Here is a 461373-nt window from a genome sequence, read left to right on the forward strand (position 1 = left end):
ACATCGGCGGCGACGTCCTGGCCGTCGACGACCAGGTCCTCCTCCGCCGGCAGGCGCAGCGCGGTGTGCAGTACCGCACGGTCCTCCGTGTTGTTGATGTGGGTGCCGGCGAACATGGCGTCGCGCACCTGCTCCACGCCAGCGGCCTCCGCCAGGGCGATAAGGGCGCCGAGGATCTCCTGATCCACCAGGTTTTTCGACAGATCAACGTGCAGGTCCGCGGCCTCGAAAGAGAGGTTGTCCGCGCGGGATTCTTCCGCCCGGAAGAGCTCGCGGAGGTTAAGGGCGGTTTCCCCGTCGGCCAGCTGCGAAAGTGCCTTCCACTCGGCAGTGCTGGTGATGGTCGAACCAGTGGCGTAGGCGGTGTTGGAGTAATCCATGACGATTGGCTTCTGCGGCCTTTCTTCCGGTGTCTAAACGCGTGCTAAGTGCTAACCACAACCGTAGTCGAAGACTTCTGCGGGCGTGGTTAGAGGACGATGGCGGCCGTCCAGCCCGCCACGAGCAGCGGGATGTTGAAGTGGAGGAAGGTCGGGATGACCGAATCCCGAATGTGGTCGTGCTGGCCGTCGGCGTTGAGTCCCGCGGTCGGGCCGAGGGTCGAGTCGGAGGCCGGGGAGCCGGCATCGCCCAGCGCACCGGCCGTGCCGATGATGGCGACCGTCGCGGCGGGGCTGAAGCCCAGCGACATGCACAGCGGGACGTAGATAACGGAGATGATGGGCAGGGTGGAAAAGGACGAACCGATACCCAGGGTTACCACCAGGCCCACCAGGAGCATGCCGCCGGCGGCCAAGAACTGGTGCTCGCCGAAGATTTCGGCGGTGGCGTTCACCAGAGTTTCGACCTCGCCGGTGGCGGTCATGACCGAGGCGAAGCCCTGGGCGGTAATCATGATGAAGCCGATGAGCGCCATCATCTTCATGCCCTGGGAGAAGATGTCGTCGGCTTGGCGCCAGTTGACCGTGCCGGAAATGAGCAGGATGCCCAGGCCGATCAGGGAGCCGACCAGGAGGCCGTCGGCCTCAAAGTCGAGCGCCTGCATGATGACCTGGACCGCGAAGGTCGCGATGATCGCGATGACGGAAACGGTCACCCGGTAGGGCGAGATTTCCTGGGCGTCCGGCGCGTCGTCCGAAATCGGGGTATCGGCGTAGTCGCGCGGTTTGCGGTAGGTAAAGAAGATGGCGATGAGCAGGCCGACCAGCATGCCCACGGCCGGGATGGCCATGATGGGCATGATGGACAGGTCGCTGGTGTCCAAGCCGGCCTCGGAGATGTTGAACAGCAGGATGTCGTTGAGGTAGATGGAGCCGAAGCCTACCGGCACGAAGAAATAGGTGGTCACCAGGCCGAAGGTCAGGCAGCAGGTGATCAGGCGGCGGTCGAGGCGCAGCTTGTTCATGACGGTCAGCAGCGGCGGGACCAAAAGTGGGATGAAGGCGATGTGGACCGGGATGAGGTTCTGGCTCATCACGGCCATGGCGATAAGCCCCAGCACCAGGATCCACTTGGTGGTGGCCACGGCAGCCTTATTGAGCTCGCCGTCTTGGTTGCCCAGGCGCTTGACCAGGAAGTGGGCCAGCAGGTGGGGGAGCCCGGCCGAGGCCACGCCCATGGCGAAGGCGCCCAGCAGGGCATAGCTTAGGGCGATCTTGGCGCCGCCACCGAGGCCGTCTTGGAAGGCGAGCATGGTGCCGTCCAGCCCCATGCCGGCCATGAGCCCGCCGGTGAGGGCGCCGAGGAATAGCGCAACGACCACATGGACTCGCAGGAGCGCGAGGACGAGCATGACGAGGACGGCTATTAAGACGGCGTTCATGCGTATAGATTACTGTACGGATAGCCCAAATCGGGCGCGGGGGTAGGCAGTATTATCCCAGGCGGCCGCGGCCCATGCGCAGTAGCGCGGAAGCGATGGCGGGGCCTTCTTCGCCCAGCTCGTCGCGGAACTGGTTGAGGATGGCAATCTCCCGAGTGTGCACCAACCGGGTGCCGCCAGACCCCATGCGGGTCCGGCCGATGGCCTGGGAGACCGCGGTGCGGTGCTTGATGGCCTCCAGAATGATCTGGTCCATGCGGTTGATCTCTTCCCGGTATTTCTGGATCTCCTGATCCGAGAGGGGATCGTCCGTGCCGGAGGGCGTCCGGACCTCAATGTTGGCTAGCTCGTTGGGTACCGCGTCTGACATAACCCAATTGTGCCACCTGGGGAGCCAAAAAGTAACTCCGCTCGGCTGTGTGTCGGGGCCGGCTAGTAGGTTGGTAGTCATCATGAATGAGACCTCGCCTTTTTCCCAGCCCGCAGACCGCAACCCCTTCGGCCAGCCCACCGCCGCGCCCACGGCCGCGTCCCAGCCCGGCCAGGCCCCGCAGCCGGGCAAAGACCCGCTCGTCGAGGGCCTGAACCCGCAGCAGGCCGCCGCGGTGGCCCACACCGGCTCGCCGCTGCTTATCGTCGCGGGCGCCGGTTCCGGCAAGACCGCGGTCCTGACCCGCCGGATCGCCTTCCTGATGCGCTCGCGGAACGTGGCGCCCTGGGAGATTTTGGCCATTACCTTTACCAACAAGGCCGCCGCGGAGATGAAGGAGCGCGTTGGCCAGCTGGTCGGGCCCGTCGCGGAGCGGATGTGGGTGGCCACCTTCCACTCCATCTGCGTGCGGATTTTGCGCGCCCAGGCGCAGCTGGTGCCGGGGCTGAATACCAACTTCACCATCTACGACGGGGATGATTCTCGCCGCCTGCTGTCCATGATCGCCAAAGACCAGCAGCTGGATATTAAGAAGTTCACCCCGCGGGTGCTGGCCAACCAGATTTCGAATTACAAGAACGAGCTCATCGGCCCGCAGCGCGCCGCGGAACAGGCCGCGGCCACCAAGAACCCCTTCGACACGACCGTGGTCGGGGTCTACGCGGAATACCAGCGCCGCCTGCGCGCGGCGAACGCGGTCGACTTCGACGATCTCATTGGGGAAGTCGTGCGGATCTTCCAGCAGCACCCGCAGGTGGTGCAGTTCTACCGCCGCCGCTTCCGGCACGTGCTCATCGACGAGTACCAAGACACCAACCACGCCCAGTACGCGCTCGTCGCCGCGTTGGTAGGGCAGGGCAACGGCGCCGCCACGGGCGACGAGCAAGATACCCCGGAGCAGGCGGTTACGGCGCCGGAGCTGTGCGTGGTCGGTGACTCGGACCAGTCCATCTACGCCTTCCGTGGGGCCACCATCCGCAACATCCAGGAATTCGAGCGGGACTACCCGCAGGCTAGGACCATTCTGCTGGAGCAGAACTACCGCTCGACGCAGACCATCCTGAACGCGGCAAACGCGGTCATCGCCAAGAACGAAAACCGCCGGGAGAAGAACCTGTGGACCGCCCACGGTCAGGGCGAGAAGATCATCGGCTACGTCGCGGACAACGAGCACGACGAGGCCCGTTTTATTGCCACGGAGATCGACAAGCTGGTCGACGGCGGCCGCAACCTCAACGACATCGCCATCATGTACCGCACCAACAACGCCTCCCGCGCGCTGGAGGATATCTTTATTCGATCCGGGATCGCCTACCGCGTGGTGGGCGGCACGCGCTTCTACGAGCGCAAAGAGATTCGCGATATCGTGGCCTACCTGCGGATCCTGGACAACCCGGATGACACGGTGAGCCTGCGGCGCATCATCAACGTGCCCAAGCGCGCCATCGGGGACAAGGCCCAGGCCCAGATCGCGCTGCACGCGGAGAACCTCGGGGTTAGCTTCGGCAAGGCCCTGCTCGACGGGGCGGCCGGCCAGGTAAACGGCCTGGGAACCCGCGCGGTCAACGCCGTGGGCAAATTCACCGAGATGATGGACGGCATCCACTCCCAGCTGCCGGGCATGACCAACCAGGTCACCGGGCAGCCGGACTTGGGCGAGCTGATTTCCTTGCTGCTCGATGCCACGGGCTACCGGGCCGAGCTGGAAAACTCCAACGACCCGCAGGACGGCGCGCGCCTGGATAACCTCAACGAGCTGGTCTCCGTGGCGCGGGAGTTTTCCTCGGAGGCGGCCAATCAGATGGCCTTCGACGGCTCCGATGCCGCGCCGGAGGCCGACCCGGCCGACGACGGGCAGGCCGCGCCGGGCTCCCTGCAGGCGTTTTTGGAAAAGGTCTCCCTGGTCGCCGACGCCGACCAAATCCCGGACGAAGACTCCGGAGTGGTCACGTTGATGACCCTGCACACGGCCAAGGGCCTGGAGTTTCCAGTCGTATTCCTCACCGGCTGGGAGGACGGGCAGTTCCCGCACATGCGCTCGCTGGGCGATCCAAAGGAGCTGAGCGAAGAGCGGCGCTTGGCCTATGTGGGCATCACCCGTGCGCGCGAGCAGCTCTACGTTACCCGCGCTATCATTCGTTCCTCGTGGGGCAACCCGATGACCAACCCCGCCAGTCGCTTCCTCGCCGAGATCCCGGAGGATCTCATCGACTGGCGGCGGGAGGAAAACGATAGTTCCCTCAACTCCGCGTGGGGTGATGATAGCTATCAGTACGGGCGCAATTTCGGTTCGTCCTGGTCTGGCTGGTCGCGCAAGTCCGGCTCCGCTGCGTCTTCCCCATCGCAATGGAAAAAGCCGGCGGCTGCTACGTCCATGCCGAAGAACAAGAATCTGAACTTGGCCGTGGGCGACCGCGTCAACCACGCCAAGTATGGCCTGGGAACGGTCATTAGTTCCGACGGTTCGGGCGCGCGGGCGACCGTCACCGTGGATTTCGGTTCTGCCGGGAAAGTCCGCTTGATGCTGATTGGCGGACTTCCCATGGAAAAGCTCTAGACGGTAATACCGCGCTCCGCGAACCAGGGAATCGGGTCCACGGGGGCGCCGCCGCCCGGGTGCACCTCGAAGTGCAGGTGCGGGCCGGTGGACACGCCTTCGTTACCGATGGAGGCGATCTGCTGGCCGGCGGTGACGCGCTCGCCGACGCCCACCAGCAGGGAGCTGGCGGCCATGTGGCCGTAGACGCTCACGGTGCCGTCGTCGTGCTGGATGCGGATCCAGTTGCCGAAGCCCTGCGCCGGGCCGGAGGAAATCACCGTGCCGTCCATGACAGCGTAAATCGGGGTGCCGACCGGGTTGGCGATGTCGATGCCGTTGTGCATCGCGCCCCAGCGGGCGCCGAAGCCAGACGTCAGGGTGCCGGTGGTCGGGAACACGACGGTGTTGCCGTTGGCATCCTGCGACTGGGTGGCGCTCAGGCCGGAGTGGTCGCCTTCAGGGGTGAAGGCGTCCGCGAGGCCCGGAACAGCCGCGGGGTCGAGGACGATGTTGAGCCCTGCCTCGGTCTGGTTGACGGTCGGGGTGATCGTGCCGTTAAACAACTGGGTAGTGGATTTAGCGAGGCCGAAGAGAGCATCGGTGAGGGCGTCGTGATTGACGTCGCTAACGGTCGGTTCGGAGGAACCGTCCGACACGTTCACCGTCGCCGCGGGAGCGGCGTTGGCGGCCGTGGCGCCAAGCGTGGCAGCCAGGCCGGTGGTCAGTGCCAGGGCACCGGCCACAGCCGCCCGGCGGGCGCGATGAGTGCGCTTCATAGACTACGTCCTTTATCAGCATGAGGGTAAGTGGTGGCAAGCCAGTCAGCGGGCAGTACCGCTAGGGCCCGCCCCGGCGCTTGAGGCCGGCACGGCCGCCGAATGGCAACGAAGTAAAAGTTAGCCCGGTTGCCGGGGGAGCGCAACGCGAAAAAGAGCAGGTAGAAGGCCAACTCTGTTCGAAAATAGTCGAACATGCCAGCGTGTTACGCGTGTTGTAACTGGGATTAATGTTACAAATGTTTTTAATGTGGCGAACGCGGGGGTGACGCCTGGGGGTAGCGCAAAGGCCCCTCGCCGCGCGGTGCGGCGAGGGGCTTTGAGGTTGGAAAGAAGTTAGCGGCTTTTAGGAGATGTTGATGCCGCGCTCAGCGAACCACGGGATCGGGTCAACCGGGGTGTTGCCGTCCGGGTGGATCTCGAAGTGTAGGTGGGAGCCGGTAGAGAAGCCGCGGGAGCCCATGCCGGCGATCTTCTGGCCGGCGTGGACCTGGTCGCCGACGGCGACGTCGAGGGTCTCCATGTGGCCGTAGACGGCGATGGAGCCGTCCTCGTGCTTGATGCGGATCCAGTTGCCGAAGCCGGAGGCCGGGCCGGAGTCGATGACGATGCCGTCCATGGCGGCGACGATCGGGGTGCCGATGGCGTTAGCCAGGTCGATGCCGTTGTGCATCGCACCCCAGCGGGCACCGAAGCCGGAGGTGTAGGCGCCCTCGGCCGGCTTGACGATGGAAGGGGCACGGGAAGCAGCGTCCGCGGCAATGCGGGCGTCGGCGGCTTCGATGGCCTTGTTGAGTTGCTCCGACAGGTTGTCGACCGGCTTGGACTCGGCGATAGCCAGGATCTGCGGGGCGGCGTTTTCCACGGCGGCTGCGCCGTTTTCGGCCAGCTCGTTGGAGTCCGTGGTCAGGTCGTAGTCGACGCTTTGCGCCTTGGTCTCGTGATCGGCGTTAGCCTGCATCTGAGCAGCTGCGGCGCCGCCAACGCCCGCAGTGGAGGCCGCACCGGCAGCCACGGTTACTAGGGCGATACGGCCCTTGGCAGTTTGCGAGGTAGTGGTCTTGCGGTGGCGTCCCACGCCGGCCCGCTGGGTCTTGCTTCGCATTAAACTTCTTCCCGTACTTGTCTTAAATCGTGTAACGCTGCTTCCGCGTTACTTAATCTCGCTCAAGGTTACACGATTGTGACCTTCTTGTTACCAACGTCTGGTAACAATAGCGGTTCGCACAGGGTCAAGCAAGCTAAATCGATGTTATAAAACCGCTGCAAGGGGGTTTGCACACGTCAATGCAGGAAACTTTTAAGTCACACTGCCGAGGGGGTGCGTCGAGCATTGATGACTCCCGTCCCTCCCGTAACACTACCGGAACCGCCCGGCGGGCCGATAACGGGGGCGGAAGTTTGTTTCGGTGGGCCATTGCGGGCAAGAACTAAGAGATACTGAAAAACCTGAATCTCTAAAGTTCTACGTGAGGGTTAATACAGTATATATAGGAGCCCCCGCTGCGCCCTGCCGCCGGCGCCCCGTCGGGGCAGGGGATTCGCCGCCGGTGGGCCGTGCCAACCCGAAACCGCGCCGGTGGCGTGGCAAGGTAGAGGCGATGAATAAGAACACCAGCCCCCACTCGCGGTCGTCGTCGGGTCCGCGTAGCCAGGCCCGCGGACGCACCAGCCCCTCCAGTGCCGCCCAGCCGGCTGCCCGCGTGGCCTCCCGCGCTGGTGCGCAAGCTCGGTCCCGCACCGCGCCGAAGGCGACGGGCACCAAGGCCCGCCTCATCCGTATGCTGCTGACCGTCGGCGTGCCGAACCTGGCCGTCATCGGCACCATCGTGGTCATCGCGCTGGCCTCGGTCCTGCTTTCCAGCGCGCCGTTGGCCTGGCTGCCCTCGATCATCGGTGAGGCCTGGATGGTGCTCAACCTCGTGCCGGTGCACGCCGGGGGAAACACTATCTCCGTGCTGCCCTTCCTGCCCACCATCGGTCTGGTGTGGTTGCTGGCCGGGCGCATCCACCGCGCGGTCAAGCACAAGGTCAGCGTCAACGACTTGTTGCTGCTGCTGGCCTGTGCTTTGTGTGTGCCGGTCCTGATAACGCTCGTGGCCTGGTTCATGCTCTGGGACGCCGGCAAGGTCTACGATCTTGCTGCCCCGAACCTGGCCGTCGCCGTGCTGCGCGTCGCGGTCATCCACCTAGTCGCGCTGGCGCTGGGCATGGGCCCGCGCCTGTGGACCGCACTGCTGAAGCGCTACGGCCTGCCGGTCACGGTGGTGGCTAGCGCCCAGGTCGCCTTCCGCTTCATCGGCGCGCTGCTCGTGGCCGGCCTGGCCCTGCTGCTGGTCGTCGGTCTGTTCGGCTGGCAGCGCCAGGACGAAATCTTAAGCTCCTACCCGGACCTGCCCGCGGCGGGCGCGGCTGTCCTCTACGGCCTGAGCCTGCTCTACCTGCCCAACGCCGCGTTGGTGGCCGGGGCGAACCTGCTAGGTGCGGAGTTTCACATGGGGCAGGCGAGCGTCTCACTGTTTAGCATCCACCTGGTGCCGCTGCCGCCGCTGCCGCTAGTGGGCGTTATCCCGGGCAGCGCGCCCGCCTGGGCGTTGGTCCTGCTGGTCCTGGCCGGCGTGGCCGCCGCCTGGGCTTGGCGGGGCAAGAACCCCAGTCCGCGCACCGCGGTGGAGGTCTCCGTGCTGGCCGGCCTCAGCGTGGCGCTGCTCGCTGCGTTTACCACCGGTGAAGTTGGCGTCTACGGCGCGACCGGCATCATGGTCGCCATGGCCGGCGCTCTGGCCGTCGTCTGGGTCCTGGTCATCGGCCTGGCCGCCTGGGGCATTAGCCTGTGGCAGAACCGCCGAGCCAAAGTACCGGCCGCCGCGCCCGCTGCCGCACCGGCTGCCGCTGCCGCCTCCCCGGGCGCGGATGAGACACGCGCCCGTGAAGCGGACGCCGCCGAGATGGAGTCCAGCGAAGAGGCCCCTGCCGGGGCGGACAGCGCGGACAGCGCGGAAGAAGCTGGCTTAGGCGCGGACACCGCTGCCGACGCAGACGTTGCTGCCGATGTAGAGGTTGTGGATCCTGACGACGCCGACGACGCTGAAGCCGTGAACGCCGACGCGGAAGACGCGGCGCAGTCCGAACCGGATGACGCTCCGGAGATCATCGACGCCGAGGAGGTTGCGGCCGAAGAGGCCGCTACCGGCGAGGAGGCCGACGCCACCGCGGGGGCGGGCGGGGACGCCGGGCAGGCGGAGCAGCCGGCTGCCTCGACCGGGGTAGAAGCCGCCGAAGGTAGTGTCGATAAGGATCTGGACGAGGCTGCTGATCCGGCCGATGGGGTGGCGCGTGGGGGAAGTCAAAAGGACTGAAAGTTCCGCGGGCCTACCCTTTGGGGCTAGTCTGTTAGGCGTGACTTCACCCGCAGATGCTTCTGTTGATTTCATTGACTCCGACAATCAGGCCCAGCCGGCGGGCGTGACTGACGCCGCGGTATCGGGGCCCCTGCGCGTCGTCGTGTTGGTCTCCGGCACCGGCTCACTGCTCCAGGCGATTCTGGACTCTCAGGACGAGTCCTACCGCGTGGACAAGGTCGTCGCCGACAAGTCCTGCCAGGGCGTGGAACGCGCGGAGGCGGCTGGCATCGCTAGCGAGGTTGTCTCGCTGGGCGAGGACCGCGCGGCCTGGAACCAGGCGCTCGCAGCGGCGGTGGGCCAGCCCGACGTGGTGGTCTCCGCCGGTTTCATGAAGATTCTGGGGAAGGAATTCCTCGACCACTTCGCCGACCGCATTATTAATACGCATCCCGCACTCTTGCCCGCCTTCCCAGGCGCGCACGGTGTTAGGGATGCGTTGGCGTATGGGGTGAAAGTCACCGGCTCCACCGTTCACTACGTTGATGCTGGCGTAGATACCGGCCCGATCATCGCCCAGGAGCCCGTGCGGGTACTGGCCGACGATGACGAGGCCAGCCTCCACGAGAGGATCAAGGTCGTGGAACGGCAGCTGATCGTCCGCGTGCTGCGCGCTGCGGTGCGTGACGCGGACGCCGCCGGCGGCATAACCTTTGATTGCTAGATTTTGGTGTCTATTTTTCTGTCAGGAAGGCAAGACGAATCCATGAGCGATGAACGCAAGCCCATCAAACGCGCGCTGATTAGCGTCTACGACAAGACCGGGCTGGAAGACCTGGCTCGCGCCCTAGTCGACGCCGGCGTGGAGATTGTCTCCACCGGCTCCACCGCCAGCCGGATCGCGGACCTGGGCATTGACGTGACCCCGGTCGAGAAACTGACCGGCTTCCCGGAGTGCCTGGAAGGTCGCGTGAAGACGCTGCACCCGCGCGTGCACGCCGGCATCCTTGCCGACACCCGCAAGGAAGACAACCTCGCCCAGATCAAGGACCTGGACATCGAGCCCTTCCAGCTGGTCGTGGTGAACCTGTACCCGTTCGCGGAGACGGTGGCCTCCGGCGCGGATTACGACGCCTGCGTGGAAAAGATCGACATCGGCGGCCCGTCCATGGTCCGCGCCGCGGCGAAGAACCACGCCTCGGTCGCCGTCGTGGTCAACCCGGACCGCTACGACTCCGTCATCGACGCGCTGTCCAACGGCGGCTTCGACCAGCAGGAGCGCTTCCAGCTCGCCGCCGAGGCCTTCTCCCACACGGCCCAGTACGACGCGGATGTTTCCGGCTGGTTCCGCGCCCAGGGTGCGGAAGCGGATTCCGGCACGACCGCCCTGCGCTACGGCGAGAACCCGCACCAGGCCGCCCGCGTGGTGCGCAATCGCGACGGTAAGGGGCTGGCCAACGCCGAGCAGCTGGGCGGCAAGGAGATGAGCTACAACAACTACCAGGACGCCAACGCCGCTTGGCGCGCCGCCTGGGATCACGAGCGCCCGTGCGTGGCCATCATCAAGCACGCCAACCCCTGCGGCATTGGCGCCGACGACGAGAACATCGCCGCCGCCCACAAGGCCGCCCACGCCTGCGACCCGATGTCCGCCTACGGCGGGGTCATCGCCGCCAACCGCGAGGTCACCCTGGAAATGGCCGAGCAGATCAAGCCGGTCTTCACCGAGGTCGTCATCGCCCCCAGCTACGCTGACGATGCCCTGGAGCTGCTGCAGACCAAGAAGAACCTGCGCATCCTGCGCGCCGAGCGCGACGAGGCCGCCGAGGAGGAGCGCCCGATCTCCGGCGGCGTGCTGGTCCAGGACGTCGACGCCTACCAGGCCGAGGGCGACCAGGCGGAGAACTGGACCCTGGCCGCCGGCGAGGAGCTCGACTCCGAGGCCCTGTCCCAGTTGGAATTCGCTTGGCGCAGCGTCCGCGCGGTCAAGTCCAACGCCATTCTTTTGGCCCGCGACAACGCCACCGTCGGCGTGGGCATGGGCCAGGTCAACCGCGTGGACTCGGCCAAGCTGGCCGTCGAGCGCGCCAACACCCTGGGCGAGGACGGCGAGGAGCGCGCCCGCGGTTCCTTCGCTGCGTCCGATGCCTTCTTCCCGTTCGCTGACGGCCTGCAGGTGCTCATCGATGCCGGCGTGACCGCCGTGGTCCAGCCGGGCGGCTCCATCCGCGACGAGGAAGTCATCGCCGCCGCCCAGGAGGCCGGCGTGACGATGTACTTCACCGGCACCCGCCACTTCGCCCACTAGAGCGGCCCGTGTAGTTCCCTGAGCGAGCCCGCCTGCGGCCGTTTGTGTGTACAGGCCGGACCCGCGGGCTAGGTACGTGTTAGATTTACTAATCACAGACCTAGACAAGGGAGAAACATGGCGCACACGAACGGCGCGGGACGCGGCTCGGGGAATGACCCCCAGGAGCCGGTCACCGCGGAGCTACCGGTGGTCAGCGCGGGCGAGGAGCCGCGCCGTACCCCGGGACGAGGCGCGCTCATCAGTGCCTTTGGAATACTCGCGGCCATCATCGTGATCGCTGTCATCGCCGCGCTCAGCCTCCAGCGCGGGTGGCTGGGTATGTCGTCCACCGACGAGGACGAGCCCGCCCCAGCACCCGCGTCCAGCTCGTCGAGCCAGGCTGATACCTCTGAGGCGCCTTCGGAAACGAGCAGCTCTAGCGCCGCCTCTACCGCCGCGGAGTCGAGTTCGTCTTCGGCTTCGTCCTCCGCGTCGTCCACGGCGTCAACTACGTCATCTTCTGAGCGGTCCTCTGGGCGCTCATCGGGGTCCCGCTTCAGCGAGCGGGCGGCCGCGGCCGCGCCGACGCCGCGCGCTAGCGAGCCCACCCCGGAGGCTCGGCCGCCGCGTTATACCTCCGCCGCACCCGGCAGTAACCAGACCTCCGCCGCCTTCGCGGACTCGGTCTATTCCGCTTTCACCTCTGCCTATGCCCAGTCCGGCAACCCGAACACGCCGGTAGAGGCCTACAGCCCGGTCACGGGGCAGTGGTACAAGATGCAGTGTACCGGCACCGCCAACGCGGTAACCTGCCGCGGCGGTGACGGCGCGGTGGTGAATATCTCGTGAGCAAGTACTGGGCCGCCACCGTTTCCGGGCTTGCCGCCAGCGCCCTGCTGGTCGCCTGCAGCAGCGGCAGCGGGGTAGAGGAGTCGAAGCCGCCGGCGCACAGCACCACCGCGGCTCGCACCGAGGCTTTCCCCGCCAGCATCGACCAGAAGGCGTTGAAGCGTGCGGTAGCCGCTGCGATCGAGAAATTCGGCGGCGACGTCGGCGTCGCGGTGGCCACCCCCGACGAGCTTATGAGCGCCGGCACTACCACGGGGTTTGCGGCCTGGTCGACCGCGAAGGTACCGATTGCCATCGCCGCCTGCCAGGCCGGCACCGCGGATCCTGACCTCGTCGAGGCCGCCATCACTTATTCCGACAACGACTCCGCGCAGGCGCTCTGGGTGAGCCTGGGGGCCGTCGAGACCGCCGTGGAGCAGACCCAGGCGGTGCTGCGTGAGGGCGGCGACACCGTCACCGAGGTCCAAGGCAAGATTACCCGGGACGGGTTTACCCCCTTCGGTCAAACCGAGTGGGGGCTCAAGGAGCAGGCTACCTTCGCCGCGCAGCTGCCGGAGATCGATGACGCGGACTCGGTCATCGAGGCCATGCGGACCCCGGACCCCCTGCAGGATTACGGGCTGCGGGCCATCCCGGGCGCGGCCATCAAGGGCGGCTGGGGGCCGGATGATGACGGCTTCTACAGCGTCGTGCAGCTCGGCCACGTGAAGCTGGACGGCAAGGAGATGGGCATGGCGGTATTCTCCCGCCCCGAAGACGGCACCTATGAGGCCGCCCAGGAGCAGCTCGACTACCTGGTCTACCTGCTGGCCGGGGAAAAGACCGACTCGGCGGCCTAGCCTCCTCCCGGGTGCAGGACGTATAAGGGTTAAGGCCTAGTCTGTAGGGAGGAAAGACGAGCTTTAAGGAGGCCCACACGGCATGACGCAGCACTATAACCTCTACGAGAGCTTGGGTCTTAACCCGGGCGAGTCCTCGGACCAGCTTAACGTCGAGCTCAGCGCCTCGCTGCAGGCTCTCGAGGACCAAGGCACCGGGATGTCCGATCCGCGCTTCCACGAGACCGCCACCGCCCGGGCCATCCTGGGCGAGGAGCGCCGGCGCGCCCAGTACGACGCCCGGCTCGCCGATAGCTTGGCCCGCCCGATGCGCATCGGGGACCTCATCCACCTAGCCGAGCGCGGTCAATTCCCGGACGCCCCGGAGGAGAAGCCGCGGTATCAGACCTTGTCCACCGTCACCCGCCGGGTCGCCGAGGTTGAGCCGACCGGGGCGCCGTTGGCGCGCTTTGGTGCTGCGCCGGGAGTGGTCAAGACCGCGCTGGCCATTGCGGCCGTCGTGCCGGCAGTGCTGCTGGTTGGCTTCGTGTTCATGGCCGTCATCTTCGCCGTCGACAGCGCCGGCAGCACCGCCTATAGCCGCGGCGGGGTCTTCGACGAGTTCGCGGCGCTGCTGGACACGTCCTTCAACAGCCTCTACCTGCTGGTGCTGGCCGTATTCGTCCTGGTGAACATCCTCTGGGCCGGGCGCGTGCTCCGCGACGTGCTTTATCCCGCCCGTGGCGGCCAGAACGTGCTGCTGGCGGTGGAAACCCTCGGCTTTGGGGTGACGGAGCTGTTTGTGATGGTCGGCTTCGGCGCCGCGGACTGGGTCATGTTCACGCTGCCGTTTGTCGCCCATACCGCCGTCGGTGCCCTGCTGTTTAGCGGCGCCGTGGGACGCTGGTGCAAGGGCGAGATCCAGACCCGCGAAGTGGTCGAGGGGCCGCGGGACTAGCGCTTCTTTTTCTTCTTCTGCCGGTCGGCCGCAGCGGCGGCGGCCGCGGAGATGGAGTCCGAGCGGGACTCGAGCAGCTTCAGGGTGGCCGCGACGCGGTCATCGGGAAGTTCGGCGCCGAGGACGGCCAAGGAGGCATCGGCAAGCATGACGGCGGTCTCCGGAACGGTCTGATCGGAGGCCGCGAACGGGGGAGTGCCGTCGTTGCCGCGCATCTCAATAACCGACAGCGCGATGTGGAACGGCAGGGTGATGCGCGGGTCCTGCTCGCCGACCAACGCCGCGGCGAAGGTCTGGAAATGGTGCTCCAGGCGCGCGCGGGACTGGTGATACTCGGCGAATTCCTCCGAGTTCGCCACCGGCAGCTGGTAGAGCCGGCCGACGTTCCAGCCGCTGGTCAAAAGCAAGCGGGACTCGGCCGCCACCAGCGCCCACAGGCGCAGCTCCGGGGTGGTCTCCAGCTGGGCCAGGTCGTCGGCCAAGTCGAGGGAGGGCTCGATGGTCGAGTTCAGCAGCGTCAAAAAGATCTCGGTCTTCGACGGGAAATGGTAGTAGAGCGAGGCCTGCCGGATACCGACGGCTTCGGCGATCTGGTGGGTCGAGGTCGTGGCGAAGCCCTGGGTGGTAAACAGCTCGGAGGAGGCGTCTAGGATCTCTTCGCGCGCGGTGCTACCCCGACGTCGCGGAGAATTCTTCCTCGGCCTGCCAACTGCACCAGCCATAGACCTACCACACCTTCCTGTTCGCCTGAGAGTCGGAAATCAAAGAACCAAAGACATATCAACCTTATATCTTAAAGGCCATCGTGCTAAGTCGCGCGGGCAGCAATACCCTGTAATGTTGCCGACACCGTCCGGCACGCCGAGCCATAGGCCGTGCGGTCCAACGGCGGCAGGTCCGCCAGTCGCTGCTGTGCGGAGCCCGCGTGGTTGAGCCAGGCCCGTAGGTACAGCTCCAGGCCGGTGCGCCACGCCAGCGACAGCGCCTCGCCCTCGGCGGGAGTAATCAGCTGCTTTTCCGCGCCGATGGCCAGCCGGTCCGCCGTCGGCCGCGGCGCCGGGGCCGCCCAGCGGGCCACGGAAGCGATGGGCACCAGCAGGAAGTTATGGATGTTCACGGCCGCATCCGGGTCCGGCAGGCCGTTGACCAACTGCAGCGCCGGCGGCTGCGTGCCCAGCGCCTGGCGCAGCAGCGCTGCCGATGCCTCCTCCGGCAACGGCAGGCCCGCGTCCGCGCGGTAGATAGCCGCGTCCTCCATGGCACGCGGCTCGATGTCGACCGAAAAGAGCAGCTCGTCCAGCTCCGCGTTGGCGGGGCCCAGATAGTCCACCGGCAGGCCGGGCAGGCCATCGCCGCGGGCGATGGGGCCGGTCAGCCGCACCGGGGAATCGACCGCGGGGGAGTAGACCACCCCGTGGACGACGCGGGAATACCACGCCGCCAGCTCTTGCGCGTCCGCCCGGTGGTGCAGGGCGTTGCGGGCCAGCTCATGGGACTCCGCCAGGATGCCGCGCGCGGCGGGCAGGGACTCGCAGCGCCCCGCCTCTTCGGCGAGCTCGGTAAGTGAGGGGTGCAAGGCCATAAGCAACGCGCCTTTCTTATGCGGGGTGGATGAAATCTGTCTACAGTCTAACGGGTGGTGGGGCGGGGTTGTGCTCCGGATATGCCAAACGCCGCCGCGGCGACCCGTGCCCATGGTGGGCGGGGTGCCGGCGACGGCGTTGGTTAGATTCTTTTACCGTGTCACACTTGCCAGCGGCAAAAGTGCGCTGTTGAAACCCTGCTACTTAAGTGTTTAGCGGGTGGTGAACGGCAGGAGAGCCATTTCGCGAGCGTTCTTGACCGCGGTAGCAACCTGACGCTGCTGCTGCGGGGTCAGACCGGTGACGCGACGCGAACGAATCTTGTGGCGGTCAGAGATGAACAGGCGGAGGGTCTTGGTGTCCTTGTAGTCCACCTTCTCGATGCCCTCTGCCTTCAACGGGTTCTTCTTCGGACGGCGGGTCTGCTCCATCCGGAACTTCTTGTGGTTATTGCGCTTCATTGTTGCAATTCCCCTTTACCAGCTGGACTTACGAACGCCCGGCAGCTCACCGCGGTGAGCCATGCCGCGCATGCGGACACGGGACAGGCCGAACTTGCGGAGGTAACCGCGCGGACGACCATCGTGGGCGTCGCGGTTACGGATGCGGGACTTGGAAGCGTCGCGCGGCTGACGGTTCAGCTCGAACTGGGCCTCCAAACGGTCCTCGTCCGAGGTGTTCGGGTTCTTGATGATTGCCTTGAGCTCAGCGCGACGCTCCGCGTAGCGGGCGACGATTTCCTTGCGCTGCTCGTTCTTAGCGATCTTGGACTTCTTAGCCATTGATTATCGCTCCTCGCGGAATTCGACGTGCTTGCGGGCGATCGGATCGAACTTCTTCAGAGTGATGCGATCCGGGTTGTTGCGCTTGTTCTTACGGGTCACGTAGGTGTAACCAGTGCCCGCGGTGGACTTAAGCTTGATGATCGGGCGAATATCGTTACGTGCCATCTTTAGATCTTCTCCCCACGTGCTCGGATCTTGGCGACGACGGACTCGATGCCGTCGCGGTCGATGATCTTCATACCCTTGGTAGAGACATTCAGGGTGATGGTACGGCCCTCAGAGGGCAGGTAGTACCGACGACGCTGCACGTTGGGGTTCCAACGGCGCGAGGTGCGGCGGTGCGAGTGCGAGACCTGCTTGCCGAATTGCGGCTTGCGGCCCGTTACCTGGCAAATAGCCGACATGGGTCTTCTTTCTCCTAGCCGCCCACATCTTGGCTAATTAAAACCACGTGATCGAGTGCCTAGAAGGCTTACTCCGCTCGGAATGTGAGGATGAGCGATTAAAAAATCACGCCGTTTTATTGCAGTAGACGGGGCGTAAACGTACATTGTGACAACAGCAAGGGAAAACCTTACCTTCCCGCGCCCGAATTTCCTAATCGCCTCGTGCGAGCCATACTGGGCGCCCCGCGTGGGGCCTTGAGCGGTTCCGGGCGGTAGGGGAGTGCAGGGACAGTCGGGGCGCTATACCTCTATATCTTCGCCCTGTCTGGGGTCGCCCAGCGTGCTGGGAATAATTTTAAGCCCTCGGCACGGAATTCGCGCGGCGAAACCCGCTTTTCGGGCGTGGTTGCCGGGGTGGCTGGGGCTGCTGTGGTCACCGGTTGCGTCAGCGCGGGCGAGATTTGGGAAAAGGGCAGGTCGGCTGTAATATAGTCCGAGTTGCTATCGCTCGGGTGCTGCTCGACGGTAGCTGTTTGTCCGTTAGAAAACCCAACTCGGGCACGATCTCCGCCGCCTAGGCCTTGTTTTATAGGCCCGGTGAAAGCGGAGAACCGACCCGAAGTTTCAACCCTGAGGGAATTCGCATGAAGAAAGATATCCACCCGGATTACCACCCGGTGGTCTTCCAGGACGCCGGTACCGGTACCCGCTTCCTGACCAAGTCCACCGCCTCCTCCGATCGCACCGTTGAGTGGGAGGACGGCAACGAGTACCCGCTCATCGTGGTCGACGTTACCGCCGAGTCGCACCCGTTCTGGACCGGTGCGCAGCGCGTGATGGACACCGCCGGCCGTGTCGAGCGCTTCAACCAGCGCTTCGGTGGCATGGCTCGCCGCAAGAAGAAGAACGCGTAAGGAGGATAGAAGAAAATGGCAACTCCTAAGTTCAAGATGTCCCGCGCGAACACCCGCTCGCGCCGCTCCCAGTGGAAGGCCGACAACGTCGACCTCCAGGAGGTCACCATCGACGGCCAGACCGTGCGCATCCCGCGCCGCCTGGTCAAGGCCGCCAAGCTCGGCCTGGTTGACGTGGAGCAGTTCTAAGCGTTTTTAGGACGATAAGGCTGGGCCGGTAGCTACCTGGCCCCTTGCGTCCCGAGCTACCCCGAATAAGGGTAGTCGGGGCGCTTTTCTTATTATCTTGCACTCAGTTTTGTGGGGGTTGCGTTGTTTTTGCAGCTGAGTGTATTCCTGTTCGATCCTTAATTGGGCTCTGAACCTTAATAAAACTACTTTTAGTTTCTGGGTTTCTTGAAAGACTCATTTTAGGACATAATTGAGATATGAAAATTCTCGTAGTGGACGACGAACAGCCGGTGCGTGAATCGCTTCGCCGTTCGCTGAGCTTTAACGGCTACCAGGTCATCTTGGCCGGGGACGGCGTTGAGGCGGTCGAGACGGTGCACCGGGAATCGCCGGATCTGATGATCCTCGATTTGGTGATGCCCAACATGGACGGCCTGGAGGTGTGCCGGTCCCTGCGCAGCGAGGGCTGGGAGCGCCCCATCCTCGTGTTGACCGCCCGGGACGGCGTGGCCGACCGGGTGGCCGGGCTGGACGCCGGCGCCGACGACTACCTGCCCAAGCCCTTCGCGCTGGAGGAGCTTTTGGCTCGCGTGCGCTCGCTGGCGCGGCGCGCGGCAGCCGATCCCATCCAGGTCACACCGGAAAAGGAAGCCAAGCTGGCTTTTGAGGATCTCTACCTCGACGCGGATACCCGCGAGGTCTGGCGCGGCAAGCGCATGATCTCGCTGACCCGCACCGAGTTCGCGCTTCTGCAGCTGCTACTGGAAAACCCCCGCAAGGTTCTCGCCCGCGACGTGATCCTAGAAAGCGTCTGGGGCTATGATTTCCCGACCTCGGGCAACGCGCTGGAAGTCTACATCGGCTACCTGCGTAAGAAGACCGAGGCCGAGGGCGAGCCCCGCCTCATCCATACCGTCCGTGGCGTCGGCTACGTGTTGCGAGAGAACACCCCGTGATTTTTCGGAAGCCGGTGTCTCGGGCGCAGGCTTCCGCTCCGTCCGACGAGTTCTCAGACGAACCGACGGTTTACACGGGAAGCTCCCGTCCGTGGGTCTCGCGCACGTCGCTGCGCTGGCGTCTGGCTATTCTCACCGGCCTGATCGTGGCCGTTACCTCGGCTATTATCTGCGCCGGTTCCTACGGGGCCGTGGCGGCCTGCCTACGCGCCGCCGACAATGAGGCCTTGGAATCGCACGCGCAGGCGATGCTCGTGCGCACCCAGGCCAACCAGGACCCGGATTACCTGCTTAACGAGATCGAGCACTTCAAGACCGTGCACCCCGAGGCCCAGCTCACGGTCTCCCCGGCCGGCGACGCCGCCACCTACGGCGACGGCCAGGTCCCACCCGAGGACGGCCTCTCCATGGAGCAGGAGGGAGATCTCCACACGATCTCGCTGCGCGCTAACGACGGCTCCTGGGTCGTCTTAACCGACAGCCGGGCCGAGACCGAGAACGCTATCGACATCGTGGGCATTGTGCTGCTGGCCGTCTTCGCCCTGGGGATCCTACTGGCCATCGCCGGCGGCGTGTGGGTCTCCCAGACCGGCCTGCACCCCATCCAGCGGCTCAAGCGCGCCATCGACCACGTCGCCAGCACCGGCGATCTGCGCCCCATTTCCGTCGTGGGCACCGACGACATGGCCCAGCTGGCCGTGGCGTTCAACCGCATGCTAGACGCTCTGCAGGAATCCCGCATCAAGCAATCGCAATTCATCGCGGACGCCGGACACGAGCTCAAAACCCCGTTGACGTCCATGCGCACCAATATCGAGCTGCTGATGATGCTCAACAAGTCCAACACCGCGGACAGTCTGAGCGAGCAGGACCGCGCCGAGCTGGAGGCGGACGTGCTGGCCCAGATGCAGGAGCTGTCCGTGCTCATCGGTGATCTGGTGGACCTGGCCCGCGAGGGCGCCGTCGACAAGGAGATGGAGCCGGTCGCGCTGGACAGGGTCGTGACTTCCTCGCTCAAGCGCGCCCGCCGGCGCCGCCCCGACGTCGAATTCCAGGTCCACCTCGAGCCCTGGGTGATGGTAGGTGATCCCTTCGCCCTCGGCCGGGCGGTCCTCAACCTGCTGGACAACGCCGCCAAGTGGTCGCCGGCCGCCGGCATGGTGCGCGTGCGCCTGCAGCGCCTGGACGAGCACACCGCGCGCCTGCGCGTCGACGACTCCGGCGTGGGCATCTCGGAGGCGGAGCGCGAGAAGATCTTCGAGCGTTTCTACCGCTCCGCCGAGGCCCGGAAAATGCCGGGCTCCGGCCTGGGGCTGGCCATCGTCCGCCAGGTTGTCGAGCGCCACAAGGGCACCATCACCGTCGGCGACTCCGACGACCACGGCACGCGCATGGAAATCATCTTCCCGGGCAGCGCCCCCAACACGGACTGGGATACCGAGGACGCTTCGCTCAGCCCCGGGGAGACGACCGCCGGGCTGGACGGGTCCTCGGCCTCCGAGCGGCGCGGGCGCGAGTTCGCCAAGCGCTGGTTCAACCAGCGCTAGCCGCGCGCCTGGTAAGCGGTTTAGGAGCAACAGTCTCGTGCTCGGGCGGTTGGCCGAATTGTGGACTTGTCACTAAGATCGAAACCCATACAGCAACCTGTCAGAAACTCCTAAGCTGTTTGCAGTCGGGTATCAGAGGCACCAAAGGTCAGGGAGGGATACTAAGGCTATGAACAACAACAATCCCCATAACGCCGAGCCCACCGGCTCGTCGAGCCCCTACGGTCAGCAGGGGCAGCACCGGTCGCAGTCGCAGGGCTGGAACCAGCCGCGGACCACGGACGCACAGCCCACGGAGATCACCCAGTCGTGGCAGGCGGCCGAGGCGCAGTGGGGTCAGCCTCAGCCGCAGGTCTCGCAGCAGCCGCAAGCGCAGACCCAGGCCCAGCCGCAAGCCCAGCCCGAGGCGCCGAAGAAGAAGCGCTCCGTCGGCTTGGGCACTGCGCTGGCCATGATGCTGGTCGCCGCCGTGGGCGCCGGGGGTATCACCGGCGCGGTCGTGGGCGGTTCCGGCAGCAATGATTCGACCTCCACCGTCAACGAGGTCCTCAACCGGCCTGCGAACAACGACTCCGCCCCGGCCCCAGCCGAGGGCTCCATCGAGGAGGTCTCCCAGAAGGTCCTGCCCGCCGTCGTGGCCATCCAGGTGGTCACCCGCGGCGGCGCGGCCGAGGGGTCGGGCTCGATCATCTCCCCGGACGGCTACGTGCTGACCAACCACCACGTCGTCGAGGGCGCGGAGCGCTCCTCGGTCGGCGGCATCCAGGTCACCCTGAACGACGGCACCCGCAAGGAGGCCGAGCTGGTAGCCTCCGATGCCAACACCGACGTCGCCGTCATCAAGATCAAGGACGCCGAGAACCTGCCGTACCTGGAGTTCGCGGACTCCGCCCAGCTCAACGTCGGCCAGCAGGTCGTGGCCGTCGGCTCGCCGCTGGGGCTCAACGCGACGGTGACCTCCGGCATCGTCTCGGCCGTCAACCGCCCCGTGCGCGCTTCCCAGGCCGGCGGGGAGCCCTCGCTTATCGATGCCGTCCAGACCGACGCTGCCGTCAACCCCGGCAACTCCGGCGGCCCGCTGGTGGATATGAACGGCAACATCGTGGGCATGAACTCCGTTATCGCCTCCCTGTCCTCTTCGTCGGGGCAGGAGGCCGGCTCCATCGGCCTGGGCTTTGCCATCCCGTCCAACTTCGCCAAGCGCATGGCGGATCAACTCATCAACAACGGCGAGGTCAAGCACCCGATGCTGGGCGTGCAGGTCGACGGGCGCAACCTCACCCAAGGCGCGCCGGTGGTCAACGTCGAAGAGGGCAGCCCGGCCGCGGAAGCCGGCATCAAGGCCGGCGACGTCATCACCCGCCTGGGCGACCGCCTCATCGAGGACTCCGACACGCTCATCGCGGCGACCCGTTCCCAGGAATTCGGCGAGGCCGTGACCTTGGAAGTCACTGATCCCGACAGCGAGGAGACGCGACAGGTAGAGGTAACACTGTCGAACGAGTAGATTAAAGCGCAAAGCCGCACCACCGTTAAGGAGAACCATGCCTGTAGACGCCAGCGAATCCGACCGCGCAGCCACGCTTGCCGACGCCCCGCGCGGCGGCGACCGCGACAGCCTCCGCGACATCGCGGGGCCGGACGATGCCTACCTGTTGGCCCAGGAGCGCGAGCAGTCCATGAACGCGCAGCGCCGCGCCCTGATCGTCATCGTGACGGACCACCCCGAACAGCACGCGGAGGACAACCGGCGCCTGTGCTCGGAGCTGTTGGCCGAGGCTAACTTCCGCGTCGATGGGGCAGTGGTGGTGCGCTCCAAGAAGTCGAAGATTCGCCAGGCTATTGAGACGGCCGTGGTCGGCGGCGTGGACCTGGTGCTGACCGTCGGCGGCACGGGAGTGGGCCCGCGCGACAAGACCCCGGAGGCCACCCGCACGGTGCTGGACCAGCTGGTCCCGGGCATCGCCCAGGCCCTGCGGTCTTCCGGCCAGGCCTGCGGCGCTGTCGATGCCTGCACCTCCCGCGGCATCGCCGGCGTGTCCGGGTCCACGGTGGTGGTCAACGTCGCCGCCTCTCGCGCGGCCATCCGCGACGGCATGGCGACCCTGACCCCCTTGGTGCACCACCTGGTCGACCAGCTGCAGAAGTACTCGGTGGACTAAGCGGCGTAGCGCGATGACTGATGCACATTCCCGGCGCAGGAAGCGGCGGCGCGCGGTGCGCCCCAGCGACTGCCCTGACTACGACCGGACGGCGGACCGGGCACCGTTCGTCTCCGCCTTTGACTCGGCGGACTCGGCCGGCTCCGCAGACGCAGAAAGGGCCGTCGAAGTCAACGACGGCCCTGCGGACGACGGGCTGCGCGGTGAGGCTTTCTACCGCGAGCAAATCCCGCCGCACTATTAGAACTTGTAGCGCCGTTCCTTAGGCGCGGTGCTTGCCGGCGGCATCATCGCCGGCGATTGACTTGCCCGGACCCTCAGTCGAGTCTTCGGCCAGGTCGCTGGTCTGGCCGGTGACCTTGTCTCCGACGTTGTTCTGCGCGGCGAGCAGGTCGCGGATTTCGATGAGCAGGTCGTCAGTGGTGGGGGTGGCTTCCTCCGGGTCGATGCCCTTGCGGCGCTTGGCGGCCTCGGCGAGCTTGTTCATCGGCATGACGATGAGGAAATAGACCACGGCGGCGATGATCAGGAAGTTGATAGCCGCGGTGATGACGGCACCCAGGTCAATGCGGGTGGTCGGGTCATCGGCCTTGATCTGGAACGCCAGCCCGCCGACCTCGGCGGAACCTAAGGAGTTGATGAGCGGCTGGATCAGGGAATCGGTCACGGCCGTGACGACGGCGGTGAAAGCGGAGCCGATGATGACGGCGATTGCCAGTTCAATCACGTTGCCGCGGAGGATGAAGTCTTTGAAGCCCTTTAACATGGCGAAGTCCTTTCGGTGGTTAGCCTGCGCGATCTCCGGTGACCACCACGGTGAGCGGGAAGCTCAGCGAGGCGGCCGCCACTTTCTTCGCGGCGGGGGCCGGCAGTGCAATTAGAATAGTAGCCGCTTGGGAGCCCGTGGTCTCTCCCGCGGCGGCCGTGGAGACGATTTTTCCCTTCTGCGCCACGACGGTTTCCGCCGCGTCGGGCCCGGCGAGCTCGCCGCCGTCACCTGTCCCTCCGTTGCTGACTACGCTGACCGTATCCCCGTGGGCCAGCAGCGCGGCGATGTCCGGCTCCGCGAGCTTAATCGGCACCAAGTGATAGTCCTGGCCCGCCGATTCCCCCAACGCGTGGGTAAGCTCTTCGCCCAACAGGCGGGACTCCGTGACCACCTCGCCGGCCGATCCGGCCGCCACGACCACCCGCCCCGCTAAATCCTCCGGTCCCGCTTGGTCGGCCACGCCGGCCGGGATGACGTCGCGCGGCAGGGAACGCCACTCGATGTCCTCGGCCGCCAGCTCCTGGCCGGCCGCGACCTCGCGGGCGAAGACCGGCACCCGAGGGTTGTCCTTCCACCCGCTCAGCCCCACCAGGCCGGCCGCGATCACCAGCGCGCCGGCCGCCAGTTTCTTCAGCAGGCTCGCGCGCGGGTGCCCCGGGGTGGCCAAGGTGTGCCGCAGGGAAGAAAAACCAGTAAAACTCCGCATGTCTATATAGACTGCGCCCGGACCACCGCCGGTTCCCAGGCAGAGGAATATAGCGCCTAGAACTGCTCCACGCCGGCGTCGGTGAGCGCGCCGTCGCAGGGCACGTCGTGGGCATCGGCCGGCAGCCGGTGCACGACCTCGCTGGAGCGCACCACGGCCAGCTTCAGCGGCCCGCCCGCCGGCAGGCCTGCCAGTGCACGGTCGTAATAGCCCGCGCCCTTGCCTAGCCGAAACCCGCGCCTGTCCACGGCCATCGCCGGCACCAGCAGGACGTCGAGGCCCGCCAGCACCGTGGAATTAAACCGCGGGCCCTCCGGCTCCGCGATGCCCAGCGCCCCCGCCCGCGTCGCCTTATCGCCGTGGTAGCTGGCCCACAGCAGCGTGCCGCCGGGCATCGACAGCGGCAGCCACACCTGCTGGCTGGCCGCCGCGACCGCCGCCAGCCACGCCTTCCCGCCCGGCTCGCTGGTCAGCGGGGCATAGGCCGCCACCCGCGGGCGGCCAAGAGCGCGCAGGAAGCTGTCGGTGTGGGCGATGAGGGAGGCATCGTTGGCTGGGGCGCGGCGGGCCGCGCGGAAATGCTCGCGCAGGGTCTGCTTGTCGGCGTCGGGGGAGGGCAAATTCATAACTTAAATACTAATAGGGCGTATCGGTGCCCGAAACGGATTAGGCGAGCAGGTAAGGTCAGATCCATGTCTAACGAGCGCGAGAATACCCCGCACGGGGTGAAAACCGTAGTGGTTCCGGCCGCCGGCATGGGGACGCGTTTCCTCCCGGCCACCAAGACCGTGCCCAAGGAGCTGCTGCCAGTAGTGGATACACCTGGCATCGAGCTCATTGCCGAGGAAGCCGCCTCCGTCGGCGCCCAGCGCCTGGCCGTTATCACCGCCCCGAACAAGCAAGAGGTCATGCGCCACTTCGAGCGCTTCCCCGACCTGACCGAGACCCTAGCCGAGCGTGGCAAGGACGAGCAGGTCGCCAAGGTGCAGCGAGCCGCGGACCTCATCCACCCCATCGCCGTCGAGCAGGCCGAGCCGCTGGGCCTGGGCCACGCCGTCGGCCTGGCGGAGTCCGTCCTGGACGAGGACGAGGACTTCTTCGCCGTCATGCTGCCGGACGACATCGTCCTGCCCGCCACCGTCATGGAGGACATGGCGCGCGTGCGCGCAGCCCTGGGCGGGTCCGTCCTGTGCGCATTCGAGGTCGACCGCGAGGAGACCTTCAACTACGGCGTCTTCGACGTGGAAGACACCAACGCGCCGGGCGTGAAGAAGGTCGTCGGCATGGTCGAAAAGCCCGATCCCGCCGACGCCCCCTCCAACCTCGTGGCCACCGGCCGCTACCTGCTGGACCGCAAAATCTTCGACGCCCTGCGGCGCATCGGCCCGGGCAAGGGCGGCGAGCTGCAGCTGACCGACGCCATCGAGCTGCTCATCCAGGAAGGTGAGCCCGTGCACGTGGTGGTCCACCGCGGCAAGCGTCACGACCTGGGCAACCCCGGCGGCTATATCCCCGCCAACGTCGACTTCGGACTGCGCGACGAGAAATACGGCCCGGCGCTGTATAAGGCGCTCAAGCATATTATTGCGGAGTACGAGCAAGAGAACGGGTTGGCGGAGAACTAACCGGGGAAAGGCGGCGCGTTGCTATGCGTTCTGTGGAAGAGCAACTGGAGTTTGTCACGGATGCGGCGGTCACGCCCGAGCCGGTGCGGATCGCCATCGCCAACGCTTTGGGGCTGAAGTGTGCCGAGGAGGTCCAAGCGCATCAGCCGCTGCCGGGCTTCCCGCAGGCGGCCATCGATGGCTACGCCGTCCGCGCGGTTGACATCGGCGGCGAGCGCGGCCTCGGCCGGCGCGACCCGGACGCGGAGGAGGCCCCGGAGCCGGAGACCGAGCGTTCCCTACCGGTGGTGGGGGAGGTCCCGGCCGGTTCCCGGCAGCCGCTGCGCCTCCAGCCGAAGCAGGCCGTGCGCGTCTACACGGGCGCGCCCCTGCCCACGCTTGCCGATGCTGTCCTTCCCCTCGAGTGGACCGACCGCGGGCGCAAGCGCATGGTCGCCCACCGCCCGGTGCGCTCCGGCGATTTCGTGCGCCGCGTCGGCGACGACATCCAGCCCGGCGACGTCGCCGTGTCCACCGGCACCATCCTGGGCCCCGCCCAGATCGGGCTGCTGGCCGCGGTGGGGCGCTCGAAGGTGCTGGCCTACCCGCGCCCCCGCGTGACCGTGATTTCCTTCGGCCGAGAGCTGGTCGACATCGACCGCGAGCCGGGCCTGGGGCAGGTATTCGACGTCAACTCCTACGCGCTGGCGGCCGCCGCCCGCGAGGCCGGCGCGGAGGTCACCCGCGTGGGTATCGCCGAGGGCGAGCCGCGGCGCATCCGGGAAAACCTGGAGACCCAGATCGCGCGCAGCGAGGTCATCGTGATTTCCGGGGCCGTCGGCGGCGCCGGCTCTGCCGCCATCCGCGAGGTCCTAGACCAGCTCGGCGACATCGACACCACGCGTGTGGCCATGCACCCGGGCTCTGTGCAGGGCTTCGGGCTGCTGGGCGACGAGCGTATCCCGACGTTTTTGCTCTCGTCCAACCCGGTCTCCGCCCTGGTAGTCTTCGAGGTCTTTGTCCGCCCGCTCATCCGGCTGGCGCTGGGCAAGCGCAACGCCGCGCGCCGGGTGGTGCGCGCCCGCGCCGTCAACCACATCGACTCCCGCCTGGGCCGCCGCGGCTATATCCGCGCCCGCCTGATGCGCGACGCCGACACCGCCGACTACCTGGTCGAGGGGCTGTCCGGTGCGGGCGGGGCGCCGGCCCACCTGCTGGCCGGCCTGGCCGAGGCCAACGCTCTTATCCGCGTGCCGGAGTCCGTGACGGATATCCGCCCCGGCGACGTCGTCGACGTCATGTTCATCACCCAGCGCTCATGATCGACCCCTTCGGCTGGGTGCGGCACAGCTGGCAGCGCCACACCGGGGCGCGGGAATCGCGCGCCATCGAGCACCCCGGGTGGCCGGAGGTCACCGAGACGGTGCGCATCCGTCCGAACGCTCGCTTCCCGCGCGGGGCCGAGGTGCGCCTGCGGCCGTTGCACCGCACGGACGGGGCGGACTGGCGCACGCAGCGCCTCCACGACGAGGCCCACCTGCGGCACGTCGAGCCGACGATGCCCACCAGCTGGGTCGCCGCCCACAGCTTCCAGGCCTGGTGGAATCACCTGTGGTACCTGGGCGCGGCGGCGCGCCAGGGGGTGGTGGTGCCCTTTGCCATCGAGTGCAACGGGCGTTTCGCCGGGCAGCTCACGCTGGGCAATATCCAGCACGGCAGCGTGAGCGAATGCTGGATCGGTTACTGGGTCTTTTCGGAGATGACCGGCGGGCACCTGGCCACCGTGGCCTGCGCTTTGGGCACCGACCACGCCTTCCGGCGCGTGGGCATGCACCGCGTGACGGCCACGTTCCTGCCCAACAACGCCGCCTCCGGGCGGGTCTTATTCAACAACGGCTTCCGCGAGGAGGGCATCGCGCGCCGCAGCCTGCACATTGATGGCGAGTGGCGTGATCACCATTTAGTCGCCCTAGTCCGTGACGACTTCCCGGATAGCTGCGTCGCGCGGCTGCGGGCGGCCGGCGTGCTGGATTAGCTCGCCAGATTGGGCGTGGCGCAGGCCGGTTGAGGGGAAGCGCGAAGTACTGTGGTTGTGACAATCGTCAAACTATGAAAGAGGTAGCGCGTAGTGTCTCCTGGCCTCATTCTCATCCTTATCCTGGTGGTCTGGCTCTTCGTCCTGGCGCCGTGGCTGCTGCGGGGCCAGCGCCCGGTCAGCCACACCGGCGACGGCTTCGAGGACACCCGGGTTCTCTTCGAAGGCGACCAGGGCAAGGTCGCCGGCCGCCGCAAGCCGCGGGTGACCGCGCAGGACGTGCACCGCACTGATGCCGACGACGACTACGAGATCGTCGACGCCGAGCCGGCCAGCTTGGTCGAGCCGGTCTCCGCGCAGGAAGAGACCATCGACGGCGAGGTCGTCGACTCGCCCCTGCTCGACGATGCCCCCGCCGCGGACGCCGAGACCGGCGAGGACGCTCCGGCTGAGGACAGCGAGGGCGCCGAGGATGTGACCGAGGAGGAGGCCCCCGAATACTTCGACCCGCCGCAGGTCGACGAGGTCGCTGCCGACGCCTACCCGCTGGACGGGTCCTACACCTCCCCGGTGGATCTCATGTACCCCGGCGCCGTTGACGCCGACGCTGCCGCCACCGCCAGCGCCGCCGAGGAGACCGTGCAGGCTGCGGAGCACGCGGAGGAGGCCGAGATCAGCGGCGATGACGAGCTATCTGCCGAGGAGCTGGAATTCGCCAAGCGCCGGCTGGGCCGCGGCGGCTGGGATCCGGAGGCCGATGAGGCCGCGTCCACCGACCGCTACCAGCGTCGCCAGCGCACGCTGTTGGGCCTGGCGGTCGCCGTGGTGGCCACGGTCGCCCTGGGTATCATCCTCGGCGGCTGGGGCTGGCTGCCCGCCGCCGTGGTTGCCGTGCTCTCCGTGGTCTACCTGGTGGCCCTGCGCACCCAGGTGCGCCAGGAGCAGGCCCTGCGCCACCGCCGCGTCCGCCAGCTGCGGCGCGCCCGCCTGGGCGTGCGCAACGCCGCCGACGAGGAGCTGGCCATCCCGCATAGCCTGCGCCGCCCCGGCGCGGTCGTTCTCGAGGTCGACGACGATAGCCCCGACTTCGACCACCTGCCGGTCTACTACCACGACGACGACTCCACCGGCGACCGCGCCTCGGTCCGCCGGGACGACCTGGCCGCCCGCCGCGTCGGCTAGCCCCAAGGCCTTGCTCCAGATCCTGGCCTCGAAGCCGTGCCCTTGAGCATGGTCCCGAGGCCTAGTCCCAGAGCCCCGAGCACCCGCGCCGGTGCGAGCCCACCAGGTGGGTATCGACCATTCCGATGGCCTCCATCAGCGCGAAACAGGTGGTCGGCCCTACGAACTTAAATCCCTGCTTCTTCAGCGCCTTCGACATCTGCGTCGATTCCTCTGAGGTGGTGGGGATTTCTTCTGCCACCTCCGGCCGCGGCGTATCGGCCGGCCGGAAGGACCACAGGAATTCGCTTAATCCGCCCTCGGTGCGAAGGTCGACGGTGGCGCGGGCGTTGTCGATGGCCGCCTGGATTTTGCGGCGGTTGCGGATGATGGCGGCATCGTTAGCCAGGCGCTCGACGTCGTCCGCCCCGAAGGCGGCCACGGCGTCGGGGTCGAAGCCGGCGAAGGCTAGGCGGAAGGCGGGCCGCCGGCTCAAGATGAGTCGCCAGGACAGGCCCGCCTGGAAGCCTTCTAACACGAGCCTTTCGTAGAGGCCCGCCTCTGAGTACACGGGCAGGCCCCATTCGGTGTCGTAATACTCGCGCAAAAGCTCGTCCGCAGCGGCCCACGGGGTGCGCGCGAGCCCGTCGGGGCCGGTTACTGGTCCGGTGCCAGTGCTATCCATCGGTAGATTCTCCTAGGTGTAGGTCTGAGTGATTGCTACCGTTTAGACTGCCGCCGGGCCCGTTTGGGTTCCCCGGCCGGCTTCCAGCTCCAGCAGCCAGCGCTTGGCGGTCAGGCCGCCGCGGTAGTTGCCCGGGGAGCCGTCGGAGCGCACTACGCGGTGGCAGGGCACGAACAGCGGCAGGCGGTTGCGCGCGCAGGCGTTGCCCACCGCGCGCACGGCCGCTGGGTGGCCGGCCCGGGCGGCCAGCTGCCCGTAGCTGAGCTTCTCGCCGTAGCCCACGCGGGCCAACTCGCACAGCACCGCCGCAGTAAACGGCGGCTGGCCGGAGTAGTCCAACGGCACGTCGAAGGGCTGCGGCGAGCCCGCGAAATAGGCCCGTAGCTGCCGGGCGGCTTCTTCCATAAGCGGCGTGGTGCCGGGGGTGGCATCGGCCGGCAGTTCGTCGCCGGGCAGGGCGAGCTGCGTTAAGGCCTGGTCGGTGCCTGCTAACCCGAGGCGGCCCAGCGGGCTATCGAGCAGATACACGTGAGTCATCGTGACGCCTTTCTTTAGCAAAGTAGGGCTACCAAGGTAGTCTAATGCTTATGAACAAACCCGCCGTTAGAGATGCCGCGCTGCTTGTGCTGCGGCTGATCCTCGGCCTCGTCTTTTTGTGCCACGGGGTGACCAAGCTGTTTATCGACGGCATGGACGAGACGGTCGGGCAGTTCTCCGCCCTGGGCGTGCCCCAGCCGCAGAATCTCGCCTGGCTGACCGCGGTCGGGGAGCTGGCCGGCGGCGCGCTTCTGGTCATCGGCCTGCTGACGACGGCCGCCGCCGCGGTGCTGATGGTCCTAGTCGGCGGGGCCTTCTACTTCGCGCACTGGGGCAACGGCTTCTTCGCCACCGAGGGCGGGGTCGAATACGTCAGCGTCTTGTTCGTTTCCCTGCTGATGGTCGTCGTCTTCGGCGCGGGGCGGGCCAGCCTGGATGAGGTGCTCAATCGTGTTGACGCATGAGCAAGTCCAGGCCGCCATTTCCGCGCGCCTGGACGGGGAAAGCCACGGGCTGGACGAAAACGTCGTCGACGCCCACATCGCTGAGTGCGCCGAATGCCGCGCCTTCCAGGACGAGGCGGCCCGGCTGAGCCGCTCGCTGAGCTTCGCGGAGCCGGCCGGGGAGGGCATGGCCCCGCCGCAGGACCTGTCGGAGCTCATCCTGGGCGGGGTGGAATCCGAATGGCAGCGCACCGCCGGGCGCCGCCACGCGGGGCTAGCGATGGCGCGCATCCTCCTGGTCGTCATCGGCATCATCTGCGCCGCGTGGGCCGTCGCGATGGTCGCACAGTCCTCCGGCATGGTGCCGGGCACCGGCGAGGTCCTCGACCCGACGGCGGATCCGGACGGCGCCTCTGCGCTCATCGAGGGTGCGGCCTTGCGCCTGGGGCTGGCCTCCGGGCTCATCTTCGCCGCCTGGCGCCCCCGCCTGGCCCCCGGGCTGATGCCGCTGACCTGCACGCTGTTCGCCTTCCTATGCGGCTTCGCGATGCGCGACATCGCCCTAGGCAACCTCGTTCTGAACCAGGTCTACGCGTTGCTGGCCACGGGGCTGGCCACCGCGGCGCTGGGCTGGGCCTGGGCTGCCGATCGCGGCTTTAGCCTGCGTGGGGCCTGGCGCGTTCTGGGCGCTGACCCGAACTAGCCCCGCTGGCCCCAGCCAGCCCCGGCTACGCCCGGCTAGGTCCAGCTAGGCAGCCACATCATCGACTGGTACCAACTCTCCGGGACGGTGAACCCGTAGAGGATGGGCGCGAAGTAGAAAAACATCGCCACGACGGCGGCCACGTAGCCGACCACGGCCACCGAGCCCCACCGCAGCGGGCGGGCCCAGCCGGCGACCGGCCCGCGCCCCGCCAGCTGCCCGGCTATCAGCGCCAGGCCGACGATGACGAAGGGGATGAGCGCGGCGGCATAGAAGAAATACATCTGCCGGTCGTAGGCGGCCAGCCACGGCAGGAAGCCGGCAGCGAAACCGATGAGTACTGGGGCGAAGCGGCGATCGCGGCGGACAAACCAGCTCCACGCCGACCACAGCAGCACCGGCACGATGAGCCACCAGATGATGGGCGTGCCAAACAGGAAGAGCATCCGCCGGCACTCGATGCCGCCCGCGCACGTCATCTCCGTCTGCGAGTGGTAGAGAATCGGGCGGGCGGCGACCAGCCACGCCCACGGCTTGGAATCCCATGGGTGGGAATGCCCGCCGGAGGTGGTCAGGGAGGCGTGGAATTCCAGCACCGAGAAGTGGTAGTAGAGCCAGCTGGCGAGGGCATCGGGAAGCAGATGCAGCCAGGAGGCGGCCTCGATGGTGCCGTCGGTGGCCGCGTGGCGGTAGACGGCGGTTTCGCTGGTAAACCAGGCCCGCCACGACCACACGTACAGCGCGGCCGGCACCGCCACGAGCGAGGCCAGCGCGGCCGGGGTATCGCGCACCAGGGGGCCCAGCACGTAGCGGCGCACCCCGTAGCGGCGCCGCAGCCACAGGTCTGCGAAGACGCTGGCCAGGCCGAAGAACATGAGGCAATACAGCCCGGACCATTTCACCGCCAGCGCCAGGCCCAGGAAGACGCCGGCGCTGAAGCGCCACCAGCGGAAGCCGAAGCGGGGGCCGAAGGTGGCATCGTTAAGCAGGCCGTTGCGCCAGGCGTCATCGAGACGCTGGTGGACCTGCTTGTGGTCGTGGACCAAGGCCCAGGCCGCGGCGACGATGAAAAAGACCTGGAAGATGTCCAGCATGCCGAAGCGGGAGGAGACCAGCAGCACGCCGTCGCAGACCGCGATGAGGCCGGCGATGGTAGCCACCACCGTCGAGTTCGACAGCTGGCGGGCCAGCGCCATGATCAGTAGGACGGTGCCGACGCCGAAGAGCGCGGCCATCGTGCGCCACCCCAGCGGCGTGTAGCCAAAAATCTGCTCCGAGACTGCGATCAGCTGCTTGGCCAGCGGCGGGTGCACCACCAGCCCGTAGCCGGGGTTCGACTCGATGCCGCCGACGAAGAGGTTGTCCCAGCTGCGCACCATATCCCAGGCCTGCGGGACGTAGTGCTTCTCGTCGAAAATCGGGGTGCCGCTGGCGGTGGGGTACTGGAGGGCGACAAAGCGCGTGATGAGGGCCAGCGCGGCGATGAGAAGCGTGGTGACCGTGTCCGCCCGAGTCCACGTGACGGGCCGCGGCACGGCGGCCGGCCGGTTGTGGGCGCCGCGCGGGACGGCGGCAGGTTGGGCGGAGGAACTACGGATACTCACCCCAGATAGTTTAGGGTACGGCCCTGTGCCATGCTATTAGGTATGAGCTTTGAGTTTTCGCTGGAGCCGTTGCCGCGCGGCGTCGTGCTGGCCGCCACCCCGTTGGGCAACCCGGGGGACGCCAGCGCGCGCCTACTGCAGGCGCTGGGGCAGGCCGCCGTCGTCGCGGCGGAGGACACCCGCCGCGTGCGGGCACTGGCCCAGGCTCTGGGCGTGGAGATCCGGGGCAAGGTGGTCTCCAACTTCGACCACAATGAAGAAGCCCGCGCCGCGGGGCTTATCGATGCCGCCCGCTCCGGCACCGTCCTGGTCGTCACCGACGCCGGCATGCCGATAGTCTCCGACCCGGGGCACTCCCTGGTGGTCGCCGCCGCCGAGGCCGGCGTGCCGGTGACGTGCCTGCCTGGGCCGTCGGCGGTAACCACCGCGCTGGCGCTGTCCGGGCTGGGAGTGGGGCACTTCATCTTCGACGGCTTCGCCCCGCGCAAGGGCGGGCCGCGGCGCAAGTGGCTCGAGTCGTTGCGCGGCCAGGAGCGCGCCGTGGTCTTTTTCGAGTCGCCGCACCGGCTGGCCGAGACGCTGTCGCTGGCCGCCGAGGTGCTGGGGGAGGACCGGCCCGCGGCGGTCTGCCGCGAGCTGACCAAGACCTACGAGGAGGTTAAGCGCGGCCCGCTGGGGCAGCTGGCCGAGTGGGCGGGCGAGAACGCGCGCGGCGAGATCACCGTCGTCATCGAGGGCGGCGCGGCCGCCGCCGTGAGCGTGGACGAGCTGGTGCCCAAGGCCCAAGAACTGGCCGCGGCCGGGCTACGGCTCAAGGCGGCCTGCAAGCAGGTCGCCGGCGAGGCGGGGGTCTCCAGCCGCGAGCTTTACGATGCCGTCTTAGCCGCCCGCGACTAGCCGCACGGGACTCGTCGTCCGGGATTCGCTGTCCGCGGTCCGGCTCTGCGAGCCCGCCGACCGCGGTCTGTCTCCCCGTGAGCAGCTTCCTGCGGCCAGCTTCCTGCGCGGCCAGCTTTCGGGGCTGCGGACCGTGAGCAGCCTCCCGTGACGGTCCTCTCGGGGCCGGCCGACGTGGCTGGCAGTTCCCTGAGACCGGTGGCTAAAAATACTGTACTTTTGGTCTACTTGCAGGGAAAATAACCGTCCACAGCAATTCTTAATCCAATTGTTACAGAAACGTGTTGTGTCACCGTCGGAAAACTTAAAGACTAGCGGTTATGCCGGCCAGCGTGGAGGTCACGGCGCGGCGAAATTCGGGGATAAAGCCCGGAGATTAAGGGAAAACGCGGTCGGCAATTTGAAAGACTTTCCGGTTTCGCACAACCTAGATTGCATGACAAATTCGGAAAACAACGTGCCTGAAGGGGCGGATCCGCACGATCCGGACGTGCTGGATTCCAAACCGGTAGATCAAAAATACGAAACCGTTGATGAGGCGCTGGACGGCCAGTCGGCGACGAGCCAGCTGGCTTCCATGCTGGACAACGAGAGCCTTTCCTCCGAAAAGCACGAGGAAGAGCCCGTCGAGATGGCCGCCGACGGCGACGCCAAGATCGACTGGACCGTGACCGGCATAGCCGGGGTTTTGGTTCTGGCTATCGTCATCTGGGGTCTGGCCGGCGCCGACAGCTTCGCTGAGTTCTCCGGCAAGGCCCTGACCCTGGTCGTCGATAACTTTGGCTGGGCCTACGTGCTGTTTACCACCATCTTCGTGGTCTTCGTTGTCGCTATCGCGGTCTCCAAGTTCGGTACCATCCGGCTGGGGCATATCAACGAGGAGCCGGAGTTCTCCACGCCGTCGTGGATCGCGATGATGTTCGCGGCCGGCATGGGCATCGGCCTGATGTTCTACGGCGCTTCCGAGCCGCTGGCCTTCTACCGTGACGGGGTTCCGGATCACAACCCGCACGAGGTCGATACCGCCATGGCAACAGCCATGTTCCACTGGACGCTCCACCCGTGGGGCATCTACGCCATCGTGGGCCTGGCTATTGCGTACTCCACCTTCCGTATTGGTCGTAAGCAGTTGCTGTCCTCCGCCTTCGTGCCGCTCATTGGCGAAAAGGGCGCTGCCGGCCCGGTCGGCAAGCTGATTGATATCCTGTCGATTTTCGCCACCGTCTTCGGTACCGCCTGCTCCCTGGGCCTGGGTGCTCTGCAGATTCAGGCCGGCCTGTCCGCCTCCGGCATCATCGAGGATCCGGGCAACGGCGTGGTCACCGGCATCGTTCTGGTTTTGACCCTGGCCTTTATCCTGTCCGCTCTGTCGGGCGTGGGCCGCGGCATCCAGTACCTGTCCAACGCCAACATGGTCATGGCTGCGCTGCTGGCCATCTTCGTGTTCATCGTTGGCCCGACCGTCAATATCCTGAACCTGGTACCGGGCTCCATCGGCGCCTACCTGGATAACTTTACCGAGATGATCGGCCGTACCGCCGAGTCCGCCAACGGCGAGGCCGGCGAGTGGCTCAGCGGCTACACCATCTTCTACTGGGCATGGTGGGTGTCCTGGTCGCCGTTCGTCGGTATGTTCCTGGCGCGCATTTCCCGCGGCCGTTCCGTCCGCGAGTTCTGCGTCGGCGTCCTGCTGGTCCCGGCCGGCGTGTCCACCCTGTGGTTCGCCATCTTCGGTGGCTCGGCCATCCACGCCGAGCAGACTGGCAACTCGATTGCCGGCGAGAGTGCCGAGGAAGAGCTGTTCAACCTGCTCAACGGCATGCCGCTCGGGGCGATTGCCTCCATCATCGCCATGATCTTGCTGTCCACGTTCTTCATCACCTCCGCGGACTCCGCGTCGACGGTGATGGGCTCGATGTCGCAGAACGGCAAGTCCGACGCCCAGCCGTGGCTGTCCGCCATCTGGGGTGTGCTGACCGCCGCGGTTGGCCTGACCCTACTGCTGGTCAACGAGGACTCGCTGAACAACCTGCAGAACGTCACTATCGTCGCCGCCGCGCCGTTCCTGGTGATTGTGGTTCTGCTGATGTTCGCGATCGTCAAAGACCTGCGCAACGACGTCATTTACCTTGAGTACCGCGAATCCCAGGCCTTCCAGCGCAAGCTCGCCCGCGAGCGCCGCCTGCACCGCGAGTACCAGCGCGAACAGGAGAACAAGCGCCGCCGCGCCGAGCGTCTCAAGCTCAAGCGCAAGCACTAAGCCTCTCGCGCACATGCCAAAGCGCACCGACCCTTTTGTGGGCGGTGCGCTTTTGCTGGTTGAGGCACGCCGAGTGGGCGCTACGGACGTGGTCCGTGGCGCCTTTCGCGTGTTTTGGCTGGGTGAGTTCCTTGTGGCCCGGCAGTCGTAGGGGTTGGCTGGCCTTTTCTTCCGGCTCGGCTGACCCTGTTCCTTGGGTTTGCGGCTGACCCCGTGTCAGCCGTCAGCCGTCAGCCGTCAGCCGCTGCTCCAGGGCGGGTCCCACGTCACCCTGCCGTGTCTTCGGTTGACCCTCCCGTGTCTGGGGTAGGCGGGGTCGTCGTCGTTCCAGGAATTGTGGAACTCGCACAACAAGGTGAGATTCTCTTGGTTGGTCTCACCGCCGTCGGCCCAGGGGTGGATGTGGTGGACTTGGCACTCGTCGGCTGGTTTCCTACAGTTCGGCCACGCGCAGGTCGTGGTCTCCGCCTTGGCCATGTCCTTCTGCTTCGGTGAGGCGTGGCGCTGGTAGCGGTACTGGTTGACTGGGCCGCGCCGCGGGTCGACCAAGGTGGCCAGGCCCGCGTCCAACAAACATTGGCGGACGTAGTCGGCTCCGGTCATGGTGGTGCCGTTGGTCAGCTGCAGGGTGATCTCATCCCCATCACCGGCAAGGATTCTCACCCAGTCAGGAAGGGAGATCACCACGTGCGTGGCCTTCGGCTGCTTCTCCAGGCCTCCACTGAACAAGGCCTCGACATCCGGGATGGTTTTAATTGAGGCCCAGAGGTCTTCCACCAGTTCCGGGTCCCCGGTGACAGAAAAAGTACTCGGTCCATCCTTGCGACGGGTGACTCGTACGCCCTCGGCTGGTGGTGCCGGGCGGTTAAGCTCTAGGACCTTTTGGTTGGCTAGGCGTCTTAGCTGTGTGGTGGTGCCGGGGGTGTTGCACAGTTCGATGAGCATGTCCCAGGCCTCGCCTTGGTTGCGCACTCGGCGGAAAGCGTTGTCCAGCGCAATGAGCGTATCGAGGTGGTGTCCCTGGGTGGCGGCCGCTTTCCTCGCGGCGGCTTGCTTGCGCGTATACGTGGTGTGCCCGAAAAACGTCTGGCAGGCACGGTGGTGCGCGGCCGCGGCCATGTCCGACATGACAGCCTTCAGGGCGGGCAGGTTCAGCTGGCGGCACAGGTCCAAATACTGGATCCCGTCCGCGAAGATGGAGTGTGCTGCTTTCAATGTGTCCATGGCTGTCGTTGCTGTCATGACCCACACGCTAGAAGCACGCGTCAACCCCTACAAGGCCCAGAAACCCGATCTGTGGATAACTCGGAGCACAGTAGCCATCCTGCGCAAACTATCCACAGGCCGAAAACGGCCGTTTTTGCGCCGCGACCAGCCCAGAGGCCGAAAAATGGAGCAATGTGCCCAGGTGGGCATCGTTAAGCGTGGGACTGAAGTAGGAGGCCCGGGTGGAATTCGATAGGCTAGTAGGCATGACTGAGTCGGTAGTTGTAAACGTTGCCTGGCCGTATGCCAACGGCCCCCGCCATATCGGACACGTGGCGGGGTTCGGCGTCCCCTCGGATGTGTTCGCGCGCTACCAGCGAATGCGCGGCCGCAACGTGCTGATGGTCTCCGGTACGGACGAGCACGGCACCCCGCTGCTGGTGCAGGCCGACAAGGAGGGCATCTCTGTCCGCGAGCTGGCCGATCGCTATAACCGGCAGATCGCGGAAGACCTCGCGGGTCTGGGCCTGTCCTACGACCTATTCACCCGCACCACCACCCGCAACCACTACGCGGTGGTCCAGGAGCTGTTCAAGGGCCTCTACTCCAACGGCTACATGATCAAGGAGACCACCAAGGGCGCGATCTCACCGTCGACGGGCCGCACCCTGCCGGACCGCTACATCGAAGGCACATGTCCTATCTGCGGCGCTGACGATGCCCGCGGCGACCAGTGCGACAACTGCGGCAACCAGCTGGACCCGGCCGATCTGATTAACCCGGTCTCCAAGATCAACGGCGAGACCCCCGAATTCATCGACACGGAGCACTTCCTGCTGGACCTGCCGTCGCTGGCCGACGCCCTGCGCGAGTGGCTGTCCACCTGCGAGGACTGGCGCCCCAACGTGCTGAAGTTTTCCCTGAACCTGCTCAAGGACATCCGCCCGCGCGCGATGACCCGCGACATCGACTGGGGCATCCCGATCCCGGTCGAGGGCTGGGAAGAAAACTCCGCCAAGAAGCTGTACGTGTGGTTCGACGCGGTCATCGGCTACCTGTCCGCCTCCATCGAGTGGGCCCACCGCACCGGCAACCCGGACGCGTGGAAGGACTACTGGCAGAACCCGGAGGCTCGCCACTACTACTTCCAGGGCAAGGACAACATCACCTTCCACTCCCAGATCTGGCCGGCCGAGCTGCTGGGCTACGCCGGCCGCGGCGCCAAGGGCGGCGAGCAGCACGCGCTGGGCGAGCTGAACCTGCCGACGGAGATCGTCTCCTCGGAGTTCCTGACGATGTCCGGCTCGAAGTTCTCCTCGTCTAAGGGCGTGGTCATCTACGTCAAGGATTTCCTGAAGGAATTCGGCCCAGACCCGCTGCGCTACTTCATCGCCGTCGCCGGCCCGGAGAACACGGACACGGACTTCACCTGGGACGAGTTTGTCCGCCGCATCAACAACGAGCTGGCCAACGGCTGGGGCAACCTGGTCAACCGCACGGTCTCGATGGCGCATAAGAACTTCGGCGAGGTACCGGCCCCGGCTAGCCTGAGCGAAGCCGACAAGAAGATCTTGCAGCTGGCGGAGGAGTCCTTCGCCACCGTGGCCGAGGCCCTGGAGCACTCCAAGTTCAAGGTGGCTATCACGGCGGCCATGCACGTCGTCGGCGAGGCCAACGCCTACATCGCCGACCAGGAGCCGTGGAAGCTGGCCAAGGACGACAGCCAGCGCGAGCGCCTGGCGACGGTCCTGTGGACGGCCCTGCAGGTCGTCTCGGACTGCAACGTCATGCTCACCCCCTTCCTGCCGCACATCGCCCAGAAGGTCCACGAGACCCTGGGGCGCACCGGCGTCTGGGCGGCGGAACCGCGCATCGAGGAAGTCGCCGACGACCTGCCGGTCGAGCTCGTGGGCGTGGGCCTGCCCCCGCAGGGCCACACGTACCCCATCATTACGGGCGATTACGACCAGCAGCAGGCCACCTGGGCCCGCGTGGACGTTGAGTCGGGCACCGCGCTGGCCAAGCCGAAGCCGCTGATCGCCAAGCTCGATCCGGAGCTGGGCGAGGCCGGCCCGGAGTGGGCGCCGGTCCAGAAATAACCGGACGTGCCCTGAAGACCCCTGCTACTGCCAGCGGGATCTTTTATTTGAAGTGGCGCTGCAGATGCACCAGGCCCAGGCGCTGGTCGTGCTTGGTGTGGATATTCGGCATGCGGCCGGTTTCCTCGAAGCCGAGCTTGCGGTGCAACGCCAGGGAGGCCTCGTTGGTGTCGACGATGTAGGTGATCATCGTGTGAACGTAGGGGTTTTCGCCCGCGTGCTCGACGACGGCGCTGAGCAACGCGGTGCCGACCCCGCGCCCGGTGGCGGCGGGGGAGAGGTAGATGGTGTCCTCGACGGTGCCGTAGTAGATGCCTGGGATGACGAACTGGAAGTAGGCGGCGAAACCGATAACGCCGCTGTCGTCGGTGGCGACGAAGACGGGGTAGCCGTCGGCGTCCAAGTCGGCAATCCACTTGGCGCGGTCGGCGCCGGTCTCCTGCCAGGTCACGAGGTTGTTGGCCGGCTCGGCGTTGGTGCCGGCGTTGAAGATGTCGGCGATGGCGTCGGCATCGTCGGCTGTGGCGCGGCGAATCTGGAAATCTGCCAAGGTGTTGACTCCTTAGTGCGTACTGCGGTTGTTCCGGTACGTTACAGTATTCCGCCTATAATGGCGCCATGTCGAAAAAGAAGCGCCCGACCCCGCAACCTGCTGAATTTATCCCGCACCTGGTGGATGCCCACACCCACCTGGCGTCGACCGGCGAGGCCGCTGAGCTGGTGGAGCGTGCCCGCGCCGCCGGCGTGGAGAAGCTGTGCACGGTCGGCGACGGCCTGGAGGAGGCGGCCGCCGCGCTGCGCACCGCGCAGGAGTTCCCGGACGTCTACGCCGCCTGCGCCATCCACCCCACCCGCGCCCAGGAGCTGGACGCGCCCGCCCGTGAGAAGCTGCGCGTAATGGCTGCGGATCCGCGCTGCGTGGCCATCGGGGAGACCGGCCTGGACACCTACTGGATTAAGCACAGCCCGGAAGACACCGCCTCCCTGGAGGTCCAGGAGGAGGCGCTGCGCTGGCACATCGATCTGGCGGTGGAAACTGGCAAGACGCTGATGATCCACAACCGCGAGGCGGACGCAGACTTGCTCCGCGTGCTTGCCGATGCCCCCGCCCCGCCGCGCACCATGCTGCACTGCTTCTCCTCGCCGCTGGAGGTGGCCAAGGAGGCCATCGACCGCGGCTATATTTTGTCCTTCGCGGGCAACGTCACCTTCAAACGCAACGAGGAGATGCGCCAGGCCGCCGCGCTGGCCCCGGCGGGGCAGCTGCTGATTGAGACGGACGCGCCGTATATGACGCCGGAGCCTTTCCGGGGGTCCCGTAACGAGCCGGCCTTCATCGGGCACACCGCGGCGTGCGTGGCGCAGGCGCGCGGGATGCGCGTCGAGGAGCTGGCAGAAGAGGTCTCGGCGACCTTCGACGCGGTCTACGGGCTGGCTTAAAGCCTAAAGTGTGGCGATCTTCACAAACACCGTTTGTGCAGGTGGCCGGTGGTGTCTGTGAATGCAGTGGTAGTTGGTGGCGTTGGGATGGCTGTGTCTGTTTAGTGCTCGACTGAGCTGGGCTGTTATCATACTGTTATTAAAAGTTGACGCCCCAGGCCGCAGCCACGTGAATTTACGTGAACCGCGTGCGGCTAGGGCGCACCCACGTGGATAACACCATGGGCAAAACCAGCCGTGTCCCCAGCAGAAGAAAGCTCAGAGAGTTTAGAGTTCGATGACTACTTCCCACCAGATTAAGCGCATTAACAACACTCGTTCCCTGCCCCTGCGTATCGCCACCGGCGGCGTGCTGGGCACCCTGGCCGTCGGCGGCGTCGTGGCTGTCGGCGCCCAGAAGGACGTCACCGTCGATGTCAACGGGGAAGAGGTTGCGCTGGCTACCTTCGCCAAGGACGTCGAGGGCGCGCTGGATAGCGTTGGCGTCCAGGTCGGCGACGAGGACGTGGTCTACCCGGCCCCGTCGGAAGACCTGCGCGGGGGCGACACCATCACCGTGCGCACCGCCAAGCCGGTGGCCGTGACCGTCGATGGCGCGCAGCAGAAGCTGTCCTCGACCGCTCTGACCGTTGAGGACCTGGTCGGCCAGCTGGAAAACATCGCCCCGGGCGCGGCCATCCTGGCCGGCGGCTCCGAGGCTAACGCCTCCGACAAGGTCACCGAGAACATGTCGCTGGAGGTCGTCAGCCCGAAGATCGTCCGTATCAACGACGGCGGCAAGATTGCTTACACCAAGATCGCGGCCAAGACCGTCGGCGACGTGCTGAAGGACCGCGGCATCGAGGTCGATAAGGACGACCAGGTCACCCCGGCCGTCGACGAGGAGCTCACCGAGGGCATGGAGATTAACGTCGACAAGATCTCCACCGACGAATTCGACGTCACCGAGGAATTCGACGCCGAGCCGAGCTACGTCGACGACCCGGAGCTCGAGGAGGGCGCCGAGGAGGTCCGCGAAGAGGGTACCCCGGGCGAGCGCACCAAGACCTTCCGCGTGGTGACCAAGAACGGCAAGGAAGAGTCCAAGGACGTCATCAAGGAAGAGGTCCACAAGGAGCCGACCGCCGCCGTGGTCGCCCGCGGCACCAAGAAGGCCGCCTCCGCCCCGGCCGTGGCCGGCGGCTCGGTCTGGGACTCCCTCGCGCAGTGCGAGGCCGGCGGCGACTGGAACATCAACACCGGCAACGGTTTCTCCGGCGGCCTGCAGTTCACCCCGTCCACCTGGGCGGGCCACGGCGGCACCGAGTACGCGCCGGAGGCCTGGCAGGCCACCCGCGAGCAGCAGATTGCAGTCGCCGAGCGCGTGCAGGCATCGCAGGGCTGGGGCGCCTGGCCGGCCTGCACCGCCAAGATGGGTCTGCGCTAAAACCCCGCGGGCATGGACTAAGATGGGGGCCCATGAGTGACACCCTCCTGGGCCCGCAAGAAATCCGCCAGCTGGCGCAGCAGCTGGAGGTAACCCCCACCAAGAAGTGGGGGCAGAATTTCCTGCTGGATCCGAACACCATCCGCCGGATCGTCGCGGCCGCAGAGGTGGGCCCAGACGATCAGGTCATCGAGGTAGGCCCAGGCCTGGGCTCGCTGACCCTCGGGCTGGTCAGCCAGGCCGCCCAGGTCACGGCCGTGGAGATCGATCCGCGCTTGGCCGGGCAGCTGCCGATAACCGTCGCCGAGCGCGATCCCGCCAACGCGGCGAAGCTCGCCGTGGTGGAAAAGGACGCGCTGAAAATCACCGCGGGCGAGCTAGGGGAGCCGACCGCGCTGGTGGCCAACCTGCCGTACAACGTCGCGGTGCCGGTGCTGTTGCATCTGCTTGCGGCCTACCCGTCCATCGAGCGCGTGCTGGTCATGGTCCAGCTGGAGGTCGCCCAGCGCCTAGCGGCGCAGCCGGGCAGCAAGATCTACGGCGTGCCCAGCGTCAAGGCCGCCTTCTACGGGAAGGTGCGGCAGGCGGGCACCATCGGGCGCAACGTGTTTTGGCCGGCGCCGAATATTGAATCGGGCCTGGTGCGCATCGACTGCTATCGCCCGGGCCAGGCGCCCTGGCCGGTGACCGAGGAGGCTAGGGCGCAGCTCTGGCCGGTTGTCGATGCCGCCTTCGCCCAGCGCCGCAAAACCCTCCGCGCCAGCCTGTCCGGGCACTTCGGCTCGGCGAACGCGGCGGAGGAGGCGCTGCGGGCGGCGGGCATCGACCCGCGTCAGCGCGGCGAGAAGCTGGCGGTGGAAGACTTCGCCCGGCTGGCGGGCATTGCCGGCGCGGCGGGGGAGGCGAGCTAATGAGTGATTGTGCGGTGAGGGCGCTCGCGCACGCCAAGGTCAACCTGCACCTGGGCGTCGGTGATGCGCGCGAGGACGGCTACCACGAGCTGGTCAGCGTCTTTCAGGCCCTGGATATCCACGACGTCGTGGAGCTGACAACCCGCGGGAGCGTGCGGCCGGACGAGCCAGTTGTGGTTGCCATGGACGTGTCTGGCGCTTACGCGCAGGGGGTTCCGGCCAACGAGCAGAACTTGGCGTGGCGTGCCGTGGAGATGGTCGCGCGGGGCTTTCGGGACCGCGGGGTAGGCGAACTGCCCGGTATCCATATCGGCCTGCGCAAGGGGATTCCGGCGGCCGGCGGGATGGCCGGCGGCTCGGCGGATGCGGCGGCGGCACTGCGGGCGGCCAACGAGGTCTTCGCCCGCGCGGCCGGGTGCGCCGGGCTGGGGGAGCCGGAGCTGTACCGGGCGGCCGAAGAGCTGGGGTCGGACGTGCCGTTTACCCTGCTGGGTGGTACGGCGTTGGGTACGGGCCGGGGAGAGAGGCTCGCGGAGATGCTCACGCGCAGTTCTTATCACTGGGCGCTGATTACCTCCGCGGAAGGTTTGTCGACCCCGGCGGTCTTCGGCGAGCTGGACCGGCTGCGCGCGGCCGGGCAGGGCGGTCAGCCGCGCCTGGACGCGCAGCCGGTTTCGCAGGCGCTGCTGCGCGGCACGCCGGAAGCGCTGGCCGAGGCGCTAGCGAATGACCTGCAGCCAGCGGCGCTGAGCCTGCGCTCGGACCTGCGCCAGACGCTGCGGGTGGGCAAGGCCGCGGGCGCGCTGGCTGGCATCGTCTCGGGTTCGGGCCCCACGTGCGCTTTCTTGTGCGCGGACTCGGAGGCCGCGGCCGACGTGGTGGGGGAAGTCACCACGGAAATCCCGGGCACGCGGGGACTCGTAGCGCGCGGGCCCGCCCGCGGGGCGCACCTAGTGGAGACGCCGGGTTCAGAGGATTAGAAGACTTCCATCTCCGTGACCGGGGTCTCCAGCTCGACCTGTTTGACGACTTCCTTCTTGAACAAGTCGATGATGACCAATTCCTTCTGGTTGGCGTCGGTGACATACGCGTAGCCGTTTGCGGCCTTCAGGATGGGGCCGGGGGCCTGCCATTCCTCGTTTTCGGTCCACGGGGAAATAGCCTCGATGCTGTCGGTGACCTCGGCCGAGTCCGGGTCGATGACGTTAAGCTTGCCGTCGGTGGTCAGCACCAGCCCCTCACCGAGCGGGCCGCGGGCTAGGGAGCGGAACCAGTAGCTGCCGTCCAGGTCGACGGTGCGGGCGGAGTGAGCCTCGGTGTCGATGAGCGCGACGGAGGTGGGGCGCTCGTGTTCGGCGTCCGCGTCGGTCTTGTTGTCGGCCAGGATGATGTTGGATTCCTCCGAGCCGGCGGCGTTGCCGGAGCGCTGGTAGCCGTCCTTGCCGGCGAACGCGGAGACGTCGACCTTGTGGAATTCGGAGCCGTCGAAGACGACGGGGCCGTCCTCGCAGCCGAAGACGATGTTGCCGTTTTGGGCGGCAGCTTCGCCGTGCACGCCGGGACACTCGGTGGTCTCGGCCAGTGTCTTGCCGTCGGCGTCTAGGTGCTGGATGGTGTGGCGCTCGTCCTCGGTGCCCTGGGTGACCACGACAGAGCCGTCCTTGAGCGGCACAGCCACGCCGTGGTGCGGGGCGCCGGTCTCTACGGTGTTGATGGGCTCGGCGGCGGCGCCGTCGGCGACCATGTCCTCGGTCTTGTAGATCTTGGCCTTACCGTCGCCGTCGGAGAAGAGCGCGGTGTAGCCGTCGTGGCTGACCACGTGGCCGGCGTGGGGAAGGCCGGCGAAGGTGGCATCGCTGAGCGCGGGGTCCTGGGTGAAGTAGTGGAAGTGGTCGCCGTGGGCCTGGCGGATGAGCCCCATGTCGAAGGCCTGGAACTTGTCGCCGCGGGTGACCAGGGCATGGCGGCCGTCGCCGGCGGGGTTCAGGCGCTTGAAACCGGAGGCCTCCGCGCGCCCGATTTCCTCGCCGGTCTTGGCGTCCAGGCTGATGAGCTCGTCGTCGGTGCTGAGTAGGATGCGGCCCGGCAGCTGGGCGACCTCTTCCTGGCCGGCGGCGGCCTCGACCCCGTCGTGGTGGTGCTCATGCTCGGAGTGCCCGGCCTCAGTGTGCTCGGCCTCGGAGGGCTGCGGCTCGGCGCTGTCGTCGGGGCGGGAGCAGCCGGTGACCAACAGGCCGGCGGCGGTTAAAGCGGCAAGGGTGCGAATAGTCGATTTCTGCATACCGAAATATTAATGCAAATAGTAATCACCTGCAATAAGGGGTGTGGTGGGCAGCGAAGTAAGATGGTGGGCTGTTATGGCGAACCTTTTAAACTTGGAAAAAGTCAGCAAGTCCTACGGCCTGAAAGCCCTGCTCGACGGGGTGTCGCTGGGTGTGCAGACGGGTGACCGCATCGGCATCGTCGGGGTCAACGGCGGGGGTAAGACGACCCTGCTGGAGGTCTTGAGCGGCATCGCGGAGCCGGACGCGGGGCGGGTCAGCCACGCCAACGATCTGCGCATGGCGGTGGTGACTCAGCGCTTCGAACTGGACGAGCAGCTGACCATTGCCGACTGCGTCGTGGCCCCGCTGGGCCTGGAGACCTACGAGTGGGCCTCGAACGCGAAGGTGCGCGACGTGCTGTCGGGGCTGGGCATCGCCGAGCTGGGCCTGGAGACCCCCGTCGGGCAGCTCTCCGGCGGGGAAAAGCGCCGCGTGAGCCTGGCTGCGGCCCTGGTCAAGGACCTGGACCTGGTGGTGTTGGACGAGCCGACCAACCATCTCGACGTCGAAGGCGTGCAGTGGCTGGCTCAGCACCTTTTGGCGCGCAAGGTGGCGCTCATCGTGGTCACCCACGACCGCTGGTTCCTGGACACGGTGGCCACGCTGACCTGGGAGGTCCACGACGCGACCGTCGATGTCTACGAGGGCGGCTACAACGACTGGACCTTTGCGCGGGCAGAGCGGGCCCGGCAGGCCGACGCCATGGAGCAGCGCCGCCGCAACCTGGCGCGCAAGGAGCTGGCCTGGCTGCGCCGCGGCGCGCCGGCGCGTACCTCGAAGCCGCGCTACCGCGTCGAGGCGGCCGAGGCGCTGATCGCCGACGTGCCGGCCCCGCGCGACAAGGTCGAACTGATGAGTTTTTCCAAGCAGCGCCAGGGCAGGGTGGTCATCGAGCTCGAGGACGCGACCATCGCCGCCCCGGACGGACGGGTGCTGCTCGATCATTTCACGTGGCGTCTGGCCCCGGGCGAGCGCATCGGCCTGGTCGGCGTGAACGGCTCCGGCAAGACCACCCTGCTGCGCGCGCTGGCCGGCGACTACGAGCTGAGTGCAGGCAAGCGCATCGAGGGCCAGACCGTGCGGCTGGGCTGGCTGCGGCAGGAACTCGACGACCTAGACCCGCAGCGCCGGCTTATCGACGCCGTCGAGGACGTGGCCACCTACGTCCAGCTGGGCAAGAAGGAGCTGTCATCCTCGCAGCTGGCCGAGCGCCTGGGCTTTAGCCCGAAGCGCCAGCGCACCCCGGTCGGGGAACTCTCCGGCGGCGAGCGCCGCCGCCTGCAGCTGACCCGCGTGCTCATGGCGGAGCCGAACATCCTGCTGCTGGACGAGCCGACCAACGATCTAGACATCGACACCCTCCAGGAGCTGGAATCCCTGCTGGACTCGTGGCCGGGCACCCTCGTGGTCATCTCCCACGACCGCTACCTCATCGAGCGCATCGCCGACAACGCCTACGCGCTGTTCGGGGACGGCAAGCTCACGCACCTGCCCGGCGGCATCGACGAGTACCTGCGTCGCCGCGCCGAGCAGGAAGCCGCCGCCGAGCGCGGGGTCATCAACCTAGGCGACGGCGAGTCCGCGGCGCCGGAGAAGAAGGGCCTGTCGCAGGCCGAGGAGCGCACCATCACCAAGAAGATGAACGCGCTCGAGCGCAAGATCACCAAGCTGGACCAGCAGATAGACCAGGTCAACCAGGAGATGGCAGAGGCCGCGGAGCAGATCGATACTGAGCGGCTAACGGCGCTGGATGCGACACTGAAAGGCCACCGACAGCAGCGCGAGGAATTGGAAATGGAATGGTTGGAATGGGGCGAAAAGCTGGAAGCGTAGCGTTAGACCACGCGCGCGACGTCTTTTCCCGGCTCAACGCCTGGGGCGCGCTGGCCGCCGCGATCTTCTTCGTTATCGGGCTGACCCCGTCCATCCTGCCGCGCACCTGGTACTACCAGGGGCTTATCTGCGGCCTGGCGGCTGGCCTGGGCTACCTGGTGGGGCTCGGCCTGGAGTGGCTGTGGACCCGGATCGTTAGGTGCTACCTCGCGCCGCGCTACCGCTGGCTCGACACGGAGACCTGGTCGCCGCGGCAGCGGACCTTCACCGCCTACGCCTTCTACGCCGTGCTGGGCATCTGGGTGCTGGCGGTGACCTTCTACTCGGTGCGGTGGCAGCGTGACGTCGCCGATAACTTCTCGGTGCCGGCGCTGAGCCTGCCCAAGTATCTGTTGGTCCTGCCGGTGGCGTTGGCCGTGTTCACCGCGCTGGTCATCGTTGCCCGCGGGCTGCGGAGCCTGGTCCGCGCGCTGGGGCGGGCGATCCCGGGCAACTGGCCGCTGCGCCGTCGCCAGCTCATCGCCGCCGCGGTGGTGGCCGCGCTCGGCGTCTACCTGCTCGACAGCGTGATCCCGGGCGTTATCGTGCGCGCCGGGGAGAAGATCTTCACCGCCCAGAACGCCGAGCCCGATCCGGTCACGCGCGCGCCGGTCAACTCGGAGCGCTCCGGCTCGCCCGACTCCGTCATCGATTTCGACGGGGTGGGACTGCAGGGCTCGCGCTTCCTCAACGCCGGGGCCTCGCGCGCGAAACTCGAACGCGTGACTGGGCGCCCGGCCAAAGAACCCATCCGCGCCTATGCGGGCCTGGGCAACGGCGCGACGAACACGGATCGCGCCCGCTTGCTGATCGAAGAACTGGAGCGGACCAACGCCACCGAGCGCGAGGCCATCCTGCTGGTGATGACCACGGGCACGGGCTGGATCTCGTCGTACTCGGCGCAGGGCTTCGAGCTGCTCTACGGCGGGGACACCGCGGTGGTCGCCACGCAGTACTCGGCCATGCCCTCGGCCTTCCATTTCCTGGCCGGTGGCGAGCAGGTCGAGCGCGCCGGGCAGGAATTTATCACCCCGATCGTCGACTGGTGGAACACGCTGCCGCGCGACGACCGCCCGCGGCTCTACCTCTACGGCGAGTCGCTGGGCACCACCGGCATCGAGGCGGCGTTTTCCGGGGTCCGCGACATCGCCAACTCCGTCGACGGCATCCTGCTGACCGGCCCGCCACACTTCAACCGGTTGCGCACCCAGTTCGTGGAGCGCCGCGACCCCGGCACCACGGAGATCAACCCGGTCTACGCCGGCGGTCTGGTGGTGCGTTTCGCCACCACCAGCGCCCAGGCCCGCGAGTGGGCCAGCCTGCCGGAGCAGGACTGGGGCCCGACCCGCATGCTGTATATCCAGCACACCTCGGATCCGGTCAGCTGGTGGTCGCCGGGGCTGGCCTGGCGCGAGCCCGACTGGATGAGCGAGGACACTCAGGTCAGCCGCGGTTCCACGATGTCCTGGTTCCCGGTGATCACCTCCCTGCAGGTCGCCGCTGACCTGCCGGGGGCGAAGAACGTGCCCGACGGCGTGGGGCACAACTACGGCGAGTCCGTCATCGACGGTTTCGTCTCCATCGCCGGCTCGGAACTTGCCGCCGAGCGCGACCCGGGGGAGCTGCACCGGCAGTTCGCCGAGCTCGACGTCGACAAGTACTAGCGGGCACTCAGACCCAAAGGATTACAAAGCGGTATCGATCCGCCGCCACGGGCCAACTCGCGTGGCGAAAGCCGGGCGCGGCTGGCAAGGTCGGGGTTATGTGCAACCACCGTCGAACTCGTAAGTTTTCTACTGTCCTGGCCGCCGTCGCCGTGAGCCTCGGCGGGACGCAGGCCGCCCAGGCCCAGGCGCTGCCGCAGCCGGCCGACCTGTCCTCCCAGGCAGGCGCCCAGGTCGAGCAGCTGTCCTCGCAGATCCCGCAGGTGGAGCTGCCCGCCCCAGCCTACGAGGCCGCCGATCGCTTCGGCATCCAGCTGCCGGCCTTCATCGCCCCGCCGCAGGGGGCGGCCTTCGCCCAGGTCCGCTCCGATCTTGGCGCGGCCACCCACGCCCACCTGGTCAAGCAGGGCCACCACCCGAACCAGCGCGCGGCGGGCATCGCCCAGCAGTGGGCCGACGAGGCCGCAGCCGGCAAGGTGAGCTTCGACGGCAAGGTCGGCCACGGCACCGCGGCTGCCGATGCCGGCGAGGGCTCTGTCCACCGCCTGACCGAGCAGGAAGCCCGCGAGCGGACCGCGTGGCTCAATCGCGACGTCCCGGTCACCCGGATCGACGACGGCCGCGGCTTCGGCGTGGACACCGCCACCGACGGGAAGTTCGTCTACGTGGCCGAGTTCTTCCTTCGCTAACGGGAACTAAAGGCACCACAGGGCGCGGGGAAGCCACTCATCGCCCGTGCGATCAGCGCCTCCCCATGAGCTAAGGCCCCATCCACCCAGCCGGGTAGGATGGGGCCATGATTTTCATCAACGTTCAATTCCACGTCAAGCCCGAGTACGCCGAGACCTTCCTCGATGAGATCGACTGGTACACCCAGGCCTGCAACGCCGAGGAGGGCTGCCTGGACTTCAAGTGGTTCCGGGATCCGGAAGACCGCCAGAAGTTCCTGCTGCTGGAGGCCTACGCCGACGGCAAGGACGTCGACCACGTCCAGTCCGAGCACTTCGAGCGCTCCTGCCGCGAGTTCCCGCAGTACCTGGTCGAGACCCCGGATATCATCAACTTCCACATCGAGGGTAAGGAGTCCTGGGACAAGATGGCTGAATTTAAGGTCGAGGACTAGACCTCGCACTTAGTCGTCGTGGCCTTCTCCCCGTGGGCATAGCGCAACAGCCCGTAGTAGAAGGCCAACGCATATTGGTCGGTGCCCACGCCCGCCACCGGATGGATCCCGTCTTCGCGCAGGTAGTTCGGGTCGTGCTGGGCGTGCGAGCACCAGTCCGCTAGGTAGACGTTGTCGTATTTCTTCACCGCGGCGATGGTCTCCTGCCGCGCCGTGGTCATCCAGTTGCGGTCGCCATGGGGGGTGGCGATAAGCACCGTGCGCTCTGGCCCGATTGCCTTCATCATCTGATCGATTTCATCATCCAGCTGCGGGCCGTTGGTGCCGAATCCCAAAAAGACCGTGTCCCGCAGCTGGCCCGAGTCCGCGAGCTGCTGGATGGCCGACAGACCCTGGTCGTAGTGCCGGGAGACCGCCGCGTCGATATAGATGCCGGGGAAGCGGTCCTGTAGCGACTGGCTGGAGGCCAGCATCACGGAATCACCCACGGCCGTGATCTCGTCGCCGCTGGGCATGGGGTGGACCATGTCCGGGCTCTTCTTGTCCTCCGTGGCCTTGTCATTGGCGGCACCGCCCTGGCCCGCGCCCTGCTCGCGGGGCGCTTGGGCGTTGTTGGACTGGTTTTGGGCCGCCAGGTCATCCAGCTCCTGCTCGAAGGAGGTCTTGTCGCCGGAGTGGGTCAGGCCCCAGGCGATGCCGCCGAGAGAGCTGAAGACCAGCACGGGGACGAGCGGCCATGCCGCCACCTTCCACGCTGAGCGCAGCGTGACCCAGTCGGGGCGGGCGGACCAGAAATCGCGGGCGGTGGTGCGGTAGCCGCGGCGGCGCAGCGGGTTTTCAATGCACCGGTAGCTCAGCTCCGCCAGCCCGGCGGAGAGCAGCAGGGCGACGATGTCCACGGCCCACACGTGTGCATCCCCGGTGAGCTCGCGCAGGATGATGACGATGGGCCAGTGCCACAGGTACAGGGAGAAGGAGCGCTTGCCGGCCCAGCGCATGAAGCGGTTGGCGAACAGGGCGTTGAGTACCGGGCGTTCGGCCATGATGCCGCAGATGATCGTCACTCCCAGCACGCTGGAGGCCAGCAGCCCGCCGCGGTAGGTCAGCGCCAGGTCGTCGGCCATAAACAGCAGCTGCGCGGCGTAGGCGACCAACGCGACAAGGCCTACGGCCTCGGCGACGCGCCGCCCGGACGCGGAGTAGTGCGGCCACGCGGGCGCTTCCGGGTTCGGGTTGCGGGTGGTGATGATAAGGGACAGGCCCGCGCCGGCCAGCAGGCCGAAGGCGTGGGTATCCGTGCCGTAGTAGACACGGGTCGGATCTTCGCCCGGGGTGACTAGCCAGGCCATCGCCAGTGCGGAGGCCACCCCCAGCGCCAAGCTGACTCCGAGCGCTAGGCGCCGCGTTTGGCGCCTGCCCAGGGAGAACAGCCCCAGGATAATCAGCGGCCACAGCAGGTAGAACTGTTCTTCCACGGCCAGGGACCAGTAGTGGGCGAAGACCTGGACCTCGTTGTCGGCGAAATAGGACTGGGAGGTCGCGATCTGGACCCAGTTGTTGGCGAAGAAAAGGGTGCCGAAGAACTGCTCGCGCAGGTTGACGGCGATATCGCCGCCGATGGCGCCGACCAGTGCCGTGCAGATCGCCAGCACCGTCACGGCCGCCGGCAGGATGCGGCGGAAACGCCGGCCCCAGAAGTCTCGCAGGCTAATCCCGCCGGTCACGTCGAATTCTCGCACCAAAAGCGAGGTAATCAGGAACCCGGACAGGACGAAGAACATGTCCACGCCCAGGTAGCCGCCCGGCAGCACACCGCCAAAGAAGTGGTAGACGATGACCGCGGCGACCGCCAGTCCGCGCAGGCCGTCGAGGGCGGGCACGTAGCGCAGCCGCGCAGTGTTCTTCTTCCGCGGTTGCTTTCCTCCCGCGGCGGTGCGGACACCGCTAACCTCCCGTGGGCGCGGGGCCGCAAGTACGGACCCGTCCTTGCCGCCTGCCGGCAGCGCCGCCGGCGCGGCTTTGGCCACGCGGGGTTTCGGGCCAGTCGCAGCCTTCGGAGCAGCCGCTGCCTTCGGGGCAGTGCCCACCACCTGGGGAGCGGCCTTGACCACCGGGCGCCGGCTAGTTGCCGGCGCAGCTGTGCGGCCAGCGGGAAGCGCCTTGCGCACCGGGTTGGGCTCGAGCGCGCGTTGCGGCTGGGGTACCGAGGCAGGCAGAGCGGTCGGGGCTACAGGCGATGCCGAGTCCTGCTTTGCCGCCTCGCCGGGGCTGCTCGGTTCCTTCTTCGCTACGCGCTTGCCCAGTTTGCCGGCCTTAGAACTCACCACTCGCTCCTACCTAGCTTGGGGGAAATAACCGCGCCCTGATCTGCGAGTGAGACTCCTTATCAGGGCAATGGTGGGGATTATTCTCCAAACCAGTGGCGGAGTACTTCTAACACGCCGTTGCGAAGATTGGAGGGAGCTTGGAGATCAGCGATCTCTTTCAGGCGGGAGTGAGCATTTTCCATCGCCACGGCGGTGCCGGCGGCCTGGAGCAGCTGAAAGTCGTTGAGGTAGTCGCCGAAGGCCGCGGTCTGCTCCATCGGGATGCCCAGCTTCACGGCCAGCTGTTTCAGTGCGTTGCCCTTGTCCGCGTTGGCGGACATGACGTCCAGCCAGTTCTTTCCGGAAATGGCCAGGTTGTTGCCCGCGGCCGCGGCCCGCAGGTGCGGGGCGACGTGCTCCTCGGAGTCGGCGGTGCAGTAGACCGCCAGCTTGACCAACGGCTCGGCGGCCGCAACTGGGGCGAGGTCGTCGACCACGGTCACGGAGTGGTAGTACTTGTCGATTTCGGCCCGGATGGCAGCTGGGGTACTCGCGGTGACGTAGGCCGTTTCCGGGGCGCAGAGGACTACCGCGTAAGTATGGGCGCTGTCGATACCCGCGCAGGCGTTCAGGCAGGCAGTGACCACGTCGGCGGGCAGCTGCGTGGTGTCCACCACCGTGCCGCGGTGGCTGACCACGGTCCCGTTCTCCGCGATGAAGGAGTCGATGCCGTGGATGCCGGCGAACATGTCGCGGAGGGTGGCCAGCTGCCGGCCGGACGCCGGCACCAGGAACACGCCGCGGTCGTGGAGCCGGGCGGCGAGCTCGGTGAAGCCGGCGGGGATGCGGCCTTCGCCGTCGAGGAGGGTTCCGTCCATGTCGAGGGCGATGAGCCGGGGAGTATGTGCAGGCATAATGATCCTCCGTGAAGTGTGGGGCTGCGGCGCCGCTGTGTGACGTGGAATACTGGATACCATGACTGAAAACAACGATGCCGCAGTAATTCTTGACGTCCGCAACAGTACCGGAGTGGTGGAGCTCAACCGGCCCAAGGCCTTGAATTCCCTCAACCCGGAGATGGTCGACAAGATTGTCGAGGGCCTGAACCAGTGGCGCGACGACGACGCCATCGAGCAGGTGCTTTTTGTCTCCCGCAGCCCGAAGGCCTACTGCGCCGGCGGCGACGTGCGCGCGGCGCGGGAGGGCCTGCTGGACGGCAAGGTTGCCGAGGTCGATCAGTTCTTCGAGGACGAGTACGCCATGAACGCCCAGCTCGCGCACTACCCGAAGCCAGTCATCGCGCTCCTCGACGGAATCGTCATGGGCGGAGGAGTAGGGATCTCCGTGCACGGTAGCCACCGCATTGTCACGGACAAGACGTTCGCGTCCATGCCGGAGATGAACATCGGCTACGTCACCGACGTCGGGGCGGGTTTTGCCGCCCAGCGGGTGGTGGGCACGCGCGGGAAGTCCTCGCCGGCGCTGGCGAAGTTCTGGGCGCTGACCGGCTACCGCATGTATGCCGCCGATCTGCTCTACTCCGGCCTGGCCACCCACTATGTCAAGGACGCCGAGGCCGTGGAGAAAGACATCGTCGAGCGCGGGATCGATTCCGCGCTGGGCGAGCACTACACCCAGCCGGGCGAGGCGGCCCCGCTGGCAGAAATCATCGACGACATTGAAGCGGTCTTTAGCGCGCCGACGTGGGAGGAAATCTCTAATCGGCTGCCCCAGGCCGGCAACGAGGATCTAGCCCGCAAGGTCGCGGAGCTTACCCAGGCCGCCAGCCCGACCTCGCTGGTGGCCGCGGCCGAACTCCTGGCGGCCGAGGAGCGCGCCGACAGCGTCGACGACGCGCTTGCCATGGAAAACGCGCTCGGGAAATACCTGCGCGGGCTGCCCGACTTCCGCGAGGGTGTGCGCGCGGTGCTAGTCGACAAGACCCAGGACGCGACCTTCACGCCGGCTGCTATAAGCGACGTCGACGTGGAAGGCATCCGCGCGGCGCTGGGCAGCGTGTAGACACGCGGCGTTAAGCCTAAGCGGGCCGGTAGAGCGGGCCGTCGATGGCCCACTGGTAGGTCTCGACGAGGGAGCGGGTGGCCGCCTCCCAGGACCACCGCTCGGCCTCGGCGCGCGCGGCCGTGCCCAGCGCAGCGCGGCGTTCGGCATCGCCTAGCACGCCCGCCAGGGCTTTGGCCCACGCGCTATCGGAGGCGTCCTCGTCGACGAGCAGGCCGGTCTTCCCATCGTCGATGACAAAGGGGATCCCGCCCGCACGGGTGCCTACCACCGGCACGCCGGAGGCGAAGGACTCGAGGGCGACTAGTCCCAGGGTCTCGGTCCGGGAGGGGAAGCAGAAGACGTCGCCGCAGGCGAAGGCCGCGGCCAGCTCGTCGCCGGACAGGTAACCGGTAAAGACCGCCTCGTCGGGGCTGAACTGGGCCGATAGCTGCTCGGAGTACGGGCCGGCGCCGACCACCGCCAGGCGCGCGCCGGGCACGCGCTCGCGCAGGCGCGCCATGATGCCGGGCAGCCGGTCCAAGTCCTTTTCCTTGGACACGCGCCCCACGTAGGTGACCAGCGGGGCCTCTGGGTGCCCGTCGGTCAGGCGGGAACGCATCTGCTCGCTGTAGCGCTGCGGGTAGTAGTTGTCCGTGTCGACGGCCTTGGGCCACAGCGAGACGTTGTTGATGCCCAGTTCTTGGGCGCGCTCGACCATGGGGTCTGAGGTACAGAGGTTTTCTACCGCCTGGTTGTGCAGGTAGCGCAACGCCGCCTCCGTGGTGGGCCGGGCCCAGCCGATGCCTAAGGCATCTACGTATTCCGGCAGGTTCGTGTGGAAGCTACCCACCAGGGGCAGGGCCTCGCGGCGCGCCGCCCACACACCCAGGGCCGCGGTCCAGATGGGGTTGACCACGTGCACGACGTCGGCATCGAAGCGCCGCAGGCGATACAGCACTCGCGGATCTGGCAGGCCCCATTTCAGCTCGGGGTAGACCGGCCACAGGGACAGCGAGGGGATGGAGACGACCTCGAAGCCGGCGTAGGCGGCCGGCGGGTTACCGGGGGCGAATACTAAGACCTCGTGCCCGGCGGCGTGCAGCTGCCGCAAGGTGTGGGTCAGCCGGGTGACGACCCCGTCGATTTTGGGCAGGAAGACTTCCGTGAAGATGGCAATGCGCACGGTAGCTGCTCGCCCTATTCGTTCTCGGGAACGCCGGCGGACTGCTGGGCGGTCCACAGGGAGCGCGCCGGGATCTTGGACCGGTCCACGCGGTCGCAGTACTTGCGCGCGACGTCCTCGACCTCCTGCAGCAGCCCCTCGGACAGGGTGGTGGGCTCAAGGCCCAGGCGCAGGAAGGTGTCGTTGGAGACGTGCAGCTCGTTCTCGGCGGACTCCTTGCGTGGGTTCGGCACGTAGGCGACCTGCGCGCCGGAGAACTTCGCGACCAGCTCCGCCAGGTCGCGCACGCGGTGGGTCTCGGTCATCTGGTTGATGATCTTGACTCGCTCGCCCCGCTGCGGCGGATTGTTCAGGGCCAGCTCAATGCAGCGGACCATGTCGCGGATGTGGATGAACGCGCGGGTCTGCCCGCCGGTGCCGTGGACTGTCAGGGGGTAGCCGACGCCGGCCTGGACCAAGAAGCGGTTGAGCACGGTGCCGTAGTCGCCGTCGTAGTCGAAGCGGTTAATCAGCCGCTCGTCCCGGCGGGTCTGCTCGGTGTGCGTGCCCCAGATGATGCCCTGGTGGAGATCGGTAATGCGCAGCTCGTCGTTCTTCGCGTAGTAGGCGAAAAGGTGCTGGTCCAGCACCTTGGTCATGTGGTAAACCGAGCCCGGATTGGACGGGTAGAGGATGGACTGCTCGACCGGCTCCGAGCCCGGGACCTCCACCTTGACGTCCAGGTAGCCTTCCGGGATCTCCATGCCGGCGGTGCCGTAGCCGTAAACCCCCATGGTGCCCAGGTGGGCGACGTGGATGTCCTGGCCGGACTCGACCACCGCAGTCAGCAGGTTGTGCGTGGCATTGATGTTGTTGTCCACCGTGTAGCGCTTGTTCCGCGAGTTCTTCATCGAATACGGCGCGGCGCGCTGCTCGGCGAAGTGGACGACGGCGTCCGGGTGCTCGGTGTTGATGAACTCCAGCAGCCCCGCGTAGTCGTGGGCGACGTCAATGCGGTGAAAGCCGATGGTCTTGCCGGAGACTTCCTTCCAGGCCTCCAACCGCTCGTCGATGCTGCGGATCGGGGTGAGCGATTCGGCTTCGAGCTCGGCGTCAATGGCGCGCCGGGAGAGGTCGTCAACGATGTGCACGTCGTGGCCCTGGTCGGACAGGTAGAGGGCTGCGGGCCAACCGCAGAATCCGTCCCCGCCCAGAATGGCTACCTTCACTGTGTGATACTCCAATAAAACGATCGCGAATAAGGAAAACCTGAAAAAGGCCTAGACATGAATTTTACCCTGATCCAACGCGTACGGCGCTGGATCAGGGTAAACCTTCAGTGAATATTTGCCCGAGCGGCCTGTGACGCTCGGGACTTGGCCCCGGCTAGGTGATGGAACGCAGAGTAGCGAAGGCGCGGCCGGCTAGTTCCTCGCCCTGGGCCGGATCGCGCGGCTCAGGCAGGGCGAAAAAGGCCTTGGTCGCCGACGCGCTGGCCGCGGCGCAGGCGTGCAGGACGACCTCCGTGTCGAACTCGTCGCGCTCGGGGCTGCGGCGGGCAAAGACTTCGCGGATCTTCTCCGCCACGCGCTCGGCCTCGTCGCGCTTCACATCGGCACAGGAGGTCTTCTCCAGGTAGTCCATGACCATGAAAAAGGACGTCACCGAATGCAGCTCCGGGGCGGTCCGGCGGAAACCGTCGCGAACGATGTCCTCGAAGATTTCGGTCGTGCTGGCCTGCGCCGGGTACTCGTCCACCTTGTCGACGATGAGGCTAACCGCGTCGAGGGCGAACTGGCACAGGCACTCGTTCACGCTGGAGTAATAGTTGTGGAAGGTGCGGGCGGAAATGCCCGCCTCCTCCGCCACGTGAGAAACCGTGAGCGCCTCGGCGCCTTCGGCTAGGTAGATGCGGCCAGCCGCATCCGCTATCGCCTGCCGGGTAGCGCGTTTTTTCGTTTCTCGGAGATTACTCATTGCCAGTCAGTGCTTTCTTGAGCTTGGTCCACCAGGAAGCCTTGCCCGAAAGGTTATCGCTTCGCTGCACCCGGGCGCCAGTTTCGGATTCCTTATCGTCGCCGCTCCGCGCCGGGGTGGCCGGGCCGGACACGGCGTAGTCGCCGGCGCGCCGGGCTGCCACCACGTGGGCGGCGTAGCCGCCGTGCTCCGGGTGGAAGTCCGCGTAGGTGGCGCGGCGCTGCTCCGCTCCCGCGTCGGCGTTGCCGGTTGAGGTTTCGGTAGCGGTGGCCGCAGCGGTGGCCGTGGCCGCGCCGCCGGCAGCTGCCGTGGTTCCGGCGGCCGGGGTGCGGGCCTGGTCGGGTTCGCCGCCGTCCATCAGGGCCACGCGGTTGGCGGTGAGCGCCTCGCCCTCGATATCCATGTTCGGCAGGGCCTTGTCCAGCCACTTGGGGATCCACCAGGCCTTGTCGCCCAGCAGGAACATGGTGGCCGGGATAATGGTCATGCGGACCACGAAGGCATCGATAGCCACGCCGATGGCCAGGGCGAAGCCCATGGTCTTAATGAAGGGCTCGTCCATGAGCATGAAGGCGGCGAAGACCGAAATCATGATCAGGGCGGCGGCGGTGACCACGCGGGCGCCGTGCTTGAAACCGTTGGAGGTCGCATTCCCCGCGGTCTTGCCGTGGACGTAGCCCTCGCGCATGCGGGTGACCAGGAAGACCTGGTAGTCCATGGCCAGACCGAAGGTCAGGCCAATGAGCATGATCGGCAGGAAGGACAGCAGCGGCTGCGGATCGTCGATGATGCCGAAGCGGCCCTCCTGGAAGATGGCCACGGTGATGCCGAAGGCGGCGGCCATCGAGCCCGCGAAGCCGAGCGCGGCGATGAGCGGGACCCAGATGGAGCGGAAGACCAGCAGCAGGACGATGAACGCCAGGCCCAGGACCACAGCGATGTACGGGACGAGGATTTCCGTGAGTCGCTCCGAGATGTCGTCGAAGATTGGGGTCACGCCGGTGATGCCGTATTCGCCGCCGGTCTCCTCAGTGAAGCCGGACTGGTAGGAGCGCAGCGCGTTCAGGGTGTCCGTGGTGGCCTCATCGGTAGCCCCCGTGGTCGGGGTGATGAGCACCTGGGCGGCGTCCAGGTTGTCCGTCGTCTGGACGATCTGGGCGTTTTCGACGCCCTCGGTGCCGTTGAAGTCGGCCAGCAGCTGTTGGAAGGCCGGCATCCGCTCTTGCTCGCTCACACCAGCGACGTCGACGTAGGCGACCATCGGGGCGTTGCGGCCCTCGCCGAAGGCGTCGGCGGTGATTTCGTAGGCATCGCGCTGCGGGCTGCCCAACTTGGCCGAGCCGTCCGTCGGCATGGCCAGGGACAGGTTGGCGGCCGGGATGGCCAGGATGCCCAGCAGGACAATACCGGCGACCAGGTTGGTAACCGGGCGCGCGCGGATCTGGCGGACCCACTTGAGCCCCATGGTGGGCTTCTCGTCCTCTGGGTCCGGAACCTTCGGTCCTGGCACGCGGCCGGCGAAGATCTTGGTGCCCAGCAGGCCCAGCAGGGCCGGGATGAAGGTCAGGGCGACCAGCACGGCGATGGCCACGGTGGCCGCGGCGGCGATGGCCATGGTGCCCAGGAAGGGGATGCCGATCATGGTCAGTGCGACCAGGGCGATGACCACGGTGGTGCCGGCGAAGACCACGGAGGAGCCGGCGGTGCCCAGCGCCATGCCCATGGAGTGGGCGCGGGTCTTCTTGTCCATCTTCTTGAGCTCTTGGGCCAGTTCCTTCGGGCTCAGGTTGTTCAGCCCGGAGGAGGTGATGAGCTCGTTGCGGTAGCGGTTGACAATGAACAGGGCGTAGTCGATGCCCACGGCCAGGCCGATCATGGAGGCCAGCATCGGGGTCATATCCGAGATGGTGTCGGTGAAGATGGTGCCCAGCTGCACTCCCAGCAGGCCCACGCCGACGCCGATGACCGCGGAGATAAGCGGCATGCCGGCGGCCACGAAGGAGCCGAAGGTAATCAGTAGCACGATGGCGGCCACGGCCATACCAATGAGCTCGGCGGTCATGTTCATCTCTTGCCCGGCGGCGGAGAAGGCATTGCCGCTGTACTTGACCGTCAGGTCTCCGGAGTCGTAGTCGCCCATGACGTCGGTGACCGCCTCGCGGTCGGCCGCGTCGATCTCCATGACCTCGGGCGCGTCGAAGGTGATGGTCAAAGTGCCGGTGGTCTTGTCCTCGCTCAGCGGGGACAAGGCCTTGAGGTTGGACTGGATCTGTTCCTGGGGCATGCCCTGGGCGGCCATCTGCTCGCCCATCTGCTTCTGCATGCCGCCGGCGGCCAGCACCGGGTTGACCATCTGGTCCGTGTCGGTCAGGACATCGGTGGCCTTGAGCTCATCGACGAGCTTGTCGACCTCGCCCATCACGGCCGGATCGTCCAGGGACTTGCCCTCCGGCGCCTGGATGACCACGTTGCCGGTGGGCTCACTCATGGCATCCGAGTCGTTGCCGAAGCGCTCGTTCATCTTGTCTTGGGTGACGGTGGAATCCATGTCCGGCATGGAGAAGTTCGGATTCGGCTCTTTAGCGAAGCCCGCGGTCAGGCCGGCCATGGCGACCAGCAGGACGAGCCAGAAGGCCAGGAAAGGCCAGACCTTCCGGTACGACCAGCTGCCCAGCCGGTAGAGGTATTTAGACATAAAGCGTGCTTTCTTTCTTGCTTAGAAGAATGGTCAAACGAGAAAAGTTGGACGTCGGCCCGCTTCCCGCCGCGGAAGTCGCCCACGCGGCGGGGAGGGGAGGAAATGAAAGAAGGATTCCGGGGACGCGTGCCTAAACGTGCGCACCCTCGGAAATATTGCATAGTGTACGCAAACTTGCAGAGAGTGTGCAACTTGGGTGAGCTTCGGACGTGCGGGGTCTAGGCGGTAAGATTGCGCCCATGCTGCACGCCGCTAGTTTCGCCTTCCTGGACTCCGTCAATGCCTTGCTCATTGGCGTGGTCACGGCGCTGGGCGTGATGCTCGAGCGCGGCAAGTACCGCCGGATCGTGCCGCTTCTGATCTTTGGCGACTGGTTCGGGGTCTTCGCCCTATCGGTGTTGACCATGTTCGTGCTGGACCAGCTCAAGGCCTACGTCGAGGGCTTCCTGGACACCCCCATCCTGGGCGTGCTGCTTATCGTGTTGGGCCTGGCCGCCGCGGTGATGACCTGGCGCCACCGCGGGGGAGAGTCCAACGAGATGGTGAGCAAGCTCCTGCGACCCCTGCAAAACCCCAGCCCGCTGACGTTTTTGACCGGCTTTATCCTGGGCGTGGCGCAGTCGATTACCTCCGGCGCCTTCTTCGCCGGGCTCATCTACTTGGCCGCCGGGGACTACAGCGCGGGCATCCGCTACGGCGGGCTTTTCCTCTACGCGACCTTCGCTCTCTCGCTGCCCATCGCGGTGGCAGTTTTCGTCGGGCTCGTGCGGCGCAAACCCAACTCGGCGGCCGGGCGGCTTTTCGCCCAGGCCCGGGAAAACAAGGAGACAGTCAGCAAGGTCGGCAGCTACGTGGTGGCCGCCATCCTGGCCATCATCGGCTTCGCGATGCTCTAGGCCTTAACCCACCACAAACCCATCACAGCCCTTAATCCACCACGAAGGCTAGACGCTCGGAGACTTCACACTCGCCCGGACCGGTCAGCTTCTCCGCAACCGTGCGGCGCTCCTGGTCGGACAAGGGGATAAGCCAGCCCTTCTTTGGATCGTGGACCGGCAGGGTGGCCTTGCTTACCGGAAGGAGGTAGACCGCCGTGTCTGGGTTGGCGGCGGTGGCATTGTGCCTGCCCGCCGTAAGCAGTAGCGGGTGGGCGTTTTCGGCCGCCTCCCGCACCGCGTCGGCGGTGCTGACGTCAATATCCACGATGACGAGCGTTTCCGCCGTGGTCACCTGCAAGCGCCCGGCGGCGAGCTCCGGCACGTCAACGCGGACCCGGGCCAGGGAGGGGCCTTTCCGGCCGGTCAGTGTGGACCAGATTCTGCGCACATCCATGGCCTTAATTGTAGAATGGCGGCCATTATGATTGATGCCTCGGATACCGCGCTCGTCATCGAAGGCGGCGGGATGCGCAACTCCTATACCGCCGCGTGCATAGTGCGCTTCATCCAGCAGGAGATCCAGTTCGGCTGGGTCGGAGGGGTCTCCGCGGGCTCGTCGCACACGGTCAACTACCTGTCGGGGGATCCCATCCGCGCGGAGGATTCCTTCACCGACTTTGCCAAGAACCCCAGCTTCGGCGGCGTGGGCTCCCTTCTGCGGGGCAAGGGCTATTTCAACGCGGAATTTATCTACGAAAAGTCCGCGGACCAGGATCTGCGCTTCGATTGGGAGCGCTACCAGGCAAACCCGGCGGAGATGAACCTGGCCGCCACGCGCGCGGACACCGGGGAATCCGTCTACTGGACGCGCGCGGACGTGACCGTCCCGGAGGATCTTTTCGTACGGGTGCGCGCCTCCTCGACCCTGCCGCTGCTGATGCCGCTGCGCTTTATCGACGGCGCGCCCTACGTCGACGGCGCGCTTGGCGAACACGGCGGGATCACCATCGAGCAGGCCGAGCTGGCGGGGTACAAGAAATTTTTCTTCGTCGGCTCCAAGCCGCGGGACTATATCCGCCCAAAGACGCGCCGGCCCAGCATGGTGCGCGGGCTCTTCCGTCGCTACCCGGCCATCGCGGACGCACTCATCGCCCGCCCGGAGCGCTACAACGCCTCCCGCGCGCGGCTGGCGGAGCTGGAGCGGGCCGGCCAGGCCTACCTGTTTAGCCCGGAGGACATGCAGGTCTCCTCCACGGAGCGCTCGGTGGCCAAGCTACGCGCCAACTTTGCCGCCGGTGCCCGCCAGGTCGAGCGCGAATGGCCCGTCTGGCAGGAATTTCTGCGCGGTTAGGCTGAGCCCCGTTTGGGCATCGGCGGGGCCGAAATCTTCCTTTTACGAAGGCCTAGGGTGCCTGACGGATCGGGGTCGCCGGAGATAGATGGTAGACGTCGGTCTTCATCAGCTGGCTGGCCAGAGAGTCCGAGACTGTCGGGGCCATGTCTTCTGCGTGAGGGGCGGTGGGGGCATCGGTAGCAATGCGCGAGCTGGTGTCAGCCACGGCTAGGACTGAGTACCCGGCGGCCAGGATAAAGAGCAGGGCGCCGACGGTCCGGAAACCGCGGCGGAGACGACAGTGCGATGGACCGCACCGGGCCGATATCCAGGGAGAACACGGCCATGAGCGCCATGCCCAGCAGGAAGGCGGTGGCCAGTCGCTGGACGGTGGTCCCTTCCACGCCGCAGTCAGCCATGATGATGGCAAGCCCGGCCGATCTAGCCTATTGGGCGGGCACAGTAGAAGGGGAAGCAGCCAAGGAAACACCTCTGTGGAATGGAGCGAGTGCAGAGAAATCGGACCATCACCAGGAAGACCTGCGTGACAAGGCGTCGTGGTAGGAGCAGATTTACTCGCGTCACCGCACCCTAAAACGGCCACTAGCGTGAGGGCACCACACGGGTGCTCCAGGGGTAAGACGCGATAGATATTTTGTGGTTCGGCTGGCCAGATAGTGCAGCGGCAAATGCTAGGGCGGCTCTAGTTGGTGGGTGCCGGCGCCGTCGAAAGCTTGCCCCTGAAAGGGGTGCTACCCAGCGACGTGCCTAGTCAGGGTAGGGTCTCGGCTGGCGAAGTGCACCCGACCGCTTAGAATTGAGCAACGTGTTAGAAATCTTTAATGGTAATGAGCTACTGACCATCTTCTTGATGATCGTGCTCGGCACCTTGTTCGGGATGATCCCCTTCGGGCCGCTGCGCTTCGGCGCGGCCGGCACGTTGTTCGTGGGGCTCGCCTTCGGTTCCTTCGTGGACCTAGACGAGACCATCCTGAGCAAGTTACAGGAAATGGGCTTGGGTCTGTTCATCTACATGCAAGGCCTGTCCGCCGGGGAACGTTTCTTCAAGGGATTATCTGAGCAGTTTAAGCAGATGATGGCGGCTGCGGCCGCAGTGATCTTGGCAGCCGGGGCCGCGCTGGGCTTCGGTGGCATTCTGGGGATTTCCCCGCTGGGCGCGGTAGGCGTCTTCTCCGGCGCGACGACGTCGACGGCCTCGCTGGCCGTGGCCCAGCAGCAGACCGGCGAGGACTTGCCGGCTGTGGGCTACTCCCTGGGCTACCCGGTGGGCGTGGCCGTGGCTATCCTCATGGTCTCCTTCATCCTGAAACAGAGCTGGCCGGCGAAGAAGGACCAGGATAACTCCGCCGACCAAGTCTTCCGTGCCATCACGGTGCGCGTGACGAAGAACGACGTCAACATGGCGGACTTGGAAGAGGAATTCGGTGAGCACTTCATCATCGCGACCATCCGCCGCGGCAACAAGGTGATGGTGGCCGGTGACTCGCCGGAGATCCATACCGGCGACATTATGCGCGTGATGGTGACTAAGTCTTATTCCCGCGAGCTGGTCAAGGCGCTGGGTAAGCGCCAGCCGCAGACCCCGTTCGTGGACAAGCGCCTAGTCATCGAGGACGTGGCGATTTCCAATGAGGACGTCGCCGGCCGCACCGTCGGCGAGCTCAACCTCTTCGAGCGCTACGGCGGCCGCATCCTGCGCGTGCGCCGCGGCGACGAGTTGTTTTTGGCCAACGATGACACGTACCTTGCCTCCGGTGACACCGTGGAGCTCATCGTGAAGTTCGACCGCCTGGGCGATATCCGCGACTACTTTGGTAACTCGGTCAAGTCCTATGCGGAGCTGAACTGGGTGGCTGTGGCCGGCGGCCTGTTCATCGGCTACCTGATTTCGCTCATCGTGATCCCGCTGCCGGGTGGGGCCTCCTTCGAGCTCGGCTTCGCCCTAGGCCCGCTGATTACCGGCCTGGTACTCGGCGCGGTCCACCGCACCCGCCGGGTGCCGTGGCAGGTGCCGTCGTCTATCAACACTTCTTTCCAACAGTGGGGCCTGATGATCTTCCTAGCCTCGGTCGGCCTGGCGTCGGGCGAGGCTTTCGTTTCCACTGCGTTTTCCATCGTGGGGCTTAAGGCCATGGTGCTGGCGGCGCTGGTGACCATCGTGGTCATCGTCCTCTTCGCGCTGTTCAGCCGCATGCTGGGCCAGTCGGAGACCCGCACCGTCGGCGGCGTGTCCGGTATCTTCGGCCAGCCCGCCGTGGTCAACTACGCCACCGGTGTCAGCACCGACTCCCGCATCATGACCGGCTACGCCTCCACCATCGTGGTCGCCCAGGTAGTCAAGATCGTGGTCATTCCGTTCATGCTGATGTTCTAGCTGGCTTCGTCTTCAAGCCTGCAGCTATAGTCAGCTCTTTCAGACAATAAAGAAAATAAAGGGTGCCGGACCGGTAAATTACCGGCCAGGCACCCTTCGTCTATGGCCCCGGTTGTCGGGGCGGCTGGTGGCCTAGTCGGCGACCAGGGTTTCCATGGTCAGCTCGGGGTGTTCTTTCTCGATGAAGGCCAGCTTCCACTTGTCGCCGAAGAGGGCGATCAGCTCGCCGTCGGTGCGGGTGAAGATCTCCACGCCGCGCTGGCGGCCCAGCTCAGGGGCGGACTCGGCGTCGGTGCGGCGCGCCACGGAGTAGGGGATGGGCTCGGTGACGGTCTCGACGTTGTACTCCAGCTCCATGCGGGCCTGCATGACCTCGAACTGCATGGGGCCGACCGCGGCCATGACCGGGGAGGCGTCGCCGCGGGCGTCGTTGCGCAGGATCTGGACCACGCCCTCGGCAGCGAGCTGATCCAGGCCCTTGCGGAAGGCCTTGTACTTGCCCAGCGACTTCGCGCGCAGGATCCGGAAGGCTTCCGGGGCGAACTGCGGCATCGGGCGGAACTGCACCTTGCGGCCGGTGTAGATGGTGTCGCCGGGGGCGAGCGAGCCGGCGTTGACTAGGCCCACGATATCGCCCGGGTAGGCGGCATCCACCGTGTCGCGGGTGCGGCCGAAGACCGTCAGCGCGTACTTCGTGGAGAACGACCGCCCGGACTGGGCGTGGTGGACCTGCATGCCGCGCTCGAAGCAGCCGGAGACCACGCGCATGAATGCCAAGTTATCGCGGTGCTTTTGGTCCATGCCGGCCTGGACCTTGAAGATGACGCCGGAGAAGTCATCGGTGACCTCGCGCGCGGCGTCCATCGCGCTGGACGCGCCCGAGTCAGCGGCCTCCAGGGCCTTCGGGTCGGATTCGCGCTCGCGCGGGGCGGGCGCGATGGCGCACAGCGTGTCCAGGATCTGGTGCACGCCGAAGTTCAGCATCGCCGAGGCGAAGATCAGCGGGCTGGTCACGCACTGCTCGAACATTTCCTGGTCGTGGACCGCGCCGTCGGCGGCGAGCAGCTCGGCTTCCTCCGCGGCGGTCTCCCAGACGCCCGCCTCCTTTGCGGCGGCGTCGGCGGGGGAGTAGTGCTCCTCCGGGGCGATGGTGGAACCGCCGGCGGTGCGGATGAAGTGGATGTACTCGTCAGCTTCGCCGTCGTCGTTGACGTGGGCGAGGCCGCGGAAATCGCCCGCGATGCCGACCGGCCAGTACAGCGGCGTCGGCTGCAGCTGGATCTCGTTGACGATCTCATCGACCAGCTCCAGCGGCTCCCGGCCCACGCGGTCCCACTTGTTGATCACGGTGATGATCGGCAGGCCGCGGGCCTTACAGACGCGGAAGAGCTTGAGGGTTTGCGGCTCGAGGCCCTTGGCGGCGTCGATCAGCATGACGGCCGCGTCCACCGCGGTCAGCACGCGGTAGGTGTCCTCGGAGAAATCCGCGTGGCCAGGGGTGTCCACCAGGTTGATCATGTACGGCTCGCCCTCGTGGCCCTCCGGCGCGTACTCGAACTGCAGGGCGGAGGAGGCCACGGAGATGCCGCGGTCCTTTTCCATGTCCATCCAGTCGGAGACGGTGGACTTGCGGCCGGCCTTGCCGTGCACGGCACCTGCCTCGTTGATGATGTGGGCGTGCAGCGCCAAAGCCTCGGTCAACGTGGACTTACCGGCATCCGGGTGGGCGATAACGGCGAAGGTGCGGCGGCGGTTGGCTTCAGCGGCAATACTCATGGCGCATAGTTTACTTCCCGGTAGCAGGGACGTTTAATTGCACGGTGCCTAGTCGAGGTACAGCCTCTGGCCCAGGGCGTTGAACAAAGCGCTGATTTCGGCGTCGGAGACCTTCTTCTGGCGGCCGGGCCGCTGGTGGTTGTTGTAGTACTCGCCCGGGGTGAAGTGGACACCTGCCGTGCCAGTCAGGTAGAACGCCAGGTTGCGGGCGCCGTCCTCGGCCGAGCCGAAGTGGCGGCCCAGACGCCCGGTGTAGGCCTTGGACAGACGGGCGTTGGCGGTGCGCGAGAAATTCGTGGCCAGCACGCCGGGGTGGAAGGCCACGGAGTTCAGCCCCTGTTCGTGCAGGTAGTGGGTGAGCAGGATAGTGCCCAGCTTCGCGTTGCCGTAGGCGCGCTCCGAGCTGAAACCGTGGAAGGTGTTCGGGTCCTCGGGGTCGAACTTGGCGAGCAGGACGTTGGCAATTGAGGCGGTCTGCACCACCGGCGCGCCACCGATCTGCTCGCGCAGCAAGGTAGTCAGCAGGAACGGGGCCACCACGTTGACCTGCCAGGTGCGCTCGAAGCCGTCCGCGGTGGTCAGCGGTCCGTCGAAGATGCCGCCGGCGTTGTTGGCCAGGCCCGCGAGCGGGCCGAACTCGGCCAGCTTGTCCGCTAGCTCGCGGACCTCGCGGAGGGACTCGAAATCCGCGACTAGGTGCGGCGCGTCGAGGTCCGCGGCGACGCGCGCGGTTTTCTCCGGGTTGCGGCCGACCACGACGATGCGATCGTCGGGGCGGGTGCGGTGGATGAGGCGGGCAGCGGCGGCTCCGATGCCATCGGAGGCGCCGGTGATGACGAAGGTTTTCATATCTTTAAATTAGCGCGGCCGCCGTCCCGGGATCCGGCGCTTTCGCCCTTAGCGGGAGTGGATAGTATTCTGCGCGGCCGCCAGGCCCTTGTCCACGATGAGTCGGGCGCCCTCGGCGGCGGTGCTAATCGCCGTATCCAGCCCGCGGCTTGCATCCACCGGGCCCAGGACATAGTCGGGGATGGACGAGCCCTTCGGCGGGCGGCCGATGCCGATGCGCACCCGCAGGTAGTCCCGCGTGCCCAGGTGCTCGGTCAGGGACTTCAGCCCGTTGTGCCCGTTTTCGTTACCGCCCTGCTTGAGGCGTACCTTGTGGGCGGGCAGGTCGAGCTCGTCGTGAATGACAATAATGCGCTCCGGCGGGACGTTTAAGAGCCGGGCCAGCTCGCCGACCGGCTCGCCGCTTAAGTTCATAAAGCTTTGCGGGCGCACGGCCAGTACCGGCGTGCCGTCGATGTCCAAGGAGGCGGCGTCGGCCGCCAGCCCGCGCACCGGCTGGACCAGCCCGCCGGTGGTCGCCAGCAGGTCATCCACAGCCATGAAACCGACGTTGTGCCGCGTCGCCGCGTATTTGGGGCCCGGGTTGCCCAGGCCGACGATGAGCCACTCGGCGCGCAGGTCCTCCGGCGCGGGCGCGGTGTGCGCAGAGCCCGACGACGCGGACCGGGCAGAACCGTGTGCGGAAGGCTTCCGGAAAGGGCTTAGGAGTTTATCTAAAAAAGACACGCTTTTAGTCTGGCATATATCCTTCTAAGGCATGACAGCTAGCACGGTCCTAGACGAACTCACCTGCCCCGTCCTGCCGGCGCCAATGGCCGGCGGGCCTACCACCCCGGCGCTGGTAGCGGCGGCTGCGAAGGCCGGCTCGCTGGGCACGCTAGCGTGGGGCACGGCCAGCCTTGAGCAGGCAGAAGCGCAGCTCGAGCAGTTGTTGGACACCGGCACCACCCGCTGGGCGGTTAACCTCTTCCATCCCCAACAGCCGCTGCGCGAGCAGGAGCGCCAGACCGCCTTGGCAGTGGCGGCGGCCGAAGGGGTGGAGCTGGCCGCCGCCGACTACAGCTTCGGTTGGGACGCCAAGCTCGACCTGGCCTTGGGCGCGTCCACCCCGCCGCGGGTGGTCTGGGCGATGTTCGGCACCTTCAGCGGCGCGGAGATCGCGCGCGTCCACGGCCGCGGGAGCGAGGCCTGGGTGACCGTGACCAACCCGGCCGAGGCACACGCTGCCGCGGAGGCCGGGGCCGACGTGTTGTGCGTGCAGGGACCCGACGCCGGCGGGCACCGCGGTATCTGGGACGAATACGCCGAGCCGGACCAGCGCGCGCTGCCGGATCTGGTGCGCACCTGCCAGGTGGGCTTGCCGCTGCTGGCCGCAGGGGGCCTGCGCACCGCGCAGGACGTCGCCCGAGTGCTCGACCTGCCGGGGGTAGCGGCCGCGGTCTGTGGCTCCGCCTTCCTCCTAGCCGATGAGGCGGGGACGAGCCCCGCCAACCGGGAAATGCTTTCCAAGGGCGGGCCCACCGTCGCCACTCGCGCTTTTAGCGGCAGGGTGGCCCGGGGCCTGGCGACGGAGTACACCGCGCAGCACCCGGATGCCCCTGCTATCTACCCCCACCTCAACCAGATTCTGCTCCCTAGGCGGGCGGCGGGGGATCAGGCGGTGGCGTATTGCCTAGTGGGCAAACCAGCCACTGGGCTGCGTGGGGGTAGTGTGGAAGATATCCTCTGCCGTCTTAACCAAAAGGCGAACTAGAACGCGATAAACTTTTTGGTTGAGAATTGGTTGTACACCCATCGGACCGTGAAAAGGATTGATTTCGTGACCGCAAACTCGCACGTGTGGCAAGAAAACTGGAACGAGCGCCTCGAAAAGGCGCAGGAGATGCTGCCGCTAATCCACCAGCTTCATCGCAAAAACAACGTTGTCACCACGATCTTCGGCCGCCCGCTGGTGGGCGTCACCGACATCGACATCATTAAGAGCCACCGCTACGCCCGCCGTATCGCGGAGCGCGAGCTGTCCACCTTCGAGACCCTGCCGATCATCCAGGCACTGACCGAGATGAACCTGGGTTCTGCCTCCGTCGACGTGGGGCGCTTGGTCATCGGCTACGAAGAGGAAAAGGACAACTACAACAGCCTGCGCGACTACCTCGAGCAGGAGCTGGTTGAGGTCGTCGGCGCCGGCGTCAACAAGGAATGTACCGACGTCGTGCTCTACGGCTTCGGCCGCATCGGGCGCCTGCTGGCCCGCATCCTGATCGCCCGCGAGGCCGCTTACGGCGGCGTGCGCCTGCGCGCCATCGTCGTGCGCAAGAAGGGTGACGGCGACATCCTCAAGCGTGCCTCCCTGCTGCGCCGCGACTCCGTCCACGGCGCCTTCAACGGCTCTATCTCCGTGGATGAGGAAAACGAGGTCATCTGGGCCAACGGCACCAAAATCAAGGTCATCTACGCCTCCGACCCGGCCACCATTGACTACACCCAGTACGGCATCAAGGACGCCATCCTGGTCGACAACACCGGCGCGTGGCGCAACCGCGAGGGCCTGTCCCAGCATCTGGAGGCCCCGGGCATCGCCCGCGTGCTGCTGACCGCCCCGGGCAAGGGCGACATCAAGAACATCGTCTACGGCATCAACGACGGCGACATCGCTGAGGACGACAACATCCTGTCCGCGGCTTCCTGTACCACCAACGGCATCACCCCGGTCCTGCAGGTCATCAACGAGCGCTATGGTGTGACCCACGGCCACGTGGAGACCGCCCACTCGTTCACCAACGACCAAAACCTCATCGACAACTACCACAAGGGCGACCGCCGTGGCCGCGCCGCCGGCCTGAACATGGTCCTGACCGAGACCGGCGCCGCCAAGGCCGTGGCCAAGGCCGTCCCGGACTTCGAGGGCAAGCTGACCGGCAACGCCATCCGCGTTCCCACCCCGGATGTGTCCATGGCCGTGTTGAACCTGGAGCTGGAGCGCGAGGTGGAGCGCGACGAGGTCAACAACTTCCTGCGTGACGTCTCGCTGCGCTCCCACCTGCGCCAGCAGATCAGCTACATCGCCTCCCCGGAGGTTGTCTCCTCCGACTTCGTCGGCTCCACCCACGCCGGCATCGTCGACGGCCTGGCCACCATCGCCAGCGGCAAGCACCTGGTGCTCTACGTCTGGTACGACAACGAGTTCGGCTACTCCAACCAGGTCATCCGCATCGTCGAGCGCCTGGCCAACGCCCGCCCGAAGGTCCTGCCTAGCCGCATCCACGCCTCCGAGCTCTAAGGCGCGTTAGAGCCCGTTAAGGGCTCCCGGATAAATGACATTTCCCCGCTCGGTGTGCTGTCCTACCGAGCGGGGAATTTTTTAGGTCCTGTTGCGGGTGGCCTGGGACTTATTTCTTCTTGTCCTTCTTTTTCTTCTTATCCTGCTTGCCGCGCTCGAGGGCGGCGGCGACGTCGGGGACGTACTTGAACTCCTCGCGGGCCGGGCGCTCGTATTCCTCTCCGTCGGAGGCTGGACGCTGCGGGACTTCCGGCATCTCGCGCTCGATCTTCTGGTAGGGGATGGAGCTGAGCAGGTGCGCGATGACGTTGATGCGCGAGCGCTTCTTGTCCTCCGACTCGACCGTGTACCACGGCGCGGTGGGCGTGTCGGTGTGGATGAACATCGCGTCCTTGGCGCGGGAGTAGTCCTCCCAGCGGGTGATGGACTGCAGGTCCATGGGCGAGAGCTTCCAGCGGCGCAGCGGGTCATTGCGGCGGGACTCGAAGCGGGCGATCTGTTCTTCGTCGGACACGGAGAACCAGTACTTGCGCAGCATGATGCCGTCTTCGACCAACATCTGCTCGAAGATCGGGGCCTGGTGCAGGAAGCGGACGTATTCCTGATCGGTGCAAAAGCCCATGACGCGCTCGACGCCGGCGCGGTTGTACCAGGAGCGGTCGAAGATGACGATCTCGCCGGCGGTAGGCAGCTTCTCGATGTAGCGCTGGAAGTACCACTGGCCGCGCTCCCGGGAGGTGGGGGCGGGGAGAGCCTCCACGCGGCAGGAGCGCGGGTTGAGGTACTGCGTGATCCGCTTAATCGCCGAGCCCTTGCCGGCGGCGTCGCGGCCTTCCATGATGATGACCACGCGGGCGCCGGTCTCGACGACCCACTGCTGCATGTCGACCAGCTCGGCCTGCAGGCGCTTGAGCTCGTCCTCGTAGGCCTTCTTGTTCAGCTTCGGCGGCTTGGTGGTCTTCGCGTCTTTCTTGCTCATAACTCAATCGTAGCTGCCAGAAGGCCGTGGGGAAAACCCATCAAAGATGAATTTTAATCGGTGAAGACAGTGGTGTTTTCGATGTGGCCTAGGCCCTCAATCTCCACGCGCACGGTGTCGCCGTGGCCCAAGAACTGCTGCGGGTCGCGGGCGAAGCCTACGCCCTCCGGGGTGCCGGTGACGATGACGTCGCCGGGGTTGAGCGGGTAGAGGTGCGAGCAGAAGGAGACGAGCTCGGCGACCGAGAAAATAAGGTCGTCGGTGTTGTCGTCCTGGCGGGTCTCACCGTTGACCGTGGTGGTCAGCCGGGCGCCAGAGCACGGCGACCACTCATCCGCGGTGGTCAGCCACGGCCCGAAGCCGGAGCTGCGGTAGAAGGATTTGCCGGCGTGGAACTGCGTGGTCTGGCGCTGGAAATCGCGCAGAGTGTAGTCGTTCATGATGGCGTAGCCGGCCACGTGCGACAGCGCGCGGCTGCGATCGATGCGGTGCGCGCGGGTGCCGATAACCGCGGCGAGCTCGCCCTCGTAGTCGAGCTTGCTTTGCGCGTAGCCGGGGATGGACACGTCGCTGAAAGGCCCGGTGAGGGCGTCGGCGAATTTCACGAAGAGCGTGGGCTGGTCCGGCGCCTGCCGGCCCATCTCCCGGACGTGGCGGGCGTAGTTGAGTCCGACGCAGATGATCTTTTCGGGCTGGGGGATGACCGGGGCGAGGTCCTCGTGGTCGAAGACGATCGGCTCGCCGGAAAGCTGGGCGGCCTTGCGCCAGTCGCCGCTGCGCAGCAGGGCGCCCACGTCCTCGTGGTCGAGCTCCACGCCGGTGTAGTCGCTGTCCACGCGGACGGTGGTCGTACCGTACTGGGTCCTCAGGGTAGCGAGCCTCATAGAAGGCTATGTTAACGCCTGCAGCACCTCGTCCGCGGCATCGGCTGCGATAATCGGCACCTCCGTTGCCTCCCGCTTGGAAAACCGCGCCAGCACGAAACTGGCGGGGTCTTGGCGCCCGGGCGGGCGGCCGATGCCCACCGACAGGCGCTGGTAGTCCTTCGTACCCAGGGACTTCGTGACCGAACGCAGACCGTTGTGCCCGTGGTCGCCGCCGCCTAGGCGCAGCTTCACGGCGCCGAAGTCCTGTTCCAGCTCGTCGTGAATAATAACGATGTCCGCCGGCGGAACGGAGAAATAATTCGCCAGCGCCTTGACCGGCCCGCCGGAGGTGTTCATGAATGTCCGGGGTTGGGCCAGGATAACGCGGCGGTTGCCCAGGCGCCCCGGGGCCAGCTCGGCGATCTCCGCGTTGGTCTTCCGGTTCAGGCTCAGGCTGGCGGCCTGCGGCGTGGCCCAGCTGGCGAGCTCCGCGATGACCTCGTGGCCGATGTTGTGCCGGGTGCCGGAATATTTCGGCCCCGGGTTGCCCAGGCCGACGATTAGCAGGGGAGCGTCACTCATGCTCACCATTGTGGCATAGGCGCAAAGAAAGGCGGGCCGCCCCACGCACTTGGCGTGGAGGGCCCGCAGGAAGGTCCCTAGCGAGGGGAGTGACTACTCCTCGTTGTCGGAGGCGGACTCGCCTTCGTCGACGGACTCGGCACCAGCGTCGGCGCCACCTTCCTCGGCAGCCTCGGCGGCCTCCTCGAGATCGGTGTCAACCTCCGGCTCGGAGATGGAGACGATGACGGTCTCCTCGTCGGCGACAAGGGTGGAGCCTTCCGGCATGGTCAGATCGGCAGCGGTGATGACGGTACCGTCCTCGGCGCCCTCGATGGAGACGACGATCTCTTCCGGAATGTTGAGCACGTCGGCCTCGATCATGACGACGTCGGCGTCCTGCAGGAACATCATGCCCGGAGCCGGCTCGCCCTCGACGGTGACCGGAACCTCGACCTCGACCTTCTCGCCGCGCTTAATGGACAGCAGGTCGATGTGGTCAACGTCCAAGGTCAGCACGTTCTGGTCGACGTGCTTGACCATGGTCAGGTGCTGCTGGCCGTCGATCTCCAGCTCGAGAACGGCGTTGACGCCGTGGTAACGCAGCAGTGTCTGGATTTCCAGCAGGCCAGCGGCGAAGTGGAGCGGCTCGGTGTTGGAGCCGTAGATCACGCCGGGGATCTTCCACTCGCGGCGCAGGCGGCGAGCAGCACCCTTACCGAACTCGGTACGGGCTTCGGCCTTGATGACAGGGCGTTCGTTAGCCATTGTTTCTCCTTGTGAGTCGAATGTAGGTCGAAATAAAGTACACACGGCAAGGACTTGGCGTATAAATACGACTAAAGCCTGCCGATGGACGTCTTGGTCGAGTCACATCGCAGGCTTAAATAAGTGAAGCTTGGAATGTAGTTTTATCAATCGCGTCGATAACGGCCAACACCACGCGCGTGGTTAGTCAGCCCTCGCCGAGACAGATAGAAATCTAGCACGCGCGGCCCCGGCGACGCAATTTCCGTGCCCCGGGGTGCATGGCGCCTCGAGGCACCATGCACGACTGAGTTCTGCACACTCCTAGGCGTCCTGTGTTGAGATTGGCGCCCGCGCCGGCCAGCATGACGAAGGAAATGCAAAACTGCGTGAAGGTGATGGAATAATCCAAAAGCGGGCCAGGAACTTGCCGGACACGCTGGAAAAGACGCGGTCGTGGGACGTCGCCTGGAAATAGCTCCCGTACTGCATGGCGATCATCGCCGCCAAGGGCATGAGCACCAGCGCGATGATGGCGCCGATGACACCCCACCAGCCGAAGTCGGCATAGTACTGCAACATCTCTTGGCCGGAGGCGAAGCCGGCGCCGACAGTACAATTGAAGTACGCCATTCCCAGCATGAGAGCCTTTTTCACAAAAAGTCCTTTCACGCTGAAAGTTTTCCACAACAACGTAGAACTTTAGTGGCTGTGCTGGGCAGATGCTAGCCAGCGGTGTAGCCGCCATCCACCATGTGGGCGCTGCCAGTGATATAGGACGCGTCCGGGGACAGCAGGAAACGCACCAGGTGGGCCACCTCTTCCGGTTGGCCCAGGCGGCCCAGCGGGTGGGAATTGATAACGCGGTGCAGCGCCTTATCGTCCATGTCCTTGGCCAGGCGGGCGCCGCGCACATAGGCCGGGCACACGCAGTTAATGCGGATGGCCTTGGAGCCGTATTCCAGGGCGGCGCTCTTGGTCAGGCCCACCACGCCGTGGTTGGCGGCGGTATAGGCGGAATTGCCCGCGGAGGCGAAGGCGCCGTGCACGGAGGCGACGTTGACAATCGAGCACGACGAGGTCCGCTCCTGGTCCATGAACTGCTCGAGCTGGTAGCGCATGCCGTAGGCCACGGCGTTGAGATTGCGGTCGATGAGCTGGTCCCATTCGCTCACGGCGAATTCGCCGGTGTGGTCGTCGCTGCCGCCGTAGCCGGGGCAGTTGACCGCCAAGTGCAGCCCGCCGTAGGTCTGGACGGCCAAGTCGACGGCGTCGCGGTGCGCGGCCTCCACGGTGGTGTCCATGACGTGGCCGGTTACCTCCGCGCCGGCGCTGCGGAGCTTCTCCACCAGCTGGCCGAGCAGTTGCGAGTCCTCGTCCGCGACAACCAGGCGAGCACCCCATTCGCTGAGTTCTTCGGCCACCGCGGCACCGATGCCATAGCCGGCCCCGATGACCAAGGCTACGCGGCTGTCGAAATTAGAAAACCTACCCATGAGTGTCCTTCCTTGTGGTCGTGGCTCCCTCACCGGTGCGAACCTCCGGAACGTTTAAGCGTTCCGGCTCACGGTCACGCCGGGGGAGTTGCCTTGGGCACCCAGGGTAGTGATTTTTTCTTAGTCTTGCGGCTCAAACAGGGTAGTAACCGAGCCGTTTTCGAAGATCTCGTGGATCGTGCGGGCCAGCAGCGGCGCGATAGACAGCACCGTCAGGTTGGACCAGCCCTCGGTGGACTGCGGCAGGGTATTGGTCGTGATGACCTCTTCCGCGCCGCACTCCGACAGGCGCTCGCGCGCCGGATCGGAGAAGACACCGTGGGTGCAGGCGATGATGACCTTGCGAGCACCGGCCTCCTTGAGGACGCGGACCGCGCCGGCGATGGTGCCGCCGGTGTCAATCATGTCGTCCAGCAGGATGCAGTCGTGGCCCTCGACGTCGCCGACGACGCGGTTGGACACGGTCTGGTTAGCCACCTCGGTGGAGCGGGTTTTGTGGACGAAGGCCAGCGGGGCGTCGCCCAGCTCGTGAGCCCACTTCTCGGCGACCTTGACGCGGCCGGCGTCCGGGGAGACCACGGTGATGTTGTCCGTGGGGTAGGTCTTCTTGATGTAGTCGGTCAGGATCGGCATGGCGTGCATGTGATCGACCGGGCCATCGAAGAAGCCTTGGATCTGGTCGGTGTGCAGGTCGACGGAGACAATACGGTCTGCGCCGGCGGCCTGCAGGAGGTCGGCGACCAGGCGGGCGGAGATGGGCTCGCGGCCGCGGTGCTTCTTATCCTGTCGCGCGTAAGGGTAGAACGGCAGGATAGCGGTAATGCGCTTGGCCGAACCGCGCTTGAGCGCGTCGATCATGATGAGCTGCTCCATCAGCCACTTGTTCAGCGGCTGGGTGTGGGACTGCATGACGAAGCAGTCGGCACCGCGCACGGATTCCTCGAAGCGAATGAAGATTTCGCCGTTCGCGAAGTCGCGGGCGGTGGTGGGGACTAGGTCCGTCTTGAGCTCCTTGGCTACGGCCTCAGCCAGATCCGGGTGTGCGCGCCCGGAAAACAGCTTCATGTTTTTGCTGCTGCCAGTGATTTTGCCAGTCATAGCGAGTTAAAAACCCTTCTTATTTGTGGTCGCCGTTATGTGGTTCGTCTTGCGCACGGGCTGCCGCCTCCGCCGCCGGGGTACCCGGCCGCTTCTTCTGCACCCAGCCCTCGATGTTGCGCTGCTTGCCACCAGAGACAACGAGTGCTCCTGCCGGAACATCGTCCTTGATTACTGTACCCGCTCCGGAATACACGCCGTCACCAACCGTCACCGGAGCAATAAACATGGTGTCCGAGCCGGTCCGGACGTAGTCGCCCACGGTGGTGTGGTGCTTGTTGACGCCGTCGTAGTTGACGAAGACAGAGGAGGCACCGATGTTGGATTCGCGGCCGACGGTCGCGTCCCCGATATAGGTCAGGTGCGGGACCTTGGAGCCCGGGCCGATGTGGGCCTTCTTGGCTTCGACGAAGCTGCCGAGCTTGCCCTTTTCGCCGAGGATAACGCCGGGGCGGATGTAGGTGAACGGCCCGACGGTGGCCTCGGTGCCGATGACCGAACCTTCGCCGTGGGTGCGGATGACGCTGGCGCCGGCTCCTACCTGCATGTCGGTCAGGGTGGTATCGGGGCCGACCACGGCGTTGTCGCCGATGGAGGTAGTACCCCACAGCTGTGTTCCGGGGTGGATGGTCACGTCTTGGCCGATGGTCACGCCGACACCAATCCAGGTGGTCTCCGGATCCACCACGGTGGCCCCGCCGCGCATGGCCTCTTCTACCAGGCGGCGGTTGAGCTCACGGCCGGCGGCGGCCAGCTGGATGCGGTCGTTGACGCCGGTCAGCTCAGCCGGGTCCGGGGCGCGGAAGGCACCGACTGCCTGGCCGTCCTCGCGGGCGATCTCCAACACGTCGGTGATGTAGAGCTCGCCCTGGGCATTGTTGGTGTCCAGGCGGGTCAGGGCGGAGCGCAGCGTGGCGGCGTCGAAAGCGAAGACGCCGGAGTTGACCTCCCGGATAGCGCGCTGGGCGTCGCTGGCGTCCTTGTGCTCGACGATGGCCTGCACGCTGCCGTCCTCGGCGCGCTCGATGCGGCCGTAGCCGGCGGGATTGTCTAGCTCCATCGACAGTACGGTGACCGCGTTGCCGGCCTCCTGGTGCGCGGCGCACAGGCCGTCGATGGTCTCGGCGCGCAGCAGCGGGACGTCGGCGTTGGTGACGATGACGGTGCCGTCGAAGTCCGGCAGCGGTTCCAGGCCGCACTGCACGGCGTGGCCGGTACCGTTTTGTTCTTCCTGGACGGCCTGCAGGATCTCCCGGTCGAGCTCCTCGGCGAGCTGGTCGACGGCGGGGGAGACCTGGTCACGCTGGTGGCCGACGACAGCCACGAGGTGCTCGGGCTCCAAGCCTGCTGCGGCGTGCAGGCTGTGTCCTAACAGGCTGCGGCCGCCGATGCTGTGCAAAGTCTTTTGCGTTGCAGACTTCATGCGGGTGCCAGCGCCGGCGGCGAGAACGATAACGGCTACGGGTTGCGGACTTGCCACGTGGGGAACTCTCCAAATTCTAAATCGGCGATAGTGCAATAAGTTTTTCGCTGAACATCATATAGCGGAGCGCGCCCAGCCGCGTTCTTTTGAGCAGACACGTTGGGCCGATCCGCGGCGTTGTACGCGGAAAGGTTTACGCCGAAACGTCGTCGAGCTGGCGGGCCCGCCATACGCCGATGGCGCCGACGATGGCCAAAAAGAGCAGCGCAACCGAGGGCCCTGCCAGGGCGATAAGTGCGGAGATGCCGCCGACAATGAGCAGCATGATGCCCATCATCGTGTTGGCCGCGCCCACGTACTGGGTACGCTGATCGCCCTCGGCCATGTCCACCACGTAGGTTTTGCGGGCCACACGGATGGCGGTGTGGGCCAAGGTGACCACGAAGAAGCCGGCGGGCAGCAGCCACTGGTTGACCGCGGCCGGCAGGGTGGCATCCGCTAGCACGATAAGAACCAGGACCACGGAGGCCACCGCCGCGCCGCCGGCCATGACGTTGCGGGAGGACTTATCGGAAAAGACGCCGGAGACCCGCCCGCCGATAAGCGAGGCCACCCCGGAGGCCAACAGGAACGAGCCCAGGCCACCCAGCAGGGTATCGCCGTTGCTCTGGGCCAGGGTGACGATGAACGTCGTGGACAGCGCGGAGACCAACAGCAGGGAGCGGACGTTGACGAACTGCCGAAAGCGGCTGTCTTCGGCATACAGATTCCAGGTGTCGCGCCACCAGGACTGGGCTGGCGGCTGCTGGGCCTCCTCCGTGACCGGCTCCTCGATGCCGTGCAAGACCATCGTGGCCACCGCCCAGGTCAGCGAGCCAGCGACCACCAGCACGCCCAGTGCCCACTGCGGCAGGTGCCCGGTCAATACCAGGAAGATGCCGACGATGAGGGTGGCGCCGCCGCCGACGGCGGTAGCCCGGCCGGTGACTTGCCCGCGGGCGCCCTTAGAAATCGTGCGGCCCTGGACGTCCTTGCCCGCGATGGAGCACAGCGCCCGGAACACGGACAGCGCCGCCAGCGCCAGCAGCACGCCGGCGCCGAGCAGCCAGCCATTGGCGACGATGATGATCAGCCCGATGAGTAGGGCGGAAACGGCTTGGCCGACCGAGCCCACCATCCACAGCTTCTTGCGGCTGTTGTGTGTGGTTACCCAGGGGGTCAGTGCTGCCTGCGGCAGCATCGAGCCGGACTCGCGGAAGGGTACCAGCAAGGCGGTGAAGAAATGGGGAACGCCCGCGGCCTGGAACGCCCAGGGCAGAACCGTCTTGGCGGAGACCACCTGGTCGCCAAGGTTTTGCAGACCGTTTGCCCAGACGAAACGCCGCGCGTTGTGGGATTCCCTATTCTTGCTTTGCATGGTGCCGAGCTTATTGGACGGCGAAATTTTTGGGTAGTAAGGACCGCCTCGCCGCAGCGGGAGAAACCAGAGCTCCAGCCCGGCGGAACAAGCCCCTCCGGTGTGAGATTGTGCGCGGCGGTGCCAACACGGGGTGGGTAGCGCGGCCGGTGGCCTAGGCTGGAGGGAGTATCAATTTTCACGGTCTTGTGAAGGCAAAGGTGATTGTTTATGCCCGCTCGTGTCCATGTGCACCGCCCGTTCAACCGGCGAATGTTCTTCCGCGGCACGCTCGTCGCCGCCCTGGGCGCTGCGGCGGCCCCGGCGCTGGCGGCATGTTCCGATAGCCAGTCCAGCCAGCAGCCCGCACCGCGTGGCTACGACGGGGATCTGCGCGAGCTGGCCATCCCGCCGCTCTACGAAGGCTTGCTGGAGGGCACCGCCCGCACGTTTAACCTGCAGGTCCAGGCCGGGCATGCCGAGATCTTGCCCGGGCAGCCGCGCACGCGGACCTGGGGATTCAACGGCGACTACCTGGGCCCGACGCTGCGCGCCAAGAAGGGCGAGGAGGTCAAGGTCCGCGTAGACAACAACCTGCCGGAGATGACCACCGTTCACTGGCACGGAATGAAGCTGCCAGCCTATGCCGACGGCGGCCCGCACTCGCCCATCGAACCGGGGCAGAGCTGGGAGCCGTCCTGGACGGTAGCGCAGCCGGCTGCCACAGTGTGGTACCACCCGCACCCGCACGGCCAGACCGCCGTGCAGGCCTACCGCGGCCTGGCCGGCATGTTCATCCTGGACGATGAGGTCTCCGAGTCGCTGGAAATCCCGCACGACTACGGGGTGGACGATATCCCGGTCGTCATCTGCGATCTCAAATTCACCGACGACGACCAGCTGGACAACCGGATCGATGACACCCTTGGCCTGATGGGCACCACGCCGGTAGTCAACGGCCAGACCAACTGCTTCTTCCAGGCCACCACGCGCCGGGTGCGGCTGCGTTTCTTAAACGGCGCGACCATGCGCTTCTACACGCTTAGCCTGGACAACGACGCGCCCTTCCAGGTCATCGCCACGGACTCCGGGCTGCTGGGCGCCCCGGTGGAGGCCGACGATATCTTGATCGGCCCCGGCGAGCGCGTCGAAGCCTTGGTGGATCTGGCCCCGGGTGAGGAAATCAAGCTGGTCTCCCGCCCGCGCGAGGATCGCTTCGGCATCCCCGAAAACGGCGAATATACCGTGGACTTCGGCTTCCAAGACTCCTTCGACCTGTTGACCCTGCGCGGCCCCCAGGATGACGCGCCGGAAGCCCCGCCGCTGCCGGCCAAGCTCGACCCGGCCGCGGACAAGACGCCCGATTCGGAGGGGCTTAAGGAGCGCACGTTCGTGCTTAATACCTTCCTTATTAACGGCGAGTCCATGGACATGGCGCGCGTGGACGAGGTCATTGATCACGACAAGCCGGAAATCTGGCACGTGGAAAACGAGAACGCGGACTGGCCGCACAACTTCCACATCCACAACTCCCGCTTCAAGATCCTGGAATTCAACGGGCGGGGGATTGAGGTTCCGACCCAGGGCTGGAAAGACACCATCGACCTTCCGCCGAAGGCGACGGCGACCCTCCTGGTGGAATTCGGCTATTACCCGGACCCGACCATCCCTTATATGTTCCACTGCCACATGCTCCTGCACGAGGACGAGGGCATGATGGGGCAGTTCGTCGTGGTCGAGCCCGGCGACGATCCCGACGTGCGCGTGAACCCGGCAGCGATGACCTTCGATGAGCACGCCGGGCACTCGTCCAATCACGCCCAGCACGGCTCTATCGATGCCTCCCGCAGCCCCTACGCGCCGACCAATCAGGCTCAGCCCGCGGCTGGTGCGAACGAGCCGGCGCCGCGCGGCAACCCCGGCGGGCACCAGTCCAATCTGGACGCCAAGTAGCCAGCACAGCAGGCAAAGGGCATCCGGGCGGGGAGGAGCTCCGCGCGGTTGCCTATTGTGGAAAGCATGCATGACGTCGATCCGATCATCTCCACCCTCTATCAAGTCTTTGATCTGATCGGGGTGGTCCTCAACGGCATCATCGGCGGGACGATTGCCCGCAAACGGGAATTCGACATCGTCGGCTTCATTTTCCTCGCGTTGTTTTCGGCCCTGGCCGGCGGCATGATGCGCGACATGCTCATCGGGGCGGGCGCCGCCGCCGCTGTGTCCGACCCGGCCTACCTGGGGCTGGCCTGCGTGGGCGCGCTGGTGGCGTTCTTAACCGATCTCAAGGGCAAAATCTGGGAGATCTTCAAGGTCCACGGCGACGCCATCATCTTGGGCGTGTGGTCCACGACCGGGTGCGTTAAGGCGCTCTCCCACGGGATGCCGCTGATCGCCTGCGTGTTCATGGGCGTGCTGACCGCCGTGGGCGGGGGAATGATTCGCGACATCGCTTCGGGGCAGATTCCAGGCATCTTCGGCGGCAGCCCGCTCTATGCCGTGCCCGCCATTATTACGGGGGTGGTGATGGTGGGCTTTTCCATCTCCGGATTCCAGGCGCTCGGCATGTTGGTGGCGCCGCTGGTGGGCACGGGCCTGGCGGTGCTGGCCTACTGGCGCGGGTGGGTGTTGGCTCGCCCGGGGCGCGCGCCTGTGAAGTACACCGCGGAACACATGGCGCAGTTCGTGCGGCGCGCCGGAAACCGCTGGTGGGGGCAGCGCCGCAAGTAGTCGCGCGCTCGCGGCCGTGATAAATGGCCTGAAGCTGATAAAAATTATTCTGCAATTGTCGCTAAAGGGCTGAAAAAATCTTTGTCATTCGTGCAAAAAGGGCGGTCTTGTACGCGTTTAAACGGTACGACCGTATCGCTATAGCGCGATAAACCCGCTGGGTACACCGCATTTCTGAGTGTTTGATCACATTGCAGCCATTTTCTTGGATTTTGCAGCAAATTTATTTGCACAATCCTTGGGGGAGGGATAAAGTTACAACTAACACGAAAGGGAAATCGAGTGGCGGCCGTCACAAGGGTTCCAGATGGCAGTCCCACCCGGGTCCTGAAAGTGGCTCACATATCGCACTACTGGGAGAGACAACAATGTCCACAATCATCAACCCGCAGAACGCCGCCGGTTCAGAATCCGGCTCTGGCGATTCGCAGGCCGTCAACGCAAAGAACACGGCCACCCTTCTTGCCGACGAAAAGCCCACCGTCGATCCTCGCGGTTGGCACAAGACCGACACGGTCTGGATGCTGAGCCTGTTCGGTACCGCAATTGGTGCCGGCGTCCTCTTCCTCCCGATCAACGCCGGCCAGGGCGGCATCATCCCGCTCATCATCATGACGCTGGTTGCGTTCCCGATGACCTTCATGGCACACCGCGCGCTGACCCGCTTCATGCTCTCCAGCTCCAACCCGGACGCTGACCTGACTCAGGTGGTCGAGGAGCACTTCGGCCCGAAGGCCGGCATGGGCATGACCATCCTGTACTTCCTGTCGGTGTACCCGATTCTGCTGGTCTACTCGGTCACCATCGTCAACACCGTCTCCAGCTTCATGCAGCACCAGCTGGGCATTGAGCCTCCGTCACGCTGGCTCCTGTCCGCCATCCTGGTCGGCGGCCTTATCCTGATTGTCCGCATGGGCAACGACTTCGTGGTCAAGGCCATGTCCGTCCTGGTCTTCCCGTTCATTGCCATCCTGGTCCTGCTGTCCTTGTACCTCATTCCGAACTGGTCGGGCGCGCTGTTCAGCACCTTCGACATGAGCGAGGTTTCCCGCGTCTCCGGCAACGGCTTGGGCGTTACCCTGCTGCTGCTGGTCCCAGTTATGGTCTTCTCCTTCAACCACTCGCCGATTATCTCCTCCTTCGCCAAGGCAAAGCGCCAGGAGTACGGTGCAGCTGCCGATAAGAAGACCGGTCAGGTCCTGGCTGCCGCTGAGGCCCTCATGGTCGGCGTGGTTATGTTCTTCGTCTTCAGCTGCGCGCTGTCCCTGTCCCCGGAGAACGTGGTAGAGGCCAAGGAACAAAACATCACCATCCTGTCCTACCTGGCTAACCACTTCGATGACCCGATTATCGCTTGGGTCGCCCCGATTGTCGCCATCATCGCCGTCGCCAAGTCCTTTCTGGGGCACTACCTCGGTGCGGCCGAAGGCTTCGAAGGTATCGTCGTGAAGTCCTCCGGTGGCCACCTGCAGCGCAACAAGGCTCTGGAAACCGGCACCCTCATCTTCATGCTGGTCTCCTCCTGGCTGGTCGCTTGGGCTAACCCATCCATCCTGGGCATGATTGAAACCCTGTGTGGCCCGACGATTGCCATCCTGCTCTTCCTGATGCCGCAGTACGCCATCTACAAGATTGACGCCCTGAAGAAGTTCCGCGGACACTTCGGCAACTACTTCATCACCGTCATCGGCATCGTGGCCGTTGCCACCATCGTCTACAACATCATCCAGGTCTTCTAAGACCACTTCCTCCGCCCCCACTTCGGTAATCCCACTACGGGAATAGGAAAACTTCGGAAAGGTAATCCAGCCATGTTCGTCAGTATCTTTGAAATGTTCAAGATTGGTATCGGGCCCTCTAGCTCCCACACCCTGGGGCCAATGAAGGCCGGCCGCCAGTTCGTGGATGAACTCGAGCGCGCCGAAATCATCGACCGGGTCGACCGCATCCACGCCGAGGTCTACGGCTCCCTGTCCCTGACGGGCAAGGGCCACGCCACCGACGACGCCATCATCATGGGCGTGGCTGGCAACGAGCCCGAGACCGTTGACATCGACGAGATGCCGGTCTTCCTCTCCAAGGTTCGTGCCACGAACAAGCTGGAAATCGGCTCGGCCCAGCGCATGGTCGACTTCGACGACATCGTCTTCCGCTCCGACTTCCACCCGGCACACGAGAACACCATGTCTCTGACCGCCTACAACGGCGACGAGGTCATCATGGAGAAGTTCTACTGTTCCATCGGTGGTGGCTTCATCGTCGAGGCTGAGGAAGTCGGCGGCGCCTGCGCCCCGCACCAGCCGGTACCGTACGCTTACCCGACCGCCGCGGCTCTGCTCGACCTGTGCCGTCGCCACGACCTGTCCATCCCGGAGCTGGCTATGGCCAACGAGATTGAAGCCCACGGCGAAGAGGCAGTGCGCGAGCACATGGCCAAGGTCTGGGACGTCATGAAGGAAGGCATCCAGCGTGGTATCACCACTGAGGGCACCCTGCCGGGCAAGCTCCACGTTCCCCGCCGCGCAGCGGTCCTGTACAAGCGCCTGACGGAGAAGCCGAACGGCGGCAACGACCCGCTCAGCGCCATGAGCTGGCTCAACGTCTACGGTTTGGCCGTCAACGAAGTCAACGCCTCCGGTGGCCGCGTGGTTACCGCCCCGACCAATGGTGCCTGCGGCATCGTCCCGGCCGTGCTGGCTTACTACGACAAGTTCGTCGCCCCGGTCGACGAGGACACCTACCGCGATTACTTCCTGACCTGCACCCAGGTGGGCGCCCTGTTCAAGATGAACGCCTCCATCTCCGGCGCTGAGGTTGGTTGCCAGGGCGAGGTCGGCGTGGCCTGCTCGATGGCTGCTGCAGGTCTGGCACAGCTGATGGGGGGCACTCCGGAGCAGGTGTGTGCCGCTGCCGAAATCGGCATGGAGCACAACCTGGGCCTGACCTGCGACCCGGTCTGCGGCCAGGTGCAGGTGCCCTGCATCGAGCGCAACGCGGTCGGCGCCGTCAAGGCCGTCAACGCGGCCCGTATGGCCCTGGAGCGCGAGTCCGACCCGACCGTGTCCCTGGATAACGTCATCGAGACCATGTACCAGACCGGTAAGGACATGAACTCCAAGTACCGGGAGACCTCTGAGGGTGGTCTGGCCACCGTTCTCTTCCCCCGACTGCTGCCTTGCAGCTAAACTTACGGTAATCGTAAGAAAAATCACAGCAAAATATTGAACAACTACCAGAGATAAGGAACGCGGACATGCACACGGCATTGAAAGACCTCATCACCTCCGCACCGGTGAAAGACACGGCCGACCTGCATGCCCGCTACGTTCCCCTGGTTGAGTTCATGGGCCAAGCGATGGGCCCCAACTGTGAGGTTGTCCTGCACGACCTGACCGTGCCGGATGAGTCCATCATCGCCATCGTTAACAGCCACATCAGTGGCCGAAAGGTCGGCGGCCCGGTTACGGACTTCGCCCTGTGGTTCATGAAGCAAGGCTCCCACGACTCCATCCCGTTCGTGGCGGGCTACCGCTCAGTGAACGCCGTCGGCCGAATCTGCCGTTCGTCCAGCTACTTCATCCGGGATGAGTCCAATGAACTCATCGGTATGGTTTGCGTGAACGTCGACATTACCGAGCTCGTCAATGTGCAGCGCCTTGCCGGCAGCCTCATTGGGGAATCCCGGGACAGTGCTGCCGAGGGGGCTCCCATGCCAACCACGGCCGAGGCCAAGCGCCGGGCGGTTGAGCTCGCGCAAGCCACGAGCGCGGCTGCCGTCTCCAACGCAACCAACACCGGTTCGGATGAGGCAGAGCAAGAAAACCACCACTCCCTGGAAAGCTTGCGGACCAACCTGGAATCCCTGCTGGAATCCATGCTGGATACTGCACTAGAAAAGCAAGGCGCTGCGCCAAACCAGATGCGTCGAGACGAGCGTCTGGAGGTCGTTGCGGACCTTGAAGAAGCAGGCTTCTTCCTGCTCAAAGGCGGAATCGCCGCAGCCGCGGAGCGTCTGGAAGTCTCCGAGCCCACCGTGTACCGCGACCTCGTGAAGGTCCGGAGCTAACGCAGCTCGGAGCTGCGATATGGAAGCGTCCCCGCAGGTGACCTGATGGTTACTTGCGGGGCGTTTTAAGCGATCTAGTAGGTCATTAGACCTCGCCGCCTAGGTAGACGGGCACGCCGTGCTTGCGCATCGCGAGCTCGCAGGCGCGCTGTTCCCAGCCTAGGCTGCGCCCGTCGAGCTGCTGTTCTGACTCGGTGCTCGGATAGATAACGATCGTCTCCTGGTTGTGTAGCTCGTTGAGCTTGGCCGCGTCCACGTCCATGCGGGACATCAGGGCGCGCACGTCTTCGCGGATCCCCGTCGGGATGGGCATGGCACCGGAGATCCAGCGCGCATAGGTGCGCGGGGCGACGCTTAGAGCGTGGGCCATGCTGGCATTGTCCAAACCCAGCAGGTGCTGGGAGGCCTTGAGCTCGCCGCGGGTGATGGAGACGGATGTCTCGGTAACCTCGTACTTAGCATCCGGCACATTCCACACGTGGATGGCCAATTCACGCAGGGTATCCGAGTTCAGTGGACGCGGGTCGGCTATCTCTGCGACCTCGTCCGCGTCCAATTCGGATTCATCGAGAGGGGAGACCGCGTGGACCTGGTCTAGCCAGCCGTCCAGGTTGGTGCCCTGGTCTAAGGCCTCGTCGATGAGCTTCTTGCGCACTTCTTGGAAGGTTTCGCCCCAGACCTCCAAGTCGTAGTCGAACTGGGCTGCGCTGATGATGTAGGTCATGTGTTAACTCCTGGGGCAAAGATGAGGGGAGTGGTGGTGACGTGTTCGGTGAAGACACTTGTCTTGCGCATTTCGGACTCTCTTCCGTGGTCGATGGCCGGGACCTTTTCCCTTGCCGTCTGGTTTCGAGCTTATGCGTCGGCCAGATCCTTGTCTAGTACAGACGCCGGGAGTGCGAGCGTATACGGTTAAAGCTCAGTAATGCGCGTAGTGGCCGCCGATCGGGCACGGCAATCGTCAGAAGGTGACGACATGTTGACGACATAAGACCCGTAGAACCGCGCTAGAGCCCCCGGGCGGTCTAGTGGTGATATGAAAAATCCGCCCTACCAGTGGAAACTGGTTAGGGCGGGTAAATGAAAAGCTTCCCCACCAGGACTCGAACCTAGAATGACGGTACCAAAAACCGTAGTGTTGCCGATTACACCATGGGGAATCACGACGCTTCATTGATGAGGCGTTGTGCCCTAACAGACTACCTTACGGGCCGGGGATCGGAATAATCGGGTTGTGGCGCTGTAGCGAGGTCGGGCAATGGTGTTGTGGGGATTGGTGCGTGCTGGGGTGCTGGGCGGGTGACGGGCCCGGTGGTGCCTGCAGGGGGCATCGGCGGCTAGGCTTTAAGGCATGGTGAAACGACGCATGACGGGCCGCCAGCGGCGCGAACAGCTGCTGGCAGTGGGCCGGGCGGCCTTCGCGGAGCTAGGTTTCGACGGGGCCAGTGTCGAGGAGATTGCGGCGCGGGCTGGGGTCTCGAAGCCGGTGGTCTACGAGCACTTCGGGGGCAAGGAAGGCCTCTACGCCGTCGTTGTGGATCGGGAGATGGTGGCGCTAGAGGGCGTTATTACGGAAGCGATCGACCACGGCAGCTGGCGGGAGCGCATTGAACAGGCCACGCTGGCGCTGTTGACCTACGTGGAGGAGGAAACCGACGGTTTCGTGATCCTGGTGCGCGACTCCAAGCCGGGCACGGAGCGCTCCTATGGGACGCTGCTGAACACGACGGTCGGCCAGGTCAGCTATATACTGGGCCGGGCTTTTGCCCGCCGGGGTCTGGACGAGGAATTGGCTACGCTCTACGGGCAGGCGCTGGTTGGGATGGTTTCCACCACGGCACTATGGTGGCTGGATGTACGCCAGCCGGACAAAGAGGTCGTGGCCGCGCATATTGTTAATTTGTGTTGGAATGGGCTCTCCGGCATGCAAGCCCAGCCGAAGCTCGTCGCGCCGCCGGCTGGTGGCGCGGGGCAGACACAGGAAGAGGAGAATTAATGACGGCAATGCTGGCCGGCCTGCTCAAGGTCGCTGCCTCCGATCCGAAGCTTAAAGGCCTGGCCACCCAGGTGGGGGAGCGCGCTCTGCACATCACCGGCATTGACCAGGCTCGTACCTGGGCGATTGGCACGCTGGCCAACCAGGCGCCGGTGATGGTGGTCACCGCGACCGGCCGTGAAGCAGAGGATCTCAGCGCCGAACTGGCCGCCATGCTGGGCGATGCCGTGGCCTATTTCCCCGCCTGGGAGACCCTGCCGCACGAGCGTTTGAGCCCCGGGGTGGACATCATCGGCCGCCGCGCGCAGGTCCTCGACCGGCTGGCACGCGGCGACGTGCGCGTGGTGGTCACCGCGGCGCGCGGTTTTAGCCAGCCGATCCTCAAGGAGGTGGAAGGCCGCGCGCCGATCCACCTCGCGGAGGAGGAAGAACACGACCTCACCGCGATCGTGGAGGCCCTGGACTTTAAGGCCTATCGCCACGTGGACATGGTCGCCCGGAAGGGCGAATACGCCATCCGCGGCGGGATCCTGGACGTCTACCCGACGACGCTGGACTACCCGGTGCGCGTGGAATTCTGGGGCGACGAGATTACCGATATCCGGCAGTTTTCCGTGGCCGATCAGCGCACTATCCCCGAGATCGAGGTCGGCGCCGTCGACGTCTATCCTGCCCGCGAGCTGCCCGTTACGGACGCGGTCGCGCAGCGGGCCGGGGAGTTGGCCCAGAAGCACTCGGGCAACCCCGCCCTGGTGGAGCTGCTGACCAAGCTGGGCGAGAAGATCCCCGCCGACGGCATGGAGGCGCTGCTGCCGGCGTTAAGCGATGCTCCGATGGTCACGCTGACGGATTTCCTGGACGCGGGCGCCCACGTGGTCCTGGTGGCGCCGGAGAAGATCCGCACGCGCATCTCGGACCTGGTCGACACGGATGCGGAGTTCATGGCCGCCGGCTGGGAGGCCGCCGCCATGGGCGCGGACGGCCCGCTGGCCTCGGAAGGCCTCGACCTGTCGGCGGCCAGCTTCCGCGACTACGACGAGCTCTCGGACCTGGTCACCGACTCCGGGCGCCCGCTGTGGACCTTCGCCCCGCCCGGCATGTTCGCCGCCGACGAGGCGCAGACCCTGCCGCTCGAGTTCGAGCCGGGGCCCACCCCGCGCGGGGATCTCAAGGCCATCGATCAGATGATGGCCGAGCTGCTCGCCCACACCCAGGCCGGCGGCCGGGCGGCTTTCATCGCGCCCGCCCACGGCGCCATCAAGCGCATGGTGGATCGCTTTGCCGAGAAGGGGATCCCCACCGAGGTCGCCACCCCGGGCTGGGAGCCCGGCCCCGGTAAGGTCACCTTGTACCAGGCGCTCAGCCACGCCGGGCTGGTCTTTCCCAAGGTGCGCAAGCTCAAGGACGCGGAGGCCCTGCCGCTGGTCGTCATTACGGAGACCGACCTGACCGGTAACCGTGTGGGCGATATCGCCGGCGCCAAACGCCGCCCGGCTAAGCGTCGCAACAAGGTCGATCCCCTGGCCCTGAAGAAGGGCGATTTCGTTGTGCACGAAACCCACGGCATCGGCCGCTTCCTGAAGATGGCCGAGCGCACCATCAAGGCCGGGGATGAGACCTCGCGGCGCGAGTACATCGTGCTGGAATACGCCGCCTCCAAGCGCGGCCAGCCGGCGGACCAGCTGTGGGTGCCCATGGACTCGCTGGACCTGCTGAGCAAGTACACCGGTGGCGAGGCCCCGAAGCTGTCCAAGATGGGCGGCTCGGACTGGAAGAACACCAAGAAGAAGGCCCGGGCCGCCGTGCGCGAAATCGCCGGCGAGCTGGTGGAACTCTACGCCAAGCGCCAGGCCGCGCCCGGGCACGCCTTCGCGGAGGACTCACCCTGGCAGCAGGAGATGGAAGACAACTTCCCCTTCGTGGAGACCGAGGACCAGATGCTGGCCATCGACGCGGTCAAGCACGACATGGAATCCTCCGTGCCGATGGATCGCGTCGTGGTAGGTGATGTCGGCTACGGCAAGACCGAGGTCGCCGTGCGCGCGGCCTTCAAGGCCGTCCAAGACGACAAACAGGTCGCCGTCCTCGTGCCTACCACGCTGCTGGCCCAGCAGCACTACAACACTTTCGCCGAGCGCATGGCGGGCTTCCCGCTGGAGGTTCGGGTGTTGTCCCGCTTTACCACCCAGAAGGAGGCCAAGGAGATCATCTCCGGCTTGGCGGATGGCACGGTCGACATCGTCATCGGCACCCACCGCCTGCTGCAGACCGGTGTGTACTGGAAGCAGCTGGGGCTCATCATCGTGGACGAGGAGCAGCGTTTCGGCGTCGAGCACAAGGAGCACATCAAGGCGCTCAAGGCCTCGGTCGACGTGCTGACGATGTCCGCTACGCCTATCCCGCGCACCCTGGAGATGTCCATGGCCGGCATCCGCGAGATGTCCACCATCCTCACCCCGCCGGAAGACCGGCACCCGGTGCTGACCTACGTCGGCGCCTACGAGGACAAGCAGGTCGCGGCCGCCATCCGGCGCGAGCTGCTGCGCGACGGCCAGACCTTCTTCATCCACAACAAGGTCGCCGACATCGAGAAGAAGGCGCGCGAAATCCGGGAGCTCGTGCCGGAGGCGCGCGTGGTGGTCGCCCACGGGCAGATGCCCGAGGAGGTCCTGGAAAAGACCGTGCAGGGCTTCTGGGACCGCGAATACGACGTGCTGGTGTGTACCACCATCGTGGAGACCGGCTTGGACATCGCCAACGCCAACACCCTGATCGTCGAAAACGCCCACCACATGGGTCTGTCCCAGTTGCACCAGCTGCGCGGCCGCGTGGGGCGCTCCCGCGAACGCGGTTACGCCTACTTCCTCTACCCGAAGGGCGCCACGCTCAGCGAGACCAGCTACGACCGCCTGGCCACCATCGCCCAGAACAACGACCTGGGCGCCGGCATGGCCGTGGCGATGAAGGACCTGGAGATGCGCGGCGCCGGCAACGTGCTAGGTGCCCAGCAGTCCGGGCACATCGCCGGCGTCGGCTTCGACCTCTACGTGCGCCTGGTGGGCGAGGCAGTGGAGACCTTCAAGGCCCTGGCCAAGGGCGAGACCCCGCAGGTTACCGACGAGGCCCCGAAGGAAATCCGTATCGATCTGCCGGTGGACGCCCACATCCCGGAGCGCTACATCAACTCCGAGCGCCTGCGCCTGGAGGTATACCGCAAGCTGGCGGCCTCCCAGGACGACAAGGACCTGCGGGCCGTGCGCGAGGAGATGGAGGACCGCTTCGGCCCCGTGCCCACCGAGGTCCTGCGCCTGCTGGCCGTGGCGCGGCTGCGCCACCAGGCGCGCCGGGCGGGTATCTCCGACGTCACGGTGCAGGGCACCCGCCTGAAGTTCCATCCAGTCGAGCTGCCCGATTCCAAGCAAGTGCGCCTCAAGCGCCTGTACCCGGGGTCGAATTACCGGGCCGCGGCCCAGGCATTGCAGGTGCCTTTCCCGAAGGCGGGCCGGAACGTCACCTCCCCGCAGCTGCGCGATACGGAGCTGGTGCAGTGGGTGGCCGATTTCATCTCCGCCATGTTCGAAGTGGACAAGATCGACGTCACCGGCGACGATCCGGGCAATCCCACGCCGAAGGACAAGAAGAACGTTATTTCGGTGGGGCAGTAGCCGCCGATAGCTGAGAACAGAGGGCTTCCGACTCACGACTTCCCCGTCAGACAATTTAGCTTGGCAGGGGTAAGTTTCTCTCTTAATGAAAATTGGCACCATGACCTGCGGATGTCATAAATCACTTTAAGGCGTTAACAGTGTTATCGGGCATAACATTGGGTAAAATTGGCCTAGGCCCTGGTTCGCCTCGGCAACTACCTGGACGGGTCTGCGCCGCGTCGTGTTAATGCTGTTCTTTGCAGGTTTCGCACGTGGGGTAAGGCCCTAGCGTGGTCCCTTCGCCACTTCTACGCTGCTGGTTACGGCACTTTCGCCAGTAGGTGTTACTCCCATCGAAGAAGCCACGGGTGACTTGTTCAAGTGGTCCGCCTGGGGCAGTGAGCAACGTAGAAAGGAACCAACCGCCATGTCTGATCAATTCCGCGCCGCGGTCGTCGAAGAATTCGGCCCCCGGCTCAACCTCGAGGACATTGACCTGCCGGAGCCCGGCCGCAACCAGGCCCTGGTCAAGAACATCGCTTCCGGCATCTGCCACACCGACGTCCACGCCGCCGGCGGGGACTGGCCCGTCAAGCCGGAACCGCCCTTCGTGCCCGGCCACGAGGGCGTCGGCGAGGTCATCAAGCTGGGGCCGGGCGAGCACGACGTCGAGGTAGGTGACATCGTGGGCAATGTTTGGCTCTGGTCCGCGTGTGGCACCTGCGAATACTGCCGCACCGGCCGAGAGACCCTGTGCAACGAGGCCGAATACGGCGGCTACACCGTCGACGGCTCCTTCGGCCAGTACATGCTGGTTGATACCCGCTACTGCGCGCGTATCCCCGAAGGCTCCGACCCCATTGAGGTGGCCCCCATCCTGTGTGCCGGCGTGACGGTCTACAAGGGCCTCAAGGAAGCAGAGACCAAGCCGGGCCAGTTCATGGTGATTTCCGGCATCGGCGGCCTCGGCCACGTGGCCGTCCAGTACGCCGTGGCCATGGGCATGCGCGTTATCGCCGTGGATATCGCCGACGACAAGCTGGAGCTGGCTAAGAAGCACGGCGCCGAGTTCGTCGTCAACGCCAAGGACCAGGATCCGGCCCAGGCCGTGGAAGAATACACTAAGGGCGGCGCCCACGGTGTGCTGGTGACCGCGGTCCACCCGCAGGCCTTCGGCCAGGCCATTGGTATGGCGCGCAAGGGCGGCACCATCGTCTTCAACGGTCTGCCCCCGGGAGACTTCCCGGCGCCTATCTTCGACATCGTCTTCAAGGGTCTGACCATCCGCGGCTCCTTGGTCGGTACGCGCCAGGACCTGGAAGAGGCGCTGGACTTCTACGCCCGCGGCAAGATCAAGCCCACCGCCACCGAGGTCAAGCTGGACGACGTCAACGACGTCTTCGACGGCCTCATCAACGGTGGCGTGGACGGCCGCCGCGTCATCCGCTACTAGCCGCGTCCCCGAGCGCTAGCTGCTAGCTAGCCCGCGAAATCACAACGAAAAAGCCCGGTTGTTGCATTGAGAGCAACCGGGCTTTGCCGCGTGCCTGGGCCGTGTGGTCTTTAAAGTGGCGCTGTTAGCTGAGGCTGAGTGAGCCGGTACTCAGTCCCCAGATGGCAATGGCGGCGCCGATGGTCACGACGACGACCACGCCCCACTCGAAGGCGTTGAAGACGCGCTCGCGCTTGTACAGGCGGGTGCCGACGTAGGGGATCATGCCCGGGATAACCGCCAGGGCTCCTAAGAGCACGTAGACGGGATCGGCGGCGTAGATGAGCCAGACCGAGTAGATGAAGGCGACCAGCGCGATGGCGAAGTGGCGGCGGTTGTCCCGGCGGCTGACCTCGGGCCCGGAGATATCGAAACGAACCCCGGCGTGCGGGTGGTTCAGGCCCTTGCCGCGCACCGTGAGCAGGAGCAGGTAGAAGGCGGAGAAGATATAGGGCAACAGGTACATGATGGTCGCCAGCTGCACCATGGCGTTGTAGGAGGTCTCATTCAGGTAGAAGATGATGATGAAGACTTGGATGACCGAGGTGGAAATCAGCTGCGCGACCCACGGGGCGCCGGCCACGTTGACGGTGCCGATGCGGCGGGGGATGAGGCTATCGATAGCCATCATCACGATGGGCTCAGCGCACAGCATCTGCCAGGAAACGTAGGCGCCCAGCACGGACAGGCACAGACCCAGGGAGATGAGCGCACCGCCCCACGGGCCGACCACGGCGCTAAGAACCGAGGCCATGGAGTTGTCCGGTAGTGCGGCGAGCTCTTCCTGGCTCAGGACGCCGAAAGATAGCATGGATACGGACACCAGCAGCGCGAGGACGGAGAAGAAACCGACGACCGTCGCGCGGCCGACGTCGCCGCGGGTGCGGGCCTGCTTGGAGTAGACGGACGCGCCCTCCACGCCGATGAAGACCCAGACGGTAAAGAGCATGATGCCCTGGACCTGCTCGAACAGGCTGGCTTCGGAGGCCCGACCCCAGAAGTCGAAGGTGAACCTGTCCAAGCTGAACCCGAGGAAGGCGACTAAGACGATGAAGGCCAGGATGGGGACCAGCTTGGCTACGGTGGTCACCAGGTTCATGAAGGCAGCCTGCTGGATGCCGCGGGCTAGCACGGCGAAAATCAGCCATGTCATGGCCGAAACGGCCAGGGCGGAGGTCCATTGGTGATCCGCGTTGAAGAACGGAATGTAGTGGCCGACGGTGTTGAAGAAGAGGGTGGCGTAGCCGACCTGCGCCATGACAGAGCCGAGCCAGTAGCCCCAGCCGGAGGTGAAGCCGATGAAATCACCCAGGCCGGCGCGCACGTAGGAATACACCCCGGAGTCGAGGTGGGGCTTGCGGTGTGCCAGGATTTGGAAGACGAAGGCGACTGACAGCATGCCCACGCCGGCGATGAGCCAGCCGATGAGCATGGCGCCTGGGCCGGCCACGGAGGCGATGTTTTGCGGCAGGGAGAAGATGCCCGCGCCCACCGTGGAGCCGATAATGAGCGCTACCAGCGTCCATAGCGTCACGGAGTGGGAGCGGCCCGTCGCTGCCACCACCGGGGAATCTTGATTAGTCACCCGTTAAAACTATCGTGTATACCGCCTGCAAGGGAATTCAGCGAAGACGCCCCCCTATACTCGGGGTCTATGACTGTCCTGCTGCTCGATGAACGTTGGCCCACCCTGATCCCCATGCAGGCGCACGGCCGGCTTGCCGGCCCGGTGTCTTTCACCAGCGAAGTTCCCGTGAAGGTGCGGTGGAATTTCTCCGACCTGGTCACCGGGGAAACGCCCGAGGGCCTGCTGGTGACCACCGACGACAACGACCCGGAGGCCCGACGCCGGATTGCGGCGGGCGAGGCGGTCATCGAGGCGGAGTCGCGGCAGGACCCGGTCGGCCAGGCGCAGCGCGTGATGACCCGGGCGTTGCACATCGGGGAATGGGAGCGGGCGCAAACGCACACCAGCCTGCTGTCGTACCTGGAGGAAGAATCCACCGAATTCGCCGAGGCGGTGCGCTCCGGCGCCGCGGAAGGAGAGCTCTGCACCGAGCTTGGCGACGTCTTCCTACAGGTGCTCTTCCACGCCGAAATCGCCAGCCGCCGGGGTGCTTTCGAGTTCGCGGACGTGGCGGCCAGCTTTGTCACCAAGATGCGGCTGCGCAGCCCCTACCTCTTCGATGGCACGCGCACGGTCGTACCCAGCGAAGAGCAGGAGCGCCTCTGGCAGAAGGGCAAGGCCCGCAGCCGCCGTTCTTAGCTGCTTAGGCGCCCTGGCGCAGGGTAGAAGACAGCAGTGGGAGGTAGTCGCCCAGCTGGATGGGCGAGAGCGTCTGACCGTTGGGGTTGAGCTCACGCAGGTTTCGGCTGTTGGCCGGTTAAAGCCCGTAGAGAGCCCAGATAGAACTTCGCCGAGAAGTTGTGGCAGAAGTTAAAAGAGTGACAAATATTGCAAACTAGTGACCGTTTTCGCCGCGGGAAACCCTCTCATGTCGCGGTTCGCCCCGGGCAATACCGGGCCGGTAGGATATGACCCCGTGACTCAACGGACGGGCAAGACGGCACGAAGGGGATGCGGCTGCGCCGCGGTCCTCGCCATCGTGCTGGTCGTCGCGCTGGTTGGCTGGTCGCTGTCCTTTCTGGGCGCGCCGTCGCCCGTGCGGAAGCTCGATCCCGTGCCGGAAAACGTCCCGCCGGAAGCCCCGGCAGAGGTCGCCGAGATCAACGTCCACGCGCCGGGCCGTACCGCCGACAAGCTGACTTACTGGGCCCAAGACCTGTCCGAGCAGACCGGGATCCCGGCGCAAGCGCTGCGCGCCTACGGCAACGCGGAGCTCATCGCCCGAGATTCCTGGCCGGGCTGCAACCTGCGTTGGAACACCCTGGCCGGCATCGGCTACGTGGAGACCCGGCACGGGACCTACTCGGGCAACTGGTTCAAACCCTCCTCGCTGGATGACAACGGCTACCCGCAGCCACCCATCGTCGGCATCAGCCTGGACGGGACCAACAACACGGCGGAGATCCCGGACACGGACAATGGCGAGTTCGACGGGGATACCGAGTACGACCGGGCCGTAGGCCCCATGCAGTTCATCCCCGAGTCCTGGAAGCGCGTCGGGGTGGACGCCAACGGGGACGGGCACCCGGACCCGAACCAGATCGACGACGCCGCGGCCGGCGCGGCGAAACTGTTGTGCTTGGACGGACGTGACCTGTCGCACGAGCAAGGGTGGGTTGACGGCGTGTTCGCCTACAACCAATCCGGGGAATACGTGCGGAAAGTTGCCGCTGCAGCCAATTCTTATGCCGTCGGCCAACCGGCCACCAGCTAGGGCGGGCGCCCGGCTTGGCGGATATGGCCACGCTGCGGGCAAGTTTTCGGTAAAAATGGAAGCTAGGTAGGCGCCCCATGTTTTGGGGCGCGCCCACATCTAACCTCTAGAGGAGTGAATTTCAAGAATGGCCGATATCCTGCACGTATTCGCACGCGAAATCCTGGATTCCCGCGGCAACCCGACCGTGGAGGCGGAAGTTTTCCTGGATGACGGTGCCCACGGACTTGCCGGTGTTCCGTCCGGTGCTTCCACCGGTGTCCACGAGGCCCACGAGCTGCGCGACGGCGACGACCGTTACCTAGGCAAGGGCGTGACCAAGGCGGTCGAGAACGTCAACGAGGAGATCGCTGATGAGCTGGCCGGCTTCGTGGCTGATGACCAGCGCCTGATCGACCAGGCCATGATTGACTTGGACGGCACGGAGAACAAGTCCCGCCTAGGCGCGAACGCCATCCTGGGCGTATCCATCGCCGCCGCCAAGGCTGCCGCCGAGTCCGCTGCGCTGCCGCTGTACCGCTACGTCGGCGGCCCGAACGCGCACATCCTGCCGGTGCCGATGATGAACATCCTCAACGGCGGCGCCCACGCTGACTCCGGCGTGGACGTCCAGGAATTCATGATCGCCCCGCTGGGCTTCGACTCCTTCGCCGAGGCCCTGCGCGGCGGCGCTGAGGTCTACCACGCCCTCAAGGCCGTCCTGAAGGACAAGGGCCTTTCCACCGGCCTGGGCGACGAGGGCGGCTTCGCCCCGTCCGTCGGTTCCACCAAGGAAGCCCTCGACGTCATCGTCGAGGCCATCAAAAAGGCCGGCTTCACCCCGGGCAAGGACATCGCCCTGGCCCTCGACGTTGCCTCCTCCGAGTTCTACCAGGACGGCAAGTACCACTTCGAGGGCGGCGAGCACACCGCGGAGGAGATGTCCAAGGTCTACGAGGAGCTCATCGATGCATACCCGATCGTCTCCATCGAGGATCCGCTGCAGGAAGACGATTGGGAGGGCTACACCGCCCTGACCGCCGCCATCGGCGACAAGGTCCAGATCGTGGGCGACGACTTCTTCGTCACCAACCCGACCCGCCTGCAGGAGGGTATCGACAAGAAGGCCGCGAACGCCCTGCTGGTCAAGGTCAACCAGATCGGTACCCTGACCGAGACCTTCGACGCCGTGGACCTGGCCCACCGCAACGGCTACCGCACCATGATGTCCCACCGCTCCGGCGAGACCGAGGACACCACCATCGCCGACCTGGCCGTCGCCTTGGGCTGCGGCCAGATCAAGACCGGCGCCCCGGCCCGTTCCGAGCGCGTGGCGAAGTACAACCAGCTGCTGCGCATTGAGCAGGAGCTCGGCGAGGCCGCCGTCTACGCCGGCCGCTCCGCCTTCCCGCGCTTCAACGGCTAAGCGCACTTACAACTAGAATTTCAGCCCCGGGTCTGAACTGCTCCCCATTAGTTGGACTGAGAAATCAGTTGCCAACAACTAGTGGGGAGCATTTTCTTTGAGAGCAGGTAGTTCGCTGAGTGAAGTTCAGCGTGAGCAGTTAGTGGAGCTTTTCGAGCAGGGAATGGGTTGCCGAGCCGCTGCTCGTGTTGTCGGTGTCTCGAGAGACGCAACGCGTAGACTTTATCGCCGTTTCCAACTGCGTGGCAGACTATGTCTCGTGGAGAAACCAAACAAGCAGCACTACTCCTTCGAGGCGAAGAAGGAGGTTGTAGAACGTCATCTTGCGGGTGAGTCGATGATGGATCTTGCCCGAGAGTTCAATCTTTCATCCGACCACCTCGTCAAGGACTGGGTGGCTAAGTGGCGCAGAGGCGGCGACGAGGCTCTGCGCCCGAAGCCGAAGGGCAGGCCCAAAGGATCGGCTGCGCCGAAACGCCTCACGGAAGAGGAAAAGCTTCGCCGCCAGGTTGAGCGGCTGGAAGCGGAAAACGCCTACTTAAAAAAATTGCGAGACTTGAGGAACCAGGGACACGCCTGAAAGCCCAGGCAATCGTCATCCTCGAGCGTGTCAAGTTGTTTGTGTGTGGGGCTGGGTTTATAGGTATTTGTCGAAGCGGTCGGGATAGGCCACGGCCATTTGGTTGATGGCTTGTTTCCAGCCGGAAACTCGGGCTCCTTCCATAAGTCTGCCGGCTGTTCTTGAGACTCGTTTGCCTTGCTTTGCTCTCTTGGCGGCTCGTTTGTCTTCAATGTTGCAGATCATCAACCACAGCGTCTTTAGTGCTGATTCATCGTTGGTGAACTGCACCCTGTTGCGAGTGGCTTTACGCAGCTCATTGTTAAAAGATTCAATGGAATTCGTTGTATAGATGACCTTTCTGGCTGCTGGTGGGAACTGCAGAAACGGGACAAACCGGCCCCAGGCGTCCTGCCAGACCTTGACTGAGCGGGGATACTTCTCACCCAGCTCGGAAGCCTCGAATTCGTCTAAGGCCGCCTTAGCTGTGGACTCGTCTGTAGCGGTGTAGACCTTCTTCAACGCGGCTGATACAGCCCGGCGATCCCCGTAGGCCACCCACCGGTTCGCGGCACGAATCAGGTGCACGATACAGGTTTGTACCTAGAGTTCGGCCAGGTCGCCTCCACTGCCTCTGGTAGGCCTTTGAGCCCGTCACAGCAGACGATAAAGACGTCTTTAACCCCACGGTTGGACAGGTTGGCGCACACTTGCGCCCAGAATGAGGCACCTTCTTCCTTGGCAATCCACAGACCCAAAATGTGCTTAATGCCGTCAAGGTCCACGCCGATTGCCATGTACGCGGACTTGTTAACTACTCGGCCGCCATCGCGGACTTTAATACGCAGCGCGTCCAGAAACATCACGGGGTAGAACTCGTCTAGCTGGCGGTTTTGCCACACCATGACTTCATCCAAGACGGCGTCAGTAACTGCAGAAATCGTCTCATGGGAAATATCAACCCGCATCGCAGTTGCCATGTGGTGCTGGATATCCCTAATGGTCATCCCGCCGGCATACAAGCTGACAATCATGTCATCGACATCAGTCAAGCGTCTCGAGCCTTTAGGGACCATAGTTGGGATAAACGTCCCAGTCCTGTCTCTGGGGATATCCACGGTGACCGGCCCGTAGTTAGAATCCACGGTCTTTGGATACGTTCCGTTGCGGTGATTGTCTGTCCCAGCTGCAGCTTTGCCGCTCCTATCACCAGACTCGTAGCCAAGGTGGGCATCCATTTCCGCATTCAAACCTCTGGTAATCGAGGCTTGTAGCATGCCCCGAACCAGGTCATTGGCATCCGTTGTCGACGTGCCTAGGTCATCAATCAGTTTCGCGATTTCAGGGTTAGCAAGCAGCTTCTTTTCAATCGCATCAATCTTGGCCTTATCAGCCGGATCTCGTCTCGTCACAGTAGTCATTCTGGTCCATCTCCTTATGCGGGTTAGGTTCCCACACACAAACCATCAGACACTCTCGACTATCAAGGCCTTCCGGGTCGAGACGAAGGTCATTGGCAACTTGTCCACTGAGATTGACCACGCCTACCGGAACCGGCGAAAGATGAGCTTCGTCGAAGCTGTTCTTGACCCCTTGAGTACTGTGGCTTCCTACATGGCACTTCTCGCGGTCGTCATGTTCGGGTCCATTAGGTTAAACAACGGTGATTTGTCGGGAGAGGCACTTACTATCTTCGTCACCGCACTATTCCTGATGCTTGCCCCCATCGTGCAGGTGTCTCAGTCCCTCGGAACCTTCTTTGAGGCTAGGGGAGCACTGAGCAGAATTAACCAGCTCTTCGATCTCGAAGTTGAAGATTCAGTTGGACACGGTTGACTTCCAGAGCTTTGGCCCACCCCCTTAGGATCCATTGAGTTCGAGTCGGCATCGTACAGCCGAGAGGGCCGAACCATCTTAGATAGCGCAACTGTAACGGTTCGACCAGGCGGGAAAGTGGCACTCACAGGAGCTTCTGGTGCGGGAAAAACCACAATATTCAGTCTTCTACTGAAATTCTATGACACCTCGGCCGGCCACATCCGTGTCGGAGGGCGGGAGCTTAGGGACTGGAACAGGAAGGATCTTCGCACTGTGATCACCTACGTCGAGCAGGAACCTGACTTGCTTTCGGGAACACTCAGAGAAAACCTTACCCTCGGGACAGAGCAAAGTTTCGATGACGAAATTCTTATCACATTGCTAGATCAGTTCGGACTGGAAAACTTCGCCAGTACCGACGGTCTAGACCGGTTAGTGGGATCCGGCAATAGCGGGTTGTCCGGAGGAGAGCGTCAGCGAGTTGCCATCATCCGTGCTGTCCTTCAAAGATCGCCGGTCATCCTTGTAGATGAGCCGACATCCGCTCTCGATTCAATCTCAGCAGAGTTGTCAATGAACAGGCTCTTGGAGACTGATTCCACAGTCATCTTTACCTCCCACGATGCAAACATTGTGAATCTGGCAGAACGGATTTTAGTGGTCACCGAAGGGAGAATCGTCGAAAGCAGAACACAGATAAATTTCCCACGGTTCAACGCACAGGACATTTAGGTACACTAAAGGACACAACCAGATTTCCTCCCGCATGCCCTTCCCATCCAGGAGAGATAATGGATATGAAAAGAAGATTAATTGCTGTGGTCACCGGTTTCGCTGTAACTTTTTCGGGAGTTTCAGTGGCTCATGCTAGCGGTGCTGATAGTGTTGCCAGCGATTTTGGGTTGGCGCTTCAGGCGGCTTCTCCTGAGCCTCAGGAGGCCTCTCCTGAGTTGGACGATCAAGTTTCAATTGATTCTGGGGTCGTAAGCGCATCGACGACAGACGGGAAAGAAGCCTTTCTTGATCTTCCCAATAAGGAACTTGACTCATTGGGCCTAGATGAATACTCAACTTCGCCTAGTGGTGCTTCCATTGCAGTTACGGATGAAGGAGGAGGAGCTTTCCGATCTCTAATTCATATTCCTAGCCTAGAATCAAATGGCGAGTTCGAATTTTCATTTTCTAATGATATGACTCTCACTTACTTGCCTGATGGCGGAGTCGCAGTTCGAGATAATGACGGGGATATCTTGGGCACCCTTGATGCACCTTGGGCTATAGATGCGACAGGTGCCTCGGTCAAAACGTGGTATGAAATTCGCCAAAGCACGATAGTCCAGCATGTCGTACCGAATTCTTCAACGCAATTTCCCGTAGTAGCAGATCCCTTTTGGATCCCGTTCTTGGGCATCGTAGGTGGTCATCTCACGCGCCATGCATTGACCCAGATGGCTAAGCGGAAGATCACTAAAGAGCTAGTCGAGCACGTTATAAAAACAGGCAGAACAAGCAAAGGTAACGGGAATACCACCGTATTTAACGGAAACGGGATTCGTGTTGTCGTTGATAATGTAAGCGGAAATGTGATTACCGTTACGAAAGCCTAATTATGAATTTTGATTATGACCCAGAAGCTGATGCAGCTTATCTGACCATAACGCAGTCAGGTACCCTTCCGGAACAACAGATATCGGGAATAACTACAGAAGGAATGGAGGGAGAAATAGAGATAGACATTGATAAAAATGGAAAAGTTATTGGTATTGAGTTTGTGAAGGCTTCCTTGATTCTTCCTTCAGATTTCCTTGAGAAGTTAAACCGAACATCTTAATTCTAGCTCTCGTTTTGTCACGAGACAGGAATCTGTCCCCCTTCCCCGGTTGCTGCAGAATAATGTGGAATCCTGACACAGTCGTGATTTCAGACGAAGCTGGTATGAGTCTTGGAGTTCATTTATGGGCGTTGTAACCCCATAAATGAACTCCAGTATAAATACCGTCACAATGCCATCGAGGGCCACGGATATACGCGTTTATCCGTGGCCCTCATCTTTGTTTCATCTGCGTCCCAACGTCTGCCGCTGTCGCACTCATTGATGCCTATGAGCACGCCTACAACGTCGCTCATACCCACGGCGGTGCAGGCCGCGACAACGAGATGCCGCCGATGCGCGATCGCCAGACGATGGCGCGACGAGTTCGCGGCTACGTCACTCAATCTAAGAGCGCTGCTTACAACGGCTCGAGCACTCCAGGAAAAGCCACGAGTAGCGAACGCAAAGCACTAGCCACCATGGGACGCAAAGGCGGACAGAAAGCCGCACAACGCTGGAAAACAGACCCTGAGGGTAAATATGCGCGGTTGTGTCCTTTAGTGTGGTGTATCTGTAGCCCGCGGTAAGCCTTGTGCCGGTGCACAGCAAGGCGACCATCGCGGGTACCTTTCGAATCAACTCTTACTGAAGTGTCCCAGGTTTTGTTCCGTTTGAGTAGATGGGAAAATCTGGAATATGCCAAGGAAATTTGACCAGGATGCCAAGGACCGTGTGGTCCGTCTCGTGGAAGACCGCATCTTGGCGGAAAATATGTCGATGCAAGCCGCGTGCCAGGCAGTGGCGCCGAAGCTGGGTGTGTCATGGCATACTGCTCGGCAGTGGACACAAGCTGCTCGCCGCGACGGTCGTATTGCCGAGCCGTTGCCCGAAGACCTCGTGGCAGAGGTAGCCAAGCTTCGACGTGAGAATCAAGAACTTCGCGACACCAATGAGTTGTTGAAAGCCGCCTCAGCTTTTTTCGCATCCGAACTCGACCCAAAACGTTAAGAAATGATCCGATTCATCGATGAGCATCGGAATCGTTTCTCAGTCGAGTTCATCTGCCAGACGTTAAACACACACCGTGTTGGCGGCTTCCTTACCTTTTGTGGGTACCGCCAATCCAAGGCCCGGGGCTTAAGCTCCCGCGCTTTTCGCGACGCTGCCCTAGTAGAGCGCATTACCGAAGTTCATAAACAAAACTACGGTGTCTACGGGATTCGCAAAATGTGGCGCGTGCTGCGCCGCCAGGGCATTGACATTGGACGCGAGCAAACAGCCCGGCTGATGCGCAGTGCTGGACTGTCCGGCAAGGGCAAAGGTGGGGCACCAATCACAACACGCAAACCCAAGGGTCCGGATCATCGCCCTGACTTGGTAAAACGTGAGTTTAAGGCCCCTGGCCCTAATCGGCTGTGGGTGGCGGACATTACCTACGTGCGCACCCGAAAAGGCTTTGTGTACACCGCGTTCGTGACCGATGTATTCTCCCGGAGGATCGTCGGATGGGCGCTGTCCGATTCGATGCGCACCGAAGCCTTGCCGCTGCAGGCGTTGAACCAGGCAATCGTGTGCGCTAAGGAAACAACGGGCTTGATTCACCATTCAGACCACGGCTCACAATATGTGAGCATCGTCTACAACGAGCGCTTGGCCGAGCACGGTATCGCAGCGTCCACTGGGACGGTGGGGGAGTCCTATGACAATGCTTTGGCTGAGAACGTCAACGGCTCCTACAAGAATGAGCTGATTCATAGGCGAACGTGGGCCGATGTCGTCGACGTGGAAATCGCGACGTTCGAGTGGGTGAGAGCGTGTCAAGTTGTTTGTGTGTGGGGCTGGGTTTATAGGTATTTGTCGAAGCGGTCGGGGTAGGCCACGGCCATTTGATTGATGGCTTGTTTCCAGCCGGAAACCCGGGCTCCTTCCATAAGCCTGCCGGCTGTTCTTGAGACTCGTTTGCCCTGCTTCGCCCTCTTTGCAGCTCGTTTGTCTTCAATATTGCAGATCATCAACCACAGTGTTTTAAGCGCTGATTCATCGTTGGTGAACTGCACCCTGTTGCGAGTAGCTTTACGCAGCTCGTTGTTAAACGACTCAATGGAATTCGTCGTATAGATAACCTTTCTGGCCGCTGGCGGGAACTGCAGAAACGGGACAAACCGGCCCCACGCGTCCTGCCAGACCTTGACTGAGCGGGGATACTTTTCTCCCAATTCAGAGGCTTCAAATTCGTCCAAAGCAGCACGGGCTGTGGGTTCATCCGCAGCGGTGTAAATCTTTTTTAACGCCGCCGATACACCCCGACGATCCCCGTAGGCTACCCACCGGTTCGCGGCACGAATCAGGTGCACGATACAGGTTTGCACCATCGAGTTCGGCCACGTTGCCTCGACTGCTTCAGGCAGGCCTTTCAGCCCGTCACAGCAGACAATAAAGACGTCTTTGACCCCACGATTAGCCAGGTTAGAGCACACCTGCGCCCAGAAGGAAGCGCCTTCTTCCTTGGCGATCCACAATCCTAAAATGTGCTTGATGCCGTCGAGGTCCACGCCGATTGCCATGTACGCGGACTTGTTGACAACCCGGCCGCCGTCGCGGACTTTAATACGCAGCGCGTCCAGGAACACCACGGGGTAGAACTCGTCTAGCTGGCGGTTTTGCCACACCATGACTTCATCCAAGACGGCGTCAGTAACTGCAGAAATCGTCTCATGGGAAATATCAACCCGCATCGCAGTTGCCATGTGGTGCTGGATATCCCTAATGGTCATCCCGCCGGCATACAAGCTGATGATCATGTCATCGACATCGGTCAAACGCCTCGAGCCTTTAGGGACCATAGTCGGCAAGAATGTTCCAGCCCGATCCCTAGGGATATCAACGGTAACTGGCCCGTAGTTAGAATCCACGGTTTTTGGGTAGGTTCCGTTGCGGTGATTGTCTGTCTCAGCTGCAGCTTTAGCTGCTCTATCGCCGGACTCGTAGCCAAGGTGAGCATCCATCTCAGCGTTTAATCCCCTAGTAATCGAGGCTTGTAGCATGCCCCGAACTAGGTCATTGGCATCCGTTGTCGATGTGCCTAGGTCATCAATGAGTTTCGCGATTTCAGGGTTAGCAAGCAGCTTCTTTTCAATCGCATCAATCTTGGCCTTATCAGCCGGATCTCGTCTCGTCACAGTAGTCATTCTGGTCCATCTCCTCATGCGGGTTAGGTTCCCACACACAAACCATCAGACACTCTCGTGGGTGAATTGGTGGAACGAGTCAAGGCTCCACCAGAGCCTGGGCTACCGCACGCCGGCTGAAGTCGAAACCGAATTTTGGGAACACCACCCCAGTCGAGAAATAATGGAAATCAAGGCACAAGCCTAGGAACAAAACCCGGGACACTTCTCACCGCTTGGACTACCTCCTGGATGCGGCCGGCATGGCACGCTCGACATTCTTCTACCACCAAAAACGACTCACCGCACCGGATAAACATGCCGAGCTCAAACAAGCGATCCGGGACAGTTTTCAGCGCAACAAACACCGCTACGGCTACCGGCGGGTACTGCTCGACCTGCGTAACCAGGGCTGGGTGGTCAACCACAAACTTGTCTACAAGCTCATGCGCGCCATGGGCTTGAAAGCCAAGATCCGCCAGCGCAGGCCCTACATCTCCTACACTGGCACAATCAGCTACATCGCTGAGAACACACTCGAGCGCAACTTCACCCCCGATAGGGTCAACACTGTCTTCGTCAGCGACGTCACCGAGTTCAAAGTCGCTGGCCGCAAGGTGTATCTTTCACCGGTGATGGACCTGTTCGACCGCTCAATCGTCGCCCGCACAGTGGCCACATCGCCGTCTACGGCGTTTACCTCGGCTTCGTTGGCGCAGGCGATCAAAGCGTGTGCTCCAGAGCCGGGCTGGATGATCCACACCGATCAAGGATTCCAATACCAGCACTCATCATGGCGCACCCTGATTAGCCAGCACCAGGGAGTCCAATCGATGTCACGCAAAGGCAACTGCTACGACAACGCGGTCATGGAGAACTTCTTCGGCCACCTGAAAACCGAGATGTACCACGGAGAAGCCTTCGACACCGTCGCAGAGTTCAACCAGGCAATCGACGAGTACATCCGGTGGTACAACACCGAACGCATCCAACAACGACTCAAGGGGCTAACCCCGATGCAATATCGAAATCAGACCCTTGAAGCCCTAACCGCCTAGAATTAAACCAGTCCAACTTTCGGGGGCCAGTTCAGTCTTCCCGGGGCCGTTTCTGGTTGTGGCGGCACCGCCTGTGGTGTTGCGATGGCGCCTTCTTTTTTAACACCCGCCCCGCCGCGCCGCCGCTGCGTGACGGGGCGGCCACGCTAGGATAGTGGCTTATATGGCACGCGAGAAGAAAACCCCCAGCAAGCGGCGCACCACCGTACCGGTCGCGTCGCGCTCTGCGGGGCGCTCCGGCCGGTCTGCGCGCCCGCGCCCGAAGGCTAAGCGGAAGCCGGACCGCCTGGATGTCGCCGGCTTTACCGTCATCGTCGCCGTGCTAGTGGTGGTCCTAGCCGCCATCGCCGTGCCGCTGCGTAACTTCTACCAGGGGCGCTCCGAGATCGCGCGGCTCAACGAGTCGATTGCCGCGAAGGAAGCCGAAAAGGCGCAGCTGCAGGAAGAGATCGACCACTACCAGGACGAGGACTTCGTCAAGCAGGAAGCCCGCCGGCGCCTAGGCGTTATCGAACCGGGGGAGACCGCCTACCGCATCCTGGACTCGCAGATGAGCCCGGATCACTCGGTGACCACCGGCAAGGACGCCGTGGAGGAGAGCAAGTCGTGGTACGCAGTGCTCTGGGACTCGCTCTCGGAAGGCGACGAGCCGCGTTCGGTGGTCTCCGGCGGGCCGAAGGATACGGGGAACAACCAGGACGAGACCTCCGAGGGCCCGGTCTCTTCGGCCGTGGAGGAGGTCATCGAGGAGTCCCACAACTCCCCGGAGCAGCCGGATCCCGTGGACCAGGGCGCGGATTACGCGCCGCAGTAGCGCCCCGCGCTCACGCCGGTGGGGAGTCCGTGAGACAATAGTGTCTATGACCGTGACAGATAAGGACCTCGCCACCGTCGGCCAGCAACTGGGCCGGACTCCGCGGGGTGTGCTGGAAGTTTCCTACTACACCCCGGACGGCCAACCCGCCGTCATCAAGACCGCGCCGAAGCTGGAGGACGGCACCCCGTTTCCCACGCTGTACTACCTGACGGATCCCCGCCTGACCGCGGAGGCCTCCCGCCTCGAGGTCGCCCACGTCATGAAGTGGATGGAAGCGCGCCTGGCTGACGATGCCGACCTAGCCCGTGACTACCGCGCCGCCCACGAGCACTACCTGGCCGAGCGCAACAAGATTGCCGACCTGGGCACGGATTTTTCCGGCGGCGGGATGCCCGACCGGGTCAAGTGCCTGCATGTTTTGATCGCCTACGCGCTGGCCGAAGGCCCGCAGCACTTCCGCCTGGGCACCGAAGCCGTGGCACTCGCCGCTGAGCACGGTGAGCTGCGCGGCAGCGCCATCCCCGCCGACTGGCCGAGCGTGGCCGATCTCGGTATCGACATGAAACAGTTTGACTTCTCGAATACCTAAACCGGGCTTCTTACCTCCTCATTCACCCGCTCGAGCAACTCGCCTAAGGATTAGACACCAGCATGACTCGCGTAGCAGCAATCGACTGTGGCACCAACTCCATCCGCCTGCTCATCTCCGATGTGCAGCCCGGCGGCAAAGTCAAGGACGTCACCCGGGCCATGGAAATCATCCGCCTGGGCAAGGGCGTGGACGCGACCGGGGAAATCTCCCAGGAGGCCCTGGGCCGCGCGCGCACCGCGCTGGAGCAATTCGTTCAGCAGATGAAGTTCGAACAGGTCAAGAAGGTGCGGATGGTTGCTACCTCGGCGACGCGGGACGCGAAGAACCAGCAGGAGTTTTTCGATCTGGCCGCGGAGCTCCTCGGGGAAATCGAACCCGGGGCCTGTGCGGAGGTCATCACCGGGGAAGAGGAGGCGCGCCTGTCCTTCAACGGCGCGGTGAGCGACCTGGCCCCGGAGCGCGCGCCGTTCTGCGTCATCGACCTGGGCGGCGGTTCGACCGAGTTCATCGTGGGCGATGAGGACGGTACCATCGACAGCTCGCACTCCGCGCAGATGGGCTGCGTGCGCATCACCGAGCGCATCATGCCCTCCGATCCGCCGTCGGACACGGAGATCGAAATCGCCAAGGACTTCGTCGCCGAGAAGATGAAAGAGGTCTCCCAGCTGGTCAACGTGGACAAGGCCCAGACCTTCGTGGGCTGCGCCGGTACGTTCACCACCCTGTCGGCGCTGGCGCAGGGCTTGGAGCGCTACGACGCGGATGCCATCCACGGCACCGAGCTGCGTTTCGATGCCCTCCGCGTACTCCTCGACCAGCTCATGCACACTCCGGCCGATGAGCGCGTCCTCAACCCGGTCATCCACCCCGGCCGCGCCGACGTCATCGGCGGCGGCTCGGTGGCGGTCGAGGGGATCATGAACCTCATCGAAGAGCACAACGATGCCCGCTCCTTCATTGTCTCCGAAAAGGACATCCTGGACGGCATCATCGCTGGCCTCGTCGCCGGCATGGACGCCTAGGGCTCTTCGCCCAGAGCAACCGGCCCAGGGCAACCCGCAACCCCGTTTTCACCCGGGGCCGGTGGTGAATTAGACTCTAGAGGGTTGCACAAGCCCCTATAGCCCAATCGGCAGAGGCAGTTGACTTAAAATCAATTCAGTGTGGGTTCGAGTCCCACTGGGGGCACCACTACCAGCGAAAACACTTCGCCGACACTGCAAAAACCTCGTTTAGTGTCCAAAAAGTGTCAAAAATTCTCCACTGTTGATAGGAACAACGGCCCCGGTGCCCGCCCAGCCCAGCCAATAGCGCCTAGCCGCGCCCATAGGTGGAGCCGGGGCTTGGACCGTGGTGGGTGCCCCGCGCGTCGAAGTTCCGCAGGTCGGGAAGCCGCAGGACCCGCTCACTGCACTTTCAAGTTGACAGCGCCGCAAGTGTCCAGCATTGTTGACTTATCACGATTATGCCGCACGTCCCTTGCCAGGGGCGTGCGGCCCTTTTTAATTTGTTTTTCCAGGAGGTTGCCGGATGACCACGCCCGATCCGCGTTCCCGCTCCCTGTCAGGGGAGACCACGCTCATCATTTCGGTGCTAGCACTGACCACGTTTGTGATGCTGCTTAACGAGACGGCACTGTCGGTGGCCCTGCCGTCCATCATGGCGGAATTCGAGGTCACCTCCGCGGTCGCGCAGTGGCTGCTGACCGGCGTCTTGCTGACCATGGCCATCATGATGCCGATGACCGGCTGGATTCTGGACCGCTTCACCACGCGCTCGGTCTACTTCTTCGCGGTCGGCGCTTTCCTTATCGGCTCCGCCGTGGCGGCCTTTTCCCCGGCGTTCGCGATTTTGCTGGGCGGTCGTGTCCTCCAAGCCGTCGGCACTGCTATCCTCCTGCCGCTGCAGATGACCGTCGTCATGACCGTCGTGCCGCCGAAGGTGCGCGGCACCGTCATGGGGGTTATCGCGATCGTCATGGCCGTCGGCCCAGCCCTGGGGCCGACGTTCGCCGGCGCGGTCATGTCCGTGTCGACCTGGCACACCACCTTCTGGATCATGGCCGCCCTCGTCGCCGTGGCCGCGGCCTTTGCAGCCTGGAAGCTGCGCAACGTCAGCGAGCTCAAGCGCGCCCCGCTCGACGTCCTCTCCGTGGCGCTTTCCGCCATCGCCTTCGGCGGCTTGGTCTACGGCCTGTCCTCGGTCGGTGTGCTCATCGACGGCGGCGACGGCGCCGGCGTGGTCATCGGCGTGTCCATCGCCGGCGTTGTCGGCCTCGCGCTGTTCATCTGGCGCCAGCTCACTCTGGCCCCGAGCGGCCGCGCGCTACTGGATCTCACCCCGCTGACGGTCAAGAACTTCGTCGTCGCCATCATCGTCATCGTGCTCTTCCAGGCAGCGATGCTGGGCATGGCCAACACCCTGCCGCTCTACCTCCAGGGCGCGCTGCTGACCACCGCGTTAGTCGCCGGCCTGGCCTCCCTGCCCGGCGGGCTCGTGGAGACGGTCCTTTCTCCGATCGCCGGCGCTTTCTACGACCGCGTCGGGCCCCGCCCGCTGGTCGTTCCCGGCACCATGATCGGCGCGGCGGCGCTGCTGTGGATGGGTACGGTCAATGAGGAATCCCCGGTCTGGCTCCTGGTGGTGCAGTACACCATCTTCGGCGTCGCGATGGCGCTGTCTCTGACCCCGCTGATTACCACCGCGCTGTCGTCGCTGCCGTCTGAGATCTACTCGCACGGCTCGGCCATCCTCAACACGCTGCTCCAGCTGGCTGGCGCGGCGGGCATCGCCGTGATGATCGCGATCTTCGGCCACGTCGCCGGCGCCGATGGGGGAACTCGCGCAGCCCAGGGCGACGGCGCAGCCACCGCCTTCATGGTCTGCGGCGGCCTGCTGGTGGTAGCCGTCATCGCCGCGCTCTTCCTGCGCAAGCCCGAGGACCACGGTGAGGTCAAGACCGTGGAGAGTGCGGAGCCGGCCTAGAAGACCGCGGCTAGCACGACCTAAAACAATGCTGAGGCCTTAAGAGGCAGTTTGAGCAGGTGTTGCAGAATACGAAAAAGACCAGCCGGATGGCCGGTCTTTTAATGTGCCTAAAGCCCTCCAGCGCCCGGCTAGGCGCGCGGGGGAGGCGGGCTGGAGTGACTCAGCCCAGGAACTGGCGAACCTCGGCGGGCAGCAGGTTGAGCAGCTGCTGCGGCAGAGCCTTGGAGAAGGCCAGCGTGCCGCCCACGACGGCAATGATGCCGACTACGGCCGCGAGGATTCCGCCGATGCTAGACGACCCACCCAGGGAGGACAGCGACGACGCCGAAGACGCGGAGGAGACCGAGGAACCGGAGGACTGGGACGGTGCTTCGTCGTCCTGGCCGCTGTCGGTGTCGCAGTCGGCGGTACGGGTGTTTTCTGCAGCGCGGAAAGGAATGCCTTCGGTCACGCCGTCATCGGCCCAGAGGAAGACGGTGGTTTCTTCCTGCTTGCCGTCGGTGCACTCGCCGGTAAAGGTGTGCGTAGCGAAGCCTTCGTTGGCCACGTTGTCCATCTCGGCCGGGCGGGCCTGGATTTCGGAGATGGCCTTCCACTCGCCATCGGCCTTGGTCAGCTCGATGGATGCGCCTTCGCAGACCTCGTCGCACAGGGCGCGCAGGACGCCGGAGTCTGCGTCGTAGTCCAGCGTCATGACACCCTCGAACGGGGACTGGTAGCGCTGCTTTAGGACCGGGGCATCGCCGGACAGATCAACGAAGAGGACCTCGCCGTTAGCCTCGACGCCGACTGCGAACTCGCCGCCGCCCAGGGCGGAGATAGCTTCCAGGCCGGAGTTAGCACCGATTTCGCCGGTGAACTCGGATAGGTCCCATTCCTGCTCGGCGGCCAGGTCGCCGCTCTCGCTGGTCGGGGCGGCGAAGTGGAGCACGGACGGGCGGGATACATTCTTGGATGCGTTGTCGCGCTCGGTGGCGACAAAGAGGGAGCCGTCCTTGGTCACGGTGATGCCCTCGGCATCCGGCAGGCCGCTGCCGTCCGGGTACTTCAGGTTCCACTGGCCGGCGACGGTGTAATTACCGCTCTCCACGTCGTAGTCGAGGGACAGCAGGACGCCCTCGTCGTTGTTGACAATCCAGGCGCGGCCATCGGCGTCGAAGTCGATGCCGGAGAAGTCCTCGATGGAAAACTCCTCGCCCAGGTCAACATCCTTGATGGTCTGCGGGTCGAAGGGCCACTCCGCGTCCGCAACCGGTTCGGTCTCGCCCTCGGCGATGTTGGCGGCATCGCGGGTGGGCTCACCGGTGACGGCGAACTCGCCGGTCATGTCCGGGACGCGGCCCCAGGCGGTGGCGGCGTGGCCTTCCCAGGTGGTCTCCTCGACGAGTTGACCTTCGGCATCGTAAAGCCGAACCGAGTCGTTGCCGCCCAAGCCGAAGCCGTCGTCCTCCTGGTCGGTGTAGAAGCTGAAGTAGCCACCGGATTCAATCTCGGTGCCCTCTGGGAAGACGATCGGGGTGTGGTCGTTATCATCATCGAGGATGTACCAGCCGCTGATGTCTACCGAATTCACTTCGTCGGTATTGGCCAGCTCAACCCAGTCACCGACCGGGTCGCCGTTGGACTCCACCTCGTTGATGACAACCGGGGACTTCGGGGTATCCTGCGCCAGGGCGGTGGGGACGGACAAGGCGCTGAAAGTCATTGTGGCGGCGACGGTAGCCGGGAGCCAACGACGGCGGGAAACTGCAGACATGGGGCAGGGTTCCTTTCTAATAGGGACAGAGAGAAAAGAGCAGACATCACCTTAAAATCCCGGGGTAGCCGGGGTTCGACAACGAGGTAAACACTAGGCAAACACTGAGGCTGCAGTCGCGACAATGTATACAGCACTCATTCAGTAAACATTCGGGAAACTCCCTGTAACTGCACGGAAACCTACCCGGCACTGTCCGGTAACCGCACAAGATCGCGCTTTAGGGTTGAAGTCATGAGCACACAAGATCGTTATTTTGAAGGTCGCCGGCTTGATCGCCCGGGTGACGACATCGAAGATCAGGGACTCGCCTTCGACATGCGCACGATGGTGAGCCGACGCCGGGTCTTAGGAATATTCGGCATTGGCGTCGGCGCGGCCGCCCTGGCCGCCTGCAGCCCCGGCGGGACGAGCACGGCCTCGCGCAGTACGGCATCGTCAGCCTCAACGATGACGAGCACCAACGCGGCCGCGAAGTACGCCGGCCAAGAGCTTACTGAGCTCAACAACGAAACCGCGGGGCCGTACCCCGGCGACGGCTCCAATGGCCCCGACATCCTGGACGAAAGCGGCGTCGAACGCCGTGACCTGACCACCTCCGTCGACGGCATCGGCTCGGTCGATGGCGTGCCCATGACACTGACGATGAAGCTCATCGACATCACCAACGACAATCAGCCGCTGGCCGGCGCCGCGGTCTACGTCTGGCACTGCAACGGTGAGGGGGAGTACTCCATGTACTCCGACGGCGTCACAGATCAAACCTGGCTGCGCGGCGTCCAGGTCACTGACGCCAACGGCAGCGTGACCTTCGATTCCATCGTTCCGGGCTGCTACAGCGGGCGCTGGCCGCACATCCACTTCGAGGTATTCACCAGCACTGACGAGATCACCGATGCCTCCAATTCCGTGCTGACCTCGCAGATTGTCGTGCCGGTAGAAATCGCTCGAGCCTGCTACGACGACAGTGCCTATGCGGGCTCGCTCGACAACCTCAACAACATCACTCTGGACACCGACAACGTATTCTCCGACGGCTGGGGCGCACAGACCCCTACGATATCCGGCCGTCGAAGACGGCCGGCTATCAGCTGGTGATCGATGTGCCCGTCGACATCACCGACAAGACGACCGGCGGACAACCGCCTGCCGGCGGCAGTGGCCCGGGCCAAGGCGAGCCCGGCGAAGGTGGACCAGGTGGCGGCGGCCCGGGCGAAGGCGGCGGCACACCCCCGGAGCCACCGGCCAACTAGAATTTTGGGTATAAGTCAACAGGGTGGGAACTTTCTGGAAACGCGACGCGTTGACACTAGTGACCAGACCCTAGACCCCTAGACATATTCCCAAGAAAAGGAAAGGAAGCGGGATTCCCTTGCGCAGTAGCAACCCGGTCATGAACACGCTTGCCACCTCGGAGCAACATTCTTCGAACGGCTACAACGATCCGCAGGCTTACGGCCAGGCTCCTGAGCGCCCGATGACCGTCGATGACGTCGTCACCAAGACGGGGATTACGATCAGCGTCATCATCGCCCTAGCAGTCGTCAACTTCGGGATCGCCGTGGTTACCGGTGACGCCTCGCTGTCGATGATTCTGACGCTGGTCGGCGGCATCGGCGGCTTCGTGACCGTCCTGGTGGCCGCCTTCGGCAAGAAGTGGGGCTCCGCAGTCGTCACCCTTATCTACGCGGCCTTTGAGGGGCTGTTCATCGGCGGGTTCTCCCTGCTGATTTCCGGCTACTTTACCGTGGGCGGCTCCGATGCCGGCGCCCTGATCGGCCAGGCCATCCTGGGTACCGTCGGTGTCTTCCTGGGTATGCTCTTCGTCTACAAGACCGGTGCCGTCAAGGTCACCCCGCGTTTCCGCAAGATTGTCTCCGGCGCCATCATCGGCGTTTTCGTGCTGGTCATTGGTAACCTGCTGCTGGCCCTGTTCACCGGAAACAACCCGCTGCGCGACGGCGGCACCCTGGCGATCATCTTCTCCATTGTCTGCATCGTGCTGGCCGCCCTGTCCTTCATGAATGACTTCGACCTGGCCGACCGCCTTATCCGCGCCAACGCTCCGGCTTCCCACGCCTGGGGCGTGGCCCTTGGCCTGGCCGTCACCCTGGTCTGGCTCTACACCGAGATCCTGCGCCTGCTGAGCTACTTCCAGAATCGCTAGCTCGCACCAAGCTTTCCGCCTACCGCCTTTCCCCTTCGAGGGGAGAAGGGCGGTTTTGTGTATCTGTCGCGCGCCACCCCGTGACTTGGCCGGTTTTACCAGTCTGCGGCTCACGTGCGCCCTTCGCGGTCACGGGGAGAGGGGAAGCGTGCAGATCGTTCGTTCTGGTGAGCGCGAAGGGTTCACCGGGTGAGTGCGGGGCTGGGGAGATGGATCTGGTGCTGGCCACGTTGGCGGCGTTCCGTCAAGCGGATTTACTAAACCTACAGAGAGCAGACAGGTTGCTAACGCCGGGCCCGTTGGCACGACGTCGTGAGCTGCGAGAGAAGGCCAGAATTGCCGGTAGGCTTATGACAAATATGTAATTCCGGGGACACCCATTCCCTCAAGTTGCAGTTGGGGAAAAATGATTTGAGCCACTTTTATGCAGGTTTCAAACCGCGGGTGGCCTGCACCTACGCTGTCAACTTTATGTTAATTGAACTAGTGAGCAGAATCTGGACGATACGGCCGAAAAAATCAGTTTGACGGCTCAGGAAGACAAAACTTTGATGTTCGTGCACACTAGGTACCGAGGCCGCCGCTAAGGGGCACAGGGAAGAACCGAAAAGGAACTTCCAAGTGCTTCGCCCCGGTAATAAAAGCCAAGCTCGGGGTAGCTTTTGTTGCTGGGGTGGCGGCCTCACACGTTGAGGTGGGGCACACAGAAAGATCGGGGGGATCACATGGTTAGGAAGGTACTGAGCAGCGTGGCAGTAGCCGCGGCCTTTCTCGCCGGGGGTTGTTCCGGAATCGGTTTCTCTGAAACCGGTTCGGAGCTTTCTGCTGAAGATGAGCACAACACCGTTGGTGCCGAGGGGGCGGCGTCCGAGCCCGCGGATGTTGCATCTGAAGCAGAACCCCACAGCTCAAACCCTGAGTCCACTGAGTCCTTGCTTCCCCCATTAGGGAAGCCGGATTTTATGGCCCCGGGGTTTGAGCTGTTTCAGCTTTGCAAGGAAATTTCACAAGAAGAGTTCGAAAAGGCCGGGTTTGGTCCACGCTGGGACACGATGAATGCTTTTAGCAACGAGATCTGCATGTTTGGGGAATCGAGGGCTGACTTGATTGTCGCTTCGGTAGCCGAGGCCACGAACAATTGGGACTCTGAGTATGAGCCTGTAAGAGGAGCCGCGGAAGAAATCAGTGGAAAAGTTTCCGATGATCGGTGCACCATAAGCATTGACACTGTTGGTGGTTCTGTAACTGTTCAACATATCAACCAGCAAAATGTAGCTCTCGAAGAGCGATGCGAAAGAACTAGAGAATTAGTTAGCAATTTAACGGGGGATGAGTTTTATGGAACTGAGCGCTGATTCGCTTTTTGAAAGCCAACAAAGGATGTTGCAGGTTAAGGACCGAGTCGATAGGTTGCGCCACTTCGGCTTCGACGTTTTAGACTTCGGCTTCTCACCCATTACTGGTGTTGACCGGACGGGGGATATCCACGGCCGGGCGGTGCATATGGACCCGGCGTCGGCGTTTAGTACGTTGGAGAAGTTTGCGGGCCAGTTGGGCTGGATGGCCTCAGTGCTGGGGGATGAGGCGCAAGGTTTCGAACAACAGGAAGATGCGAATGCGCATGGGCTAGATATTGCGGATGCCGGCGGGGCGGTGAGTCAGTCGGTGATGCCGATTGTCAACCAGCCGGAGCCGGGCTACAGCCCGTTTAGCTTTGTGCCGCCGGTCGTGAATACGGGCTCGTCGCTGTTTGGGCTCGTGCAGGGCTTTCTGTTTACGAATATGGGCCGTATTAGCAACACGATTCATCGCTGGCAGCAGTTCGCGTCGCAGGTTAATGGTATTTCCACTGAGATGGATGCGTTGGCCGGGCAGTTGCAGGCGCGGAACCAATCGGAGACCACGGACCGGGCGGCGGCCAAGATTCGGGAGGTCGCGGCCACGGGGCGCCAGTTTGCGGCTAATGCGACGGTGATGGCGGGGAAGAACTCCACCATGTTGGCTGGTCTGCAAACCGACCAGGTGGTGGCGTCATCGGACTGGGGCACGATTCTTGCTATCCCGGACCCGGCGGCGCGGAAGGCGGTAGAACAGGCGCTGTTGATGAAGCACCAGGGCATTTTACAGAATATTGTGCTGCAATCCATGCCGATCCAGCGCAGCCTGATGGACCAGGCCCCGGCCAGCGGTGGCGGGGATTTGCAGCTGGGCATGGGAGCCGTGGACGGCAAAGGGCAGCGCTATTCCACGGAGGGAGTGACCCTGCCGCGGCAGATCCAGGAGTTGATGAACCGCCCGGGCGTGGGCCCGGGTTCGTTCGAGGTCGCCGACGGGCAGATTAGCGCGGTCGACGGCGTGGGCTTGGATTCGGCGACGCGGCAGGAGATGCGCGACGCCGTCCAGCGGGGCGGCCAGTGGCTGGCCGACCAAGGGCTCATTCCGGCCGGGGAATCGGCGCTGCGCGGGGATCAGTTGATGACGCAGGCGGCGAACGTGGCCGCGCCGAGTGCGCCGGGCGCGGTGATGCCGGGTGCATCGGCAGCGGGTGGTGCGGCGATGCCGGTCGGGGGCCTGTCAGGCGCGCCGGGAACCGTCACCCCGGCCGGGGCGTGGGCCGGAGCGCCCGGGGCTGGCCTGGCTGGTGCCGGTGGCGCGGGGCAGGGCCTGGCGGGAGGCAGCCGCGGGGCGGCCTTCCTGCCGGGCAGCGCCTTCGGCGGGATGGCTTCGGCGGCACCAGGTGCGGCCGGCTTGGCAGGTGTCCCGGGTGCGGCCGGCGGTGGCCTGGGTGCCGGCGCAGGTGCGGGCGCGGGCGGCTCTTATGGGCAGAGCCCAGCACAGCAGGCCAACAAGGCCACGACGGGGGCGGCGCAGAACGGTCGCTCCGGTGGCATCGGCCGCGGGATGGCGCCGATGATGGGCATGCACCGCGGCGGAAACGGCGCGAAAGACTCGTCCCGGGCCGTGCGCGCGGTCATCACCGAGGTCGAAAAGGACCCGAATCGGCGGGCACTGCTGGGGGAGCGGCCGGCGGTCGTCCCCGGCGTCATCGGGGCGTGGGTCCGCGAGGACTAGGGCTCTTAGCCGGATACGAAAAACCGCCCCGCGGGAGTGCTTGGCAGCTCCGGCGGGGCGGTGGTTCTTTTGGTTTAGTTCCCGCCGACGACTTCGCCGTCAACGGTGATCTCGGTGAAGGTTAGGCCCTGCGGGGACTCGGCCGGCTTGGAGAGGACGACCTCGACCTCCTCGGTGTTGGCGCCGCCGGCGCGGGTGCCGACGCCGCGGGCGGAGTCGTTGTCCCACTCGGTCCACTCGATGTCGGCTACGGAGTCGCTGGCATCCTCACAATTCAGGGTGATGGTGTCCGGCTCAGCGACGGCGATGGACTCGCAGGTCAGGTGGCGCGGGGCGCCGGCCGCGGCCAGGGAGGGCTGAGCCGAGGCCGGCTCAGCAGTGGTGCTGGAGGCAGAGCCCGCGCCGGACTCGGCGGCGGAGCTGGCCGGCTCAGCGCGGTCGGTAAAGGTCGAGGCGTTGTCGATCTTTTCCTCGGACGGGTTCTCGTGCGGCGGGTGGCAGGCGGCCAGGCCCAGGGCGGAGACTACGGCGAGACCGGCAGTGGCGAGGCGGGAAAACTTCTTCATGGGGAGTACTCTTTTCTGAATCAGGGGAATCGCAGAAATCTGGATTAAGACTGCTGGCGCGGGGTAGCGGCCTTAGCAGAATCATACGGCTTAGCCGACAGGATCGTGACCGAATTGGTCTTGCCGCTCGGAGCGGTGTACTCGCGGGTCTCACCCTCGTGAGCGTCCAGGATGGCAGCGCCCAGCGGGGACTGCTCAGAGTAGGTCTCCAGGTCCTTGTTGTCGGAGGCAGCAGCACGGGTACCGATGAGGAAGGTTTCCTTGTCGTCCTCGTCGCCGTTGTAGTAGACGTGCACCACAGAACCAATCTGAGCCACGCCCTCCTCGACGCCGGAGCGCTCCGTGGTGGAGTTGGCCAGGACCTCGGAGATCTGCTTGATGCGGGCCTCCTCCTGGTCCTGCATCTCACGGGCGGCGTCGTAGCCGGCGTTCTCCTTGAGGTCGCCCTCTTCACGGCGCTCGTTGATCTCGGCAGCAACGACGGGGCGGTGATCGATAAGCTCCTGGAGCTCTGCCTCCAGCTTGGCCTTGGTTTCCGGCGTGATGTACTGCTTTTGCTGTTCAGCCATGGTGCACCTTCCCTAAATTCATTTCAGATTGTTCACCGTGCCACTACCTGGCCGGTGGTAAATGGTGGGGCCGGCCGGTGAAAGGATACAGGCACGGTCGACCCACGTAGCGCCCCGAATTTTAGCACAGCGGCTAGGCCGCACTTGCGTGCGTCCCCCAAGACTGGGGCCAGCGGCTCCCGCCACAGGGCGGAGTAGCGGTAGTGGCGTGGGAGCCGGGGTTATTCGGCGTATTCGGGGTTGTTGACGTCGAGGTAGGCTGGGATTTGGCTCGAGCAGCCGTAGACGCCGCCTGCGACGGCGCGGTCGTTGGTGGGGATATCGACCGCGATGCGCATGCTTTCCTCACCGTTGGCGGGGATGGGGATTTCGCGCCGGCCGACCTCGGCCTTGGAGTAGTCGTAGGCTTGGACGATGCAATACGCGGCCTCATCGGGGGAGTTGCGGGCGACATCCGCCCACACGCGCAGGGTGTGATCGTCGTGGATTTCGTGGGTGACGTAGGAGATCTCCGCGTTGACCTTTTCCTGCTGCATAAAATACTGCACGCCGTAGAAGATCATGGCTAGGATGATCGCGCCGATGACGAGGGCGATTGCCTTGCCCGTGAAATCCTTCGGGGCGGTGCGGGTGCGGGTGCCGCCGTAGCGGGCCGACAGGTCCGTGCTCGTGGGCCGTGCTGCCGATGCCCCACGCGGGGCGCGCTGGTCTCCTCCGGAACTCATGAGCCACAGTCTAGTCAGAGTGGCCAGCGTTCGGGAATTCGCCGTCATCGCTTAGGATAGATCCGCATAGGCTCTGGCGGTTGAACGTTCGCGCCCCGCACGCGGGCGCCACGCACCGGATCTGAGCCGGACGGTAAATCTACGATTGAGGATGTTTTAGCACGTGACTGGATTGCGTCTGTTAGCTATTCACGCCCACCCGGATGACGAGTCATCGAAGGGCGCGGCCACCACCGCCAAGTACGCCGCCGAAGGCGACGAGGTGCTGGTGTTGACCTGTACCGGTGGCGAGCGCGGAGACATCATCAACCCGGCGATGGACAAGCCGGGCATTAAGGAGCGGATGAAGCAAGTCCGCCGCGAGGAGATGGCCGCTGCCGCCCAGGCGCTGGGAGTTAAGCACCACTGGCTCGGCCACGTCGACTCCGGCCTGCCCGGGGACCCGTGGACCGAGGACATCCAGACGTTACTGCCGGAGGGCTGCTTCGCCGCGCTGGACGATGCTGTGGTGGCCCAAGAATTCGTCCGCGTCATCCGCTCCTTCCGCCCCCACGTCATCGTTACCTACGACGAGAACGGCGGCTACCCGCACCCGGATCACCTGATGGTGCACCGGGCCTCGATGATCGCCTGGGAAAAAGCCGGGGATCCGGGCTACCACTCGGAGCTCGGCGAGGCCTGGGAGCCGCTGAAGCTGTACTACTCCCACGGGTTTATCTACCAGCGGATGAAGATCTTCCACGAGATGCTGCTCAAGGAGGGTAAGACCAGCCCGTACGCTCCGATGATGGCGCGCTGGGACGAAGGCTTCGGCGATATTATGGCTAGGGTAACCACGCAGGTAGAATGTAGTGAGTACTTCAGCAACCGCGAGGCCGCCCTGCGGACGCACGCGACGCAGATTGACCCGGCCGGCGCTTTCCTCGCGACCCCGGTTGCGGTGCAGCAGAAATACTGGCCGACCGAGGAATTTGAGCTGGCGCGCACGCGGGTGTCCACGTCGCTGCCGGAAAATGACTTGTTCGCCGGAATCTCCGAAACCAGCAATCAGTAAACCCTCGTAGCGCTCAGTAAGATTGAATGTATCGGGCATTTCTAACCAGGAGGACGAAGCCCTTATGACTATCAGTGATCACGTGATTTACGCCGCCAGCGACCCCAGCTTCATGCTGCTGGCCCAGGGCGGCTCCGAGGGCCCGGTCGGGCCGGAGTTCGGAAAGGCCTCACCCATCGGTCTGCTGATCCTCGCCATCATGGGCGTCTTCGTCATCATGGCGGGGTGGTTCTTCCACCGCCGCTACTCCCGCTTCCGCCGCCGCACCCTCTTTGCCGAGGCGCACGGCATCGATCCCTTCGACAAGGAGACGCTGGACGCGGCCATGGCAGAGGCCGGGGTACTCGACCGTCGCAAGTCCTCGAAATTCTAGACATTCAACCGCATTTGGCTCGAGAGGGGCAATAGCCAGCTACACTAAGGGCGTGAATTTCGTGCCAGCTTTGCTCTACCCGCTCTACGAAGCCCGGCTCCTGCGGGGGCTCAAGGGCAAACCCCAGCCTAAGCACGTTGCGATCATGGCGGACGGCAACCGCCGGTGGGCACGGGAAGCTGGTTTTACCGACATCAGCCACGGGCACCGGCAGGGGGCCAAGAAGATCGGTGAGATGATCTCTTGGTGCGCCGATACCGAGGTGGAAGTTGTCACTATTTATCTGCTGTCGACGGAAAACCTCAAGCGCCAGGAGGCGGAGGTCAAGCTCCTCTTCGACATCATCTCGGATGTGGTAGAGACCCTCTCGACGGGCGATCTGGGCTGCCAGGTCCGCTTGGTCGGCCACTTGGATCTCCTGCCGGACCGGGTTGTCGAGCGCATGCGCCAGGCGGCCGAAAAGACGCAGGATAACTCCGGGGTCATCGTCAACGTGGCCGTCGGCTACGGTGGCCGGCAAGAGATCGTCGACGCCGTCCAGGACTTGGTGCGCGCGGAGGCGGCCCAGGGTACGACCGCGGAGGAGATGGCCGAGCGCGTGACCGCGGAGTCCATCTCGCACCACCTCTACACTAAGGGGCTGCCGGACCCGGACCTGGTCATCCGCACTTCGGGGGAGCAGCGTCTGTCCGGCTTCCTGCTCTGGCAAGCGGCCTACTCCGAAATCTGGTTCACGGATACGTACTGGCCGGCCTTCCGCAAGCTCGACTTCCTGCGCGCGTTGCGTGACTACTCGCAGCGTTCCCGCCGCTTTGGCAAGTAGGACGGGGAGTTCAGCGCGGAGTTTTTAAAGCTTGCGCATGCGCACCTTCTCGACTAGATGGTTCGGGCCCTTGGTGAGCACCAGGGAGGCCCGCACGCGGGTCGGCAGGATGTTTTCTACCAGGTTGGGCAGGTTAATCGACTGCCAAATCTCGCGGGCTTGGGCCGCGGCCTCGGGGTCTTCGAGCCCGGCGTAGTGGGCGAAGTGCGCGCCCGGCTTGCGGAAGGCGGTGTGGCGCAGCCGCAGGAAGCGATTGATGTACCACTGTTCGATGACGCTGGTGCGGGCGTCGACGTAGACAGAGAAGTCGATCAGATCGGAGACCATCAGCGTCGGGCCGGTCTGCAGCACGTTGAGGCCTTCCAGGATGAGGATGTCGGGCTGCTCGATGACCTGCTGATCGTCCGGCAGGATGTCGTAGACCACGTGGGAGTAGACGGGGGCCTTGACCTGCGCGGCGCCGGACTTGACCTCGGTGACAAAGCGCAGCAGCGCTCGCCGGTTATAGGACTCGGGGAAGCCCTTGCGTTGCATCAGGCCGCGTTCCTTGAGCACCTTGGTGGGGTAGAGGAAGCCGTCGGTGGTCACCAGGCTGACCTTCGGGTGGTGCTCCCAGCGCTGCAGCAGCACCTGGAGCAGGCGCGCGGTGGTGGACTTGCCGACGGCCACGGAGCCAGCCACGCCGATGACGAACGGGACGTTGGTGTGCGGATTGCCCAGGAATTGTTCGGTGGCGGCCGTGAGCTTCTGCCGGGCTTCGACCTGCATGTGGATGAGACGCGACAGCGGCAGGTAGACGTCTGCGACCTCGTTGAGGTCGATGTTCTCCCCGAGGCCGGATAGCTTGGCTACCTCGTCTTCGGTCAGCACTTGGGGCATAGATTTGCGCAGCTCGCGCCAGGAATCTCGGTCGAAGTTCAGGTAGGGGCTGGGGTCATGTGTGCGCGCCATAGCCCCTATTGTTCCAAAACTCCCTCCAAGCGGGTGTAAACGGGTAGCGGGAAACGCCGAACTAAACGGGAAAGTGCTCACTTTCGTTAAGATAAGTGGCACGCCTAATATAACCCCGGGCGTTGGCTTTTGAGCGGGCCGGGGAGTGGCGGGTGAGTTTAGCCCCACAAGGAAGGTACGGAAGAATTTCTATGACTGCTTCGAATAACGCGGACGTTCGCTACCAGGAGCTGCGTGAGCTAGATCCGGACACGCATGCGGCGATCACCGGTGAGCTCGCCCGACAGCGAGACACCCTGGAGATGATTGCCTCCGAGAACTTCGTCCCGCGCGCGGTCCTGCAGGCCCAGGGCTCGGTGCTGACCAACAAGTATGCGGAGGGCTACCCGGGTCGCCGCTACTACGGCGGCTGCGAGCACGTCGACGTGGTCGAGGACCTAGCGCGCGACCGTGCGAAGGAAATCTTCGGCGCAGAGTTCGCCAACGTGCAGCCGCACTCCGGCGCCCAGGCCAACGCCGCGGTCTTGGCCGCGCTGGCCGAGCCGGGCGACAAGATCCTCGGCCTGTCCCTGGCCCACGGCGGCCACCTGACCCACGGCATGAAGCTGAACTTCTCCGGCAAGCTCTACGACGTCGCCGCCTACGAGGTGGACCCGGAGACCATGCGCATCGACATGGACAAGCTGCGCGAGCAGGCCCTGGAGGTCAAGCCGAAGGTCATCATCGCCGGCTGGTCCGCCTACCCGCGTACCCAGGACTTCCAGCGCTTCCGCGAGATCGCCGACGAGGTCGGCGCTTACCTGTGGGTCGACATGGCCCACTTCGCGGGCCTGGTCGCGGCCGGCCTGCACCCGTCGCCGGTGCCGTACGCAGACGTGGTCACTACCACCGTCCACAAGACCCTGGGCGGCCCGCGCTCCGGCATGATCCTGGCAAAGCAGGAGCTCGCCAAGAAGCTGAACTCGAACGTCTTCCCGGGCCAGCAGGGCGGCCCGCTGATGCACGTCATCGCGGCCAAGGCCATCGCCATGAAGATCGCCGGCACCCCGGAGTTCAAGGAGCGCCAGGAGCGCACCCTGGGGGGCGCGAAGATTATCGCCGAGCGCCTGACCCAAGACGACGCCAAGGGCGCGGGCATCGACGTGCTCACCGGCGGCACCGATGTGCACCTGGTGCTGGTCGACCTGCGCAACTCGGAGGTCGATGGTCAGCAGGCGGAGGACCTGCTGCACGAGGTCGGCATTACCGTCAACCGCAACGCCGTGCCGAACGATCCGCGCCCGCCGATGGTGACTTCGGGCCTGCGCATCGGTACGCCGGCGCTGGCCACCCGTGGCCTGGACGCTGAGGCCTTCACTGAGGTCGCCGACATCATCGCCACCACTCTGGTGGATGGCGATAAGGCTGACAAGCAGGCGCTGCGCGCCCGCGTGGAGGAGATTACCAAGCAGTTCCCGCTGTACGAGGGACTCGAGGACTGGAAGCTGCTCTAAGGATTCAAGCCTGCAGCTAGGCTCGGTAAGGGCCTAGTTGCAGCTTTTATTCGGACGCCTCGTTGGCGCCTGAGTGGTTGTCCCGTTCCTGGGCGTGCTGCGTGCGCGCGGCGCGCAACCACTCGGGCTGGTTTTCCAGCAGCTCCTTGATCTGGGCTGTGGTCAGCGGGGCGTCCATGGCGTTCTTTTTCAGCGAGGTCACCGAAATACCCAGTTTCTGGGCGACCACGGGGCGCGGGTGCGGGCCCTCGCGCCGCAGGGTGGCAAGCCACTCCGGGGGATTGTGCTGGAGCTCGCGGAGCTCAGCGTGGGTGACCGCGCCGGTTTGGAAGGACTCCGGAGTGGCGGGCAGGTAGATGCCAAGCTTCTTCGCCGCGGTCTGCGGGCGCATGGCGGTGCCAGAGGGCTGCTGCGGGGAATCTTTTTGGTAATCAGTCACAAAGATAACGGTAGCACTTTCGCTAGGATAAGGACCATGTTGCGCCTAGCATTTGCCACCGGCACGGAGCCGGGAAAGTGGTTTCGTCGGTTCCGGGAAAGCACCGCCCACGGGGGACTGGAAACACTGGACGCGGACGACGCGCTTGCCACCTTGCTCGACGGGGGAGCGGATTTGGCGCTGGCGCGGGTGCCGGCCCGCGGGGATGAGCGCATCGACGGCTCCTTCCACGTGGTGCGCCTGTACGCCGAGGCCCCCGGCGTGGCGGTTCCCAAGGACTCGGTCTACGCCGAGGTCGGTGAGGACGTCCGCGCGGAAGACGTCGCGGACGAGTACCTCAACTATCGCATCCCGGATTCCGGGCTCGTGGATGTCGAAGCCGTGCGCGCCGGGCTGCAGGTGGTCGGCGCCAACGTGGGCATCGTTATTGCCCCGCGGCCGCTGCTGAAAGTGCTGTCTAAAAAGCAGGTGGTGCCGCTGGGGCTGGTGGATGCCGAGGTGCCGCGCACGGAGATCTGCCTGGTGTGGAGGAAGTACCGCGACGCCGACGACATCCAGGACTTCGTGGGCGTGGCGAAGGGCCGAACGAAAAACTCCTCGCGGCAGGTAAGCCCGAAGCGCAGCGCCCGCGAGAAGGCCAAGGCCAAGCAAGCGCGGAGGGCGGCCGCGCGTTCGTTACCAAAAAGTAAGAAATCCCCTGACCGGCATAAACGACGTAAATAGTTAGCGGATATCCCATAATTTCTGGCTAAAAATTGGGATATTTGTTGAAAAACTCTGGATGGATTCTTACGGTGGAAGTTGCTGTTAAAGCGTATATATCAACGAAATTAAGGAGCAACCATGAATAAGATTTCTCGTCGTGTTGTTGCCGGCTTGGCAGCTGCCACCCTGTCCTTCGGTGTAGTTGCGTGCTCCGACGCGGAGAACGCTGCCAACGACGCTAAGGACGCCGCTGGTTCCGCCGCTAACGAGGCCACTGGCTCCAACGATGACGGCGCCGACGACAAGGGCTCCAACGGCGACAAGAAGGCCGTGACCACCGCCGCCGGTGAGAAGGAAGTTCCGGCTGAGTTCGCTTCCGCTATCGAGGACAAGACCTCCGAGTGGGGCGAGCCGAAGGACATCACCGAGGGCGAGAACGGCTCCGTCGCCACCTTCGACGATGACAAGCTGCTGGCTTACTCCGAGGAAACCGGTGCCCAGCCGGTTATTGGCAAGATCGCTGAGACCTGGACCGCCGAGGGCGGCGTCGACAGCAAGGTCGGTCTGCCGACCGCTCCGGAGCAGCGCGACGACGATGACGACGACGGCTTCGAGGGCTGGAAGCAGAGCTTCACCAACGGCACCATCGAGTGGGACTACGACGATGACCACGGCCAGTACGAGGCTGACATCGACGTCAACGACTAATATCTAGCCGCGCCTTCTCCGGGCGCGCTGATGCACTACCCGCGGGAAGCGGCGGCAATTCTGGCCGCGGCCCCGCGGGTTTCGTGATCGTTAGGGAAGGGGGTGGCCGCGATGTCGCGGCTAGTTTGACTAAAGTTCATCTTTCACCCATGTAATTTCAACCTAGCCGGCCTACATTGGGTGGTGTCCGCACGGGCCGGGCACCACTGGTTCGTGATTGACCGCCAATTTTTAAGGGAGCACCTTAAAGCCATGACCTATCCGACCACGACCTCCACCCTTCCGCTTACCGACGCCCACCTCGACGGTTCCGTTAAGACCAAGACTTATGTTCTGGATACTTCCGTGCTGTTGTCCGACCCCTGGGCGCTGAAGAAATTCGCCGAGCACGACATCGTGCTGCCGGTTGTTGTTATTTCGGAGCTGGAAGGAAAACGTCATCACCCAGAGCTTGGCTGGTTCGCCCGCCAGGCTCTTCGTCATTTGGAGCAGCTGCGCGTCACCTATGACCACCTGGACCAGCCGGTACCCGCCAACGAGGAGGGCGGCACCCTGCGGGTGGAGCTGAACCACCAGGACCAGTCCCTGCTGCCGGCCGCCTTCCGCGGCCCGGAGGGGGACCATCGGATTCTGGCCTGCGCGCTGAACCTGGCGCACGAGGGCAAGGAGACCGTGCTGGTGACCAAGGATGTTCCGCTGCGCGTCAAGGCCGGGGCCGTGGGTCTGCCGGCGGATGAGTACCACGCGCAGGACGTCGTGTTGACCGGCTACACCGGGATGGCGGACGCCGCCGTGCCGGGCGAGGTGATTGACGAACTCTATCGCGATGGGGAAGTCGTGATTGATGACGTCCGCACCCGCGAGGGCACGCCCGTGGCAGAGCTGCCGGTGCACTGCGGTGTGAAGCTGTGGGCCGGCCAGCAGGCGGCGCTGGGGCGCGTGGCCACGGACGGTTCCGTCCAGGTCGTGCGCGGCGACGCCAACGCCTTCGGTCTGCAGGGCCGCTCGGCGGAGCAGCGCATCGCCCTGGACCTGCTTCTGGATAACTCCGTCGGCATCGTCTCCGTCGGCGGCCGGGCCGGCACCGGCAAGTCGGCGCTGGCGCTGTGCGCCGGGCTGGAGGCCGTGCTGGAGCGCGGCGAGCACCGTCGCATCGTGGTCTTCCGCCCGATGTACGCGGTCGGCGGCCAGTCCCTGGGCTACCTGCCAGGCTCCGAGTCGGAGAAGATGAACCCGTGGGCGCAGGCCGTCTACGACACCCTGGACGGGCTGGTCTCCGAGAACGTCATGGATGAGGTGCTCGACCGCGAGCTCATCGAGGTTCTGCCGCTGACCCACATCCGCGGCCGCTCCCTGCACGACTCCTTCGTCATCGTGGACGAGGCGCAGTCGCTGGAGCGCAACGTCCTGCTCACCGTGCTCTCCCGCCTGGGGCGGGGGTCCCGCGTCGTGCTCACCCACGACGTCGCCCAGCGCGATAACCTGCGCGTCGGCCGCCACGACGGCGTGCAGGCCGTCATCGAAAAGCTCAAGGGCCACGAGCTGTTCGCGCACGTGACTCTGCAGCGCTCCGAGCGTTCCGCCATCGCGGAACTGGTCACGGATTTGCTCGAAGGTGATCACTAAAAGCGCTGGTGAATCGGCTCGAAACGCGGTTTTGGGAAACCGACTAGCGCGCAAAAACAACTGCAAGGAATAATGGACAGCATGTCTAAAAAGTCGTTCAACATTCGTCCATTCCGGACAAACGATTACCCGCAGATGATGCATATTTACGAGGAAGGCCTGAACACGGGCCACGCCACGTATGAAACGACGGCATTGTCGCTCGAGCAATTCACTAACGCCAAGATCCTGTCCACCGTCTTCGTCGCCGTCGAGGAAGACGATGACAACAAGGTCGTCGGCTGGGTTTCGGCTGCCCCGATTTCCTCCCGCTCCGTCTTCCACGGCGTGGTGGAAGACTCCATCTACGTCGATCCCTCGGCCCAGGGCCGGGGCGTGGCTGGCGCGCTGCTGGACAAGCTCATTGAGGTCTGCCAGGAGCTGCACAAGTGGGCCATCCACGCGTGGATCTTCCCGGAGAACACCGGCTCGGCCAAGCTGCACGAGTCCCGCGGCTTCGCCAAGGTGGGCACCTACTCCCATCTGGCGAAGATGACCTACGGCGAGCTCGCCGGCCAGTGGCGCGACACCGTCGTCTACGAAAAGCTGCTGCCGAAGCCGGAAACGCCGGGCACCGCGCCCGCTGAGGACTAGTTCCACTCAACCGCTACTGCACGCCACGCGGCCCTACTCCGGTAGGGGCGCGTTTTGTTTTAGGTACCGACTGTGGCGGAGACGGAAAGACAAAAATGGCCACCCGCGCCGCGGCTGGTATGCAGTGCGGCGGTGGGTGGACATCGTTGGCATGGGAGTAGGTAAGGGTTTTAGGAGATGGTCTCCTTGAGTTGCTCCTCGCGCAGCGGCAGCAGGAGCAGCAGGGCGACGATGGCCATCGGCACCATCAGCAGGATGACGGGCGTGAGGCCGTCGTTGTAGGAGTTCAGGATGGCGTCCTGAACTGGGCCGGGCAGGTTGGCGACCATGCCCGGGGTCAGGGAGTTGGCGCCGCCGCCGTTTTCGCTAAACTTCTGGGCCATGGCCGCGCCCTGCTCGCCCATCTGGACGAAGGCCTTGGGCAGGCGGGTGGCCATCTCATCCTGCATGTTGTGGATGAACATGGAGCCGACCAGGGAAGCGCCCAGCGCGGAGCCGATCTGGCGGAAGAAGTTGTTGGCCGCGGTCGCGGTGCCGACCTGTGCCAGCGGGAAGGAGTTCTGGACGATGAGGACCAGCACCTGCATGACCAGGCCCAGGCCGACGCCGAAGACCAGGAAACGCACGCCCAGTTGGGTCAGGGAGGTATCCACGGTGAGCCGGGAGAGCCAGTAGAGGGCGCCGGCGGTAATCGTCAGGCCGACGATCGGGAAGATCTTGTAGCGGCCCGTCCGGGAGATGATAAAGCCCACCGCGGTGGAGGTGCCGATGAGGCCGACCATCATCGGGATCATCATCAGGCCCGCCTCGGTCGGGGTGAGGGTGTGGACCATCTGCAGGTAGGTGGGCATATAACCTAGCACGCCGAACATCGCCAGTCCCAGGACCATGCCGGAGGCGGTGGTCAGCACCATGTTGCGGTTCTTAAACAGGTGCATCGGGATGAGCGGTTCGGCCGCGCGCAGCTCAATCAGCACGACCAGGATGGCGCCGATGACCGTGGTGACGGCAAGCCCCAGGATGATCGGATCGGACCACTCGTACTCGGTGCCGCCCCAGGTGGTCATGAGGATCAGGCTGGCGGTCGTGACGGCGATGAACGTCGCGCCCAGGGTGTCGAACTTCTGCAGGTTCTTCTCACCGACGCGCAGGTGGAGCACGGCGATACTCACGCCCACGGCCAAAATGCCCAACGGGATGTTCATCCACATACCCCAGCGCCAGCCGGGGCCGTCGGTGAACCAGCCGCCCAGCACCGGGCCTAGCACGGAGGACAGACCAAAGACGCCGCCCATGATGCCCATGAACTTGCCGCGCTCCCGGGCGGAGGTCACCTCGGCCACGATGGCCTGGGAGGAAATCATCATGAAACCGGCGCCGAAGCCCTGGACGGCGCGGCCGATGATAAGCAGCGCCATAGAACTGGCGAAGCCGCCGATGGTGGAGCCGATGACGAAGGTGAAGGTACCGGCGATATAGATCCACTTACGACCCATCTGGTCACCCAGCTTGCCGGAAATCGGCATAGCGATGGTCATGGTGACCAGGAAGGAGGAAATAACCCAGCTCATGTGGTCGACGCCGCCGAGCTCGCCCACGATGGTGGGCAGGGCGGCGGAGAAGATCATCTGGCTGAGCGAAGACATCAACATTGTCAGCACGAGCGCGCTGAAGATGAGCCCGAGGTTGTCGGCGCTCTTTTTACCCGCGTGGGGGTTTGCAACTACCATGCCAGGCCTTTCGCATACGAAGTAATAATTTGAGCAGAACGACGGAGATTCTCCGTCAAAGATTTATCGGTGGAGTAGAAGTCCCCGGTGGCCACCAGCCACAGCGACTCCCGAAGCAGAGATGCGATGAGCGTGGCCTCGCACCGCGGGGACATACTCGGGTCTTGTTGGTCGCCCGGGGTCTTTTCCAAGCGCTTCTCGATCAGCTCGCGCAGCTCCTGGGCCTTGGCCTGCTTGCGGGCGAAGGACTCGGCGGCTGCCTCGCTGTCTTGGGCAATTCTTTTCCGGCGCGCGTGGATTTCCGGGCTGTCGTAGTGATCGTCTACGTGTTTAGCGATGAGGGTGAGGCTGAGCTCCAGAACGTTGTCGGTGGGGGTGGTCAAAAACCACTCGGTCAGCTCCGGGGAGAATTCCCGAGACGGGCTGCCCATGACCGCCGAGGCCTTGGAGTCGAAGTAGTTGAAGAAGGTCCGCCGGGAGATGCCGGCGTCCTCACAGATCTCTTCTACCGTTACCGCCGCGAAGCCGTGCTCGTCCACGAGCTTGGTGGCGGAGTCTTCGATCCGGCGCCGCGTCTTGCGGCGCTTCTGTTCACGCAGTCCTACACAGTCATCGTCTTGCATGGAGTGCAACTTTACACGCGGTGCAAGTTTGCACCAGGTGCAATGACTATGATTCTTTGAAAACTCTCGACCGATTATGGCCGGCGTTACATCCTGGCCTATTCGGCGGTCATCGTGCCCCGGACCAGGCCGGCATCGGCAGCCTTATCGCGCGGGGTATAGGTCGCGCGCACGCCGTGGTCGGCGGGCTCAAAAGACCAGGTGCCCTCTGCCTCGCACCGCCCGGCGAGGGTTTCGGCGTCGTAGGAGACTCGGGCGCCGTCGGCCTCCGGATCGAAGAGGTAGACCTGACAGTTCTTATCCGGGTAGGTCACGATCCCCGTGTTCCCGGTCAGCGCGGCGACCGCGGTCCAGGACCCCTCGCCGGAACCGTCCTCGCTCAGCTCGCCGTAAAACATGCCGCGGGCAGAAGCGGCGCCCGGCTCGGTGTTGAGGTCGAAGTCGCCGGCCGCGTCGTCGCGGGCAGCGGGGAGGGAAAACGGCTCCGGCTCGCTGGGGGCCGGCCTGAACAGGTAGGCGGCGACGGCGGCAAGTAGCGCGAGCACTATTACTGCCACCCCGGCGAGGATGAGGCGGCGGCGGGTACGGCGGGACTCGCGGTAGCGCGTGAAGGTATCGGCAGGCATGACAAAAAGCATAACGCCTCCCACCGGCCCGATTGGGACCGGTAGGAGGCGTGGGTGAGCGTTGAAGCTCTAGGCGATTATGCTCTGGCGGAGCCTTAGAAGTTGTCGCGATCGGTGTTGGCCATGTCCAACACGTTCAGGCGGCGGTCCAGCTCCTCCTCGGTGAGGTTCTCGCCGTCGACGAAGCCCAGGTCAATGACGGCCTCGCGGACGGTGATCTTCTCGTTGAGCGCGTGCTTGGCGGCCTTGGCGGCGTTCTCGTAGCCGATGGCGGAGTTCAGCGGGGTAACAATCGAGGTGGAAGACTCAGCGAAGGTCTTCATGCGCTCCTCGTTGGCGGTGATGCCGTCGACGCACTTCTCGGCGAAGACGCGGCCGGTGTTGGCCAGCAGACGGGCGGATTCCAGCACGTTGCGCGCCATCATCGGGATGAAGACGTTGAGCTCGAACTGGCCCTGGGAACCGCCGAAGGCAACGGCGGCGTCGTTGCCGATGACCTGGGCGGAGACCTGGGTGGCGGTCTCGCACAGGACCGGGTTGACCTTGCCCGGCATGATCGACGAGCCCGGCTGCAGATCCTTCAGGTGGATCTCAGACAGGCCGGTCAGCGGGCCGGAGCCCATCAGGCGGATGTCGTTAGTAATCTTGTACAGGCTCACGGCCACGGTGCGCATGGCGCCGGAGAACTCCACCAGGGAGTCGCGGGCGGCCTGGGCCTCGAAGTGGTTGTGGGCCTCCTGCAGCTCCTCCAAGCCGGTGAGCTTTTTGAGCTCCTCGGTGACCTTCGCGCCGAAGTCGGCGGAGGTGTTCAGGCCGGTACCGGTGGCGGTGCCGCCGATGGCCAGTTCGCCCAGGCGCGGCAGGGTGGCCTTGATGCGCTCGATGCCGAGCTCGATCTGCCGGGCGTAGCCGCCGAACTCCTGGCCCAGGGTGACCGGGGTGGCGTCCATCAGGTGGGTGCGGCCGGACTTGACGACGTCCTTCCACTCCTGTGCCTTCTTGGTCAGGGACTCGTGCAGGACCTCCAGGCCCGGGATGAGATCGTTGACCGCCTCGTAGGTGGCCGCCACGTGGGTGGCGGTCGGGAAGGTGTCGTTGGAGGACTGGCCCATGTTGACGTGGTCGTTCGGGTGGACCTCGACGCCGGCCTTCGCGGCCAGGGAGGCGATAACCTCATTGGTGTTCATGTTGGAGGAGGTGCCGGAGCCGGTCTGGAAAACGTCGATCGGGAAGGCATCGTCGTGCTGGTTGTCAGCAATCTCCTTGGCGGCGGCGATGATGGCGTCAGCCTTGTCCGCATCCAGGGCGCCGGAGTCCTTGTTGACCTGGGCGCAGGCCGCCTTCAGCAGGCCGAGGGCGCGGATCTGCGCGGACTCGAGACCACGGCCGGAGATCGGGAAGTTATCCACTGCGCGCTGGGTCTGGGCGCGCCACAGGGCGTCCTTCGGGACCTGAACTTCGCCCATCGTGTCGTGTTCGATGCGGTACTCAGTCATGTAAACCTCGTCTTCCTTAAGTTGGATTAATTGAGCTGTTGAAAACTGCGTTACAGCCACCCTCCAGTATGACAAAAAGCACGCGGGAGGGTGGCTGTGATGAGTATGTCCGGTTTATTCGTTCGGATCCGAGTAGTCGACCACGGAGTATTCCCGCAGCTTTGACATCTGGTGGATCGAGTCGATGTAGCGGATGGTGCCGGACTTCGAGCGCATCACCAGCGAGCGGGTGGTGGCCGAGTGGGCGCGGTAGGACACGCCGCGCAGCATGTCGCCGTTGGTCACGCCGGTGGCGGCGAAGTAGCAGTTCTCGGAGGAGACCAGATCGTCGTTGGTCAGCACGCGGTCCAGGTCGTGGCCCGCGGCCTTGGCCTTCTCTGCCTCCTGCTCGTCCTTCGGCCACAGCTGGCCCTGGATTTCGCCGCCCATGCACTTCATGGCGCAGGCGGTGATGATGCCCTCCGGGGTGCCGCCGATGCCCATCATGATGTCGATGGAGTTGCCGTCCTGGGCGGCCGCGATGGCGCCGGCGACGTCGCCGTCCATGATGAGGCGCACCTTCGCGCCGGCGGCGCGGATCTGGGAAATTAGGTCCTCGTGGCGCGGACGGTCCAGCACGACGACGGTGATGTCCGACGGGCGCAGTTTCTTGGCCTTAGCCACGGCGTTGATGTTGTCCTCGACGGAGGCGCTGATGTCGATGTGGCCCTTGGCCTCCGGGCCGACGGCGATCTTCTTCATGTAGAACACGGCCGAGGGGTCGTACATGGTGCCGCGCTCGGCAGCGGCGATGACGGAAATCGCGTTCGGGCGGCCCTCGGCCATCAGGCGGGTGCCGTCGACCGGGTCCACCGCGATGTCCATCGCCGGGCCCTCGCCGGTGCCGACCTCTTCGCCGTTGAAGAGCATGGGGGCCTCGTCCTTTTCGCCCTCGCCGATGACCACGACGCCCTTCATGGACACGGAGTTGATGAGCTTGCGCATCGCGTCCACGGCGGCGCCGTCACCTTCGTTCTTCTGCCCGCGGCCAACCCACCGGCCCGAAGCCAGGGCGGCGGCTTCGGTCACCCGTACCAGCTCCATGGCTAGGTTGCGATCTGGCGCCTCCGGGGATCCAGCGTGAGAATTCGACATCGAGGGGATTACCTTCCTTTTAATGCTGTGAGGATGTGAAAATTATCCACCCTCTATTATCCACGCCGATAGCCATTTCCACCCGCAGTACGCCCCACCTGTGGGCAAACGCCCCCGAAAGTGGGAAGATCCGCGCGAGTTGGCGCGGGCCCGGCGGGCGCTGCGGGCGGGCAGAGGGTTTTTCTTATCGCGTTGGCAACTGTCATACTGGAGGGCGTGGCTGCAGAGAATAAACCCAAACTTTTCGAGGGCGGCAAGGACATGATCCTGTCGCTGGGCGTGACCGTCATCGCGATGCTGGCGGTCGTCGGGGCGACCGGCTTGTGTACGGTCAACCCGGAGGATTCGCCGCATGCCGAGGTTACCGAGGTGGACGCGGAGAACTTCCTGCGCATGGAGACCCAGGCCACCGGCGTGCCGGCCCGCCTGCCGCAGCTGCCTGACGGCTGGTACGCCAACTCCGCCCGCCGCGGCCAGGTCGCCGGAGAGCCGGCCCCCATCGTCGGCTTCGTCACCGCTGAGAAGGGCTACCTCCAGGCCACCCAGACCACCGTCGGATACGACGAGGCCCGCCGCGGCTACGACGGCAACTACCGCGAGTTGACCGACACCACGGAGATCGACGGCCAGACCGTGGAGATCTACACCAGCGACGACAACGACGTCCGCGACCTGTGGGCCGCTGACCTAGGCGACGTGCGGCTTTTGGTCTCTGGTTCTGCTAACGATGCCGACTACCGCCCCCTCATTTCTGCCATTGTGGCCGCCGAGCCCGTCGCCGAGGCAGACGCGCCTAGCGGCGAGCAAAAGTAACGGTCTCCAACCGGTCGGTAAATTCCACGCTCACGCCCGGGCCCTGGGCCAGCTGAGCTAGCTCGTTCTGGGTCAGGCCGGTCAGCTTCTCCTTGGCCTGGAAGACATCGATCTTCTCCCGGCTCAGGTGCGGCTTGACGATGACGTCCGCGACGCCGCCATCCTCGAAGGTCAGCGCGATCGTGCCGTTGAAATAGCTGATGACGTCGCCGGCCGCCTGGTGGGGCGGGCCGAAGAATTCCTCGACCAGCGCGCGGGAATCACCAAAAAAGATTGCCCCGGCCGATCCGGAGGCGGAGACGAAGTCGACGCGTTCGCCCGGGTAACCATAAATCTGCAACGTGGTGCCTTTCTATCTTCTCTATCTTTTCTAACTAGCTAGCTTTACAGACTCACGTCTTAACGCGGGGCCTATTCTGCCGGGGAAGAAGAGCCCTCGCCCTGCGCATCCGGGTCGTTGCCCAGTGCTTTCTCCACGCGGCGGGCGGCGCCGTCGAGGTGGGACTCGCAGGCCTTGGCCAGAGCCTCGCCGCGCTCCCAGTACTTCAGCGACTCGTCCAGGCTCATCTGGCCGAGCTCCAAAATCTTGACGGTCTCGATGAGCTCATCGCGGGCCTGCTCGTAGGTCAGGTTCTCCACGGGCGGGAAAGCGTCGTCGCCGGCCTGGCCGGTGCCGATGGTGTCTTCGTTCATACTGGTCTGCCTTTCTTAGTGGGGCGTAAGTTGCGATATTTAGGTTCTGGCTAGTCGGCCGGCTTGGCGGCCATCGCCGCGGCGGTGACGGAACCGTCGGCGACGCGGATGCGCAGCTGCGAGCCGGGCGGGGACTGCTGGTAGGAGGTGACCACCTCGGGCCCGCTGCCGTCGCGGGGCAGGACCTGGACCACGGAGTAGCCGCGCTGCAGGGTCGCTGCTGGCCCTAGCGCCGAGACCTGGGCGCGCAGGGCGCTGACCCGGTTGTTTTCGCGGTCCAGCAGGTAATTGACGTCGCGGCGCATGGTGGCGCGAGCGCGGTCGATCTCCTCGCGGCGCGCCGTGATTGGGGAGAGGGGATCGGCCAGCACCGGGCGGGAGCGGATATTGGCCAGGCCGCGGCGCTGGTTGTCCACCCAGCCGCGCAGCGCCCCGGCCATGCGCTGACGGGCCTCGTTGATCAGCGCCTTTTCCTCCATGACGTCGGGCACGACGCGCTTGGCCGCGTCCGTCGGGGTAGCCGCCCGCAGGTCGGCCACGTTGTCGAGCACCGGGCTGTCCGGCTCGTGGCCGATAGCGGAGACCACCGGGGTGGCCGCGGCCGCCGCGGCGCGCTGCAGGGCCTCCTCGGAAAACGGCAGCAGGTCCTCGACCGAGCCGCCGCCGCGGGCGATGATGATGACGTCTACCTCCGGATCCCGGTCCAGCTGCTGCAGGGCGTCGATGACCTCCGGGACCGTGGAGCGGCCCTGCACGGCCGTATTGATGACCCGGAACTGGACGGCGGGCCAGCGGTCCTGGGCCACGGAGATGACGTCGCGTTCGGCCGCCGAACCGCGCCCGGTAATCAGGCCGACCTTGCCCGGCAGGTAGGGCAGGCGCTTCTTGCGGGCCGGATCGAAAAGCCCCTCGGCGGCCAGCTGCTTGCGCAGCATCTCGATGCGGGCGAGCAGCTCGCCCAGACCGACGTGGCGGATTTCCGTGGTCCACAGCGAGAAGCTGCCGCGGCCGGCGTAGAAGGCCGGCTTGCCGCGGATGATGACGCGGTCGCCGTCTTTCAGAGGGGTCGGCAGGGAGCGGACCAGGTTGGTGGGGCAGGTTAACTGTACGGACTTTTCCTGCTCGACGTCTCGCAGGGTCAAGTAGGACAGCTTCCAGGTGTTCTTGACGTTGATCTGGGTCAGCTGGCCCTCGACCCAGAGGAAGCCTAGCCGCTCGATCCACCCTTTGACTTGGTCATTGACCTTGCCCACCGGCCACGGAGTATCCGGGGTATTCGCCGGTGCGTTCATGTGTGAGCTTCCTCCCGTTCTCCCGTGATTATAGGCGTTTGCACCCAGTCTATTGTTCTGCAGTGGGTTTCGTTATTCTGGGGGCATGACTGATGCTGGAAAGAATGTGCTTCTCGCGGCCCCGCGCGGGTACTGCGCCGGTGTGGACCGCGCGGTGGAGACGGTAGAAAAGGCGCTGGAGAAATACGGCGCCCCGATTTACGTGCGCAAGCAGATTGTGCACAACCGCTACGTGGTAGAATCCCTGGCCGAGCGCGGGGTGGTCTTCGTCGACGAGGCATCGGAGGCCCCCGAGGGCGCGCATTTGGTCTTCTCGGCACACGGCATTTCCCCGGCCGTCCGCCAGGAGTCGCAGCAGCGCCGCCAGCTGACCCTGGACGCGACCTGCCCGCTGGTGACGAAGGTGCACAAGGAGGTCCAGCGTTTCGAGCGCGACGGCTACCACATCCTCCTGGTGGGCCATAAGGGCCACGAGGAGGTTGAAGGCACCGCCGGCGAGGCCCCGGAGATCACCCACCTGGTCGACGGCGTGGAAGGCGTGGCGGAATTGCCGGAGTTCCTCCACGACGAAAAGCTCGTGTGGCTGTCCCAGACCACCCTGTCGGTCGATGAGACCATCACCATCGTCAACAAGCTGCGCGAGCGCTTCCCGCACCTGGAGAACCCGCCGTCAGACGATATTTGCTACGCCACGCAGAACCGCCAGGAGTCGGTGAAGGCCATCGCCCCCAAGTGCGACCTGATGATCGTGGTCGGCTCCCGCAACTCCTCGAACTCGGTCCGCCTAGTTGAGGTGGCCCTGGACGCGGGCGCGAAGGAGTCGCACCTGATCGACTTCGCCAAGGAGATCGACGAGTCCTGGCTGGACGGCGTGCAGACCGTCGGCGTGACCTGTGGCGCCTCCGTGCCGGAGCTGCTGGTGCGCGAGGTGCTCGAGTACCTCGACGAGCGCGGCTACAGCGACGTGGAGCAGGTAACCACCACCACCGAGACCATCCAGTTCGCCCTCCCGCGCGAGCTGCGCCCGGCTCGAACCAAGGTAGCCAAGGAAACCGCGGCCAACCAGTCTTAAACCCCGTCTCCCCATAACCGGGGCACAAGTAAAGCGGCGAGGCAGTCACGTGAAAGCAAGTGACCGCCTCGCCGCTTGTGTATATCTTGGCGCGCCTAGCCTTTCGCCTAGTCCTCGTAGAGGTTGTCGTCGCGGGAGGGAATTGGCCGCACACGGCGGGCCTGGGCCTTAGACTTCGGCGGGTACTGGCGCGACCTCTCAGCCGGCCGGCTGGTGGCCTCGCCGTAGCGGGGAAGGGAGGAGCCCGGCCCGCCGGCGCGGCGGTTGGGATTCGGGCGGTAGGCCTGCTGGTTGGCCTGCTCCTGCCGGCGCTGTTCGCGGTCGCGCTCGCGGACGCGGCCACCCCGCGGGGCGGGCTGCTCGGAGCCCTGCCCAAACGTGCGGCCCAGCGGGATATTGGCAGCCTGGGCGCGGCGCTTTTGCTCCTCGTTGCGCGCGATGAGCTCGGCCACGGTGAGCCGGCTGCTGCGTTCGCGGGCTCGGGCGCTGGTGTCACGATTGCGCTTGTCGGCGGCGGCCTCCGCCCGGCGGGCGACCTGGGCTTTCTCGCTTTCCGTACGGGCGTTAGAACGCAGCCGCCACAGCCGGAAGGCCATGATGGCGATGGACGCCAGCGTGGTCAGGAAGAACGGAATGAAGTGTTCCAGGAAGGGGAAGGCGCCGGTGACCAGGGCGGTAGTAGAAAACGCCGAGGCCCCCTCGTTGGCCCTTCCCTGGGTCACCAGCCAGCCGCAGAGCAGCGTGAAGACGGTGAAAAGCAGTGGGGAGGTGGCCACGGTCAGGTACAACCCCCGCGGGGCCACGGTGCAGGTGACAGCCAGAACGCTAACGATGTAACAGAGCAGGTACGGCCAGCCCAGGTCCCCGAAGAGCAGGGACAGGAGAAGCCCGGTGGTCAAAGCCGCAGCGACGATAGCAATGGCCATGCCGAGCGGCAGCCCACCGCGGGCCGTTCGAGCCTGGGTTTTATGAAAAGCGTTCGCATGTGACACGGGGCGTTATTCTACCTGCCGCCCATCGTGTCCTGGGAATCATTTAGCCGCGTGCCCTAAGTCTCCCAGGCAGGCCGGAGTTTTCGGGCCGGAGCCGGCAGCAGGCGGGGTGTAAAAGGCTAGTCGGACTCGGCGGCGTGGCGCGGGGAGGACTCCACCGGGGAAATCTGTGGCGGGTGCTTGTCCGTGCGGGCGGGGATGTCCATCTCCGCGAGCCGTCGGGAGGTGACCATGACGCGGCTGTCGAAGGAACCCAGCGTGGAGTTGAAGGCATCGACCGCCTTTTCCAGGTTGCGCCCCACCTTGTTGAAGTGCTCGCCCACCGTGTTGACCCGGCTGTAGAGCTCGCGCCCCAGGCGCTGGACCTCCCGGGCCTTGTCTGAGAGATCCTCCTGCCGCCAGCCCAGCGCCACGGTACGCAGCAGGGCGAACAGCGTGGTGGGGGTCGCGATGACAATGTTGCGGGAGAAGGCGAACTCCAAAAGCTCGGGGTCCACGCTGAGAGCGGCGTCCAAGAAGGGATCCGCGGGCACGAAGAGGACCACGAACTCCGGGGTGGGCTGGAAGGCCTCGATGTAGTCCTTGCCCGCCAGCGTGGTGATGTGGTTGCGCATCTGGTGGACGTGGTGGCGCAGGAAGGCCGCGTGTTCCTCGGGGTCCTGGGCCTCCAGCGCGTCGAGGTAGGAGCTAAACGGCACCTTCGCGTCGACGACGATGTGGCGCCCGCCGGACAAGTGGATCAATAGGTCCGGGCGGACTTGGTGGCTGCCAAAGTGGGCGGAGACCTGCGGGTTAAAGTCCACGTGCTTGACCATGCCGCCCAGCTCGACGACGCGCTCGAGCTGAATCTCGCCCCACCGGCCGCGCACATTGGGCGAGCGCAGCGCGGTGACCAGCTGGTCGGTCCTGTCGGACAGGCGGGTAGAGGTGCGCATCATCGCCTGGACCTGGCCGCGCAGGGAGGAAAACTCGCTGGCGCGGTCAGCCTCCAGCTCGCGCAGGTGCAGGCCCAGGCGGTCCATGGCCTTTTCCAGGGGAGCTAGTGATTCGGCGACGTCGGCGCGCCGCTGCTGGGAGGCCTGCAGGGCGGCCTGTTGTTGCTCGGCGGCGCTGGGGCCGGTCGTGGCGACGGTGGGCTGCCGGCGCTGCCAGTGGGAGTGCCCGAGCCACCCTAGGACCGCGCCGAGTGCCACACTGATGAGAAGAAAGGCAACCGTGGCGAGCGTGGAAGTACTCATGCCTTCTAACTTCGCACACCCGGCGGACGGAAGCCTTAAGATTCCTCCCGTGTTTCGAACATCCGCGCGATTTTGTTCTTCAGCTTTCGGATGCCGGTGCGGGCCGCCGGGCGTTCGTACTCCGGCGGCGGGGAGCTCAGATCGACCAATTCGCTCACGTCCGCGCCGTCGGGCTCGGGGGCTTCCTCGCGCCAATCCTGGCGCTGGCGCAGGCCCTGCTCTTGCTTGACGCGGCCGACGAGGTAGCCGGCCATGGTGGAGAACTCGACGTCGTCGGTGGTCTTCTCGCCGGATTGCAGCATGAGGATGTCCTGGACGTAGCGGTAGGCTACCGCGATCATCGCCGCGGCGGGCACGGCGAGGAAGGCGCCTACCAGATCGAAGAGCGCCGAACCCAGCGTGACGGAGACTAGGACGATAACCGGGTGCAGGCTCATCGCGCGGGCCTGCAGCCACGGCGAGAGCACGTTGCCTTCCAGCTGCTGAACCAGCAGGACCAGGCCGAGCACCATGAGGGCCTCGGTAAAGCCCAGAGAGACCAGGGCGATGGTCACGGACAGCGCGCCCGCCACGATGGCGCCAATGAACGGGATGAACCCGGCGATGAAGGTGATGATCGCCAGGGCCATCGCCAGCGGCACACCGATAATGGCGAGGCCGCCGCCGATGAAGATGGCATCGATGCCAGAGACCAGCGCCTGGGCTCGGATGAACCCGCCCAGTGTGTTCCAGCCCCGGGTGAGCAGCTCGGTCAGGTGCCAGCCGGCACGGCGGCCGACGCTCTCGCGCAGCCAGGGCAGGAATTTATGCCCGTCCTTAAGGAAGAAGAACGTTAGCACGGTGACAATCACCAGAGTGATCAGCAGGGAGGTCGCCGTGCCGATGCCGTTAAACACGGAGCCGGCGATGTCGCCGGCCTGAGCCTGCAGCCAGGAGGCAATGTCGTCGATGTACTGGCCCATGTCGTCGCTGTCCAGGTTCAGCGGCGGCCCCTGCGCCCACAGCTGCAGGCGCTGGATGCCCTCGACGGTCTGCAGGTACAGCGACTGCGACTGGCGCGCGAAATCCGGTGCGATGAACGCGATGAGGCCACCGACCAGCGCCACGAAGGTCAGCATGGTAATCGCCGCGGCCAGGGAGGCGGGGAAGCGGTGGCGACGCAGCCAGCCGGCAAACGGTGCCAACACCGTACAAACGATCAGCGCCAGAATGACCGGCAGGATCCCCTGCCAGAAGCTGCCGATGAGCCAGCCGAGGGCGTACACGAGCAGCCCAATGACGAAGACGCGCACCGACCACAGGGCGGTGCTGCGGATGTAGTGCCCGAGAACGACCAAGCGGTCGACCTGGTCGCCCGGTGGGTGGGGAGAGACCGACTTCAGTAAATTATGTTGGCCCTCCGCGGAGGTTATGGCCGGGTTGGCGGCTTCATCTTCTTGAGAACTCACGTTCACTATCTTGCCTTAAAAGGGCTTAAGAATGGGAAATACCTGCAACCGGCTGTCGGCTCCCGGCCCCAGGTGCGTTAGGATTGGGCACGTGAGTCTTACATTAGGAATTGTCGGATTGCCCAACGTTGGCAAGTCCACGCTGTTTAACGCCCTGACCCGCAGCGACATCTTGGCGGCGAATTACCCGTTCGCCACCATCGAGCCCAACGTGGGCTTGGTGGAGCTTCCCGATGCGCGCCTGAACCGCCTGGCGGAAATCTACTCCTCCGAGCGCATTCTGCCGGCGACGGTTTCCTTCGTAGACATCGCCGGCATCGTCAAGGGTGCTTCCGAGGGCGAAGGCATGGGTAACGCCTTCCTGTCCAATATCCGCGAGGCCGACGCCATCTGTCAGGTTGTGCGCGCCTTCTCCGACGACAACGTCATCCACGTCGACGGCCAGGTCAACCCGACCAGCGATATTTCGGTCATCAACACCGAGCTCATCCTGGCCGACCTCCAGACCATCGAAAAGGCCCTGCCGCGGCTGGAGAAGGAAGCCAAGAAGAACAAGGACCTGGCCGAGACCGTCGAGGAGACCAAGAAGGCCCAGGAGATCTTGGAGGACGACACCACTTTGTTCGCCGCCGCCAAGGACGGCAAGGTTAACCTCGATCTGCTCAAGGAACTGCACCTGATGACGGCGAAGCCGTTCCTCTACGTGTTCAACTCGGACGAGGAGGTGCTGACCGACGAGGCGAAGAAGGAAGAGCTGCGCCAGCTGGTTGCCCCGGCCGACTGCGTCTTCCTAGATGCCAAGACCGAGACCGAGCTGCTGGAGCTGGACGACGACGAGGCCCTCGAGCTGCTCGAGTCCGTCGGCCAGACCGAGCCGGGCCTGCAGACCCTGGCCAAGGCCGGTTTCAACACCCTCGGCCTGCAGACCTACCTGACGGCCGGCCCGAAGGAATCCCGCGCCTGGACCATCCACCAAGGCGATACCGCCCCGCAGGCCGCCGGCGTTATCCACTCCGACTTCGAGAAGGGCTTCATCAAGGCTGAGATCGTCTCCTTCGAGGACCTCGATGCCGCCGGCTCCATGGCCGAGGCCCGCAACCACGGCAAGGTCCGCCAGGAAGGCAAGGACTACATTATGCAGGACGGCGACGTCGTGGACTTTAAGTTCAACGTTTAACGCGGGCAGCCGCCGCCGGATTCTCGGCGGCGATTCCGGCCCGAATCTCGGGGACATTGTCGCGCTTCCTCATCTACGTGAGCTCCGCAACTCCGGTCAGCTCACCGCTACCCCCATCGTCGATAGCTTGAGCGAGCTCGACCACGACCACCTGATCTGGTGCACCGGTTTCCGTCCGGCACTTGGCTCATTCCGCCACCTTATGCGCGGCCGCGAACCTGAAGTGGAGAATCTGCATCTAGCCGGTTACGGCAACTGGACCGGCGACGTCACGGCAACACTGATGGGTGGGTCCCTTTGCCAAACACACTGCCCAGGTAGTCGCGGACCGTGTCGGTGAAGCTCAACATTAAAAGTGTGGCTCAGCGCTTCGTTTGCGCAGCCCGCAGGCCGTTCAAAATCACGATGACTTCGGCGACCTCGTGAACCAACACGACGGCGGCCAGGCCCAGCACGCCGCTGATCGCCAGCGGCATCAACACGATGATGATGGCCAGAGACAGCATGATGTTTTGGTTGATGATCCTGCTGCCTCGGCGGGCGTGCTGCAGAGCCTGCGGGATCAGCCGGAGGTCGTGGCCGGTGAAGGCGACGTCAGCGGACTCGATCGCGGCGTCAGAGCCGGCCGCTCCCATCGCTATGCCCACCGTCGCGCCCGCGAGTGCCGGCGCGTCGTTAATACCGTCGCCGATCATCGCCGTCGGCGTCTTGGAGGAGAATTCGGCGACGATGCTTGCCTTGTCCTCCGGGCGAAGCTCGGCGCGCACGTCGTCGATACCGGCGATTTCAGCCAGCGCCCGGGCGGTGCGAGTGTTGTCGCCGGTGAGCATGCTTACTTCCACGTCGTTGGCGTGCAGGGCCTGCACCGCTTCGGGCACCTCGGGCCGCAACTCGTCGCGGACCCCGATCGCCCCGGCGAGAGCGTCATCGACGGTGACCAGGACGCAGGTCTGGCCCTCGGACTCCATGCGCTCAACGTCCGCTTTCAGTGGCCCGGCGTCGATCCATCGGGGGCTGCCCACCAGCACCCGTCGGCCTTCGACGGTGCCACCGATGCCATGCCCAGCTTCCTCGCTGATGTCCGAGGCGGTGGGCGCTTCGGACCCCGCTGCCGCGATCGCCGCGGCGAGGGGGTGTGTCGATTGCTGCTCAACTGCCGCCGCGAAGGAAAGCACCTGCGTCCGATCGAATCCGTCTGCCGGGACCACTCCGGTAACCTCAGGCTGGTTGCGGGTAAGGGTTCCGGTTTTGTCTACTGCCAGGTGACGGATGCCGCCGAGTCGCTCGAACGCCGCGCCGGACTTGATGATCACTCCGAACTGGCTGGCCGCGCCGATCGCGGCCACGACTGTCAGCGGCACGGAGATTGCCAGCGCGCACGGCGAGGCTGCGACCAGGACTACCAGCGCACGGGTGATCCACGTCTCAGGGTCACCCAGGAGCGAGCCGATCACTCCGACCAGCACCGCCAGGATCATCACCCCGGGCACTAGGGGTTGGGCAATCCGGTCGGCGATCCGGGCGCGGTCGCCCTTTTCCGCCTGCGCTTGCTCGACCAGGTCCACGAGTGTGGTCAGCGAGTTGTCCGTTCCAGCTGCGGTCGTCTCGACCTCCAGCACCCCGGCGGAGTTGATCGCTCCCGCAGGCACTTCGTCGCCGGGCGCAACCTCCTCCGGAATGGATTCTCCGGTGATCGCTGAGGTGTCAAGGCTGGAGCGCCCAGACCGAATGATGCCGTCCGTGGCGATCCGCTCCCCGGGGCGCACGAGCATTAGCTCGCCAACCTCGAGGTCCTTCGCTGCGACCTCGGCCGCTGTGCCGTCGCGCAGCACCGTCGCGGTCTGCGGTACCAGCTTCAACAGTGCCCGCAGTCCGCCTTGGGCCCGGTCCATCGCCTTGTCTTCCAGTGCCTCGGCGATCGAGTACAGGAACGCTAGCGCCGCGGCCTCTCCGACGAATCCGAGGCTCACCGCGCCGACCGCGCTGATTGTCATCAGCAAGCCAATGCCGAGCTTGCGCTTCGTGACAAGGTTCCGGACCGCGCCGGGCGCGAACGTATACGCCCCTAGCAGCAGGCCGACCCAGAACAGTACTGTCGCAGGCGTCTCCAAGTCGGACCAGTCCAGCGCTAGCCCTATGCCGAGGGCTACGCCGGAGAAGATCGGTAGCAGCAGCTCGGGGTCCTTCCACCATGGCCGATCGAGATCTTCGATCTCCTTGTCGGGTTCGTGTTCGCATCCACACGCCGAGCTCATGCGTCCGCTCCTTTCACGCCGCATCCGGGCACCGAGCACTCAGGGTCGATGCACGGGGCGTTTTCGTCGACAGCCAACGTCGCGTTCACTAGCGCGTTGAGCGCTGTCGCGAGGTGCGGATCGGCGATTTCGTAGCGAGTCTTGCGGCCCTCTGGCTCGGCGACGATGATGCCGCAGTCGCGCAAGCAGGTCAGGTGGTTCGAGACGTTCGAGCGGGTCAGGTCCAGGTCGCGCGAAAGCACGGCCGGGTAGCTCGGGCCGTCGAGTAGGGTGATCAGGATTCGGGAGCGCGTCGGATCTGCCATGGCCCGGCCGAGCCGGTTCATGACGTCGAGACGTGAAGCAATAGTCAGCATGTGCTGAATTATACATTATTTGCTGAACTATTCATCACGTGCTGAACTGGCATTGGAGCGAAGGGCTTGCGACCTGCAGAAATTAGTCGATGGGGTAGCCGGTAACTGGGCTTTTGCGGTCTGGCTGCCAACCCAACGCGGGGGCGCGGTGCTTGGCGAAGTTATCCAAGATCTTCACGTTGTCGTCCACCGTGGCCATGAACGCCTCGAGGTGGGCGCGTGCCACGTCCGTGCCGTTGGGCGCTTCGCCCTTATGGCCGAAAGCCTGTGGCACGAAGTGGTGGACGCGGAAGGACGCGTTGTTCACGCCGATTTCGTCCGCAGCCTGGGCGATCTCCAGATGAGTCTTGGCGATCTTTTCCGCAGATGGCCCGCGCTAGCCACCGAAGGCGTAATGCCCGAAGCTTAAGAAGCCGAACGTTCTCATTGGATAGCACTCCGTTTGATGGTGTTAACGAGAGAGTAACTTTGCAACGAGATGTCGTGGACTTTAAGTTCAACGTCTAAGCCTGGATGCTTTCCGGCCCGGGGCAGTGTGCTCCTGGGCCGGATTTTTATGTGTGGCCGGTGTCCTAATCCACGGGACCAGCGAGCGGAGGTGTACTGTCCTCTCTTTTGGCAACACCCGTCACCAGTGCCCGCAAGGCAGCGACGATGCCGGCCGTGATGTCGTCCTGCGTTAGTCCTTCCGTGGTGAGCGCTCCGGTGGCGAGGGATTCCGCGCCGAGGGCCTGAGGCACGTGAATGAACCCGGCGCGGGCGGGCGTTCCGGCCGTGGCGTGCAGGGCCGTGAACATGGCGGTGTTGCACACGTAGGTGCCTGCGCTGTAGGAGACCTCCGCGGGCACACCTTCTCGGCGCACCGCCGCGGCCATGCCGGCCACCGGCAGGGTAGAAAAATACGCCGCCGGCGCCCCGGCACAGACCGGTTCATCTAGCGGCTGCGCACCGGCGTTGTCCGGGATGCGCGCGGCCATCACGTTGACCGCCACCTTTTCTATTGATAGCGCCCGGCGCGATTCCGCCAGGCCTAAGCACACGACGAAATCCGGACTCTGGCTTGCGATGAGCTCGCGCAATTGCCTCCGCGCGGCGGCGAACTCCACGGGCAGTACGGCGGTGGTGACGGCGGCGGCATCGGCAAGCGCGCTGTCGATGCCCGGCAATGCCGCGCGCGTCGGATTGTAAGAGCTCGGCCCGAACGGGCCGAAGGCGGTGACCAACAGGGAAGGCATGGTGCCAAAGTCTAGTGGCTTCCGGGACTAGCCTGGGGCTCATGCGTTTTAGCCAAGAAGAACTGGCCGCCTATCGCCGCGCCACCGTGCCGGATCTTCTGCCGGAGCCGCTGCGCTTGTTGTTCGTCGGCATCAACCCGAGCCTGTGGACCGCAGCGACCGGTGCGCCTGGACGACATCGCTAGCACACACCACCCGAAGGGCGTGGCCGTGCTGGGGATTACCGCCTACCGCAAGGCCTTTAGCCTGCCCAAGGCGGCCGTCGGGGAGCAGAACTCGCCGTGGGAGGGCACCCGCCTGTTTGGACTCGACAACCCGAGTGGACTCAACGGCCACGCTAGCGTCGCGGACCATGCGGCCGGGTACCGGAAGGTGGCCAAGGCCGCGGGCATCGAGATTTAATCCCGCGCGGAGCCGGAGACTGCGGCCTGGCAATCTTTGATGCGCAAGATGTAGTCAGCGGCGGCAATAACTGCGGCATCGTGCGTGGCGGCCAATACGAGTGCGCCCCCGTTTGCAGCTCGCCGCAGGAGCGCGATAATTTGGTCGCGGTTCGTGGGATCGAGGGAGGCGGTCGGCTCGTCCGCGAAGACATAAGCCGCGCCGCGGAGTAGGGCTCGGGCGATGGCCAGCCGCTGCTGCTCGCCTCCGCTGAGAATTGCTGCCGGCCCATCGAGGGGGACTTGAAGACCGACTTCGCGGAGGGAGTGCAGCAATTCTTCTTTGGAGTATTGCTTCCTGGGTAGCCCGAGGGTGAGGTTATCTTCGCAGCTCAATTCCGGAATGATTCCGTGGTCTTGGTGGATTATCGCCGCGCGTTCTCGCCAGAACCTCCGCCTCCGCTTCATCTTCCACGCGGAGGCATTCTCACCGTCTATCCGGATGAGACCGCCCGCCGGCTGCAGGAGCCCGGCCAAGGTGTTGAGCAGCAAAGTCTTTCCGGAACCGCTGGCCCCGGACATGGCCACAAAGCCCGGCCCGGATAGGGAAAACGTTGCATTTTCCACGAGGGACTTCTTCACCGTCCGCGTGCTGCGCCCCACAGAAAAAGTCGACTCCGCGGCGAGACAGAGATGAGAGGTGGAAATCTCCGGCGGCAGAGTGGGGGACTGATTGGGGCTAGCCAATGACATTGTGACTCCTAGGGGAGGCGGACATGTGCTGAGAAATACTGAGACGGACAAAACCGAGGTAGACGATTAAGACAAGGCAGCTTAGCGCAGTGAAGGTGTAGAGGAACGGGTTGGGAAGCAGTAGCGGAGCCAGGACGGACAATATGACGACAACAGTCAGGCTGACCAGTTGGCTTTTGAATAGTCGCCACATCGTTTTGTCCGGTGATTGCCCAGCGCTGTGGAGGAGTACCAGGAGGCGACGGTGAACTCGGAGCTGGATGCGCGCCTGGACTATCAAGGCCGCAAGCGTGGCGAGCAAAGCCCCGAGGGCGCTCAGGATACTCAGCCAGAACAGCGCCGTGCTGGCTACTAGTTCGGCCAGACCGCGATCGGCGGCGTGTACCGGGTAGACGTAGCCTTCGAGGCCGGCAGCGGTAAGTTCTGGACCCAGTTCCGAGAAATCCGCGAAGAGCAAATTTTTACTCGAAGCTGTGGAGCTTAGGAAGTCAGCGTCGAAGCCGGATAGATCGTCCGTTTCAAGCACGTAAAAACAATCGCCGGGAACCAGTTCCCCCGACATTGTTCCACTAATGAATCCGACCGCATGATCGGCACTGACCGGACCAATTTGCGCAGATTTAAGGAGCAGGTCGCCGGATTCCTGAGCCCACAGATCCACGGAAGCTGCGAAATGCTCTTGGGCTGCGGAATAGTCGACCGAGTGGTTGTCGTCTCCGGGACGGAACTGATAATCCTGCAGATCGTGCCATTGGCGGTTAGCAAGTGCCACGGGGCAGGAGTCCGGCACACCGGTAGCTTCTTTCGGCAAAGTATGGCTGAGGACAGCCCCGTGCTCCCGTTCCCAGCTGAGCGCGAAGTCGCGGAAGTTCTGCTGCACACTGGGCGGCAAGAGCTCGCCTTCTTCCACGCGGCCAGCAGGGCCGTCGAAGTTGGCTGAAAAATGCAAGGCTCCAAACTCCGCGAGAGATTTCCAGGTCTGTTGGGCCTCGGATTCCTGCTGGTAGGAGCGGAGCGCAGCCGCTGAGCTAAGACCCGCTGCTACAAAGGTCACGCAGGTAAAGACCGAAATTACTTTCAGCGCTTTTCCCGCCGCCTTCTCTGCGGGGGCACGCTGCCCCAGCAGCGCTACTGCGCGGCGCAACAATGGGGCGGTGACGGCTACGGCCAAACCGGTGGTAGCCAGGGCCAAGCCTATCCCGGCGGCGTAGAACCTGAGGAACAGGAGGGCAAAAGAATAGCTCCCTTGGCGGGCGAGGAATGTACTCGCAAGGCCAATGAGAACTAGGTGCGGGAGGATGACAAAGGTCCATTGCCGCCAATTGCCTTTTTGACTGCGGTGCCCGCCATTTATTGTGCGCAGCGCTGCCAATCTAAGACCGGAAACCCGAAGAACAAATACCAGGGCAAAAAGGGAAACGACAAATAGAAACAGGATCGCCACCAACGCGGGCAGGCGGAATACGACCGATTGGATGAGGTGAAGGAACTGCGTCTTTTCGCTTAGCCTGAGCCCGTCATTCCTGGCCGATTCGTAGAAGTGGTTCGCATTGCCACCCGTTGCTTTGGGAACCAAGACGTAGTCACCGTGGTAATCCAGCGACCCAAGCTCACTGGCCGCTTGGCTCAAGGCATCCGGCCGGTTGAGCCGGGGAATGCGTTCCGGTGCTGGATAATTTTGCTCCAGCGGGATGAAAACCTCGTGGGAAGTCCCGCTTGCGTCATCGGTGCCAGTCAGCCGGTAGATGGAGTAGCCGTTCTGCTCGGCCAATGAAACCAGTGAGTTACGGATTACCGTCGGTGCGTAGTCTGACTCAAGTTCCTCCGCGAGTGAAGTCTTAGGCTCGACGTAGTCAAGACTAAAGGTTGATTCGACCCCTAAGGACAAGGGCTTGGTGGAGTCAACCAGGGCTGTCAGCAGCCACCCAGTAGTCGCGATGACTGCAGCAAGAAGTAGGCTCAAAAGCCCAAGTACTAGGGGTCGAATGCGCATGAGTTCTAGCAGAAGTTGTAGTAGTAGCTGTCCTTAGTGCCCGGCAAATTCGTTGCCCAAAGCTCGGCGATCGACTTCTGGCCGCCGCGGGTGTTGATGCTTCGTTGCCTTCTGTCGTTGACGATCACAGTCGAAGTATGGCACCGATTCACGGTGAAATAAGAACGCGCCTTAGCGTCCCAGAATCCGTACTCCCAGGTACCGCCACCTGCAGGGTAGCGAACTTTCCGGCCGACAGATGCCCAGTAGGTTGTGAAGGCTGGTGCTGCCTCGCCGAGTAGCTCGGCCATCACACCGGAAGCAAAGCCTCCCTTGGCGCCGTGGTCTTGGAATTCTTCTGCGGAAGCAACGGCTGAGTTAGATACGGAAACGCTCAGAGCAGAGGCAATCAGCAGCGCTGCAAACTGCCGAGTGCGCTTTTTGGGGGTCATAACAGTCTCCCTTGAGAGAGGAAATGAGGCGGGATTGCCTCAAAAGGAAGACTACTGCAGGTGAATAAAAATAGGAATAGAAACAGTTTTCTAATTTAATCGGTACTTTTCGCACGCCTTTGGCTTGGTGGGACTTAGGCTGGTAGGGCGGTTGCCGACTCCGGTTCGTTTTGTCTTGAATTCACCGCGTACGGAGGGCTTCTGCAAGAACGAAAAAGGGCGCCTACGATCGGGGGCCGTAAGTTACTTTCGAATTTCAAGGAGTGATTGTTGTGGCTGATCTGTCCAACAAGACCGTTGCGGTTATCGCGACTGACGGCTTTGAGGATTCGGAGCTGACCTCCCCGGTCGAGGCCGTGAAGAACGCGGGCGCGACCGTGAGGATTATCGCCCCGAAGGGCGGCGTCATCGAGGGCAAGAATGGTACGAAGGTGGACGTCGATACCACCACGGCCCTGGCCAAGGGGCAGTCTTTCGACGGCATCATCCTGCCCGGCGGCACCGGCAACGCGGATACGCTGCGCATGGACAAGGACGCGGTTGAGCTGGTGGGCAAGCACGTCGATGCCTACCTGCCGCTCGGCGTCATCTGCCACGGCGCCTGGATCCTTGCGGACGCGGATGTACTCAAGGGCCGCACCCTGACCTCCTTCCCGTCCCTGCAGACTGACCTGCGCAACGCGGGCGCTACCTGGGTCGACGACGAGGTCGTTTGCGACCAGGGGCTGGTGAGCTCCCGCACGCCGGACGATCTGCCGGCCTTCAACGACAAGTTGGTCGAGGAGATTGCAGAGGGACAGCACTAAGCCCTGCTTGACGATGCCCGGTCGCCGGAACCTTGCTTCCGCGGCCGGGTTTTGCATGCCTAGTTCAGGCGCGCGCTCGAGCGGTGCCCCATGGTGTGGCGGTCGATGGCGCGCTTGAGCGGGGAGTAGTGCTCGACGACGACGCGGCGGTAGGCGTCGGCATCGCCAGCATAAAGGGCGTTGATGATGTCTTGGTGGGCCTCGACGGTCAAGTCGAGGTTCTCCGATAGGGCGATCCGCACGTGCGGGAGGACGGCCATGTGGACCTGCCAGAAGGCATCAGAAAGCTCTTTGATGAGGGGGTTGGACGTCACCGAGACCAACTGGGCGTGGAAGGCGCGGTCCTCGCGGGTGAACAACTCGCCCTTGGCGCGCCGGACGCGCATGCCCTCCACGATGGTCTGCAGCTGGGACATGTCTTCACCGCGGTAGTGACTGACCAGGTCGTCGGTCATCCATAGGTCGAGGGCCTGTCGGGTGTTGACCACGTCCAGGAGGCGCTCGAGGAAGTGGTCCGTGTCCAAAACGATACGGAAGACCATGCTCGTGACCATGGGGGACAGGGACATGTCCGCGACGTAGGTGCCGTGGCCGTGGCGCACCTCGACGATGTCCAGGCTCGACAGGGTGCGGACCGCCTCGCGCACGCTGGAGCGGGAACAGCCCAGCTCCTCGCACAGCGCGGCCTCGGAGGGCAGCATATCGCCGGTGGTCAGCCGCCGGGAGCGGATGTAGTTGATAATGCCGGTCACGGCATGGGCGGCGGCGCCGGAGTGGTTGAACATGGAGGGACTGACTTTCTAGCTCGGGGCCGGCGGACTCAGTTCCTTCTAGTTTAGTCGGTGTGCCCGGGCTGGAGTGAGTCGTTTCAGCGGCGGGCACGCTTGGCCGTCGGACCGCGGGTGTAGGCCGTGTTATTCCGACAGACGAAATTACCAATAACTAGCCGAGAGGAAAGTGCGACTATGTCTAAGGACATCAAGGACCTGCTCAACGCCACCGCCTACGACAAGGACGGCGAGAAGCTCGGCGACGTCAACGAGATCTTCGTGGACGACAACACTGGTAAGCCCACCTTCGTGGACGTCAAGCACGGTCTGTTCGGCATGAACAGCAGCCTGGTCCCGCTGCGCGGCCACGACTTCAACGGCGACGAGCTGCGTCTGGCATTCTCCAAGGATCGCATCAAGGATGCCCCGGACTTCGATTCCGACTCCGCACTGACCCCGGAACAGCAGAACGACATCTTCCGTCACTACGGCCTGGAGCAAGCCGAGGACCGCACCGAGTACCGCGACGTTAACCGCGAGCAGGACCGCACCAACGCCGATACCGCTGGCGTTGCCGGCGAGCGCACCGCTGCTAACAACGACGGCTCCATGATCCGTTCCGAGGAGCAGCTCAACGTCAACAAGGAGCAGGTCATCGAGACCCAGCGCCACACCGAGGATCTGCGCAAGGAGCAGATCGACACCGACGGCCTGGGCACCCAGGAAAAGAAGTAAACACTTCCCCGTCTAAATAGAACACCCCGGCAGGCCCCGCGCTTGCCGCGGTTTTGTGCTGCCAGCAGGTCTTCGCCTAGTTCTTGTCGTTGGTGAGGCAGTGCGTGGGCGGCTAAGTGGTAGTGATTAGGTATTTCGGTTCCAATAATTCCCGCTGCCGCGTGCAGCTTGCCACAACTCAAGACGGTGACCCATACGTCCGTAACGCATGCCGACAACGACAAGCTTTTCAACCCGACTTTTATCCTCGCGTGGATCGTAAACTTCGCGCAGTTCCTCGTCTTCTACATCCTGATCACCACGATGGCGGTCTATGCCGTCACCCAATTCGGTGCTTCCGATACCGCCGGTGGCTTCGCTGCTAGCTCCTTCGTCGTGGGCGCCACCGTGGCCCGGCTCTTTTCCGGCTACGTGGTCGACGCCGCGGGCCGCCGGTCCTCGCTCTTGGTGTCGCTGTTGCTGGTCGTGGTCAGCTGTGCTTTGTACTTCCCAGCGCACTCGCTGGCGGTGCTGATTCCCGTTCGCTTCGTGCACGGCGTGGGCTACGTGGTGGCCTCCACGGCGATTATGGCCGTGGCGCAAGCCGTGGTCCCGAACCGCAAGCGCGCCGAGGGGACCGGCTATTTCGCCCTCGGCACCACGCTGGCGACGGCAATCGGCCCGGCCATCGGCCTCTTTCTGGCCAACGGGCCGGGGTATACCACGATGTTTATGGTCGTCTCCGCGCTTACCATCATCGATGTTGTCGTCGTCTTGTTCCTCAAGGTTCCGGAGAAAAACCGCGATTACCGGCCGAAATTCACCTTGGCGGCGGTGGTCCACCCGCGGGTCGCCCCATCGGTATGTTCATGTTCCTGGTGGGCATCGGTTACACCGGCGTCGTGACCTTCCTTAGCTCTTATGCGCACGCGACCGGCCTGACCGCCGGCGCCGGCATCTCGACCATGTTCCTTTTCCTCGATTTGGGCGTGGGGCTCGGCCCGATCTTCCTGGGCATGCTCATTTCTTCTACCGGTTACTCGGCCATGTACTGGTTGCTCGCCGGCCTCATTGTGGTGGCGGGCTGCGTCTACTACCTCGTCCACGGTCGCACCGACGCCGCCAAGGGCAGCAACTTGCACATTGAAGACATTTTGAGGTGCGCCCTTCGCGCTCACGGGGAGTGGGTTCTGGTGCAGTCGGGCGGTGTTGGTGACCGCGAAGGGTTCATAAAGGGGGGATTGGTGCCTGGTGGCCGGGCGGGTGCGCCCTTCGCGCTCACGGGAAGCGGATTCTGGTGCAGCCGGGCGGTGTTGGTGACCGCAAAGGGTTCATGAAGGGGGATTGGTGCCTGGTGGCCGGGCGGGTGCGCCCTTCGCGCTCACGGGAAGCGGATTCTGGTGCAGCCGGGCGGTGTTGGTGACCGCAAAGGGTTCATCAAGGGTGTGGAAGGCATGAAAAAGCCCCCCGGAGGGGCTTGGGCGGTACCGGCTTAGGCGGCAGGTTGCTTGGACGGCTCGATGATGTCGCCGACGCCGTGCTCGGCAGCGTCCCAGACTTGCTTGTCCTGGATGCCGGCGCGCTTGGCGACGATGGTGGCGCACACGGACTGGCCGGTGACGTTGACGGCGGTGCGGCCCATGTCGATGATGGGCTCGATGGCCAGCAGGAGGCCGACGCCGGCCAGGGGCAGCCCCAGGGTGGACAACGTCAGGGTCAGCATGACGGTCGCGCCGGTGGTGCCCGCGGTGGCGGCCGAGCCGATGACCGAAACGAAGATGATGAGCAGGTACTGGGTCGGGCTCAGCGGGATGTCGTAGAACTGGGCGACGAAGATGGCCGCGATGGCCGGGTAGATGGAGGCGCAGCCGTCCATCTTGGTCGTCGCGCCCAGCGGGATGGCGAAGGAGGCGTATTCGCGTGGCACGCCCATGGCCTTCTCGGTAAAGCGCTGGGTCACCGGCATTACGCCCATGGACGAACGGGTGACAAAGCCCAGGGAGAACACGGGCCAAACTCGCTTGTAGAAGCCCATGACTGGGACGCGGTTGTAGGCCAGCACGGCCGGGTAGACGACCAGGATGACCAGGGCCAGGCCGACGTACATGGCGAGGACGAACTTGCCCAGGGAGGCGAGGGCGTCCCAGCCGTAGGAGGAGACGGCCTTACCGATGAGCGCGGCGGTACCGATAGGTGCCAGGCGGATGATCCACCACAGAACGACCTGGATGACCTTGAGGAAGGACTCGGTGAAGTTCAGGAACGGGTCGGCGGCCTTGCCGGCCTTGACGGCGGCGATGCCCAGTGCCAGGGAGACGACGAGGATCTGCAGGGCACCGAAGCTCAGCGAGACCTCGTTGTCGCTGAAGGAGGCGCCCAGACCGATGAAGTTTTCCGGGACGATGGACTGGAGGAAGCCAAGCCAGGAGCCAACGTTGCCGGGTTCCGCGGCGGTGGAGGCGTCCACGGTGGTGCCCACGCCCGGCTTCATGACGACGGCGACGAGGATGCCGATGACTACGGAAATCAGGGCGGTGATGGCGAACCAGATGAGGGTGGAAATCGCCAGGGAGGCGGCGTTGGCGACCTTGCGCAGGTTGGCGACCGAGGTGATGACCGCGGCGAAAATCAGTGGCGGCACCATGACCTTGAGGAGCTGGACGTAGGCGGAGCCGACGCCGGTGAGCAGGGAGGTAAGCCAGTTGGGTTCCTCGGAGGTGCCGCCCATGCCGGCGGCGATGAAACCGAGGATGAGGCCGATAATCAGGCCGGCGATAACTTGGGCGCCGAAGCCGGTGGCCCACTTGGGCAGGCCGGAGGAGCCGCGGGTGTTCTTATCGTCGGCAGGCGTGGCTGCGGACGAGGGCGTGGAAGAGGACATGAGAAACCTTCTTTAGAAATGAACCGACTAGGTTGGGAAAAATAGACAGGGTAGTTCTTTAAATTGCCTGTTCCACCTTAGACCCTGGCAGGTTAATCGCACAATCCTGGGCGCCCTAGCCGGCCGTCGAAACTACTGGCAGAATGGGGACATGGCTCTGCAAACACTGGATGACTCGCAGCTGGAACGCATTCTCGTGGTGGTGGCGCATCCGGATGATGCCGAGTACGGCATCTCCTGCGCGGTCAAGCAATGGACCGACGCCGGCAAGGAGGTGGCCTACTTACTGGTCACGGCCGGCGAGGCCGGAATTAGGAGCCTGCCGCCGGAAGAATGCGGCCCGCTGCGCACCGAAGAGCAGCGGCGCGCCTGCGCGGCCGTCGGGGTCGAGGACTTGGAAATCCTGGACTTCCCGGACGGGCTGGTGGAGCACTCGCACGCGGTGCGCCGGGCCATTGCCGCCAAGATCCGGAAGTTTCAGCCGGACACCGTCGCCATCATGATGTTCGGCCTGCAGGCGCGCTGGGGGCTCAACCACGTCGACCACCGTGCGGTGGGGGTGTCCACGATTGACGCCATCCGGGATGCCGACAACCCCTGGATCTTCCAAGACTTGGACCTGCCGGCCCACAAGGCGCAGCGGCTGCTGGTGGCTAACGACCCGGACAGTACCCACGTGCAGACGTTGAGCGGGGAAGCGGTGGCTGGTGGGGTGGCATCGTTGAGCGAGCACAAGCGCTATCTCGAAGAGTTGCCCGACCATCCGCGCCCGGAGGATTTTATCCCGCAGATGGTCGCGATGGACGGCGGCTACGGGCTCCGCGTCCGCGTCTACGATCCGGTTTAGAACGCAGGAACTTGACGCGGCAACGAAAAGCCGTGGCAGCGGCTCTAACAGGGCTTAATTAGGATAGCCTTTCTGGAAATCGGGCGGTCTGCGCCGTAGATTGAGGACATGTCTAAATTTAGCCCTCTCAACTGGCCTGTCGTGCGCCAGTTCCGCTCGGGTGACGCCTTCGGACGGGACGTTAATACCCAGTCCACGAAGAGTCAGCACCTGCACGGTCGGACCGCGGAGGCGGACAAGGTTGTCCAGTCTGTGTGTCCCTATTGTGCGGTGGGTTGTTCCCAGCGCGTCTACGTCAAAGATGACAAGGTCATTCAGATCGAGGGTGATCCGGATTCGCCGGTCTCGCGCGGCCGCCTGTGCCCGAAGGGCTCGGCCTCGGAGCAGCTGATCAACTCCGAGTCCCGCCTGACCACCATCAAGTACCGCGCGCCGTACGCCACCGAGTGGCAGGACTTGGACACGGATACCGCGATGGAGATGATCGCGGACCGCTACCTGGAGTCCCGCCGCAACGGCTGGCAGGACACGGACGATTACGGCCGTCCGCTCAACCGCACCATGGGTGTGGCTGGCCTGGGCGGGGCGACGCTCGATAATGAGGAAAATTACCTGATTAAGAAGCTGTTTACCGCCACGGGCGCGGTGCAGGTCGAAAATCAGGCCCGCATATGACACTCCGCCACCGTTCCCAGTTTGGGAACTTCGTTTGGCCGCGGCGGCGCAACTCAGCCGCTGCAGGATATGGCGAATGCGGACTGCATCGTCATTGAGGGTTCGAACATGGCCGAGTGCCACCCGGTGGGCTTCCAGTGGGTGGTTGAGGCCAAGAAGCGTGGTGCCCGCATCATCCACGTGGACCCGCGGTACACGCGTACCTCTGCCTTCGCGAACCGACACATCGGTATCCGCGGTGGCACGGACGTGGTGCTGCTCGGTGCGTTGATCAAGTACATGATCGACAACGATCTGTACTTCCACGACTACGTGGTCAACTACACCAACGCGCCGACCATCATCAGTGAGGACTACCTGGACACTGAGGACTTGGACGGGCTGTTCTCCGGCTTCGACCCGGAGACCGGCAAGTACGTCAACGACTCGTGGCAGTACGTCAAGAAGGACGAGGGCCAGGCGTGGAACGTGGAGCGCGACGAGACCCTGCAGCACCCGAACTCGGTGTTCCAGATTCTCAAGCGTCACTACGCGCGCTACACGCCGGAGATCGTGGAGGAGACCTGCGGTATCTCGCAGGAGGACTTCTACTACCTGGCGGAGTCGATCGCGGATAACTCCAAGCCGGATCGTACGACGTGCTTCGCCTACGCTTTGGGCTTTACCCAGCACACGCTGGGCGCGCAGTTCATCCGTACGGCGGCTATCCTGCAGCTGCTGATGGGCAACGTCGGTCGTCCGGGCTCGGGCATCATGGCGCTGCGCGGGCACGCCTCGATCCAGGGCTCGACGGATATTCCGACGCTGTTTAACAACCTGCCGGGCTACCTGCCGATGCCGAACGTCCAGGACGACGGCTGGGACAACTACGTGGCCAACTTCGCCAAGCCGGGCTCGAAGGGCTTCTGGCACATCGGCGAAAACTACGCCGTGTCCCTGATGAAGTCTTATTTCGGCGACAACGCCACGAAGGACAACAATTGGGGCTTCGACATGATGCCGCGCCTCTCCGGGGCGCACTCGACCTACGAGACGCTCATGGGCATGCTCGACGGGCAGGTCGAGGGTTATCTGGTCTTCGGCCAGAACCCGGCGGTGGCGCAATCCAACGGTGGCATGCAGCGCCGTGGCCTGGCCGCGCTGAAGTGGCTGGTGGTCCGCGACTTCCAGGAGATTGAGACCGCGTCCTTCTGGCACGACTCCCCGGAGATTAAGACCGGCGAGCTCAAGACGGAAGAGATCGGCACGGAGGTCTTCCTCATGCCGGCGGCCACCCACGTGGAAAAGGCGGGCACTTTCACGCAGACGCAGCGCATGCTGCAGTGGCGTTTCAAGGCTGTCGATGCCCCAGGCGACGCCACCAGCGAGCTGTGGTTCTTCTACCAGCTGGGTAAGAAGATCAAGGAGCGCTTGGCGGATTCCACTGACCCGCGTGACCGCGCCATCCAGGCGCTGGCGTGGGACTACGAGGAAAACGAGGAGGGCGAGCCGCACTCGGAGGACATCCTCAAGGAGATCAACGGCTACTACCTGGACGGCCCGAAAAAGGGCCAGCTGCTGCCGGCGTTCACGGAGATGAAGTCGGACGGCACCACCTCGGGTGGTTGCTGGATCTACACCGGCGTCTACAAGGACGGCATCAACCACTCGGCCAAGAAGGTCCCGGGCTCGGAGCAGAACGAGGTCGCTCTGGAATGGGGCTGGGCGTGGCCGGCGAACCGCCGCATCCTGTACAACCGGGCATCGGCGGCGCCGGACGGCACCCCGTGGTCGGAGCGCAAAAAGTACATCTGGTGGGACGCCGAGGCCGGCAAGTGGGCCGGCGACGACGTGCCGGACTTCCCGGCCACGCTGCCGCCGGATTACAAGGCGCCCATCGACGCGGTGGGCCCGGCTGCCCTGGACGGTACGGATGCCTTCATCATGCAGACCGACGGCCGCGGCTGGCTGTTCGCCCCGTCGGGCCTGTCGGACGGTCCGCTGCCGACGCACTACGAGCCGCATGAGTCTCCGGTGCGCAACATCCTGTACAAGCAGCAGCAGTCGCCGACGCGCTTGACCATCAAGCGCCCGGACAACCTGTCGAAGCCGGAGGCCGGCACGCCGGGATCCGAGGTCTTCCCGTTCGTCTTCTCCACGTACCGACTGACGGAGATGTACACCTCGGGTGCGATGTCGCGCCGCCTGCCGTACCTGGCGGAGCTCCAGCCGGGGCTGTTCTGCGAGGTCTCCAAGGCCCTGGCAGAAAAGCGCGGCCTGGAAAACGGCGGCTGGGCCACGATTGTCTCGCCCCGCGGTGTGATCGAGGCGCAGGTGTTGGTCACCGACCGCATGGAGCCGTTGGTCATCAACGGCCAGGAGTTCCACCAGTTGGGTCTGCCGTTCCACTACGGCGATTCCGATAACGTGGTCGTGGCCGGCGACGGCCCGAACGACCTGCTGGGGCTGACGCTGGAGCCGAACGTGTTCATCCAGAACTCGAAGATCGGCGCCTGCGATATCCAGCCGGGCCGGCGCCCGCGCGGCCAGGCCAAGTTGGAGCTGCTGCACGAATACCAGCGCCGGGCCAACCTGGACCTGGATTCGGGCAACCAGTTGGTTGACGTGCTCGATGAGTTCACCATCGAGTCCAAAAATGCCGATGAAGACGGCGGCACCGGCACGGACCGGACCGCCGGCAACGTGGCGGACGACGAAGGAAAGGAGTTCTAGGTGACTGACGTTTTGGGCGCTAATTCCAACGCGCTGACCGAGCACTCCCACGGGTATGACTCGTACACGCGCATGGCGTTTTTCACCGATACCTCCGTGTGTATCGGCTGCAAGGCCTGCGAGGTCGCCTGCAAGGAGTGGAACCGGAACCCCGTCGAGGGCTACGAGCTCACCGGCAACTCCTACGACAACACCGGCGCGCTGGGGGCGAACACCTGGCGCCACGTGGCGTTCGTGGAGCAGGGCGACGACCGCATCCAGGAGGCCCGCGAGGAGGGGCGCAAGCTCATCTCGCTGGGCATGCCGACCATCGGCGGCGCGGAGCCAGAGATTGATACCACCCCGCCGGATACTTCGGATTTCCGCTGGCTGATGTCGTCGGACGTGTGCAAGCACTGCACCCACGCCGGCTGTCTGGACGTGTGCCCGACAGGCGCGCTCTTCCGCACCGAGTTCGGCACCGTGGTCGTCCAGGACGACGTCTGCAACGGATGCGGTACTTGCGTGGCAGGCTGTCCGTTCGGCGTGATTGAGCGCCGCGACGACGGGGGCGTGACCCTGAAGACGGACAAGACCGCCACCGTCGATCACCAGGACAACTCCCATGCGGGCGTCAACGTCCTGGCTAAGCTCAAGCAGCTTAAACCGCAGGGCGACGACCACACCGCGGGCCAGCCCATGCCGGTCAAGAACCTGGGCGTGGCCCAGAAGTGCACCATGTGCTACGACCGGCTGAAGATGGGGCAGGAGCCGGCGTGCGCGAAGACCTGCCCGACCAATTCCATCCAGTTCGGTACCTACGACGACATGCTCGCCGTCGCCCAGGAGCGCGTGCGCGAGCTGCACGCGCAGGGCCTGCACGAGGCGCGCCTCTACGGGGCGAACTCGGAGGACGGCGTCGGCGGCACCGGCTCGCTGTTCTTGCTGCTGGATTCGCCGGAGGTCTACGGCCTGCCGCCGGATCCGCGCGTGCCCACTGCGGATCTGCCGCAGATGTACAAGACAGCAGCTAAGGCAATCGGCGCGATGGCGCTGGCGGTCGCGGGATCCTTCGTGTTGGGAGGCAAGAAGTGAGCGCATACGACGAATACCGGCCCCCGCAGCCGGAGCGGGCTAACCGCTACAAGAAATTCGACGGAACCAAGCCGAAGCGCAAGAAGCGCGGCAAGGTAGGCGCCGGCGCGCAGGATGGCTCCAAGGAGCAGCGCATGGCGGAGGACTTCGAGTTCTCCTCCTACTACGGCAAGCCCGTGGTCAAGGCCCCGCCGTGGGAATGGCCGATTGGCGCCTACCTGTTCCTGGGCGGCGTCTCCGGCGGTTCGGCGCTGCTGTCGCTGGGCGCGCAGGCCACCGGCAACCGCGCGCTGCGGCGTTCGACGTCGATCTCCGCCTTCGGCGCGGCTGCGGCCGGCTCGGTCTGCCTGGTGTTTGACCTGGGCCGCCCAGAGCGGCTGCTCAACATGTTCCGCGTGTTCAAGGTGACCTCGCCGATGAGCATCGGTTCCTGGATCCTGGCTACCTTCGCCACGGCGGCCTCGCTGCCAGCTCTGTCCGAGCTCGACGATGCTACCGGGCGCCGCGTCCCCCTGCCGAAGTTCGCGCGCAAGGCCGTGCACGGCGCGGCCGGTCCAGCCGGCGTCGTCGCCGGTGTACTGGGTGGCCCGCTGGCCGGCTACACGGCCGTACTGCTGGGTAACACCTCGAACCCGACCTGGAACGACACGAAGCGGCACTTGGCCTTCGTCTTCGTCTCCTCGGCCTCGGCGGCGGCCTCCGGCCTGGCGATGGTGACCACCCCGCAGCAGTTCGCCGGCCCGGCCCGTGCCCTGGGCATGATGGCCGCGGTCAGCGATCTGGTTGCCACCCGCGTCATGGAAGAAAACATGGAGCCCGAGCCGCGCGAGACCCTGCACAAGGGCACGCCCGGCAAGCTGATGAAGGCCTCCGAGTACTTCATCGCCGCCGGGGGAGTGGGCACCGCCATCTCCGCGCTAACCAAGTCGCGGTGGGGCGCGGTCGCCTCCGGCCTAAGCCTGCTGGCCGGCTCGGCGTGCACGCGTTTCGGCGTGCTGAATGCGGGTCTGGAAGCGGTCAAGGACCCGATGACGACCATCGGCCCACAGAAGCGTCGAGCCGCCGCGCGCCGCGCGGAGCAGGGCTTGGATACCTCGGTCGTCACCCCGGACTAGCGGGGACAGCGCAGTCTGAGTTTTCGGTTTGTCAGCCCTGGCAAAGGGCGGCATAATGTTGGCTCGTGTGCCCAAGGTGGGACAGAACCTTCGGCACAAGCTACAACCGAATGAAAGATTGCAGATTCGTGACTATTCCCCGCACGAAGTCGTCCTACGACAAGCGCTCGTACGACGCCTTCTACCGCAGCCGCGTAGGCCTTGCCCCTGGACCCGTGTTCGCCATCCTGGGTGTGATCAGTGGTCTCTACTTCCTTTTGACCGGCACTGTCTGGGCAGTGACCGGCGAGTTTACCCGCCTGGGTGGCCACCTGGTCGAGGCCCTGGGTACAGATATCCAGTCCTGGCAGTACTACCAGGAGGTCACCACCATGGAGGGCAACCCCCTCCAGCGCACCGACGGCTGGATCGTCGTCGCCATGCTCATTGGCTCCCTGGTGGCCGCCCTCATCGCCGGCGATTTCCGCTGGCGCATCCCGCCGCTGAAGCGCCGCTGGGCCCAGGCCCTGTGCGGCGGCATCATCGCCGGCTTCGGCGCCCGCCTGGCGTTTGGCTGCAACCTGGCCGCCATGTTCACCGGCATCCCGCAGTTCTCCCTGCACGCTTGGCTGTTTACCATCATGACCGCGGTCGGCACGGCCGTGGGCGTCAAGATCATCAAAATGCCGTGGTGGCGCGGGCCCTCCAAGCCCAAGCCGATTAACACGCCCAAGGTGGGCCTGGCGGACGTGCGCCGGCAGCTGCAGCGCAAGCGCTGGCTGGGCATCGCCGTGACCATCGTGACGCTTGTCATCGCCGTCGTCTACTTCGCTTCCGGCCAGCCGCTGCTGGGCGTGGCCGTCCTCTTCGGCCTGGCCTTCGGCGTGCTCATCCAGCGCGGCCAGATCTGTTTCACCGCCGCGTTCCGTGACCTGTGGGTGACCAAGAAGACCAAGCTGGCGGATTCGCTGATCATCGGTCTGGCCGCCGCCGTCGTCGTGACCTTCGCGGTCCTGCTGCTTACGGATGCCACCCCGCTGACCAAGCCGGCCGGCTGGGGCACCATCCTTGGCGGCTTCCTCTTCGGCATTGGCATCATCTTCGCCGGGGCCTGCGAGACCGGCATGATGTACCGCGCGATGGAGGGCCAGCTGGTGGCCTGGGTTGCTTTCGCCGGCAACATCATCGGCGCCACCGTCCTGGCCTTCGGCTGGGATCACTGGGGCATTTACGATGCCCTGGTTGCTAACGCCATCAAGCTCAACTTCTACGAGTCCTGGGGTCCCTGGCTGGCGCTCATCACCTCGCTGGCCGCCCTCGGCCTGTGGTGGCTGGCGCAGGCTCCGCTGCGAACCGACCGCCGCGGCCGCCTCGACGCCCAGTACGGAAAGGACAACTAGTGAACGAGCTACCCGATTTCGAGCTGGACCTCTGCGGCGAATCCTGCCCCTACCCGGTTATCCAGACTTTGAGCGCCCTGCAGGACATGGACCCGGGGCAGAAGCTGCAGATCACCACCGACTGCCCGCAGGCCTTCCGCAACGTGCCTGACGATGCCACCGCCGCCGGCCACCGCCTGGTCGGCGAGCCGGAGCGCACTGGCGCCCGCATGACCTTCGTCTTCGAGCGCGGTGAGCACGTCACCGGCCCGCGCATGGACAACAAAACCCAACAGACCAAGCCGGGTCTGCTGGGCAAGCTGAAAAATAAGCTGGGCCGCTAGCGCACGCTAATCAGGGTCTCGCCGGTAGCCGGCACGGTGCGGCCGATGACGGGGTAGCCTGGCACTTCGCCGATGAGTAGCAGACCGCCGGAGGTCTGCGCGTCGGCCAGGAAGATGAGGTCTTCCTCGCTGGCCTCGCCTCCGTCCAGGTGCGGGCGGACCCAGTCCAGGTTGCGGCGGGAGCCGCCGGGGATGAAGCCGGCGGCCAGCGCCTCGCGGGCGCCATCGATGGCGGGCACGGCCGACAGATCTACCTCCGCCGCGATGCCGGAGGCGTGGCACATCTTGTACAGGTGGCCCAGCAGGCCGAAGCCGGTGATATCGGTCGCGGCCTTGATCCCGGCCCGGGTGGCGGCCTGGGCGGCCTCCCGGTTCAGTGTGGTCATGGATTCGACCGCCGAAGGGATGGCCTCGCCGGTGGCCTTGTGCTTGTTATTCAAGATGCCGACGCCGATGGGCTTGGTCAGGGTGATGGGGAGGCCCGGCTCGGCGGAATCGTTGCGCATGAGCTTGTCTGGGGCCACGATGCCCGTGGCCGAGAGCCCGTAGAGTGGCTCCGGCGCGGTAATAGAGTGCCCGCCGGTAATCGAAATGCCTGCCTGCTCGGCCACGTCCATGCCGCCGCGCAGCACCTCGCGCAGGATATCCAGGCTCAGCACCTCGCGCGGCCAACCTACGAGGTTGATGGCGGTAACGGGCGTGCCGCCCATCGCATAGACGTCGCTCAGCGCGTTCGCCGCGGCGACCCGGCCCCAGTCATAAGGCTCGTTGAGCATCGGCGTGAAAAAGTCGGCGGTGGAGATGACAGCCAGCCCGTACTGGATCTTGACCGCGGCGGCATCGTCTCCCGCGTCAAGGCCGACGATGACGTTCGGGTCCGCGTGGCCCACCAGGCCTTCGACGGCGGATTCGAGCTCGCCAGCGGGGATCTTGCAGGCGCAACCGCCGCCTGTTGCGAATGAGGTCAGCTTGATATCGTCCATGCTCCCGAGCCTACCCGTCAAAGCGCCTAGGATGGCACGATTGTCGCGCCACCCATGAACCCTTCGCGCTCACCGGGAGCAGGAAAGTGTGCGCTTAGATTGCGCTGGTGACCGCGAAGGGCGCGCCTAGGCAGGCGGGCGCTAGTGTTGGCCGCGGGGGTGCTTGGTAGAGTCTCCGGTGGAGGCGTCTGCGTCCTGGTGGGCGCCCCGGTCTTCAAAACCGGTGAGGCCGAGTATCTCGGTCTGGCAGGTTCGATTCCTGTCCGTCTCCGCCAATAAGCTTATTTTTATCCAGGAGTGCCGTGACTGACCCGCGCCGCAACATCCCGCGCACCGATGAACTGCTGAAACTGCCCGAGGTCGAGCAGGCCCGGGCGCACGTGGCTGAGCCGGTGATTCGCAGCATCGTCGACGGTGTTCTCAACCAGGCCCGCCGCGGGCAGGTGCCGCCGGAGGACGTGGCGAGCGAGGTCACCCGGCGAGTCGGCAGCGCCCAGCCTTATTCGCTGCGGCCGGTCATTAACGCCACGGGCGTTATCGTGCACACGAACCTGGGCCGCGCCCCCTTGCCGCCCGCGGCCGTCGATGCCCTAGTCGCCGCCGCCAGCTACACCGACGTGGAGCTGGACCTGAAGACGGGCTTGCGCTCCAAGCACCGCGGACGCGGCGCGGTCAACGCGCTGCTCGCGGCGTGCCCGGCGGCTGAGGACGCGCTCATCGTCAACAACGGCGCGGCCGCCCTGCTGCTGGCCACTGCGGCGCTGGCCCCGCACCAGGAAGTGATTATCTCGCGGGGAGAGCTCATCGAAATCGGCGCGGGCTTCCGCCTGCCGGAGCTCATCGAGTCCTCGCACGTGCGCCTGCGCGAGATCGGGGCGACGAACCGGACCCACCTCCACGACTACGTCGGAGCCATTGGTCCGGAGTCAGGAGCCATCTTGAAGGTGCACCCCTCGAACTTCCGGATCACCGGCTTTACCAGCTCGGTTTCGGTGGAGCAGCTGCGCCCAGTCGCGCAGGAGCATGGCATCCGCCTCATCGTGGACTTGGGATCGGGTCTTTTGACCCCGGATGCGACGCTGCCGGACGAGCCTGACCTGCACGCCCAATTGGCGGCCGGCGCGGACGTGGTCATCGCCTCCGGGGACAAGCTGCTGGGCGGCCCCCAGGCCGGGATTCTGCTCGGGACGCAGGAGGCCATCGCCTGCATGAAGAAGCACCCGCTGGCCCGGGCCCTGCGGGTGGACAAGCTGCGGCTCAACGCCCTGGAGGCCGCGCTGAACACCCCGAGCAACGCCGTCGCGGACGCGCTGCACGTCAGCGCCGAGTCGCTGAAAGCCCGCACCGAGGCGATCGCCGCGGAGCTGGGCGCGCAGGTCGTCGAACACGCCGGGCGCGTGGGCGGCGGCGGGGCGCCGGAGTACCCGTTGCCTGGCTACGCCATCGCCTTAGACGACAAAGTGGCGGGGCGCTTGCGCAAGGGCAGTCCGGCGGTGCTCGCGCGCGTCCACGACGGGCGCTGCCTGGTGGATCTGCGCTGCGTGCCACCCGGAGAAGATCCCACCTTGCTCGCGGCCTTGAAGGAGGCTATCTAGATGCAGGTCATCGCCACTGCCGGACACGTCGATCACGGCAAATCCACGCTGGTCAAAGCTCTGACCACCATGGAGCCGGACCGCTGGGAGGAAGAGAAGCGCCGGGGGCTGACCATCGACCTGGGTTTTGCGTGGACCACGCTGCCCAGCGGGGAGGACGTCGCCTTCGTCGACGTTCCCGGGCACGAGCGTTTCTTGGGCAACATGCTGGCCGGGCTGGGGCCTATCGGGCTGGGGCCGGCGCCCATCCTGCTCTTCGTCGTCGCCGCGGACGAGGGCTGGCAGGCCCAGAGCAGCGATCACCGCGATGCCGCGGTGGCGCTGGGCATCGAACGCGCGGTGGTGGTCTTAAGCCGCGCGGACAAGGCGGACGCGCAGCAGCGGGCGGAAAGCGCCGCTCAAGTTCAGCGGGAACTGGCCGGCACGCCTCTGGCCCAGGCGCCGGTGGTGGAGGTCTCGGCGGTCACGGGCGAGGGCATCGACAAGCTGCGCGAGGCCCTCGACGGCTTAGTCGGGCCGGAACCGGACCCGGCAGCCGCCGTGCGGTTGTGGATCGACCGGTCGTTTAGCATCACCGGCGCGGGCACCGTGGTCACCGGCACCCTGGTAGCCGGCATACTGCGGCCCGGGGACACGCTCAGCCTGTTCCAGGCCACCGGCGTGCGCGAGGTTGAGGTGCGGGGCCTACACAGTGAGAACTCCGCCATCGACCGCGCCCAGCCGGTCAGCCGGGTGGCGGTGAACCTGCGCGGCATCGACGCCGGTACCATCCACCGCGGCGACGTACTGGCCACCCCGGGCAGGTGGGAGGCCACCCGCGTTATCGACGTGCGCCGCACCACGGGCCGGGGCCTGGACGAGGTCCCGCAGGAGGTCGTCGCCCATCTGGGCAGCGCCGGGGTGGGCGTGCACGTGCGGCCTTTCGACGCCCAGCACGCCCGCCTGCAGCTGCCGGAACCGCTGCCGGTCGTGGTCGGGGACCGCCTCATCCTGCGCGGCTCGGGCGCGCGCCACGTGCTGGCCGGCGTCGAGGTCATCGACGTCGCCCCGCCGGAGCTCAACCGCCGCGGGGACGGGACCCGGCGCGGCCAGGTGCTGGCGGGCATTACTGATGCCAGCGATGCCGGGGAACAGGTACGTCGCCGCAAGGCCGTACGCGTCGACGACTTGGCCCGCCAGGGACTGGATACGGATAATCGCCCGGCTGGCGTGGTCGCCTTCCGCGGGTGGTGGATTAGCGCCCGCGCGGTCACCGAGTGGAGGACCGAGCTGCTGGGCGCGCTCGAGGCCTATTTCGCCGACAACCTCCTGGCTGCCGGGATGCCGCGCGTGGCCGCCGTCCACCTCTTGGCCTTGCCCGGCGAGGAGCTTCTCGACGTCGTCATCGCCGCGGCGAAGGTCAGTTCGGCCGATGGGCTGCTGAGCCTGCCGGGGCGCCAGGCGGGCCTCGGCGCGGCGGAAGAAGGCATCGCCAAACTGGAAAAGCGGCTGGCCGATGCCCCCTGCGCCGCCCCGGAGGCCGGCGACTTGGAGGCCTGGGGGCTGGGCGCGAAGGAGCTGGCCGCCGCCGAGCGCGCCGGGCGCGTGGTGCGCCTGGGGGGCGGGGTCGTGCTGGTGCCGGCCAGCCTGGAGTGGGCCAAGGACCGCCTGGGCGAGCTGGACCAGCCGTTTACGACCTCGCAGGCGCGCCAGGCGCTGGGCACTAGCCGCCGTGTGGTCATCCCGGTGCTTGAGCACTTCGATGCTCAACGGGTCACCCGCCGGATCGACGCCGGGCACCGCGAGCTGCGCTAGCGGGAGGCGCTAGTCCTGCTCCGGCGGGTCGTGGTGCAGCTTCGGGAACGGCCCGAAGGCGCTGCTGGGGGCCTCCTCTTCGCCGGGAGCGTCGGGTCCGACGACCGGCCGCCCGCCCGGGGTGGGCAGGGGGAAGGCGGCGCAGTCGAGGGTGACGTCCCAGGTTTGGGTAAGTGGCTGCGGGCGGGCCGGCCAGGCGCTGGCGTCCGGCAGCGCGGGCGGGGCCGGGCGGAAGCGTAGCGATTCTGCGTCGGCGGGGACATCGACGGCAATGCTGCCGTCGGCCACATAGGCGCGCGCGCAGACGGTGCGGGTGCCCGCGGCATCCAACGCCGCGGTCAGAGCGGGGTAGTCGGCCGGGGTGCCGATGGTGCCCAAGACGTTGTCCTCGGTGCTGACGATTAACTCCGCCGCCTTCTTGTCCACGCGCACGATGAGCTGGCAGGCATGGATGTACGCGGCGTAATCGTCTGGCAGATCCCCGCGGGAAGTATCCACCACGGCGGGCTGGCCGCCGTCGACGATAACCGTCTGGGCGGGAACCGTGTTGACCGGCACCAACCATTCGTTAGGACCCAGGTGGATGCCGACCTCGACTGCGCGGTCGGCGATCTCGCACTGCGCCCACGTGGTGGGAATTAACCCGGCGCGCCGCAGCCGGTCTAGGCCGGGGAAGGCGGCGGCCTCGTCCGCCGCGATGGTCGCGATGATGCCCACAGACGCCCGGACCCGCCAACCGGCCGGCAGGGGCTCCAGGCTGACCTCGAGGACCTGCGGCTCGTGCGCCAGGCCGGGCAGGCTCAGCACCGGGGCTGCGGTGATGTGATCCAGGAGGGCCAGGTGCTCCACGCCGAGGAACTGGGCGGGCAGATGGTAGTTACGCATTAGGCGGCGCTCCTGCGGTTGCTTTGAGAAACGGGTGGGCTCAGCCAGAACCAGCCTGAAGCTTAGCGGCAAGCCCTCACTGCCAGACAGTCTATCGAGGCCTCCGCCGCCTTTACCCGATTACTAGGGTGAACGCTCGCCCAAAGTGGAGAAGTCCAGCACACAGTGCGTTATGGTATACGCCACAGAAGTATCGGCTTATGTTTTCTGTCCACTCTCTTATCCACTCGGGAATCGAGCGTCTAGGGCAAGGAGGATCCTCATCTCGCAGCAAGAGTCTTCATCATCGTCCGACGCCGGCGTAGGGTCGGAACCGGTTTCGGCCCAGCGGGGCGCCGGCCACAACCGCAAGCCGGGCAGCCTGCCGCAGGCCAAGCGGGTGCTCAAGGACATTATCTACCCGCACAACATCCACCCGGCGCTGGTGCCCGGCGTGTCCATCGAGGACCAGAAGATCAAGTACGGGGTGGACAAGCCGATCTTGGTGGTGGTCGGCGGCCTCATCGTGGCCTTCATCATCTGGGGTGTGCTGGCCCCGCAGCAGGTTTTCAGTGCCTCCTCGGTCGCCCTCGAATGGGTCATGACGAACCTGGGCTGGATCTTTACCGTGCTGGCCATTGGGCTGGTCTTTTTGCTGCTGATCCTGGCCTTTTCCCGCTACGGGCGCATCCCACTGGGCGTGGACGGGGAAAAACCGGAGTTTTCCACGGTCAGCTGGGCGGCGATGCTTTTTGGCGCCGGCATTGGCATCGGCATCATCTTCTTCGGCCCTTACGAGCCGCTCAGCCACTACCTGTCGCCACGGCCCGGGGCCTACGAGGCCGCCAGCGAGGAAGCCATGATGGGCGCGATGGCGCAGGCGGCCATGCACTGGGGCCTTAACGCCTGGGCCATCTACGCCATTGTCGGGCTTGCCGTGGCCTATGTGTCTTACCGCCGCGGGCGCGTGCCGCTGATGAGCTCCATCCTGCTGCCGCTTCTGGGCACCAAGAAGAACGACTCCTGGCAGGCCCGGGTCATCGACGGCCTGGCGATTATTGCCACGCTGTTTGGTACGGCGGCGACGCTCGGCATCGGCGCGCTGCAGATTAGCCGCGGCGTCGAGGTGGTCACCGGCTGGTCGCCGGAGGGCAACGCCCTGGCGCTGGTCATCATCATGGTGCTATCGGTCGGCACGATCGCTTCGGCGGTCTCCGGCGTGGCCCGCGGTATCCGCTGGCTGTCCAACATCAACCTGGCCCTGGCGCTCGGCCTGGCGATCTTCTTCTTCGTGGTCGGCCCGACCGCGTTTTTGGCCAATATGCTGCCGGCCGTGGTCGTCGAGTACGTCGGCTCCATGCCGGACATGCTGGCCGCGAACATGGGCGAGGGCGAAGAGATGCAGGCCTACCTCTCGGCCTGGACCACGTTCTACTGGGCCTGGTGGGTGTCCTGGGCGCCGTTCGTCGGCGTCTTCGTAGCCAAGATTTCGCGCGGGCGCACTATCCGCCAGTACATCCTGGGCGTGCTTTTCATCCCTTCCGCCATCATCGTGGGTGCCTACACCATCCTGGGTGGGACCACCATCTGGCTGCAGCGCCAGTCCAACGCCGTGGCCCCGGATGGCACCGCCGAGTCCATGCCCGCGCCGGAGGAAATCTTCTTCGTGGTGCTGGACAAGCTCCCCGGTACCGAAATCGTCGCGCCGCTGGTGATGGTGATGCTTGCGGTCTTCTTCGTGACCACCGCGGACTCGGCCTCGCTGATCAACTCGCAGATGACGCAGAAGGGCAACCCGCGGCCCAAGCCCTGGATCACCATCTTCTGGATCCTGTGCATGGCCGGTATCGCCGTGGTGATCCTGCTAGCCGGCGGCCGCAATGCCCTGCAGGGCCTGCAGAACCTCATCACCATTACCGCGCTGCCTTTCGCGGTCATCATCGTGGCCATGTGCGTGGCCCTGGTGCGCGAGTTGCGCAACGACCCGATGAGTATCCGTGCCCACTACGAGTCCCAGGCGATCTCCAACGCCGTCGTCCACGGCGTGCGCGACTACGGCGACGACTTCGCCCTGAGCATCGAGCCGACGCCCAGCGAATCCGACTACGCCACTGGGTCCGACTTCGACTCCACCGCAGATGAGGTCACCGAGTGGTACACCCGCACCGACGAGGAAGGAAACACCGTCGGCTACGACTACGAAACCGGCGAGTACATCGCCGAGGACAACAGCGGCGTCGATCCGGACGACGACAGCGGGGTTAAGGCGGACTAATAACGGCGGTCGACATTCCCGCCCTTTAAGGTAGTGGGCATGCACGATCTGCCCACCATCGTCTTCGCCTTCGGGCTGGCGCTGCTGGCCGGCCTGTCCACCGCGATCGGTGGCGCCATTGCTGTCAGCCGCCGTAACCCGGGCCCCGGATTCATGGCTGGGGCCCTGGGGTTGTCGGCCGGCGTGATGCTGTACGTCTCCTTCGTCGAGATCCTCCCGGAGGGCAAAGAGCAGCTAACCGAGGCCTTCGCCGACGCGCGCGCCGGGACCTGGGCGGCCGTCGGCGCGTTTTTCGCAGGCATAGCCGTTATCGCGATTATCGACCGCCTGGTGCCGGAGGAAATCAACCCGCACGAGCCAGGCACCACCGAGGAAGCCGCCCGCCGCCGCCGGCTCATGAAGACCGGCGTGTTCACCGCCGGCGCGCTGGCCATCCACAACTTCCCGGAGGGTTTTTCCACCTTCCTGGCCGGCCTCGAGGACGTCCAGGTCGCGCTGCCCGTCGCGGTAGCGATCGCCATCCACAACATCCCGGAGGGCATAGCCGTGGCCGTGCCGCTGCGGGAGGCGACCGGCTCGCGCGCCAAGGGCTTCTGGTGGGCGCTGGTCTCCGGTTTAGCTGAGCCTATGGGCGCCCTCATCGGTTTCGTGCTCCTGATGCCGCTGCTGGGACCGGCGACGATGGGCGTAAGCTTCGCTGCCATCGCCGGCATCATGGTCTTTATCAGCCTGGACGAGCTGCTGCCGACGGCCGAGGAAACCGGCAAGCACCACTTCGCCATCTACGGCGTCATCGCTGGCATGGCTATCATGGCGCTGTCGCTGCTGCTGTTCCTGTAGGAGTCTTGCGCGCGGCCGCCGTCCGCCGCGCCTCGCGGGCGAGGTAGAACGAGCCCAGCGCCGAGACGACAATTGGGCCGACCAGCCACAGCGGGGCCGCGGTCAGTTCCCAGGTGATGACGGCGGCGAAGAGGGGAGCCCGCTGAGTGACCGCCAGCACCGCGGCGGCGCCGATGAGCGCGCAGGTGATGATCGAGTATTCGCTGTCCATCCACGGCAGGCCGGTCCAATGGAAGAAGAAGGCGGCGGCCCCGCCGAGCGACGCCCCCGTGGCCAGCGCGGGTGTGAGCGTGCCGCCCACGGCCCCGCAGCGCAGGCAGAGCACCGTCAGGAGAGGTTTGGCCACCAGCAGGCAGGCAAAGAGCGCGCCGCTGCCGCCCAGGTGCAGCGTGAGCTGGATGATATCGAAGCCGTTGCCCGGCACCGGCGGCAAGACCAGCGCGCAGACCCCCACGGCCGCCCCCGCCGCGCCGACGGTCAGCGGCAGGTACCACCGCGGCGGGGTGCGGTGGCGTCCGGCCCAGTCCGCGCCCGCCGCGAAAGCGCCGCCGATGCTGCCGGCCAGCGGCATCACCACCACCATCCAGGCCACGGCCGCCAGGACCAGCCCGCGGCTGGGGGAGAACTCAGGCAGCGTGTAGAAGGCCTGGTGGCCCACCACGGGCCAGGCGGTCACGGTCGCCAGGCCGGACACGGCCAGCGCGGTGAGCACCGTGCGTAGGGTAGGGGTGATGCGCAGCACGGAGAAGGCGAAGATGGCACCGGCCAGCGGGACGTTGTAGACCGCGCCCAACCCGGCGCCGGCGGCGATGGCCACCAGCTCGACGGCGACGCCGCTAGTGGAGTTCTTGTTCCGGGTTAGGGCCGCGGCTACGACGGCCGCGCCCTGGCGCGGGGCGTTCTCGCGCCCGATCGAGCTGCCCGTGCCGGCGGCGAGCAGTTGGAAGGCGGCATCGGCCAGCGTGCGCACCAGCGGCAGGCCGCGGCCGTCGTGTAGGGCGTCGCCGACGGTGCGTACCGGGCCGCCGCGGCGCAGCCACCACCAGCCGGCCCCGGCCAGCAGCCCGCCGGCCGCCGGCACGCCGACGACGGTGGCCCAGTGCGCGGGGCCCGGGTCGTCGTGCGCGCCGATCACGAGCAGGGCGTCGACGCAAAGCGTCATCACCAAGCCAACGATGCCGGCGGCCAGGCCGGCGGCGACCACCAGGGCCACGTAGACGAGCGGGGACTTGATCCCCGGGGAAGGGGTGGTGCTACTTGGCCGCCCGGACATGCTGAATACCTTCGACGACGGCGACGAGGATGGCGCCGACCACGAAACCGAAGACCATCGAGCTGGCGGTATCCACCAGCCATTCCAGCACGCCGGCAGGAACCAGCTGGCTTAAGTGGTGGACGGCATCGACGGGCGCGCTCAGGCCGAACTCCGCCAGGCCGGAGGTCAGGATGTGGCCGCCGACCCACAGCATGGCGGCGGTGCCGATGATGCCGATGATGTGCAGGACGTAGGGCATGCCCTTGACCAGGGCCTTGCCGACCAGGGAGTTGCCGTCGCGGCGCTCGAGCAGGCGCAGGCCAATGTCATCCATCTTGATCAGCACGGCCACCGCGCCGTAAACGCCCAGGGTAAAGACGATGGCGATGGTAATCAGCGTGATAACGCGCAGCCCGAAGGACTCGCTCATCAACTCGTTGAGGGCGATGACCATGATTTCCGCCGACAGGATGAGGTCGGTGCGGATGGCCGAGGACACGAGCGAGTCCTCCGCCTCTGGGCCGGACTCGCGCACCGGCGTTTCCTGATCCTCCATGCCCGGCAGCAGCTTCGCGGCGATCTTGTGGGCGCCCTCGAAGCAGAGGTAAGCCCCACCCAGCATCAGGATGGGGGTCAGCGCCCAAGGGGCCAGCCAGGACAGCAGGAGCGCCACCGGAAGGATGATGATGAGCTTGTTGACCAGAGAGCCCTTGGTGATACGCCAGATCATCGGCAGCTCCCGCTTGGGGTCCACGCCGGCGACGTACTGCGGGGTCACTGCGGCGTCATCGACCACGACCCCGACCGCCTTGGCGGAGGTCTTGCCAGTCAGCGCGGCGACGTCGTCTACCGACGAGGCCGCCGAACGCGCGATCAGCGCGATGTCATCGAACAAGGCAAGAAGGCCACCGGCCATGAAACCACTCTCCGGGCAGTGCTAGACAAATTTAGGGCGAAAGTTTAAGAGCCAAAGCGGGAAATAGAAGCTAAAAAGCAACAGCTAAAGCGTTTGCAATCTACCCCGGATCCCCGGCGGCTGCAACACGTGCGGCTATCGGAAGGCTTAGGCGTTGCCGGCGGGCACGAGCTCTACCTCGTCGGCCCACGTGAGCGGGAAGCCCAGCTGGTGCAGCCATTCCATGGCGTCGTCGCGGTGGCGGGTGATGCCCTCGACTGCGGTCAGGGTGGCATCGATAGCGCCCTCGGCCTCCTCGGCGCTCAGGTACCCGGCGGAGGTGGCGGCCGCGAGCTCGTCGATGTCCAAGACCTCGACCGGGCTGCCGGTCAGGGAGACCAGGTCGACGTAGAGATCCCGGGTGGACCACACGTTGTCGGTCACGGAGATATCCGCGATGTCGAAGTAGAAGTCCTGGGAGTGCTTGACGCCGGGGCGGAAGTGGAAGATATTGGCACGTAGGCGCAGCTCCGGCAGGAGCCAGGACTCCAGGTAGCCGAAGCGCGGGTGGTCGGCGCCGCGGCCCATGTAGAGGCCGAAGTCGGTGCGCTCGTAGCGGTCGACAGGGCGGTTGAAGCCCTTCGGGTCGATGTTGAAGTCCCGGCGGGTGTCGAAGGTTTCTTCCTTGACGGGGTGCAAGTCAACGCTCATGGGTTTACTTAACCTCCACGATGGCGGCGGTGGGGGCGAAGCGGCAGCTGCCTTCTTCGGTGTTGACGGCGCCGCTGAGCAGGGCGACGACGGTGCCGGGCCCGGTGGCGGCGCGGCCCGAGATGGTCGCCGGACCCTCCGGGTTGATCCCGTGGTTGCCCAGCGGGGTGACGCCGCTGCGGAAGTTGTTCAGGTTGAACCAGTGGACGTTCATCTGACCCTGGTTGGGCGTGGCCGGCTTGGTGCCCATGGCGGTGAAAAGGAAGGCGGTCTCGCCGGCGCCAGCGCCGGGGGCGGGGATCTCGGTCGGCCCCGGCACTGCGATGGCCGAGCCCATGGAATCCTGCGTTCCGCCGATGCAGCGGCCGGAGACGGTCGGCCAGTAGAACTGCCGGAAGTTCGGGCCGCCGACGGGGATGTCCACGCCGGTTTCGCCACCGCCCTGGCCGGTGGTATACGCCAGAGCCGCCAGGATGGCGTTGCGGGCGTCCTCCGGCATCCACGGCTGGTAGGCGAAGTCGCGCACCTTCTGGGCCGCCTGCGGGGTGGGCCGGCCCAGGTGATCCACCGGGAGCGAGGAGCCGACGGCGTCCTCGAGCTGCGCGCTCAGCTCGGCGGCAGAAGACGCGGCCGAGGAGGCGGGAGTCGGGACCTGCGGGGTGGCCTCGGCGGGGGAGACCGCGGCGACGAGAGCGCCGATCAGCCCGGCGGTCGCGGCTGACATGGCTACCGCGCGGCCGAGCCGGGAGCTCGGGCTCCGGCGGCGCTGGTGGTTGGCGTGGTCCGCGGAGGAAATGGTCACGATGAACGCAGTCCTTGGGTGGGGGATAAGTTCTAGTAGCAGAAGTCGTTGTCCGGCGGTGACTAATCTGACCCCAGGATTTGTGTCTGCAAGCCTCCTGAGTCACATTAGTCACAGCCGTAACAACTTCACCTGTAGCAACAGTATTCAATTTTTGGCAACAGTCAACTGGAAACTTGACTATTACTTCATCTTTCGTCGAATGTAATGGTTTCGTTACACATCCCAGTGCGGGGCAAATGCGGAAGCCGCTGCGGGGGCTGGGCGGGTGGCGGGGATTATTTTGGGCGATTTTTCGGTGGCCAATTCTGCAGCGAACCAGCAGGCGGGGTATCGTAGTACCCCGTTGAAAAATGTCCCGTTCCTGGGAGCTTGGGCGGCAAGAGCCTGCTCTCAGCAAGGAAAGCGGGAAACCCGAGATTCCATTGAAGGAGAATCGATTCGTGACCCATACTGAGTTCCGTAACGTCGCCATCGTCGCCCACGTTGACCATGGCAAAACCACCCTGGTCAACGGCATGCTGGAGCAGTCCGGCGCTTTCGGCGAACACGGCGAACACACGGACCGTGTCATGGACTCCAACGACCAGGAAAAAGAGCGCGGCATTACCATCCTGGCCAAGAACACCGCGATTACCCGTAAGGGCAAGGGCAAGGATGGTGCCGACCTTATTATCAACGTCATCGACACCCCGGGCCACGCCGACTTCGGCGGCGAGGTCGAGCGCGGTATCTCCATGGTCGATGGCGTCGTCCTGCTTGTCGATGCCTCCGAGGGTCCGCTGCCGCAGACCCGGTTCGTGCTGACCAAGGCCCTAGAGGCCAAGCTGCCGGTCATCATCGCCGTCAACAAGACCGACCGCCCGGATGCCCGCATCGATGAGGTCGTCACCGAATCCCAGGATCTCCTGCTGGAAATCGCCGCGGGCCTGGACGATCCGGACGCCGCAGCCGCCGCCGAGGAGTTGCTGGACCTGCCGGTGCTCTACGCCTCCGGCCGCGCCGGCATCGCCTCCACCGAGAACCCGGGCGACGGCAACGTGCCCGCCGGCGCGGACCTGCAGCCGCTCTTCGACGTCATCTACGACGTCCTGCCGGAGCCGTCGGCCACCATCGACGCCCCGCTGCAGGCGCACGTGACCAACCTGGACTCCTCCGACTTCCTGGGCCGTATCGCGCTGCTGCGTATCTACTCCGGCAGCATCAAGAAGGGCCAGCAGGTCGCCTGGATCCACTACGACGACGAGGGCAACCAGCACACCAAGACCGTCAAGGTCGCGGAGCTGCTGCGCACAGTCGGTTTCGAGCGCCAGCCGGCCGAGGACGCCATCGCCGGCGACATCGTGGCTATCTCCGGTATTTCCGACATCATGATCGGCGACACCATCGCGGATCCGGAGCAGCCGGAGGCCCTTCCGCGCATCACCGTCGATGAGCCGGCCATCTCCATGACCATCGGTGTCAACACCTCGCCGATGGCCGGCCGCGGCGGCGGCGACAAGCTGACCGCTCGCCTGGTCAAGGCCCGCCTAGACCAGGAGCTCATCGGTAACGTCTCCCTGCGCGTCCTGCCGACCGAACGCCCGGACGCCTGGGAGGTCCAGGGCCGCGGTGAGATGGCGCTGTCCGTGCTCATCGAGTCCATGCGCCGCGAGGGCTTCGAGCTGACCATCGGCAAGCCGCAGGTCGTCACCCAGGAAATCGACGGCAAGGTGCACGAGCCCTACGAGCTGATCACCATCGACGTGCCCTCCGAGCACCAGGGTGCGGTCACCCAGCTGATGGCCACCCGCAAGGGCCAGATGCAGTCCATGGACGTGCGCGAAGGCGACTGGGTTCGCATGGTCTTCCGCATTCCGGCCCGCGGCCTCATCGGCTTCCGCACCCAGTTCATGACGGAGACCCGCGGCGCGGGCATCGCCAACTCCATCTCCGACGGCTTGGACGTCTGGGCCGGCGAGATCAAGTCCCGCCCGACCGGCTCGCTGGTCGCCGACCGCACCGGCCAGATCACCCAGTACGCGCTGACCCAGCTGGCCGACCGCGGCAGCTTCTTCGTGGAGCCGGGAGACGAGGCCTATGAGGGTATGGTCGTCGGCGCCAACAACCGTGATGAGGACATCGACATCAACATCACGAAGGAAAAGAAGCTGACCAACATGCGCTCGGCCACCGCCGACGCCACGGTCACCCTCGCTAAGGCCCACACCCTGAGCCTGGAGGAGGCCCTCGAGTTCTGTGGCACCGACGAGTGCGTCGAGGTCGCCCCGAACGCCCTGCGCGTGCGCAAGGTGATCCTGTCCGCGACCGACCGCAAGCGCGCGGCTTCCCGCAACAAGCAGCTCAATAAGTAGTTCGCCCGAGCGTTAACTACCTCATCCCGCCCCACTGCACTAAAGTGGGGCGGGGTTTATTTCTTTTCCAGAAGGCAGGTGCACCGGTGACAAAGCCGTTTCGCGGCGCGATAGCGCTGCTAAGCGCCGGCCTGCTGGGCGGCGGGGTCGTAAGCGCCTGCGCGGCGAACCCGGGCCCGCCGCCGGTGGTGGAGGAGGCGCCGTCGGAGCCCTCGGCCACCTCGACCACGACCACCCCGCCGCCAGAGCCGGCCGAGCGCTCCCGGGTGGCCGTCGGCGTCGACCCGCTGCAGGCCGGGCTCAACCCGCACCTGCTCGCCGACAACCAGCAAGTCGTCGAAGACATCGCCGACCTCGTGCTGCCGTCTGTTTTCCACGGCGATCGGCTCGATACCGACGTGGTGGACTCCGCCGAGGAAGTCGAGCCCCCGGAGGGTGTGGCCCAGCGCCTGCGCTACGAGATTTCCTCGGCTGCCCAATGGTCCGACGGCACCCCGTTGACCTCGGCCGACTTCAGCTACCTGTGGGAGAAGATGCGCAGCACCCCGGGGGTCAAGTCCCCGGCCGCCTACCAGGCAATTAGCGCGGTCCATAGCTCCGACGGCGGCAAGATCGTCACCGTGGACTTGTCCACCCGCGTGGCGGACTGGCGCGTGCTGTTCCAACACCTCCTGCCAGCCCATCTGCTGGAGGAGGGCGACGCCTCCTTTAGTGCGGCCCTGGCCAACGACATTCCGGCCTCGGCCGGGCGCTTCCTGGTCGCCTCCGTGGACAACGCCCGCGGGATGATCACCTTGAACCGCAACGACCGCTACTGGGGCGCGGAGCCGGCCCAGCTGGACGTGGTCGAGCTGCACTACATGCGCTCTTCCCAGCAGGCCGTCAACATGCTGCGCACCGGGCAGGTCGGCTTCACCGACATCCGCCCGGAGCAGACCACCATGGAGTCGCTGTCCCTGGTTCCCGGCGTCGACGCCCAGACCCAGGGCGGGCTGCGACAGCTGCGCCTCCAGCTGTCCATCCGCACGCTTGCCGATGCCCCAGCCCGCCGCGCCCTAGCCAGCCTCGTCGACACCGATCAGCTGGCGCGCCTGGCCACCGGCCGCAGCGCCGATCTGGACGTCGCCCGCAACCCGGTCGGCGCGGGCGCGGATCTCACCCCGCTGCGCGAGTTCGCCGAGAACCGGCCCATCCGGCTGGCTGCGGACCCGTCCGACGTGCCCGCCACCAACGCCGCCCATGCCCTCGTGGACGTGTTGACCAGCCAGGGCATCGACGCCGAGGTGGTCGGGGAGAAGATGTCAGTGATCACCTCTACGCTGCTGCCCAACGAGCGCGCCGATGCCGTCCTCGCCTGGCACGACCTCAGCCTGCAGCCGGCGGACTTCGCCGATTATTTCGTCTGCCCGGGCCCCGAGAACAAGGCCGTCGGCGACCTGTCCGGCTATTGCCCGGAGGAAGCCGAGGCGCAGCTGGGACGTATCCTGGGAGGCGAATACTCGGGCGAACAGGCCCTCGAGCAGGTGCGCGCCCTGAACGCGGCCCAGACCCTCTACGTGCCGATTGTGGACGAGACCCGAGTGCACGCCGTGGGCCGGGGCATCGCGGGCCCTGCGGGCACACCCGCCGAGTGGTCGCTGGAATCCGCCCCAACCTGGAAAGAAGGAGAACGTGACGAAAACTAACCTGGATCTTGCGGGCTACCGCGTGCTGGTTACGCACGCGCATCCGGACGACGAGACGCTCTTTACCGGCGGCACCATCGCTGGCCTGAGCGGGCGCGGGGCCCAGGTGACCGTCGCAACGGCCACGCTGGGCGAAGAAGGCGAGGTCATCGGCGACAAATACCAGCACCTGGTGGCGGACGATGCCGACCAGCTGGGCGGATTCCGCATCGGGGAGCTCGACGCTGCCGTGGCTCACCTGGGCGCGCGCTCCGTGCTGCTGGGCGGGCCCGGCCAGTTCCGCGACTCCGGGATGGCAAGCTCTGCCGCCCACGCCAACCCGCGCGCCCTGGCCAACCGGGTGCCGGAGGCGGCCCAGCTCATCGCCCAGCTCATCGACGAGCTGCGGCCCAATGCCGTCTTCACCTACGGGCCCGACGGCGGCTACGGCCACCCCGACCACATCGCGGTGCACCAGGCCACCCACCAGGCCCTCCAGCAGGCCGGCTGGGCCGTTCCCCGGGTGTGGTGGGCCATCTACGAGCGCGAGCTGACGCTGGGCGCCCTGGACACACTGCGCCCGCCGGAGGGCTGGCAGCTGCCGAGCGCCGAGTACCTGGACAACTTCACCAACGCCGGCGCCGACCTCAAGGTCCGGCTCACCCCGGCCGCCTACCAGGCCAAGCGCCGCGCGATGGCGGCGCACGCGACCCAGATCTGGCTTGGCGACGGCACCGTCACCGAGACCAATCCGGAACCCGCCTGGGTGCAGGCGGCCAACCCGACCGAGGTGCCCACCGGCTACGCCCTGTCCAACCGCCTGCTGATGCCGCTGCCGCGCACCGAGTCCTACCAGCTAGCCCAAGGCCCATCGCCGCTCGGCGAGGGCATCCGCGGGCTGCTGGGGGAGCTAGACTCATGAGCGGCGAGGAGGCGCTCATCCGCACCGACTTCACGCGCGCCGAGGCCGCAGGCGGGCTGACCTGGCTCTGCCTGGGGGCGGCGCTGTCCTGCCTGCTGGAGGTGGTCTACCTCAACGCGTGGATTGGGCCGGTGCCGTTCCCGATAACCATCGTGGTGGCGTTCCTGTTCAACCATGTGCTAACCAAAACGGCGCGCCTGTGGAGCTCGAATACCCTGGTGGTGCTGCTGCCTTTGGTTGTGTGGATCCTGCTCTTCGCGATATTTTTGTTTGGCGTTGAAGTAACTGGGGATCAACTACTTGCCAATAATATTCGCACCGTGTGCCTGCTTTTTGCGGGCATCGCGGGCGGTGTCTGGCATTTTGTCAAGACGAAGTGACATACTATTTAACGGCCTAAAAACTGGATCAGGAGATGTTTTTCACCCATGACTTATACAATCGCCCAACCTTGTGTTGACGTGATGGACCGGTCCTGCGTCGAGGAGTGCCCGGTCGACTGCATCTATGAAGGCAAGCGTTCCCTCTATATCCACCCCGACGAGTGCGTGGACTGCGGCGCCTGCGAGCCCGCCTGCCCGGTGGAAGCCATCTTCTACGAGGACGACGTGCCGGACGAGTGGCTCGACTACAACGACGCCAACGCCGCCTTCTTCGACGACCTGGGTTCCCCGGGCGGGGCCGCCGCCCTGGGCCCGCAGGACTTCGACGCGCCGATGATTGCCGCGTTGCCGCCACAGAATCAGGAGTAGAAGCACCATGAACCGCACCCCGCTGGGGGAAAAGCTACCGGACTTTCCCTGGGACTCGCTGGCCGACGCCAAGGCCAAGGCCGCCGCGCACCCGGACGGAATCATCAACCTGTCCGTCGGGACCCCCGTGGACCCGGTCTCGCCGGGGGTGCAGCTGGGTTTGACATCGACGGCCGCGGAGCCAGGCTACCCCGCCACCGCCGGCTCGCCGGAGCTGCAACAGGCCATCGTGAGCGCAATGGAGCGGCGCTACCACGTCATCGGCCTGGACACGAAGTCGGTACTGCCGGTTATCGGTTCCAAGGAGGCCATCGCGTGGCTGCCCACCCTGCTGGGGCTGAGCGGCCACCGGATCGTGATCCCGGGCCTGGCGTACCCGACCTACGAGGTAGGCGCGCGGCTCGCCGACGCCGAGGTTGTCCGCGCCGACGATATCTCCGACTTCGGCGATGCCTCGCTGGTCTACCTCAACTATCCCGCCAACCCGACCGGGCAAGTCGCACCCATTGAGCACCTCCGCGAGGTCGTCGCCTGGGCACGGGCTCACGATGCCATCGTCGCCTCCGACGAGTGCTACCTCGGCCTAGGCTGGAACGATGACAACCCGCCGGTGTCCATCCTGGATCCGCGCGTGTGCGACGGCGACCACACCGGCCTGCTGGCCCTGCACTCGCTGTCCAAGACCGCCAACCTAGCGTCCTACCGCGCGGCGTTTATAGCCGGCGACCGCGACCTCGTCCAGGAGCTGCTGGCCGTGCGCAAGCACGCCGGCCTCATCGTGCCCGGCCCCATCCAGTCCGCGATGGTCGCCGCGCTTGAAGACGACGCCTCCGAGCAGCTGCAACGCCAGCTCTACGCCCGCCGGCGCGTGGCGCTGATAAAGGCGCTGACGGCAGCGGGTTTTAGCATTGACCACTCCGACGGCGGGCTTTACCTGTGGGCCACCCGCGGCGAGGACTGCCGGGCGACCGTCGACTGGCTGGCCGAGCGCGGCATCCTGGTCGCACCTGGCGACTTCTACGGTCCGGCCGGCAAGCAGTACATCCGCATGGGGCTTAACGGCACCGACGAGGGGATCGCCGCCGCGGTGGAGCGCCTGGGGCGCTAGTGCCACCCATCGGCTGCCGGGAGGGCATCTCCCCGCAAAAGACCGTCCTGCGCGGCCATGTTCCTTCGGAAGGGGAGTACTGGGCCGCCCGCGCCGGCGACTCCCCCTTCGCCGAAGGAGAGAAGCTCTGCCCCGGCCAGCCGCTGCCGCGGCCCGTGCCCGCGTGGTTCCACCCCGCCGTGGCTGAGGAAGAGGAGATCCCGTTCCACCACCGCGTCCTCTTTACCGACGAGGACCTCATCGTGGTGGACAAGCCGCATTTTCTGCCGACGACGAGCAACGGGCGCATCGTCCGCAATACCGTCCAGACCCGCCTCCGCCTGGAATTCGGCGAGGACGAGATCGTGCCCATTCACCGGCTGGACCGGCTGACCGCGGGGTTGGTCGTCTGCTCCCGCAGGCGCGCTACCCGCGGCGCCTACCAACAACTTTTCGCCCAGCGCCGCGTGCGCAAACACTACCGCGCGGAGCTTAGCGCCCCGCTGGATGTCGACGGGCTCATCACCCTGCCCATGCGCAAAAAACCCGGCCAGCGCCGCGTGACCGTCGATGCCGCCGGTACCACCACCCGCACCCGAGTCCGCGCGCACGGGCGAGTGGCCGATCTGTGGCCGGAGACTGGGCACACGCACCAGCTGCGGGTGTTGCTGAATCATTTGGGCGCGCCGATCGCCGGCGACGACACCTACCCAACCGACCGTGGCCTGGACCTTTACGATTTTTCCCGGCCGCTGAAGCTCTGGCACACCAGCCTTAGTTTTACCGATCCATTGCAAGGCACGCAGCGCCGGTTTTCACTCCCGCAGTAGTGGCGGAGTATTCTCGAGTAGTTATTGTTGTTATCCGCAGGCCTGAAAAGGTAGTTCATGAGTGAGCAGAGCATCGCGCGCATGGCGGCCAACCTCCGGCAGTTCATCAAGTTCGGCATGGTGGGCGGCTCGGGCGCGCTGGTTAACTTTGCCGTCTTCGTGCTATGCAAGAAGATTTCCGAGGACTTCTTCCACGTGCACGAAACCGACGTCTGGTTCCCGATTCTAGGCACCGAATTCAACGTGCGCTGGTACAACGTGTTCATGGTGATCGCTTTCCTCGTGGCCAACACGTGGAACTACCAGCTCAACCGCATGTGGACTTTCAAATCAGTCAACAGCGTGTCCTGGCTGCGCGGCTTCTTCCCCTTCCTGCTCACCGGGCTGGGCGCGCTGGTCGTCTCACAGATTTTCATGGTGCTGCTGATGAACCCCACCACGCCAATCGGCCTGCCGCGCGAGATCTTCGACGATTCCACCGGCCTGCGCACCATGTCCTACTGGGCCAACATGATTTCGGTCATCCTCGCCATGCCGGTCAACTTCATCATCAACAAGCTCTGGACCTTCCGCTCGCGGCCCGAGGGGCCGCGCGTCGTCCACGAGCAGGAGCCCGCCTAGCGCTTATTCTCGGCCCGCGCGCCCTTCGCGCTCACGGGCAGGGGACTGGTGCGCGGTTTTGGTTTGCCGGTGACCGCGAAGGGTTCATGCGCGGTAGCGCCGGTCGGCCGGCTACTCGTATGTTCAGCAAAACGTTCCTCGCGCGCCCTTCGCGCTCACGGGTAGAGCATTGGTGCGTGGATTTGGCTTGCTGGTGACCGCGAAGGGCTCATGTGTGGTCGAGCTAGCGGGAAAGACGGCTGCCTAGCCACTAGTTAGTCATCGAATGAGGCGTCCAAGAGCCGCTGGTCGCGTGCGCGGAGGAGGTTGATGATGAGCGGGGTGAAAACTAGTCCACCGAGAAATCCCAAGATAGCGCCGACGATGATGCCGCTGGCCGTATCAAGCTTGCCCGCCTGGTAGGTGTTGTAAAACATGCCCGCTGTCATGATCGCAGCTGGTAGAGCGACTAGCGCGGTGGAAAGAAGACGCGGGGTAGTGGGCTTTGGGCGGGGTACGTGTTTGATCATCCATTGGGTGCTGATCATTTCAGCGAGGACGTAGGGAAAAATCACCACTACGGAGACTTGGGAGAGCTGCCCTTCCAAGAGCCAGGCGAAGATTGCGCCGACGGTGTACAAGCTGAAGACCATCGTGGAATACCCCACGGCGTAGGACTTGTAGACCACCTCCCGCTGGTACTCGTCCTCGGTGCACGCCTCGACCTGCTCAAAGGTGTGATTCGCGATGTGATCGGCGATCGACATGCCGGGTAGTCCTTTCTGTGCTCGTGCCCTGTCGCCGAAGACAGATACAAAGCGAGGTAGACGGGAGAAGCTCACGACACCGCGCCATCGGCGCACCAGGCGCCAGTGGCGCAACAATCCCATCCTCGTGACTTAGCGTAGAGGCTCCCCGGGCGACAGGGCAAAACTTAGAGGTTCCAGTGCCACTTCCAGGCTGGCTCGCGGCTCGCATAGGTCAAGTTCTTGGGGCTGTTCCTGGTGCGCCGCTTGATGGCATCGTGAATCTGGTTGATCACGCTGGGCAGGTTGAAACGAATGCAGTCGCCGGTAAACCTAAGCACCAGGTAACCATGGTTCTGGCCGGAGTTGGATTTCATGCGGTCGAGGATGAAGTTGCGGTGCTGGCTATGGTAGGTATACCCGTCGACCTCGATGAGAATCTTCCACCGCCGCAGCTCCAGGTCGAAGCGGTAACCGGCCACGACCGAGTTATGAATCGGGTAGATCCCCTCTTTACGCAGGGCTCGCGCCAGTTCCCGCTCGCGGAGCGAATCCGTGCCGATGGCGCACTCGCGCAGGCAGGCCCTCAGTCCCTTGGGTATCCGCCCCATCCGGCGCCTGTCCTTAGTTAGCCGGGCCCGTCCATCTTTTCCGTGGTAGTGCGCTTCCAGCATGGGCCCGCTGCGCTCCGGACAGCGCCGCGCCGCCCACAAGGGTTCCACGACCCGCAATCCGTTGACCTCCTGTTTCGACCGCATCCGCGAATGCACGACGCGGAAATTCTCGCCCACGATGGTCCGCGGCCCCTCCAGCGTTAGTGGAAAACTGAGCGGTAGCCCGCAGTGCACCTCCATGGCGCTTCGCCCGGCGAGCGCCGCACGCGGATACGCTGCCAGCAGGCACATAGCGACCTCGCGCGCGCTCGGTTGCTGGTCCGTGTAGACGCCGCGATGGATACGAAAAAGTCGGCCCTCGGCCAGCAGCATTCGAATCCGCCGCTTGCCGATGCCCTCTTCCCGCAGCCGCGCAGTCGTCCACATCGCCATGTACCTAAAGCTAGGTAGCGGGCAGAGTCATTGCCAGAGGAGAGGGCGGAAAAGACCGGAAAACGCCAAAAATAGTTGGCCCACGCCAGTTTCTGGCGGCGCGACCTGCAATGTGCCCATCCTAAATGGTGACGTTGCTACCAAGTGGGTAGGCCGCGGGGGTGATCGCCGCTTAGCGCGCCCTTCGCGGTCACGGGCGCGGGCGAAATGTGCACCAGCGCGCTGCCGGTGACCGCGAAGGGTTCATTTTCGTCTGCGCATCAGCAGCAAGGGCAACAGCAGCAGGCGAAACAGCAGCCAGACAAGCAGCAGCCGGCGCAAGACGCTGGCACACCAGAACCCGGCACAAAGAAAAGGCGCCCACCGCACGGTGAGCGCCCAGCCGGCCAGCTGCTAAGGCAGGTCCAGCGTCGAGGTCGGGGAGATGCCGCGGACCTTCGAGTTGATGAACCCGGCAACCGCCAGCACCGCGAACATGGCGGCGGCGGAGGCGAGCTGGATGCGGGAGGAGGCATCGCTGAGCATGAGCACGGCGATGCCGGCCAGCGCAATCAGCGTCAGCCACGTCAGGTAGGGGTAGGCCCACATGCGGATGGGAAGCTCGTAGCGGGCCTCGAGCTGGCGGCGCAGGCGCAGCTGCGCGACCGCGATGAAGGTCCACACGATAAGCAGGGAAGCGCCCGCCGAGTTGAGCATGAAGGTCAGCAGCCAGCCGGTGTCGGCGTAGTTGAGCACGACCATGACGGCGGCCAGCGCGACCGACAGCCCGATGGCGGGCAGCGGCACGCCGTGGGTGTTGGTGCGGGCGAAGATGCGCGGGGCCTCGCGGCGGGTGGCCAGGGAGTGCATCATGCGGGAGGAGGCGTAGATTTGCGCGTTGAAGGCGGACAGCAGCGCCAGCACGATGATGACCTCCATGAGGCCGGCCGCGAACGGGATGCCGGCGTGTTCGAGCACGCGGGTAAACGGCGAGGCGGCGGCGGTATCGGAATCGCCCAGCGAGGAGTAGGGCAGCAGGAAGGTAATCACCAGCACGGATCCCAGGTAGAATACCGAGATGCGCAGGATGGTCGAGCGCACGGCGTTGACCAGGGAGCGTTTCGGATCCTCCGACTCGGCGGAGGCGATGGCGACGACCTCGATGCCGCCGAAGGCGAAGGCGACCGCCAGCAGACCGGTGGCCACGCCGGACAGGCCGTTGGGCATGAAGCCGTCATCTAGGAAGATCTCGGTGCCCACGAAGGTGTGGCCGGGTAGCAGGCCGAAGATGAGCGCCAGGCCCAGCAGCAGGAAAGTGACGATGACGACGACCTTGATGGCGGCGAACCAGTACTCGAACTCGCCGAAGGAGCGCACGTGCAGAAGGTTAATCACGCCGAAGATGGCCACGCACACGGCCGCGGGAATCCACGGCGGCACGGCCAGCCACGCGCCGATGAAGGCGGCGGCGCCGGTGATTTCGGCGCCCAGCACGGCCACGGTGGCCAGCCAGTAGATCCAGCCCTGCGTGAAGCCCGCCCAGCGTCCGATGCCGTGCTCGGCGTACTCGGAAAACGAGCCGGAAGCGGGGATGACGGTGCCCATCTCGCCGAGCATCTGCATCACGAGGATGGCCAGCGCGCCGGCGATGACATAAGCGACAAGCACCGCCGGCCCAGCGGCGGCGATGGCCACCCCGGTTCCGAGGAAGAGCCCGGCACCGATGGTGGAGCCTAGGCCCATCATAGTCAGGTGGCGGACCTTCAGGCCGTGGCCGAGGGTAGCGGCGGGAGTAGGTTCAGCAGTAGACACTCTTCAAGTGTAAAACGCGCATAAGAAAGGACCCCCGAAGGGGTCCCTGGCAGCTTAATTCTTGTGGAGGTCGGAGTTGAGGGCCACGGCCGCGGCCTTCCACTCGGTGGCCTCCACCGCGCCGGTCACGGAGTGGCGGCGCAGCAGCACGCCGGAAGCGCCCGAGAGCTGAGCGGCCTTGACCTGCTCGCCCGGCTCGACGCCGGCGGCCTCAGCGACCTTGCCGTAGACGGTCACGCGGGTGCCCGCGGTAACGTAGAGGCCCGCCTCGACCACGCAGTCGTCGCCCAGCGAGATGCCGACGCCGGAATTGGCGCCGAGCAGGCAGCGCTCGCCCAAGGAGATGACCTCCTTGCCGCCGCCGGACAGCGTGCCCATGATGGAGGCGCCGCCGCCGATATCGGAGCCGTCCCCGACCAGGACGCCGGCGGAGATGCGGCCCTCGACCATGGACGCGCCCAGGGTGCCGGCGTTGAAGTTGACGAAGCCCTCATGCATGACGGTGGTGCCCTCCGCCAGGTGGGCACCCAACCGGACGCGGTCGGCGTCCCCAATGCGCACGCCGGAGGGGATGACGTAGTCGACCATGCGGGGGAACTTGTCCACCGAGTAGACGGTGACCGGACCGCGGGAAGCCAGGCGGCCGCGCACCATCTGGAAGTCGGAGACGGCGCAGGGGCCGTAGTTGGTCCACACGACGTTGGCCAGGTGGCCGAAGATGCCGTCCATGTTCAGCTCGTGCGGGCGGACCGCGCGGTGGGACAGCAGGTGCAGGCGCAGGTAGGCGTCGTAGGTGTCGATGGGGGCATCGTCAAGCGAGGCGATGCCGGTGGCAACCGCCACTCGGGCGACGCCGCGCTCCTCGTCGGGGCCTACCAGCTCAGCGAACTGCTGGGGGACCTCATCCAGCTGGGTGGTGCCGGACTGCTCCACCGGCTGGTCGGTGTGGACGGCCGGGAACCAAACATCCAAGACCGTGCCGTCGTGGGTGATGGTCGCGAGTCCGCGGGCGGATGCTGAAGTCATAGTGTGAAAATGCCTCGTGAAAAAATCGATGGGAATATGCCACGTATTCAGTTGTTTAGACTCACGTTGAGCCAGTTTAGCTAATTAGCGTTTGTTGCGCCCCACCTGGCTGCGCGCGCCGGTCGGTAGCGCGAAGGACAGCACGATGAGGATGGCGGACATCGCCATCACGGCGCCGATCTGGGCGCGGGCGGCCGGGTCGAAGAGCATCAGCACAATCAGTGCGCCCAAGGCGGCCAGCACGATCCACGGCACGTACGGGAAGCCGGGCGTGAGCAGCTGGGTCAGCTCGCCGTTGGCCTTCATCTCCGGGTGCAGCTTCAGGTAGGAACAGACAACCAGGATCCAGATGACCAGCAGACACCCGCCCACGGCGTTGAAGAGGAAGGTCAGCAGCCCCGGCGGGTTCCAGTACTGCAGGCCGACGGAGGCGAAGGCGAAAATCATGGACAGCACGACAGCGTTGCGCGGTGAGCCCTGGGCGTTGGTAAACAGGAAGGCGTGGTGGGCGTTGCCGTCGCGGGCCATATCGAAGACCAGACGGGAGGTTGCGTAAATCTGGGCGTTGAACGCGGACAGCAGGGCCACGACGATGACCAGCTCCATGAAGCCGGCCACGGCCGGGATGTTGGCGGTGCCCATCACCAGGGCGAACGGGGACTGGGAGGCGTCGTCGGCGTCCTGGATCTGCTCGAAGGGGAGCAGTAGAGCAATGACGGCGACCGAGCCCAGGTAGAACACGATGATGCGGAAGATGATGGCGCGCACGGCAGTGGAAACGTTGTGCGCGGGATCCTCCGATTCCGCGGCGGCGATGGTCACCAGCTCGATGCCGCCGAAGGCGAAGGCGACCGCCAGCAGGCCGGCGGCGAAGCCGGGGATGCCGTTGGGCAGGAAGTTATCGGTGAAGTTCTCCGTGGCGACGAAGGTCGTGCCCGGCCACAGGCCGGTGACCATCAGCACGCCCAGCGCGAGGAAGGCGACGATCACCGCGACCTTGATGACGGCGAACCAGAATTCGAACTCGCCGAAGCCGCGTACGGAGGCGAAGTTAATGACCGCGAAGATCAGCACCGCGATGAGCGCTGGGATCCACGGCTCGACGCCGAACCAGCCGCCGATGATGGCCGCCGCGCCGGTGATCTCGGCGCCCATGACCATCACCAGCATGAACCAGTACAGCCAGCCGCAGGTAAACCGCGCCCAGTTGCCGAAGGCCTGGCCGGCGTAGGTCGAAAAGGAACCCAGCGACGGGCGGGCGGAGGCCATTTCCCCCAGCATTCGCATGATCAGGGCGATCAAGGCGCCCGCGATGGCATAGGCAATGAGAATAGATGTGCCGGCGATGTGGATGCCCACGCCCACGCCCAGAAACAGTCCGGCGCCGATGGCAGAGCCCAGGCCCATCATAGTCAGGTGGCGGGTTTTCAGCCGATGAGGTTTCTCCGTTGCCATTGAATTCTCCAACCCAGATTTGCGATATGTCGATCCCGCTGCAATACAGCGAGTGTTTGCTGGGAGTTTACACGTTCGTCACCAAGGTCACGCCCGCCACCCCCGCCTTAAGCGGTAGCATGGCCGGTTGTGAGTACCCCGAAGCCGAATTACCTAGATCTGCTGACTTGTCCGATCGAGCTGACCAAGCAGCTGGTGGACATCCCCAGCCCCTCCCACCACGAGGAGGCCATCGCCGACGCGATTGAGGCCGCCCTCCGGACAATTGAGGAGGTGGAGGTGGCCCGCTTCGGCAACACCGTCTGCGCCCGCACCCACCGCGGGCTGGACTCCCGCGTCGTGCTGGCCGGGCACGTGGACACGGTACCGCTGGCCGACAACGTGCCGCACCATATGGAAGGCGAGACGATGTTCGGCTGCGGCACGGTCGACATGAAGTCCGGCCTGGCCGTTTACCTGAACGCTTTCGCGACCCTGGCTAACGATGCCTCCTTGGACCACGATCTCACCCTCATCGCCTACGAGGGCGAGGAGGTCGCCACCGAGTACAACGGGCTGGGCCACATCCAGCGCGACAACCCGGAGTGGCTGGCCGGGGACTTGGCACTGCTGGGCGAGCCCTCCGGCGGGATGATCGAGGCCGGCTGCCAGGGCAGCATCCGCCTGCGGGTCACCGCCCGCGGCACCCGCGCGCACTCGGCCCGCGCCTGGCTCGGCTCCAATGCCGCCCACACCCTGGCCCCGGTCATCAATAACATCGCCGCCTACCAGCCCCGCGACGTCGAAATCGACGGTTGCGTCTATAAGGAAGGCATCAACATCGTGCACTTGGAGGCCGGCGTGGCGACCAACACCATCCCGGACGAGGCGTGGCTGTTCGTCAACTACCGCTTTGCGCCCGATCGCAGCTCGGAGGAGGCCATGGCCCACCTGCGCGAGGTTCTTGGCGAGCACGAGAACGTCGACATCGAGGTCGACGACGTCGCCGGGCCCGCGCTGCCCGGCCTGGGCCAGCCCGCGGCCGCCGCGCTCATCGATGCCGTCGGCGGCCAGGTCCGCGCCAAGTATGGCTGGACCGACGTGGCCCGCTTCTCGGAGATGGGCACCCCGGCCGTGAACTTCGGCTGCGGGGATCCCGGCTTCGCACACAAGCCGGACGAGCAGTGCCCGGTCGACCAGATAACCGAGGTCGCCGGCGTCCTGCGCCAGTACCTGACCACCACGAACTCTTAAAAGAAAACTCTTAAAAACCAAGAAGGGGAGCCGTTGCCGATGGCACCGCAGAAAAACAATCAGAAGCACCTTTCTGAGGGCTACCACCGCACCCTGCGCGGCCCGCTGCTTCTGCGCACCGAGGGCGAGCAGGAGTCGACCTACGACCAGCGCCTGCTACAGTCGGGCGCGGACCACGAGTGGCAGCACGCCGACCCGTGGCGCGTGCTGCGCATCCAGGGCGAGTTCGTCGCCGGCTTCGACGCGCTGTCGAAGCTGCCCAAGGCCGTGACCGTCTTCGGCTCGGCGCGCACGCCGGAGGACGCCCCCTCCTACGCCCAGGCCGTCGAACTGGGCAACAAGCTAGTCGGCGCGGACTACGCCGTCATCACCGGAGGCGGCCCCGGCATCATGGAGGCTGCCAACCGCGGCGCGCACGAGGCCGGCGGCATGTCCATCGGCTTAGGCATCGAGCTGCCCTTCGAGCAGGGCCTGAACCAGTACGTCGACCTGGGCCTGAACTTCCGCTATTTCTTCGCCCGCAAGACCATGTTCCTGAAGTACTCCCAGGCTTTCGTCTGCCTGCCGGGCGGGATGGGCACCATGGACGAGTTCTTCGAGGTCGCCTGCATGGTCCAGACCGGCAAGGTGACCAACTACCCGATCGTCCTGCTCGGCACCGAGTACTGGTCCGGCCTGGTGGAGTGGATGAAAAAGCGCCTGGTCGCCGACGGCTACATCAACGAGACCGACCTGGACCTGTTCCTGGTCACGGACTCGGTGGACGAGGCCGTCGAGCACATCGTCAGCGCGCACGCCATCATGACCGACGGGCGCATCCGCGATCTCTAAACCCATGCCACACCACGCTATCGCCCAGGTCATGGCGATCATCAACCGCACCCCGGACTCTTTCTACGACAAGGGCAGCACCTTCGAGCTGGACCGCGCCCTGGCGCGCTGCGAGCAGGTCGTTGCGGAGGGGGCATCGATAGTCGATGTCGGCGGCGTCAAAGCCGGGCCCGGCACGCAGGTCGATGCCGCCGAGGAGATCGACCGCGTCGTGCCCACCATCGCGGCCATCGCCGAGCACCACCCGGACGTCGTCGTGTCCGTCGACACCTGGCGCGCAGAGGTTGCCGATGCCGCCATCGCCGCCGGTGCCCGACTCGTCAACGACACCTGGGCGGGCGTCGACCCGCAGCTCATCGAAGTCGCCGGCCAGCACCGCGTCGGCTACGTCTGCTCGCACACCGGCGGGATCACCCCGCGCACCCGCCCGCACCGCGTGCACTTCGACGACGTGGTCGCCGACGTCATCGCGGAGACCACCGCCTTGGCCGAGAAGGCCGCCGGTTTAGGCTGCCCGGAGGAGCTGGTTTTTATCGACCCCACGCACGACTTCGGCAAGAACACCTTCCACGGGCTCGAGCTGCTGCGGCGCATCGACGAGGTCGTGGACACCGGCTGGCCGGTGCTCATGGCGCTGTCGAACAAGGACTTCGTGGGCGAGACCGTTGGCCGCGGGGTAGGGGAGCGCGTCGCCGGGACGCTGGCGGCCACGGCCTGGGCCGCGGCCCGCGGGGTGGCGGCCTTCCGCGTGCACGAGGTCGCCGAGACCGTCGATGTCATCCGCATGACCGGCGCCATCGCCGGGCAGTGCGCCCCGATGGCCACGACGCGGGGGCTGGCGTGAGAGTCTCCGTTGTCATCCCGGCGCTCAACGAGGAAGCCACCGTGGCCCGGGTCGTTACCGCCTGCCTGGCCGATTGCCCGCACGAGGTCTTAGTCATCGACTCAGACTCCACCGACGCCACCGCCGCCGAGGCCGCGGGCGCGGGGGCGACGGTGGTCAACTGGCGCGAGGTGCTCGGAAGCATTGCGCCGGTGCCCGGCAAGGGCGAGTCTCTGTGGCGCGGGGTCGCCGCGGCGAGCGGCGACGTCGTGGTCTTCGTCGACGCCGACTTGGACTCGGCCGAACCCGGCATGGTCAACGCCCTGGCCAGCCCTTTTGAGGACCCGGGGATCCACCTGGTCAAGGCCCATTACGAGCGCACCCTGGGCGGGCAGGCCAGCGGCGGCGGCAGGGTCACGGAGCTTGCCGCCAAGCCGCTGCTGAGCCTGTTCTTCCCGGAGCTTACCGATATCTACCAGCCGCTGGGCGGGGAGTACGCCCTGCGCCGGGAAACCGCGCTTCAGCTGCCCTTCGTCTCCGACTACGGGGTCGAGGCCGGCCTGCTGATTGATGTCTGGCGGGCGTTCGGGAGGGCATCGATAGCGCAGGTGCCGCTGGCCCCGCGGCGTCACCGCAACAAGCCGCTGGAGCAGCTGGCCCCCATGGCGGACGTGGTGGCGCAGACCATCCTCGCGCGCGCCGGGGCCGGAGTCCCCGAGGTGGCCGAGCGGCCGGCGCTTGCTGGTATCCTCAAACCATGATTTCTTGGCTCGTGCTGATCGTGGTGCTGGGCGCCCTCGTCGTCGTGGGCACGTGGCTGTGGGGCAAGCTGGTAGGCCCTGGGCCCGTCATGGAGGCCGTTCCGAACCCGCAGGCCGCGGACCAGCACAACGATGCCGCCCTCGCCGCCGGCAACTACGCTGCCCTGGAATTCGACGTCGCCCGCCACGGCTACCGCCAGGACCAAGTTGACCGCGTGATCGCGGCGCTGTCCGCCGAGCTGGAACGGTACCGGGCCGCCACCCCGGATCTGAATAAAGGATAGACTGGGAAGAAGCAGTAATCCTTTGTAAAGAAAGTGTGGAAACCATGGCAGCTATGAAACCTCGTACCACGGGCGGAGCGATGGAAGCGGTGGAAGAATCGCGCAAGATTGTCATGCGGATCCCCTCCGACGGCGGCGGGCGAATCGTCATCGAGCTGTCCAAGGAAGAGGCGGCGGAGCTCGGTTCGTTGCTGACCGAAGTCGCCAGCTAGAGTAGGTCTATGCTTTCCGACATCATTGATCTTTTGGCGGATCCCGCCGACGGAAGTGCCCTTTCGGGCGCGGATGAGTTTTCTCGCCTCGTGTCCGGGACCGGCCACAGCTACGACGTGGCCAAGCAGGGCTACGTGACGCTTGCGGTCGGGGCGGGGCTCAAGCACCAGGGCGATAACATGGACATGGTCAACGCCCGCGAGACTTATCTGGCGAGGGGGCATTTCGCCCCCTTCGTCGAGGCCGTGACCGGCAGCATCCAGGACGTCGTGGAGCCGGTGGCTGACGATGTCGCCCCGAGCATCCTCGAGGTCGGCGCCGGCACTGGCTACTATCTGGCGCACACGCTCGACTCGATAGCGGGCTCGCGCGGGGTGGGCCTGGACATCTCCCCGCACGCGGCCAAGCACCTGGCCAAGGCCCACCCGCGGATCGGCGCCGTGGTCGCCGACGTCTGGGAGCGCTTGCCGCTGCGCGATAACAGCGTGCACGCCATCTCCGTGGTTTTCGCGCCGCGCAACCCCGCCGAATTCCGCCGCATTCTGGCCCCGGGCGGACAGATCGTCGTGCTCACTCCCGAGGTGGGACACCTGGACGAGCTGCGCGAGCCGCTGGGCATCCTGGGCGTGGAAGAAGGCAAGATTGACCGCATGTACGAGCAGGCCAGCGGCTACCTCGAGCAGGCCGCCGACCCGGTCGATATCTCTTTCCCCATCACCTTGGACAAGGAGTCCATCCGCGATCAGGTCGGGATGAGCCCCTCGGCGCGACACATCAGCGCCGCCGAGCTCGACGAGCGCCTGGCGGCCCTGCCGACGACGCTGTCGGTCACCGCCCGCGCCCGCCTCGACCGCCTGCGCGCGGTCTAAGCCGGGTCCGTTTCTCCTAAGAGCCGGCGCGCTCCCACTCGCGCAGGATTTCGGCGTCGCCGCTGGTGCGCAGGCCGCTGCAGCCGCCGGTGAAGTAGACGCGCGAGGCCATGGCCACCTGGCCGCCGTCGGCAAAGACCTCGACGGTAGAGCCGTCGATGATGATGGTCAGCGAGTCAGAGTCATCTTCGGCGAGGGTGACGGTGGCGGGGGCGTCGTCGGCGTAGAGATCCTGAAACTTGGAGCAGCGCTTGAGGGTGAGCTCCTCGCCGGAGTGGGTCACGACCGCGGCCGGATCCCCGTCGGCGTCCAGTAGCTCCACCGCCAGGTGCGAGCCGGCCGGGACGTTGAGCAGGCCGACCCAGGAGCGCGCCCGGGAGGACTCGGCGACCGCGTCCGGCAGGCCTACCGCCGGGGTCTGGAAGAGCTTGCCGCCCTGCAGCGTGACGTGGCGCGGCAGGGAGAGCACGTTGGCCCAGCCCTCCTCGGTGAAGGAGGGGTGCGTGGTGGCATCGTCAGCGCGGCCCTGGCCGTTCATGAGGCCGAACAGGCGCGACTGCTCGAAGCGCTGCTGCTGGTCGACCGTGCCCGGCATGTAGTTCGTGGTGCGCGGGCGGGTGAAATCGTGCCCGAAGTCCAGCTGCTGGAAGCCGGTGTGCACGCTAAACACGGTGCCCTCCAGGCGCCCGACCAGGTAGCCGGAGACCTCCCGGTCGCCGCGCTCGATGGTCACCAACAGCACGTCGTAGATGTGGTCGTCGACCTGGTCGCGCAGGCGGATGATGCGCGGCGAGACGACCGGCGGCAGGTCCCCGCCGGCGCTCCAGCCGGACAGGCCGGTGTCGCCTGCAAAGGTCAGCGGGCCGGAAAAGGTCCAGGAGGTGCCGTCCTCGGAGTGGAGGATGACCGGCTGCGGGGCCTCCGTGGTGCCGGTCAGCGCCAGCATGATCCAGCCGGCGTGCCCCTCGTCGCGGTCGGCCTCGGCCCAGCCCGGCACGACGCAGGGGGAGCGGAAGCGGGAGAAATCGGTGGTGTCGGCGGCGACGGTGCCCACCCGCTGGATGGCCGCGTCCAGGGTGGACGGGTCGTCGGAGACCTCGCAGACGCGGTCGAAGTCCTTGTCCTGGGCCAGGGCCACGGTGCTGCCCGTCGACGTCACGGAGGTGAAGTACAGGTTGACGCCGGCATCGACAGCCGCGACGGCGCCGGCGCGCAGGGTGATTTCGCCGCCGGCCGGGGCGAGCACGTCGTCGCACTCCAGCCAGTCGAAGGGCATCTCCTCGGAGAAGACGTGGCCCCACCGGGCGCCCTGCCCGGGTTGCGCGCGGTACTGGAAGTACAGGTGCCAGGTCGTCCCGTCCAGCAGCGCGCCGGCGGGAGCGTCCAGGATCCCGCTTTCCGGAGCGAAGTGAAGCTCGGGATGATGAATGTGGATTGGCAAGAAAGACTCCTTAAAACTCAGACCAGCGAGCGGTAGATATCGACCGTTTGCTGCGCGATTGTCGCCCAGGAAAACTCCTCCACGGCGCGCTGCCGGCCGGCCTCGCCGTACTGGCGGGCGCGGTCGGGGTGCACCGCAAGGGCGTTGACGGCCTGGGCGATGTCCGCCTCGAAGGCGGCGTCGTCGGCATCGTAGGGCACCAGCGTACCCGTAACCCCGTCGCGCACGACTTCCGGAATGCCTCCCACGCGGGAGGCCACGACCGCGGTGCCGCACGCCATGGCCTCGAGGTTAACGATTCCCAGAGGCTCGTAGATGGACGGGCACACGAAAATATCCGCGCCGGTGTAGACCTGCTGGACGCGGTTGTGGTCGAGCATCTCCTTGACCCAGAAAACCCCGTCGCGCTCGGCGCGCAGCGTGTCGACCAAGGCCTCGGTGCGCGTGGCGATCTCCGGGGTATCGGGGGCGCCGGCGCACAGCACCAGCTGGATGTCTGGGTCGAAGGCTCGGGCGGCGCGCAGTAGGTGCTCCACGCCCTTCTGGTGGGTAATCCGGCCCACGAAGGCGACCACCGGCCGCTGGCCGTCCACGCCCAGTTGCGCCAGGTAGTCGCCGTGACGCGGCTGCCAGCGCTGCGTATCGATGCCGTTGAGCACCACGTGCACCTTGTCCGCGTCGATGCGCGGGTAGGCGTCCAGGATGGTGTCCTTCATGCCGGCGGAGACGGCGATGACGGCGTCGGCGGATTCCATGGCGTTGCGCTCGGACCAGCTGGAGATGCCGTAGCCGCCGCCCAGCTGCTCGCGCTTCCACGGGCGGTGCGGCTCCAAGGAGTGGGCCGTTACCACGTGCGGGATGCCGTAGAGTAGGCCCGTCAGGTGGCCGCCCAAGCCGGAATACCAGGTGTGCGAGTGCACCACGTCCAAGTTGTCGGCCGCGTGCGCCATCCGCAGGCCGGTCGACAGGGGCTTGAGGGCGGGGTTGGCGTCGGCCAGCGCGCTGTCGGGGCCGTGGGCAAAGACACCGGCCTCGTCGCGGTCGGCGCCCATGCAGTGGACGTCGACGTCGATGATGTCGCGCATGAAGCGAGTCAGCTCAGCCACGTGGACCCCGGCGCCCCCGTAGATCTCGGGAGGGTATTCCTTGGAAAAGATTCCGGCTCTCATGCCCTCCCAGAATAATGATTAATGCCGCGGCGCGCACCGAAGGTAAACAAGGGGTAAATAGTACTAATTTCCGCTGCGTAGTTTCCTTCGTGCGGATAGGTTGGAGGTCGTGAGAAGCCAGCCTAACGTCCTTGCCATCGTTCTTGCCGGCGGAGAGGGCAAACGCCTCTTTCCGCTGACGGAAGACCGCGCCAAACCCGCCGTGCCCTTCGGCGGTTCCTACCGTCTCATCGATTTCGTCTTGTCTAATCTAGTCAACGCCCGCTTCCTCAAAATCGCGGTGCTGACCCAGTACAAGTCGCACTCGCTCGACCGCCACATCTCCCAGGCCTGGAACCTGTCTGGGCCCACGCCGCAATACATCGCCTCCGTGCCGGCCCAGCAGCGGCGCGGCAAGCGCTGGTACAACGGCTCGGCCGACGCCATCGTCCAGTCGCTGAACCTCATCCACGACGAGAAGCCGGACTACGTCATCGTCTTCGGCGCCGACCACGTCTACCGCATGGATCCAGCTCAGATGGTCGACGAGCACATCGCGACCGGCCTGGACTGCTCCGTCGCAGGCATCCGCGTGCCCCGCTCCGAGGCCAGCGCCTTCGGTTGCATCCAGGCCGACGGCATGGGCACTATCACCGAGTTCGTCGAGAAGCCGGCCGATCCGCCGTCTACCCCCGACGACCCGACGCAGACGTATGCTTCCATGGGCAACTACGTCTTCACCGCCCAGGCACTTATCGATGCCCTTTTGTCCGATGAGGACGACTCCGAATCCGCGCACGACATGGGCGGCAACATCATCCCGTACTTCGTGGAGCGCGGCCAGGCCCACGTCTACGACTTCATGTCCAACCAGGTGCCCGGCTCCACCGAGCGCGACCACGGCTACTGGCGCGACGTGGGGACCATCGACTCCTTCTACGAGGCGCACATGGATCTCATCTCCGTGCACCCCATCTTCAACCTCTACAACCGGAACTGGCCCATCCACTCGACGGATGATTCCAACTTCCCGCCGGCGAAGTTCGTGCAAAACGGCATCGCGCAGTCGTCGATGGTGGCCCCGGGCTGCATCATCTCCGGCGGCACGGTGCGCAACTCGGTGCTGGCTTCTGACGTGCACGTCGCCGACGGCGCGACCGTCGAGGGCTCCGTGCTGCTGCCGGGCGTGCGCGTTGGCCGCGGGGCCGTGGTGCGCCGGGCCATCCTGGACAAAAACGTCGAGGTAGGCGAGGGTGCCATCGTCGGCGTCGACCCCGAGCGCGACGCCGAGCGCTTTCAGATTTCGGCCGGCGGCGTGGTCGTCGTCGGCAAGAACCAGCGCGTCTAGAGCTTCGTTACGAGCGTGACGCCGCCGCCCAGCGGCAGGCGGGTGACCACGGCGCCCTCGAGCTCGCGGATGGCGGCGTCGGCCTGGCGGGCGGACTGGGTGGCGCGATCCGTGCGCGAGCTATCGCCCAGGGTCCCGTCCAGCAGGGCATTCGGCAGGACCAGGGTGCCGTGCGGGGACAGGAGGGGCCAGGCGGCATCGACCAGCGCGGGCAGATCCAGGCTGTGCACGTCGGCGTAGATTACCTGGTAGGACTCGCTGGCCAGGCGGCTCATCACGTCCAGCGGGCGGGACGGTAGGTAGCGCACGCGGCTTGGCGGGTAGCCGGCCTCGCGGAAGGAGGCCTTGGCCGCGGCTTGGTGCTCGGCCTCCGGGTCGATGCAGGTCAGCGAGCCCGACTCGGAAAGGCCCTCCAAAACGTAGAGGCCGACGACCGCCGCGGCCGGCGAAATGACAATTGCTTGGGCCTTCGGCGTGGCCGCATGCCCCGTGGAGGCGGCGGCGAGGGTGCTAATCAGCTGGCCCAACGGCTCGTCCGGCAGCGGCAGGGAATACTCCTGCGCGTGGTCGCGGGCGTGCGCGAGCGCCTCCGAGGGCGCGGAAGTCGAGCCAATATAGGATTGCAGTGCGTCAAAAGCCGTAGTAGTCACAGCCTTTAGTCTAGGCATAACGCCCCGCTTAAGTGGGGATAACGCCCCGAGTCGTGGGTGGCAAAACGGTTAACAGTAAATGTACAGCCCACCGTCTGGAGTTTGGAAGAAAGATGTAGCACAATACTTGTTATGGCAAAAGACTCTTCCTCGTCGAACACTGCCCCCGTGAGCACCGCTGCTTTCGATGCCGGGCAGGCAGCCATGCCGTCCTGGGCCGACCTGGTGGCCGAGCACGCCGACAGCGTCTACCGCCTAGCCTACCGCCTGTCCGGTAACCAACACGACGCGGAGGATCTGACCCAAGAGACCTTCATGCGCGTGTTTAGGTCCCTGCACAACTACCAACCCGGCACCTTCGAGGGCTGGCTGCACCGGATTACCACCAACCTTTTTCTGGACATGGTGCGCCACCGCGCGAAGATCCGCATGGAGGCCCTGCCCGAGGACTACGACCGCGTGCCGGGCAACGACATGACGCCCGAGCAGGCCTACACCGTGGCCAACCTGGACCCGGCCCTGCAAGCCGCGCTGGACTCGCTGAGCCCTGAGTTCCGCGTCGTTGTCGTGCTCTGCGACGTCGTGGGCATGAGCTACGACGAAATCGCCGAAACCCTGGGCGTCAAGATGGGCACCGTGCGCTCACGCATCCACCGCGGCCGGTCCCAGCTGCGTGCGGCGATCGAGTCCGCCGCGGCTAACGATGCCGACGCTCGCCTCCTGCTTCCCACCAAGTCCTAGGAAAATTCCTTAGGCTGTTGATAGGACTAGTACTTCGGGGCTGAAAGGAGGCCAAAGCTGTGCACCCGCATGTTTCGCGCTTTTCTTCGCTGGGCTCGGCTGGAGCTGCCGGCTCGGCTGGCTCGGCCGGTTCAGCTGGGATTGCGCGGGCCCGCAAGATCCGGGATAAGGCCAAGGCGCGGGCGCGCCGCATGGACACCATCGGGCACTTGGGTCCCGAGGCGGTCGTAGCCTTCGTCGACGGCGAGATGGAGCGCAAGGCCGTCCACCGCGTGCGCGTGCACCTAGTCCACTGCGCCGAGTGCCGCCGCGAGGTCCACGTGCAGCGCGGCGCCTCGGAATGGGTGCGCATGTGCAACATCGACCACCAGGTGCGCGCGCCGCATTCGCTGGTGGATAAGCTGACCAGCATTGCGAGCTCCGCGGTAGGCCCCGGCCCGGACGCCTCCACTCCGACCTACCATCCGGAACAGGATCTGCTCGATCGGTTGGAGATGATGGTGCGGGCGATTAGGCACAACCAGGGCCGCGGAGAGAGACTAGAGTAAGTCACGTGTTTTCGAATTTAGGCGTTACCGAGATCGTGGTGATCGTGCTGATCGCCGTCGTCGTCATCGGGCCGGAGCGGCTGCCCGGCGTGCTCCAGGACGTGCGCGCCGCGATCTTCGCCGCGCGGCGGGCCATCAACAACGCCAAGGCCGAGCTCAACGGTGAGGTGGGGGAGTTCTCCAAGGAGTTCGACGACCTGCGCGGACCGCTCAACCAGGCCATGGAGTGGGGACGGCTCGGGCCCCGCGGCGTGCTGACCAAGGCGCTTTTCGACGGCGACGACAGCGCCTGGGACGACTTCAACCCGAAGAAATTCTTAGACGAGCCGGCCGCGAAGGTCGAGCAGCGCGAGGAAAGCTACAGCCCGTACACCGACCAGCCGCGCGAGACCAACACCGCGGCGGCCGCGCAGGGCTTCGACTATTCGCAGATTTATGCTGCCGATGCCACCCCCGCGCCGCAGACTGAAACGCCGCAGGCTGAGCCACGACAGGCGGAGTCGCGGCCGGCGGAGCAGCGTCGCGAGGAGCCCCGCCCCGACCAGCCGTCGGGCTTTAGCTGGTCGGATATCAGCTAGCGCTTAGTGGCGAGTAACGCCCAGGCCGAGCGGCTTGCCGGCCAGGGAATCCTTGCGCACCGCGATCTTGTCCGCGATGGCGGCAACGGCCTGTGCTGCGGCCGAGTCCGGGGCCTGCTCGAGGATGGGAACGCCGGCATCGCCGCCGGTGCGCAGCGCCGGATCCAGCGGGATCTGACCCAGCAGCGGGACCTCGTGGCCCAAAAGGGTGCTCAGCCGGTCGGCGACGATCTGGCCGCCGCCGCTGCCGAAGATATCCATCGTGGTACCGTCCGGCATGACCATCGCGCCCATGTTCTCGATGACGCCGGCCACGCGCTGGCGCGTCTGCTGGGAGATGGAGCCGGCGCGCTCGGCGACCTCCGCGGCCGCGGCCTGCGGGGTGGTGACGATAAGCAGCTCGGCGTTGGGGATTAGCTGAGCTACCGAGAGCGCGACATCGCCGGTGCCGGGCGGGAGATCCAGCAGCAGCACGTCCAGATCGCCCCAGAAGACGTCGACCAAGAACTGCTGGAGGGCGCGGTGGAGCATCGGCCCGCGCCAGACGACGGGCGCGTTGCCCTCGACGAACTGCCCGATGGAGATGTGCTTAATATCGTGCGCGATGGGCGGTAGCAGCATCTCCTCGTCCAGTACGGTGGGGCCCGCGGTGGAGCCCAGCAGACCGGGGACGGAGTGGCCGTAGATGTCGGCATCGATAATGCCTACCTTGAGGCCCTTGCGCTGCAGGGCGGAGGCCAGGTTGACGGTAACCGAGGACTTGCCCACGCCGCCCTTGCCCGAGGCCACCGCGAAGACGCGGGTGGTCGAATCGGGCTTCGCGAACGGGATCTCCGGCTCGGCCTTGCCGCCGCGGAGCTTCTTTTTAAGCTCGAGGCGCTGCTCGTCGTTCATCGCATCCAGCGTCACGGTGACATCGCCGACGCCCTCGATGTCCTCTAACGCCGCCTGGGTGTTGGACTGGATAGTGTTTTTCATCGGGCAGCCGGCGATGGTCAGGTAGATTTCCACGGCGACGTCGTTGCCGTCGATGGCAATGGACTTGACCATGTCGAGTTCAGTAATCGGGCGCCCGATTTCGGGATCCTCTACGCGGGAGAGCGCGCTGCGGACAGCGGATTCGGTTAGTGTACTAGTCATATCATGAACCATCGTAGTAACCGGGCGGGGAAAAATACACGTCGGGGCACGCGGTGTAAGATGACAGGGGAATTTCAACGTTTGGAGGAGACTCGATGCGTGTGCAAGCCGGTGCCGCCTGCCTCGTCGCCGCGGCGGTGGCCTTGAGCAAGTGCGCGGAGGCCGAACCCGGCAGCTCCGCCGACCCGCGGGAGGAGGCGGACATCCGCATCCTGGTGGATTCGCAGGACACGGAGGGCCAGGTCGTCGCCGAGATCTTCAAGCAAGCCTTCGCCCGCAACGATCGTAACGCCGAGCTGGTCGTCGAAGACAACACGGCCGGTTCCTCGCTGGTGGAAAAGATGGGCGAGGAAGGCAATTTCTGGGCTGCCTGCACCGGCGATGCCCTCTACGCCCTCGACCCCGACCGCGCCCGGGAGATGGAGCAGGACTTCACCGCCGGCGAGGCCGGCCGGGACGAGGACCGCAACGGGCAAACGCACATCGCGATGATGGAATCGCTACCCACCACGCTGACCACCGTCGACCCGTCCACCGCGCAGGGCTGCAGCGCGAGCCCCGCCAGCGAGCTGCCCCAGAACTACAGCCCCATCTTCACGAAAGGCCTTTTGGACCGGGAGGAAAAAGAGATGCTGGGCTCGTTGTCGAAGTTCCTCATCGAGCAGGACATCGACGAGCTCGTCGAGGAGATCGAGTCCGGCGGCGACGACATCGAGAAGATCGTTTCCCGCTGGAGCCAGAACAGCGTCCCCGAAGGCGAATTGGACGCCAACAGCGACTCGGATTCCACCGAGGAGTAGTGTGCCGGTAGATAGCGCCCCGGCCTGTGGATAACTCCGCGGTCTATGCGCCCGCAAGCAGGATGACGCCTGGCGCTGATAGAAAACCCGGTCTGCGCCTGGCCGGACTGCCTGGTCGGCGGCGAAGAGTGTCAGATACACCACCTGAGAGCCTGGGAGCGGGGAGGGCCGACCAACATGGACAACCTGGTGACCTTGTGCCCGCACCACAACGGCGCGAACGATGACTCGGGACGCGGCGGGCCGGCATCGCGGGGCAGGATGGCCCGGGTGCGTGGAAAGGCGGTGTGGATACCGCCCCGGTAGGCCCGCCGAGAAACTAAAAAACGACCCGCCGCCTCCCTAGTTGAGGGAGGGGCAGCGGGCCGGCTAGTTGGCGTGCCTAGAGCGCGGTCTAGACGTCGAAGGCCTCATCGAGCAGGTTCTTCTGCTCGAGCTGGTGGACCTTGGACACGCCGGTGGCAGTCGAGGACTGCGCGCGGCGGGAAACGCGGACCAGTTCCGGCATGTCCGGAATCAGCTCGCGCAGGTGCTCGTTGTAGAACGGCCACGGGCCCTGGTTGGCCGGCTCGTCCTGGACGAAGCGCACCTGGGTGGCGTTCGGATAGGACTCGAAGGCCTCACGCAGGCGGTTGAACGGGATCGGGTGCAGCATCTCGACGCGCACGATGGCGATGTCGTCGCGGCCGTCCTTCTCCCGCTTCTTCTCCAGGTCGTAATAGATCTTGCCGGAGCAGAGCATGATGGTCTTGACCTTGTCTGGGTCGCCGACGAGCTTGCCGTTGTGATCCACCTGGTTCGGGTCGTTGATGACCGAGCGGAAGGAGGTCACCTCGGTGAAGTCCTCCACGGCCGAGGTCGCCTGCTTGTTACGCAGCATGGACTTCGGGGTGAAAACGACCAGCGGACGCTTCATCGTGCCGAGCGCCTGGCGGCGCAGCAGGTGGAAGTGGTTGGCCGGGGTGGTCGGCTGGGCCACGGTCATCGAGCCCTCGGCGCACAGCTGCAGGTAGCGCTCGATACGGGCGGAGGAGTGGTCCGGGCCCTGGCCCTCGTAGCCGTGCGGCAGCAGCAGCACGAGCGAGGAGGTCTGGCCCCACTTGGCCTCGCCGGAGGCGACGTACTCATCGATGATGGTCTGTGCACCGTTGGCGAAGTCGCCGAACTGTGCCTCCCAGGCCACCAGGGCGTCCTGGTTGCCCAGGGAGTAGCCGTACTCGAAGCCCATGCCGGCGAACTCGGTCAGGGCGGAGTTGTAGATGAGGAACTTGCCGCCGTTGCCCTTGGCGTCGGCCAGTTGGTTGAGCGGGTTGTACTCCTCGCCGGTCTCCGGGTCGAACAGGACCGCGTGGCGCTGGGTGAAGGTACCGCGGCGGGTATCTTCACCGGCGATGCGGATGACCTTGCCGGAGTTAGCCAGCGAGCCGAAGGCGAGCAGCTCGCCCCAGCCCCAGTCGATGCCGCCTTCCTGAGCGGTCTTGGCGCGTTCCTTGGCCACCTTGGACACGCGCTTGTGCAGGTCGAAGCCCTCCGGCGGGTTGACGAAAGCCTGGCCCAGCTCGTTCATCTCCTCGGCGGTGATGGAGGTGTCCAGACCGCGGGTCAGCTCCTGGGAGGAGGTGATGCCGGTCTGCTCCTGCGGGCCGGTCTTTTCGGCTTCCTTGACCTCGGTGAACACGGACTCCATCTGGTCGTGGAAGTCGCGGGCTGCGGCCTCGGCATCCTCCGCGGAGAGGTCGCCACGGCCGATCAGGTCCTCGGTGTAGGACTCGCGCACGCCCTTGTGGTCGTTGATGAGGTCGTAGAGGACCGGCTGGGTCATCGACGGGTCGTCGGCCTCGTTGTGGCCGCGCAGGCGGTAGCACAGCAGGTCGATGAAGACGTCCTTGCCGAACTGGCGGCGGTACTCGGTAGCCAGCTGGCCGACCCAGACGACGGCCTCCGGGTCGTCGCCGTTGACGTGGAAGACCGGGCAGTCGAAGCCCTTGGCCAGGTCGGTGGCGTAGTGGGTCGAGCGGCCGGAATCCGGGGTGGTGGTGAAACCGATCTGGTTGTTGACCACGATGTGGATGGTGCCGCCGACGGTGTAGCCGCGCAGATTGGACAGGTTGATGGTCTCCTGGACGACGCCCAGGCCGGTGAAGGAGGCATCGCCGTGCAGCATCAGCGGGACGACGGAGTAGCCCTCGTCGCCTTGGTCGATGATGTCCTGCTTGGCGCGGGCCATGCCGACCAGTACCGGGTCGACGGCCTCCAGGTGGGACGGGTTGGCGGTCAGGGAGACCTTAATCTCGCCGTCGCCGAACATCTGGAGGTGCTCGCCGCTGGCGCCCAGGTGGTACTTGACGTCACCGGAGCCGCCCAGCTGGCCGCCGCGGTAGTTTCCATCGAACTCTTCGAAGAGCTCGGCCAGTGGCTTGCCCACGATGTTGAACAGGACGTTCAGGCGGCCGCGGTGCGGCATGCCGATGACGACCTCGTCCAAGCCCTGCCCGGCGGCGGTGTCGATGATGGAGTCCATCAGCGGGATGAGGGACTCGGCGCCCTCCAGGGAGAAGCGCTTCTGGCCGACGTACTTGGTCTGCAGGAAGTTCTCGAAAGCCTCGGCGGCGTTGACCTTCTGCAGGATGTACTTCTGCTCGGCGTTGGTCGGCTTGGGCATGCCGTCCTCGAGGCGATCTTGCAGCCAGCTGCGCTCGTCGCGGTCGAGGATGTGGGCGTATTCGGAGCCGACCTTCAGGGTGTAGGCCGAACGCAGGCGGGACAGGACCTCGCGTAGCGTCATGGACTCCTTGCCGCCGAAGCCGCCGACGTTGAAGGTGCGGTCCAGATCCCAGATGGTCAGGCCGTGGGTGGACATGTCCAGGTCACGGTGATCCGGCGACGGCAGGCCCGGCTGGTGCCAGCCCAGCGGGTTGACGTCGGCCAGCAGGTGGCCGCGGGAGCGGTAGGCCTCGATGAGTTGCATGACGCGGGTGTTCTTGTCCACGCCGGAGTTCGGGACGTCCTGGGCCCAGCGGAACGGCTGGTAGGGAACGCCCATCTCGGCGAAGAGCTCGTCCCAGAACTTGTCGTCGACCAGCAGCTGGCCGATGGTGCGCAGGAACTCGCCGGACTCGGCGCCCTGGATGACGCGGTGGTCGTAGGTGGAGGTCAGGGTGACCAGGCGGCCCACGCCCAGGTCCGCCAGGCGGTCGGCGGAAGCGCCGGCGAACTCGGCCGGGTAGTCCATGGAGCCCACGCCGATGATGGAGCCGGAGCCCTTGGTCAGGCGGGCGATGGAGTGACGCGTGCCGATGCCGCCCGGGTTAGTCAGGTTGATGGTCACGCCGGAGAAGTCGTCCATCGTCAGCTTGCCGTTGCGGGAACGGGTGACGATGTCCTCGTAGGCGTCGACGAACTCGGAAAAGCCCTTGTTTTCACATTCCTTGATGGCGGCGACGACCAACGCGCGGGAGCCATCCTTTTGCGGCAGGTCGATGGCCAGGCCCAAGTTGATGTGCTCAGGCTGGACGACGGTCGGCTTGCCGTCGGAGACCTCGTAGCGCACGTTCATGGCCGGGTGAATCTGGGTGGCCTTAACCAGGGCGTAGCCGATGATGTGCGTAAAGGAGATCTTGCCACCGCGGGTGCGCTTGAGGTGATCGTTGATCATGGAGCGGTTTTCCCACATGAGCTTGACCGGCATGTCGCGCACGGTGGTTGCGGTCGGGATCTCCAACGACTCGTCCATGTTCTTGGCGATGGCCTTGAAGGTACCCTTCAGCGGCTTCTGGCCCGGTTCGGGGGTAGCGCCGATGCGATCCAGGGGTGAAGTCGGGGCCTTTTCCTTAGCCGGAGTGTTGGCCTTGGCGGATTCCTTCTGCGCCTTCTTTACACCCTTGGAGACCTCAGTCTCGCGGACGTTCTGCTTGGTCTTGGCAGTCGTGCCTTCAGATTCCTTGGCTGCCTTCGCCGGCTTGTCCTTCTTCGGCTGGGTCGACCCAGATTTGCCAGCGTCAGCCGACTTTTTAGGGGCGCCGTTGGCCTCGAAAAACTCCCGCCATTCCTTATCTACGGAGGATGGATCTTGGGAATACTGCTGGAACTGTTCGTCAATCAGCCACGCGTTCGGGCCGAATATATTCGACTTGCTCACGGCAGGTGCTCGCCTCTTTTCCTTTAGCTTTGTCGGGTAGTCACATCAACTTTAGTGGTAAACATCCACGGCGGGGGTAATGCCCCCAGCAAAGTGGTCCGCTCCCAATGATACGGGGCGAAACCGTGCTGACAATCTTGTTTCCTAATTGGTGATCGCGGGCAGCGGATCGAGGTTGGCGCGCGCGTGATCGATGACCTGTCGAGCCAGCTTGCGGTTGGCCACCGAGCCCAAAACCGCGCCGATTCCCAGCGGCATCAGCTTGGAGACCCACGCCCACTTGAAACGCTTGGTGATCTGCTTGGCAAAGAGCTTGCCCAGGCGCGCGTTCATCCCGGACAGGGTAGGGGCGGAAAAACGCGTCAGCGATGCCGCGCTCGACAGGCTCGCGCCTTGGCCCAGGTCCCCGACGATGGTGTCGACGAGGGCCGAGCCCTTGGAACCGGTCAGCACCAACAGCACGAGCGCGCGGCGCTGCTCCTCGTTGCTGACATCGATGCCCCGCAGGTGCGCGGAGGCCAGGATGTACCAGGCGGCGGCCTCTAAGAAAACGAGCGAGTCCGCCCCGATGGCGGCCGCGCCGGTGAAAAAGCCGACGCCCGGGACGGAGGCGGCCGCACCGGCCCCGGCGCCCGTGCCCGTGGTGATGTTGCGGAAGTGCTTGTCGACAATCGCCTGAATCTGTTCCGGCGTGGCGTTCGGGTTGCGCTTTCTGACCGACTCGACGTATTTGACGATGGTGCCGGCCTGGATCTCGACGGCCTTATCTAAAGACTTGAGCAGCGTGGCCGTCCACTTGTCGGCGTTGTCTGGGTCAATGTCGTAGCGCTCCAGATTGTCCGCGGCCTCTTCCGGGGTGACGGTGGCTACCGCGGCGTTGTCTTCTTTGTCTTTCTTACCAATTCCAAACACGTTTCGTCCCTCCGATAAATAGATTTTATACCACTCTAGGGGAAAGTGTGGTGGGGCATCGTCAAGCGTGCGCAAGGTTGCGCAAACCCGACGCGAGCTTACTACGCTGGAATCCATGGGGCCCTGGGACGAGGAGTGGGAAGAAGAATCAGTCGCTGCCGCACGCCGGCGAGCGGCGGCCGCCCATGCCCGCGCCGCCGCAGCCCAGGCGGCCGCCCACGCGCACCCCGGGGACGGGCTGACCATCCGGACCACGGCCGGGTGGGTCCACGGCAAGCGCGAGCACGACGACGAAGGCCTCGACGTCAACTCCTGGAAGGGCATTCCCTTCGGCAAAGACACCGCGCACACCGGACGGTTTTGCGCCCCCGAGCCGGTGGAGGCCTGGGAGGGCGTGCGCGAATGCCGGGACTTCGGCCAGGTGGCGCCGCAACCGACCTATTCCTGGACCGAGCGGGTCATTGGCAGCGAGGACTGCCTGAACCTGGACGTGGTGCGGCCCACGGGCACGCGGCGCCTGCCGGTGGTGGTCTACCTGCACGGCGGGTCCTTCATCATGGGCTCGTCGCACATGCTTATGTTGCGCGGTTTCCACCTGGCGCAGTCGATGAACGTCGTCTACGTCTCCATCAACTTCCGGCTCGGCGCACTGGGCTACCTGGACCTGCGCAGCCTGCCGGGCGAGTGCGTGGCCAATCCGGCGGTGCTGGATCAGCTGCTGGCGCTGGAATGGGTGCGGGATAATATCGCCCAATTCGGCGGGGATCCGGACAACATCACGCTGATGGGCGAGTCGGCCGGGGCGGCCGCGGTGCTTACCCTCATGACGAGTCCGGCGGCGCAGGGGCTTTTCCACAAGGCCATCGCCCAGTCGCCGCCCATCGGGCTGATTCACTCCCGCGCGCAGTCGACCCTGTGGGCGCGCGAGCTGGTCATGCGTTTGGCCTTGCCGCGGGGAAGTGGCATCGAGGAGCTGCGCGCGGAGGAGTGGCCGGACCTGGTGCGAGCCGGGCAGTCGATGATGTGGCGCGCCGGGGAATTGCTGCACCTTAATTCCTGCTACGCGCCCACGCTCGACGACGACGTTTTGCCCGTGCACCCGTTGGAGGCCTTCGAGAAGGGCCGACAAGCGGGGGTTCCGCTGCTGGTGGGGACCAACTCGGGCGAGACCAGCTTCGCGAAGTACCTGTTCCAGCGGGAGGACTCCCGCGCCCGGGCCGGGCTGCGGCTGTTGCGCTCTTTCGACGAACACAACGCCGAGCAGGTCGTGGACGCCTACGGGCGGGCCGAGGGCCGGCGCGATTTCGCCGACCTGCTTTCCGATGCCCTTTTCTGGGCGCCCACCGTCCGCGCCGCCAGTGCCCACGCCCAGCGCTACCCGACGTGGATGTACCGCTTCGACTACACGCCGATGGCGCTGCGCTGGCTGGGGCTCGGCGCGGTGCACTCGCTGGAGCTGGCCAACGTCTTCGGGGATCCGAATTCTTCGCGGATGTCACTGGTGACCAAGCTGGGCAACGGGGACGCGGGGGAGTCGATGACCCAGCTGATGCAGGACCACTGGGCGCGGTTCATCTGGGAGTCGGAGCCCGCACCCAGCTGGCCGCGCTACCGGGTGGACCGCGCGGAAGGCTCCGAGCTGCGCGCGACCCAGGTTTTCGACATTCCGCCGCGCGTGGACCACGATCCCAAGGCAGAGCAGCGCCGCGCGTGGGAGGACTATTCCATGCTGGAGTGGGGTGCGGGCCGCCCAGAGCTTCTGACGGAACTGGGTTTCATCACGAGCGAGCCCGATTAGCGGTAGGCTAGGACCGGTGCACCACTGCCTAAACACAAGGACGGATTGCTGAACATGAGCTTTTTCGAAGATATCGCAATTGCCTTGGACGCCGAAGGAATTGAATCCCGGGTCAACGACGACGTCTTATTCGTCCCGATTACCGCGGAGCTGGAAATCCAGTTCGTGGAGATCGACCCGCTGCTGCCCGCTGCCAACGTCTACATCGCTGCCGCGGACGTGGACGAGGATGACGAGAACTTCGAGGCAGTGCTGGTCTCGGTGGCGTTTTCCGTCGAGGACGCGACCGAGGCGGTCGCCCGCCACATCGCCACCGACCAAGTGGTCACGGTCCTGCGGGACCTCATCGAGGGCACCGACGAGCGGATTTCCGACCTGGAATTCGAGCAGGACTCCTTCAACCCGAACCTGGTCGTCGCCGAGGTGGGCGAGGACTCCGAGCTCCGTGTGCTCGTCGAGACCGTAGACGGAATCCCGCAGGCGATCGTGCGTTTCCTGGCCTTCGACTTCGACGAGGACGAGCTCGACGCCGCCGAGGACGAGGCCATCTCGGAGGCCTGGGACCAGGGCGAAGCCGAGGGCATCGTGGAAGAAGACCGGATCGCGCTCTTCGAGAGCGGCGAGCTGGCCGAAGGCGCGCCGATCATCGAGGTCCCGGCCGAGGCCCTGGAACTGGGGACCTACACGGATTTTGACCGCCTCTTTGACGTGCTGGGCTTGGTTTCCGAGCAGGCGCTTGACTGGGAGGCCCAGCTGGTCTCCTTTGACGCGGGCGAATTCGATGAGCCGGATGTCTACGACATCTTCGGCGAAGACGTCGACGATGCCGACTTCGCCGACTACTAGGACACCACCGGCGAAGACTAATGGCCTGCCGGAAGGTTGTCGTCGGTGTGGCCACCGCGTTGCTCATCGCCGTGTAGGCCGCCGGCATTGTCCACCCCGCCAGCCTGCTGGCGGAGGGGATTTGCGCGTCCGCCCCGGCGCTACTGATGTGGCTGGGGCACCGGCACACCTGGCGTTCGCCTCCGTGGGCGCGCTAACCGGACGCTCACCCATCGGCCGGTTAGGCGGCCTGGTCGAAGCCGGCGAACAGTGAGATGGGGGAGTGGACCGGGCGGAAGTCGCGGTCGACCAGCCAGATGAAGGTGTGGGCGGTGCCGGAGCTGAGCTCGTGGACGGCATCGATAAGCTCTTTGTCGATGACAGCGCGGACCCAGGCCTCCGGGGTGGTGCTGTCGACGAAGTCGCCGCCGGCGTGGGTAAAGCGGAGGGAGACCACGTAGGCGGGCTCGCGCTCGGCGCCGTAGCCCTTCGCCCGGGCCTTGGCGCGGGGGCCGACGCGGTGGCGCGTGATCGCCACGTTGAGCCCGGGGCTGCCGGCCACCGGTGGCAGGGAGACCGACGGTGGACGCCAGTTCGCTAACGGGCGGGCCAGGGAGCGCGGGTGGCGCATGATGCTGGTTACCGCCCGGGCATCCTCCCAGGCGGTGAACTGGATTTCGGAGGCCAAGCGGCTAGGCGAGACGGTCGAGGCGGCGGTGGGCTGGGGGCGGTAGTTCGTGTTCTTCATGCCGCAAACGTTAGCGGCCCCCGGGGACACAGCCATACAGAAAATAGAACTCGTGTTCGAATTAGGCTGGCGGATTTGGGGCCACCGGCTAAGCTAGGGATTTACCATGTCAGATACCGCGTCAGATTCCCCGCAGTCCAGCCCAGTCACCCCGGCCATCCCCAGGCAGATCTGGGTGCTGGTGGCCGCTGCTTTCATTATCGCGCTGGGCTACGGACTGATCGCGCCGCTGCTGCCGCAGTTCGTGGTGAGCTTCGACGTCTCGATGGCCGCGGCGGGCTTGGTCGTGTCCATCTTTTCTGCCTCCCGGCTCCTCTTCGCCCCGGCCTCGGGCTACCTGATTAACCGGATAGGCTCCCGGCGGATCTACCTGACGGGCCTTCTGACCGTGGCGGTGATGACGGGCTTGGTCTCGCTGGCCCAGGTCTATTGGCACATCATCGCGCTGCGCTTTCTGGCTGGGATTGGCTCGACGATGTTCACGGTCTCGGCCATGGGGCTCATCGTCAGCCTGTCTCCGGCGCAGATCCGTGGCCGGTGCTCGGCGTTGTATGGGACCGCGTTCCTGCTGGGTAATATCGCCGGGCCGCTTTTGGGCGCCGGGCTGGCGTTCCTGGGCTTCCGCTGGCCGTTTTTCATCTACGGCCTAGGCGTGGCGCTGGCCGCCGGGGTGGTCTGGTGGCTGATGCCGCGCTCGGCGGGAGGGGCCACCTCGAAGTCCAGACTGCCTCCGATGAAGCTTTCGCAGGCCTGGCAGGATACCGCCTTTCGGGCCGCGCTGACCTCCATATTCACCCACGGCTGGGTGAATATGGGGGTGCGTGTTTCGGTCATCCCGCTCTTTGCCGCGGCGGTTTTTGCCAATAGCTCCGCCGCCGCGGGCTACGCGCTGGCAGCGTTTGCCGCCGGTAACGCCGTGGTCCTGCAATTCTCCGGCCGTTCGGCAGATACCTTTGGCCGCCGCCCGATGATCCTGGTCGGACTGTGCGGATCGGCCGTTTTTACCTGGCTGCTGGGGCACGCGGACTCGCTGCCGCTGCTGATTGGCTTCTCGGTGCTCACCGGCGCCGCGGCCGGTTTCATCAACCCCGCCCAGCAGGCCACCCTGGCTGACATCATCGGATCCGAGCGCTCCGGCGGGCAGGTGCTCTCCAGCTTCCAGATGGCCATGGACCTTGGCTCAATTTTTGGGCCGGTCGTGGTGGGCGCGCTGGCGGATATCTACGGTTTCCAGACCGCGTTCGCGGTCAGTGGGGCGGTCGCGCTTGTGGGCGTTGTTGCGTGGACTTTTTCCCGCGAGCCGCTACCGTCCACCCCGGCCAAGCTGCGGGTTATCCCCCGCCTGATTGGGGGACCGCGGCGGCCGAGGAGGCATCGTTAGCCTAGGCGATGCCGTGCGGGACGATGACGGCGCGGCCGGATACCTCGCCAGCCTGCAGCTTGCGGTAGGCCTCTAGGCCCTCGCCGAGAGGGTAGGTGGTGTACATCGGCTCGAGGTAGCCGTCGCGGAAAAGCTCGACCAGCTCGTGCAGCTCGGGCAAGGTGCCCCAGTAGGTGGAGATGAGCTCGGTCTCCCGCGGCGAAGTCAGCCAGGCGAACTCATAAGGCGAGCCGTTGCCCAAGCCGACGACGGTCACGCGGCTGTCCGGCCCGACGGTGGCCATGGCCGTCGATACGGTCTGGCCCAGGCCGACGAAGTCGAAAGCGGCGTCGATGCCGCCGCCACCCGTGGCGGCCAGGATGTTGTCCACGACGTCGTCGTCGGAGGCGACGGTGACAGCGCCCAGACGCTCGGCCTCCTGCAGGGCGGATTTCTTGGTGTCGGTGGCGATGATGGTCGCGCTCGTCATGGCCTTAAGGATCTGGATGCCCATCAGGCCCAGCCCGCCCAGGCCGATGACGAGGACGTACTGGCCGCCCTGGTTGAGGGTCGGCAGGGCCTTCTTGATGGCGTGGTAGGGAGTCAGGCCGGCGTCGGCGAGGGCGGAGGCGGCGATGGGTTCGGCATCGCCCAGCGGGACCAGGTTGCGCGCCGGAACGGTGACGTACTCGGCCATGCCGCCGTCGCGGCCCAGGCCAATGCCGGCGGGCGTATTGGCGGCGCGGTTGCGGCACTGGAGCATATCTCCCCGCACGCACATGGAGCAGCGGCCGCACCCCAGCGGGCCGTAGACAAGGTAGGCGTCGCCCTTCTCGAAGCCCTCCACGGCGGAGCCGACCTCTTCGACCCAGCCGGTTACCTCGTGGCCAAGGGTGAATTCCCGGTGGTAGACGGTGGGGGAGGATTCGCCGAATTCGTCGAAGATGGCGACGTCGGAGTGGCAGGCGCCGGAGCCGGCGACCTTCAGCAGTACTTCGGTGGGGCCGGGAGTAGGGCGTTCGATGTCTTTGAACTCGGGGAAAGTGTGCAGGCCGACGTGGCGGATAGCCTTCATAGTGGTCATGTTCTTCTCCGTGTTCTAGTGCGGTGTTCGAGTGCGGGACTTGGCGCGGATAGGGGACGGGGGGACACCGCCCAGTCTAGTAATTGACAACCTACTGGACATTGAAAGTGTTCTAGGTTACATTAAGTTCCACTCGCGTCTGGCTGTCGCGCGGGCATAGGAGACCTCACCCCGGTTGCCCAAAACCCGGGAGGGCCGTATGCCCCCTTTTGGCGTGCGCGCTTCTCGTGGCTTTTCGGGCCCCGCCGAAACCCCGATCGACCAGGAGTAAGCAGTGACTACTCAATCCCAACCGCCTGCCGACAAGCAGGTCGAGAACGCGCCCTTGCCTCGGGTGGACGGCAAGTGGCGGCTGTTCGTCTACGGCGCCATCGGCGCCTTCGTCTTTTTCTTCCCCGTCACCTACGACGGCAAACAGTCCATCCCCCTTGATCACCTGGTGACGATCATCCAGCAGTACCTGCCCGGGGTCGTGCCGTGGATCATCCTGGCGCTGGCCGCGTACGGAACGTGGCGCTCGATCGCCAACAAAAACTGGGAACAGGGCCCGCTCCAGGCCGTCTTCACGGTGCTCAACGTGGGTGGGCTGGTGGTCAGCTTCCTGATGGTCATCGACAAACTACCGTGGGTTCTGGGCGAGGAGGACCTGGTCCCGTTCCTGTGGAACAAGATTGCGGTCCAGGTCGGGCTGATTGTCCCGATCGGCGGCGCCTTCCTGACGCTGCTCATCGGCTACGGCCTGTTGGAATTCGTCGGCGTGCTCATGCAGCCCATCATGCGCCCCCTGTGGAAGACCCCGGGGCGCTCGGCTATCGATGCCGTCGCGTCCTTCGTCGGCTCCTATTCCCTGGGCATCCTCATCACCGACCGCGTCTACCAGAGCGGCGGCTACACCGCGCGGGAGGCCTCGATCGTGGCCACGGGCTTTTCGACGGTCTCGGCCGCCTTCATGGTGATCGTGGCCAAGTCGCTGGACATGATGGATATCTGGGGCATCTATTTCACCGTGACGCTCGTGGTGACCTTCCTAGTCACCGCGGTGACCGTGCGGATCCCGCCGCTGCGCACGATCCCGGACGAGTACTACCACTCGGCCGAGCCCGATCCGGAGCGGACCATCAGCGGCAACCGCTTTCGGGAGGCCTGGCGCGAGGCTCTGCAGGCGCTGGCGACGGCGCCGTCGCTGCGCAAGGGCATCGGCGAGAACTTCCTGGACGGTCTGAAGCTGTCGGGGGCCATCGTGCCGTCGATCATGTCCGTCGGGCTTATCGGCCTGCTTCTGGCCCGGTTCACCCCGATCTTCGAGTGGATTGGCTACCTGTTCTACCCGTTTGCCTGGATCGTGCAGCTGCCGGAGCCGGTGCTGGCCGGCAAGGCCTCGGCGATGGGCGTGGCGGAGATGTTCCTGCCGGCCACCGCGGTGGCGGACTCGTCCAGCCTAGTGCTGAAGTTCGTGATCGGGGTGGTCTCGGTCTCGGCGATTATCTTCTTCTCGGCGCTGGTGCCCTGCATTCTGGCGACCAAGATCCCCATCAAGCTCTGGCACATGCTGGCGATCTGGTTCGAGCGGGTGGCCCTGACTATCGTGCTGGCCACCCCGATCGCCTACGTGCTCTTTGAGGTCTTAGGGCTCGGGGCTTAAAGCCTCAGGCTTTAAGCGTGAGCTGATGCGTGGGCGGCTACGATATCGGCGATGAGCCGGGCCGCCAGCTTGGCCGTCCGGCCGTCGACGTCGAAGTCGGGGTTGAGCTCGACTACGTCTACCACGCGCAGCTTGCCGGTGGCCGCCACGGCCAGTGCCATCGCGCGGATCTTGGCGAAGTCCACGCCCAATGCCGCCGGGGCGGAGACCCCCGGCGCGGCGGCGGCCGGCAGGACGTCTAGGTCGATGGACAGGTGGATGGCCGGCTGGTTCTGTACGGACTTGGCCACCAGTCCGGCGGCCTGGGAGGCGCTGAGATCCACCAGGTCCTCGTCGAGGACGGTCTCCACGCCGAGCTCGTCGGCGGTGTTAAACAGCACGGCGGTGTTGTTGGCCTCGGAGATGCCGAAGACGGAGTAGTCGAAGGCGGCCGGCTGCTCGGGGCAGGCGTCCTGGACAAACCTCGCGATCTGCTTAAACGGCGTGCCGGAGGTTGCCCGGTCGGCGGTGCGCAGGTCGAAATGGGCGTCGAGGTTGACGATCTTCAGCGGCTGCTCGCCATTGCCGCGGAAGGCGCCGCGGTGGGTGGCGAAGGCGGTTTCGTGCCCGCCGCCCAGCACCACGGCTAGGTTGCCGCTGCCGACGATGTCCGCGACCCGGCGGGAAAGCTCTTCCTGGGAGCCTTCTAGGTCGTCGCGCTGGGTGGTCACGGTGCCGGCGTCGAAGCGGGGGAAGGAATCGTGGACGGCCAGGCCGCCCAGGGCGGAACGCAGCGCGGCCGGGCCGGCGGCTGCGCCTTGGCGTCCGCCGTTGCGCAGCACGCCCTCGTCGGAGGCGTAGCCGATGAGCACGGTGGCATCGTGAGTAGAAGTGGCGCCGTCGGCCGGCAGGGGCTGGATGACGCTGTGCCAGCGGGCGTGTTCGGGGCCGGGGCCGTCGTCGCGGCCGGTCCATTCGGGGGCGGGGGCAAAGAGCAGTTGGTCGCTGATGGTGTTCATAGTCTTCCACTGTAGGCGCTTTGTAGTGTTCGGTTCTTCAGGGGAAATTTCCTACAATTGTCGCGTGAGAAAGATTCAGGTCCCCGCCGCCCACAATGCCCTGCGGATTCTATCGCTGCTGTCCGCCATCGACGTGCCGATTTCGGCCGCGCGTATCCGCAGCGATCTGGACCTGCCGCGGTCGAGCACGTACCACCTGCTCAACGAGCTGGTGGAGTCGGGCTTTGTGGTCCACCTGCCGGAAAACCAGACCTACGGGCTGGGGCTGGCGGCCTACGCGATGGCCTCGGCGTACACGACGCAGCAGCCGCTGGTGCGCCTGAGCCACCGCTTTGTCGAGCGGGCAGCGAACCTGGCGAGCGGATCTGGCCACCTGTCGCGCTTGGCCGGCTCGGAGGTCGTCTACCTGCACGAGGTCCGCAGCCCGGGGGCGGTCTCCCTGGTTACGGAGGTGGGAGTGCGCTTGCAGGCGCTGCGCTCGGCCTCCGGCAGGGTCATGCTCGCCTACCTGCCGGAAGCGGAGGTGCGTGCTACCTTTGCCACCGCGGGGCAGGAGGGCAGTCTGCGGCAGTTCCGCGAGTGCCTAGCCCAGGTGCGCGAGCGCGGCTGGGAGGAGGAAACGGAGGAGATCTCGCGCGGGCAGGCATCGTTGGCCGTGCCGGTGCTCGATCACCTGGCGCGCCCGGCCGCCAGCCTGGCGGTGACCTTCGGGGTGGGCCGGCTGGGCGATGCCACCCGTGCCGCCGTCCTGGGCCACCTGCAGGCCTCCGCGCGGGAGATCGCGGCGCGGATGTACGGTGCCCGGTGAATGCCCATTAGAGAGTCAGAACATTGTTCGGCGAAACTGTGGCAAATAACACTCATTGTGGTTAGTGTCTGAAAGTAGCGTTCCGCAGCGCACAACGCTGGGAACCGGCCAGGCTACGAGAAGGAGACAACTGACCATGGCTGAGTTTAAGGCTGACAAGACCGCGTACCAGGCGGGGGGAATCCAGGAAGTGGAAATCGGGATCGGCGGTCTAAGCATCGCCGAAGTCGTGGCGGTCGCGCGCCACGGCGCCCGCGTGACGGTGGTGCCGGAAGCGCTCGACGAGGTCGCGGCGACGCGGCAGCGGGTCGAAGACCTGGCGGCCTCGGACACGCCGGTCTACGGAATTTCGACGGGCTTCGGGGCGCTGGCCCGCCGGCATATCCCCGCCGAGAAGCGCGCGCAGCTGCAGCTGTCGCTGGTGCGCTCCCACGCGGCCGGCTCGGGGCCGGAGGTCGAAGAAGAAGTAATCCGCGCGCTGATGCTGCTGCGTCTGTCGACGCTGTGTACGGGGCGCACCGGCGTGCGGCCGGTGGTGGTGCAGACTTACGCGGCCGCGCTCAACGCCGGGGTTGTCCCGGTGGTCTACGAGTACGGCTCCCTGGGCTGCTCCGGCGACCTGGCCCCGCTGGCCCACTGCGCCCTGGCGCTGCTGGGCGAGGGCGAGGTCCGCGTGGAGGGCAAGCGGCAGCCGGCGGCAGAGGCCCTGGAGCGTGCCGGGATCGAGCCGCTGCAGCTGCGGGAGAAGGAAGGCTTGGCCCTGATCAATGGCACCGACGGCATGCTGGGGCAGTTGTGCCTGGCCATCGCGGACTTGGAGGCGCTGGCTAGGCAGGCGGACATCGCGACCGCGCTGACGGTAGAGGGCCTGCAGGGCAGCCTGGACGTCTTCGCCGACGACCTGCAGCAGCTGCGCCCACACCCCGGCCAGGCGGCCGCGGCGGCGAATATCCGCGCGCTGGCCGCGGGCTCGGAGAACCTTTCCGCCGCGCACGACGAATTCGCCCAGTCGCACGTGCAGGATGCCTACTCGGTCAGGTGCGCCCCGCAGGTGGCTGGCGGTTTCCGTGACACGCTGGAGCACGCCCGCCAGGTAGCCGTCAACGAGTTGGCGGCGGCCGTGGACAACCCCGTGGTCGCGCTGGACGGGCGGGTGGTCTCCAACGGCAATTTCCACGGCGCCCCCGTGGCTTATGCGCTCGATTTCCTGGCCATTGTACTCGCGGATCTCGCCTCCATCTCGGAGCGGCGCACGGATCGCTTTCTGGACGTGGCGCGTAACCGCGGCCTGCCGGCGTTCGTGGCGGCCGACCCGGGCGTGGACTCGGGACACATGATCGCCCAGTACACGCAGGCCGGCATCGTCAGTGAGTTGAAGCGCCTAGCGGCCCCGGCGTCGGCGGATTCGATCCCTTCGTCGGCCATGCAGGAAGACCACGTTTCCATGGGCTGGTCGGCGGCGCGCAAGCTGCGGCGCGGCATCGATGGCGCGCAGCGCGTGGTAGCGATTGAGATCCTGACCGCGGCCCGCGGCATCGGCCTGCGCGACAGTGCGCCGGGCGACGGGGTGACCGCCGTCGTGGCGGCGCTTAGGGAACGGGTTCCGGGGGTAGGCCCGGACCGCTACCTGGCGCCGGAAATCGAGCAGGCCGTCCAGATGGTGCGGGATGCTACCTTCCTGCGCGCCGCGGAATCCGCCGTCGGCACACTGCAATAAACGATCCTCAACCTGCATAGTCCCGTATCTGAGACAGACCACCTCTCAGGTGTGGGACTTTTTACTATGACGCGGGTTACCTTTGATGCACGGCACGAGGTGGCACACACCCCAGCTTGGGGTGCGCCACCTCCGTGCATGCGCGCGATGCCGCCTGCCCGCTTCGGGGTAGTCGGGGAGACAGCCCCGGGACACCGGTCCCTGACGCCCGTGGGGAGGCAAGGCGGCATCGACAAGCGCGTGCTGACCTGCCGCCGGAATTGCTTTGAGGAAGGATTAGTCAATGTCGGAAGCTCGTGAAATCCGCGCCCCGCGCGGGACCGAAATCAGCGCCAAGTCCTGGGCCACCGAGGCCCCGCTGCGCATGTTGATGAACAACCTGGACCCGGAGGTCGCCGAGCGCCCCGAGGACCTAGTTGTCTACGGCGGCACCGGCAAGGCCGCCCGCAGCTGGGAAGCCTTCGACGCCATCGTCGACACGCTGCGCGACCTCGAGGCGGACGAGACCCTGCTGGTGCAGTCCGGCAAGCCGGTCGGCGTGTTTAAGACCAACGAGTGGGCCCCGCGAGTGCTGATCGCCAACTCCAACCTGGTCGGCGACTGGGCCAACTGGGAGCACTTCCGCGAGCTGGAAGCCGAGGGCCTGATGATGTACGGCCAGATGACCGCTGGGTCCTGGATCTACATCGCCACCCAGGGCATCCTGCAGGGCACCTACGAGACCTTCGCGGCCGTCGCCCGCAAGCGCTTCGACGGCACGCTCGCCGGCACGCTGACCCTGACCGGCGGCTGCGGTGGCATGGGCGGCGCCCAGCCGCTGGCCGTAACCTTGAACGGCGGCGCGTGCCTCATCGTGGATGTGGACGAGACCCGCCTGAAGCGTCGCCAGTCCAAGCGCTACCTCGATGAGGTCGTCACCGACTTGGATGAGGCTCTCAAGCTGACCCTGGCCGCCAAGGAAGAAAAGCGCGCCCTGTCCGTGGGCCTGGTTGGCAACGCCGCGGAGGTTTTCCCCGAGATTCTGCGCCGCCAGCAGGCCGGCGAGTTGACCGTGGACGTCGTCACCGACCAGACCTCCGCCCACGACCCGCTGAGCTACCTGCCCACCGAAATTACCGTGGCCGACTGGCACACCGAGGCCCAGGCCGACCCGACCACCTTCACCAAGAAGTCCCGCGAGTCCATGGCCCGCCAGGTCCAGGCCATGGTCGAATTCCAGGACGCCGGCGCCGAGGTCTTCGACTACGGCAACTCCATCCGCGACGAGGCCCGCCACGCCGGCTACACCCGCGCCTTCGAGTTTCCGGGCTTCGTCCCGGCCTATATCCGCCCGCTGTTCTGCGAGGGACTGGGCCCGTTCCGCTGGGCCGCGCTGTCCGGCGACCCGGAAGACATCAAGGTCACGGACCAGGCGCTCAAGGAGCTCTTCCCAGATAACGAGCACCTGCACAACTGGCTGGACGCGGCCGAGGAATACGTCGAGTTCGAGGGCCTGCCGGCGCGCATTTGCTGGCTGGGCTACAACGAGCGCCACAAGGCCGGCCTGCGGTTTAACGAGCTGGTCGCCGAGGGCAAGATCTCCGCGCCGATCGTCATCGGCCGCGACCACCTAGACTCCGGCTCCGTGGCCTCGCCGTACCGCGAGACCGAGGCGATGCTGGACGGCACCGATGCCGTGGCTGACTGGCCGCTGCTCAACGCCATGACCGCCGTCTCTTCCGGCGCAACCTGGGTCTCCATCCACCACGGCGGCGGCGTCGGGATGGGCCGCTCCATCCACGCCGGCCAGGTCAGCGTCGCCGACGGCACCGAGCTGGCCGCTGCCAAGCTGCGCTCGGTGCTCACCAATGACCCGGGCATGGGCGTTATCCGCCACGTGGACGCGGGCTACACTCGGGCTCAGGAAGTCGCCGAGGAGCGCGGGGTGCGCATCCCGATGGAGTTCCAGGCCCGCGACTAGGCGCAAAGCCCCGTTCCCATTGCCGACCACGCCCGTTCCAGAAAGGTATGACGCATGACCAAGGTATTCCGCAATATTTCCGAGCTCCGCACGGTAGCCGAAGCCGGCACCATTACCGACGCCGCGCTGGTGGCTGACGACGCCGGCACCATCGCCTGGGTCGGACCCGGCGCCGAGCTGCCCGGTGAATACGCAGGCGCCGAGACCGTCGACCTGGGCGGGCGCGCCGTCCTGCCCGGCTGGGTGGACTCCCACACCCATATGGTCTTCGACGGCAACCGCGCCGAGGAATTCGAAGCCCGGATGGCCGGCGGGGACTACGCGGCCGGTGGAATCGCGGTGACCATGGAGGCCACGCGTTCGGCCGGCACGGAGCGGCTCAGCCAGCTGGTCCGCGAGCGCGTGGCCGCCGGGCACGCGGGCGGCACTACGACGTTCGAGACCAAAACCGGCTACGGCCTGGACGTCGACTCCGAGGTCGAGGCCGCCCGGGTGGCCAGCCAATACGTGGATGAGGTGACCTTCCTCGGCGCGCACCTGGTGCCGCCGGGGCAGGAGGCCGAGGCCTACCTCGAGCAGGTCGTCGGGCCGATGTTGGACAAGGTCGCGCCCTATTGCGGCTGGATCGATGTCTTCTGCGAGCGCGGCGCGTTCAACGAGGAACAGTCCCGCCGGGTCCTCGAGGCCGGCCGCGAGGCTGGGCTGGGGCTGCGCGTGCACGGCAACCAGCTGGGGGAGGGGCCGGGCGTGGCGCTGGCCGTCGAGCTCGGCGCCGCCTCCGTCGACCACGTCAACTACCTAAGCGACGACGATATTGCGCGCCTGGCGGATTCGGAGACCGTCGCGACCATGCTGCCGGCCTGCGATCTGTCCACCCGGCAGCCGCTCTCGCCGGGCCGGAAGCTCATCGACGCTGGCGTGACCGTTGCGATTGCCTCCAACCTGAACCCGGGCACCAGCTACACCTCCTCGATGAACTTTTGCGTGACCACGGCAGTGCTCCAGCAGCACCTAAGCCTGGACGAGGCCATCGCCGCGGCCACCGTGGGCGGGGCGAAGGCGCTGCGCCGCCACGCAGTCGCCGGCGGCAAGGACGCCGCCGGCCGCCCGGCCAAGGGCCAGCTGGTGGTCGGCGCGGCCGCGGACCTGCACGTCCTGACCGCGGAAAACGCCATTAATCTGGCGTACCGCCCGGGCATGCCAGCCACGTGGCGCACCTATGTCGGTGGGGAATTGGTCACCGAGAATAACTAGCCCCACCGGCGGCAACGCGCCGGGGTTTGCCCCAATGGTGTTTGCCCGCCCATTAGCGTAATGTTGGGCGGGAAATGAGCATTACCGATAACGCCACCGGCGGCGTCAACGAGCCGGAAGAATTTTCTCAACAGTCGGAATCTCAGGACAACGCGCAAGGTGTGGCAGCAGAGGCTGCGAAGAACACCGGGGCTGCGCAAGCTTCTGAGGGCGCCGGCGCCGAATCCCAGGATTCGGCCAAAGACAACTCCCAGGGGTTTGACGGCCTAGGCCTGCCAAGCGAAGTGCTTGACGCTGTGGCCAGCGTTGGTTTCACCACCCCTTCGCCCATCCAAGCGGAAACCATCCCGATCCTGATGGAAGGCCGCGACGTGGTCGGCCTCGCCCAGACCGGTACCGGCAAGACGGCGGCCTTCGCGCTGCCGATCCTGGCCCGCATCGACGAGCAGGCCCGCCACCCGCAGGCCCTCGTGCTCGCCCCCACCCGCGAGCTGGCCCTGCAGGTCGCGGACTCCTTCCAGTCCTTCGCCGATCACCTGGGCAACATCGAGGTCCTGCCGATCTACGGCGGCCAGGCCTACGGCATCCAGCTGTCCGGCCTGCGCCGCGGTGCGCAGATCATCGTCGGCACCCCGGGCCGCGTCATCGACCACCTGGAGAAGGGCTCGCTGGACCTGTCCCAGCTGCGCTTCCTGGTCCTCGACGAGGCCGATGAGATGCTGAACATGGGCTTCCAGGAGGACGTCGAGCGCATCCTGGAAGACACCCCGGACAACAAGCAGGTCGCGCTGTTCTCGGCCACCATGCCAAACAGCATTCGCCGCTTGTCCAAGCAGTACCTGGATAGCCCGGCTGAGGTGACCGTCAAGTCCGAGCGCCGCACCAACGACAACATCACGCAGCGCTTCCTGCTGACCCCGCACCGCGCGAAGATGGACGCGTTCACCCGGATCCTCGAGGTCACGGACTACGACGCCATCATCGTCTTCTGTCGGACCAAGCACGAGACCGAAGAGGTCGCCGAAAAGCTGTCCGATGCCGGCTATTCCGCCGCCGCCATCAACGGCGACATCGCGCAGAACCAGCGCGAACGCACCGTGGATCAGCTCAAGGACGGCCGCTTGGACATCCTGGTGGCTACCGACGTGGCCGCCCGCGGCCTGGACGTCGAACGCATCACCCACGTGGTCAACTACGACATCCCGAACGACACGGAGTCCTACGTCCACCGCATCGGCCGCACCGGGCGTGCCGGCCGCACCGGCGAGGCCATCCTCTTCGTCACCCCGCGCGAGCGGCGCATGTTGCGCTCCATCGAGCGCGTGACCAACGCGCGCCTGGAGGAGATGGAGCTGCCCACCGTCGATGAGGTCAACGTCAAGCGCAAGGAAAAGTTTGCGCAGTCCATCACGGAGACCCTGGGCGACAAGCAGATGGACCTCTTTCGCGGCCTGGTCCGCAAGTACTCCGAGGTCAACAACGTGGGCATGGACGACATCGCGGCCTCCCTGGCGGTGCAGCTGCAGGCCGGATCCGATTTCCTGATGAAGGAACAGCCGGAGAGCAAGAAGGACAAGCGCGACAAGGAGCGCTTCCGCCGGAACGACCGCGGCGACAAGCGCGGCGGCCGCTTTAGGGACCGCGACCGCGACCGGGATCGCGGCCCGAAGCGCCCGGACGGCGACTTCGAGACCTACCGCCTGGACGTCGGCAAGCGCCAGAACGTCCGCCCGGGTGCCATTGTGGGCGCCATCGCCAACGAGGGCGGCCTGTCCTCCAAGGACTTCGGCCGGATCACCATCGCGGTGGGCCACACCTTGGTCGACCTGCCGAAGAACCTGGACCCGGCCGTGCTGGACCGGTTGAAGGACACCCGCATTTCCGGGCAGCTCATCAACATCCAGAAGGACACCGGGCGCCCGCCGCGCCGCGGATTTTACCGCGACGATAACCGCGGGGGTCGCCGCCGCGAGGGTGGCCGCCGGGGCGACAAGGGCGGTCGCAGCCGCTGGCGCGACTAGCGCGCTGACCGCCCCTAAGCCAGCTAGGGAACCTCAGGAAACCTGGCGCAGTCTATAAAGGCATGCGCCAACGCTTCCTGTGGTTCCTTTGTCTGTGCACCCTGCTCTACCTCTGCGGGCAGGTGGCTCCTTACCTACATCCGGAGGGAGACGACGGCCTCCCAGAACTGGGTGCCAGCCTGGCGCGGGTGGAGCCAGTCGAGCAGCGCCAGCGCGTGCTGGGCTACGAGCGCGAGGCCTTCGGCGCCGGGTGGGGCCCGGCCCCAAGCTCGGCGTGCACCACCCGGGAGGTCGCCATTATGGAACAGACTTCTCAGCTGCGCCGCAGCGGGGCGTGCGGGATTAGCCGCGGCAGCCTCTACGACCCCTACGCCGGTGAGGAGGTGCCCCTGCGCCGCGGCGACGTCCCGGTGGAGGTCGACCACGTCTTCCCGCTGTCTGCCGCGTGGGACCTGGGCGCGCACACCTGGTCGGCGCAGCGGCGGCAGGATTTCGCCAATGATCCGCTCAACCTGGTGGTGACCCGTCACGAGGTCAACCGCGATAAGTCCGACGACCTGCCGGCCCGGTGGCTGCCGCCGGCGGCGGGGCAGCGCTGCTGGTACGTGCGGCGGCTGGCGGCCGTCGCCGCGAAATACGGCGTGCCCCTGCCGCGGCGGGACGTAAAGGTCATGCGGGCGCAGTGCCGGTTGATCATTTGATCCGATTTAACGATAGGGTTAACTGCGGAAGCCGTGTTCCATGCACGGTGATTTTCCTATGAGCGGCGCTTTCCCTTAGACGTCGCAAAACCCGTGAGAAAGGTTCTGGAGCAACTTTTATGACTTCTTTGTTCATCGCCGCGCACGTGATTGCTGCGATTTTGCTGTTGGGCCCGGTCACCGTGGCGACGTCGCAGTTCGGCCCGCAGATGCTGAAGGCCGCCGAAGGCGACGACAAGGCGCTTGGCGCCACGCGCGCCCTGCACACCATCACCAATTCCTACGGCTATATCTCCGCGATCGTGCCGATTTTGGGTATCGCCGTCTTCCTGATGGATATGTCCACCTACGGAACCCAGGGGCAGTTCCACGCGTCCATCCTGCTGGCGATTATCGCCTGGGCGCTGCTGTTCTTCCTCATCATCCCGCGCCAGAAGAAGGCCATGGCCGCCCTGGCCGGTGAAGGCACCGCCGATTTCGCCAAGGACAAGAAGCAGCTGGCCATGTTCAGTGGCATCTTCAACCTGCTGTGGGTTGTTATCGCCATCCTGATGTTCTTGTAAAAGCCACGGGGCATCGGCAAGCAAAAACCCGCCTCCCGAACCGCGCAGAACGCGGCGGGGAAGGCGGGATTTTTCTTATCTTAGGGGGCGCCGTGCGGGCTAGGCGGAACTAGTCCTTGACCTGCTGGGCGGCGTCCTCGAAGGCGACGTCCTCGTCCTTGGAGACGATCTTGACGAGGCTCTCTGCCTGGTCGAACTCGTCTTGGACCTCCTTCGGCGGCTGCTTGGTCACCAGGGAGACTACGACGGTCACGATGAGCGAGAGGGCGAAGCCCGGGACGATTTCGTAGAGCGTCTCCGCCAGCACCGGGACGTTGCCCCAGATGATGGTGGTCAACGCCCCGACGACCATGCCGGCGACGGCGCCGGTGGCGTTCAGGCGCTTCCAGTACAGGGACAACAGCACCAGCGGGCCGAAGGCGGCGCCGAAGCCGGCCCAGGCGAAGCCGACCAGACCCAGGATGGAATCCGACGGGTTGATGGCCAGCAGGGCGGCAACCACCGCGACGGCGACGACGGCGGTGCGCGAGAGGTTGATCAGCAGGCCCTGGGAGGGCGACTTCTTGGAGAAGATCTTCCACAGGTCCTCGATGAGCGAGGTGGAGACCACCAGCAGCTGGGAGGACATGGTGGACATGATGGCGGCCAGCACCGCGGTCAGGACCAGGCCGGCCGGTAGCGGGTGGAACATGACCTGGGCCATGTCCAGGAAGACGGTCTCAAAGTTCTCCTGGTCGGTGATGGAGTAGTCGTTTTGGGTGAAAAAGACCGTGGCGGACAGGGCTACGAAGATGGCGCCGAGCACGGACAGGGCCATCCAGGTCACGCCGTAGAACCGGCCCTGGCGGGCATCGGAGGGCTTGCGCAGCGCCATGAAGCGAACGATGATGTGCGGCTGGCCGAAGTAGCCTAGGCCCCAGGCGACGTTGCCGAGGATGACGCCGGCGGTCACGCCGGAGACCAGGGAGAAGTAGTTCGGGTTCTCCAGCACGCCGTTGGTGGCGTACGGGTTCTCCGCCGCGAAGGAGAAGATATCCGACGGGTTGTCCAGGGAGATGATCGCCATGATGGGCACGATGATGAGCGAGCAGAACATCAAAACGCCCTGGACGACGTCGGTGTAGGACACGGCGAGGAAGCCGCCGACGAAGGTGTAGGCGACGGTGACCGCGGCGATGATCAGCATGCCGGTCAGGTAGTCGCCGCCGAAGGTGGACTCGAAGTAGCGGCCGCCGGAGACCATGCCGGAGGAGACGTAGAAGGTGAAGAAGAAGATGATGATCAGCGCGGCGATAATGCGCAGCAGGCGGGACTTGTCGCGCAGGCGGTTTTCGAAGAAGGACGGGACCGTGATGGAGTTTCCGGCCACCTCCGAATAGGCGCGCAGGCGCGGGGCGACCCACTTCCAGTTGGCCCAGGCACCACAGGTCAGGCCGATGGCCATCCAGACCTCGGACATGCCGGTGAGGAAGAGGGCGCCGGGCAGGCCCATGAGCAGCCAGCCGGACATATCAGAGGCACCCGCGGACAGGGCCGCTACGAAGGGGTGCAGCCCGCGGCCGCCCAGAACGTAATCGTCGTATTGATCGGTTTGCTTGTAGCTCCAGTAACCGATGGCGAGCATCGCGAACAGATAAATAATGATCGCGATGACATACCAGGTTGAGGTATCCACGAAGGCTCCTTGCAGTAATTGATGTGTAAAACAGTGCGCCGCCCAGGCGCGATAATGCTCAAGCGGCCCAGGGGCGGGGAATAACGGTTGCCTACAGAGTCTTTTCCCAGGTGGTGCCGTGGGAGTATGACCTGCGGAACATAACAAGGGTAACGAGACTCACAGAGCTGCCCAAGCTATGAAACACGCCGTCACAGGTGTGTGGCAGGATTTTATGAAGCAATGTGGAGGTTCACCACTGTTTATAACGAGACGGTAACAATCCCAGGTGACAGGCGTTCTGCCGTCGTTTGTGCGAAAAAGTGCCGTTTCCTCCCCTCAAAGGAGGGTAGGCATCCACGCTGGCCAGCGGCCTAAGCGGACCTTTGGCGTGCGCGGGCGGGGCCGGGGGAACAATGCTTGCAGCAGGCAGAAAGAGCCGCGTGTCGGCCATCGGTGTTAGACTATTCGGCATGTCTGGATACCTTCTGCACGGCCTCTGGCTGCCTGTGTCTGGGTTTAGCCTGTGGGTCGAACAGGTGGAGGGGCACAAGATCGTCACGCCCGCCTCCGTGCCGGAAGGGACCTTTCCAGAGGCCGTCGAGAGCCTGCTTTCCAAGAAGTCTTTCCGCAACCGGGCGCGGGTCTCATTGCGCACGCCGAAGGGCAAGGACGTCTCGCTTATGGCGCCGATGGCTATGTTCGGGCCGCAGGACGCCATCGTGGCGTTGTCCCAGTTATCCTTCCTGGACGAGTGGACCCCGGCGGCGACCGCCGAACAGCGCGCCTCCATTGCTCCGGATCTCTACTGGCTCATGCGGGCCTACCGCGGGCTGACCAAGTTCGTGCGCGCGGGGCGCGTGACTATCCGCCTGTCCTACCAGGCGGGTGAATGGTTCCCCATGTGGCAGCTGGCCGCCGGGCTGGGGGAGCGCGGCTGGCTGGCGGAGATGATCGCCGCGGCCCCAGGGATCTTAACCATCAATAACCGGTCCCTGTCAGACGACCTCATCGATGAGCTCACCCACTGGATCGCCTTCATGGAGCTCAAAGATCTGCTCCACACACCGCGGCCGTACCCCTGGCACGATTTCGCGCAGGCCATGCTGACCACCTCGCCCATCAAGCGCGGCCGGGCGCAGCTGCTGCGGGGTCTCAACGAGTGGAAGGACTCGATCGCCTCGGTCGACCTGCAGCTGGTCATCATCGTCGAGGAGCCCGGGGAAGAAGAGACCTTGCTGGAGCCCTCCCAGGCGGTCTGGCCGGTGCGCCTGCGGGTCCGCTCCGGCACGGACTCGCCGCAGCCCATCCGCGTCGATCAGCTCGACGCCCGCTCGGTGGAAAAGCTGCGCGACTCGCAGCGCCGGGCCATCGGCATCGCCCCCGCGCTCAACCCCAGCTCCTCGCGGCCCGCGCCCCGCTGGTACGACAACGCCGGGGACTGGGACGTCTACCTGAGCACGGACGCGCTGGTGCAGTTCATCGGCAGCGACGTCTCCGCGCTCAAGGCCGCCGGTTTCACGGTGATGCTGCCCAAGGCCTGGGCGCAGGCGGAGACCAAGGCCCAGCTGGAAACCCGCGAGGTCACCGACCCCGCGGTCGCGGCCACCAAGTCGCAGGTGGGCCTAGAGAAACTGGTCGAATACGACTGGCACATCTCCGTCGGCGACGTGCAGCTGAGCGAACAAGAGATGGAGGAGCTGGTCAACTCCAAGTCGGGGCTTATCCGCCTGCGCGGCGAGTGGGTCATGGCGGACACGCAGGCTCTCAGCCGCATTACCGACTACATGGACAAGCTCAACCAGACGGCCTACAAGCGCCGGAAGAAGCAGCTGGAGGCGGCCGCCAAGGAAGCCGAGCGCGCCCGGCTGCTGGAAACACCGGGCTGGGAGCAGCTTGTCGCGGACGTGGAACGCCAGTTGGCCGAGTTCAACCAGGCAGACAAAGACACGGACGAATTCGGCGAGGTCACCATCGCTGAGCTGCGCCAGCTGGCCCTGGAATCCATGGCCAACGAGCCGATCGCGTTCACCGGCTCCAAATGGTTCAACGGCCTGTTGGGCGGCATGGACACCGTCGCCCCGCAGCGCGTCGCGGTGCCGGGTACCGTGCATGCGGAGTTGCGCGAATACCAGCGCCGCGGCGTCGACTGGCTCTACTGGATGTCGCAGAACAACATCGGTGCCGTGCTGGCCGATGACATGGGCCTGGGCAAGACCCTGCAGCTGCTGACCCTGCTGGCCGTGGAAAAGGACAAGGCCGCTAAGGAAGGCAAGGAACTCGGCCCGACGCTGGTGGTCGCGCCGACTTCCGTGGTGGGCAACTGGGCGCGGGAGGCCGCGCGCTTCGTGCCGGATTTCACGGTCCTGGTCCAACACGGCTCCGGCCGCTTAAAGGACAAGGCGCTGCTGACCGCGGCTGCCGATGCCGACTTGGTGATTACTTCTTACGGCACCGTCGGGCGCGATTTCAAGCAGCTCGGCCTAGTCGAATGGGAGCGCGTCGTGCTGGACGAGGCGCAGGCGGTTAAGAACTCCGCGACCCGCAGCTCCCGGGCGGTGCGCTCCCTGCCGTCGCGCCACCGCATTGCGCTTTCCGGCACGCCGGTGGAAAACCGCCTGTCGGAGATGCGCTCCATCCTGGACTTCTGCAACCCCGGCATCCTGGGGTCCACCAGCTTCTTCCGCAACCACTTCGCTAAGGCCATCGAGCGGGAGCAGGACCCCACCATGACCGAGCGCCTGCGCCTGCTAACCGCGCCGTTTATCATGCGCCGCCTGAAGACGGACCCGAAGATCATCGACGACCTGCCAGAGAAGTCCGAGCAGATCCTCACTGTATCCATGACCGCCGAGCAGGCCTCCCTCTACAAGGCCTTCGTCGACGACGTCCAGGTCCAACTCGAGCAGCGCCAGGGTATGGCCCGCCGCGGGTTGGTGCTCTCCTCGCTGACCCGTATCAAGCAGATCTGCAATCATCCGGCCCACTTCCTGGGCGACGGCTCGCCCGTGACCATTAAGGGCAAGCACCGCGCCGGCAAGGTCGCGGAGCTCATGCGGATCGTCGACGAGTCGATCCAGGCCGGCGAACGCCTGCTGGTCTTTACCCAGTACCGCGCCTTCGGCGATATCTTGCAGCCCTACCTGAGCGAGCAGTTGGGGCGCGATATCCCGTTCCTGCACGGCGGGGTCACCAAGAACAAGCGCGACCAGATGGTCGAGGACTTCCAGGACCCGGGCGGCCCGCCGGCGATGATCCTGTCGCTGAAGGCCGGCGGCACGGGCCTGAACTTGACCGCCGCCAACGTCGTGGTGCACATGGACCGCTGGTGGAACCCCGCGGTGGAAAACCAGGCCACCGACCGCGCCTTCCGCATCGGCCAGCGCAAAAACGTCCAGGTCTACAAGATGATCACCGCCGGGACCTTGGAGGAGAGCATCCAGGATATCCTGGACGGCAAGACCACCCTGGCCGGCTCCGTGGTCGGCGAGGGCGAAGGCTGGCTCACCGAGCTGGATCCGGAGCAGCTGGCCTCCCTGATGAGCTACCGGGGCAGAGAGTAAGAGGAAGAAGACATGAGCGTGTCTAAAGACAACGTCATTTACGCCAACTTCGGCACCCGCAAGCGGGTGACCTCCGCGGAGGAGACCAACAAGGTAACCCGCAGCGGAGCTACCGGGCCCGTGCTCTCCCCGGCGGCCCAGCGCGTCTGGTCTGTTATCAGCAAGGCCACTGACGACGGCCGGCTGACCCGCGGGCGCCAGTACGCGCGCGCCGGGCACGTGGTGGGCCACGACGTGCGCAACGGCGCCATCCACGGCCGCGTCGCCGGTTCCCAAAACGAGCCTTTCACGGTCCTCATCCAGCTGCCGTACCGCTCCAACGATGACCTGGCGCGCATTAACGAGCTGCTGGCGCGCACCCCGAACGCCCTGCGCAACGCCCACGAGGGCCACCTAAGCGAGGAGGTCCTCGACCTGCTCTTTGCCCCTACGGCCGACGACCTGCGGCTGAGCTGCACCTGCCCAGATTCCACCCCGGTCTGCAAGCACGTGGTGGCCGTGGCGGATCGCCTAGCCAGCCGTATCGACGCCGACGCGTCGGTGGTCTTCGCCTTCCGCGGTTTGAATTTCCTGACCCTCGAGCAGGCGGTATTGGAAGAGTCGCAGGCCGCGTCCCAGGACGCCTTGGCTAACGATGCCGGCTTGACCAACGACGAGCGCAACGACCTGTTCTGGAAGGGGCGCCAGCTGCCGGACCTGCCCCGGCCCAAGGTCGCCCCGGCGCTGGAGGATTCCGACCCGGATCTGCTGCGCAAGGCCATGCGGGCGGTCTCGCACACTAACGTGGATTTGCTGCGCTCGATCTCGGATATCGAGGACATGTACCACCACCTGACCACCCGCTAGCTTCCTTAAACGGGTGTTCGAAAGTAGCTTCGGGCGTGTGTCCGGCGGCTGTGTTAGACATGGTGTATGACTTCAACGACGTTCATCCACACCTCCGACCTGCAGATCGGGATGGAGCGTGGCTTCCTCGGCAGCGACGGCCAGGCGCGTTTCAACGCCGCCCGGCTGGCCAGCATTGATAAATTGGGCGAGCTCGCCGCCGAGGTAGGCGCGGACTTCATCGTGGTGGCCGGGGACGTCTTTGAACACAACTCACTTTCTCCCCAGACCACCGGGCGTGCCCGGGAGGCGCTCGCCCACCTGGATGTTCCGGTCTACCTGCTGCCCGGCAACCACGATCCGCTGGTGGCGGACTCCATCTTCTTCCGCACCCAGGCCGAGGGGATCCACGTCATCGGGGACTCGGAGCCCATCCCGGTCGCGGACGGAGTCGAGCTGGTCGGCGCCCCGTACCTGTCGAAGCGTTCCAACCATGACCTGGTGGCGGCCGCCCTCGAGCCGCTGGAGCCCACAGAGACCATCCGCGTGGCCGTCGGCCACGGGCAGGTCGAATCCCGCATGTCAGAGGATGACGCCGAGCTGATCGACTTAAATCTGGTGGAGGACAAGATTCGCGCCGGGGCCATCGACTATCTCGCGCTGGGGGACACCCACTCGGCCATGCCGCTGGGCAGCACCGGGGCGGTGTGGTTTTCCGGGGCGCCGGAGACCACCGCCTTCCACGAGGTGGACAACGACGCCGGCGAGAACAACTCCGGCAAGGCCCTGGCCGTGACCATCGAGAAGACCGCGGCGGGTGATGCCTCGGTGACTGTCGAGCAGCACCAGCTGGGCGAGTGGCGCTTCGAGGCCTTAAGCGCTGAGCTGACCACCAGCCAGGATGTGGATCACTTCATCGAGAGGCTGAAGGCCTATCCGCAAAAGGACCGCACCGTCATCAAGTACGGCCTGCAGGGGACCCTGGGTATCCAGGACACCCAGCGCTTGCAGCACGAGTTGGAGGCGCTGGAGCCGGTCTTCGCCGACCTGCGCGAGCGCGACCGGACCATGGACCTGCACCTCGCCCCGTCCGAGGACGAGCTCGCGGACCTGGAGTTGAGCGGTTTCGCGGCCGGGGCGCTGGAAGAAATCATCACGGACATGGACGCGGATCCGGTGGCCCGGGACGCGGCGAATTTGTTGTTCCGGCTTTCCTCGCCGGGCGCGCAGAAAGGGGCTAGGTAATGCGGATTCACTCGCTCGAGCTGCGCAATGTGCGCGCCATCGAACACCTGAAGCTGGAAGACCTGCCGGACCACGGCGTGGTGGTCATCCATGGCGACAATGAGGCCGGCAAGTCCACCCTGGTGGAGGCTATCGACGTGGTCCTCAAACTGGCGCACAGCTCCCGCGCAAAGAACACGGTGGGCGTCCTGCGCCCGGTGGGCAAGGACGCTTCGCCCGAAATCACCCTGGAGGCGACCGTGGGGCCGTACCGCTTCCGGATCTTCAAGCGCTGGTTTAGCAAGCAGGCCGCGGAGCTTACCGTCTTCTCGCCGCGCCCGGAAAACCACACCGGCCGCGCCGCCGATAAGCGCCTCGAAGAAATTCTGGACGAGCACCTAGACCAGGAACTCGTGAAAGCCTTGTGCCTCAAGCAGGATGACCTCGGCGCGGCGGTCGAAGCCGTCGGCATCCCCTCGCTGCGCAGCGCCTTGGAGCAAGGCTCCGGCAGCCAGGCCCTTGGGGAAGGGCAGGACTCCGGCCTCATGGACAAGGTGGAGGAAGAATATCAGCGGTATTTCACCGGCAAAAAGGGCGAGCCGACCGGCGACTACAAGCGCGCGGCCAGCGAGCTATCGGCCGCCCAGGACGCGGCGCAGCAGGCGCAGCGGGAGCTCACGGAGCTGGAAGGCTACGTCCGTGATTACGAGCGGGCGGTCGACCGGCGCGAGCAGGCGGCCCAAGAACAGGACCCAGCCCGCGCGGAGCTGGAGCAGCGCGCCGCGGAGCTGAACGCGGCGCACCAGGCCCAAGACGCCTTCGCGGCCCGGGAAAAGGACTTCAACCAGGCCCAGCAGGCCGAGGATCGGGCCCTGGAGGACTTGCGAACCCGCCAGGAGCTGATCGCGGAGATTGAGCGCAACCACAAGCAGCTCGCCGCGGCACAGGACGAGCTCGCCCCGGTGGCTGAACAGGCCGCGGCTGCCGACGAGCGTCTCAAGGCCGCCCGGGAGCAGTCCGCGGAGTCTGCCAAGGCACTGGCCGAGGCGCGCCAGCAGCGCAAGGACGCCGCTGCCGAGCACAAACGCGGGGTAGATAGCGAGCGGCTGGCAAAGCTCGGCAAGCAGCTGGGGCGGATCGATGGGGTCGCCGAGCAGCTGGACGCGCTGCGCCAGGACATTGCCGCCCGCAGCCACGCCGTGACCGAGACGGAGCTGGCTGACCTGGAGCAGTTGTCCCAGGACGTCCAGCTGCACCGGCGCCTGCAGGAAGCCGCGCAGTCGAAGCTGTTTTTTCGCACCGAGTCCGGCGCGGACACGGAAATTACCGTCGACGGTCAGCCGCAGACGGTGGCGGCCGGGGCCGAGGAGCTCGAGGTTCCCGTCGAAGACGGCACAGAGCTGGTCATCGGCGCCCTGCGGGCCCGGTTTGCCGCCGGGCAGCAGGGGACTACCGCGCGTTCGACGCGGGAGGAATACGACCACGCGCAGCGCCGGCTTGCGGACTTGCTGGAGGCGCTTGGCTGCGACAGCGTGGAGGCGGCCCGCGCGCTGCGCGAGCAGCAAGTCGACCAAGACCGTGCGGCCGAGCGGCTGCGTCACGAGATGGACACGCTGGCCGCCGGCGAAGACGTGGAGCAGCTGCGGGCCGAGCACCGCGCGCTGAGCGAAGCCCTGGCGGACGTGGACCCCGCGGAACTGGTGGACGCCGCGACCGCCGCGGCCGGGCTGGCCGCGGCCGAGGAGGCGGAAGAGAAGGCCCAGAAGGCGCAGGAGGACGCCGCCGCGGCGGTAGCGCGGGAGGAAGAGCTCAACCTCTCGGAGACGCTCATGCGCCACCAGGTCACGGTGGAAAGCCTGCGGGATGCCGTCGTCCGGGCCGAGCAGGCCCTGGCCCGGGCACGCGAGCACCGCAGTGACGACGAGCTCGACCAGGCGCTGGCCGCGGTCTCCGAACGGTTGGTGGCGGCCCGTGACACGTGGGAGCAGGCGCGGGCGGCCCTGGACGCGGCGGATCCGGAACGCGCGGAGCAGCTGCACGCGGGCGCGCAGGCGCACCTGAAGTCGCTGGAGGACGCCTGGTCGCAGGCCGACCGGACCATCGCCACGCTCACCGGCTATATCGAGCGGGACCAGGGCAGCGCAGAGCGCGCAGAGAAGACCCAGGCCGAGGTCGAGAACGCCCGCGACCGTTACGAATCCCTGGACCGGCGCGCGCAGGCCGTGAAGTACCTGCGCGGGGTGCTCCTGCGCCACCGCGAGGAGGCGCGGCGCAAGTACTCGGCGCCGTTTGCCGACCGCCTGGGCCGCCTGGCCCGCCGGGTCTACGGCGGCGACGTCGAATTCCAGCTGAACGAAAACCTCGAAGTCACCCAGCGCACCCAGGACGACATCACCATCAACCTCAACGAGCTGTCCGGCGGCGCGCGGGAACAGCTGGCCATCCTGACCCGGTTTGCCATCGCCGAGCTGGTGGAGGAGTCCGCGGGCGGCGGGGAAGACGGCGGTGCCCGGCCGGTGCCAGTGGTCATCGACGACGCGCTGGGCTCGACCGACTCCGAGCGCATTCGGCTGATGTCCACGCTGTTTAGCGAGGTGGGCAAGCGCTCCCAAGTCATCGTGCTGACCTGCATGCCGCAGCGCTACTCGCGCGTGCCGGGCCGGGTGGACATGGACATCAACGACCTCAAGCGGGCGGACTAGGGCAATGACCCAGCCCGGGCAGGAACAGGCGGAGGCAGCTGCGCGGCAGACTGTTTTCTCCGGCTGGCTGAGCCCGGAGCAGGAGCGCCTGTGGGAGCTTCTAAACTCCGCGGCCCAGCAGGTCGAGGCGAAGCTTGACCAGGCGCTGGAATCCTGCGGCACGCTTACCCAGACTGAGTTCCACCTCTTGGCGGCGCTGTCCCAGGCGCCCGGGTACACGCTGCGTCTGAAGGAGCTCAGCGAGGTCCTCGGCTGGGCGCACGCCCGAGTCTCGCGCCAGATTAGCCGGATGTCGCGGCGTGGCCTGATCAGTAGGTCGACCGACGGGCGCGACCGGCGGGCGGTGCGGGCCCGGATGACGGAGGCCGGCAAGGAGGAGCTGGGGCGCGCCGTGCCGGCCTATACCGCGCAGCTGCAGCGCACCGTTTTCGACCGGCTCACGCTCCGCGAGGCCAGCCTTCTGGAGCGCGTAGCTGCGGAGGTGGCCGAGGAAGACCCCTGGGGAATCCGCGGTAGCGAGCTGTTAACTCGGAGGTGGGATAGGGTACGTTGAGTCTATGACTAAGCAAACGCGTTGGCTTGACGATGACGAGCAGGACCTCTGGCGAATGCTCCTCGACTCCATGCGGAAGATCGACCGCGGCATGGAGGATTCCCTGCTCTACGGCAGCGACCTCTCCCTCGCGGATTTCTCCATCCTGGTTCCGCTCTCCGAGGCCGACGGTGAGGCCCTGCGGCTGCGCGACCTGTGCAAGAACCTGGGCTGGGACCGCTCCCGCGCCTCCCACCAGGTCAACCGGATGTCCAAACGCGGCCTGGTCACCAAGGGCAAGTGCGCTGGCGATGCCCGCGGCGTGCTTATCGAGCTCACCGACGAGGGGCGCCGCCGCCTGGAGCGGGCCGCGCCCGCCCATGTGGAATCCGTCCGCCGCCTGGTCTTCGATCACCTGTCGGAGGCAGACCGCGCGGCGCTGCGGCGTTTTTGCGAGGGCGTGCTTTCCGTGGACAACATCCCCGGCCAACCCGGCTTCGTCCCCGATGCCCGCTTGGGCGAGAAGGTAGAGTAAGGGCCATGATGGGCCAAGAGTTGTTCGAGCAACCGCACAAGCAATACGAGCAGTACCACCTCACCGCCTTCCTGGAAGAATCCGCCGCCCTGGGCGATCCGGAACAATTCCCGGACGGGGAGCCGACCGCCGAGCAGGCTGAGATCATGGAAAAGCTGCTTCAGGATCACCCGGATAAGGCCCTGACCTTCGACGCGGCGACGGGCCTGTGGATCGCCGGCGCGGAGGCGGACGTTGAGGCGCTGTTTAGCGCGCGGGAGGAATTCGTCGCGGCCCTCGAAGAAGGCATCGACCCTGAGGCCTAGCCTATAAGGGTGTAGCTGCCCGAAGGGCGGAGTCGAAACTAGTACGTAGATACTGCTAAGATAGCGGTTGAATCGGGCCGGTCACGGCCAGTGGAGTCGAAAGGAAGCGAAGTAATGACTTCTCGTTTGGAGCAGGAAAAGCGCGAGGCAGAAGCTCGCGACCGCGGTGACGGTGTCGGCAAGGTCATCCTGGAGTGGATTCCGATGGGCATCATCATGATCGTCGTGATGGGCCTGCTGATGACCGGGATGCTCGCCCTGGAGCCGGGCCCCATGGACCTCTTCTAATCCCGCTTTAGTTTCTAAACGCTCCCTGACCACGGTGGTCGGGGAGCGTTTTGTCTGCGCGGTGTTAGATTGGGGGATATGAATAAAAAGTCAGCAGATGTAGAGATTCGACCCGCGCGCGAAGACGAGCTTCCCGCCGCCATCGAGCTGCTCGCCCACACCTTCGCCCAGGACCGCGCGGTGCGCTCCATCATGGCGCACACGGGCGGCCAGCACAACAACGTGGACTTTGCCCGCGCCATTTATGAAATCCAGGTCTACGGCCATTATTTCCCCAACGGGGAGGTGGACCTAGCCATCGACAACGGTGAGATCGTCGGCGTTGGCCTGTGGGCGCGTCCCAATAAGCAGATGTCGATGCCCAAGTTCATGGCGCTGCTGCCGAAGTACATCAACCTCTTCCGCCGGGCGGTGCCGTTCGTGGCCCGGCGGGAGGCGCGCACCGCCAGCGCTCATCCGGGCTTCGCCCACTGGTATCTCTTTGCCATTGCGGTGAGCTCCGGCGTGCAGGGCAAGGGGATTGGCTCGACGATGCTCAAGCACGGCCTGCGCCGCGCTGGTGATGCCCCGGTTTACCTGGAGGCCTCCACACCGAAGTCCGCGGCGCTGTACCGCTCACTGGGCTTCGTGGAGCTCGGCCCGATCGAGGTCGCCGGCGACAAGCTGGCCGACCCGCCGGAGGTTGCCATGTGGCGGCCTACCCCGCGCGAGGATGATTAGTCGCAGAACAAAGGGCCCGCACCCAGAACTTTTGCCTGGGTGCGGGCCCTCGTTGTAGTGTCCCCGACAGGGATCGAACCTGCGACCTTCGGTACCGGAAACCGATGCTCTAATCCGCTGAGCTACGGAGACATTTTCATCATTGCCGCTCGCTGGAACGACAATGATGAAATTCTAACCCATCGGGCCAGTCAGTGTTAAATCAGGCCCGGAGCTTCGTTAACGTCGCTGGTCCCGGTGCGCAGATACTCCAGCACGATCTCGTCGACAGCCGCGTTGCCGGAGGCGACGTGCCCGTGGCCTGGGCCGTGGACGGTCACGACGTGAGACCCCATCTGGCGGGCCATATCGCCGTGGAACTGGTACGGGGTCTGCGGGTCGCCGGTGGCGTTGATCTGCAGCGGGCGGTGCTCGAGCTCGGCGCCGTTTAGCGCCGGGACGGAGGTCACCGGCCCGCGGCCGCTGCAGGCGATGCCGGAGCCATACAGGGAATTGAACACTGTGAACGGATCCTGGGTGACAAATGCCGACCACACGTAGGACGGGACCAGGCCGGGGTTGGCCCGGGAGGAGTTCTCGTTGCACAGGACGAGGTTCTGCATGGACTGGGCCTGGGTTTGTGCCTCGAGCGTCTTGCGGGCCTGCTCCGGATCCTGGGGTCCGCCCAGGTCCTCGATGCCAGCGATGTGCTTAGCAAGCGCCTCCCAGCTGGCGGCCGAAGGCACGAGTAGGCGGGTGAGCATCAGGGTGTTCGAGTTGACCTGGGAGGCCTGCGGGTTGCGGATCTTGTCGCCCAGGAACTCGGCCTGGACGCGCAGCTCACCGGTCGCGGTCATGATATTGGCCGCCGGCTGGCTGGAAAACTCCAGTCCCGGGGGCAGGTCGCCGATCTTGGCGTTCGGCGGCAGCACCGTCGGGCGCACGCCGGCCTCGCGGGCTACCTTGCGCGACCACGACTCGTAGGCCTTAAGGGGAGTGGTGCCCAGGTGATAGGTGGCGTCGTTAGCCGCGACGTAGTCGAAGAAATCGTGCAGCGCGTTCTCGTAGCCGGATTGCTGGTCGGCCAGGGTGCCGTTCCACGCGCGGGCGGGGCTCATGGCCGAGTCCAGCACGACCTTGTCGGTGTGCTGGGGGTAGAAGGTGGCGTAGGTAGAGCCCAGCAGGGTGCCGTAGCTCAGCCCCATGATGGAAATCCGGTCCTCGCCCAAGGCCTGGCGCACCATCTCCCAGTCGCGGGCGGTGTTCTCGGTGGTCAGGGAGTTGGTGTAGCCGGGCGTGGACTTCTCGCAAGAGTTACGGATATAGGCGCCGGCGCGGGTGACGGCGTCGAGGTCGCTGCCGCCCGGCTGGGTGCATTCCACCGGGGTGGAGCCGGGCAGGCCACGCGGCTGGACCGCCACGCGGTCCCACTCGTTGGCAATTCCCTCGGGCCAGGCGAACTGCTCACTGCCGAAGTAGGAGTAGCCGTCCCCACCCGGGCCGCCCGGGTTGCCGAAGAGCACGCCGCGCTTGGCCTGCGGGTTGGTCGCCGGCACGCGCAGGAAGCCGACGCTGATGGTGCCGGCCGACGGGTTGTCGTAGTACGTGGGGACCTCGATGCGGCCGCACTCTGCGTTGTCCTCGGTGACCTGCTCGGGGCAGTCCTCCCACTGGATCTGCGGGGCGGCGTTCGGGGCTTCTTGGGCTACCGCCGGGCCGGCGGCGAGGCTGCAGGCCACCCCGAGCGCTGCCAGGACGGAAGCCGCGGCCCGGGCCGGGCGTTTCTGAAAAGGTCGTAGCACCTGATTCTCCTAGGAACTGAGTCAGTAAAGAAATTGAAAATAACGGAAACCATAGGGTTTGAGTGTTTTTACTCTATCGCCGCCTCCCTCGCGCGGCACGTTTGCTCAACAAAAAGGGGGCCGGCGGGTGCCCTAGATCGCCGCAACTGGCAACTTTGGCACCGCCGGCCCCACGGGGCGGGAAAGCGCTACTTCACGATGACGACGATCAGGTCGCGCGGCCCGTGCACGCCCTCCACGCGGGAGAGCTCAATATCGGAGGTCGCCGACGGGCCCGAAATCCAGGTCGCCGGGTGCTCCGGGTTCATGCGGGAAACCATCTCCGGCACGCCGTAGACAATGTTTTCCTGGCGGACGATGCACACGTGGCGGTCCGGGACCAGGGTCAGCGCGCGGCGGCCGTTGGTCTCACCGGCCTCGAGCGAGATCGTGCCGGTCTGGGCGGCGGTGACGTGGGATTCCGTCACGACGGCATCGACCTCGTTGAGGGTGCGCGGGTTGACGTCGTTGGAATCCGGCTTGGCCTCCCCGTCAAACTGGGCGAAAAGCTCAGTGTCCATGCCCGGGGCGTAGCGGATGTCGTGGCAGTCCTTGTCCGACAGGATCTTCGCCAGGGTGGCCGGCAGCTCCGCGGTGTCGGTGACGTGCACGTCGGCCTTGTAGTCCACCAGGCGGTCGATCAGCAGGTCGCGCAGCTCATCCGGGGCGACCTGGCGGTCGCGCTGGTAATCGCGCGGGACGTCCACGTGGTCGGCCAGGCCCGCGGACTTCTGGGCGGAGCGGATGCGGGACAGGATTTCCTTCTTGGCTGCGCAGGATTGTTCAGTGGTACGTGTCATGACTTACTACTCCTTCTCAGAGCCCTGGTCCGGGGCCTGGACTGCGGCGGCGGGCAGGCCCTCCTCGCGGGCCTGCGCCAGCAGGTCACGGGCCTCGTCGGATTCGAACCACTGGCGGAAGGACTTCTTCGGCGGCACGGCGGTGTCGCGGCCTTCCGACCAGCCCGACATGAACAGCGGCAGGCTGTCGATGGTGCCGTTGAAGCCGCCCAGCACGCGGCCGAAGGCGACCAGGCGGGTCAGCGTGTTCCAGACCTTCGGCTTGGCCCAGACGAACTCCACCAGGTCGAAGAGCTTGGACTCGACCGGCGGGGTGGCGTGGGTGACCTTCTGGTGGCGGTTTTCTAGGATGACCTGGGACAGCGGGATCTTGACCGGGCAGACCTCGTCGCAGCGCCCGCACAGGGAGCAGGCGTAGGGCAGGGAGGCCGACGGATCGTGGTGGTCCTTCATGCCGGTCAGCTGCGGGGTCAGCGAGATGCCGATCGGGCCCGGGTAGACCGAGCCGTAGGCGTGGCCGCCGGCGCGCTCGTAGACCGGGCAGACATTCAGGCAGGCCGAGCAGCGGATGCACTTGAGCGCCTGGGAGCCCACCGGGCTCGACAGGGCGGCGGTGCGGCCGTTGTCCAGCAGGACCAGGTGGAAGTTCTGCGGGCCGTCGCCCTCGGTCACGCCCGTCCACATCGAGGTGTACGGGTTCATGCGCTCGGCGGTGGAGGAGCGCGGCAGCAACTGCAGGAAGACCTCGAGGTCCTGGAAGGTCGGCACGAGCTTCTCGATGCCCATGACCGTAATCAGGGTCTCCGGCAGGGTCACGCACATGCGGCCGTTGCCCTCGGACTCGACGATGTTGATGACGCCGTTTTCGGCCACGCCGAAGTTCGCGCCGGAGATGGCCACCTTGGCCTTCATGAACTGCTCGCGCAGGAACTTGCGGGAGGCCTCGGCCAGCTCCGGCGGGTTGGCCTGCAGGGACTCGTCCGTGTTCGGCATCTGTCGGACGAAGATATCGCGGATCTCGGCGCGGTTGCGGTGGATGGCCGGGACCAGAATGTGGGAGGGCTTGTCCTCGCCCAGCTGGACGATGAGCTCGGCCAGGTCGGTCTCGCGGGCGCTGATGCCGGCCTCTTCGAGGTGCTCGTTCAGGCCGATTTCCTGGGTGGCCATGGACTTGACCTTGACCACGTCGGTCTCACCCGTGTCCTGGATGAGCTGCGTGATGATTTCGTTGGCTTCCTTGGCGTCGCGTGCCCAGTGGACGATGCCGCCGCGGGCAGTCACAGCCTCTTCGAACTGCTCCAGCAGCTCGGGCATGCGGGCGGCGACGTCCTCCTTCAGCGCGGAGCCGGCCGAACGCAGCTGCTCCCAGTCCGGGGTTTCCTCCACGGCTTGGGCGCGCTTGTTGCGGATGGTGGTGGTGGCGTGCTCCAGGTTGCGGCGCTGGGTGGCGTTGTTCAGGCCGTCGTGAGCAGCGGCGACGAAGCCGCGGTCGCCGCGCAGGTTGCCGTAGTTCTCGGGGGCACGGGGCGGGGTAGTGTCGGTGAAAACAGCCATTAGAGCATCTTCTCCTTCGAGTAAGCTGCGGACTTCGGCGTCCAGGGGTGTTCCTTGGTCGAGGCGAGGATCTCCGCCATGTGCACGGCGCGGATGCCGGCCTGCTGGCGCGAGAGGGCGCCGGCGATGTTCATCAGGCAGGAGGAGTCGCCGCCGGTGACGTACTCGGCGCGGGTGTCCTTGATGTGGCGGGTCTTGTCCGTGACCATGGCCTGGGAGACCTCGGGGTTCTTCAGCGAGAAGGTGCCGCCGAAGCCGCAGCATTCCTCTGCGTTTTCCAGCGGGACCAGCTCCATGCCCTCGACGTTCTTGAGCAGCTGGTAGGGGCGGTCCGCCAGCTTCAAAAAGCGCAGGCCGTGGCAGGAGGAGTGGTAGGTCACCCGGTGCGGGAAGAAGGCGCCCAGCTGGGTGGTCTGCGCGATGTCGACGAGGAACTCCGGCAGGTCGTAGGTCTTGTCAGCGGCCTTCTTGGCGCCGTCCACGTCGGCCTTGCTACCGAAGCGGTCGGCGATCTGGACGTGCTGCTCGCGCACCGCGCCCACGCAGGAGCCGGAGGCGGAGACCACGTAGTCGATGGAAGGATCCGCGAAGGCGTCCGCGTAGGTGCGGATCATGCCCAGCGTTTCTTCCTGGTAACCGGTGTTGACGTGCATCTGCCCGCAGCAGGTCTGTTCCTCCGGGAAGACCACCTCGTGGCCCAAGCGGGAAAGGATTAGGGCAGTGGCTTTGTGAGCGTCCGGGAAAAGGGCGTCGCCAATGCAGGTGGAAAACAATGCTATTCGCATCGATTAGGCTCCTTGGTTTAGCGGGTACTTAAGGAGACTCTCGGAAAGTGAGGCTCCCAGAAAATTCACGGGGTTATGAACTAAATGGTAGCGCGAATGCCGTATTTAATCACCCCCAAAAATAACGATGACCTGCGGATGTTTCGAAACATTAATGTTGCGTAAATGGTCCGCAGGTCATGCGCCTGCCCCGCGCGATTTGCGCGGGTTTCAGGGGCCAGACGGTTTGGGGGTATCCGGGGTTATCAGGGGCGTGTAAGGAAAGCCTTAGGGAACTAGGTCTGGGGTCTGGTTAGGGCACTAGGAACCCGAGCACGTTCGTCATCAGGAAGACGATGACGCACACGACGGCCAAGAAGGCCAGCGAATAGCCCACCACGTTCTTGAGAATGACGGACTCCTTGCCCTCCATCTGCACGGCGGTGGCCGCAATCGCCAGCGACTGGGGGGAGATCATCTTGCCGACCACGCCACCGGAGGTGTTGGCGGCCAGCATCAGATCCGGGTTGACGTGGATGCGCTCGGCGGCGGCGACCTGCAGGTTGGCGAACAGGGCGTTGGCCGAGGTATCCGAGCCGGTCACGGCGGTGCCGATCCAGCCGAGCACCGGGGCGAACAGCGCGAAGATGCCGCCGGCCGAGGAGACGAACTCACCGATGGCGATGGTCTGGCCGGAGTAGTTCATGGTGTAGGCCAGCGCCAGGACCAAGATGATGGTCAGGGCGGAGAACTTCATGCGGCTGACGACGTCGCCGAAGGCGGTCACCGGCTGGCCGAAACTCAGTTTGTAGCGGCCATTCTCGTTGAAGAAGTGGTAGATGATCGTCACGATGATGCCAGAAATCAGCAGCAGCGTACCGGGGTTGCCAAAGACGTTGAAGCTGAAGCTGGTGTCCATGACGTTGCCGGTCGCGTCCACGATCGTCCCGTCCAGGAAAGGCCAGCCGGTCTTGATTACCCAGAAGCCGAACAGGGCCGGGATGGTGGTTGCCACGGCGAAGACCGCGGTGACCACGGCGTAGGGCAACAGGGCCATCCAGATGCGGCGGCCGGTGAGATCGCTGGTGCCGTCCTGGGCCGGCAGCTCCATGCGCTCGCGCAGGGCGGCCACGCCCCTGGGCTTCCAGACGCGCAGGAAGGCGAACGCGCAGCCCAGGGAGACGATGCAGGCGATGACGTTGGTCAGCTGGTAGGCGAAGAAGGTCGCCGCGAGCCACTGGGCCGCCGCGAAGGAAATGCCGATGACGGCGGCCGCCGGGGCGGTCTCCTTCACGCCGCGCGCCCCGTCCAGAATGAACGCGATGAGGAAGGGCACCATGGCGGCGATGACCAGCACCTGCAGCGAAATCAGGGCGGCGATGTCATGGGTCTGCTCCAGGGTACGGCCGCCGACCTCGCCGGCGGTGGTCACCGGGATGCCCACGGCGCCGAAGGCCACGGGGGCGGTGTTGGCAATCAGGACCACGGTCGCAGCGCGCAGCGGCTTGACGCCGAGCGCCATGATCATGGTGGCGGTGATGGCCACCGGGGCGCCGAAGCCGGCCAGGGCCTCCAGTAGGCCGCCGAAGCAGAAGGCGATGAGGATGGCCTGGATGCGGATATCGCCGTCGCCCAGCAGGTCGAAGGTCTTGCGCAGATCCTCAAACCGGCCGGAGGCCACGGTGATTTCGTAGAACCAAATGGCGGTGATGATGACCCAGACGATGGGCAGCAGGCCGAAGAGGCCACCGCGGACTGCGGACGAGAGGGCCATGTCGATGGGCATCGCGAAGCCCACGATGGCGATCGCTAGGGAAGTCAGCAGCGCGACCGCGCCGGAGGTGTGGGCACGGGCCTTGAAACCCAACAACATAATGAAAAAGGCGACGAGCGGCAGGGTGGCCACGAGCGCGGTGAGCCCGAGGCTGTCCCCGATCGCTGAGGTGTTAATCTCAAACAAGATGCGTCCTCGAATTCTCCAGATAGGGAGGCCCCGACTATTCGGGGCACAGCGGGTAGTACACGGTGCTCATTGTGGTTAGTCGGGGGTAAACCGGCTTAGAAACTCACACTGAGTTAAGAAAAGCATAGCGCGGACCTGTAGTTTGCAGACCATTTCGGTCCGCTTATGGGGCATCTCATGCACTGGCGGGGTTAGTGCGGTAGTCAAACGGGATATTCGATAGAGTTTAGGGTTATGACTCCGGCAGAACTGGCACAACTGATTAAGGACACCGCCACCGCAGTGTTGGCGGAACACGACCTGGACACCTCCGTTATCCCCGAGACCGTGACCGTGGAGCGCCCGCGCAACCCGGAACACGGCGATTACGCGACCAACCTGGCGCTGCAGGTCGCCAAGAAGGCGGGCACCCAGCCGCGCGAGCTGGCCACCTGGCTGGCCGCCGCGTTGGACGAGCAGGACGCGATCGCGGAGACCGACGTCGCCGGCCCGGGCTTTTTGAACATCCGCCTGGCTGCCGATGCCCAGGGCGACGTGGTGGGCAAGATCCGCGAGGCCGGCTCCGACTTCGGCAAGAACACCACCTTTGCCGGGGAGAAGATCAACCTGGAGTTCGTCTCTGCGAACCCGACCGGGCCCATCCACCTCGGGGGTACCCGGTGGGCGGCCGTCGGTGATTCCCTGGGCCGCGTACTGGAGGCCAGCGGTGCGGAGGTCACCCGCGAGTACTACTTCAACGACCACGGCGGGCAGATCGACCGTTTCGCCCGCTCCCTGGTGGCGGCCGCCCAGGGCGAGCCCACCCCGGAGGACGGCTACGGCGGGGCATACATCCAGGACATCGCCAGCGCGGTGCTGGAGAAGAACCCGTCCTCCCTGGACGGCTCCCCGGAACAGGTCCAGGAAGCCTTCCGTGCTGACGGCGTGGACATGATGTTCGCCCAGATTAAGCAGTCCCTGCACGAATTCGGCGTGGACTTCGACGTCTACTTCCACGAGAACTCGCTGTTCGAGTCCGGCGCGGTCGAGCGCGCGCTGGACCAGCTCAAGGAGCAGGGCGAGCTCTACGAGGCGGACAACGCCTGGTGGCTGAAATCCACCGATTACGGCGACTCCAAGGACCGCGTGGTCGTCAAGTCCGACGGTAACGCCGCCTATATCGCCGGCGATATCGCCTACGTCGCGGATAAATTCGACCGCGGCCACACCCTGAACATCTACATGCTCGGCGCCGACCACCACGGCTACGTGCCGCGCCTGAAGGCCGCCGCGGCGGCGCTGGGCTACGACGCCGGCGCGGTCGAAGTGCTCATCGGCCAGATGGTCAACCTGCTGCGCGACGGCAAGCCGGTGCGCATGTCCAAGCGCGCGGGCACCGTCATCACGCTGGAGGACCTGGTGGCCGCCATCGGCGTGGACGCGGCCCGCTACTCGCTGGTGCGCTCGTCCGTGGACCAGTCCATCGACATCGACCTGGGCCTGTGGCAGACCCAGTCCTCCGACAACCCCGTCTATTACGTGCAGTATGGGCACGCCCGCCTGTGCTCCCTGGCGCGCAAGGCGGCCGAGGCCGGCGTGACCGCCGACCGCGCGGATCTGTCCCTGTTGACCCACGACCGCGAGGGCGACCTCATCCGCACCCTGGGCGATTTCCCAGCCGTGGTGGCCGAGGCCGCGCAGCTGCGCGAGCCGCACCGCATCGCCCGCTACGCCGAGGAGTTGGCCGCCAGCTTCCACCGCTTCTACGACCAGTGCCAGGTCCTGCCCAAGGCCGGCGAGGAGGCCCAGCCGGTGCACTCGGCCCGCTTCGCGCTGGCCGATGCCGCCCGCACCACCCTGGCCAACGCCCTGACCATGGTGGGCGTGACCGCCCCGGAGCGGATGTGATGGCCGATTTCAACGATCTGCCGGCGCATGTCTGGCCCCGCAACGCCCAGCGCGAGGAAGACGGCGTGGTCACCGTCGCCGGGGTCCCCGTGCCCGACCTGGTAGAAGAGTACGGATCACCGCTCTACGTCTTCGACGAGGACGACTTCCGCTCCCGCTGCCGCGACATGGCCGCCGCTTTCGGCGGGCCCGCCCACGTCCACTACGCCTCCAAGGCCTTCATCTGCAAAAAGATCGTGCAGTGGGTCAACGAGGAGGGGCTGTGCCTGGACGTGGCCTCCCACAACGAGCTGCTCATTGCGCTAGCCGGCAATTTCCCCGCCGCCCGCATGACCGCCCACGGCAACAACAAGGGCGCGGACTACCTGCGCGACTGCGTGGAACACGGCGTGGGTCACGTGGTGCTTGACAACACCGATGAACTGGAGCTGCTCAACCGGATCGCCGGCGAGTTGGGGCGCGTCCAGAAGGTGATGGTGCGCGTGAAGCCGGGCGTGGACGCACACACTCACGAGTTCATCGCCACCTCCCACGAGGACCAGAAATTTGGCATCTCGCTGGCCACCGGCGCGGCTTTCGATGCCGCCCGCGCCTGCCTGGCCGCCGACAACCTCGAGCTGGTCGGCTTGCACTGCCACGTCGGCTCCCAGGTCTTCAACGCCGAGGGCTTCAAGCTGGCCGCCGAGCGCGTCATGGCGCTGTATTCGCGCATCCACACCGAGCTCGGCGTCACGCTGCCGGAGCTGGACCTAGGCGGCGGCTTCGGCATCCCGTACATGCCCTACGAGGAGGCCCTCGACGTGCAGGCGGTGGCTCAGGACTTGCTCACCGCGGTGGGCACCACGGCGGACGCGCTGGGCATCACCCCGCCGTTCGTCCTGGTGGAACCCGGACGCGCGCTGGTGGCCGGGTCCGCCATCGCGGTCTATTCCGTGGGCACGGTCAAGGACGTGGAGACGGGCAAGCAGGAGCTGCCGCTGCGGCGCTACCTCTCCGTCGACGGTGGGATGAGCGACAACATCCGCCCGGCCATGTACGGCTCTGAGTACGACCTGCGGGTCATGGGGCGCTACACCGACGGCGCCGAGGTGCCCTCCCGCGTGGTGGGCTTCCACTGCGAATCCGGCGATATCCTGGTCGACGAGCGGGACCTGCCGGAAGACATCACCAGCGGCGACATCGTGGCCACCGCCGCCAGCGGCGCCTACCAGTACATGATGTCCTCGCGCTATAACGGCGCGGTGCGGCCCGCGGTGGTCGCCGTGCGCGCGGGGCAGGTAAAGCCCATGCTGCGGTGCGAGACCTTAGCCGATTTGCTCTCGCTAGAGGTCGACTAGTTACCCCCGCCCGTGCGCTTCAGTGGCGCCCGGGCGGGATTATTATTCTCCGCTTTGCAAGCCATTAGGCCAGCGCACGCGCGGTAGACGGGGGTTTGGTGCCGGTGGAGTGGTTCCGTTGGGACTCAAAATAGACAGCTCGTTCTGTATGATAGGCCGCGTACGTTAAACGACCGCAGAGATTGAGGAGAGCTTCGAAGATGGCAGCCACCACGCAGGGAACTATCCGCACGGCTAAGGGCGAGGGCGAGACCGTCGGAATTGCGCTGCTGGGATTCGGCACCGTGGGCGCGGAGGTCTTCCGACTGCTCGGGGAGAACGCCGACGCCTTTGCGCACCGCATCGGCGGCCCGGCCGAGATCCGCGGGGTGGCCGTGTCCAACGTGGGCAAGAAGCCGCGCCCGGGCGTTCCCCAAGAGCTTCTGACCGACGATGCCCGCGCGCTCGTCGCCCGCGACGACATCGACTTGGTCGTGGAGGTCATCGGCGGCATCGACTACCCGCGCGAGCTGGTCTTGGCCGCCCTGCGCGCCGGCAAGTCCGTGGTCACCGCCAACAAGGCGCTGGTCGCCGCCCACGCCGACGAGCTGGCCGAGGCCGCCGATGCCTCCAACGTCGACCTCTACTTCGAGGCCGCCGTCGCCGCCGCCATCCCGGTGGTCGGCATGCTGCGCCGCTCTCTGGCCGGGGACCAGATCCAGCGTATCTCCGGCATCGTCAACGGCACGACCAACTTCATCCTGGACGCGATGGAATCCACGGGTGCGTCCTACGAGGAGGCGCTGGCGGAGGCGACCCGCCTGGGCTATGCCGAGGCCGATCCGACCGCCGACGTCGAGGGCCACGACGCCGCCTCCAAGGCCGCCATCATGGCCTCGCTGGGCTTCCACACCCGCGTGAAGTTCGAGGACGTCCACTGCGAGGGGATCACCAACATCACCGCCGAGGACATCGAGGCCGCCGAGCAGGCCGGCTATTCCATCAAGCTGCTGGCTATCTGCGAGCGGATCACCGATAAGGAAGGCAAGGAAGCAGTGAACGCGCGCGTGCACCCCACCCTCGTGGCGAAGTCGCACCCGCTGGCCTCGGTCAGCGAGTCCTACAACGCCATCTTCGTCGAGGCCGAGGCGGCCGGTTCGCTGATGTTCTACGGCAACGGCGCCGGCGGTAACCCGACCGCCTCCGCCGTGCTGGGCGACGTGGTCGGCGCGGCCCGCAACATCGTCCACGGCGGCCGCGCCCCGGGCGAGAACACCTACGCCAACCTGCCGATCGCCTCCTTCGGCGAGGTGCGCACCCGCTACCACATCGACATGACGGTCAACGACCGGATCGGCGTGCTGGCCGAAATCGCCAACGTCTTCTCGACCAACGACGTCTCCCTGCGCACCGTCCGCCAGGAGGACGGCGACGACGAGGCCCGCCTGGTAATCGTCACGCACTCCGCCCAAGAGCATCTGCTGGCCGACATTGTGGACCAGCTGGGGGCCCTGCCGGACGTGCTGGCCGTCAACTCGGTCATCCGCCTGGGCAGCTAGGAAAGGGGAGGAAGACGCGCTCATGAGCACCGAACTGCAAGTCGGGACCAAGGCGATTGTCAAGGTGCCGGCCTCCTCGGCCAACCTGGGCCCGGGCTACGACACCCTGGGCCTGGCCGTCACGCTCTATGACACGGTCGAGGTCGAGGTCACCGAGTCCGGCCTCGAGGTGGTCATCTTCGGCGAGGGCGAGGAAGACCTCCCGCGCGACGGATCGCACCTGGTGGTCAAGGCGTTGCGCTCGGGGCTCAACGCCGCCGACGTCGAAGCACCGGGCCTGCGCGTGGTCTGCACCAACGCCATCCCGCAGTCGCGCGGCCTGGGCTCGTCCGCGGCCGCCGCGGTCGCCGGCGTGGCCGCGGCCAACGGGCTGGCCGGCTTCCCGCTCGACGAGGACAAGGTGGTCCAGCTGTCCTCGGCCTTCGAGGGCCACCCCGACAACGCCGCCGCGTCGGTGCTGGGCCAGATGGTGGTCTCCTGGATGACGGTCCCGGTCGACGGCCGCTCACTGCCCGAGTACCGCGCGCGTTGCCTGCCGGTGCACCCGGACATCCGCGCCACCGCGCTGGTGCCGGACTTCCACGCCTCCACCCAGGCCGTGCGGCGCGTGCTGCCCTCGCACGTCACGCACAGCGATGCCGCCTTCAACGTCTCCCGCACCGCCGTCCAGGTGGCAGCGTTGACCAACCACCCGGCTCTGCTCCTAGAGGGCACCCGCGACCGCTTGCACCAGCCCTACCGCGCCGACGTGCTGCCGGTCACCGCGGAGTGGGTCAACCGCCTGCGCAACCGCGGTTTCCCGGCCTACCTGTCCGGCGCCGGCCCGACCGTCATGGTCCTGCATACCGACCCCATCCCGGAGGCCGTGCTCGACGATGCCCGCGACCAGGGCCTGCGGGTCCTCCCGCTGGAAATCGCCGGGCCGGTGGAGGTCGAGGTCACCCAGGCCTAATCCTGGGTGATAAGGCAGGTGCCGCTGTCCGTGAGCGGGTGGAGCCGCACGGTGGGCTCCCCGTCGGAGGCGGCGGTCATCTCCTGCAGGTAGCCCTCGTGGACCGCGCACAAAAACGGCGTGGGGGCCGCCCCGGCAGAAACGAAGGGGCAGGCGTGCAAGCACAGACCCTGCTTGGTCTGCTCGGGGTCGAAGCCCATGGCGCGCAGCCGGGCCTGCATCTGTACCGCCGATGCCGGCCCCGTTTGTTCCAGCGTCCTCGCCCACTGGCGCCCAATCTCGCGGGCGCGGGGTGAGCCGTAGTCGGCGAGCTCGGCATCATCAGCCAGCTGGTCGAGCAGCACGGTGACCAGGCTGACGTATTCGCTGGCGATGGCCTGGTTATCCGGCACCCGGACCCGGAAGATGAGGGAGGGGCGCCCGCGCCCGTGGGAGCGGGCGGTAACCGTCGCGACGGCCCCGGCGGCCTGCAGCTCGTCGAGGTGCCCGCGGGCGGTGTTGACGTGCATGCCTAACCGCTCGGCGACCTGGGCCGCGGTGGCGCCGTCGGTGAAGGAACCCACCACGTCGAGTACCTCGCGCTGTTTCGGCGACAGCGCGAGCGCCTCCGGGAAGAGATCCGTTGCGGGGCGGGGCAGGCGGGCAGGATCGGTCATATTTATTACTTTAGTACTCGTTGGGGCTGATGTGAACTGCCTGCGGGTCCACCTGACAGTAGACTTCCTCCCCCACGGCCGGGGCCTCGGCGTGGGAGACGCGCACCTGGCCGAACGGGCAGTCGAGCGTGACCAAAAAGGTGGTCAGCGACCGCGCCTCCACCGCCTGGACGGTGCCCGGCCAGCAGTTCTCCGCGCGGGCCACTGGGTGGGCGGACAGCCGCGCGTCCTCGGGCGGAAAGGTCACGACAACCTCTTGCTGGGGGCGCAGGTGCGCGGTGGTGGCCCCGATGAGCGTGGCCCCGCCGGCGGCCACCCGCGCGGTGTCCGCGTGGACGACTTCGCAGGTGCCGGTGGCCCGGTTGAGGCCGCTGACCCGCGCCACGAACTCCGTCGGCGGGGCAGCAAGCAGCTGGCTCGTGGGCCCGCTAGCTACGGTCTGGCCGGATTCCATGACCACCAGGTGCTCGGCCAGACGCTGGATGTCCAGCAGGTTGTGCGTGACCATCAGCACGGTGTGGTCGTGGCGGCTGGCGTGGAAGAAGCGGCGCCACCGGGCGGCGGCGGCCACATCGAGGGCGGCCAGTGGCTCGTCCAGGATGAGCACGGACGGCCGGGTGGCCAGCGCCCGCACGAGCGCGACCTGGGCGGCCTGCCCGCCCGACAGGGAGGGCACGTCGACGTCGGCCAGGTCGCTGAGGCCCGCCGCCTCCAGCAGCTGGGTGGCCAGCGCGTGGTCGCGGCTGGCCATGGTGACGGCCTCGACCACGCTCGCCCGCGGCGGCAGGCCCGGCGACTGGGTGACCATGACGACGCGGCGCTGGTGCGGCGGCACGAACTGGCCGGCCGCGTCGTCCACGGTCCGGTCCCCAATAGCGACCTGTCCGCGCAGCTGGCCGGCCGCCCGGCGCATGAGCGTGGTCTTGCCCGAACCGTTCTGGCCCACGATGGCGCTCACGCGCCCGGCTGGCAGGGTCGTGCCCTCCACCGTGACCGGGGTGGGATCCTCCGGTGGGCGGGTGAGCTCGCGCAGGCGCTCGACGTCCATCTCGGTGATGGTGCGGGCGTGCGGGCGGGGCTTGCGGCCCAGAAGCACCGGCAGGCCGGCCAGCGCCAGGCAGACTAGCGCCAGGCCGATGAGGATGGCCGCAAGCGCGTAGGCGGCCTCCGTGTCGACCTCGCGTTCCAGGTAGATGCCCAGGGGCATCGTGCGCGTGACACCTGGCATCGAGCCGGCGAAGGTCAGCGTCGTGCCGAACTCACCCAGAGAGCGCGCGAAAGCCAGCCCGGCGCCCGTGGCGATAGACGGCGCGACCAGCGGCAGGGTGACTTTCCACAGCACGCGGCCGGGGCTCATCCCGATGCCGTGGGCCGAGGCCAGCACCTCCCCGTCGATTTGGCGCAGCGCCGAATCAACGGCGACGACCACGAACGGCAGGGAGACAAACATCTGCGCCACCACGACGCCGGGGAAGGCGAAGGCGAAGTGCAGGTCTATCGCCTCCAGCCAGGGCCCCAGCAGGCCGCGCCGGCCGATGGCGGCGGTAAGGGCGAGGCCGCCGACGACAGGGGGCATCGCGAGCGGGAGAAAAACCAGCAGGCGGGTGGCGAGCCCGCCGCGGCCGAGCTGTTGCATCCAGACCGCCAGGCCGGTGCCCAAGATCATGGTCAGAACGGTCGACTGGGCCGCCGCGGCGAGGGAGACCTTGAGCAGGTCGTGGACCTCGGGGCGGGCCAGGATCTCCCCCATGCGCGCCCAGGGCACGCGCACGGCCAGGGCGATGATGGGGAACAGGATAAACCCCACCGCGATGATCCCGATGAGCCCGAACGCCACAGGGGCGGGCGTGCGGGCGGGGCGCGGTGGGGTAGTAGCCGTAGCAGCTGAAGTAGCGGTAGTAGCCACGAAACTCACTTAGTCGGCCGGGGTGAAGCCGTACTCTTCCCAGGTGGCGTCGAAGTCGTCGGCCAGAAGGTCCAGCACTGCCTGGGCGGAGTCCTGCTCGGAGGAGGTGGTAACGACCGCGCCGAGGATCTGGTTGGTGAACTGGTCGGCGCCTTCGATCTTGATAACCTCCACGTCGTCACCAGCCGCAGCGGCGTCGGTGGAGTAGACCCAGCCGGCGTCGGCCTCGCCGGAGACGACCTTGCCGAGCACGTCGGCAACTTGGTGCTCCTGGGAGTCCGGCTGGATGTCGAGGCTCTTGTCCTCGATGATCTGCTGGGAGATGTCACCGCACGGGACCTGCGGGTCGCACAGCACGAAGCGGGTCTCGTCCGTGATGTTCTCGACGGACTTGATGCCGGCCGGGTTGCCCTTTGGCACGACCATGACCATCTCGTTTTCGGCCAGGACCTTGGGATCCTGGACGGTGCCCGCCTCGACGGCGTCGTCCATGGTCTTCTTGGAGGCGGTCAGCAGGAGATCGCCCGGGGCGCCTTCCTTGAGCTGGGAGACCAAGTCGGAGGAGCCGGCGTTCTGGAACTTCAGCTCGGCCGGCGGGTCGAGCTCGTCGGCGGCGGCCTGCAGGTCTTCGTTGAGCACGCGGGTGGAGGAGGCGGCCAGCATGTTGAGCTCCACGGAGCTGCCAGAGCCGGCGGTGCTATCGGCGTTGCTGTCCGATGTCGATTCCGTCGACGGGGCGCAGGCGGCAGCGAACAACGTGGCGGCGGCTGTGCAGCTGGCGAGAACGCGCTTCACCATGGAGACATATTCCTTTCACGCTACAATCGAGAACACACCCATCCCATCTACCCTAGTAGATCGGCTTTTCTTGGACGCGTGTTCAACTTATTCTACATGCCCGTCGGCCCGCGGTCGGCCAGACGTCGGCATGGGGGTAGAAACGGGTGCGCTTGCCGGAGCGCGTGGGGTTTCCGGTTGGTAGCAGGAATTAGTACCATAAAACCTGTGCAAAAAGACCGTGTAGCCTACCGCGTAGTGTTCCTGGCCTTCGCCGGGGTGGCGCTGCTGGCCGGCCTGGCGGCGGGGGCCTCCCTGCTGGGGGTGTTCAACGCCGCGGCGCCGGTAGCGGATCTGCACGGCCCGCTGATGGTCTTCGGCTTCGTCGGCGGGGCCATCGGGCTGGAGCGCGCGGTCGCGGTGCGGCGCGCGTGGGCCTGGGCCGGTCCGGCCGCCCACGTTGCCGGCGTGGTGGCGCTGTTGTTACCCGCGGCGGCGGGCGCGGATCTGCCGGCGCTGGTGCCCGGGGCGCTGTTTGCGGCCAGCTTCGGCGCGCTGGGGGCAATCTACGTGGCCATCTATCGCCGCCAGCCGACCGTGTCGGTGGTCGTGCAGGCAGCCGGCGTGGTGGCGGCCGTGATGGCGGCGCTGCTGTGGGGGATGACGGGCCGTTTTACGACCGTGCTGCCGCTGGCGGTGGCGTACGTGGTGGCCACCATCATCGGCGAGCGCATGGAGCTGGCTCGCCTGTCGGTGGCCGGCACCCGCGCCGAGGTCCAGCTGACCTGGCAGGTGCTGTCCATGGTGCTGGCCGCCGTCGTCTTCGCCGTGGCCCCGTGGCTGGGGCACGTGCTGGTCGCGCTGGGACTAATCGTGGTGGCTGCGACCGCGCTGCGCGTCGACGTGGCCGTTAACCTGGTGCGCTCGCGGGGCCTGCCGCGCTATTCTGCCGCGTGCATGCTGGGCGGCTATTTCTGGCTGGTACTGGCCGGCTTTACCTGGCTGGCCTACGGCTCCGGCGCGGAAGGCTATGCCTACGATGCCGCCGTCCACGCCGTCTTCTTGGGCTTCGTCATGTCCATGATCTTCGCGCATGCGCCCATCATCTTGACCGCCGTGGTCCACCGCCGGCTGCCGTACCGCCGGGTGCTCTATGTCCCAGTGGTGCTCCTCCACGGCGGGCTGGCCACGCGCCTGGCCGGGGATTTTCTGGCCCAGGACGCGATATATACCGTCGGCGGGGTGATAACCCTCGTGGCCGTGCTGGTCTTCGTGGGTACTGGGCTGGTGTTGACCCTGCGGGGTGGTCGCCGTGCAGATTAATCTCGGCGCAGTCAGCGACGTCTCCTTGCGGGCGAGGTCGCGGTGGCACACGGCCGCCGGCGCGCTTATCGGGGCCTGGGTCTTAGTCGGCCTGGCCGTCGCGGTGGCCTACCACCTCGGCGGGCCCGTGGTCTGGTGGGATTTCATCCACACCTTCACCCTCGGGGTGGTCACCACCGCCATCGTGGTCTATTCCACGCACTTTACTGAGGCCTTAACCCGCACACCGACGGCCAGCTACCGCGGCGTGGCTGCCCGCGTGGTGCTGGTCCAGGTCGGGCTGGTCGGCCTGCTGGTGGACCGGGCCGGCTATTGCTGGTCCCTACTTGCCGATGCCTCCTGCGCCCTCATCCTCCTCGCCGCCGCGTGGCAGGTGGCCGTCATCGTGACCCGCCTGCGCCGTTCCCTGTCCGGGGCCTTTGCGGTGACGGTGCCGTTTTATGTGGCGGCCTTCGGCTGCTTTATCGCCGCGGTGGCGCTGGCGGTGCTGGCGGGCAGGGGCATCGGCGGCTATACGGGGCTGATTGCCGCGCACTCGCGGCTGATGGTCTGGGGCTTTGCCTGGCTGACCATCCTGGGCACGGTCGTGACCCTGCTGCCCACGCTCACGGGCACGGCGATTAGTCCGACAGCGCGGGCCCGGTGTACGCGCTCGCTGGTGGTCCACGCCGTGGGGCTGGCGGCAGCCGCGGCGGGGCTGATCGCCGGGGCGGAGCTGGTCGCCGGCTTCGGGATGGCGCTGGTGGCGCTAGCCAGCGGCATGCTCGTCGTGGCCGTGGTGAGCTCCGTTCTAGCCCAGGGGCCGGGGCTAAATACCGCCAGCCTGTCCGTGCTGTGCGGGCTGGGCTGGATGTGGGCCGTAAACGCCGCCGATGCCGCCAGCCTGGCAGTCGGCGCCTTCCCGCGCGCCATCACGCTGCAACTGCTGCCGGTCTTCCTGCTGGGCGGCCTGCTGCAGCTGGTGACCGGGGTGCTGCACCATCTGCTGCCCACGCTGCGCGGCGGCGAGCCGGCGGTGGTGCACCGGACGCGGAAGGCGGCCGGGGCCGGCGGCATCGCGCGGTTGGTCTGCCTCAACGTGGGCGCCGCGCTGATCCTCGAGGGCAACCTCGGCGGGCCCGCTGGTACGGCCGGACTCATCCTGGTGGGGCTCGCGCTACTGGCTAATGTGGTGGTTATCGCCACCGTTGTCGCAATTGTTGGGAGAAAACATGACTAAACAATCCACGCCTACTGGTGGCACGACCACCCAACACTCGGCCGGGTGGGCCGCCTGGGCGCTCATCGGCATCGCGGTCGTCGCCGTGGTCATCCTGGCTGTGGTCACCACCACCTCGGCCGGCAAGGAGTCTACGTCGGGTGGCGAGCAGCCGGTGGCCGCGACCGGCGACGTTGTCGAGGTCGACGTGAGCGTCGAGGGCATGGCCTTCGTCCCCAGCAGCGTCGACGTGCCGGCCGGGTCGCAGCTCAAGGTCAACTTCACCAACACCGGCGACCAGGTCCACGACCTGAAGATCGGCGAGGCGGAGACCGGGCGCGTCAACCCCGGCGACTCGGTGGTGCTGGACGCCGGCGTGATTTCCGCGTCCGTCGAGGGCTATTGCACCATCGCCGGGCACCGCACGCAGGGCATGACCTTTGACGTCGTCGCGGGCGATGCGCCGGCGGGCGGCAGGGGGGCATCGTCAAGCGCGGCGGGCGGGGCGAACCCGCACGTGGACGTGCCGACGGCCGCGGAGCGCCAAAGCGACCTGGGGCCGGACTTTGCTGCCTTCGACCCGCACCTGGAGGCCGCCCCGTCCGGCCGCGTGCACGAATACACCTGGGTGATGACCGAGGAGATCCGCGAGGTCGCGCCGGGCGTGGAGCAGAAGCAGTGGCTGTTTAACGGGCAGGCGCCCGGGCCGACGCTGCGCGGCAAGGTCGGGGACACGTTCCGGATTACGCTGCGCAACGAGGGGCACATGGGCCACTCGGTGGACTTCCATGCCGGCGAGGTCAACCCCGACAAGGCGATGGCGACCATCGATCCCGGCGAGGAGCTGGTCTACGAATTCACCGCGAAGCGCTCCGGGATTTGGATGTACCACTGCGCGACGGCGCCGATGACGCTGCACATCGCCAACGGTATGACGGGCGCGGTCATCATCGACCCGCCGGAGGATTCCCCGGATTCCTTTTCGGACGTCGATGCCGAGTACGCCCTCGTGGCCAGCCAGCTCTTCCTGGGCGAGCGCGAGGTCGGCGCGGACGAGGAACGCGTCGCCGCCGGCAATTACGATCTTGCGGCGTTCAACTTCTATCCCAACCAGTACGAGCAGCGGCCCCTGCGCGTCAAAGTCGGCGAGACCATCCGCATCTGGGTGCTGAACGTGGGCCCGGACGAGTCGCTGAGCTTCCACGTGGTCGGCGAGGTCTTCGACACCGTCTTCAAGGAGGGGCAGTACCTCATCCGCGACGCCGAGGACACCGGCTCCCAGGCCGTCGACCTGGCCGCGGCCCAGGGCGGGTTCGTTGAGATGACGTTCGATGAGCCGGGGACGTACACGTTCGTCAACCATGCCCTGACCAACGCGGAGAAGGGACAGCGCGGGCAGATCGTGGTCACGGAGTAGGCGGGCACGCCGAGTAGGCGCTACGGACGTGGTCCGTGGCGCCTTTTAGCGTCTTTTGGCTGGGTGTGTTCCTGGTGGTGTCTCCTCGCAGCCTGGTCTCGCGGCTTTGTTCCTTCGGCTGACCCCCGTGTCAGCCGTCAGCCGTCAGCCGCTGCTCCAGGGCGGGTCCCACGTCACCCTGCCATCGCGGCGGTTTATCCTGCCGTGCCTGGGGTAGGCGGGGTCGTCGTCGTTCCATGAATTGTGGAACTCGCACAGTAGTGTCAGGTTCTCCTGGTTGGTCTCACCGCCGTCGGCCCAGGGGTGGATGTGGTGGACCTGGCACTCATCGGCTGGTTTCCTACAGTTCGGCCACGCACACGTGGTGGTCTCGGCTTTGGCCATGTCCTTCTGCTTCGGTGAGGCGTGGCGCTGGTAGCGGTATTGGTTGACTGGGCCGCGCCTAGGGTCCACCAGCGTGGCTAGGCCTGCGTCTAGGAGACACTGGCGGACGTATTCGGCCCCGGTCATGGTTGTTCCGTTGGTCAGCTGCAGGGTGATCTCATCCCCATCACCGGCAAGGATTCTCACCCAGTCAGGCAGGGAGATCACCACGTGGGTGGCCTTCGGCTGCTTCTCTAGGCCTCCACTGAACAAGGCCTCGACGTCGGGGGTGGTTTTAATTGAGGCCCAGAGGTCTTCCACCAACTCCGGATCACCGGTGACCGAAAAAGTACTCGGTCCATCCTTGCGACGGGTGACTCGTACGCCCTCGGCTGGTGGTGCCGGGCGGTTAAGCTCTAGGACCTTTTGGTTGGCTAGGCGTCTTAGCTGTGTGGTGGTGCCGGGGTGTTGCACAGTTCGATGAGCATGGCCCAAGCCTCGCCCTTATTACGCACCCGGCGGAAGGCACTATCCAGGACCAGCAACGTATCCAGGTGGTGTCCCTGGGCGGCGGCCGCTTTCCTCGCGGCGGCCTGCTTGCGGGTAAAGGACGTGTGCCCGAAGAAGGTTTGGCAGGCACGGTGGTGCGCGGTCGCGGCAACATCCGACATGACAGCCTTCAGGGCGGGCAGGCTCAGCTGGCGGCACAGGTCCAAATACTGGATCCCGTCCGCGAAGATGGAGTGTGCTGCTTTCAATGTGTCCATGGCTGTCGTTGCTGTCATGACCCACACGCTAGAAGCACGCGTCAACCCCTACAAGGCCCAGAAACCCGATCTGTGGATAACTCGGAGCACAGTAGCCATCCTGCGCAAACTATCCACAGGCCGAAAACGGCCGTTTTTGCGCCGCGACCAGCCCAGAGGACGAAAAATAGAGCAACGTGCCCAAGTAGGCATCGTTAGGCACAATTAGGCACAAAAAGGCCCCCGCACCAGGCGGGGGCTGTGGGAAACTACGGCCTAGGCGCCGTGGGACGGTGTTTCGCTCTTGTCCAACTGCGCGCGGTGGGAACGCACCGGCTCCCAAGCGACGTGGTGGCGCATATCCGTGGTGCGCTGGTCGCGGGACCGGTAGACCACGTATGGGCGCGTGACATAACCGACGGGCGCGGAGAAGGCGTGCACGAGGCGGGTAAACGGCCAGACAGCGATGATGGTAAAACCCGCCAAGACGTGGACCTTGAACTGCCACGGTACGTCGGCCATCAGCTCGGGCTGGATGTTAAAGATGAGCAGGTTGCGCAGCCAGGGTGCGATGGTCTCGCGGTAGTCGTAGCCGTGGGTACCACCCAGGTCGAAAAGCTGCAGCGTGAACGTGGCGATGGACCCGGACAGTAGCGCAAGCCCGAGCAGGACGTACATGACCTTGTCGGACGTGGAGGTCGACAGGAAGACGGAACGGTTGACCACGCGGCGGTAGACCAGCCCAGCAAACCCGAGCAGCACGGCGACCGCGGCCAGCGAACCGGGAATGGTGGCGATCCAGTGGTAGACGTGATCGCTGATGCCGACGGCGCGGGTCCAAGACTTGGGCATCGCTAGCCCCATGAGGTGGCCGATGATGACGAAGACCATGCCCCAGTGGAACAGCGGGGAGGACAGGCGCAGCAGCTTGGACTCGTAGATCTGGGTCGAATGGGTGGTCCACCCGAACTGGTCGGAGCGCCAACGCCAGAAGATGCCGACGACGAACGCGGCTATCGCGAGCCAGGGGAATGCTCCCCAGAGAAAGTTGTTGAAAGTATCCATGGAAAGTCCTTAGACCGTATTCGGCTGAGCGGTGGGGAAGGGCAGATCCGCGATCCCGACCATCTCAGCGGGTGGGCCGGTGCGAATGAGATCGACGTACTTTTGGGCGGTGTCTGGGTCGACCTTGGGCAAGGACTTGCACAGGGCCGTCACCAGGCTCAGGTAGGGCGAGTTGACGTGGCCGAGGGCCGCGCGCAGCACCTCGATGCCCTCCCGGTAGCTAGCCACCATCTCTACGGCGCTGTCGTGGTCCTCGCTAAGGGCGAGGGCTTCCAGGACGACGCAGAGGTGGTCGGGCAGCTCCTCGTCGCTAATGACGAAGCCGAGGGCCTCGAGCTGCTGGCGGAAGGACAGGATGGCCATGCCGCGCTGCCGGGTGTCGCCGACCGCGTAATAGGACAGGAAAAGCGAGCAGCGGCGCCGCTGGTCGAAGGTCTCGACGTAGTGCTCCTCCATCCCGCGCAGCCCGGCGGAGCGGGCCCAGGTGGCGAAGTCCACGAAATCGGTGGCGATGGCCAGCGGCAGCTGATCCAGCTGCTCCTCGACGGTCTCGAGCCGCTGCAGGAAACCCGGCTGCGGGTAGTTGAGCAGCACTGAGACCGCCATGGCGATAATGCGGCGCTGGTCCACCGAGACCTTCACCGGGGCGATGAACTCGTCGGGGAGCTTGCCGGTGTGGGTCCGGATGGCTCGCTCGACGTCCTTGGCTCCGCCGCCGCTACCGATGCCGGCTGGGGTGCCGAACCCGGCCACGGCATCGTCGGCCGGTGGCTGGCTGGGGGTGCGGCGCGCGAGTTTTTCAAAGATATTCATGGCTGGCCTCGCTTAATCCTTGGGCGGGAACATGGAATCGGGACGGTCCCCGGTCCAGGAAAGCAGGGAGACCTTGCCGCTGGGCGCGCTGCCGTGGGTGCAGGCCTCCGGCGCCCCCATGCCCAGGTCCTGGAACGTGTCGTTCAGGTTGCGGGCCGGGTCGACGCCGCCGAAGGGATCCAGCGCGCTGATGCCACGCGGGGTCTCGGGGGAGGCGGTGGGGATGACGTAGCGGTCGTCGTATTTGGCGATGGAGAGCAGGCGGTACATCTCCTGCATCGTGCGCCCGTCCATGCCGACCGCCTGCGCGATTTCCTCCTGCGGCTCGTTGCCCAGGTTGATGTCGCGCATATACGAGCGCATGGCCACCAGCCGGCGCAGGGCCTTTTCCACCGGGACCGGGTCACCGGCGGTGAACAGGCCGGCCAGGTAGTCCAGCGGGATGCGCATGCGCGACAGGGCGGTGAATAGGATCTTGTGGTCCTCGCCGTCGTTGCCGGAGGCGGTGACCTGGTCGACGATGGGCGAGAGCGGCGGGATGTACCAGACCATGGGCAGGGTGCGGTACTCCGGGTGCAGCGGCAGCGCGACCCCGTATTTGAAGATGAGGTCGTAGATGGGGGAGTTCTGCGCTGCATCGATCCAGGAGTGCGGGATGCCCTCCCGCTGGGCGGCCTTGACGACCTCGGGGTCGTGCGGGTCAAGCATGACCGACTTCTGGGCCTCCAGCAGGTCCTGCGGGTCCTCGGTGGCGGCGGCCTCGGCGACGCGGTCGGCGTCGTAGAGGATGACGCCCAGGTAGCGCAGGCGGCCCACGCAGGTCTCCGAGCACACCGTGGGCTGACCGACCTCGAGGCGCGGGTAGCACAGCGTGCACTTTTCGGCCTTGCCCGTCTTGTGGTTGAAGTAGACCTTCTTGTACGGGCAGCCGGAGACACACATGCGCCAGCCGCGGCAGGCGTCTTGGTCCACCAGCACGATGCCGTCCTCGGTGCGCTTGTACATCGCGCCGGACGGGCAGGAGGAAACACACGTCGGGTTCATGCAGTGCTCGCAGATGCGCGGCAGGTAGAACATGAACGTGTCTTCGATCTCCTTCTTCACGTCCAGGTTCATCTCGTGCAGGACCGGGTCGTTGTCCATGGTGGCGGTGGACCCGCCCAGGTTGTCGTCCCAGTTGGAGGACCACTCGACCTTCTCGATGGGGCGGCCATCGATCTGGGAGACCGGCTTGGCCGTCGGCTGGGTCTTCTGCCCGGCTTTGGCGCCCATCAGGTCCTCGTACTGGTAGCTCCACGGCTCGTAGTAGTCCTGGATGGTCGGCAGGTTGGGGTTGTGGAACAGGGTGGCCAGCTTCTTGAGCCGGCCGCCGGCCTTGGGCTTGAGCTTGCCGGAACTGGTGCGCTCCCAGCCGCCCTTCCACTTCTCTTGGTCCTCCCAGCCGCGCGGGTAGCCGACGCCGGGTTTGGTTTCGACGTTGTTGAACCAGATGTACTCGGTGCCTTCGCGGTTGGTCCATGCCTGCTTGCAGGTCACGGAGCAGGTGTGGCAGCCGATGCACTTGTCGAGGTTCATGATCATTGAGATCTGAGCCATGACCTTCATTAGTAAGACACCTCCTGGGAACGGCGGCGGACGCGGGTGACCTCGTCGCGGTTATTGCCGGTGGGCCCGATGTAGTTGAAGTGGTAGGTAAGTTGGCCGTAGCCACCCGCGATGTGGACCGGCTTGATGGAAATGCGCGTCAGCGAGTTGTGGGTGCCGCCACGGCGGCCGGTGTGCTCGTTGAGTGGGGTGCCGACGGTGCGCTCTTGGGCGTGGTTGCACAGCATGGTGCCTTCCGGGATGCGGTGGGAGACAATGGCGCGGGCACTGACGACGCCGTTGCGGTTATAGACCTCGACCCACTCGTTGTCCTTAACGCCGATCTTCTCGGCGTCCTTGTCGGACATCCAGACCACCTGGCCACCTCGGGAGATGGACAAAACGTGCAGGTTGTCGAAGTACTGCGAGTGGATGGACCACTTGTTGTGGGTGGTCAGGTAGCGCAGGGTGACCTCAGCCTCGCCGCGCTCGTTGCTCAGCGTCTGGCCGGGGGCGTGCTCGCCGTGCAGGTGGACGTGGTCCAGCGGCGGGCGGAACACGGGCAGGGATTCGCCGTAGTCCATGAACCAGTCGTGGTCGAGGTAGTAGTGCATGCGGCCCGTGAGCGTGTGCCAGGGCTTGTCGAACTCGACGTTGATGGAAAAGGCCGTGTACCGGCGCTTGTTGCGCTTGTCGGCGGTCCACTCCGGCGAGGTGATGATCTCGGTTGGGCGCTCCTTGATGGAGTCCCAGGTGATGTGGACGTCGGCATCGGAAGCGGCCAGCGGGGTGAGATCCTTGCCGGTGCGCGAAGACAGGAACTCGAAGCCCTGCTGCGCCAGCTCGCCGTTGGAGACGCCGGACAGGTGCAGGATGGCGTCGATGACCTTGGTGTCCTTGGTCAGATCGATGAGCTCGCCCTGGGAGGTCTGCGAGGTGCCGCAGATGAGCTCGAGCTCCTTGACCTGCTTTTCCACGTTGAACTTGGTGCCGTGCACGCCGGTGCCGGCCTTGGCGGGCAGCGGGCCGAGGTGCGCCCACTTTTCGTAGATGCGCGTGTAGTCGCGCTCGACGACGTGCAGCTTCGGCATCGTCACGCCGGGGACCAGCCCGACCTCGTCGATGTCCGGGACGATGCCGTTGGGCATGCCCAGCTCGTCCGGGGTGTCGTGGTGGCTCGGCTGGGTGATGACGTCGCGCTGGGTGCCCAGCCACTTGACGGCCTTGTCGGACAGCGCGGCGGCCAGGTCCTGGAAGACCTCGAAGTCGGTGCGCGCCTCCCACGGCGGGTTGATCGCCGCGTTGAAGGAGTGCAGGTAGGGGTGCATGTCGGTCGAGGACATGTCGTGCTTTTCGTACCAGGTAGCGGCCGGCAGAACGATGTCGGAGACCAGCGTGGTCGAGGTGTTGCGGAAGTCCGTGGTCAGCATCAGGTCGAGCTTGCCCTCGGGGGCCTCGTCGACCCACTTGATGGTGCGTGGGCGCTGCTCCGGGGACAGCTCTTCGGCGGTGGCATCCGAGTCGATGCCCAGCAGGTGGCGGAGGAAGAACTCCGTGCCCTTAGCCGAGGAACCCAGCAGGTTGGTGCGCCAGTTGAGCAGGATGCGCGGCCAGTTCTCTTCCGCAGAGGGGTTGTCGTAGGCGAACTCCAGGTCGCCCTTGTGAAGCTGCTGGACCACGTAGTCGTTGATGTCCAGGCCGGCGGCGTCCGCCTCGTCGGCTAGCAGCAGGCAGTTGCGGTTGAACTGCGGGTAGGCCGGCATCCAGCCGCGGCGCATGGCCTCGGACATGGTGTCGGAGACCATCTTGTCGCCGATGGCCCCGCGGCTGGCCAGCGGGGAGCCCAGCTGGGAGGCGCGCGAGTTGTCGTAGCGGTACTGCTCGGTGGCGAAGTAGTAGAAGCCGGTGGTAATCATGTGGCGCGGGGGACGCTGCCAGTCGGTGGCCATGGCCCACTGGGTCCAGCCGTTGACAGGGCGCAGCTTTTCCTGGCCGACGTAGTGCGCCCAGCCGCCGCCGTTGACGCCCTGGGTACCGCACATCGAGGTCAGCGCTAAGAAGCTGCGGTAGATGTTGTCGGCGTGGAAGTAGTGGTTCACGCCCGCGCCCATGATGATCTGGGAGCGGCCCTGCGAGTCCGCCGCGTTCTGGGCGAATTCCCGGCCGATGCGGATGGCCGCGGCGGCGGGGACGCCGGTGAGCTCCTCCTGCCAGGCCGGGGTGCCGACCTCGCTCGCGTCGTCGAAGCCGGTCGGCCAGCTACCCGGCAGGTTCAGGTCCTCGCGCGGGACGCCGTAGTGGGCGAGCATGATGTCGTAGACGGTGGTGACCAGCTTGCCGTTGACCTCACGCACCGGCACGCCGCGGTGGACGACACCGGCGCCGACCGGCTTGCCGGTGCCGATATCGGCCGGGTCGGTGTCCAGGTCGAAGCGCGGGAAGAGGACCTCGGCGGTGGAGAAGGAATCCGTCTCCGCCATCGACATGACGGGGTCGACGCCGTCCAGGGAGAGGTTCCACTTGGCGGAATCCATGTCCCAGCGGTCGGCGACGGTGCCGCCCGGATCGACCACGCGGCCGTCGTCTTCCATGACGAGGCCACGGTGCGTGGCGTTGGGGCTTCCGGCCAAGGAGGCATCGTTAGTCTGGGAGGCCGTGAAGAACTTGCCGGGGGTGTAGGTCCCGTCTTCGCGCTGGTCGAGGGAGACCAGGAACGGCGCGTCGGTGTACTTGCGCATGTAGTTCAGGAAGTACGGCTCTTGGCGGTCGACGTGGAAGGTCTTGAGGATGACGTGGCCCATGGCAAAGGCCAAGGCGGCGTCGGTGCCCGGCTCGATGCGGGCCCATTCGTCGGCGAACTTGGTGTTGTCGGCGAAGTCAGGGGAGACGACGACGACCTTGGTGCCCTTGTAGCGGGCCTCGACCATGAAGTGGGCGTCCGGGGTGCGGGTGACCGGGATGTTAGAGCCCCACATCATCAAGTAGGAGGAGTTGTACCAGTCGCCGGACTCGGGGACGTCGGTCTGGTCGCCGAAGGTCTGCGGGGAGGCCGGCGGCAGGTCCGCGTACCAGTCGTAGAAGGACAGGGCGACGCCGCCGATCATCTGCAGGAAGCGGCTGCCGGCGCCATAGGAGACCTGGCTCATCGCCGGGATGACTGTGAAGCCGTTGATGCGGTCGGGGCCGTACTTGCGGATGGTGTAGACGTGCGCGGCTGAGGCCATGTCGATGGCCTCCTCGTAGGAGATGCGGATGAGCCCGCCTTTGCCGCGCTGGGAGATATACGCCCGGCGCTTGTCCGGGTCTTCCTGGATGGCCTTCCAGGCAAGCACCGAGTCGCCGTGCTTCTGCTTTTCCTCGCGGAACATGTCCACCAAAACGCCGCGGGCGTACGGGTAGCGCACGCGGGTTGGGGAGTAGGTGTACCAGGAAAAGGAGGCGCCGCGGGGGCAACCGCGGGGCTCGTACTCCGGGGTGTCGGGGCCCGTGGTGGGGTAGTCGACGGCCTGGGACTCCCAGGTGATGACGCCGTCTTTGACGTAGACCTTCCAGGAGCAGGAGCCGGTGCAGTTGACGCCGTGGGTGGAGCGGACCATCTTGTCGAAGGCCCAGCGGTTGCGGTAAAAGACGTCGGCCTGCCGGCCGCCCTGCAAGAAGACCTGTTGGCCGGAGGCAGAGGCCTCGCCGCGGCGCAGGTAGGCGCCTAGTTTAAACAGCGGGTTGAGCTTGCCGTTTTCGGGAGCGGGGACTTGAGTAGTCATGGGGTAGAACTCTCTGTTGGGGGCGGGGTTTAGCCGGGGTACGGGGCGTTCGGGCGGGCGTAAAAGACCCAGACCAGGACCGTGGTGATGGCGAAGTAGACCACGCAGCCCCAGAAGAAGGCGGCCATGGGCATAGCCGACAGGAGCATGCCGACGACGAACGGGCCGAAGGCACCGATGGCACCGGTCCAGCCGACCACGCCGCCTGCCTGGCGCGGCGGGAGGATCATCGGCATCTGCTTGAAGGTGCCGGCGTTAGCCAGGCCGGTGAAGAAGAACATGATGAGCATGCCGGCCAGGAACCACCAGAACTGGTCCGGGGAATCCGGGTTCAAAAACAGCGCGGAGAACGCAGTGAAGATGGTCATGCCCAGGCAACCGATGAAGGTCCAGATGGCGCCGCCGAACTTGTCACAGAGCGGGCCCCAGAGGGCGCGTACGAGGGCGCCGAGCAGTGGGCCGATGAAGGCGAAGGCCGCGCCGCGGGGCAGATCGTCGGGGTTCATAACCTCGGCGAACTTGGAGGTCTGGCCGTAGAGGTCGTTGATCATCAGGGCGAACTGGGCGGCGAAGCCGGAGAAGGCGCCGAAGCTCATCAGGTAGACGACGGTCAGCACCCAGGTGTTGATGTTGCCGAAGATGTCGATCTGCTGGCGGAAGTTTGCCTTGACCGGCACGTCCTTGAGCAGCGTCCAGGCCAGCACGGCCATGACGATGGTCCACGGCACGAAGAAGATGGCTGGGGAGTGGACGAAGATGGTGGTCTGGTCGGGCAGGCGCTGCGGGGCGACGAAGCCGATGCCGATGAGGCTGAAGCCCATCAGCCACGGGGAGACCAGCTGGATGAAGGAGATACCGAAGTTGCCCAGGCCGGCTTGCAGGCCGAGCGCTGTTCCGGACATCCGCTTCGGGAAGAAGTAGCCGGTGGATGGCATGAGGCCGGAGAAGACGCCGCCGCCGATGCCGGAGGCGAAGGAGATGGCGAGCAGCTCAACGAAGGAGGCGTCGGGGCGCTGGACGACCGAGAACCAGCCGAACATGGGCAGCAGGAACAGCAGCGAGGAGAAGGTGACCAGCTTGCGGGTGCCCAGCACCGGCGGCAGGAACATGAAGACCAGGCGGAGAAGACCGCAGGCCAGGCCTGAGACCGCGGTGAGCGCGTAGAGCTGTCCGGAGCTCAAGTCGAAGCCGATCTCGTTCAGGATGGGGGCGATGGCGGAGACCAGGTACCACGCGGCGAAGCCGATGAACAGGGTGGTCGTTGAAATAATGAGCGTGCGCCAGGCAATCTTGGAGTCCCAGTGGTCGGAATCTTCTGGATCCCAGCCCTGGATGACTTTGCCTGAGGTGTCTAGTTGAGTCATGGGGTGTCCTCAAAACATCTCGAAGGAATAGCTGAATAACAATCTATCGAGTATTAGACTCAGAAGAGGAATTTGTACGGAAATTTCTGGGTTTATTTAGAAAACGTTAATGTTGCGCATTTCCCTGTCCTTAGATTCGCGCTGCGTAGGCCGCTGAGGGTTGCCTAAGCAGGGGAAATAAACCCCACAGTGATATTTCTCACGGGTGTAGTAGAGGAGACGGCCGAATGGGACACCAGGAGGCACCAATGCCTGAGTTGAAGGCCGCAGTAATCGTTGCGTCGAACCGCGTCAAGGAGGGCACCAAGCCTAACAAGGCCGGTCAGCGTGCGGTGGAGCTATTGACCAACCACGGCGTGGAGGTCACGCAAAAGCAGTGCTTAAACGAGGGTGCCGCGAATTTGCGGCCGGCGCTGAGCCAGGTAATCGAGGCGGGCACCGACGTGGTGCTGGTCATCGGCGCAACGGGGATTTCCCGCGACAACGACACCCCGGAGGTCACGGAAGAATTCATCGCGGCCCGCATGTGGGGGCTGGAGACCCAGGTCCTGCTGGAGGGCCTGAAGAACTCACCTAGGGCCGGCCTGTGCCGCGGCATCATCGGCGTGACCTCGTGCCCGCCGGGGACCTTGCTGGTTAATTCCGCCTCCTCGGTTGGGGCGGTCGAGGACACGCTAGCGGTGGTTCTTCCCCTGCTGAAGGACATCTTCCGCGAATGCCGTTAGCTCCTGGGGCGTGTCGTAGTCGCGCTCGGCGCCGGTGCCGGGGACCTCGATAATCCGGGAGCCGCGGCGCGCCTGGCGCAGCAGCCGCCGGGCTGAGGCGTTGTGCACGCGGGGTAGATCGCCGAGCGCGCGGCGCAGGTGGGTGGCCTTCCACAGCGAGCACAGCGGCTGCAGGAAGCCGTCGGCGCTGCGGACGATGGCGGCATCGGCATCGGCGGCGTGCAGTGCGCGCCAGAGGGCGGAGAGAAGCTGGCCGGAATCGGGGGCATCGACGCTCAGCACGGCGATATAGTCGCTGTGCAGGGCCCGCGTGCCGCGCGCGATGCCGGCGACCGGGCCGCCGAAGAGCGGGTTCTCGCAGACCTGCGGCAGGCCCAGTGGATAGGGGGAGACCACTATGCGCTCGCAGTGGTAGGGAAGCTGGCCCAGCACGCGGTCGACTAGGCGCTGGCCGGCAACGCGCAGGCTCGCCTTGTCGAGCCCACCCATGCGGCGCCCGCGGCCGCCGGCCAAAACGAGTGCGCCGAGCTGGCCGGGGAGGGGATAAGCAAGCTGGGCCATGGTCTAGGCCTCCGGCAGGGTGCGGGACCAGTCGCCGGAGCGCCCGCCGGACTTGGCGACGATTCCGGCGCGACGGATGAAGGAGGAGCGGTCCACGCCCTTGACCATGTCGATAACCGCCAGCGCGGCGACGTTTACCGCGGCCAGGGCCTCCATCTCCACGCCGGTGCGATCCGCGGTGCGCACGGTGGCCGAAATCGCTACGCAATCGTCGTGAAGTTCCAAATCGACGCGGCAACCGTGCACGCCGATGGTGTGCGCCAGCGGCAGCAGCTCCGGGACCTTCTTGGCCGCCGCGATGCCGGCCACCCGGGCCACGGCCAGCACGTCGCCCTTGGGCACGGTGCCGTCGCGCAGCGCGTCCATGACCTCCCGCGAGCAGGCCACCTCGCCCTCGGCGGTGGCGGTGCGCACGGTCGGTTTCTTCTCGGTCACGTCGACCATGTAGGCCTCGCCAGCGTTGTTGAGATGCGTAAACTCCATTGCTCGTCCTTTCCTAAGGCTTGGCTTGAAAACTCGTCTAAAACCAGGTGATTTCGACAGTATCGCCCGCCCGGGGCCCGGCGGCGTGGGCGGCAAGGCCCACCATTCCGGCGGTGCCGGCCAGGTTGGCCACCATGTGGGAGCCCAGGCGCCGCCCGTTGAAGGGGAAGGCGGCGGGCGGGTTGTCCGCGTAGTCCACGCGGACCGGCAGCCAGGCGGGGCGGTCCCGGGTGTCCGGGAAGTCCTCGCCGGCTCGGACTACCCCGCGGCGGCGGAGGGCCGGGCGCGGATCGCCGCGCAGGGCGCGCAGCGCGGGGGCGACGTAGAGGTGGAAGGAGACGAAGGTCGCCACCGGGTTGCCGGGAAGAGAAATCATCGGCGTCGAGCTCCAGACGCTTATTCCCTGCGGGGCGCCGGGCTTTTGGTCGACGTCGCCGAACCAGGCATCGCGGGCGTGGGCCTGGGCGCTGGTGTGGACGATGTCGAAGGCCCCGGCCGAGACCCCGCCGCTGGTGATGATGAGGTCGTGGGTCTGTGCCGCCTCCTTGGCCAGGGCGACGAAGGAATCGCTCCGGCCCGCGGCGCCGTCGCTGTCCCCGGCGTGCAGGTGCGTTAGCTCGACGGGCCCGGAGTCCCGCACGAGCTGGGCCAGCATCGGCCGGTTGGAATCCGGAATTTGGCCAGGCTCCAGCGGCCGGTAGTCGCCGTCGCCCAGGCTCACGAGCTCGTCGCCGGTGGAAATTACCGCCACCCGCGGCGTGCGGTGCACGGGTAGCGTGGTCAGCCCCGCGGAGTGGCAGGCGGCGATGACCCCGGGATCCACGCGGTCCCCGGCAGGGACGGCCGTGTCCCCGACGGCGAGGTTATCGCCGGCCCGGCGGATGTGGGCGCGGGCGGGATCGGCACCGCGGATGGTTACGGTTTCGGGCAGCGGGGTCGGCCCGGCGGGGATATTGGTCAGCTCTACGGGCACGACCACGAGCTCCGGATCGAGGGGATCGGCGACGGGCGCGCCGGTCATGATCCGCACCGCAGTACCCGCGGGCACCTCCTGCGGTGCGCTGCCGGCCGGCACGTCGCCGACTACCGGCAGCGTGGCCGAGCCGGAGCCCAGGTCGGCGCGGTGGACCAGGAAGCCGTCCATGGCCGAGTTGTGGAAGGCGGGCACAGGGATGCGGCAGGTGACATCGGCGGCGCAATACTGGCCGCTGGTCAGCTCGCTCAGAGGCGTGTTCACGGCCGGGAGGGGCCGGACGAGGCTGAGGACGCGCGCGAGGTGGTCGGCGACGGAGCACGATGAAGAATGGTGCATAACGGGTTCTAGCTTAAGCTGGCTACCCGCCGATGGCGGACATCGGCCGGTCCGGCTGCAGGAAGCCCTCGTCGTTGACGCCGTGGCCGGGCAGCTTGGCCCACATCTCGCCGGCCCAGGCGGCCATGAGTTCCTCGTCGGAAGCGCCCTGGCGCATCAGGTCGCGCAGGGAGGTCTCCGAGTTGCCGAAGAGGCAGTTGCGCACCGCGCCGTCGGTGGTAAGGCGGGTGCGGTCACAGTCGCCGCAGAAGGGGTGGCTGACCGAGGCGATGATCCCCAGCTTGCCGCGCGTGCCGTCGGGGCAGATCGCCTCCCACAGCGCGGCGGGGGCTGAGCCGCGCGGGGCGCGGGCCGGGCGCAGGTCGAACGCGGATTTCAGGCGGCCGAGGATGTCGTCCGCGGTGACCATGGTGGAGCGATCCCACTGCTCGCGCGGGCCCAGGGGCATCTGCTCGATAAAACGCAGCTGCGCGCCCTTGTGCAGGGCGAAGTCGGCCAGCTCGACGATGTCGGCGTCGTTGATGCCGGGCATGACCACGGCGTTGATCTTGACGGGGTGGAGGCCGGCGGCCAGGGTGGCATCGATGGCCGCGAAGACGGAATCGAGCCGGTCGCGGCGGGTCAGCTCGGCGTAGGCGGCGTGGTTGATGGTGTCCAACGAGATGTTGACCCGGTCCAGCCCGGCGGCCTTGAGCTCGTCGATGCGCTTGTCCAGGCCCAGCCCATTCGTCGTCAGCGCCGTGCTGGGGGCGTGGCCTTCGTCGGTGCGCAGATTTTTGGTGGCCGCGAGGATTTCTGCCAGCGACTTGCGCAGCAACGGCTCGCCGCCGGTGAAACGGACCTGCCGGATGCCCAGGCGCTCGACGGCCAGGCGGATAAGGCGGATGGTTTCTGCGTCGTCGAGCTTGTGCTGGTTGGGCATCCAGTCCAGGCCCTCGGCGGGCATGCAGTAGGTGCACCGCAGGTTGCAGCGGTCGGTCAGGGACACGCGCAGGTCTCGGGCGACGCGACCGTATTTGTCCACCAAGGCTCGGTTGCCGTTGGCGTCGGCGGCAGGCAGGTCCGCGGCGGCCTGCGGGCGGCCGGCTACGCGCGGGGTGGGTAGCAGCACCTTCGGGGCGGAAGAACGGTCAGTCATATTCTCCCAACTCTATGCGTTGTGCGGATAGGACTACTAACCACAACGGCGCGCCCTGGTCAGCTATTCCTTTCCGAGGGTGCGGGCCTAGGTCAGCGGCTGGTCCGGATCCAAGGTGGCGTTGTCATCAATCTGGTTGGCTTCGCCCGGGCCGGCCAGGCGAATGATGTTGTACTCGCCCTCGGCCAGGTGGGAGCGCAGGTCCTTCTTGTCGAACTTGCCCACCGACGTCTTATCGATGCTCTTGATGAAGGTCCAGTACTCCGGCAGCATCCAGCCGGGCAGCTCGGAGCGCAAGTTCTCCCGGAGGCTCTCAGCGGTCTCAATGGTCGGGTCGATGTCGCGCTGGAGGACGGTCACGGCCAGCGGGCGCTCGCCCCACTGCTTGTCGGGGTAGCCGATGACGGCGGCCTCGATGACCCGGTCGTCGGCCATGATGAGGTTTTCCAGCTGGACGGAGTAGATCCACTCGCCGCCGGAGCGGATGACGTCGCGGGCGCGGTCCTCGACGGTCAGGAAGCCGTCCTTGGTCACCGAGCCCACGTCGCCGGTGCGCAGCCAGCCGTCGGCGGTGTACTTGCTGGCCGCGTCCTCGGTGCGCTTGCCGCGGAACTGGGAGGCCGCCCCGCCTTCCTCCGCGGCGGGCGAGTGGTAGTAGGACTCCGTGACCAGGTTGCCGCGGACCTGAATCTCGCCGGCGTTGCGGTCGGTCTTGGAGACCACCTGCCCGTCGTTGACCACGCGGTATTCCAGGCTGGTGGGGAAGCGGCCCTGGGAGATGCGGTAGCCCCAGCGGGAATTGCCGCTAGCGCCCTGCGGCGGGCGCGCCACGGTGCCCACAGTGGTGGTTTCCACCATGCCCCACACGTGCACCACGTCGACGCCGAAGCGCTCCTCCCAGACCTTGATCACCTGCGGCGGGACCGGGGAGCCGCCGGCGTAAATTTCGGTCAGCGACATGCGCTCCGGCGGGTGGTGGAGGTAGTGGACGAAGAGCTGGATCCAGATTGTCGGCACGCCGTGCGCCACGCGCGGGTGGGTGGAGGCGATGAGCTTGGCCAGGGTGGGCGCGGAGACGTCCGAGTCCGGCAGGATGAGCGGTGTGCCCGTCATGAAGGCGGCGAAAGGCACGCCCCAGGACAACACGTGGTAAATGGGAATGCAGCACAGGAAGGACTCGCCGTGGGTAATCGCCAGGCTGTCCGTGGTGCGCAGCAGCATGGAGGCCAAGTAGATGGAGCGGTGCGAGTAGACCACGCCCTTGGGCGCGCCGGTCGTGCCGGTGGAATAACACAGCGCCGCGGCCGCGGACTCGTCTAGGACCGGCCAGTCATAGCGGGTCGATTGCCCGTCCAACAGGGCCTCGTACGAATAGACTTCCACGCCGCGGGGGAAGTAGGGGCTCAAGTGGCCCACCCGGCTCGGACCGGTGAAGACGACCGCGCGGACGGTGGTGGTCCCGGCCAGGACCGCGCCCAGCTGCTGGGCCAGGCGCGGATCGGCGACGATGACCTCGATCTCCGCGTGGTTGACAATGTGCCCGATCTGGTCGTTCATCAGCTGTTTGTTCAGCGGGGTAAAGACCGCGCCCTTGCAGGCCACAGCGAACATGACCTCGAGGTGTTCCGCGCAATTCCATAGGAAAGAGCCGACGCGCTCGTCGCCGGTAACCCCCAGCTTGTCGTGCAATACGTGGGCGAAGGCCGCCGCGCGCGCCCCGATGTCCGCGAAGGTGCATTCCTCGGCCGCCCCGGCGCCGTCGGGGGCGTGCTCGCCGTGCCACGTGGTGACCTTGGTCTGGCTGTGGACGGTGGCGCCCTGCTCCAAGATACGGGAGATATTGAGCGGGACTTCCTGCATGGTGGAGTGCATGGTCACTATGATAGCCACTTCTTTAGGCCCCGGGGTGGGACCGGTACCGAAGAAGGCGAAATCTTGCGCTATACTGTCTGGGACTGGCTGAGCTGCTTGAGCGTTTGAGCTACGTGAGCTGCCCTAAGGTAAACAGTAAAGCACATGTGCTCGGGCCTGCTCGTGCAGTCGAGATGCGTTGTCCCTGGGCCCTGACCCCACAGAATGGGTCAAACCACAGCCCCCGCGCTTTCTGGGTGAGTACCTCAAACGCCTTGCACACCGCGCAAGGTTTAAGGCCGGCCCGCAGGGGGACGACGTGGTACCTGCCGAGGAAGGGCAACTCGGTCCCACGCGGACCACTCGGGCTCCCTTCCGGCCCCAACCGGCGCTGCGCGCCCTCGAGGTTGCTCGAGGTCCACGACAGTCAGCCGCCGGGCGCCCACGGTAGGCTAGCCAGAGTTTTATCTTTTAACTACACAGTCATTTCCAGAGTGCCTAGCCGGCGGACCCAAAGACTTGGGAAAACCGGCCCGGTAACACGCGGCACGACCGCCCGACCGGGCACGCTGGGCACCCAGAATCATCCGCTGGGAAAAGCGACGAAAGGACTTCCGTGAGCGATACGGAGAATATCTCGCCTCAAGAACTGGCATCCCTGAAGCTGCCGCAGCTGCGCGAAATTGCGGCCCAGAAGGGCCTGCGCGGCATCAGCGCTCTCCGAAAGGGCGCTCTCATCGAGGCAATCACCACCGGTAAGAAGCCGGCCGCCGCCAAGGCCGCGCCGAAGTCGGCAGACAAGGCGGACAAGCCCGCTAAGCAGGCGCAGGAACAAGCCCCGGCCGCGCAGGCTGACGAAGCCCCGCAGCGCGACGCTCGCCGCCCGCAGGGCCGCGACGACAAGCAGGGCGACGGCGAGAAGAACGCCGACAACAACAACGGCAATAATGGCAATGACGAGCCGCGCTACGAGTCCCGCGCGCAGGCCCGCCGGGCCCGTCGCAACCGCGCGCGCCGGGGTGGGCGCGACGACCACGACGGCAACAACCAGGACCAAGGCCGCGACAACCGCGATAACCGCGACAACCAGGATGATTCCCGCAACGGCAACAACCACGGCAACAACGGCGGCAACAACCACCGCCGGAACAACGGCGACGATGACGAACGCGGTGGGCGCCGCGGGCGTCGCAACCGCCGCAACCGCCGGAACCGTGGCGGCGGCAACGACAACCGCGGTGGCGGCAACGACCTGCAGATTCGCGAGGGCGATGAGCTGCAGGCCGTCGGCGGCATCCTCGAGGTAGTCGACAACAACGTCGCCTTCCTGCGCACCACCGGCTACCGCGCGGCGAACTCGGACGTCTTCGTCAACCAGAACCTGGTCCGCCGCCTAGGGCTGCGCTCCGGCGACGCCGTGACCGGACAGGTCAAGGTCGCGGGCGCCACGCACACCCACGGCAACGGCCGCAATCGCCGCAAGTACAACCAGCTGGTACGGGTCGATACCGTCAACGGGATGGACCCGGAAGAGGCCAAGCAGCGCCCGGACTTTGCCAAGCTGACTCCGCTGTATCCGAACCAGCGGCTGCGCCTGGAGACCGACCCGAAGGTCCTGACCACCCGTGTTATCGACCTGATTATGCCGATCGGTAAGGGCCAGCGCGCCCTGATCGTCTCCCCGCCGAAGGCCGGTAAGACGACCATCCTGCAGAACACCGCCAACGCGATCTCCATCAACAACCCGGAGTGCTACCTCATGGTGGTGCTCGTCGACGAGCGCCCCGAAGAGGTCACCGACATGCAGCGCTCGGTCAACGGCGAGGTGATTGCCTCCACGTTCGACCGCCCGCCGTCAGAGCACACCTCGGTCGCCGAGCTGGCCATCGAGCGCGCCAAGCGCCTGGTGGAGCAGGGCAAGGACGTCGTCGTGCTGCTGGACTCCATCACCCGCCTGGGCCGCGCGTACAACAACTCATCCCCGGCCTCCGGGCGCATCCTGTCCGGCGGTGTCGACTCTAACGCTCTCTACCCGCCGAAGCGCTTCCTGGGCGCGGCCCGCAACATCGAAAACGGCGGCTCGCTGACCATTATCGCCACGGCCATGGTGGAAACCGGCTCGACCGGCGACAACGTCATCTTCGAGGAGTTCAAGGGCACGGGTAACGCCGAGCTGAAGCTGGACCGCTCCATCTCCGAGCGCCGCGTCTTCCCGGCCGTCGACGTCAACCCGTCGGGTACCCGCAAGGACGAGCTACTGCTCGTGCCGGAGGAGCTGCGCATCATGACCAAGCTGCGGCGCATCCTCGCGGCCCTGGACTCCCACCAGGCCATCGACTTGCTTATCAAGCAGCTGAAGAAGACCAAGTCCAACGGCGAATTCCTCATGGGCGTGGCGCAGTCCGCGCCGATGGTCGCTGACAAGGACGAGGAGGATTACAAGTAATGGCTAGCCAGGTTTCGCTGGTCGACGACATCGTCTCCGAGTACCAGGGTCTGGAAATGCAGATGGCCGACCCGGAGCTGGCCGGCGATCAGAACCAGTTCCGGAAGCTGTCCAAGCGCTACGCCGAGCTGCGGCCCATCATCCAGGTCAACGACGAGCTCAACCAGGCTCGCGTTGATCTCGAGGACGCGAAGGAGATGGCCTACGAGGACCACGACTTCCAGGTCGAGGCCGATCGCTTGGAGGGCGAGGTCGTCGAGCTGGAAGAAAAGCTCGCTGACCTGTTGGCCCCGCGCGACGAGCACGACGCCGAGGACATCATCATGGAGATCAAGGCCGGCGCCGGCGGGGAAGAGGCCGCGCTTTTTGCCGGCGACTTGGCCCGCATGTACGAGCGCTACGCCGACAAGACCGGCTTTAGCTGGGAGGTGCTTGGCCTCAACGAGTCCGACCTGGGTGGCGTGAAGGACATGACCATCTCCTTCAAGTCGAAGAACCCGTCCCGCGACGGCGCGTGGTCCGTCTTCAAGTTCGAGGGCGGCGTCCACCGCGTCCAGCGCGTGCCGGTGACCGAGTCCCAGGGCCGCATCCAGACCTCGGCGGCCGGCGTGCTGGTCTACCCGGAGCCGGACGAGGTCGAGTCGGTCAACATCGACGAGAAGGACATCCGCGTCGACGTCTACCGTTCCTCCGGTAAAGGCGGTCAGGGCGTGAACACCACGGACTCCGCCGTGCGCATCACCCACCTGCCCACCGGGCTCATCGTCACCTGCCAGAAGGAACGCTCCCAGATCCAGAACAAGGCGCGTGCCCTGCAGGTGCTGCAGGCCCGCCTGGATCAGATGGAGCGCGAGGCTCGCGAGGCCGAGGACGCCGAGCAGCGCGCCTCCCAGGTCCGCACCATGGACCGTTCCGAGCGAATCCGCACCTATAACTGGCCGGAAAACCGCATCACGGACCATCGGATCGGCTACAAGGCCAACAACCTGGACTCCGTGCTGGACGGCGACATGGGTGATCTCATCACCGCCCTGCAGAACCAGGAGCGTGCCGAGCGCCTCGAGGCCGAAGGCTAGCAGTGGCCCCTGGCACGTACGCGCGCCTGCTTCAGGAGACCACCCGGCGGCTTTCAGCGGCCGGGGTGGGCTCCCCGGAGTTCGACGCCCGCCTGCTGATGAGCCACCTCATCGGCTGCGGGCACATGGATATTCCGCTGGATGAGCCGACGATGCGCGGCTTCGAGCTCGCCCTCGAGCCGCTCGTTGGTCGCCGGGAGCAGCGCGAGCCCTTGCAGCACATCGTGGGCACCGCGCCGTTCGGTCCGCTCGATCTCGCGGTGGGGCCGGGGGTTTTCATCCCGCGCCCGGAGACCGAGGTTCTGGCCGATTGGGCTAATGGCAAGGCTGAGGGCTTGATTAAACAGGGGAGTAATTCCCGCCTCACGATCCTCGACTTGTGTACCGGCTCGGGCGCCCTCGCGGCCTACCTGGCCTACTACCATGTGCCCGCCGCCCGCGTCGTGGCGGTGGAGAAGTCGTCTCAGGCCGCGGAGTATGCCGCGCGTAACTTCGCCGATCTGGGGCTGGATGTGGAGCTCGTCGCGGGCGACGTGTGCGATCCGGCCCTGCTGCCGGAGCTGGACGGGCGCGTCGACGTGCTGGTGACCAACCCGCCCTACGTGTCGGAGTCGCCGGACTTGGACCCCGAGGTCTACCATGACCCGGCCGAGGCGGTCTTCGCCGGAGCGGATGGCATGGACGTCATCCGGTCCATGGCAGGCAACCTCACGCGCTGGCTGGCGCCCGGTGGGTGGCTCGGTATCGAGCACGATGATGCCACCTCCGCGGCCGTGCAGAGCGTCCTTCGGGACACCGGCGCCTTTAGTACAGTAGAACCAATGCTCGATCTCACTGGCACCGCCCGCTTCGTGCGCGCGCAGCGTAAAGAGTAGGGTTAAAGCTCCCGTAACCAGGGAACCGGTGCCGAAAAGACACCGAGACCAAAAGCCAGAGGACTTTAGTTTTTCGTGGGAGAAGTTTATGCAAGGCAAAATCTATAGTTGCGCTGACGAAGCGGGGCGTGCCAACGGTATCGCTGCGGCGACTAGGGCTGCGAAGTCCGGGCGCCTGGTGGTACTGCCGACGGACACCCTCTACGGCATCGGCTGCGACGCCTTCGACAACGACGCGGTAGCCAACCTGCTAGCCGCCAAGCACCGCGGGCCGGACATGCCGGTGCCGGTGCTCATCGGCTCCTGGGACACCATCCAGGGCCTCGTTGCCACGTATTCCGACCAGGCGAAGCTCTTGGTCGAGGCCTTCTGGCCGGGTGGGCTGTCCATCGTTGTGCCGCAGGCGCCAAGCCTGCCGTGGAACCTGGGGGATACCCGGGGCACGGTCATGCTGCGCATGCCGCTGCATCCGATTGCCATCGAGCTGCTCCGCGAGGTCGGCCCGATGGCTGTGTCCAGCGCCAATATCTCCGGCCACCAGCCGCCGACCACGGCGATTGCCGCCAAGCAGCAGCTGGGCAAGTCGGTCTCGGTCTACCTGGACGGCGGAGAAACCACCATCGGCAAGCCGTCGACTATTATTGACCTGGCCGCGCCGCAGCCCTACCTGCTGCGGGAGGGCGCCATCTCGGCCGAGCAAATCTCCGAGGTCATCGGGGTTTCCGCTGAGGCCCTCCGGACCCGTCCGGGAGCCTAATGCTAGGCGGAGCCGGGGTGCCGCTGCGCGAAATCGGACTCGTCATCCTCGTTGCGGCGATTATCACCTACCTGACCACCGGGATCGTGCGCTCGGTGCTGGTGCGCAGCGGCCAGGTCGCCGAGGTGCGCCAGCGCGACAGCCACTCCCAGCCCACGCCCCAGTTGGGCGGGCTGGCCATGTACACCGGGTTTATCTCCGCGGTCTTCTTCGCGGCGCAGCTGCCCGCGCTGACCCGCGGTTTCATGCCGGTGACCCCAGAGATGACCGCGGTCATCTGGGCTTCCACCGCCATCGTCTTGGTGGGCATCGTCGACGACCTGGTCGAGCTGTCCGCGCTGGTGAAGCTGGCCGGGCAGCTGGTTGCAGCCACTTTGCTGTCGGCCCTGGGGCTGACCTGGTCGCTGCTGTTCGTACCGTTTGGCGGTGGCACCACGCTGCTGCTGGACCAGTTCCAGTCCTCGCTGGTGACTATCTTCATCGCGGTCCTGCTGGTCAACGCCATCAACTTCGTCGACGGCCTGGACGGCCTGGCCGCCGGCCTGGGGCTTATCGCGGGCGGGGCCATCCTGCTCTTCTCTTTGACGGTCCTACATGACCAGGGCGGGGCGGTCTCGGCGTACCCGCCGGCCATCATCGCGGCCGGCCTGGTGGGCATGTGCGCCGGCTTCTTGCCGCACAACTTCGAGCCCTCCCGCATCTTCATGGGCGATAGCGGTTCGATGCTCATCGGCCTGCTGTTGGCCGCGGCCTCGACGTCGGTGTCCGGCAAGATCAACATGTCGCTCTACGGCGGCGCCGACATGGTGGCGGTCCTCTCGCCGCTCATCGTGGTTGTCGCCGCGGTCTTCATCCCGGTGCTGGACCTGGTCTGGGCGGTCATCCGCCGCCTGTCCCAGGGGCGCTCGCCGTTCTCGGCCGACAAGGCCCACATCCACCACCGCCTGCTGTCGCTGGGGCACACGCACCGCCGCACCGTGCTGGTGCTCTACCTGTGGGTCTCGGCAGTCGCCTTCGGGGCGGTCAGCTTCTCGGTCGTGCCGGTGCCCGTGGCGGCCGGGGCCACGGCCGTGGCCATCGTGACGGCCGCCGTTACGACCCTCATCCCGCTGCGCGCCGGCAAGATCGGCCGCGTGCCCGCCTCGGCAGATAAGCCGAGCTAGTAGGTCCACCCGAACAACCTGTAGGATTCGTATTCGTGTCTGAAAGCTTTGATTCCACGCAAACTAGCCCGAACGGCGGGGCGCCCCGCTCCGAGTTCGACGACCACCGCCGGCCGATGGTGCGCGCGGTGCGCTTCGGGTCCATGGCGCTGGCGGTCGTGACCGTGCTGTCACTGGTCGGCTGGGGCTGGGCCAAAGACCTGCCCGGCATTTGGGGCGTGCTCCTCGGCGCGGCCATCGGCGGCGGCTTCGTCCTGCTGACCGCGCTGTCCGTGCTCGTGACCGCCAACTCCAGCCCGTCGACCACCATGGCGGTAGTCCTCGGCGGCTGGTTGGTCAAGGTTGTTCTCTTGATTATCGTCCTGCTGGCCATCCGCGGCATGGACTTCTACGACAACGTCGCGCTCTTCGTGACCGTCATCCTGGCGCTGATTATCGTGCTGGGAACCGAGGTCTGGGGGATTATCACCTCCCGGGTCACCTACGTGTCTTAATACGCGTGGGCCTTTTAGCGTGTGGCCCCTGGCGCCCGGGACCCGATCCTTCCCGGGCGCTTTGTCGTTCCGGGGCAAACGAGAGGGCCCCGTGGTGGGGCTTCGGGGGTGTGTTTAGCAGGTATTTGTCACCCCCGCGGCGGAGCAAAGTATAAGGCTGTGATCAACCTTACCCGCCTGGGTTTTCAGTGGGAACGGGCAGTTTTGGGGCGAGAGTGGACCAATTGTTCAGGTTTCCTGCCAGCTACTTGCACAAACTGGCCCCCCGCGTGCGAAATTTCAATAACAAGCTGCTAGAATTTCCTGCGGATTACCGCGGATCTAGGGTCCGCAGTCTGTGAGTGACGGACTGCTACGCCTTATAGTCCGTTGCGGTGAATCCCTGCTGCAGCATCGCTGATGTGCGACGGAGTCCGTTGTTGCGGCAGAGAGTTTGAGACGTCCATCGCACCGTATGAATTCGACACTCATACGGCCCGAACACGGGAGAGAACGCTGAGCGTTACAACATTGGCCATGAAGGGAAGCTTTCACGCACCCGAACTGGATCCAGAATTTTTCCCGGGGCAATATTACGGCCATATCCTTTTTGCGGATACACCGTTCGCGCTGGATCGCTTGATGCTGGTTCGCCTGCTCATGGCGGCCATCTTGGTGATCCTGTTTGTAGTCGCCTTCCGGAACCCTAAGCTGGTTCCGAAGGGTTTGCAGAACGTTGCGGAATACGGGCTGGACTTCGTCCGCGTTCACATCGCAGAAGACATCCTGGGGAAGAAGGAAGGCCGTCGGTTCCTGCCGATTTTGGCGTCCATCTTCTTCGGCATTCTGTTTTGGAACGTCTCGACAATCATCCCAGGCCTGAATATTTCGGCGAATGCCCGTATCGGCATGCCCATCGTGCTGGCCATCGTGGCGTATATCGCGATGATTTACGCCGGTGCAAAGCGCTATGGCTTCGGCAAGTTCCTGAAGTCGTCGGTGGTTATTCCTAACCTGCCGCCGGCTCTGCACTTGCTGGTTGTGCCGATCGAGTTCTTCTCGACGTTCATCTTGCGTCCTGTCACGCTGGCCTTGCGTCTTATGGCGAACTTTCTGGCCGGCCACATCATCTTGGTCCTGCTTTACTCGGCTACCAACTTCTTCTTCTGGCAGCTGAATGGCTGGACCGCGATGTCTGGTGTGACTCTGATTGCAGCGGTTTTGTTCACCGTATACGAGATCATCATCATCTTCCTGCAGGCGTACATCTTCGCCCTGCTGACCGCCGTATACATCGAACTATCACTGCACGCAGATTCGCATTAAGCACGCGCGAACGACGCGGCCAACTGAATAACCCCACATCAAACCACCACCGCCTTCGCCGGCAAAGCGCTGGCGGGGAAACATTCGAAAGGGAACGACTTTCACATGAACGACATCATCTTGGCTCAGGCAGCAGAGTCCTCGATCCACGGTCTTGGCGCCATTGGCTACGGCATCGCCACCATCGGCCCGGGCCTGGGCATCGGCATCCTCGTCGGCAAGACCGTCGAGGGCATGGCACGTCAGCCGGAGATGGCTGGCCAGCTGCGTACCACCATGTTCCTGGGCATCGCCTTCGTTGAGGCCCTGGCCCTGATCGGCCTCGTCGCTGGCTTCCTGTTCTAAAAGCGCGCGTTTCTCACACAAACCCCTTTTAAGACTGGAGACTTATGAACAACGTCTTTTACTACCTTGCGGCGGAGGGCGCGGAGCAGCCTATGGAGGGCGGCAACTCCATCCTCCTGCCCAAGCTCTATGACATCGTCTGGTCTCTGATCCCGTTCATCATCATCCTCTTGGTCTTTTGGAAGCTCGTTCTTCCGAAGTTCCAGGAGCTGTTGCAAGAGCGTGAGGACCGGATTGAGGGTGGCCTGAAGCGCGCCGAGGCCCAGCAGGCCGAGGCTAAGGCAGCCCTCGAGAAGTACAACGCGCAGTTGGCAGATGCCCGTGCAGAGGCAGCTGAGATCCGTGAGCAGGCGCGCGAGCGCGGCAAGCAGATCGAGGCCGAAGCCAAGGAGAAGGCCGAGGAGGAGTCCCGCCGCATTATCGCCAATGGCGAAAAGCAGCTGCAGGCGTCCCGCACCCAGGTCATCTCCGATCTGCGTTCCGACATCGGACAAAACTCCATCAACCTGGCTGAGAAGCTGTTGGGCGGCGAGCTTTCTGACTCCGCCAAGCAGTCTTCCACCATTGATAGCTTCTTGTCCGAGCTCGACACTGTGGCACCGGCCGGAAAGTAGGAGGCTATGAAGGCAGCTAGCCGCGAAGCACTCGCCGGCGTGGAGTCGACCCTGGATAAGATCCTGGGCGAGTCCACCGCCGTAGCGGTTGCCGCTCAAACCGGCCTCGAACTCTTCGAAGTTGTCGACGTGCTGGACGGGGAGCGCGAACTGCGCGCCGACCTGTCCGACGCCGCGGCTTCGGAAGACACCCGCAAGAAGCTGGTCGCTGACCTCTTCGGCGGCAAGGTTGCCCCCAGCACCCAGCAGGTGCTGGAGGCAGCTGCCTCCGCCAAGTGGTCAACCGGCCGGGACCTGGTTCGGGGCTTGGTGGCCCTGGGCCGACGTTCCCTCCTGCGGGGCGCGGAGTCCGAGGGGAAGCTCGGCCAGGTGGAAGACGAGCTCTTCCGCCTGTCCCGCATCCTGGACCGCGAAGGCGAGCTGACCCAGCTGCTTTCCGACCGCACTGCCAAGTCCGCCAGGAAGCGCGGGCTGTTGGCTAACGTGCTCTACGGCAAGGTCACGATGTTTACTGAGGCGCTCGCGCTGCAGGCCATCGGACGCCCGGAGCAGAACCCGATCGACGACGTTGCCAATCTGGCGTCGCTGGCAGCCAAGCTGCAGGGGCGCGAGGTCGCACACGTGGTCAGCGCGGGTGAGTTGAACGAAGGCCAGCAGGCAGTACTCGCTGAGAAGCTGGGCAAGATTTATGGTCGTGCGATGTCCATTCACTCTGAGGTTGACACCAGCCTCCTCGGTGGCATGACTATTCGCGTCGGCGACGAGCTTATCGACGGTTCCACGGCGGGCAAGATTTCCCGCCTGCGGGCCTCGATGGCTAAGTAGAGTCGTTGACGGTCTCTACGTGAAGACTACGACACAAACTTTAAGTAATTGCTGGACGATACTACCGAGAGTAGGAAGAACATGGCGGAGCTGACGATCTCCTCCGATGAGATCCGTAGCGCGATTGCGAACTACACCTCGAGCTACTCCGCGGAGGCCTCCCGTGAGGAGGTCGGCGTGGTCATTTCGGCAGCTGACGGTATTGCACAGGTTTCTGGCCTGCCGTCTGTTATGGCGAATGAGCTGCTCGAGTTCCCTGGCGGCGTAATCGGCGTTGCACAGAACCTGGACACCAATTCCATCGGCGTTGTGGTGCTGGGTAATTTTGAGTCCCTCAAGGAGGGCGACGAGGTTAAGCGAACTGGAGAGGTCCTCTCCATTCCCGTGGGCGAGGAATTCCTCGGCCGCGTTATCAACCCGCTGGGCCAGCCGATCGACGGCATGGGCCCGATCGAGGGCGAAGAAGACCGCGCCCTCGAGCTGCAGGCACCGTCCGTGCTGCAGCGCCAGCCGGTCGAAGAGCCGATGCAGACGGGTATCAAGGCTATCGACGCCATGACCCCGATCGGTCGCGGTCAGCGTCAGCTGATCATTGGTGACCGTAAGACCGGTAAGACCGCGGTCTGCATCGACACCATCCTGAACCAGAAGGCCAACTGGGAATCTGGCGATAAGAACAAGCAGGTCCGTTGTATTTACGTGGCCATCGGTCAGAAGGGCTCCACCATCGCTGGTGTGCGCCAGACCCTGGCCGACCACGGTGCGCTGGACTACACCACCATCGTGGCTGCCCCTGCTTCGGATTCCGCCGGCTTCAAGTGGCTGGCACCGTTCTCCGGTGCCGCTCTGGGCCAGCACTGGATGTACCAGGGCAACCACGTCCTGGTTATCTACGATGACCTGACAAAGCAGGCCGAGGCCTACCGTGCCATCTCCCTGCTGCTGCGCCGTCCGCCGGGACGCGAGGCATACCCGGGCGATGTGTTCTACCTGCACTCCCGCCTGCTGGAGCGTGCCGCTAAGCTCTCCGACGACATGGGCGCTGGCTCGATGACCGCACTGCCGATCATCGAGACTAAGGCAAACGACGTGGGCGCGTTCATTCCGACCAACGTCATCTCCATTACCGACGGCCAGGTCTTCCTGGAGTCTGACCTGTTCAACCAAGGTGTGCGCCCGGCTATTAACGTCGGTGTCTCCGTCTCTCGTGTCGGTGGTGCCGCGCAGACCAAGGGTATGAAGAAGGTTGCCGGTAACCTCCGTCTGGACCTGGCTGCGTACCGTGATCTCGAGGCGTTCGCTGCGTTCGCTTCCGATCTCGACTCCGCCTCCAAGGCCCAGCTGGAGCGCGGCCAGCGCCTGGTTGAGCTGCTCAAGCAGAGCGAGTCCTCTCCGCAGCCGGTGGAATATCAGATGGTATCCATCTTCCTGGCGGACCAGGGCATCTTCGACGTCGTTCCCGTCGAAGATGTGCGTCGCTTCGAGACCGAGATCCACGAGTACCTGCAGGCCAACACCCCGCAGGTCTACGAGCAGATCGCCGGCGGCTTTCCGTTCACCGATGAGTCCAAGGACGCCTTGGTCTCCGCGGCTAAGGACTTCACCCCGACCTTCCGCACCACTGAGGGCCACAACCTGGGCTCCGAGGCTCCGGTTGAACCGCTCGATGCCGACGAGGTTAAGAAGACCGAGCTCAACGTCTCCCGAAAGGCTTCCAAGTAGGCTCACGCTTACGAGGACACAAAGTCGATTGATTAAGAAGGGAGGAAAGTAAACCATGGCAACTCTTCGTGAATTGCGCGACCGTATCCGGTCCGTCAACTCCACTAAAAAGATCACCAAGGCTCAGGAGCTCATCGCTACCTCGCGCATTACCAAGGCGCAGGCCCGAGTGGAGGCATCCGTGCCCTACGCTCAGGAGCTCAACGCTGTGATGAACCGCCTGGCGGCCGCCAGCTCGCTGGATCACCCGATGCTGCGACAGCGCGAAAACGCCAAGGTCGCGGCCGTGCTGGTTATTTCTTCCGACCGCGGTATGTGCGGTGGCTACAACAATAACGTGTTTAAGAAGGCCGCCGAACTGGAAGCTCTCCTCAAGCAGGAGGGCTACGAGGTAGCCCGCTACGTCACTGGTAACAAGGGCGTCGGCTACTACCGGTTCCGTGAGGAAGAAGTGGTGGGCAGCTGGTCCGGCTTTTCCCAGGACCCGATGTGGGACGAGACGCACGACGTCCGCCACCACATCGTGGACGGGTTCATCGCTGGTTCCGAAGGCACCACCAAGGCTCGCAAGGGCCTGCACTCCGAGGGCGAGGGCCAGCCGGTCCGCGGCTTCGACCAGGTGCACGTCGTCTACACAGAGTTCGAGTCCATGCTGACTCAGACCGCTCGCGCGCAGCAGCTGCTGCCCATCGAGCCGGTCATTGATACGGTGGACCTCAACCAGGGTGAGTCGGCGCTCTCCGATAGCGGAAACACTGAGGAACTGGGCTCGGACTTCGATTTCGAACCGGACGCGGACAGCCTGCTGGAAGCCCTGCTTCCGCAGTACGTCTCGCGCACCTTGTTCGCGATGTTCTTGGAGGCTTCCGCTTCCGAGTCCGCGGCTCGTCGTACCGCCATGAAGTCTGCGACTGACAACGCGACGGACCTGGTCAAGGACCTGTCCCGCGTGGCCAACCAGGCCCGTCAGGCGCAGATTACCCAGGAAATTACAGAGATCGTCGGTGGCGCTGGCGCGCTCGCCGAAAGCGCAGAAAGTGACTAGATTATGACTACAGCTCTGCAAGAGCAGAACACACAGTCGTCGGCTTCCGCCGGCCGTGTGGTGCGTGTCATCGGTCCGGTCGTCGACGTGGAATTCCCGCGCGGCGCAATGCCGGCACTGTATAACGCACTGACCGTCGAGATTGAGCTCGAGGCTGTTGCTAAGACCGTCACCCTTGAGGTCGCTCAGCACCTCGGTGACAACCTTGTCCGTACCGTGTCCATGGCTCCGACGGACGGCCTCGTCCGCGGCGCGACCGTGACCGACTCCGGCAACCCGATTTCGGTGCCGGTCGGTGACGTGGTCAAGGGCCACGTCTTCAACGCTCTGGGCGACTGCCTGGACGAGCCGGGCCTGGGTCGCGACGGCGAGCAGTGGGGCATCCACCGCGAGCCGCCGGCATTCGACCAGCTCGAGGGCAAGACTGAGATCCTCGAGACCGGCATTAAGGTCATCGACCTGCTGACCCCGTACGTTAAGGGCGGCAAGATCGGCCTGTTCGGCGGCGCCGGCGTGGGCAAGACCGTTCTGATTCAGGAAATGATTACTCGTATTGCTCGCGAGTTCTCCGGTACCTCCGTGTTCGCCGGCGTCGGCGAGCGTACCCGTGAGGGCACCGACCTGTTCCTGGAAATGGAAGAGATGGGCGTGCTGCAAGACACCGCCCTGGTCTTCGGCCAGATGGATGAGCCGCCGGGAGTCCGTATGCGCGTGGCTCTGTCTGGTCTGACCATGGCGGAGTACTTCCGCGATGTGCAGAACCAGGACGTGCTGCTGTTCATCGACAACATCTTCCGTTTCACCCAGGCTGGTTCTGAGGTTTCGACCCTGCTGGGCCGTATGCCTTCGGCCGTGGGCTACCAGCCCACCCTGGCGGACGAGATGGGCGTGCTGCAGGAGCGCATTACCTCCACCAAGGGTAAGTCGATTACCTCGCTGCAGGCTGTCTACGTGCCAGCGGATGACTACACCGACCCGGCCCCGGCGACCACCTTCGCCCACCTGGATGCGACCACCGAGCTGGACCGCTCCATCGCCTCGAAGGGTATCTACCCGGCAGTGAACCCGCTGACCTCTACCTCTCGTATTCTCGAGCCGGGTATTGTCGGCGAGCGCCACTACGCCATCGCCCAGCGTGTTATCGGTATTCTGCAGAAGAACAAGGAGCTGCAGGACATCATCGCCATCCTGGGTATGGACGAGCTGTCCGAGGAGGACAAGCTGACGGTGCAGCGTGCCCGTCGTCTGGAGCGCTTCCTGGGCCAGAACTTCTTCGTCGCAGAGAAGTTCACCGGCCTGCCGGGCTCCTACGTCCCGCTGTCGGAGACCATCGACGCCTTCGAGCGCATCTGCAACGGCGAATTCGACCACTACCCGGAGCAGGCCTTCAACGGCCTGGGTGGCTTGGACGACGTCGAGGCTGCGTACAAGAAGATGACCGAGAAGTAGGGAGTGGCACATGGCTGACATCACCGTAGAACTCGTTTCCCCGGAGCGGTTGCTGTGGACCGGTAAGGCAAGCATCCTGACCGCGGAAACGACCGAGGGTGAGATCGGCGTGCTTCCGGGCCACGAGGCTATGATCGGCCAGCTGGTCGAGAACGGCGTCGTGACCTTCCGCCCTGTGGACGGCGAGCGTCGCTTCGCCGCCGTCCAGGGTGGTTTCCTGTCGGTGACTGATGAAAAGGTGACCGTCCTGGCTGACTGGGCCGTCTGGGCTGACGAGATCGATAGCTCGCAGGCTCAGGAAGATGCCAAGTCTGACGACCAGATCGTACAGTCCCGCGGTGAGGCCGGGCTGCGTGCCCTGCGCCGCTCGCAGGAAAAGTAGCGTGCTCTAGAGGCACGTAAGGGGCAGCAACTGCCGCCTTTCTACTCTCGTCATTTAAGGCTTTGCGCCTGTAAGTGTTCCTCTACAAAAGGAACTGCTTACAGGCGCTTTGTCGTTTTTATGCGGCCTTTTGTATTAGCACTTTCTGCGGGATACCGACTAGACTCGGAGCATCACTTGTGGCACCCACGCCAAACACGCTTTGCAGGGAAGGTGAGAGGTTATGAGCTCGACCGTGGTTACTGTTGTCCTCTGGGTCGTGGTCGCCCTCGTGGTCTGCGTCGTTTTCCTGGCCGCGGTCCGCTTCTTCACGTTGCGCTCCAAGGGAACGCCGATGTTGATGCGTTCTGTCCCTGCTAAAGACACCCGAGGTTGGCGCCATGGTGTCATTTCCTACGCCGGGGAGTTTGTGGAGTACTACGAGCTGCGCTCTGTCTCTCCCAGCTGTGACCGCCGTTTTAACCGCCGCGACATCGAAATCTTGGGCACCCGCGCCCTGGACGATGAAGAGGCGGTTTTTATTTCTTCCGGCATGAAGGCCGTCCACATAATCGTGCGCAACCAGCAGTACGAATTGGCTCTTGCCCCGCACGCGCACATGGCGTTTTCCGCCTGGGTCGAAGCCGCGCCCTCCCAGCGGCAGGAAAGCCGCGATTTCCGCCAGATGCGCAAGAAGATGGAACGCCCGATGCGCACGAACCTACCGCACGACATCGCCAGCTGGCAGTCCTACTACGAATAATCGCCTAAGTTTTCCAACCCCGCCCGCTGTTACGGGCGGTTTTACGTATCTCGGGGGCTTCCGGCCTGCCTTGTGTGTGGTGGTGCGGCGCCAAGGCGATAGGGTGGTAGCCATGCGTTTAGTAATCGCCTCCTGCAGCGTCGACTACGTCGGTCGCGTCGATGCCCACCTCCCGCTGGCAGACCGCCTGTTGTTGCTCAAGGCGGACGGCTCGGTCTCGATCCACGCCGACGACCGCGCCTTCAAACCCCTGAACTGGATGACCCCACCGTGCACGGTGACGGAATCGGCCATCGAGGACATCGACGGCGAGCCGACGGGGGACACCCTCTGGCTGGTGGAAAACCCCAAGGGGGAGCAGCTGCGCATCACCATCGCGAAGGTGCACCAGGACATCGAGGTCGAGCTGGGTGAGGATCCGGGTCTGGTCAAAGACGGCGTGGAGGCCCATCTGCAGGAGCTGCTCGCAGAACACATCACGACGCTGGGGGAGGGCTACAGCCTCATCCGCCGCGAATACCCGACCGCCATCGGCCCGGTCGACATCATGGCGCTCGATAACAACCGGGAGCACGTGGCGGTCGAGGTCAAGCGCCGCGGCGGCATCGACGGCGTGGAGCAGCTGACCCGCTACCTGGACCTGCTCAACCGCGACGACCTGCTGGCCCCGGTCCACGGCGTTTTCGCCGCCCAGGAGATCAAGCCCCAGGCCCGCACTCTGGCCGAGGACCGCGGCATCCGCTGCGTCATCCTGGACTACCAGGACCTGCGCGGCATCGAGTCGAACGAGCTGCGGCTGTTCTAACGCGCGCAAACTATGTGCGCGAGCGATAAGTCTCGAAGGAGGTAAGACGTGCCGCGACGAAACCGGCGCCAGCGCTCGGCCCCGCGGAAGCTGCCCGCCGACGGCGCTGGCTTCTACGGCGCCCAGGTCCAAGAGGGTCCACGCTGGAGCTTTGGCCAGCCCTACGTCGTGCGCCAGATTGGCGCGGCGCGCGCAGTCAAGACCTACGTGTGCCCGGGCTGCAACCAGAGCATCTTCCCCGGGGTCGCCCACGTGGTGGCGTGGCCAAAGGACGCCGGCGGCCAGGCCGATGACAGACGACACTGGCACCGCGGGTGCTGGGACCGCCGTTAGCGGCCCACTGTAAAGCTTCCGACGAGTAGGATGGCGGGCATGATTGTTGCCTTTTCCGTAGCCCCCGCAGTTGTTGATACCCCGGACGCCGAAATGGCCGACGCCGTCACGGAGGCCGTGCGCGTGGTACGCGAATCCGGCCTGCCGAACGAGACCAACGCGATGTTCACGCTCATCGAGGGCGAGTGGGACGAGGTCTTCGACGTCATCAAGCGCGCTACCGATGCCGTCCGCGCCGTCTCCCCGCGCACCTCGCTGGTCATCAAGGCGGACATCCGCGAAGGACACACCGGCCAGCTGACCCAGAAGGTCGAGTCCGTCCACCGCCGCCTGAACCAGAACTAGCAGCCGAAATTAGCCAAGAAAGGACTAGTATGACGAACCCCCGTGGCCCGCAGGTGGCTGGCGCCCTGGACCTGGGCGAGGTCAAGGCCCGCGCCGAGGCGCGCGCCCAGGCCGAAAAGCAAGCTGCGCAGACGCCGGGGCAGGGCGCAGCGCCGAGCGGTGCGGGCGCCGGCCTGAGCGCCTTCTTCGAGGTGACCGAGGCCAACTTCGAGGCCGAGCTGGTACGCCGCTCCCTGGAGGTGCCGGTCGTGGCCCTTATCGGCACCGCGCGCTCCACGCAGTCGGAGGAACTCAAGTCCAACCTGCGCCAGCTGGCCGAGCGCGGCGGATTCAAGTTCCTGGTGGGCTATATCGATGCCGACCAGCACCCGCAGATCGCGCAGGTCTTCGGCGTGCGCAACCTGCCGACGACTATCGCACTCGGCGCGGGCCAGCCGCTGACCAACTTCGAGGGTGCCCAGCCGATGGAGGCCCTCGAGCAGTGGGTGGACGCCCTGGTCCAGCAGGTCTCCCCGCAGCTTCAAGGCCCCGGCCCCGACCTGCAGGCCGCCCAGGACGGCCAGACGCCCGTGGGCGAGGAGGAGGCCGCCCCGGCCGAGGATTCCCGTCTGACCGCGGCGGAGGAGCAACTCAACAACGGCGACTTCGACGGCGCGATCGCCACCTACGAGGCCATCCTGGCCGAGGAGCCAGGCAACCAGGAGATCAAGCAGGCGCGGGATACCACGCTGCTGCTCAAGCGCCTGTCGGCGGCCGGCCAGGGAGTCGACCACATCAGCCAGGCCGACGCGCACCCGGACGATATCGACGCCCAGCTCAACGCCGCCGACGCGGACGTCGTCGCGGGCCGCCCGGAGGCCGCCTTCGAGCGGCTTATCGCGGGGATGCGGCGAACCGCCGGCGGCGACAAGGACCGCCTCAAGGAGCGCCTCCTGGAGCTCTTCGGGCTCTTCGACGCCGCCGATCCGCGCGTGCTGTCCGCCCGCACCCAGCTGGCCAGCGCCCTGTACTAGCCCACCCTCACCCGGGCCCCGGGGTGAGGGTCCGAGTTTAAGAGTCGGTGCCGCGGTAGAGGTACCACTGCACCGAATTGGCCGGCAGCAGCAGGCGCAGGAAATTGTTGCCGTCGCGGCTGAGCGTCCCCACGTGGCGCGGCAGGTCGTTGGCGGCGCCGGCGTAGACGCCGTCGTCGGTGTTGAGCACCATCTCCCAGGCGCCGGCGTGCGGCACCCACAGCTCGTAGTCGGGGTGGGAGCTGCCCGCGAGGTTGACCACCGCGAGCAGGGTCTGGCCCTGGCGCGAGTAGCGCAGGTAGCCGAGCACGTTGTGGGCGGCGTCGTCGCCGGCGACCCACTGGAAGCCGGCCGGATTGAAGTCCTGGTCCCACAGCGCTGGGGTGTCGCGGTAAATCGCGCCGATATCGCGGGCCAGGCGCTTAATGCCCTGGTGGTATTCGTGCCCCCAGCCTTCCAGGTTGGCCCAGTCCACGGAGGAACCCTCCGACCACTCGGTGACCTGGCCGAATTCGTCGCCCATGAACAAAAGGTTCTTGCCCGGGTGCGAGTACATGTAGCCAAAGAGCGTGCGCACCCCAGCGGCCTTGTTCCAGTCGTCGCCAGGCATCCGCGTCCACAACGTGCCCTTGCCGTGGACGACCTCGTCGTGGCTAAACGGCAGGACGTAGCGCTCGGAATAGGCATAGACCATCGAGAAGGTGATCTCGTGATGGTGGTGGCTGCGGTAGATGGGATCGCGGCCGAAGTATTCCAGGGTGTCGTTCATCCAGCCCATGTTCCACTTCAGGTCGAAGCCCAAGCCGCCGTGTTCGGTGGGGGCGGTCACGCCGGGCCAGGAGGTGGATTCCTCCGCGATGGTCAGGATGCCGGGGCTGACCCGGTGGACGGTAGCGTTGGTTTCCTGCAGGAGGCGGACGGCCTCCAGATTCTCCCGGCCGCCGTGCACGTTCGGCAGCCAGTCGTCGCGGGAATAGTCCAGGTAGAGCATGGAGGCCACCGCGTCGACGCGCAGGCCGTCGACGTGGAATTCCTCGGCCCAGTACAGGGCGTTGGCTACCAGGAAGTTGCGGACCTCGTTGCGGCCGAAGTCGAAAACGTAGGTGCCCCAGTCCGCTTGCTCGCCGCGGCGCGGGTCGGGGTGCTCGTAGCAGGGGCGGCCATCGAAGCGCCCGAGGGAGAATTCGTCTTTGGGGAAGTGGGCCGGCACCCAGTCGATGATGACGCCGATGCCGGCGCGGTGGCAGGCATCGATAAGCGCGCGCAGCTCGTCCGGGCTGCCCCAGCGCGCTGATGGGGCGTAGTAGCCGGAGACCTGGTAGCCCCAGGAGCCGCCGAAGGGGTGCTCGGCCACCGGCAGGAACTCGACGTGGGTGTAGTTGTGCTCCAGCAGGTAGTCGATGAGCTCGGCCTGCAGGGTCGCGTAGTTGGAGCCGATCTTCCACGAGCCGACGTGGACCTCGTAGATATTCATCGGCCGGTCGAGGTTGCCGTCGCGGGCGGCCAGCCATTCGGCGTCAGTCCAGTTGAAGCTGGTGCTGGCGACGACGCTGGCGGTCTCCGGCGGGGCGAGCGTGGCCTTGGCCAGCGGATCGGCCTTGTCGATGCGCCCGTTCTCCCGGGACTGGATGGCGAATTTATAGCGCTCGCCCGCGCCCACGCCGGGGATGAAGACCTCCCACACGCCGGTAGCGCCCAGGCTGCGCATGGGGTACTGGGTGGGGTTCCAGCCGCAGAAATCGCCCACGACGGCCACGCCCAGCGCATTCGGCGCCCACACGGCGAAGGCCGTGCCGGTGACGGCGCCGAGCGGCGTGTCGTATTCCTTCAGGTTGGCGCCTAAGACCTCCCAGAGGCGCTCGTGGCGTCCTTCGGCCACCAGGTGCTGATCCAGCGTGCCCAGCGTGGGCAGGAAGGTATAGCCATCGGCCACGGTGCGGTTCGCGCCGCCGGGGTAGTTCACCCGCAGGCGGTAGTCCTGCTGTTCGGGCATTATGGCCTCGAAGATGTCGTGGCCGACCGCGCGCATGGGCGTGGCCCCGGCCGTGGTCAGCAGCTCGACCGTCTCGGCGCCGGGCTGGCGGGTGCGCACCGTCCCGTCGTGCCAGCCGTAGAAGCCATGCGGGTCGTGGTGCTGGCAGTGGTCCAGCCGGCTAAGGTCTTCGGCGGCGATGGTGGGCTCGAAATCTGGGCTGGTATCCATGGCTATGACTGTACGTCAGTTCCTTCAGCTTCGGAGGGTGAATGCGCCCCGGCGCAGGGGCTAAGGACCTGGGGCTTAGGCGCGGTAGTCGGTGACTTTTCGCCAGGCCAGCTGCTCGCGCAGATCCGGCTCGGCGGGCGGGAGTAGGAAGATATGCGCCACGTCCCGCATGGGCTCGAGCCGCACGAAGTTGCGCTCGGACCAGTTGTAGGCCGCGCCGGTGACCATGTCCTGGACGGCGAAGACATCGCCTGGGTTGCGCCCCAGGCAGCTAAGGTCCAGGTCGACGGTGGCCTCCTGCGGGTTGCGCGGATCCAGGTTGATGATAACCAGCACCACGTTGCCGGTGACCGCGTCCGCCTTGGAATAGGCCAGGATGTTGGGGTTATCCGCGGCGTGGAAGTGCAGCGCGCGTAACTGCTGCAGCGCCGGGTTTTCCCGCCGGATCTGGTTGAGTAGCCGCAGGTAGCCCTCCAAGGAATCCCCGGAGTTGACGGCGGCCTGGAAGTCGCGCGGCCGCAGTTCGTATTTTTCCGAGTCCAGGTATTCCTCGCTGCCCGGGGCGACCGGCAGGTGGTCGTAGAGCTCGTAGCCGGAGTAGACGCCCCACAGCGGCGACAGGGTGGCCGCCAGGCTCGCGCGGATGGCGAACATGGCCCGCCCGCCGGTCTGCAGGGAGGCGTGCAAGATGTCCGGGGTGTTGACGAAGAAATTGGGGCGGCAGATATCGGCCTGCTCCACGTGCATCTGGGCGAATTCGGTGATGTCTTCCTTGGCGGTCTTCCACGTGAAATAGGTATAGGACTGGCTAAAGCCCAGCTTGGCCAGGCCGAACAGGCGCGCCGGGCGGGTAAATGCCTCCGCCAGGAAGATGACCTCTGGGTGATCGCGGTGGACCTCGCGGATGATCCAAGCCCAGAAATTCGCCGGCTTGGTGTGCGGGTTATCCACGCGGAAGGTTTTCACGCCCGCCGCGACCCAGAACAAGACCACGTCCAAAATCTCTTCGTAGAGCGCGGCGGGGGCGTTGTCAAAGTTGAGCGGGTAGATGTCCTGGTATTTCTTGGGCGGGTTTTCCGCGTAAGAGATGGTGCCGTCCGCCAGCACGGTGAAGTACTCCGGGTGCTTTTTGGCCCAGACGTGGTCGGGGGAGCACTGCAGGGCCAGATCCAGGGCGACCTCGAGGCCTAGCTGCTCGGCGCGGCGTACCAGGGCGCGGAAGTCGTCCAGGGTGCCCAGCTGCGGGTGGGTGGCCCGGTGGTCGGCAATCGCCCAGGGCGAGCCGACGTCGTCGGGCTCGGCATGCAGAGTGTTGTTCTTGCCCTTGCGGTGGACCTGGCCGATGGGGTGGATGGGTGGAAAGTAGACGGTGTCAAAGCCCATCGCCGCCACGCGTTCCAGGGCCTGGGCGGTCGTGGCGAAGGTTCCGTGGACGGGCTCGCCGTTTGCGTCGCGGCCTCCGGTCGAGCGCGGGAAGAGTTCGTACCAGGAGTTGTACAGCGCGGCCTGGCGCTCCACGTAGACCTCGCGCAAGGTGTCTTCGACCACCAGATCGCGCAGGGGTTGCTCGGCCAGGGCCTGGGAGACCGCCTCGGACAGGGACGGCGCCACCCGCTTGGCCAGGTCCTGGGTGCTATCCCGCAGGGCCTCGGCGGCTTCCTTGTACAGGGAGGCGGAATCCTTGCAGGTCATGGCGGCCCGGTCGAAGAGGTCGGCGCCGTGGCGCAGGTCGTTGTCCAGCTCCGCCGCGGACTGGCCTGCGGCCAGTTTCTTGGTGACGGCATTCGTCCAGGTGGCTACCGGATCCGACCAGGCCTGGATCTGGAAGCGCCAGGTGCCCGGCCTATCGGGCACGAAGACGCCGTGGACGCGATCCTGGTCTTCCGGGTCGGCGGTCAAACGGGTGTTGGACACGGGGGCGGACAAGGCGGCATCGTCAGGCGAGTACACCACGAGGTTGGCAGCCACCGCGTCGTGGCCTTCGCGCCAGACTAAAGCGGTGACGGGGATGACCTCACCGACTGCTCCTTTCGCGGGTAGGTTTCCGTGGTCGATTACGGGCCGAACGTCGTCAATACCAAGGCGGGTCGTCATGGAAATTAGCGTAGTCGAGGTGTTTCAGTGTCGCCCGCCAACTGGAAAATCAGACACAATGGGACACGTGAGTTCCTCGATGTTTAGCCAAGAACAAATCGCCGCCGCCCGCGCCGCCGCCCAGTCCGCCCGCGGCCCCGCTTCCTCTGCCGCGACGGGGGCGGCAGACCCGGCCGCCGCCGAAACCGATCAGGATTGGCTGATCGACTTCCGCGGGGTCGAGCTGCGCCGCGGGGGCAAGACCCTCGTCGGCCCAGTCGACTGGCAGGTCGAGCTCGACGAGCGCTGGGTTATTATCGGCCCCAACGGCGCCGGCAAGACCTCGCTGGTGCGCATGGCCGCGGCCGAGGAATTCCCCTCCAAGGGCACGGCCTTCGTGATGGGCGAGCAGCTCGGCAAGACCGACATGCGCGATCTGCGCGCCATGATCGGCATCTCCTCGGCCGCCGTCCAGCACCGCATCCCGGACACCGAACGCGTCGACGATCTGGTGGTCTCCGCCGGCTACGCGGTCTTGGGGCGCTGGCGCGAGGACTACGGCGACATGGATTTTAGCCGCGCGAACCGGATCATGGAACAGACCGGCTGCACCCACCTGGCCGAACGCACCTGGGGCACGCTGTCGGAAGGCGAGAAGAAGCGCGTCATCTTGGCGCGCGCGCTCATGCCCAACCCCGAGCTGCTCATCCTGGACGAGCCCACTGCCGGCATGGACCTGGGCGGCCGCGAGGATCTCGTGGGCTATCTGGGGGACCTCGCCCTGGACGCCGACGCCCCGGCCATCGTCATGATCACCCACCACGTCGAGGAAATCCCATACGGCTTCACCCACGCCATGATCCTGGACGAGGGCGAGGTCGTCGCCAAGGGGCTCATCAATAGCGTGCTCACCTCCGAGAACCTCACCCGCGCCTTCGGCCAGCCCATCCAGGTCGACCGAATCGGCGAGCGCTACTTCGCGCGCCGGGTACGCTAGGAGCGTTACAACCTCCCTACCTGGTGCCCAAGAGTTCGTCGCGCCTAAGTCCCGGTGGAGAAGATGAGCAAGATAAACCCCTTAGATGTCATTGACGCGACCGACACGACCGGCTTCAACGGTGGCCGGCTGTCGGCGTCTGTGCTGCTCATTCGCGACGAACCCGACGGGCTGAAGGTGTGGGTCCAAGAGCGTGTGGCCACCATGCGCAACTACCCGGGCCACGCCGTCTTCCCGGGCGGTGGGGTAGATCCGCGCGATTTCCCGCCACGAAGCTGGGACTCCGGCAAGCTGTGGGCCGGCGCCTCGCTGGTCTCCAAGGCTCGCCGGTTGGGGGTGACAAAGTACAAGGCCCACGCCCTCGTCTTCGCGGCCGCCCGGGAACTGTTCGAGGAGGCCGGCACGCTTTTGGTCGTCGACGAGAAGGGGCGCGTCGAATCCAACGCCGCGCGCTTCCACGCCGAGCGCCTCCAGCTGGAAGGCCACGAGCTATCCTTCTCCGACTTCCTGAGCCAGGAGTCGCTGCGCATGGACTCCGATCGCCTGCTGCCCTGGGGGCGGTGGGTCGGCCATTCCCCGGCCGGCAACTGGTTCGACACCTTCTTCTTCGTCGCCACCCTACCGCCCGGCCAGGAACCCGACGGCAACACGGGCGAGGCCGCCGATGCCGGCTGGTTCCCACCGCAGCTGCTCATCGACGGCTGGCGCGCCGGGCTGGTGCGGCTGGTGGCGCCGACCTGGGCGAACCTGCAGCGCCTGTGCCGGTTGAGTAGCGTGCAGGAAGTCCTCGACGACGTCGACTATTCCGACATGCGCCCCGTGATAGGCGACCCCGTCGACGATCCCCGCTACCGCGAGTTTTTCACCACCCGGCCAGTCGACCGGATCTAGGCCGGGCGTCCCTGCCGGCCACCCCTGATTGTCCTCCTACCTCCCGTCCCGACCCGCTGAGAAAGGCCAAGCTGCACCGTGGCATTCGAACTAGCCGACATCCGGTTCTTCCAGGACCACGCCGTGGAAATCCGGCAGGTCAGTGAGCAACTGGAGGGAACCCGGGCCAAGGCGCTGGTCGAGGCCCAGCTGTTGCGCGAGCGCTTCGGCGAGCACGGGCGTGCGGTGGGGGAGCTGGCCGATGCCCGCCGCCGCGCCGTGCGCACCGGAAAATTCCCGGCCACCTGGCTCAGCGACATCGACGCCGCCCAGCAGGCCACCCCGGCGCCTGTGGCCTGTGCCCGGGCCCAGCACCTGGCGCGGCTGGGAGTGGACTTCGTCCACGACGTCACCTGCTCGGTGGGCACGGAGGCCCCGGCGCTGCGGGCAGCCGGTATCGGCTACCTGGGCAGCGACCTGGATAAAACGCGCGTGGCCATGGCCCGGAACAACGTGCCCGAGCTGCCCTTCGTGGTGGCCGACGCCTTGGCGCCGGTCAGCGCGCGGGGCGTGGTCGTGGCGGATCCGGCCCGGCGGGCCGGCGGGCAGCGTATCACCAAGCCGGAACAGTTGCTGCCGGCCCTGCCGGACCTGCTGGCCGCCTACCCGGGCCGCGAGATGGCCGTCAAGTGCGCGCCCGGCCTGGACTACAGCGAGTGGGCCGGGCCGATGGTCGTCGCCAGCGTCGACGGCGCGGTCAAGGAAGCCTGTCTGTACACTCCGGGCCTCGCAGAGCGCCCGGCCGCAGACGGCCAGCCGGTGCGCGCGGCCTGGCTGCTGCGCGGCGACGCCGCCTCCGGTGCGGCAACGGGCCAGGACGGCGCCGGAGACGAGACGATTAGCAGCGCCGATTTTTCCCCGGACGAGCTGCCGGCCGCCGGGGAGGTGGGTCGCTACATCGTGGACCCGGACGGGGCGGTGGTGCGCGCCGGCCTCGTCAAGCACTACGCGGCGCGGCACGGCCTGCGGCAGCTGGACGAGAAGATCGCCTACCTGACGGGGGAGACAATCCCGCCGGGCCGGTCGGGATTTCCATTCATTGAGCAGGTGAGCCTCAAGCGCTTGAGTTCTTGTCTAAAAGTCCTGGACGCGGGCAGCCTGGAGATCCTCGTCCGCGGCGTCAACATCGACCCAGACCAGCTGCGCAAGAAGCTGAAGTTGCGGGGCTCACGCCCCCTGGCGGTGGTCGTCACGCGGCTGGGCCGCGGCGCCGTGGCGCTGGTCTGTGAGCCACGCCAATGGAATTAGCCCCGCCTTCGCTACTACTATGGCGCGGAGAATAAGTTTCTAGAACGCTTAAACCAAACTGACGGAAAGGTCGAATGCCCATGCCCACTATCGTGGCTCTGGTCAAGTACGTACCCGATACGTGGTCCACTAAGACGTTGGAAGACGACAACACGCTCAACCGCGACGCGGTGGACAACATCATTGATGAGGTCAACGAGTATTCGGTCGAACAGGCGCTGCGGCTGCGCGACTCGAACCCGGACGCCGGCTACCGCGTCGTGGCCCTGACGATGGGCCCGGCCGGCGCGGAAGAGGCCCTTCGCAAGGCCCTGGCCATGGGCGTCGACGACGCGGTCTTGGTCAGCGACGAGGCGTTGGCCGGCTCGGATGCCATCGGTACCGCCTGGGCGCTAAGCAACGCCATCAACACCCTGGACGACGTTGCCCTCATCACCATGGGCACGGACGCCTCCGACTCGCAGACCGGCTTGCTGGCTGGCCTGCTTGCCGAGTACCGCCAGATTCCGGCGCTCACGCAGCTGCACGCGGTGGGCCTGGCCGACGGCACCGTGACTGGTACCCGTGAGGATCACCGCGGTACCTGGGAGCTGTCCGCCCCGCTGCCGGCGCTTATCGCCGTGGGGGACAAGGCCGACAAGCCGCGCTTCCCGAACTTTAAGGGCCTCATGGCAGCCAAGAAGCACCCGATTACCACCTTGGACCTGGCAGCCATCGGCGTCGACCCCGCGCAGGTGGGCCTGAACTCGGCGACCACCCAGGTCACCGAGGCCGCCCCGCGCCCGCCGCGGACCGCCGGCGAGCTGGTAGAAACCGGCTCCGCCGAGGAGAAGGCCGCCAAGATTGTTGAGTTCCTCGAGTCCAAGAACCTGCTGTAACACCCGCTCGCCGCGCACGCTTAAAGGAGTTTTCTTTTCATGTCTCACGTTTATGTTTTGGTCGAGCACGCCGATGGCCAGCTGAGCCCGGTCACGGGTGAGCTCATCACCGCGGCCCGCCAGCTCGGCACTGTCTCCGCCGTCGTGGTCGGCCCCGCCGGCACTGGAGACAAGCTGGCCCCGGAGCTGGCCCGCTGGGGTGCGGCCCAGGTGGTCGACGCCCAGGCCGCTGATTACGATTCCCGCCTGCTGACCCCCGAGGTCGACGCCCTGCACGGGCTGGGTGCGGCCAACCCGGCCCCCATCCTGATTGCCGCGTCTGCGACCGGCAACGAGATCGCCGGCCGCGTGGCCGCGCGCCTGGCCTCCGGCGTGCTGTCGAACGTCTCCGGCATCCGCCCGGACGGCGCGGCCCAGCACGCCATCTTCGGTGGCTCCTACGACGCTTACGCCACCGCGGCTGGTTCCTGCCCGATTTACACCCTACTGCCGGGCAGCGTGACCGCGGAGGCCGAGGCCAGCGTCGGCGAGGTCGCCGCCATGCAGCTGCCGGCCGCCACCGACCGTGACGTCAAGGTTGAGTCCTTTGCCTCGGTCGAGAAGTCCGCCCGCCCGGACCTGCCGTCGGCCGCCACCGTGGTCGCCGGTGGCCGCGGCGTGGGCGACGAGTTCGCCGCCGTCGTCGAGCCGCTCGCCGACGCCCTGGGTGCGGCCGTGGGCGCTACCCGTGACGCCGTGGACGAGGGTTTCTACGACGCGGCCTACCAAATCGGACAGACCGGCGTGACCGTGACCCCGGACCTCTACATCGGCCTGGGTATCTCCGGCGCCATCCAGCACACCTCGGGCATGCAGACGGCCAAGAACATCGTCGTGGTCAACCAGGACCAGGACGAGCCCTTCTTCCAGATCGCCGATCTGGGCGTGGTCGGGGACCTGCACGAGATCGCCCCGGCGCTGACCGAACAGCTGAAGAATCGCGCCTAAAATGTCCCACTATTTCGATTACGCGGCGACCCAGCCCATGCGCCAGGTGGCCATCGATGCCTGGGTTGCAGCCGCCGGCAGCGTCAACTCGGGCGCCCAGTACGCTTCCGGGCGCAAGTCGCGTTCGGTGCTCGACGACGCCCGCGAGAAGGTCGCCGAGCTGCTGGGCTGCGAGCCCATCGAGGTAGTCTTCACCGCCTCCGGTACTGAAGCCGACAACATCGCCATCCAGGGCCTCTACCGGGCCGCTGCGCGTGGCCCGCAGGACAAGCGCACCCGGCGTATCGTGTCCACCCCGATCGAGCACCCGGCGGTGCGCGATACGGTCTCCACGCTGGAACAGCAGGGCGCGAGCGTGGATCTGCTGCCGGTCGACCGGCACTCGCGGATCAGTGACCTGACGCCCCTGGATACGCCGGCGGACCTGGCGACCTGTATGTGGGCCAACAACGAGATCGGGGCTTTCCAGCCAGTCGAGGAAATCGTGGCGCGCGCCAGCGCCCAAGGCACCCCGGTCCACATCGACGCGGTGCAAGTGGTTGGTAAGCTGCCCATCAACTTCGCGGAACTGGGCGCGACGACCCTGGCGGCCAGTGCGCACAAGTTCGGCGGCCCGCGGGGCATCGGCCTGCTGCTGGCCCGCCGCAGCCCGGCGCCGCAGCCCATCGCTTACGGCGGCGGCCAGGAGCGCGGTATCCGCCCCGGCACCGTCGACGTGGCGAGTGCGGCCGGCCTGGCCGCGGCACTGGCCGAGTCAGTTGCGGAAATCCCCACCGAATCCGCGCGCGTGGGCGCCCTGCGGGACCGGCTGCGCGAGGGTATCCTGCGCGAGATCGACGACGTCGTGGTCAATTCCAGCGAGCCCGCGCTGCCGTCGCACCTGCACGTGTCCTTCCCCGGCACGGACGGCGACAGCCTCATCATGCTGCTCGACCAGCTGGGGATTGAGGCCTCGACGGGTTCTGCCTGCTCGGCCGGCGTCAACCGCATGTCCCACGTCCTTGAGGCCATGGGTGTCAGCGATAGCGAGGGTATTGGTTCCCTGCGTTTCACGCTGGGCCGAAATACCAGCGACGAGGACGTGGACTACGTCCTGGCGCACCTGCCGGAGGTTATTTCTCGGGCGCGGAGCGTCTAGGCCGCCGCCCCGTCCAAATTAGAGGCTGGGCCCGCCAGGCGGGACACCTTGGCACCAGAAACAGGCGCTGTCCCCTTGGGTGGGGCAGCGCCTTTTGGTTTGCTCGGGCTTAAAAGGCAGGTAGTTGCCGCGAAAAATAGAATGAAACGCGTGTTACTTGTGTGACTATTGTGGTTTAGGCGGTACACTCGCCGGCATGATCGTCACTAAGTCGCTCAAGTCCGCCCTGACCGCCGTTGTTGCCAGCGTCCTCGTCGTCACCGCCACCGCTCCCGCGCATGCCGCGCCGCTGGCTACGTCCGCGCCCGCCGGCGTGGATGTCGCCGCCCACCAGCACCCGGGTGGTGCCCCCATCGACTGGGGCCAGGTGAAATCCGACGGGCAGTCCTTCGCCTACGTCAAGGCCTCCGAGGGGGAGGGCTTTAGCAACCCGCACTTCGCCGTCGACGCTAACGCCGCGGCCGCCAGCGGGCTGAAAGTCGGCGCCTACCACTACGGGCGCCCGAACACGGACGCGAAGACGCAGGCCGCGCACTTCGCCTCCCAGCTGGCCCTGGTGGCGGACCAGTCGCTACCGCCGGTGCTCGACATCGAGGTCACCGACGGCAAGAACCCGCAACAGATGCAGGCCTGGGTCCGCGAATTCACCGACGAGCTCAAGAAGCTGACCGGTCGGACCCCGATGATCTACACCTACAAGTACTTCTGGGAAGTGGAGATGGGTAATACCACCCAGTTCTCGGAGTACCCGCTGTGGCTAGCCGCCTACCAGGACGCTGCCCCGCAGCCTGTCGGCGGCTGGGACAAGCTGTCCTTCTGGCAGCGCTCGGGCTCCGGCAAGGTCGCCGGCATCCCCACCCAGGTGGACATGAACCTGTTCAACGGCACCCACGCCCAGCTGGATTCCTTCAGCGCCGGCAACTACGTCGACTTCGGCGGGGTACTCGAGGACCTCGTGGTGACCGGCGCCCCGGACCTGGGCAAGGATTCGACGGCCCTGGTGGGCGCCATCCTGGCCATCGCCGCTGGCGTGGCCGCCGCCCCGCAGCTGGCCGATGCCGCCGGTGAGGTGGGCATCGACCGCGACGCCGCCGAGGGCCTTATCGGCTACGTGGAAAAGCTCAACGCCGAGGGCGCCCTGCCGGTCGAGCAGCTCGAGGCCATGGCAGCGGGCGACTACTCCGTCGGCGACCTGGCGCTGCTGCTGGAAAACGCCGGACATACCGCCGGCATCGAGGTCGACGAGCAGACGGTCGCGGACGCCACCCAAGCCGCCGCGGCCGCCGGCGCCAACGGCGGGCAGCTGGACGTGCAGCAGCTGGCGGGCATCGTCAGTCGCGTCGTGGGCTAGCTCCGCCCATAAACTTGCGAGTAAAAGCCTCGTCCTTGTAGTGGGCGGGCACCGCCCCACCCAGAAGTCGCTTGGCCAGGGCGGCGGCCTCGACCGATCCGGCCGCGGGGAGGGGAGCTGTGGATCCAATCAGGATGATGTTGCCGTAGCGCCGTCCCTTGAGCATGGGCGGATCCGCGATGACGGCCAGGTGGTCGAAGACTTCCGCCATGCCGGCCAGCTCCGCCTTGGCGCCCTGCAGATCCGAGTGATCGCCGCAGTTGGACACGTATAAGCCCGCGCCCGACAGGGCCTTACGGCACGCGGCGAAGAACTCCACCGTGGTCAGCGGCCGCGGAGTGGTGGCCCCAGCGAAGACATCGCGGATGATGATGTCCCGGCTGGCCGGCTGGAAGGCCATCGTCTCCGCGCGAGCCTCGCCCGCTCGAATCTTGACCGTGGGCGCGCGGGGCACGTCGAAAAGCGTGCGGGTCAGCTCCGCGAGCTTGGCGTCCAGCTCCACGACGGTGTGGCGCGAGCGCGGCCACAGGTCGGCGAAGTAGCGGGGCAGTGAGCACCCCGCCCCGCCCAGGTGGGTAACGCGCAGCGCCGCCGGGTCGACGGGGTTGAGCACCTCGATCGCGGCGGCGATCCAGCGCATGTACTCAAATTCCAGCTCGCCCGGCAAGCCGATCACGATGTGGCTGCTGGGCACTCCATTGACGTTGAGGATATAGCCGTCGCGGCGGAACTCATCCGCCACCACCTCGGCCTGTCCCGTATCAATGTCGTAGACGCCGTCGATGCCTGCGCCAGCCTCGCTGCCTCGGTTCCGTTTCCTACCCATGACCCCTTACTGTAGACACCGCGGCCAGCGGGCAGAGGGTCCGGCCCGACGCCGGCCGGGAATGGCGATGATTATCCCCGCGTTGGGCCAAGGGAGTAGACTTTTGAGCCGCTTGAGATAATCCGGCCGGCGGCAGTGATGAGAAGAAAGGTGGCGCGGCGTGCGAGTACTGGTAGCGATGAGTGGCGGAGTGGATTCCTCCGTGGCGGCTGCCCGCGCGGTGGAGGCGGGCCATGACGTCGTCGGCGTGCACCTGGCGCTGCACAAGGACTCGCAGCAGACCCGCGAGAAGGCCCGCGGGTGCTGCTCGCTGGAGGACTCCGCCGACGCCCGCCGCATCTGCGACAAGCTGGGCATCCCGTTCTACGTCTGGGACTTTTCGGAGCAGTTCAAGGAGGAAGTCATCGGGGATTTCGTGGACTCCTATGCCCGCGGCGAGACCCCGAACCCCTGCCTGCGCTGCAACGAAAAGATCAAGTTTCGCGCACTGCTGCAAAAGGGTATGGCCTTGGGCTTCGACGCGGTGGCCACCGGCCACTACGCGACCCTGGACCAGCACGGCTACATGCGCCGGTCCAAGGACGAGAACAAGGACCAGTCCTACGTTTTGGGCGTGATTTCCGCCGACGAGCTGGAGCACTGCTATTTCCCCATCGGGGACACTCCGAAGCCGCAGATCCGTGAGGAGGCGGCCGCCCACGGCTTCTCCACCGCGAAGAAGCCGGACTCCTACGACATTTGCTTCATCCCCGACGGCAACACCCAGGCCTTCCTGGGCGCGCGGATCGGCCTGCGCCCGGGCATGATCGTGGACCAGGAAGGCCAGGAGCTGAAAGAGCACGACGGCGCCTGGAACTACACCATCGGCCAGCGCAAGGGCCTGGACATCAAGCAGCCCGCCGCCGACGGCCGGCCCCGCTACGTCACGGATATCGACGCTGCCACCGGCACCGTCACCGTCGGCGCCCGGGAGGACTTGGCCGTGACCGCCATTGGCGCGGACCGGCTGAAGTACCTGCACCCGACCATGGACGGCACGCTGGGGTGCGAGGTCCAGGTCCGCGCCCACGGTTCGGTTGTCCCGTGCACCGCGCATATCGACCGCGCGGCCGATTACATGCGCCTGGAGCTGCACGGGCAGTTGTCCGGCGTAGCCCGGGGACAGGCCGCCGTGCTCTACCTGCCGACCGAGGACGAGCTCGGCGACATCGTCCTGGGCTCGGGCACGATCTGCGAGACGGCCTAGGCGGCTGCTCCCCCACGAAAGAGAAGGTGACAGCGTGACTGGATTTGGTCTCGGCCCCATGCCCGGCACCTCCATGCCGGAGGCCGCCGACATCGTGCTGGGGGAGACCGGCGTTTTGCCGCACCTGCCGCAGCTGCCCGACCGCGGGCTGGGCTCGGACGCTATCGGCCGCACCGCCGGGCTGGTGGAATTCGTGGCGGTCGACCGCGGCCCGCGCGCCTGGCAGATGACCGACCGGCCGCAGCTGCTGACCCGCCGGGCCTGGGACCGGATGGAGCGCGACCTGGACGAAATCCAGGACGTCTGGGGCGAAAGCGTGCCCCAAGTCAAGATCCAGGCCGTCGGGCCGTGGAGCCTGTCCGCCGCCATCGAGCTGGCCAACGGGCACCGCGTTATCACCGACAGCGGCGCGCGCCGCGACCTCTTCCTCGGCCTGCAGGAGGGCATTTACCGCCACGCCGCCGACGTGGCGCGCCGCTTCGGCGCGCAGGTCGTGCTGCAGCTGGACGAGCCCTACCTGTCCCAGATCCTAGCCGGCACCCTGCCGGGAGTGACCGACTTCGACGACATCGCGGCGGTGCCCGCCGAAGTCGCCGCGGACACCCTGGCGCCGTTCCAGGCCCAGTACCTGCACCTGGACGGCCCGCAGTGGGAGCTGGCACGCACCGCCCACACGGTGCTGCTGGACCTGCCGCGGCTGGACACCCCTAAAGACCTGGATGGTCTGGGCCAACACCTGGATTCGGGCGCGCGCGTGGGCCTGGGCATCACGGCGGCGGACGCAGTTGCCGGCCAGCCGGATGCCGCCCGCGGCGTGGCGATCGCTATCGCGCGCCTGCTCGATCGGCTGGGCCTGCCGCGCACGCTACTGACCCACGCGGTGGACGTCTACCCAGCCCGGCCTAACGAGCCCGCCAGGGACTACCGGCTTGCTCATCGAGTCGCAGCAATGCTCGAGCGCGACGCGGGCGACCTTTAGCTAACCCGCCCGCCGGAGTCCCGCGCCAGCAGGTACTCGCGCAGGTAGGGCAGGGTGAAGTTGAGCTCGCCGTAGCGGGGAGATTCGATGATGTCGGCGTCGATGAGCCGCTGGCGCGTGCCGGAGAGGGAACGCAAGGTCCGGCCCAGCGCCGCGGCGATATCGTGCACGGCCACCGGGTCGGTCGGTGCCGCCTGGGCCATGGCCTCCAAGAATTCACGCAGCGCCGGGGAGAGCTCCTTGACCGCCGGTTGGTGGACCTGGGTGCCCATCAGGGAGACGGTCTGGGGTGCTATCTCAGCGACGTCGGCCTCCGTAATGACGGCGCCGTCCTCGCCGCCTGCGCGCAGGGCCGCCTGCTGCCAGGACAGGGAGCCGACCAGCTGCACGAGGTAGGGGTAGCCGTGGGAGAGCTCCACCGCGGCCTGGATGCTGGCCGGGCTGAAGCTGATCCCGCTATCGCGGGCCGTCAGCTCGAAGGCCTCCGCCGTCAGGGACTGGTTCAAAGGGCCCAGCAGGTATTTTTCCGCCCGCCGCAGGAAGGTCGCTCCCGGCAGGCTCAGCAGCTTGTCGATGCCCTGGGGCAGGCCCGCCACCACCAGCGCGACGTTGAGGTCGTCGCGGATTAAGTCCTGGTAGGCGACGGCGATGGTGGTGAGATCCTCCAGCGAGGCGTCCTGAGCCTCGTCGATGCTGATGAGGACGCCTGTGCCGGTGAGGTGGCCCGACAACTCGCGCAGCCGGGTGTTGAGGTTGTGCTTGTAGGGCGCCTGGTCGTCGGTGTCGAAGCCGATGCTGGCCACCTTGCCGAGGCCCACCTGCTTGACCCGCGTGGTCGGGCGCGGGCTGATGCCCTCGATGGCCGCGGGGATGGTGGTCTCGACGAAGTCTTCCACGATGGGGCTGCGGCCCGAGGCGCGCAACACGATCCATCCCTGGGTGCGGGCGCGTTCCTCGAGCTCGTTGAGCAGGACCGTCTTGCCGATGCCGCGGGATCCGCTGATGACCAGAGAGCGCCCGGGCGTGCCGGCGGTGCCGACCAGCGCGCGTTCGAAGGAACGGAGGATGACCTCGCGGCCGACCCAGTACAGGGGAGCGGCGCCGAAGGTGGGGCGGAACGGGTTGTCCCGCGGGAGGGAGGGTGCAGACATGTCCCGGATCCTATCAGCTGGAGATTATGGAGATTATGGAGAGTTCGGAGACTTTGGGAGCTCTTGGAGAGTCTGGAGACTTCGAGCCCTAGCTGATCATCGGCCAGGCAGTGGAGACGCTCTCGGCATCCCGGCCCTTGCCCTCCAGGTACTTCTTGAAGTCCATCCGGTCGTGGTACCAGCGCACGGCCTGGAACTCCATCAGCTCGTTGACGTCCTTCTGGGCGAGCTCGGGGAAGACCTGGCGCACCTGCTTCCAGGCCACGCGCGCGGCGGCCAGGGCGTCCGCGGTCGCCTCGTGCGCGTTGTCCAGGCTGACCCCGTAGTGCTCGCAGACCGCGCCCAGGGTGCGCTTGCCCTTGCGCCACTTGTCCATGACCCGGTCGATGACGAAGGGATCGTAGACCGGCCCGGTCACGGTAAAGTCCCCGGTCAGGGCGCGTAGGACCGAGAGATCATAAGCCGCGTTGTAGACCACCAGGGTCAGGCCGTTGTCCCAGGCCTGCTTGATGGCGCTTACGGTTTCTTCGAGGACCTCGTCGTGCGGCCGGCCCTCCGCGCGTGCCTTTTCGGTGGTAATCCCGTGGACCTGGGCGGCGGCCTCGGGGATCTCGACGCCGGGATCCGCCAGCATCTCCTTCCTGTCTACGTGGCGGCCGTCAATGGTGACCAGCGCGGAGGTGACAATTCGGGCGGAGCGGGGGTCGGTCGAGGTGGTTTCCAGGTCAAAGGAGAGCATGCGGGTCGCGTCGAAGTTCATGGCTTTCACCTTAGTCGCCACTCCGGACACACGAGGCTGACTGGGCAAACACGGCGGCTTTACCCGCCGGCCGGGAAGCGGCGGCCAGGCGACTAGACTGGGGCACCGTGACTAATCCAGCAGATGTGCAACGCGAATGGAACGAGCTCGCCCAGGAAGTGCGGCGGCACCGGCAGCTCTACTACAACGAGCAGCCGGTGATCCCGGATGCCGACTTTGACAAGCTCTTCCGGCGCCTGCAGGAGCTGGAGGAAAAGCACCCGGAGTTGGCGGTCCCGGATTCGCCGACGCGCGAGGTGGGCGCGGCCTCGCCGTTCGCCGACGTCCAGCACCTCGAGCGCATGATGAGCCTGGACAACGTCTTCAGCGAGGCGGAGATGCGCGACTGGCTCACCCGCACCCCAGCCAAGACCTACCTGACCGAGCTGAAGATCGACGGGCTCTCCATCGACTTGGTCTACCGTTCCGGGCGCCTGGGCTCCGCGGCCACCCGCGGCGACGGCCAGGTCGGCGAGGACATCACGGCCAACGCCCGGGTCATCGAGGACATCCCGCAGCAGCTGCAGGTCACCGCGGACTTCCCGGTGCCGGAGCTGGTCGAAGTCCGCGGCGAGGTCTACATGCGGCCGGAGGACTTCGCCGCGATTAACGCCGAGCGCGTCGAGGACGGCAAGCCCGCGTTCGCCAACCCGCGCAACTCCGCGGCCGGCGGGCTGCGGATGAAGGACCCGGCGGAGGTGAAAAAGCGGCGGCTGAAGATGGTCTGCCACGGCATCGGCGCCCGCGAGGGCTTCAGCCCGGATTCGCAGTACCACGCCTACCAGGCCCTGGCGGCCTGGGGGCTGCCGGTCTCGCCGTACACCGAGCAGGTGCACTCGGCGGAAGAAGTCATTGAGCGCGTGAACTACTGGGCCGATCACCGCCACGACGCCATCTTCGAGATGGACGGCCTCGTGGTCAAGGTCGATGACCTGGCGTCCCAGCGCCAGCTGGGCGCGACCTCCCGGGCGCCGCGCTGGGCGATTGCTTACAAGTACCCGCCCGAGGAGGTCACCACCGTCCTGCGGGATATCCAGGTCGGCGTGGGCCGCACCGGGCGCGTGACTCCGTTCGCGGTGATGGACCCGGTCTTCGTCTCCGGCTCGACGGTGTCCATGGCCACCCTGCACAACCAGTCCGAGGTCAAGCGCAAGGGCGTGCTGGTGGGCGACACCGTGGTCATCCGCAAGGCCGGCGAAATCATCCCCGAGGTCTTGGGGCCGGTCGTCGAGGCCCGCGACGGCAGCGAGGTCGAGTGGACCTTCCCCGAAAACTGCCCGTCCTGCGGCACCTCGCTCGCGCCGCAAAAAGAGGGCGACGCCGACTGGCGCTGCCCGAACACCCGCTCGTGCCCGGCGCAGCTGTCGGCGCGGCTGGAGTACCTGGCCTCCCGCAAGGCGCTCGACATCGAGGCGCTGGGGGAGAAGGGAGCCTGGGATCTCATCGAGCAGGGCATCCTGGAAGACGAGGCCGAGCTTTTCGAGCTGACCGAAGACAAGCTGTTGGCCTCCGACGTCTACACCTCCAAGGCGGATAAGAAGGCGAAGGGGCCGAAGTCCGCGGACAACATCGCGGTCAACACGGTCGGCCGCGCGCTGCTGGACAACCTGGGCGAGGCCAAGGAGCGCGACTTCTGGCGCGTGTTGGTGGCCCTGTCCATCCGGCACGTCGGGCCCATCGCGGCGCGGGCGTTGGCCACCCGCTACGGCTCGATGGAGGCGCTGCGCGCGGCCGACGTCGAGGAGCTGGCGGAGACCGAGGGCGTGGGCACCATCATCGCGGAGTCCTTCAAATCCTGGTTCGAGGTCGATTGGCACGTCAATATCGTGGAGCGCTGGGCCGCCGCGGGCGTGCGCATGGAGGTCGCGGCCGAGTCCCGGCGCCCCCAGACCCTGGAGGGCCTTACTATCGTGGTCACCGGCACCCTGGAAGGCTACAGCCGCGACGAGGCCAAAGAGGCCATCGTCGGCCGCGGCGGGAAGGCCACCGGCTCCGTGTCCAAGAAGACCGACTTCCTGGTCGCCGGGGAAAACGCCGGATCCAAGGAACAGAAGGCCCAGGACCTGGGCGTGCCCATTCTTAACGAGGCCGGCTTCGAGGACTTACTAGCTCATGGCGCGCCGGCCGGCGAAGACGCGGACGGATAGGCTGGAGGCTTAAGACGCCTCGAGCGTTACCGCCGAAGCCGGGAGGAAGGACCAAGAGCATGAAGATTGCCGCTTTTGATTTCGACGGGACCATCTATTTCCCCGACGGGCTCGCCCCGGATATTGCCGAGGGCATCGCCGAGTGGCAGGCGGCCGGCAATATCGCGGTCGCGGCGACGGGCAAGTCCTACAACGAGGCCTACCGGGCGCTGGCCGGCTCTGGGGTGGAATTCGACTACTCCATCCTGGTCACCGGCGCGATCATCGCGGACAGGAACCGGCAGGTCGTCCACCGTGCCGGCCTGGACAAGGCGGCGGTGACCCAGCTGGTCCGCAGCTTGGCCGAGTGGCCCGGCACCAACGTCTACGGGATTTCCCATACCGGGCTGGACTATTGCTTCCGCGAGTGCGTGAGCACGGCGGATACCGGCGTCATCACCCAGGTCGCCTACGCGTCCCCGGAGGCCATCCCGGACCAAGACTTCGTGGCGGTGGCGACCTGGACGCCGGATAACCCGCAGGTCCAGGACGAAATTCACCGCTGGGTGCTGGACAATTACGAGGTCGAGTCCACCAAGAACCAGGGGTTCGTGGACATCCTTCCGGCTGGGACCACCAAGGGGGCCGGCCTGGAATGGGTGGCCCGGCACGCCGGCTGGGACCACGAGGAGATGGAAATCTACAGCTTCGGGGACTCCTGGAACGATCTGTCCATGTTCCAGCTCTCGCGCCAGGCCTTCTCCTTCCCTTGGGCCCCGCGGGATGTCCAGGCCGCCGCCGGGACCGTGGTGGATAGTGCGGCGGAAGGGCTGCGCCGGCTGCTGGACTAGTCCGCGGTACCCGCGTGGCCGTCGCTCAAGAAAGCTCCCAGGATGGTGCCCAGATTGCCGAGGTGCTCCACCTCGGAGGCCAGGTAGTCGGGCCCGCCGGTGCGGCCGATGGCCATGACCAGGCCGGTATCCCCGATGGGAGCGGCGGCCAGCGCCGAGTCCAACAGGGACCAAGAGGCCGGGATCCAGGAATCGGCCTCCGGGTTGAGAGCGCGGGCCTGGGTGACCTCGATGTCGTGCGGGGTCGTCCCGTCGTCCTCCGGGGCGGCGTCCGAGCTGGCGATGCGGTGGATCGGCTCGTTGTTATCGATGACGATGGCCCACGTCGAGGTCAGCGCCTTCGGGATGGCGGCGACCACCTCGGTCATCGCCGCGCGCACGTCGTGCAGGTGGGAGGCCACGCGGGCGAGCAGCGCAATCTGGCCGCGGCGGTCCACCCGGCCCGAGAACGGGCGGATGGAATCCACCTCGACGCCGTCGACGGTGCTGGCGGCCGTAATGAGAGAATCGGCCATGCCGCCGGCGGCGAGCTCGACCACGATGTCGTCCATGACGGTGCCGTCGGGGAAGTTTTCGACGATATCGACCGACTGAATATTGCCGTCTACCATGCCAATCGCGTCGGCCAGTTGGCCCAAACTGCCCGGGGTGTCGGGAAGAAGAACGCGGATGAGGAAGGACATGACAGTAGACAATTCTTTCTGTGGCTAGCGCGGTTGATACGATTTGTTTTCCCGTAAATACTACCCGTCGGGTGTCGTAAGCCTCAATAGACGCCCCGCCTATACATTTCTTTCCGCGGAAACTAATAGCGAAAACGCAGCGTGCGCACACTACTATGTGAGACACGTTAAACCGCCCGCGTAAATATCCCCGGGGAAAGGAGCCGATCATGTCCATTGTTAGCGGTGCTTTGCTTTTCGCCATGGCCGTGCTGGCCGGGATTATCAACTCGGCCGTGGGCTCGGGTTCCTTGCTCACCCTTCCGGTCCTCCTAGCCCTGGGGGTGCCGCCCGGGGTGGCGGTGCGCACCAATACCACCGGCATGATGTTCGCGTCGGTGGGCTCAGCGTGGGGCTTCCGCAAGGAAATACGGCGCGAGCTGCCCTACCTGGGCCCGCTGGTCCTGGTGACCATCGTGGCCTCGGCCGCCGGCTCCCTGCTGTTGCTAGCCTCGCCGTCGGATGCCCTCGATTTCGTCATCCCCATCCTCATCGTCGTGGCCCTGGTGATGGTGACCTTCCAGCCCAGATTGACCCGTTGGCTCGCCGCGCGCTCCCAGGCCGGACAAGGCACGGCTAACGATGCCGCCTCCGGCGCCGAGGTGGGCCAGGCCTACCGCCTGCCCCGGGTGGTAGCCCCCATGGGGTTGGCCGCGGTTTACGGCGGCTACTTCACCGCGGCGCAGGGGATTTTGTACATGGCCATCCTGTCGGTGATGACTGGGCGCAGCCTCAAGGACATCAACCCGGTGAAGAACTTCCTGTCCCTGTTCGTCAACGTCACCGCCGCGTTGGTCTACCTTTTAGCCTGGGCCTTCTTCGGCGCGGAGATCCTGTGGATCGGGGTGGCCGTGGTGGCCGCCGGGGGACTCGTCGGTGGCTTGGTCGGCGCGCAGGTGGCCAAGCGTCTGCCGAACCAGGTGCTGCGCGCGGTGATCGTCGTCGTCGCGCTGGTGGCGCTGGTGCGGCAGTTCGTCTAGGCGGAGACCACCTACGCGGCTGCCGCGGGCGGTGCAGTAGCATGGTGAGGAGCAAAAGCTTGAAATAGAAAATACCGTGCGCTTGCCCAAGCCCTTGGTCGCCTGCCCGCTGGGTGGGTCAGGCCGGCGCGGGCGGCGCACAAATAGAAGGGATGGAGTTCACGTGTCTGAGATTTCGCGTGACGAGGTCGCGCACTTGGCTAAGCTTTCCCGCTTGGCCTTGAGCGAGGAAGAGCTCGAACAGTTTGCTAGCCAGATTGATGAAATCGTGGACTCGGTCTCTGCGGTGGGCAAGGTGGACACCGACGGCGTTGAGCCGATGAGCCACCCGCACTCGCTGAACGCCACCATGCGCGAGGACAATGTGGTGCGGACCCTGAACGCCGAGCAGGCGTTGGATCAGGCACCGTCCGCAGAGGACGATCGTTTCGCGGTTCCGCAGATTCTGGGAGGAGAGTAAATGAGCACCTTTATTGCCCCGAACGAGGGGATTACCTCTCTGAGCGCCGCCGAGCTGGCGGACAAGATCCACTCCCGGGAGCTGACTTCCCGCGAGGTCACGCAGGCCTTCCTCGATCGCATCGCGGAGACCAACGACGAGCTCAACGCCTTCCTCCACGTCGGCGCGGAGGAAGCGCTGGCGGCCGCCGATGCCGTCGACAAGGCCCTCGACGCCGGTGAGAAGCCGGCTTCGTTACTGGCTGGCGTCCCACTGGCCCTCAAGGACCTGCTGACTACTACTGATGCCCCGACCACCGCCGCCTCCAAGATGCTCGAGGGCTGGATCTCGCCTTATGATGCCACCGTGGTCACCAAGCTGCGTGAGGCCGGCATCCCGATCCTGGGCAAGACTAACCTGGATGAGTTCGCCATGGGCTCGTCCAGCGAGAATTCCGCCTACGGCCCGGTGCACAACCCGTACGACATCGAGCGCACCCCGGGCGGTTCCGGCGGCGGCACCAGCGCGGCGCTGGCCGCCGGCCAGGCCCCGCTGGGCATCGGCACCGATACCGGCGGTTCCATCCGCCAGCCAGCCGCCCTGACCAACACCGTCGGCGTGAAGCCGACCTACGGCACCGTCTCCCGCTACGGTCTCATCGCCGCGGCGTCCTCCCTGGACCAGGCTGGCCCGTGCGCGCGCACCGTCCTGGACACCGCGCTGCTGCACGAGGTCATTGCCGGCCACGACGCCTTCGACGCCACCAGCGTGGACAAGCCGGTTGCCGACGTGGTCGCCGCCGCCCGCGAGGGCGCGCAAGGCGATCTCAGCGGCGTCAAGCTCGGTCTCATCAAGCAGTTCGAGCGCGACGGCTGGCAGCCGGGCGTAATGGAGGCCTACCACCAGGCCGTGGACCAGCTGGTGGCCCAGGGCGCCGAGACCGTCGAGATCGACTGCCCGCACTTCGACGACGCCCTGGCCGCCTACTACCTCATCATGCCCTGCGAGGTCTCTTCTAACCTGGCCCGTTTCGACGGCATGCGCTACGGCCTGCGCGTCGGCGACGACGGCAACCACTCCGCCGAGCAGGTCATGAGCATGTCCCGCGCCGAGGGCTTCGGACCCGAGGTCAAGCGCCGCATCATGCTGGGTACCTACGCGCTGTCCGTGGGCTACTACGACGCCTACTACCTGCAGGCCCAGCGCGTGCGCACCCTGATTGCTCAGGACTTCGCCAAGGCCTTCGAGCAGGTCGACGTGCTGGTCTCGCCGACCACTCCGACCACGGCGTTCAAGCTGGGGGAGAAGGTCGAAGACCCGATGGCCATGTACAACTTCGACCTGTGCACCCTGCCACTGAACCTGGCGGGCCTGTGCGGCATGTCCGTACCGTCCGGCATGGCCAGCGACTCCGGCCTGCCGACCGGCCTGCAGATCATGGCCCCGGCCTTTGCCGATGACCGCCTGTACAGAGTGGGCGCCGCCTACGAGGCCGGCCGCAACTCCGCGGACTAACCGCCGCCGGTAACTGAAGGTTCCCTGTTTTTTCCATACGGGGAACCTTCTTTTTGTATCGGATGGGTTGCGTGTGACGATTGTGGCGGTAGGTTATGGCACATGGTTTCCAAGAAAATCAAGACCCTGACCGCTTCGACCGCCGTGGCTGCCGGCCTTGCCCTGTCGGCCCCGGCAGCAATGGCCGCGCCCGCCAATTCTCAAGAACCTGCTCAGGAAACGTCCGCCGTGGACCAGCTGTCCAGCGTCGTGACCCCGGAGCTGCTCGAGCAGCTGCTGGGCCTGAGCTCCAACAGCGAGGCCGCCTCGACCGCCGCTAACTCCGGCGCCGAGTCGACCGAGTCCACCGAGTCTGCTGCGTCTGCAGCGACCGCCACCCCGTCCGAGGACGGCGACGCAGCACAGTCCGAGCTGGTGACCACCCTGCCGGAGGGTGCGACCAAGCTGCAGCCGAAGGAAGGCAACGAGACCATCTCCGGCAAGCTGGTATCCACCGTCAAGCCGGATGCTGTCAGCATCACGCTCCAGGATGACGGCACCTTGAGCTTCGAGGACGGCTGCAACGGCGGCACCGCCGACTACAGCTTCGACTCCGAGGGCGCCCTCGAGGTCGGCACCATCACCTCGACCCAGATGGCCTGCGAGCCGGCCGCCATGGCCGATGCCGCCGCCATCACCAAGATCCTCGAATCTAAGCCGGCCATCTACCAGCTCGACGACTCCACCCTGGCCCTGGCCGCCGGCGACGACGCCATCGAGTTCAAGCCCGCCCAGGCCGAGGAGGGTGACGGCGACGCCCCGGCCACCCAGCCGGCGGGCCCGGACGCTTCCACCCAGCCGGAGGCAAGCGCCCCGGCGACCGCTCCGGAAGCTGACGGCGCGGCAAGTGACGAGACCCCTGTCCTTGGGGCAGAAGCGAACCAGGATGCATCCCAGGCGGGGAACACCGGTGCCGAGACTGCTAACGTGGACGACGAAGGCGTCGTCCAGCCGGACACCACCGCCGACCAGACTGGTCCGGCAGGTGCCACGGCCTAAGGCGTACTTCAGACGCGGATATTGACAGTCCCGCCGCGTAATTCCTCAATTTGACCCCTCCCGCGCTTGCGGGAGGGGTCAAATGTTTGTCCGGGGAAGGCTAGCCCTTTTTAGGGTTCGTCACCTTATTTGTACTCGTCCGGCAGCGGGCCCAGCTGCGGGCCATCCGGGTAGTACTTCCAGCCGTCCTTGATGCGGACCTCGTCGTCCCACGGCAGCTTGTACTCGCCGTTGGCCAAGTCGCGGACCCAGGTCAGGTAGTTCTCGGTCTTTCCGCCGGGGTAGCCGACGTAGCCGCGGTTGCCCAGGTTGTAGATGTTGTTCTCCAGCGCCCAGTTCTGGCGGGCCTGGTCGGCGAGCGCGGGGTAGATCTCCGCGGTGACAATCTCGCCCGGGTTGCGGTGGCCCTCGGAAATCATGCCGCCGTCGTAGTTGCAGACGTTGCCCTCGCCGAAGTAGTAGAAAGTGCCGTCGTAGCCGGCTAGGTTCACCGACGCGGTGAACATGAGGTTCTGGTAGGCGTTGGAACGGTTGGTCATGATCCAGGAGTCCTGGGTCTGGGTGGAGTAGCCGGAGATGCGGATGTAGACGTTCGCGCCCTTGTAGGCGGCCTCGCGGGCCAGCTCCGGGAACATGCCGTCGTGGCAGATATTTAGGGCGATCTTGGAGCCCTTCGGGCCGTCGGCCACTGGCATGCCGAGGTCGCCCGGGTACCAGGGCTCGATTGGGGTCCAGGGCTGTAGCTTGCGGTAGTGCAGGGCAATCTCGCCCGTGTTGTCGATCATGATGGCGGTGTTAAACGGCGGCTTGCCCTCCTCGTGGTTGGGCTCCATGATGGAGAACACGCCCCAGACGTCGTTGTCCCGGCAGGCGGCCTTGTACTGCTCGACCTTGGGATCGTCGAGGCCGATGAGGAACTCGTCGTAGGACCAGATCTTGGTGTTGAGCCCAGACGAGGAGTACTCGGGGAAAACAATGAGGTCGAGCTCCGGGTAGCCGGCCTTGGTGCTGGCTACCATGCGGCAAATCTCGTCGACGTTGCGCTGCACGTCGTCGGGGTGGTTGACCACGGGTACGGGGTATTGGATGAGGGCCATCAACAGGCCGTTGGGGGAGGCGCTGACGCTACCAGTGCTGGACATGGAAAACACTCCTTGGGGTTGAATGGGTGGTGCGCCCCCCAGCCTATAGTGTGACTCGTGGCACAGTCGTGTCTCATGGCCGCTGGTGATCTCGCTGACCAGACTGCCCAGCTGGTGACTATTGGGCCCTAGCAAGAAAAATGTCTGTAGGGTAGCCTTACCCAAATGAGTGAGAATTCTGCATACACCCCGGACGAGCCGTACCGCGCCGGTTTCCAGGCCGGCTTCAGCCAAGGTTTCGGGGCCGGCTTTGAAAACGGCTTCGACCGCGGTTTCCAGGCCGGGCAGTCCCAAGCCCACTATGATTCCCGCCGCGCCCGAAAGGAAGAAAAGCGGGCGGAGAAGCTGCGGCGGCGCGAGGAAAAGGCCGCCGGCTCCGTCGGCCAAACTCCGGCACCGGCCCCGCGCAAACCCAAGCGCAAGGCCCACGGCGCCACCGTCACCGCCAAGCGCCAGATTTCCCCCGACATGGTGCGCCTGACCATCTCAGCGCCGGGCCTGGTGGGCCAGGATCTCGACAAGACGGATCACTACATCAAGATCCTCTTCGTGCCCGAGGGTGCCGACTACGCCTGGCCCTTCGACCTGGCCGACGCTCGCGCCAACCAGCCGCGGCACCTGCGCCCGGTCACACGCACCTATACCCTGCGCAGCGTCGACACGCAAACGGGAGAGTGCGAGGTCGACTTCGTCCTGCACGGCGATGCCGGCCTCGCCGGCCCCTGGGCCCGCGATGTCGAGGTAGGTCACGAATTTGGCTTCGCCGGTCCCGGAGGCAAGTGGAAGCCCGAGCCCGGCTACGAGACCTTCGTCTTGGCCGGCGACGAGGCGGCCGCCCCGGCCGTCGCCGCCGCCCTAGAGAAGCTGCCGGCGGGCGCGCAGGCGACCGCCTTTGTCGAGGTCGAGGCCCCCGGCCACGAGATCGAAATGCCCGAGCGTCCGGGGGCGACCGTCCAGTGGGTCTACCGCAACGGCGCGACCCCGGGCGCACCGCTGGCCGCCGCGGTCCGCAACCACGGCATCCCGGCTGGCCGCACCAGCTGGTTCATCCACGGCGTGGCCGAGATGATCAAGGACCTGCGTCGCTTCCTGTTCAAGGAAAACGGCGTCGATAAGACCGACGTGTCCATCTCCGGTTACTGGCGTCTCGGCATGACCGAGGACCTGTGGCAGTCCACCAAGGGCGAATTCGTCGCGGCGATGGAAGCCGAAGAAAAAGGCGCGGCGGATTAACTAATCCGACCGCGCAGAAGTTTGTCTCTCGGCTACTTGGCGTCCGAGAGAGCGTAGGCGGCGCCGGCGGTTGCGGCGGTCACGGCCAGCACGGACGGCCAGGCGCCGATCTTCTTGGCCAGCGGGTGCGAGGCGCCGAAAGCGCCCAGGTAGAGCGCCGACAGACCGGCGGTGGTGGCGGCATTCGTCTTGGCCGCCCAGGAGCGGCCAGCCCACAGGCCAGCGGCGCCCAGGATGACGCCGCCCAGCGGGCGCACGCCCGTCTCTTTGGCCGTGACCCAACCGCCGATAAGGCCCAGGGTGACCGTCGTGGCGGTGCTGACGTTTTCTGGCTTCTTGATATCAATCATTCCCATGCCATCACCCTAGTCCGCCCGGCGACCCGCGGTAAATAGTTTCGGAAGCCGGCCTGCCCGGAGGGGCTAGACTCGTTGTCCATGACGCGTGATAGACCCCCGCAGCAGCCCGCGGCATCGACGGTGTTGCCCGAACCGCAGGCGTGGCGCGCGATGATCGCGCTGAGCCTCGGGTTTTTCATCTCCCTGCTGGACCAGACCATGGTGGCCGTGGCGCTGCCGGCCATCGCCGCAGACATGGGAGCATCCATCAACCAGGCGATGTGGGTTTCGTCCATCTACCTGCTGGCCGCCGTGGTCCCCCTGCTGTTTACCGGCCGCTTGGGCGATATCTACGGCCAGCGGCTGATGTTCCGCCTCGGCGTGGGGCTCTTCGCCGTCGGTGCGCTGCTGTGTGCGCTCTCGCCCAGCATCGAATGGCTCATCGCCGCCCGCGCCGTCCAAGGCCTGGGCGCTGCCATCCAGATGCCGCAGACGATGTCCGTTATCAACTGCGTTTTCGCCCGCGAGCGTCGCGGCCGCGCACTCGGCGTGTGGGGCATCGTCGGCTCGCTGGCCTCCTTGACCGGCCCGGTAGCCGGCGGGCTGGTGGTCAGCCTGGTCGGCTGGCACGGCGTCTTCTGGCTCCACCTGCCCTTTGCCGCGGCCGCCATCATCCTGGCCACCCGCTGGGTGCCGAAGCTGCCGACGGTCGCCCGGGCTATCGATGCTACCTCCGCCGCCGTCTCCCTCGTGGCCATGGCCGCCATCGTCTTCGCCATCCAGCAAGGCCCCGGGCTCGGTTGGCGCTGGTGGGTCTGGGCTCTACTGGCGGCCGGCATCGCCGGACTTATCGTCTTCGCCCGCCTGCAGGCCACGGCCGGCCGGCGCGGCACCGAGCCGCTCATCCCACCCGCGCTCTTTGCCGACCGCAACTACAGCCTGGGCGTGGCCTCCATCTCCACCATGGGCTTTATGGCCGCGGCCATGATGCTGCCGATGATGATATGGATGCAGGGCGTGCAGGACCTGCCGGCCAACCAGGCCGGGCTCATCGTGGTGCCCATGGCGGTGGTCTCCATGCTGGTAACCCCGTTCGCCGGCATCCTGGTCGACAAGCTGCACCCGCGGGCGCTGTCGCAGTTCGGATTCGCGGTCTCGCTCGGAGCCTTCGTCCTTGCGTGGTGGGTAATGCTCGGCGGGCACGCGGCCGCGTGGCTGGCCCTGCCGCTGGGGCTACTGGGCCTGGGCCAGTCGTTTATTTGGGGGACCAACTCCGCGACCGCCATGCGCGATCTCCCGGCTACGCTCATGGGCGCGGCCTCCGGCGCCTACAACACCGCCCGGCAGGTCGGTTCGGTGATCGGCGTGGCGGTGGTCTCGGCGGCCATGCAGGCCGGGCAGGCCGCCTTCGGCCTGGTCGCCGGTCTGGCGCACTCCCTCTGGGCGATCATCGCGGCGCTGGCCGCGGGCCTGGTGACGGTCAGCTTCTTCCGGGATACGTTGCACGGCGGGGCGGGGAAGCCCGAGAGGCGTTAAGCTGGTGAGCATGCGACTTGCCACCTTGACCTCCGGCGGCGACTGCCCCGGGCTGAATGCAGTAATCCGCGCCGTGGTGCGCACCGCCTCTAGCGAATTCGGCGACACGGTGGTCGGATACGAAGACGGCTGGGTAGGCCTCATGGAAGACCGCCGGCGCGACCTCTACGACGACGCCGAGATTGACCGCATCCTCCTGCGCGGCGGCACCATCCTGGGCACCGGCCGCCTGCACCCGGACAAGTTCAAGGCCGGCCTGGGCCAAATTAAGGAGAACCTCGCCGACGCTGGCATCGACGCGCTCATCGCCATCGGCGGCGAGGGCACCTTAAAGGGCGCGCAGTGGCTGGCGGACAACGGGATCCCGGTCATCGGCGTGCCGAAGACCATCGACAACGACGTCAACGCCACCGACTTTACTTTCGGCTTCGACACGGCCGTGTCCGTGGCTACCGACGCCATCGACCGCCTGCACACCACCGCCGAGTCCCACAACCGCATCCTCATCGTGGAGGTCATGGGACGCCACGTTGGCTGGATCGCGCTGCACGCGGGCATGGCCGGCGGCGCGCACTACACCGTCATCCCGGAAGAACCCTTCGACATCGCCGAAATCACCAAGGCCATGGAGCGCCGCTTCCAGATGGGGGAGAAGTACGGCATCATCTGTGTGGCCGAAGGCGCCCTCCCGAAGGAGGGGACCATGGAATTTACCGAGGGTGATACCGACCAGTTCGGGCACCAGACCTTCAACGGCGTCGGCCAGGTTATCGGCGACGAAATTAAGCGCCGCACCGGCTACGACGTGCGCACCACGGTGCTCGGCCACATCCAGCGCGGCGGCACCCCGACCGCCTACGACCGCGTGCTGGCCACCCGCTACGGCGTCCACGCGGCCCGCGCCGCCCACGCCGGCAAGTCCGGCCAGTGCGTGGCCCTGCACGGGGAAAAGATTGAGCTAGTCCCGCTTGCCGATGCCGTCGGCGAGCTCAAGGTCGTCCCGCCCGCCCGCTACGCCACCGCCAAGGCGCTCTTCGGCTAGCGCGGGCCCGCGGTAGGGCAGCCCCTACGCGACGTCGAGGCGCAGCGCTGGCAGCTGCGGGTCTACCACCCATCTGTCCTCGGCCACGGTGATGGCCGGCCGTTCCTCGACGATGGTCAGGGAGTCGCCCGCGCGGACGGTGTTGCCGTCCAGCACATAAGAAACGAGCCCGCGCAGCACCGCGTAGAAGTCGTTGGGCTCCCCGGGCGCGTTGCGGATCTGCACCTCCGGGTGTCCGGCCTGGATAAGGCCGACGGAGTAGGCGTACCAGCGGTCGGCGTCCTCGGAGGGGCGTACCCACACGCCCACGGCCGTCATCGCCAGCTCGCCGCTATCGGCCAGCTGGATAAAGCGCGGCGCGCTAATGGTCACCCCGGCCCGCGGCACCAAGGCTGCGAGTGCGCCCGGGGTCTTCAGGGCGGCGAGAGTGGCTACCGACAACATGTTGATCTGGCGCAGGCGGTCCTCCCGGTACTTCTTGCCGCGCTCGAGGTGGGCGTTGTCGGGGAAGACCGTGACCAACAGGTAGCTGGCGGCGCTGGAAACGTCGACCGAGCCGTCGTTGAGCTCCGGGTGGGGCTCGACCTCGCTGAGGTCAGGGGCGGCATCGACAAGCTTGAACGTAATGGTGCAATCGCGGGCCTGGGCCACCTGCAACTCCGGTGAGGGGCCGGGTTTAAGCGGGCTGAGCTGGTCGCCGAAGGTGTCGCGCATGGCGGCGGCTAATTCTTTCTCGGCGGGTAAGTTGCGGCAATAGACGACGTTGACCAACGGGGCGTTGACAAGGTCGGCGGCTACGCTATTCGGGGTATCCATGCGCCCCAGCATAGGCAAAAAGACCAGTTGCCGGCGAGGAAAAATAACGTACTAAGATGGCACGCATGACTGCTGCGATGTATGACCTGATGGACTTCGATGAGGTCTTGGAAAAGTTTGAACCCGTCATGGGCATGGAAGTGCATGTCGAGTTGGATACCGAAACCAAGATGTTTTCCACCTCGGCCACCAATTTCAGCGCCGCCCCGAACAGCAACGTGGACCCGGTGTCCCTGGGGCTGCCGGGCGCGCTGCCGGTCGTTAACGCCAAGGGCGTGGAATGGGCCATCAAGATTGGGCTGGCGCTGAACTGCTCCATCGCGGAGTCCTCCCGGTTCGCCCGGAAAAACTACTTCTACCCGGACCAGCCGAAGAACTACCAGATCTCCCAGTACGACGAGCCCATTGCGTACGACGGCTACCTGGACGTCCAGCTCGAGGACGGCACCGAGTGGCGCGTCGAGATCGAGCGCGCCCACATGGAGGAAGACACCGGCAAGCTGACCCACCTGGGCGGCGCCGACGGCCGCATCCACGGCGCGACGAAGTCCCTGGTGGACTGCAACCGCGCCGGCATCCCGCTGATTGAAATCGTCACCAAGCCGATCATCGGAGCCGGTGAGCGCGCCCCCGAGGTCGCCAAGGCCTATGTCTCCGCCCTGCGCGATCTGGTGGCCGCCCTGGGGGTGTCCGATGCCCGCATGGACCAGGGGTCCATGCGCGTGGACTCCAACCTGTCCCTGCGCCCCATCGGCCAGGAGGAGTTCGGTACCCGCACCGAGACCAAGAACATTAACTCGTTGAAGTCCGTCGAGCAGGCTGTGCGCTTCGAGATGCAGCGCCAGGCCCAGGTCATCGAGGACGGCGGCGAGATCGTCCAGGAGACCCGCCACTACCAGGAGGCCGACGGCACAACCTCCAAGGGGCGCCCCAAGGAGACCGCTGAGGACTACCGTTACTTCAACGACCCGGACCTGCCGCCGGTCATCGCCCCGCGCGAGTGGGTCGAGGAAATCCGCGCCACGCTGCCGGAGCTGCCGTGGGTCCGCCGCGCCCGCATCCAACAGGAGTGGGGCCTGACGGACGAGGAGATGCGCGACTTGGTCAACGCCGGCGCCCTTGACCTCATCGTGGACACCGTCGAGGCCGGCGCCCCGGCTTCCGATGCCCGTTCTTGGTGGGTCGCCTACCTCTCCGGCAAGGCCAACGAGGCCGGCGTGGCGCTGGCCGACCTGTCGATTAGCCCGCAGCAGGTTGCCCGCGTGTGCGCCCTGGTGGCCGAGGGTAAGCTGACCACCAAGCTGGCCCGCCAGGCCGTCGACGGCGTGCTGGCCGGCGAGGGTGACGTCGACGAGGTCGTGGCCGCGCGCGGCCTCGAGGTTGTCCGCGACGACGGCGCCATCGAGAAGGCTGTCGACGACGCCCTAGCCGCCAACCCGGACATCGTGGAGAAGTACCGCTCCGGCAACAAGAAGGTCACTGGCGCTATCGTGGGCGCGGTCATGAAGGCCACCCAGGGCAAGGCCGACCCGGGCCAGGTCAACAAGTTGATTGCTGAAAAGCTCAACTAGACCGCACAGCGTTTACCCAGACCCGCGGATGTTATCAAAATGATATCCGCGGGTCTTTGGCGTATTCGGAGGCCTTTCCTGCCGAAAGACCCAGCTAGACGTTAAGCGCCTCACAGGTAGGGGTGAACTGGCTGCACCGCACACGGGTCGGCGGGAGCTGGTGCGTTATGCTTTGGGACGACAGCGCGCGCCACTGAGCTGCGCCAGGGTTTAGTTGCATGCTTGCCCCCTCGGGCCGCGGCGGGCCTAGACTGGCTGAGTCCCTAGCCCACGGTGCGCGCTTGAGACTTGATCATTGTCTAGCAGAACTAGGAAAGTTGTGTCTATTACCAAATCAATGAGCATCGCCTTGGCCTTCATCGGCCTGCTGGTTGGCGCCGGCTTCGCGACGGGCCAGGAGATCGTGCAATACTTCACCTCCTTCGGCGCCAACGGCGTGTGGGGCATCATCGTCGCCGGCATCATCATGACGCTGGCCGGCACCGTCTTCTTGCAGCTGGGTAGTTACTTCCACGCCTCGGAGCACAACACCGTCTTCCGCCGCGTGACCCACCCGATTGTCTCCAAGCTGCTGGATATCGCGGTTGTCATCACGCTGTTCGCCGTCGGCTTCGTGATGCTCGCCGGCGCCGGCTCCAACATGGAGCAGCAGTTCGGCTGGCCGGCCTGGGTCGGCTCCCTGCTGATGCTCATCCTCGTGCTGGTGTGCGGCATGCTGGACGTCGACAAGGTGTCCAAGGTCATCGGCACGCTGACCCCGACCATCATCATCGCGGTCATCCTAGTTTTCATCTACACGCTGTTTAACATGCCCGAGGACGTCACCCTGGCCATGGAGCACTCCGGCCAGATTGATTCGCCCATCGGCAACTGGCTGGTCTCCGCCCTCAACTACAACGGCCTGGCCTTGATGCTGGCCGTGTCCATGTCCCTGGTTATCGGCGGCGACAACATCGACCCGCGCGAGGCCGGTCTGGGCGGCATCATCGGCGGCGTCATCTACTTCATCATGATGAGCATGGCGGGCTTCTCCCTGCTGATGAACGCCGACAAGATCGGCGACTCCGACATCCCGATGCTGATGCTCGTCGACGAGATGGGCTCCGTGCTGGGCGGCATCATGGCCGTCATCATCTACCTGATGATTTTCAACACCGCCATCGGCATGTTCTACGCGCTGGGTAAGCGCCTGTCCGCCGGCCACGAGAGCCGCTACCGCGTCATCTTCGTCGCGGGCTGCCTGGCCGGCTTCGCGGTCTCGTTTGCCGGCTTCAAGACCCTGATGAACTACGTCTACCCGGTGATCGGCTACATGGGCATCGTCATGGTGGCCATCTTGGTCTTCGCCTGGTTCCGCAGCCAGTCCCAGATCAAGGACGAGGGCGTGCGCCGCGAGCGCATCCGCGCGCTGCTGCACCTGAAGCTGCACCCGAACAAGGAGTACGACGCCGCGCGCTACGACGACGAGATAGGCCAGCAGCTGGTCGACTCCAACCTGGAGCGCGAGGCGCTCTACAACGACATCGTCGACGAGGTCACCGACGACCTCAACAACGACGAGGAAGTCGACTTCGACCTCAAGGACTACGACGAAAACCGCAACGACGTCAGCTACTACACCGAGCGCGACAACGTTGAGGAAGGCCGCTCCGAGGAAGAAATCAAGCAGTGGATCGAGGAAACCGGCGCCTCCGGGGACCCCGAGGCCGACGCTGCCGAGACCACCGGCACCGACGCTTCCACTAGCGAGCAGAAGAACTAACTAAAAACCGCACCGGCGCCCCGCGGAGACGAGCTCTCCGGCGGGGCTTTTAGTGTATTAGCAGCTTGATGATCAGACCAATCATGATGCAGCCGATGGCGAAGTTAATGACCCGCCAGACCTTCGGCTGCGCCAGAACGTCGGAGAACTTTGCCGCGCCGTAGCCGATGGCGGGGAACCAGACGAGGCTGGCGCAGATGGCGCCGCCGGCAAAGAGCCAGCGGTCGTCGGGGCCGTACTGGTTGGCCACGCCGCCCAACATGACGAGCACGTCGACGTAGGCGGCTGGGTTGAGCCAGCAGATGGCCACGGCGGCCAGGGCCGGCTTGAGCCAGGTCTTTTCCTGCATCTTGCGGCGGATGACCCGGCGGGTCTTGGTGGCCACGGTGGCCACGCCGCCGCGGGTGTCGGGGGAGGTGCCGAAGGATTCGATCTCCTCGGTCTTGTTGGGCGTCGCGCCGGCGTCCAGGGCCTTGCCGTCGGGGGTGAGGGCGTCGCTGAAGCACAGGAACGTGAAATAGGCCAGGTAGGCCGCGCCCGCGTACTTGAGGATGGTCAGCGCCCAAGGGAATCGGTCGACCAAGAAGCCGACGCCGGCAGTGCCGCCGAGGATCATGATGATGTCGCTGGCCGCGCAGATAGCGATCACCACGCCTATAGCGTGGCGGCGGATGCCCTGTTTCAGAAGGAGGGCATTCTGGGGTCCGATGGCGACGATGAGGGAGATACCCAGGGCGAAACCAGCTACGATGATCGACATATCTCTAGTGTGCCGCCGGGAACAAGTGAAGTCTAGTTAATCAGACTAAATCTAGTTAAGCTATGCTTCATGAACCCGCTTCATCTGGAAACCATGCTGGCAATTGTGGACGAAGGCAGCTTCGACGGCGCCGCCCGAGTGTTAGGGGTATCACCGTCCGCCGTCAGCCAGCGCGTCAAGGCCCTGGAGACCAGCACCGGCCGCGTCCTGCTGCGCCGCTCGACTCCCGTGATGGCAACCGATGCCGGCGAAGTCCTCGTCCAAGCCGCCCGCCGCATGGCCCTCGTCCAGGCCGAGACCAACGCCCGCCTGCAAAAACGGCTGGCGCGCGTGCCCCTGTCCGTGGCCGTCAATGCCGACTCCCTGGCGACCTGGTTCTGCCCAGTGCTGGAGGACGTGGCTGACGGGGGCAAGGCATCGTTGCGCCTGCTTATCGAGGACGAGGCCCGCACGCTGGCGATGCTTAGGCGCGGCGACGTCCTCGGCGCGGTAACCCGCGAGGAGCTGCCGGTCAGCGGCTGCGAGTCGACGTACCTGGGCAAGCAAAGGTTGGTGGCGGTGGCGGCGCCGGGGCTGGCTCGGCGGCATCGGACGGCGGAGGGCATGTCGTGGACGCAGATGCCGGTGGTGATGTACGGCCCGCACGACCAGGTGCTCGACGACGCCATGCAGGAGCGCTTCATCGACTCGCACGTCATCCGGGCCAATATCTCGGAGATTCCGTCGGCCGAGGGCTACGTCGAGGCCGTCCGCGCGGGCCTGGGCTGGGGCCTGGTGGCCGAGGCCCAGGCGCGGCCGCTGCTCGGCAGTGGGCAGGTGGTGCTGCTCGACGGGGACCCGCTGGACGTCGATCTGTACTGGCAGCGCTGGCGGCTAGAATCCGAGGTGCTCGAGGAGCTTACTGACTCTGTCGTGCGCGCCGCCCGGGAGGGACTAGTTGCTTAGCGCGTTGCCTAGCGCGGCTTAGCCGAAGAGCTCTACCTGGAAGGGCTCCGGGTTTTTGAGCTCCTCGCCGCGGGGCAGGGCGCCGGGCAGCGTGGTGCCCTCGGCGAAGGGGCGCCCGCCGAAGCGGTCGCGGTCGTGCTGCTGGGCCAGCCAGGACATGTCCGGGCCGACCGGGACGACCTGGGTGGGGTTTACTTCCTTGTGCACGATGAAATAGTGCTGCTTGATTTCGGTGAAGTCGGTGGTGTCGCCGAAGCCCGGAATCTGGAAAAGTTCCTGCAGGTAGCCGCGGATGTTCGGCAGCTTCGAGGTCTTGTGGCGGGAGCACTTGAAGTGGGAGTAGTAGACCGGATCGAAGCGCACCAGCGTGACGAAGAGGCGGATATCGGTCTCGGTGAGATGCTCGCCGACCATGTAGCGCTGGCGGCCCAGGCGCTTTTCGACCCAGTCGAGGGCCTCCCAGAGGTCCGCGTAGGCCTTTTCGTAGGCCTCCTGGCTGCCGGCGAAACCGCAGCGATAGACGCCGTTGTTGATGTTGCGGAAGATGTACTCGTTGAGCTCGTCGATTTCGGCGGCGTGCTCGGCGGGGTAGAGGTCCGGGGCGCCGGCGCGGTGGAAGTCGGTCCACTCGGTGATGAAGCCGCGCACGATGCTGTTGTAGTCGTTCGTCACGACCTTCCCGCTGGCCACCTACACGACCGCCGGCACGGTGATCCCGCGCGGGTAATCGGGGAAGCGGGCGAAGTAGGCGTCCTGCAGGCGGGGAATGCGCAGGACCGGGTCGACGCCGTCGGGATCCAGGTCGAAGGTCCAGGAGCGCACGTCGTGGGTCGGGCCAGTCAGGCCCAGCGAAAGGGTGTCCTCCAGGCCCATCAGGCGGCGGGTGATAACGGAGCGGTGCGCCCACGGGCAGGCGCGGGCGGCGATGAGTCGGTAGCGGTCGGCGGCCATCGGCCAGCTGGCGGTGCCGTCGTCGTTGTTGCGGCGCTCGGTGAGCCCGGCGACGAAGCGGTCGGTGATGTAGTTGGTGTCGCGGACGAATTCGCCGTCCGGGGAGGCGTTGTGCGGGTCGCCGGCCCAGTCGTGGTTCTTGTCGGCCATGGTTCCTCCTAGGTCTTGGCTAGTAGCCCTAGTGTAGCGACAAGCGTGACGTGTCAACAAAGTAGGAGGGGTCTCGATTTGCATACGATGTCGCGGCGCGCCGAGGTCGGTGGTCCGCGCGGATGCTCAGCTAGCCTAAGTTGGCAGGTATGACCCAGAACAACAAGCCAGATAACGCCCGTGACCTAGGCGATGACTTTGACGACGTTCCCACCTACACTGGGCCCTCCCAGTCTTCCGGCCAGGGCACCGCGCGTCCCCTAAAGCGCGACGATGCCCCGGAGACCACCGAGTTCGGCCAGACTGCCAAGCCGGGCGAGAAGGCCGAGTCCGCCCAGTCCGGCGCTCCGAGCAAGCCCGCGCCGAAGCGGAGCTCCCTCTTCGAGCGTGCCGGTCGCGCCCAGCCGCAGAACATCGAGCCGCGTGCTGCCGCCGCCGAGCCGGAAGCAGAGGACGCCGCCGGGGTCCCGGCAGCAGGTAACGAGGCCGAGACCACGGCCTTTAGCGCCTCCGGTGCGCCGGCCGCCACGCCGGCTGCCGCGGCCGATCCGACCGTCCATCTGGACCGCGAGTCTCGTGAATCGCGTGAGCCTCGCGGGACCCGGGAGCCGCGCGAGTCTGAGGCCTATGCCGATCGCGACTTCGCCGAGCGCCGCTCCGACGAGCCCGCTACCCGCTACCAGCCGGCTGCCGCGCCGCAGGAGACCATGGCACTGGATCCGAACGAGCCGGACTATGCCGCGACCTCCCAGGTCCCGGCCGGCGAGCAGTACGATGCCGACGGGCAGCTCCTCTACGCCGGCACCACCGACGCTGCCGATGCCCCCGATGCTTCCGAAACCACCGCCTCTGCCAAGCGCGGCACCATCGACTTTGGCCTATTGCTGGTCCGCCTCGGCTTGGGCGTCTACCTCATCCTGGCGGGCCTGCGCCCGCTGCTGCAGCTGGGCGATTCCGCGGGCCTGAGCGAGGTCACTGAGCAATTCGCCGGCTACCCGTGGGCCAACATTCTGGGGGTCGGCGTCCCCGTCGCGCAGCTGGTTGCCGGCGCCTTCCTGGTTTTGGGCCTGTTGACGCCAGTTGCGGCGATGCTAGCGACCCTCGTCACCGGCTTTACCGCCCTGCATGCTCTCGCTGTCACTGGGGCCGGGCTGAACGTCTTTAACTGGCCGGAGTCGGTGTGGCTATCGGTCGTGTTGTTCGTTATTGCTCTGGGTGTCCAGTTCACCGGCCCGGGCGTTATCTCGCTGGACTTCGGCCGCTCGTGGGCGCGTCGTCCGCTGGCGTCCTCGTGGGTCTTCATCGTTTTGGGCTTGGTCGCCCTGGGCGCCATCTGGTGGTTCGGCGCGGGGGTAAACCCGCTGAACTAGCCCAAGCGCACGCCGAGTAGGCGCTACGGAGTGGTTTCCGTGGCGCCTTTTCGCGTGTTTTGGCTGGGCGAGTTCCTTGTGGCCTGGCAGTCGTGGGGTTGACTGGCCTTTTTCTTCCGGCTCGGCTGGCTTTTCCTTCCAGCTCGGCTGGTTTTATGCCAGCCCCGCGGCGGGGTTAATGCCCGCCGCCCCCGTGTCAGCCGTCAGCCGCTGCTCCAGGGCGGGTCCCACGTCACCCTGCCATCGCGGCGGTTTATCCTGCCGTGCCTGGGGTAGGCCGGGTCGTCGTCGTTCCAGGAATTGTGGAACTCGCACAGTAGCGTCAGGTTCTCCTGGTTGGTTTCACCACCGTCGGCCCAGGGGTGGATGTGGTGGACCTGGCACTCGTCGGCTGGTTTCCTACAGTTCGGCCAGGCGCAGGTCGTGGTCTCCGCCTTGGTCATGTCCTTCTGCTTCGGTGAAGCATGCCGCCTGTAGCGGTATTGGTTGACTGGGCCGCGCCTAGGGTCGACCAAGGTGGCCAGGCCCGCGTCCAACAAACATTGGCGGACGTAGTCGGCTCCGGTCATGGTTGTTCCGTTGGTTAGCTGCAGGGTGATCTCGTCCCCATCACCGGCAAGGATTTGCACCCAGTCAGGAAGGGAGATCACCACGTGGGTGGCCTTCGGCTGCTTCTCCAGGCCTCCACTGAACAAGGCCTCGACATCGGGGATGGTTTTGATGCTGGCCCAGAGGTTTTCCACCAGTTCCGGGTCCCCGGTGACAGAAAAAGTACTCGGTCCATCCTTGCGGCGGGTCACGCGCACGCCTTCGGCGGGTGGGGCCGGGCGGTTGAGTTCTAGGACCTTTTGGTTGGCTAGGCGTCTTAGCTGTTTGGTGGTGCCGGGGGTGTTGCACAGTTCGATGAGCATGGCCCACGCGTGGCCTTTGTGGCGCACCCGGCGGAAGGCACTATCGAGCACCAGCAGGGTGTCGAGGTGGTGTCCCTGGGCGGTGGCCGCTTTCCTCGCTGCGGCCTGCTTGCGGGTAAAGGACGTGTGCCCGAAGAAGGTCTGGCAGGCACGGTGGTGCGCGGCCGCGGCCATGTCCGACATGACAGCCTTCAAAGCGGGCAGGCTCAGCTGGCGGCACAGGTCCAAATACTGGATCCCGTCCGCGAAGATGGAGTGCGCTGCTTTCAATGTGTCCATGGCTGTCGTTGCTGTCATGACCCACACGCTAGAAGCCCTTGGCAACCCCGACAAGGCCCGAAAACCCGATCTGTGGATAACTCGGAGCACAGTAGCCATCCTGCGCGAGGCCCGAAACAGCCTAAAACGCCCGTTTCTGCGGCGCCACCTGCCCAAAGGCCGAAAAATTGGCCAATGTGCCCAAGTAGGCATCGTTAGGCACAATTAGGCAGAAACAGGCCCCCGCGCGCGGGATTCTGTGGATAACTCCCGTCGCGGTTGCTGCAGCGCGCAGTAAGCGTACAGAGCGCCCGCGATGACAATGAGCCACACAAAGTCACTAACGAGGAACTTCTGCATGGAGTTGAGCCCGTAGACGTCGATGTCGTCGCCGAACCACCACTTGGGTGGCACCGTGAGCAATAAGAAGGCCCAGGCAGCCACGACGGCGATAAGGCTGCCGGCGACCCACGTCTGGTGCCGCCACGACCACGCACGGTAGGCCAGCACCTGCAGGATGAGGGCCAGCCAGACCCAGTGGTGCGACCAGGAGACCGGGGAGATAAGGAGCATGACGACGGCTGCGGTGAGGGCGGCATCGATGTCCAGGCCGCGGCGGAAGAGGCCGCGCATGAGCCAGGCGCCAACCCCGATGATGACCACGACCCCGATGAGCCACGCCACGTTGAGGAGGGTGCTATGGGCCTCGGCGGCCTCGGCGGAGCTGAACGCGCGCTCGAGTACGCCTTTCCACGAGCTGTTGGACTGGTAGGCGGTGCCGACGCCGAAATCGTCGCCGGAACCCATGGCCAGCATCTTGCCGAAGAAGAACTCGACGAAGACGTCCCAGCGCACGGCCGCCGCCAGGGCCGTGGCGACGACGCCGGAGACGGCAGCGGTGATGATCGGTTTGGCTTCCTTGCGGACCAGGAAATACAGCAGCATGGCCGCCGGGGTCAGCTTGATGGCGGCCGCGACGCCGATGAGCCAGCCCTGCGGCAGGTAGCGCTTGCGCGGCACGAGGTCGAAGACCACTAGGGCCATGATGGCGATGTTGATCTGCGCGAAACCGTTGTTGAGTTCCACCGGCTCGAAGCCCAGCACCACGGCCCAGACCACGAAGACGACGGCGAGGAAGTTGCGGCGCGCCATCGCCGGCAGGATGGCGCGGGCAACGAGATAGATGCACGCTAGCAGTAGCAGATCGGACAGCACGATCATGATGTCGCCAGCCAGGTCGTCGCTCATCGACTCGAAGGCGACTAGCGGCACCATCACCAGGGCGCCGAAGGGAGGGTAGATGAACGGCAGGGCGATGTCGCCGGCATACATCGGCTGCGAGTAGACCTCGCCGCCTGACAGGAAGGCCTTGACCCCTTCCCGGTAGATGATCATGTCGACGGGGAAGTCAGTGATCAGGGTGTGGGAGATGGTCTTCCCGATGCCGCCGAGGAGCCCGGCGGCGATGAGAAGGTAGGCCAGTAGCGGTAGTACGCGGCGTTGGGTATTCACCCCGGAAAGTTTAGGCGAGACGCCCGCGCCCCGGGGCGATCGACGTGGCCTAGTGGACGTGGCCGTCGACCACGCGGACGGCGCCGCGGTCGGCGGAGGTCGCCAGCGCGGCGTAGGCACGCAACGCCTTGGTCACCGGGCGGTTGCGGTTCACCGGGGTGAACGGGTGATCGCGCTCCATCTGGGCGGCGCGGCGGCGGGCCAGCTCGTCGTCGGCGACGGCCAACTCCAGGCGGCGGGAGCGCACGTCGATTTGGATGGTGTCGCCGTTTTCGATCAGCCCGATGAGCCCGCCGTGGGCGGCCTCCGGCGAGATGTGCCCGATGGACAGCCCCGAGGTGCCGCCGGAAAAGCGCCCGTCGGTGATTAGCGCGCACTTCTTGCCCAGCCCGGCGCCCTTGAGGAAGGAAGTCGGGTGGAGCATCTCCTGCATGCCGGGGCCCCCGGAGGGGCCTTCGTAGCGGATGACCAGCACCTCGCCGGCTTGGACCTCGTTGTTGAGGATGGCGGAGACGGCCTGCTCCTGGGACTCGACCACGCGGGCCGGTCCGCTAAACGTCCACAGCTCCTCCTCGACGCCGGCGGCCTTGATGATGGCCCCGTCGGGGGCCAGGTTGCCGCGCAGTACCACGAGGCCGCCGTCGGCGGAGTAGGCGTGCTCGGCCGAGTGGATGCAGCCGTCCAGCTGGTCGGTATCCAGCGAGGACCAGCGGTTCGACGTCGAGAAGGGCTCGGTGGTGCGCACCCCGCCGGGCGCGGCGTAGAACAGCTCCTCGGCGGCCGGCAGGTGGGACCCGCCGCGGATGTCCCAGTCGTCGAGCCACCGGTTGGCGTCGTCGTAGCAGACCGTGTGGACGGTGGTGTCGAGGTGGCCGGCGCGGCGTAACTCGTCCAGGATGGCGGGGATGCCGCCGGCGCGGTGGACGTCTTCGATGTGCCATACGCCGTTCGGTGCGACCTTGGACAAGCAGGGCACGCGGTCGGAGATGTCCTCGATGTCGCGCAGGGTGAAGTCGACGTCGCCTTCCTGGGCAGCGGCCAGCGTGTGGAGGATGGTATTGGTGGACCCGCCCATGGCCATGTCCAGCGCCATGGCGTTGGTGAACGCAGCCTTGCTAGCGATGCTCCGCGGCAGCATCCGGTCGTCTTCCTCACCGTAGTAGCGCTGGCACAGCTCGACGATCTTCTCGCCGGCCTGCTCGAACAGGCGCCGGCGCTGGGCGTGGGTGGCCAGGGTCGTGCCGTTGCCGGGCAGGGCCAGGCCTAAGGCCTCGGTCAGGCAGTTCATGGAGTTGGCGGTGAACATGCCGGAGCAGGAGCCGCAGGTGGGGCAGGCGGATTCTTCGACGGTGGTCAGGGCGGCATCGGAAACCGCTTCGGAGGCCGAGGCGGTGATCGCGGTGATGAGATCGGTGGGCTGGTGGGCCACGCCGTCGACGACGACGGCCTTGCCAGCCTCCATCGGCCCGCCGGAGACGAAGATGGTGGGGATGTTCAGGCGCAGGGCGGCATTCAGCATGCCCGGGGTGATTTTGTCGCAGTTGGAGATACAGACCAGGGCGTCGGCGGTGTGGGCGTTGACCATGTACTCGATGGAGTCGGAGATGATCTCGCGGCTGGGCAGCGAGTAGAGCATGCCGGAATGGCCCATGGCGATGCCGTCGTCGACGGCGATGGTGTTGAACTCCTTGGGTACCCCGCCGGCGGCGCGGACGGCGTCGGCGACGATGTCACCGACGTTCTTCAGGTGCACGTGGCCGGGCACGAACTGGGTAAAGGAGTTGGCGATGGCCACGATGGGCTTGCCGAAGTCGTTCTCGGCGGTACCGGTCGCGCGCCAGAGGGCGCGGGCGCCGGCGGCTTGACGGCCTACAGTGGTGGTTTTTGAGCGCAGCGGGTACATGGGGGTCTAAAGCCTTGACCTTTCTACGGGCACACGGGGATATCAGGTAAAGAAGAGGCAAAGCCGTATCGCGTGCGCGGATAGGGTGGCCGCGCGCCTAGTTGGGGTCGGACCCAGTGTGGGTGGCCGAGTCGCCCTCGGTGGCTTGGTAGGCAGCATACTCCTCTTTGGACATGAGAACCTGCTGCCCGTCGCGGTGGATGACCACGACCTTGTCGTCGGCGGCCTTCTTACCTGCGCTGAGCGCGTCCGGGATGCGCCCGCGGGAGGCCCGCGCCAGGTCGGGGAGTGAATTAAAGGTTACCCCCGGAAGGTTGAATTTCCGGCCCGCGTGGGTCGCGGCGAAGGCGTGCGCGCGCTTGAATCCGATGCCTGCGAAGTCGTCCCAGGACAGCCGGGCATCTCCGCGGAAGGCGTAGCGGATGGCGATGCCGGCCTCGCCCACCGTGGTGCGCGCCCGCAGCACCCACCAGAACGCCAGCGCCGGGATGATGAGCAGCCAGCCCATAACCAACGGCTTCCAGGCGATGATGAGGATCGCGATGGCGGTGAGCAGGACGATGGCGAGCAGGTGGGTGCGCTCGGGCCGAAACACCGTGGTTTGTTCGGCCAGGCTGCCGGGGGGCTGGGTAGCGCGATTTTTATTCGGCGTCTCCGGGCGGGCCGGGCGGTTGGTGCGGGAGGGTCGGCGCTGCGGTGTGCTCATGGGTATCCATGCTAGTGGACGGGGGTTAGCGTGCGAAAACCCCCGACATGTTTCATTTTATGGTCAAATATCCCGGAGTTAATTTCAGACCATGAGATAACCCCGGCTAGGGGTAAAGGGGTTGTCCCGCAAATCCGGCTGTGTATGATGCAGGTCATGATCATTATTCGACTTCAGCTAGTACTCGTACCCGAGCGGCGCTCGCCGTAGCGGCTAACTGTTGTCGTATACGTCAAGCGCCCTCGACGCGGAACCACCAGAGGCAGGTTCCCGCCGGGGGCTTTGTCGTATCGGCAGACCCTGGCCGGCAATGATCATCGCCTCGCACCCAGGAGGTGGTAGCCGACAATGACCAACCAGCACGACCGCCAACCCAGACAACCTAGTCAACCCAGTCAATACTGAAAGCAAAAGGAGCGAATCTACCGTGGCAGCTTCACCCACGCCCACGCCCGCTTCCGTGGCCGCTCGAACCGGCACCCCAGTTCGTGAAAGGCTCACCGGAGCCGAGGCAATCGTCCGCACGCTAGAGGATCTCGGAACCGAGCTGGTATTCGGCATCCCGGGTGGCGCTGTGCTCCCGCTGTACGACGCGCTGGCCCATTCGACTCGCCTGCGCCACGTGCTGACCCGGCACGAGCAGGGGGCCGGCCATGCGGCCGAGGGCTTCGCCCAGGCCTCCGGGCAGGTGGGGGTGTGCATCGCTACCTCCGGTCCGGGCGCGACCAATCTGGTCACGCCGCTGGCCGACGCCATGCTGGATTCCGTCCCCGTGGTCGCTATCACCGGTCAGGTCGGGTCCAACCTGTTGGGCACCGACGCCTTCCAGGAGGCGGACATCCGGGGCATCACGATGCCGATTACCAAGCACAACTTCATCGTCGCCACGCCCGAGGAAATCCCCGGGGCTATCGCCGCCGCCTTCCACCTGGCGTCGACGGGCCGCCCGGGCCCCGTGCTGGTCGATATCCCGAAGGACGTGCAAAACGGCACGCTGGACTACACGACCCCGACGCGCCTGGAGCTGCCCGGCTACAAGCCGGTCACCCGCCCGCACACGCGCCAGATCAACCAGGCGGTCCAGCTGATTTCGGAATCCCGCAAGCCGGTGCTCTACGTCGGCGGCGGCGTTATTAAGGCCAACGCCGAAAAAGAACTGCGGGAATTCGCCGAGTTCACCGGCATCCCCGTGGTCACGACGTTGATGGCACTGGGCGCGTTTCCCGAGTCGCACCCGCAGCACTTGGGGCTGCCGGGCATGCACGGAACGGTGCCGGCGGTCGCGGCCATGCAGCGCTCCGACCTGCTGATCGTCATTGGCGCCCGGTTTGATGACCGGGTGACGGGTGATACGGCATCGTTTGCGCCGGGGGCCCGCGTCATCCATGCCGACGTGGACCCGGCCGAGATTGGGAAGAACCGCGAGGTGGATATCCCCATCGTGGGCGATGCCCGCGAGGTCCTCCACCAGCTGCTGCGGGGATTCCAGGGCCCGCGCCAGCCCGAACTGTTGGAGCTGGACCGCTGGCGTGCTTACCTGGACGACCTGTGCGAGCGCTACCCGCGCGGGTGGGAGCCGACCGAGGACGGGCTGCTCAACCCGCAGTTCGTGCTCGAGCAGCTGAGCAAGCTGGCCGGCCCGGAGGCAATCTATTGCTCCGGCGTGGGCCAGCACCAGATGTGGGCTGCGCAGTTCATCGACTTCGAGCGGCCGCGCAGTTGGATCAACTCCGGCGGCGCCGGGACGATGGGCTATGCGGTGCCCGCCGCCCTGGGCGCCAAGGCCGCCAGCCCCGACCGCGAGGTGTGGGCCATCGATGGCGACGGCTGCTTCCAGATGACCAACCAGGAGCTGACGACCGCGGCCATCGAGGACTTTCCCATCAAGGTGGCGGTCATCAACAACGGCAACCTGGGCATGGTGCGCCAGTGGCAGACGCTGTTTTTCGGCGGCAACTACTCGCACACCAAGCTGCGCGAGGCAGCCACCTTCCTGCCGGACTTCGTGCAGCTGGCCCAGGCGCTGGGTTGCGAAGCCATCCGGGTCACCTGCGAGGGGGAGGTCGCTCCGGCCATCGAGCGGGCTCGCGCTATCAACGACCGCCCGGTTGTCATCGACTTCATCGTCGGCGAGGACGCTCAGGTCTGGCCGATGGTCGGCGGCGGGGCATCGAACGAGGAAATTCAGTACGCCCAGGGGCTGCGCCCCCTGTTCGCGGAAGAGTCCAATGAGGACTTGGACGCGACCGGAAAGGAGAGCTAACCATGGCAGCAACCGATGTCACCCGGCACACGCTGTCGGTGCTCGTCCAAGACGGGGAGGGGATCATCTCCCGGGTCGCGGGAATGTTTACCCGCCGCGGCTATTCCATAATCTCCTTCGTCTCGGCGCGCACGGAGACCGAAGGCATTAACCGCCTGACCATCGTGGCGGATGCCAACGAGATTGTGATTGAGCAGATCACCAAGCAGCTCAACAAACTCATCCCGGTCATCAAGGTCGTCGAACTGGAGGAGGATTCCTCGGTCGCGCGGGCGATCATGTTGGTCAAGGTCGCAGCGAACAACACGAACCGGCCCCAGGTCGTCGACGCGGTCAATATCTTCCGCGCCCGCGTGGTCGATGTGGCGCCTGAGTCCGTGGTCGTGGAGGCCACCGGCACCCCCGGCAAGCTCCAAGCGCTGCTGGACGTGTTAGAACCGTTCGGAGTGCGCGAGCTAGTGCAATCTGGACACGTGGCGCTCTCGCGTGGCCCCAAGGCGATGGCCCCACCTAAATAAACAAATAATCACCCTGGCCGTCTAGGCCACAGTTTTCCACCCATCATCATTATTTTTGGAAAGTAGGTAAATACCTCATGGCAATCCAGACCTTCTACGACGACGACGCCGATCTGTCCATCATCCAGGGCCGCAAGGTAGCCATCATCGGCTACGGCTCCCAGGGGCATGCCCACGCGCAGAACCTGCGCGAGTCCGGCGTCGAGGTCACCATCGGCCTGCGCGACGGCAGCAAGTCCGCCGTCAAGGCGGAAGAGGCCGGCTTCCGGGTCACCTCCGTCGCCGAGGCCGCCGAGTGGGCCGACCTGGTCATGCTGCTGGCGCCGGATACCTCCCAAAAGGAGATCTACGACAACCAGATCGCGCCGCACCTGCAGGACGGCGACGCCCTCTTCTTTGGCCACGGCCTGAACATCCACTTCAAGCTGATTGAGCCGGCCGAGAACATCACCGTCGGCATGGTCGCCCCGAAGGGCCCGGGCCACCTGGTGCGCCGTCAGTTCCTGGACGGTAAGGGCGTTCCCTGCCTGATCGCCGTCGAGCAGGACCCGAAGGGCAACGGCCAGGACCTGGCTCTGTCCTACGCCGCCGCCATCGGTGGCGCCCGCGCCGGCGTCATCCCGACCACCTTCGAGGCCGAGACCGTCACCGACCTCTTCGGCGAGCAGGCCGTCCTGTGCGGTGGCGCGGAGTTCCTCATCAAGACCGGCTTCGAGGTCCTGGTGGAGGCCGGCTACGAGCCGGAGATGGCCTACTTCGAGGTCCTGCACGAGATGAAGCTCATCGTGGACCTGATGTTCGAGGGCGGCATCGCCAACATGAACTACTCGGTCTCCGACACCGCGGAGTTCGGCGGCTACCTGTCCGGCGCGCGCGTCATCGACGAAGGCACCAAGCAGCGCATGCGCGACATCCTGTCCGATATCCAGGATGGAACCTTTACCAAGCGCCTGATCGCCAACGTCGAGGGTGGCAACAAGGAACTGGAGGGCCTGCGCCAGGACTTCGCTGACCACCAGATTGAAAAGACCGGCGCGCAGCTGCGCGACCTGATGAGCTGGGTCAAGGTCGAACTGACCGACACTGCCCGCTAGATTTTCAATCTATTTTCAGTAGCCGGTTTTTCGGATATACTCAAAGAGTATGACAAAGCACGGCCACGACCACTCGCACGGCATCGACGCGCAGAACACCCCGCTGCGGGCGCTGGTAACGGCGCTCGCCATCACGGGCACGGTGTTCTTCGCGGAGGTGGTCGGCGGGGTGGTTTCCGGCTCGCTGGCGCTGCTGGCCGATGCCATGCACATGCTCTCCGATGCCACCGGCCTCATCCTCGCCGTTATCGCCGTGGTGATTGGCCGCAAGGCGGCCTCGGCTCGGGCCACGTACGGGTATCGGGGAGTGGAGGCACTCGCCGCCGCGGTCAACGCCGTGGCGGTTGTTGCCGTTTCTGTGTGGATCGTGGTCTCGGCGCTGTTGCGCCTGGGCAACGATCAGGCGGTGGACCCGCACGTGATGGGCGGGGTGGCCATCGTCGGCCTGCTGGCCAATGCGGCCAGCGCGTGGGTGCTGCACCGCCAGCGCAGCGCCTCCCTTAACGTCGAGGGCGCGTTCCTACACGTGCTGACCGACCTCTTGGGCTCGGTAGCCGTGATCGCGGCTGCCCTCATCATCTACTTCACCGGCTGGCGTGAGGCCGACACGATCGCCTCGCTGGCGATCGCCGCAATCGTCGCCCCGCGCGCCATCAAGCTGCTGGGCGCCTCCCTGTCCGTGTTGCTAGCCCGAGTCCCGGCCGGCTACGACGTCGCGGAGATCGCCGCGGCGCTGGAGGAGATCCCGCGGGTGCATGCGGTCCACGACCTGCACGTCTGGTCGGTCAGCGGCACCGAGGCGCTGGCGACCTGCCACCTGGTGGTCAACGACGATTTCTCCACCGGGCCGGTGCTGGATAGGGCGCAGGAGATCCTGAACGAGATGGGTATCGAGCATTCGACCATCCAGTTGGAGCACCCCGGGCACCAGGCGCACGAGACGACCTGTACTGAGCACTCGCACGGCGATTAGGGCGGGGTTAAGCTAGGCGACATGGGTTTCACCACGCCAAGCTATGACCTGCCTGATTTGTTTGCCCGCATCGATCGCGGGGATATTCAGCTGCCCGATTTCCAGCGATCCTACGCCTGGGACGAAGACCGCATCCGCTCTCTCATCGTGACCGTCCTGCGTGGCTATCCCATGGGGGCGATGATGGCCCTGGATACGCGCAACGAGCCGCAGCGCTTCCGCCCGCGCCGGATTAGCGGCGCGCCGGCCACCGACAATGCGCCCGGCATGCTGCTGCTGGACGGCCAGCAGCGCCTGACCAGCCTCTACCACTGCTTCCGGGGATCGGGGGAGGTGGAGACCACCGATTTTCGCTCCAAGAAGATTACCCGCAGCTTCTTCGTTGACGTGCGCAGCGCCGTGCGTGGGGATCTCCTGCCCGACGAGGCCGTCTTCGCGGTCAACCAGGCCGGGGCGGTGCGCTCCCATTTCGGTCCCGATATTGAGGGCAACCTGCACGAGCGCAGCCAGCAGGTGGGCAACCTCTGCCTGCCGGTCGCCGCGCTGCTGGGCGAGGAAGGCCCCGCGCTGCTGTTCGACATGGCTGCCCAGGCCGAAGACGGCGACCGCGCGCTGCTGGCAGCCTTTCAGCACCGGGTGATGGCCCCGCTGACCGGCTACAACACTCCAATTATCCGGCTGGCGCGCCACACGGCGCGGGCGGGCGTGGGCTCGATTTTTGCCCAGGCCAATGCCGCCGGCCTGCAGATGGACGTCTTCGACCTGCTCACCGCGGTCTTCGCCGCCGAGGACCCGGACTTCCAGCTGGCCCGCGACTGGGAGGAGACCGAGCGGGTGCTGCGGGACTACCCGGCGCTGGACGGCATCGGCCGCACGCAGTTCCTGTCGGCGGTTTCCTTGCTGGTGACCCGCTCCCGCGGTCCTGCGCGCGGGCAGCGCGAGGACATCCTAAACCTGCGCCTGGCCGACTACCGAAAGGCCACGGAGACGCTGCGGATTACCTTCCGGGAGGTCGCCGAGTTCCTATCGCAGCGGTGCATCTTCGAGCTGGCGCAGGTGCCCTATAGCGCCCAGATCGTTCCGCTGGCGGTGATTCTGGCCCAGCTTTCCGAGGCCCGCGGCGAGCACGGCCGGGTCTTGAGCGCCCAGGCGGCCTGGGACAAGCTCAACCAGTGGTTCTGGTGCGGGGTGTTCGGGGAGCTTTACGGCTCCTCGGCGGTCAAGCTGCGCTCGGCCCGGGACGTCGACGAGGTCACCGCCTGGGTCGAGGGGAAGACCGACCGGGTCCCGAAGACGGTGCGCGACGCGCAGTTTAGCGAATCCAGGCTGCTGTCCGCCGGCCCGGACGATGGGGTCTTCCACGCCATCTACGCCCTGCTCATGGGCAGGGGAGCGAGGGACTGGCGCACCGCCCAGCCTTTCAATCGGGGGACCATCGGGGACCTGCAGCCGGGCTTCGAGCCGGTCTTCCCCCTGGCCTGGGCGAAAAAGCATGCGGTGCCGGCTTCCCTGGTGGCCTCCGTGCTCAACCGCGCGCCCATGGGCAAGCGTACCGAGGCGGTTCTGGACGGCTATTCGCCCGCGCGCTACCTGCCCCGAGTACAATCCAAGTCTTTAATGGAAGACCACGAGTTCGCAGCCGTTTTGGCCAGCCACGAGCTCGAACCGGATTACCTGTGGGCCGCCGATTTCGACGGTTTCCTGAGGGATCGCCGCCACCGCCTGGTGGCGATGATCGAATACGCCATGGGCACGCCGGTGCGTCGGGACGTGGATGAGGCCGATCTGACTGCTGGAGAAGAAGGACCGCAAGCCTTTGTTCGTTAAAGGTGTTCGCACCCGCACTGCAGTTGTCGCCGCCCATGTCGCCTCGGTGGCGCTGTGTCTGACGCTTTCTGGCTGCCACGACGTGCTCCACCAGCCGACGGCGGTGCCCACGGATTCGGCGACCCCGGCAGAATCCGACATCAACTTAGACGACGCGGCGGCCGAAAACCGCAACCGCATGGTCAAGGAGGAGTTTAAGGGGAACTTCCACGTCTTCGAGGACCCGTACGGGTTGGAGACGCTCCGGTATTTCTTCCCGGAGTCGCCGACCCTGGTCATTAGCGATCAACGGGATTCTTCTAAGCTGCGAGCGGCGTCTATCGCGGTGTCCCAGCGCGCGCCCATGCTGGTCTACGACGAGTCCATTCGCAACGATATCTACACCGAGATGGCGCGGCTCGGCGTGGACCGGGCGCTGATGGTTGGGCAGGTGCCGATGACGGCCTCGGCCGGCTCCATGCGCCTCGTCCAGGACCCGGGCACCACCTGGGCGCTGGGACAGATCACCGCCTTCCAGTTCGAGAGCAAGGTGGTGGCCAACCGGGAGAACATGGCGCGCGCGGTGGCGCACCTAGACGGGCGGACCCGCACGGAGCTGAAGGCGGCCTGGGAGCCGCTCGAGCGGCTCGAGGACGAGGAGGCTGTGCCGCTGCCGGCCCAGTCGCGGCGCGACGCGGACATGGCGCCCATTGTGGTGGCCACAGAGGCAGCCTCGGTGGCATCGGTAGCTAACGCCCGGTCCTATGGTGCGGGCGTGCGGATGATGCCCACGGCCGACCCGCGGGAGTCCAAGGTTTCGCAGGCCATGGTCGAGGGGATGGAAGACGGCCCGTTGGTGGCTCTTGGCCCCGAATTCGGGGATGAAAAACTGTTAGCCGATAGAATTAGGGAAGGCTGGTCGGAACCGCGCCCTGCCAGCGGCGTTCCCGCTGCATAGCCAGGGTACTACAGGAGGCCAGCCGGATCCCTCTTTCTAAAAGACAACAACCCCAGGAGCCTTCAATGACCAAGCCCCTTGTAGTGATAGCCGACAAGCTTGCCCAGTCCACCGTCGACGCGCTTGGTGAGTCCGTGGAGGTCAAGTGGGTCGACGGCCCGAACCGGGCCGAGCTTCTGGCGGCCGTCCCGGCTGCCGATGCCCTCTTGGTACGCTCCGCCACCACCGTGGACGCGGAGGTGCTCGCCGCCGCCACTAACCTGAAAATCGTCGGCCGCGCCGGCGTCGGCCTCGACAACGTCGACATCGACGCGGCCACCGAGCGCGGCGTCATGGTCGTTAACGCGCCGACCTCGAATATTCACTCCGCCTGCGAGCAGGCCATCGCCCTGCTGCTAGCCACCGCCCGCCAGGTGCCAGCCGCCGACCGCAGCCTGCGCGAGGGGCGCTGGGCTCGCTCCGAGTTCAAGGGCGTGGAAGTCTACGGCAAGACCGTCGGCATCGTCGGCTTCGGGCACATCGGGCAGCTTTTCGCCCAGCGCCTGAAGGCCTTCGAGACCACCTTGCTGGCCTATGACCCGTACGCCAACCCGGCCCGGGCTGGCTCCCTCGGCGTCGAGCTGGTCGAGCTCGACGAGCTGATGGAGCGCTCTGACTTCGTGACCATCCACCTGCCGAAGACCCCGGAGACCGCCGGGATGTTCGACGCCGAGCTGCTGGCCAAGGCCAAGCCCGGCCAGATCCTCATTAACGCCGCCCGCGGCGGGCTGGTGGATGAGGCCGCGCTGTCCGAATCCATCCGCTCGGGCCGCCACCGCGGCGCCGGCTTCGACGTCTATGCCACTGAGCCGTGCACCGACTCGCCGCTCTTCGAGCTGGACGCGGTGACCGTCTCCCCACACCTGGGCGCTTCCACGGTGGAGGCCCAGGACCGCGCGGGCACGGACGTGGCGGCCTCGGTACTCAAGGCCTTGGCCGGTGAGTTCGTCCCAGACGCGGTCAACGTCTCCGGCGGCCGCGTAGGCGAGGAGGTCGCCCTGTGGCTGGAGCTGGCCCGCAAGGTCGGCCTGGCCGCCGGCAAGCTGCTGGATTCCCCGGCCGTGGCCATCGAGGTCCAAGCCTGCGGCGAGCTGGCCAGCGAGGACCCGGGCGTGCTGGGGCTCTCCGCCGTGCGGGGCCTGTTCAGCGGCGTGGTGGACGAGCCGGTCACCTTCGTCAACGCCATGCAGATCGCCGAGAGTCGCGGGGTCGACGTACAAGTAGGCACCGGCGAGGTCGCCCAAGGGCACAGCTCCGTGCTGCGCGTGAAGGTCATCGGTTCCAGCGGCGAGGTCTCCGTCTTGGAGGGTGCGCGCACCGGCATCGACGGCGTGGAGAAAATCGTGCGCATCGATGGCCGCGGCGTCGACATGCGTGCCCAAGGGCGCAACCTGTTCTTCCGCTACGCCGATACCCCGGGCGCGCTCGGCACGGTAGGCACGGTGCTCGGCGGGGCACGCATCAACATCGAGGCCGCCGCGCTGACCCAGGGCAAGATGGCCGACGACGCCGTCCTTATCCTGCGTGTGGACAACCCGGTCTCCAGCGAGCTGACCGACGAGATCTGCGTCAAGCTGGGGGCGACCTGCTTGCAGCTGAACTTCGACGCGTAGGCCTCTAAGCGAGGCCTACGCGAGAAAATGTGATGCCTAGGCGGGGAAGCGGAAATCGGCTCGCGAACATAAAAGGCCGCCGGGCCGCCGGCTTTTGCTACACTGAGTCAAAGTCCATTATGTGGAATAGGAGTCTCAGTATATGAAACTGGCGATTATTGGCGGCGACGGAATCGGCCCCGAGGTCACGGCGGAGGCCTGCAAGGTGCTGCGCGCTGTGCGCTCGGACATCGAGGCCACCGAGTTTGACCTGGGGGCTTCCCGCTACGTGCGCTCCGGCGAGCTTTTGACCGAGGAAGACCTGGTGGCCCTGCGTGAGCACGACGCCATCCTGCTGGGTGCTATCGGTGACCCGGCCCGGGTGGCGCCCGGCGTGCTGGAGCGCGGCCTGTTGCTGAAGCTGCGCTTCGCCCTCGACCACCACGTCAACCTGCGCCCGTTCACGTCACGTGCCGGCGCGGCGAGCAGCCCCTTGGCCAACCCGGGCGACATCGACCTGGTGGTCGTGCGCGAGGGTACCGAGGGGCTCTACTGCGGCAACGGCGGGACCCTGCGGGAAGGCACCCGGCACGAGGTGGCCTCCGAGATCTCCCAGAACACCCGCTTCGGCGTCGAGCGGGTGGTGCGCGACGCCTTCGCCCGCGCGCAGGCCCGCCGCGGACACCTGACCCTGGTCCACAAGACCAACGTCTTGGTCAACGCCGGTGGCCTCTGGCAGCGCACCGTCGACGAGGTGGCCCGCGAACACCCGGACGTCACCGTCGACTACAACCACGTCGACGCGGCCACCGTCTACCTGGTCACCGACCCGGGCCGCTACGACGTCATCGTCACCGACAACCTTTTCGGCGACATCCTTACGGACCTAGCCGGCGCGGTAACCGGCGGCATCAGCCTAGCGGCCTCCGGCAACATCGATGCCTCCGGGGCCAATCCCTCCATGTTCGAACCCGTCCACGGCTCCGCGCCCGACATCGCCGGCAAGGGCGTGGCCGACCCGACCGCGGCCATCCTGTCCGCCGCGCTGCTGCTGCGCCACCTGGGCGACGAGGACAACGCCGCGCGCATCGAGAAGGCCGTGGCCGCCGACGTTAGCGCGCGCACGGGTGCCCCCATCGTGACCGCCGAGGTCGGCAACCGCCTGGCACGAGCCGTGTGCGCTGGCTAAACCCGCCCGGCTCTCCCCAGCGGCCGGCAACCGCTGGGGAAGAATGCAGGAAACTGCATACAGACCCCGGCAGGCTTGTAAGATGATCACGATGGCTACCAAGGCACTGAATTCTTTGTCCCCTCGCTCCCGCCGCACCCCGCGGGCGACGGCAGCGCTCATCGTCGCCGCGACCGCGCTGGGGCTGGCCGCCTGCGCCGGTGGCGACGGCTCCTCCGGCTCCGAGAACGGCGCGAGCGGCCCCGAGGGGGCCAAGGAGCTGGCGGCCGACTCCCGCGAGCTCGTCGCGGACGAGAACGGCAACGGCGTGGCTACCACGCAGGCCTTCTTTGGCTCGGCCTCCGAGGTCTTCGTCGCCGGCGAAGACCGCAACGCCCAAGCCAGCGCCGCCGATGCCGCCGTGGCCGCCGGCGTCCCCATGCTCGTCGTGCGCGGCGAAGGGACTGCGCGGGATGGCAACGTGGCCGCCGTCGCCGAAGAGATCGAGCGCCTCGGCGCGGAGACCGTCCACGACTACGGCGCGGGCCTGAGCGATGCGGACCTGGCAGACGGGGTATCGATCGAGGCGATCGAGGACTTCGGCACCCAGGCCGCAGACGCGGCGGATCCCTTGGGTGAGGTCAAGCGCATCGCGGGCCTAGACAGCGAGTACGACGTGCCGGCCGCGGCGCTGATTTCGGCCCAGACCGCCGAGGGTGAAGGTGGGGCCGCCCTGGCGGCGACGGCCCGCTCCGCCGGTGCCGAGGTGCTCGGCGTTCCGGTCGCCGACCCGCGCGCGACCAGCGAATCCATGCAGGCACTCGAGGACGGCGCCGTGGTCGGCCTGGGCAAGGACTTCGACTCCCAGGATAAATTCGACGCCAGCGCCGAGCTGGCCGCCGCCGGGGAGCTGCCGGGCGGCGGCGGGCTGGTTTTCCCGGGCCGCCGTATGGTGGCCCTCTACGGGCACCCCTCCGGTGGCGCACTCGGCCTGATGGGGGAGCAGCCCCCGGCCGAGGCCGTCGACCGCGTGGAAAAGCTGGTCGACGAGTACCAGCCGCACACCGACTACCCGGTCATGCCGGCCTTCGAGATCATCGCGACGGTAGCCTCCTCGGAGCCGGGCCCGGATGGTGATTTCTCCAACGAGGCGGATCCGGACGAGCTTATCCCGTACATCGACGCCATCACCGAGGCCGGCGGGTACGCATTCCTGGATCTGCAGCCGGGCCGGGCGCGCTTGCTCGACCAGGCGAAGCTCTACGAGGACCTGCTCAAGCGCCCGAACGTCGGGCTGGCTCTGGATCCGGAGTGGAAGATCGGCCCGGACGAGCAACCCATGGGGCGTGTCGGTCACGTCGAGGCCCAAGAGGTCACCGAGGTCGCCGACTGGCTGGCCGGGTTGGTCCGCGACAACGAGCTGCCGCAAAAGGGCCTTATCGTCCACCAGTTCCAGCTGCAGATGATCCGCGACCGCGAGACCATCAACACGGATCACCCGGAGCTGGCCTTCATCCTGCACGCCGACGGCCATGGTGGCCCGGATCAGAAATTCGACACCTGGAACACCATGCAGCAGGGCCTGAGCGACGACTACTTCATGGCGTGGAAGAACTTCATCGACGAGGACACACCCACTTTCACCCCCGGGCAGACTTATGACATAAAACCGCGCCCCTGGTTTGTCTCGTACCAGTAACCTAGCTCACATGAGCGTGGAGATTACCGAGGTCCGCACCTTCCTAGCCGCCCACGAGCCCTTCGCCCGCCTGCCGGGCGCGGTGCTCGACGCCCTGCCCGCGCGTCTGACCATGCGCTACGCCCGCCGGGGCGAGGTCTTCGTGGAGCCGGGCGCGCCCAACGATTTTCTCTACGTCATCCGGTCTGGCGCCGTGGACATCATGGACGCCGACGGGGTGCTGCTAGACCGGCGCGACGCCGGCCAGTGCTTCGGTTATTCCACGCTGGTGGGGAAGAATTCCTCCCGCTACCGGATGGAGGCCGTCGAGGACAGCCTGGTGCTGGCCCTGCCGCGCGCCGGTTTCGCGGAGCTGGCCCAGCGCCACCCGGACGTGGACCGCTATTTCTCCTCCCAGTCCCGCCGCATCCGGGCGGAGGCGAAGAAACTCACCGACACCGAACACGCCGAGATCCTGCGCCAGCGCGTGACCGACCTGCCGCTGCAGGAGCCGGTCACCGCCGCAGCCGAAGAGGGCATCGCCGATGCCGCCCGCCGCATGACCGAGCACAACGTCTCCTGCCTGGTGGTCACCCATTCCGTCGACGGCAGCGCGCGCGGGATCGTCACCGACCGGGATCTGCGCGCCCGCGTGGTGGCGGCCGGCATCGACCCGACCCAGCCGTTGTCGACGGTGATGACTGCACCGGTGGCCACGGTGCGCCCCGACAGCCTCGTGATGGAGGCGCTTTTGGTCATGGCCGAAAAGTCCATCCACCACGTGCCCGTGGTCGATGGGGAGCAGGTGGTGGCGGTGCTGCTTCAGGCGGACATCGCGCGCACGCTGCAAGAAGACCCGCTCTACGTCGCCGCGGACTTCCACCGCTGCGAGGCCGGCGCGGAGCTGGCCGCCGCCTTCGCGCACTCGCGCCAGCTAGCCGCCCGCTACGTGCGCCGCAACGCCTCCCCGGAGGAAACCGCCGGGGTGCTCACCCTGGGCGCGGACGCGTTGGCTAGGCGCCTGTGCACCCTGGCCGAGCGCGAGCTCGGCACCCCGCCGGTGGATTACGCCTTCGTCGCCGTCGGCTCCCAGGGCCGCCGTGAGGTCGGCTTCGCCTCCGACCAGGACAACGCGCTGGTTCTAGCCAGCGACTACGACGAATCCCGCGACGGCGAGTACTTCGCCCGCTTCTCCGAGTTAGTCTGCCAGGGCCTGGCAGACGCCGGCCAGCCGCTGTGCCCGGGCGATATGATGGCCAGCAACCCGGAGTGGCGGATGCCCGTGGGCGCCTGGGAGGCGACGTTCCGCTGCTGGGTCCAGGCCCCGCAGCCCGACGCGCTGCTGCACGCCCAGGTCTTTTTCGACCTGCGGGCGGTGGCGGGCAGCGTGGAGCTGGCCGCCGGGGTCCACCGCGGGGCCGTGGCCGCGGGGCAGGCCTCTCGGCGCACGCACGCCCACCTGGCCAGCCTGGCCGCCCGCCGCGAGCCGCCGCTGACGTTTTTCAAAGGCTTCGTGGTGGACCGCTCCGGCGACTACGCGCACACCCTCGACGTGAAGAAGGGCGGGCTCGCCGTCGTGGTGCAGATGGCCCGCCTGCACGCGCTGGTCTCCGGCAGCACGGCGGTCGATACGCGCAGCCGGCTAGCCGATGCTGCCGGCCAGAGCGTCAGCCAGCAGGGCGCGGCCGACCTGCGCGACGCCTTCGACTATCTGACCAGCATTACCCTAGAACACCAGGCCGGCCAGCACGCTCGCGGCGAGCAGCCGGACTACCACCTGTCGCCGAAGGAGCTTAGCCGCAACCAGCGCGAGCACCTGCGCGACGCCTTCCAGATCATCAAGGGCCAGCAAAACGCCCTGGCCACCAAGTACCCGGTCCGCAATATCTAGCCCGCGCGCGAGAAGACAGCGAGAAGACAAGGAGGCAGTCCCATGGCGCTTTTTCGCCGCCCCCGCCTGGACTTGGGCGCCCCGGCACGGTCCACGCCGCTGGAGGAGCTGGAGCTGTTAGCAGTCGACATGGAGACCACCGGGCTGAACCCGCGCCGCGACCGGATCGTCTCGGTCGGCTGGGTACCGGTGCGCGGGCGGGTCATCGACTTGGCAGGCGCGGGCTATCACGTGGTGCGCGGGGCCGAGGTGGGCGAGTCGGCCACCATCCACCTGCTCACTGACGACGCCCTGGCCGACGGCGAGGCCGAAGACGAGGTCCTGGAGTCTCTTTTCGCCGCCCTGCGCGGGCGGGTGTTGCTGGCGCACTTTGCCGGGCTGGAGGTCGGGTTTGTGAACGCTGCGGCGCAGCGCCACCGCGGGAGAGTGCCGCGTCTGGAGGTGGTGGACACCTTCGGGCTCGAGCGCCGCCACATGGAACGCATGGGGACGTACCCGCGCGGGGAGGACCTTCGCTTAACAAACGTGCGTGCGCGCTACGGTTTGCCGGCCTACGGCAGCCACAACGCGCTGGGTGACGCCCTCGCCTGCGCCGAGCTCTACCTGGCGATTGTCAGCGGGATGCGGGTGGGAACGCTCAAAGAGATCCAGCGCGGCGTGCAGATCAAAGGAACCTAACAGGGGGATTAACAAAGTTGCAAAGAAGTCCATGAGTACACTATGCGTCATGCGTTTAGGACGAATTGCACACCCAGAAGGAATCTGTTTCGCCATCATCGAGGGCGAGGACGAACTCGTCGCGAAGGAAATCGCGGACACCCCGTTTACCACCCCGAAGCCGACGGGTCGGGAGTGGAAGCTGGACGAGGTGCGCCTGCTGGCCCCGACGCTGCCGACCAAGGTGGTCGCCTTGGGCCGCAACTACGCGGACCACGTGGCCGAGGTCTTCAAGGAGTCCGCGGAGCACCTGCCGCCGACGATCTTCGTGAAGCCGTCGACCGCCGTCATCGGCCCGGACAACGCCATCAAGATCCCGGAGTTCGCCACCCGCGTGGAATTCGAGGGTGAGCTGGCCGTGGTCATCTCCAAGCCGTCGAAGAATATTAAGGCTGAGAACTGGCGCGACCACGTGCTGGGCTACACCATCTGCAACGACGTCTCCTCCCGCGACCTGCAGTTCTCCGACGGCCAGTGGGCCCGCGCCAAGGGTATTGATACCTTCTGTCCGCTGGGGCCGTGGATCGAGACCGACCTGGACACCCTGGATCTAGACAACACCAAGATCAACGCCTACCTGACTCACGAGGGACAGCGGGAGCAGAAGCAGGACTCGAACACCAACCAGATGATCGTCAAGATGGGCGGCATCCTGGAAGAGATCTCCGCCTCGATGACCCTGCTGCCGGGCGATGTCATCACCACCGGTTCGCCGGCGGGCACGGCCCCGATGACGCCGGGCGATCACATCGAGATCGAGATCCCGGGCATCGGTTCGCTGTCCAACCCCATCGCGCGCGCTTAGAACCCGCGCGCCGACGTCGCCTACCTGGCCAGCCGCGGCTGGCAGGTGGTGCTCATCGCCCAGCGGCCCGCCGGGCAGGCCTCCTAGAGGCCGAGCGTGGCCAGGATGGTGCGCAGCTTGGCTGTGGTTTCTTCCAGCTCCGTGTCCGGGTCGGAATCCGCCACGATGCCCCCGCCGGCCCAGGCTCGCGCGCTCATGCCGTCGCCGGCGACCTCGGCGCAGCGGATGGCCACCATGTATTCGCCGTCGCCGGCCGAGTCGCACCAGCCGACCGCGCCGGCGTAGAAGCCGCGGTCGGTCTCCGCGGTGTGGATGAGGGCTTCGGCCGCGGCCGTCGGGGTCCCGCAAATGGCCGGGGTGGGGTGCACCCGCAGGGCCAGCTCCAGAGCGTTGGTGGAAGAATCCGCCAGCGTACCGGTAATCGGGGTGCCTAGGTGCCACATCTCGGTGGTACTCAGCAGCTGCGGGGTCTCCGGGCAATCCAGGTGCGAGCACAGCGGCTCCAGGATGTGCCGCAGGTGCTCGACCACGAAGGCGTGCTCGGCCTGGTCCTTGGCGGACCCGCGCAGGGTTTCGGCGGCGCGGGCATCGGCGGCGGCGTCGGCATGGCGCGCCGCGGACCCGGCCAGGGGGAAGGCCGAGACGGTCGAGCCCTGCTTCTTGATAAGGACCTCGGGGGAGGAGCCGACCAGCATGGCGCCGGTGCGGCCCGCCGGGCTCAGATCCGCGATGAATCCGTCGCGGTGGGAGGAATTATCGATAAGCCGCGCGGCGACCAGGCGCGGGTCGACCGGTTCCGCGAAGGCGATATCGACGGCGCGGGCCAGCACGACCTTCTCCAGGCGGGAGCTCTGGATGGTGGACACGGCGGCCTCGACGCGGCGCAGGTGCTCCTGCGGTTCCGGATCCACCCCGGAGATCTCCGCGTTGAGGTGGCCGCGCCGGTAGTAGGCGTGCGGCTCGAGGGGCCCGTCCTCGCGGATGATAGACCGCGGCACCGTCAGGGCGGCGGGCTCGTCCGCGTTGAAGGGGATAGCCCCGACCACTATCTCGTGGCGGGACTCGCGCAGAGCCTGCGCCGCCTCCCACGGGTCCGTGTAGGACTGCGCGCAGCCCTGGGTGCGCACGGACCCCGTGGCGCGCGAGAGGAGGAAATCGGGCGCGGTCGATGGCCGGTTTTCATGCATGAAAAATATTTTAGTCACCCGGCTGCGCGACCGCGGAATCAGCTCGGTCTTGCCGGCGCTGACGCCAGTAGACCGCGAAGACGAGGTAGACGCCCACCAAGAAGGCCACCACGCCCATCCCCGCCAGGATCCCGGACCAGAAGCTGACCTTGTCCATAGTCAACCCGACCGGAACCGGCTGCTCGGTGGCTGGGCCAGACGCTTGCGCCTCCGGATCTTGAGTCTCGGCCGGCTTGGCCCCGTCCGGCTTGCCCCCAGCAGGCTTCGGTGCCGCGGCCTTCGCTGCTTTCTTGGGCGCGGGCTTAACCGCGGCCCCTGTACCGGTAGTGCCCGTACCGCCAGATGCCGAATGTGCTGGCTTCGGCCGGGCCGAGCCCTGCGTGCCGCTTCCCGTCGTGCCGGGGGCGGCCTGTGACACCCCTGCTGCCGGGGCGGACGGGGTGCGGTGGCCGCCTGCCTGCGTTCCCGGGCGGGCTGGGGCGCTGGGCGAGGTCGTTGCCTGGTCGGCGGAGGCCGCGGCGTCCTTGCCGGCCTTCTTGCCCACCAGGGCGAGGGCCTTCTTCTCCGTGTCGCCGACGGCCTTGTCCAGAGCCTGCAGCTCCTTGTTGATGCCGTTGAGGTCTCGGGCGATGGCCACGGGGTCCAGGCAGCCTTGGGAGGCGGTGACGTCGACGGTCCCCTGAGCGGCGCTGGTACCAGACGGGGCGTCTTCGACGAGGAAGCCGACGCTCAGGTCGCGCGGCTCGGCGTCGTCCCCGGTGAAGCTAAAGCGCAGCTGATAGTAGCCGGGCTCGCTGAAGGCAAAGCCCACGGGCAGCGGCTCATCCCCGTCCAAGGTGGCCTCGCCGGAGGTCTGCTCGGCGCTGTCGAAGAAGGGCACCGCCGCGGCGCTCGCGGCGCGTGGCTTACTACTCCAGGCAGCGACCCGGGCCGCGCCGGTGGGACGCTCATCGACTGCCACGTGCACGGTCGTGCGGGCGCCGGCGTCGGCATCGGGGGCGGCCAGACGCAGGTGGCTGCCCGGGCTGGTGGGGGAGAGCACCCAGGCATCGCCGCTGAACCCGAAGGCGTCCGGCGCCGGCCCGGTGCCAGCTACCCGGAAGGTGGCCGCGCCGGAGGCCAGCGGGGCCTCGCTGGAGTCGGTTGAATCGAAGACGCCGGTGGCTGGTCCGTCCACGGACTCGTAGAGCGCTAAGGCCTGCTCGCCATGGATAATGCCGCGGGTGGTGGCCGGCTGCTCACCGCGCTTGATCAGCGAGAGGGTGCAGGGCTCGTTGTCGGCGCTCGGGTGAATGGTGGGCTCTGCGGCAGCTCCCGGTGCGGCAGCAATTGCCGCGCAGCAGGCGCAGGCTGCCAGCAGCGGAACGCGGCGCCCGGCACGCCGGCGGGTGGTAACTAGCGATAGGGTGGGAAGATTCGTCATGGTGTTGGCACGCTTTCTACTCGGTGGCTGGCGCGGCGGCGGCCCTTGAGCGGTGCCAGGGCCCACACGCATAAGAACAGGGCGGTCAGGGTCAAAACGATGGTGGCCCCGGCGGGCAGGTCGATGGCCCAGGCCAGGTAGATGCCCACCACGCTGCCGGCCGCGCCCAGGGCGGCGGCCAACCACAGCATGGGGGTCAGCCGGTCGCAGACCAGCCGAGCGGTGGCCGCCGGGGTGATGAGCAGGGCGAGGACCAGCACGTTGCCCACGGTGTTGACGGAGATGACAATCGCGGCGGTAATCGCCAGGTAGAGCGCGATGTCCAGGGCCGTAACCGGCAGGCCCAGCGCGCGGGCGGATTCCCGGTCGAGGCAGACCGCTCGCAGCTGCGGTCCGCAGGCAAACAGGAAGGCTCCGACGGCCGCGGCCACCGCGAGCGCGATCCAGATTTGGGACGCGGAGGTGCCCGTCAGCGAGCCGAAGAGGAAACTGGTCAGGGACGCGGTGTAGCCCTCCTGCCGGGAGATGATGACGTTGCCCAGCGCAAACGCCGCGGCGAAGAAGATGCCGATGACCGCGTCGGTCTTGAGGCTGTCGCGGCGGGAAAACAGCGCGATGAGCACGGCCACCACGCCGCCGGCCACGGCCCCGCCGGCCAACAGGGAGACCTGCAGGCTAAAGGCGATGGTTAGGCCGGGGAAGACGGCGTGGGAGACGGCGTCGCCGATAAACGCCATCCCGCGCAGGACGACATAGCCGCCGACTAGGCCGCAGACCACCGCGGCGACCACCGCGATGATGACCGCCCGCAGGAGGAAGGACAGCTGCGGGTTGGCCAGGTCCGCGAAGAACTGGGCGATAGAGACCTCGAGCATGGCTAGCACACCCCCAACGTCGCCAGCAGCGGGGAGGTGGTGCGCACGCCGAAGGCCTTGACCCAGGCCGCGGGATCCGCGCGGACCTGTGCCACCGGCCCGTCGGCGACGACGGTGCGGTTGAACAGCACCAGCCGCGGGCAGGTGTGGACGGCCTCGGCGAGGTTGTGCGTGGACATGACAATCGTGGTGCCCGCAGCCACGAGGCGAGCGAAGAGGTCGAGGAGCTGCTCGATATTGGGCGCGTCCAGGCCCGTGAAGGGCTCGTCGAGGACCAGCAGCTCCGGCTCGGTGGCCAGGGCCCGGGCGATGAGTACGCGTTGGCGCTGCCCGCCGGACAGCTCCGCGATGGGGCGCCGGGCGAGTTCGGCCAGGTTGGTCTGTTCCAGCGCGCGGTGTACGGCCTGCCGGTCGCGCGGCCCCGGGCGCTTGAGCCACCCGACCAGCCTCACCCGGCCGAGCAGCACGGCTTCGTGGACTGTGCACGGAAAGGACCACTCGACCTCGTGGCGCTGGGGGACGTAGCCGAAGCGCCGGGTGAACCCTACCGTGCCGCGGTGGGGCACAAGCCCCAGGCAGGCGCGCATGAAGGTGGTCTTGCCCGCCCCGTTTGGGCCCAGCAAGCCGACCAGCTCCCCGCGGTGAATGCGCAACGACGCGTCCCGCACCACCGACCGGGAGCCGAAAGAAACCTCCACGCCTTCCGCGTCGAGGACCGTTTCCGAGTCCTTATGCACGGCCTTCCTCCTTGCGCCGGCGCAGCACTACCGCGACCACCGCGATGGCGACGAGTGCAGCCACCGCCAGCCCGGCGCCGATAAGCCAGTGCGGGGCAGGGCCTTCCTCGGCGCCCGTGCGGGCGGCAGCCTGGTCCCACTGCGCCTGGTGCGCCTGGGCGGGGTCCGCGTCCGCCGCGGATCCGACGGCGAAGGTCAGGATGCCGTCGGTGCTCAAGTCCTCGCCGCTTCGGGTCTGTGCGTGCAGTCGGATACCAACCTGGTGGATGCCGGGGTCCGTGAAGACCCAGTTGGCGTGCGTGTGCGTGCCGGAATCCACCCAAAAGCTATCCGCCTTGCCCGCCTTCGTCGACCAGAGGACCTCGGGCGGCTCGAAACCCCCGTTCTGCAGGAAGAGGGAGAATTCGCCCGGGCCGCTGTGGCCCAGAAACTCCATGTCCACGCCGCGGTCGACGGTCTCGACCAGGGAGGGGGCCTGCGTGTTCCAGCCCAGCCACGGTACATCCGCGATCTCGGTCTGTGGCACGGTCCAGACCGGCGACGAGCCTTGCGCGCCGACGAAGGAGAAATCGTCGCCGTCCGGCACGGTCAGCTGGGCGGCATCGCCTACGCGGAAGACCACGTCGTCCAGGTGGCGCCAGACCGGCGCTGCTGCGGAATCGTCGCGGGCGAGAAACTTGGCCTGCCCGTCGATGACCTGGGCGCCGATGTCAACGTGCCCGTGGTCGATGGTGGCTTCGTCCCCGGCCGGGGCGACCGCCTCGTCGCCTCCGACGACCTGGGCCAGGTCCCCGGCCTGGGCGGGCCAGGCGGTAGGGCCGGCGGCAAGGCAGGCGACGGCGGCGGCAGCCACGAGCGCGCGGGGCGCGCGCAGGTAACAGGTGGGATGGATTCGTGTCATGGTCATCAGTCCTTTTTGTTTCTAGCTCTTGTGGGGAATGGGTGTGGGCATCAAGCGCCGACAGCGGCCGGCTAGGTCAGGCACCGGCGCAGGCTCTCGGCGTTGAAACGCATCAGGTCGAGGTAGGTGGGGACTTGCTCGTCCAAGGTGTCGCCGTAGATGGGGCACAGCGCCACGCCGGCCTCCCGCGCGGTCTGCTCGAGGATGCCGGCACCGCCGGTGCGGTTGGGCTCGATGAAGACGGCCGGCACCTGCAGATCGCGCAGCGTGCGCCGCAGGGCAATCACGTCGCGCGGGGAGGGCTCGACGGACTCGCTCGGGGTGACAAAGCCCGCGACCTTGAGGCCGTAGGCTTGGGCCAGGTAGCCGTAGCCGTCGTGCGTGGTGACTAGGTGCCGGTGCGCGGCCGGGATGCCGGCCAGTTTCTCCTCCACGAAGCGGTTCGTCTCCGCCAGCTTTGTCTGGTAGGCCGCGGCCCGGGCCCGGTAGGCCTGGCCGTGGCTGGGATCTCCCAGCGCCAATTCGTCGGCGATGACGTCCACGAAGGCTGTCGCGTTACCCAGGTCGTGCCACAGGTGCGGATCGAGCTCGCCGTGAACGTGCTTGCCCAGCACCGCCTGCGGGAGGAGATACGTTTCCTGCCCGGGCCTGCCCAGGAAGCGGTAGTCCGGATCCGGCGGGATGGGCTGCAGCGTCGACGAGGGCACGGCGATTACTACCTCCTCTGGGCGCCAGACCCGGTCGCGGTCGCGCAGCTCCAGCCGGCCGCCATCGATGTCGGCCGCGATATCCACGTGGCCCTCGTCCAGCACCTGCGCCCCGGCGGGCGGGGCAACACCTACCGCGACGGTCACGGTGGCGGACACCGGGTCGGCCTGCCCGGCCCGGGCGCTTAACCGCAGCTGGTAGAGCCCGGGCTCGGAAAACGCCCACGACAGGTGCGTGTGGGCCGAGTTGGGCAAACGGGTCCCGGAGTCGCCGCGCGCGGAGTCGAAGACCACCTGCGGGGCGCCAAAGGTGCCGACGATATAGGCGGCCACCGCGCCGGGCCCGTCCACGCCCTCCAGCCGGAAGTCGACCTCGTCGCCCGCGGCGGTGTAGGCGGACTTCAGGCCCAGCCAGATGGCGTCCAAGGCGACGTTTTCGACCAGCGGGATGACCTTCGCCCCGCGGGCGCGGGCCTGCTCGGCGACCTCGATGACCGGCGTCGCCGAGGTCTGCTCCAGTGTGTTTGTCAGCGCGGCTGGTTCCAGGAGTAGACCGTTGGCCAGCGCCACGTCGGCGTGGGCGGCCTCTCGCACCGTCCGCAGGCTGGGCTCGAAGGTGTGCGGGTCCCGGCCCGGCGGCACCAGGCTGGTCACCGTCGCGTCCGGGCCGGCGACCTGGCGGGCCAGGTCCGCAAGGATCGGGGTCGTGGCCACCACCCGGAACTCGTCTGTGGCCCCAGCCCCCGGCGTCGACGAGGCGGGCGCACACGCGGCCACCAGGCCGGCCGCACCCAGCAGCGCCAGCCCGGCCCGGCAGGCGCTACCGGCAAAGGACCACCGACCAGGAATGCTCCGGGCCATTAGCGGCGCCCCTCTACCAGCGCCCAGCGCGCCATCCCGATGCCGAGGACCGCCAGGCCGATGCCCAGCACCGCGATGGCCGTATTCATCAACGAGGCCCCCGTGTCGGCGAGCGTGCCACCGGCCGCCGCCGATGAACCAGTAGCCGATCCCTGCCCGGGCGCCGCGCCCGCCGCCGGCTGGGCCCCGGAAGAACCTCTACCCGCAGCACAGGCCTCGCCGTCTGGGTTGACCTGGCCGCCTAAGTCGAAGTGGCCCTCGGTAAACGCGCCGGCCGGGGCCTGGCCGCCCACCACGAAGGTCAGCGTGGCCTGCCCGGAGACGTCCTTGCCGTTGGTCAGGCGGGCTGACTGGGAAATCGTCACCCGGTAGGTGCCGGGCTCGCTGAAGAGCCAGTTGGGGTGGACGTGGGTATTCGGGTCGAGGGTGGTGGCCCCGGACGGGGTGTTGTTGTCTGCCCGGAACCATTCCTTGCCCACGATCTGGCCCAGCTGGCCCTGTGAGTAGACCATCATCGCGCCGGGCCCGGAAAACTCGGTCAGCTCCCAGGTCACGGGCCCGTCGAGGTGCTCCAGCATCGTCGGATGCTGGGTATTAGCGCCCAGCCAGGGCACCCCCGGCTGCTGCGTGGAACCGATCATCCACGCCGGGCCGCGACCCACCGGGCCAATGTCCTCGGGCAGATCGGCGCGGGCGGCGTCGGAGAGGTGGAACACGGCATCGTCGGCTGGGACCCAGCTCGCGGGGGTCGTGGAGTCGTCCTTGACTTGCGGCTCAATCCCCGGCGTGCAGCGGCCCGGCTGCCCCTTGTCCGCCGCGGCTGCCGGCGCACCACCGCGTGCCCCGGGCTCGGAAGAGGCATCGTCCTGCCGGTCCTGGGCAGACCCACCGCTTTCCGGTGCCGCCTCGCCCGCACCCGCGTCCTGATGCTCGCCGCCTGACTCGCCGACCACCCAGGTATAGGTCTGCGGGCTGCTTTCGGCGCCGCCGGCAGTAGCGCGCACAGTCATCGTGTACGTGCCCGGTTCGCTAAAAGCCCAGTTGACGTGCCGGTGCGCCGGGGTCTGTTGGGAGATCACGGACCCGGAGGTTAGTTCCAGGCCGCCGTCGGTGATTACCCCGCTCAAGTCGCCGAAGCCGGTGGACTCGAAAGCGTAGACTGCGCCCGGCCCGGTGACCTCGTCGAAGTTCAGGTCGACCTGCCCGAAACCGCCGGCGCGCACGCCCTGGGTATCCCAGCCCGGCCAGAGCAGGTTCGGGTCCTGGGTCTGCGGCAGCAGGTAGGTGCTGGCGCCGATGCCGTCGACGGACTCCGTGGCATCAGTCCAGGCCTGCTCGTTGACCTGTAGGGTCACCTCCTGCGGGGCGCGGACCACACCGGAGCCGGTGACGTCCTCCTTCAGCACCAGGTCCAGCGCCCCGCCATCGGCGGTGACGTAGAAGGCATCGACGTGCCCGGAATCAAAGGTGATGGCCTCGGCCCGGGCGGCGGGCAAGACCCCCGCAAGCAGAACCAGAAAGACCGCGGCGACCAGCGCGCCCACGTGGTGGCCGGCGCGGCGGGTGTAGTGCGCAACTCGCATGGAAGTTACCTTTCGGAAAAGCGATTATCGGATGGTTGTTGAGCGGCCAAGCCCGGCCAGGAAGCGCTCGACGGTGGCGGCTACCCCGGGCACGTGCCGGAAGACGAAGCTGACCGCGGCGCCGACTACCCCCAGGACCGCAAGCGGCACAAACAGCGCCAGTGGCTGGAAGGAGGACAGCACCACATCGCCCGTGCCCGGCTGCTGCGGGCTCGGCTGGGGCTTGGGTTCTGGTTTAGGCTCCGGTTCGGGTTTCGGATCCGGCTTCGGCTGGGAACCCTGGTCCGGGGCTCCGTTTTTCACGCAGTCGTCGACGGCGTCGTCGCCCACGGCGAAGCTGAGCACCTGCGGGCGCGAGCTGACCTCACGGCCGTCGGTGGTGCGCGCCCGGAAGCTGACGGCGAACTGGTACCAGCCCGGGGTGCTAAAGGCCCAGTTGGCGTGCACGTGCGAGGCCATCTGGGTCTCCACGGTCGTGTCCTTGGCGCGGGAATCGGCCAACACCGCCACCTCGGAGCCCAGGCCCTGGTTGGTAAACAGGCCCCAGCTCGCCCCGTCCGGGACGCGCACCGGGTCCAGCTCCAGGGTGACCGAGCCCTCCGTGTAGGCGCTGTAGTGCAGCGCCTCCGTGTTATAGCCCGGCCAGATCACGCCGTCCTTTTGGGTCTGCGGCAGTAGGAAAAACTTTTTGCCCACCGGGCCCATGAAGTCCAGGGCCTTATCCGCCATGGCCGGGGTCCGGGTGCGCTGCGCGTTATTCCGCACGCCCAGCACCACCTCGTCTAGCCGGTGGACCGGGTTCTTCTTCCCGGTCAAGCCCGTGTCGTCCTTCAGGCCGACGTCAAAGCCCTCCGCGCTTGGCGATGCCGCCACATCCACGTGGCCTCTATCCAACAGGTAGCGCTCGCCGCAGCGGGCAGGAGTCTGGCCCGGGACACCCGGCGTGGGCCGGGCGGCATCCGCGCCGGCAAGCGAGACGGTTTTTTCGACAGTCCCGGTCGGGGAGTAGTCCTCGGTGATGACCGCCTCGGTGGGGGAAAGGTCGGAGACCAGCGGGTGGGGGGTGAACTTGAGTTTGAGCGTGTTGTCGCCGTCCCAGTCCTTCTTGAAGTAGTACTCGCCGTGGCCGGCGGTGACGGAGGCATGGAAATCGATGATCGGCAGCTCGTCGTCCTTCGACGAGTACATCCCGCCGGTGATAAAGCCGGTGTAGTGCGGGTCGGCGGTATCAATAACCAGCCGAGATTGCCCGTTGGCCGCCGGTTCCACGCGCACCTTCGCGGACTGGTCGGAAACGGCGGCCTCCGTGGTGGCGGCCATGCCGCGCGGCTGCGAGGCCACCTCCCAGGCACTATGCTCCTGCGAGTGCTCGGTAGTGCTCGCGCGGGACTCGCCCTGGCGCTTGGCCGCGGTGGTCGCGATGACGTCGGAGACCCACCGCGGGGCGGAATCCCCGTCGGGCACGAAGACGGCTTGCAGGCGGGAATCACCGGCGCCCAACAGCTCGTCGAACTGGGCGCGGCCGCCCTTGACCGGCAGGTCGGTGAGGAAGTAGCCGTCGTGGAAGACCGTCAGCGTGCCGTCGACGGGCTGTTCGGCGCGGAAACCCAGGGTGGTCAGGTTCTCGTCGCCGTCCTTATCCTTGCCCGTTTTCGGGCTCACCCGTAAGTGGTAGCCGGCGGACTGCAATGAGTCGCGGTCCCCGGCACCGGCAGCCCGGTAACGCTGCTCCAGCGGCTCCGTCGGGTCGTCGAGCGGGCGCTGGCCGCCGACCTGGATGGAGGTGGTCGTTGGCTGAGAGGCCACTAGTTTGCCATCGGCGGTGCGGGCCGTGGTGCGGTAGGTGATTTCGTAGCGCCCCGGCTTGGTAAAGAGCATGTGGTTGTGGGTGTGCGTGCCGGCCTCCAGCGGGGTGGAATGCGCCGAGTCCGCAAAGGAGCCGAAGATCCGCTCCGGGGCTTGGTCGGGCAGCCAGTTGTAGAGCTCGAAGTCGCCTGGGCCGTCTACGGAGACCAGATCCAGCGAGGCCACGTTCCCCCGAAAATCTGCCACCGGCAGGCCTCGGTCCGAGCCAAAGCCCATCCAGATGGGGTCGTGGTTGCCGCGCGGGTTGGCCGGGGCGTTGTAGACGACATCGCCGGGCTTGCCTGCGAAGGCGAAGGAATCATCCTCCGGCAGTTGGAACTGGTATTGCTGCCGGCCGCTGCCTGCCGCCCAGCCCTTGCCCACCCAGGCCACGGTCTGGTCCAGGAGGTGGGCTTTTCGGTGGAACTCCGATTTCAGTGCGAAGGAGTCGTTTTCCCAGAACGTCTTGGGAGAGTCGATGTGGGTCTGCGTCGCGACGATCTTGCCGTCGTCGGGCCCGGCTAGAGCAGTCGCGGGCGACAGGAGGGCAGGGGTGAGGAGCAGAGCGATGCAGCGACGCCGGAGTGTAGCCACGGTCGGGAAAGCCTTTCTTCAGTTGGGGGTTTCCACCCCAGATTAAAGAAAACGGTTTCCAATCCAAATAGTCTACCCCTGCGGCGCGGCGCGACGGGGCCCTGACGACGACTAATGAATATTACACCCAATAGTGGCGGGGGTAGCGCCGCGCGGGCGGTCCGGTGGCGCGTGGCGCGCAGGCTCAGCGAATTGCGGGCCGCCGGCTCGTCTACGATGGTGGGCATGAGTGATGTACGTGTACGATTCTGCCCGTCGCCGACCGGCACCCCACACGTGGGGATGGTCCGCACGGCCCTGTTTAACTGGGCCTATGCGCGCCACACCGGTGGCAAACTGATTTTCCGCATTGAGGATACGGACGCCTCCCGCGACTCCGAGGAGTCCTACCAGGCGATTATTGACTCCCTGACCTGGCTGGGGCTCGGCTGGGACGAAGGTATTGACGTGGGCGGCCCGCATGAGCCGTATCGCCAGTCCCAGCGCAAGGACATCTACGCCGACGTCCTGCAGAAGCTCAAGGACGCCGGCCTAGTCTACCCAGCCTATTCCACCGCCGAAGAGGTCGAGGAGCGCCACAAGGCCGCCGGCCGCGACCCGAAGCTCGGCTACGACAACTACGACCGCGAGCTTAGCCAGGAGCAGATCGATGCCTTCGAGGCCGAGGGTCGCAAGCCCGTCTGGCGTCTGCGCATGCCGGAGCAGGACTGGTCCTGGACCGACCTGGTCCGCGGCGAGATGACCTTCAAGGCCGAGACCCAGCCGGACTACGTGGTGGCCCGCTCCAACGGTGAGCCTCTCTACACGCTGGTCAACCCGGTCGACGATGCCTTGATGGGCATCACCCACGTCCTTCGCGGCGAGGACCTGCTTTCCTCGACCCCGCGCCAGCTGGCCCTCTATGCGGCCCTGAAACAGATTGGCGTCGCCGAGTTCACTCCGCAGTTCGGCCACCTGCCCTTCGTGATGGGGGAGGGCAACAAGAAGCTGTCCAAGCGCGACCCGCAGTCCAACCTGTTCAACCACCGCGACAATGGCATCATCCCGGAGGGCATGCTCAACTACCTGTCCTTGCTGGGCTGGTCCCTGTCCGCTGACCAGGACATCTTCGGCACTGACGAGCTGGTCAAGAACTTCGACGTGGCCGACGTGCTGGGCAACCCGGCCCGCTTCGATCAGAAGAAGCTCGAGGCCATCAACGCCGACCACATCCGCCTCCTGGAGCCGGAGGAATTCGCCTTCCGCCTGCGCAATTACCTGACGGAGTACACCGACTTCCCGGCCGACTACGACCCGGAGAAGTTCGCCTTCGCCGCCGACCTCGTCCAGACCCGCATCAAGACGCTGTCCGATGCCTACGGCCTGCTCAAGTTCCTCGTCACCGCCGACGAAAACCTGGAGCTCGACGAGAAGTCCGCCCGCAAGAACCTCAAAGAGGACGCCGTCCAGCCCCTCGAGGTCGCCATCGCGACGCTGGAGCCCATCGAGGACTGGACCACCGAGCCCATAGAGGCGGCCCTGTCGAAGGCCCTCATCGACGACCTGAGGCTCAAGCCGCGCAAGGCCTACGGCGCCCTCCGCGTGGCCGTCTCCGGCGCTGCTGTGTCCCCGCCGCTGTTCGAGTCCATGGAGCTGCTCGGCAAGGAGTCCACTCTCAACCGTCTGCGGGCCGCCCTTGCCAAGACCCCGTGGCAGAGCGCGCAAGCCTAAATTCACACGCTGTAATTCATCCGCGGTAGGTACACTTAAAAGGCGCTAAAAACCGCCTATGTGCAGGTGATTTGCTAGTGTGCCGCCGGGGTGGTTATAGTTATTAACCGTTGCAGCGAGCGGTTGCGAGAGATTGAAAAACCTCCCAATCGAAAGCCTAGCAACAATTGGCCTATGGTGTAATTGGCAACACAGCGGTTTCTGGTACCGTCGTTCTAGGTTCGAGTCCTGGTAGGCCAGCAGTGATAAAGGGGTTAAATACCTGGAGTCACAGTTCTATGCCCCGTTCGTCTAGCGGCCTAGGACGCCGCCCTCTCACGGCGGTAACACGGGTTCAAATCCCGTACGGGGTACAAATCAGAAAGGCAGCCAGTATCTACATGGCTGCCTTTTCTGCGTCTGCAGGGTGGTATTAGCCTACCCCAGACCACCGCCGGGAAAGCTCAAGTTGCCGGGCCCAGTGGGGTAGGACCACCCGCTATTTCCGGGACTTTCCCCTTATCCCTTCCATCCCTTCTGAGCTGGTCATATACTAGGCCTCAAGACGTTAACCGAAAGAAAAGGAGATTGGATGAAAGCTTCTTTCCGTCTTAAGCGCAACGAAGATTTATAGCTCGTGAAGATGCGGCATTGCCATAATTCATAACTTCCCACCGCGACTATTGCACGAAGTACAGGAGCTAAACGAGGATGAATCTCGACGCAGAAACGAAATCCCAGTGCAGTGTAGCCGAGGATCCTTCGGGCCACTGACAGTCAGACAGACTGCAAGCGAAATAACCACTGATTCGATTCGCATCCGGCCGGACAGAAGGAACTGTCACTACCGCACTGGGATTTTTATGTTCTCAGCTGCTGATTTGTTGATGCCTGGCGCATAGTTTAGAGTAATTCAAGTCCGCAACGCACAGCGTGCGATGCTTTGGACAAGCTAGGCCCCGTTCGTCTAGCGGCCTAGGACGCCGCCCTCTCACGGCGGTAACACGGGTTCAAATCCCGTACGGGGTACAAACCTACAAGCCCAACCCATCACGGGTTGGGCTTTTTCTTTTGCCGCCAGTCGGCTGTGAATGATCTGGGGACTTCGCCGTAAGGGCGCATTTGCCTTGGTCGAGCGGGGTGCAGGGGAGTAAAACTAAAACATTCTATTTTTTCCTGCCACAGAAGGGAAGCGACGTGCATCTTAGCGATCTTATGGACGCGGGCGTTTTGCTCCAGAACTTTGGGGGCTGGGCGCTTGCGGGCCTGGGCCTAGTCATCTTCATTGAATCGGGTGTGCTTTTCCCGTTCCTGCCCGGCGATTCCCTCTTGGTCACCGCGGCCATCCTCCGCGACGACCTAGGCCTGAGCGTCCCGCTCATCTTGCTGGTCGGCACGGTGGCGGCCTTCCTGGGCGACCAGGTGGGCTTCTGGCTGGGGCATACCTTCGGCCGCCGGCTGTTCAAGCCGGACGCGAAGATCCTGAAGACGGAGTACCTCGAGCGCGCCGAGGCCTTCTTCCGCAAGCACGAGCCGCTGGCGTTGGTGCTGGGGCGCTTTGTGCCCATCGTGCGCACCTATGTGCCGGTCTCAGCGGGCACGGCCGCGATGCCGTACAAGAAGTTCGTGGGCTGGAACGTCCTGGGCGCGGTGGCCTGGATCGTCACCATGACCATGGTCGGCGTCCTCCTGGGCGGCATCCCGGGGATTGCTGACCGCATTGACGCCATCGTCCTGGTCATCGTGGGTGTCTCCGTCCTGCCGGTGGTCATCTCCGGCGCGCGCAACTGGCGCAATAAGCCGGGCGCTACGGCTAACGATGCCGAACCGGCCCGGTAGCCTACAACAGTGCGCCCAGCTTCCGGGCGGCGTCCTTGAGGGGCGCTCCGAACTTAGCGGCGGGGCTGGGGCGGAAGCGTTCAGCGGACCCGGAGACGGACAGCGCGGCGATGAACGTGCCGGCCGGGTCGAAGACTGGCACGGAGACAGACGAGAGGCCGGCCTCTCGCTCCTCGACGGACTCGGAGATGCCATTGCTGCGGGCGGCCTCGATATCGACCTCGCCGAAGGTGGTGCCGCTGACGGTGGTGGGGGTAAACGCCGCGATGATGCGCGCCGCCGACCCAGAAGTCAACGGCAGCTGCCGGCCCACGGGCACGACGTTGTGGAGGCCGGCTTCCGGCTCCCGGGTGGCAATACAAGTGCGGGTGGTGCCGGTGAGCTCGTAGAGCTGAACCGATTCGCCGGTTTCCTCGAGCAATTTATCCATGATCGGCCCGGCCGCGGTGAGCAGCCGATCGCGGTTGCCCGGCAGGGCGGGGCCGGCGGTCCATTTACCCTCATCCGTGCGGGTTAAAATTCGGTGTGCTTCCAGTGCCGTTGCCAAACGATGCGCCGTAGCCCGCGGCAAACCAGTGGTCTCGCACAGGTCGTTGAGGCTCGAGGGTCGGTTGGCGGCCGCCATCATGATGGCGATGGCCCGGTCCAGTACCTTGATCCCGGAAACTGCGCTATAATCTCCCATACTTTGAAATTTACGTCTCAAATGCTGAGATTTCAAGTGTGGAGGAAGAGTATGAGTCAAAAACTGACCTTGGCAGAAAAGATCTGGCGTGACCACGTCGTTACCCGCGGTGAGAATGGGGCACCGGACCTCATTTACATTGACTTCCAGCTCCTCCACGAAGTTACCAGCCCGCAGGCCTTCGAGGGGCTGCGCCTTAACGGCCGCAGCCTGCGCCACCCGGAGCTGCACCTGGCGACCGAGGATCACAACGTGCCCACCACGGGCATCAAGATCGGGGGCTTAAACGAAATCGCCGACGCCACCTCACGCACCCAGGTGTCCACCCTGCGGAAAAACTGCGAGGAGTTCGGCGTCCGCCTGCATTCGATGGGCGACGAGCAACAGGGCATCGTTCACACGGTCGGCCCGCAGCTGGGTATTACCCAGCCGGGCATGACCATCGTCTGCGGCGACTCGCACACCTCGACCCACGGTGCCTTCGGCTCTATCGCCATGGGCATCGGCACCTCCGAGGTCGAGCACGTCATGGCCACCCAGACGCTGTCGCTCAAGCCGTTCAAGACCATGGCCATCGAGGTCACCGGCCAGCTGGCCGAAGGTGTGAGCGCCAAGGACCTGATCCTGGCGATCATCGCCAAGATCGGTACCGGCGGAGGCCAGGGACACATCATCGAATACCGCGGCGAGGCCATCCGCGCGATGTCGATGGAGGCCCGCATGACCATCTGCAACATGTCGATCGAGGCTGGCGCCCGCGCGGGCCTGGTCGCCCCGGACGAGACCACCTTCGAGTACGTCCGCGACCGGGAGTTCGCCCCGCAGGGCGCGGACTGGGACGCGGCCGTCGAGTACTGGAAGACCCTCCCCACCGACGAGGGGGCCGAATTCGACACCGTCGTGGAAATCGACGCGGCGGAGCTGACCCCGTTCGTGACCTGGGGGACCAACCCGGGCCAGGGCCTGCCGCTGGGGGCAAACGTGCCGAGTCCGGAGGACTTCGGCGACGACAACTCCCGCGCCGCCGCCGAGAAAGCGCTGGCCTACATGGACCTCACGCCGGGCGCCCCGCTGCGCGATCTCGCCATCGATACCGTCTTCCTGGGCTCGTGCACCAACGCGCGCATCGAGGACCTACGCGCCGCCGCCGAGGTTGTCCGCGGCCGCCGCATTGCAGACGGCACCCGCATGCTGGTCGTGCCGTCCTCTACCGTCGTCAAACAGCAGGCCGAGGCCGAGGGGCTCGACCGCGTCTTCGCCGACTTCGGCGCGGAGTGGCGCACCGCGGGCTGCTCGATGTGCCTGGGCATGAACCCGGATCAGCTGCGGCCGGGCGAGCGCTCCGCGTCCACCTCCAACCGCAACTTCGAAGGCCGCCAGGGCCCCGGCGGGCGAACCCACCTGGTCTCCCCGCTGGTGGCCGCCGCCACCGCGGTGACCGGCCACCTGGCCTCCCCGGCCGACCTGCCCGCCGTCCCGTCCGCCTAAACGCGCACAGAAATCCGAAAGGAAAAAGAGGAGAACATTCCGATGGAGAAATTCACCACCCACACCGGAACCGGGGTGCCCCTGCCGTATTCCAACGTGGACACGGACCAGATCATCCCGGCCGTCTACCTCAAAACGGTCAAGCGCACCGGTTTTGCCGATGCCCTGTTCGCCAACTGGCGCAAAGACCCCGCCTTCGTCCTGAACCACGAGACCTTCCGCGACGGCTCCGTCCTGTTCGCCGGCGCTGACTTCGGGACCGGCTCGTCGCGCGAGCACGCCGTCTGGGCGCTCATCGACTACGGCTTCAAGGCCGTCTTTTCCTCCCGGTTTGCCGACATCTTCCGCGGCAATGCGGGCAAGGCGGGCCTGTTGGCCGGCATGATGGCCCAAGAAGACATCGAACTCATCTGGAAACAGCTGGAGGGCGGCGAGACCACCGTGAGCGTCGACCTGGAGGCGCGCACCGTCACCGTCGGCAGCAACGTCTACTCCTTCGACGTCGACGACTACACCCGCTGGCGCCTCATGGAGGGCCTCGATGACATCGGGCTGACGCTGCGCAACGAGGATGACATCGCAGCGTACGAGGGCACCCGCCCGCCGTTTAAGCCAGCGGTACGCTAGGAGTTCGCATAAGCTCAGGTGTCATGACAACACCTGAGTGGAACAACTCCGACTCCCGCAACTACGCACAAGGCTACGGCTACCAAAATCAGGGCACGCCCTACGGCCAGCCGGGCTACGCCGGCGCTGGCCCGCAGGCCGGCTTCCAACCGGGGACCGTTTACGCGCCCACCCCGCCGGACGCGCCCGGGGCCATCGGCCAGGGCTTCAAGGGCTACTTCCAGAATTTTGGCCCCTGGTTCGGCGCGGCGGTGGTCTACCTAGTGCTGCAGTTCGTCCCGATGATCCCGTTTGCGTTCGTCGTCGCGGTTACCGGCATCCTCGAAACCGAAGGCACCGCGAGCACAGGGCCGGCCACCGTGGGTGCGGCTTTTACCGTTTTGCTGCTGCTGGGCGCCTGCGTGTTTCTGGTGGGCCTGTGGATGTACGCAAACTTCTACCACGGGGCCGTCGAGGAGGCCAACGGGAAGCGCGTAAGTTTCCGCGGGCTGTTCCGCTTTGACGGGGGCCGCGTCGGGACCATGGTCACGCTCGCCGCCTACGGGATACTGGTGTGGCTGGGCTGCCTTTTCTTTATCATCCCGGGCCTTATCATCGCTTTCCTGCTGTGTTGGGTCGCCGTGATTAAGGCCGAGGACCCGTCCAAGGGCATCGGCGAGGCGATGGGGGAGTCCTACCGTCTGTCCACACAGAATATTGGCACCACGCTGCTGCTGGTCGTCCTGCTGGTGTTGCTGCAGCTGGCCGCCAGCCTCATTCCGATTGTCGGCAGCCTCGTGGTGCTGCCGGTGCTTTACTTCGCTTGGGTCTTGGTCTACCGGACCCTGACCCGGTGCCCGGCCGCGCGCTGGTAGACGCTAGCGCACGGGCAGCGGGCTGGCCAGGTAATCCGCGCCGGTTAGCTCGCCGCCGTTAAAGGACAGCACCCACACCGAGGACTTTTTGACCTTCAGATCGTCCACGTCGCACTTCAAAAACACCGGCTCAAGGTTGGTTATCATCTCGGGGATGGCCAGGCCCTGGCTCACGATGACGGGCGTGCCGCCCTGCTCAACGATGCCGTCGAAAGCCTCCCGCGCCGCCTCCTTGTCCTGCAGCCAGCCGTCGTCGCCCAGGCGCTCGTCCACCGTGACGTCGAAGCCGAGCTCGGCGGCCAGGGGAGCGGCGGTCTGCTGGCAGCGGTCGGGCAGCGCGGAATAGATGGCCGTCGGCTTGTAGGGCGTAAGCATCGGCACGAGCATCTCCGCCTGGCGCAGGCCCTTCTTGTCCAGCGGGCGCAGGTTGTCGTCGCCGCTGAATCCCTTGCGCGGCAGGGCGCGGGCGTGTCGGACGTAGAGCACGCGGGTGGTCGGAGCCAGCCGCAGGCGCTTCTTCGCCTTGCGGAGCACGTCCGCGTCCACCTGGTAGGACAGCCGGTTAATGGCCGCGTCGACGGTCATCCAGCTGATTTGGTCGACCTCGTCGTTGGGGGTGAATTCGCCGCCTTCGACCTTGCCCAGCCAGTAGTAGACCACCTTCGTCCGGCCCTGGACCGGGTAGGTGACCTTCCCAATGAGCTTGCCCAGCTTGATCTGGTAGCCGGTCTCCTCGGCGACTTCGCGCACGGCGGTCGTCGGCAGCGACTCGCCCGGATCGACCTTGCCCTTGGCTAGCGACCAGTCGTCGTAGTGTGGACGGTGGATGACGGCCACCTCCGGATCGTGGGGGTTACCGCGCCACAGCACCGCGCCCGCCGCCAGGGTGGTCCGGGCGAATTCCTTTGCCGGATCGGGGCTGATTTCCTGGTGCCGCCCAGAAATGAAGACCTCGGACTGGCTGTCTTTGTCGTTTTCGTGCATGTTCTTGGGCTTGGGCATGGGCGCGCGCCTACTCCTTGCAACTGTCGGTAACGAATAATTCTCGCGGTCCATCATAGTCCCGCGGTGGGTCCGGCTACACTACTATTGTTCGTGATGTCTATAAAGGAGCGCTTAATGGTCCGAGTTGCAGTGATGGGGGCTGGTTCGTGGGGCACCACGCTGGCCAAGGTCTTCGCCGATGCCGGCAACAGCGTCCGGCTCTGGGTCCGCCGGCCGGAGCTGGCCGCAACCATCCAGGAGACCCACCGCAACGCCGATTATCTGCCGGACATCGAGCTGCCCGCCACCATCGCCCCAACGACCGAGCCGGAAAACGCGCTTGCCGATGCCGAAATCGTCGTCCTCGCCGTACCCTCCCAGACCCTGCGCGAAAACCTGGACGCCTGGTCGCAGCACCTGCCTGACGATGCCACCGTGGTCTCCATCTCCAAGGGCGTGGAGTCGAGCTCGCTGCAGCGGATGAGCCAGGTGATTGCGGGCTCCGGCGTGGACGCCGAGCGCATCGCCGTGCTCTCGGGCCCGAACCTGGCCAGGGAGATCGCGCTGGAGCAGCCTGCGGCCACCGTCATCGCTTGCGAGGACGAGTCCCGCGCCGAGCTGGTCCAGGCCGCCGTGGCCACCAATTACCTGCGGCCCTACACCAACACCGACGTCATCGGCTGCGAAATCGGCGGCGCCTGCAAAAACGTCATCGCCCTAGCCTGCGGCATCGCCTCCGGCAAGGGGCTGGGCAACAACACCCTGGCCTCCCTGATTACCCGCGGCCTGGCCGAAATCAGCCGCCTGGGCGTTCAGCTGGGCGCCGATCCGCGCACCTTCGCCGGCCTGGCCGGCCTGGGCGACCTAGTCGCGACTTGCAGCTCCGAGCTGTCGCGTAACCGTACCTTCGGCTACCGCCTGGGGCAGGGCGGAACCCTGGAGGAGGCCAAGGCCGCCACCAACGGCCAGGTCGCCGAGGGCGTTATCTCCTCGGACTCGGTCTTCCGTCTGGCGCAGCAGCACAACATTGACATGCCCATTACCCATTCGGTCTACGGGGTGTGCCACCGCGGGGTCGCGGTGGAGGAAATGATCGTCGCATTGATGGGTCGGTCCAAGAAGTCGGAGTAGGCACCCGGTAAGCTAGCTGCCTATGAGTTCCCGAAAGATCCGCGTGGCGGTCGTCTACGGTGGCCGCAGCACTGAACACTCCGTGTCCTGTATCTCCGCCGGGGCGGTGATGAGCCACCTCCCGCACGACAAATACGAGGTTGTGCCCGTCGGCATTACCCGTCAGGGCCTGTGGACCCCGGGGACCACCGAGGGCCTGCAGCTGGAAGGCGGCGTCCTGCCGGAGGTTGCCGCCGGCGACGAGCTCTCGCTGTCGCTGACCCCCAGCTCCCGCGGGCGCTTCGTCAACGTCACCCGCGGCGAGGTCTACGCCGACGTCGACGTCATCTTCCCGGTCCTGCACGGCCCGTTCGGCGAGGACGGGACCATCCAGGGCCTGTTCGAGATGTCCTCGGTGCCCTACGTGGGCACCGGGGTGCTGTCCTCGGCCACGGGCATGGACAAGGAGTTCACCAAGAAGCTCATGGTCGCCGAAGGCCTGCCGGTCACCCCGGAGGTCATCCTCCGCGACCGTTCCGAGCTGACCGAGGAGGAAAAAGCCGTGCTGAGCCTGCCGGTCTTCGTCAAGCCCGCGCGCGGAGGGTCCTCGATCGGCATCTCCAAGGTCACCGACTGGGCGCAGCTGCCCGAGGCCGTCCGCCTGGCCCGCGAGTCCGACCAGAAGGTCATCGTGGAAAAGGAAATCGTCGGCTCCGAGGTCGAGGTCGGCGTCCTGCAGTACCCGGACGGTACTCTGCTGGCGTCTGAGCCGGCGCTGCTCAACGGCACCGGCGACTCGAAGGAAGGCTTCTACGGCTTCGAGACCAAGTACCTGGACAACGTCGTCTCCGCCACCATCCCGGCCCCGTTCGAACCGGCGGTCATCGACCAGCTCAAGGAGCTGGCCCTGGAGACCTTCCAGGCCCTAGACTGCAAGGGGCTGTCCCGCGTGGACTTCTTCGTCACCGACCAAGGCCCGGTCCTCAACGAGATCAACACCATGCCGGGCTTTACCCCGATCTCGATGTACCCGCAGGTACTCGCCGCCAGCGGCGTCGACTACGAGACCCTGCTCGACACGCTCATCGAAACCGCGCTAGCGGACGCGGCCGAAGCGGCGGATTAGTCTGCGGCCCCGAGGGCATCGCCCAGCTCCACCAGCACGCTGTCGGCGACGTCCTGCGGCAGGTGCGCCGCGATGTCGGTGTCCTGGCCCAACGCGAACCAGGTGCTGGCCGTCGTGCCCGGCGCCAGGGTGGTGTCTTCGAACCAGGGCACGTCGTTGACCTGTTGGACCTGCTCGCCGGCCGCATAGCCCGGCGCCGGCTCCACCCCGCAGCGCAGCACGATTGCCTCGCGGCCCGGTGCGGTCCACACGGCCGTGCCCGCGGCGGTGCCCTCCGGCAGCTCGCGCTGGCGCTGGTAGTCCTCGGCCAAGGTGTCCGGCAGGGCAACATCGAGGGCGCGGCAGGGGGCACGAGTCTCCCCGTCGGCGGCCTGGAGCTGGGACAGGGGAGCCGCGTGCGGCTGCTGGTCCTCCTGCTTGAGCTGGCCCAGGGCCTCCTCCAGGCCGTCGGGCTGGCCGTCGTCGTGGGTAGTCACCGCCACGACTGGGGCGCGGTCGACGGTGTACCACGTTGTCAGGGTCGACCCCGGCGTCATGTCGCGGACCTGCAGCCACTGCGCGCCGCTGGCCTCGGTGGTCTCGGAGTAGGGCGTGTACTGCAACGGCAGGTCGACGCCGCAGCGCAGCGTGGTGGACTCGGCGGAGATGGTCGCCCAGGCGGCCACCCCGTCCGGCACGGGCTCGACGATGTCGGAGCGCTCGTGGCCGTAGAGATTGCCCGGCAGGTTGCCGACCACCGCGGCGCACTCGGCCGACGACGCCTCCTGCGACGACACCGGCGACATCGCCACCGGCTCCCGCGCCACCGTGGAAAAGTAGTACTTGGTCCCGAACAGGACCGCCACGATAAGGCTTAAGGAGACAGCCAGCAGCGCGTAGACTGCGGTGCGGTTAAATTGGTTACCCGGAGAGTCCATAAACTGCAATCTTATCGAAAGGTATTCGGTGAACTTAACCCCGACTCTGGCCGATGTGGGCGAACACGAGATCATCGGCGAGATCATCGCGGCCGCGCCCAGCGCACTCAACGGCGACGACGCGGCGGTGATGTTTCCGGCCGCCCCCAACACGCGCACCGTCGCGGCGACGGACATGATGGTCGAAGGCCGCCACTTCCGGCGCGATTGGTCAACGCCCAACGAGATTGGGCAGAAGGCCATCTTAGAAAACTTCGCCGACGTCGAATCCATGGGAGCTCGTCCCATCGCGGCCCTGCTGGCCATCAGCGCCCCGGCGGATACCCCGGTGGAATTCGTGCGGGGGATTGCGGAGGGCATCGCGCAGCGCTGCGAACCTTATAACGCCGAGCTGGTGGGCGGCGATCTCACCCAGGGTATGCAGGTGACCGTCACGGTCACCGCCATCGGGCACCTGGGCGGGGATAGGCCCGCGATGGCCCTGGACCGCGCCCGGCCCGGCCAGCAGTTGGTCGCGCACGGCAAGAGCGGCTGGTCGGCCGCCGGGCTGGCCTTGCTCGAGCGGTTCGGCCGCGAGCTGCCCGCCGAGCTGGCCCACCTGCACCCGCTTATCGATGCCCATTGCTGCCCCTGGCTGGATCCCAGCCGGGGGATGATCGCGCGGGCGGCGGGCGCGACCGCCATGACGGATATTTCCGATTCGCTCATCCGCGACGTCGGCACCATCGCGGCGCGCTCCCGGGTCAACATCGACTTGGACTCGGCCGCCATCGCCCCGCACGAGCTGCTGGTCGAGGCCGGCAACGTCCTGGGCGTCGACCCGTGGCGCTGGGTGCTGACCGGCGGCGAGGACCACACCCTGGTGGGCACGACAGCGAAAGAGGCGCCGTCGGGATTTAGGGTCATCGGCAGCGTCAACAAGGGCGCGGCGGCTACGGTGGATGGGAAAGAATCCGCCTACGATGCCGGCTGGGAGGCCTTCTAAATACCCATGAGCGATATCCCCACGTGCACGCCGACCTACCACCCGTCCTGGGAGGAGGTGCTGGGCCCCGTGCTGGACGAACACTGGCCGCAGATCCAGTCCCTGCTGGACGCCGGGCCTTTCCTGCCCGCCGCCGAGAACCTCTTCCGCGCCTTCTGGCAGCCGCGCGACCAGGTGCGCGTCCTCATCCTGGGCCAGGACCCGTACCCGACCCCGGGGCACCCGATGGGCCTGGCGTTTTCTACCCAGCCGGGGATCAAGCCGCCGAAGTCGCTGATCAATATCTACAAGGAGCTCCACGACGACCTAGGCGTAGAACCGCCCGCCGACGGCGACCTGTCGACCTGGAACGAACAGGGGGTCATGCTGCTCAACCGCGTGCTGAGCGTGGCGCCGGGACAGGCGGGTTCCCACCGCGGCCACGGCTGGGAGGCGGTCACGGAGGCCGCCATCCGCAGCCTGGACTCCGAGCAGCTCGTGGCCATCCTGTGGGGTCGGGACGCGCAGAAGTGCGCCAGCTTTATCCCGCGCGCCCACAAGCTGGAGGCCCCGCACCCGTCGCCGCTGTCGGCGCACCGCGGGTTCTTCGGGTCGCGGCCGTTTTCTCAGGCGAACGAGTACCTTCGGGCGGCTGGCGCGCGCGAAGTGGACTGGCGCTTGTAAGATAACGGCCATGTCTTTTCTAGGGTCCTTAGATGCGGCCGGGCTGCGCGGGTGGGCCAGCCGGGCCACCGGCGAACTCTCGCGCCGGCGCGCGGAGATCAACGCGCTGAACGTCTTCCCAGTGCCGGACTCTGACACCGGCTCCAACATGGCCTACACCATGGAGGCCGCGCTGCGCGAAGCCGACCAGCACGCGCAGGCGGGCCTGGGTGGGGTGGCCCAGGCGCTCGCCGTCGGATCGGTGCGCGGGGCCCGCGGTAACTCCGGGCTGGTGCTCTCCCAGGTGCTGCGCGGGGTAGCGGAGACCGTCCACGACGGCCCGCTGGACGGCCAAGTGCTCGCCGATGCCCTGACGCTAGCGGTCCGGCTCGTCAGCCGCGCCATCGCGCAGCCGGTGGAGGGCACCGTGGTCACGGTCCTGCGCGCGGCCGCGGAGGCCGCCGAGGACGCGGCCGAGGACGACCCGTACTTAGAGCCGGTGGCGCAGGCGGCGGTGGAGGCGGCGCGCATCGCTTTGCAGAACACGCCCTCGCTGCTGCCGGAGCTGGCCACGGCCGGCGTCGTGGACGCGGGCGGGGCGGGCCTGGTCGTGCTCCTCGAGTCCTTGCTGTCCACCGACACCCAGCCCGCCCCGTCTGCCGCGCCGGCGGAGGAGGGCGACTGGCTGGAGGTCATGTTCTTCTTCCGCGGCGACGTTGACGAGCTCCAGGCCCGCCTGGACGCGATGGGCAACTGCCTGGTCGTCGCCCCCGCGGCCGACGATGCCGCCACCGTCCACCTGCACACCACCGTCGCCGGCCCGGTCATCGAAGAGGCCTTCGCAACCGGCCAGGTCAGCGACCTGCGCCTGGAGGTCCTGCCGGCCCCGTCGGAGCCTGCGGCAGGCAGCGAGCAGGTGCGCCGAGTCATCGCGGCCGCCCCGGACGGCGCGGTGGCCAAGCTCTTTGCCGCCGCCGGCGTGGACGTCGTCGCCCCAGGGCAGAGTGCGGGCGAGACGCAGGACAACGATATTTTCCTCACCAACGGCACCGAGTCCGAGACCGGCCGCTGCCAGGTGGTGCCGACGGAATCCTTCGTCGCCGGCCTGGCCGCGCTGAGCGTCTACGAGCCCGGCAACCCGGACACCGCCGCCATGGCGCAGGCCATGCAGGAGGTCGCCGACTCCATGCGCGTCGAGATCCTAGATGAGGAGACCCCCGAGGCCGTCGAGGAAGCCGGCCGCCGGCTGCTGGCCGCGGGCGGGGAACAGGTCACCGTCCTGTCCGCCCACCTGATCGACTCGGTGGAGCTGGGGGAAAGGCTCGGCGCCGAGGTCGCGGCTCTCCAGGTGCCCGGGATCGCCACGGAAGTTGGGGTAGAGTAGCGGGCATGCTGGGGTGGCGCGATGAACGAAAGCTGTCGGAGGTCTTGGACCCGAAGCAGGCGCGCCGGTTGGAGGCGGCCTTCGGCTACACCACCTGCGGGCAGCTGCTGGAGCACTACCCGCGCGACTATATGCGCCACGGCTACGACGTGGGCATCGCCGATGCCGCCGAAGGCGACCACGTCACCCTCTCGGGCGTTATCACCCGCACCGACTTCCGGCCCACCAGCCGCCGCGGGGTGCTGCGTGTCTTCTTGGACAACGGCCTGGTGGTGAGCTTTTTCAACCCGACGTTCCAGCGCAAATTCCTCCAGCGCGGGCGCCGGGCTATGTTCTCCGGCAAGCTGCAGTTTTTCCGCGGGACCCCGCAGTTGCAGCACCCGGACTTTGTGATGCTCGATAGCCACGACGGCACGGTGGCCGGGTCCGGGGCCCTGCGCGGGCTGGCCAGCGCGGGCGAGCTCGAGGAGGTCTTGAGCCAGTGGGAGTGGATCCCGGTCTACCCGGCCTCGGAGAAGGCGCCTTCGTGGCTCATCATGATGGCGGTCAAGCGCGTCCTCGACACGCTGCCTCCGGTGCCCGAACCGCTCGACCAGCGGCAGATGGTTAGCTTCGACACCGCGCTGCGCCAGGTCCACCAGCCCGGGCCGGCTGGCCCGCAGCGCGCCATCCAGCGGCTGAAGTACAACGAGGCGCTGGGCATCGGGCTGGTGATGGCCCTACGGCACCGCGACGTGCAGTCGCACCGGGCCAAGCCACTGCCGCCGCTGGACGACGGCTTCCGCGCCGAACTACTGGGCAACCTCCCCTTCGAGCTGACCAACGGGCAAAAGCGCGTGACCGCGGACATCTCCCACGACATGACCCAGGAGGCGCCGATGGCCCGGCTCCTGCAAGGCGAGGTCGGCTCCGGCAAGACGATGGTCTCCGTACTCGCCATGCTGCAGGCCGCTGATGCCGGCTTCCAGGCCGCCCTGCTCGCGCCGACGGAGGTGCTTGCCGCGCAGCACTACGAGTCCGTGACCGCCACCGTCCCCGCGGATGTCAAGGTAGTCTGCTTGACCGGCTCGATGAAGGCCGCCGAGAAGCGCCAGGCGCTGCTGGACATCGTCTCCGGGGACGCGGACATCGTCATCGGCACGCACGCCATCATCCAGGACAAGGTGGAGTTTTTCGACCTGGGGCTGGTCGTCGTCGATGAGCAGCACCGCTTCGGCGTCGAGCAGCGCGAGGCCCTGCGCACCAAGTCCCACCCGGGCTTCAGCCCGCACCTGCTGGTGATGACCGCGACCCCCATCCCGCGCACGGTGGCGATGACCGTCTTCGCCGATCTGGCCGTCTCCACGCTGACGGAGCTGCCGGGCGGGCGCAAGCCCATCCAGACCTCCGTGGTGCCCGAGTGGATGCCGTCCTGGGTCTCGCGGGCGCTCGAGCGCATCCGCGAGGAGGTCGCGGCCGGCCACCAGGCCTATATCGTCTGCCCGCAGATCGAGGGCGAGGGCGGCGTCGAGGCCGTGTCCGAGCAGCTGGCCCACGGGCCGCTCAAAGACCTGCGCGTCGGGCTGCTGCACGGGCGCATGCCGGACAAGGACGAGCGGATGGCCGCGTTCGCCCGCGGCGAAATCGACGTGCTCGTGGCGACCACCGTGGTAGAAGTCGGCGTCGACGTGCCCAACGCCACCGTGATGCTCATCCGCAACGCGGAGAACTTCGGCGTCTCGCAGCTGCACCAGCTGCGCGGGCGCGTCGGCCGCGGCGGAAACGCCTCGGTCTGCCTGCTGCACACGCTCGCCGAGGAGGGAACCCCGGCCTTTAATCGCGTCCAGGCCGTCGCCGCCACGAACTCGGGCTTCGAGTTGGCCGAGCTGGACCTGGCCCAGCGCCAGGAGGGCGACGTGCTGGGCACCGAGCAGTCCGGCACCCGCCGCAGCCTCAAGCTGCTCAACCTGCTGCGCGACCGCGACATCATCGAGCGCAGCCACGCCGACGCCTTCGCCTTGGTCGAGCGCAACCCGGATCTGGCGCTCAAGCTGACCCAGGAGATGAACGCGGACAAACTCAGCTACCTGGAGAAGAGTTAACTGGCCGCGGTGCTAGGGTATGGGGCATGGAAATTTGTGCGCCCTTCGCGGGCATCGTCCGCTACCACGTGGCGGAAGGGGACACGGTTGACGCCGGCGCCTCTGTCGCGACGGTGGAGGCGACCAAGCTGGAGATTCCGGTGGTCAGCCCGGCGCCGGGCATCGTGAGCCGGGTGCTGGTTCCGGATTTTTCAACCGTGGCCGGCGGTGACCGCCTGGCCGAGATTGGAGAGCGTCCATGACGCGGATCATCGCTGGACAAGCCCGGGGACGCACCATCGTGGTGCCGGATAGCGGGACCCGCCCGACCGCCGACCGCGCCCGGGAGGGACTGTTTTCCTCCCTTAACGCCCGCTGGGGCTTTGCCGGTTCCCGCGTGCTGGACCTGTTCGCCGGCTCCGGGGCACTGGGGCTGGAGGCCGCCAGCCGCGGCGCCGAGGAGGTCGTCCTCGTCGACGAAGCCACGCTCGCCTGCCGCGCCATGGAACACAACGTCGGCGTCGTCGGGCACCCGCGGGTGACCATCCGGCAGCAGAAGGCCTCGGCCTACCTGGCGGGCGCCCCGCGCGGATTCTTCGACATGGTCCTAGCGGACCCGCCCTATGCCTTCGATGCCGTCGACGAGCTCATCGCCGCCATAGAGCCGGCGCTGGCCGACGATGCCATCGTCGTCATCGAGCGCCACGTCGACTCCCCGCACACCGAGTGGCCCGCCGACTTCGAGCCGACCGGCCAGAAGCTGAAGAAGCGTACCTTTGGTATTGCGCGGATGGACATGGCGCTGTACCACCGCGCCTCCTAGACCGCTACAGGAAGGACCGTAAACGCCATGACGAAGGCCGTGTGCCCGGGTTCTTTTGACCCGATGACCTTGGGGCATCTTGACATCTTTACCCGGGCTAACCAGCTGTTCGACGAGGTCACCGTGCTTGTGACCGGCAACCCGGACAAGCCGTCGGGTCTGTTTAGCATCGAGGAGCGCATGGAGCTCATCCGCCAGAGCGTGCCCGCCGACATCATGGTCGATCGCTGGGGCGGTCTGCTGGTTGACTACACCAGCGAGCACGGCATCGATTGCTTGGTCAAGGGCCTGCGCTCCTCTCTGGACTACGAGTACGAGCTGCCGATGGCGCAGATGAACCGGCGGCTGACCGGGATTGACACCATGTTCTTGCTCACCGATGAGAAATACGGGTATATCTCGTCCTCCCTGTGCAAGCAGGTCGCGAAGTTCGGCGGCGACGTGCAGGGCATGTTCCCCGAGGCGGTTGCCTGCGCGGTCATGGACAAGTACCACGCATGATGCTGCTGGCCCTTTTCGCCGTCGTCCTTTTAGGCTCCTGCATGCAGCGGGTCTCCGGGATGGGGCTGGGGCTTATCGGCGGGCCCGTGCTCATGCTGCTGATGGGGCCGGTCGAGGGCATCCTGGTCATCAACGTGCTGGCATGTATCAACGCCGCGCTAACGACGGTGTCCGTGCGCCGCGACGTGGACTGGAAGGTCTTCGCCCAGATTGCGGCGGTGATGGTGCTCGGCTCCATCCCGGCTGGTTTCCTAGTGGCGCGCACGGACACGGCGCCGCTGCTGGTCATCGTCGGCGGCGCGCTGCTTGTCGCGCTGGGCGTGGTGACCTTCGGCAGGCGCTTCGTGCCGCCGATGCAGGGCACCGGCCCCGCCGTCTCCGCCGGCATCCTGGGCGGGTTTACCAACACGCTGGCCGGTATCGCGGGCCCCGTCATCACGGTCTACGCCCAGGCCGCGCGCTGGCCGCAGGAGATGTATACCGCCACGCTGCAGCCGATCTTCATGGTGGGCGGGTTCATCTCCGTCACGGTCAAGATACTGGTTGGTGCCGGCGGCTTCGACGGGGTGAGCGGCTGGCTGTGGCCGGTGGGCCTTATAGCGATGCTGCTGGGCATTAGCACCGGCACCGCACTGACGCGCCGCGTCCCCCGCGGGGCGGCGCACAAGTTCTCGCTCTTCATCGCCTCGGTCGGCGCCGCGAGCGCCGTGGTCCGCGGCCTCACCAGCCTTTAAAGCGCGCGTTTCAACCGCGCAACCCAGGTGCGCAACTTTGGCGCGGCGAGTAGGCACGCTGAATGGGCGTTCACGGTCTTCAAACCGTGGACGCCTCTTTGCGTGTCTTGTCGCGTGTTGTACTGCTTTGCTGCGCTTCTGCCGCCGGCGCGCTAGGCCGGCACGCGTTCGGGCGGTATCCACACCACCCGGCCACCAACCCTCGCCATTCGGCCCCTGCTCTGCGCCGGCCCGGGCCCGTCCTCGTTGGCCCCATTATGGTGCGGACACAACGTCGCCAGGTTCGCCGCATTCGTCGGCCCACCCGACTCCCACGACTGCAGGTGATGGACCTGGCACTCATCCGCACCGGCCAAACACTCCGGCCAAGCACACACCGGATGCTCCATCAACGCCAAGCGCCGCTGCTTCCACGACGCCAAACGCACATCCCTGTAACAATTAACCGGCCCGGCCACCGGGTCGAAAACCCCCACGTAGCCAACCTGCTCAAACGCCCGAGTCACCAACTCGGCACCACTGATTACCGCGCCATTGGTCAGTTGCACGGTAATATCCGCGGCATCCTTGCCGCCGACCAGGTGGCCGAAATCCTGAAGGTTAAGGACCACGTTCGTGATAACCGACGCGCGCACCCCGCCGCGAGGTCTACTACCGGCACCAGCGGTAGCACCATCACCGGTGCCGTGACCGCCGGTGAAGACCGCGCGGGCATCCTCGACGGTGCGCACCTGGGCTTTAATATCGGCGACGAGGCCGGCATCGGCGATAAGACGCATCGACCACAAGCCCTCAGCCGAACGCCGATAAATCACCCCTGGCTGCGGCGCCGGGGCGGGGTGGGCCTCCTGGATTTTACGCCGCGCAGTCGCGGCCATCTCCTTGGCATCAACCGGCTGGGCGGATAGTTCTTCCATGATGCGCCAGGCATCATTTTTGTTCTTCACCCGCCGCAGCACCCCGCGCAGTACGTCGAGCACGGGCAGGCAGTGCCCGTGCCGGGCGGCATTCGCGCGCCCGGCGCTGGCGGCCGGCGTGCCTGACCGGGCCGAAAAACACCCCGGCCAGGTCGAAGAGGCGCTCCAACTCGTCGCGGCCGGAGCCGGCGGCCGCGCGCTCGGCATCCCAATCGGCGTGCCAGGCGCCTTCCACGATCTCGATGCCGGGCTGGGTCACGGCAGCCACGAACCTAGAAAAACAATCCCCCGATGTCATGCCCCACACATTAAAGGAGCCTCTGCCAGCCTGCAACTAGAAGGGGCATCGTGGGCGCGAAGTTACTGGTAGGACTTGGCCTTGCGGTTGTCCAAGTAGATGAACGCGGAGACAATGGCCACGCCGAGGACAATCATGCCGAGGATGGCCGGGGTGCCGGCGTCCTGGCTCTCGCTCCAGGGCCAGAGGGCGCGAAGCGAGCCCAGCATGAATCCGGCCATCGCGGCCAGGGTCACGGAGTGGTGGTTGTCCAGCAGGTAGTTGAGCATCTTGACGAAGGCGGCCAAGCCGCAGAGGGCACCCAAGGCGAAGACAGCGACGGTACCCATCTCGCGATCGCTGACGGCGCCGATGATCGGCTGGTAGAGGCCCATCGTCAGCAGGATGAGGGAGCCGGACACGCCCGGCAGTACCAGGGCGCAGACGGCGATGGCGGCGGCGAAGAAGACGACGATCAGCGACGGGTCCTCATGCGGGGCGGAGGTAAAGCCGGTGATGAAGAAGATGAGCACGGCTGCCACCGCGAAAGCGATGAGCGAGGGGGCCTTGAAGCGGTCGGCCTTGTCCATCATGGACACCGGCACGATGATGGAGACGGCGACCATGCCGAAGAACAGGGCCTTCGACAGGGACACGTGGCCCTCGACGAAGCTGGACAGCACGGACGAGAGGCCGAAGACCGCGGCGAGCATACCGACGGCCACGGCGATGATGAAGCCCCACTCGACTTCCTTGAAGCGGGCTTTGAGGATCTTGTCGGCGTTGTGGAGGGCCCGCTCGTAGATGCCTACGATGAGGGCAACTGTGCCCCCGGAGATGCCGGGGACCAGTTCGGCAGAGCCGATGAGCCCACCGCGGATTGCATTGGCAAGATGATTCATTCTTTCCAGCCTAGCGGCAACCAAACCCGCGGTGGTCGCGCCACTCCGGCGCTTAGAGCAGGGAAGACAGGAACTCCTGCGTACGAGGCTGCTGCGGGTTGTCGATGACCTGGCTCGGCGGGCCGGCCTCGACCACGCGGCCGTCAGCCATGAAGACGATCTTGTCGGCGACCTCGCGGGCGAAGCCGATTTCGTGGGTGACCACGAGCATCGTCATGCCGTCGGCGGCCAGCTCCTTCATTACGCGCAGGACCTCGCCGACGAGCTCGGGGTCAAGCGCGGAGGTTGGCTCGTCGAAGAGCATCAGCTTCGGGTCCATGGCCACCGCGCGGGCAATGGCCACGCGCTGCTGCTGGCCGCCGGAGAGCTGGACCGGGTAGGCATTGGCCTTCGATGCCAGCCCGACCTGGTCGAGCAGCTCCATGGCGCGCTGCTTGGCGGCCTCCGGGTCCACCTTCTTGACGTGGATGGGGGCCTCGACGACGTTTTCGAGGACCGTCCGGTGGCTGAACAGGTTGAAGTTCTGGAAGACCATGCCGATGTCGGCGCGCTGGGCGGCGGCTTCCTTCTCGGAGATTTCGTAGAGGACGCCGTTGCGCTCCTTGTAGCCGATGAGGTCGCCGTCGACGTAGAGGCGGCCAGCATCGATGGTTTCGAGGTGGTTGATGCAGCGCAGGAAGGTTGACTTGCCGGAGCCAGACGGCCCCAGGAGGCAGACGACCTCGCCGTGCTGGACCTCCAGGTCGATGCCGCGTAGAACCTGCAGGGAGCCGAACTTCTTGTGGATCTGCTGCGCCTGCACCATGGGTTGGCGGGTATCTTTAGCGTTCATTGCGCGGGGCCTCCTGGACGACGTTGACATTGTTGGGGATGACGCCTTCGGCATCGGCGAGCGCGGCCAGCTGGCGGGCGGTCAGCTCACGGGTGGCGCCGCGGTCGAAGTAGCGCTCGAGGTAGTGCTGGCCGATCATCAGCAGCGAGGTGATGACCAGGTACCAGGTGGCGGCGACCATCATCAGCGGGATCGGCTCGAAGAGCGCGGCGGAGATGTCCGTGGCGCGCCCGAAAATCTCGTGGGTGTACGGGATGGCCACGACCAGGGAGGAGGTCTTGAGCAGGGAGATGAACTCGTTGCCGGTCGGCGGGATGATGATGCGCATGGCCTGGGGCATGACCGTGCGGTACATGGTCTGCCACCAGCTCAGGCCGAGTGCCTTCGATGCCTCCCGCTGGCCCTCGCCCACGGAGTTGATGCCGGAGCGCACGATCTCGGCCATGTAGGCGGCCTCGTTAAGCCCCAGTCCGATAACAGCCAGGAAGAAGGCGTTGGACAAAAGCTCCTCGAGGGAGATCTCCGCAAAGCCCAGGTTGATGGACTGGTAGATGGCGCTGAGCAGGCCCCAGAAGACCAGCTGCACGTAGATCGGGGTGCCGCGGAAGACCCAGAGGAAGACCCAGGAGACCGCGCGCAACACCGGGTTGGGCGACATGCGCAGGATGGCCAAGACGGCGCCGCCGACGACGCCGATGATCATCGCCAGGATGGTGATCGCGATGGTGTGCAACGAGGCGATGGCAATCCGCGTATCCAGCAGGTAGCTGAAGTACGTCGACCAGCCGTAGGCCTCGTTGTTGGCGGCGGCGATGACGAACCAGGCGGCCAGCACGAGCAGTAGGGCGGCGAAAGCCCAGCGCCACGGGTGGCGTAGCGGTTTCGCGTGGATTTCCGGGGGAGTGGAGGGGGTATCCTGTGTCATTTCACTGGCCTTTCGTTGATGAGAGCCTCGTCGACGAGCCCGTCTTCGACGCCCCACTGCGCGAGGATTTCGGCATATTGCCCGTTGTCGATGAGGTGCTGTAGCGCGGCCGCGGCAGCGGGGCCTAGTTCCGACCCCTTGCGGACGGCCATCCCGTAAGGGGCGGCCTGGGAGATGTCGCCGACTAGCTCCAGGCGGCCGTCGGAGCGGTTGACGGACCAGCCGGCGGCGGGGGAGTCGGCCGAGAGGGCATCGGCCCGCCCCATGAGCACGGCGAGCGCGGCGTTGTCGGCGGTGTCGTACGCCAGGACCTGCATGTCTCCGTCGCAGGCTTCGGCTTTGGGGCGGACGTCGTCGGTGTCGGAGACAGTGGTGCGCTGGACGGCCACGGTCAAGCCGCAGGGGTTATCCGGGTCGATTTCCTTGGAGGTGTCCGTGCGCTTGGTCCACTGGATTCCCGCGTAGAGGGTGTCGACGAAGTCGAAGTTCTCGCGGCGGTCCGGGGTATCGGTAAAGCCGGAGACACCCATGTCAATCTGGCCGGACTGGACGGCCGGCAGGATCATGGCGAAGTCCTGCTCCTCGATGCGGAAATCGAGCCCCAGCACGTCGGCGACGGCGTGGGCGAGATCCATTTCCAAGCCGACGATCTGGCCGTCGGCGTCCTTAAGCTGGAAGGGGGCGAAGGGCGGGTTGACACCGATGCTGAGCACACCGTCATCATCGTCATACATTGCGGCGATCTCGTCGACCTTTTCTGCGCGGATGGGTTCCCACCCGTCGGGCGTGGACTTTTCCACGTTTGTCACGCAGCCGCTCAAGCCCAGCGTGACTATCGTCACTGCGGCAGCCGTGGCCCGGCGGGCGCGGCGTGCGGCGGTGACTTTGCCTGGTGCAGGCACAACCATAGTCGTGTGGTCCTTTGGGAAAACTTGCGAATGAATAGTTACCCCTCAAATGTATATTATTCGCCCGCATTTAAGAAATTACCGCGCCGGAACGCGCGAGGCTTCCCGGACAAAGATCGAAAAACCCGGCCTAGGTGTTCGTCCTGGCCGGGCGTTGTGCGAAATATATTTTGACGCTAACGAGGTTTTCGTGGTGCCCCTGGTGAGACTCGAACTCACACTGGACGGGTTTTGAATCCGTTGCCTCTGCCAATTGGGCTACAGGGGCGCGCGGGCGTGGCCGCACTGGGGAAATACTAGCGCATCGAAAGCGGGGAAGAGAAATCGCACGCCGGCCTACGCGGCTGGGGCGCCTATTGCCTAGACTGGGGAGCCGTGACTGATTCCAAACAACGCCTTCTGCTCATCGACGGACACTCTATGGCCTTCCGCGCTTTCTACGCGCTGCCGGCGGAAAATTTCTCCACCTCGGGTGGCCAGCACACCAATGCGGTCTATGGGTTCTTGTCGATGCTGTCGAGCATCGTGAGCGAGGAACGCCCCGACAAGATGGCCGTGGCTTTCGACGTGGGGCGCAAGACCTTCCGGACCGAGAAGTTTCCGGAGTATAAGGCCCAGCGCGAGGCGGCGCCGGAGGAATTCAAGGGCCAGGTGGACATCATCCGCGAGGTGCTGACCACCCTGGGCATTACGACGCTGTCGCGGGAGAACTTCGAGGCCGACGACATCCTGGCGACCCTGGCGACCGAGGCTACGGCGGCGCAGGACTTCGATACCTATATCGTCACCGGCGACCGCGACTACCTGCAGCTGGTCAACGAGTCCACGACGGTGCTCTATCCCATGCGCGGGGTGAGCAACCTGCACCGGTTCACCCCGGAGGCCGTGGAGGAGAAATACGGTCTGACCCCGCGGCAGTACCCGGATTTCGCGGCGCTGCGCGGCGATCCGTCCGATAACCTGCCCGGCATCCCGAAGGTCGGGGAGAAGACGGCGACCAAGTGGATTACCCAGTACGGCAGCCTCGACGAGCTGGTCGCGCACGCCGATGATATTAAGGGCGTGGCCGGCCAGAACTTTAGGGATCGCCTGGAGCAGGTCCAGCTCAACCGCGAGTTGACCCAGATGATTACGGACATGGACTTAGAGGTCGGCCCGGGCGACCTGGACTTTAGGGGCGCGGTCGTCAGCGAGGTCGCAGATCACTTCGACGATCTCGAATTCGGCACCAACCTGCGCGATCGTGTCCTTAAGGCCATCCCGAACGACGGCGGTGAGGCCGCCTCGCAGGACGAGGATGTGCAGGTGCCGGAAGTGAACATCGTTAGTGAAAAGCTGGCGGACTGGCTGCCGGGGCGCGGGCACGTGGCCGTCTTCGTCCAGGGCGACGGACGGCCCGGGCAGGGCGATGCCGCCGCCATGGCCTTCGTCGACACCGACTACCACGGCCTGCAGGTCGAGCTGGCCGAACTCGACGCGGCCGACGACAAATCGCTGGCCGAATGGCTTGCCGATGCCGACTGCCCCAAGTACCTGCACGAGGCCAAGGCTGCCTACCACATGGTGTTGGGCCGCGGCATTGAGCTGGCGGGCATCGCCCACGACACCGCGGTGGCGGCCTACCTGCTGCGCCCGGGCCAGCGCACCTACGAGCTGACGGACGTCTACCAGCGCCACCTGCACAAGACCCTGGGTGCGGCCAGCGACCAGCTGAGCCTGCTAGATGAGACCTCCCTGGTGGATTCGGCGGCCGCGATCATGGAGCTCGCCGCGGAGCTGACCCGGCAGCTGCACGACATCGACTCCTTCCAGCTGTACACGGACCTGGAGCTGCCGCTGATTTCCATCCTGGCGCGGATGGAGGCCACCGGCATCGCCGTCGATATCGACACGCTGGACGCCCAGCTGGAGGCCTTCGTCGCCCAGGTCAAGGAGCAGGAGGAGGCCGCGCGCGAGCTGGCCGGCGACCCCTCGCTGAACCTGAACTCGCCGAAGCAGCTGCAGGCGGTGCTCTTCGACACCTTCGACCTGCCGAAGACGAAGAAGACCAAGACCGGCTATTCCACCGCGGCCAAGGAGATCGAGGCCCTAGCGGTGAACCACCCGCACCCGTTCCTGGACCACCTGCTGGCCCACCGCGAGTACCAGAAGCTCAAGTCCACGCTGGAGGGGCTCATCAAGACGGTCCAGCCGGACGGGCGCATCCACACCACCTTCAACCAGACGGTGGCCTCGACGGGCCGGTTGTCCTCGGCGGATCCGAACCTGCAGAACATCCCGGTGCGCACCCCGGCCGGGCGCAAGATCCGCTCGGGCTTCGTGGTGGGTGAGGGCTTCGAGACCCTACTGACCGCGGACTACTCCCAGATTGAGATGCGCGTGATGGCCCACCTGTCCCAGGACCCGGGGCTCATCGAGGCCTACCAGGCGGGCGAGGACCTGCACAACTACGTCGGCTCCAAGGTTTTCGATGTCCCGGTCGACCAGGTCACCTCCGAGCTGCGCCGCCGCGTCAAGGCCATGTCTTACGGCCTGGTCTATGGCCTGTCCGCCTTCGGGCTGTCCCAGCAGCTGGGCATTAGCCCGAAGGAGGCCAAGGAGATCATGGAAAGCTACTTCGAGCGCTTCGGCGGGGTAAAGACCTACCTGGACGAGGTAGTCGATACCGCCCGCAAGGACGGCTATACCTCGACCATCTTCGGGCGCCGCCGCTACCTGCCGGAGCTGGCCAGCGACAACCGGCTGGCCCGCGAGAACGCCGAGCGCGCCGCCCTCAACGCCCCCATCCAGGGCACCGCGGCCGATATCATCAAGGTTGCGATGATCCGAGTCGATGCCGCGCTCAAGGAAAAGAAGTCCCGCGTGCTGCTGCAGGTCCACGACGAATTGGTGGTCGAAATCGCCCCTGGCGAACTCAACGAGGTCCGCGCCATCCTGGAAAAGGAGATGGATTCGGCCATCAACCTGCGCGTGCCGCTGGAGGTCTCCGCCGGCGCCGGCGCCAATTGGGACGCCGCGGCGCACTAGCGCGGGAACTGGACCTTTCCCTAGACCTCTTCCATGGGGTCGAAGGGGTCGAGGCGCCGGTCGACGCGGGCCTGGGCGGCGAAGTCGCCGGGATGCCGGCCCAGCAGCAGGACGCTGAGCGCGACCAGACCGATGATGAGCTCGTCGAGGATGGCCGGGCCGACGGCGGCCAGCATGGTCAGCAGCACCCAGCTGTTGCGGATCGCTGCGCCGGTGTGGCCGCGCGCGCCCTCGTAGACCTGCAGGCCCAACGACCACTTGCCGAGGCTGGTGCGGTAGCGGCCCTCGACCACCACGCGGTAGGCGAAGAAGCCAACGGCCAGGCCCACGACGTTGTAGACTTCGGCGGCCTGCCCGGTCAGTGGCTCCGAAAACATGAGGTTGATAAGGCCCCGGAGCAGCACTAAGACCGCGGCGACCGCGAAGGCATCGATCCACCAAGCGACGGCTCGGCGCAGCAATAGGGCAATTCTTTCCGTCCACATAGCCCTCCACCTTAGAAGAAAACCGCCGGTATTTGCGCAAGTAGCTGCACGGATGTAATGTGTAGCAGGTGCGTCTATGCTCTCAAGCGGTCGTTTGGCTCTGGTAGGAAAGCTAAATGGCGCTTGGGGCGGGATTGTGCCTATCCGTTCATCAATACTCTCAGCAGCATTAATGCGGTGGCGCAAGAGACGTGCGAATGTCCAAATTCGATTTCCTACGTTATTTCGGAGCATTTTTACGCATGCCATCTTCTAACACCCCTCAGGTTGCGATCAACGACATCGGAACCGCTGAGGACTTCCTCGCAGCCGTTGACGCGACCATCAAGTACTTCAACGATGGTGACATCGTTGCCGGTACCGTCGTCAAGGTTGACCACGACGAGGTGCTGCTCGACATCGGGTACAAGACCGAGGGCGTTATCCCTTCCCGCGAGCTGTCCATCAAGCACGACGTCGACCCGGATGAGGTCGTCGAGGTCGGCGACGAGATTGACGCCTTGGTTCTCACCAAGGAGGACAAGGAAGGCCGCCTGATTCTGTCCAAGAAGCGCGCCCAGTACGAGCGTGCTTGGGGCGCCATCGAGGAGCTGCAGACCAAGGAAGAGCCTGTCACCGGTACCGTCATCGAGGTCGTCAAGGGCGGCCTCATCCTCGACATCGGGCTGCGCGGCTTCCTGCCGGCTTCCCTGGTCGAGATGCGCCGCGTCCGCGACCTGGAGCCGTACATCGGCCAGGAGCTGGAAGCCCAGATCATTGAGCTGGACAAGCAGCGCAACAACGTTGTCCTGTCCCGCCGTGCATACCTCGAGCAGACCCAGTCCGCGGTCCGCTCCGAGTTCCTGCACCAGCTGCAGAAGGGGCAGGTCCGCAAGGGCGTTGTCTCCTCCATCGTCAACTTCGGCGCCTTCGTCGATCTGGGCGGTGTCGACGGCCTGGTTCATGTCTCTGAGCTGTCCTGGAAGCACATCGACCACCCGTCCGAGGTCGTCACCGTGGGCGACGAGGTCACCGTCGAGGTTCTCGACGTCGACCTGGACCGTGAGCGCGTGTCCCTGTCTCTGAAGGCAACCCAGGAAGATCCGTGGCGCGTCTTCGCCCGCACCCACGCTGTGGGCCAGATCGTCCCGGGCAAGGTCACCAAGCTGGTTCCGTTCGGCGCCTTCGTCCGCGTCGAGGAGGGCATCGAGGGCCTGGTTCACATCTCCGAGCTGGCTCAGCGCCACGTGGATGTCCCGGACCAGGTCGTCACCGTCGGCGAAGAGGTTATGGTCAAGGTCATCGACATCGACCTCGAGCGTCGCCGCATCTCCCTGTCTGTCAAGCAGGCTGACGAGGACTACACCGAGGAGTTCGATCCGTCCAAGTACGGCATGGCTGACTCCTACGACGAGCAGGGTAACTACGTCTTCCCCGAGGGCTTCGACCCGGAGACCAACGAGTGGAAGGAAGGCTTCGACGAGCAGCGTCAGGCCTGGGAGGCCCGCTACGCCGAGTCCGAGCGTCGCTTCCAGCTGCACTCCGCTCAGATCGAGCGTCACCGTGCCGCTGCCGCCGAGGCAGCCGAGGCCGGCGAGTCCTCCAACTACTCCTCCGAGTCCGCAGATGCAGCTCCGGCATCTGAGGCTCCGGCAGAAGAGGCTGGCTCCCTGGCTTCCGACGAGCAGCTCGCTAAGCTGCGCGACAAGCTGGCAGGTAAGTAATACCGCGCTAGTCAGCCGCTAGAGCCCCCAGTCCGCACCCGCGGGCCGGGGGCTTTTTCGGCCCCGTAAGCCCAACTGTTCTATCCTTGTCACGCTGCGCGAAGCCGGCAAAGCGGCCCGAAAAGTGGGATATGCCATAGGCCGGCGAAACTATTAGGTTTCGGACTGTTTGCCCCTTTATACTGTCCTGGTAATAACCACTGCCGTGGCGGTGGTCCAGTTCATTAGGAAGGGGCTTTCGTCGTGGTGTCAACACAAGACACGGCGCGGCACATCGTGGACAACCTCGGTGGAGCCGACAACATTACGTCCTTGACCCACTGCGCGACGCGTCTGCGCTTCCAGCTGGCAGACACCTCGCTGGTCGACACCGTCAAGATGGACGAAGACAAGGCCGTGCTCGGCACCGTCCCGCAGGGCGACCACGGTTTCCAGGTCGTCATGGGCGGCGGGGTAGCGGAATACTACAACGCCATCATTAAGACGCCTGGCGTCTCGGCATCGGGCGTGTACAGGGAAAGCGGCCAGAAGAAGCAGTACGAGGGCGTGCGCGGGAAGTATTCCTGGGTTGACTATTGCTTTGAGTTTCTCTCGGATACTTTCCGGCCCATCCTGTGGGCGCTTTTGGGCGCGTCGCTTATCATCATGCTGCTCATCTTGGCCGATACCATCGGCTGGCAGGATTTCCGTGCGCCGATGGAGGAGCAGCCTCCGGCCTACCAGCTGGGCCACGCGATGTGGCGCAGCGTCTTCTACTTCCTGCCGATTATGGTCGCGGCCACCGCGGCGAATAAACTCGGCGCGAATATGTGGGTCTCCGCGGCCATCCCGGCGGCCCTGCTGACCCCGGAGTTCCTCGCGATGGGCGAGCAGGGCGACGTCGTCGACGTCTTTGGGCTGCCGCTGGTCATCAACTCCTACGGCTCGCAGGTCTTCCCGCCGATCCTGGCGGCCATCGGCCTGTACTGGCTGGAAAAGGGGCTAAAGAAGATCATCCCGTCCGCAGTGCACATGGTCTTCGTGCCATTCTTCTCCCTGCTCATCATGATCCCGGCCACGGCGTTCCTGTTGGGTCCGTTCGGCGTCGGCGTGGGCAACGGGATTTCCTGGCTGCTGCACAGCATCAATGAGTTCTCGCCGTTCATCCTGGCCATCGTGGTGCCGCTGCTGTATCCGTTCCTGGTCCCGCTGGGCCTGCACTGGCCGCTGAACATCATCATGGTCCAGAACATCGCCACCTACGGCTACGACTTCATCCAAGGCCCGATGGGCGCCTGGAACTTCGCCTGCTTCGGCGTCGTCGCTGGCGTCATGGTTATCTCCTTCCGTGAGCACAACGACCAGATGCGCCAGGTCTCCATCGGCGGTCTGGCCGCCGGCCTGCTCGGCGGTGTCTCGGAGCCGTCGCTGTACGGTATCCTGCTGCGGTTCCGCCGCAGCTACTACCGCCTGCTGCCGGGCTGTGCCATCGGCGGCGCGGTGATGGGGCTGTTCAACGTTAAGGCCAACGCCTTCGTGTTCACCTCGGCCTTGACCGTCTTCGCGATGGAACCGGCCGCCGGTTACGCCCTTGGCCTGTTGGTCGCGTTTATGACGTCGTTCCTGCTGACGGTCTTCTTCGGATACCGCACCCCGGAGGAAAAGGCCGCGGATTTGGACCGTATCGCCTCCCGCCGCGCCGCCGGGGGCAAGGAGACCCCTGCCCCGGCTCACGATGCCACCGCACCGGCTGCCGCCCCGGCCGCCGTCGCCGCCCCGGCGAAGGAAGGCGCCGTGGCTATCGATGCGCCCCTGGCCGGCGAGGCCGTCGATCTTAGCGAGGTCCCCGATCCCATCTTCGCCGGCGCGAAGCTGGGCGAGGGCGTGGCCATCCGGCCGACCGGCACCACGGTCTACGCCCCGGCGGACGGCAAGGTGCTCACCGTCCAGAAGTCCGGGCACGCGGTGGGGCTCAGCCTGGACAGCGGCGTGCAGCTGCTGGTCCACGTCGGCCTGGACACCGTCGAGCTGGGCGGGGAGGGATTTACCGTCCACGTGGACAAGAAGCAGCGCGTAGCCGCCGGCGACAAGCTCATTAGCTTCGACCCGGAGTTCATCGCTTCCCGCGGCTACAACCTGATTACGCCGGTAGTGGTGACCAACACGAAGAAATTCGCCCGCGTGAACCCGACGCTCGGTACAGTCGATACCACCACTCCGGTCATCGAGGTGGTGCCGCGAGATAAGCAGGATGAAAAGAAGGAGGACGCTTAATGCGGCTGGTGGGGCTGACAGGGGGCATCGGCAGCGGTAAGTCTACCGTGGCGAAGATGCTGGAGGAGGCCGGCGCCTCGGTGGTGGACGCCGACCAGATCGCCCGCGACATCATGGAGCCGGGCCGCCCAGCCCTCCAGGACGCGGCCTACGCGTTCGGACGCGATATCCTCAACCCGGACGGGAGCCTGGATCGGGGCAAGCTCGCCGAGCGCGCCTTTGCCAGCCGCGAGGCGACCGATAAGCTCAACCGGATCACCCACCCGCGCATCGGGGAGCAGACTCGCAAGGCCTTCCGCAAGGCCCGCGAGCGCGGCGACGAGGTCGTCGTCTACGACATGCCGCTGCTCGTCGACAAGGGTCTGGACAAGGACATGGACCTGGTGGTCGTAGTGGACGTGGACCCGGAGGAGCGGGTTAAACGGTTGGTCGGGCGCGGCCTGAGCGCTGACGATGCCCGCGCGCGCATCATGGCCCAAATCCCCGACGATAAGCGCCGCGCGGCTGCCGATATCGTCATCGACAACAACGGCAGCCTCGAGGACCTGCGCGAGCGGGTCGACGCCATCCGGGAACGCGTCTTCGCCTAGGGCAGCCGCGGGCAGGCGGGTAGACTGGCCGACATGGCCTTTGCAGCGGAACACCCCATCCTGTCCGAGTCCGAACACCGCCCCGTGGGCGAGGTGGAGCGCACCCCCGGTAAGTTTAAGGTCGAGTCCGAATACGAGCCCGCCGGCAATCAGCCTGCGGCCATCGCGGAGCTGGATAAGCGGCTGGACCGCGGCGAAGCCGACGTCGTGCTCATGGGCGCGACCGGTACCGGTAAATCGGCGACGGCGGCGTGGCTCATCGAGCAGCAGCAACGCCCGACGCTGGTGATGGCGCCCAACAAGACCCTGGCCGCCCAGCTGGCCAACGAGCTGCGCCAGCTGCTGCCGCACAACGCGGTCGAATACTTTGTTTCCTACTACGACTACTACCAGCCGGAAGCGTATATCGCGCAGACGGATACCTACATCGAGAAGGACTCCTCGATCAACGAGGACGTCGAGCGCCTGCGCCATTCGGCGACCTCGGCGCTGCTGTCGCGCCGCGACGTCGTAGTGGTCAGCTCCGTGTCCTGCATTTACGGCTTGGGCACGCCGCAGTCCTACCTGGACCGTTCGGTGGTGCTCGCCGTCGACGACGAGGTCGAGCGGGACCGCTTCCTGCGCCTGTTGGTTGACATCCAGTACGAGCGCAACGACGTCGGCTTTACCCGCGGCACCTTCCGCGTCAACGGGGATACGGTGGACATCATCCCGGCCTACGAGGAGCGGGCGGTGCGCATCGAGTTCTTTGGCGACGACGTGGACTCGCTCTACTACATCCACCCGGTCACTGGGGACGTCCTCGAGCAAGTCGACGAGCTGCGGATTTTCCCCGCCACCCACTACGTGGCGGGCCCGGAGCGCATGGAAAAGGCCGTCGCGGACATCAAGGAGGAGCTGGCCGAGCGCCTGGCCGACCTGGAAAACCGCGGCAAGCTGCTGGAGGCGCAGCGCCTGCGCATGCGCACCGAATACGACCTGGAGATGATCGAGCAGGTCGGTTTCTGCTCTGGCATCGAGAACTACTCGCGGCACATGGACGGTCGCGAGGCCGGTTCCGCGCCGGCCACGTTGTTGGACTACTTCCCGGAAGACTTCCTGACGATCATCGACGAGTCCCACGTGACCGTGCCGCAGATCGGCGGCATGTTCGAGGGCGACATGGCCCGCAAGCGCAACCTGGTCGAGTTCGGCTTCCGCCTGCCCTCGGCGGTCGACAACCGCCCGCTGACCTTCGACGAGTTCGAGCAGCGCGTAGGCCAGACGGTCTACATGTCCGCGACCCCGGGCGACTACGAGCTGTCCGCCACCGGCGGCGAATTCGTTGAGCAGGTCATCCGCCCGACCGGCCTGGTGGACCCGAAGGTCACGGTCAAGCCCACGAAGGGCCAGATCGACGATCTCATCGACGAGGTGCGCACCCGCGTCGACAAGCAGGAGCGTGTGCTCGTGACCACGCTGACCAAGCGCATGGCCGAGGATCTCACGGACTACCTGCTCGAGCACGGGATCAAGGTGCGCTACCTGCACTCCGACATCGACACGTTGCAGCGCGTGGAGCTGCTGCGCCAGCTGCGGCTGGGCGAGTTCGACGTGCTGGTGGGTATCAACCTCCTGCGCGAGGGCCTCGACCTGCCGGAGGTTTCCCTGGTGGCCATCTTGGATGCGGACAAGGAGGGCTTCCTGCGTTCGACGACGTCGCTCATCCAGACCATCGGGCGCGCGGCCCGTAACGTATCCGGCGAGGTCATCATGTACGCGGACAAGATTACCGAGTCGATGAACAACGCCATCGAGGAGACTGAGCGCCGTCGCGAGAAGCAGATCGCCTACAACACCGAGCACGGCATCGATCCGCAGCCGTTGCGCAAGAAGATCGCCGACATCCTGGACCAGGTCTACGACAACGACGGCGACAGCGACGGGGAATCAGCCGCGGCCAGTGATCCGGCGGCGATGGTGGATAAGCCGGACGTGTCCTCGATGGCGGTCGAGGAAGTCGAGAAGCTCATCGACGATCTGACCGCCCAAATGGGGGAAGCCGCCCGGGAGCTCAAGTTCGAGCTTGCAGGACGTTTGCGCGACGAGATTGCGGACCTGAGAAAGGAAGCGCGAGGCCTCAAAGAGGCGGGCATTTAGAGGCTATACTAGGGCGGAAGCAAGCTGAATCTGCAAGAAAGAAAGAACATGCTTACCTATTCGAACATCGTCGTCGGCACCGACGGCTCGGCTACCTCCTTGCGCGCCGTGCGCACCGCCGCCTCCCTGGCGCGCGTCTACGAGGCCCGCCTCATCATCGTCTCCGCGTTCTTCAACCACTCCAGCTCTATGCTGGGCGCGACCGGTTCGGACAACACCGGCGTGCCGGTCATCAGCGAGGACATGGCGAAGGACTTCTTGGCCAACGCGCTGAAGGTCGCGGAGGAGGAGAAGGCCGACAACGTTGAGATCGTGGGCCGCCCCGGCGATCCGGTCAAGGCGCTGCTGGCGGCTGGCGAGGACTTCGACGTCGACCTCTTCGTCGTGGGCAACAAGGGCTTCAACTCCATGCGCGGCCGCGTCTTCGGCTCCGTGGCGAAGGATCTGACCCGCCGGGCACACGTCGACGTGCTTGTGGCAGATACCACTGACTAGCCCGCTGCACTAAAGCCCCGCCGGCCGGTTGTTACACTAGAATAGGGTAAATACCAGAAGAATATTTGGCGGACTAAGAGTCCACAGAAAGGTCACCATGAGCGATTACAACACCATTGTTGTCGGCACCGACGGCTCCAACTCCTCTCTGCTGGCAGTGGAGCGCGCAGCCAAGATTGCCGCTGCGTTCGACGCAACCCTCATCATCGGTTGCGCCTACTACGAGAACAAGGAAGAGGCCTCCAAGACTCTGCGTCAGGAGTCTGTGACCATCCTGGGTGATGACAAGGCCGAGGCCAACCTCGTGGCCGGCCGCGAGCACGCTGAGAAGTTCGGCGCCAAGGATGTCAAGACCGCCGTCCGCCCGGGCACCCCGGTCCAGGCCCTGATGTCGATTGTCAACGACAACAAGGCTGACCTGCTGATCGTCGGTAACCGTGGCATCAACTCCCTGACCGGCCGCCTGCTGGGGTCCGTCCCGGCAGATGTCGCCCGCCAGTCCGACTGCGACGTCATGATCGTCCACACCGTCGCCTAAGGCGCGGCCTACTCGCCGAAGACTAAAGGCCCTCCCCGCTGCATTCCTCGTGGTGCGGTCGGGAGGGCCTTGTGCGTGCCCGGGCCTAGTGGGCGCGGTGCGTTTCGACGCGATCGAAGGGGTTGCGGCGGTAGACGGCTAGGAGGCTGTGGCCGTTGTCGCCCTGGATGAGCGGGACGTCGCTGCGCGCACTGCCACCGGCCTCGGCGAGCGGGGCGGCGGTGCCGTGCGAGAGCACGTGCTCCTGCGGCGACAGGTTGCGGATGGCCACGCCGGCGATTCGCTCGGAGTGCTCGTTGACCACGTCGCGGTAGGTCAGCGGATCGTGCTGGCCGTCGTCGCCGACCAAGACCCACTGGATGTGCGGGAAGTCGATAATCAAGTTTCGCAGCTGGACCTTCTTGTGCTCCACGCCGTTGCGGAAGAGCCCGGTGGGCGTGGGGCCCCAGTCGGTCAGAAGCATCGGCCCGCGCGGCAGGCGGTGCGTTCGCACGAAGTTGACCAGGGTGTCGAAGGTGTTCCACGCACCCGTCGATAGGTAGAACACGGGCGCGCTCGGGTGGGCGTCAATAAGCTCCGAGTAGAACGCGTCCATGCCCGGCACGGGCTGGCGGCGGTTGGTGCGCTTGAACCAGGAGTTCCAGGCGGCCAGCAGGGCGCGCGGCAGCCAGGTGACCATGATGGTGTCGTCCACGTCGCTGATGATGCCGACGCGGGCGCTTTCATCGATGATGAGCACCTCCGCGGTCACCGGCTCGGCACCTTCGGCGGCAATCGTCACCTCGTGCCACCCGGGGGTCAGGCCGTGGTCTTTGACGAGGACGTCGATGTAGCCGTTGTCGTTGGTGGAGGCGTGGACGGTCTGGTCCCCGGCGGTCACGGCGACGTCGATGCCGGCGACCTGGATGGTGAAAAACTGGCGGTAGCCGCGCTCAGCCCAGCTGCGAGCGGGCCGGTCGGGGTTCTCCATCAGGACGCGCCCCAGCACGCGGACCCGGTCCGGGCTGCCGTAGCCCAGGTAGCCGGCCACCGTGGGGACCCAGCCCCGGGCATCGGAACGCTTGACGCTCCAGCGGTTGATATGGCGCTCGCAGAGGCGGGCAAAATCAGATAAAGCCATGGTGACCAATCTATCCTAAGCGGGCAGCTCGCCGTAGACCGAAAGCGTCTGGGTGGCCCGCGTCAGAGCCACGTAGAGGTTCTGCAGCCCCTGCGGGGAGGCCTCGACGATGGCCTGCGGGTCGACGATAACCACGTGGTCGAACTCCAGGCCCTTGATCTCTTCGACGTTGCTGGCATCAATCACCGCGCGCAGGCGCCCGTCCTCCGTGCTGCCGATGCCGACTGCCGGACGATCCGCTTCTTCCTCCGGCAGGCGGTGGTAGGTCACCGGCTCGCCGGGGCGGATGGCGGTGGCGGGCTTGGCGTGTGGGTCGATGAGTGCGAGCAGCCGGTCGGCCACCTCGGCGATGGGCTCCGGCGTGCGGTAGTTGACCGTGAGCCGGTGGTGGCGGAAGCGGCCGCCGACGAAGGGCTCGAGCGTGTCGGCCCAGGCGTCCACGCCGGCCGGGGCGCTGGTCTGGGCGGTGTCACCGACCAGGGTGACCCAGCGCGAGGGGCTGCGGCGGAAGACCATCCGCCACTCCATGGCGCTGAGCTCTTGGGCCTCGTCGACCACCACGTGCCCGAAGGCCCACGTGTGGTCGGCGCGGGCGCGCTCGGCGGTGGTGCGGTGATCCTGGACCTGCTGGCGCCGCGCCAGGGTCTCGGCGTCGATGACATCGTGGGCGGAGAGGATCTCCGCGTCGAACATGTCGTCGTCGTTGTCCGTGGACTCGGAACTGCTCAGGATGTCGAGGGCGTCCTCGGCCTCAGCGACCTGCTGCTTCCAGGCCTCGCGCTCCGCCTCCTCGACAGCGGCCGGGTCGGGCATGCCGATTAAGACGGCGAGCTCGTCGAGGAGGGCGGCATCGCTAGCCGTCCAGGCCTTCCCGTCGGCCCGGTAGAGCGCCTCCTGGGTCTCTTCGTCGTAGGCGGCGGCCGCCCGGGAAATGAACTCGCGGGAGGACAAGAGCTCAGAAAGCACCTGCTGAGGGGCTAGCTCCGGCCAGTAGGCGTCGATGAGCCCGCGCACGGCGGGGGACTCGGCCAGATCGTCGTGAAGCTGGTCGACGTCGGCGCGCGAGAGCAGGTTGTCGCCGCCGAGAGGATCGGCGCCGATGCGCTCCGAGAGCGCCTGGGCCAGGGACTCGGTGAGGTGCTCGGCGAAGGCCAGGCGGGCATCGTTGTGCGGCTTGCGGGAGCGGCGCGCGCGGGTCCGGGCGGCCTTGACCATGGCCGGGGTGACCTTAAGCGGCAGCTGCTCGACGGTGATCTCCAGCGCCGTGTCCGGGACCTGCTGGTAGTCCTTGACGGCGTTGGCCAGGATCTCGGCCATGGCCTCCGAGCCCTTGATCTCGCGGGCCAGTAGATCCTCGGGGTGGTCGCCGGTCACGCCGGGGAAGAGATCCCCGATGGTCGAGAGCACAGTGCCGGTCTCACCCAGCTCGGGTAGGACCTGGGAAATATAGTCCAGGAAGGTCGGGTTGGGGCCCACGATGAGCACGCCGGTGGACGCGAGCCGCTCGCGGTAGGTGTAGAGCAGGTAGGCCACGCGGTGCAGCGCCACGGCGGTCTTGCCGGTGCCGGGCCCGCCCTCGACGACTAGGGCGCCGCGGGTCGAATCGCGGATGATCTCGTCCTGCTCGCGCTGGATGGTCTCCACGATGGAGGACATGTGCCCGGTGCGCGCCTGCTGCAGGGCCTGGAAGAGCGCGGACTCGCTGGCCACGCCCGCGGTGTCCGTCCCGGCGCTGTCGCCGGAGAGATACTCGTCGGTGAGATCGGTGACCTCGCGCCCCCGCATCCGGATGGTGCGGCGCTGCTCAACGCCCTCCGGGTGGGCGGTGGTGGCCAGGTAGAACGGGCGGGCCATCGGGGCGCGCCAGTCCAGCAGTAGGGTGCGGTAGTCGTCGGCGCGATCGTCCATGCCCATGCGCCCGATGTAGCGCCGGTCGAGCCCCGCCTCGGTCGGGTTGTCCCCGTCCGCGTCGATATCGATCCGGCCGAAGACCAGGCCCAGCTGCGCCAGGTTGAGCTTGTCCAGCTTGGCCTGCAGGCCGTGGTACTCGGTTTCGCGGCGCACCAGGGCGTCCGCGTCCGGGGTCTGGGGATCGACGTCCGCCTGCACGCGGGCCAAGGATTCGTTGGCGCGGGCGACGGCGTCGTCTAGGCGGTCGAACAAGCCGTCCACGTAGGCCTGCTCGGCGGCTACCTCGGCCTGGTGGACCGAGGCCTGCCGCGGGTCACGTTCACCGGTCATAAGGTGGGCTTTCTGTCTCGTGCACGGGTTGGCGGGGTGGGCAAAAGAACAACGGCCCAGCATACTCGCTGGGCCGTTGCGTGGAAAAGTAGCTGGGTGGGAAAGCTTAGAGCTTGCCCTCGAGCTTCTGCATGGCCTTGGCGATGGCCTTGTCGGCGCGCTTCTGCAGCTTGTCGGCGTTCTTGGAGGCCTTCTTGGCGGCACGCTTGCCGTTCTTCTTGTCGGCGGCGGAGCGGGCCTTCTCGGCCTTCTCCTGCGCGCGGGAGGCGGCCTTGACGGCACCCTTGCGGGCGGTCTCGGCGTTGTCCTGGGCAGCCTTTAGCCAGTCGTCCTTGTTATCGGTGACGAAGTCCTTTGCGTCGTTGACGTAGCCCTTGGCGGTCTCCAACAGGTCCTTGCCGCTTTCCTGCCAGTCGTCCTTATTGTCGTCGACGTAGGCCTGGACCTTGTCGGAGGTCTCGTTGAACCAGTCGGAGGCGCGATCCGAGAAATCGGAGGCGCGCTCGGACAGGTCGTCGGCGAACTTCTGGGACTCGGACTTGGTAGGCAGCGCCTGCTGGATCTTCTTGTTGGTGCGCTCGCCGGCCTTCTGGGCGCGCCAGCGCAGGGAGGGCTTACCCGCGGTGTCCTGGGTGGTGATGAACAGCGCACCCAGCAGGGCGGTGTTGGTCAGCAGGCCGTTGCGCTTGGAGGTCTTCTCCTCGGCGCTGTCGGCCTCCCAGAAATTGTTGCGGGTCAACATCGTCGGCAGGGTAGCGGCGGCCAGGACGGCGGCCGAGGTGCGCGGGGCCTTGCCCAAGGCGAGCAGGGAGCCGGCGCCGACCTTGGCGCCACCTAGGCCGCGGGCTACCAGCTCTGGGTCGTTCGGGACGTAACCGGCGTAGCTGCCCGGCAGGGCCTTGCGCAGGGTCTGCAGGAAGGACTCCGTCTCCTCCACGTGATCGGAGGTGTTACGGAGAGTGTCCACACCGTCGTAAACGAAGACCGAAGCCAACATCGGGCGGGCAATCTTGCGAATCATGTCTGAAATGCTCCTTTAGTGAAAAAGACCAGTAAGTCTAACCTAGAAGTTCTAAGCCAGAAATTTAACCTAGGGGTTCAAGTTTACGCACTTTTTACGCGGCTGTGGGCCAGCCGGGGAGACTACCAGCGGCGGTCCCACCATTCGCCGAGGTGCGGGCGCTCCTCGTCGAGGGTGGTGGGCTTGCCGTGGCCCGGCCAGACGACCGTTTCGTCCGGATAGATATCAAATACGCGTTCGGTCAGATCCTTGTAAAGGCGGACGAAGTCACCCTCCGAGGTGGTCTTGCCGACGCCGCCGGGGAAGAGGGAATCACCCACGAAGAGGTTGGGCACATCGTCCAGCTCGGTGACCAGCGCCGCCCCACCCGGGGTGTGGCCGCGCAGGATGATGACGGGCAGATCGTGCCCGGCGAAATCGATGGTGTCGCCGTGGTTGAGCTCGACGTCGACCGGCGCGGGCAGGGCGGGTGAGTCCAGGAAGGACGCGTAGTGGGTGGCGCCGGTTTCCTTCAGGATTTCCGGCAACGCGCGGACGTGGTCCCAGTGACGGTGGGTGGTAAAGACCGCGGTGATGCTGATGCCAGCTTGGCGGGCCATGTCGAGGATGGCAGGGGCGTCGTCGGCGGCATCGACAAGCAAGCCCTCGTCGCCGCAGGCCAGCAGGTAGCAGTTGTTGTCCATGTCGGAGACGGAAATATGGTGTAGCTTGAGCTCTTTAGTCATGTTGACCAGTCTACGGGTAAATTCGAGCGAAGAGACACGCAGTGAATAATCTGCATTAGATCCATTAAGGAAGGTAGGCAAACTGTGGCTGATCGCCTCGTCGTCCGCGGCGCCCGCGAGCACAACCTCCAAGGGGTAGATATCGACCTGCCCCGCGACAACATGATTGTGTTCACCGGCCTGTCCGGATCGGGCAAGTCCTCGCTAGCTTTCGACACCATTTTCGCAGAGGGCCAGCGCCGCTACGTGGAGTCACTGTCTTCCTACGCCCGTATGTTTTTGGGGCAGATGGACAAGCCGGACGTCGATTTCATCGATGGCCTGTCCCCGGCCGTGTCCATCGACCAGAAGTCGACCAACCACAACCCGCGCTCGACGGTCGGCACCATCACCGAGATCTACGACTACCTGCGCCTGCTGTTTTCGCGCGCGGGCACCGCACACTGCCCGAAGTGTGACGCCGTCATCGAGCGGCAGACCCCGCAGCAGATTGTAGACACGGTCTTAGAGCACGAGGAGAAGCTGAAGTTCCAGGTGCTCGCCCCGGTGGTGCGCAGGCGCAAGGGCGAGTTCGTCGACCTCTTTGCCGACCTGGCCGCCCAGGGCTTTGCTCGTGTGCGCGTCGACGGGGAGGTGCACCAGCTGTCTAATCCGCCGAAGCTGAAAAAGCAGATCAAGCACGACATTGAGGTCGTCGTTGACCGCCTGCAGGTCAAGGCCTCCCAGAAGCAGCGACTGACGGATTCGGTGGAAACGGCCCTGCGCTTGGCCGAAGGCCTAGTGAGCATCGACTTCGTCGACCAGCCGGAGCTCAACCACACCTATTCGGAGAAGGCCGCCTGCCCGAACGGGCACACGCTGACCATCGAGGAATACGAGCCGCGCGCCTTTTCTTTCAACTCGCCGTTCGGCGCCTGCCCAGTCTGCGACGGCCTGGGCACCCGCCTCAAGGTCGACGAGGACCTGCTCATCCCGGACCCGGACGCCCCGGCTGTCGATGCCGTCCAGCCATGGCACTCCAGCCCCAATAGTCGCTACTTCGTCAAGCTGGTCGAGGGCCTGGGCAAGGCGCTGGACTTCGATCCGCACGCCCCGCTAAGCTCGCTGACCGACGAGCAGCGCGATGCCCTGATCCACGGCACCGAGCAGGAAGTCCACGTCCGCTACAAGAACCGCTACGGCCGCCAGCGCAACTGGACCGCCCCCTTCGAAGGCGCGGTGGGCTTTATCGAGCGCAAGCTGGAGACCACCGACTCCGACTCACAGAAGGACCGCCTGCTGCAGTACACGCGCCAGGTGCCTTGCCCGACCTGCCACGGCTCCCGCCTGAAGCCGGAGATCCTGGCCGTGCGCCTAGCCTCCGGCGCGCACGGCGAGCAGTCCATCGCGGGGCTGACCTCCCTGTCCATCGAGGACGCCTCCGAGTTCTTGTCCACGCTGAAGCTTGGCCACCGCGAGGAAATTATCGCCGGCGCGGTGCTTAAGGAGATCCAGGCGCGCCTACGCTTCCTGCTGGACGTCGGCCTGAACTACCTGACCCTGGACCGCGGCGCGTCCACGCTTTCCGGCGGTGAGGCCCAGCGCATCCGGCTGGCCACCCAGATCGGTTCCGGGCTGGCGGGCGTGCTCTACGTCCTGGACGAGCCGTCTATCGGCCTGCACCAGCGCGACAACCAGCGGCTCATCGCCACGCTGCAGCGGCTGCGGGATATCGGCAACACGCTGATCGTCGTCGAGCATGACGAGGACACCATCCGCCAGGCGGATTGGCTCGTGGACATCGGCCCGCGCGCCGGCGAGTACGGCGGCCACGTGGTCTACCAGGGCGAGCCGGCCGGCATCGAAAGCTGCGAAGAATCGCTGACGGGCCAGTTCCTGTCCGGGTCCAAAGTCCTGGCGGTGCCGGATCACCGCCGCGAGATCGACAAGCAGCGCGTGCTGAAGATCGTCGGCGCCCGCGAGAACAACCTCAAGGGCATCAACGTGACCATCCCGCTGGGCGTGCTGGTCTGCGTGACCGGTGTGTCCGGCTCGGGTAAGTCCACCGTGGTCAACCAGATCCTGGCCAAGACCCTGGCCAACGAGCTCAACCGCGCGCGCCAGGTGCCCGGCCGCGCCAAGCGCGTGGAGGGCATGGAACATCTCGACAAGCTGGTGCAGGTCGACCAGAGCCCCATTGGGCGCACCCCGCGGTCGAACCCGGCGACCTATACGGGCGTGTTCGACAAGATCCGTAACCTGTTTGCCGAGACCCAGGAGGCCAAGGTACGCGGCTACAAGGCCGGGCGCTTCTCCTTCAACGTCAAGGGTGGGCGCTGCGAAGCCTGCCACGGCGACGGCACCCTGAAGATCGAGATGAACTTCTTGCCGGATGTCTACGTGCCCTGCGAGGTCTGCAACGGCGCGCGCTACAACCGGGAGACGCTCGAGGTCCAGTACAAGGGCAAGAACATCGCCGAGGTACTGAACATGCCGATCTCGGAGGCCGCCGAGTTCTTCGAACCGATCACCTCCATCCACCGCTACCTGCACACGCTGGTCGAGGTCGGCCTGGGCTACGTGCGGCTGGGGCAGGCGGCGACGACCCTGTCCGGTGGCGAGGCCCAGCGCGTGAAGCTGGCCTCGGAGTTGCAGAAGCGGACCAATGGCCGGACCGTCTACATCCTGGACGAGCCGACCACGGGCCTGCACTTCGAGGACATCCGTAAGCTGATGCTGGTCATCCAGGGCCTGGTGGACAAGGGCAACTCGGTCATCATCATCGAGCACAACCTGGACGTCATCAAGGCCGCCGACTGGCTGGTGGACATGGGCCCAGAGGGTGGCAACGGCGGCGGCACGGTCGTCGCGGAGGGTACTCCGGAGCAGGTCGCGGCTGTTGAGGGCTCTTATACCGGACAGTTCCTCGCCGACGTTTTGACACCGGCCGGCAAGTAGCCGGGGAGAGCCCCGGAGAGGGGAGCAGCGTTGCGATTTGGTGGGCAGCGGGTGCCGTGCTAGTGTAGTTGCCACTACCGCCCGTGGTACCTTCCATAAGGTTTCCGGGTCACAAGCGGAGATTCTCCCACCCCCAGCCGCCTAGAGCAGGCAACGGGTCAAAAGGTAACCAAGCCCCTGCGGGGTGCGGTATCTAGGTGAGACCTCCCGGCTGTCAGATTTGGCAGGCGGGTTTCTTTGTTTGTGGCGTTGGTAGGCGAATTAACTATTGACCCTTCTCACTTAGGAGACACACAATCAGCGCTGAAGCTCGCATCAATGAGCGAATCCGAGTACCCGAAGTTCGTCTGATCGGACCCGAGGGTGAACAGGTAGGAGTTGTCCGTACCGACGACGCCCGCAAGGTTGCGTACGAAGCCGATTTGGACCTGGTCGAGGTTGCCCCGAAGGCGAAGCCTCCGGTGGCCAAGATTATGGACTACGGCAAGTACAAGTACGAGCAGGCCCAGAAGGCTCGCGAGGCTCGCAAGAACCAGCAACAGACTGTGGTCAAGGAGCAGAAGTTCCGTCCTAAGATCGATGACCACGATTACGAGACCAAAAAGGGCAATGTTGTTCGCTTCCTCGAAAAGGGCTCCAAGGTCAAGGTGACCATCATGTTCCGCGGTCGCGAGCAGTCGCGTCCGGAACTCGGTTTCCGCCTGCTGGAGCGGTTGGCTGAGGACGTCGCGGAGGTCGGCGTCGTCGAGTCCCGCCCCAAGCAGGATGGCCGCAACATGACCATGGTCTTGGGCCCGGTTCGCAAGGGTAAGAAGTAGACCACACACTAGGGATTTAAGGACTTAATTCTCATGAAGCAGAAGACCCACAAGGGCACCGCCAAGCGTATTAAGGTGACCGGTTCCGGCAAGCTGCGCCGTGAGCAGGCTGGCCGTCGCCACCTGCTGGAGGGCAAGCCCTCCAAGCGTACCCGTCGACTGAAGGGCACCGAGGCTGTCGCCCAGTCCGACGTCAAGCGCGTCAAGCGCCTGCTCGGCCGCTCCTAATAGCGCCGAATCCACCCCACCTCAATACCGTCGAGAAAGATTTAAGGAAGTACTACCGTGGCACGAGTAAAGCGCTCTGTGAACGCCAAGAAGAAGCGTCGCGCGATTCTGAAGTCCGCTAAGGGCTACCGTGGCGCCCGTTCCCGCCGCTACCGCATTGCGAAGGAACAGTGGCTGCACTCCATGACTTACGCTTACCGCGATCGTCGCGCCCGTAAGTCTGAGTTCCGCAAGCTGTGGATCCAGCGCATCAACGCTGCAGCCCGCATGAACGACCTGACCTACAACCGTCTCATCCACGGCCTGCGCCTGGCTGAGATCGAGGTCGACCGTAAGATCCTGGCCGAGCTGGCCGTCAACGACTTCGACGCCTTCTCCGCCCTGTGCGACGCCGCCAAGGCCGCCCTGCCGGAGGACGTCAACGCCCCGAAGGCTGCCTAAGCCTTAACGGGTCTCGGAGTAGTTCCACTACTTCGCCTTCCACCCCGCGCCCGCCACTGGTTGACAGTGCGCCGGTCGCGGGGTTTTTCTCTTATCCGGACCCGCTGTCCCCTTGGGGGCGGGCAGCGGTCTGCCTGCTAGATTGGCGGGTATGACACTGGACTTTTCTCAACCTCTAACCGAACGCACGCCCCGCGTAGTCAAGGCCGCGAAGCTCCACCGCGCCGCGGCCCGGCGGAAGGCCGGCGCCTTCCTCATCGAAGGAGAAAACGCCGTCGATGCCGCCGTGTCCACCGGCGCGGCCACCGACGTCTTCGCCACCGAGAAGGCCGCGGAGCGTTTCGCGGAGATCCTGACCGCCGCCGGCTACATGGACGTCTACGTGCACCCGATTACGGACAAGGCCGCCAAGTCGCTGTCCGACACCGCGACCACCACCGGCCTTTTCGCCGTGTGCCGGCCGGTGCTGTGGTCGGCCGGCAAGATCTTGGCGGGCAAGCCCTCGCTGGTCTCGGTGCCGGTGCTGACCAGCGAGCCGGGAAATGCGGGCACTCTCATCCGCACCTCGGACGCCATGGGTGCCGACGGGGTCATCTTCGCCGGCGAGACCGTCGACCCGCTGGGCTGCAAGGTGGCGCGGGCCTCGGCCGGCTCCGTCTTCCACGTGCCGGTGGCCCGCGAGACCAACGTCAAGGACGTGCTCGGCCAGCTGCGCTCCCATGACCTACAGATCCTGGCTACCGCTGCGGATGGGGAGGCCGATCTCGCGGACGTGGACCTTTCGCAGCCGACGGCCTGGCTGTTCGGTAACGAGGCCCACGGGCTGGGGCGGGACCTATTGGACCAGGCGGATCTACGGGTGCGGATCCCGATTCGGGGCCGCGCCGAGTCCCTCAACCTCGCGACCGCCGCCAGCATCTGCCTCTACGAGTCCGCCAAGGCGCAGGGCTAGCCCGAGCTAACCCGTGCTCGCCGGGTTAGCTCAGGGGATAAAATTGCCGCCCCGGCGCCGGTGGGTACGGCTTAAGCGGGTAACATAGCCTGCGTTAGTTTAAGCGTGAGAAGAAGGTTGAAGCGACGTGTCAGATACCCCCGAGATTGAATTGACAGAGGTGGCCTTGGCCGCGGCCGCAGACCAGGCCATCGCCGCGTTTGAGGGAGCCGAGGACCTGGCCGGGCTGGCGCAGGCGCATCGGGAGCACTTGGGCGAGCAGGGATATATCCCGCAGGCCCGCAAGTCCTTGGGATCGCTACCGAAGGAGCAGCGCAAGGACGCCGGCAAGGCTGTCAACATGGCGCGCGGCAAGGCCGAGAAGCGCTACGCGCAGCTGAAGAAGGAGCTCGAAGAGCGCGCCCGCCAGGAACAGCTGGTCGCGGAGACGGTGGACGTGACTATCCCGACCACCCGCGCCCAGACCGGTGCTCTGCACCCGATTACGGCTCTATCCGAGCGGATCGCCGATATTTTCGTCGGCATGGGGTGGGAGATCGCCGACGGGCCCGAGGTCGAGGCCGAGTACTTCAACTTCGACGCGCTGAACTTCAAGCCGGATCACCCAGCCCGCACGCTGCAGGACACCTTCCACGTCTCCGTGGAAGACTCCAAGCAGGTGCTGCGCACGCACACCTCGCCGGTGCAGGTCCGCACCATGCTGGACCGCGACGTCCCGCTGTATATCGCCTGCCCGGGCCGCGTGTTCCGCACCGACGAGCTGGATGCCACCCACACCCCGGTCTTCCACCAGGTCGAGGGTCTGGCCGTCGACAAGGGCCTGACGATGGCCCACCTGCGCGGCACCCTGGACCACCTGGCCCAGGTGCTCTTCGGGCCGGAGACCAAGACCCGCATGCGCACGAACTACTTCCCGTTCACCGAGCCGTCGGCCGAGGTCGACGTGTGGTTCCCGAACAAGAAGGGTGGCGCCGGCTGGATCGAGTGGGGCGGCTGCGGCATGGTCAACCCGAGCGTGCTGCGCGCCGTCGGGGTCGACCCGGCCGAGTACACCGGCTTCGCCTTCGGCATGGGGCTGGAGCGCACCCTGCAGTTCCGCAACGGGCTGTCCGACATGCGCGACATGGTCGAAGGCGACGTCCGCTTCACCCTCCCGTTCGGAATCCAGGCTTAGGCCGCTACCCAGACTCTTAGAAAGGAAGAATTCACCACATGCTTATTTCGCAAGGCTGGGTAACCCGCGTGCTTGGCACCCAGAACCCGGACTGGTCGGTCAGCTCCGAGGAGCTCGACAGCGGCTTCGTGCGCGTCGGCTTCGAGACTGAGGGCTACGCTGCGCTGCCCGAATCGACCGGCCCGCTGGTCATCGGCCGGGTCGAGGAGATCGAGGAGCTGACCGGCTTCAAGAAGCCGATCCGCTACTGCCAGGTCAACGTGGGCGAGGCCAACGGCACCGGCGAGCTGCAGGGGATCATCTGCGGCGCCCGTAACTTCCGCGAGGGCGACTACGTGGTCGTCGCGCTGCCCGGCTCGGAGCTGCCCGGCGGCTTCCAGATCGCCGCGCGCGAGACCTACGACCACATCTCCAACGGCATGCTGGCCTCGGCCGCGGAGCTGGGCTTCGGCGAGAATGCTGACGGCATCATCACCCTTGGCGAGAAGGCCGGCCCTGTCGGCCGCGACGCCCGCGAGGTTATCGGCCTGGACGAAACCGTCTTCGACGTCAACATCACCCCAGATCGCGGCTACGCGCTGTCGGTGCGTGGCCTGGCCCGCGAGGTGGCCTCCGCCTTCGACTCCGACTACCGCGACCTAGCCGAGGACCCGGCCGCCGCGGGCATCGATACCGCCAACGTACCGGCGGCCGACGATGCCGCCGGCGCGCTGCCGGTCGACCTGCGGGAGGAGACCAAGGCCCAGCGCTTCGGCCTGCGCAAGGTCAGCGGCATCGATCCGCAAGCGCGCACCCCGTTCTGGCTGGAGCGCGAGCTGATGCTCTCCGGCCAGCGCAGCGTCAACCTGCCGACCGACGTCACCAACTACCTCATGTTGCTGCTGGGCTCGCCGATGCACGCCTTCGACGCCAACCAGGTCTCCGGCGGGCTGGTTATTCGCAACGCCGAAGCGGGGGAGAGCTTCCAGACCCTGGACCACGTCGACCGCACCCTGGACGCCGAGGACGTCGTTATCTGCGACGACAACGGCATCCAGTCCCTGGCCGGCGTGATGGGCGGAACCACCTCGGAGATTTCAGACGAGACCACCGACGTCATCTTCGAGGCCGCGATCTGGGATCCGATCACCGTGGCGCGTACCTCCCGCCGCCACAAGCTGTCCTCGGAGTCCTCCCGCCGCTTCGAGCGCGGCGTGGATCCGGCACTGACCGAGGTGGCCCTGGACTACGCCTGCGCGCTGCTGCAGCAGCTAGCCGGCGGCACCATCGAGGCCGGCCGCACCCTTATCGGCGAGGTCCAGCAGCCGGCCGCCATCGAGCTTCCGGTGGATATGCCCGGCCGCTACGCCGGCGTCGACTACTCCCGCGAGACCGTCGTTAACCGTCTCCAGGAGGTCGGCTGCCAGGTCGAGGACGCGGATTCCGAGACCTTGTCGGTTATCCCGGCTACCTGGCGCACGGACATCGGCATGGACGTCGACCTCATCGAGGAGGTCCTGCGCCTGGAAGGCCTGGCTGACATCCCGTCCATCCTGCCGACCCCGCGCGGCGGCCGCGGCCTGACCCCGGCGCAGAAGCGCCGCCGGGCGATCGGGCACAGCCTGGCCTACTCCGGCTACGCGGAGATCATCCCGTCGCCGTTCGTGTCCAACGACACCTTCGACGTGTGGGGGCTGGCTGCCGACGATGCCCGCCGCCAGACCGTCGCCGTGCAGAACCCGCTGGAGGCCGACAAGGCCCAGCTGTCGACGACCCTGCTGCCGAACATGCTGGAAGCCCTCAACCGCAACGTCTCCCGCGGCCAGTCCAACCTGCGCCTCTACGGCCTGCAGCAGGTCTCCTTCCGCCGCGCGGATGCCACCCCGATGCCCTCGGTCGCCTCCCGCCCGGACGAGGAGACGCTGGCCGAGCTGCTGGGCACCCTGCCGGAGCAGCCGCTGCACGTGGCCACCGTCTCCGCGGGCTTCGCGGACAACCCGGGCCCGTGGGGCGAGGGCCGTGCCTACACCTACGCGGACGCCATCGAGTCCGCCCGCGTCGTTGCCCGCGCGGCCGGCGTGGAGCTGGACGTGGAGGCCGCTAGCGAGCTGCCGTGGCACCCGGGTCGCTGCGCCGCGCTGAAGGTGGGCGAGAAGGTTGTCGGTTACGCCGGCGAGCTGCACCCGCAGGTGTTGGAGAAGCTAGGCGCGCCGGAGCGCACCTGCGCCATGGAGTTGGACGTCACGGCCCTGCCGTTGGACGAGCGTTTCCCGGCGCCGGTGCTCTCGGCGTTCCCGGCACTGCACCAGGACATCGCCCTAACCGTCGCCGAGGACGTGCCGGCCGAAAAGGTCCGCCGCGTCATTGCACAGGGCGCGGGAGAGCTGCTCGAGTCCGTGGAGCTCTTCGACGTCTTCCGCGGTGAGCAGCTGGGCCAGAACAAGAAGTCCCTCGCCTTCAAGCTGCTCTTCCGCGCCCCGGACCGCACGCTGACCGACGAAGAGGTCAACGCGCACCGCGAGGCCGCAGCCGCCTTGGCCGAGCAGGAACTGGGCGCCCAGATCCGCGCCTAAGGCCACGCCCGTACCTACCCCCGCCGCACCCAGCGGTGGGGGTTATGCATTTTCGGGGGTAGTAGAAACCTTAGAAAACGGGAAATATCCCGGAATTACGGTGCATAACTTACGTTCGGCTGCATATTTAAGTATGCTCGCCGCTATGAGTATTCACGTCGCACTAGCTGGCGCCACCGGGTACGCCGGTGGCGAAATCCTCCGCCTCCTGCTGTCACACCCCGCGTACCGCCGTGGCGACCTGACCATCGGTTCGTTGTGCGCGCACTCTCAGGCCGGGGCATCTGTGGCCGAGTCCCTCCCGCACCTGCCCGAGCTGTCCGACCGCACACTGGAGGACACGACCGTCCAGAACCTGGCTGGCCACGACGTCGTCTTCCTGGCTCTGCCGCACGGTCACTCGGCCGCCCTGGCCCAGCAGCTGCCGGACGAGGTCCTGGTCATCGACTGCGCCGCCGACTTCCGGCTGAAAGACTCGGCCGCCTGGGATACCTACTACGGCACAGAGCACGCCGGGCCGTGGCCCTACGGCCTGCCGGAGCTGCCCGGCCACCGGGAGGCCATCGCGGGCGCGCGCCGCGTGGCCGTGCCGGGGTGTTTCCCCACGGCTGTCACCTTGGCGGCCGTCCCGGCGCTGCAGGGCGGCACCGTGGAGCCGCACTTCGACGTCGTGGCCGTCACCGGACTGTCGGGGGCGGGCAAGAAGGCCGCGGTGGCCTTTAGTGGCTCCGAGACCATCGTCAACGTCAAGGCCTACAGCCCCGGCGGTACCCACCGGCACACCCCGGAAATGGTCCAAAACCTCTCCGAGCTCGTGCCCGGCGTGACCGTCAGCTTCACCCCGGTGCTCGCCCCTATGACGCGGGGAATCCTGGCCACGGTGAGCGCCCGGCTGGCCGCCGGCGCCGCAGAGGACGCCGCCGCCGTCGAGGACGCTGCCCGGCGCGCCTACGCAGCGGCGTATGCGGACGAGGCGTTCTGCCAGCTTCTTCCGCAGGGTATCCAGCCGCAGGTCAAGCACGTCGTCGGATCCAACTTCGCCCAGATCCAGGTCCACGTCGACGCGGTGGCGCGCCGCCTGATCATGACCTGCGCCATCGACAACCTGACCAAAGGCACCGCCGGGGCCGCAGTGCAGTGCCTCAACCTCGCTCTGGGCTGGGAGGAAACCGCCGGGCTGACCGGCACCGCCGTCCTGCCCTAGAGGCGGGTGAATCCTCCCCGCCGCCCCTTTCTTTCCCCAACCCTTTTAAGCACCTTTTAGGAGAACCCCATGCACACCCACACCCTAGAAACCGACGCCGCCCCGGACGAGTGCGGCGTCGTGACCCCGGCGGGCTTCAGCGCTTACGCTGCGACTGCCGGGCTCAAGCCCTCCGGCAAGCCCGACATGGCGCTGGTCGTCAACGAGGGCCCGTCCAGCGCGGCCGCCGCGGTCTTTACCCAGAACCAGGTCGTGGCCGCGCCCGTCAAGTACAGCCGGAAGGCCGTGGCCGACGGCAGCGTGCGGGCCGTGGTGATCAGCTCCGGTAACGCGAACGCCTGCAACGGCGCCCAGGGCGACAAGGACGCCCGGACCATGGCCCAGGAAACGGCTCAAGCCCTGGGGGTAGAGCCGCAGGAGGTGGTGGTCTGCTCGACTGGCATTATCGGCGAGCCGATGGACATGCCGGTGGTGGCCGGTGGCATCGACAAACTGGGCGCGCAGGCCGCCCAGGGGGCGGGCGCAACGCCGGAAGCGGCACAGCAGGCTGCGGAAGCCCTCATGACCACCGACACGGTGCCCAAGCAGGCCGCAGTTCAGCGCGAGGGCTGGTCCGTCGGCGCGATGGGCAAGGGCGTGGGCATGCTGGCGCCGTCACTGGCGACGATGCTTGCCGTTATCACCACCGACGCCGACGTCACCTCCGGGCAGCTAAAGACCGCGCTGGAGGCGGCGATGCCGCAGACCTTCAACACACTGGACATCGACGGCTCCACGTCTACCAACGACACGGTGGTGGCGCTGGCCTCGGGCCAGGCCGGCATTACCCCCGACCAGGCAGAGCTCAACGCCGCCATCCATGAAGTCTGCGCCGCGATCGCCGCGCAGATGCAGTCCGATGCCGAGGGTGTGACCAAGCGGGTGCAGATCACGGTCACCGGCGCCCAGGACGATGCCGCCGCGTTGGTCGCCGCGCGGACCCTGGGCCGGGACAACCTTTTCAAGTGTGCGATGTTCGGCTCCGATCCGAACTGGGGCCGGGTGCTGGCCGCCGTCGGCATGGCGCCGGTGGCGATGGACCCGGACGGCATCGCCGTGCGCTTCAACGGGCACGTGGTCTGCGAGAACACGACGGGCACGCCGACCGCGCGTGAGGTGGACCTGAGCGAGCCGGAAATCGACGTCGCCGTCGATCTGGGCACGGGCGGCGCGGGGCAGGCGACGGTGCGGACGACGGATCTCTCGCACGCCTACGTCGAGATCAACTCCGCCTACAGCTCCTAGGCTCAGTGGCTTCGAAAAAGCATTAACAAGGACTAGGGGAGAAGAAGAGCAATGAATAATCCCACTACGGACCGACTCAGCGACGGGCAGCGGGCCCAGATCCTGGCAGAGGCGCTGCCGTGGCTGAAACACTTCCGCGACAAGATCGTCGTGGTGAAATACGGCGGCAACGCCATGGTGGACGACGCGCTCAAGGAGGCCTTTGCTGCGGACATGGTCTTCCTGCGCACCGTGGGAGCCAAGCCCGTGGTCGTCCACGGCGGCGGGCCGCAGATCAACGCGATGCTGGAGCGCGTCGGGCTGCACGGCGAATTCCGCGGCGGCTTCCGGGTGACCACCCCGGAGGTCATGGAAGTCGTCCGCATGGTGCTTTTCGGCCAGGTCGGCCGGGAGCTGGTCAACCTCATCAACTCCCACGGGCCCTATGCGGTGGGCACCTCAGGGGAGGACGCCGGGCTGTTCCGGGCCCGTCGCCGCGAGGTCACCATCGACGGCAAGGGCTGCGACGTCGGCCTGGTCGGCGAGATCACCGAGGTCAACCCCGCGGCCGTGCGCGACATCATCGATGCCGGCCGTATCCCGGTGGTCTCGACCATCGCCCCGGGCGATAACGGGGAGGTCTACAACATCAACGCCGACATCGCCGCCGGCGAGTTGGCCGTCGGGCTGGGCGCGGAGCGCCTAGTCATGCTGACCAACGTCGAGGGCCTATACACCGACTACCCGGACCCGGACTCGCTGGTTTCGAAGCTAGAGTCCAGCTGGCTCCGCGAGATTTTGCCGCAGCTGGACGCCGGGATGATTCCGAAGATGGAGGCCTGCCTCAAGGCCGTGGAAGGCGGGGTGAAGGCGGCGCACGTCATCGACGGCCGACAGGCCCATACCGTGCTCCTGGAGCTGATGACCATGGGCGGCATTGGCACGATGGTGCTGCCCGACGATTACCAAATCAACAATTACCCGGCCGGAACGGTATTTAGGAAGGATGACGCGAAATGAGCACCACCCCGCACTGGAATGACGTCATGATGAACAACTACGGTACCCCGCCGCTGACCCTGCGCAGCGGGTCGGGTGCCTGGGTGACTGACGACGCCGGCAAGGACTACCTAGACCTGGTGGCGGGCATCGCCGTGAACGCGCTGGGGCACGCCCACCCGGACATCGTCGCCGCGGTGAGCGAGCAGATCGCGCGCCTGGGCCACGTGTCCAACCTGTGCGCCTCCGAGCCGACGCTCCAGGTGGCGGCCGCCCTGCGGGAGAAGGTGGGGGATGACAGCGCCCGGGTCTTTTTCTGCAACTCCGGCGCGGAGGCCAACGAGGCCGCCTTCAAGCTCGCGCGCCTGACCGGGCGCCGGCGGATTCTCGCCGCCCACGGTGGCTTCCACGGCCGGACCATGGGCTCGCTGGCGCTGACGGGCCAGCCGGACAAGCAGCGCGCCTTCCGTCCGCTGCCCGGCGGGGTGGAGTTTTTCACCTACAACGACATCGACTACCTGCGCACCCTGGTAGAGCAGGACCCGGCCGACACGGCCGCCATCATCCTCGAGCCCGTCCAGGGCGAGGTCGGCGTTGTCCCCGCCACGCCGAAATTCCTGCGCGCCGCCCGCGCACTCTGCGACGAGCACGGCATCCTGCTGGTTATCGACGAGGTGCAGACCGGCATCGGCCGAACGGGCTCGTTCTTCTGCCACCAGCAGGCGGGCATCCAGCCGGACGTCATCACTCTGGCCAAGGGACTGGGCGGCGGGCTGCCGATGGGGGCGACGATTGCCCGGGGCAAGGCGGCCGAGCTGTTCGCGCCCGGTTCCCACGGCACGACCTTCGGTGGCAACCCCGTGGTCGCGGCCGCGGCCCGGGTGGTCATCGACCACGTCGACGAGATTTTCTGCCAGCGCGTCCAGGACGCCGGGGCCGCCCTACGCGAGGGCCTGACCGCCCTGGAGCAGGTGGACTGCGTGCGCGGCCAGGGCCTGTTGCTGGGCGTCGTGCTCAACCAGCCGCTGGCCAAGCAGGCCGTGCAGGCCGGCTACGCCCACGGCCTGCTGCTCAACGCCCCGAACGAGCACGTGCTGCGCCTGTGCCCGCCGCTGGTCATCACCGACGCCGACATCGACTTCGCGGTCACCGGGATTGCCGAGATCCTGGGCGGGCTCAGCAAATAACGGAAGCGCGTCGCCGCGCGTCCCTGCGGATTATGCATGCGGGGCTATAAAATAAGATCCAAGACACACCGAAAGGACAACCAACTAGATGACTACTAGCGCACAGCTTCGGCACTTCCTGGCCGATGATGACCTGAGCCCGCAGGAGCAGGCCGAGGTGTTAAACCTGGCCCTTAAAATGAAGAAGGACCCGTACGGCTATCGGCCCCTGGAGGGCCCGCAGACCGTCGCGGTGCTTTTCGATAAGACCTCGACGCGCACGCGCTTTTCCTTCGGCGCCGGAGTGCCGCAGCTGGGCGGCCACGCGGTGGTCTCGGACACCTCGGAAACCCAGATCGGCAAGGGCGAGTCCATTCAGGACACCGCCGCGGTGATGTCGCGGTTTGTCTCCGCCATCGTCTGGCGCACCTTTGCCCACCAGAACCTGGTGGACATGGTAGAAACCGCCACGGTCCCGGTGATTAACGCCCTGTCGGACGATCTGCACCCGTGTCAGATTTTGGCCGACCTTGTGACCTGCGCCGAGAACTTCGGCGGGGTAGACAACCTGCGCGAGAGGAAGGCGGTTTATTACGGAGACGGTGCCAACAACATGGCCAACTCCTACCTGCTGGGCTTTGCCACGGCCGGCATGGATATCACCATCTGCTCGCCGGCGCAGTTCCAGCCGGAGCAGCGCTTCGTCGACCGGGCGCGCGCTCGGGCGGAGGCCACCGGTGCTAACGTCGTTGTCAGCGATGACGTTGCGGCCGGGGCCGGTGCCGACGTGGTGATCACCGATACCTGGGTCTCCATGGGCCAGGAGGGCGATGGCAAGGACCGGCGCACCCCGTTCCTGCCGTACCAGGTCAACGATGAGGTCATGGCGGCTGCGGCCGACGACGCCATCTTCCTGCACTGCTTGCCGGCCTACCGCGGCAACGAGGTCACCGCCGAGGTGATCGACGGCCCGGCTTCCCGCGTCATCGACGAGGCCGAAAACCGGATGCACGCCCAGAAGGCGCTGCTGACGTGGTTGTTGGAACGAAAGGACAGCTAGATACATGACCGTGCCGAGTACCCGGAACGCGCGTCAAGCCAAAATCCTGGAAATCCTGGGAAAGACCCGGGTGACCAGCCAGGTGCAGCTTTCCGATCTGTTGCTGGACGAGGGAATCGACATCACCCAGGCGACGCTGTCGCGCGATCTGGACGAGCTAGGTGCTAAGAAGGTCAAGCGCGACGGCGGGCGTTCCTTCTACAAGGTCGGCGGGGAGCACGAGGACTTCGACGACCAGGTCAACGGGCCCCGGGAGAAGCTGCGCCGCATGGTCGACGAGCTGGTGGTCTCCCACGACCATTCCGGCAATATCGCCATGCTCCGCACTCCGGCGGGCGCGGCTCAGTACCTGGCCAGCTTCATCGACCGCGTGGGCCTGCCGGATGTCGTCGGGTGCATTGCCGGCGACGACACGGTCTTCGTCTTGGCGCGCGAGCCGGTGGCCGGCAAGCAGCTGGGGGAGCGCCTGACCGGGCGCAGCTCCGCGAGCGAGTAGCGCCGGCGCAGCAGCGCCAGGGGTGACACGCGGGGTGGGGGAGTTTCTTCCCCGCGCTCCCGGTGTATAATATTTATCCAGATGAATTAATTGCAGACAACCGTTCTCAAGAAGGAGAAGATTCGCAATGAGTGCACGCGTAGTGCTGGCCTATTCCGGCGGCCTGGACACCTCGGTGGCCATCCCGTACCTGGCCAAGATGACCGGCGGCGACGTCGTCGCGGTGTCCCTAGACCTTGGCCAGGGTGGGGAAGACATGGAGTCGGTCCGACAGCGCGCCCTGGACTGTGGCGCCGTCGAATCCATCGTCATCGACGCGAAGGACGAGTTCGCCGAGGAGTATTGTCTGCCGACCATCCAGGCCAACGGCATGTACATGAAGCAGTACCCGCTGGTTTCCGCCATCTCCCGCCCGCTCATCGTCAAGCACCTGGTCGAGGCCGCCCAGGAGCACGGTGGCACCCACGTCTCCCACGGCTGCACCGGTAAGGGTAACGATCAGGTGCGCTTCGAGGTCTCCTTCCGCGCCCTGGATCCGTCGCTGGAGATCATCGCCCCGGCCCGTGACTACGCCTGGACCCGCGACAAGGCCATCGCCTTCGCCGAGGAAATCGACCTGCCGATCGAGCAGTCCGCTTCCTCGCCGTTCTCCATCGACCAGAACGTTTGGGGCCGCGCCGTAGAGACCGGCTTCCTCGAGGATCTGTGGAACCCGCCGACAAAGGACCTCTACGCCTACACCGAGGATCCGGGCCTGGGCAACGCCCCGGACGAGGTCGTGATCTCCTTCGAGAAGGGCAAGCCGGTGGCCATCGACGGCCAGCCGGTGACCGTCCTGGAGGCAATCGAGCAGATGAACCAGCGCGCCGGCGCCCAGGGCATTGGCCGCCTGGACATGGTCGAGGACCGCCTGGTGGGCATCAAGTCCCGCGAGGTCTACGAGGCCCCGGGCGCGATAGCGCTCATCAAGGCCCACGAGGCTCTGGAGGACGTCACCGTCGAGCGCGAGCTGGCCCGCTACAAGCGGCTCACCGACGCCCGCTGGTCCGAAGAGGTCTACGACGGCCTCTGGTTCTCCCCGCTGAAGAAGGCGTTGGACCAGTTCATCCAGTCCTCCCAGGAGAACGTCACCGGCGACATCCGCATGGTCATGCACGCTGGTTCCATCGTGGTCAACGGTCGCCGCTCGGGCCAGTCCCTGTACGACTTCGACCTGGCCACCTACGACACCGGCGACGCCTTCGACCAGACCGCGGCGAAGGGCTTCGTGCAGCTGCACGGCCTGTCTACGCAGATCTCCAACCAGCGCGACCGGGACGGCGGCTTCCGCACGGGGGCGAAGTAGATGCAGCCGCACAAGACGAACGAGGGCGCCCTCTGGGGCGGCCGGTTCTCCGGCGGGCCTTCTGAGGCGATGTTTGCCCTCAGCGTGTCCACGCACTTCGACTGGGTCCTAGCGCCCTACGACGTGCTGGCCTCCCAGGCGCATGCGCGCGTCCTGCACAAGGCCGGCCTGCTCAGCGACGCCGACTTCGAGACCATGATTTCCGGCCTCCAGCAGCTGGGCGAGGACGTCGCCTCTGGCGAGTTCACGCCGAACGCCCACGACGAGGACGTCCACGGCGCCATGGAGCGCGGGCTCATCGAGCGCGTCGGCCCCGAGGTGGGTGGCCGGCTGCGTGCGGGCCGCTCCCGCAACGACCAGGTTGCGACCCTGTTCCGCATGTGGGTCCGCGACGCCATCCGCGACATCACGGCGCAGATCACCGAGCTGGTCGACGCCCTGGTCGAGCAGGCGGGCGCGCACCCGGAGGCGATCATGCCGGGCAAGACCCACTCGCAGGCCGCCCAGCCCATCCTGCTGGCCCACGAGCTGCTGGCCCACGCCCAGCCGCTGCTGCGCGACATCGAGCGCTTCCAAGACCTCGACAAGCGCCTGGCGATTTCTCCCTACGGCTCCGGCGCCCTGGCGGGCTCGTCGCTGGCGCTGGATCCGGAGGCTATCGCCGCGGAGCTAGGCTTCGACGCGGCGGCGGAGAACTCGCTGGATGCGACCGCCTCGCGCGACTTTGCCGCGGAGACCGCCTACGTACTCACGCAGACGGCCATCGACATGTCGCGCCTGGCCGAGGAGATCATCTACTGGTGCACGCCGGAATACGGCTACGTCAGCTTGGATGATGCCTGGTCGACGGGCTCATCCATCATGCCGCAGAAGAAGAACCCGGACGTCCCCGAGCTCACCCGCGGCAAGACCGGCCGGCTGATCGGCAACTTGACGGGCCTGCTGGCCACGCTCAAGGCGCAGCCGCTGGCCTATAACCGCGACCTGCAGGAGGACAAGGAGCCGATCGTTGACTCGGTCGCCCAGCTCAACCTGCTGCTGCCGGCGATGACGGGCCTGGTGAGCACCCTGGTCTTCCACGAGGACCGGATACGGGAGCTCGCCCCGCGCGGGTTTACGCTCGCCACCGACCTGGCCGAGTGGATGGTGCGCCAGGGCGTGCCCTTCCGCCAGGCGCACGAGGCTTCGGGCGAATGCGTGCGCATCGCTGAGGAGCGCGGCGTCGAACTCATCGATCTCACCGACGCGGAGCTGGCCGGGGTCCACGAGGCCCTCACGCCGGAGGTACGCGAGGTGCTGACCATCGATGGTGCGGTCGCCTCCCGCTCTACCAAGGGCGGCACCGCGGGCGTGCGCGTGACAGAGCAGCGCGAGCTGGTCGCCCAGCGTAACTCCCAGGCGAAGACCTGGGCGGAGACGCCGGTGATCCTCGGCGTCCAGAAATAGCACCGGCTAGCTTCCTCAGCCACCACTAACGAACCGGCGCGGCTTGGTTGTCTCCTGCGGGAGGCGGCAAGGCCGCGCCGGTTTTTGGATCGGCGGGGGAGCGGCCTACCTCTTTCGGGGCTAGTGATTTTCTCGGTATGGTGTTTTGTTTTCTGTGGTGGCGGGGTTGTGTCCGGGGATAGTCTGGGAAAAGAGACTTGAGTAGATGCTGCCAGTCACACCTTCCAAAAGTGTGTACTACGATTCACTCGAGCGGATGTGATCCGTGCTACTTAATCGTGGACAGATTTAGAAAGCCAACCTATGACAACCAATCCAACGGGCTCCGAGTCAGCCCCCCACGAGGCAGAACGCAACGTCTATGCCTCCGAGGACCATGGCTTGCAACAGGGGATGGGTAACCGCCAGCTCCAGATGATTGCCATCGGTTCCGCCATCGGTACCGGCCTCTTGCTGGGTACCGGTTCGCGCCTCGAGCAGGCCGGCCCCTCCCTGGCCGTGCTCTACCTCATCTGCGGTATGTTCGGCTACGTCATCCTGCGCTCGCTCGGCGAGCTCATCGTCTACCGCCCGAGCTCCGGCTCGTTCGTGTCTTATGCCCGTGAGTTCTACGGGGAGAAGACTGCGTTCGTGACCGGCTGGCTCTATTGGGGCAACTGGGCTATGACCTTGGTTGCCGACGCCACGGCCGTGGCCCTCTATATCAAGTGGTTCTCGCAGTACACCCACTGGATCGAGGACATCCCGCAGTGGGTGCTGGCACTGCTGGTCATCGGCGGCATCCTGCTGTTCAACATGATGTCGGTCAAGATTTTTGGCGAGCTCGAGTACTGGTTCTCCATGATCAAGGTCGTTGCGCTGCTCATCTTCATGCTGGTGGCGATCGGCGTGGTCATCTTCGGCCACCCGAGCGGCGACCCGACTGGCTTCAGCCTGATTTCTGATGCCGGTGGCTGGCTGCCGAACGGCTTCATCCCGGCCATCATCGTCATCCAGGGCGTGGTCTTCGCCTACGCCGGCATTGAGCTGGTCGGTACCACCAGTGGCGAGACCAAGGACGTCGAGAAGCACATCCCACGCGCGGTCAACAACGTCCTGATCCGCATCCTGGTCTTCTACTTCGGCTCCGTGCTGCTGCTGACCCTGGTCCTGCCGTACACCGAATACATCGCGAACGTCTCGCCGTTCGTGACCTTCTTCGAGTCCCTGGGCATCGCGGTTGCGGCCCCAATCTTCCAGCTGGTGGTCATAACCGCGGCGATCTCCTCACTGAACGCCGGCCTGTACTCGACCGGCCGCATCATGTACAACATGTCGACCGCTGGCTCCGGCCCGAAGTTCGGCGCCCGGATGTCCAAGTCGGGTGTGCCCTACGGCGGCATCGTCATGGCAGCCTTCGTGGGCCTGGCGGGCGTGTTCCTGAACTTCATCGTCCCGGAGGCGGCCTTCGAAATCGTGCTGAACCTGGCGGCGCTGGGCACGCTGGCATCGTGGGCAGCAATCGCCCTGGCACACCTGAAGTTCGTGCGCCTGTCCAAGAGCGGACGCTACACGCGGCCGGGATACCGCTCGCCCTTCGGCGCGGTCGGGGACTGGGCCACCCTGATCTTCATCGGCGTGGTCATCGTCCTGATGGCCTTCGACTACCCGATCGGCACCTACGCTCTGGGCGCCTCCATCCTGCTCATCCCGATCTTCATGGTGATGTGGTTCGCCTGGCGCGACCGCATCCGGGCCATCGCGGATGAGCGCCGCGCCAAGCACCTGCCGACGTCCAGCTTCCCGGCTGCCCCGCAGACGGACTTGCGCCCGCGCAACCAAAAGTAGGTAGGCTCTCTAACGGTTAGAACTGAGCGTTGGGATACAGGCCGGCGCTCAGTGGAACGGCATCGTTTATTACGAAAGGAAGATTTAGAAACAATGGTCAAATTCGTCGACGTAGAGAACATGGCGCGCTGGATTCAGCGCGACGGCGTGGAAAACATCATCACCGGCATGGTCGAGTACCTCGAGAACGACTACCGCCGCTGGGAGCGCTTCGACAAGATTCCGCGCGTGGCCTCCCACACCCCGTTCGGCGTTATCGAGCTCATGCCGACCTCGGACGGCGAGGAGTACTCCTTCAAGTTCGTCAACGGCCACCCGTCCAACCCGGCCCGCGGCTTCCAGACCGTGACCGCCTTCGGTGTTCTCGCCGATGTGGACAATGGTTACCCGACCTTCGAGGCAGAGATGACGCTGCTGACCGCGCTGCGCACGGCTGCGACCTCCGCGATGGTGGCCAAGTACCTGGCCCGCAAGGACTCCAAGCGCATGGCCATGGTGGGCGCCGGTTCCCAGTCCGAGTTCCAAGCCCTCGGCTTCCGCGGTGTGCTGGGCATCGAGGACATCACCATCTACGACATCGACCCAGACGCCGTGGAGAAGTTCAAGCGCAACCTGGAGCCGCTCGGTTTCAACATCACCGCCTGCAACAGCGTCGATGAGGCCGTGCTGGGCGCCGACATCATCACCACCTGCACCGCGGACAAGGCCCAGAACCAGATTCTGGCCGAGCGCCACGTCGCCCCGGGCGTGCACCTCAACGCCGTCGGCGGCGACTGCCCGGGCAAGACCGAGCTGGAGGCCTCCATCCTGGACAAGTCCAAGGTCTTCGTTGAGTTCCCGGAGCAGACCCGCATCGAGGGCGAAATCCAGCAGATGCCGGAGGACTTCCCCGTAACGGAGTTCTACCAGGTCCTGACGGGCCAGGCGACCGGCCGCGATGACGACGAGCAGATTACGCTCTTCGACGATGTGGGATTCGCCATCAACGACTTCTCCGCGCTGCGCTACCTCCGCGACGCGGTCAAGGGCACCGACCTGGAAACTGACATCGACATCATCGCCAACCCGGACGATCCGAAGGATCTGTTCTCCCTCGTGGCGAACGTTCCCTCCCTGATCTAGCCCGCTGCGCACGCGCCTAAAGCTTGCGCGCGCTAGGCTTCGCCCCGCCTCCCCGCGGTTTCGCACCGCTGGGGAAGCGGGGCTTTGTCGCGTCCGAGGGCGCCACCAGCAAACCGCAGCGGAGGATTCGCCGCCAAAAAAGGCGGGGCCAAGCCCGCAGGGTGGAAGCGCAACGGGTACTATGAGGGCCATGAGTTGTGACCCCGCCCTCCTAGACATCTTGGTTTGTCCGCAGGATAAAGGCCCGTTGGAGTATATCGAGGACCAGCAGGTCCTAGTAAACAACCGCTTGGGGATCGCCTATCCCATCGAAGACGGCATCCCAGTCATGCTGGCCGATGAGGCCAAGGAATGGCCGGCCTAGGCCCGGCTTCAGCGGCACCCCGAAACCAAAACTAAGAAGAGATCGACTAGAAGGACGACGATTTTCATGAATATCATCGATGAGTTGCAATGGCGCGGGCTGATCAACCAGTCCACGGATCTTGACGCCCTGCGCGAGGCCTGCGAGCAGCCCATCACCCTGTACTGCGGCTTCGACCCGACCGGCGACTCCTTGCACGCCGGCCACCTGGTCCCGATGATCATGCTGCGCCGCTTCCAAGAAGCCGGCCATCACCCGCTGGCTCTGGCTGGTGGCGCCACCGGCTTCATCGGCGATCCGCGCGACGTCGGCGAGCGTTCCATGCTCTCGGAGGACGTCATCGAAAAGAACCTCGAAGCAATCAAGGGCCAGCTGCGTCGCTTTGTCGATTTCGACGGCGAGAACGCCGCAACCCTGGTCAACAACGCTGACTGGACGATGAACATGTCGGTCATCGACTTCCTCCGCGACGTGGGCAAGAACTTCTCGCTGAACACAATGTTGGATCGCGACACCGTCAAGCGCCGCCTGGAGGCCGACGGCATTTCCTACACCGAGTTCTCCTACATGCTGCTGCAGTCGAACGACTACGTGCAACTGCGCCGCAATTACGACTGCGTCCTGCAGATCGGCGGCGGAGACCAGTGGGGCAACATCGTCTCCGGCGTGGACCTGAACCGCCGTGTTGACGGGGCCAAGGTGCACGGCCTGACCGTACCGCTGGTCACCGACGCCAGCGGTCAGAAGTTCGGCAAGTCCACCGGTGGCGGCAAGCTCTGGCTGGACGCGGAAAAGACCTCGCCGTACTCCTGGTACCAGTACTTCCTGAACGCCGGCGACTCCGTGGTTATCGACTACCTACGCTGGTTTACCTTCCTGCCCCAGGATGAGATCGCCGGTTACCAGGAGAAGGTAGAAACCGAGCCGTACAAGCGTGAGGCCCAGCGCCGGCTCGCCCAGGAGATGACCGACCTGGTCCACGGTAAGGAAGCCACTAAGTCCGTGGAGCTCGCCGCCCAGGCGCTGTTCGGAAAGGCCAGCCTGACGGAGCTGGACGAGGAGACCTTGCGCGGCGCTCTGTCCGAGACCGAGGTTGCTGAGATCGAGGCCGGCCAGCCGCGTACCATCGTGGACCTACTGGTTGCCAGCGGCTTAGCCGAATCGAAGGGCGCGGCCCGCCGCACCATTAAGGAGGGCGGCGCCTACGTCAACAACGAGCGAGTCGAAGACTCCGAATGGGAACCGTCCGACAGCGATCTGTTGCACGGAGCATGGTTGGTCCTGCGACGCGGCAAGAAGAACTTCGCCGGCGCCAAGTTCGTCTAAAACTTCGGCTACGCAGTTACCGGTCCGCCACAAGTTAACCCGTCACCACTTGGTGGCGGGTGTTTGCCTGCCTAGCAGGGGATTTGTGGAAAATTGAAGGGGTGTGTAAATTGGTCCGAGTCGCCGCGAGAGCAGGTGACGGGGAGTTAAACTCCAGGTTGACTTTGGTTTAAAAGTTGGTCTAAGATTTAAATCCCAGTTACAAAGCACGAACTACGCTAGACAATAGCGCGGAACGGCTTTGCAACAGTGATGTTTGAGAACTCAATAGTGTGCCAATGTACTTTTTGCATTTGTGTGGATGGTTGTGTTGGTGTGTGCCGGATGGCGCTTTCAGTTGGGGTGTCATTGAAATATAATTGTTTCTTTCTGGCTGCATTGATGTGATTGTTCATGTTTTGTGAATTTTTCATTTTTTCTTTGTAGTAATTCTTTTTTGGTCAGTATGCAGCGCATGGTTTGTGTGTTGTGTGTTGGTTTTGTTTGTTAGGTTTGGGCTTTTCACGAGCCTTTTTGTGGAGAGTTTGATCCTGGCTCAGGACGAACGCTGGCGGCGTGCTTAACACATGCAAGTCGAACGGAAAGGCTTCAGCTTGCTGGAGTACTCGAGTGGCGAACGGGTGAGTAACACGTGGGTGATCTGCCCTGCACTTCGGGATAAGCCTGGGAAACTGGGTCTAATACCGGATAGGACCGCACTTTGGTGTGTGTGGTGGAAAGTTTTTTCGGTGTAGGATGAGCCCGCGGCCTATCAGCTTGTTGGTGGGGTAATGGCCTACCAAGGCGGCGACGGGTAGCCGGCCTGAGAGGGTGGACGGCCACATTGGGACTGAGATACGGCCCAGACTCCTACGGGAGGCAGCAGTGGGGAATATTGCACAATGGGCGGAAGCCTGATGCAGCGACGCCGCGTGGGGGATGACGGCCTTCGGGTTGTAAACTCCTTTCGCCAGGGACGAAGCGTTTTGTGACGGTACCTGGATAAGAAGCACCGGCTAACTACGTGCCAGCAGCCGCGGTAATACGTAGGGTGCGAGCGTTGTCCGGAATTACTGGGCGTAAAGAGCTCGTAGGTGGTTTGTCGCGTCGTCTGTGAAATTCCGGGGCTTAACTCCGGGCGTGCAGGCGATACGGGCAGGCTTGAGTACTGTAGGGGTAACTGGAATTCCTGGTGTAGCGGTGAAATGCGCAGATATCAGGAGGAACACCGATGGCGAAGGCAGGTTACTGGGCAGTTACTGACGCTGAGGAGCGAAAGCATGGGTAGCGAACAGGATTAGATACCCTGGTAGTCCATGCCGTAAACGGTGGGCGCTAGGTGTGAGACCCTTCCACGGGTTTTGTGCCGTAGCTAACGCATTAAGCGCCCCGCCTGGGGAGTACGGCCGCAAGGCTAAAACTCAAAGGAATTGACGGGGGCCCGCACAAGCGGCGGAGCATGTGGATTAATTCGATGCAACGCGAAGAACCTTACCTGGGCTTGACATATTTAGGTTCGCGGCAGAGATGTCGTTTCCCTTTGTGGCCTTTATACAGGTGGTGCATGGTTGTCGTCAGCTCGTGTCGTGAGATGTTGGGTTAAGTCCCGCAACGAGCGCAACCCTTGTCTTATGTTGCCAGCATTTGGTTGGGGACTCATGAGAGACTGCCGGGGTTAACTCGGAGGAAGGTGGGGATGACGTCAAATCATCATGCCCCTTATGTCCAGGGCTTCACACATGCTACAATGGTCAATACAATGCGTTGCGACACTGTGAGGTGGAGCTAATCGCTTAAAGTTGGCCTTAGTTCGGATTGGGGTCTGCAACTCGACCCCATGAAGTCGGAGTCGCTAGTAATCGCAGATCAGCAATGCTGCGGTGAATACGTTCCCGGGCCTTGTACACACCGCCCGTCACGTCATGAAAGTTGGTAACACCCGAAGCCGGTGGCCCAAACGTGTTAGGGAGCCGTCGAAGGTGGGATCGGCGATTGGGACGAAGTCGTAACAAGGTAGCCGTACCGGAAGGTGCGGCTGGATCACCTCCTTTCTAAGGAGTTTTCATTTATTGGCCCACGGTTGTGGGTGTTGGTGGCTGATGTGTCTGTGTATGGCACTGTCATCATTTGTTTAATCGGGTGGACGCATGCCCCCAGTGAATGAGGCTGGGTGCAATCATTCTTTTTCGCAAATGCTTATATTCCATGTGTTGGTTTGTTTTGGGTATGTTGGTGCATTGTTGGGTGTCTGGGGCATTAGTGTTGTCCTGGTGCTAACACACGACTAGCAGTTGGCCATGGTGTGGTTGGTTGTGGTGTGTGTTGGGTGTTGTGTGAGAACTGTATAGTGGACGCGAGCATGTACTGCATGTGAGCAACTGTTGTGGTTGTTTGTGTGTGGTGTGATGTGATTTCTTGTTTTTCTTAATTTTTGTGTGTTCACCCGCCATGAGGGCAGTCTTTGTGGGCTGTGTTTGTGGTGGTGTGTGTTCGTTGTGTGAAGGGCGCATGGTGGATGCCTTGGTATTGTGTGCCGATGAAGGACGTGTCAGGCTGCGTTAAGCCTCGGGGAGTTGTCAAGTAAGCGTTGATCCGAGGATGTCCGAATGGGGAAACCTGCCACTCGTTGTGGGGTGGTACCTGCCCATGAATTCATAGTGGGTGTGGGGGTTACGCGGGGAAGTGAAACATCTCAGTACCCGTAGGAGAGGAAAATAATAATGATTCTGCTAGTAGCGGCGAGCGAACGTGGATGAGGCTAAACCGTGTGTGTGTGATACTTGGTAGGGGTTGCGCATGCGGTGTTGTGGGGTTTCAACGTTGAAGTGTCTACCAGTGCTTCGTTGTGGTGTGTGTGTTAGCTGAATTGGCTTGGAATGGTCAACCGGAGTAGGTGAGAGTCCTGTAGGTGAAGGCATACTTGTCATGATTGTTGTTGTCCCCGAGTAGCAACGGGCTCGTGGAATCTGTTGTGAATCTGCCGGGACCACCCGGTAAGCCTAAATACGTGCAATAACCGATAGTGTATTGAGTACCGTGAGGGAATGGTGAAAAGTACCCCGGGAGGGGAGTGAAATAGTTCCTGAAACCATGTGCTTACAATCCGTCAGAGCACTTGTTTGTGTGTGATGGCGTGCCTTTTGAAGAATGAGCCTGCGAGTCAGCGGCATGTCGCGAGGTTAACCCGTGTGGGGTAGCCGTAGGGAAACCGAATCCTAATGGGGTGTTGTCAGTGGCATGTCCTGGACCCGAAGCGGGGTGATCTACCCATGGCCAGTGTGAAGCAGCTGTAAGAGGTTGTGGAGGCGCGAACCCACGTAGGTTGAAAACTGCGGGGATGAGTTGTGGGTAGGGGTGAAAGGCCAATCAAACTCCGTGATAGCTGGTTCTCCCCGAAATGCATTTAGGTGCAGCGTTACGTTTTTTAAGCCTAGTGGAGGTAGAGCTACTGGTTGGTTGAGCGGGACTACAATCTTAGCAACATCAGCCAAACTCCGAATGCCGCTAGTGTGTGCGTGGCAGTGAGACTGTGGGGGATAAGCTTCATAGTCGAGAGGGAAACAGCCCAGATCGCCGGTTAAGGCCCCTAAGGGTATGCTAAGTGGAAAAGGATGTGGGATCGCGAAGACAGCCAGGAGGTTGGCTTAGAAGCAGCCATCCTTGAAAGAGTGCGTAATAGCTCACTGGTCGAGTGGTTCTGCGCCGACAATGTAGTGGGGCTCAAGCATACCGCCGAAGCCGCGGCAACAATGTTTTGTTGGGTAGGGGAGCGTCGTGCACGTGTGGAAGCAGTATCGTAAGGCGCTGTGGAGTGTGTGCGAGTGAGAATGCAGGCATGAGTAACGAATTGGTAGGTGAGAATCCTACCCGCCGGATGACTAAGGGTTCCTGGGTCAAGTTCGTCTTCCCAGGGTGAGTCGGGACCTAAGGCGAGGCCGACAGGCGTAGTCGATGGATAACCAGTTGATATTCTGGTACCCGTATATCCGCGCCCAATGGTAAAGCAGTGATACTAACCACCCATATCGCCATGTACTCGCCCTTTCGAGGGCATTGTCGTGGTTGATATGCGTGGGGCCTGAACTGTGGTCCAAGCGATGGGGTGACACAGGTTGGTAGCCATGCCACTTATTGGATTGTTGGTGTAAGCGTGCAGACTGTGGTGTAGGTTAAATCCGCACCATGTATGGTCGAGGCGTGATGCGTAGCCCGTGAGGGTGAAGTTGGTGATCCTGTACTGTCGAGAAAAGCCTCTAGTGAGTGGGTGTACGGCCCGTACCCTAAACCGACACAGGTAGTCAGGTTGAGTATACTAAGGCGTTCGGGTGAACTGTGGTTAAGGAATTCGGCAAAATGCCCCCGTAACTTCGGGAGAAGGGGGGCCACTGCTGGTGCCATACTCTTTGCGGTGTGTGTGCTGGTGGTGGTCGCAGAGAATAGAGGGGTCCGACTGTTTATCAAAAACACAGGTCCATGCGAAGACGTGAAGTTGATGTATATGGACTGACGCCTGCCCGGTGCTGGAAGGTTAAGAGGACCTGTTAGGAACCTTTGGTTCCGAAGCGGAGAATTTAAGCCCCAGTAAACGGCGGTGGTAACTATAACCATCCTAAGGTAGCGAAATTCCTTGTCGGGTAAGTTCCGACCTGCACGAATGGCGTAACGAGACCTCTGCTGTCTCAACCACAGGCCCGGTGAAATTGCATTACGAGTAAAGATGCTCGTTACGCGCGGCAGGACGAAAAGACCCCGGGACCTTCACTATAGCTTGGTATTGGTATTTACTATCGTTTGTGTAGGATAGGTGGGAGACTGTGAAGCTATCACGCTAGTGGTGGTGGAGTCGTTGGTGAAATACCACTCTGATGGTAGTGAATGCCTGAACCTTGGCCCATGATCTGGGTTGGGGACAGTGCCTGGTGGGTAGTTTAACTGGGGCGGTTGCCTCCCAAAATGTAACGGAGGCGCCCAAAGGTTCCCTCAGCCTGGTTGGCAATCAGGTGGTGAGTGTAAGTGCACAAGGGAGCTTGACTGTGAGAGTGACGGCTCGAGCAGGGACGAAAGTCGGGACTAGTGATCCGGCACCTACTTGTGGATGTGGTGTCGCTCAACGGATAAAAGGTACCCCGGGGATAACAGGCTGATCTTCCCCAAGAGTCCATATCGACGGGATGGTTTGGCACCTCGATGTCGGCTCGTCGCATCCTGGGGCTGGAGTAGGTCCCAAGGGTTGGGCTGTTCGCCCATTAAAGCGGCACGCGAGCTGGGTTCAGAACGTCGTGAGACAGTTCGGTCTCTATCCGCCGCGCGCGTTGAAACTTGAAGAAGGCTGTCCCTAGTACGAGAGGACCGGGACGGACGTACCTCTAGTGTGCCAGTTGTCACGCCAGTGGCAGGGCTGGTTGGCTACGTACGGGAGGGATAACCGCTGAAAGCATCTAAGCGGGAAGCCTGTTTTAAGATGAGGTTTCATTATTAGGCCCCCGGAAGACTACCGGGTTGATAGGCCAGACCTGGGCGCATCGTAAGATGTGGAGGCTACTGGTACTAATCGGCCAAACAACCAACACCACACAAACTATTGTGTGGAACAAAACAAAACACAAGATATCGTCACTTTGTCGTGTTCGCGTCCACTATGCAGTATCTGACACAACACCCCGGACCAGACACCACATGTGTGTCCCGGATGTTTGTCGGTGGTCAATAGCGGCAGGGAAACGCCCGGACCCATTCCGAACCCGGAAGCTAAGCCTGCGTCGCGCCGATGGTACTGCAACCGGGAGGTTGTGGGAGAGTAGGTTACCGCCGACACCAAACGAAAGAATAACTTAATAAGTAGTAGCGCTCGGTAGGGCAGTCACCCGATGACTGTCTTACCGAGCGCTTTAGCATGCTCGCATCAGGCTTGCTGGTTTCTAGACCACGTGCTGTTAGTTCATGCCGGGTGGGGGTTCTTAACTGAGCTGCCGGGCCTAGTAGAATGGGCGGGTATTAGTTTGCTGTCGCGATGGTAGAAATGGATTTAGGTATGTCAGACAACGAAGGTGGCCGTAAGTCTTTTGATTCCGCCGGCGGAGAGCGTCGCGGCGGTGGCCACAAGGGTGGTCGCAAGCCCTACGGGAAGCGCTCGGAAGGCTCCCGGGATGAACGTCGTCGCAACGGCGGCAATCGGGGCGGGCGCAAGCCGGCCCACAAGGGTCGCGGGGGCAAGTCCAATTCCCAGCAGCGCCGTAATCACCCCCAGCGCAGTGGCTTCCGCGAGGAGCGTTTGAACCAGCGCATGGCCGACCCGGATCTGCCGAACGATATCGACGTGCGGGACCTCGACCCGATGGTTCTGCAGGACCTGAAGGTGCTGTCCAAGGACAACGCCGAGGCCGTCGCCAAGCATATGATCATGGCAGCTACTTGGATGGATGACGATCCGCAACTGGCCCTGCGCCACGCCCGGGCGGCGAAGAACCGCGCGGGACGGGTCTCCGTGGTGCGGGAGGTCAACGGCATCGCCGCCTACCGCGCCCAGGAGTGGAAGGAAGGCCTGTCGGAGCTGCGCGCCGCGCGGCGGATTTCGGGCGGCCCGGGGCTTATGGCGGTGATGGCGGACTGCGAGCGCGGTCTGGGCAAGCCGGAGAAGGCCCTGGAACTGGCGAGGGAGCCGGAGGCAAAGGAACTCGACGACGAGTCCCGGATCGAGCTAGCTATCGTCCTAGCCGGCGCTCGCCAGGATCTGGGGCAGAACGAATCCGCCGTGGTGACCTTGTCCCGGCTCAACCCGAACAGGGACGACCGCGGGATTAGCGCCTGCCGTTTGTCCTACGCCTACGCCAACGCGCTGGATCTGGCCGGGCGCAAGGACGAGGCCAAGGACTGGTTCCAGCACACCGTCGCCATTGATGAGGGCGAATGGACCGATGCCGCCGAGCGCGTAAAGGAACTTGGGTAGATGGCGTCCCTGTTGGAGTCCCACGACTCTTTGCTGCTTGACCTAGACGGCACTGTATGGGAGGGCGACCGGCCCATTGGTGCCAGTGTGGACATCATCAACGCCTGCGGTCTGCCGTGCGTGTATATCACCAACAACGCCTCCCGCAGCCCCGGTGCCGTCGTGGACAAGCTGGTCGGCATGGGAATCAAGGCCGATCCGGAGCACGTATTGACCTCGGCCCAGGCCTGCCTGAGCCTGGCCAGTGAGGAGCTTCCCGCCGGTGCGACCGTTCTCGTCGTCGGCGCGGAGTCTTTCCGGCAGCTCGCCCGTCAGGCGGGCTTTAACGTCGTCACCAGTGCGGACGATGGCCCGCAGGCAGTTCTCCAGGGCTTCGACCCCGCAATCGGATGGGCGGAGCTGACCGAGGCGGCTTTGGCTATCCGCAACGGGGCGAAGTTCTATGCCTCCAACCTGGATACCTCCCTGCCTATGGAACGCGGCCTGGCCGTGGGCAACGGCTCCTTGGTCGCCGCGGTATCCACAGCAACCGGCGTACAGCCGGCCTCCGCCGGCAAGCCTGCCGCGGCCATGTTTACCCAGGCCGTCCAGGAGATTGGCTCGCAGGCGCCGCTGGCGGTGGGAGATCGCTTGGACACCGACATCCAGGGCGGCAACGCCGCCGGGGTTGATACCTTCCACGTTCTGACCGGGGTCTCCGGACCGCTGGCTCTCATCGAAGCCGAAGAAGACCAGCGCCCGACCTTTATCGGCGAGTCTTTGCAGGATATCAACCTGGCGGAAGCCGAGCTGCGACCTGGCGCCCAGGGCGGCTTTCACGCCCGCGTCGACGGCGAAGACATTATCTTGAGCGCGGGTGACCCGGGTGCGACCCCGGTGCAGGCGTTGCGGACCGTGCTCGAGGTGGCCTGGGCCATGCCGCACCCGCCGCGGTATGTGCGCCCGGCCTCCGACGTCGCCGACCAGGCCACAGGGGCGTGGTGGTGATGGCCCGTCCGATCCCGCACGATCCGCGGCAGACCCAGGTCAGCCCGGAGGACGTGGACTCAAAGATCGCGGAGATCTTCAACGAACCGGCTGGGGACCTGCCGGAGGAAGTCGACCAACTCAACAACGCCCACGAGGTCCTGCGTGCGGCGCTGCAGGAGAACTGATGCCACCAGCACGCAGGAGGCTGGACGCGGAGCTCGTCCGGCGGAAAATCGCGCGTTCTCGGGAGCAGGCCGTCGAGATGATCAAGGGCGGCCGGGTCTTCGTCAACGGCTTCAAGGCGGCCAAGCCGGCCACTATTGTGGAACCGGAGGCCTCCATCCGGGTCGAACACGCCCCTGAGGATGACTGGGCCTCGCGCGGCGCCCACAAACTGCTGGGCGCGCTGGAAGCCTTTGATGTCTCATTGGAAGGCAAACGCGTGCTCGACGCCGGGGCATCGACGGGCGGGTTCACCGATGTCTGCCTCCGCAACGGCGCCCGGGAAGTACTCTCCGTCGATGTGGGCTACGGCCAGTTGCTCTGGCGTCTGCAAAACGATCCGCGCGTGAGGGTCTTCGACCGGACGAACATCCGGCACCTGGACCTGGATACCATCGGCGAGCCGGCCGACGCCATGGTCGGAGACCTGTCCTTTATTTCCCTGAAGCTGGTTCTGCCGGCTATCGTGTCCTGCCTGCGGCCCGGCGCTTTTTTGCTGCCCATGGTCAAGCCCCAGTTCGAGGTTGGCAAGGACCGCCTGGGGCCGGGCGGGGTGGTGCGCTCGCCGGAGCTGCGCGCCGAAGTCACGGCCGACATCGCGCTTTTCTCCCAGGAGCTGGGCTTAAGCTGCCGCGGGGTATGTGCCTCGCCGCTGCCGGGGCCGAGCGGGAACGTGGAATACTTCCTGCATCTGGTCGCCGATGAGGCGAAGACCCAACCGGGGCGGGCAGAATTGGAGTCAGTGATCGGCAAGGCAATCAAGGAGGGGCCGCAGTGAGTCAGGAGAATTCGGTGACACAGCAGCGGGAAATCCTGTTGGTTCCCCACGCCGGCCGCAGCACCAACCTGGCGGCCACGGACCGGGCGGCGCAGTTGCTGGACGAGGCCGGCATCGTCGTGCGCGTATGCGCCCCGGCCGAGATCCTGCCCGACTTCCCGCACGTCCAGCACACCGCCGCGGCAGCTGAAGGCTGCGAGCTGGTGCTGGTCCTGGGCGGGGACGGGACCTTCCTGCGCGCGGCGGACATGGCACGCGCCGTGGACGTGCCGGTCCTGGGGATCAACTTGGGTCACGTCGGTTTCCTGGCCGAATGGGAGGCCGAATCCCTGGACAAGGCCATCGAACGGGTGGTTGCCCGCCACTACCGCATCGAAGACCGGATGACCATCGACGTCACGGTCACCGGCCCCGACGATGAACTGATCGGCCGCAGCTGGGCCCTCAACGAGGTCAGCATGGAAAACCTGAACCGTTCCGGGGTCTTAGACGCCATCCTGGAGGTCGACGCCCGCCCGGTCATGGGCTTCGGCTGCGACGGCGTTCTGATTTCCACGCCTACCGGTTCGACCGCCTACGCCTTTTCTGCTGGTGGCCCAGTGCTGTGGCCGGAGCTCGATGCCATCCTGGTGGTGCCGAACAACGCCCACGCACTGTTTACCAAGCCGCTGGTCGTTTCCCCGAAGTCGACCGTGGCCGTCGAATCCGCCTCCGAAACGTCGGCAGCGTTGGTTAACATGGACGGGTTCCGCGAGATCGCCATGCCACCCGGCTCCCGCGTCGAGGTCGTCCGCGGCGAGCGTCCGGTGCGCTGGGTCCGGCTTGACGATCACCCGTTCACGGACCGCCTGGTGTCCAAGTTGCGCCTTCCCGTCGAGGGCTGGCGGGGACCGCAACGCTAAACGCCCCCCACGTAAAGGAGTCAGTGATAGGCGTGCTAACCGATATCACCATCGAAGATCTGGGTGTTATCCATAAGTCGAGCGCCGAGCTCGCCGATGGCCTGACAGTGCTTACCGGTGAGACCGGTGCCGGTAAGACCATGGTGGTCACCGGCCTGCGCCTGCTGGCCGGCGCCCGCGCGGACGCCTCCCGGGTGCGCAGCGGCGCGAAGAAGGCGGTCGTGGAAGGCACCTTTGCTACCTCCTCCCAGCGCGCGGCCGAGATCGTCGAGGAATCCGGCGGGCAGCCCGACGATAACGGCGAGTTCATCACCACCCGTACCGTGTGGGCGGTCGGCCGCTCCAAGGCCCACCTGGGCGGGCGGGCCGTTCCGGCCGCCACCCTGGCCGAGTTCACCGGCGAGGTGCTAACTATCCACGGGCAAAACGATCAGCTGCGCCTGCTCGCCCCAGAGCAGCAGCTAGCGGCGCTCGATCGTTCGGACGAGGCGTTGCCCGGCCTGCGCGAGGCCTATACCGAAAAGTTCACCGCCTGGCGCAAGTTGGCCCGGGAACTCAAGCGCAAGACCGAATCCCGCCGGGAGCTGGCCCAGGAGGTTGACCGCCTGCAGTTCGCCGTCGACGAGATTGACAAGGTTAGCCCGGCGGAGGGGGAAGATGCCGAGCTGGTCGAGCAGATCCGGCGCCTGCAGGACGTCGACGCCCTGCAGGACGCGGCCACCACGGCGTTGGCTGGCATCGACGGCCCAGAGGGCATCGAGGGTGCGGACGGCGCCGCGGCCGGCGACGGCTACGCCGAGCAGGAGGCCGCCTCCACGCAGTTGGGTGCCGCCGCGACGGCGCTGGCTGCCAGCTCGGATTCTCAGCTGCAGGCGCTGGGAAAGAGGATGCAGGAGATCACCGCCCAGCTGGCGGATATCTCCGGCGAGCTGGGGTTATTCCTTGGCCAGTTGCCGGCCGACCCCAACCTGTTGGAAAAGTCACTGGTCCGCCAGCAGGAGCTCAAACAACTCACCCGCAAATACGCGCCGGATATCCAGGGGGTAATCGCCTGGCGGGACGAGGCCGTCGCCAAGCTGGGCACGATGGATGTCTCCAGCGAGGCGCTTGAGGAGCTGAAGAAGGACGTCGCCGCCGCGGAAAAGGAGATGATCGCCGCGGCGGAGGTTCTGACCCGGGAGCGCACGCGGGCGGCAGGGGAGTTGGCGGAGGCCGTCACCCAGGAGCTGCGCGGGCTGGCGATGCCCAAGGCGCGCATCGAGGTAGCAGTCCGGCCGGCGAAGTACTCGCGCACCGGCGCGGACGAGGTGGAACTGGCGATGGCGCCCAACGACGCCGCCGACGCCCGCCCTCTGGCCAGCTCGGCTTCCGGCGGTGAGCTCTCGCGCGTGATGCTCGCCCTCGAGGTGATCCTCTCCGCGGATAACGAGGGCGGCACGATGGTCTTCGACGAGGTGGACGCCGGGGTGGGCGGACGCGCGGCCGTCGAGATCGGCCGCCGCCTGGCCAAGCTCGCCCGCAACCACCAGGTTATCGTGGTCACCCACCTGCCGCAGGTAGCCGCCTACGCGGACTCCCACCTGCACGTGGCCAAGGAGGTCTCCGACGAGACCGTGACCTCGGGGGTGACCAACCTGGACCGGCAGGAGCGCATTGAGGAACTCGCGCGGATGCTGGCCGGCCTCGACGACACGGCCACCGGTCGGGCCCACGCAGCGGAATTATTCGATAAGGCCCAAGCGGAAGTCGCATCTTTCCGCGCGCCTTGACCACTTTTGCCCCGGGACAGGGAACAATGCCACACATGAGTTTGTTTTCCCGCAACGACGACCTGCCGGGGCTGCACGGCGCATTGCGCGATTGCACCCCGGGCGGCAAAGGCATGAAGAAGTTCCATGCCGGTGATATTGCCGTCATTAGTGCCGCAGATATCTCCCGCCAGGAAGCCCAGGCCTTGTTGGATATTTCCCCTGCTGCCGTAATCAATCTCAACAAGTTCACCACGGGCGCCATCCCGAATTATGGCCCGCACATGCTGCTCGACGCCGAGGTCGTTCTCCTCGAGGACCTAGGCGAGGCCTTCATGTCGGAGTTCCGCGACGGTAAGAAGGCGCGGATCACCGACGATGGGACGGTCTACCTCGGCAGCAAGGCGATCGGCACGGGCAAGCTCGTCGAGCGCGCCGCCGCCGAGGACGAGTTCTCCAACGCCCAGCGCGGCCTCATCGACCACATGGAAGCCTACTTCGGCAACTCCATCGAGTTCATCCACTCCGAGGGCCCGCTGCTCATCGACGGCCTCGGCGTTCCGGACGCGGGATCCGAAATGCAGGGCCGGAAGGTCGTCGTGGTCTCGGACACTGAGGGCCACCGCGGCAAGGTCAAGGACCTGCACAACTTCATCCGCGAGTACGAGCCGTACCTGATCGGCGTGGATGCGGCCGCCGACACCCTGGTGGAGCTCGGCTACAAGCCGGATCTCATCGTGGGCAACCCGGCGGGTATTGCCGCCGAGACGCTGCGCTCCGGCGCGCGTGTGATCCTGCCGGCCGAGCCGGACGGCACGGCCGAGGGCCTAGAGCGCATCCAGGACCTGGGTATTGGCGCGATGACCTTCCCGGCGGCCACCCAGTCCGCGACGGACCTGGCGCTGCTGCTGGCCGACTACCACGACGCACAGATGATCGTGCAGGTCGGCAACTCCGTGGATCTGGATGATGTCTTCGCCGACCGCCCGCACGCCACGCCGGCGGCACTCCTGTCGCGGGTCAAAGCGGGAACCCGCGTGGTGGATGCGGACGCCATCATCAACCTCTATACGGTCAACCGCGGCGGCGGGAGCGCATGGCTGTGGGCTATCCTGGGCATCCTGGTCGCCCTGGCAGTCATCGTGCTGGTGGTCGGCCTCGGCGGCGACGCCGGCTTCACCGACAACCTCGTCGACACCTGGAATAACCTGGCGCTGACTGTCCAAGGGTGGTTCAAGTGAAAGGCTCTGGCGCAGTTCCCGGCGGCGTCATCGCCGGGCTTGGTTTCGGCGTAGCCGCCGGCGTTGCCCTGGGCGCACTGGTGTTGGCCCCGTCCATGGATACCTCCCAGGCCGGTGGCGGCAACAACCACAGCAGCGACTACGAGAAGGCCGTCCAGGATAAGGAGATCGCTCGCGCCCAAGCCAATTCTTCTGACTCGGTTGTGCGGGAATTTAGCTCCGAGACCGTGAGCGAGACCCTGAGCGATCGCCCGGTGCTGGTCATCAGCACTCCGGACGCCTCCGACGGCGATCTGCGCGGCCTGCAGTCCCTGCTGCACAGCGCCGGCGCGCCGAAGGCCGGCCACCTCAAGCTGACCGAAGACTTCTTCACCCAGGACAAGGCCGACGAGCTCAAGTCCATTGTGGCCAACACCCTGCCCGCCGGGGCGGAGCTGAGCGAGGACAAGATCTCGCCTGGTACACACGCTGGACAGGCGTTAGGTGCAGCCATGCTCATGGACCCGGAAGACGCGCAGCCGCTGGCCAGCGTCGACGACCGCGCCCAGCTCTTGCAGGCGCTGCGCAAGGCCGGCTTCATCGATTACGAGGACGGCACCATGCGCTCGGCGCAGGCGATCCTGCTGGTTACCGGCTCGGAGAAGGAAGGCTACTCCACGGAGACGTTGGGCACCTTCGCCGAGGCGCTCGAGGAGGTGGGCGGTAACACCGTCGTGGCCGGCCGCGTGGAGCAGGCCGCCCCGGACGGCGTGATCGGCTCGCTGCGCGGTTCCGACTCGCAGGTCTCCACCGTGGACTCGGTGGACCGCTCCTTCGCCCGGATGGCGGCGGTCCTGGCGATCGCCGAGCAGCTCGATGGCGGACACGGCGCTTATGGCTCCGCGGCCTCGGCGGAAGCCGCCGCGCCGGCCAAGCCCGAATCCAACTAGCACGAGAGGGGTACCGTGGCCCACGAATTTACAACGCTCGATTCTGAGCTCCTCCTGGATGCTCCGATCATCGCCGTCCGCAAGGACTTGGTCTCCATGCCGGATGACCACCACGCCTACCGCGAGGTCGTCGAGCACATGGGCGCGGTCGCCATCGTGGCACTCAACGATCAAGGCCAGGTAGCGCTCATCCGGCAGTACCGCCATTCGGTGGGGCAGCGGCTGTGGGAGATCCCCGCCGGGCTGCTCGACGTCAAGGACGAGCCCGCCTTTGACGGCGCCCAGCGGGAGCTGCAGGAAGAAGCCGGCCTCGCCGCCGACGACTGGGCGGTCCTGGCCGACATCGTGACCTCTCCCGGTTTCTGCGAGGAGGCCAGCCGGATCTACCTGGCCCAGAACCTGCGCGAGGTGGAACAGCTGGATGCGGTGGGCGACGAGGAGGCGGACATGGAACGCGCCTGGTTCGACCTGGGGGAGGCCGTCGACATGGTCTTTTCCGGCCAGGTGGTCAACTCCATCGCGGTTGCCGGCATCCTCGCGGCCTTCGCCTACCAGCAGGGCGGGCGTACCCTGCGCGGGGTCGATGCCCCCTTTGAGCTGCGTCCGACTTCGATCGCGGCGCGCCGGCCCGGCCCCGATCTCAAGAAGCTGTGAGCCAACAGCGGTGAATGATCACCACAGCCCATTGCGCGAGGTGGCGGATACCTGGCTCAACCACCTGGCCGTCGAGCGCGGCGCCGCGGGCAATACGCTGAGTAACTACCGACGGGACGTCAACCGTTACCTGGAATGGCTGGAGCAGGCCGGAGTTAGTGATCTTCGGGAGGTGACCACCAGCCAGGTCGAGGCCTATATGGCGGATCTCCGCCGCGGCTATGCCGGGCACAAGCCGCTGGCCGCCTCCTCGGCCAACCGCGCGCTCGTCGTGGCCCGTGGGCTGCACAAATTCGCGGTGACCGAGGGGGAGGTGGCCGTCGACGTGGCCGCGGAGGTCTCGCCACCTGCGACGGGAACCCACCTTCCCGCGACCCTGTCCGTCGACGAGGTCGCCGCTCTCATCGATGCCGTGCCCCAGGGTCCGGAGGCCACCGCGCTGGATCTGCGCGACCGCGCGCTGCTGGAGATGCTCTACGGCACCGGCGCGCGCATCTCGGAGCTCGTGCGCGTGGACGTGGATGAGGTCTCCGGTGACGAAGGCATCCTCAAGCTCGAGGGCAAGGGCGGCAAACAGCGCCTAGTGCCGGTCGGCTCGATGGCCCAGGCCGCCGTAGACGCCTACCTGGTGCGCGGGCGCTCGGCTCTGAGCCGCGGACTAAGCCCGGCGGTGTTCTTGAACACCCGCGGCAAGCGCCTGTCGCGCCAATCCGCGTGGGCGGTTATCCAACAGGCCGTGGGGCGGGCCGGGCTGACCAAAAAGATCTCACCGCATACCCTGCGCCATTCCTTTGCCACGCACCTGTTGGAGGGCGGCGCGGACGTGCGCACCGTGCAAGAGCTGCTGGGGCATTCCTCGGTGACGACGACGCAGATCTATACCCACGTCAGCGCGGATTCCCTCCGCGAGGTGTGGCGGACGGCCCACCCGCGCGCGTAAAATCAACCAAATAGCCTTGACTGTGACGGTTGGGTGTCGCCGCGTTACGGTCTAAGGGTAATGTGTTAATTACAAGCGTGTAATTGCTAGTTGCGGTACCGGCGTTGCGTGGCGCGCTAGCTAGTCAAGGAAGCAGGTGTGACTGTGAGCGACGATGGTCTGTTCGATGCCTCTAAGGTCGAAGTGGGCTTGACGGGCCGGCCGGTTCGTGAGCTGCCCGAGCCCGCACCCCTTGAATCCCATGGGCCCGCGACCATCATCTCCATGTGCAACCAGAAGGGCGGGGTCGGCAAGACCACCTCGACCATCAACATGGGGGCGTGCCTCGCGGAGCTCGGCCGCCGTGTGCTCCTCGTGGACCTAGACCCACAGGGCGCGCTCTCGGCGGGGCTGGGGCTTACCCACGACGAGATTGAAGACACGATCTACGACGTGATGCTGGACAGCCAGATCTCCATTCACTCCGCCATCAAGCACACGGCCGTCGACGGCCTGGACCTGGTGCCCGCGAACATCGACCTGTCCGCGGCGGAGATCCAGTTGGTCAACGAGGTCGGCCGCGAGCACACCTTGGCCCGGGCGCTGCGCCCGGTCCGCCGCGACTATGATTTCATCATCATCGACTGCCAGCCCTCGCTGGGCCTGCTGACCGTCAACGCTCTGGCCTGCTCCCAAGGTGTCATCATCCCGATGGAGTGCGAGTTCTTCTCCCTGCGCGGACTGGCCCTGCTGACGGACACCGTGGAGAAGGTTTCCGACCGCATTAACTTCGACCTGGAGATCCTGGGCATCCTGGTGACCATGTTCGACCGCCGCACCAAGCACGCCCGTGAGGTCATGTCGCGGGTGGTCGAGTACTTCGGCGACAAGGTCTTCGATACGGTCATCACGCGCACCGTCCGCTTCCCGGAGACCTCCGTGGCCGGCGAGCCGATCACCACCTGGGCGCCGAGCTCGCAGGCGGCCTCGCAGTACCACAACTTGGCGCTCGAGGTCATTGAGCGCACCAGCCCGTCGCGTGGCTAAGAACGAAGCCGCGGTAGCCGAGGCGCCGGCGGGGGAGCCGGTTCAGCCCGAAATCACCGGCTTCCGGATCGCGCTGGATAACTTCGAGGGCCCCTTTGACCTGCTCTTGCAGCTCATCCAGTCCAAAAAGATGGAGGTCACCGACCTCGCGCTGTCTGAGGTGACCGACGAATTCGTCGAATACACCCGCGCCCTTGGGGTGGACGCCGACTTAGACGAGACCACGGAATTCCTCGTCGTCGCCGCCACGCTGTTGGATCTCAAGGCCGCGCGCCTGCTCCCGCGTGGGGAGGTCGATGACTTGGAAGACCTAGAGCTCCTCGAATCCCGGGATCTGCTTTTCGCGCGCCTTTTGCAGTACAAGGCCTACAAGCAGGTCGCGGACCAGTTCGCGGAGTGGCAGCGCCACGCGCAGCGGCGCTACCCGCGGGCGGTCAGCATGGAAGAGCGTTTCGCGGATCTGTTGCCCCCGGTTCGGCTCGGCCACAGCCCGGCTAGCTTTGCGGAGCTGGCCGCCGGCGTTTTCCGGCCGAAGCCGCCGGAGGAAGTGGGCATCGGGCACGTGCACCAGGTGGCCGTGTCCGTCCCAGAGCAGGCCGGCAAGATCATGGACACGCTCAAGTTGCTCGGCCAGGCCCGGTGGATGAGTTTTTCGTCCCTCACCCGGGACTGCACGGTATCCATGCAGGTGGTCGGCCGGTTCCTGGCGCTGCTCGAGCTGTATAAGGCCAAGGCCGTCGACACCGAGCAACCGGAGTCACTCGGTCCGCTCTCGGTGAGCTGGACCGGGCTAGACGTAGACCCCGCCGTGGTTGCCGCGGCCAACTGGGACTAGGCGGCAACAACAGCGGGGTATTAGGGGCGGTATTAAGGGCGCTGCTGAATGAACTCGAGCACCTCGGCAGACAGATGGCGGTCAGCGTAGACGCGCACGTCCGGCTCGTCCGGGTTGTCCTCGGTACCGACACGGCGGCCCTCCCACATCTTCTCCAACCCGAATTTCTCGGCGATGCGCGAGGAGGCCGGGTGGTTGGTAGTCACGCGGATGGTGATTGGCGCATCCGGGTTGACCCGGCGGGCGGAGTCGATAGCTTGCTTAGTCAGCTCCGTCGCGATGCCCTGGCCCCAATGCTCCGGCAGGAGGCGGTACTTGATGTCCCAGAAGCCACCGGCGCCGTCGACGTATTCGGCGCCGCCGACGCCCAAGAACTCGCTGGGGCGGTCGCGGAAATAGGCGCTCCACGGGCCGAGCTGGTGCTCGGACCAGGAGTTGCTGGCTACTTCGGTCAGCGCGCGGGTGGTGCGGATGTCCATGTGGCGCGCGTTCGGGCGGTGGGTCCAGATGCGGCTGTCGCCGTAGACCTTGTAGGCTTCTTCCACGTTGGCCGTCGACAGCGGGATTAGGAGCAGGCGGTCAGTTCGTGTGATCGTATCCATGACACCATGTTATGCATGTCACACGAAGTGTCAAGTGTGATTGGGTAAAGGTTAGATACAATTTCGGCCCGCGCACCTGCGGCGCACCATGGGTCTAGACTGTGGCACATGGATTTGCCGATGATTTCCCAGCAGCGCTCGCACCTGGAATCGATCTTGTTGGTGCTGGACGCGCCCGCGCCGGTAGAACAGCTGGCCGCGGCGCTAGGCGAGGAGACTACGGTGGTCAGCGACTTGCTGCGGGAGCTGGCGCAGGAATACGACGCGCGCGGTTCCGGCATTGACGTGCGGGAGACTGCCGAAGGCTGGCGGCTGTACACCCGACCCGCCAACGCCGCGGTGGTGGAGCGCTTTGTACTCGAAGGCGCCCAGTCCAAGCTGTCCCGCGCCGCGCTGGAGACCCTGGCCGTTGTGGCTTACCGCCAGCCGGTTACCCGCGCCCAAGTCGCCGGCGTGCGCGGCGTGAACGTCGACGGCGTGATGCGTACGCTCACCCTACGCGGGCTCATCCGGGAGCTACCGGAGGAGGACTTCGAGGGTTCCGCCCACCGCTACGAGACCACCGAGCTCTTCTTGGAGCTGTTGGGCATCGACTCTCTTTCTCGCCTGCCCGACCTAGCCCCGCTGCTGCCCGACGTCGACGCCATCGACGAAGAGTATTAGGCTCGCGGCCTGTTCGCGGCGTTTAGCGTGGTCTGCGGGCGCTGGGGTAGCATGGCGGGGTACCTAATCAACTGCATATTTCGAAAAGGATGCACCTGTGAATCCACCCGCTCGCCGCGATGGCACACCGGACAAGAAGGAGCGCGTCGACGAGATCATCGTCTCAAACGCGAAACCGGCACGCCACCAGCACGTATCTAAGAAAGACCGCGCCGCGACCGCACAGTCGGTAGCCGAAGAACTGGGGGCCGACTGGCTGTATGCCGACGAAGACTCCGCGGATTCCGCAGCGCCCGCCCAGCAGGGCGAGCGCCTCCAGAAGGTCCTCGCCAAGGCCGGGGTAGCCTCGCGCCGCCACGCGGAGGTCCTTATTGAGAAGGGTCGCGTCGAAGTCAACGGCAAAAAGATTACCCGCCAGGGCGTGCGCGTCAACCCGAACGTGGACATCATCCGCGTGGATGGCACCCGCGTCAACGTCAACGAGGACATGGAATACTTCGTGCTCAACAAGCCGCGCGGGGTACATTCCACCATGGCCGACGAGATGGGCCGTCCCTGCGTGGGCGATCTGATCTCCGAGCGTGTGGCCGCCGGCCAGCGGCTTTTCCACGTCGGCCGCCTCGATGCGGACACCGAGGGCCTGCTCCTGCTCACCAACGACGGAGAGCTGGCTAACCGCCTGATGCACCCCAAGTACGAGGTGCGCAAGACCTACCTCGCCACGGTGCTCGGCGAGGGCGATAAGAAGCTGGTGCGCGCGCTCAAGGAAGGTATCGAACTCGACGACGGGATCGCCAAGGCCGACTTCGTTCAGGTCGTGGACAAAAACCAGGGCTATTCCCTGATCCGCCTCGAGCTGCACGAGGGCCGCAAGCACATCGTGCGCCGCATGCTCAAGGCCGCCGGCTACCCGGTCCAGCGCCTGGTCCGCACCAAGATTCACACGGTGCAGCTGGGCGAGCTCAAGCCGGGCAAGATGCGCGCCCTCAACGATAGCGAACTGACCAGCCTGTACAACGAAGTGGGGATGTAGATGTTAAGCAATATGCCCAACGACGGCCTGCTGCTGGCCGTAGACGGCCCGTCCGGCACCGGCAAGTCCAGCACCTGCCGCGAGCTGGCCAAGCGGCTTGCGGCCAAGTACGTCGACACCGGCGCCATGTACCGCGTGGCGACCCTGGCGGTCCTGCGCGGCGGCGTGGACCCGGCCGATGCCCCCGCGGTCATCGAGGCCACGAAGGATCTCCCGCTGGAGGTCTCCGACGACCCGGACACTACCGCCGTTTTCCTGGGCGGCGAGGACGTCTCCGGCGAGATCCGCGGCGACGAGGTCACCCGCAACGTCTCGGCCGTCTCCGCCATCCCCGAGGTCCGCGACAACCTGGTAGCCCTGCAGCGCAAGCTGGCCCACCAGGCCCACCGGGCAATCGTGGAAGGCCGCGACATCGGCACCGTCGTGCTGGCGGACGCCCCGGCGAAGGCCTACCTGACCGCCAGTGCGCAGGTCCGCGCCCAGCGGCGCCACGACCAAAACCTCGCCGCCGGCCGCGATTCCAACTTCGACGCGGTGCTGGCCGACGTCGAGCGCCGCGACGCCGCGGATTCCTCGCGGGCGACCTCGCCTTTGCGCCCGGCCGACGACGCCGCCGTCATTGATACCTCCGAGCTCACCCTCCCCGAGGTAGTGCAGCGTTTAGTGCAGCTAGTAGAGGAGTCCCGCCATGACTCATAACCCCAACGACAACGAAACCGAGTTTTTCTACCCGCACGGGCAGACCCCGGACGCGCAGCCGGCCGAGGACGGCCTCGAGCGCGATCCCCACGGGGGCTGGGCGGCGGCCGATTTTGACGCCGAGGAGTTCGACTACGAATTCGATGACTCCGAGTTCGGCGACGCTGACTACGGCGAGGACGAGGAACCGGAGACCCCGCTGACGGAAGAAGAGTGGGCCGAGATCGAGGCCTCCTACGGGATGGGCGGACAGCAGTACGACGCGGAGGCCCTGTGCACCGTGGCGATTGTCGGCCGCCCGAACGTGGGCAAGTCCTCCCTGGTCAACCGCTTCTTGGGTCGCCGCGAGGCCGTGGTCGAAGACCACCCGGGCGTGACCCGCGACCGCGTGTCCTATATCGGCGACTGGAACGGCCAGCGCTTCCTCGTCCAGGACACGGGCGGCTGGGATCCCAATGTGAAGGGTATCCACGCGGCCATCGCCCGCCAGGCGGAGGTCGCCATGGAAACCGCCGACGTCATCGTCTTCGTGGTCGACACCAAGGTCGGCATCACGGAGACCGACTCGGTCATGGCGCGGCGCCTGCAGAAGTCGCAGGTCCCGGTCATCCTGGTGGCCAACAAATTCGACTCGGACAACCAGTACGCCGACGTCGCGGAGTTCTACGGCCTGGGGCTGGGCGATCCGTGGCCGGTCTCCGCCCAGCACGGCCGGGGCGGCGCGGACGTCCTCGACGAGGTCCTGCGGCTATTCCCGGAGTCCCCGCGCTCCCACTCGATCACGGCCGGCCCTCGCCGCGTGGCGCTGGTGGGCAAGCCGAACGTCGGCAAGTCCTCGCTGCTGAACAAGTTCACCGGCGAGAACCGCGCGGTCGTCGACAACGTCGCGGGCACCACCGTGGACCCGGTCGACTCCCTAGTCCAGCTGGATCAGCAGCTGTGGCGGTTTATCGATACCGCCGGCCTGCGCAAGAAGGTCAAAAACGCCCAGGGACACGAGTACTACGCCTCCCTGCGTACCCGCGGCATCATCGACGCGGCCGAGGTCTGCGTCATGCTGATCGATGCCTCGGAGGAGATTTCCGAGCAGGACCAGCGCGTGCTCAACATGGTCCTCGAGGCCGGTAAGGCCCTGGTCATCGCCTTCAACAAGTGGGATTTGATGGACGAAGACCGCCGCTACTACCTAGATCGGGAAATCGACCAGCAGCTGGCGCACCTGCCGTGGGTCACCCGCATCAACATCTCCGCGGAGACCGGGCGCGCGCTCCAGAAGCTGGAGCCGGCCATGATCGAGGCTCTGGAAAGCTGGGACCAGCGCGTGACCACCGGCCAGCTGAACAACTGGTTGCGCGAGGCGATCGCGGCCAACCCGCCGCCGATGAAGAACAACCGCCTGCCGCGCGTGCTATTCGCCACCCAAGCCTCGACCCAGCCGCCGACCATCGTGCTATTTACCACCGGCTTCCTGGATGCCGGCTACCGCCGCTACCTGGAGCGGAAGTTCCGCGAGCGATTCGGCTTCCACGGCACCCCGGTCCGGATTGCAGTGCGCGTGCGCGAGCGCCGCAAGAAGCGCTAGGCGCGACGCAGTAGGAAGGCGTCGGTGCGGTAGCGCAGCTGCACCGCGTCCTCGTCGCGCAACCCGGTGTGCTCCCGCAGGTACCAGTTGAGGTTGTGCGTCATCCGCTGGTGGATCTTTTCCCCATTGCGCAGCCAGTAGGCCCGGGTGTGCATGAGCTGGTGTAGCTGCGGCGGAAAGAGCTCCTGAATAAACGTCGTGCGCAGCTCGCGCTCGATGCCCCAGGGCTCGGCCAGGGCCGGTAGAAATCCCGGCTTCTGGACGTCGCCGCTGTGCATAATGCGGGCGAGTCGCAGCAGCCACGGATCGTCGGTGACGTCCAGGGTGTTCCACACCAGCAACACGTGACCGCCGGGCCGGACGATCCGGTCGAATTCCGCGCAGGCCGCCGGCGCGTCCACCCAGTGCCAGGTCTGCGCCGCCGCGACGGCGTCCACGCTTGCCTCCGGCAGGGCAGTGGCCTCGGCCTTGGCGCGCCACGTAGGAACGGCGAGGTGCTTATTGAGCAACCGCGCCATGTCGGCGGAAGGATCGACGGCCCAGACGCGCTCGACGCCGGGGACCGCGGCCAGCTGTTCCGTGAGCTTTCCGGTGCCTGCCCCGATATCGACCACGGTGGCGTGGTCGGCCAGTAGCTTCGCGACCTGTGCCGGATAGGACGGGCGCACGTCGTGGTAGGTGCCGGCGCCGTGCCCGAACGCCCGGGCCGTGGCCGTGCGGTGGGCGGCCCCGCGGAACTCGGGGCCCTCCTTTTCCGAGGGCGGGCGGTAGGACGGGAAATTGCGCGGGTCAGGCTGTGTAGACATCGCTAATAAACTTACCTGTTTCTCATGTTCCCTTATAGGATGGATCCCTATGTCAAGTCTTCCAGCACCCGGCGACAAGCGTTGGCTGCTGAAAACTGTCTTCTCGCAGAAGCAGCGGACGATCCCGGCCGCGGTGCTCATGGCAGTGACCTTCGTGTGCAACGGGCTTACCCCGGTGGTCGTCGGCAAAGCCGTGGACGACGCGATAGCCAGCAGCTCCTTGCGCTCGCTGGTGCTGTGGGTAGCGGTGCTTATCGGGCTCTTCGCCGTCAACGCCGCGGCGAGCTGGTTCTCCCGGGGCCTGTTTAACTGGGCGATGTTGCTCATCGCCCACCAGCTGCGCATGGCGGTCACGGACCGGATCACCCATCCACGGGGCATCGGCGGGCGGCGCCGCACTGCCGGCGAACTGCTGTCCATCGCCTCCACCGATACCCAGCGCGTGGCGAACGCCGTGTTCATGACGGTTTTTCCCGTCGCCGAGGTCGTCTCCATCGTCTACGTGGCCGTCATGGTGGAGTTTATCTACCTGCCGCTGGGCCTGGCCGTCCTGCTGGGCGGACCCATCATCGTCTGGTGCTCTCTGACGGCGGCGCGCCCGCTGCGTAAGCGCTCCAGCGTGCGCCAGGCCGCCCTGGCCCAGGCGGCCGCCACGGCCACCGACGTCGTGGAAGGGCTGCGCATCATCAAGGGCATCGGCGCGGTCGATCCGGTACGGCGCCGCTACGCGGAGGCCTCCGATAACGCTTACGACAAGACTATCTTTGCCAACGCTGCCCGGGCGCGACTGAACGCGGTGACCACCGGCATCGGCAGCCTGTATGTGATCGTCGTCGGCTGCGTGGCGGGTTGGCTGGCGCTGCAGGGGCACCTCAGCGTGGGCGAGCTCATCACGATCATCGGACTGACCCAGTTCATCATCACCCCGATGACCATGCTGGGCCGCAATATCGCCTCGCGCTGGGCGGCCGCCCAGGCCAGCGGGGCCCGGATCGTCGATCTGCTGAACCAGCCGCCGGAATTCGCGGCCGATGACACCGCCGAGCTGCCGGCCCTGCGGCCGGGCATCCACGTGGAGACCGGCGAGGTCCCGGACTACCTGGCGCGACTGCCGCGGGAGCGCTACCTGGTGGCCCCGCACCAGGCCGATATCTTCGATGGGACCGTGGGCAGCAATGTTTCCGCAGACGCCGAATCCGCCGCCCGGGCGCTGTGGGTGGCCGCGGCGGAGGAGATCCCCGGGGGCAACGACCGCGAGGTGGGCGAGAACGGCGGGCACCTGTCCGGCGGCCAGCGCCAGCGCGTGGCACTGGCCCGCGCCATCGCGGCGGACCCGGAAGTCCTCGTGCTCATCGAGCCGACGTCTGCGGTGGACTCGGTCACCGAGGCCACCATCGTGGAACGCATCGCTGCCACCCGCGCGGACAAGCCGACGGTGGTCTACACCTCCTCGCCAGCCTGGCTGACCCAGGAGGTGCGCGCCTAATGCGGTTCCCGAACGCCACGTGGCCGCAGGTGCGCCGCTGCGTTGCCGACAACGTGAAGGCTATCCCCGGGGCGGGCTGGCGGTTGGTCCTGGCGCTGGTGGTCTTAAGCGCCGGCGCGGCCTCCAACATCTTAATCCCGATCTGGTTGGGACGGATCGTCGACGTCGTTATCGCGGGCGAGCCGCAACACCTGGTCGGCCTGACAGCCCAGCTGCTGGGCGCGGCTGCGGCCGCGGCGATCCTGGCGGCGTTGGGTTTCTACCTCATCTCCCGGGTCACGGAGAAGATCATCGCGCAGCTGCGCCTGCAGATGGTCTCCACGGCCGTCGGCCTGCCCACCCACCGGGTCGAGGACGCCGGCACGGGGGACCTGGTCTCGCGTTCTACCGACGACGTTGCTGAGCTATCTGCTGCCGTCACGGAGACCGCGCCGGTGGTCAGTAACTCCGCCTTTTCCATCGTCGCCACCGCCATCGCCCTGGTGACCCTGGACTGGCAGTTCCTCCTGGTCGTCGCCTGCGCCGCCCCGCTGTACTTTTTCGCCGCGCGGGCCTACCTCAAGGTCGCGCCCGGTCGTTACGTGGCCGAACGCGAGTCCATGGCTACCCGCGCCCGCCGCGTCCTGGAAGTCATCCGCGGCAACGCGACCGTGCGGGCCTTTCGCCTAGAAGACGAGATGCACCAAAAGGTCGGTCAGGCCTCCTGGCAGGTCGTCGAGCGCGGCTACAGCGCCCGGCGCACCATGATCACCCTGCAGTTCTGGATGACCCTCGTCGAGCTCGTCATGCTGTCTGCCGGGCTCATCGCCGGTTACCTGGCCACGCAGTCGGCCGGGCTGAGCGTCGGCGCGGTCACGGCCGCCATGCTCCTGCTGATCCGCCTGCGCGGACCGCTGCTGGGTCTCATGCGCATCCTGGACACCGTCCAGTCCGGCTACGCCTCCCTGGCTCGCATCGTGGGCGTGGTCATCGACCCGCCGCGGCCCGTCAGGGCCGCGGGCGCGCCCACCAGTCGCGGCGAGGTTGAGATGGAAGGCGTCAGCTTCGGCTACGGCGACGGCTGGGCGGTCGAAGAGGTCAACCTGCGCGTGCAGCCGGGCCAGAAGATCGCCCTGGTGGGCGCCTCCGGCGCGGGCAAGACGACGGTGGCCGCGTTGGTGGCCGGCCTGCGCGTGCCGGACGCGGGGCACGTCACCGTCGATGGGGTAGAGGTCTCCGCCCTTTCGGACCGCGAGCGCGTCGCCCGCCTGGCGCTGATCTCCCAGGAGGTCCACGTCTTCTCCGGCACGCTGCGAGAGGACCTCGCGCTGGCGGCTCCGGCGGCCACTGACGCCCAGATGCAGGCCGCGCTCGACCACGTGGGCTTCCCCGAGCTCCGGGACGGACTCGACACGGAGGTTGGCGCCCGGGGTCAACAACTGGACCCGGTCGCCGCGCAGCAACTCGCCCTAGCTAGGATCTTTTTGTTGGATCCAAAGGTGGTTATCATGGATGAGGCAACCGCGGAGGCCGGAACCTCGGGCGCGGCGGTGCTCACCGACGCGGCCCAGGCGGTCACCCAATCCCGCTCCGCCCTTGTCGTCGCCCACCGCCTTGATCAGGCCTACGATGCCGACGAGATTCTCGTCATGCACAGCGGGCGGATTATCGAACGGGGCAACCACACGCAACTAGTCGCCCGCGGTGGGCAGTACGCCCGCCTATGGGCCGCATGGAAGAAAGGCCGGGATAAAGCGCAGTGAAACCCATCCTCCGCGCAGTAGCGGCAGTCACGGCGACCGCGGCCTTAATGGCCGGGTGCTCCTCCCAGGGCACCCCCGAAAGGGACGCGACGGCTCCGAGCTCTAGGGAGCGTACCGATTTGGGCATCCCGCGCTCGGCCCCGCTGGACGGGCCAGAGCCCGGCAGCTTCACCGAGATCAACCTGCCCTCGGGGCGCACCTACGTGCTCGCGGTGCCGGAAGACTATGATCCGGCCAAGAAGTGGCCGCTGTTGATGTCCTTCCACGGCTGGAAGGAAACCAGCTGGAACAATTTCAAGTACACCGCCTTCCGGCACGCGGAAGCCATTTCCGTCTACCCGCAGGGCAAAAACGGCGCGTGGGCGCCGGCCCCTTATGCCGACACCAAGGGCTCCGAGGACATCGCCTTCGTCGAGGACATCCTCGACACCGTGCGCGCCACCTACACCATCGACGACGAGCGCATCTACGCGACCGGCATGTCCAACGGCGGCGGTTTCGTGGCCTACCTGGCCTGCCAGATGCCCGGGACGTTCAGGTCCATCGCCAGTATCTCGGCCGCCTATTATGAGGCGATCCACAACAACTGCGCCGATCAACCCGTCGGCCGCCTGGACCTGCACGGGACCAACGATCCGGTGGTCAAGTACTACGGCGGCAAGCGGCACGGTACCCGCTACAACTCGGTGGTCGATGTTCTAGCCCACGACGAGGAGCGCAACCGCTGCAGCTCCCGCATCCGGACCGAGCGCCTGGCCAACTCGGCCCTGCTGCAGACCTGGAGCGGCTGCGAGGAACCGCTCCAGCACATCCGGATTGGCGGTGGCAAGCACGTCTGGCCCGGCGGCGCCTACGACAAAGACGCCACGGTAGGCAAGGGCTTTGCCACCGACAAGGTCCTCGACTTCTTCGGGATTCCGGGCCGCCCCGAGGGCACCCGCGATACCTAGCCGCCAGGCGTAGGAGCCGCGCCCTTAGCGCGGCGTGCCACGTGGGGAGCGTTTAGTTGAACAGGCCCCAGACCGCAGCGGAGATGGTGATGACGCCGAGAACCACCACGAGCCAGTTGGTCCAGCGGCCGCGGAAGCCCTTGAGGGCATCGATGCGGTAGATGGCCCAGATGGGCATCAGGTAGAGGATGGCCGCGATGAACGGGCCGCCGATGCTCTCGATAAGCCCCAGGATGTCCGGGTTCAGGATGGCGGCAATCCACGTGGTGATGAAGATGAGCGCGTAGGCGATGTTGGTGATCTGCTGGTGCGTGGTGCGCTCGGCCAGGGAAGGAGAGACCTTCTTGAGGATGTAGCGCGCGCCCTCGGTGGTACCCAGCACGTGGCCGAAGTAGGAAGAGATGATAGCCAGGATGGCGATGACCGGGGAGAGGTAGGCCAGCACCGGAACGCCGGAGATATTCGCCAAGTAGGACAGGACCGGGATGTTTTGTTCGCGGGCCTCCTGCAGACCGTCCGCGCCCAGGGCCAGGGTGCAGGACCAGACGAAGAACATGGTGAACACGGTCAGCATCAGGGCGGTGGCGAGCAGGACCTTGGAGGCGTTCTCGTGCGACTTGATGCCCCACTGGCGCTGCATGGCCAGGGAGAACTGGGAAATGGCCGGGGAGTGGTTAAAGGAAAAGACCAGCACTGGCAAAATCATGATGATGCCGCCGATGAGCGCCAGTGAGTTGCCGGAGTCGACCTCCATGAAGCTCTGCAGGTCCCACTGCGGGATGAGGTAGATGGACACGCCCGCCAGGCACAGGATGAGTGGGTAGACGATGAACTGGGTCAAGTACAGCATCAGCTTCTCGGAGAAGGCGAAGACCAGGGTCATCGCGCCGATGAGAAGGAAGGACAGTAACGTGCGGTTAATGTGCGGCCCGTTGAACTGGTTGACGATGAAGGAGTCCACCGTGTTGGTAATGGACACGCCGTAAATCAGCACGATGGGGTAGATCGCGAAGAAATACAGCACGGAGATGACCAAACCGACCTTCCGGCCGAAGTAGTCGGTGACGACGACCGTGATGTCCTCGCCTTGGCGCGGGGAGACGCACATGATGCGCGCGAGCGCGCGGTGGGACAGGTAGGTCATGGGGGCGATCAAGATGGTGGCAATCAGCAACGGCCAGAAGCCGAAGCTGCCTGCGTTAATCGGCAGGAAGAGGATGCCCGCTCCCACGGCGGTGCCGAAGAGTGAAAAAGCCCAGCTAGTGTTGACAGTCCGGCCGGATGCCTGGGCCGGGGCAGAAGAGGTCATGAAACGATCTCCTTGTAGGGGAGGTAAACGGTGCAATCGACATCAGCAGCGTAGGAGCCACTACCTTGTGGATTACGCTAACACTTGGGAATAGGCCTGTTTGCTCTTTGGAAACAGAAGAATTCTCACCCCTCCTTTTGGGGGTAAGTTCCTCTCGGTACGGCTACGCGGCGGGTGTCCCTAGGCTGGGACAGTTCCGACTGTAGGGCGGGTGGTTATCAAATTGTTGCGCTCGCGCGGTGGGCGAGTGGCAAAGAAGTCGGTACGGTCGGTAGCGGCCGGTCAAACGGTCCAGATAAGTGAAAATTTAAGCAGTCAAGATACTCGAGACTATTAGGAGTAAAGACAATGGGTTTGATGGACAAGGCTAAGGACGCACTGAACTCTGACAAGGGCAAGGAAGCCACCTCTCAGGGCCTGGACAAGGCTGAGGACTTCGCCAAGGACAAGCTGGGCGAGGACAAGTCCGACCAGATCTCTGATGTCCGCGGCAAGGTCGAGGACCGCCTGGGCACCGGCAACGACGAGAACAAGGGCGAGGACGAGAAGTAAATCGTCTAACTCTTCAACCGCCGTGGCAGACTGGGGCCACGGCGGTTTTTGCATGCTCAAGCGAAATGTTAACTATGCTCCTTTTGGCCAACTATCGGGTATCCCCGTGGATTTAACCGCTAGGCTAGGGACTGTGGCTATGTCTCAGGAGGATTGCGAAGTCGCAGCCCTCCCGAAGACCGCTATTGTCCGTCAGGCGCTGCGCATCACCGCGCATCTCGGCGAAGCTCAGCTATCGCTGGAGGAGAAGCCCTTTTTCTTCCAGACACATAATGGACCTGGCGCTCATCGGGGTGGTGAAGTCCATCGGCCTTGATGTCCCGGAAAACGCACGCCACCGGCACCACTAGGTGCTAGCCCGCCGGCCAGAGCGTGCCCACGCGACTGGTCTGTACGCAGATGGGGGAGGCTGCCTCGGGCAGATCGACGGTGAGCTCGGTCCCGCCGCCGGTGACCTGAACGAAGACTTGGTTGAGCCCGGCGCGCAGAGGCACCTCGGTGCGCTCGCCGTCTAGGCTGATCCCCGCCGTTGCCTCCGCGCCGGCCAGGTAGTTGAGCTCCACCACCCACTCGCGCTCCAACAATGGGCCGTCCAAGCGCAGGGTTTGTTCCTGGCCAGCTCCGACTTCTTGCCCGCACTGTGCCATGCCGGCGTCCCCGGCCCCAGTCGGGGTGGTGCTGCGGGCGGGGTGGAGGTCGGCGGCGAGGATGCGGCCGTCGGTGCCGACGATGCCGGGTTGTTCGGTCCAGGCGGCGATTGCTGCGCCCGGCAGAATCTTGCTCAGCCGGTTGTCAGGGTAGGCGACTGGCAGCAGGACCTGGGTGTCGACTTCCTGGTCCAGCTGGGGAGTCTCCGGCGCGGCGAGCTGGCCGTTAAGGGTCCGGAAATACTCGCGGGCCGGCTGCTCGGCCCAGGACGCTGAATAGCTGAGAGTGCTAGCGATGCTCAAGGCGGCAATCACCGCGCCCAGGGCGAGAAGGATTCTACCCGGCCAGGTGGCGGAGTCCAGGCAGCGGAAGGCGAGTGCCGTGGCGATAACCAGCAGCACGCTGACCTCGGAGAAGTGGCGCAGCGTCTGCACGATCTCGAAGGCCGTGTCCTGGCCGCCCCGGCCCAGGCTGACCGCGAGTAGACAGACGGCCACGTAGGCGCCGCAGGTGAGAAGACCTGCCAGTCCGCGGCGGTTGCGTGCGCTTAGTACCACGATGGCGGCCGCCACGATCACGCCGACGGCCACCATGGCGGTAACCGGGGAGGCGAAGGGAGGGCCCGGGTGCCACCTGTCCCACGCCAGGGGCCCGCCGGTCGCCGCCGGCAGGAAGCCCTGTAGGAAACCGTGCCTTAAGGTCCCTGCAAGCCCCAGGCTCTCCGCGCGGGGGAGGTCGACCGCGAGGACGTAGATGCCCGCCCAGATCACGGCCACTCCGAGGGAGGGGAAGATGCTGCGCCGGCACCCCAGGAGGAACCAGCAGAAAGCGAGGAAGGGCAGGGCCAGCAGCATGCGCTCGCTGAACAGGCAGCCCACCAGCACGCAGAGTGCGGCGGCCCACCCGGCCACGTGCGCCCTCGGACGGTCATTGCTGCGGTCTCGAACCACGCGGACGCCACCGAGCACGCAGGTGGTCGCCGTGGCCATGGCGGCTTCCAGTGGGAGCAGGTTGATAGCCGCCGAGAGCCAACTGGTGGCCGGTAGGTTCAGCGGTGACAGGCAGTACAGGGCGAAGGCCAGCAGCACCGGCCAGCCGCCCCGCAGGTGGTGGGCGAGGAATCCCACCGCAGCGATAGCCGCGGCATTGAGCAGGCCGAGCACGCATAGCGCGGCGGCCCAATTGAGGTCGCCGGCGGCCGCCACCAGCCGCATGATTCCGCGGGCGGCCGGCATGAGGTGCCCGTCGTGCGGGGCCATCAGCGCTGTTTCCGGGGCCTGGGCCATAAGGATGAAGTCGTCCCAGTAGAACCAGCCGCGGGCGGCAACCCCCATGCGCACGAGCCAACCGACGATCCCAATAGCCAGCAGGGGCAACAGCTGGTGACGGCGAGTACGCATAATGACGGCTATTCTAACCGGCCCTGGCGGCCCCGTTGCGGCAACTCGGCCGCGAAGTGCCCTGAAAATGGGGCGGTGGCGGCAGTGGGTATGAAAAAGGACCCTGCCGAAGCACGGGCCGAGAGTCTTTTGCGAAACTACCCACCCACCAGCAACGATCCGCACCACAGCGATGGTTTCCGCCAGTTTCCGTGGCCGGGTCCGTCGATTGATGGGCCGCGTCGGTGTCGGAGGCGGGGTGATGGCAGGAGGTTCGTCCTCTGTCCTACTCCAACTCGCCAGTCTCATTCGCCGCGGCCATGATTTCAGCCAAGGTGGAAATCACGTTGCGTAGCACGTCGCGGTCGGTGGTAAGCAGCGCGTCGCGCTGTTTGCGTTGTTCGATGCCGTCGAAGATGGCGCTGGTGGCTTCCTGCTGGAACTTGCGCGAGCGTTTGAGTTGCTCGCGGTTGTTCTCTTTGCCCAGCCGCACCGCTACTGGACTGGAGGACAATGTTCCCCAGGCAGCAACAATCATCTGCGCGGTTTCATCACTGTTGACATCTACACCTGCCATGGAGAAGATGTCGTTGACTTTTTCAACGGCTTCGTCAAAAGCCGCGCGTAGTGGGGTTTTCGGCTCACCAAGACGAACCGTGAACTCAGGAACATTCAACGGTTCTAGTTCACTGTCCCTCACGCTATAGTCTTCCTCTACGCCGCTCTGGGCAATGGCGACACCGGCCAGGGTGACACCTGTCAGGAAGTCTTCATCGTCGTCTAGCTCGGTGATGTGCAGGTTCGGCTCCAGCACGCTACACAGCATGGCGCGGCGTGACACGTCAGCATCTGCGTAGGCAATGATCTGGGAGAGGAACTCGTAGGCGTGCCGATACTTGAGTACGTGTGCCCTGAAATCCTTGGCGCGCTCGCGGGTGTCCTTATCGGTGGAGTTTCGGTCTGAGCGCCAGCGGTCAAGAATCGTATTGGCCGCACCGCGCAGATTTTCTGAGTCCTCGCCTGCCATGTAGGCTTCGGCAACCTTATTCATCTCGTCTAGGTCATAGTAGCCAGCAGTGTCCAACTCGTCTGCCAGCGTGTGCAGGGAATTGGGGTCAATGTCGGTGTCAATGACCGCGCCTTGGTAGTAGCGCTTGAACTCAGCCTCAATGAGTTCGGGATCATTGACGAAATCGACCACCATCGGGGCGGGCTTATTCGGATAAATTCGGTTCAGGCGAGATAGAGTTTGCACCGTTGCGACACCGGAGAGGTGCTTGTCCACATACATCGCGCACAGTCGCGGCTCGTTAAATCCGGTCTGGAACTTGTTGGCCACAATGAGCACGCGGTAGTCCAGATCGTCGTCTTTGAAGGCGCGCTCTACATCGGATTCGCCGTTCATGCTGACTTCGGTGACCGGCTCTGGTTCGTCCTCCATACGCACCGCGTCGGAGAACGCCACGAGCGAGTGAAACTCGTAGCCTTTTTCGTTGATGTAGCGGTTCATCTCACGCGCCCAGTGCACTGCTGCCTTGCGCGAGGAGGTCACCACCATGGCACGTGCCTGGCCGTCGAGGTGGTGGGCCACGTTGCGGCGGTAGTGCTCTACAACGACCTCAACTTTTTGTGCAATGGAGGTCGGGTGCAGGCGGACAAAACGCACCATGTCGGAGACTGCTTCGGACTGATCTACCTCTTCGGTTCGTCCCAACTCGTCGCGTACTTCCGCCCACATGGTGTAGGTGGAGTAGTTGGTAAGCACGTCCATGATGAAGCCCTCGGCAATGGCCTGACCCATCGGGTACGTATCGAAGGCGATGCAGTGTCCGTCCGGGGTCTGTGAACCGAACAAGCGCAGGGTTTTACCCTTCGGCGTGGCTGTGAGCGCTACAAAAGTCATGTTGGACGCGGTGGCCACAGCCTCCTGGCGTAGCTCCAGCAGGTCGTCGGCAGTGTAGTCCTCCGACTCTTCTAGCTCCACCTCAGCAAGCAGCTCACGCAGCGCCGAGGCAGACGAACCAGTTTGTGAAGAGTGCGCCTCATCAGCAATTACGCACCAGTTGCGGCCCTGAATATCTGGGTCGTCATCTAGCAGTGAGAGCACGTACGGGAATGTCTGCAACGTACAGGTGATGATGTGACCGCCCTCTACCAGTGCTTCACGCAGCTGTGGCGACTTCGCACCGGAGTTTTCACCGACCGAGACCACCAGTCCGCGCGATGCCGCTAGTGCCTGCATGTCCTGGCGAATGTTGGTGTCGAGTGCTGTGCGGTCGGTGACCACGATGACGGAATCAAAGGTCTTGGTGCCGTCATCGGCTACCTGCCTAATTAGGCGGTGCGCAAGCCACGCAATGGTCTTGGTCTTGCCCGAGCCAGCGGAGTGCTCGATGAGATAGCGCCCGCCAGCGCTACGCTCGGCGACATCGGTGGTGACTTTTTCCACCGCGCGCAGCTGGTGGAAGCGCGGGAAAATCAAGGTACCTTTCGCGCCGCGCTTGGACGCGGAATTCGGTTCCCATACTGCGAAATCACTCAAGATGCGCAGCAGGAGCCTAGGACGCAGCACCTTCTCCCACAAGTAGGCGGTTGCAGACTTGCCCGCTACTGGCGGGTTGCCGCCAGCACCGTCATGTCCCTGATTAAACGGCAGGAACCTCGTGTCGTTGCCTTTCAGCGCGGTGGTCATGTACACCTCGTCATTCGACACTGCGAAGTGAACCAGTGCGCGCCCCGGCAGGAGTACGCGGCGATTCTTCGAGGGTACGCGATCCTTGCGGTACTGCTTTATCGCACGAGCCACTGACTGCGTGTTGTCCGTCTTCAACTCAAACGTGGCTACCGGAATGCCGTTGACCGTAGCCACCAGATCCAGTGTCTCGCCGCTGGTGGTATCAAAGTGCACCTGGCGGATAATGCGCAGACGGTTCTCCTGTGCTCGCTTGGCAGCAGACACACTGAGCGGATTAGCCGGTGGGAACGCCACCATGGGGCCAAAGGTGGCTGAGCGTGCGTTGGTCTGCGCGTACTTAAAGCCCTCGCGCAGGGTACCGAGCAGACCACCACGGATGCGTCCGGTTTGTGCGTCCTTGCGCGTTGCGGATTCGAGCCGCTTGGCGACGTACTCCAGCAGCAAACGCTGCGCATTCTCCCGCGTTGCCTCAGGAGCATCCTGCGGCACGGCCTTGGCATAGTCCTCTGGGTACTGGGTGGAAAGCCAGTGCAGCACATCAGCCGGAAACAGGCCAAGACGTTCGTCCCATCCGGTGTCCTTCATTCCCGGCTCATAGATCCAGCCGCTGGCTTGCAACGACTCGCAGATGGTTTCTTCCAGGCGCTCTTCGCGCATAATGTCACGTTTAGGCATGAGGTTCGTCCTTGTCGTCGAGTGAAGCAGGAATATCAATCTGGCCGGTCACCGCCGCAGAAATCACCGCTGCGCGACGCTCCACAAGCAAATCCCGCAGCTTCGTAATGTCCTCCAACATCGAATCAATCTCGGCGGTCTCACGGTCGATCTCGTCGGCGATGCGGCGTTGTTCGGCATAAGAGGCGTATGGGATTTTTTGTGCACCTAGCCTCTGGTTATTGACTATCTTCAATGTGCTGGAAGGCGCGGTTTCCCGAATCTCATTCTGTTTTGCTTGCAAAGCACGGAATAGGTAGCGCGCGTCAAAGCCGTGCTGGGGAACTAATGCCGTGATTTGCTGGTTCGTGGCACACCTTTGGTTGGCGAAGCCCGTTTTTCCTACGGTCGCACCGATTCCGCAGAAAAGTGGAGTATTCGCCGGAAGTGTTTTTACGGTTTCGGATTCAGCGGGCGTGAGTTTTATCGCCCTAGTAGGACGTTTCTCATCTAAATCTTCTGGGCGGAGCCATAAAAGTCCTTTTTCCGGCCTGTCTTTTGCGCCGAGTCTTCCCCCTTTGGGAGTGGAGCCAGTGATCAGCAGGGACGTTACTCCGACCCTGACCTCAGTGTCTTCGTTACCCACTATTGACGAAAATAGAGATTCCCGTCGCTCCTCCAGCAGCCGCTCCATCTCGTCCAAATCGGCACGCATGCCGTCGATCTCTGCGGTCTCGCGGTCGAGGTAGTCAGCGATGGCCCGCTGTGTTGGAAGAGGTGGTAGGTAGACAGGTAGCGCAGATGTTGCGGAAAAACCTATCGAGAACCGAGTTACTCCGTTTGCCGTCTGTTCCCAGTGTCGTTTTGCTTGAGCAGAATTCAGGTACCAGTAGAGATATTTGGAGAAGACGAACTCCGGGTGGGGACGTGCGATTGTAAGGTGATACCCGCAAATCATATCGCCGTCTGGAGAATTAGCAATTGCGGGGATTCCAATGTCATCGGGAGATTCGGAGTCTTTGGTGAAGATGACATCGCCGTGTCTTAGGCCCACACGTTCAATTTGTTGGGATGAAGCGGTGGCTTCCATGAAGTCGTGATCGGAATTGAGGACAGACCCGTAATATACGTCGGTGTAGTTGACGAGTCTTACAGGAGTTTCATCATCACGTGACTTTTTATCTACATTGGATGAAATTAGATCGGCGATGGCTCCGAGCTTTACCTCATTCATCACTTCCTCACCTGCCCGAACTTCTCCATGAGACGGCCCATGACCTCGGCCACGTCGGCATCGATCTCGGCTAGGGGGCGCACGGGTTCGGGTTTGTAGAACACGCGCTTAAATGGGATCTCGTAGCCGGTGACGGCCTTGGCTGCGTCCCAGGTGACATCGGGTGCGAAGGGGAGTACTTCGCGCTGCATGTGCTCGTCAATGTCTTCGGTAAGCGGCACGCGCTCAGTCATGGTGAATGACGGATCGAGAACTGGGTTACCCTTGCGGTCTACTGCTGGCTCGGCTTCGTTGTCAGAAACGGCGATGGCCTTGGAGATGGCGTCGATAAGCGTGGCGGGCATCTTCACACCGTGCTCCTTGGCCGCGGCCTTGAGTGCATCTGGCAGGTCGCTGTAAGAAGTGTCGGCCACCGCGCGTACCACGTCGGCGTGTTCGTTAACTGCCTGCTTTTGTTCCAGTACCTCAGCAATTGCGTCGTCGGTGACGTGGACTCCCAGGCGCGCCTGCTTTGTCACCTTTACATCGCGGAAGCCCAGGTCGTCTGGGGTGAGCACCTTGGACATATCGCTATCGGCAAAAGCGCTGTAGGCCTCCAGCACCTTGGCGCGGTCAGCCTCGCGCATTTCACGGCGCTTATCTCCTAGGCCTTTATCCGGTACAGACCAGCACGCGGAAGCATCAATGAGCTGTACAAAGCCTTTGCGGTGGTCTTCCTTGTTGGTGTCCAGAATCCAGATGTAGGTGGAAATTCCCGTGCCGTAGAACATGTTGTTAGGCAGCTGAATAATCGCGTCCACCAGGTCGTTTTCTAGCAACCACGCGCGGATCTGGTCAGGCCCTGATCCAGGGCCACCCGTAAACAGAGGCGAGCCGTTGGATACCACTGCACCACGTCCCCCGGACCCGTTCTTGCCTGCGGGCATGAGCTTGGAAGTCACGTGGGATAAGAACAGCATCTGGCCATCGCCCTTATTAGGCAGGCCGTGGCTAAAGCGCGAACCCGGTACCTTGGCCTGCTCCTTGACTGATGATTGTTGCACCGACCAGTCAGAACCAAACGGCGGGTTAGACAGAATGTACTCGAACTGTTCACCCTCATACAGGTCTGTCAGCAGTGTGTCACCGTGGCGGATCGCGTCTGGTTCGCCGCCTTGAATGAGCAAGTCGGCCTTGCCAATGGCGTAGCCGGTGGGCATAAGCTCCTGACCGGCGAGGTTGACCTCAATGTTGGGGTTGAGTTCCTTCAACGCGCGCTCGGCTACGAGCAACATGCCGCCGGTGCCCGCGGTGGGGTCGTAGACGGTGCGCGAGGCACCCGGTGAGGTTAGGCCTAGGTCGTCAGATTCAAAGAGGATGTCCACCATGAGACGAATTGCGTCGCGTGGGGTGTAGAAGGCACCCGCAGCTTTGCCCTTGGTGTTAAAGGCGCGGTACATGACGTGCTCGAACAGGTCACCCATCTGTGCGTCTGGTAGTGCCTCCACAGACATGTCGATGGTGGAGAAATGCTTGACCACCGGCCACAGACGGCCAGCTTGGTCGAGGGTGCGCATTTTGACTGCGAAGTCGAACGCGTCCCAAATATCGCGCACGCTCTGTGAGAATGCCCCGACGTAATCCATGAGGGAGTCGAATACGTGGTCGTCGGTTTCCGCGATGCGAGTCAAGTCCAGCCGCGAGGTGTTGTAGAAGGACAATCCGAACTGTGACTGTACTTCCCAGTCCTGGTAGGCCTCACTCATGCCTTCCTCGTGCAGCTTGGTGGCAAGGTCTACAACCTTGTCCTTGGTGGGTGCCAAAATGCACTCCAAGCGGCGCAGGACGGTCAGCGGCAGGATGTAGTCACCGTAGTCCTCGGGTTCTACGATGGAGCGCAGGTACTTGTCGGCGGTGTTCCACACGACGGACTGATTCAGTTCAGCTGTACTCACTGTTGAGGTGTCCTTTGGGGTCTGAGAGACAGTTTCGTCTCATAACCCTAGCTGGTGGTGGCGACATTTAGGCCGAGGGTGCCTCTGTTTTGGTGACACATCCCCTTGGGGGACTGGGCAAAAGAGAAGCCCCAGCCGCAGCATCGCACCACTGCTGGGTTTCCTTTATCGCATAAAGTGAAGCCAGAAGCTACAGCCGCTCGATGTCTACCTCGCCGTCGAGAATCCTCGGCTCGATGTCCATGTGGACCCCCGCGGTAGGGAAGTAGCGCGCGGATAATGTCGTGGGTGATGTCGATGCCTGGGGCTGGTTCGTCCCGTAGTAGGCGGTGCAGGCTAGGGCAGTAGTCCACGCCGGGAAACTCGTCTTTGGCTTCGGGAACGCACCCGTGCGGGTCAAAAGTGGTGCAGCGAATGATTAGGTCGTCGTGGACATCACTGGGCAGGTTGAGGGTAAGCCCTGGTGTGGAGGCAGACATGTCTGCAACCGTGGCCTCGTTTACAGACCGGGTAAGTGGGATGGGGCCGCGGGCAGTGTCACCACTCTGGATTCGGGTGAGTCCCGCGCTGTGTCCACCAGCGTCGGCAAGGGGGGAACAAAGGTGCCCCGCTCGCAGGGTGGCGGTGATAAGTGGCAGGCGTCAGCGGTGGCTTCGCGGCTACGCAACCGCGCCCGACGGTGGTCACGCTAGACCGTTAAGGCCGCGTATGTGGCCCGCGCAGGTCGCGGGCGAGGCTGCATAAGAACAACTGAATATGCTTCTACATCTAGCTCGGAAAACCGTGTGGGGTTCCGGGCTAGAAGTCGTTTTAGAGGGGACGAACCATGTTGTGTTTCTTATTGTTTAAGGAGGCCTAGGCGTCCACAACGACTAAACCCACCGCGACAACGCGGTGGGTTTATCTGTCGGAGACGGTTTCACAAATGATTTAAGCTAGATTCGCGAAACCGTCGCCGAATCCTGTCGGACTAACAGGATTTGAACCTGCGACCCCTACACCCCCAGTGTAGTGCGCTACCAAACTGCGCCATAGTCCGCCGTTGCTTGTTGCAACGTTGACTAAGGTTACAACAGTGTCATTGCGCTCGTCGAATCGCCTGCACATCCGGGGTGAGGGCGGGCGGGAGCTTTGGGGCTAGGGGCCTTGGGGCTTAAGCGCCGGTGGTGTAGATCCACCGGCCGTCGGTGCGGCTGAAACTGGA

402 protein-coding genes, 8 tRNA genes, 3 rRNA genes and 10 pseudogenes (2 of these 423 cut by a window edge) are annotated in these 461373 nt (G+C 65.5%); 263 read left to right on the top strand and 160 right to left on the bottom strand.

Translation table 11 applies throughout. The features are described from left to right. From pgi to CCONF_RS03790, 3 genes are all read right to left on the bottom strand, one after another. Positions 1-380, bottom strand: the beginning of a protein-coding gene (gene pgi, locus CCONF_RS03780) for a glucose-6-phosphate isomerase (protein WP_290225367.1). It extends 1291 nt beyond the left edge of the window; only the first 380 of its 1671 coding nucleotides appear in the window; it begins with the start codon at positions 378-380; its stop codon lies beyond the left edge, outside the window. Between the two features lie 89 nt (positions 381-469). Next, positions 470-1822 carry a Na+/H+ antiporter family protein gene (locus CCONF_RS03785; protein WP_290225369.1) on the bottom strand — a complete coding sequence of 451 codons (1353 nt, stop codon included), beginning with the start codon at positions 1820-1822 and terminating at the stop codon, positions 470-472. 52 nt (positions 1823-1874) lie between these two features. Further along, entirely contained in the window at positions 1875-2192 is a 318-nt protein-coding gene (locus CCONF_RS03790; RefSeq protein ID WP_290225371.1) for a chorismate mutase, read from the bottom strand. An 82-nt stretch (positions 2193-2274) separates the two neighbouring features. On the opposite strand from CCONF_RS03790, the gene pcrA reads away from it, so the two are divergent. Next, entirely contained in the window at positions 2275-4809 is a 2535-nt protein-coding gene (gene pcrA, locus CCONF_RS03795) for a DNA helicase PcrA (RefSeq protein WP_290225373.1), read from the top strand. Here the strand turns inward: pcrA and CCONF_RS03800 are convergent. Together CCONF_RS03800 and CCONF_RS03805 are read right to left on the bottom strand one after the other, a co-directional pair. After that, the gene (locus tag CCONF_RS03800; RefSeq protein WP_290225376.1) at positions 4806-5567 is read right to left on the bottom strand and encodes a M23 family metallopeptidase; all 762 of its coding nucleotides are present in this window, start codon (positions 5565-5567) and stop codon (positions 4806-4808) included. The two genes, pcrA and CCONF_RS03800, sit on opposite strands and share 4 nt — an antisense overlap. Positions 5568-5913: 346 nt before the next feature. Continuing rightward, positions 5914-6672 (bottom strand): M23 family metallopeptidase, encoded by a 759-nt coding sequence (locus tag CCONF_RS03805; protein WP_290225380.1) that lies wholly within the window; start codon positions 6670-6672, stop codon positions 5914-5916. A 496-nt stretch (positions 6673-7168) separates the two neighbouring features. On the opposite strand from CCONF_RS03805, the gene CCONF_RS03810 reads away from it, so the two are divergent. The 6 genes from CCONF_RS03810 to CCONF_RS03835 all read left to right on the top strand — a co-directional run bounded on the left by CCONF_RS03810 (position 7169) and on the right by CCONF_RS03835 (position 13823). Beyond that, positions 7169-8926 carry a cell division protein PerM gene (locus tag CCONF_RS03810; protein ID WP_290225382.1) on the top strand — a complete coding sequence of 586 codons (1758 nt, stop codon included), beginning with the start codon at positions 7169-7171 and terminating at the stop codon, positions 8924-8926. A gap of 145 nt (positions 8927-9071) precedes the next feature. Next, positions 9072-9632 carry a phosphoribosylglycinamide formyltransferase gene (purN, locus tag CCONF_RS03815; RefSeq protein WP_290226235.1) on the top strand — a complete coding sequence of 187 codons (561 nt, stop codon included), beginning with the start codon at positions 9072-9074 and terminating at the stop codon, positions 9630-9632. Positions 9633-9674: 42 nt separating this feature from the next. Beyond that, a complete protein-coding gene (purH, locus tag CCONF_RS03820; RefSeq protein WP_290225384.1) occupies positions 9675-11216 on the top strand; it encodes a bifunctional phosphoribosylaminoimidazolecarboxamide formyltransferase/IMP cyclohydrolase in 1542 nt (513 codons plus the stop codon). Between the two features lie 117 nt (positions 11217-11333). Continuing rightward, a complete protein-coding gene (locus tag CCONF_RS03825) occupies positions 11334-12047 on the top strand; it encodes a hypothetical protein (RefSeq protein WP_290225386.1) in 714 nt (237 codons plus the stop codon). After that, positions 12044-12886, top strand: coding sequence for a serine hydrolase (locus tag CCONF_RS03830; protein ID WP_290225388.1), 843 nt, complete (start codon positions 12044-12046; stop codon positions 12884-12886). The genes CCONF_RS03825 and CCONF_RS03830 overlap by 4 nt, the downstream gene beginning before the upstream one ends. Before the next feature lie 82 nt (positions 12887-12968). Then, entirely contained in the window at positions 12969-13823 is an 855-nt protein-coding gene (locus tag CCONF_RS03835; protein WP_290225390.1) for a hypothetical protein, read from the top strand. On the opposite strand, the gene CCONF_RS03840 is transcribed toward CCONF_RS03835, so the two are convergent. From CCONF_RS03840 to rpmB, 6 genes are all read right to left on the bottom strand, one after another. After that, positions 13820-14545: a TetR/AcrR family transcriptional regulator gene (locus CCONF_RS03840; RefSeq protein WP_290225392.1), complete on the bottom strand. Its 726-nt coding sequence runs from the start codon at positions 14543-14545 to the stop codon at positions 13820-13822. The genes CCONF_RS03835 and CCONF_RS03840 overlap by 4 nt on opposite strands. Before the next feature lie 86 nt (positions 14546-14631). Then, on the bottom strand, positions 14632-15405 hold the full coding sequence (locus CCONF_RS03845; RefSeq protein ID WP_290225394.1) for a hypothetical protein: 774 nt from the start codon (positions 15403-15405) through the stop codon (positions 14632-14634). Between the two features lie 213 nt (positions 15406-15618). Further along, the gene (rpsR, locus tag CCONF_RS03850; protein WP_070767894.1) at positions 15619-15867 is read right to left on the bottom strand and encodes a 30S ribosomal protein S18; all 249 of its coding nucleotides are present in this window, start codon (positions 15865-15867) and stop codon (positions 15619-15621) included. A gap of 15 nt (positions 15868-15882) precedes the next feature. Beyond that, positions 15883-16188, bottom strand: a complete 306-nt coding sequence (gene rpsN / locus CCONF_RS03855) for a 30S ribosomal protein S14 (protein ID WP_070767893.1) — start codon at positions 16186-16188, stop codon at positions 15883-15885. Between the two features lie 3 nt (positions 16189-16191). Beyond that, complete coding sequence (gene rpmG, locus CCONF_RS03860; protein WP_005279910.1) at positions 16192-16356, bottom strand: 50S ribosomal protein L33; 165 nt, start codon at positions 16354-16356, stop codon at positions 16192-16194. Positions 16357-16358: 2 nt separating this feature from the next. After that, entirely contained in the window at positions 16359-16595 is a 237-nt protein-coding gene (rpmB, locus tag CCONF_RS03865; protein ID WP_070767892.1) for a 50S ribosomal protein L28, read from the bottom strand. Between the two features lie 626 nt (positions 16596-17221). On the opposite strand from rpmB, the gene CCONF_RS03870 reads away from it, so the two are divergent. From CCONF_RS03870 to CCONF_RS03900, 7 genes are all read left to right on the top strand, one after another. After that, positions 17222-17491, top strand: coding sequence for a type B 50S ribosomal protein L31 (locus CCONF_RS03870; protein ID WP_290225415.1), 270 nt, complete (start codon positions 17222-17224; stop codon positions 17489-17491). A 15-nt stretch (positions 17492-17506) separates the two neighbouring features. Then, complete coding sequence (gene rpmF / locus CCONF_RS03875) at positions 17507-17680, top strand: 50S ribosomal protein L32 (protein ID WP_070767890.1); 174 nt, start codon at positions 17507-17509, stop codon at positions 17678-17680. 239 nt (positions 17681-17919) lie between these two features. Continuing rightward, the gene (locus CCONF_RS03880; protein ID WP_290225419.1) at positions 17920-18618 is read left to right on the top strand and encodes a response regulator transcription factor; all 699 of its coding nucleotides are present in this window, start codon (positions 17920-17922) and stop codon (positions 18616-18618) included. Beyond that, complete coding sequence (locus tag CCONF_RS03885) at positions 18615-20165, top strand: HAMP domain-containing sensor histidine kinase (RefSeq protein ID WP_290225422.1); 1551 nt, start codon at positions 18615-18617, stop codon at positions 20163-20165. Before CCONF_RS03880 ends, CCONF_RS03885 begins: the two co-directional genes overlap by 4 nt. A gap of 169 nt (positions 20166-20334) precedes the next feature. Next, entirely contained in the window at positions 20335-21672 is a 1338-nt protein-coding gene (locus tag CCONF_RS03890; RefSeq protein WP_290225424.1) for a S1C family serine protease, read from the top strand. Positions 21673-21709: 37 nt separating this feature from the next. Next, entirely contained in the window at positions 21710-22327 is a 618-nt protein-coding gene (locus tag CCONF_RS03895) for a MogA/MoaB family molybdenum cofactor biosynthesis protein (protein ID WP_290225426.1), read from the top strand. Between the two features lie 13 nt (positions 22328-22340). Then, positions 22341-22571 (top strand): hypothetical protein, encoded by a 231-nt coding sequence (locus CCONF_RS03900; protein WP_290225427.1) that lies wholly within the window; start codon positions 22341-22343, stop codon positions 22569-22571. Between the two features lie 18 nt (positions 22572-22589). On the opposite strand, the gene mscL is transcribed toward CCONF_RS03900, so the two are convergent. The 3 genes from mscL to CCONF_RS03915 are packed head-to-tail and all read right to left on the bottom strand — an operon-like array spanning position 22590 to position 24428. Then, positions 22590-23093, bottom strand: a complete 504-nt coding sequence (gene mscL / locus CCONF_RS03905; RefSeq protein ID WP_290225429.1) for a large-conductance mechanosensitive channel protein MscL — start codon at positions 23091-23093, stop codon at positions 22590-22592. A gap of 19 nt (positions 23094-23112) precedes the next feature. Continuing rightward, the gene (locus CCONF_RS03910; protein WP_290225431.1) at positions 23113-23802 is read right to left on the bottom strand and encodes an SAF domain-containing protein; all 690 of its coding nucleotides are present in this window, start codon (positions 23800-23802) and stop codon (positions 23113-23115) included. Positions 23803-23858: 56 nt separating this feature from the next. Next, entirely contained in the window at positions 23859-24428 is a 570-nt protein-coding gene (locus CCONF_RS03915) for a 5-formyltetrahydrofolate cyclo-ligase (RefSeq protein ID WP_290225433.1), read from the bottom strand. Between the two features lie 66 nt (positions 24429-24494). On the opposite strand from CCONF_RS03915, the gene CCONF_RS03920 reads away from it, so the two are divergent. The 4 genes from CCONF_RS03920 (at position 24495) to sepX (ending at position 28623) form a co-directional block, all read left to right on the top strand. Then, positions 24495-25427 (top strand): UTP--glucose-1-phosphate uridylyltransferase, encoded by a 933-nt coding sequence (locus tag CCONF_RS03920; RefSeq protein WP_290225437.1) that lies wholly within the window; start codon positions 24495-24497, stop codon positions 25425-25427. A 23-nt stretch (positions 25428-25450) separates the two neighbouring features. Continuing rightward, a complete protein-coding gene (gene glp, locus CCONF_RS03925; RefSeq protein ID WP_290225439.1) occupies positions 25451-26728 on the top strand; it encodes a molybdotransferase-like divisome protein Glp in 1278 nt (425 codons plus the stop codon). Then, entirely contained in the window at positions 26725-27441 is a 717-nt protein-coding gene (locus CCONF_RS03930; RefSeq protein WP_290225442.1) for a GNAT family N-acetyltransferase, read from the top strand. Before glp ends, CCONF_RS03930 begins: the two co-directional genes overlap by 4 nt. 93 nt (positions 27442-27534) lie before the next feature. After that, positions 27535-28623 (top strand): divisome protein SepX/GlpR, encoded by a 1089-nt coding sequence (gene sepX, locus CCONF_RS03935; protein ID WP_290225445.1) that lies wholly within the window; start codon positions 27535-27537, stop codon positions 28621-28623. Positions 28624-28684: 61 nt separating this feature from the next. Here the strand turns inward: sepX and CCONF_RS03940 are convergent, their stop codons facing one another. Both CCONF_RS03940 and CCONF_RS03945 read right to left on the bottom strand, forming a co-directional pair. Beyond that, positions 28685-29287 carry a DNA-3-methyladenine glycosylase I gene (locus CCONF_RS03940; protein WP_290225447.1) on the bottom strand — a complete coding sequence of 201 codons (603 nt, stop codon included), beginning with the start codon at positions 29285-29287 and terminating at the stop codon, positions 28685-28687. Positions 29288-29329: 42 nt separating this feature from the next. Then, entirely contained in the window at positions 29330-29824 is a 495-nt protein-coding gene (locus tag CCONF_RS03945) for a methylated-DNA--[protein]-cysteine S-methyltransferase (protein WP_290225449.1), read from the bottom strand. 50 nt (positions 29825-29874) lie between these two features. Between CCONF_RS03945 and CCONF_RS03950 the strand changes: the two genes are divergently transcribed. Both CCONF_RS03950 and CCONF_RS03955 read left to right on the top strand, forming a co-directional pair. Beyond that, the gene (locus tag CCONF_RS03950; protein ID WP_290225452.1) at positions 29875-30288 is read left to right on the top strand and encodes a DoxX family protein; all 414 of its coding nucleotides are present in this window, start codon (positions 29875-29877) and stop codon (positions 30286-30288) included. Then, the gene (locus CCONF_RS03955; RefSeq protein WP_290225454.1) at positions 30275-30970 is read left to right on the top strand and encodes a zf-HC2 domain-containing protein; all 696 of its coding nucleotides are present in this window, start codon (positions 30275-30277) and stop codon (positions 30968-30970) included. The genes CCONF_RS03950 and CCONF_RS03955 overlap by 14 nt, the downstream gene beginning before the upstream one ends. Positions 30971-31005: 35 nt before the next feature. Here CCONF_RS03955 and pmt read toward each other — a convergent pair whose 3' ends face one another. Then, positions 31006-32574, bottom strand: coding sequence for a protein O-mannosyltransferase (pmt, locus tag CCONF_RS03960; protein ID WP_435384088.1), 1569 nt, complete (start codon positions 32572-32574; stop codon positions 31006-31008). A gap of 42 nt (positions 32575-32616) precedes the next feature. Between pmt and rsmI the strand changes: the two genes are divergently transcribed. After that, positions 32617-33471, top strand: a complete 855-nt coding sequence (rsmI, locus tag CCONF_RS03965; RefSeq protein WP_290225456.1) for a 16S rRNA (cytidine(1402)-2'-O)-methyltransferase — start codon at positions 32617-32619, stop codon at positions 33469-33471. A gap of 436 nt (positions 33472-33907) precedes the next feature. Beyond that, positions 33908-35731 (top strand): BCCT family transporter, encoded by a 1824-nt coding sequence (locus CCONF_RS03970; RefSeq protein ID WP_290225458.1) that lies wholly within the window; start codon positions 33908-33910, stop codon positions 35729-35731. A 237-nt stretch (positions 35732-35968) separates the two neighbouring features. Here the strand turns inward: CCONF_RS03970 and CCONF_RS03975 are convergent, their stop codons facing one another. Further along, entirely contained in the window at positions 35969-36973 is a 1005-nt protein-coding gene (locus CCONF_RS03975; RefSeq protein ID WP_290225460.1) for an HNH endonuclease signature motif containing protein, read from the bottom strand. 230 nt (positions 36974-37203) lie between these two features. Between CCONF_RS03975 and metG the strand changes: the two genes are divergently transcribed. Then, positions 37204-39036 (top strand): methionine--tRNA ligase, encoded by a 1833-nt coding sequence (gene metG, locus CCONF_RS03980; RefSeq protein WP_290225462.1) that lies wholly within the window; start codon positions 37204-37206, stop codon positions 39034-39036. A 43-nt stretch (positions 39037-39079) separates the two neighbouring features. Here metG and CCONF_RS03985 read toward each other — a convergent pair whose 3' ends face one another. Further along, positions 39080-39586 carry a GNAT family N-acetyltransferase gene (locus CCONF_RS03985; RefSeq protein WP_290225464.1) on the bottom strand — a complete coding sequence of 169 codons (507 nt, stop codon included), beginning with the start codon at positions 39584-39586 and terminating at the stop codon, positions 39080-39082. Between the two features lie 68 nt (positions 39587-39654). Between CCONF_RS03985 and CCONF_RS03990 the strand changes: the two genes are divergently transcribed. The 4 genes from CCONF_RS03990 to CCONF_RS04005 all read left to right on the top strand — a co-directional run bounded on the left by CCONF_RS03990 (position 39655) and on the right by CCONF_RS04005 (position 43793). Next, positions 39655-40476, top strand: coding sequence for a TatD family hydrolase (locus tag CCONF_RS03990; protein WP_290225466.1), 822 nt, complete (start codon positions 39655-39657; stop codon positions 40474-40476). Between the two features lie 277 nt (positions 40477-40753). Further along, complete coding sequence (locus CCONF_RS03995) at positions 40754-41902, top strand: resuscitation-promoting factor (RefSeq protein WP_290225467.1); 1149 nt, start codon at positions 40754-40756, stop codon at positions 41900-41902. Positions 41903-41934: 32 nt separating this feature from the next. Next, positions 41935-42813: a 16S rRNA (adenine(1518)-N(6)/adenine(1519)-N(6))-dimethyltransferase RsmA gene (gene rsmA, locus CCONF_RS04000; RefSeq protein WP_290225470.1), complete on the top strand. Its 879-nt coding sequence runs from the start codon at positions 41935-41937 to the stop codon at positions 42811-42813. Continuing rightward, positions 42813-43793 (top strand): 4-(cytidine 5'-diphospho)-2-C-methyl-D-erythritol kinase, encoded by a 981-nt coding sequence (locus tag CCONF_RS04005; RefSeq protein WP_290225472.1) that lies wholly within the window; start codon positions 42813-42815, stop codon positions 43791-43793. Before rsmA ends, CCONF_RS04005 begins: the two co-directional genes overlap by 1 nt. Here CCONF_RS04005 and CCONF_RS04010 read toward each other — a convergent pair. Further along, on the bottom strand, positions 43790-45094 hold the full coding sequence (locus tag CCONF_RS04010) for a hypothetical protein (RefSeq protein ID WP_290225474.1): 1305 nt from the start codon (positions 45092-45094) through the stop codon (positions 43790-43792). The two genes, CCONF_RS04005 and CCONF_RS04010, sit on opposite strands and share 4 nt — an antisense overlap. 76 nt (positions 45095-45170) lie before the next feature. On the opposite strand from CCONF_RS04010, the gene CCONF_RS04015 reads away from it, so the two are divergent. From CCONF_RS04015 to CCONF_RS04030, 4 genes are all read left to right on the top strand, one after another. After that, positions 45171-46970, top strand: coding sequence for an ABC-F family ATP-binding cassette domain-containing protein (locus CCONF_RS04015; RefSeq protein ID WP_290225477.1), 1800 nt, complete (start codon positions 45171-45173; stop codon positions 46968-46970). Next, positions 46946-48673, top strand: coding sequence for an alpha/beta-hydrolase family protein (locus CCONF_RS04020; RefSeq protein WP_290225479.1), 1728 nt, complete (start codon positions 46946-46948; stop codon positions 48671-48673). Before CCONF_RS04015 ends, CCONF_RS04020 begins: the two co-directional genes overlap by 25 nt. Before the next feature lie 98 nt (positions 48674-48771). Then, positions 48772-49362, top strand: a complete 591-nt coding sequence (locus CCONF_RS04025) for a hypothetical protein (protein ID WP_290225482.1) — start codon at positions 48772-48774, stop codon at positions 49360-49362. A 107-nt stretch (positions 49363-49469) separates the two neighbouring features. Continuing rightward, the gene (locus CCONF_RS04030; RefSeq protein ID WP_290225485.1) at positions 49470-49796 is read left to right on the top strand and encodes a putative quinol monooxygenase; all 327 of its coding nucleotides are present in this window, start codon (positions 49470-49472) and stop codon (positions 49794-49796) included. Here CCONF_RS04030 and CCONF_RS04035 read toward each other — a convergent pair. Together CCONF_RS04035 and CCONF_RS04040 are read right to left on the bottom strand one after the other, a co-directional pair. Further along, the gene (locus CCONF_RS04035) at positions 49793-52120 is read right to left on the bottom strand and encodes an acyltransferase family protein (protein ID WP_290225487.1); all 2328 of its coding nucleotides are present in this window, start codon (positions 52118-52120) and stop codon (positions 49793-49795) included. The two genes, CCONF_RS04030 and CCONF_RS04035, sit on opposite strands and share 4 nt — an antisense overlap. An 80-nt stretch (positions 52121-52200) precedes the next feature. Beyond that, complete coding sequence (locus CCONF_RS04040) at positions 52201-53016, bottom strand: HAD family hydrolase (protein WP_290225489.1); 816 nt, start codon at positions 53014-53016, stop codon at positions 52201-52203. A gap of 61 nt (positions 53017-53077) precedes the next feature. Here CCONF_RS04040 and CCONF_RS04045 point away from each other — a divergent pair, with 61 nt between their 5' ends. Further along, complete coding sequence (locus CCONF_RS04045; protein ID WP_290225491.1) at positions 53078-54124, top strand: 3-hydroxyisobutyryl-CoA hydrolase; 1047 nt, start codon at positions 53078-53080, stop codon at positions 54122-54124. 16 nt (positions 54125-54140) lie between these two features. Here CCONF_RS04045 and CCONF_RS04050 read toward each other — a convergent pair whose 3' ends face one another. The 4 genes from CCONF_RS04050 to CCONF_RS04065 form a co-directional block, all read right to left on the bottom strand. Then, complete coding sequence (locus tag CCONF_RS04050) at positions 54141-55289, bottom strand: glycosyltransferase family 4 protein (protein ID WP_290225493.1); 1149 nt, start codon at positions 55287-55289, stop codon at positions 54141-54143. A 14-nt stretch (positions 55290-55303) separates the two neighbouring features. Further along, positions 55304-56497 (bottom strand): NAD-dependent epimerase/dehydratase family protein, encoded by a 1194-nt coding sequence (locus tag CCONF_RS04055; RefSeq protein WP_290225495.1) that lies wholly within the window; start codon positions 56495-56497, stop codon positions 55304-55306. Between the two features lie 157 nt (positions 56498-56654). After that, on the bottom strand, positions 56655-57245 hold the full coding sequence (locus CCONF_RS04060; RefSeq protein ID WP_290225498.1) for a TetR/AcrR family transcriptional regulator: 591 nt from the start codon (positions 57243-57245) through the stop codon (positions 56655-56657). Continuing rightward, positions 57238-59940: an MMPL family transporter gene (locus CCONF_RS04065; RefSeq protein WP_290225499.1), complete on the bottom strand. Its 2703-nt coding sequence runs from the start codon at positions 59938-59940 to the stop codon at positions 57238-57240. The genes CCONF_RS04060 and CCONF_RS04065 overlap by 8 nt, the downstream gene beginning before the upstream one ends. 242 nt (positions 59941-60182) lie before the next feature. Between CCONF_RS04065 and CCONF_RS04070 the strand changes: the two genes are divergently transcribed. Beyond that, on the top strand, positions 60183-60839 hold the full coding sequence (locus tag CCONF_RS04070; RefSeq protein ID WP_290225502.1) for a hypothetical protein: 657 nt from the start codon (positions 60183-60185) through the stop codon (positions 60837-60839). 31 nt (positions 60840-60870) lie between these two features. Here the strand turns inward: CCONF_RS04070 and CCONF_RS04075 are convergent, their stop codons facing one another. Next, on the bottom strand, positions 60871-61275 hold the full coding sequence (locus CCONF_RS04075) for a hypothetical protein (protein WP_290225503.1): 405 nt from the start codon (positions 61273-61275) through the stop codon (positions 60871-60873). A gap of 27 nt (positions 61276-61302) precedes the next feature. Here CCONF_RS04075 and CCONF_RS04080 point away from each other — a divergent pair, with 27 nt between their 5' ends. After that, positions 61303-62172 carry a patatin-like phospholipase family protein gene (locus CCONF_RS04080; protein WP_290225506.1) on the top strand — a complete coding sequence of 290 codons (870 nt, stop codon included), beginning with the start codon at positions 61303-61305 and terminating at the stop codon, positions 62170-62172. Between the two features lie 52 nt (positions 62173-62224). Here CCONF_RS04080 and CCONF_RS04085 read toward each other — a convergent pair whose 3' ends face one another. Then, the gene (locus CCONF_RS04085; RefSeq protein ID WP_290225507.1) at positions 62225-62380 is read right to left on the bottom strand and encodes a hypothetical protein; all 156 of its coding nucleotides are present in this window, start codon (positions 62378-62380) and stop codon (positions 62225-62227) included. A 119-nt stretch (positions 62381-62499) separates the two neighbouring features. Here CCONF_RS04085 and CCONF_RS04090 point away from each other — a divergent pair, with 119 nt between their 5' ends. After that, entirely contained in the window at positions 62500-62718 is a 219-nt protein-coding gene (locus tag CCONF_RS04090; protein WP_290225509.1) for a hypothetical protein, read from the top strand. A 262-nt stretch (positions 62719-62980) separates the two neighbouring features. Further along, the gene (locus tag CCONF_RS04095) at positions 62981-64549 is read left to right on the top strand and encodes an aspartate-alanine antiporter-like transporter (RefSeq protein WP_070769581.1); all 1569 of its coding nucleotides are present in this window, start codon (positions 62981-62983) and stop codon (positions 64547-64549) included. Positions 64550-64681: 132 nt separating this feature from the next. Here the strand turns inward: CCONF_RS04095 and CCONF_RS04100 are convergent, their stop codons facing one another. The 3 genes from CCONF_RS04100 to pth (CCONF_RS04110) are packed head-to-tail and all read right to left on the bottom strand — an operon-like array spanning position 64682 to position 67792. Next, the gene (locus tag CCONF_RS04100; RefSeq protein WP_290225513.1) at positions 64682-66325 is read right to left on the bottom strand and encodes a peptide chain release factor 3; all 1644 of its coding nucleotides are present in this window, start codon (positions 66323-66325) and stop codon (positions 64682-64684) included. 48 nt (positions 66326-66373) lie between these two features. Continuing rightward, a complete protein-coding gene (locus tag CCONF_RS04105; protein ID WP_290225515.1) occupies positions 66374-67174 on the bottom strand; it encodes an SDR family NAD(P)-dependent oxidoreductase in 801 nt (266 codons plus the stop codon). A 48-nt stretch (positions 67175-67222) separates the two neighbouring features. Continuing rightward, positions 67223-67792, bottom strand: a complete 570-nt coding sequence (pth, locus tag CCONF_RS04110; RefSeq protein WP_290226241.1) for an aminoacyl-tRNA hydrolase — start codon at positions 67790-67792, stop codon at positions 67223-67225. A gap of 139 nt (positions 67793-67931) precedes the next feature. Between pth (CCONF_RS04110) and CCONF_RS04115 the strand changes: the two genes are divergently transcribed. Both CCONF_RS04115 and CCONF_RS04120 read left to right on the top strand, forming a co-directional pair. Further along, positions 67932-68927, top strand: a complete 996-nt coding sequence (locus CCONF_RS04115; protein ID WP_290225517.1) for a nitronate monooxygenase — start codon at positions 67932-67934, stop codon at positions 68925-68927. A 66-nt stretch (positions 68928-68993) separates the two neighbouring features. Beyond that, complete coding sequence (locus CCONF_RS04120; protein WP_290225519.1) at positions 68994-70454, top strand: glyceraldehyde-3-phosphate dehydrogenase; 1461 nt, start codon at positions 68994-68996, stop codon at positions 70452-70454. 109 nt (positions 70455-70563) lie between these two features. On the opposite strand, the gene ppk2 is transcribed toward CCONF_RS04120, so the two are convergent. From ppk2 to CCONF_RS04165, 9 genes are all read right to left on the bottom strand, one after another. Further along, positions 70564-71433: a polyphosphate kinase 2 gene (gene ppk2, locus CCONF_RS04125; protein WP_290225521.1), complete on the bottom strand. Its 870-nt coding sequence runs from the start codon at positions 71431-71433 to the stop codon at positions 70564-70566. Between the two features lie 53 nt (positions 71434-71486). Further along, entirely contained in the window at positions 71487-72317 is an 831-nt protein-coding gene (locus tag CCONF_RS04130) for a fumarylacetoacetate hydrolase family protein (RefSeq protein ID WP_290225523.1), read from the bottom strand. 6 nt (positions 72318-72323) lie between these two features. After that, a complete protein-coding gene (gene pth / locus CCONF_RS04135; protein WP_290225525.1) occupies positions 72324-72881 on the bottom strand; it encodes an aminoacyl-tRNA hydrolase in 558 nt (185 codons plus the stop codon). Positions 72882-72974: 93 nt separating this feature from the next. Continuing rightward, positions 72975-73628, bottom strand: coding sequence for a 50S ribosomal protein L25/general stress protein Ctc (locus CCONF_RS04140; protein WP_290225526.1), 654 nt, complete (start codon positions 73626-73628; stop codon positions 72975-72977). A gap of 303 nt (positions 73629-73931) precedes the next feature. Then, a complete protein-coding gene (locus CCONF_RS04145) occupies positions 73932-74279 on the bottom strand; it encodes a hypothetical protein (protein ID WP_290225528.1) in 348 nt (115 codons plus the stop codon). A gap of 53 nt (positions 74280-74332) precedes the next feature. Beyond that, entirely contained in the window at positions 74333-75103 is a 771-nt protein-coding gene (locus CCONF_RS04150; protein ID WP_290225530.1) for an SDR family NAD(P)-dependent oxidoreductase, read from the bottom strand. Positions 75104-75223: 120 nt separating this feature from the next. Next, on the bottom strand, positions 75224-76201 hold the full coding sequence (locus CCONF_RS04155; protein ID WP_290225532.1) for a ribose-phosphate diphosphokinase: 978 nt from the start codon (positions 76199-76201) through the stop codon (positions 75224-75226). 19 nt (positions 76202-76220) lie between these two features. Then, positions 76221-77681, bottom strand: a complete 1461-nt coding sequence (gene glmU / locus CCONF_RS04160; protein WP_290225533.1) for a bifunctional UDP-N-acetylglucosamine diphosphorylase/glucosamine-1-phosphate N-acetyltransferase GlmU — start codon at positions 77679-77681, stop codon at positions 76221-76223. 136 nt (positions 77682-77817) lie between these two features. Then, entirely contained in the window at positions 77818-79041 is a 1224-nt protein-coding gene (locus tag CCONF_RS04165) for an MFS transporter (protein WP_290225535.1), read from the bottom strand. A gap of 210 nt (positions 79042-79251) precedes the next feature. On the opposite strand from CCONF_RS04165, the gene CCONF_RS04170 reads away from it, so the two are divergent. From CCONF_RS04170 to CCONF_RS04190, 5 genes are all read left to right on the top strand, one after another. Continuing rightward, on the top strand, positions 79252-80973 hold the full coding sequence (locus tag CCONF_RS04170) for a multicopper oxidase family protein (RefSeq protein WP_290225538.1): 1722 nt from the start codon (positions 79252-79254) through the stop codon (positions 80971-80973). A gap of 66 nt (positions 80974-81039) precedes the next feature. Next, positions 81040-81750 (top strand): trimeric intracellular cation channel family protein, encoded by a 711-nt coding sequence (locus CCONF_RS04175; RefSeq protein WP_290225541.1) that lies wholly within the window; start codon positions 81040-81042, stop codon positions 81748-81750. Positions 81751-82118: 368 nt separating this feature from the next. After that, positions 82119-83489: an SLC5/6 family protein gene (locus tag CCONF_RS04180; RefSeq protein ID WP_290225543.1), complete on the top strand. Its 1371-nt coding sequence runs from the start codon at positions 82119-82121 to the stop codon at positions 83487-83489. 72 nt (positions 83490-83561) lie between these two features. Further along, positions 83562-84935 carry an L-serine ammonia-lyase gene (locus CCONF_RS04185; protein WP_290225547.1) on the top strand — a complete coding sequence of 458 codons (1374 nt, stop codon included), beginning with the start codon at positions 83562-83564 and terminating at the stop codon, positions 84933-84935. A 68-nt stretch (positions 84936-85003) separates the two neighbouring features. Beyond that, on the top strand, positions 85004-85816 hold the full coding sequence (locus tag CCONF_RS04190; protein WP_290225550.1) for a helix-turn-helix transcriptional regulator: 813 nt from the start codon (positions 85004-85006) through the stop codon (positions 85814-85816). Positions 85817-85901: 85 nt separating this feature from the next. Here CCONF_RS04190 and CCONF_RS04195 read toward each other — a convergent pair whose 3' ends face one another. Continuing rightward, positions 85902-86540, bottom strand: coding sequence for a hypothetical protein (locus CCONF_RS04195; RefSeq protein WP_290225552.1), 639 nt, complete (start codon positions 86538-86540; stop codon positions 85902-85904). A 627-nt stretch (positions 86541-87167) separates the two neighbouring features. On the opposite strand from CCONF_RS04195, the gene CCONF_RS04200 reads away from it, so the two are divergent. From CCONF_RS04200 to adhP, 3 genes are all read left to right on the top strand, one after another. Next, positions 87168-87812 carry a TetR/AcrR family transcriptional regulator gene (locus tag CCONF_RS04200; protein ID WP_290225555.1) on the top strand — a complete coding sequence of 215 codons (645 nt, stop codon included), beginning with the start codon at positions 87168-87170 and terminating at the stop codon, positions 87810-87812. Positions 87813-87820: 8 nt separating this feature from the next. Further along, positions 87821-91477, top strand: a complete 3657-nt coding sequence (gene mfd, locus CCONF_RS04205; RefSeq protein WP_290226243.1) for a transcription-repair coupling factor — start codon at positions 87821-87823, stop codon at positions 91475-91477. A 409-nt stretch (positions 91478-91886) separates the two neighbouring features. Next, positions 91887-92912, top strand: a complete 1026-nt coding sequence (gene adhP, locus CCONF_RS04210; protein WP_290225557.1) for an alcohol dehydrogenase AdhP — start codon at positions 91887-91889, stop codon at positions 92910-92912. A gap of 124 nt (positions 92913-93036) precedes the next feature. Here the strand turns inward: adhP and CCONF_RS04215 are convergent, their stop codons facing one another. Next, a complete protein-coding gene (locus tag CCONF_RS04215; protein WP_435384089.1) occupies positions 93037-94536 on the bottom strand; it encodes an amino acid permease in 1500 nt (499 codons plus the stop codon). Between the two features lie 69 nt (positions 94537-94605). Between CCONF_RS04215 and CCONF_RS04220 the strand changes: the two genes are divergently transcribed. The 4 genes and pseudogenes from CCONF_RS04220 to CCONF_RS04235 all read left to right on the top strand — a co-directional run. Next, positions 94606-95217 (top strand): MazG nucleotide pyrophosphohydrolase domain-containing protein, encoded by a 612-nt coding sequence (locus CCONF_RS04220; protein WP_290225560.1) that lies wholly within the window; start codon positions 94606-94608, stop codon positions 95215-95217. A 277-nt stretch (positions 95218-95494) separates the two neighbouring features. Continuing rightward, on the top strand, positions 95495-96292 hold the full coding sequence (locus CCONF_RS04225) for a lytic transglycosylase domain-containing protein (protein ID WP_290225562.1): 798 nt from the start codon (positions 95495-95497) through the stop codon (positions 96290-96292). Between the two features lie 127 nt (positions 96293-96419). Further along, a complete protein-coding gene (gene eno, locus CCONF_RS04230) occupies positions 96420-97697 on the top strand; it encodes a phosphopyruvate hydratase (RefSeq protein WP_290225564.1) in 1278 nt (425 codons plus the stop codon). Between the two features lie 233 nt (positions 97698-97930). Then, positions 97931-98303: pseudogene (locus CCONF_RS04235) on the top strand (helix-turn-helix domain-containing protein); the annotation flags it as partial. A 31-nt stretch (positions 98304-98334) separates the two neighbouring features. Here CCONF_RS04235 and CCONF_RS04240 read toward each other — a convergent pair. Then, positions 98335-99677, bottom strand: a pseudogene (locus CCONF_RS04240) (IS256 family transposase). Between the two features lie 100 nt (positions 99678-99777). Here CCONF_RS04240 and CCONF_RS04245 point away from each other — a divergent pair. The 7 genes and pseudogenes from CCONF_RS04245 (at position 99778) to CCONF_RS04270 (ending at position 103762) form a co-directional block, all read left to right on the top strand. Beyond that, positions 99778-100092, top strand: a complete 315-nt coding sequence (locus CCONF_RS04245) for a 6TM ABC transporter family protein (protein ID WP_290225566.1) — start codon at positions 99778-99780, stop codon at positions 100090-100092. A gap of 75 nt (positions 100093-100167) precedes the next feature. Next, a complete protein-coding gene (locus tag CCONF_RS04250) occupies positions 100168-100806 on the top strand; it encodes an ATP-binding cassette domain-containing protein (RefSeq protein WP_290226248.1) in 639 nt (212 codons plus the stop codon). A gap of 59 nt (positions 100807-100865) precedes the next feature. Beyond that, the gene (locus CCONF_RS04255; RefSeq protein ID WP_290225568.1) at positions 100866-101681 is read left to right on the top strand and encodes a DUF4258 domain-containing protein; all 816 of its coding nucleotides are present in this window, start codon (positions 100866-100868) and stop codon (positions 101679-101681) included. Between the two features lie 2 nt (positions 101682-101683). Further along, positions 101684-101905, top strand: coding sequence for a DUF2283 domain-containing protein (locus CCONF_RS04260; RefSeq protein WP_290225570.1), 222 nt, complete (start codon positions 101684-101686; stop codon positions 101903-101905). 254 nt (positions 101906-102159) lie between these two features. Continuing rightward, a pseudogene (locus tag CCONF_RS11505) lies at positions 102160-102435 on the top strand (replication initiation protein); the annotation flags it as partial. 102 nt (positions 102436-102537) lie between these two features. Further along, positions 102538-102895, top strand: a pseudogene (locus tag CCONF_RS04265) (transposase). Positions 102896-102898: 3 nt separating this feature from the next. Next, positions 102899-103762, top strand: a complete 864-nt coding sequence (locus CCONF_RS04270) for an IS3 family transposase (protein ID WP_290225575.1) — start codon at positions 102899-102901, stop codon at positions 103760-103762. Here the strand turns inward: CCONF_RS04270 and CCONF_RS04275 are convergent. Next, the gene (locus CCONF_RS04275; RefSeq protein WP_290222401.1) at positions 103732-105075 is read right to left on the bottom strand and encodes an IS256 family transposase; all 1344 of its coding nucleotides are present in this window, start codon (positions 105073-105075) and stop codon (positions 103732-103734) included. The genes CCONF_RS04270 and CCONF_RS04275 overlap by 31 nt on opposite strands. 16 nt (positions 105076-105091) lie before the next feature. Between CCONF_RS04275 and CCONF_RS11550 the strand changes: the two genes are divergently transcribed. The 7 genes and pseudogenes from CCONF_RS11550 (at position 105092) to CCONF_RS04305 (ending at position 110506) form a co-directional block, all read left to right on the top strand. After that, positions 105092-105262 carry an integrase core domain-containing protein gene (locus CCONF_RS11550; protein ID WP_435384090.1) on the top strand — a complete coding sequence of 57 codons (171 nt, stop codon included), beginning with the start codon at positions 105092-105094 and terminating at the stop codon, positions 105260-105262. A 16-nt stretch (positions 105263-105278) separates the two neighbouring features. Then, positions 105279-106112 (top strand): annotated as a pseudogene (locus CCONF_RS04280) (IS3 family transposase); the annotation flags it as partial. A gap of 163 nt (positions 106113-106275) precedes the next feature. Next, positions 106276-106926, top strand: coding sequence for a septum formation initiator family protein (locus CCONF_RS04285; protein WP_290225577.1), 651 nt, complete (start codon positions 106276-106278; stop codon positions 106924-106926). 46 nt (positions 106927-106972) lie between these two features. Next, positions 106973-107518 carry a DUF501 domain-containing protein gene (locus CCONF_RS04290; RefSeq protein WP_290225579.1) on the top strand — a complete coding sequence of 182 codons (546 nt, stop codon included), beginning with the start codon at positions 106973-106975 and terminating at the stop codon, positions 107516-107518. A gap of 62 nt (positions 107519-107580) precedes the next feature. Beyond that, positions 107581-108543 (top strand): Ppx/GppA phosphatase family protein, encoded by a 963-nt coding sequence (locus tag CCONF_RS04295; RefSeq protein WP_290225581.1) that lies wholly within the window; start codon positions 107581-107583, stop codon positions 108541-108543. Between the two features lie 92 nt (positions 108544-108635). Continuing rightward, positions 108636-108712 (top strand) — tRNA-Leu (locus tag CCONF_RS04300). Positions 108713-109051: 339 nt separating this feature from the next. After that, on the top strand, positions 109052-110506 hold the full coding sequence (locus tag CCONF_RS04305) for an MDR family MFS transporter (RefSeq protein WP_290225583.1): 1455 nt from the start codon (positions 109052-109054) through the stop codon (positions 110504-110506). Positions 110507-110669: 163 nt separating this feature from the next. On the opposite strand, the gene CCONF_RS04310 is transcribed toward CCONF_RS04305, so the two are convergent. Continuing rightward, positions 110670-112265, bottom strand: a complete 1596-nt coding sequence (locus CCONF_RS04310; RefSeq protein WP_290225586.1) for a lamin tail domain-containing protein — start codon at positions 112263-112265, stop codon at positions 110670-110672. Positions 112266-112499: 234 nt separating this feature from the next. On the opposite strand from CCONF_RS04310, the gene CCONF_RS04315 reads away from it, so the two are divergent. The 4 genes from CCONF_RS04315 (at position 112500) to CCONF_RS04330 (ending at position 117504) form a co-directional block, all read left to right on the top strand. Then, positions 112500-113363: a dioxygenase family protein gene (locus tag CCONF_RS04315; protein ID WP_290225588.1), complete on the top strand. Its 864-nt coding sequence runs from the start codon at positions 112500-112502 to the stop codon at positions 113361-113363. A 274-nt stretch (positions 113364-113637) separates the two neighbouring features. Beyond that, a complete protein-coding gene (locus CCONF_RS04320) occupies positions 113638-114432 on the top strand; it encodes a Bax inhibitor-1/YccA family protein (protein ID WP_290225590.1) in 795 nt (264 codons plus the stop codon). A 749-nt stretch (positions 114433-115181) separates the two neighbouring features. Beyond that, complete coding sequence (locus CCONF_RS04325) at positions 115182-115787, top strand: hypothetical protein (RefSeq protein ID WP_290225592.1); 606 nt, start codon at positions 115182-115184, stop codon at positions 115785-115787. Positions 115788-116085: 298 nt separating this feature from the next. Beyond that, on the top strand, positions 116086-117504 hold the full coding sequence (locus CCONF_RS04330; RefSeq protein WP_290225594.1) for a hypothetical protein: 1419 nt from the start codon (positions 116086-116088) through the stop codon (positions 117502-117504). Positions 117505-117578: 74 nt separating this feature from the next. On the opposite strand, the gene CCONF_RS04335 is transcribed toward CCONF_RS04330, so the two are convergent. From CCONF_RS04335 to CCONF_RS04345, 3 genes are all read right to left on the bottom strand, one after another. Beyond that, a complete protein-coding gene (locus tag CCONF_RS04335; protein ID WP_290225596.1) occupies positions 117579-118070 on the bottom strand; it encodes a hypothetical protein in 492 nt (163 codons plus the stop codon). Between the two features lie 44 nt (positions 118071-118114). Next, on the bottom strand, positions 118115-118639 hold the full coding sequence (gene greA / locus CCONF_RS04340; RefSeq protein WP_290225598.1) for a transcription elongation factor GreA: 525 nt from the start codon (positions 118637-118639) through the stop codon (positions 118115-118117). A 221-nt stretch (positions 118640-118860) separates the two neighbouring features. Continuing rightward, positions 118861-119364, bottom strand: coding sequence for a DUF4307 domain-containing protein (locus CCONF_RS04345; protein ID WP_290225601.1), 504 nt, complete (start codon positions 119362-119364; stop codon positions 118861-118863). A 163-nt stretch (positions 119365-119527) separates the two neighbouring features. Between CCONF_RS04345 and mca the strand changes: the two genes are divergently transcribed. The 3 genes from mca to CCONF_RS04360 all read left to right on the top strand — a co-directional run bounded on the left by mca (position 119528) and on the right by CCONF_RS04360 (position 121614). Beyond that, positions 119528-120418, top strand: a complete 891-nt coding sequence (mca, locus tag CCONF_RS04350; RefSeq protein WP_290225604.1) for a mycothiol conjugate amidase Mca — start codon at positions 119528-119530, stop codon at positions 120416-120418. Between the two features lie 64 nt (positions 120419-120482). Next, positions 120483-120791 (top strand): hypothetical protein, encoded by a 309-nt coding sequence (locus CCONF_RS04355; protein WP_290225606.1) that lies wholly within the window; start codon positions 120483-120485, stop codon positions 120789-120791. Positions 120792-120843: 52 nt separating this feature from the next. Further along, positions 120844-121614: an isoprenyl transferase gene (locus CCONF_RS04360; protein ID WP_290225609.1), complete on the top strand. Its 771-nt coding sequence runs from the start codon at positions 120844-120846 to the stop codon at positions 121612-121614. A 24-nt stretch (positions 121615-121638) separates the two neighbouring features. Here CCONF_RS04360 and coaA read toward each other — a convergent pair whose 3' ends face one another. After that, positions 121639-122565: a type I pantothenate kinase gene (gene coaA, locus CCONF_RS04365; RefSeq protein ID WP_290225612.1), complete on the bottom strand. Its 927-nt coding sequence runs from the start codon at positions 122563-122565 to the stop codon at positions 121639-121641. Between the two features lie 191 nt (positions 122566-122756). Between coaA and glyA the strand changes: the two genes are divergently transcribed. Beyond that, positions 122757-124058, top strand: coding sequence for a serine hydroxymethyltransferase (gene glyA / locus CCONF_RS04370; protein WP_290225613.1), 1302 nt, complete (start codon positions 122757-122759; stop codon positions 124056-124058). A 46-nt stretch (positions 124059-124104) separates the two neighbouring features. Here glyA and CCONF_RS04375 read toward each other — a convergent pair whose 3' ends face one another. Then, complete coding sequence (locus CCONF_RS04375) at positions 124105-124449, bottom strand: DUF5997 family protein (protein WP_290226249.1); 345 nt, start codon at positions 124447-124449, stop codon at positions 124105-124107. Positions 124450-124533: 84 nt separating this feature from the next. On the opposite strand from CCONF_RS04375, the gene CCONF_RS04380 reads away from it, so the two are divergent. The 4 genes from CCONF_RS04380 to CCONF_RS04395 all read left to right on the top strand — a co-directional run bounded on the left by CCONF_RS04380 (position 124534) and on the right by CCONF_RS04395 (position 128169). Continuing rightward, on the top strand, positions 124534-125220 hold the full coding sequence (locus tag CCONF_RS04380; RefSeq protein WP_290225616.1) for a LysR family transcriptional regulator substrate-binding protein: 687 nt from the start codon (positions 124534-124536) through the stop codon (positions 125218-125220). Between the two features lie 120 nt (positions 125221-125340). Beyond that, the gene (locus tag CCONF_RS04385) at positions 125341-125910 is read left to right on the top strand and encodes an LGFP repeat-containing protein (protein ID WP_290225618.1); all 570 of its coding nucleotides are present in this window, start codon (positions 125341-125343) and stop codon (positions 125908-125910) included. A gap of 252 nt (positions 125911-126162) precedes the next feature. Beyond that, complete coding sequence (phoH2, locus tag CCONF_RS04390) at positions 126163-127536, top strand: RNA 5'-3' helicase PhoH2 (RefSeq protein ID WP_290225620.1); 1374 nt, start codon at positions 126163-126165, stop codon at positions 127534-127536. A gap of 81 nt (positions 127537-127617) precedes the next feature. Continuing rightward, entirely contained in the window at positions 127618-128169 is a 552-nt protein-coding gene (locus CCONF_RS04395) for a GNAT family N-acetyltransferase (RefSeq protein ID WP_290225622.1), read from the top strand. A 170-nt stretch (positions 128170-128339) separates the two neighbouring features. Here CCONF_RS04395 and CCONF_RS04400 read toward each other — a convergent pair whose 3' ends face one another. The 5 genes from CCONF_RS04400 to glpX form a co-directional block, all read right to left on the bottom strand. After that, on the bottom strand, positions 128340-129899 hold the full coding sequence (locus CCONF_RS04400; RefSeq protein WP_290225624.1) for an MDR family MFS transporter: 1560 nt from the start codon (positions 129897-129899) through the stop codon (positions 128340-128342). Next, positions 129893-130522, bottom strand: coding sequence for a TetR/AcrR family transcriptional regulator (locus CCONF_RS04405; protein ID WP_290225626.1), 630 nt, complete (start codon positions 130520-130522; stop codon positions 129893-129895). Before CCONF_RS04405 ends, CCONF_RS04400 begins: the two co-directional genes overlap by 7 nt. Positions 130523-130620: 98 nt before the next feature. Continuing rightward, positions 130621-131148, bottom strand: coding sequence for a hypothetical protein (locus tag CCONF_RS04410; protein ID WP_290225629.1), 528 nt, complete (start codon positions 131146-131148; stop codon positions 130621-130623). A gap of 95 nt (positions 131149-131243) precedes the next feature. After that, positions 131244-132644 (bottom strand): class II fumarate hydratase, encoded by a 1401-nt coding sequence (locus CCONF_RS04415; RefSeq protein ID WP_290225632.1) that lies wholly within the window; start codon positions 132642-132644, stop codon positions 131244-131246. 114 nt (positions 132645-132758) lie between these two features. After that, positions 132759-133778, bottom strand: coding sequence for a class II fructose-bisphosphatase (gene glpX / locus CCONF_RS04420; RefSeq protein WP_290225635.1), 1020 nt, complete (start codon positions 133776-133778; stop codon positions 132759-132761). 216 nt (positions 133779-133994) lie between these two features. On the opposite strand from glpX, the gene CCONF_RS04425 reads away from it, so the two are divergent. Beyond that, complete coding sequence (locus tag CCONF_RS04425; RefSeq protein WP_290225637.1) at positions 133995-134591, top strand: DUF4245 domain-containing protein; 597 nt, start codon at positions 133995-133997, stop codon at positions 134589-134591. Here CCONF_RS04425 and CCONF_RS04430 read toward each other — a convergent pair. The 3 genes from CCONF_RS04430 to xseA form a co-directional block, all read right to left on the bottom strand. Continuing rightward, entirely contained in the window at positions 134572-134931 is a 360-nt protein-coding gene (locus tag CCONF_RS04430; RefSeq protein ID WP_290225639.1) for a hypothetical protein, read from the bottom strand. The genes CCONF_RS04425 and CCONF_RS04430 overlap by 20 nt on opposite strands. A 71-nt stretch (positions 134932-135002) precedes the next feature. After that, positions 135003-135284: an exodeoxyribonuclease VII small subunit gene (locus CCONF_RS04435; RefSeq protein ID WP_290225641.1), complete on the bottom strand. Its 282-nt coding sequence runs from the start codon at positions 135282-135284 to the stop codon at positions 135003-135005. Between the two features lie 50 nt (positions 135285-135334). Continuing rightward, entirely contained in the window at positions 135335-136576 is a 1242-nt protein-coding gene (xseA, locus tag CCONF_RS04440) for an exodeoxyribonuclease VII large subunit (protein ID WP_290225643.1), read from the bottom strand. Positions 136577-136661: 85 nt separating this feature from the next. On the opposite strand from xseA, the gene CCONF_RS04445 reads away from it, so the two are divergent. Further along, complete coding sequence (locus CCONF_RS04445) at positions 136662-137648, top strand: 4-hydroxy-3-methylbut-2-enyl diphosphate reductase (protein WP_290225646.1); 987 nt, start codon at positions 136662-136664, stop codon at positions 137646-137648. Positions 137649-137755: 107 nt separating this feature from the next. On the opposite strand, the gene CCONF_RS04450 is transcribed toward CCONF_RS04445, so the two are convergent. The 3 genes from CCONF_RS04450 to CCONF_RS04460 all read right to left on the bottom strand — a co-directional run bounded on the left by CCONF_RS04450 (position 137756) and on the right by CCONF_RS04460 (position 141290). After that, the gene (locus CCONF_RS04450; RefSeq protein ID WP_290225649.1) at positions 137756-138640 is read right to left on the bottom strand and encodes a DUF6542 domain-containing protein; all 885 of its coding nucleotides are present in this window, start codon (positions 138638-138640) and stop codon (positions 137756-137758) included. 119 nt (positions 138641-138759) lie between these two features. After that, positions 138760-139878: a DNA recombination protein RmuC gene (locus CCONF_RS04455; protein ID WP_290225651.1), complete on the bottom strand. Its 1119-nt coding sequence runs from the start codon at positions 139876-139878 to the stop codon at positions 138760-138762. A 35-nt stretch (positions 139879-139913) separates the two neighbouring features. Beyond that, positions 139914-141290 carry an AI-2E family transporter gene (locus CCONF_RS04460; protein ID WP_290226251.1) on the bottom strand — a complete coding sequence of 459 codons (1377 nt, stop codon included), beginning with the start codon at positions 141288-141290 and terminating at the stop codon, positions 139914-139916. Between the two features lie 127 nt (positions 141291-141417). Here CCONF_RS04460 and ychF point away from each other — a divergent pair, with 127 nt between their 5' ends. Beyond that, positions 141418-142503, top strand: coding sequence for a redox-regulated ATPase YchF (gene ychF / locus CCONF_RS04465; protein WP_290225653.1), 1086 nt, complete (start codon positions 141418-141420; stop codon positions 142501-142503). A 362-nt stretch (positions 142504-142865) separates the two neighbouring features. Here the strand turns inward: ychF and CCONF_RS04470 are convergent, their stop codons facing one another. The 4 genes and pseudogenes from CCONF_RS04470 to CCONF_RS04485 all read right to left on the bottom strand — a co-directional run bounded on the left by CCONF_RS04470 (position 142866) and on the right by CCONF_RS04485 (position 146349). Next, entirely contained in the window at positions 142866-144758 is a 1893-nt protein-coding gene (locus CCONF_RS04470) for a heavy metal translocating P-type ATPase (RefSeq protein ID WP_290225656.1), read from the bottom strand. Continuing rightward, positions 144755-145114, bottom strand: a complete 360-nt coding sequence (cmtR, locus tag CCONF_RS04475; RefSeq protein WP_290225658.1) for a Cd(II)/Pb(II)-sensing metalloregulatory transcriptional regulator CmtR — start codon at positions 145112-145114, stop codon at positions 144755-144757. Before cmtR ends, CCONF_RS04470 begins: the two co-directional genes overlap by 4 nt. A gap of 178 nt (positions 145115-145292) precedes the next feature. Continuing rightward, a pseudogene (locus CCONF_RS04480) lies at positions 145293-145541 on the bottom strand (hypothetical protein); the annotation flags it as partial. 145 nt (positions 145542-145686) lie between these two features. After that, positions 145687-146349 carry a pyroglutamyl-peptidase I gene (locus tag CCONF_RS04485; RefSeq protein ID WP_290225660.1) on the bottom strand — a complete coding sequence of 221 codons (663 nt, stop codon included), beginning with the start codon at positions 146347-146349 and terminating at the stop codon, positions 145687-145689. Between the two features lie 41 nt (positions 146350-146390). On the opposite strand from CCONF_RS04485, the pseudogene CCONF_RS04490 reads away from it, so the two are divergent. Further along, positions 146391-146751, top strand: a pseudogene (locus CCONF_RS04490) (uracil-DNA glycosylase family protein). Here CCONF_RS04490 and CCONF_RS04495 read toward each other — a convergent pair. Genes CCONF_RS04495 through CCONF_RS04505 form a run of 3 tightly spaced genes read right to left on the bottom strand, consistent with a single transcriptional unit; the run spans position 146748 to position 149906 of the window. Next, positions 146748-147482, bottom strand: a complete 735-nt coding sequence (locus tag CCONF_RS04495) for an ATP-binding cassette domain-containing protein (protein ID WP_290225662.1) — start codon at positions 147480-147482, stop codon at positions 146748-146750. The pseudogene CCONF_RS04490 and the gene CCONF_RS04495 overlap by 4 nt on opposite strands. After that, a complete protein-coding gene (locus CCONF_RS04500) occupies positions 147469-149475 on the bottom strand; it encodes a bacteriocin-associated integral membrane family protein (RefSeq protein ID WP_290225664.1) in 2007 nt (668 codons plus the stop codon). Before CCONF_RS04500 ends, CCONF_RS04495 begins: the two co-directional genes overlap by 14 nt. Positions 149476-149480: 5 nt before the next feature. Continuing rightward, positions 149481-149906, bottom strand: coding sequence for a lactococcin 972 family bacteriocin (locus CCONF_RS04505; protein ID WP_290225666.1), 426 nt, complete (start codon positions 149904-149906; stop codon positions 149481-149483). A gap of 272 nt (positions 149907-150178) precedes the next feature. Between CCONF_RS04505 and CCONF_RS04510 the strand changes: the two genes are divergently transcribed. Then, on the top strand, positions 150179-150712 hold the full coding sequence (locus CCONF_RS04510; protein ID WP_290225670.1) for a type 1 glutamine amidotransferase domain-containing protein: 534 nt from the start codon (positions 150179-150181) through the stop codon (positions 150710-150712). Between the two features lie 59 nt (positions 150713-150771). Here CCONF_RS04510 and CCONF_RS04515 read toward each other — a convergent pair whose 3' ends face one another. Then, the gene (locus tag CCONF_RS04515; RefSeq protein ID WP_290225672.1) at positions 150772-151497 is read right to left on the bottom strand and encodes a FadR/GntR family transcriptional regulator; all 726 of its coding nucleotides are present in this window, start codon (positions 151495-151497) and stop codon (positions 150772-150774) included. Positions 151498-151677: 180 nt separating this feature from the next. Here CCONF_RS04515 and CCONF_RS04520 point away from each other — a divergent pair, with 180 nt between their 5' ends. Next, positions 151678-152217, top strand: a complete 540-nt coding sequence (locus CCONF_RS04520) for a PRC-barrel domain-containing protein (protein ID WP_290225675.1) — start codon at positions 151678-151680, stop codon at positions 152215-152217. Between the two features lie 186 nt (positions 152218-152403). After that, a pseudogene (locus tag CCONF_RS04525) lies at positions 152404-153308 on the top strand (MFS transporter); the annotation flags it as partial. 380 nt (positions 153309-153688) lie between these two features. Here the strand turns inward: CCONF_RS04525 and CCONF_RS04530 are convergent. Next, positions 153689-155077, bottom strand: a complete 1389-nt coding sequence (locus CCONF_RS04530; protein WP_290225677.1) for a dicarboxylate/amino acid:cation symporter — start codon at positions 155075-155077, stop codon at positions 153689-153691. 151 nt (positions 155078-155228) lie between these two features. On the opposite strand from CCONF_RS04530, the gene CCONF_RS04535 reads away from it, so the two are divergent. The 6 genes from CCONF_RS04535 to yedF all read left to right on the top strand — a co-directional run bounded on the left by CCONF_RS04535 (position 155229) and on the right by yedF (position 163202). After that, entirely contained in the window at positions 155229-155924 is a 696-nt protein-coding gene (locus CCONF_RS04535; protein WP_290225680.1) for a PIG-L deacetylase family protein, read from the top strand. Between the two features lie 108 nt (positions 155925-156032). Next, entirely contained in the window at positions 156033-159311 is a 3279-nt protein-coding gene (gene fdnG / locus CCONF_RS04540; RefSeq protein WP_290225682.1) for a formate dehydrogenase-N subunit alpha, read from the top strand. 72 nt (positions 159312-159383) lie between these two features. Continuing rightward, entirely contained in the window at positions 159384-160385 is a 1002-nt protein-coding gene (locus CCONF_RS04545; RefSeq protein WP_290226254.1) for a 4Fe-4S dicluster domain-containing protein, read from the top strand. Next, complete coding sequence (gene nrfD / locus CCONF_RS04550) at positions 160382-161500, top strand: NrfD/PsrC family molybdoenzyme membrane anchor subunit (RefSeq protein WP_290225683.1); 1119 nt, start codon at positions 160382-160384, stop codon at positions 161498-161500. The genes CCONF_RS04545 and nrfD overlap by 4 nt, the downstream gene beginning before the upstream one ends. Before the next feature lie 128 nt (positions 161501-161628). Further along, positions 161629-162879, top strand: a complete 1251-nt coding sequence (gene yedE / locus CCONF_RS04555; protein ID WP_290225685.1) for a selenium metabolism membrane protein YedE/FdhT — start codon at positions 161629-161631, stop codon at positions 162877-162879. Next, a complete protein-coding gene (yedF, locus tag CCONF_RS04560; RefSeq protein WP_290225688.1) occupies positions 162879-163202 on the top strand; it encodes a sulfurtransferase-like selenium metabolism protein YedF in 324 nt (107 codons plus the stop codon). The genes yedE and yedF overlap by 1 nt, the downstream gene beginning before the upstream one ends. On the opposite strand, the gene selD is transcribed toward yedF, so the two are convergent. Continuing rightward, on the bottom strand, positions 163199-164185 hold the full coding sequence (gene selD, locus CCONF_RS04565) for a selenide, water dikinase SelD (RefSeq protein ID WP_290225690.1): 987 nt from the start codon (positions 164183-164185) through the stop codon (positions 163199-163201). The genes yedF and selD overlap by 4 nt on opposite strands. 180 nt (positions 164186-164365) lie before the next feature. Between selD and CCONF_RS04570 the strand changes: the two genes are divergently transcribed. From CCONF_RS04570 to selB, 3 genes are all read left to right on the top strand, one after another. Next, positions 164366-164460, top strand: a tRNA-Sec gene (locus tag CCONF_RS04570). Positions 164461-164487: 27 nt separating this feature from the next. Continuing rightward, entirely contained in the window at positions 164488-165780 is a 1293-nt protein-coding gene (gene selA, locus CCONF_RS04575; RefSeq protein ID WP_290225693.1) for an L-seryl-tRNA(Sec) selenium transferase, read from the top strand. Beyond that, positions 165781-167574 (top strand): selenocysteine-specific translation elongation factor, encoded by a 1794-nt coding sequence (selB, locus tag CCONF_RS04580; protein ID WP_290225695.1) that lies wholly within the window; start codon positions 165781-165783, stop codon positions 167572-167574. 9 nt (positions 167575-167583) lie between these two features. Here the strand turns inward: selB and CCONF_RS04585 are convergent, their stop codons facing one another. Further along, positions 167584-168459, bottom strand: coding sequence for a hypothetical protein (locus CCONF_RS04585; RefSeq protein ID WP_290225697.1), 876 nt, complete (start codon positions 168457-168459; stop codon positions 167584-167586). Positions 168460-168838: 379 nt separating this feature from the next. Here CCONF_RS04585 and CCONF_RS04590 point away from each other — a divergent pair, with 379 nt between their 5' ends. Both CCONF_RS04590 and zupT read left to right on the top strand, forming a co-directional pair. Next, a complete protein-coding gene (locus tag CCONF_RS04590) occupies positions 168839-170713 on the top strand; it encodes a BCCT family transporter (RefSeq protein ID WP_290225699.1) in 1875 nt (624 codons plus the stop codon). Between the two features lie 39 nt (positions 170714-170752). Further along, positions 170753-171553 (top strand): zinc transporter ZupT, encoded by an 801-nt coding sequence (gene zupT, locus CCONF_RS04595; RefSeq protein WP_290225700.1) that lies wholly within the window; start codon positions 170753-170755, stop codon positions 171551-171553. Here zupT and CCONF_RS04600 read toward each other — a convergent pair. The 4 genes from CCONF_RS04600 to CCONF_RS04615 form a co-directional block, all read right to left on the bottom strand. Further along, on the bottom strand, positions 171522-172826 hold the full coding sequence (locus CCONF_RS04600) for a chloride channel protein (protein WP_290225702.1): 1305 nt from the start codon (positions 172824-172826) through the stop codon (positions 171522-171524). The two genes, zupT and CCONF_RS04600, sit on opposite strands and share 32 nt — an antisense overlap. Next, positions 172807-173724, bottom strand: coding sequence for a DUF808 domain-containing protein (locus CCONF_RS04605; protein WP_290225704.1), 918 nt, complete (start codon positions 173722-173724; stop codon positions 172807-172809). Before CCONF_RS04605 ends, CCONF_RS04600 begins: the two co-directional genes overlap by 20 nt. Before the next feature lie 147 nt (positions 173725-173871). Continuing rightward, the gene (locus CCONF_RS04610) at positions 173872-174414 is read right to left on the bottom strand and encodes a ribonuclease FAU-1 family protein (protein ID WP_290225706.1); all 543 of its coding nucleotides are present in this window, start codon (positions 174412-174414) and stop codon (positions 173872-173874) included. Positions 174415-174418: 4 nt separating this feature from the next. Then, entirely contained in the window at positions 174419-175138 is a 720-nt protein-coding gene (locus CCONF_RS04615; protein ID WP_290226256.1) for an Rv1157c family protein, read from the bottom strand. Between the two features lie 521 nt (positions 175139-175659). Between CCONF_RS04615 and typA the strand changes: the two genes are divergently transcribed. The 8 genes from typA to CCONF_RS04655 all read left to right on the top strand — a co-directional run bounded on the left by typA (position 175660) and on the right by CCONF_RS04655 (position 183446). After that, entirely contained in the window at positions 175660-177570 is a 1911-nt protein-coding gene (gene typA / locus CCONF_RS04620) for a translational GTPase TypA (RefSeq protein WP_290225708.1), read from the top strand. An 86-nt stretch (positions 177571-177656) separates the two neighbouring features. Further along, positions 177657-179255, top strand: coding sequence for an ABC transporter family substrate-binding protein (locus CCONF_RS04625; RefSeq protein ID WP_290225711.1), 1599 nt, complete (start codon positions 177657-177659; stop codon positions 179253-179255). Next, positions 179242-180156, top strand: a complete 915-nt coding sequence (mshB, locus tag CCONF_RS04630; protein ID WP_290225713.1) for an N-acetyl-1-D-myo-inositol-2-amino-2-deoxy-alpha-D-glucopyranoside deacetylase — start codon at positions 179242-179244, stop codon at positions 180154-180156. The genes CCONF_RS04625 and mshB overlap by 14 nt, the downstream gene beginning before the upstream one ends. Then, positions 180153-180536 carry a hypothetical protein gene (locus CCONF_RS04635; protein ID WP_290225716.1) on the top strand — a complete coding sequence of 128 codons (384 nt, stop codon included), beginning with the start codon at positions 180153-180155 and terminating at the stop codon, positions 180534-180536. The genes mshB and CCONF_RS04635 overlap by 4 nt, the downstream gene beginning before the upstream one ends. Positions 180537-180584: 48 nt before the next feature. After that, positions 180585-180908 carry a ferredoxin gene (gene fdxA, locus CCONF_RS04640; protein ID WP_070769427.1) on the top strand — a complete coding sequence of 108 codons (324 nt, stop codon included), beginning with the start codon at positions 180585-180587 and terminating at the stop codon, positions 180906-180908. Positions 180909-180915: 7 nt separating this feature from the next. Continuing rightward, positions 180916-182016 carry a succinyldiaminopimelate transaminase gene (gene dapC / locus CCONF_RS04645; RefSeq protein ID WP_290225719.1) on the top strand — a complete coding sequence of 367 codons (1101 nt, stop codon included), beginning with the start codon at positions 180916-180918 and terminating at the stop codon, positions 182014-182016. Positions 182017-182024: 8 nt separating this feature from the next. Continuing rightward, the gene (locus CCONF_RS04650) at positions 182025-182825 is read left to right on the top strand and encodes a pseudouridine synthase (RefSeq protein WP_290226258.1); all 801 of its coding nucleotides are present in this window, start codon (positions 182025-182027) and stop codon (positions 182823-182825) included. A 57-nt stretch (positions 182826-182882) separates the two neighbouring features. Further along, a complete protein-coding gene (locus CCONF_RS04655; RefSeq protein ID WP_290225722.1) occupies positions 182883-183446 on the top strand; it encodes a GtrA family protein in 564 nt (187 codons plus the stop codon). A 254-nt stretch (positions 183447-183700) separates the two neighbouring features. Here CCONF_RS04655 and CCONF_RS04660 read toward each other — a convergent pair whose 3' ends face one another. The 5 genes from CCONF_RS04660 to CCONF_RS04680 form a co-directional block, all read right to left on the bottom strand. Beyond that, positions 183701-184192 (bottom strand): hypothetical protein, encoded by a 492-nt coding sequence (locus tag CCONF_RS04660; protein WP_290225724.1) that lies wholly within the window; start codon positions 184190-184192, stop codon positions 183701-183703. A 167-nt stretch (positions 184193-184359) separates the two neighbouring features. Continuing rightward, positions 184360-185217: a type IV toxin-antitoxin system AbiEi family antitoxin domain-containing protein gene (locus CCONF_RS04665; protein ID WP_290225726.1), complete on the bottom strand. Its 858-nt coding sequence runs from the start codon at positions 185215-185217 to the stop codon at positions 184360-184362. Between the two features lie 393 nt (positions 185218-185610). Then, positions 185611-186942 carry an amino acid permease gene (locus CCONF_RS04670; protein WP_353959519.1) on the bottom strand — a complete coding sequence of 444 codons (1332 nt, stop codon included), beginning with the start codon at positions 186940-186942 and terminating at the stop codon, positions 185611-185613. Positions 186943-187062: 120 nt separating this feature from the next. Further along, positions 187063-188034, bottom strand: coding sequence for a 2,3,4,5-tetrahydropyridine-2,6-dicarboxylate N-succinyltransferase (dapD, locus tag CCONF_RS04675; protein WP_290225730.1), 972 nt, complete (start codon positions 188032-188034; stop codon positions 187063-187065). Between the two features lie 84 nt (positions 188035-188118). After that, entirely contained in the window at positions 188119-189489 is a 1371-nt protein-coding gene (locus CCONF_RS04680) for an amino acid permease (RefSeq protein WP_290225732.1), read from the bottom strand. A 129-nt stretch (positions 189490-189618) separates the two neighbouring features. On the opposite strand from CCONF_RS04680, the gene dapE reads away from it, so the two are divergent. The 7 genes from dapE to CCONF_RS04715 are packed head-to-tail and all read left to right on the top strand — an operon-like array spanning position 189619 to position 194503. Continuing rightward, positions 189619-190722, top strand: a complete 1104-nt coding sequence (gene dapE, locus CCONF_RS04685; protein ID WP_290225734.1) for a succinyl-diaminopimelate desuccinylase — start codon at positions 189619-189621, stop codon at positions 190720-190722. Between the two features lie 39 nt (positions 190723-190761). After that, positions 190762-191553, top strand: coding sequence for an LOG family protein (locus tag CCONF_RS04690; protein ID WP_290225736.1), 792 nt, complete (start codon positions 190762-190764; stop codon positions 191551-191553). A 31-nt stretch (positions 191554-191584) separates the two neighbouring features. Continuing rightward, positions 191585-192397 carry a dihydropteroate synthase gene (gene folP, locus CCONF_RS04695; protein WP_435384096.1) on the top strand — a complete coding sequence of 271 codons (813 nt, stop codon included), beginning with the start codon at positions 191585-191587 and terminating at the stop codon, positions 192395-192397. Next, positions 192394-193137 carry a glucosyl-3-phosphoglycerate synthase gene (locus CCONF_RS04700; RefSeq protein WP_290225740.1) on the top strand — a complete coding sequence of 248 codons (744 nt, stop codon included), beginning with the start codon at positions 192394-192396 and terminating at the stop codon, positions 193135-193137. The genes folP and CCONF_RS04700 overlap by 4 nt, the downstream gene beginning before the upstream one ends. Next, positions 193134-193421: a cell division protein DivIVA gene (locus tag CCONF_RS04705; protein ID WP_290225742.1), complete on the top strand. Its 288-nt coding sequence runs from the start codon at positions 193134-193136 to the stop codon at positions 193419-193421. Before CCONF_RS04700 ends, CCONF_RS04705 begins: the two co-directional genes overlap by 4 nt. A 44-nt stretch (positions 193422-193465) precedes the next feature. Further along, positions 193466-193633, top strand: coding sequence for a DUF3117 domain-containing protein (locus tag CCONF_RS04710; protein ID WP_070769414.1), 168 nt, complete (start codon positions 193466-193468; stop codon positions 193631-193633). Between the two features lie 9 nt (positions 193634-193642). Then, positions 193643-194503 carry a methyltransferase domain-containing protein gene (locus CCONF_RS04715; protein WP_290225745.1) on the top strand — a complete coding sequence of 287 codons (861 nt, stop codon included), beginning with the start codon at positions 193643-193645 and terminating at the stop codon, positions 194501-194503. A gap of 16 nt (positions 194504-194519) precedes the next feature. Here the strand turns inward: CCONF_RS04715 and CCONF_RS04720 are convergent, their stop codons facing one another. Next, positions 194520-195938: a GH32 C-terminal domain-containing protein gene (locus CCONF_RS04720; RefSeq protein WP_290226261.1), complete on the bottom strand. Its 1419-nt coding sequence runs from the start codon at positions 195936-195938 to the stop codon at positions 194520-194522. A gap of 23 nt (positions 195939-195961) precedes the next feature. Continuing rightward, positions 195962-197113, bottom strand: a complete 1152-nt coding sequence (gene glgA, locus CCONF_RS04725; RefSeq protein WP_290225747.1) for a glycogen synthase — start codon at positions 197111-197113, stop codon at positions 195962-195964. A 109-nt stretch (positions 197114-197222) separates the two neighbouring features. Between glgA and glgC the strand changes: the two genes are divergently transcribed. Next, complete coding sequence (glgC, locus tag CCONF_RS04730) at positions 197223-198440, top strand: glucose-1-phosphate adenylyltransferase (RefSeq protein WP_290225748.1); 1218 nt, start codon at positions 197223-197225, stop codon at positions 198438-198440. Here the strand turns inward: glgC and CCONF_RS04735 are convergent. After that, a complete protein-coding gene (locus CCONF_RS04735; protein ID WP_290225750.1) occupies positions 198437-199090 on the bottom strand; it encodes an O-methyltransferase in 654 nt (217 codons plus the stop codon). The genes glgC and CCONF_RS04735 overlap by 4 nt on opposite strands. Before the next feature lie 132 nt (positions 199091-199222). Between CCONF_RS04735 and sigE the strand changes: the two genes are divergently transcribed. The 3 genes from sigE to CCONF_RS04750 all read left to right on the top strand — a co-directional run bounded on the left by sigE (position 199223) and on the right by CCONF_RS04750 (position 200957). Then, the gene (sigE, locus tag CCONF_RS04740) at positions 199223-199831 is read left to right on the top strand and encodes an RNA polymerase sigma factor SigE (RefSeq protein ID WP_070769410.1); all 609 of its coding nucleotides are present in this window, start codon (positions 199223-199225) and stop codon (positions 199829-199831) included. 140 nt (positions 199832-199971) lie between these two features. Further along, on the top strand, positions 199972-200379 hold the full coding sequence (locus CCONF_RS04745; RefSeq protein ID WP_290226263.1) for a zf-HC2 domain-containing protein: 408 nt from the start codon (positions 199972-199974) through the stop codon (positions 200377-200379). Positions 200380-200384: 5 nt separating this feature from the next. Beyond that, the gene (locus CCONF_RS04750) at positions 200385-200957 is read left to right on the top strand and encodes a twin-arginine translocase TatA/TatE family subunit (RefSeq protein WP_290225753.1); all 573 of its coding nucleotides are present in this window, start codon (positions 200385-200387) and stop codon (positions 200955-200957) included. A 3-nt stretch (positions 200958-200960) separates the two neighbouring features. On the opposite strand, the gene CCONF_RS04755 is transcribed toward CCONF_RS04750, so the two are convergent. After that, positions 200961-202097, bottom strand: a complete 1137-nt coding sequence (locus tag CCONF_RS04755) for a P-loop NTPase (RefSeq protein ID WP_290225755.1) — start codon at positions 202095-202097, stop codon at positions 200961-200963. 95 nt (positions 202098-202192) lie between these two features. Here CCONF_RS04755 and CCONF_RS04760 point away from each other — a divergent pair, with 95 nt between their 5' ends. Together CCONF_RS04760 and CCONF_RS04765 are read left to right on the top strand one after the other, a co-directional pair. Next, positions 202193-202897: a hypothetical protein gene (locus CCONF_RS04760; protein WP_290225758.1), complete on the top strand. Its 705-nt coding sequence runs from the start codon at positions 202193-202195 to the stop codon at positions 202895-202897. A 78-nt stretch (positions 202898-202975) separates the two neighbouring features. After that, positions 202976-203203 (top strand): HNH endonuclease signature motif containing protein, encoded by a 228-nt coding sequence (locus CCONF_RS04765; protein ID WP_290226265.1) that lies wholly within the window; start codon positions 202976-202978, stop codon positions 203201-203203. Between the two features lie 88 nt (positions 203204-203291). On the opposite strand, the gene CCONF_RS04770 is transcribed toward CCONF_RS04765, so the two are convergent. Continuing rightward, positions 203292-207035 carry a multifunctional oxoglutarate decarboxylase/oxoglutarate dehydrogenase thiamine pyrophosphate-binding subunit/dihydrolipoyllysine-residue succinyltransferase subunit gene (locus CCONF_RS04770; protein WP_290225759.1) on the bottom strand — a complete coding sequence of 1248 codons (3744 nt, stop codon included), beginning with the start codon at positions 207033-207035 and terminating at the stop codon, positions 203292-203294. 144 nt (positions 207036-207179) lie between these two features. Beyond that, complete coding sequence (locus tag CCONF_RS04775) at positions 207180-207947, bottom strand: hypothetical protein (protein WP_290225762.1); 768 nt, start codon at positions 207945-207947, stop codon at positions 207180-207182. 115 nt (positions 207948-208062) lie between these two features. Between CCONF_RS04775 and CCONF_RS04780 the strand changes: the two genes are divergently transcribed. Beyond that, positions 208063-209745, top strand: a complete 1683-nt coding sequence (locus tag CCONF_RS04780) for a carboxylesterase/lipase family protein (RefSeq protein ID WP_290225764.1) — start codon at positions 208063-208065, stop codon at positions 209743-209745. Positions 209746-209799: 54 nt separating this feature from the next. Continuing rightward, positions 209800-210591: a DNA primase gene (locus CCONF_RS04785; protein ID WP_290225768.1), complete on the top strand. Its 792-nt coding sequence runs from the start codon at positions 209800-209802 to the stop codon at positions 210589-210591. A 220-nt stretch (positions 210592-210811) separates the two neighbouring features. Here the strand turns inward: CCONF_RS04785 and CCONF_RS04790 are convergent, their stop codons facing one another. Next, positions 210812-211318, bottom strand: coding sequence for a hypothetical protein (locus tag CCONF_RS04790; protein WP_290225770.1), 507 nt, complete (start codon positions 211316-211318; stop codon positions 210812-210814). Positions 211319-211424: 106 nt separating this feature from the next. On the opposite strand from CCONF_RS04790, the gene CCONF_RS04795 reads away from it, so the two are divergent. Beyond that, positions 211425-212699: an MFS transporter gene (locus CCONF_RS04795; protein ID WP_290225771.1), complete on the top strand. Its 1275-nt coding sequence runs from the start codon at positions 211425-211427 to the stop codon at positions 212697-212699. A gap of 1 nt (position 212700) precedes the next feature. On the opposite strand, the gene CCONF_RS04800 is transcribed toward CCONF_RS04795, so the two are convergent. Then, positions 212701-213762, bottom strand: coding sequence for an alcohol dehydrogenase catalytic domain-containing protein (locus tag CCONF_RS04800; RefSeq protein WP_290225773.1), 1062 nt, complete (start codon positions 213760-213762; stop codon positions 212701-212703). 325 nt (positions 213763-214087) lie between these two features. Between CCONF_RS04800 and CCONF_RS04805 the strand changes: the two genes are divergently transcribed. Continuing rightward, entirely contained in the window at positions 214088-215404 is a 1317-nt protein-coding gene (locus CCONF_RS04805; RefSeq protein ID WP_435384097.1) for a YjiH family protein, read from the top strand. A gap of 11 nt (positions 215405-215415) precedes the next feature. Here CCONF_RS04805 and hutG read toward each other — a convergent pair whose 3' ends face one another. Then, positions 215416-216402 (bottom strand): formimidoylglutamase, encoded by a 987-nt coding sequence (gene hutG, locus CCONF_RS04810; RefSeq protein WP_290225777.1) that lies wholly within the window; start codon positions 216400-216402, stop codon positions 215416-215418. Positions 216403-216466: 64 nt separating this feature from the next. On the opposite strand from hutG, the gene CCONF_RS04815 reads away from it, so the two are divergent. The 7 genes from CCONF_RS04815 to CCONF_RS04845 all read left to right on the top strand — a co-directional run bounded on the left by CCONF_RS04815 (position 216467) and on the right by CCONF_RS04845 (position 225426). Beyond that, complete coding sequence (locus CCONF_RS04815) at positions 216467-217210, top strand: IclR family transcriptional regulator (RefSeq protein WP_290225779.1); 744 nt, start codon at positions 216467-216469, stop codon at positions 217208-217210. A gap of 136 nt (positions 217211-217346) precedes the next feature. Further along, positions 217347-218927 (top strand): histidine ammonia-lyase, encoded by a 1581-nt coding sequence (hutH, locus tag CCONF_RS04820; protein ID WP_290225781.1) that lies wholly within the window; start codon positions 217347-217349, stop codon positions 218925-218927. A 283-nt stretch (positions 218928-219210) separates the two neighbouring features. Then, complete coding sequence (gene hutU / locus CCONF_RS04825; RefSeq protein ID WP_290225784.1) at positions 219211-220887, top strand: urocanate hydratase; 1677 nt, start codon at positions 219211-219213, stop codon at positions 220885-220887. A 54-nt stretch (positions 220888-220941) separates the two neighbouring features. Next, complete coding sequence (gene hutI / locus CCONF_RS04830) at positions 220942-222141, top strand: imidazolonepropionase (protein ID WP_290225786.1); 1200 nt, start codon at positions 220942-220944, stop codon at positions 222139-222141. A gap of 74 nt (positions 222142-222215) precedes the next feature. After that, positions 222216-224162 (top strand): DEAD/DEAH box helicase, encoded by a 1947-nt coding sequence (locus tag CCONF_RS04835; protein WP_290225790.1) that lies wholly within the window; start codon positions 222216-222218, stop codon positions 224160-224162. A 62-nt stretch (positions 224163-224224) separates the two neighbouring features. Then, positions 224225-224863, top strand: coding sequence for an HNH endonuclease family protein (locus CCONF_RS04840; RefSeq protein ID WP_290225792.1), 639 nt, complete (start codon positions 224225-224227; stop codon positions 224861-224863). A gap of 119 nt (positions 224864-224982) precedes the next feature. Next, a complete protein-coding gene (locus CCONF_RS04845; RefSeq protein ID WP_290225794.1) occupies positions 224983-225426 on the top strand; it encodes a DUF2269 domain-containing protein in 444 nt (147 codons plus the stop codon). Positions 225427-225535: 109 nt separating this feature from the next. Here the strand turns inward: CCONF_RS04845 and putP are convergent, their stop codons facing one another. Further along, the gene (gene putP / locus CCONF_RS04850; protein WP_290225796.1) at positions 225536-227101 is read right to left on the bottom strand and encodes a sodium/proline symporter PutP; all 1566 of its coding nucleotides are present in this window, start codon (positions 227099-227101) and stop codon (positions 225536-225538) included. 452 nt (positions 227102-227553) lie between these two features. Between putP and CCONF_RS04855 the strand changes: the two genes are divergently transcribed. The 9 genes from CCONF_RS04855 (at position 227554) to CCONF_RS04895 (ending at position 237774) form a co-directional block, all read left to right on the top strand. Further along, complete coding sequence (locus CCONF_RS04855; RefSeq protein ID WP_290225799.1) at positions 227554-230643, top strand: DEAD/DEAH box helicase; 3090 nt, start codon at positions 227554-227556, stop codon at positions 230641-230643. Positions 230644-230655: 12 nt separating this feature from the next. Next, positions 230656-231489 (top strand): SWIM zinc finger family protein, encoded by an 834-nt coding sequence (locus CCONF_RS04860; RefSeq protein ID WP_290225802.1) that lies wholly within the window; start codon positions 230656-230658, stop codon positions 231487-231489. Positions 231490-231555: 66 nt separating this feature from the next. Next, on the top strand, positions 231556-232713 hold the full coding sequence (locus CCONF_RS04865; RefSeq protein WP_290225804.1) for a metallophosphoesterase family protein: 1158 nt from the start codon (positions 231556-231558) through the stop codon (positions 232711-232713). Further along, positions 232713-235394 (top strand): AAA family ATPase, encoded by a 2682-nt coding sequence (locus tag CCONF_RS04870; RefSeq protein WP_290225806.1) that lies wholly within the window; start codon positions 232713-232715, stop codon positions 235392-235394. Before CCONF_RS04865 ends, CCONF_RS04870 begins: the two co-directional genes overlap by 1 nt. 4 nt (positions 235395-235398) lie before the next feature. After that, positions 235399-235947 carry a MarR family winged helix-turn-helix transcriptional regulator gene (locus tag CCONF_RS04875; RefSeq protein ID WP_290225807.1) on the top strand — a complete coding sequence of 183 codons (549 nt, stop codon included), beginning with the start codon at positions 235399-235401 and terminating at the stop codon, positions 235945-235947. A 4-nt stretch (positions 235948-235951) separates the two neighbouring features. Then, the gene (locus CCONF_RS04880; RefSeq protein WP_290225808.1) at positions 235952-236461 is read left to right on the top strand and encodes a MarR family winged helix-turn-helix transcriptional regulator; all 510 of its coding nucleotides are present in this window, start codon (positions 235952-235954) and stop codon (positions 236459-236461) included. Positions 236462-236466: 5 nt separating this feature from the next. Continuing rightward, positions 236467-236766, top strand: a complete 300-nt coding sequence (locus CCONF_RS04885; RefSeq protein WP_290225809.1) for a molecular chaperone GrpE — start codon at positions 236467-236469, stop codon at positions 236764-236766. Positions 236767-236880: 114 nt separating this feature from the next. Continuing rightward, positions 236881-237054: a hypothetical protein gene (locus tag CCONF_RS04890; protein WP_290225810.1), complete on the top strand. Its 174-nt coding sequence runs from the start codon at positions 236881-236883 to the stop codon at positions 237052-237054. Positions 237055-237132: 78 nt separating this feature from the next. Next, entirely contained in the window at positions 237133-237774 is a 642-nt protein-coding gene (locus CCONF_RS04895; RefSeq protein ID WP_290225812.1) for a GNAT family N-acetyltransferase, read from the top strand. A gap of 58 nt (positions 237775-237832) precedes the next feature. Here the strand turns inward: CCONF_RS04895 and CCONF_RS04900 are convergent. The 6 genes from CCONF_RS04900 to CCONF_RS04925 form a co-directional block, all read right to left on the bottom strand. Continuing rightward, a tRNA-Arg gene (locus tag CCONF_RS04900) sits at positions 237833-237906 on the bottom strand. 65 nt (positions 237907-237971) lie between these two features. Further along, positions 237972-239555, bottom strand: coding sequence for an alpha/beta hydrolase (locus CCONF_RS04905; protein ID WP_290225814.1), 1584 nt, complete (start codon positions 239553-239555; stop codon positions 237972-237974). Positions 239556-239743: 188 nt separating this feature from the next. Continuing rightward, complete coding sequence (locus CCONF_RS04910; RefSeq protein WP_290225816.1) at positions 239744-240394, bottom strand: LutC/YkgG family protein; 651 nt, start codon at positions 240392-240394, stop codon at positions 239744-239746. A 6-nt stretch (positions 240395-240400) separates the two neighbouring features. Further along, positions 240401-241948, bottom strand: coding sequence for a lactate utilization protein B (locus CCONF_RS04915; protein ID WP_290225818.1), 1548 nt, complete (start codon positions 241946-241948; stop codon positions 240401-240403). Beyond that, the gene (locus CCONF_RS04920; RefSeq protein ID WP_290225821.1) at positions 241948-242733 is read right to left on the bottom strand and encodes a (Fe-S)-binding protein; all 786 of its coding nucleotides are present in this window, start codon (positions 242731-242733) and stop codon (positions 241948-241950) included. The genes CCONF_RS04915 and CCONF_RS04920 overlap by 1 nt, the downstream gene beginning before the upstream one ends. Before the next feature lie 292 nt (positions 242734-243025). Next, on the bottom strand, positions 243026-244672 hold the full coding sequence (locus tag CCONF_RS04925; RefSeq protein WP_290225823.1) for an L-lactate permease: 1647 nt from the start codon (positions 244670-244672) through the stop codon (positions 243026-243028). A 237-nt stretch (positions 244673-244909) separates the two neighbouring features. On the opposite strand from CCONF_RS04925, the gene argS reads away from it, so the two are divergent. The 4 genes from argS (at position 244910) to thrB (ending at position 250389) form a co-directional block, all read left to right on the top strand. After that, positions 244910-246562 carry an arginine--tRNA ligase gene (gene argS / locus CCONF_RS04930; RefSeq protein ID WP_290225825.1) on the top strand — a complete coding sequence of 551 codons (1653 nt, stop codon included), beginning with the start codon at positions 244910-244912 and terminating at the stop codon, positions 246560-246562. Then, the gene (lysA, locus tag CCONF_RS04935) at positions 246562-247899 is read left to right on the top strand and encodes a diaminopimelate decarboxylase (protein ID WP_290225826.1); all 1338 of its coding nucleotides are present in this window, start codon (positions 246562-246564) and stop codon (positions 247897-247899) included. The genes argS and lysA overlap by 1 nt, the downstream gene beginning before the upstream one ends. A gap of 200 nt (positions 247900-248099) precedes the next feature. Continuing rightward, entirely contained in the window at positions 248100-249437 is a 1338-nt protein-coding gene (locus tag CCONF_RS04940) for a homoserine dehydrogenase (protein ID WP_290225828.1), read from the top strand. A gap of 22 nt (positions 249438-249459) precedes the next feature. Further along, a complete protein-coding gene (thrB, locus tag CCONF_RS04945; RefSeq protein WP_290225830.1) occupies positions 249460-250389 on the top strand; it encodes a homoserine kinase in 930 nt (309 codons plus the stop codon). Here thrB and CCONF_RS04950 read toward each other — a convergent pair. From CCONF_RS04950 to modA, 3 genes are read right to left on the bottom strand one after another with little or no spacing between them, the layout of a single operon-like run. Next, positions 250386-251045: a helix-turn-helix transcriptional regulator gene (locus CCONF_RS04950; RefSeq protein ID WP_290225832.1), complete on the bottom strand. Its 660-nt coding sequence runs from the start codon at positions 251043-251045 to the stop codon at positions 250386-250388. The two genes, thrB and CCONF_RS04950, sit on opposite strands and share 4 nt — an antisense overlap. A 10-nt stretch (positions 251046-251055) precedes the next feature. Further along, positions 251056-252951: an ATP-binding cassette domain-containing protein gene (locus CCONF_RS04955; protein ID WP_290225834.1), complete on the bottom strand. Its 1896-nt coding sequence runs from the start codon at positions 252949-252951 to the stop codon at positions 251056-251058. A gap of 9 nt (positions 252952-252960) precedes the next feature. Next, positions 252961-253749 carry a molybdate ABC transporter substrate-binding protein gene (gene modA / locus CCONF_RS04960; protein WP_290225838.1) on the bottom strand — a complete coding sequence of 263 codons (789 nt, stop codon included), beginning with the start codon at positions 253747-253749 and terminating at the stop codon, positions 252961-252963. Positions 253750-253956: 207 nt separating this feature from the next. Between modA and CCONF_RS04965 the strand changes: the two genes are divergently transcribed. From CCONF_RS04965 to CCONF_RS04975, 3 genes are read left to right on the top strand one after another with little or no spacing between them, the layout of a single operon-like run. Continuing rightward, the gene (locus tag CCONF_RS04965; RefSeq protein WP_290225840.1) at positions 253957-255051 is read left to right on the top strand and encodes a DUF8744 domain-containing protein; all 1095 of its coding nucleotides are present in this window, start codon (positions 253957-253959) and stop codon (positions 255049-255051) included. Then, positions 255041-256270 carry a beta-carotene 15,15'-monooxygenase gene (locus CCONF_RS04970; protein ID WP_353959516.1) on the top strand — a complete coding sequence of 410 codons (1230 nt, stop codon included), beginning with the start codon at positions 255041-255043 and terminating at the stop codon, positions 256268-256270. The genes CCONF_RS04965 and CCONF_RS04970 overlap by 11 nt, the downstream gene beginning before the upstream one ends. Next, on the top strand, positions 256263-257666 hold the full coding sequence (locus CCONF_RS04975) for a multicopper oxidase domain-containing protein (RefSeq protein ID WP_290225843.1): 1404 nt from the start codon (positions 256263-256265) through the stop codon (positions 257664-257666). Before CCONF_RS04970 ends, CCONF_RS04975 begins: the two co-directional genes overlap by 8 nt. A gap of 144 nt (positions 257667-257810) precedes the next feature. Here the strand turns inward: CCONF_RS04975 and CCONF_RS04980 are convergent, their stop codons facing one another. The 7 genes from CCONF_RS04980 to CCONF_RS05010 form a co-directional block, all read right to left on the bottom strand. After that, a complete protein-coding gene (locus tag CCONF_RS04980; RefSeq protein WP_290225845.1) occupies positions 257811-258503 on the bottom strand; it encodes an HNH endonuclease signature motif containing protein in 693 nt (230 codons plus the stop codon). Beyond that, positions 258473-258814: a hypothetical protein gene (locus tag CCONF_RS04985; protein WP_290225847.1), complete on the bottom strand. Its 342-nt coding sequence runs from the start codon at positions 258812-258814 to the stop codon at positions 258473-258475. The genes CCONF_RS04980 and CCONF_RS04985 overlap by 31 nt, the downstream gene beginning before the upstream one ends. 237 nt (positions 258815-259051) lie before the next feature. Next, on the bottom strand, positions 259052-259840 hold the full coding sequence (gene narI / locus CCONF_RS04990) for a respiratory nitrate reductase subunit gamma (RefSeq protein WP_290225849.1): 789 nt from the start codon (positions 259838-259840) through the stop codon (positions 259052-259054). A gap of 9 nt (positions 259841-259849) precedes the next feature. Then, positions 259850-260653 carry a nitrate reductase molybdenum cofactor assembly chaperone gene (gene narJ, locus CCONF_RS04995; protein WP_290225851.1) on the bottom strand — a complete coding sequence of 268 codons (804 nt, stop codon included), beginning with the start codon at positions 260651-260653 and terminating at the stop codon, positions 259850-259852. Positions 260654-260665: 12 nt separating this feature from the next. Beyond that, on the bottom strand, positions 260666-262258 hold the full coding sequence (gene narH / locus CCONF_RS05000; RefSeq protein ID WP_290225852.1) for a nitrate reductase subunit beta: 1593 nt from the start codon (positions 262256-262258) through the stop codon (positions 260666-260668). Continuing rightward, a complete protein-coding gene (locus CCONF_RS05005; protein WP_290225854.1) occupies positions 262258-265998 on the bottom strand; it encodes a nitrate reductase subunit alpha in 3741 nt (1246 codons plus the stop codon). Before CCONF_RS05005 ends, narH begins: the two co-directional genes overlap by 1 nt. A gap of 29 nt (positions 265999-266027) precedes the next feature. Next, positions 266028-267362 (bottom strand): MFS transporter, encoded by a 1335-nt coding sequence (locus CCONF_RS05010; RefSeq protein WP_290225855.1) that lies wholly within the window; start codon positions 267360-267362, stop codon positions 266028-266030. Between the two features lie 248 nt (positions 267363-267610). Between CCONF_RS05010 and CCONF_RS05015 the strand changes: the two genes are divergently transcribed. After that, a complete protein-coding gene (locus CCONF_RS05015) occupies positions 267611-268087 on the top strand; it encodes a molybdopterin-binding protein (protein ID WP_290225859.1) in 477 nt (158 codons plus the stop codon). On the opposite strand, the gene mobA is transcribed toward CCONF_RS05015, so the two are convergent. The 5 genes from mobA to CCONF_RS05040 all read right to left on the bottom strand — a co-directional run bounded on the left by mobA (position 268037) and on the right by CCONF_RS05040 (position 273453). Further along, on the bottom strand, positions 268037-268648 hold the full coding sequence (mobA, locus tag CCONF_RS05020) for a molybdenum cofactor guanylyltransferase (protein WP_290225860.1): 612 nt from the start codon (positions 268646-268648) through the stop codon (positions 268037-268039). The genes CCONF_RS05015 and mobA overlap by 51 nt on opposite strands. A 3-nt stretch (positions 268649-268651) precedes the next feature. Further along, entirely contained in the window at positions 268652-269131 is a 480-nt protein-coding gene (gene moaC / locus CCONF_RS05025) for a cyclic pyranopterin monophosphate synthase MoaC (RefSeq protein ID WP_290225863.1), read from the bottom strand. A 37-nt stretch (positions 269132-269168) separates the two neighbouring features. Next, the gene (locus CCONF_RS05030; RefSeq protein ID WP_290225867.1) at positions 269169-270443 is read right to left on the bottom strand and encodes a molybdopterin molybdotransferase MoeA; all 1275 of its coding nucleotides are present in this window, start codon (positions 270441-270443) and stop codon (positions 269169-269171) included. Positions 270444-270465: 22 nt separating this feature from the next. Beyond that, positions 270466-271581 (bottom strand): GTP 3',8-cyclase MoaA, encoded by a 1116-nt coding sequence (gene moaA / locus CCONF_RS05035; RefSeq protein ID WP_290225869.1) that lies wholly within the window; start codon positions 271579-271581, stop codon positions 270466-270468. Between the two features lie 87 nt (positions 271582-271668). Then, on the bottom strand, positions 271669-273453 hold the full coding sequence (locus CCONF_RS05040) for a long-chain fatty-acid--CoA ligase (RefSeq protein ID WP_290226269.1): 1785 nt from the start codon (positions 273451-273453) through the stop codon (positions 271669-271671). Between the two features lie 595 nt (positions 273454-274048). Here CCONF_RS05040 and rho point away from each other — a divergent pair. The 19 genes from rho (at position 274049) to CCONF_RS05135 (ending at position 291168) form a co-directional block, all read left to right on the top strand. Beyond that, positions 274049-275878 (top strand): transcription termination factor Rho, encoded by a 1830-nt coding sequence (gene rho, locus CCONF_RS05045; RefSeq protein ID WP_290225872.1) that lies wholly within the window; start codon positions 274049-274051, stop codon positions 275876-275878. After that, positions 275878-276954, top strand: a complete 1077-nt coding sequence (prfA, locus tag CCONF_RS05050) for a peptide chain release factor 1 (protein ID WP_290225874.1) — start codon at positions 275878-275880, stop codon at positions 276952-276954. The genes rho and prfA overlap by 1 nt, the downstream gene beginning before the upstream one ends. A 2-nt stretch (positions 276955-276956) precedes the next feature. Beyond that, entirely contained in the window at positions 276957-277829 is an 873-nt protein-coding gene (prmC, locus tag CCONF_RS05055; RefSeq protein ID WP_290225876.1) for a peptide chain release factor N(5)-glutamine methyltransferase, read from the top strand. Between the two features lie 88 nt (positions 277830-277917). Then, positions 277918-278586, top strand: coding sequence for an L-threonylcarbamoyladenylate synthase (locus CCONF_RS05060; protein ID WP_290225879.1), 669 nt, complete (start codon positions 277918-277920; stop codon positions 278584-278586). Further along, a complete protein-coding gene (locus CCONF_RS05065; RefSeq protein WP_290225881.1) occupies positions 278586-279749 on the top strand; it encodes a glycosyltransferase family 4 protein in 1164 nt (387 codons plus the stop codon). The genes CCONF_RS05060 and CCONF_RS05065 overlap by 1 nt, the downstream gene beginning before the upstream one ends. Positions 279750-279865: 116 nt before the next feature. Beyond that, positions 279866-280243: a Cg1360 family ATP-synthase-associated protein gene (locus tag CCONF_RS05070; RefSeq protein ID WP_290226271.1), complete on the top strand. Its 378-nt coding sequence runs from the start codon at positions 279866-279868 to the stop codon at positions 280241-280243. A 516-nt stretch (positions 280244-280759) separates the two neighbouring features. Then, complete coding sequence (gene atpB, locus CCONF_RS05075) at positions 280760-281548, top strand: F0F1 ATP synthase subunit A (RefSeq protein ID WP_290225883.1); 789 nt, start codon at positions 280760-280762, stop codon at positions 281546-281548. A 105-nt stretch (positions 281549-281653) separates the two neighbouring features. After that, entirely contained in the window at positions 281654-281893 is a 240-nt protein-coding gene (locus CCONF_RS05080; RefSeq protein ID WP_290225885.1) for an ATP synthase F0 subunit C, read from the top strand. Between the two features lie 44 nt (positions 281894-281937). Beyond that, positions 281938-282507, top strand: a complete 570-nt coding sequence (locus CCONF_RS05085) for a F0F1 ATP synthase subunit B (protein WP_290225888.1) — start codon at positions 281938-281940, stop codon at positions 282505-282507. Positions 282508-282513: 6 nt separating this feature from the next. Beyond that, positions 282514-283332, top strand: a complete 819-nt coding sequence (locus CCONF_RS05090) for a F0F1 ATP synthase subunit delta (protein ID WP_290225890.1) — start codon at positions 282514-282516, stop codon at positions 283330-283332. A gap of 81 nt (positions 283333-283413) precedes the next feature. Beyond that, a complete protein-coding gene (atpA, locus tag CCONF_RS05095) occupies positions 283414-285054 on the top strand; it encodes a F0F1 ATP synthase subunit alpha (RefSeq protein ID WP_290226272.1) in 1641 nt (546 codons plus the stop codon). Positions 285055-285109: 55 nt separating this feature from the next. Beyond that, on the top strand, positions 285110-286099 hold the full coding sequence (locus CCONF_RS05100) for a F0F1 ATP synthase subunit gamma (protein WP_290225893.1): 990 nt from the start codon (positions 285110-285112) through the stop codon (positions 286097-286099). 3 nt (positions 286100-286102) lie between these two features. After that, positions 286103-287548, top strand: coding sequence for a F0F1 ATP synthase subunit beta (gene atpD / locus CCONF_RS05105; protein WP_290225895.1), 1446 nt, complete (start codon positions 286103-286105; stop codon positions 287546-287548). 10 nt (positions 287549-287558) lie between these two features. Continuing rightward, positions 287559-287930 (top strand): F0F1 ATP synthase subunit epsilon, encoded by a 372-nt coding sequence (locus CCONF_RS05110; RefSeq protein ID WP_290225897.1) that lies wholly within the window; start codon positions 287559-287561, stop codon positions 287928-287930. A gap of 223 nt (positions 287931-288153) precedes the next feature. Then, complete coding sequence (locus CCONF_RS05115; RefSeq protein WP_290225899.1) at positions 288154-288672, top strand: DUF2550 domain-containing protein; 519 nt, start codon at positions 288154-288156, stop codon at positions 288670-288672. Between the two features lie 112 nt (positions 288673-288784). Beyond that, a complete protein-coding gene (gene nucS / locus CCONF_RS05120) occupies positions 288785-289477 on the top strand; it encodes an endonuclease NucS (protein ID WP_290225901.1) in 693 nt (230 codons plus the stop codon). 48 nt (positions 289478-289525) lie between these two features. Further along, a complete protein-coding gene (locus tag CCONF_RS05125) occupies positions 289526-289810 on the top strand; it encodes an Rv1322 family protein (RefSeq protein WP_290225903.1) in 285 nt (94 codons plus the stop codon). Positions 289811-289849: 39 nt separating this feature from the next. After that, a complete protein-coding gene (locus CCONF_RS05130) occupies positions 289850-290155 on the top strand; it encodes a thiamine-binding protein (RefSeq protein ID WP_290225905.1) in 306 nt (101 codons plus the stop codon). A 29-nt stretch (positions 290156-290184) separates the two neighbouring features. Next, positions 290185-291168 (top strand): tetratricopeptide repeat protein, encoded by a 984-nt coding sequence (locus CCONF_RS05135; protein WP_290225907.1) that lies wholly within the window; start codon positions 290185-290187, stop codon positions 291166-291168. A 37-nt stretch (positions 291169-291205) separates the two neighbouring features. Here the strand turns inward: CCONF_RS05135 and glgB are convergent, their stop codons facing one another. Both glgB and CCONF_RS05145 read right to left on the bottom strand, forming a co-directional pair. Then, positions 291206-293371 (bottom strand): 1,4-alpha-glucan branching protein GlgB, encoded by a 2166-nt coding sequence (gene glgB / locus CCONF_RS05140; protein WP_290225909.1) that lies wholly within the window; start codon positions 293369-293371, stop codon positions 291206-291208. Between the two features lie 75 nt (positions 293372-293446). Beyond that, positions 293447-295465 (bottom strand): maltotransferase domain-containing protein, encoded by a 2019-nt coding sequence (locus CCONF_RS05145; RefSeq protein WP_290225911.1) that lies wholly within the window; start codon positions 295463-295465, stop codon positions 293447-293449. Positions 295466-295523: 58 nt separating this feature from the next. Here CCONF_RS05145 and CCONF_RS05150 point away from each other — a divergent pair, with 58 nt between their 5' ends. The 7 genes from CCONF_RS05150 to CCONF_RS05180 all read left to right on the top strand — a co-directional run bounded on the left by CCONF_RS05150 (position 295524) and on the right by CCONF_RS05180 (position 302973). Next, the gene (locus CCONF_RS05150) at positions 295524-296441 is read left to right on the top strand and encodes an ABC transporter ATP-binding protein (RefSeq protein ID WP_290225912.1); all 918 of its coding nucleotides are present in this window, start codon (positions 295524-295526) and stop codon (positions 296439-296441) included. Between the two features lie 63 nt (positions 296442-296504). Beyond that, positions 296505-297332 (top strand): NUDIX hydrolase, encoded by an 828-nt coding sequence (locus CCONF_RS05155; protein WP_290225914.1) that lies wholly within the window; start codon positions 296505-296507, stop codon positions 297330-297332. 78 nt (positions 297333-297410) lie between these two features. After that, positions 297411-298619 carry a THUMP-like domain-containing protein gene (locus CCONF_RS05160; protein ID WP_290225916.1) on the top strand — a complete coding sequence of 403 codons (1209 nt, stop codon included), beginning with the start codon at positions 297411-297413 and terminating at the stop codon, positions 298617-298619. 80 nt (positions 298620-298699) lie between these two features. Then, positions 298700-299497, top strand: coding sequence for an electron transfer flavoprotein subunit beta/FixA family protein (locus CCONF_RS05165; protein ID WP_290225918.1), 798 nt, complete (start codon positions 298700-298702; stop codon positions 299495-299497). Positions 299498-299536: 39 nt separating this feature from the next. Beyond that, positions 299537-300484: an electron transfer flavoprotein subunit alpha/FixB family protein gene (locus CCONF_RS05170; RefSeq protein WP_290225921.1), complete on the top strand. Its 948-nt coding sequence runs from the start codon at positions 299537-299539 to the stop codon at positions 300482-300484. Position 300485: 1 nt separating this feature from the next. Continuing rightward, positions 300486-301622 carry a cysteine desulfurase family protein gene (locus CCONF_RS05175; protein WP_290225923.1) on the top strand — a complete coding sequence of 379 codons (1137 nt, stop codon included), beginning with the start codon at positions 300486-300488 and terminating at the stop codon, positions 301620-301622. Positions 301623-301818: 196 nt separating this feature from the next. Then, positions 301819-302973 (top strand): glycoside hydrolase family 25 protein, encoded by a 1155-nt coding sequence (locus CCONF_RS05180; protein ID WP_290225925.1) that lies wholly within the window; start codon positions 301819-301821, stop codon positions 302971-302973. Here the strand turns inward: CCONF_RS05180 and CCONF_RS05185 are convergent. Then, the gene (locus tag CCONF_RS05185) at positions 302954-303799 is read right to left on the bottom strand and encodes a spermidine synthase (protein WP_290225927.1); all 846 of its coding nucleotides are present in this window, start codon (positions 303797-303799) and stop codon (positions 302954-302956) included. The two genes, CCONF_RS05180 and CCONF_RS05185, sit on opposite strands and share 20 nt — an antisense overlap. Before the next feature lie 160 nt (positions 303800-303959). Here CCONF_RS05185 and mnmA point away from each other — a divergent pair, with 160 nt between their 5' ends. Both mnmA and CCONF_RS05195 read left to right on the top strand, forming a co-directional pair. Further along, complete coding sequence (gene mnmA / locus CCONF_RS05190; protein ID WP_290225929.1) at positions 303960-305045, top strand: tRNA 2-thiouridine(34) synthase MnmA; 1086 nt, start codon at positions 303960-303962, stop codon at positions 305043-305045. Positions 305046-305079: 34 nt separating this feature from the next. Then, positions 305080-306024, top strand: coding sequence for a uroporphyrinogen decarboxylase/cobalamine-independent methonine synthase family protein (locus tag CCONF_RS05195; RefSeq protein ID WP_290225930.1), 945 nt, complete (start codon positions 305080-305082; stop codon positions 306022-306024). Here the strand turns inward: CCONF_RS05195 and CCONF_RS05200 are convergent. Together CCONF_RS05200 and CCONF_RS05205 are read right to left on the bottom strand one after the other, a co-directional pair. Then, the gene (locus tag CCONF_RS05200; RefSeq protein ID WP_290225932.1) at positions 306021-307175 is read right to left on the bottom strand and encodes a DUF8462 domain-containing protein; all 1155 of its coding nucleotides are present in this window, start codon (positions 307173-307175) and stop codon (positions 306021-306023) included. The two genes, CCONF_RS05195 and CCONF_RS05200, sit on opposite strands and share 4 nt — an antisense overlap. Before the next feature lie 88 nt (positions 307176-307263). Beyond that, positions 307264-307935 carry a 3'-5' exonuclease gene (locus tag CCONF_RS05205; RefSeq protein ID WP_290225934.1) on the bottom strand — a complete coding sequence of 224 codons (672 nt, stop codon included), beginning with the start codon at positions 307933-307935 and terminating at the stop codon, positions 307264-307266. 107 nt (positions 307936-308042) lie between these two features. Between CCONF_RS05205 and ligA the strand changes: the two genes are divergently transcribed. Together ligA and CCONF_RS05215 are read left to right on the top strand one after the other, a co-directional pair. Then, complete coding sequence (gene ligA / locus CCONF_RS05210; RefSeq protein ID WP_290225935.1) at positions 308043-310121, top strand: NAD-dependent DNA ligase LigA; 2079 nt, start codon at positions 308043-308045, stop codon at positions 310119-310121. Between the two features lie 59 nt (positions 310122-310180). After that, positions 310181-310951, top strand: a complete 771-nt coding sequence (locus CCONF_RS05215; protein WP_290225938.1) for an HAD family hydrolase — start codon at positions 310181-310183, stop codon at positions 310949-310951. Here CCONF_RS05215 and CCONF_RS05220 read toward each other — a convergent pair. Continuing rightward, positions 310948-311634, bottom strand: coding sequence for an ACT domain-containing protein (locus CCONF_RS05220; protein WP_290225940.1), 687 nt, complete (start codon positions 311632-311634; stop codon positions 310948-310950). The two genes, CCONF_RS05215 and CCONF_RS05220, sit on opposite strands and share 4 nt — an antisense overlap. 209 nt (positions 311635-311843) lie before the next feature. Between CCONF_RS05220 and CCONF_RS05225 the strand changes: the two genes are divergently transcribed. From CCONF_RS05225 to CCONF_RS05240, 4 genes are all read left to right on the top strand, one after another. After that, on the top strand, positions 311844-312653 hold the full coding sequence (locus CCONF_RS05225; protein WP_290225942.1) for a sulfite exporter TauE/SafE family protein: 810 nt from the start codon (positions 311844-311846) through the stop codon (positions 312651-312653). Between the two features lie 163 nt (positions 312654-312816). Further along, a complete protein-coding gene (gene gatC, locus CCONF_RS05230) occupies positions 312817-313113 on the top strand; it encodes an Asp-tRNA(Asn)/Glu-tRNA(Gln) amidotransferase subunit GatC (RefSeq protein WP_290225944.1) in 297 nt (98 codons plus the stop codon). After that, a complete protein-coding gene (gene gatA / locus CCONF_RS05235; RefSeq protein WP_290225946.1) occupies positions 313114-314607 on the top strand; it encodes an Asp-tRNA(Asn)/Glu-tRNA(Gln) amidotransferase subunit GatA in 1494 nt (497 codons plus the stop codon). It abuts the gene before it with no gap. Between the two features lie 102 nt (positions 314608-314709). After that, complete coding sequence (locus tag CCONF_RS05240) at positions 314710-315645, top strand: META domain-containing protein (RefSeq protein WP_290225948.1); 936 nt, start codon at positions 314710-314712, stop codon at positions 315643-315645. A gap of 125 nt (positions 315646-315770) precedes the next feature. Here the strand turns inward: CCONF_RS05240 and CCONF_RS05245 are convergent, their stop codons facing one another. Beyond that, positions 315771-316787, bottom strand: a complete 1017-nt coding sequence (locus CCONF_RS05245) for a formamidase (protein ID WP_290225951.1) — start codon at positions 316785-316787, stop codon at positions 315771-315773. A gap of 165 nt (positions 316788-316952) precedes the next feature. Here CCONF_RS05245 and CCONF_RS05250 point away from each other — a divergent pair, with 165 nt between their 5' ends. Continuing rightward, positions 316953-318020 carry an SIP domain-containing protein gene (locus tag CCONF_RS05250; RefSeq protein WP_353959517.1) on the top strand — a complete coding sequence of 356 codons (1068 nt, stop codon included), beginning with the start codon at positions 316953-316955 and terminating at the stop codon, positions 318018-318020. A gap of 32 nt (positions 318021-318052) precedes the next feature. Here the strand turns inward: CCONF_RS05250 and CCONF_RS05255 are convergent, their stop codons facing one another. Further along, a complete protein-coding gene (locus CCONF_RS05255) occupies positions 318053-318376 on the bottom strand; it encodes a hypothetical protein (protein WP_290225952.1) in 324 nt (107 codons plus the stop codon). 81 nt (positions 318377-318457) lie between these two features. On the opposite strand from CCONF_RS05255, the gene CCONF_RS05260 reads away from it, so the two are divergent. Both CCONF_RS05260 and CCONF_RS05265 read left to right on the top strand, forming a co-directional pair. Then, positions 318458-319894 (top strand): MFS transporter, encoded by a 1437-nt coding sequence (locus tag CCONF_RS05260; protein WP_290225954.1) that lies wholly within the window; start codon positions 318458-318460, stop codon positions 319892-319894. Between the two features lie 10 nt (positions 319895-319904). Beyond that, positions 319905-320936 carry an ATP-dependent 6-phosphofructokinase gene (locus tag CCONF_RS05265; protein ID WP_290225957.1) on the top strand — a complete coding sequence of 344 codons (1032 nt, stop codon included), beginning with the start codon at positions 319905-319907 and terminating at the stop codon, positions 320934-320936. 24 nt (positions 320937-320960) lie between these two features. On the opposite strand, the gene CCONF_RS05270 is transcribed toward CCONF_RS05265, so the two are convergent. Next, a complete protein-coding gene (locus tag CCONF_RS05270; RefSeq protein ID WP_290225959.1) occupies positions 320961-321752 on the bottom strand; it encodes a DUF4261 domain-containing protein in 792 nt (263 codons plus the stop codon). A gap of 65 nt (positions 321753-321817) precedes the next feature. Between CCONF_RS05270 and gatB the strand changes: the two genes are divergently transcribed. Continuing rightward, entirely contained in the window at positions 321818-323323 is a 1506-nt protein-coding gene (gatB, locus tag CCONF_RS05275; RefSeq protein WP_290226278.1) for an Asp-tRNA(Asn)/Glu-tRNA(Gln) amidotransferase subunit GatB, read from the top strand. A gap of 337 nt (positions 323324-323660) precedes the next feature. Then, positions 323661-325085 carry a YkvI family membrane protein gene (locus CCONF_RS05280; protein WP_290225961.1) on the top strand — a complete coding sequence of 475 codons (1425 nt, stop codon included), beginning with the start codon at positions 323661-323663 and terminating at the stop codon, positions 325083-325085. 49 nt (positions 325086-325134) lie between these two features. Here the strand turns inward: CCONF_RS05280 and CCONF_RS05285 are convergent, their stop codons facing one another. Continuing rightward, positions 325135-325845: a LysE/ArgO family amino acid transporter gene (locus CCONF_RS05285; RefSeq protein ID WP_290225963.1), complete on the bottom strand. Its 711-nt coding sequence runs from the start codon at positions 325843-325845 to the stop codon at positions 325135-325137. Positions 325846-325914: 69 nt separating this feature from the next. Between CCONF_RS05285 and CCONF_RS05290 the strand changes: the two genes are divergently transcribed. Then, positions 325915-326790 (top strand): LysR family transcriptional regulator ArgP, encoded by an 876-nt coding sequence (locus CCONF_RS05290; protein ID WP_290225965.1) that lies wholly within the window; start codon positions 325915-325917, stop codon positions 326788-326790. Between the two features lie 18 nt (positions 326791-326808). Here the strand turns inward: CCONF_RS05290 and CCONF_RS05295 are convergent. After that, positions 326809-327891 (bottom strand): annotated as a pseudogene (locus CCONF_RS05295) (glutathione S-transferase C-terminal domain-containing protein). A 149-nt stretch (positions 327892-328040) separates the two neighbouring features. On the opposite strand from CCONF_RS05295, the gene CCONF_RS05300 reads away from it, so the two are divergent. Next, on the top strand, positions 328041-329261 hold the full coding sequence (locus CCONF_RS05300) for a DoxX family protein (protein ID WP_290225966.1): 1221 nt from the start codon (positions 328041-328043) through the stop codon (positions 329259-329261). A gap of 203 nt (positions 329262-329464) precedes the next feature. On the opposite strand, the gene CCONF_RS05305 is transcribed toward CCONF_RS05300, so the two are convergent. The 4 genes from CCONF_RS05305 to CCONF_RS05320 all read right to left on the bottom strand — a co-directional run bounded on the left by CCONF_RS05305 (position 329465) and on the right by CCONF_RS05320 (position 334551). Beyond that, positions 329465-330469, bottom strand: a complete 1005-nt coding sequence (locus CCONF_RS05305) for an HNH endonuclease signature motif containing protein (protein ID WP_290225967.1) — start codon at positions 330467-330469, stop codon at positions 329465-329467. Between the two features lie 186 nt (positions 330470-330655). Continuing rightward, positions 330656-331942: a glycosyltransferase 87 family protein gene (locus CCONF_RS05310; protein WP_290225968.1), complete on the bottom strand. Its 1287-nt coding sequence runs from the start codon at positions 331940-331942 to the stop codon at positions 330656-330658. Positions 331943-331991: 49 nt separating this feature from the next. Further along, positions 331992-333845, bottom strand: a complete 1854-nt coding sequence (ilvD, locus tag CCONF_RS05315; RefSeq protein WP_290225970.1) for a dihydroxy-acid dehydratase — start codon at positions 333843-333845, stop codon at positions 331992-331994. Positions 333846-333942: 97 nt separating this feature from the next. Then, positions 333943-334551, bottom strand: coding sequence for a PH domain-containing protein (locus CCONF_RS05320; RefSeq protein WP_290225974.1), 609 nt, complete (start codon positions 334549-334551; stop codon positions 333943-333945). Positions 334552-334978: 427 nt separating this feature from the next. On the opposite strand from CCONF_RS05320, the gene CCONF_RS05325 reads away from it, so the two are divergent. The 12 genes from CCONF_RS05325 (at position 334979) to CCONF_RS05380 (ending at position 350053) form a co-directional block, all read left to right on the top strand. Beyond that, the gene (locus tag CCONF_RS05325; protein ID WP_290225977.1) at positions 334979-336814 is read left to right on the top strand and encodes an acetolactate synthase large subunit; all 1836 of its coding nucleotides are present in this window, start codon (positions 334979-334981) and stop codon (positions 336812-336814) included. 2 nt (positions 336815-336816) lie between these two features. Next, complete coding sequence (gene ilvN, locus CCONF_RS05330) at positions 336817-337332, top strand: acetolactate synthase small subunit (RefSeq protein WP_290225979.1); 516 nt, start codon at positions 336817-336819, stop codon at positions 337330-337332. 77 nt (positions 337333-337409) lie between these two features. Further along, a complete protein-coding gene (gene ilvC, locus CCONF_RS05335; protein WP_290225982.1) occupies positions 337410-338426 on the top strand; it encodes a ketol-acid reductoisomerase in 1017 nt (338 codons plus the stop codon). Between the two features lie 49 nt (positions 338427-338475). Then, positions 338476-339399 carry a cation diffusion facilitator family transporter gene (locus tag CCONF_RS05340; RefSeq protein ID WP_290225985.1) on the top strand — a complete coding sequence of 308 codons (924 nt, stop codon included), beginning with the start codon at positions 338476-338478 and terminating at the stop codon, positions 339397-339399. A gap of 21 nt (positions 339400-339420) precedes the next feature. Next, positions 339421-341226 carry a DUF262 domain-containing protein gene (locus tag CCONF_RS05345; protein ID WP_290225987.1) on the top strand — a complete coding sequence of 602 codons (1806 nt, stop codon included), beginning with the start codon at positions 339421-339423 and terminating at the stop codon, positions 341224-341226. Then, the gene (locus tag CCONF_RS05350) at positions 341216-342163 is read left to right on the top strand and encodes a hypothetical protein (protein ID WP_290225989.1); all 948 of its coding nucleotides are present in this window, start codon (positions 341216-341218) and stop codon (positions 342161-342163) included. The genes CCONF_RS05345 and CCONF_RS05350 overlap by 11 nt, the downstream gene beginning before the upstream one ends. 65 nt (positions 342164-342228) lie before the next feature. After that, the gene (serA, locus tag CCONF_RS05355) at positions 342229-343815 is read left to right on the top strand and encodes a phosphoglycerate dehydrogenase (RefSeq protein WP_290225991.1); all 1587 of its coding nucleotides are present in this window, start codon (positions 342229-342231) and stop codon (positions 343813-343815) included. Positions 343816-343957: 142 nt separating this feature from the next. Beyond that, entirely contained in the window at positions 343958-344983 is a 1026-nt protein-coding gene (locus CCONF_RS05360; RefSeq protein ID WP_290225994.1) for a 3-isopropylmalate dehydrogenase, read from the top strand. 91 nt (positions 344984-345074) lie between these two features. Then, a complete protein-coding gene (locus CCONF_RS05365; protein ID WP_290225996.1) occupies positions 345075-346661 on the top strand; it encodes a cell wall-binding repeat-containing protein in 1587 nt (528 codons plus the stop codon). Positions 346662-346671: 10 nt separating this feature from the next. After that, positions 346672-348531 carry a DUF294 nucleotidyltransferase-like domain-containing protein gene (locus CCONF_RS05370; protein ID WP_290225998.1) on the top strand — a complete coding sequence of 620 codons (1860 nt, stop codon included), beginning with the start codon at positions 346672-346674 and terminating at the stop codon, positions 348529-348531. Positions 348532-348573: 42 nt separating this feature from the next. Next, positions 348574-349209, top strand: a complete 636-nt coding sequence (locus tag CCONF_RS05375) for an exonuclease domain-containing protein (protein ID WP_290226000.1) — start codon at positions 348574-348576, stop codon at positions 349207-349209. 49 nt (positions 349210-349258) lie between these two features. After that, positions 349259-350053: a fumarylacetoacetate hydrolase family protein gene (locus CCONF_RS05380; protein ID WP_290226003.1), complete on the top strand. Its 795-nt coding sequence runs from the start codon at positions 349259-349261 to the stop codon at positions 350051-350053. Between the two features lie 83 nt (positions 350054-350136). Here CCONF_RS05380 and CCONF_RS05385 read toward each other — a convergent pair whose 3' ends face one another. The 8 genes from CCONF_RS05385 to CCONF_RS05420 all read right to left on the bottom strand — a co-directional run bounded on the left by CCONF_RS05385 (position 350137) and on the right by CCONF_RS05420 (position 360766). Next, a complete protein-coding gene (locus tag CCONF_RS05385) occupies positions 350137-351240 on the bottom strand; it encodes an isochorismate synthase (RefSeq protein ID WP_290226004.1) in 1104 nt (367 codons plus the stop codon). Positions 351241-351250: 10 nt separating this feature from the next. After that, positions 351251-352663: a hypothetical protein gene (locus tag CCONF_RS05390; protein ID WP_290226007.1), complete on the bottom strand. Its 1413-nt coding sequence runs from the start codon at positions 352661-352663 to the stop codon at positions 351251-351253. Next, positions 352660-353538: an anchored repeat-type ABC transporter permease subunit gene (locus CCONF_RS05395; protein WP_290226008.1), complete on the bottom strand. Its 879-nt coding sequence runs from the start codon at positions 353536-353538 to the stop codon at positions 352660-352662. The genes CCONF_RS05390 and CCONF_RS05395 overlap by 4 nt, the downstream gene beginning before the upstream one ends. 2 nt (positions 353539-353540) lie before the next feature. Then, positions 353541-354275, bottom strand: coding sequence for an anchored repeat-type ABC transporter ATP-binding subunit (locus tag CCONF_RS05400; RefSeq protein WP_290226011.1), 735 nt, complete (start codon positions 354273-354275; stop codon positions 353541-353543). After that, positions 354268-355176, bottom strand: a complete 909-nt coding sequence (locus tag CCONF_RS05405; protein ID WP_290226013.1) for a choice-of-anchor M domain-containing protein — start codon at positions 355174-355176, stop codon at positions 354268-354270. Before CCONF_RS05405 ends, CCONF_RS05400 begins: the two co-directional genes overlap by 8 nt. Before the next feature lie 71 nt (positions 355177-355247). Continuing rightward, positions 355248-356744: an anchored repeat ABC transporter, substrate-binding protein gene (locus CCONF_RS05410; RefSeq protein WP_290226029.1), complete on the bottom strand. Its 1497-nt coding sequence runs from the start codon at positions 356742-356744 to the stop codon at positions 355248-355250. Next, positions 356744-358327, bottom strand: a complete 1584-nt coding sequence (locus CCONF_RS05415) for a TIGR03773 family transporter-associated surface protein (protein ID WP_290226030.1) — start codon at positions 358325-358327, stop codon at positions 356744-356746. The genes CCONF_RS05410 and CCONF_RS05415 overlap by 1 nt, the downstream gene beginning before the upstream one ends. A gap of 24 nt (positions 358328-358351) precedes the next feature. Beyond that, positions 358352-360766, bottom strand: a complete 2415-nt coding sequence (locus CCONF_RS05420; RefSeq protein WP_290226032.1) for a choice-of-anchor M domain-containing protein — start codon at positions 360764-360766, stop codon at positions 358352-358354. A gap of 216 nt (positions 360767-360982) precedes the next feature. Between CCONF_RS05420 and gltX the strand changes: the two genes are divergently transcribed. The 5 genes from gltX (at position 360983) to CCONF_RS05445 (ending at position 364294) form a co-directional block, all read left to right on the top strand. Then, a complete protein-coding gene (gene gltX, locus CCONF_RS05425) occupies positions 360983-362476 on the top strand; it encodes a glutamate--tRNA ligase (RefSeq protein ID WP_290226279.1) in 1494 nt (497 codons plus the stop codon). 168 nt (positions 362477-362644) lie between these two features. After that, positions 362645-362716 (top strand) — tRNA-Gln (locus CCONF_RS05430). Between the two features lie 40 nt (positions 362717-362756). Beyond that, positions 362757-362829, top strand: a tRNA-Glu gene (locus tag CCONF_RS05435). A 582-nt stretch (positions 362830-363411) separates the two neighbouring features. After that, positions 363412-363484 (top strand) — tRNA-Glu (locus CCONF_RS05440). Positions 363485-363652: 168 nt separating this feature from the next. Continuing rightward, entirely contained in the window at positions 363653-364294 is a 642-nt protein-coding gene (locus tag CCONF_RS05445; RefSeq protein WP_290226033.1) for a DedA family protein, read from the top strand. 1 nt (position 364295) lies between these two features. On the opposite strand, the gene CCONF_RS05450 is transcribed toward CCONF_RS05445, so the two are convergent. Then, on the bottom strand, positions 364296-364979 hold the full coding sequence (locus CCONF_RS05450) for an IclR family transcriptional regulator (protein WP_290226035.1): 684 nt from the start codon (positions 364977-364979) through the stop codon (positions 364296-364298). Between the two features lie 51 nt (positions 364980-365030). Between CCONF_RS05450 and leuC the strand changes: the two genes are divergently transcribed. The 3 genes from leuC to CCONF_RS05465 are packed head-to-tail and all read left to right on the top strand — an operon-like array spanning position 365031 to position 367948. Further along, positions 365031-366467, top strand: a complete 1437-nt coding sequence (gene leuC, locus CCONF_RS05455; RefSeq protein WP_290226037.1) for a 3-isopropylmalate dehydratase large subunit — start codon at positions 365031-365033, stop codon at positions 366465-366467. 42 nt (positions 366468-366509) lie between these two features. Then, positions 366510-367094, top strand: coding sequence for a 3-isopropylmalate dehydratase small subunit (gene leuD, locus CCONF_RS05460; protein WP_290226039.1), 585 nt, complete (start codon positions 366510-366512; stop codon positions 367092-367094). Between the two features lie 23 nt (positions 367095-367117). Then, positions 367118-367948 (top strand): hypothetical protein, encoded by an 831-nt coding sequence (locus tag CCONF_RS05465; RefSeq protein ID WP_290226041.1) that lies wholly within the window; start codon positions 367118-367120, stop codon positions 367946-367948. A gap of 3 nt (positions 367949-367951) precedes the next feature. Here the strand turns inward: CCONF_RS05465 and CCONF_RS05470 are convergent, their stop codons facing one another. Beyond that, positions 367952-368950 carry an NUDIX hydrolase gene (locus tag CCONF_RS05470; protein ID WP_290226043.1) on the bottom strand — a complete coding sequence of 333 codons (999 nt, stop codon included), beginning with the start codon at positions 368948-368950 and terminating at the stop codon, positions 367952-367954. Between the two features lie 117 nt (positions 368951-369067). On the opposite strand from CCONF_RS05470, the gene CCONF_RS05475 reads away from it, so the two are divergent. Together CCONF_RS05475 and CCONF_RS05480 are read left to right on the top strand one after the other, a co-directional pair. Continuing rightward, positions 369068-370063 (top strand): NAD(P)H-dependent glycerol-3-phosphate dehydrogenase, encoded by a 996-nt coding sequence (locus CCONF_RS05475; RefSeq protein ID WP_290226045.1) that lies wholly within the window; start codon positions 369068-369070, stop codon positions 370061-370063. A 22-nt stretch (positions 370064-370085) separates the two neighbouring features. After that, entirely contained in the window at positions 370086-371168 is a 1083-nt protein-coding gene (locus tag CCONF_RS05480) for a D-alanine--D-alanine ligase family protein (protein WP_290226048.1), read from the top strand. Here CCONF_RS05480 and CCONF_RS05485 read toward each other — a convergent pair. Then, complete coding sequence (locus tag CCONF_RS05485; protein WP_290226051.1) at positions 371165-372085, bottom strand: DUF3515 domain-containing protein; 921 nt, start codon at positions 372083-372085, stop codon at positions 371165-371167. The two genes, CCONF_RS05480 and CCONF_RS05485, sit on opposite strands and share 4 nt — an antisense overlap. A gap of 28 nt (positions 372086-372113) precedes the next feature. On the opposite strand from CCONF_RS05485, the gene CCONF_RS05490 reads away from it, so the two are divergent. Genes CCONF_RS05490 through CCONF_RS05525 form a run of 8 tightly spaced genes read left to right on the top strand, consistent with a single transcriptional unit; the run spans position 372114 to position 379214 of the window. After that, the gene (locus tag CCONF_RS05490; RefSeq protein WP_290226053.1) at positions 372114-373070 is read left to right on the top strand and encodes a thiamine-phosphate kinase; all 957 of its coding nucleotides are present in this window, start codon (positions 372114-372116) and stop codon (positions 373068-373070) included. Positions 373071-373076: 6 nt separating this feature from the next. Beyond that, the gene (locus CCONF_RS05495) at positions 373077-373733 is read left to right on the top strand and encodes a uracil-DNA glycosylase (RefSeq protein ID WP_290226056.1); all 657 of its coding nucleotides are present in this window, start codon (positions 373077-373079) and stop codon (positions 373731-373733) included. Positions 373734-373743: 10 nt separating this feature from the next. After that, positions 373744-375096, top strand: a complete 1353-nt coding sequence (locus CCONF_RS05500) for a DAK2 domain-containing protein (protein ID WP_290226059.1) — start codon at positions 373744-373746, stop codon at positions 375094-375096. A gap of 5 nt (positions 375097-375101) precedes the next feature. Continuing rightward, on the top strand, positions 375102-377177 hold the full coding sequence (locus tag CCONF_RS05505; RefSeq protein ID WP_290226061.1) for an ATP-dependent DNA helicase RecG: 2076 nt from the start codon (positions 375102-375104) through the stop codon (positions 377175-377177). A gap of 26 nt (positions 377178-377203) precedes the next feature. Further along, entirely contained in the window at positions 377204-377419 is a 216-nt protein-coding gene (locus tag CCONF_RS05510; RefSeq protein ID WP_290226064.1) for an acyl-CoA carboxylase biotin carboxyl carrier protein subunit, read from the top strand. Beyond that, positions 377416-377979, top strand: a complete 564-nt coding sequence (gene rsmD / locus CCONF_RS05515) for a 16S rRNA (guanine(966)-N(2))-methyltransferase RsmD (protein WP_290226066.1) — start codon at positions 377416-377418, stop codon at positions 377977-377979. The genes CCONF_RS05510 and rsmD overlap by 4 nt, the downstream gene beginning before the upstream one ends. A gap of 27 nt (positions 377980-378006) precedes the next feature. After that, on the top strand, positions 378007-378480 hold the full coding sequence (coaD, locus tag CCONF_RS05520) for a pantetheine-phosphate adenylyltransferase (RefSeq protein ID WP_290226069.1): 474 nt from the start codon (positions 378007-378009) through the stop codon (positions 378478-378480). Beyond that, a complete protein-coding gene (locus CCONF_RS05525) occupies positions 378477-379214 on the top strand; it encodes a sulfite exporter TauE/SafE family protein (protein ID WP_435384091.1) in 738 nt (245 codons plus the stop codon). Before coaD ends, CCONF_RS05525 begins: the two co-directional genes overlap by 4 nt. A gap of 152 nt (positions 379215-379366) precedes the next feature. Here the strand turns inward: CCONF_RS05525 and CCONF_RS05530 are convergent, their stop codons facing one another. The 7 genes from CCONF_RS05530 to CCONF_RS05560 form a co-directional block, all read right to left on the bottom strand. Then, complete coding sequence (locus CCONF_RS05530) at positions 379367-380161, bottom strand: HNH endonuclease signature motif containing protein (RefSeq protein ID WP_290226070.1); 795 nt, start codon at positions 380159-380161, stop codon at positions 379367-379369. Further along, positions 380145-380399 carry a hypothetical protein gene (locus CCONF_RS05535; RefSeq protein ID WP_290226071.1) on the bottom strand — a complete coding sequence of 85 codons (255 nt, stop codon included), beginning with the start codon at positions 380397-380399 and terminating at the stop codon, positions 380145-380147. Before CCONF_RS05535 ends, CCONF_RS05530 begins: the two co-directional genes overlap by 17 nt. A gap of 92 nt (positions 380400-380491) precedes the next feature. Continuing rightward, the gene (locus CCONF_RS05540; RefSeq protein WP_290226072.1) at positions 380492-381310 is read right to left on the bottom strand and encodes a DUF368 domain-containing protein; all 819 of its coding nucleotides are present in this window, start codon (positions 381308-381310) and stop codon (positions 380492-380494) included. 52 nt (positions 381311-381362) lie between these two features. Then, entirely contained in the window at positions 381363-382142 is a 780-nt protein-coding gene (locus tag CCONF_RS05545) for an amino acid ABC transporter ATP-binding protein (protein ID WP_070769304.1), read from the bottom strand. Next, positions 382132-383067: an amino acid ABC transporter permease gene (locus tag CCONF_RS05550; RefSeq protein ID WP_290226074.1), complete on the bottom strand. Its 936-nt coding sequence runs from the start codon at positions 383065-383067 to the stop codon at positions 382132-382134. The genes CCONF_RS05545 and CCONF_RS05550 overlap by 11 nt, the downstream gene beginning before the upstream one ends. Continuing rightward, positions 383064-383975: an ABC transporter substrate-binding protein gene (locus CCONF_RS05555; RefSeq protein ID WP_290226076.1), complete on the bottom strand. Its 912-nt coding sequence runs from the start codon at positions 383973-383975 to the stop codon at positions 383064-383066. The genes CCONF_RS05550 and CCONF_RS05555 overlap by 4 nt, the downstream gene beginning before the upstream one ends. 191 nt (positions 383976-384166) lie before the next feature. Further along, positions 384167-384243 (bottom strand) — tRNA-Leu (locus CCONF_RS05560). Positions 384244-384395: 152 nt separating this feature from the next. On the opposite strand from CCONF_RS05560, the gene polA reads away from it, so the two are divergent. Further along, on the top strand, positions 384396-387002 hold the full coding sequence (gene polA, locus CCONF_RS05565; RefSeq protein WP_435384098.1) for a DNA polymerase I: 2607 nt from the start codon (positions 384396-384398) through the stop codon (positions 387000-387002). A 20-nt stretch (positions 387003-387022) separates the two neighbouring features. On the opposite strand, the gene CCONF_RS05570 is transcribed toward polA, so the two are convergent. Next, positions 387023-387463: an RDD family protein gene (locus tag CCONF_RS05570; protein WP_290226080.1), complete on the bottom strand. Its 441-nt coding sequence runs from the start codon at positions 387461-387463 to the stop codon at positions 387023-387025. A 266-nt stretch (positions 387464-387729) separates the two neighbouring features. On the opposite strand from CCONF_RS05570, the gene rpsA reads away from it, so the two are divergent. From rpsA to CCONF_RS05600, 6 genes are all read left to right on the top strand, one after another. Further along, entirely contained in the window at positions 387730-389190 is a 1461-nt protein-coding gene (gene rpsA, locus CCONF_RS05575) for a 30S ribosomal protein S1 (RefSeq protein WP_290226082.1), read from the top strand. Positions 389191-389433: 243 nt separating this feature from the next. Further along, entirely contained in the window at positions 389434-391443 is a 2010-nt protein-coding gene (locus CCONF_RS05580; protein ID WP_290226084.1) for a glucose PTS transporter subunit IIA, read from the top strand. Next, on the top strand, positions 391443-392033 hold the full coding sequence (coaE, locus tag CCONF_RS05585) for a dephospho-CoA kinase (protein ID WP_290226085.1): 591 nt from the start codon (positions 391443-391445) through the stop codon (positions 392031-392033). The genes CCONF_RS05580 and coaE overlap by 1 nt, the downstream gene beginning before the upstream one ends. 33 nt (positions 392034-392066) lie before the next feature. Then, positions 392067-394172 (top strand): excinuclease ABC subunit UvrB, encoded by a 2106-nt coding sequence (gene uvrB, locus CCONF_RS05590; protein WP_290226087.1) that lies wholly within the window; start codon positions 392067-392069, stop codon positions 394170-394172. A gap of 48 nt (positions 394173-394220) precedes the next feature. Next, positions 394221-394667, top strand: a complete 447-nt coding sequence (locus tag CCONF_RS05595) for a universal stress protein (RefSeq protein ID WP_290226089.1) — start codon at positions 394221-394223, stop codon at positions 394665-394667. 97 nt (positions 394668-394764) lie between these two features. Continuing rightward, complete coding sequence (locus CCONF_RS05600) at positions 394765-395205, top strand: universal stress protein (RefSeq protein ID WP_290226091.1); 441 nt, start codon at positions 394765-394767, stop codon at positions 395203-395205. An 85-nt stretch (positions 395206-395290) separates the two neighbouring features. On the opposite strand, the gene CCONF_RS05605 is transcribed toward CCONF_RS05600, so the two are convergent. The 4 genes from CCONF_RS05605 to CCONF_RS05620 form a co-directional block, all read right to left on the bottom strand. After that, complete coding sequence (locus tag CCONF_RS05605; RefSeq protein ID WP_290226093.1) at positions 395291-396325, bottom strand: App1 family protein phosphatidate phosphatase; 1035 nt, start codon at positions 396323-396325, stop codon at positions 395291-395293. Between the two features lie 15 nt (positions 396326-396340). Then, a complete protein-coding gene (locus tag CCONF_RS05610; RefSeq protein ID WP_290226095.1) occupies positions 396341-398566 on the bottom strand; it encodes a HelD family protein in 2226 nt (741 codons plus the stop codon). A gap of 106 nt (positions 398567-398672) precedes the next feature. Then, a complete protein-coding gene (locus CCONF_RS05615) occupies positions 398673-399587 on the bottom strand; it encodes a DoxX family protein (protein WP_290226099.1) in 915 nt (304 codons plus the stop codon). A 122-nt stretch (positions 399588-399709) separates the two neighbouring features. Next, complete coding sequence (locus CCONF_RS05620; RefSeq protein WP_290226102.1) at positions 399710-400312, bottom strand: MBL fold metallo-hydrolase; 603 nt, start codon at positions 400310-400312, stop codon at positions 399710-399712. A gap of 99 nt (positions 400313-400411) precedes the next feature. On the opposite strand from CCONF_RS05620, the pseudogene uvrA reads away from it, so the two are divergent. The 19 genes and pseudogenes from uvrA to tyrS form a co-directional block, all read left to right on the top strand. Continuing rightward, positions 400412-403249, top strand: a pseudogene (gene uvrA, locus CCONF_RS05625) (excinuclease ABC subunit UvrA); the annotation flags it as partial. 296 nt (positions 403250-403545) lie between these two features. Next, on the top strand, positions 403546-404067 hold the full coding sequence (gene infC / locus CCONF_RS05630; protein WP_290226283.1) for a translation initiation factor IF-3: 522 nt from the start codon (positions 403546-403548) through the stop codon (positions 404065-404067). A gap of 33 nt (positions 404068-404100) precedes the next feature. Further along, on the top strand, positions 404101-404295 hold the full coding sequence (gene rpmI, locus CCONF_RS05635; RefSeq protein ID WP_070769319.1) for a 50S ribosomal protein L35: 195 nt from the start codon (positions 404101-404103) through the stop codon (positions 404293-404295). A 57-nt stretch (positions 404296-404352) separates the two neighbouring features. Then, positions 404353-404736, top strand: a complete 384-nt coding sequence (gene rplT / locus CCONF_RS05640) for a 50S ribosomal protein L20 (RefSeq protein ID WP_290226108.1) — start codon at positions 404353-404355, stop codon at positions 404734-404736. 151 nt (positions 404737-404887) lie between these two features. Further along, the gene (locus CCONF_RS05645) at positions 404888-405688 is read left to right on the top strand and encodes a TrmH family RNA methyltransferase (protein WP_290226110.1); all 801 of its coding nucleotides are present in this window, start codon (positions 404888-404890) and stop codon (positions 405686-405688) included. 127 nt (positions 405689-405815) lie between these two features. Continuing rightward, complete coding sequence (gene pheS / locus CCONF_RS05650; protein WP_290226113.1) at positions 405816-406862, top strand: phenylalanine--tRNA ligase subunit alpha; 1047 nt, start codon at positions 405816-405818, stop codon at positions 406860-406862. A gap of 38 nt (positions 406863-406900) precedes the next feature. After that, positions 406901-409414, top strand: coding sequence for a phenylalanine--tRNA ligase subunit beta (gene pheT / locus CCONF_RS05655; RefSeq protein WP_290226114.1), 2514 nt, complete (start codon positions 406901-406903; stop codon positions 409412-409414). Positions 409415-409559: 145 nt separating this feature from the next. Then, positions 409560-410618 carry an N-acetyl-gamma-glutamyl-phosphate reductase gene (argC, locus tag CCONF_RS05660; protein ID WP_290226117.1) on the top strand — a complete coding sequence of 353 codons (1059 nt, stop codon included), beginning with the start codon at positions 409560-409562 and terminating at the stop codon, positions 410616-410618. Between the two features lie 69 nt (positions 410619-410687). Beyond that, positions 410688-411902, top strand: coding sequence for a bifunctional glutamate N-acetyltransferase/amino-acid acetyltransferase ArgJ (gene argJ / locus CCONF_RS05665; protein WP_290226120.1), 1215 nt, complete (start codon positions 410688-410690; stop codon positions 411900-411902). A 51-nt stretch (positions 411903-411953) separates the two neighbouring features. Further along, positions 411954-412901: an acetylglutamate kinase gene (gene argB, locus CCONF_RS05670; RefSeq protein ID WP_290226121.1), complete on the top strand. Its 948-nt coding sequence runs from the start codon at positions 411954-411956 to the stop codon at positions 412899-412901. After that, on the top strand, positions 412898-414067 hold the full coding sequence (locus tag CCONF_RS05675) for an acetylornithine transaminase (protein ID WP_290226124.1): 1170 nt from the start codon (positions 412898-412900) through the stop codon (positions 414065-414067). The genes argB and CCONF_RS05675 overlap by 4 nt, the downstream gene beginning before the upstream one ends. 88 nt (positions 414068-414155) lie before the next feature. After that, the gene (argF, locus tag CCONF_RS05680) at positions 414156-415106 is read left to right on the top strand and encodes an ornithine carbamoyltransferase (protein WP_290226126.1); all 951 of its coding nucleotides are present in this window, start codon (positions 414156-414158) and stop codon (positions 415104-415106) included. Between the two features lie 4 nt (positions 415107-415110). Then, on the top strand, positions 415111-415602 hold the full coding sequence (locus CCONF_RS05685; protein WP_290226127.1) for an arginine repressor: 492 nt from the start codon (positions 415111-415113) through the stop codon (positions 415600-415602). Between the two features lie 127 nt (positions 415603-415729). After that, positions 415730-416947 (top strand): argininosuccinate synthase, encoded by a 1218-nt coding sequence (locus CCONF_RS05690; protein WP_290226129.1) that lies wholly within the window; start codon positions 415730-415732, stop codon positions 416945-416947. Further along, positions 416948-418393 (top strand): argininosuccinate lyase, encoded by a 1446-nt coding sequence (gene argH, locus CCONF_RS05695; RefSeq protein ID WP_290226131.1) that lies wholly within the window; start codon positions 416948-416950, stop codon positions 418391-418393. Positions 418394-418696: 303 nt separating this feature from the next. Next, complete coding sequence (locus tag CCONF_RS05700; RefSeq protein ID WP_435384092.1) at positions 418697-420220, top strand: amino acid permease; 1524 nt, start codon at positions 418697-418699, stop codon at positions 420218-420220. Between the two features lie 93 nt (positions 420221-420313). Continuing rightward, positions 420314-421342, top strand: a complete 1029-nt coding sequence (gene ocd, locus CCONF_RS05705) for an ornithine cyclodeaminase (RefSeq protein ID WP_290226133.1) — start codon at positions 420314-420316, stop codon at positions 421340-421342. A gap of 190 nt (positions 421343-421532) precedes the next feature. Next, positions 421533-421706, top strand: a complete 174-nt coding sequence (locus tag CCONF_RS05710; RefSeq protein WP_290226135.1) for a Trm112 family protein — start codon at positions 421533-421535, stop codon at positions 421704-421706. Positions 421707-421772: 66 nt separating this feature from the next. Next, positions 421773-423032 (top strand): tyrosine--tRNA ligase, encoded by a 1260-nt coding sequence (gene tyrS / locus CCONF_RS05715; protein ID WP_290226137.1) that lies wholly within the window; start codon positions 421773-421775, stop codon positions 423030-423032. 218 nt (positions 423033-423250) lie between these two features. Here tyrS and CCONF_RS05720 read toward each other — a convergent pair whose 3' ends face one another. Beyond that, on the bottom strand, positions 423251-423427 hold the full coding sequence (locus CCONF_RS05720) for a hypothetical protein (protein WP_290226139.1): 177 nt from the start codon (positions 423425-423427) through the stop codon (positions 423251-423253). 117 nt (positions 423428-423544) lie between these two features. Here CCONF_RS05720 and CCONF_RS05725 point away from each other — a divergent pair. The 15 genes from CCONF_RS05725 (at position 423545) to CCONF_RS05795 (ending at position 440201) form a co-directional block, all read left to right on the top strand. Beyond that, a 16S ribosomal RNA gene (locus CCONF_RS05725) occupies positions 423545-425062 on the top strand. A 435-nt stretch (positions 425063-425497) separates the two neighbouring features. Then, positions 425498-428583: ribosomal RNA gene (locus CCONF_RS05730) — 23S ribosomal RNA — on the top strand. Between the two features lie 123 nt (positions 428584-428706). Continuing rightward, positions 428707-428825 (top strand): 5S ribosomal RNA (gene rrf, locus CCONF_RS05735). Together the 16S, 23S and 5S rRNA genes form the textbook arrangement of a ribosomal RNA operon. A gap of 217 nt (positions 428826-429042) precedes the next feature. Further along, positions 429043-429957 (top strand): hypothetical protein, encoded by a 915-nt coding sequence (locus CCONF_RS05740; protein ID WP_353959518.1) that lies wholly within the window; start codon positions 429043-429045, stop codon positions 429955-429957. Then, a complete protein-coding gene (locus CCONF_RS05745) occupies positions 429958-430944 on the top strand; it encodes an HAD-IIA family hydrolase (protein WP_290226142.1) in 987 nt (328 codons plus the stop codon). Further along, entirely contained in the window at positions 430944-431111 is a 168-nt protein-coding gene (locus CCONF_RS05750; RefSeq protein ID WP_290226144.1) for a hypothetical protein, read from the top strand. Before CCONF_RS05745 ends, CCONF_RS05750 begins: the two co-directional genes overlap by 1 nt. Next, the gene (locus CCONF_RS05755; RefSeq protein ID WP_290226146.1) at positions 431111-431926 is read left to right on the top strand and encodes a TlyA family RNA methyltransferase; all 816 of its coding nucleotides are present in this window, start codon (positions 431111-431113) and stop codon (positions 431924-431926) included. The genes CCONF_RS05750 and CCONF_RS05755 overlap by 1 nt, the downstream gene beginning before the upstream one ends. 14 nt (positions 431927-431940) lie before the next feature. Beyond that, positions 431941-432828, top strand: coding sequence for an NAD kinase (locus tag CCONF_RS05760; protein WP_435384099.1), 888 nt, complete (start codon positions 431941-431943; stop codon positions 432826-432828). Positions 432829-432860: 32 nt separating this feature from the next. After that, complete coding sequence (gene recN / locus CCONF_RS05765) at positions 432861-434597, top strand: DNA repair protein RecN (protein WP_290226150.1); 1737 nt, start codon at positions 432861-432863, stop codon at positions 434595-434597. Positions 434598-434623: 26 nt separating this feature from the next. Beyond that, entirely contained in the window at positions 434624-435817 is a 1194-nt protein-coding gene (gene steA / locus CCONF_RS05770) for a putative cytokinetic ring protein SteA (RefSeq protein ID WP_290226152.1), read from the top strand. Then, positions 435814-436746, top strand: coding sequence for a copper transporter (locus CCONF_RS05775; RefSeq protein WP_290226154.1), 933 nt, complete (start codon positions 435814-435816; stop codon positions 436744-436746). The genes steA and CCONF_RS05775 overlap by 4 nt, the downstream gene beginning before the upstream one ends. 15 nt (positions 436747-436761) lie before the next feature. Then, positions 436762-437400 (top strand): NUDIX domain-containing protein, encoded by a 639-nt coding sequence (locus CCONF_RS05780; protein WP_290226157.1) that lies wholly within the window; start codon positions 436762-436764, stop codon positions 437398-437400. 10 nt (positions 437401-437410) lie between these two features. Continuing rightward, entirely contained in the window at positions 437411-438340 is a 930-nt protein-coding gene (gene xerD / locus CCONF_RS05785; RefSeq protein WP_290226159.1) for a site-specific tyrosine recombinase XerD, read from the top strand. Positions 438341-438478: 138 nt separating this feature from the next. Beyond that, on the top strand, positions 438479-439366 hold the full coding sequence (locus CCONF_RS05790) for a ParA family protein (RefSeq protein WP_290226161.1): 888 nt from the start codon (positions 438479-438481) through the stop codon (positions 439364-439366). Next, positions 439359-440201 (top strand): segregation and condensation protein A, encoded by an 843-nt coding sequence (locus CCONF_RS05795; protein WP_290226163.1) that lies wholly within the window; start codon positions 439359-439361, stop codon positions 440199-440201. The genes CCONF_RS05790 and CCONF_RS05795 overlap by 8 nt, the downstream gene beginning before the upstream one ends. A 32-nt stretch (positions 440202-440233) precedes the next feature. Here CCONF_RS05795 and CCONF_RS05800 read toward each other — a convergent pair whose 3' ends face one another. Next, positions 440234-440803 carry a GNAT family N-acetyltransferase gene (locus CCONF_RS05800; protein ID WP_290226167.1) on the bottom strand — a complete coding sequence of 190 codons (570 nt, stop codon included), beginning with the start codon at positions 440801-440803 and terminating at the stop codon, positions 440234-440236. Positions 440804-440911: 108 nt separating this feature from the next. On the opposite strand from CCONF_RS05800, the gene scpB reads away from it, so the two are divergent. The 4 genes from scpB (at position 440912) to der (ending at position 444780) form a co-directional block, all read left to right on the top strand. After that, positions 440912-441466, top strand: a complete 555-nt coding sequence (gene scpB, locus CCONF_RS05805; protein WP_290226169.1) for an SMC-Scp complex subunit ScpB — start codon at positions 440912-440914, stop codon at positions 441464-441466. 97 nt (positions 441467-441563) lie between these two features. Further along, a complete protein-coding gene (locus CCONF_RS05810) occupies positions 441564-442499 on the top strand; it encodes a pseudouridine synthase (RefSeq protein ID WP_290226171.1) in 936 nt (311 codons plus the stop codon). After that, positions 442500-443198 (top strand): (d)CMP kinase, encoded by a 699-nt coding sequence (gene cmk, locus CCONF_RS05815; protein ID WP_290221666.1) that lies wholly within the window; start codon positions 442500-442502, stop codon positions 443196-443198. Then, positions 443188-444780, top strand: coding sequence for a ribosome biogenesis GTPase Der (der, locus tag CCONF_RS05820; protein WP_290221668.1), 1593 nt, complete (start codon positions 443188-443190; stop codon positions 444778-444780). The genes cmk and der overlap by 11 nt, the downstream gene beginning before the upstream one ends. Here the strand turns inward: der and CCONF_RS05825 are convergent. Beyond that, entirely contained in the window at positions 444777-445586 is an 810-nt protein-coding gene (locus CCONF_RS05825) for a class I SAM-dependent methyltransferase (protein ID WP_290221670.1), read from the bottom strand. The genes der and CCONF_RS05825 overlap by 4 nt on opposite strands. 49 nt (positions 445587-445635) lie before the next feature. Between CCONF_RS05825 and CCONF_RS05830 the strand changes: the two genes are divergently transcribed. The 3 genes from CCONF_RS05830 to CCONF_RS05840 are packed head-to-tail and all read left to right on the top strand — an operon-like array spanning position 445636 to position 449764. Further along, positions 445636-447072, top strand: coding sequence for an ABC transporter transmembrane domain-containing protein (locus CCONF_RS05830; protein WP_290221672.1), 1437 nt, complete (start codon positions 445636-445638; stop codon positions 447070-447072). Next, on the top strand, positions 447072-448814 hold the full coding sequence (locus CCONF_RS05835; protein WP_290221674.1) for an ABC transporter ATP-binding protein: 1743 nt from the start codon (positions 447072-447074) through the stop codon (positions 448812-448814). The genes CCONF_RS05830 and CCONF_RS05835 overlap by 1 nt, the downstream gene beginning before the upstream one ends. After that, positions 448811-449764 carry a CE1 family esterase gene (locus CCONF_RS05840; RefSeq protein WP_290221676.1) on the top strand — a complete coding sequence of 318 codons (954 nt, stop codon included), beginning with the start codon at positions 448811-448813 and terminating at the stop codon, positions 449762-449764. Before CCONF_RS05835 ends, CCONF_RS05840 begins: the two co-directional genes overlap by 4 nt. A 52-nt stretch (positions 449765-449816) precedes the next feature. On the opposite strand, the gene CCONF_RS05845 is transcribed toward CCONF_RS05840, so the two are convergent. Beyond that, the gene (locus tag CCONF_RS05845; RefSeq protein ID WP_290221679.1) at positions 449817-451073 is read right to left on the bottom strand and encodes an SLC5/6 family protein; all 1257 of its coding nucleotides are present in this window, start codon (positions 451071-451073) and stop codon (positions 449817-449819) included. Between the two features lie 348 nt (positions 451074-451421). Between CCONF_RS05845 and CCONF_RS05850 the strand changes: the two genes are divergently transcribed. Continuing rightward, a complete protein-coding gene (locus CCONF_RS05850; RefSeq protein ID WP_070768093.1) occupies positions 451422-451625 on the top strand; it encodes an antitoxin in 204 nt (67 codons plus the stop codon). Between the two features lie 353 nt (positions 451626-451978). Here the strand turns inward: CCONF_RS05850 and CCONF_RS05855 are convergent, their stop codons facing one another. The 6 genes from CCONF_RS05855 to CCONF_RS05880 all read right to left on the bottom strand — a co-directional run. Further along, positions 451979-453673 (bottom strand): hypothetical protein, encoded by a 1695-nt coding sequence (locus tag CCONF_RS05855; protein WP_290221685.1) that lies wholly within the window; start codon positions 453671-453673, stop codon positions 451979-451981. A gap of 265 nt (positions 453674-453938) precedes the next feature. Further along, positions 453939-457022, bottom strand: coding sequence for a type I restriction endonuclease subunit R (locus CCONF_RS05860; RefSeq protein ID WP_290221688.1), 3084 nt, complete (start codon positions 457020-457022; stop codon positions 453939-453941). Then, positions 457015-458235 carry a restriction endonuclease subunit S gene (locus tag CCONF_RS05865; protein ID WP_290221690.1) on the bottom strand — a complete coding sequence of 407 codons (1221 nt, stop codon included), beginning with the start codon at positions 458233-458235 and terminating at the stop codon, positions 457015-457017. The genes CCONF_RS05860 and CCONF_RS05865 overlap by 8 nt, the downstream gene beginning before the upstream one ends. Further along, a complete protein-coding gene (locus CCONF_RS05870; protein WP_290221692.1) occupies positions 458235-460169 on the bottom strand; it encodes a type I restriction-modification system subunit M in 1935 nt (644 codons plus the stop codon). Before CCONF_RS05870 ends, CCONF_RS05865 begins: the two co-directional genes overlap by 1 nt. 965 nt (positions 460170-461134) lie before the next feature. After that, positions 461135-461208 (bottom strand) — tRNA-Pro (locus CCONF_RS05875). A 114-nt stretch (positions 461209-461322) separates the two neighbouring features. Then, positions 461323-461373: the end of a YchJ family protein gene (locus CCONF_RS05880; RefSeq protein ID WP_435384060.1), read on the bottom strand. It continues 345 nt past the right edge of the window; only the last 51 of its 396 coding nucleotides appear in the window; its start codon lies off the right edge, out of view — the gene reads right to left on this strand; the stop codon is at positions 461323-461325.

It is taken from the genome of Corynebacterium confusum (genome assembly GCF_030408715.1).
Taxonomy (GTDB): Bacteria; Actinomycetota; Actinomycetes; order Mycobacteriales; family Mycobacteriaceae; genus Corynebacterium; species Corynebacterium confusum.

Coding starts and splice junctions, on each gene's coding strand:
- CCONF_RS03785 (WP_290225369.1), bottom strand. CDS start 1,822: ATGAACGCCGTCTTAATAGCCGTCCTCGTCATGCTCGTCCTCGCGCTC.
- CCONF_RS03790 (WP_290225371.1), bottom strand. CDS start 2,192: ATGTCAGACGCGGTACCCAACGAGCTAGCCAACATTGAGGTCCGGACG.
- pcrA (WP_290225373.1), top strand. CDS start 2,275: ATGAATGAGACCTCGCCTTTTTCCCAGCCCGCAGACCGCAACCCCTTC.
- CCONF_RS03800 (WP_290225376.1), bottom strand. CDS start 5,567: ATGAAGCGCACTCATCGCGCCCGCCGGGCGGCTGTGGCCGGTGCCCTG.
- CCONF_RS03805 (WP_290225380.1), bottom strand. CDS start 6,672: ATGCGAAGCAAGACCCAGCGGGCCGGCGTGGGACGCCACCGCAAGACC.
- CCONF_RS03810 (WP_290225382.1), top strand. CDS start 7,169: ATGAATAAGAACACCAGCCCCCACTCGCGGTCGTCGTCGGGTCCGCGT.
- purH (WP_290225384.1), top strand. CDS start 9,675: ATGAGCGATGAACGCAAGCCCATCAAACGCGCGCTGATTAGCGTCTAC.
- CCONF_RS03825 (WP_290225386.1), top strand. CDS start 11,334: ATGGCGCACACGAACGGCGCGGGACGCGGCTCGGGGAATGACCCCCAG.
- CCONF_RS03835 (WP_290225390.1), top strand. CDS start 12,969: ATGACGCAGCACTATAACCTCTACGAGAGCTTGGGTCTTAACCCGGGC.
- CCONF_RS03840 (WP_290225392.1), bottom strand. CDS start 14,545: ATGGCTGGTGCAGTTGGCAGGCCGAGGAAGAATTCTCCGCGACGTCGG.
- CCONF_RS03845 (WP_290225394.1), bottom strand. CDS start 15,405: ATGGCCTTGCACCCCTCACTTACCGAGCTCGCCGAAGAGGCGGGGCGC.
- rpsR (WP_070767894.1), bottom strand. CDS start 15,867: ATGAAGCGCAATAACCACAAGAAGTTCCGGATGGAGCAGACCCGCCGT.
- rpsN (WP_070767893.1), bottom strand. CDS start 16,188: ATGGCTAAGAAGTCCAAGATCGCTAAGAACGAGCAGCGCAAGGAAATC.
- rpmG (WP_005279910.1), bottom strand. CDS start 16,356: ATGGCACGTAACGATATTCGCCCGATCATCAAGCTTAAGTCCACCGCG.
- rpmB (WP_070767892.1), bottom strand. CDS start 16,595: ATGTCGGCTATTTGCCAGGTAACGGGCCGCAAGCCGCAATTCGGCAAG.
- CCONF_RS03870 (WP_290225415.1), top strand. CDS start 17,222: ATGAAGAAAGATATCCACCCGGATTACCACCCGGTGGTCTTCCAGGAC.
- rpmF (WP_070767890.1), top strand. CDS start 17,507: ATGGCAACTCCTAAGTTCAAGATGTCCCGCGCGAACACCCGCTCGCGC.
- CCONF_RS03880 (WP_290225419.1), top strand. CDS start 17,920: ATGAAAATTCTCGTAGTGGACGACGAACAGCCGGTGCGTGAATCGCTT.
- CCONF_RS03890 (WP_290225424.1), top strand. CDS start 20,335: ATGAACAACAACAATCCCCATAACGCCGAGCCCACCGGCTCGTCGAGC.
- CCONF_RS03895 (WP_290225426.1), top strand. CDS start 21,710: ATGCCTGTAGACGCCAGCGAATCCGACCGCGCAGCCACGCTTGCCGAC.
- CCONF_RS03900 (WP_290225427.1), top strand. CDS start 22,341: ATGACTGATGCACATTCCCGGCGCAGGAAGCGGCGGCGCGCGGTGCGC.
- mscL (WP_290225429.1), bottom strand. CDS start 23,093: ATGTTAAAGGGCTTCAAAGACTTCATCCTCCGCGGCAACGTGATTGAA.
- CCONF_RS03910 (WP_290225431.1), bottom strand. CDS start 23,802: ATGCGGAGTTTTACTGGTTTTTCTTCCCTGCGGCACACCTTGGCCACC.
- CCONF_RS03915 (WP_290225433.1), bottom strand. CDS start 24,428: ATGAATTTGCCCTCCCCCGACGCCGACAAGCAGACCCTGCGCGAGCAT.
- CCONF_RS03920 (WP_290225437.1), top strand. CDS start 24,495: ATGTCTAACGAGCGCGAGAATACCCCGCACGGGGTGAAAACCGTAGTG.
- glp (WP_290225439.1), top strand. CDS start 25,451: ATGCGTTCTGTGGAAGAGCAACTGGAGTTTGTCACGGATGCGGCGGTC.
- CCONF_RS03930 (WP_290225442.1), top strand. CDS start 26,725: ATGATCGACCCCTTCGGCTGGGTGCGGCACAGCTGGCAGCGCCACACC.
- CCONF_RS03940 (WP_290225447.1), bottom strand. CDS start 29,287: ATGGATAGCACTGGCACCGGACCAGTAACCGGCCCCGACGGGCTCGCG.
- CCONF_RS03945 (WP_290225449.1), bottom strand. CDS start 29,824: ATGACTCACGTGTATCTGCTCGATAGCCCGCTGGGCCGCCTCGGGTTA.
- CCONF_RS03950 (WP_290225452.1), top strand. CDS start 29,875: ATGAACAAACCCGCCGTTAGAGATGCCGCGCTGCTTGTGCTGCGGCTG.
- rsmI (WP_290225456.1), top strand. CDS start 32,617: ATGAGCTTTGAGTTTTCGCTGGAGCCGTTGCCGCGCGGCGTCGTGCTG.
- CCONF_RS03970 (WP_290225458.1), top strand. CDS start 33,908: ATGACAAATTCGGAAAACAACGTGCCTGAAGGGGCGGATCCGCACGAT.
- CCONF_RS03975 (WP_290225460.1), bottom strand. CDS start 36,973: ATGACAGCAACGACAGCCATGGACACATTGAAAGCAGCACACTCCATC.
- metG (WP_290225462.1), top strand. CDS start 37,204: ATGACTGAGTCGGTAGTTGTAAACGTTGCCTGGCCGTATGCCAACGGC.
- CCONF_RS03990 (WP_290225466.1), top strand. CDS start 39,655: ATGTCGAAAAAGAAGCGCCCGACCCCGCAACCTGCTGAATTTATCCCG.
- CCONF_RS03995 (WP_290225467.1), top strand. CDS start 40,754: ATGACTACTTCCCACCAGATTAAGCGCATTAACAACACTCGTTCCCTG.
- rsmA (WP_290225470.1), top strand. CDS start 41,935: ATGAGTGACACCCTCCTGGGCCCGCAAGAAATCCGCCAGCTGGCGCAG.
- CCONF_RS04005 (WP_290225472.1), top strand. CDS start 42,813: ATGAGTGATTGTGCGGTGAGGGCGCTCGCGCACGCCAAGGTCAACCTG.
- CCONF_RS04010 (WP_290225474.1), bottom strand. CDS start 45,094: ATGCAGAAATCGACTATTCGCACCCTTGCCGCTTTAACCGCCGCCGGC.
- CCONF_RS04015 (WP_290225477.1), top strand. CDS start 45,171: ATGGCGAACCTTTTAAACTTGGAAAAAGTCAGCAAGTCCTACGGCCTG.
- CCONF_RS04020 (WP_290225479.1), top strand. CDS start 46,946: ATGGGGCGAAAAGCTGGAAGCGTAGCGTTAGACCACGCGCGCGACGTC.
- CCONF_RS04025 (WP_290225482.1), top strand. CDS start 48,772: ATGTGCAACCACCGTCGAACTCGTAAGTTTTCTACTGTCCTGGCCGCC.
- CCONF_RS04030 (WP_290225485.1), top strand. CDS start 49,470: ATGATTTTCATCAACGTTCAATTCCACGTCAAGCCCGAGTACGCCGAG.
- CCONF_RS04040 (WP_290225489.1), bottom strand. CDS start 53,016: ATGCCTGCACATACTCCCCGGCTCATCGCCCTCGACATGGACGGAACC.
- CCONF_RS04045 (WP_290225491.1), top strand. CDS start 53,078: ATGACTGAAAACAACGATGCCGCAGTAATTCTTGACGTCCGCAACAGT.
- CCONF_RS04060 (WP_290225498.1), bottom strand. CDS start 57,245: ATGAGTAATCTCCGAGAAACGAAAAAACGCGCTACCCGGCAGGCGATA.
- CCONF_RS04065 (WP_290225499.1), bottom strand. CDS start 59,940: ATGTCTAAATACCTCTACCGGCTGGGCAGCTGGTCGTACCGGAAGGTC.
- CCONF_RS04070 (WP_290225502.1), top strand. CDS start 60,183: ATGCTGCACGCCGCTAGTTTCGCCTTCCTGGACTCCGTCAATGCCTTG.
- CCONF_RS04075 (WP_290225503.1), bottom strand. CDS start 61,275: ATGGATGTGCGCAGAATCTGGTCCACACTGACCGGCCGGAAAGGCCCC.
- CCONF_RS04080 (WP_290225506.1), top strand. CDS start 61,303: ATGATTGATGCCTCGGATACCGCGCTCGTCATCGAAGGCGGCGGGATG.
- CCONF_RS04090 (WP_290225509.1), top strand. CDS start 62,500: ATGAGCGCCATGCCCAGCAGGAAGGCGGTGGCCAGTCGCTGGACGGTG.
- CCONF_RS04100 (WP_290225513.1), bottom strand. CDS start 66,325: ATGAGTATTGCCGCTGAAGCCAACCGCCGCCGCACCTTCGCCGTTATC.
- CCONF_RS04105 (WP_290225515.1), bottom strand. CDS start 67,174: ATGAAAACCTTCGTCATCACCGGCGCCTCCGATGGCATCGGAGCCGCC.
- CCONF_RS04115 (WP_290225517.1), top strand. CDS start 67,932: ATGACAGCTAGCACGGTCCTAGACGAACTCACCTGCCCCGTCCTGCCG.
- ppk2 (WP_290225521.1), bottom strand. CDS start 71,433: ATGAGCAAGAAAGACGCGAAGACCACCAAGCCGCCGAAGCTGAACAAG.
- CCONF_RS04130 (WP_290225523.1), bottom strand. CDS start 72,317: ATGAGGCTCGCTACCCTGAGGACCCAGTACGGTACGACCACCGTCCGC.
- pth (WP_290225525.1), bottom strand. CDS start 72,881: ATGAGTGACGCTCCCCTGCTAATCGTCGGCCTGGGCAACCCGGGGCCG.
- CCONF_RS04140 (WP_290225526.1), bottom strand. CDS start 73,628: ATGGCTAACGAACGCCCTGTCATCAAGGCCGAAGCCCGTACCGAGTTC.
- CCONF_RS04150 (WP_290225530.1), bottom strand. CDS start 75,103: ATGGGTAGGTTTTCTAATTTCGACAGCCGCGTAGCCTTGGTCATCGGG.
- CCONF_RS04155 (WP_290225532.1), bottom strand. CDS start 76,201: ATGACTGGCAAAATCACTGGCAGCAGCAAAAACATGAAGCTGTTTTCC.
- CCONF_RS04165 (WP_290225535.1), bottom strand. CDS start 79,041: ATGCAAAGCAAGAATAGGGAATCCCACAACGCGCGGCGTTTCGTCTGG.
- CCONF_RS04170 (WP_290225538.1), top strand. CDS start 79,252: ATGCCCGCTCGTGTCCATGTGCACCGCCCGTTCAACCGGCGAATGTTC.
- CCONF_RS04175 (WP_290225541.1), top strand. CDS start 81,040: ATGCATGACGTCGATCCGATCATCTCCACCCTCTATCAAGTCTTTGAT.
- CCONF_RS04180 (WP_290225543.1), top strand. CDS start 82,119: ATGTCCACAATCATCAACCCGCAGAACGCCGCCGGTTCAGAATCCGGC.
- CCONF_RS04185 (WP_290225547.1), top strand. CDS start 83,562: ATGTTCGTCAGTATCTTTGAAATGTTCAAGATTGGTATCGGGCCCTCT.
- CCONF_RS04190 (WP_290225550.1), top strand. CDS start 85,004: ATGCACACGGCATTGAAAGACCTCATCACCTCCGCACCGGTGAAAGAC.
- CCONF_RS04195 (WP_290225552.1), bottom strand. CDS start 86,540: ATGACCTACATCATCAGCGCAGCCCAGTTCGACTACGACTTGGAGGTC.
- CCONF_RS04200 (WP_290225555.1), top strand. CDS start 87,168: ATGGTGAAACGACGCATGACGGGCCGCCAGCGGCGCGAACAGCTGCTG.
- mfd (WP_290226243.1), top strand. CDS start 87,821: ATGCTGGCCGGCCTGCTCAAGGTCGCTGCCTCCGATCCGAAGCTTAAA.
- adhP (WP_290225557.1), top strand. CDS start 91,887: ATGTCTGATCAATTCCGCGCCGCGGTCGTCGAAGAATTCGGCCCCCGG.
- CCONF_RS04220 (WP_290225560.1), top strand. CDS start 94,606: ATGACTGTCCTGCTGCTCGATGAACGTTGGCCCACCCTGATCCCCATG.
- eno (WP_290225564.1), top strand. CDS start 96,420: ATGGCCGATATCCTGCACGTATTCGCACGCGAAATCCTGGATTCCCGC.
- CCONF_RS04255 (WP_290225568.1), top strand. CDS start 100,866: ATGGATATGAAAAGAAGATTAATTGCTGTGGTCACCGGTTTCGCTGTA.
- CCONF_RS04260 (WP_290225570.1), top strand. CDS start 101,684: ATGAATTTTGATTATGACCCAGAAGCTGATGCAGCTTATCTGACCATA.
- CCONF_RS04270 (WP_290225575.1), top strand. CDS start 102,899: ATGATCCGATTCATCGATGAGCATCGGAATCGTTTCTCAGTCGAGTTC.
- CCONF_RS04275 (WP_290222401.1), bottom strand. CDS start 105,075: ATGACTACTGTGACGAGACGAGATCCGGCTGATAAGGCCAAGATTGAT.
- CCONF_RS11550 (WP_435384090.1), top strand. CDS start 105,092: ATGCGGGTTAGGTTCCCACACACAAACCATCAGACACTCTCGTGGGTG.
- CCONF_RS04285 (WP_290225577.1), top strand. CDS start 106,276: ATGGCACGCGAGAAGAAAACCCCCAGCAAGCGGCGCACCACCGTACCG.
- CCONF_RS04290 (WP_290225579.1), top strand. CDS start 106,973: ATGACCGTGACAGATAAGGACCTCGCCACCGTCGGCCAGCAACTGGGC.
- CCONF_RS04295 (WP_290225581.1), top strand. CDS start 107,581: ATGACTCGCGTAGCAGCAATCGACTGTGGCACCAACTCCATCCGCCTG.
- CCONF_RS04305 (WP_290225583.1), top strand. CDS start 109,052: ATGACCACGCCCGATCCGCGTTCCCGCTCCCTGTCAGGGGAGACCACG.
- CCONF_RS04310 (WP_290225586.1), bottom strand. CDS start 112,265: ATGTCTGCAGTTTCCCGCCGTCGTTGGCTCCCGGCTACCGTCGCCGCC.
- CCONF_RS04315 (WP_290225588.1), top strand. CDS start 112,500: ATGAGCACACAAGATCGTTATTTTGAAGGTCGCCGGCTTGATCGCCCG.
- CCONF_RS04335 (WP_290225596.1), bottom strand. CDS start 118,070: ATGAAGAAGTTTTCCCGCCTCGCCACTGCCGGTCTCGCCGTAGTCTCC.
- greA (WP_290225598.1), bottom strand. CDS start 118,639: ATGGCTGAACAGCAAAAGCAGTACATCACGCCGGAAACCAAGGCCAAG.
- CCONF_RS04345 (WP_290225601.1), bottom strand. CDS start 119,364: ATGAGTTCCGGAGGAGACCAGCGCGCCCCGCGTGGGGCATCGGCAGCA.
- CCONF_RS04355 (WP_290225606.1), top strand. CDS start 120,483: ATGACTATCAGTGATCACGTGATTTACGCCGCCAGCGACCCCAGCTTC.
- coaA (WP_290225612.1), bottom strand. CDS start 122,565: ATGGCGCGCACACATGACCCCAGCCCCTACCTGAACTTCGACCGAGAT.
- glyA (WP_290225613.1), top strand. CDS start 122,757: ATGACTGCTTCGAATAACGCGGACGTTCGCTACCAGGAGCTGCGTGAG.
- CCONF_RS04375 (WP_290226249.1), bottom strand. CDS start 124,449: ATGCGCCCGCAGACCGCGGCGAAGAAGCTTGGCATCTACCTGCCCGCC.
- CCONF_RS04380 (WP_290225616.1), top strand. CDS start 124,534: ATGTTGCGCCTAGCATTTGCCACCGGCACGGAGCCGGGAAAGTGGTTT.
- CCONF_RS04385 (WP_290225618.1), top strand. CDS start 125,341: ATGAATAAGATTTCTCGTCGTGTTGTTGCCGGCTTGGCAGCTGCCACC.
- phoH2 (WP_290225620.1), top strand. CDS start 126,163: ATGACCTATCCGACCACGACCTCCACCCTTCCGCTTACCGACGCCCAC.
- CCONF_RS04395 (WP_290225622.1), top strand. CDS start 127,618: ATGTCTAAAAAGTCGTTCAACATTCGTCCATTCCGGACAAACGATTAC.
- CCONF_RS04400 (WP_290225624.1), bottom strand. CDS start 129,899: ATGGTAGTTGCAAACCCCCACGCGGGTAAAAAGAGCGCCGACAACCTC.
- CCONF_RS04405 (WP_290225626.1), bottom strand. CDS start 130,522: ATGCAAGACGATGACTGTGTAGGACTGCGTGAACAGAAGCGCCGCAAG.
- CCONF_RS04410 (WP_290225629.1), bottom strand. CDS start 131,148: ATGCCTGCCGATACCTTCACGCGCTACCGCGAGTCCCGCCGTACCCGC.
- CCONF_RS04415 (WP_290225632.1), bottom strand. CDS start 132,644: ATGACTGAGTACCGCATCGAACACGACACGATGGGCGAAGTTCAGGTC.
- glpX (WP_290225635.1), bottom strand. CDS start 133,778: ATGTCGAATTCTCACGCTGGATCCCCGGAGGCGCCAGATCGCAACCTA.
- CCONF_RS04435 (WP_290225641.1), bottom strand. CDS start 135,284: ATGAACGAAGACACCATCGGCACCGGCCAGGCCGGCGACGACGCTTTC.
- xseA (WP_290225643.1), bottom strand. CDS start 136,576: ATGAACGCACCGGCGAATACCCCGGATACTCCGTGGCCGGTGGGCAAG.
- CCONF_RS04445 (WP_290225646.1), top strand. CDS start 136,662: ATGACTGATGCTGGAAAGAATGTGCTTCTCGCGGCCCCGCGCGGGTAC.
- CCONF_RS04455 (WP_290225651.1), bottom strand. CDS start 139,878: ATGAGTACTTCCACGCTCGCCACGGTTGCCTTTCTTCTCATCAGTGTG.
- CCONF_RS04470 (WP_290225656.1), bottom strand. CDS start 144,758: ATGAGCTCGGCGTGTGGATGCGAACACGAACCCGACAAGGAGATCGAA.
- cmtR (WP_290225658.1), bottom strand. CDS start 145,114: ATGCTGACTATTGCTTCACGTCTCGACGTCATGAACCGGCTCGGCCGG.
- CCONF_RS04485 (WP_290225660.1), bottom strand. CDS start 146,349: ATGCCTTCCCTGTTGGTCACCGCCTTCGGCCCGTTCGGGCCGAGCTCT.
- CCONF_RS04495 (WP_290225662.1), bottom strand. CDS start 147,482: ATGTCATTGGCTAGCCCCAATCAGTCCCCCACTCTGCCGCCGGAGATT.
- CCONF_RS04500 (WP_290225664.1), bottom strand. CDS start 149,475: ATGCGCATTCGACCCCTAGTACTTGGGCTTTTGAGCCTACTTCTTGCT.
- CCONF_RS04505 (WP_290225666.1), bottom strand. CDS start 149,906: ATGACCCCCAAAAAGCGCACTCGGCAGTTTGCAGCGCTGCTGATTGCC.
- CCONF_RS04515 (WP_290225672.1), bottom strand. CDS start 151,497: ATGTTCAACCACTCCGGCGCCGCCGCCCATGCCGTGACCGGCATTATC.
- CCONF_RS04520 (WP_290225675.1), top strand. CDS start 151,678: ATGTCTAAGGACATCAAGGACCTGCTCAACGCCACCGCCTACGACAAG.
- CCONF_RS04530 (WP_290225677.1), bottom strand. CDS start 155,077: ATGTCCTCTTCCACGCCCTCGTCCGCAGCCACGCCTGCCGACGATAAG.
- CCONF_RS04535 (WP_290225680.1), top strand. CDS start 155,229: ATGGCTCTGCAAACACTGGATGACTCGCAGCTGGAACGCATTCTCGTG.
- CCONF_RS04545 (WP_290226254.1), top strand. CDS start 159,384: ATGGCGTTTTTCACCGATACCTCCGTGTGTATCGGCTGCAAGGCCTGC.
- selD (WP_290225690.1), bottom strand. CDS start 164,185: ATGGACGATATCAAGCTGACCTCATTCGCAACAGGCGGCGGTTGCGCC.
- selB (WP_290225695.1), top strand. CDS start 165,781: ATGCAGGTCATCGCCACTGCCGGACACGTCGATCACGGCAAATCCACG.
- CCONF_RS04585 (WP_290225697.1), bottom strand. CDS start 168,459: ATGCGTAACTACCATCTGCCCGCCCAGTTCCTCGGCGTGGAGCACCTG.
- zupT (WP_290225700.1), top strand. CDS start 170,753: ATGCACGATCTGCCCACCATCGTCTTCGCCTTCGGGCTGGCGCTGCTG.
- CCONF_RS04600 (WP_290225702.1), bottom strand. CDS start 172,826: ATGTCCGGGCGGCCAAGTAGCACCACCCCTTCCCCGGGGATCAAGTCC.
- CCONF_RS04605 (WP_290225704.1), bottom strand. CDS start 173,724: ATGGCCGGTGGCCTTCTTGCCTTGTTCGATGACATCGCGCTGATCGCG.
- CCONF_RS04610 (WP_290225706.1), bottom strand. CDS start 174,414: ATGAGCGTTGACTTGCACCCCGTCAAGGAAGAAACCTTCGACACCCGC.
- CCONF_RS04615 (WP_290226256.1), bottom strand. CDS start 175,138: ATGTCAGCCGCGACCGCCGGGCTGATCGGCGCTCTCGTCGCCGCGGTC.
- CCONF_RS04635 (WP_290225716.1), top strand. CDS start 180,153: ATGAGCGGCGAGGAGGCGCTCATCCGCACCGACTTCACGCGCGCCGAG.
- fdxA (WP_070769427.1), top strand. CDS start 180,585: ATGACTTATACAATCGCCCAACCTTGTGTTGACGTGATGGACCGGTCC.
- dapC (WP_290225719.1), top strand. CDS start 180,916: ATGAACCGCACCCCGCTGGGGGAAAAGCTACCGGACTTTCCCTGGGAC.
- CCONF_RS04655 (WP_290225722.1), top strand. CDS start 182,883: ATGAGTGAGCAGAGCATCGCGCGCATGGCGGCCAACCTCCGGCAGTTC.
- CCONF_RS04660 (WP_290225724.1), bottom strand. CDS start 184,192: ATGTCGATCGCCGATCACATCGCGAATCACACCTTTGAGCAGGTCGAG.
- CCONF_RS04665 (WP_290225726.1), bottom strand. CDS start 185,217: ATGGCGATGTGGACGACTGCGCGGCTGCGGGAAGAGGGCATCGGCAAG.
- CCONF_RS04670 (WP_353959519.1), bottom strand. CDS start 186,942: ATGATGGGCCTAGGCTCCACCATCGGTGCCGGGCTCTTCCTCGGAACC.
- dapD (WP_290225730.1), bottom strand. CDS start 188,034: ATGACTTCAGCATCCGCCCGCGGACTCGCGACCATCACCCACGACGGC.
- CCONF_RS04680 (WP_290225732.1), bottom strand. CDS start 189,489: ATGGCAACGGAGAAACCTCATCGGCTGAAAACCCGCCACCTGACTATG.
- CCONF_RS04690 (WP_290225736.1), top strand. CDS start 190,762: ATGGCACCGCAGAAAAACAATCAGAAGCACCTTTCTGAGGGCTACCAC.
- folP (WP_435384096.1), top strand. CDS start 191,585: ATGGCGATCATCAACCGCACCCCGGACTCTTTCTACGACAAGGGCAGC.
- CCONF_RS04705 (WP_290225742.1), top strand. CDS start 193,134: ATGATTTCTTGGCTCGTGCTGATCGTGGTGCTGGGCGCCCTCGTCGTC.
- CCONF_RS04710 (WP_070769414.1), top strand. CDS start 193,466: ATGGCAGCTATGAAACCTCGTACCACGGGCGGAGCGATGGAAGCGGTG.
- CCONF_RS04715 (WP_290225745.1), top strand. CDS start 193,643: ATGCTTTCCGACATCATTGATCTTTTGGCGGATCCCGCCGACGGAAGT.
- glgA (WP_290225747.1), bottom strand. CDS start 197,113: ATGAGAGCCGGAATCTTTTCCAAGGAATACCCTCCCGAGATCTACGGG.
- sigE (WP_070769410.1), top strand. CDS start 199,223: ATGGCAAAAGACTCTTCCTCGTCGAACACTGCCCCCGTGAGCACCGCT.
- CCONF_RS04755 (WP_290225755.1), bottom strand. CDS start 202,097: ATGACTAGTACACTAACCGAATCCGCTGTCCGCAGCGCGCTCTCCCGC.
- CCONF_RS04760 (WP_290225758.1), top strand. CDS start 202,193: ATGCGTGTGCAAGCCGGTGCCGCCTGCCTCGTCGCCGCGGCGGTGGCC.
- CCONF_RS04780 (WP_290225764.1), top strand. CDS start 208,063: ATGGGGCCCTGGGACGAGGAGTGGGAAGAAGAATCAGTCGCTGCCGCA.
- CCONF_RS04785 (WP_290225768.1), top strand. CDS start 209,800: ATGAGCTTTTTCGAAGATATCGCAATTGCCTTGGACGCCGAAGGAATT.
- CCONF_RS04790 (WP_290225770.1), bottom strand. CDS start 211,318: ATGAAGAACACGAACTACCGCCCCCAGCCCACCGCCGCCTCGACCGTC.
- CCONF_RS04795 (WP_290225771.1), top strand. CDS start 211,425: ATGTCAGATACCGCGTCAGATTCCCCGCAGTCCAGCCCAGTCACCCCG.
- CCONF_RS04800 (WP_290225773.1), bottom strand. CDS start 213,762: ATGACCACTATGAAGGCTATCCGCCACGTCGGCCTGCACACTTTCCCC.
- hutG (WP_290225777.1), bottom strand. CDS start 216,402: ATGAACACCATCAGCGACCAACTGCTCTTTGCCCCCGCCCCCGAATGG.
- hutH (WP_290225781.1), top strand. CDS start 217,347: ATGGCTGAGTTTAAGGCTGACAAGACCGCGTACCAGGCGGGGGGAATC.
- hutU (WP_290225784.1), top strand. CDS start 219,211: ATGTCGGAAGCTCGTGAAATCCGCGCCCCGCGCGGGACCGAAATCAGC.
- hutI (WP_290225786.1), top strand. CDS start 220,942: ATGACCAAGGTATTCCGCAATATTTCCGAGCTCCGCACGGTAGCCGAA.
- CCONF_RS04835 (WP_290225790.1), top strand. CDS start 222,216: ATGAGCATTACCGATAACGCCACCGGCGGCGTCAACGAGCCGGAAGAA.
- CCONF_RS04840 (WP_290225792.1), top strand. CDS start 224,225: ATGCGCCAACGCTTCCTGTGGTTCCTTTGTCTGTGCACCCTGCTCTAC.
- CCONF_RS04845 (WP_290225794.1), top strand. CDS start 224,983: ATGACTTCTTTGTTCATCGCCGCGCACGTGATTGCTGCGATTTTGCTG.
- CCONF_RS04855 (WP_290225799.1), top strand. CDS start 227,554: ATGTCTGGATACCTTCTGCACGGCCTCTGGCTGCCTGTGTCTGGGTTT.
- CCONF_RS04860 (WP_290225802.1), top strand. CDS start 230,656: ATGAGCGTGTCTAAAGACAACGTCATTTACGCCAACTTCGGCACCCGC.
- CCONF_RS04865 (WP_290225804.1), top strand. CDS start 231,556: ATGACTTCAACGACGTTCATCCACACCTCCGACCTGCAGATCGGGATG.
- CCONF_RS04870 (WP_290225806.1), top strand. CDS start 232,713: ATGCGGATTCACTCGCTCGAGCTGCGCAATGTGCGCGCCATCGAACAC.
- CCONF_RS04875 (WP_290225807.1), top strand. CDS start 235,399: ATGACCCAGCCCGGGCAGGAACAGGCGGAGGCAGCTGCGCGGCAGACT.
- CCONF_RS04880 (WP_290225808.1), top strand. CDS start 235,952: ATGACTAAGCAAACGCGTTGGCTTGACGATGACGAGCAGGACCTCTGG.
- CCONF_RS04885 (WP_290225809.1), top strand. CDS start 236,467: ATGATGGGCCAAGAGTTGTTCGAGCAACCGCACAAGCAATACGAGCAG.
- CCONF_RS04890 (WP_290225810.1), top strand. CDS start 236,881: ATGACTTCTCGTTTGGAGCAGGAAAAGCGCGAGGCAGAAGCTCGCGAC.
- CCONF_RS04895 (WP_290225812.1), top strand. CDS start 237,133: ATGAATAAAAAGTCAGCAGATGTAGAGATTCGACCCGCGCGCGAAGAC.
- CCONF_RS04910 (WP_290225816.1), bottom strand. CDS start 240,394: ATGACACGTACCACTGAACAATCCTGCGCAGCCAAGAAGGAAATCCTG.
- CCONF_RS04915 (WP_290225818.1), bottom strand. CDS start 241,948: ATGGCTGTTTTCACCGACACTACCCCGCCCCGTGCCCCCGAGAACTAC.
- CCONF_RS04920 (WP_290225821.1), bottom strand. CDS start 242,733: ATGCGAATAGCATTGTTTTCCACCTGCATTGGCGACGCCCTTTTCCCG.
- argS (WP_290225825.1), top strand. CDS start 244,910: ATGACTCCGGCAGAACTGGCACAACTGATTAAGGACACCGCCACCGCA.
- lysA (WP_290225826.1), top strand. CDS start 246,562: ATGGCCGATTTCAACGATCTGCCGGCGCATGTCTGGCCCCGCAACGCC.
- CCONF_RS04940 (WP_290225828.1), top strand. CDS start 248,100: ATGGCAGCCACCACGCAGGGAACTATCCGCACGGCTAAGGGCGAGGGC.
- thrB (WP_290225830.1), top strand. CDS start 249,460: ATGAGCACCGAACTGCAAGTCGGGACCAAGGCGATTGTCAAGGTGCCG.
- CCONF_RS04950 (WP_290225832.1), bottom strand. CDS start 251,045: ATGACCGATCCTGCCCGCCTGCCCCGCCCCGCAACGGATCTCTTCCCG.
- modA (WP_290225838.1), bottom strand. CDS start 253,749: ATGGTGAAGCGCGTTCTCGCCAGCTGCACAGCCGCCGCCACGTTGTTC.
- CCONF_RS04975 (WP_290225843.1), top strand. CDS start 256,263: ATGACTAAACAATCCACGCCTACTGGTGGCACGACCACCCAACACTCG.
- CCONF_RS04985 (WP_290225847.1), bottom strand. CDS start 258,814: ATGACAGCAACGACAGCCATGGACACATTGAAAGCAGCACACTCCATC.
- narI (WP_290225849.1), bottom strand. CDS start 259,840: ATGGATACTTTCAACAACTTTCTCTGGGGAGCATTCCCCTGGCTCGCG.
- narJ (WP_290225851.1), bottom strand. CDS start 260,653: ATGAATATCTTTGAAAAACTCGCGCGCCGCACCCCCAGCCAGCCACCG.
- narH (WP_290225852.1), bottom strand. CDS start 262,258: ATGAAGGTCATGGCTCAGATCTCAATGATCATGAACCTCGACAAGTGC.
- CCONF_RS05005 (WP_290225854.1), bottom strand. CDS start 265,998: ATGACTACTCAAGTCCCCGCTCCCGAAAACGGCAAGCTCAACCCGCTG.
- CCONF_RS05010 (WP_290225855.1), bottom strand. CDS start 267,362: ATGACTCAACTAGACACCTCAGGCAAAGTCATCCAGGGCTGGGATCCA.
- CCONF_RS05015 (WP_290225859.1), top strand. CDS start 267,611: ATGCCTGAGTTGAAGGCCGCAGTAATCGTTGCGTCGAACCGCGTCAAG.
- mobA (WP_290225860.1), bottom strand. CDS start 268,648: ATGGCCCAGCTTGCTTATCCCCTCCCCGGCCAGCTCGGCGCACTCGTT.
- moaC (WP_290225863.1), bottom strand. CDS start 269,131: ATGGAGTTTACGCATCTCAACAACGCTGGCGAGGCCTACATGGTCGAC.
- CCONF_RS05030 (WP_290225867.1), bottom strand. CDS start 270,443: ATGCACCATTCTTCATCGTGCTCCGTCGCCGACCACCTCGCGCGCGTC.
- moaA (WP_290225869.1), bottom strand. CDS start 271,581: ATGACTGACCGTTCTTCCGCCCCGAAGGTGCTGCTACCCACCCCGCGC.
- CCONF_RS05040 (WP_290226269.1), bottom strand. CDS start 273,453: ATGCACTCCACCATGCAGGAAGTCCCGCTCAATATCTCCCGTATCTTG.
- prfA (WP_290225874.1), top strand. CDS start 275,878: ATGGCTAGCCAGGTTTCGCTGGTCGACGACATCGTCTCCGAGTACCAG.
- CCONF_RS05060 (WP_290225879.1), top strand. CDS start 277,918: ATGCAAGGCAAAATCTATAGTTGCGCTGACGAAGCGGGGCGTGCCAAC.
- CCONF_RS05065 (WP_290225881.1), top strand. CDS start 278,586: ATGCTAGGCGGAGCCGGGGTGCCGCTGCGCGAAATCGGACTCGTCATC.
- CCONF_RS05070 (WP_290226271.1), top strand. CDS start 279,866: ATGGTGCGCGCGGTGCGCTTCGGGTCCATGGCGCTGGCGGTCGTGACC.
- atpB (WP_290225883.1), top strand. CDS start 280,760: ATGAAGGGAAGCTTTCACGCACCCGAACTGGATCCAGAATTTTTCCCG.
- CCONF_RS05080 (WP_290225885.1), top strand. CDS start 281,654: ATGAACGACATCATCTTGGCTCAGGCAGCAGAGTCCTCGATCCACGGT.
- CCONF_RS05085 (WP_290225888.1), top strand. CDS start 281,938: ATGAACAACGTCTTTTACTACCTTGCGGCGGAGGGCGCGGAGCAGCCT.
- CCONF_RS05090 (WP_290225890.1), top strand. CDS start 282,514: ATGAAGGCAGCTAGCCGCGAAGCACTCGCCGGCGTGGAGTCGACCCTG.
- atpA (WP_290226272.1), top strand. CDS start 283,414: ATGGCGGAGCTGACGATCTCCTCCGATGAGATCCGTAGCGCGATTGCG.
- CCONF_RS05100 (WP_290225893.1), top strand. CDS start 285,110: ATGGCAACTCTTCGTGAATTGCGCGACCGTATCCGGTCCGTCAACTCC.
- atpD (WP_290225895.1), top strand. CDS start 286,103: ATGACTACAGCTCTGCAAGAGCAGAACACACAGTCGTCGGCTTCCGCC.
- CCONF_RS05110 (WP_290225897.1), top strand. CDS start 287,559: ATGGCTGACATCACCGTAGAACTCGTTTCCCCGGAGCGGTTGCTGTGG.
- CCONF_RS05115 (WP_290225899.1), top strand. CDS start 288,154: ATGAGCTCGACCGTGGTTACTGTTGTCCTCTGGGTCGTGGTCGCCCTC.
- nucS (WP_290225901.1), top strand. CDS start 288,785: ATGCGTTTAGTAATCGCCTCCTGCAGCGTCGACTACGTCGGTCGCGTC.
- CCONF_RS05130 (WP_290225905.1), top strand. CDS start 289,850: ATGATTGTTGCCTTTTCCGTAGCCCCCGCAGTTGTTGATACCCCGGAC.
- CCONF_RS05135 (WP_290225907.1), top strand. CDS start 290,185: ATGACGAACCCCCGTGGCCCGCAGGTGGCTGGCGCCCTGGACCTGGGC.
- glgB (WP_290225909.1), bottom strand. CDS start 293,371: ATGGATACCAGCCCAGATTTCGAGCCCACCATCGCCGCCGAAGACCTT.
- CCONF_RS05145 (WP_290225911.1), bottom strand. CDS start 295,465: ATGACGACCCGCCTTGGTATTGACGACGTTCGGCCCGTAATCGACCAC.
- CCONF_RS05150 (WP_290225912.1), top strand. CDS start 295,524: ATGGGACACGTGAGTTCCTCGATGTTTAGCCAAGAACAAATCGCCGCC.
- CCONF_RS05155 (WP_290225914.1), top strand. CDS start 296,505: ATGAGCAAGATAAACCCCTTAGATGTCATTGACGCGACCGACACGACC.
- CCONF_RS05165 (WP_290225918.1), top strand. CDS start 298,700: ATGCCCACTATCGTGGCTCTGGTCAAGTACGTACCCGATACGTGGTCC.
- CCONF_RS05170 (WP_290225921.1), top strand. CDS start 299,537: ATGTCTCACGTTTATGTTTTGGTCGAGCACGCCGATGGCCAGCTGAGC.
- CCONF_RS05175 (WP_290225923.1), top strand. CDS start 300,486: ATGTCCCACTATTTCGATTACGCGGCGACCCAGCCCATGCGCCAGGTG.
- CCONF_RS05180 (WP_290225925.1), top strand. CDS start 301,819: ATGATCGTCACTAAGTCGCTCAAGTCCGCCCTGACCGCCGTTGTTGCC.
- CCONF_RS05185 (WP_290225927.1), bottom strand. CDS start 303,799: ATGGGTAGGAAACGGAACCGAGGCAGCGAGGCTGGCGCAGGCATCGAC.
- CCONF_RS05200 (WP_290225932.1), bottom strand. CDS start 307,175: ATGTCTGCACCCTCCCTCCCGCGGGACAACCCGTTCCGCCCCACCTTC.
- CCONF_RS05205 (WP_290225934.1), bottom strand. CDS start 307,935: ATGAACTTCGACGCGACCCGCATGCTCTCCTTTGACCTGGAAACCACC.
- CCONF_RS05215 (WP_290225938.1), top strand. CDS start 310,181: ATGAAGATTGCCGCTTTTGATTTCGACGGGACCATCTATTTCCCCGAC.
- CCONF_RS05220 (WP_290225940.1), bottom strand. CDS start 311,634: ATGTCCTTCCTCATCCGCGTTCTTCTTCCCGACACCCCGGGCAGTTTG.
- CCONF_RS05225 (WP_290225942.1), top strand. CDS start 311,844: ATGTCCATTGTTAGCGGTGCTTTGCTTTTCGCCATGGCCGTGCTGGCC.
- gatA (WP_290225946.1), top strand. CDS start 313,114: ATGAGCACCTTTATTGCCCCGAACGAGGGGATTACCTCTCTGAGCGCC.
- CCONF_RS05240 (WP_290225948.1), top strand. CDS start 314,710: ATGGTTTCCAAGAAAATCAAGACCCTGACCGCTTCGACCGCCGTGGCT.
- CCONF_RS05245 (WP_290225951.1), bottom strand. CDS start 316,787: ATGTCCAGCACTGGTAGCGTCAGCGCCTCCCCCAACGGCCTGTTGATG.
- CCONF_RS05250 (WP_353959517.1), top strand. CDS start 316,953: ATGAGTGAGAATTCTGCATACACCCCGGACGAGCCGTACCGCGCCGGT.
- CCONF_RS05255 (WP_290225952.1), bottom strand. CDS start 318,376: ATGGGAATGATTGATATCAAGAAGCCAGAAAACGTCAGCACCGCCACG.
- CCONF_RS05260 (WP_290225954.1), top strand. CDS start 318,458: ATGACGCGTGATAGACCCCCGCAGCAGCCCGCGGCATCGACGGTGTTG.
- CCONF_RS05265 (WP_290225957.1), top strand. CDS start 319,905: ATGCGACTTGCCACCTTGACCTCCGGCGGCGACTGCCCCGGGCTGAAT.
- CCONF_RS05270 (WP_290225959.1), bottom strand. CDS start 321,752: ATGGATACCCCGAATAGCGTAGCCGCCGACCTTGTCAACGCCCCGTTG.
- gatB (WP_290226278.1), top strand. CDS start 321,818: ATGACTGCTGCGATGTATGACCTGATGGACTTCGATGAGGTCTTGGAA.
- CCONF_RS05280 (WP_290225961.1), top strand. CDS start 323,661: ATGAGCATCGCCTTGGCCTTCATCGGCCTGCTGGTTGGCGCCGGCTTC.
- CCONF_RS05285 (WP_290225963.1), bottom strand. CDS start 325,845: ATGTCGATCATCGTAGCTGGTTTCGCCCTGGGTATCTCCCTCATCGTC.
- CCONF_RS05290 (WP_290225965.1), top strand. CDS start 325,915: ATGAACCCGCTTCATCTGGAAACCATGCTGGCAATTGTGGACGAAGGC.
- CCONF_RS05300 (WP_290225966.1), top strand. CDS start 328,041: ATGACCCAGAACAACAAGCCAGATAACGCCCGTGACCTAGGCGATGAC.
- CCONF_RS05305 (WP_290225967.1), bottom strand. CDS start 330,469: ATGACAGCAACGACAGCCATGGACACATTGAAAGCAGCGCACTCCATC.
- ilvD (WP_290225970.1), bottom strand. CDS start 333,845: ATGTACCCGCTGCGCTCAAAAACCACCACTGTAGGCCGTCAAGCCGCC.
- CCONF_RS05320 (WP_290225974.1), bottom strand. CDS start 334,551: ATGAGCACACCGCAGCGCCGACCCTCCCGCACCAACCGCCCGGCCCGC.
- ilvN (WP_290225979.1), top strand. CDS start 336,817: ATGGCAGCAACCGATGTCACCCGGCACACGCTGTCGGTGCTCGTCCAA.
- ilvC (WP_290225982.1), top strand. CDS start 337,410: ATGGCAATCCAGACCTTCTACGACGACGACGCCGATCTGTCCATCATC.
- CCONF_RS05340 (WP_290225985.1), top strand. CDS start 338,476: ATGACAAAGCACGGCCACGACCACTCGCACGGCATCGACGCGCAGAAC.
- CCONF_RS05345 (WP_290225987.1), top strand. CDS start 339,421: ATGGGTTTCACCACGCCAAGCTATGACCTGCCTGATTTGTTTGCCCGC.
- serA (WP_290225991.1), top strand. CDS start 342,229: ATGACCAAGCCCCTTGTAGTGATAGCCGACAAGCTTGCCCAGTCCACC.
- CCONF_RS05360 (WP_290225994.1), top strand. CDS start 343,958: ATGAAACTGGCGATTATTGGCGGCGACGGAATCGGCCCCGAGGTCACG.
- CCONF_RS05365 (WP_290225996.1), top strand. CDS start 345,075: ATGGCTACCAAGGCACTGAATTCTTTGTCCCCTCGCTCCCGCCGCACC.
- CCONF_RS05370 (WP_290225998.1), top strand. CDS start 346,672: ATGAGCGTGGAGATTACCGAGGTCCGCACCTTCCTAGCCGCCCACGAG.
- CCONF_RS05375 (WP_290226000.1), top strand. CDS start 348,574: ATGGCGCTTTTTCGCCGCCCCCGCCTGGACTTGGGCGCCCCGGCACGG.
- CCONF_RS05380 (WP_290226003.1), top strand. CDS start 349,259: ATGCGTTTAGGACGAATTGCACACCCAGAAGGAATCTGTTTCGCCATC.
- CCONF_RS05385 (WP_290226004.1), bottom strand. CDS start 351,240: ATGCATGAAAACCGGCCATCGACCGCGCCCGATTTCCTCCTCTCGCGC.
- CCONF_RS05390 (WP_290226007.1), bottom strand. CDS start 352,663: ATGACGAATCTTCCCACCCTATCGCTAGTTACCACCCGCCGGCGTGCC.
- CCONF_RS05395 (WP_290226008.1), bottom strand. CDS start 353,538: ATGCTCGAGGTCTCTATCGCCCAGTTCTTCGCGGACCTGGCCAACCCG.
- CCONF_RS05405 (WP_290226013.1), bottom strand. CDS start 355,176: ATGACACGAATCCATCCCACCTGTTACCTGCGCGCGCCCCGCGCGCTC.
- CCONF_RS05410 (WP_290226029.1), bottom strand. CDS start 356,744: ATGGCCCGGAGCATTCCTGGTCGGTGGTCCTTTGCCGGTAGCGCCTGC.
- CCONF_RS05415 (WP_290226030.1), bottom strand. CDS start 358,327: ATGCGAGTTGCGCACTACACCCGCCGCGCCGGCCACCACGTGGGCGCG.
- gltX (WP_290226279.1), top strand. CDS start 360,983: ATGGTGGGCATGAGTGATGTACGTGTACGATTCTGCCCGTCGCCGACC.
- CCONF_RS05450 (WP_290226035.1), bottom strand. CDS start 364,979: ATGGGAGATTATAGCGCAGTTTCCGGGATCAAGGTACTGGACCGGGCC.
- leuC (WP_290226037.1), top strand. CDS start 365,031: ATGAGTCAAAAACTGACCTTGGCAGAAAAGATCTGGCGTGACCACGTC.
- leuD (WP_290226039.1), top strand. CDS start 366,510: ATGGAGAAATTCACCACCCACACCGGAACCGGGGTGCCCCTGCCGTAT.
- CCONF_RS05465 (WP_290226041.1), top strand. CDS start 367,118: ATGACAACACCTGAGTGGAACAACTCCGACTCCCGCAACTACGCACAA.
- CCONF_RS05470 (WP_290226043.1), bottom strand. CDS start 368,950: ATGCCCAAGCCCAAGAACATGCACGAAAACGACAAAGACAGCCAGTCC.
- CCONF_RS05475 (WP_290226045.1), top strand. CDS start 369,068: ATGGTCCGAGTTGCAGTGATGGGGGCTGGTTCGTGGGGCACCACGCTG.
- CCONF_RS05480 (WP_290226048.1), top strand. CDS start 370,086: ATGAGTTCCCGAAAGATCCGCGTGGCGGTCGTCTACGGTGGCCGCAGC.
- CCONF_RS05485 (WP_290226051.1), bottom strand. CDS start 372,085: ATGGACTCTCCGGGTAACCAATTTAACCGCACCGCAGTCTACGCGCTG.
- CCONF_RS05495 (WP_290226056.1), top strand. CDS start 373,077: ATGAGCGATATCCCCACGTGCACGCCGACCTACCACCCGTCCTGGGAG.
- CCONF_RS05500 (WP_290226059.1), top strand. CDS start 373,744: ATGTCTTTTCTAGGGTCCTTAGATGCGGCCGGGCTGCGCGGGTGGGCC.
- CCONF_RS05505 (WP_290226061.1), top strand. CDS start 375,102: ATGCTGGGGTGGCGCGATGAACGAAAGCTGTCGGAGGTCTTGGACCCG.
- CCONF_RS05510 (WP_290226064.1), top strand. CDS start 377,204: ATGGAAATTTGTGCGCCCTTCGCGGGCATCGTCCGCTACCACGTGGCG.
- rsmD (WP_290226066.1), top strand. CDS start 377,416: ATGACGCGGATCATCGCTGGACAAGCCCGGGGACGCACCATCGTGGTG.
- coaD (WP_290226069.1), top strand. CDS start 378,007: ATGACGAAGGCCGTGTGCCCGGGTTCTTTTGACCCGATGACCTTGGGG.
- CCONF_RS05525 (WP_435384091.1), top strand. CDS start 378,477: ATGATGCTGCTGGCCCTTTTCGCCGTCGTCCTTTTAGGCTCCTGCATG.
- CCONF_RS05540 (WP_290226072.1), bottom strand. CDS start 381,310: ATGAATCATCTTGCCAATGCAATCCGCGGTGGGCTCATCGGCTCTGCC.
- CCONF_RS05545 (WP_070769304.1), bottom strand. CDS start 382,142: ATGAACGCTAAAGATACCCGCCAACCCATGGTGCAGGCGCAGCAGATC.
- CCONF_RS05550 (WP_290226074.1), bottom strand. CDS start 383,067: ATGACACAGGATACCCCCTCCACTCCCCCGGAAATCCACGCGAAACCG.
- CCONF_RS05555 (WP_290226076.1), bottom strand. CDS start 383,975: ATGGTTGTGCCTGCACCAGGCAAAGTCACCGCCGCACGCCGCGCCCGC.
- polA (WP_435384098.1), top strand. CDS start 384,396: ATGGCCTTCCGCGCTTTCTACGCGCTGCCGGCGGAAAATTTCTCCACC.
- rpsA (WP_290226082.1), top strand. CDS start 387,730: ATGCCATCTTCTAACACCCCTCAGGTTGCGATCAACGACATCGGAACC.
- coaE (WP_290226085.1), top strand. CDS start 391,443: ATGCGGCTGGTGGGGCTGACAGGGGGCATCGGCAGCGGTAAGTCTACC.
- uvrB (WP_290226087.1), top strand. CDS start 392,067: ATGGCCTTTGCAGCGGAACACCCCATCCTGTCCGAGTCCGAACACCGC.
- CCONF_RS05595 (WP_290226089.1), top strand. CDS start 394,221: ATGCTTACCTATTCGAACATCGTCGTCGGCACCGACGGCTCGGCTACC.
- CCONF_RS05600 (WP_290226091.1), top strand. CDS start 394,765: ATGAGCGATTACAACACCATTGTTGTCGGCACCGACGGCTCCAACTCC.
- CCONF_RS05605 (WP_290226093.1), bottom strand. CDS start 396,325: ATGGCTTTATCTGATTTTGCCCGCCTCTGCGAGCGCCATATCAACCGC.
- CCONF_RS05610 (WP_290226095.1), bottom strand. CDS start 398,566: ATGACCGGTGAACGTGACCCGCGGCAGGCCTCGGTCCACCAGGCCGAG.
- CCONF_RS05615 (WP_290226099.1), bottom strand. CDS start 399,587: ATGATTCGCAAGATTGCCCGCCCGATGTTGGCTTCGGTCTTCGTTTAC.
- CCONF_RS05620 (WP_290226102.1), bottom strand. CDS start 400,312: ATGACTAAAGAGCTCAAGCTACACCATATTTCCGTCTCCGACATGGAC.
- rpmI (WP_070769319.1), top strand. CDS start 404,101: ATGAAGCAGAAGACCCACAAGGGCACCGCCAAGCGTATTAAGGTGACC.
- CCONF_RS05645 (WP_290226110.1), top strand. CDS start 404,888: ATGACACTGGACTTTTCTCAACCTCTAACCGAACGCACGCCCCGCGTA.
- pheT (WP_290226114.1), top strand. CDS start 406,901: ATGCTTATTTCGCAAGGCTGGGTAACCCGCGTGCTTGGCACCCAGAAC.
- argC (WP_290226117.1), top strand. CDS start 409,560: ATGAGTATTCACGTCGCACTAGCTGGCGCCACCGGGTACGCCGGTGGC.
- argJ (WP_290226120.1), top strand. CDS start 410,688: ATGCACACCCACACCCTAGAAACCGACGCCGCCCCGGACGAGTGCGGC.
- argB (WP_290226121.1), top strand. CDS start 411,954: ATGAATAATCCCACTACGGACCGACTCAGCGACGGGCAGCGGGCCCAG.
- CCONF_RS05675 (WP_290226124.1), top strand. CDS start 412,898: ATGAGCACCACCCCGCACTGGAATGACGTCATGATGAACAACTACGGT.
- argF (WP_290226126.1), top strand. CDS start 414,156: ATGACTACTAGCGCACAGCTTCGGCACTTCCTGGCCGATGATGACCTG.
- CCONF_RS05685 (WP_290226127.1), top strand. CDS start 415,111: ATGACCGTGCCGAGTACCCGGAACGCGCGTCAAGCCAAAATCCTGGAA.
- CCONF_RS05690 (WP_290226129.1), top strand. CDS start 415,730: ATGAGTGCACGCGTAGTGCTGGCCTATTCCGGCGGCCTGGACACCTCG.
- argH (WP_290226131.1), top strand. CDS start 416,948: ATGCAGCCGCACAAGACGAACGAGGGCGCCCTCTGGGGCGGCCGGTTC.
- CCONF_RS05700 (WP_435384092.1), top strand. CDS start 418,697: ATGACAACCAATCCAACGGGCTCCGAGTCAGCCCCCCACGAGGCAGAA.
- ocd (WP_290226133.1), top strand. CDS start 420,314: ATGGTCAAATTCGTCGACGTAGAGAACATGGCGCGCTGGATTCAGCGC.
- CCONF_RS05710 (WP_290226135.1), top strand. CDS start 421,533: ATGAGTTGTGACCCCGCCCTCCTAGACATCTTGGTTTGTCCGCAGGAT.
- tyrS (WP_290226137.1), top strand. CDS start 421,773: ATGAATATCATCGATGAGTTGCAATGGCGCGGGCTGATCAACCAGTCC.
- CCONF_RS05720 (WP_290226139.1), bottom strand. CDS start 423,427: ATGAACAATCACATCAATGCAGCCAGAAAGAAACAATTATATTTCAAT.
- CCONF_RS05740 (WP_353959518.1), top strand. CDS start 429,043: ATGTCAGACAACGAAGGTGGCCGTAAGTCTTTTGATTCCGCCGGCGGA.
- CCONF_RS05745 (WP_290226142.1), top strand. CDS start 429,958: ATGGCGTCCCTGTTGGAGTCCCACGACTCTTTGCTGCTTGACCTAGAC.
- CCONF_RS05750 (WP_290226144.1), top strand. CDS start 430,944: ATGGCCCGTCCGATCCCGCACGATCCGCGGCAGACCCAGGTCAGCCCG.
- CCONF_RS05755 (WP_290226146.1), top strand. CDS start 431,111: ATGCCACCAGCACGCAGGAGGCTGGACGCGGAGCTCGTCCGGCGGAAA.
- steA (WP_290226152.1), top strand. CDS start 434,624: ATGCCACACATGAGTTTGTTTTCCCGCAACGACGACCTGCCGGGGCTG.
- CCONF_RS05800 (WP_290226167.1), bottom strand. CDS start 440,803: ATGGATACGATCACACGAACTGACCGCCTGCTCCTAATCCCGCTGTCG.
- scpB (WP_290226169.1), top strand. CDS start 440,912: ATGGATTTGCCGATGATTTCCCAGCAGCGCTCGCACCTGGAATCGATC.
- cmk (WP_290221666.1), top strand. CDS start 442,500: ATGTTAAGCAATATGCCCAACGACGGCCTGCTGCTGGCCGTAGACGGC.
- der (WP_290221668.1), top strand. CDS start 443,188: ATGACTCATAACCCCAACGACAACGAAACCGAGTTTTTCTACCCGCAC.
- CCONF_RS05825 (WP_290221670.1), bottom strand. CDS start 445,586: ATGTCTACACAGCCTGACCCGCGCAATTTCCCGTCCTACCGCCCGCCC.
- CCONF_RS05830 (WP_290221672.1), top strand. CDS start 445,636: ATGTCAAGTCTTCCAGCACCCGGCGACAAGCGTTGGCTGCTGAAAACT.
- CCONF_RS05835 (WP_290221674.1), top strand. CDS start 447,072: ATGCGGTTCCCGAACGCCACGTGGCCGCAGGTGCGCCGCTGCGTTGCC.
- CCONF_RS05845 (WP_290221679.1), bottom strand. CDS start 451,073: ATGACCTCTTCTGCCCCGGCCCAGGCATCCGGCCGGACTGTCAACACT.
- CCONF_RS05850 (WP_070768093.1), top strand. CDS start 451,422: ATGGGTTTGATGGACAAGGCTAAGGACGCACTGAACTCTGACAAGGGC.
- CCONF_RS05855 (WP_290221685.1), bottom strand. CDS start 453,673: ATGCGTACTCGCCGTCACCAGCTGTTGCCCCTGCTGGCTATTGGGATC.
- CCONF_RS05860 (WP_290221688.1), bottom strand. CDS start 457,022: ATGCCTAAACGTGACATTATGCGCGAAGAGCGCCTGGAAGAAACCATC.
- CCONF_RS05865 (WP_290221690.1), bottom strand. CDS start 458,235: ATGAATGAGGTAAAGCTCGGAGCCATCGCCGATCTAATTTCATCCAAT.